412 protein-coding genes, 1 tRNA gene and 2 riboswitches (2 of these 415 only partly in view) are annotated in these 450,930 nt (G+C 67.4%); of the genes, 192 read left to right on the forward strand and 221 right to left on the reverse strand.

The features are described 5' to 3' along the window. The 5 genes in view from SFB74_RS18720 to SFB74_RS18740 are tightly spaced (at most 32 nt apart) and all read right to left on the reverse strand, a layout consistent with a single transcriptional unit that may run on beyond the window. Positions 1–650 carry the beginning of a PilC/PilY family type IV pilus protein gene (locus SFB74_RS18720; protein ID WP_432725735.1) on the reverse strand. Its footprint begins 2,749 nt before the window's first position, so only the first 650 of its 3,399 coding nucleotides appear in the window; the start codon lies at positions 648–650; the stop codon falls past the left edge of the window. 20 nt (positions 651–670) lie between these two features. After that, positions 671–1,321 carry a pilus assembly PilX family protein gene (locus tag SFB74_RS18725; protein WP_432725737.1) on the reverse strand — a complete coding sequence of 217 codons (651 nt, stop codon included), beginning with the start codon at positions 1,319–1,321 and terminating at the stop codon, positions 671–673. 32 nt (positions 1,322–1,353) lie between these two features. Continuing rightward, positions 1,354–2,181, reverse strand: a complete 828-nt coding sequence (locus SFB74_RS18730) for a PilW family protein (RefSeq protein ID WP_432725738.1) — start codon at positions 2,179–2,181, stop codon at positions 1,354–1,356. Further along, the gene (gene pilV / locus SFB74_RS18735; RefSeq protein ID WP_432731966.1) at positions 2,178–2,693 is read right to left on the reverse strand and encodes a type IV pilus modification protein PilV; all 516 of its coding nucleotides are present in this window, start codon (positions 2,691–2,693) and stop codon (positions 2,178–2,180) included. Before pilV ends, SFB74_RS18730 begins: the two co-directional genes overlap by 4 nt. Beyond that, the gene (locus SFB74_RS18740; RefSeq protein WP_432725739.1) at positions 2,693–3,193 is read right to left on the reverse strand and encodes a GspH/FimT family pseudopilin; all 501 of its coding nucleotides are present in this window, start codon (positions 3,191–3,193) and stop codon (positions 2,693–2,695) included. Before SFB74_RS18740 ends, pilV begins: the two co-directional genes overlap by 1 nt. 207 nt (positions 3,194–3,400) lie before the next feature. Here SFB74_RS18740 and ribD point away from each other — a divergent pair, with 207 nt between their 5' ends. The 13 genes from ribD to SFB74_RS18805 all read left to right on the forward strand — a co-directional run bounded on the left by ribD (position 3,401) and on the right by SFB74_RS18805 (position 19,536). Further along, on the forward strand, positions 3,401–4,522 hold the full coding sequence (ribD, locus tag SFB74_RS18745; protein ID WP_432725740.1) for a bifunctional diaminohydroxyphosphoribosylaminopyrimidine deaminase/5-amino-6-(5-phosphoribosylamino)uracil reductase RibD: 1,122 nt from the start codon (positions 3,401–3,403) through the stop codon (positions 4,520–4,522). 44 nt (positions 4,523–4,566) lie between these two features. Further along, positions 4,567–5,223: a riboflavin synthase gene (locus tag SFB74_RS18750; RefSeq protein WP_432725741.1), complete on the forward strand. Its 657-nt coding sequence runs from the start codon at positions 4,567–4,569 to the stop codon at positions 5,221–5,223. After that, positions 5,220–6,374, forward strand: a complete 1,155-nt coding sequence (ribBA, locus tag SFB74_RS18755; RefSeq protein WP_432725743.1) for a bifunctional 3,4-dihydroxy-2-butanone-4-phosphate synthase/GTP cyclohydrolase II — start codon at positions 5,220–5,222, stop codon at positions 6,372–6,374. The genes SFB74_RS18750 and ribBA overlap by 4 nt, the downstream gene beginning before the upstream one ends. Positions 6,375–6,380: 6 nt before the next feature. Beyond that, entirely contained in the window at positions 6,381–6,842 is a 462-nt protein-coding gene (ribH, locus tag SFB74_RS18760; protein WP_432725744.1) for a 6,7-dimethyl-8-ribityllumazine synthase, read from the forward strand. Next, positions 6,839–7,393: a transcription antitermination factor NusB gene (gene nusB / locus SFB74_RS18765; protein ID WP_093202799.1), complete on the forward strand. Its 555-nt coding sequence runs from the start codon at positions 6,839–6,841 to the stop codon at positions 7,391–7,393. The genes ribH and nusB overlap by 4 nt, the downstream gene beginning before the upstream one ends. 88 nt (positions 7,394–7,481) lie before the next feature. After that, a complete protein-coding gene (locus SFB74_RS18770; protein WP_432725745.1) occupies positions 7,482–8,678 on the forward strand; it encodes a pyridoxal phosphate-dependent aminotransferase in 1,197 nt (398 codons plus the stop codon). Continuing rightward, positions 8,675–9,133, forward strand: coding sequence for a tol-pal system-associated acyl-CoA thioesterase (ybgC, locus tag SFB74_RS18775; RefSeq protein WP_093202803.1), 459 nt, complete (start codon positions 8,675–8,677; stop codon positions 9,131–9,133). The genes SFB74_RS18770 and ybgC overlap by 4 nt, the downstream gene beginning before the upstream one ends. Next, entirely contained in the window at positions 9,130–9,852 is a 723-nt protein-coding gene (gene tolQ / locus SFB74_RS18780) for a protein TolQ (RefSeq protein WP_093202806.1), read from the forward strand. Before ybgC ends, tolQ begins: the two co-directional genes overlap by 4 nt. 15 nt (positions 9,853–9,867) lie before the next feature. Beyond that, entirely contained in the window at positions 9,868–10,305 is a 438-nt protein-coding gene (locus tag SFB74_RS18785) for an ExbD/TolR family protein (protein WP_432725746.1), read from the forward strand. Between the two features lie 3 nt (positions 10,306–10,308). Beyond that, the gene (locus SFB74_RS18790) at positions 10,309–11,226 is read left to right on the forward strand and encodes a cell envelope integrity protein TolA (protein ID WP_093306159.1); all 918 of its coding nucleotides are present in this window, start codon (positions 10,309–10,311) and stop codon (positions 11,224–11,226) included. Between the two features lie 86 nt (positions 11,227–11,312). Further along, positions 11,313–13,043 carry a peptidoglycan D,D-transpeptidase FtsI family protein gene (locus SFB74_RS18795; RefSeq protein WP_432725747.1) on the forward strand — a complete coding sequence of 577 codons (1,731 nt, stop codon included), beginning with the start codon at positions 11,313–11,315 and terminating at the stop codon, positions 13,041–13,043. Between the two features lie 56 nt (positions 13,044–13,099). Then, positions 13,100–14,320, forward strand: a complete 1,221-nt coding sequence (locus SFB74_RS18800; RefSeq protein WP_432725748.1) for a SprT-like domain-containing protein — start codon at positions 13,100–13,102, stop codon at positions 14,318–14,320. Beyond that, the gene (locus SFB74_RS18805; protein ID WP_432725749.1) at positions 14,317–19,536 is read left to right on the forward strand and encodes a DUF4011 domain-containing protein; all 5,220 of its coding nucleotides are present in this window, start codon (positions 14,317–14,319) and stop codon (positions 19,534–19,536) included. The genes SFB74_RS18800 and SFB74_RS18805 overlap by 4 nt, the downstream gene beginning before the upstream one ends. Here the strand turns inward: SFB74_RS18805 and SFB74_RS18810 are convergent. Further along, the gene (locus SFB74_RS18810) at positions 19,520–19,918 is read right to left on the reverse strand and encodes a YgiW/YdeI family stress tolerance OB fold protein (RefSeq protein WP_432725751.1); all 399 of its coding nucleotides are present in this window, start codon (positions 19,916–19,918) and stop codon (positions 19,520–19,522) included. The two genes, SFB74_RS18805 and SFB74_RS18810, sit on opposite strands and share 17 nt — an antisense overlap. Before the next feature lie 104 nt (positions 19,919–20,022). Then, complete coding sequence (gene dnaE / locus SFB74_RS18815; RefSeq protein WP_432725752.1) at positions 20,023–23,541, reverse strand: DNA polymerase III subunit alpha; 3,519 nt, start codon at positions 23,539–23,541, stop codon at positions 20,023–20,025. Between the two features lie 135 nt (positions 23,542–23,676). Between dnaE and SFB74_RS18820 the strand changes: the two genes are divergently transcribed. From SFB74_RS18820 to SFB74_RS18840, 5 genes are all read left to right on the forward strand, one after another. Then, entirely contained in the window at positions 23,677–24,462 is a 786-nt protein-coding gene (locus SFB74_RS18820; RefSeq protein WP_432725754.1) for a sulfurtransferase, read from the forward strand. Positions 24,463–24,503: 41 nt separating this feature from the next. Beyond that, positions 24,504–25,220, forward strand: a complete 717-nt coding sequence (locus tag SFB74_RS18825; protein WP_432725755.1) for a response regulator — start codon at positions 24,504–24,506, stop codon at positions 25,218–25,220. Continuing rightward, entirely contained in the window at positions 25,171–26,772 is a 1,602-nt protein-coding gene (locus SFB74_RS18830) for a sensor histidine kinase (RefSeq protein ID WP_432725756.1), read from the forward strand. The genes SFB74_RS18825 and SFB74_RS18830 overlap by 50 nt, the downstream gene beginning before the upstream one ends. Before the next feature lie 167 nt (positions 26,773–26,939). Further along, positions 26,940–27,470, forward strand: a complete 531-nt coding sequence (locus SFB74_RS18835) for a tripartite tricarboxylate transporter TctB family protein (protein WP_432725757.1) — start codon at positions 26,940–26,942, stop codon at positions 27,468–27,470. Between the two features lie 4 nt (positions 27,471–27,474). After that, complete coding sequence (locus SFB74_RS18840) at positions 27,475–29,043, forward strand: tripartite tricarboxylate transporter permease (protein ID WP_432725759.1); 1,569 nt, start codon at positions 27,475–27,477, stop codon at positions 29,041–29,043. A 76-nt stretch (positions 29,044–29,119) separates the two neighbouring features. Here the strand turns inward: SFB74_RS18840 and SFB74_RS18845 are convergent, their stop codons facing one another. From SFB74_RS18845 to SFB74_RS18865, 5 genes are all read right to left on the reverse strand, one after another. Then, positions 29,120–29,536, reverse strand: a complete 417-nt coding sequence (locus SFB74_RS18845) for a hypothetical protein (protein WP_432725761.1) — start codon at positions 29,534–29,536, stop codon at positions 29,120–29,122. A 105-nt stretch (positions 29,537–29,641) separates the two neighbouring features. Further along, positions 29,642–30,565 (reverse strand): pirin family protein, encoded by a 924-nt coding sequence (locus SFB74_RS18850; protein WP_432725762.1) that lies wholly within the window; start codon positions 30,563–30,565, stop codon positions 29,642–29,644. A 148-nt stretch (positions 30,566–30,713) separates the two neighbouring features. Then, positions 30,714–31,265, reverse strand: coding sequence for a flavodoxin family protein (locus SFB74_RS18855; RefSeq protein WP_093202842.1), 552 nt, complete (start codon positions 31,263–31,265; stop codon positions 30,714–30,716). Between the two features lie 41 nt (positions 31,266–31,306). Beyond that, complete coding sequence (locus tag SFB74_RS18860; RefSeq protein WP_432725764.1) at positions 31,307–31,723, reverse strand: DoxX family protein; 417 nt, start codon at positions 31,721–31,723, stop codon at positions 31,307–31,309. A gap of 83 nt (positions 31,724–31,806) precedes the next feature. Further along, complete coding sequence (locus SFB74_RS18865) at positions 31,807–32,508, reverse strand: pirin family protein (protein ID WP_093202847.1); 702 nt, start codon at positions 32,506–32,508, stop codon at positions 31,807–31,809. 160 nt (positions 32,509–32,668) lie between these two features. On the opposite strand from SFB74_RS18865, the gene SFB74_RS18870 reads away from it, so the two are divergent. From SFB74_RS18870 to SFB74_RS18905, 8 genes are all read left to right on the forward strand, one after another. Next, a complete protein-coding gene (locus SFB74_RS18870; protein WP_432725766.1) occupies positions 32,669–33,622 on the forward strand; it encodes a LysR substrate-binding domain-containing protein in 954 nt (317 codons plus the stop codon). Between the two features lie 149 nt (positions 33,623–33,771). Next, positions 33,772–34,890 (forward strand): NAD(P)/FAD-dependent oxidoreductase, encoded by a 1,119-nt coding sequence (locus SFB74_RS18875; RefSeq protein ID WP_432725767.1) that lies wholly within the window; start codon positions 33,772–33,774, stop codon positions 34,888–34,890. Between the two features lie 7 nt (positions 34,891–34,897). Next, positions 34,898–35,860 (forward strand): tRNA glutamyl-Q(34) synthetase GluQRS, encoded by a 963-nt coding sequence (gluQRS, locus tag SFB74_RS18880; RefSeq protein ID WP_432725768.1) that lies wholly within the window; start codon positions 34,898–34,900, stop codon positions 35,858–35,860. Further along, positions 35,860–36,600, forward strand: coding sequence for a tRNA (guanosine(46)-N7)-methyltransferase TrmB (gene trmB / locus SFB74_RS18885; RefSeq protein WP_432725769.1), 741 nt, complete (start codon positions 35,860–35,862; stop codon positions 36,598–36,600). Before gluQRS ends, trmB begins: the two co-directional genes overlap by 1 nt. A gap of 76 nt (positions 36,601–36,676) precedes the next feature. Beyond that, positions 36,677–37,132: a helix-turn-helix transcriptional regulator gene (locus SFB74_RS18890; RefSeq protein WP_432725770.1), complete on the forward strand. Its 456-nt coding sequence runs from the start codon at positions 36,677–36,679 to the stop codon at positions 37,130–37,132. A gap of 34 nt (positions 37,133–37,166) precedes the next feature. Then, complete coding sequence (locus tag SFB74_RS18895) at positions 37,167–37,577, forward strand: VOC family protein (protein ID WP_432725772.1); 411 nt, start codon at positions 37,167–37,169, stop codon at positions 37,575–37,577. Between the two features lie 12 nt (positions 37,578–37,589). Next, positions 37,590–40,019, forward strand: a complete 2,430-nt coding sequence (locus tag SFB74_RS18900) for an ATP-binding cassette domain-containing protein (protein WP_432725773.1) — start codon at positions 37,590–37,592, stop codon at positions 40,017–40,019. 79 nt (positions 40,020–40,098) lie between these two features. Further along, positions 40,099–41,271, forward strand: a complete 1,173-nt coding sequence (locus tag SFB74_RS18905; protein ID WP_432725774.1) for an ABC transporter substrate-binding protein — start codon at positions 40,099–40,101, stop codon at positions 41,269–41,271. Between the two features lie 33 nt (positions 41,272–41,304). Here the strand turns inward: SFB74_RS18905 and SFB74_RS18910 are convergent, their stop codons facing one another. Beyond that, positions 41,305–42,183, reverse strand: a complete 879-nt coding sequence (locus tag SFB74_RS18910) for a LysR family transcriptional regulator (protein ID WP_432725776.1) — start codon at positions 42,181–42,183, stop codon at positions 41,305–41,307. Between the two features lie 77 nt (positions 42,184–42,260). Between SFB74_RS18910 and SFB74_RS18915 the strand changes: the two genes are divergently transcribed. Continuing rightward, on the forward strand, positions 42,261–42,827 hold the full coding sequence (locus SFB74_RS18915) for a GNAT family N-acetyltransferase (protein WP_432725778.1): 567 nt from the start codon (positions 42,261–42,263) through the stop codon (positions 42,825–42,827). Between the two features lie 3 nt (positions 42,828–42,830). Continuing rightward, entirely contained in the window at positions 42,831–44,375 is a 1,545-nt protein-coding gene (locus SFB74_RS18920) for an MFS transporter (RefSeq protein ID WP_432725779.1), read from the forward strand. A gap of 25 nt (positions 44,376–44,400) precedes the next feature. Here SFB74_RS18920 and SFB74_RS18925 read toward each other — a convergent pair whose 3' ends face one another. Continuing rightward, positions 44,401–45,096, reverse strand: coding sequence for an alpha/beta hydrolase (locus SFB74_RS18925; protein WP_432725780.1), 696 nt, complete (start codon positions 45,094–45,096; stop codon positions 44,401–44,403). A 166-nt stretch (positions 45,097–45,262) separates the two neighbouring features. Next, positions 45,263–45,985 (reverse strand): Crp/Fnr family transcriptional regulator, encoded by a 723-nt coding sequence (locus SFB74_RS18930; protein WP_432725781.1) that lies wholly within the window; start codon positions 45,983–45,985, stop codon positions 45,263–45,265. Positions 45,986–46,123: 138 nt separating this feature from the next. Here SFB74_RS18930 and SFB74_RS18935 point away from each other — a divergent pair, with 138 nt between their 5' ends. The 14 genes from SFB74_RS18935 (at position 46,124) to SFB74_RS19000 (ending at position 64,196) form a co-directional block, all read left to right on the forward strand. Then, positions 46,124–46,714 carry an HD domain-containing protein gene (locus tag SFB74_RS18935; protein WP_432725783.1) on the forward strand — a complete coding sequence of 197 codons (591 nt, stop codon included), beginning with the start codon at positions 46,124–46,126 and terminating at the stop codon, positions 46,712–46,714. Positions 46,715–46,735: 21 nt separating this feature from the next. Further along, positions 46,736–47,503 carry a class II aldolase/adducin family protein gene (locus tag SFB74_RS18940; RefSeq protein WP_093202892.1) on the forward strand — a complete coding sequence of 256 codons (768 nt, stop codon included), beginning with the start codon at positions 46,736–46,738 and terminating at the stop codon, positions 47,501–47,503. A gap of 120 nt (positions 47,504–47,623) precedes the next feature. Beyond that, positions 47,624–48,502 (forward strand): bile acid:sodium symporter family protein, encoded by an 879-nt coding sequence (locus SFB74_RS18945; RefSeq protein WP_432725785.1) that lies wholly within the window; start codon positions 47,624–47,626, stop codon positions 48,500–48,502. A 7-nt stretch (positions 48,503–48,509) separates the two neighbouring features. After that, positions 48,510–49,436 (forward strand): LysR family transcriptional regulator, encoded by a 927-nt coding sequence (locus tag SFB74_RS18950; RefSeq protein WP_432725786.1) that lies wholly within the window; start codon positions 48,510–48,512, stop codon positions 49,434–49,436. Between the two features lie 76 nt (positions 49,437–49,512). Beyond that, positions 49,513–50,940, forward strand: coding sequence for an FAD-dependent tricarballylate dehydrogenase TcuA (tcuA, locus tag SFB74_RS18955; protein ID WP_432725788.1), 1,428 nt, complete (start codon positions 49,513–49,515; stop codon positions 50,938–50,940). Next, positions 50,924–52,147: a tricarballylate utilization 4Fe-4S protein TcuB gene (gene tcuB, locus SFB74_RS18960; RefSeq protein ID WP_432725790.1), complete on the forward strand. Its 1,224-nt coding sequence runs from the start codon at positions 50,924–50,926 to the stop codon at positions 52,145–52,147. The genes tcuA and tcuB overlap by 17 nt, the downstream gene beginning before the upstream one ends. A 25-nt stretch (positions 52,148–52,172) precedes the next feature. Beyond that, a complete protein-coding gene (locus SFB74_RS18965; RefSeq protein WP_432725791.1) occupies positions 52,173–52,961 on the forward strand; it encodes a class II aldolase/adducin family protein in 789 nt (262 codons plus the stop codon). 46 nt (positions 52,962–53,007) lie between these two features. Beyond that, the gene (locus SFB74_RS18970) at positions 53,008–53,991 is read left to right on the forward strand and encodes a Bug family tripartite tricarboxylate transporter substrate binding protein (RefSeq protein ID WP_432725793.1); all 984 of its coding nucleotides are present in this window, start codon (positions 53,008–53,010) and stop codon (positions 53,989–53,991) included. A gap of 7 nt (positions 53,992–53,998) precedes the next feature. Next, positions 53,999–54,982: a D-2-hydroxyacid dehydrogenase gene (locus SFB74_RS18975; RefSeq protein WP_432725794.1), complete on the forward strand. Its 984-nt coding sequence runs from the start codon at positions 53,999–54,001 to the stop codon at positions 54,980–54,982. Between the two features lie 228 nt (positions 54,983–55,210). Next, entirely contained in the window at positions 55,211–57,754 is a 2,544-nt protein-coding gene (locus SFB74_RS18980; RefSeq protein WP_432731967.1) for a type VI secretion system Vgr family protein, read from the forward strand. After that, positions 57,754–59,613 (forward strand): esterase/lipase family protein, encoded by a 1,860-nt coding sequence (locus SFB74_RS18985; protein WP_432725795.1) that lies wholly within the window; start codon positions 57,754–57,756, stop codon positions 59,611–59,613. Before SFB74_RS18980 ends, SFB74_RS18985 begins: the two co-directional genes overlap by 1 nt. A 38-nt stretch (positions 59,614–59,651) precedes the next feature. Beyond that, a complete protein-coding gene (locus tag SFB74_RS18990) occupies positions 59,652–60,611 on the forward strand; it encodes a T6SS immunity protein Tli4 family protein (RefSeq protein WP_432725796.1) in 960 nt (319 codons plus the stop codon). A 60-nt stretch (positions 60,612–60,671) separates the two neighbouring features. Then, positions 60,672–61,619 carry a T6SS immunity protein Tli4 family protein gene (locus SFB74_RS18995; protein WP_432725797.1) on the forward strand — a complete coding sequence of 316 codons (948 nt, stop codon included), beginning with the start codon at positions 60,672–60,674 and terminating at the stop codon, positions 61,617–61,619. A gap of 249 nt (positions 61,620–61,868) precedes the next feature. Continuing rightward, a complete protein-coding gene (locus SFB74_RS19000; protein WP_432725798.1) occupies positions 61,869–64,196 on the forward strand; it encodes a glycoside hydrolase family 3 N-terminal domain-containing protein in 2,328 nt (775 codons plus the stop codon). Between the two features lie 19 nt (positions 64,197–64,215). Here the strand turns inward: SFB74_RS19000 and SFB74_RS19005 are convergent, their stop codons facing one another. After that, positions 64,216–64,575: a hypothetical protein gene (locus SFB74_RS19005; RefSeq protein WP_432725799.1), complete on the reverse strand. Its 360-nt coding sequence runs from the start codon at positions 64,573–64,575 to the stop codon at positions 64,216–64,218. Between the two features lie 124 nt (positions 64,576–64,699). Here SFB74_RS19005 and SFB74_RS19010 point away from each other — a divergent pair, with 124 nt between their 5' ends. From SFB74_RS19010 to SFB74_RS19020, 3 genes are read left to right on the forward strand one after another with little or no spacing between them, the layout of a single operon-like run. After that, the gene (locus tag SFB74_RS19010) at positions 64,700–65,410 is read left to right on the forward strand and encodes a hypothetical protein (RefSeq protein WP_432725800.1); all 711 of its coding nucleotides are present in this window, start codon (positions 64,700–64,702) and stop codon (positions 65,408–65,410) included. Further along, positions 65,407–65,700 carry a hypothetical protein gene (locus tag SFB74_RS19015; RefSeq protein ID WP_432725801.1) on the forward strand — a complete coding sequence of 98 codons (294 nt, stop codon included), beginning with the start codon at positions 65,407–65,409 and terminating at the stop codon, positions 65,698–65,700. Before SFB74_RS19010 ends, SFB74_RS19015 begins: the two co-directional genes overlap by 4 nt. Next, a complete protein-coding gene (locus SFB74_RS19020; RefSeq protein WP_432725802.1) occupies positions 65,697–66,047 on the forward strand; it encodes a VOC family protein in 351 nt (116 codons plus the stop codon). The genes SFB74_RS19015 and SFB74_RS19020 overlap by 4 nt, the downstream gene beginning before the upstream one ends. A 25-nt stretch (positions 66,048–66,072) precedes the next feature. Here SFB74_RS19020 and SFB74_RS19025 read toward each other — a convergent pair whose 3' ends face one another. Next, positions 66,073–67,368, reverse strand: coding sequence for an aspartate carbamoyltransferase (locus SFB74_RS19025; RefSeq protein ID WP_432725803.1), 1,296 nt, complete (start codon positions 67,366–67,368; stop codon positions 66,073–66,075). A 52-nt stretch (positions 67,369–67,420) separates the two neighbouring features. Next, positions 67,421–68,428 (reverse strand): LysR family transcriptional regulator, encoded by a 1,008-nt coding sequence (locus SFB74_RS19030; RefSeq protein ID WP_432725804.1) that lies wholly within the window; start codon positions 68,426–68,428, stop codon positions 67,421–67,423. A gap of 102 nt (positions 68,429–68,530) precedes the next feature. Between SFB74_RS19030 and SFB74_RS19035 the strand changes: the two genes are divergently transcribed. From SFB74_RS19035 to SFB74_RS19045, 3 genes are read left to right on the forward strand one after another with little or no spacing between them, the layout of a single operon-like run. Further along, positions 68,531–69,769, forward strand: a complete 1,239-nt coding sequence (locus SFB74_RS19035) for a pyridoxal phosphate-dependent aminotransferase (RefSeq protein WP_432725805.1) — start codon at positions 68,531–68,533, stop codon at positions 69,767–69,769. Beyond that, positions 69,766–70,752 (forward strand): Bug family tripartite tricarboxylate transporter substrate binding protein, encoded by a 987-nt coding sequence (locus SFB74_RS19040; protein WP_432725806.1) that lies wholly within the window; start codon positions 69,766–69,768, stop codon positions 70,750–70,752. The genes SFB74_RS19035 and SFB74_RS19040 overlap by 4 nt, the downstream gene beginning before the upstream one ends. Before the next feature lie 14 nt (positions 70,753–70,766). Then, complete coding sequence (locus tag SFB74_RS19045; protein ID WP_432725807.1) at positions 70,767–71,453, forward strand: RraA family protein; 687 nt, start codon at positions 70,767–70,769, stop codon at positions 71,451–71,453. 109 nt (positions 71,454–71,562) lie between these two features. Here the strand turns inward: SFB74_RS19045 and SFB74_RS19050 are convergent, their stop codons facing one another. The 8 genes from SFB74_RS19050 to urtA all read right to left on the reverse strand — a co-directional run bounded on the left by SFB74_RS19050 (position 71,563) and on the right by urtA (position 78,634). Further along, positions 71,563–71,913: an alpha/beta hydrolase gene (locus SFB74_RS19050; RefSeq protein WP_432725808.1), complete on the reverse strand. Its 351-nt coding sequence runs from the start codon at positions 71,911–71,913 to the stop codon at positions 71,563–71,565. A gap of 159 nt (positions 71,914–72,072) precedes the next feature. Next, complete coding sequence (locus SFB74_RS19055) at positions 72,073–72,414, reverse strand: zinc ribbon domain-containing protein (protein ID WP_432725809.1); 342 nt, start codon at positions 72,412–72,414, stop codon at positions 72,073–72,075. Between the two features lie 14 nt (positions 72,415–72,428). Beyond that, positions 72,429–73,661 (reverse strand): formamidase, encoded by a 1,233-nt coding sequence (gene fmdA, locus SFB74_RS19060; protein WP_432725810.1) that lies wholly within the window; start codon positions 73,659–73,661, stop codon positions 72,429–72,431. A gap of 27 nt (positions 73,662–73,688) precedes the next feature. Beyond that, positions 73,689–74,390 (reverse strand): urea ABC transporter ATP-binding subunit UrtE, encoded by a 702-nt coding sequence (gene urtE / locus SFB74_RS19065; protein ID WP_432725811.1) that lies wholly within the window; start codon positions 74,388–74,390, stop codon positions 73,689–73,691. A gap of 1 nt (position 74,391) precedes the next feature. Continuing rightward, positions 74,392–75,135, reverse strand: a complete 744-nt coding sequence (urtD, locus tag SFB74_RS19070; RefSeq protein WP_432725812.1) for an urea ABC transporter ATP-binding protein UrtD — start codon at positions 75,133–75,135, stop codon at positions 74,392–74,394. A 15-nt stretch (positions 75,136–75,150) separates the two neighbouring features. Beyond that, on the reverse strand, positions 75,151–76,344 hold the full coding sequence (gene urtC / locus SFB74_RS19075; protein WP_432725813.1) for an urea ABC transporter permease subunit UrtC: 1,194 nt from the start codon (positions 76,342–76,344) through the stop codon (positions 75,151–75,153). Positions 76,345–76,372: 28 nt separating this feature from the next. Further along, a complete protein-coding gene (urtB, locus tag SFB74_RS19080) occupies positions 76,373–77,287 on the reverse strand; it encodes an urea ABC transporter permease subunit UrtB (RefSeq protein ID WP_432725814.1) in 915 nt (304 codons plus the stop codon). A gap of 81 nt (positions 77,288–77,368) precedes the next feature. After that, positions 77,369–78,634 carry an urea ABC transporter substrate-binding protein gene (gene urtA / locus SFB74_RS19085; RefSeq protein WP_432725815.1) on the reverse strand — a complete coding sequence of 422 codons (1,266 nt, stop codon included), beginning with the start codon at positions 78,632–78,634 and terminating at the stop codon, positions 77,369–77,371. 245 nt (positions 78,635–78,879) lie between these two features. On the opposite strand from urtA, the gene SFB74_RS19090 reads away from it, so the two are divergent. The 3 genes from SFB74_RS19090 to SFB74_RS19100 all read left to right on the forward strand — a co-directional run bounded on the left by SFB74_RS19090 (position 78,880) and on the right by SFB74_RS19100 (position 84,016). Next, positions 78,880–82,281, forward strand: coding sequence for a hybrid sensor histidine kinase/response regulator (locus SFB74_RS19090; protein ID WP_432725817.1), 3,402 nt, complete (start codon positions 78,880–78,882; stop codon positions 82,279–82,281). Continuing rightward, entirely contained in the window at positions 82,259–83,155 is an 897-nt protein-coding gene (locus SFB74_RS19095) for a response regulator (protein ID WP_432725818.1), read from the forward strand. The genes SFB74_RS19090 and SFB74_RS19095 overlap by 23 nt, the downstream gene beginning before the upstream one ends. A gap of 90 nt (positions 83,156–83,245) precedes the next feature. After that, complete coding sequence (locus SFB74_RS19100) at positions 83,246–84,016, forward strand: TIGR04325 family methyltransferase (protein WP_432725819.1); 771 nt, start codon at positions 83,246–83,248, stop codon at positions 84,014–84,016. A gap of 12 nt (positions 84,017–84,028) precedes the next feature. On the opposite strand, the gene SFB74_RS19105 is transcribed toward SFB74_RS19100, so the two are convergent. Continuing rightward, positions 84,029–84,517, reverse strand: a complete 489-nt coding sequence (locus tag SFB74_RS19105) for a Spy/CpxP family protein refolding chaperone (RefSeq protein ID WP_432725821.1) — start codon at positions 84,515–84,517, stop codon at positions 84,029–84,031. 108 nt (positions 84,518–84,625) lie between these two features. Next, on the reverse strand, positions 84,626–85,165 hold the full coding sequence (locus tag SFB74_RS19110) for a hypothetical protein (RefSeq protein WP_432725822.1): 540 nt from the start codon (positions 85,163–85,165) through the stop codon (positions 84,626–84,628). A gap of 54 nt (positions 85,166–85,219) precedes the next feature. On the opposite strand from SFB74_RS19110, the gene SFB74_RS19115 reads away from it, so the two are divergent. From SFB74_RS19115 to SFB74_RS19125, 3 genes are all read left to right on the forward strand, one after another. Further along, positions 85,220–86,119 (forward strand): SPFH domain-containing protein, encoded by a 900-nt coding sequence (locus tag SFB74_RS19115; protein ID WP_432725823.1) that lies wholly within the window; start codon positions 85,220–85,222, stop codon positions 86,117–86,119. Positions 86,120–86,161: 42 nt separating this feature from the next. Continuing rightward, on the forward strand, positions 86,162–86,362 hold the full coding sequence (locus SFB74_RS19120) for a hypothetical protein (protein ID WP_432725824.1): 201 nt from the start codon (positions 86,162–86,164) through the stop codon (positions 86,360–86,362). Between the two features lie 99 nt (positions 86,363–86,461). Beyond that, on the forward strand, positions 86,462–87,298 hold the full coding sequence (locus tag SFB74_RS19125; RefSeq protein ID WP_432725825.1) for a substrate-binding domain-containing protein: 837 nt from the start codon (positions 86,462–86,464) through the stop codon (positions 87,296–87,298). A gap of 10 nt (positions 87,299–87,308) precedes the next feature. Here SFB74_RS19125 and SFB74_RS19130 read toward each other — a convergent pair whose 3' ends face one another. Next, a complete protein-coding gene (locus SFB74_RS19130; protein ID WP_432725826.1) occupies positions 87,309–88,205 on the reverse strand; it encodes an alpha/beta fold hydrolase in 897 nt (298 codons plus the stop codon). A gap of 164 nt (positions 88,206–88,369) precedes the next feature. Between SFB74_RS19130 and SFB74_RS19135 the strand changes: the two genes are divergently transcribed. The 3 genes from SFB74_RS19135 to SFB74_RS19145 are packed head-to-tail and all read left to right on the forward strand — an operon-like array spanning position 88,370 to position 91,344. Beyond that, positions 88,370–89,071 carry a response regulator gene (locus tag SFB74_RS19135; protein ID WP_432725827.1) on the forward strand — a complete coding sequence of 234 codons (702 nt, stop codon included), beginning with the start codon at positions 88,370–88,372 and terminating at the stop codon, positions 89,069–89,071. Next, entirely contained in the window at positions 89,068–90,537 is a 1,470-nt protein-coding gene (locus SFB74_RS19140) for a HAMP domain-containing sensor histidine kinase (protein WP_432725829.1), read from the forward strand. Before SFB74_RS19135 ends, SFB74_RS19140 begins: the two co-directional genes overlap by 4 nt. 60 nt (positions 90,538–90,597) lie before the next feature. Beyond that, the gene (locus SFB74_RS19145; RefSeq protein ID WP_432725830.1) at positions 90,598–91,344 is read left to right on the forward strand and encodes a transporter substrate-binding domain-containing protein; all 747 of its coding nucleotides are present in this window, start codon (positions 90,598–90,600) and stop codon (positions 91,342–91,344) included. 4 nt (positions 91,345–91,348) lie between these two features. Here SFB74_RS19145 and SFB74_RS19150 read toward each other — a convergent pair whose 3' ends face one another. Both SFB74_RS19150 and SFB74_RS19155 read right to left on the reverse strand, forming a co-directional pair. After that, positions 91,349–91,771: a hypothetical protein gene (locus SFB74_RS19150; RefSeq protein ID WP_432725831.1), complete on the reverse strand. Its 423-nt coding sequence runs from the start codon at positions 91,769–91,771 to the stop codon at positions 91,349–91,351. A gap of 71 nt (positions 91,772–91,842) precedes the next feature. Continuing rightward, a complete protein-coding gene (locus SFB74_RS19155; RefSeq protein ID WP_432725832.1) occupies positions 91,843–94,083 on the reverse strand; it encodes a M1 family metallopeptidase in 2,241 nt (746 codons plus the stop codon). Positions 94,084–94,389: 306 nt separating this feature from the next. Between SFB74_RS19155 and SFB74_RS19160 the strand changes: the two genes are divergently transcribed. Then, a complete protein-coding gene (locus SFB74_RS19160; protein WP_432725833.1) occupies positions 94,390–94,524 on the forward strand; it encodes a hypothetical protein in 135 nt (44 codons plus the stop codon). 213 nt (positions 94,525–94,737) lie between these two features. On the opposite strand, the gene SFB74_RS19165 is transcribed toward SFB74_RS19160, so the two are convergent. The 20 genes from SFB74_RS19165 to alaS all read right to left on the reverse strand — a co-directional run bounded on the left by SFB74_RS19165 (position 94,738) and on the right by alaS (position 116,965). After that, positions 94,738–96,069: an MFS transporter gene (locus tag SFB74_RS19165; RefSeq protein WP_432725834.1), complete on the reverse strand. Its 1,332-nt coding sequence runs from the start codon at positions 96,067–96,069 to the stop codon at positions 94,738–94,740. A gap of 39 nt (positions 96,070–96,108) precedes the next feature. After that, positions 96,109–97,215: a porin gene (locus tag SFB74_RS19170; protein WP_432725835.1), complete on the reverse strand. Its 1,107-nt coding sequence runs from the start codon at positions 97,213–97,215 to the stop codon at positions 96,109–96,111. 44 nt (positions 97,216–97,259) lie between these two features. After that, positions 97,260–98,228 carry a PDR/VanB family oxidoreductase gene (locus tag SFB74_RS19175; RefSeq protein ID WP_432725836.1) on the reverse strand — a complete coding sequence of 323 codons (969 nt, stop codon included), beginning with the start codon at positions 98,226–98,228 and terminating at the stop codon, positions 97,260–97,262. 16 nt (positions 98,229–98,244) lie between these two features. Continuing rightward, positions 98,245–99,291: a Rieske 2Fe-2S domain-containing protein gene (locus SFB74_RS19180; protein WP_432725837.1), complete on the reverse strand. Its 1,047-nt coding sequence runs from the start codon at positions 99,289–99,291 to the stop codon at positions 98,245–98,247. Positions 99,292–99,305: 14 nt separating this feature from the next. Further along, complete coding sequence (locus tag SFB74_RS19185) at positions 99,306–99,530, reverse strand: recombinase-like helix-turn-helix domain-containing protein (RefSeq protein ID WP_019652127.1); 225 nt, start codon at positions 99,528–99,530, stop codon at positions 99,306–99,308. Positions 99,531–99,564: 34 nt separating this feature from the next. Further along, positions 99,565–100,731 (reverse strand): FAD-dependent monooxygenase, encoded by a 1,167-nt coding sequence (locus SFB74_RS19190; protein WP_432725838.1) that lies wholly within the window; start codon positions 100,729–100,731, stop codon positions 99,565–99,567. A gap of 28 nt (positions 100,732–100,759) precedes the next feature. Beyond that, the gene (locus tag SFB74_RS19195; RefSeq protein ID WP_432725839.1) at positions 100,760–101,755 is read right to left on the reverse strand and encodes a Bug family tripartite tricarboxylate transporter substrate binding protein; all 996 of its coding nucleotides are present in this window, start codon (positions 101,753–101,755) and stop codon (positions 100,760–100,762) included. Positions 101,756–101,769: 14 nt separating this feature from the next. Further along, entirely contained in the window at positions 101,770–102,741 is a 972-nt protein-coding gene (locus tag SFB74_RS19200) for a VOC family protein (protein ID WP_432725840.1), read from the reverse strand. A 13-nt stretch (positions 102,742–102,754) separates the two neighbouring features. Beyond that, positions 102,755–104,230: an aldehyde dehydrogenase gene (locus tag SFB74_RS19205; protein ID WP_432725841.1), complete on the reverse strand. Its 1,476-nt coding sequence runs from the start codon at positions 104,228–104,230 to the stop codon at positions 102,755–102,757. Positions 104,231–104,238: 8 nt separating this feature from the next. Next, the gene (locus SFB74_RS19210; protein ID WP_432725842.1) at positions 104,239–105,036 is read right to left on the reverse strand and encodes an aspartate dehydrogenase; all 798 of its coding nucleotides are present in this window, start codon (positions 105,034–105,036) and stop codon (positions 104,239–104,241) included. Between the two features lie 14 nt (positions 105,037–105,050). Continuing rightward, the gene (locus SFB74_RS19215) at positions 105,051–106,751 is read right to left on the reverse strand and encodes a thiamine pyrophosphate-binding protein (RefSeq protein WP_432725843.1); all 1,701 of its coding nucleotides are present in this window, start codon (positions 106,749–106,751) and stop codon (positions 105,051–105,053) included. Beyond that, complete coding sequence (locus SFB74_RS19220) at positions 106,744–107,583, reverse strand: SDR family oxidoreductase (RefSeq protein ID WP_432725844.1); 840 nt, start codon at positions 107,581–107,583, stop codon at positions 106,744–106,746. Before SFB74_RS19220 ends, SFB74_RS19215 begins: the two co-directional genes overlap by 8 nt. Before the next feature lie 10 nt (positions 107,584–107,593). Next, the gene (locus SFB74_RS19225) at positions 107,594–108,436 is read right to left on the reverse strand and encodes an IclR family transcriptional regulator (protein WP_432725845.1); all 843 of its coding nucleotides are present in this window, start codon (positions 108,434–108,436) and stop codon (positions 107,594–107,596) included. Between the two features lie 41 nt (positions 108,437–108,477). After that, positions 108,478–109,338: an alpha/beta fold hydrolase gene (locus SFB74_RS19230; protein WP_432725846.1), complete on the reverse strand. Its 861-nt coding sequence runs from the start codon at positions 109,336–109,338 to the stop codon at positions 108,478–108,480. Positions 109,339–109,349: 11 nt separating this feature from the next. Next, positions 109,350–109,898 (reverse strand): cupin domain-containing protein, encoded by a 549-nt coding sequence (locus SFB74_RS19235; RefSeq protein WP_093200616.1) that lies wholly within the window; start codon positions 109,896–109,898, stop codon positions 109,350–109,352. A 38-nt stretch (positions 109,899–109,936) separates the two neighbouring features. Continuing rightward, entirely contained in the window at positions 109,937–110,752 is an 816-nt protein-coding gene (locus SFB74_RS19240) for an SDR family oxidoreductase (RefSeq protein ID WP_432725847.1), read from the reverse strand. A gap of 31 nt (positions 110,753–110,783) precedes the next feature. Continuing rightward, positions 110,784–111,767, reverse strand: coding sequence for a Bug family tripartite tricarboxylate transporter substrate binding protein (locus SFB74_RS19245; RefSeq protein ID WP_432725848.1), 984 nt, complete (start codon positions 111,765–111,767; stop codon positions 110,784–110,786). A gap of 179 nt (positions 111,768–111,946) precedes the next feature. Beyond that, on the reverse strand, positions 111,947–113,206 hold the full coding sequence (locus SFB74_RS19250) for a D-amino acid dehydrogenase (RefSeq protein WP_432725849.1): 1,260 nt from the start codon (positions 113,204–113,206) through the stop codon (positions 111,947–111,949). Positions 113,207–113,260: 54 nt separating this feature from the next. After that, positions 113,261–114,277, reverse strand: a complete 1,017-nt coding sequence (locus SFB74_RS19255; protein ID WP_432725850.1) for a 2-dehydropantoate 2-reductase — start codon at positions 114,275–114,277, stop codon at positions 113,261–113,263. A 63-nt stretch (positions 114,278–114,340) separates the two neighbouring features. Then, positions 114,341–116,965, reverse strand: a complete 2,625-nt coding sequence (gene alaS, locus SFB74_RS19260; protein WP_432725851.1) for an alanine--tRNA ligase — start codon at positions 116,963–116,965, stop codon at positions 114,341–114,343. Positions 116,966–117,228: 263 nt separating this feature from the next. Between alaS and SFB74_RS19265 the strand changes: the two genes are divergently transcribed. Further along, positions 117,229–118,053, forward strand: coding sequence for a ferritin-like domain-containing protein (locus SFB74_RS19265; protein ID WP_432725852.1), 825 nt, complete (start codon positions 117,229–117,231; stop codon positions 118,051–118,053). Positions 118,054–118,288: 235 nt separating this feature from the next. After that, positions 118,289–118,603: a hypothetical protein gene (locus SFB74_RS19270; protein ID WP_432725853.1), complete on the forward strand. Its 315-nt coding sequence runs from the start codon at positions 118,289–118,291 to the stop codon at positions 118,601–118,603. A gap of 470 nt (positions 118,604–119,073) precedes the next feature. On the opposite strand, the gene SFB74_RS19275 is transcribed toward SFB74_RS19270, so the two are convergent. Further along, on the reverse strand, positions 119,074–119,370 hold the full coding sequence (locus SFB74_RS19275) for a hypothetical protein (protein ID WP_432725854.1): 297 nt from the start codon (positions 119,368–119,370) through the stop codon (positions 119,074–119,076). Between the two features lie 271 nt (positions 119,371–119,641). Further along, a complete protein-coding gene (locus SFB74_RS19280) occupies positions 119,642–120,079 on the reverse strand; it encodes a hypothetical protein (protein ID WP_432725855.1) in 438 nt (145 codons plus the stop codon). A gap of 966 nt (positions 120,080–121,045) precedes the next feature. Here SFB74_RS19280 and SFB74_RS19285 point away from each other — a divergent pair. The 8 genes from SFB74_RS19285 (at position 121,046) to SFB74_RS19320 (ending at position 129,230) form a co-directional block, all read left to right on the forward strand. Next, positions 121,046–122,056, forward strand: coding sequence for a hypothetical protein (locus tag SFB74_RS19285; RefSeq protein WP_432725856.1), 1,011 nt, complete (start codon positions 121,046–121,048; stop codon positions 122,054–122,056). A 181-nt stretch (positions 122,057–122,237) separates the two neighbouring features. Next, positions 122,238–123,245, forward strand: coding sequence for a hypothetical protein (locus SFB74_RS19290; protein ID WP_432725857.1), 1,008 nt, complete (start codon positions 122,238–122,240; stop codon positions 123,243–123,245). 267 nt (positions 123,246–123,512) lie between these two features. Next, positions 123,513–124,613, forward strand: coding sequence for an FkbM family methyltransferase (locus SFB74_RS19295; RefSeq protein WP_432725858.1), 1,101 nt, complete (start codon positions 123,513–123,515; stop codon positions 124,611–124,613). A 4-nt stretch (positions 124,614–124,617) separates the two neighbouring features. Continuing rightward, entirely contained in the window at positions 124,618–125,679 is a 1,062-nt protein-coding gene (locus SFB74_RS19300; protein WP_432725859.1) for a hypothetical protein, read from the forward strand. A 1,799-nt stretch (positions 125,680–127,478) separates the two neighbouring features. Next, the gene (locus SFB74_RS19305; protein ID WP_432725860.1) at positions 127,479–127,841 is read left to right on the forward strand and encodes a hypothetical protein; all 363 of its coding nucleotides are present in this window, start codon (positions 127,479–127,481) and stop codon (positions 127,839–127,841) included. Then, on the forward strand, positions 127,841–128,221 hold the full coding sequence (locus tag SFB74_RS19310) for a hypothetical protein (protein ID WP_432725861.1): 381 nt from the start codon (positions 127,841–127,843) through the stop codon (positions 128,219–128,221). Before SFB74_RS19305 ends, SFB74_RS19310 begins: the two co-directional genes overlap by 1 nt. Positions 128,222–128,357: 136 nt before the next feature. Beyond that, positions 128,358–128,831: a hypothetical protein gene (locus tag SFB74_RS19315; RefSeq protein ID WP_432725862.1), complete on the forward strand. Its 474-nt coding sequence runs from the start codon at positions 128,358–128,360 to the stop codon at positions 128,829–128,831. 325 nt (positions 128,832–129,156) lie between these two features. Further along, a tRNA-Gly gene (locus SFB74_RS19320) sits at positions 129,157–129,230 on the forward strand. A gap of 68 nt (positions 129,231–129,298) precedes the next feature. Here SFB74_RS19320 and SFB74_RS19325 read toward each other — a convergent pair. The 5 genes from SFB74_RS19325 to SFB74_RS19345 all read right to left on the reverse strand — a co-directional run bounded on the left by SFB74_RS19325 (position 129,299) and on the right by SFB74_RS19345 (position 135,995). Next, on the reverse strand, positions 129,299–129,835 hold the full coding sequence (locus tag SFB74_RS19325; protein ID WP_432725863.1) for a hypothetical protein: 537 nt from the start codon (positions 129,833–129,835) through the stop codon (positions 129,299–129,301). Positions 129,836–129,978: 143 nt separating this feature from the next. After that, positions 129,979–131,940 (reverse strand): hypothetical protein, encoded by a 1,962-nt coding sequence (locus tag SFB74_RS19330; RefSeq protein WP_432725864.1) that lies wholly within the window; start codon positions 131,938–131,940, stop codon positions 129,979–129,981. 34 nt (positions 131,941–131,974) lie between these two features. Beyond that, a complete protein-coding gene (locus SFB74_RS19335; RefSeq protein ID WP_432725865.1) occupies positions 131,975–132,526 on the reverse strand; it encodes a hypothetical protein in 552 nt (183 codons plus the stop codon). Positions 132,527–132,633: 107 nt separating this feature from the next. Next, positions 132,634–135,027, reverse strand: a complete 2,394-nt coding sequence (locus SFB74_RS19340) for a DNA polymerase II (RefSeq protein WP_432725866.1) — start codon at positions 135,025–135,027, stop codon at positions 132,634–132,636. Between the two features lie 155 nt (positions 135,028–135,182). After that, positions 135,183–135,995 carry a sulfite exporter TauE/SafE family protein gene (locus SFB74_RS19345; RefSeq protein ID WP_432725867.1) on the reverse strand — a complete coding sequence of 271 codons (813 nt, stop codon included), beginning with the start codon at positions 135,993–135,995 and terminating at the stop codon, positions 135,183–135,185. 102 nt (positions 135,996–136,097) lie between these two features. Here SFB74_RS19345 and SFB74_RS19350 point away from each other — a divergent pair, with 102 nt between their 5' ends. Both SFB74_RS19350 and SFB74_RS19355 read left to right on the forward strand, forming a co-directional pair. Beyond that, positions 136,098–136,913: an AraC family transcriptional regulator gene (locus SFB74_RS19350; RefSeq protein WP_432725868.1), complete on the forward strand. Its 816-nt coding sequence runs from the start codon at positions 136,098–136,100 to the stop codon at positions 136,911–136,913. A 220-nt stretch (positions 136,914–137,133) separates the two neighbouring features. Continuing rightward, the gene (locus SFB74_RS19355; protein ID WP_432725869.1) at positions 137,134–137,760 is read left to right on the forward strand and encodes a hypothetical protein; all 627 of its coding nucleotides are present in this window, start codon (positions 137,134–137,136) and stop codon (positions 137,758–137,760) included. Here SFB74_RS19355 and SFB74_RS19360 read toward each other — a convergent pair. Next, entirely contained in the window at positions 137,746–138,474 is a 729-nt protein-coding gene (locus SFB74_RS19360) for a Crp/Fnr family transcriptional regulator (RefSeq protein ID WP_432725870.1), read from the reverse strand. The genes SFB74_RS19355 and SFB74_RS19360 overlap by 15 nt on opposite strands. Before the next feature lie 238 nt (positions 138,475–138,712). Here SFB74_RS19360 and SFB74_RS19365 point away from each other — a divergent pair, with 238 nt between their 5' ends. Further along, positions 138,713–140,878, forward strand: coding sequence for a DUF6351 family protein (locus tag SFB74_RS19365; RefSeq protein WP_432725871.1), 2,166 nt, complete (start codon positions 138,713–138,715; stop codon positions 140,876–140,878). A gap of 16 nt (positions 140,879–140,894) precedes the next feature. Here the strand turns inward: SFB74_RS19365 and SFB74_RS19370 are convergent, their stop codons facing one another. Beyond that, positions 140,895–141,794 (reverse strand): LysR substrate-binding domain-containing protein, encoded by a 900-nt coding sequence (locus SFB74_RS19370; RefSeq protein ID WP_432725872.1) that lies wholly within the window; start codon positions 141,792–141,794, stop codon positions 140,895–140,897. Positions 141,795–141,904: 110 nt separating this feature from the next. Between SFB74_RS19370 and SFB74_RS19375 the strand changes: the two genes are divergently transcribed. From SFB74_RS19375 to SFB74_RS19390, 4 genes are all read left to right on the forward strand, one after another. Continuing rightward, positions 141,905–143,191, forward strand: a complete 1,287-nt coding sequence (locus SFB74_RS19375; RefSeq protein WP_432725873.1) for an SGNH/GDSL hydrolase family protein — start codon at positions 141,905–141,907, stop codon at positions 143,189–143,191. A gap of 102 nt (positions 143,192–143,293) precedes the next feature. Next, positions 143,294–143,521, forward strand: a complete 228-nt coding sequence (locus tag SFB74_RS19380; RefSeq protein ID WP_432725874.1) for a hypothetical protein — start codon at positions 143,294–143,296, stop codon at positions 143,519–143,521. Between the two features lie 21 nt (positions 143,522–143,542). Next, positions 143,543–144,064 carry a 2'-5' RNA ligase family protein gene (locus tag SFB74_RS19385; RefSeq protein ID WP_432725875.1) on the forward strand — a complete coding sequence of 174 codons (522 nt, stop codon included), beginning with the start codon at positions 143,543–143,545 and terminating at the stop codon, positions 144,062–144,064. Between the two features lie 33 nt (positions 144,065–144,097). Continuing rightward, complete coding sequence (locus tag SFB74_RS19390; RefSeq protein WP_432725876.1) at positions 144,098–145,117, forward strand: phosphotransferase enzyme family protein; 1,020 nt, start codon at positions 144,098–144,100, stop codon at positions 145,115–145,117. A gap of 23 nt (positions 145,118–145,140) precedes the next feature. Here SFB74_RS19390 and SFB74_RS19395 read toward each other — a convergent pair whose 3' ends face one another. The 4 genes from SFB74_RS19395 to imuA all read right to left on the reverse strand — a co-directional run bounded on the left by SFB74_RS19395 (position 145,141) and on the right by imuA (position 151,698). Then, on the reverse strand, positions 145,141–146,085 hold the full coding sequence (locus tag SFB74_RS19395) for a hypothetical protein (protein WP_432725878.1): 945 nt from the start codon (positions 146,083–146,085) through the stop codon (positions 145,141–145,143). Between the two features lie 91 nt (positions 146,086–146,176). Beyond that, positions 146,177–149,548, reverse strand: a complete 3,372-nt coding sequence (locus SFB74_RS19400; protein ID WP_432725879.1) for an error-prone DNA polymerase — start codon at positions 149,546–149,548, stop codon at positions 146,177–146,179. Next, positions 149,541–150,914 (reverse strand): Y-family DNA polymerase, encoded by a 1,374-nt coding sequence (locus tag SFB74_RS19405; protein WP_432725880.1) that lies wholly within the window; start codon positions 150,912–150,914, stop codon positions 149,541–149,543. Before SFB74_RS19405 ends, SFB74_RS19400 begins: the two co-directional genes overlap by 8 nt. Next, positions 150,883–151,698, reverse strand: a complete 816-nt coding sequence (gene imuA / locus SFB74_RS19410) for a translesion DNA synthesis-associated protein ImuA (protein WP_432725881.1) — start codon at positions 151,696–151,698, stop codon at positions 150,883–150,885. Before imuA ends, SFB74_RS19405 begins: the two co-directional genes overlap by 32 nt. A gap of 184 nt (positions 151,699–151,882) precedes the next feature. On the opposite strand from imuA, the gene SFB74_RS19415 reads away from it, so the two are divergent. Both SFB74_RS19415 and SFB74_RS19420 read left to right on the forward strand, forming a co-directional pair. Next, entirely contained in the window at positions 151,883–152,719 is an 837-nt protein-coding gene (locus SFB74_RS19415) for a CmcJ/NvfI family oxidoreductase (RefSeq protein WP_432725882.1), read from the forward strand. Then, positions 152,716–153,324, forward strand: a complete 609-nt coding sequence (locus SFB74_RS19420; protein WP_432725883.1) for a 2-hydroxychromene-2-carboxylate isomerase — start codon at positions 152,716–152,718, stop codon at positions 153,322–153,324. Before SFB74_RS19415 ends, SFB74_RS19420 begins: the two co-directional genes overlap by 4 nt. Here the strand turns inward: SFB74_RS19420 and SFB74_RS19425 are convergent. Continuing rightward, complete coding sequence (locus tag SFB74_RS19425; RefSeq protein ID WP_432725884.1) at positions 153,313–154,230, reverse strand: LysR substrate-binding domain-containing protein; 918 nt, start codon at positions 154,228–154,230, stop codon at positions 153,313–153,315. The genes SFB74_RS19420 and SFB74_RS19425 overlap by 12 nt on opposite strands. Before the next feature lie 91 nt (positions 154,231–154,321). Here SFB74_RS19425 and SFB74_RS19430 point away from each other — a divergent pair, with 91 nt between their 5' ends. Further along, entirely contained in the window at positions 154,322–155,263 is a 942-nt protein-coding gene (locus SFB74_RS19430) for an aldo/keto reductase (protein ID WP_432725886.1), read from the forward strand. On the opposite strand, the gene SFB74_RS19435 is transcribed toward SFB74_RS19430, so the two are convergent. From SFB74_RS19435 to SFB74_RS19465, 7 genes are all read right to left on the reverse strand, one after another. Beyond that, a complete protein-coding gene (locus SFB74_RS19435) occupies positions 155,250–156,212 on the reverse strand; it encodes a Bug family tripartite tricarboxylate transporter substrate binding protein (RefSeq protein WP_432725887.1) in 963 nt (320 codons plus the stop codon). The two genes, SFB74_RS19430 and SFB74_RS19435, sit on opposite strands and share 14 nt — an antisense overlap. Before the next feature lie 14 nt (positions 156,213–156,226). Continuing rightward, positions 156,227–157,360: a porin gene (locus SFB74_RS19440; protein ID WP_432725889.1), complete on the reverse strand. Its 1,134-nt coding sequence runs from the start codon at positions 157,358–157,360 to the stop codon at positions 156,227–156,229. Between the two features lie 120 nt (positions 157,361–157,480). Continuing rightward, positions 157,481–159,181 (reverse strand): dihydroxy-acid dehydratase, encoded by a 1,701-nt coding sequence (locus SFB74_RS19445; protein WP_432725891.1) that lies wholly within the window; start codon positions 159,179–159,181, stop codon positions 157,481–157,483. Further along, entirely contained in the window at positions 159,178–159,630 is a 453-nt protein-coding gene (locus tag SFB74_RS19450; protein ID WP_432725892.1) for an aconitase X swivel domain-containing protein, read from the reverse strand. Before SFB74_RS19450 ends, SFB74_RS19445 begins: the two co-directional genes overlap by 4 nt. After that, positions 159,627–160,922, reverse strand: a complete 1,296-nt coding sequence (locus SFB74_RS19455) for an aconitase X (protein WP_432725893.1) — start codon at positions 160,920–160,922, stop codon at positions 159,627–159,629. The genes SFB74_RS19450 and SFB74_RS19455 overlap by 4 nt, the downstream gene beginning before the upstream one ends. Positions 160,923–160,974: 52 nt before the next feature. Next, positions 160,975–161,823 (reverse strand): IclR family transcriptional regulator, encoded by an 849-nt coding sequence (locus SFB74_RS19460; protein ID WP_093200766.1) that lies wholly within the window; start codon positions 161,821–161,823, stop codon positions 160,975–160,977. Between the two features lie 105 nt (positions 161,824–161,928). After that, positions 161,929–163,383, reverse strand: a complete 1,455-nt coding sequence (locus SFB74_RS19465) for an FAD-dependent oxidoreductase (protein ID WP_432725894.1) — start codon at positions 163,381–163,383, stop codon at positions 161,929–161,931. 155 nt (positions 163,384–163,538) lie between these two features. Between SFB74_RS19465 and SFB74_RS19470 the strand changes: the two genes are divergently transcribed. Both SFB74_RS19470 and SFB74_RS19475 read left to right on the forward strand, forming a co-directional pair. Continuing rightward, complete coding sequence (locus SFB74_RS19470; RefSeq protein WP_432725895.1) at positions 163,539–164,534, forward strand: Bug family tripartite tricarboxylate transporter substrate binding protein; 996 nt, start codon at positions 163,539–163,541, stop codon at positions 164,532–164,534. Continuing rightward, positions 164,531–165,538: a Bug family tripartite tricarboxylate transporter substrate binding protein gene (locus tag SFB74_RS19475; RefSeq protein ID WP_432725896.1), complete on the forward strand. Its 1,008-nt coding sequence runs from the start codon at positions 164,531–164,533 to the stop codon at positions 165,536–165,538. Before SFB74_RS19470 ends, SFB74_RS19475 begins: the two co-directional genes overlap by 4 nt. A gap of 3 nt (positions 165,539–165,541) precedes the next feature. Here the strand turns inward: SFB74_RS19475 and SFB74_RS19480 are convergent, their stop codons facing one another. Together SFB74_RS19480 and SFB74_RS19485 are read right to left on the reverse strand one after the other, a co-directional pair. Continuing rightward, positions 165,542–166,381: an alpha/beta fold hydrolase gene (locus tag SFB74_RS19480; protein ID WP_432725897.1), complete on the reverse strand. Its 840-nt coding sequence runs from the start codon at positions 166,379–166,381 to the stop codon at positions 165,542–165,544. Next, positions 166,378–166,938, reverse strand: coding sequence for a cytochrome b (locus SFB74_RS19485; protein ID WP_093306507.1), 561 nt, complete (start codon positions 166,936–166,938; stop codon positions 166,378–166,380). The genes SFB74_RS19480 and SFB74_RS19485 overlap by 4 nt, the downstream gene beginning before the upstream one ends. Before the next feature lie 139 nt (positions 166,939–167,077). Between SFB74_RS19485 and SFB74_RS19490 the strand changes: the two genes are divergently transcribed. Continuing rightward, complete coding sequence (locus tag SFB74_RS19490) at positions 167,078–168,544, forward strand: glycosyltransferase family 2 protein (RefSeq protein ID WP_432725898.1); 1,467 nt, start codon at positions 167,078–167,080, stop codon at positions 168,542–168,544. A 206-nt stretch (positions 168,545–168,750) separates the two neighbouring features. Beyond that, positions 168,751–171,720, forward strand: coding sequence for a glycosyltransferase (locus SFB74_RS19495; protein WP_432725899.1), 2,970 nt, complete (start codon positions 168,751–168,753; stop codon positions 171,718–171,720). A gap of 21 nt (positions 171,721–171,741) precedes the next feature. On the opposite strand, the gene SFB74_RS19500 is transcribed toward SFB74_RS19495, so the two are convergent. Next, positions 171,742–172,569, reverse strand: a complete 828-nt coding sequence (locus tag SFB74_RS19500; protein WP_432725901.1) for a DODA-type extradiol aromatic ring-opening family dioxygenase — start codon at positions 172,567–172,569, stop codon at positions 171,742–171,744. A gap of 117 nt (positions 172,570–172,686) precedes the next feature. Here SFB74_RS19500 and SFB74_RS19505 point away from each other — a divergent pair, with 117 nt between their 5' ends. Continuing rightward, entirely contained in the window at positions 172,687–173,619 is a 933-nt protein-coding gene (locus SFB74_RS19505; RefSeq protein ID WP_432725902.1) for a LysR family transcriptional regulator, read from the forward strand. Positions 173,620–173,690: 71 nt separating this feature from the next. Beyond that, positions 173,691–175,547: an ABC transporter ATP-binding protein gene (locus SFB74_RS19510; RefSeq protein WP_432725903.1), complete on the forward strand. Its 1,857-nt coding sequence runs from the start codon at positions 173,691–173,693 to the stop codon at positions 175,545–175,547. A 108-nt stretch (positions 175,548–175,655) separates the two neighbouring features. On the opposite strand, the gene SFB74_RS19515 is transcribed toward SFB74_RS19510, so the two are convergent. Then, a complete protein-coding gene (locus SFB74_RS19515) occupies positions 175,656–176,099 on the reverse strand; it encodes a VOC family protein (RefSeq protein WP_432725904.1) in 444 nt (147 codons plus the stop codon). Positions 176,100–176,154: 55 nt separating this feature from the next. Between SFB74_RS19515 and SFB74_RS19520 the strand changes: the two genes are divergently transcribed. The 3 genes from SFB74_RS19520 to SFB74_RS19530 all read left to right on the forward strand — a co-directional run bounded on the left by SFB74_RS19520 (position 176,155) and on the right by SFB74_RS19530 (position 179,945). Next, entirely contained in the window at positions 176,155–176,769 is a 615-nt protein-coding gene (locus tag SFB74_RS19520) for a TetR/AcrR family transcriptional regulator (protein ID WP_432725905.1), read from the forward strand. 348 nt (positions 176,770–177,117) lie between these two features. Beyond that, positions 177,118–178,521, forward strand: a complete 1,404-nt coding sequence (locus SFB74_RS19525; protein WP_432725906.1) for a DUF2868 domain-containing protein — start codon at positions 177,118–177,120, stop codon at positions 178,519–178,521. Beyond that, positions 178,518–179,945: a GTPase/DUF3482 domain-containing protein gene (locus tag SFB74_RS19530; RefSeq protein WP_432725907.1), complete on the forward strand. Its 1,428-nt coding sequence runs from the start codon at positions 178,518–178,520 to the stop codon at positions 179,943–179,945. The genes SFB74_RS19525 and SFB74_RS19530 overlap by 4 nt, the downstream gene beginning before the upstream one ends. Here the strand turns inward: SFB74_RS19530 and SFB74_RS19535 are convergent. Further along, the gene (locus SFB74_RS19535; RefSeq protein WP_432725908.1) at positions 179,942–180,928 is read right to left on the reverse strand and encodes a sialic acid TRAP transporter substrate-binding protein SiaP; all 987 of its coding nucleotides are present in this window, start codon (positions 180,926–180,928) and stop codon (positions 179,942–179,944) included. The two genes, SFB74_RS19530 and SFB74_RS19535, sit on opposite strands and share 4 nt — an antisense overlap. A gap of 190 nt (positions 180,929–181,118) precedes the next feature. Between SFB74_RS19535 and SFB74_RS19540 the strand changes: the two genes are divergently transcribed. From SFB74_RS19540 to SFB74_RS19570, 7 genes are all read left to right on the forward strand, one after another. Beyond that, entirely contained in the window at positions 181,119–181,622 is a 504-nt protein-coding gene (locus SFB74_RS19540; protein ID WP_432725910.1) for a DUF1772 domain-containing protein, read from the forward strand. After that, on the forward strand, positions 181,619–182,134 hold the full coding sequence (locus tag SFB74_RS19545) for an O-acetyl-ADP-ribose deacetylase (RefSeq protein WP_432725911.1): 516 nt from the start codon (positions 181,619–181,621) through the stop codon (positions 182,132–182,134). The genes SFB74_RS19540 and SFB74_RS19545 overlap by 4 nt, the downstream gene beginning before the upstream one ends. A 39-nt stretch (positions 182,135–182,173) precedes the next feature. Continuing rightward, on the forward strand, positions 182,174–183,928 hold the full coding sequence (locus tag SFB74_RS19550; RefSeq protein ID WP_432725912.1) for an IlvD/Edd family dehydratase: 1,755 nt from the start codon (positions 182,174–182,176) through the stop codon (positions 183,926–183,928). A 37-nt stretch (positions 183,929–183,965) separates the two neighbouring features. Next, positions 183,966–184,736, forward strand: coding sequence for a class I SAM-dependent methyltransferase (locus tag SFB74_RS19555; RefSeq protein ID WP_432725913.1), 771 nt, complete (start codon positions 183,966–183,968; stop codon positions 184,734–184,736). A 139-nt stretch (positions 184,737–184,875) separates the two neighbouring features. Further along, complete coding sequence (locus tag SFB74_RS19560; protein ID WP_432725914.1) at positions 184,876–186,321, forward strand: glycerophosphodiester phosphodiesterase family protein; 1,446 nt, start codon at positions 184,876–184,878, stop codon at positions 186,319–186,321. Between the two features lie 43 nt (positions 186,322–186,364). Next, on the forward strand, positions 186,365–186,988 hold the full coding sequence (gene trhA, locus SFB74_RS19565; protein ID WP_432725916.1) for a PAQR family membrane homeostasis protein TrhA: 624 nt from the start codon (positions 186,365–186,367) through the stop codon (positions 186,986–186,988). Positions 186,989–187,025: 37 nt separating this feature from the next. After that, positions 187,026–187,943: a bestrophin family protein gene (locus SFB74_RS19570; protein ID WP_432725917.1), complete on the forward strand. Its 918-nt coding sequence runs from the start codon at positions 187,026–187,028 to the stop codon at positions 187,941–187,943. A gap of 25 nt (positions 187,944–187,968) precedes the next feature. On the opposite strand, the gene SFB74_RS19575 is transcribed toward SFB74_RS19570, so the two are convergent. Beyond that, positions 187,969–188,478: a hypothetical protein gene (locus tag SFB74_RS19575; RefSeq protein WP_432725918.1), complete on the reverse strand. Its 510-nt coding sequence runs from the start codon at positions 188,476–188,478 to the stop codon at positions 187,969–187,971. A 149-nt stretch (positions 188,479–188,627) separates the two neighbouring features. On the opposite strand from SFB74_RS19575, the gene SFB74_RS19580 reads away from it, so the two are divergent. After that, positions 188,628–189,542, forward strand: a complete 915-nt coding sequence (locus SFB74_RS19580) for a LysR family transcriptional regulator (protein ID WP_432725919.1) — start codon at positions 188,628–188,630, stop codon at positions 189,540–189,542. Positions 189,543–189,546: 4 nt separating this feature from the next. Here SFB74_RS19580 and SFB74_RS19585 read toward each other — a convergent pair whose 3' ends face one another. The 3 genes from SFB74_RS19585 to SFB74_RS19595 form a co-directional block, all read right to left on the reverse strand. Next, positions 189,547–190,035 carry an HPP family protein gene (locus tag SFB74_RS19585; protein WP_432725920.1) on the reverse strand — a complete coding sequence of 163 codons (489 nt, stop codon included), beginning with the start codon at positions 190,033–190,035 and terminating at the stop codon, positions 189,547–189,549. 12 nt (positions 190,036–190,047) lie between these two features. Next, on the reverse strand, positions 190,048–191,250 hold the full coding sequence (locus tag SFB74_RS19590) for an NAD-dependent formate dehydrogenase (protein WP_432725922.1): 1,203 nt from the start codon (positions 191,248–191,250) through the stop codon (positions 190,048–190,050). 162 nt (positions 191,251–191,412) lie between these two features. Continuing rightward, positions 191,413–191,649 (reverse strand): hypothetical protein, encoded by a 237-nt coding sequence (locus SFB74_RS19595; RefSeq protein ID WP_432725923.1) that lies wholly within the window; start codon positions 191,647–191,649, stop codon positions 191,413–191,415. A 308-nt stretch (positions 191,650–191,957) separates the two neighbouring features. On the opposite strand from SFB74_RS19595, the gene SFB74_RS19600 reads away from it, so the two are divergent. Beyond that, entirely contained in the window at positions 191,958–192,755 is a 798-nt protein-coding gene (locus SFB74_RS19600; protein ID WP_432725924.1) for a winged helix-turn-helix domain-containing protein, read from the forward strand. 7 nt (positions 192,756–192,762) lie between these two features. Here the strand turns inward: SFB74_RS19600 and SFB74_RS19605 are convergent, their stop codons facing one another. The 3 genes from SFB74_RS19605 to SFB74_RS19615 are packed head-to-tail and all read right to left on the reverse strand — an operon-like array spanning position 192,763 to position 197,113. Then, positions 192,763–195,069: a CHASE2 domain-containing protein gene (locus SFB74_RS19605; protein ID WP_432725926.1), complete on the reverse strand. Its 2,307-nt coding sequence runs from the start codon at positions 195,067–195,069 to the stop codon at positions 192,763–192,765. A gap of 17 nt (positions 195,070–195,086) precedes the next feature. Further along, positions 195,087–196,388 carry a FecR domain-containing protein gene (locus SFB74_RS19610; protein ID WP_432725927.1) on the reverse strand — a complete coding sequence of 434 codons (1,302 nt, stop codon included), beginning with the start codon at positions 196,386–196,388 and terminating at the stop codon, positions 195,087–195,089. Then, positions 196,385–197,113, reverse strand: coding sequence for a response regulator transcription factor (locus tag SFB74_RS19615; protein WP_432725928.1), 729 nt, complete (start codon positions 197,111–197,113; stop codon positions 196,385–196,387). The genes SFB74_RS19610 and SFB74_RS19615 overlap by 4 nt, the downstream gene beginning before the upstream one ends. 306 nt (positions 197,114–197,419) lie before the next feature. On the opposite strand from SFB74_RS19615, the gene SFB74_RS19620 reads away from it, so the two are divergent. The 4 genes from SFB74_RS19620 to SFB74_RS19635 all read left to right on the forward strand — a co-directional run bounded on the left by SFB74_RS19620 (position 197,420) and on the right by SFB74_RS19635 (position 203,378). Next, a complete protein-coding gene (locus SFB74_RS19620; protein ID WP_432725929.1) occupies positions 197,420–201,055 on the forward strand; it encodes an ESPR-type extended signal peptide-containing protein in 3,636 nt (1,211 codons plus the stop codon). 46 nt (positions 201,056–201,101) lie between these two features. Next, the gene (locus SFB74_RS19625) at positions 201,102–201,920 is read left to right on the forward strand and encodes an OmpA family protein (protein ID WP_432725930.1); all 819 of its coding nucleotides are present in this window, start codon (positions 201,102–201,104) and stop codon (positions 201,918–201,920) included. Between the two features lie 74 nt (positions 201,921–201,994). Next, a complete protein-coding gene (locus SFB74_RS19630) occupies positions 201,995–202,432 on the forward strand; it encodes a hypothetical protein (protein WP_432725931.1) in 438 nt (145 codons plus the stop codon). A gap of 58 nt (positions 202,433–202,490) precedes the next feature. Then, positions 202,491–203,378 carry an amidohydrolase gene (locus tag SFB74_RS19635; protein WP_432725932.1) on the forward strand — a complete coding sequence of 296 codons (888 nt, stop codon included), beginning with the start codon at positions 202,491–202,493 and terminating at the stop codon, positions 203,376–203,378. A gap of 15 nt (positions 203,379–203,393) precedes the next feature. Here the strand turns inward: SFB74_RS19635 and bla are convergent, their stop codons facing one another. Then, on the reverse strand, positions 203,394–204,281 hold the full coding sequence (gene bla / locus SFB74_RS19640; RefSeq protein WP_432725933.1) for a class A beta-lactamase: 888 nt from the start codon (positions 204,279–204,281) through the stop codon (positions 203,394–203,396). Positions 204,282–204,463: 182 nt separating this feature from the next. Here bla and SFB74_RS19645 point away from each other — a divergent pair, with 182 nt between their 5' ends. From SFB74_RS19645 to SFB74_RS19670, 6 genes are all read left to right on the forward strand, one after another. After that, on the forward strand, positions 204,464–204,814 hold the full coding sequence (locus SFB74_RS19645) for an ArsR/SmtB family transcription factor (RefSeq protein WP_432725934.1): 351 nt from the start codon (positions 204,464–204,466) through the stop codon (positions 204,812–204,814). Positions 204,815–204,863: 49 nt separating this feature from the next. Further along, complete coding sequence (locus SFB74_RS19650) at positions 204,864–205,400, forward strand: SRPBCC family protein (protein ID WP_432725936.1); 537 nt, start codon at positions 204,864–204,866, stop codon at positions 205,398–205,400. A gap of 237 nt (positions 205,401–205,637) precedes the next feature. Then, positions 205,638–207,725, forward strand: a complete 2,088-nt coding sequence (locus SFB74_RS19655) for a LamG-like jellyroll fold domain-containing protein (protein ID WP_432725937.1) — start codon at positions 205,638–205,640, stop codon at positions 207,723–207,725. 51 nt (positions 207,726–207,776) lie between these two features. Next, a complete protein-coding gene (locus SFB74_RS19660; RefSeq protein ID WP_432725938.1) occupies positions 207,777–207,965 on the forward strand; it encodes a hypothetical protein in 189 nt (62 codons plus the stop codon). Between the two features lie 37 nt (positions 207,966–208,002). Next, positions 208,003–210,210 carry a phosphocholine-specific phospholipase C gene (locus SFB74_RS19665; protein WP_432725939.1) on the forward strand — a complete coding sequence of 736 codons (2,208 nt, stop codon included), beginning with the start codon at positions 208,003–208,005 and terminating at the stop codon, positions 210,208–210,210. A gap of 171 nt (positions 210,211–210,381) precedes the next feature. Then, positions 210,382–211,158 carry a DeoR/GlpR family DNA-binding transcription regulator gene (locus SFB74_RS19670; RefSeq protein WP_432725940.1) on the forward strand — a complete coding sequence of 259 codons (777 nt, stop codon included), beginning with the start codon at positions 210,382–210,384 and terminating at the stop codon, positions 211,156–211,158. Between the two features lie 10 nt (positions 211,159–211,168). Here SFB74_RS19670 and SFB74_RS19675 read toward each other — a convergent pair whose 3' ends face one another. After that, on the reverse strand, positions 211,169–211,924 hold the full coding sequence (locus SFB74_RS19675) for an AraC family transcriptional regulator (RefSeq protein ID WP_432725941.1): 756 nt from the start codon (positions 211,922–211,924) through the stop codon (positions 211,169–211,171). 163 nt (positions 211,925–212,087) lie between these two features. On the opposite strand from SFB74_RS19675, the gene SFB74_RS19680 reads away from it, so the two are divergent. Together SFB74_RS19680 and SFB74_RS19685 are read left to right on the forward strand one after the other, a co-directional pair. After that, positions 212,088–213,287, forward strand: a complete 1,200-nt coding sequence (locus SFB74_RS19680) for an FAD-dependent oxidoreductase (RefSeq protein WP_432725942.1) — start codon at positions 212,088–212,090, stop codon at positions 213,285–213,287. A 43-nt stretch (positions 213,288–213,330) separates the two neighbouring features. Continuing rightward, positions 213,331–214,359, forward strand: a complete 1,029-nt coding sequence (locus SFB74_RS19685; protein ID WP_432725943.1) for a DUF2272 domain-containing protein — start codon at positions 213,331–213,333, stop codon at positions 214,357–214,359. Positions 214,360–214,374: 15 nt separating this feature from the next. Here SFB74_RS19685 and SFB74_RS19690 read toward each other — a convergent pair whose 3' ends face one another. The 6 genes from SFB74_RS19690 to SFB74_RS19715 all read right to left on the reverse strand — a co-directional run bounded on the left by SFB74_RS19690 (position 214,375) and on the right by SFB74_RS19715 (position 218,854). After that, on the reverse strand, positions 214,375–214,623 hold the full coding sequence (locus SFB74_RS19690; RefSeq protein WP_432725945.1) for a DUF3297 family protein: 249 nt from the start codon (positions 214,621–214,623) through the stop codon (positions 214,375–214,377). A 46-nt stretch (positions 214,624–214,669) separates the two neighbouring features. Further along, positions 214,670–215,146 (reverse strand): ribonuclease HI family protein, encoded by a 477-nt coding sequence (locus tag SFB74_RS19695; RefSeq protein WP_432725946.1) that lies wholly within the window; start codon positions 215,144–215,146, stop codon positions 214,670–214,672. Positions 215,147–215,153: 7 nt separating this feature from the next. Then, positions 215,154–215,621 (reverse strand): hypothetical protein, encoded by a 468-nt coding sequence (locus SFB74_RS19700; RefSeq protein WP_432725947.1) that lies wholly within the window; start codon positions 215,619–215,621, stop codon positions 215,154–215,156. A 101-nt stretch (positions 215,622–215,722) separates the two neighbouring features. Continuing rightward, entirely contained in the window at positions 215,723–216,697 is a 975-nt protein-coding gene (locus SFB74_RS19705; RefSeq protein WP_432725948.1) for a Bug family tripartite tricarboxylate transporter substrate binding protein, read from the reverse strand. 59 nt (positions 216,698–216,756) lie between these two features. Further along, the gene (locus tag SFB74_RS19710; protein WP_432725949.1) at positions 216,757–217,701 is read right to left on the reverse strand and encodes a hydroxymethylglutaryl-CoA lyase; all 945 of its coding nucleotides are present in this window, start codon (positions 217,699–217,701) and stop codon (positions 216,757–216,759) included. Then, positions 217,694–218,854, reverse strand: coding sequence for a CaiB/BaiF CoA transferase family protein (locus tag SFB74_RS19715; protein ID WP_432725950.1), 1,161 nt, complete (start codon positions 218,852–218,854; stop codon positions 217,694–217,696). The genes SFB74_RS19710 and SFB74_RS19715 overlap by 8 nt, the downstream gene beginning before the upstream one ends. A gap of 141 nt (positions 218,855–218,995) precedes the next feature. On the opposite strand from SFB74_RS19715, the gene SFB74_RS19720 reads away from it, so the two are divergent. The 9 genes from SFB74_RS19720 (at position 218,996) to SFB74_RS19760 (ending at position 227,208) form a co-directional block, all read left to right on the forward strand. Beyond that, positions 218,996–219,895, forward strand: a complete 900-nt coding sequence (locus tag SFB74_RS19720) for a LysR family transcriptional regulator (RefSeq protein WP_432725952.1) — start codon at positions 218,996–218,998, stop codon at positions 219,893–219,895. Positions 219,896–219,928: 33 nt separating this feature from the next. Continuing rightward, on the forward strand, positions 219,929–220,669 hold the full coding sequence (locus SFB74_RS19725) for a glutamine amidotransferase (RefSeq protein ID WP_432725953.1): 741 nt from the start codon (positions 219,929–219,931) through the stop codon (positions 220,667–220,669). Between the two features lie 137 nt (positions 220,670–220,806). Next, positions 220,807–221,445 (forward strand): CDP-alcohol phosphatidyltransferase family protein, encoded by a 639-nt coding sequence (locus SFB74_RS19730; RefSeq protein WP_432725954.1) that lies wholly within the window; start codon positions 220,807–220,809, stop codon positions 221,443–221,445. 38 nt (positions 221,446–221,483) lie between these two features. Continuing rightward, positions 221,484–222,065, forward strand: coding sequence for a glutathione S-transferase family protein (locus tag SFB74_RS19735; protein WP_432725955.1), 582 nt, complete (start codon positions 221,484–221,486; stop codon positions 222,063–222,065). Positions 222,066–222,161: 96 nt separating this feature from the next. Then, positions 222,162–224,564 (forward strand): acylase, encoded by a 2,403-nt coding sequence (locus SFB74_RS19740; RefSeq protein ID WP_432725956.1) that lies wholly within the window; start codon positions 222,162–222,164, stop codon positions 224,562–224,564. A 23-nt stretch (positions 224,565–224,587) separates the two neighbouring features. Then, entirely contained in the window at positions 224,588–225,232 is a 645-nt protein-coding gene (locus SFB74_RS19745; protein WP_432725957.1) for a histidine phosphatase family protein, read from the forward strand. A 55-nt stretch (positions 225,233–225,287) separates the two neighbouring features. Beyond that, positions 225,288–226,250 carry a DnaJ C-terminal domain-containing protein gene (locus tag SFB74_RS19750; protein ID WP_432725958.1) on the forward strand — a complete coding sequence of 321 codons (963 nt, stop codon included), beginning with the start codon at positions 225,288–225,290 and terminating at the stop codon, positions 226,248–226,250. 2 nt (positions 226,251–226,252) lie between these two features. Next, positions 226,253–226,570, forward strand: a complete 318-nt coding sequence (locus SFB74_RS19755) for a chaperone modulator CbpM (protein ID WP_432725959.1) — start codon at positions 226,253–226,255, stop codon at positions 226,568–226,570. A gap of 116 nt (positions 226,571–226,686) precedes the next feature. Beyond that, positions 226,687–227,208: a MerR family DNA-binding protein gene (locus tag SFB74_RS19760; RefSeq protein ID WP_432725960.1), complete on the forward strand. Its 522-nt coding sequence runs from the start codon at positions 226,687–226,689 to the stop codon at positions 227,206–227,208. Here the strand turns inward: SFB74_RS19760 and SFB74_RS19765 are convergent. Beyond that, positions 227,162–228,901, reverse strand: a complete 1,740-nt coding sequence (locus SFB74_RS19765) for a dipeptidase (protein ID WP_432725961.1) — start codon at positions 228,899–228,901, stop codon at positions 227,162–227,164. The genes SFB74_RS19760 and SFB74_RS19765 overlap by 47 nt on opposite strands. A 139-nt stretch (positions 228,902–229,040) precedes the next feature. Continuing rightward, a complete protein-coding gene (locus tag SFB74_RS19770; RefSeq protein WP_432725963.1) occupies positions 229,041–230,783 on the reverse strand; it encodes a dipeptidase in 1,743 nt (580 codons plus the stop codon). 59 nt (positions 230,784–230,842) lie between these two features. On the opposite strand from SFB74_RS19770, the gene SFB74_RS19775 reads away from it, so the two are divergent. After that, a complete protein-coding gene (locus SFB74_RS19775) occupies positions 230,843–231,430 on the forward strand; it encodes a DNA-3-methyladenine glycosylase I (protein WP_432725964.1) in 588 nt (195 codons plus the stop codon). 86 nt (positions 231,431–231,516) lie between these two features. Here the strand turns inward: SFB74_RS19775 and SFB74_RS19780 are convergent, their stop codons facing one another. From SFB74_RS19780 to metE, 5 genes are all read right to left on the reverse strand, one after another. Next, positions 231,517–231,870, reverse strand: a complete 354-nt coding sequence (locus SFB74_RS19780) for an alpha/beta hydrolase (protein ID WP_432725965.1) — start codon at positions 231,868–231,870, stop codon at positions 231,517–231,519. A gap of 292 nt (positions 231,871–232,162) precedes the next feature. Further along, entirely contained in the window at positions 232,163–233,131 is a 969-nt protein-coding gene (locus SFB74_RS19785) for a tripartite tricarboxylate transporter substrate binding protein (RefSeq protein ID WP_432725966.1), read from the reverse strand. 41 nt (positions 233,132–233,172) lie between these two features. Further along, on the reverse strand, positions 233,173–234,156 hold the full coding sequence (locus SFB74_RS19790) for a tripartite tricarboxylate transporter substrate binding protein (RefSeq protein WP_432725967.1): 984 nt from the start codon (positions 234,154–234,156) through the stop codon (positions 233,173–233,175). A 141-nt stretch (positions 234,157–234,297) separates the two neighbouring features. Beyond that, entirely contained in the window at positions 234,298–235,101 is an 804-nt protein-coding gene (locus tag SFB74_RS19795) for a hypothetical protein (protein ID WP_432725968.1), read from the reverse strand. Positions 235,102–235,222: 121 nt separating this feature from the next. After that, positions 235,223–237,568 carry a 5-methyltetrahydropteroyltriglutamate--homocysteine S-methyltransferase gene (gene metE / locus SFB74_RS19800; protein ID WP_432725969.1) on the reverse strand — a complete coding sequence of 782 codons (2,346 nt, stop codon included), beginning with the start codon at positions 237,566–237,568 and terminating at the stop codon, positions 235,223–235,225. 101 nt (positions 237,569–237,669) lie between these two features. On the opposite strand from metE, the gene SFB74_RS19805 reads away from it, so the two are divergent. Then, positions 237,670–238,596 carry a LysR family transcriptional regulator gene (locus SFB74_RS19805; protein ID WP_432725970.1) on the forward strand — a complete coding sequence of 309 codons (927 nt, stop codon included), beginning with the start codon at positions 237,670–237,672 and terminating at the stop codon, positions 238,594–238,596. 53 nt (positions 238,597–238,649) lie between these two features. Then, the gene (locus SFB74_RS19810) at positions 238,650–239,090 is read left to right on the forward strand and encodes a hypothetical protein (protein WP_432725972.1); all 441 of its coding nucleotides are present in this window, start codon (positions 238,650–238,652) and stop codon (positions 239,088–239,090) included. Here the strand turns inward: SFB74_RS19810 and gcvA are convergent. Next, the gene (gcvA, locus tag SFB74_RS19815; RefSeq protein ID WP_432725973.1) at positions 238,991–239,980 is read right to left on the reverse strand and encodes a transcriptional regulator GcvA; all 990 of its coding nucleotides are present in this window, start codon (positions 239,978–239,980) and stop codon (positions 238,991–238,993) included. The genes SFB74_RS19810 and gcvA overlap by 100 nt on opposite strands. 129 nt (positions 239,981–240,109) lie before the next feature. Here gcvA and SFB74_RS19820 point away from each other — a divergent pair, with 129 nt between their 5' ends. Together SFB74_RS19820 and SFB74_RS19825 are read left to right on the forward strand one after the other, a co-directional pair. After that, positions 240,110–241,390, forward strand: coding sequence for an MFS transporter (locus SFB74_RS19820; RefSeq protein ID WP_432725974.1), 1,281 nt, complete (start codon positions 240,110–240,112; stop codon positions 241,388–241,390). Continuing rightward, positions 241,387–241,551, forward strand: a complete 165-nt coding sequence (locus SFB74_RS19825; protein WP_432725975.1) for a hypothetical protein — start codon at positions 241,387–241,389, stop codon at positions 241,549–241,551. Before SFB74_RS19820 ends, SFB74_RS19825 begins: the two co-directional genes overlap by 4 nt. A 30-nt stretch (positions 241,552–241,581) precedes the next feature. Here SFB74_RS19825 and mmsB read toward each other — a convergent pair whose 3' ends face one another. From mmsB to SFB74_RS19845, 4 genes are read right to left on the reverse strand one after another with little or no spacing between them, the layout of a single operon-like run. Then, complete coding sequence (gene mmsB / locus SFB74_RS19830; protein WP_432725976.1) at positions 241,582–242,478, reverse strand: 3-hydroxyisobutyrate dehydrogenase; 897 nt, start codon at positions 242,476–242,478, stop codon at positions 241,582–241,584. 40 nt (positions 242,479–242,518) lie between these two features. Beyond that, positions 242,519–243,634, reverse strand: coding sequence for an enoyl-CoA hydratase/isomerase family protein (locus tag SFB74_RS19835; RefSeq protein ID WP_432725977.1), 1,116 nt, complete (start codon positions 243,632–243,634; stop codon positions 242,519–242,521). Between the two features lie 28 nt (positions 243,635–243,662). Next, positions 243,663–244,817, reverse strand: a complete 1,155-nt coding sequence (locus tag SFB74_RS19840) for an acyl-CoA dehydrogenase family protein (protein WP_432725978.1) — start codon at positions 244,815–244,817, stop codon at positions 243,663–243,665. A 12-nt stretch (positions 244,818–244,829) separates the two neighbouring features. Further along, entirely contained in the window at positions 244,830–246,353 is a 1,524-nt protein-coding gene (locus tag SFB74_RS19845) for a CoA-acylating methylmalonate-semialdehyde dehydrogenase (protein WP_432725979.1), read from the reverse strand. Positions 246,354–246,506: 153 nt separating this feature from the next. Here SFB74_RS19845 and SFB74_RS19850 point away from each other — a divergent pair, with 153 nt between their 5' ends. Both SFB74_RS19850 and SFB74_RS19855 read left to right on the forward strand, forming a co-directional pair. Further along, on the forward strand, positions 246,507–247,466 hold the full coding sequence (locus SFB74_RS19850; protein WP_432725980.1) for a LysR family transcriptional regulator: 960 nt from the start codon (positions 246,507–246,509) through the stop codon (positions 247,464–247,466). Between the two features lie 33 nt (positions 247,467–247,499). Beyond that, positions 247,500–248,669: a pyridoxal phosphate-dependent aminotransferase gene (locus SFB74_RS19855; RefSeq protein WP_432725981.1), complete on the forward strand. Its 1,170-nt coding sequence runs from the start codon at positions 247,500–247,502 to the stop codon at positions 248,667–248,669. A gap of 4 nt (positions 248,670–248,673) precedes the next feature. On the opposite strand, the gene SFB74_RS19860 is transcribed toward SFB74_RS19855, so the two are convergent. The 3 genes from SFB74_RS19860 to SFB74_RS19870 all read right to left on the reverse strand — a co-directional run bounded on the left by SFB74_RS19860 (position 248,674) and on the right by SFB74_RS19870 (position 251,265). After that, the gene (locus SFB74_RS19860; RefSeq protein ID WP_432725982.1) at positions 248,674–249,747 is read right to left on the reverse strand and encodes a DUF4241 domain-containing protein; all 1,074 of its coding nucleotides are present in this window, start codon (positions 249,745–249,747) and stop codon (positions 248,674–248,676) included. A gap of 74 nt (positions 249,748–249,821) precedes the next feature. After that, complete coding sequence (locus SFB74_RS19865) at positions 249,822–250,460, reverse strand: 3-oxoacid CoA-transferase subunit B (RefSeq protein WP_019652014.1); 639 nt, start codon at positions 250,458–250,460, stop codon at positions 249,822–249,824. A 1-nt stretch (position 250,461) separates the two neighbouring features. Further along, positions 250,462–251,265: a CoA transferase subunit A gene (locus SFB74_RS19870; protein ID WP_432725983.1), complete on the reverse strand. Its 804-nt coding sequence runs from the start codon at positions 251,263–251,265 to the stop codon at positions 250,462–250,464. A gap of 116 nt (positions 251,266–251,381) precedes the next feature. Here SFB74_RS19870 and SFB74_RS19875 point away from each other — a divergent pair, with 116 nt between their 5' ends. Beyond that, positions 251,382–251,948 (forward strand): LuxR C-terminal-related transcriptional regulator, encoded by a 567-nt coding sequence (locus tag SFB74_RS19875; protein WP_432725984.1) that lies wholly within the window; start codon positions 251,382–251,384, stop codon positions 251,946–251,948. Here SFB74_RS19875 and SFB74_RS19880 read toward each other — a convergent pair. Then, complete coding sequence (locus tag SFB74_RS19880) at positions 251,945–252,442, reverse strand: GNAT family N-acetyltransferase (RefSeq protein ID WP_432725985.1); 498 nt, start codon at positions 252,440–252,442, stop codon at positions 251,945–251,947. The two genes, SFB74_RS19875 and SFB74_RS19880, sit on opposite strands and share 4 nt — an antisense overlap. A gap of 225 nt (positions 252,443–252,667) precedes the next feature. Here SFB74_RS19880 and SFB74_RS19885 point away from each other — a divergent pair, with 225 nt between their 5' ends. Together SFB74_RS19885 and SFB74_RS19890 are read left to right on the forward strand one after the other, a co-directional pair. Next, the gene (locus tag SFB74_RS19885) at positions 252,668–252,814 is read left to right on the forward strand and encodes a hypothetical protein (RefSeq protein WP_432725986.1); all 147 of its coding nucleotides are present in this window, start codon (positions 252,668–252,670) and stop codon (positions 252,812–252,814) included. Between the two features lie 50 nt (positions 252,815–252,864). Then, positions 252,865–253,335, forward strand: a complete 471-nt coding sequence (locus SFB74_RS19890) for an ASCH domain-containing protein (protein WP_432725987.1) — start codon at positions 252,865–252,867, stop codon at positions 253,333–253,335. Between the two features lie 24 nt (positions 253,336–253,359). On the opposite strand, the gene SFB74_RS19895 is transcribed toward SFB74_RS19890, so the two are convergent. From SFB74_RS19895 to SFB74_RS19955, 13 genes are all read right to left on the reverse strand, one after another. Then, positions 253,360–254,328, reverse strand: a complete 969-nt coding sequence (locus SFB74_RS19895; protein ID WP_432725988.1) for a Bug family tripartite tricarboxylate transporter substrate binding protein — start codon at positions 254,326–254,328, stop codon at positions 253,360–253,362. Between the two features lie 51 nt (positions 254,329–254,379). Continuing rightward, positions 254,380–254,760 carry a VOC family protein gene (locus tag SFB74_RS19900; protein ID WP_432725989.1) on the reverse strand — a complete coding sequence of 127 codons (381 nt, stop codon included), beginning with the start codon at positions 254,758–254,760 and terminating at the stop codon, positions 254,380–254,382. Next, positions 254,757–255,746 (reverse strand): hydroxymethylglutaryl-CoA lyase, encoded by a 990-nt coding sequence (locus tag SFB74_RS19905; protein WP_432725990.1) that lies wholly within the window; start codon positions 255,744–255,746, stop codon positions 254,757–254,759. The genes SFB74_RS19900 and SFB74_RS19905 overlap by 4 nt, the downstream gene beginning before the upstream one ends. Further along, positions 255,743–256,918: a CaiB/BaiF CoA transferase family protein gene (locus tag SFB74_RS19910; protein ID WP_432725991.1), complete on the reverse strand. Its 1,176-nt coding sequence runs from the start codon at positions 256,916–256,918 to the stop codon at positions 255,743–255,745. The genes SFB74_RS19905 and SFB74_RS19910 overlap by 4 nt, the downstream gene beginning before the upstream one ends. A 123-nt stretch (positions 256,919–257,041) precedes the next feature. After that, positions 257,042–257,824 (reverse strand): hypothetical protein, encoded by a 783-nt coding sequence (locus SFB74_RS19915; protein WP_432725992.1) that lies wholly within the window; start codon positions 257,822–257,824, stop codon positions 257,042–257,044. Next, entirely contained in the window at positions 257,821–258,552 is a 732-nt protein-coding gene (locus tag SFB74_RS19920; protein WP_432725993.1) for a phospholipase D-like domain-containing protein, read from the reverse strand. Before SFB74_RS19920 ends, SFB74_RS19915 begins: the two co-directional genes overlap by 4 nt. 1 nt (position 258,553) lies before the next feature. Further along, positions 258,554–263,803 carry a DNA repair ATPase gene (locus SFB74_RS19925; protein ID WP_432725994.1) on the reverse strand — a complete coding sequence of 1,750 codons (5,250 nt, stop codon included), beginning with the start codon at positions 263,801–263,803 and terminating at the stop codon, positions 258,554–258,556. A 12-nt stretch (positions 263,804–263,815) separates the two neighbouring features. Next, the gene (locus SFB74_RS19930; protein ID WP_432725995.1) at positions 263,816–264,361 is read right to left on the reverse strand and encodes a zf-TFIIB domain-containing protein; all 546 of its coding nucleotides are present in this window, start codon (positions 264,359–264,361) and stop codon (positions 263,816–263,818) included. Continuing rightward, the gene (locus SFB74_RS19935) at positions 264,358–266,550 is read right to left on the reverse strand and encodes a hypothetical protein (protein WP_432725996.1); all 2,193 of its coding nucleotides are present in this window, start codon (positions 266,548–266,550) and stop codon (positions 264,358–264,360) included. Before SFB74_RS19935 ends, SFB74_RS19930 begins: the two co-directional genes overlap by 4 nt. Before the next feature lie 75 nt (positions 266,551–266,625). Next, the gene (locus SFB74_RS19940; protein WP_432725997.1) at positions 266,626–267,279 is read right to left on the reverse strand and encodes a ubiquinone biosynthesis protein; all 654 of its coding nucleotides are present in this window, start codon (positions 267,277–267,279) and stop codon (positions 266,626–266,628) included. Positions 267,280–267,313: 34 nt separating this feature from the next. Further along, positions 267,314–267,679 (reverse strand): hypothetical protein, encoded by a 366-nt coding sequence (locus SFB74_RS19945; RefSeq protein WP_432725998.1) that lies wholly within the window; start codon positions 267,677–267,679, stop codon positions 267,314–267,316. 5 nt (positions 267,680–267,684) lie between these two features. Further along, positions 267,685–268,398, reverse strand: a complete 714-nt coding sequence (locus SFB74_RS19950) for a PspA/IM30 family protein (RefSeq protein WP_432725999.1) — start codon at positions 268,396–268,398, stop codon at positions 267,685–267,687. Between the two features lie 11 nt (positions 268,399–268,409). Further along, complete coding sequence (locus SFB74_RS19955; protein WP_184636946.1) at positions 268,410–268,826, reverse strand: YjfI family protein; 417 nt, start codon at positions 268,824–268,826, stop codon at positions 268,410–268,412. Between the two features lie 140 nt (positions 268,827–268,966). Between SFB74_RS19955 and SFB74_RS19960 the strand changes: the two genes are divergently transcribed. Both SFB74_RS19960 and SFB74_RS19965 read left to right on the forward strand, forming a co-directional pair. Then, positions 268,967–269,887 carry a LysR substrate-binding domain-containing protein gene (locus SFB74_RS19960; protein ID WP_432726000.1) on the forward strand — a complete coding sequence of 307 codons (921 nt, stop codon included), beginning with the start codon at positions 268,967–268,969 and terminating at the stop codon, positions 269,885–269,887. A 2-nt stretch (positions 269,888–269,889) separates the two neighbouring features. Then, positions 269,890–271,092 (forward strand): hypothetical protein, encoded by a 1,203-nt coding sequence (locus SFB74_RS19965; RefSeq protein WP_432726001.1) that lies wholly within the window; start codon positions 269,890–269,892, stop codon positions 271,090–271,092. A 3-nt stretch (positions 271,093–271,095) separates the two neighbouring features. Here SFB74_RS19965 and SFB74_RS19970 read toward each other — a convergent pair whose 3' ends face one another. From SFB74_RS19970 to adh, 3 genes are all read right to left on the reverse strand, one after another. Beyond that, positions 271,096–271,305 (reverse strand): TOBE domain-containing protein, encoded by a 210-nt coding sequence (locus SFB74_RS19970; protein WP_432726002.1) that lies wholly within the window; start codon positions 271,303–271,305, stop codon positions 271,096–271,098. Positions 271,306–271,369: 64 nt separating this feature from the next. Then, a complete protein-coding gene (locus SFB74_RS19975; protein WP_432726003.1) occupies positions 271,370–271,747 on the reverse strand; it encodes a DUF779 domain-containing protein in 378 nt (125 codons plus the stop codon). After that, on the reverse strand, positions 271,747–273,267 hold the full coding sequence (gene adh, locus SFB74_RS19980) for an aldehyde dehydrogenase (protein ID WP_432726004.1): 1,521 nt from the start codon (positions 273,265–273,267) through the stop codon (positions 271,747–271,749). Before adh ends, SFB74_RS19975 begins: the two co-directional genes overlap by 1 nt. A 215-nt stretch (positions 273,268–273,482) precedes the next feature. On the opposite strand from adh, the gene SFB74_RS19985 reads away from it, so the two are divergent. From SFB74_RS19985 to SFB74_RS20015, 7 genes are all read left to right on the forward strand, one after another. Then, positions 273,483–275,360 (forward strand): sigma-54-dependent Fis family transcriptional regulator, encoded by a 1,878-nt coding sequence (locus SFB74_RS19985; protein ID WP_432726005.1) that lies wholly within the window; start codon positions 273,483–273,485, stop codon positions 275,358–275,360. A gap of 103 nt (positions 275,361–275,463) precedes the next feature. Continuing rightward, positions 275,464–276,351 carry a nitroreductase family protein gene (locus tag SFB74_RS19990; protein WP_432726006.1) on the forward strand — a complete coding sequence of 296 codons (888 nt, stop codon included), beginning with the start codon at positions 275,464–275,466 and terminating at the stop codon, positions 276,349–276,351. Continuing rightward, on the forward strand, positions 276,338–277,066 hold the full coding sequence (locus tag SFB74_RS19995) for a M24 family metallopeptidase (RefSeq protein WP_432726007.1): 729 nt from the start codon (positions 276,338–276,340) through the stop codon (positions 277,064–277,066). Before SFB74_RS19990 ends, SFB74_RS19995 begins: the two co-directional genes overlap by 14 nt. 11 nt (positions 277,067–277,077) lie before the next feature. Continuing rightward, entirely contained in the window at positions 277,078–277,455 is a 378-nt protein-coding gene (locus SFB74_RS20000) for a gamma-glutamylcyclotransferase family protein (RefSeq protein WP_432726008.1), read from the forward strand. A gap of 56 nt (positions 277,456–277,511) precedes the next feature. Beyond that, a complete protein-coding gene (locus tag SFB74_RS20005) occupies positions 277,512–278,354 on the forward strand; it encodes a class I SAM-dependent methyltransferase (RefSeq protein ID WP_432726010.1) in 843 nt (280 codons plus the stop codon). 187 nt (positions 278,355–278,541) lie between these two features. Beyond that, complete coding sequence (locus tag SFB74_RS20010; protein ID WP_432726011.1) at positions 278,542–280,140, forward strand: glucan biosynthesis protein; 1,599 nt, start codon at positions 278,542–278,544, stop codon at positions 280,138–280,140. Positions 280,141–280,339: 199 nt separating this feature from the next. After that, positions 280,340–281,092, forward strand: a complete 753-nt coding sequence (locus tag SFB74_RS20015) for an SDR family NAD(P)-dependent oxidoreductase (protein WP_432726013.1) — start codon at positions 280,340–280,342, stop codon at positions 281,090–281,092. 3 nt (positions 281,093–281,095) lie between these two features. Here SFB74_RS20015 and SFB74_RS20020 read toward each other — a convergent pair whose 3' ends face one another. Then, entirely contained in the window at positions 281,096–281,464 is a 369-nt protein-coding gene (locus SFB74_RS20020; protein ID WP_432726014.1) for an FKBP-type peptidyl-prolyl cis-trans isomerase, read from the reverse strand. 179 nt (positions 281,465–281,643) lie between these two features. On the opposite strand from SFB74_RS20020, the gene eat reads away from it, so the two are divergent. The 5 genes from eat (at position 281,644) to SFB74_RS20045 (ending at position 287,296) form a co-directional block, all read left to right on the forward strand. Further along, on the forward strand, positions 281,644–283,071 hold the full coding sequence (gene eat, locus SFB74_RS20025; protein ID WP_432726016.1) for an ethanolamine permease: 1,428 nt from the start codon (positions 281,644–281,646) through the stop codon (positions 283,069–283,071). Positions 283,072–283,090: 19 nt separating this feature from the next. Then, positions 283,091–284,485, forward strand: coding sequence for an ethanolamine ammonia-lyase subunit EutB (locus SFB74_RS20030; protein ID WP_432726018.1), 1,395 nt, complete (start codon positions 283,091–283,093; stop codon positions 284,483–284,485). After that, positions 284,482–285,270 (forward strand): ethanolamine ammonia-lyase subunit EutC, encoded by a 789-nt coding sequence (eutC, locus tag SFB74_RS20035; RefSeq protein WP_432726020.1) that lies wholly within the window; start codon positions 284,482–284,484, stop codon positions 285,268–285,270. The genes SFB74_RS20030 and eutC overlap by 4 nt, the downstream gene beginning before the upstream one ends. Before the next feature lie 91 nt (positions 285,271–285,361). Continuing rightward, positions 285,362–286,630, forward strand: coding sequence for a haloacid dehalogenase-like hydrolase (locus SFB74_RS20040; protein ID WP_432726022.1), 1,269 nt, complete (start codon positions 285,362–285,364; stop codon positions 286,628–286,630). A gap of 84 nt (positions 286,631–286,714) precedes the next feature. Continuing rightward, positions 286,715–287,296: a peroxidase-related enzyme gene (locus SFB74_RS20045; protein ID WP_432726024.1), complete on the forward strand. Its 582-nt coding sequence runs from the start codon at positions 286,715–286,717 to the stop codon at positions 287,294–287,296. A 12-nt stretch (positions 287,297–287,308) separates the two neighbouring features. On the opposite strand, the gene SFB74_RS20050 is transcribed toward SFB74_RS20045, so the two are convergent. Genes SFB74_RS20050 through SFB74_RS20060 form a run of 3 tightly spaced genes read right to left on the reverse strand, consistent with a single transcriptional unit; the run spans position 287,309 to position 290,394 of the window. Then, complete coding sequence (locus SFB74_RS20050; protein WP_432726026.1) at positions 287,309–289,060, reverse strand: phosphoethanolamine transferase; 1,752 nt, start codon at positions 289,058–289,060, stop codon at positions 287,309–287,311. Between the two features lie 46 nt (positions 289,061–289,106). Beyond that, a complete protein-coding gene (locus SFB74_RS20055; protein ID WP_432726028.1) occupies positions 289,107–289,703 on the reverse strand; it encodes a phosphatase PAP2 family protein in 597 nt (198 codons plus the stop codon). Then, complete coding sequence (locus tag SFB74_RS20060; RefSeq protein ID WP_432726030.1) at positions 289,690–290,394, reverse strand: phosphatase PAP2 family protein; 705 nt, start codon at positions 290,392–290,394, stop codon at positions 289,690–289,692. The genes SFB74_RS20055 and SFB74_RS20060 overlap by 14 nt, the downstream gene beginning before the upstream one ends. 151 nt (positions 290,395–290,545) lie before the next feature. Here SFB74_RS20060 and SFB74_RS20065 point away from each other — a divergent pair, with 151 nt between their 5' ends. Both SFB74_RS20065 and SFB74_RS20070 read left to right on the forward strand, forming a co-directional pair. Further along, complete coding sequence (locus SFB74_RS20065; protein ID WP_432726031.1) at positions 290,546–291,220, forward strand: response regulator transcription factor; 675 nt, start codon at positions 290,546–290,548, stop codon at positions 291,218–291,220. Between the two features lie 58 nt (positions 291,221–291,278). Beyond that, a complete protein-coding gene (locus tag SFB74_RS20070) occupies positions 291,279–292,634 on the forward strand; it encodes a sensor histidine kinase (protein WP_432726033.1) in 1,356 nt (451 codons plus the stop codon). Between the two features lie 22 nt (positions 292,635–292,656). Here SFB74_RS20070 and SFB74_RS20075 read toward each other — a convergent pair whose 3' ends face one another. The 4 genes from SFB74_RS20075 to SFB74_RS20090 are packed head-to-tail and all read right to left on the reverse strand — an operon-like array spanning position 292,657 to position 295,473. After that, positions 292,657–293,361, reverse strand: a complete 705-nt coding sequence (locus SFB74_RS20075) for a M949_RS01915 family surface polysaccharide biosynthesis protein (RefSeq protein WP_432726035.1) — start codon at positions 293,359–293,361, stop codon at positions 292,657–292,659. Next, positions 293,358–293,783, reverse strand: coding sequence for an acyl-CoA thioesterase (locus tag SFB74_RS20080; protein ID WP_432726036.1), 426 nt, complete (start codon positions 293,781–293,783; stop codon positions 293,358–293,360). Before SFB74_RS20080 ends, SFB74_RS20075 begins: the two co-directional genes overlap by 4 nt. After that, positions 293,780–294,631 (reverse strand): DMT family transporter, encoded by an 852-nt coding sequence (locus SFB74_RS20085; RefSeq protein WP_432726037.1) that lies wholly within the window; start codon positions 294,629–294,631, stop codon positions 293,780–293,782. Before SFB74_RS20085 ends, SFB74_RS20080 begins: the two co-directional genes overlap by 4 nt. 59 nt (positions 294,632–294,690) lie before the next feature. Further along, positions 294,691–295,473, reverse strand: a complete 783-nt coding sequence (locus SFB74_RS20090; RefSeq protein WP_432726039.1) for an SDR family oxidoreductase — start codon at positions 295,471–295,473, stop codon at positions 294,691–294,693. 164 nt (positions 295,474–295,637) lie between these two features. Here SFB74_RS20090 and SFB74_RS20095 point away from each other — a divergent pair, with 164 nt between their 5' ends. Together SFB74_RS20095 and SFB74_RS20100 are read left to right on the forward strand one after the other, a co-directional pair. Further along, a complete protein-coding gene (locus SFB74_RS20095) occupies positions 295,638–297,335 on the forward strand; it encodes an electron transfer flavoprotein-ubiquinone oxidoreductase (RefSeq protein WP_432726041.1) in 1,698 nt (565 codons plus the stop codon). Between the two features lie 166 nt (positions 297,336–297,501). Next, the gene (locus SFB74_RS20100) at positions 297,502–297,987 is read left to right on the forward strand and encodes a tetratricopeptide repeat protein (RefSeq protein ID WP_432726043.1); all 486 of its coding nucleotides are present in this window, start codon (positions 297,502–297,504) and stop codon (positions 297,985–297,987) included. A gap of 44 nt (positions 297,988–298,031) precedes the next feature. Here the strand turns inward: SFB74_RS20100 and SFB74_RS20105 are convergent, their stop codons facing one another. Then, positions 298,032–298,580, reverse strand: coding sequence for a DUF3455 domain-containing protein (locus SFB74_RS20105; protein WP_432726045.1), 549 nt, complete (start codon positions 298,578–298,580; stop codon positions 298,032–298,034). A 106-nt stretch (positions 298,581–298,686) separates the two neighbouring features. Here SFB74_RS20105 and SFB74_RS20110 point away from each other — a divergent pair, with 106 nt between their 5' ends. Genes SFB74_RS20110 through SFB74_RS20135 form a run of 6 tightly spaced genes read left to right on the forward strand, consistent with a single transcriptional unit; the run spans position 298,687 to position 303,893 of the window. Next, entirely contained in the window at positions 298,687–299,295 is a 609-nt protein-coding gene (locus SFB74_RS20110) for an RNA polymerase sigma factor (protein WP_432726047.1), read from the forward strand. Beyond that, positions 299,292–300,050, forward strand: coding sequence for an anti-sigma factor (locus SFB74_RS20115; RefSeq protein WP_432726049.1), 759 nt, complete (start codon positions 299,292–299,294; stop codon positions 300,048–300,050). Before SFB74_RS20110 ends, SFB74_RS20115 begins: the two co-directional genes overlap by 4 nt. 38 nt (positions 300,051–300,088) lie before the next feature. After that, positions 300,089–301,108 carry a D-erythronate dehydrogenase gene (gene denD / locus SFB74_RS20120; RefSeq protein ID WP_432726050.1) on the forward strand — a complete coding sequence of 340 codons (1,020 nt, stop codon included), beginning with the start codon at positions 300,089–300,091 and terminating at the stop codon, positions 301,106–301,108. 51 nt (positions 301,109–301,159) lie between these two features. After that, complete coding sequence (locus tag SFB74_RS20125; protein WP_432726052.1) at positions 301,160–302,128, forward strand: TRAP transporter substrate-binding protein; 969 nt, start codon at positions 301,160–301,162, stop codon at positions 302,126–302,128. Beyond that, a complete protein-coding gene (locus tag SFB74_RS20130) occupies positions 302,125–302,619 on the forward strand; it encodes a TRAP transporter small permease (RefSeq protein WP_432726053.1) in 495 nt (164 codons plus the stop codon). The genes SFB74_RS20125 and SFB74_RS20130 overlap by 4 nt, the downstream gene beginning before the upstream one ends. Continuing rightward, positions 302,616–303,893: a TRAP transporter large permease gene (locus SFB74_RS20135; RefSeq protein WP_432726054.1), complete on the forward strand. Its 1,278-nt coding sequence runs from the start codon at positions 302,616–302,618 to the stop codon at positions 303,891–303,893. Before SFB74_RS20130 ends, SFB74_RS20135 begins: the two co-directional genes overlap by 4 nt. Positions 303,894–303,930: 37 nt before the next feature. On the opposite strand, the gene SFB74_RS20140 is transcribed toward SFB74_RS20135, so the two are convergent. Next, positions 303,931–304,710 (reverse strand): AraC family transcriptional regulator, encoded by a 780-nt coding sequence (locus tag SFB74_RS20140; protein WP_432726056.1) that lies wholly within the window; start codon positions 304,708–304,710, stop codon positions 303,931–303,933. Positions 304,711–304,808: 98 nt separating this feature from the next. On the opposite strand from SFB74_RS20140, the gene SFB74_RS20145 reads away from it, so the two are divergent. The 7 genes from SFB74_RS20145 to gcvP all read left to right on the forward strand — a co-directional run bounded on the left by SFB74_RS20145 (position 304,809) and on the right by gcvP (position 312,564). Beyond that, positions 304,809–305,999 carry an MFS transporter gene (locus SFB74_RS20145; RefSeq protein WP_432726057.1) on the forward strand — a complete coding sequence of 397 codons (1,191 nt, stop codon included), beginning with the start codon at positions 304,809–304,811 and terminating at the stop codon, positions 305,997–305,999. 81 nt (positions 306,000–306,080) lie between these two features. Next, positions 306,081–306,542, forward strand: coding sequence for a L,D-transpeptidase Cds6 family protein (locus SFB74_RS20150; protein WP_432726058.1), 462 nt, complete (start codon positions 306,081–306,083; stop codon positions 306,540–306,542). 102 nt (positions 306,543–306,644) lie between these two features. Continuing rightward, positions 306,645–307,205 (forward strand): hypothetical protein, encoded by a 561-nt coding sequence (locus SFB74_RS20155; protein WP_432726060.1) that lies wholly within the window; start codon positions 306,645–306,647, stop codon positions 307,203–307,205. A 78-nt stretch (positions 307,206–307,283) separates the two neighbouring features. Next, entirely contained in the window at positions 307,284–307,664 is a 381-nt protein-coding gene (locus SFB74_RS20160; protein WP_432726061.1) for a YkvA family protein, read from the forward strand. Between the two features lie 46 nt (positions 307,665–307,710). Continuing rightward, positions 307,711–307,803: riboswitch (glycine riboswitch) on the forward strand. Positions 307,804–307,815: 12 nt separating this feature from the next. Then, a riboswitch (glycine riboswitch) is annotated at positions 307,816–307,929 on the forward strand. 129 nt (positions 307,930–308,058) lie between these two features. Beyond that, positions 308,059–309,153, forward strand: a complete 1,095-nt coding sequence (gene gcvT / locus SFB74_RS20165; protein ID WP_432731968.1) for a glycine cleavage system aminomethyltransferase GcvT — start codon at positions 308,059–308,061, stop codon at positions 309,151–309,153. A 72-nt stretch (positions 309,154–309,225) separates the two neighbouring features. Further along, positions 309,226–309,597: a glycine cleavage system protein GcvH gene (gene gcvH / locus SFB74_RS20170; protein ID WP_093201071.1), complete on the forward strand. Its 372-nt coding sequence runs from the start codon at positions 309,226–309,228 to the stop codon at positions 309,595–309,597. Between the two features lie 54 nt (positions 309,598–309,651). Next, on the forward strand, positions 309,652–312,564 hold the full coding sequence (gcvP, locus tag SFB74_RS20175) for an aminomethyl-transferring glycine dehydrogenase (RefSeq protein WP_432726062.1): 2,913 nt from the start codon (positions 309,652–309,654) through the stop codon (positions 312,562–312,564). Between the two features lie 19 nt (positions 312,565–312,583). Here the strand turns inward: gcvP and SFB74_RS20180 are convergent, their stop codons facing one another. The 4 genes from SFB74_RS20180 to SFB74_RS20195 all read right to left on the reverse strand — a co-directional run bounded on the left by SFB74_RS20180 (position 312,584) and on the right by SFB74_RS20195 (position 315,790). Then, positions 312,584–312,838 (reverse strand): hypothetical protein, encoded by a 255-nt coding sequence (locus SFB74_RS20180; protein WP_432726063.1) that lies wholly within the window; start codon positions 312,836–312,838, stop codon positions 312,584–312,586. A 131-nt stretch (positions 312,839–312,969) separates the two neighbouring features. Then, positions 312,970–313,878: a DUF3014 domain-containing protein gene (locus SFB74_RS20185; RefSeq protein WP_432726064.1), complete on the reverse strand. Its 909-nt coding sequence runs from the start codon at positions 313,876–313,878 to the stop codon at positions 312,970–312,972. Between the two features lie 140 nt (positions 313,879–314,018). Continuing rightward, the gene (locus SFB74_RS20190; protein WP_432726066.1) at positions 314,019–314,696 is read right to left on the reverse strand and encodes an alpha/beta hydrolase; all 678 of its coding nucleotides are present in this window, start codon (positions 314,694–314,696) and stop codon (positions 314,019–314,021) included. A 47-nt stretch (positions 314,697–314,743) separates the two neighbouring features. Then, positions 314,744–315,790, reverse strand: coding sequence for an NAD(P)H-dependent flavin oxidoreductase (locus SFB74_RS20195; protein ID WP_432726067.1), 1,047 nt, complete (start codon positions 315,788–315,790; stop codon positions 314,744–314,746). A gap of 221 nt (positions 315,791–316,011) precedes the next feature. Between SFB74_RS20195 and SFB74_RS20200 the strand changes: the two genes are divergently transcribed. Beyond that, positions 316,012–316,902 carry a hypothetical protein gene (locus tag SFB74_RS20200; protein WP_432726068.1) on the forward strand — a complete coding sequence of 297 codons (891 nt, stop codon included), beginning with the start codon at positions 316,012–316,014 and terminating at the stop codon, positions 316,900–316,902. A 40-nt stretch (positions 316,903–316,942) separates the two neighbouring features. On the opposite strand, the gene SFB74_RS20205 is transcribed toward SFB74_RS20200, so the two are convergent. Beyond that, entirely contained in the window at positions 316,943–318,244 is a 1,302-nt protein-coding gene (locus tag SFB74_RS20205) for a UDP-N-acetylglucosamine 1-carboxyvinyltransferase (protein ID WP_432726069.1), read from the reverse strand. Positions 318,245–318,543: 299 nt separating this feature from the next. Here SFB74_RS20205 and SFB74_RS20210 point away from each other — a divergent pair, with 299 nt between their 5' ends. From SFB74_RS20210 to SFB74_RS20220, 3 genes are all read left to right on the forward strand, one after another. Next, positions 318,544–318,960: a GFA family protein gene (locus SFB74_RS20210; protein WP_432726070.1), complete on the forward strand. Its 417-nt coding sequence runs from the start codon at positions 318,544–318,546 to the stop codon at positions 318,958–318,960. Positions 318,961–319,068: 108 nt separating this feature from the next. Further along, entirely contained in the window at positions 319,069–319,725 is a 657-nt protein-coding gene (locus SFB74_RS20215) for a hypothetical protein (RefSeq protein ID WP_432726071.1), read from the forward strand. Positions 319,726–319,751: 26 nt separating this feature from the next. Beyond that, the gene (locus tag SFB74_RS20220; RefSeq protein WP_432726072.1) at positions 319,752–320,192 is read left to right on the forward strand and encodes a hypothetical protein; all 441 of its coding nucleotides are present in this window, start codon (positions 319,752–319,754) and stop codon (positions 320,190–320,192) included. A 31-nt stretch (positions 320,193–320,223) separates the two neighbouring features. Here the strand turns inward: SFB74_RS20220 and SFB74_RS20225 are convergent, their stop codons facing one another. Beyond that, positions 320,224–321,369 carry a hypothetical protein gene (locus tag SFB74_RS20225; RefSeq protein WP_432726073.1) on the reverse strand — a complete coding sequence of 382 codons (1,146 nt, stop codon included), beginning with the start codon at positions 321,367–321,369 and terminating at the stop codon, positions 320,224–320,226. Between the two features lie 142 nt (positions 321,370–321,511). Continuing rightward, a complete protein-coding gene (locus SFB74_RS20230; RefSeq protein WP_432726074.1) occupies positions 321,512–321,868 on the reverse strand; it encodes a hypothetical protein in 357 nt (118 codons plus the stop codon). Positions 321,869–322,323: 455 nt separating this feature from the next. On the opposite strand from SFB74_RS20230, the gene chrA reads away from it, so the two are divergent. The 3 genes from chrA to SFB74_RS20245 all read left to right on the forward strand — a co-directional run bounded on the left by chrA (position 322,324) and on the right by SFB74_RS20245 (position 325,824). Beyond that, the gene (chrA, locus tag SFB74_RS20235; protein ID WP_432726075.1) at positions 322,324–323,700 is read left to right on the forward strand and encodes a chromate efflux transporter; all 1,377 of its coding nucleotides are present in this window, start codon (positions 322,324–322,326) and stop codon (positions 323,698–323,700) included. A 10-nt stretch (positions 323,701–323,710) separates the two neighbouring features. After that, positions 323,711–325,000, forward strand: a complete 1,290-nt coding sequence (locus tag SFB74_RS20240) for an MFS transporter (RefSeq protein ID WP_432726076.1) — start codon at positions 323,711–323,713, stop codon at positions 324,998–325,000. A gap of 245 nt (positions 325,001–325,245) precedes the next feature. Continuing rightward, positions 325,246–325,824, forward strand: coding sequence for a dihydrofolate reductase family protein (locus SFB74_RS20245; RefSeq protein ID WP_432726077.1), 579 nt, complete (start codon positions 325,246–325,248; stop codon positions 325,822–325,824). Between the two features lie 32 nt (positions 325,825–325,856). Here the strand turns inward: SFB74_RS20245 and SFB74_RS20250 are convergent, their stop codons facing one another. Next, complete coding sequence (locus SFB74_RS20250; protein WP_432726078.1) at positions 325,857–326,153, reverse strand: hypothetical protein; 297 nt, start codon at positions 326,151–326,153, stop codon at positions 325,857–325,859. A gap of 65 nt (positions 326,154–326,218) precedes the next feature. Then, complete coding sequence (locus SFB74_RS20255; RefSeq protein WP_432726079.1) at positions 326,219–326,623, reverse strand: RidA family protein; 405 nt, start codon at positions 326,621–326,623, stop codon at positions 326,219–326,221. A gap of 139 nt (positions 326,624–326,762) precedes the next feature. On the opposite strand from SFB74_RS20255, the gene SFB74_RS20260 reads away from it, so the two are divergent. Beyond that, the gene (locus SFB74_RS20260; protein ID WP_432726080.1) at positions 326,763–327,689 is read left to right on the forward strand and encodes a LysR substrate-binding domain-containing protein; all 927 of its coding nucleotides are present in this window, start codon (positions 326,763–326,765) and stop codon (positions 327,687–327,689) included. On the opposite strand, the gene SFB74_RS20265 is transcribed toward SFB74_RS20260, so the two are convergent. Continuing rightward, a complete protein-coding gene (locus SFB74_RS20265) occupies positions 327,670–328,149 on the reverse strand; it encodes a DUF4188 domain-containing protein (RefSeq protein ID WP_432726081.1) in 480 nt (159 codons plus the stop codon). The two genes, SFB74_RS20260 and SFB74_RS20265, sit on opposite strands and share 20 nt — an antisense overlap. Before the next feature lie 257 nt (positions 328,150–328,406). On the opposite strand from SFB74_RS20265, the gene SFB74_RS20270 reads away from it, so the two are divergent. After that, on the forward strand, positions 328,407–329,237 hold the full coding sequence (locus SFB74_RS20270; protein ID WP_432726082.1) for an HDOD domain-containing protein: 831 nt from the start codon (positions 328,407–328,409) through the stop codon (positions 329,235–329,237). A 21-nt stretch (positions 329,238–329,258) separates the two neighbouring features. Here SFB74_RS20270 and SFB74_RS20275 read toward each other — a convergent pair whose 3' ends face one another. From SFB74_RS20275 to SFB74_RS20345, 15 genes are all read right to left on the reverse strand, one after another. Then, complete coding sequence (locus SFB74_RS20275; protein ID WP_432726083.1) at positions 329,259–330,005, reverse strand: tRNA-uridine aminocarboxypropyltransferase; 747 nt, start codon at positions 330,003–330,005, stop codon at positions 329,259–329,261. Positions 330,006–330,047: 42 nt separating this feature from the next. Further along, complete coding sequence (locus tag SFB74_RS20280) at positions 330,048–330,557, reverse strand: hypothetical protein (RefSeq protein WP_432726084.1); 510 nt, start codon at positions 330,555–330,557, stop codon at positions 330,048–330,050. 65 nt (positions 330,558–330,622) lie between these two features. Then, on the reverse strand, positions 330,623–331,993 hold the full coding sequence (locus SFB74_RS20285) for an NHL repeat-containing protein (protein ID WP_432726085.1): 1,371 nt from the start codon (positions 331,991–331,993) through the stop codon (positions 330,623–330,625). A 353-nt stretch (positions 331,994–332,346) separates the two neighbouring features. Further along, complete coding sequence (locus SFB74_RS20290; protein ID WP_432726086.1) at positions 332,347–333,558, reverse strand: DUF1501 domain-containing protein; 1,212 nt, start codon at positions 333,556–333,558, stop codon at positions 332,347–332,349. Positions 333,559–333,580: 22 nt separating this feature from the next. Beyond that, on the reverse strand, positions 333,581–335,131 hold the full coding sequence (locus SFB74_RS20295; RefSeq protein ID WP_432731969.1) for a DUF1800 domain-containing protein: 1,551 nt from the start codon (positions 335,129–335,131) through the stop codon (positions 333,581–333,583). A gap of 53 nt (positions 335,132–335,184) precedes the next feature. Beyond that, positions 335,185–335,655 (reverse strand): hypothetical protein, encoded by a 471-nt coding sequence (locus tag SFB74_RS20300; RefSeq protein ID WP_432726087.1) that lies wholly within the window; start codon positions 335,653–335,655, stop codon positions 335,185–335,187. Positions 335,656–335,776: 121 nt separating this feature from the next. Then, positions 335,777–336,466 (reverse strand): DsbA family oxidoreductase, encoded by a 690-nt coding sequence (locus SFB74_RS20305; protein WP_432726088.1) that lies wholly within the window; start codon positions 336,464–336,466, stop codon positions 335,777–335,779. Between the two features lie 65 nt (positions 336,467–336,531). Continuing rightward, positions 336,532–337,941, reverse strand: coding sequence for an MFS transporter (locus SFB74_RS20310; protein ID WP_432726089.1), 1,410 nt, complete (start codon positions 337,939–337,941; stop codon positions 336,532–336,534). Positions 337,942–338,012: 71 nt separating this feature from the next. After that, a complete protein-coding gene (locus tag SFB74_RS20315; RefSeq protein ID WP_432726090.1) occupies positions 338,013–339,890 on the reverse strand; it encodes a bifunctional sugar phosphate isomerase/epimerase/4-hydroxyphenylpyruvate dioxygenase family protein in 1,878 nt (625 codons plus the stop codon). Positions 339,891–340,024: 134 nt separating this feature from the next. Next, entirely contained in the window at positions 340,025–340,789 is a 765-nt protein-coding gene (locus tag SFB74_RS20320) for an alpha/beta fold hydrolase (RefSeq protein ID WP_432726091.1), read from the reverse strand. Continuing rightward, entirely contained in the window at positions 340,786–342,018 is a 1,233-nt protein-coding gene (locus SFB74_RS20325; protein ID WP_432726092.1) for an MFS transporter, read from the reverse strand. The genes SFB74_RS20320 and SFB74_RS20325 overlap by 4 nt, the downstream gene beginning before the upstream one ends. Next, positions 342,015–342,446 carry a carboxymuconolactone decarboxylase family protein gene (locus SFB74_RS20330; protein ID WP_093201199.1) on the reverse strand — a complete coding sequence of 144 codons (432 nt, stop codon included), beginning with the start codon at positions 342,444–342,446 and terminating at the stop codon, positions 342,015–342,017. Before SFB74_RS20330 ends, SFB74_RS20325 begins: the two co-directional genes overlap by 4 nt. Next, positions 342,443–343,657: a 3-carboxy-cis,cis-muconate cycloisomerase gene (gene pcaB / locus SFB74_RS20335; protein WP_432726093.1), complete on the reverse strand. Its 1,215-nt coding sequence runs from the start codon at positions 343,655–343,657 to the stop codon at positions 342,443–342,445. Before pcaB ends, SFB74_RS20330 begins: the two co-directional genes overlap by 4 nt. A gap of 19 nt (positions 343,658–343,676) precedes the next feature. Next, complete coding sequence (locus SFB74_RS20340; protein WP_432726095.1) at positions 343,677–344,510, reverse strand: shikimate dehydrogenase family protein; 834 nt, start codon at positions 344,508–344,510, stop codon at positions 343,677–343,679. A gap of 29 nt (positions 344,511–344,539) precedes the next feature. Further along, positions 344,540–345,463, reverse strand: coding sequence for a shikimate dehydrogenase family protein (locus tag SFB74_RS20345; RefSeq protein WP_432726096.1), 924 nt, complete (start codon positions 345,461–345,463; stop codon positions 344,540–344,542). A 199-nt stretch (positions 345,464–345,662) separates the two neighbouring features. On the opposite strand from SFB74_RS20345, the gene SFB74_RS20350 reads away from it, so the two are divergent. From SFB74_RS20350 to SFB74_RS20375, 6 genes are all read left to right on the forward strand, one after another. Beyond that, entirely contained in the window at positions 345,663–346,457 is a 795-nt protein-coding gene (locus SFB74_RS20350; protein WP_432726097.1) for an IclR family transcriptional regulator domain-containing protein, read from the forward strand. Between the two features lie 79 nt (positions 346,458–346,536). Continuing rightward, positions 346,537–347,547 (forward strand): Bug family tripartite tricarboxylate transporter substrate binding protein, encoded by a 1,011-nt coding sequence (locus tag SFB74_RS20355; RefSeq protein ID WP_432726098.1) that lies wholly within the window; start codon positions 346,537–346,539, stop codon positions 347,545–347,547. Between the two features lie 132 nt (positions 347,548–347,679). Beyond that, complete coding sequence (locus SFB74_RS20360) at positions 347,680–348,345, forward strand: response regulator (protein WP_432726099.1); 666 nt, start codon at positions 347,680–347,682, stop codon at positions 348,343–348,345. Continuing rightward, complete coding sequence (locus tag SFB74_RS20365) at positions 348,346–349,785, forward strand: sensor histidine kinase (protein ID WP_432726100.1); 1,440 nt, start codon at positions 348,346–348,348, stop codon at positions 349,783–349,785. It begins immediately after the preceding gene. Positions 349,786–349,798: 13 nt separating this feature from the next. After that, positions 349,799–350,812: a Bug family tripartite tricarboxylate transporter substrate binding protein gene (locus SFB74_RS20370; RefSeq protein ID WP_432726101.1), complete on the forward strand. Its 1,014-nt coding sequence runs from the start codon at positions 349,799–349,801 to the stop codon at positions 350,810–350,812. A gap of 23 nt (positions 350,813–350,835) precedes the next feature. Further along, positions 350,836–351,243, forward strand: coding sequence for a DUF6194 family protein (locus SFB74_RS20375; RefSeq protein ID WP_432726102.1), 408 nt, complete (start codon positions 350,836–350,838; stop codon positions 351,241–351,243). Here the strand turns inward: SFB74_RS20375 and SFB74_RS20380 are convergent. The 15 genes from SFB74_RS20380 to SFB74_RS20450 all read right to left on the reverse strand — a co-directional run bounded on the left by SFB74_RS20380 (position 351,240) and on the right by SFB74_RS20450 (position 372,946). Continuing rightward, entirely contained in the window at positions 351,240–352,466 is a 1,227-nt protein-coding gene (locus SFB74_RS20380) for an ROK family transcriptional regulator (RefSeq protein ID WP_093201228.1), read from the reverse strand. The two genes, SFB74_RS20375 and SFB74_RS20380, sit on opposite strands and share 4 nt — an antisense overlap. Beyond that, entirely contained in the window at positions 352,459–353,259 is an 801-nt protein-coding gene (locus SFB74_RS20385) for an ATP-binding cassette domain-containing protein (RefSeq protein ID WP_432726103.1), read from the reverse strand. The genes SFB74_RS20380 and SFB74_RS20385 overlap by 8 nt, the downstream gene beginning before the upstream one ends. Further along, entirely contained in the window at positions 353,259–354,224 is a 966-nt protein-coding gene (locus SFB74_RS20390) for an ABC transporter permease (protein WP_432726104.1), read from the reverse strand. Before SFB74_RS20390 ends, SFB74_RS20385 begins: the two co-directional genes overlap by 1 nt. 35 nt (positions 354,225–354,259) lie before the next feature. Continuing rightward, positions 354,260–355,276, reverse strand: coding sequence for a sugar ABC transporter substrate-binding protein (locus tag SFB74_RS20395; protein WP_432726105.1), 1,017 nt, complete (start codon positions 355,274–355,276; stop codon positions 354,260–354,262). A gap of 419 nt (positions 355,277–355,695) precedes the next feature. Continuing rightward, positions 355,696–356,085, reverse strand: coding sequence for a hypothetical protein (locus SFB74_RS20400; RefSeq protein WP_432726106.1), 390 nt, complete (start codon positions 356,083–356,085; stop codon positions 355,696–355,698). Between the two features lie 170 nt (positions 356,086–356,255). Next, positions 356,256–356,741: a hypothetical protein gene (locus SFB74_RS20405; protein WP_432726107.1), complete on the reverse strand. Its 486-nt coding sequence runs from the start codon at positions 356,739–356,741 to the stop codon at positions 356,256–356,258. Between the two features lie 342 nt (positions 356,742–357,083). After that, positions 357,084–357,434: a hypothetical protein gene (locus tag SFB74_RS20410; protein ID WP_432726108.1), complete on the reverse strand. Its 351-nt coding sequence runs from the start codon at positions 357,432–357,434 to the stop codon at positions 357,084–357,086. Between the two features lie 25 nt (positions 357,435–357,459). Beyond that, complete coding sequence (locus SFB74_RS20415) at positions 357,460–358,254, reverse strand: RHS repeat-associated core domain-containing protein (RefSeq protein WP_432731970.1); 795 nt, start codon at positions 358,252–358,254, stop codon at positions 357,460–357,462. Positions 358,255–358,623: 369 nt separating this feature from the next. After that, entirely contained in the window at positions 358,624–363,267 is a 4,644-nt protein-coding gene (locus SFB74_RS20420) for an RHS repeat-associated core domain-containing protein (RefSeq protein ID WP_432726109.1), read from the reverse strand. Between the two features lie 12 nt (positions 363,268–363,279). Beyond that, complete coding sequence (locus SFB74_RS20425; protein ID WP_432726110.1) at positions 363,280–363,774, reverse strand: pentapeptide repeat-containing protein; 495 nt, start codon at positions 363,772–363,774, stop codon at positions 363,280–363,282. A 116-nt stretch (positions 363,775–363,890) separates the two neighbouring features. Beyond that, positions 363,891–364,316 (reverse strand): VOC family protein, encoded by a 426-nt coding sequence (locus SFB74_RS20430; protein WP_432726111.1) that lies wholly within the window; start codon positions 364,314–364,316, stop codon positions 363,891–363,893. A 33-nt stretch (positions 364,317–364,349) separates the two neighbouring features. After that, positions 364,350–364,628, reverse strand: coding sequence for a hypothetical protein (locus SFB74_RS20435; RefSeq protein ID WP_432726112.1), 279 nt, complete (start codon positions 364,626–364,628; stop codon positions 364,350–364,352). After that, positions 364,625–365,113 carry a tetratricopeptide repeat protein gene (locus SFB74_RS20440; RefSeq protein ID WP_432726113.1) on the reverse strand — a complete coding sequence of 163 codons (489 nt, stop codon included), beginning with the start codon at positions 365,111–365,113 and terminating at the stop codon, positions 364,625–364,627. The genes SFB74_RS20435 and SFB74_RS20440 overlap by 4 nt, the downstream gene beginning before the upstream one ends. Continuing rightward, positions 365,110–369,885, reverse strand: coding sequence for an RHS repeat-associated core domain-containing protein (locus SFB74_RS20445; protein ID WP_432726114.1), 4,776 nt, complete (start codon positions 369,883–369,885; stop codon positions 365,110–365,112). Before SFB74_RS20445 ends, SFB74_RS20440 begins: the two co-directional genes overlap by 4 nt. Before the next feature lie 61 nt (positions 369,886–369,946). Then, complete coding sequence (locus SFB74_RS20450) at positions 369,947–372,946, reverse strand: type VI secretion system Vgr family protein (protein ID WP_432726115.1); 3,000 nt, start codon at positions 372,944–372,946, stop codon at positions 369,947–369,949. Between the two features lie 309 nt (positions 372,947–373,255). On the opposite strand from SFB74_RS20450, the gene aspT (SFB74_RS20455) reads away from it, so the two are divergent. Genes aspT (SFB74_RS20455) through SFB74_RS20465 form a run of 3 tightly spaced genes read left to right on the forward strand, consistent with a single transcriptional unit; the run spans position 373,256 to position 378,379 of the window. Beyond that, positions 373,256–374,950, forward strand: coding sequence for an aspartate-alanine antiporter (aspT, locus tag SFB74_RS20455; RefSeq protein ID WP_432726116.1), 1,695 nt, complete (start codon positions 373,256–373,258; stop codon positions 374,948–374,950). 47 nt (positions 374,951–374,997) lie between these two features. After that, entirely contained in the window at positions 374,998–376,686 is a 1,689-nt protein-coding gene (gene aspT, locus SFB74_RS20460) for an aspartate-alanine antiporter (protein WP_432726117.1), read from the forward strand. 55 nt (positions 376,687–376,741) lie between these two features. Continuing rightward, positions 376,742–378,379, forward strand: a complete 1,638-nt coding sequence (locus SFB74_RS20465; RefSeq protein WP_432726118.1) for a bifunctional aspartate transaminase/aspartate 4-decarboxylase — start codon at positions 376,742–376,744, stop codon at positions 378,377–378,379. 58 nt (positions 378,380–378,437) lie between these two features. Here the strand turns inward: SFB74_RS20465 and SFB74_RS20470 are convergent, their stop codons facing one another. From SFB74_RS20470 to SFB74_RS20505, 8 genes are all read right to left on the reverse strand, one after another. Continuing rightward, positions 378,438–380,621 carry a LamG-like jellyroll fold domain-containing protein gene (locus SFB74_RS20470; protein ID WP_432726119.1) on the reverse strand — a complete coding sequence of 728 codons (2,184 nt, stop codon included), beginning with the start codon at positions 380,619–380,621 and terminating at the stop codon, positions 378,438–378,440. An 89-nt stretch (positions 380,622–380,710) separates the two neighbouring features. Continuing rightward, positions 380,711–381,892, reverse strand: coding sequence for an MFS transporter (locus SFB74_RS20475; RefSeq protein WP_432726120.1), 1,182 nt, complete (start codon positions 381,890–381,892; stop codon positions 380,711–380,713). Positions 381,893–381,909: 17 nt separating this feature from the next. Next, on the reverse strand, positions 381,910–383,028 hold the full coding sequence (gene aroC / locus SFB74_RS20480) for a chorismate synthase (protein ID WP_432726121.1): 1,119 nt from the start codon (positions 383,026–383,028) through the stop codon (positions 381,910–381,912). 31 nt (positions 383,029–383,059) lie between these two features. Continuing rightward, entirely contained in the window at positions 383,060–383,245 is a 186-nt protein-coding gene (locus SFB74_RS20485) for a hypothetical protein (RefSeq protein ID WP_432726122.1), read from the reverse strand. A 47-nt stretch (positions 383,246–383,292) separates the two neighbouring features. After that, positions 383,293–384,867, reverse strand: a complete 1,575-nt coding sequence (locus tag SFB74_RS20490) for an MFS transporter (protein ID WP_432726123.1) — start codon at positions 384,865–384,867, stop codon at positions 383,293–383,295. 33 nt (positions 384,868–384,900) lie between these two features. After that, positions 384,901–385,362: an SRPBCC family protein gene (locus SFB74_RS20495; RefSeq protein WP_432726124.1), complete on the reverse strand. Its 462-nt coding sequence runs from the start codon at positions 385,360–385,362 to the stop codon at positions 384,901–384,903. Then, positions 385,251–385,709, reverse strand: coding sequence for an ArsR/SmtB family transcription factor (locus SFB74_RS20500; RefSeq protein ID WP_432726125.1), 459 nt, complete (start codon positions 385,707–385,709; stop codon positions 385,251–385,253). The genes SFB74_RS20495 and SFB74_RS20500 overlap by 112 nt, the downstream gene beginning before the upstream one ends. A 32-nt stretch (positions 385,710–385,741) precedes the next feature. Next, positions 385,742–386,398 carry a TetR/AcrR family transcriptional regulator gene (locus SFB74_RS20505; RefSeq protein ID WP_432726127.1) on the reverse strand — a complete coding sequence of 219 codons (657 nt, stop codon included), beginning with the start codon at positions 386,396–386,398 and terminating at the stop codon, positions 385,742–385,744. 99 nt (positions 386,399–386,497) lie between these two features. On the opposite strand from SFB74_RS20505, the gene SFB74_RS20510 reads away from it, so the two are divergent. From SFB74_RS20510 to SFB74_RS20535, 6 genes are all read left to right on the forward strand, one after another. Further along, on the forward strand, positions 386,498–387,070 hold the full coding sequence (locus SFB74_RS20510; RefSeq protein ID WP_432726128.1) for an AhpC/TSA family protein: 573 nt from the start codon (positions 386,498–386,500) through the stop codon (positions 387,068–387,070). 31 nt (positions 387,071–387,101) lie between these two features. Continuing rightward, positions 387,102–388,055 carry a prolyl aminopeptidase gene (gene pip / locus SFB74_RS20515; protein WP_432726129.1) on the forward strand — a complete coding sequence of 318 codons (954 nt, stop codon included), beginning with the start codon at positions 387,102–387,104 and terminating at the stop codon, positions 388,053–388,055. A gap of 104 nt (positions 388,056–388,159) precedes the next feature. Next, on the forward strand, positions 388,160–388,582 hold the full coding sequence (locus SFB74_RS20520; protein ID WP_093201273.1) for a cupin domain-containing protein: 423 nt from the start codon (positions 388,160–388,162) through the stop codon (positions 388,580–388,582). Positions 388,583–388,767: 185 nt separating this feature from the next. Next, the gene (locus SFB74_RS20525; RefSeq protein ID WP_432726130.1) at positions 388,768–391,065 is read left to right on the forward strand and encodes a TonB-dependent receptor; all 2,298 of its coding nucleotides are present in this window, start codon (positions 388,768–388,770) and stop codon (positions 391,063–391,065) included. A 37-nt stretch (positions 391,066–391,102) separates the two neighbouring features. Next, positions 391,103–391,789, forward strand: coding sequence for a Fe2+-dependent dioxygenase (locus SFB74_RS20530; RefSeq protein ID WP_432726131.1), 687 nt, complete (start codon positions 391,103–391,105; stop codon positions 391,787–391,789). Between the two features lie 53 nt (positions 391,790–391,842). Beyond that, positions 391,843–392,784 (forward strand): DUF2167 domain-containing protein, encoded by a 942-nt coding sequence (locus SFB74_RS20535; protein WP_432726132.1) that lies wholly within the window; start codon positions 391,843–391,845, stop codon positions 392,782–392,784. A gap of 14 nt (positions 392,785–392,798) precedes the next feature. On the opposite strand, the gene SFB74_RS20540 is transcribed toward SFB74_RS20535, so the two are convergent. The 6 genes from SFB74_RS20540 to SFB74_RS20565 are packed head-to-tail and all read right to left on the reverse strand — an operon-like array spanning position 392,799 to position 398,123. After that, a complete protein-coding gene (locus SFB74_RS20540; protein WP_432726133.1) occupies positions 392,799–393,587 on the reverse strand; it encodes an enoyl-CoA hydratase/isomerase family protein in 789 nt (262 codons plus the stop codon). A gap of 2 nt (positions 393,588–393,589) precedes the next feature. Then, on the reverse strand, positions 393,590–394,420 hold the full coding sequence (locus SFB74_RS20545; RefSeq protein ID WP_432726134.1) for an SDR family NAD(P)-dependent oxidoreductase: 831 nt from the start codon (positions 394,418–394,420) through the stop codon (positions 393,590–393,592). A gap of 28 nt (positions 394,421–394,448) precedes the next feature. After that, positions 394,449–394,868, reverse strand: coding sequence for a MaoC family dehydratase (locus SFB74_RS20550; protein WP_432726135.1), 420 nt, complete (start codon positions 394,866–394,868; stop codon positions 394,449–394,451). Positions 394,869–394,885: 17 nt separating this feature from the next. Beyond that, positions 394,886–395,326 carry a MaoC family dehydratase N-terminal domain-containing protein gene (locus SFB74_RS20555; RefSeq protein ID WP_432726136.1) on the reverse strand — a complete coding sequence of 147 codons (441 nt, stop codon included), beginning with the start codon at positions 395,324–395,326 and terminating at the stop codon, positions 394,886–394,888. Positions 395,327–395,339: 13 nt separating this feature from the next. Then, positions 395,340–396,524, reverse strand: a complete 1,185-nt coding sequence (locus SFB74_RS20560; protein ID WP_093201302.1) for a lipid-transfer protein — start codon at positions 396,522–396,524, stop codon at positions 395,340–395,342. 39 nt (positions 396,525–396,563) lie between these two features. Further along, positions 396,564–398,123, reverse strand: a complete 1,560-nt coding sequence (locus tag SFB74_RS20565; RefSeq protein ID WP_432726138.1) for a long-chain-fatty-acid--CoA ligase — start codon at positions 398,121–398,123, stop codon at positions 396,564–396,566. A gap of 110 nt (positions 398,124–398,233) precedes the next feature. Here SFB74_RS20565 and SFB74_RS20570 point away from each other — a divergent pair, with 110 nt between their 5' ends. Together SFB74_RS20570 and SFB74_RS20575 are read left to right on the forward strand one after the other, a co-directional pair. Then, entirely contained in the window at positions 398,234–399,259 is a 1,026-nt protein-coding gene (locus SFB74_RS20570) for an AraC family transcriptional regulator (RefSeq protein WP_432726139.1), read from the forward strand. 49 nt (positions 399,260–399,308) lie between these two features. Beyond that, positions 399,309–399,890, forward strand: a complete 582-nt coding sequence (locus SFB74_RS20575) for a GbsR/MarR family transcriptional regulator (RefSeq protein ID WP_432726140.1) — start codon at positions 399,309–399,311, stop codon at positions 399,888–399,890. 22 nt (positions 399,891–399,912) lie between these two features. On the opposite strand, the gene cydX is transcribed toward SFB74_RS20575, so the two are convergent. The 12 genes from cydX to SFB74_RS20635 form a co-directional block, all read right to left on the reverse strand. Next, entirely contained in the window at positions 399,913–400,062 is a 150-nt protein-coding gene (gene cydX, locus SFB74_RS20580; protein ID WP_093201312.1) for a cytochrome bd-I oxidase subunit CydX, read from the reverse strand. Positions 400,063–400,083: 21 nt separating this feature from the next. Continuing rightward, entirely contained in the window at positions 400,084–401,238 is a 1,155-nt protein-coding gene (gene cydB / locus SFB74_RS20585; protein ID WP_432726142.1) for a cytochrome d ubiquinol oxidase subunit II, read from the reverse strand. Then, positions 401,235–402,854 carry a cytochrome ubiquinol oxidase subunit I gene (locus SFB74_RS20590; RefSeq protein ID WP_432726143.1) on the reverse strand — a complete coding sequence of 540 codons (1,620 nt, stop codon included), beginning with the start codon at positions 402,852–402,854 and terminating at the stop codon, positions 401,235–401,237. The genes cydB and SFB74_RS20590 overlap by 4 nt, the downstream gene beginning before the upstream one ends. A 51-nt stretch (positions 402,855–402,905) precedes the next feature. After that, a complete protein-coding gene (gene cydC, locus SFB74_RS20595; protein WP_432726144.1) occupies positions 402,906–404,618 on the reverse strand; it encodes a thiol reductant ABC exporter subunit CydC in 1,713 nt (570 codons plus the stop codon). Further along, entirely contained in the window at positions 404,615–406,306 is a 1,692-nt protein-coding gene (gene cydD, locus SFB74_RS20600) for a thiol reductant ABC exporter subunit CydD (protein WP_432726145.1), read from the reverse strand. The genes cydC and cydD overlap by 4 nt, the downstream gene beginning before the upstream one ends. A gap of 156 nt (positions 406,307–406,462) precedes the next feature. Next, a complete protein-coding gene (locus SFB74_RS20605) occupies positions 406,463–407,575 on the reverse strand; it encodes an acyltransferase family protein (RefSeq protein WP_432731971.1) in 1,113 nt (370 codons plus the stop codon). A 59-nt stretch (positions 407,576–407,634) separates the two neighbouring features. Beyond that, positions 407,635–408,597 carry an NAD(P)H-dependent flavin oxidoreductase gene (locus SFB74_RS20610; RefSeq protein WP_432726146.1) on the reverse strand — a complete coding sequence of 321 codons (963 nt, stop codon included), beginning with the start codon at positions 408,595–408,597 and terminating at the stop codon, positions 407,635–407,637. Positions 408,598–408,693: 96 nt separating this feature from the next. After that, entirely contained in the window at positions 408,694–410,484 is a 1,791-nt protein-coding gene (locus SFB74_RS20615) for an acyl-CoA dehydrogenase (protein WP_432726148.1), read from the reverse strand. A 74-nt stretch (positions 410,485–410,558) separates the two neighbouring features. Then, positions 410,559–411,491, reverse strand: coding sequence for an electron transfer flavoprotein subunit alpha/FixB family protein (locus SFB74_RS20620; RefSeq protein ID WP_093210121.1), 933 nt, complete (start codon positions 411,489–411,491; stop codon positions 410,559–410,561). A gap of 14 nt (positions 411,492–411,505) precedes the next feature. Further along, positions 411,506–412,255, reverse strand: a complete 750-nt coding sequence (locus tag SFB74_RS20625) for an electron transfer flavoprotein subunit beta/FixA family protein (protein WP_432726149.1) — start codon at positions 412,253–412,255, stop codon at positions 411,506–411,508. Between the two features lie 135 nt (positions 412,256–412,390). Further along, a complete protein-coding gene (locus SFB74_RS20630) occupies positions 412,391–413,671 on the reverse strand; it encodes a mechanosensitive ion channel family protein (RefSeq protein WP_432726150.1) in 1,281 nt (426 codons plus the stop codon). Between the two features lie 44 nt (positions 413,672–413,715). Next, positions 413,716–414,669, reverse strand: coding sequence for a histone deacetylase family protein (locus SFB74_RS20635; RefSeq protein WP_432726151.1), 954 nt, complete (start codon positions 414,667–414,669; stop codon positions 413,716–413,718). Between the two features lie 80 nt (positions 414,670–414,749). Here SFB74_RS20635 and SFB74_RS20640 point away from each other — a divergent pair, with 80 nt between their 5' ends. Genes SFB74_RS20640 through SFB74_RS20660 form a run of 5 tightly spaced genes read left to right on the forward strand, consistent with a single transcriptional unit; the run spans position 414,750 to position 420,483 of the window. After that, entirely contained in the window at positions 414,750–415,670 is a 921-nt protein-coding gene (locus SFB74_RS20640; RefSeq protein WP_093203005.1) for an AAA family ATPase, read from the forward strand. Continuing rightward, positions 415,667–416,644 carry a DUF58 domain-containing protein gene (locus SFB74_RS20645; RefSeq protein ID WP_432726152.1) on the forward strand — a complete coding sequence of 326 codons (978 nt, stop codon included), beginning with the start codon at positions 415,667–415,669 and terminating at the stop codon, positions 416,642–416,644. The genes SFB74_RS20640 and SFB74_RS20645 overlap by 4 nt, the downstream gene beginning before the upstream one ends. A gap of 13 nt (positions 416,645–416,657) precedes the next feature. Beyond that, on the forward strand, positions 416,658–418,682 hold the full coding sequence (locus SFB74_RS20650) for a transglutaminaseTgpA domain-containing protein (protein WP_432726153.1): 2,025 nt from the start codon (positions 416,658–416,660) through the stop codon (positions 418,680–418,682). Positions 418,683–418,735: 53 nt separating this feature from the next. Further along, positions 418,736–419,866, forward strand: a complete 1,131-nt coding sequence (gene mltB, locus SFB74_RS20655; RefSeq protein ID WP_432726154.1) for a lytic murein transglycosylase B — start codon at positions 418,736–418,738, stop codon at positions 419,864–419,866. Beyond that, a complete protein-coding gene (locus tag SFB74_RS20660; protein ID WP_432726155.1) occupies positions 419,863–420,483 on the forward strand; it encodes an HD domain-containing protein in 621 nt (206 codons plus the stop codon). The genes mltB and SFB74_RS20660 overlap by 4 nt, the downstream gene beginning before the upstream one ends. A gap of 4 nt (positions 420,484–420,487) precedes the next feature. Here the strand turns inward: SFB74_RS20660 and SFB74_RS20665 are convergent, their stop codons facing one another. The 16 genes from SFB74_RS20665 to glpD all read right to left on the reverse strand — a co-directional run bounded on the left by SFB74_RS20665 (position 420,488) and on the right by glpD (position 435,790). Beyond that, complete coding sequence (locus SFB74_RS20665; RefSeq protein WP_432726156.1) at positions 420,488–420,976, reverse strand: hypothetical protein; 489 nt, start codon at positions 420,974–420,976, stop codon at positions 420,488–420,490. Beyond that, complete coding sequence (locus tag SFB74_RS20670; protein ID WP_432726158.1) at positions 420,973–422,043, reverse strand: beta-ketoacyl synthase N-terminal-like domain-containing protein; 1,071 nt, start codon at positions 422,041–422,043, stop codon at positions 420,973–420,975. The genes SFB74_RS20665 and SFB74_RS20670 overlap by 4 nt, the downstream gene beginning before the upstream one ends. Further along, on the reverse strand, positions 422,040–422,315 hold the full coding sequence (locus SFB74_RS20675; RefSeq protein ID WP_432726159.1) for an acyl carrier protein: 276 nt from the start codon (positions 422,313–422,315) through the stop codon (positions 422,040–422,042). The genes SFB74_RS20670 and SFB74_RS20675 overlap by 4 nt, the downstream gene beginning before the upstream one ends. Beyond that, positions 422,312–423,469 (reverse strand): ABC transporter permease, encoded by a 1,158-nt coding sequence (locus SFB74_RS20680; protein WP_432726160.1) that lies wholly within the window; start codon positions 423,467–423,469, stop codon positions 422,312–422,314. Before SFB74_RS20680 ends, SFB74_RS20675 begins: the two co-directional genes overlap by 4 nt. A gap of 13 nt (positions 423,470–423,482) precedes the next feature. Continuing rightward, the gene (locus SFB74_RS20685; RefSeq protein WP_432726162.1) at positions 423,483–424,391 is read right to left on the reverse strand and encodes an ABC transporter ATP-binding protein; all 909 of its coding nucleotides are present in this window, start codon (positions 424,389–424,391) and stop codon (positions 423,483–423,485) included. Beyond that, positions 424,391–425,371: a BtrH N-terminal domain-containing protein gene (locus SFB74_RS20690; RefSeq protein ID WP_432726163.1), complete on the reverse strand. Its 981-nt coding sequence runs from the start codon at positions 425,369–425,371 to the stop codon at positions 424,391–424,393. The genes SFB74_RS20685 and SFB74_RS20690 overlap by 1 nt, the downstream gene beginning before the upstream one ends. Next, complete coding sequence (locus SFB74_RS20695; protein WP_432726164.1) at positions 425,368–425,763, reverse strand: hypothetical protein; 396 nt, start codon at positions 425,761–425,763, stop codon at positions 425,368–425,370. Before SFB74_RS20695 ends, SFB74_RS20690 begins: the two co-directional genes overlap by 4 nt. 2 nt (positions 425,764–425,765) lie before the next feature. Beyond that, on the reverse strand, positions 425,766–426,899 hold the full coding sequence (locus SFB74_RS20700) for a beta-ketoacyl-ACP synthase III (RefSeq protein WP_432726165.1): 1,134 nt from the start codon (positions 426,897–426,899) through the stop codon (positions 425,766–425,768). Continuing rightward, entirely contained in the window at positions 426,889–427,890 is a 1,002-nt protein-coding gene (locus SFB74_RS20705) for a dialkylrecorsinol condensing enzyme (RefSeq protein ID WP_432726167.1), read from the reverse strand. The genes SFB74_RS20700 and SFB74_RS20705 overlap by 11 nt, the downstream gene beginning before the upstream one ends. 192 nt (positions 427,891–428,082) lie before the next feature. Then, positions 428,083–429,816: an ABC transporter substrate-binding protein gene (locus SFB74_RS20710; RefSeq protein ID WP_432726168.1), complete on the reverse strand. Its 1,734-nt coding sequence runs from the start codon at positions 429,814–429,816 to the stop codon at positions 428,083–428,085. Between the two features lie 113 nt (positions 429,817–429,929). Then, the gene (locus SFB74_RS20715) at positions 429,930–430,238 is read right to left on the reverse strand and encodes a DUF2160 domain-containing protein (protein ID WP_432726169.1); all 309 of its coding nucleotides are present in this window, start codon (positions 430,236–430,238) and stop codon (positions 429,930–429,932) included. A 12-nt stretch (positions 430,239–430,250) separates the two neighbouring features. Then, a complete protein-coding gene (locus SFB74_RS20720) occupies positions 430,251–431,063 on the reverse strand; it encodes a carbohydrate ABC transporter permease (protein WP_432726170.1) in 813 nt (270 codons plus the stop codon). Beyond that, on the reverse strand, positions 431,060–431,950 hold the full coding sequence (locus SFB74_RS20725) for a carbohydrate ABC transporter permease (protein ID WP_432726171.1): 891 nt from the start codon (positions 431,948–431,950) through the stop codon (positions 431,060–431,062). Before SFB74_RS20725 ends, SFB74_RS20720 begins: the two co-directional genes overlap by 4 nt. After that, on the reverse strand, positions 431,947–433,017 hold the full coding sequence (locus tag SFB74_RS20730; RefSeq protein ID WP_432726172.1) for an ABC transporter ATP-binding protein: 1,071 nt from the start codon (positions 433,015–433,017) through the stop codon (positions 431,947–431,949). The genes SFB74_RS20725 and SFB74_RS20730 overlap by 4 nt, the downstream gene beginning before the upstream one ends. 1 nt (position 433,018) lies before the next feature. Then, positions 433,019–434,092 (reverse strand): ABC transporter ATP-binding protein, encoded by a 1,074-nt coding sequence (locus tag SFB74_RS20735; RefSeq protein ID WP_432726173.1) that lies wholly within the window; start codon positions 434,090–434,092, stop codon positions 433,019–433,021. Between the two features lie 36 nt (positions 434,093–434,128). Further along, positions 434,129–435,790 carry a glycerol-3-phosphate dehydrogenase gene (gene glpD, locus SFB74_RS20740; protein ID WP_432726174.1) on the reverse strand — a complete coding sequence of 554 codons (1,662 nt, stop codon included), beginning with the start codon at positions 435,788–435,790 and terminating at the stop codon, positions 434,129–434,131. A gap of 122 nt (positions 435,791–435,912) precedes the next feature. Between glpD and SFB74_RS20745 the strand changes: the two genes are divergently transcribed. Both SFB74_RS20745 and glpK read left to right on the forward strand, forming a co-directional pair. Beyond that, complete coding sequence (locus SFB74_RS20745) at positions 435,913–436,683, forward strand: DeoR/GlpR family DNA-binding transcription regulator (protein ID WP_432726175.1); 771 nt, start codon at positions 435,913–435,915, stop codon at positions 436,681–436,683. Positions 436,684–436,703: 20 nt separating this feature from the next. After that, on the forward strand, positions 436,704–438,200 hold the full coding sequence (gene glpK / locus SFB74_RS20750) for a glycerol kinase GlpK (RefSeq protein ID WP_432726176.1): 1,497 nt from the start codon (positions 436,704–436,706) through the stop codon (positions 438,198–438,200). A 6-nt stretch (positions 438,201–438,206) separates the two neighbouring features. Here glpK and SFB74_RS20755 read toward each other — a convergent pair whose 3' ends face one another. Then, positions 438,207–438,668: an SH3 domain-containing protein gene (locus tag SFB74_RS20755; RefSeq protein ID WP_432726177.1), complete on the reverse strand. Its 462-nt coding sequence runs from the start codon at positions 438,666–438,668 to the stop codon at positions 438,207–438,209. Between the two features lie 190 nt (positions 438,669–438,858). Between SFB74_RS20755 and SFB74_RS20760 the strand changes: the two genes are divergently transcribed. Next, positions 438,859–440,493, forward strand: coding sequence for a phosphoethanolamine transferase (locus SFB74_RS20760; RefSeq protein WP_432726178.1), 1,635 nt, complete (start codon positions 438,859–438,861; stop codon positions 440,491–440,493). A 28-nt stretch (positions 440,494–440,521) separates the two neighbouring features. On the opposite strand, the gene SFB74_RS20765 is transcribed toward SFB74_RS20760, so the two are convergent. The 4 genes from SFB74_RS20765 to SFB74_RS20780 form a co-directional block, all read right to left on the reverse strand. Next, complete coding sequence (locus SFB74_RS20765) at positions 440,522–442,237, reverse strand: ShlB/FhaC/HecB family hemolysin secretion/activation protein (protein ID WP_432731972.1); 1,716 nt, start codon at positions 442,235–442,237, stop codon at positions 440,522–440,524. A 117-nt stretch (positions 442,238–442,354) separates the two neighbouring features. Continuing rightward, positions 442,355–443,077 (reverse strand): hypothetical protein, encoded by a 723-nt coding sequence (locus SFB74_RS20770; protein ID WP_432726179.1) that lies wholly within the window; start codon positions 443,075–443,077, stop codon positions 442,355–442,357. A 201-nt stretch (positions 443,078–443,278) separates the two neighbouring features. Next, complete coding sequence (locus SFB74_RS20775; RefSeq protein WP_432726180.1) at positions 443,279–443,692, reverse strand: hypothetical protein; 414 nt, start codon at positions 443,690–443,692, stop codon at positions 443,279–443,281. Then, on the reverse strand, positions 443,693–450,930 hold the 3' portion of the coding sequence (locus SFB74_RS20780) for a filamentous hemagglutinin N-terminal domain-containing protein (RefSeq protein WP_432726181.1). It continues 2,170 nt past the right edge of the window; 7,238 of the gene's 9,408 nt are visible here — the last part of the coding sequence; the start codon falls outside the window, past its right edge; the stop codon is at positions 443,693–443,695.

Genomic DNA, 450,930 nt, shown 5'->3' on the forward strand with positions numbered 1-450,930 from the left:
TTGTAGTCGCCATCGGTCATGAATATATGGAAGGACCTGCGGCAACCGGACGTCGTGGCGCCCTCCACTCCCGGATCGTCCGAATACGGGTTGTACCGGCCGGTAGTCTTCATGTACTCGCCGGCGCGGGTCATCATGGCGTGCAAGGGGGTTCCGCCGTAGGGGTCCAGCGAATCGACCCAGGCCATGAAATTGGCGCGATGCGCGCCGTCCAGCGAATGCATCAGGTTTGCGTTGACGCGGCCTCCGATCTCGCATTTGCCGGCTCGATACCTGCCCGCTGAGGTGTCGCCGAAGAACCCGACGCAGTTGTTGTCCTTGCCGCTGAAGCCGCCGGAGTTCATCGCCTGCCAGGCAAGACGGATCCGGTCGTCGGGAATGCTGGCGGCGGAGAAGTTTTCCCTGAGCGCGGTCTTCAGCGCTTCCATCCGGCTGGGAGGATTGGGAGGCGCTGCGCCGCCATCCGGAGTCCACGACGACCACTCCATGCTCCCGGAGTTGTCGACCGAAACGATCACGTTAGGCGCCGGCTCCTTGACCGCCGTGTTGCGCGGCACCTGCGCCAGCGAATACGGCGCGGCATGGCCGATGGACTGCGCCAGTATCAGTCCGCACAGCGCTGTTCTCTTGGAAATTCCGTTGATGTTCATGTGTTTCCCTCCCGCCATGCTCAATTCACCCCCTTGACCGGGTCCGGATCGAAGGACACCTGCAGTTCGACCCGCGTGGCGCCCGCCAGGCTCGCGGCGCGCACGCCGGTTGCGACCGCGGTGATCCGGTAGAGCGGGTATTTGCTGTTCCTTCGGTCGATGACCTCGATCCAGTACCTGGCACCGGTCAGCGCCAGGCTGCCCGCATCGGGCGCTCCGGTGAACTGCCCATAGGACGCGTGCCGGTCCTTGTACGCATCGCGGCGCCAGAACCGGTAGGCCTCGCTGCCCGAGGCAGCCGCGACCGAATCGGGCGCGGAGAAGTAGCAGATGCCCCGCGCGCAGCTGTCCGCACCGTCGGTCATGTAGGCGGTCATCCAGCCGGTGTCGCGGTCGGGGAAGACGCGGCCGTCTTCGGCCTTGCGGCAGCGCTGCACGGCGAGCGCCGAGCACGGGACATAGGCATGACTCGCGGAGTCGAAGGCCAGTTGCCTGATGTCGCGTTCCGCATCCAGCAGCGTGGCTTCAGCCGCCTCGAAGGCTCGCTGGTACTCGCGCTGGTTGCCCGCCACCGATTCGAGAAGCGAGGCGGTTCGCGCGCCGCCGATCAACAGCAGCGCCGAGAGCAGCAACATGATCATCACGACGAAGAGCGAGAAGCCGTGTTGCACGGCACGCCCGCCAGAAAACCCGCGGTGCGATCTCATAGCGCCCCCAGGTCGTTGCGCAGCGAGAACACCGCCGTGTAGACGCGCCGCAGCCTCCCATCGCTGCTTGTGCGCGACTCCCCGTCGCAGTCGGCATGGCTGCCGCCGGGGTTGTTCCTGGAGTTGCCGACGAGCTGGAGGCAGACACGCACCGTGCGAACGGTGTTGAAGTCCGCGATGTCGTCGGCCGTCACATAGCGCACCACCTGCTGGCTGCCGGCCTTTGCACCGACGCCATACATGACGTCGAAGCGCTCGACGCCTTCGATGACCGGCTGCGGCGTCGCATTGCCGCTGCCACGGCACCTGAGCACGCCCTTGTTGTCCACCGAGAATTCGCTGGTGATCAGCCGCACGTTGCCCGGCGCGCCGGGATCGGCCGCGCCATACCCGCCGACCGAAGATCGTCCGGGCTCCTGCCCCAGGCAGTCCTTGAAGTAGTCGGGGTTCGGCGCGTAGCCGAGCTTCAGCCTGTCGTTCTCAGACCCGCCCGGCGACTCCACGCCCCTGACCGCGAAGAAGGCCGGTTCGCCCGTGAGATTGGTGGCCTTGTCGGGGTTGACGTTGAAGTAGTACAGCGGCTCGGTGGCGTCGATGGGGATGTATCCGGCCTGCCGGATCTGCTGCCCCAGCAGCCTGAACGCCAGTGCCGACGACTGGTTGAGCGCGTTGACGTCGTCACCCGTCATGGCGGTGCTGCGCGTGCCGAGCATGGCCGCGATGGCGGCCAGCACGACAAGCATGCCGATGATCAGCGCGACCAGGAACTCGACCAGCGTGAATCCGGCCTGCCGCGGCTCGGGAAAGATTGCCGCGCGCTTCATGGTTGCGGCACCGCGACGGAGACTTCGAGACAGGCCTTGTCGTTGGGGCACCCCCACCCCGCGTCGGGGGCGATCGGATTGAGCACCGACGGCTCGTCCCACGCGATGTGCATGAACAGCATGCCGCCGGCCGTCGCCTTTTCCTGGACGTCGGCCAGACCGCCCGGCAACGCAGCCGCCACCGCCCGCTTCCAGCTCCACAGATCGTGCGCAGCGAGTTCGGCGGCGTTGCAACTGGCACTCACGCACGAGGGCTTCGGCTCTTCCTCATCCGCGGGCGACCAGTCGACCACGTAGGGACTGGCTGCTGCCGCACTGGCTACAGGATTGGCCCTGATGCGGTCGGCCATGTCGCCGGCGAGCTGCATGGCGATGCTCTGGTTGCTCGCTCCGACGCTGTCGCTCAGCACGCGTATCTGGAAGCCGGCCAGCGCCAGCAGTCCAAGCGAAAGCACCAGAAGCGCCACCAGGGCCTCGATCATCGAGAAACCCGCTTGCGCACCGCCCCGCATCAGCACGATCCGTCCCCCTTCACCAGCTTGACGCGCCCGCCGAGCGACAGGCACACCGCGACGGCATTGGACGAACTGTCGCTGCCCGACGGGCGAAAGCCGAAGCTGGTCGCGCCTGTCGAATGCCCCATCGCATCGAACGACATGGCGCCGCCCGTGTTCTTCTCTATCGCGACCCGGTCGTCGGGGTCTTGCCGCCTGAGGGTCTCGATGGTGTTCCCGCTTCCGACCAGCGTGTCCCAGCCGCAGCTCCAGTCACGGCCCCTGCAGTCGGCGCGTTGCTGGATGACCACCGTCTTCCCTCGCCGGGCCGCCTCGGCGCGCGCATGGGTCACGCTCGCCACGAGGGCCTTGGCCATGCCCTCGACGCGATAGCGCTCGACGAGGCCGCTGAAGCTGGGCAGCGCCATTCCGAGCATCACGGCCATCAGTACGATGACGACCATCATCTCGATGAGCGTGAAGCCTCGCTCTGACGCGCAGAATCCGATGTTGTTCATGTCGTGCCGCCCGTCGCCTTGCACCTGCGTGCCGGACGAGCGCTTCTCCCTGATTTGCAATGGGCGCGAATTCTATTTTTTCAATTTCCCATTACCCGGCGAATAGCGGCAATTGCACGACAGACGGTCAAGACAAATAGATCGACGGCGAATTGTTTTCGAGCGATTTCGAATTGACATTTGCAACAAATTTGATTTAACAAAAGAATGACAAAAGAAAATCCGAATTTCATGATTCAGGCGCTGGACCTCGCACGCCAGGCCGGTCCGGAGACCGATCCGAATCCGCGCGTGGGCTGCGTGCTGGTGTCGCCCGAGGGCACCGTGATCGGCCAGGGCCACACCCAACAGGTCGGCGGCCCGCATGCCGAGGTCATGGCGCTGCGCGATGCCGCCGCGCGTGGCAACTCGGTCGCTGGCGCAACGGCCTGGGTCACGCTGGAGCCCTGCTCCCATCACGGCCGCACCGGCCCGTGCTGCGACGCGCTGGTCGCGGCCGGCATCGGCCGGGTCGTGGCGGCGATGGCCGACCCCAATCCGCTGGTCGCCAGCCAGGGCTTCGGGCGGCTGCGTGCCGCCGGTGTCGAGGTCGAAGTCGGGCCGGGTGCGGACGAGGCGCGGGAGCTCAATCTAGGCTTCTTCAGCCGCATGGTCCGCAAGACGCCGTGGGTGCGGCTCAAGGCCGCGGCTTCGCTGGACGGCAAGACCGGCCTGCGCAACGGCGTGAGCCAATGGATCACTTCCGAGCCCGCACGCGCGGACGGCCATGCCTGGCGGGCACGGGCCAGCGCGGTGCTGACCGGCGTGGGCACGGTGCTCGAAGACGATCCCCGGCTCGACGTCCGGCTCGTGCAGACCACGCGCCAGCCTCGCGTGGTGGTGGTCGACAGCCAGCTTCAGACTCCTCCGGGCGCCAAGCTCTTCATGCCGGGCCGCGATGTCTGGATCTATGCCGCGGTGCAGGACCAGGAGAAGACCGCCGCCCTCGAGGCGCGCGGCGCCACCGTCACCTGCCTGCCCAATGCGCAGGGCAAGGTCGACCTGGCGGCGATGCTGAAGGATCTAGCCCGCCGCGAAGTCAACGAATTGCACGTCGAGTCCGGGCACAAGCTCAATGGCTCCCTGCTTCGCGAGGGCCTGGTCGACGAGCTGCTGGTTTATCTGGCTCCGAAATTGATCGGCGACGGGCTGGACATCGCCTCCGGCATCCACGCCGGCGGGCCATTGACCGAATTGGCGGGCGCATTGCCCCTCGAATTCCGCAGCCTCGGGCAGGTCGGCCCCGACCTGCGGATCGTGGCCAGGGTTGCCGGAAGGGACGCCTTCTAGCCCGCCCCGCCCGAAGCCTCTTCGTTCTCTGCGAAAATGCGAGGATGTTCACCGGAATCATCACCGGCGTGGGGCGCATCGCCGCCATCCACGACCTCGGCACCACCTCCTCCCACGGCAAGAGACTCAGCATCGAGGTGCCCGCCGGCTACCTCGACGACGTCGGTCTCGGCGACAGCATCGCGCTCAACGGCGCGTGCATGACCGTCACCACGCTCGCTCCCGAGCGCCAGCAGTTCACCATCGACATTTCGGCCGAATCCCTCGACAAGACCGCGGGCCTGACCGATGAAGGCAGCCGCATCAACCTCGAGAAGGCCTTGCGCGCCAGTGACCGCCTCGGCGGCCACATCGTGTCGGGCCACGTGGACGGCATCGGCAGCGTCAGCCTGTTCGAGCCGGTCGGCGAAAGCTGGGAATTGCGCGTGGTCGCGCCGCCCGAGCTGGCCCGCTTCCTCGCCTACAAGGGCTCGATCACCGTCAACGGCGTGAGCCTCACCGTCAACAGCGTGAAGGACATCGCCGGCGGCGCGGAGATCAGCATCAACCTGATCCCGCACACCGTCGAGAACACCTCCCTCGGCGGCCTGAAGGCCGGCTCGAAGGTCAACCTCGAAATCGACACCGTGGCGCGCTACGTGGAGCGCATGCTCCAGGCGGGCGTGCTCGCACCGACTCCATCCAAGGACATCTCCAGATGAACGCCTCCGTCACGCCGATCGGCGCCCCCCGCGCCGCGCGCGCACCAGCACCGATCTCACCGGTCGAAGAGATCGTGGCCGAGCTCGCCGCCGGCCGCATGGTGATCCTCGTCGACGAGGAAGACCGCGAGAACGAAGGCGACATCGTCATCGCGGCCGACCACATCACGCCCGAGGCCATCAACTTCATGGCCCGCCATGCACGCGGCCTGATCTGCCTGACGCTCTCGCGCGAGATGTGCGAGCGGCTGCAGCTGCCGCCGATGGTCCAGCGCAACGGCGCCAAGCATTCGACCGCGTTCACCGTCTCCATCGAGGCGGCCGAGGGCGTGACCACCGGCATCTCGGCCGCCGACCGCGCGCGCACCGTGCAGGCCGCCGTCGCGCCCAATGCCGTGGCCGCCGACCTGGTGCAGCCCGGCCACATCTTCCCGCTGCAGGCGGTGGACGGCGGCGTGCTGATGCGCGCCGGCCATACCGAAGCCGGCTGCGACCTCGCCGCCATGGCAGGCTGCTCGCCCGCCTCGGTGATCTGCGAGGTGATGAACGAAGACGGCACCATGGCCCGCCTGCCCGACCTGCAGATCTTCGCGGCCGAGCACGGCATCAAGATCGGCACCATCGCCGCGCTGATCGAGCACCGCAGCCGCGTCGAATCGCTGGTCGAGAAGGTCGGCTGCCGCGAGATCCAGACCGCCTGGGGCAGCTTCACCGCCCACGCATTCCTCGACAAGCCCAGCCATGGCGTGCACCTCGCGCTGGTGCGCGGCAAGTGGACGCCCGACGAAACCGTGTCGGTGCGCGTGCACGAGCCGCTGTCGGTGCTCGACGCGCTCGAAATCAACCGCTCGCTGCACTCCTGGAGCCTCGACGCCAGCCTCTCGCACATCGCGACCGAGGGTAAGGGCGTGGCAGTGCTGCTGAACTGCGGCGAAACCGCCGGCGAGCTGCTCGCTCAGTTCGACGGCACCGCGCGCCCCGCGCAGGCGCCCGAGCGCGGCCGCATGGACCTTCGCAGCTACGGCATTGGTGCGCAGATCCTGCGCGAATGCGGTGTGCACAAGATGAATCTGCTCGGCACGCCGCGTCGCATGCCGAGCATGGCTGCGGGCTACGGCCTCGAGATCGCCGGCTACCTCACGAAAGACTGAACGACCATGCAAGGTTCAAACAAGGGCGAAACGACGCTCAACGGCAAGGGACTGCGCATCGGCATCGTGCAGGCGCGCTTCAACGCCGACATCACCGATGCGCTGGCCTCGGCCTGCCTCTCGGAACTCGAGACGCTGGGCGTGGCCGCCAGCGACATCCACCACGTGCAGGTGCCGGGCGCGCTCGAAGTGCCCGTGGCGCTGCAGGCGCTCGCCGAGCGCGGCGGCTACCACGCGCTGGTGGCGCTGGGCTGCATCATCCGCGGCGAGACCTACCACTTCGAACTCGTGGCCAACGAATCGGGCGCCAGCGTGAGCCGCGTTGCGCTCGACTACCGCCTGCCCATCGCCAACGCGATCCTCACCACCGAAAACCTCGAACAGGCCGTCGCCCGCCAGACCGACAAGGGCCGCGACGCGGCCCGTGTGGCTGTCGAGATGGCGCAACTGCTGGCCACCCTTTCATGACCGAAGACCGCTCCAAGTCCCTCAAGGCCCTGAAGGCCGCCGGCGAGAAGCCCAAGCAGTCGCGCGTGGGCCTCACCAGCACCGGCGTGCGCAAGGCTGCGGCCAAGTCGAACCGCACCCGTGCGCGCGAATTCGCGCTGCAGGCGCTCTACCAGCACCTGGTGGGCCGCAACGATCCGACCGACATCGACCACTTCACGCGCGACCTCGCCGGCTTCCACAAGGCTGACGCGCTGCACTACGACGCGCTGCTGCACGGCTCCATCGAAGGCGCCGAACAGCTCGATGCGCTGATCCGCCCGCTGCTCGACCGCAAGTTCGAGGAGATCTCGCCCATCGAGCATGCGGTGATGTGGATCGGCGTCTACGAATTCCAGAACTGCCCCGATGTGCCGTGGCGCGTGGTGCTCAACGAGTGCATCGAGCTGGCCAAGGAGTTCGGCGGCACCGATGGCCACAAGTACGTGAACGCGGTGCTCAACGGGCTGGCGCCGCAGCTTCGACCGCTCGAAGTGGAAGCGGACCGCGCTTCGGGGAAAGCGCGAGCATGAGGAGCGCCGCACGGCCGCCCGAAGGCGCTCGCCCCCTCGCTTGCGAGGGGGTTGGCGAAGGCGCGCAGCGCCGCAGCCTGGGGGTGCGATGAGAATTTCCACGCGCGCGCAGCGCATCGAGCCCTTCTATGTGATGGAAGTGGCCAAGGCCGCCGGCGTGCTGGCCCGCGAGGTCGCCCACACCGACCGGCCGATGATCTTCCTGAACATCGGCGAGCCCGACTTCACCGCCCCGCCGCTGGTGCAGGAAGCCGCCGCCCGCGCCGTGCGCGCCGGCGCCACGCAGTACACGCAGGCCACCGGCCTCGACCACCTGCGCGAACGCATCAGCGGCTGGTATCGCCAGCGCTTCAACGTCGACGTGCCGGCCCGCCGCATCGTCGTCACCGCCGGTGCCTCGGCCGCGCTGCAGCTGGCGTGTCTCGCGCTAATCGAATCGGGCGACGAGATCCTGATGCCCGACCCGAGCTATCCGTGCAACCGCCACTTCGTGAGCGCCGCCGAGGGCAAGGCGGTGCTGCTGCCGACCACGGCCGAGGAGCGCTTCCAGCTCACGGCCGACAAGGTCGAGGCCGCCTGGACCGACAAGACGCGCGGCGTGCTGCTGGCATCGCCCTCGAATCCGACGGGCACCTCCATCGCGCCCGACGAGCTGCGCCGCATCCACGAGGTGGTGTCCAAGCGCGGCGGCATCACGCTGATCGACGAGATCTACCTCGGCCTCTCCTACGACGATGCCTTCGGTCAGACCGCGCTGGCCATCGACGAGAACGTCATCAGCATCAACAGCTTCAGCAAGTACTTCAACATGACCGGCTGGCGCCTCGGCTGGCTGGTGGTGCCCGAAGTGCTGGTGCCGGTGGTCGAGCGCCTCGCGCAGAACCTCTTCATCTGCGCGAGCACGGTGTCGCAGTACGCCGCGCTGGCCTGCTTCGAGGACGAGAGCATTGCCGAGTACGAACGCCGCCGCGCCGAGTTCAAGGCGCGCCGCGACTGGTTCATTCCGCAGCTGAACGCACTGGGCCTGAACGTGCCCGTGGTGCCCGATGGTGCCTTCTACGCCTGGGCCGACTGCACGTCCTTCGCCGAGAAGCTCGGCATCTCCGGCAGCTGGGACTTCGCCTTCGAGACCATGAAGCGCGCCCACGTCGCCGTCACGCCCGGGCGCGATTTCGGCACCGCCGAGACTGCCAAGTTCGTTCGCTTCTCCACCGCCAGTTCGATGGCGCATCTGCAGGAGTCCATCGAGCGCCTGCGGGCGATGGCAGAGAACCGGGCCCGATGAGCTACGCGTTCCCGATCCGCGTCTACTGGGAAGACACCGACGCCGGCGGCATCGTGTTCTACGCCAACTACCTGAAGTTCATGGAGCGCGGCCGCACCGAATGGCTGCGCTCGCTGGGCGTGGAGCAGCGCAAGCTGCGCGAGGAAACCGGCGGCCAGTTCGTGGTGAGCGAGACGCAGCTCAAATACCATCGGCCCTCGCGGCTGGACGACGAACTGCTCGTTACGGCCGATCTTCAACAACTGGGTACCGCGTCACTGATAATCGGACAGCGCGTGCTATCGAAAACAGAGCAGGAGCGAACGGGGGCCTCCGAACCCGTCCTGCTGTGCGAAGGCACCATCCGCATCGGGTGGGTGGACGCGGCCACACTGCGGCCCGCACGCATCCCGAAACAGGTGACGGGAACCCTCGAGCGCTACAGCGGCTCCATGACTCAACCTTTCAAGCCATGAACCAAGACCTTTCCATCATCAATCTCCTGCTCCATGCGAGCTTCGTGGTGCAACTGGTCGTGCTGCTGCTCGTGATCGTCTCGATCGCAAGCTGGGCCGCGATCATCCGCAAGTACTTCGCGCTGCGGCGCATGCGGGCCCTCAACGACGACTTCGAACGCGAGTTCTGGTCGGGCACCAGCCTCAACGAACTCTTTGCCTCCGCCGCGCAGAACGCCAAGTTCGCCGGCCCCATGGAGCGCATCTTCGCCTCCGGCATGCGCGAGTACCAGAAGCTGCGCGAGCGCCACGTCACCGACGCCGGCACGCTGCTCGATGGCGCCCGCCGTGCGATGCGCGCGAGCTTCCAGCGCGAACTCGATGCGGCCGAGCAGAACCTCTCCTTCCTGGCCACCGTCGGCTCCGTCTCTCCGTACGTGGGCCTCTTCGGCACCGTGTGGGGCATCATGCACGCCTTCACCGGCCTGGCCGCCCTGGCGCAGGTGACTCTGGCCACCGTGGCCCCCGGCATCGCCGAGGCGCTGGTGGCCACCGCAATCGGCCTCTTCGCCGCCATTCCGGCGGTCGTGGGCTACAACCGCTTCGCCCGCGAGATCGACAAGATCGCCATCGCCCTCGAAACGTACATCGAGGAGTTCTCCAACATCCTGCAGCGCAACCTGTCGGCCAACCCGGCTGCCGGCGGCGCGGGCTCCTCGGTGGCTCCGGCCAACCGCTGAACGGAGGCGCAGCGCATGCCCGCCGTTTCATCCCGGGGCCGCGGCCGCCGGACGATCAACGAGATCAACATGGTCCCGTTCATCGACGTGATGCTGGTGCTGCTGATCATCTTCATGGTCACCGCGCCGCTCATCACGCCGAGCGTGATCAACCTGCCGACGATGGATCGTGCCAACAAGCAGCCCGACAAGCCCATCGAGATCGTCATCAAGAGCGAAGACGAAGTGCAGATCAAGAAGGATCCGTCCACCGGCACCGGCGGCACCTCGATTCCCATGAACCAGATCGGCTCGGCCGCCAAGCAGGCCCAGGGCGGCGACGACCAGCGCCCGGTGGTCATCAGTGCCGACAAATCGGTGAAGTATGAAACCGTCGTGAAGGCGATGAACGAGCTCAAGAAGAATCGCATCGAGCGCGTGGGCCTGTCGGTCACGACCACGGGCGGCAAATAAGGCATGTCGCTCGCACTGGATCGCCCCGAGTTCGCACCGCCGCCGCAGCGCGGCACTGGGCGTGCATTGGTACTGGCGCTCATCGCTCACGGCCTGCTGATCGCGGCGCTGACGTGGGGCGTGCGCTGGCGCAGCGACGCCGACGAGGGCGCGGTCGACGCGGAGCTGTGGTCTTCCACGGTGCAGCAGGCGGCTCCCCGCCTGCAGGCACCGCCGGCGCCCGCTCCCGTTCCCGCGCCACCGCCGCCCGCCCCCGCACCGCCGCCCCCGCCCGCAGCGAAGGCTCCCGAGCCCGCTCCCGCTCCGAAGGCTCCCGACATCGCCCTCGAGCGCGAGAAGAAGCTCAAGGAGCAGAAGGAACAGCAGGAGCGCGAACTCGAGCGGCAACAGCAGCAGAAGAAAAAAGAGCTGGAAGCCAAGCAGCGCGCCGAGGACGAAGCCCAGCGCAAGAAGGAACAGCAGCAGAAGCTGGCCGAGCAGAAGAAGCAGCAGGAAGCCGAGGCCAAGCAGGCAGAGCAGAAGAAGGCCGAGACCGCCGCGAAGCAGGCAGCCGCCGACCGCGCCGCCGCGCTCAAGCGCATGCAGGGCCTTGCCAATGCCACCGGCAGCGATGACTCGCGCGGCACGGCCCAGCGCACGTCCGGTCCGTCCAGCGGCTATGCCGGCCGCATCGCCGCCGCGGTGCGCCCGAACATCACCTTCCCCGATGCCGACACCGTGAACGGCAACCCGGCGGCCGAGTTCGAGGTGAGCCTGGCACCCGACGGCACGATCGTCGGCGTGAAGCTCAGCAAGTCGAGCGGCCTCCCGGGCTGGGACGACGCCGCCGAACGCGGCCTGCGCAAGACCGACAAGCTGCCTCGCGACACCGACGGGCGCATCTTCCCGTCGCTGATCGTCACGCTGCGTCCCAAGCGCTGATCCCTGCGCGCATCTAACGCGCAGCTAAGAAAACGGGCCCCTTCCGGGTGACTTGCACGTCACCCGGAACTCGATAATCGGGGCTCATGAACCCCAACGGCCGCATCCGCTACGGCAGCAGTCCTCTGCTCGCCAGCCCCACTCCCGTGTGGCGCAGCAAGTTCATCGTGGCCAGCGTCGCCTTCGGCTTCCTGCTGCTGGCCGGACGCGCAGCCTACGTCCAGATCTTCGCCAACGACTTCTTCCAGCACCAGGGCGAGGTGCGCTATCAGCGCACGCTGGAGCTGCCGGCCAACCGGGGCCGCATCCTCGACCGGCACGGGCTGATCCTGGCCTCGGACATCCCCGCGCCCAGCATCTGGGCCATTCCGGAGGACATCGAGCGCGACGACCCGGCCACGCTCGAAAAGCTCAGGCAGGCCGCGAAGCTGCTCGGCATGCCGCAGAAGGACTTCGACAAGAAGCTGGAGGACGAGGACAAGAGCTTCGTCTGGATCAAGCGCCAGGTCGACGAGCCCATCGCCAAGCAGGTTGCCGCGCTCAACATCAAGGGCATCTACCTGCGCCGCGACTACCGCCGCCAGTACCCCGAGGGCGAGGCGGCGGCGCACCTGGCGGGCTTCACCAACGTGGAGGACGTCGGCCAGGAGGGCGTCGAGCTCGCCTTCGAGCACGAGCTTGCCGGCAAGGCCGGCTCGCGCCATGTCTTGAAGGACCGGCTGGGCCACATCATCGAGGACACCGAGGACCAGGTGCCGCCCACGCCGGGCCACGACATCCAGCTGAGCATCGACGACCAGGTGCAGTTCGTGGCCTACGAGAAGATCCGCGACGCCGTGGTCTCCAACAAGGCGCGCGCGGGCAGCGTGGTGGTGGTCGACGCGCAGACCGGCGAGCTGCTGGCCATGGCCAACTACCCGAGCTACGACCCGAACGACCGCCGCAACCTCACCGGCGAGCAGTTGCGCAACCGCGCGATGACCGACGTGTTCGAGCCCGGCTCGACGATGAAGCCCATCACCGTCGCCACCGCGCTGCAGTTGGGCCGGGTCACGCCCAAGACCATCATCGACACCAATCCGGGGCGCATTACCGTCTCTGGCGCGACCATCCACGACGACGAGAACTTCGGCGTGCTCACGGTCGAGGGCGTGATCCAGAAGTCGAGCAACGTCGGCGCGACCAAGATCTCGCAGCGCATGTCGGCGCAGGAGATGTGGAATTCGCTCACCGCCGTGGGGCTCGGCCAGAAGCCGCAGACGCCCTTCCCCGGCGCGGTGACGGGCCGGCTGCGGCCGTGGAAGTCGTGGCGCCCCATCGAGCAGGCCACCATGTCGTACGGCTACGGCCTGTCGGCGTCGCTCTTCCAGATCGCGCATGCCTACACGGCCTTCGCGCACGGCGGCGAGGTGATTCCGATCAGCCTGCTGAAGAACCACGGAGAGGAACCCGCCGGCGTGCAGGTGTTCTCGCCGCTGGTGGCCAGCGAGGTGCGGCAGATGATGCACATGGCCGCCGCGCCCGGCGGTACCGCGCCGCTGGCCCAGACCGTGGGCTACTCGGTGGGCGGCAAGACCGGCACCGCGCACAAGCAGGTGGGCAAGGGCTACGCGAGCAACAAGTACCGCGCCTGGTACACGGGCATGTCGCCCATCGACAAGCCGCGCATCATCGTCGCGGTGATGGTCGACGAGCCCAGCGCCGGCAAGTACTTCGGCGGGCTCGTGGCCGCGCCGGTATTCAGCCAGGTGGTGCAGCAGACGCTGCGCATCATGAACGTGGTGCCCGATCTCGCCGTGGCGCCGATGGCTCACTGAGCTGCCGCCGGCCTCGTTTAGGATCATCGGCAACACTTGTTGCCGGCGCTCCTGACATGGTCGAAACCACCCCTGCCGTAAGCCTCGAAGACCTGACTCCGCTGCCCTACCAGCGCGCCCTGGCCGCATGGCTGGAGGCGAACGAGCCCGAGGTCTGGCGCTGGGCCGCCTCCGCCGAGGCGCGCGAGGAGCACGCCGCCGCCGTGCGCGCCGAACTGCTGCGCAACTCCTACCGGCTCGACGCGGCCGCGCACCCCGAATTGCATTCGCACGCCCAGGCCGCGGCACAGCGCCTGGGCATCACCGCGGCCGTCACGCTCTACCAGGCGGGCGACGGCGCGATGAACGCCGCGATCCACTTCATGCCCGGCGAGGCGCACATCGTGCTCTCGGGCCCGCTGCTGGAGCGCCTGCAGGGCGCCGAGATGCAGGCCGTGCTGGGCCATGAGCTGGCCCACTACCTGCTGTGGGAACTCGACGGCGGCAGGTACCACGTCGTCGACCGGCTGCTGAACGCCACCGCGGCCGACCCGCGCGCCGATGCCAGCCACCTGCAGGCGGCACGCCGCTACGCGCTCTACACCGAGGCCTTTGCCGATCGCGGCGGCTGCGTGGCCTGCGGCGCGCTGGAGCCGGCGGTGAGCGCGCTGGTGAAAGTGCAGACTGGCCTGAGCCAGGTCAACGCCGCCAGCTACCTGCAGCAGGCCGAGGAGATCTGCGCCGCGCCCGACATGCAGACGCGCGGCACGAGCCACCCCGAAGTGTTCGTGCGCGCCCGTGCGCTGCGCTTGTGGACCGACCGCGAGCCCGATGCCGACGAATGGCTGGCAGGCGCGCTCGAAGGCCCGCTCGACCTGGGCACGCTCGACATCCTCGGCCAGCAACGCGTGGGCGCGATCACGCGTGCCACCATCGCGCAGCTGCTGCAGCGGCCCTTCCTGCAGTCGGAGCCGCTGCTGGCGCACGCGCGCCGCTTCTTCCCCGACTTCAAGCCGCCCGGCTCGGCCATGCCGCCGCCCGAGGAGGTGCCCGCCGGCCTGCACGACTACCTGGCCAGCGTGCTGGTCGACTTCGTCGCGGCCGACCCCGAGCTCGACGACATCACCCTCGCCGCCGCGCTCGGCATCGCGGAAGCGCTGGGCTGCGCCGGGCCGCTGGAGCAGCGCGTGGTCAAGGACATGCGCTTTCCCAAGCGCAACCTCACGCGCGTGAAGCGCGAAGCCGCCGCCCTGCTCGACAAGGCGCAGTCCCAGCACCAGCAAGCCGCGACCACATGACGACACAGGCATCCGCCCCCCTGCTGCAGCTGATCGACGCCGCCGACGCGCACGGCGGCCTGCAGACCGACGACGTGCTCAAGCTGGTGCTGCCGCTGCTGCGCGAGGTGTCCGCCCTGCACGAGCAGGGCAAGGTCGCCGCCCTCGGCAGCGCGTTTGCCTACCGCGTCACCGAGGCCCCGGCGCTCACGCTCGCGCAGCCTGAAGGCACCGAGCCGCTCCGCAATCTCGAAGCCATCGCCCCGCTGGAACAGCCCGCCGCCTCGGTGCTGCGCGTGGTCGGCGAACAGCGCGTGACCATCGACGCCGATGCCGGCTTCTCGGTCGAGAACCTCATGCTCATGGCCGACGCCGCGCCCGATGCACTGCCGACGCGCCCGGTCTACCTGCCCGGCTACGGCGCCTGGGAGCAGCGCTTCGCGCATCACGACGCGCTCAGCGACATCCTGTGCCTGGGCCAGGTGCTCGCCAGCCTTTCGTGCGGGCTCGACTTCAACGACGGCGAGGAGCTGGGCCGCTTCGTCGCGAATCGCGGCAACCTGTTCAACCTGAACCGCCGGCTGCATCCGGTGGTGGCCGCGGTGATCTTCGAGATGACGGCGCTCGACCGCCACGAGCGCGCGCGCGACCTGCCCTCGGTGATCCGCCGCCTCGAAACCTATCGCGACCAGCCGCTGGACCTGGGCCTGGAACGCATCGCTCCCGCGAAGGACGGCGCCGGCCAGCGCCGCGAGGCGATCCAGCTGCACCTGCGCGACCGACTGTTCGACCTGTCGCGGCGCAACCGGCTGCTGTACTTCAAGCCCACGCAGGCGCACGTGAACCTCACCATCGCGAGCGTGCCGCTGGTGGTCGACATGCACAGCATCCGCGTCGACCAGCTCTGCCTGTGGGACGGCCGCTTCGCCTCCGACATCACCGCCTGCAGCCCCGTGCCGCTGGCGCGCTGGCTGCGCTTCGAGGACCAGCCCTACCTGCCCGGCGCGCTCGACCGCATCCTGCAGGAGGCGCGGCGCGATCGCTCCGAATACGGCTTCTCGCAGCTGTCGCTGGTCATCGCCTTCCTGCGCTGGCACAACCTGAAGGAAGACGCGGCCGAGCGCATCGCGTCGCCGCTGCTGATGCTGCCGGTGGAGCTCACACGCAAGAAAGGCGTGCGCGACCAGTACCTGCTCGAGGCCTCGGCCAGCGAGGCGCAGGTCAACCCCACGCTGCGGCATCACCTGCGCCAGCTCTACGGCATCGTGCTGCCCGAGACGGTGGACCTGCGCGAGACCGCCATCGAGCAGTTCCACGCCCAGCTCGCAGCGCAGATCGCGCAGAGCGAGCCCGGCGTGCAGCTGCGGCTGGTGCGCCAGCCCGAGATCGCGCTGATCCACCAGCGCGCGCGGCAGCGGCTCGAACAGTTCAAGCGCCGCACGCGGGTGCGCACAACCTCGGCACTGCCGGCCGCGGTGCACGACTTCAGCTACGCGCACGACGACTTCCGCCCGCTGGGGCTGCAGCTCTTCCACGCGCGCGTGCGCGGCGTGCCGCTGCCGGTGCGGGACGCCGTCGGCGCAAGGCCGCAGCCGCGCGCGCCGCAGATGGCTCCCGCCGCCGCCTCGGCCGAGACCGAGCGCAAGACCATCGAGCTGCGCGAAAGCTCCGGCAATCCGTACCAGTGGGACATCGACCTCACGGCCGTGACGCTGGGCAACTTCAACCACCGCAAGATGTCGCTGGTGCGCGACTACTCGGGGCTGGCCGAGTCCAGCATCGCCAACGAGGCCTTCGACCGCGTGTTCTCGCTGCAGCCGCGCCAGGTGGATGCCGAGGCGCCGCCCTCGCTGCCGCTCGCCGAGCAGTGGCCCGTGGTGCAGGCCGACGCCACGCAGACCGCCGCAGTCGCGCTGGCGCGCACGGGCACCAGCTACATCATTCAAGGCCCTCCGGGTACGGGCAAGTCGCAGACCATCACCAACCTGATCGCCGACTACGTGGGGCGCGGCAAGCGCGTGCTCTTCGTGTGCGAGAAGCGCGCGGCCATCGACGTCGTGTTCCACCGCCTGCGGCAGCAGGGGCTGGACGAGCTGTGCTGCATGATCCACGACTCGCAGGGCGACAAGAAGGCCTTCGTGCAGAACCTGCGCAAGACCTACGAGCACTGGCTCGAAGCGCCGGAAGAACTGACGCAGGAAAGCGCCGAGCGCGGTCAGCTGGTCGATGCGATGGAACTCGACCTGCGCGCGCTGGAACGCTTCGACGCCGCCATGCGCGAGGTGCCGGCGCACATCGCGGTGACGCTGCGCGAGCTGGTCTCTCGGCTGATCGCGCTCAAGCCGCATGACCCGGCGCTGACGCCGCTGCAGGCCGAGGCGCTGCCCGCCTTCGCCGCCTGGCGTGGCCACGCGGAGCTGATCTCGCGGCTGCACTTGGCCGTGACCGAAAGCCTGGGCACGACGAACTTCGCGCAGCATGTGTTCTCGCTGCTCTCGCCCTCGATGCTGCGACAGGAAAAGCCGCTGGCGAAGCTGGTCGAACTCTCCGAACGCGCCGCCGATTCGAGCGGCGCCTGTCGCGATGCATTGGTCGGCGCCTGGCCGCCGCTCGCCGAAGCCCGCGCCACATGGGCCGACGCCTTGGCCGTAGTGGCCGACGCGCGACGCGTAGCCTCGCTGGCCGCGCGCGGACAGCTCAGCCTGCTCGACGGCACGCACGCCGACAGCCTCGCGCTCGGCAACACCATGTCCGAGCGCCATGGCCTGACTCAGGCGCTGGACGAAGCGCTGCAGCGCACCGCCCAGTGGCGCGACAAGCTCACACCCGCCGACACCGAAGCCGGCCTCGCGCAGGCCCGCGCCCAGCAGGGCTCGGTGCTGCGCTGGCTCAAGCCATCGTGGTGGCGCCTGCACGGCGAACTCAAGCGCCGCTACAACTTCGCCGCCCACGCAGTGCGCCCGCAGCCTGGGCAGATCCTCGAACAGTTGCTGGCCGAGCACACGGCCCGCGCCGCCGTGCAGAAGCACCAGGTGCGGATCGAGGCCGACTACGGCTGTGCCGACCCCGAAGCCTTCGTGCAGCAACTGCAGGCGCTGCGCAGTCCCAACGGCACCACCGGCCTGCGCGCGGAATTCCAGGCCCATCTGCGCACCGGCGCCAGCGCCGCCACCCGCAGCGTCGAGCAGCTTGCCGCAGCCGGCGTGCACGTCGACACGCTCGACGCCCTGCTGCGCGACTTGCTGCACGACGCCGCCGGCCAGCCGCTGGACGCGCTCGAAAAGCTGGCCCGCACCCTGCGCGAACAGGCCGATGCCCTGCCCTCGGTGCTGGTGCCGCTGCAGGAACTGGCCGATGCCGATCCGGCCGTCGCCACGGCGCTTCGCACTCTGCCATTGCCACCCGATGCCATCGAATACGCCGTGGCCCGCGAAAGCCTGGAGCGCGTCTATCGCGCCGAGCGCTGGCTCCCGCGCTTCGACGGCGCCGCGCTCGCGCGCCATGCACAACGGCTGGCCGAGGCCGAACGCAAGCTGCTGGGGCGCAACGCCCGCACGCTGGCAGCCGCCGTGCGGCAGCGCTTCCGCGACCATGTGCAGAAGAGCGCTCTCTCAGCCAGCCAGCTCGACGCCGAGGGCAAGCTCTTCAAGAAGAGCTACAACGCCGGCCGCCGCGAGCTCGAGCACGAGTTCGGCAAGACCATGCGCTACAAGGCGATCCGCGAGCTCGCCAGCGGCGACACTGGCCAGGTGGTGCGCGACATGAAGCCGATCTGGCTCATGAGCCCGCTGTCGGTGTCCGACACACTGCCGCTGGCGGCCGACCTGTTCGACGTGGTGATCTTCGACGAGGCCAGCCAGATCCCGGTGGAGGAAGCCGTGCCCGCGCTGTACCGCGCGCCGCAGATCATCGTGGTGGGCGACGAGATGCAGCTGCCGCCGACCAGCTTCTTCTCGTCCGGCCGCGACCCCGAGGACGAAACCGTCTCGGTCGAGGAGGAAGGCGACCGCATCGCCGTGGTGCTCGACGCCGACAGCCTGCTGAACCAGGGCGCGCGCAACCTGCCCGCCACACTGCTGGCTTGGCACTACCGCAGCCGCTACGAGTCGCTCATCGGTTTCTCGAACGCGGCCTTCTACGCGGGCAACCTCTACACCATTCCGGACCGCAGCCTGCCGGTGCCCGAGCGCGACGAGATCCTGGTGCAGTCGCGCACCCCGTCGGAAGAATCCGTGGCGGCGCAAGTCGATGCGCTGCTCTCGCGCGCCATCAGCTTCCACCGCGTGACCGACGCGGTGTACGAGAGCCGCGTCAACGAGGGCGAGGCGCGCCACATCGCGCAGCTGGTGCGCGAACTGCTGCGCCGCGAGACCGGCCTGAGCCTGGGCATCGTGGCCTTCTCGGAGGCGCAGCAGGGCGAGATCGAGGAAGAGCTGGAAGCGCTGGCCTCCGTCGACAGCGCCTTCGCGGCCCGGCTCGAAGCCGAGTACGTGCGCGAGGAGGACGACCAGTTCTGCGGCCTCTTCATCAAGAACCTCGAGAACGTTCAGGGCGACGAGCGCGACATCATCCTGCTGAGCATCTGCTACGGGCCGAACCCCGAGGGCCGCATGCTGATGAACTTCGGACCGATCAACCAGCGCGGCGGCGAGAAGCGGCTCAACGTGATCTTCAGCCGCGCGCGGCACCACATGGCGGTGGTCTCGACCATCCGGCACGAGGCGATCACCAACGACCACAACGAGGGCGCGGCCGCGCTGAAGAACTTCCTGCGCTATTCGGAATGCCTCTCGCGCGGCGATGCGGGCACGGCAAGGCGAGTGCTCGAAGGCATGAACCCGCTCACGCGCGGCAGCGGCGGTCCGCGTCATGCGCGGGCCGACGATGTGACGGCGCAGATCGCCGCCGCGCTGCGTGCGCGCGGCCATGCGGTGGACGAACAGGTGGGGCAGTCGCGCTTCCGCTGCGACCTCGCATTGCGCGCGCCCGGCTCATCACCGAACGATGGCCACTACGCGCTCGGCATCCTGGTCGACACCGCCACGCACTACGAGAACCGCAACGTGCTGGAGCGGTACGTCTCGCGCCCGCGCATCCTCGATGCCTTCGGCTGGCGGGTGCTTCAGGTGCTGGGCAAGGACTGGCTGCACGAGCCCGACGCGGTGCTCGAACAGATCGAGCAGGCCCTGGCGAAGGCCGGGGCTGCATCCAAGGAGGAGATCAGCGCAGCACGCTGAGGCGCTTCACGTCGAGTTCGACCTTGCTGCCGATCAGGTCCTTGTCGAACTCGCCCGTGACCTCGACACGCACCTTGTCGTCGATCTTCACGCCCGGCGGGAAGTGCTTGGCGTCGATCTCCACCTTGATGCGGCCGGTGTCGTCCGCGAAGGTGTAGTGCTCGCCGCCGTCGTGCGACACGATGAAGCCGCGCAGCGTGACGTGCTGGTCGTCCTTGCCGGTGTCGAGCAACTGCTTCACGGTCATCGTCGGCACGGTGCTCGGGCCGGCATACGGCGTGCCCGATCCGGTGGCCGGCTGGGTGCTCGGGCCGGAGTACTGGGCCGAGGCGGCAAAGGGCAATGCCAGGGCCAATGCGATGACGAGGGACTGTTTCTTCACGGCGGTTTCCTCCTTGAGCTTCACGGTTGAAAGGCAGGAGGCATCCTAGCGAGGGCTTCAAAGAGCCCACGCCCGCCGGGCACTTGTCATCGCGCCTGCAGGAATCAGTCGTAGACGATCAGCGCCTTGCCCGCTTCGGCCTGTGCTGTCCAGCTGGCCAGCGCCGCGTCGGTCGGGAAGAACTTGGCGCGGTCGCCCAGCTGCAGCTCGACCTGCGCGCCAGCGCGCGCCATCGACAACCGCACCGGCAGGCCCTGGATCAGGTCGCCCACCTCGGTCTGCTCGGTGCGCGGCGGAAAGTCCTTCAAGAGGCGCGCGATGTCGGGCGCCTTGCCGTTCACCGCCACGCGCAGGAACTTGCCGAAGCGGCAGCGCGCCGAGGCCAGGTCCCACACCTGCTGCACCTGGAAGCGCGCCTCGAAGCCGCCGCGCGCGGGCTGCAGCCGGCCACTGACGATGACGAGCTCGTCGTCCTTCAGCGTGTTGCGGTTGGCGTTGATGAGCGCCTCGTCGGCCGTGGCATCGATGGAGTCCGACTTGTCGTCGAGCTTGAAGATCGCGAGCCGGCCGCGCTGTCCGTTGATGACGCGGAAGTCGCTCACGATGCCGGCGATGACCTGCTGGTCGCGGCTGTCGAGCAGGTCGGTGATCTCGCGCTTGCAGAAGCGCCGCACCTCGTGCGAGACCTCGTCGAACAGGTGGCCCGAGAGGTAGAAGCCGACGGCCGTCTTCTCCAGCGTCAGGCGTTCCTTCACGCCCCAGGGCGTGGCGTCGACCAGGTCGGGCTCGGCGGTGGCGGAGCCGTGCTCGGAGTCGCCGAAGATGTCGACCTGCGAGGCGTTGGCCGCCGTGGCGTTGGCGAACTCGAAGGCGCGGTCCAGCGAGGCGACCAGCGATGCGCGGTTCTGCTGGATGGCGTCGAAGGCGCCGGCCTTGATGAGCGCTTCCACGGTGCGCTTGTTGATGCGCTGGCGGTCGATGCGCACGCAGAAGTCGTACAGGCTCTTGAACGGCCCGCCCTCCTCGCGCGCGCGCACCACGGCCTCGACCGCGAGCTGGCCCGTGCCCTTCACGGCGCCAAGGCCGTAGCGGATGATCTTGTTGGTGACCGGCTCGAAGCGGTAGTTGCCGCGGTTCACGTCCGGCGGCTCGAAGGTGATGCCGAAATTCTTCTGGGCGTCCTCGAACAGCAGCTTGAGCTTGTCCGTGTCGTCCATTTCCACGGTCATGTTGGCGCAGAAGAACTCGGCCGTGTAGTGGACCTTGAGCCAGCCCGTGTGATACGCCAGCAGCGAGTAGGCGGCGGCGTGCGACTTGTTGAAGCCGTAGCCCGCGAACTTCTCCATCAGGTCGAAGATTTCGTCGGCCTTGTCCTGCTCGATGCCATGGGTCTTGAGCGCACCCGCGCGGAATTTCTCGCGGTGCTCGGCCATCTCCTCGAGCTTCTTCTTGCCCATCGCGCGGCGCAGCAGGTCGGCGCCGCCGAGCGAGTAGCCGCCCAGGATCTGCGCGGTCTGCATCACCTGCTCCTGGTAGACCATGATCCCGTAGGTCTCGGAGAGCATCTCGGCCACGGCCGGGTGCGGGTACTCCACGTCCTCGCGGCCGTGCTTGCGCGCCACGAAGCTGGGAATCAGGTCCATAGGGCCCGGGCGGTACAGCGCGTTCAGCGCGATCAGGTCTTCCAGGCGCGTGGGGCGCGCGTCCTTCAGCATGCCCTGCATGCCGCGACTTTCAAACTGGAACACGGCCTCGGTCTTGCCGTCGGAGAAGAGCCTGTAGGTGGGCCCGTCGTTCAGCGGGATGTTCTCGAACGCGAAGTTCTCCTGGCCCTTGTGGCGCTTCATGATGAACTCGCGCGCGATCTCCAGGATCGTGAGCGTGGCAAGACCCAGGAAGTCGAACTTCACTAGGCCGATGGCTTCGACGTCGTCCTTGTCGTACTGGCTCACAGCCGATTCGCTGCCGGGCTGCTGGTAGAGCGGGCAGAAGTCGGTGAGCTTGCCCGGCGCGATGAGCACGCCGCCGGCGTGCATGCCGATGTTGCGGGTCATGCCTTCGAGCTTCTGCGCGAGCTCGACCAGCATCTTGACTTCTTCTTCCTTCTCGATGCGCTCCGCGAGCTGCGGCTCCATCTCGATGGCGTAGTTGTTCTTGTCGCCCTCGATCTTCTTCTCGGGCGGGTACTGCAGCGTGACCGACATGCCGGGCTTGTTCGGAATCAGCTTGCTGATGCCGTCGCAGAACATGTAGCTCATATCGAGCACGCGGCCCACGTCGCGGATGGCCGCGCGCGCGGCCATGGTGCCGAAGGTGGCGATCTGGCTCACGGCGTTGCGGCCGTACTTGTCCTTCACGTAGTCGATCACGCGGTCGCGGTTGCCCTGGCAAAAGTCGATGTCGAAGTCGGGCATCGAGACGCGCTCGGGATTCAGGAAACGTTCGAACAGCAGCTTGTATTCGAGCGGGTCGAGGTCGGTGATCTTCAGCGCGTAGGCCACCAGCGAGCCGGCACCCGAGCCCCGGCCCGGGCCCACCGGGCAGCCGTTGTTCTTGGCCCACTGGATGAAGTCACCCACGATCAGGAAGTAGCCGGGGAAGCCCATCTTCAGGATGGTGTTGATCTCGAACTCCAGCCGCTCGACGTAGCGCGGGCGCTCGGCGTCGCGCTTGGCCTCGTCGGGGTAGAGGTGCTTCAGGCGCAACTCGAGGCCTTCGAACGACTCCTGACGGAAGAAGTCGTCGATGGGCATGCGCACGCCTTCGGCGATGAAGGGCGTCGGAAAGTCCGGCAGCTGCGGCTTGCCCAGCACCAGCGTCAGGTTGCAGCGCTTGGCGATCTCGACCGTGTTGGCCAGCGCGCTGGGCACGTCGGCGAAAAGCGCCTGCATCTCGGCGCTCGACTTGAAATACTGCTCCTCGGTGAAACGGCGCACCCGGCGCGGGTTGCCGAGGATTTCGCCTTCCGAGATGCACACGCGCGCCTCGTGCGCCTCGTAGTCCTCGCGCTCGGCGAACTGCACCGGGTGCGTGGCGACCACCGGCAGGTGCAGCCGGGCTGCGAGCTGCACGGCGGCAACGACGTGCGGCTCGTCTTCAGGCCGGCCCGCGCGCTGCAGCTCGATGTAGAAACGGTGCGGAAAGATGCCGGCCAGCTGCAGCGCCAGTTCGGCGGCGCGCTCGCCCTGCCCCTGCAGCAGCGGCTGCCCCAGCGGCCCCGCCTGGGCGCCCGAGAGCGCGATCAGCCCGCCCGAGAGCTCCTGCAGCCATTCCAGCTTGCAGGCCGCCTGCGACTGGCCCCTGCCCACGTTCTGTGTCCAAGCCCGCGCCAGCAGCTCGGACAGGTTGAGGTAGCCCTCCATGTTCTGCACCAGCAGCACGATGCGGGTCAGCGCGCCGGGCTCCTTGCCCAGCCCGTCCACGAAGGCTTCGGCGCCGACGATGGGCTTGACGCCCTTGCCCCGGCCCTGTTTGTAGAACTTGACGGCCCCGAACAGGTTGTTCAGGTCGGTGATGGCCAGCGCAGGCTGCTTGTCGGCAGCGGCGGCCTTGACGACATCGTCGATTCGGTTGGTGCCGTCGACGACGGAAAACTCGGTGTGCAGGCGCAGGTGAACAAACATGCCTGCATTGTAGAAAGCAGCCCCTCCACGATGTGGGTTGGCAATCCCTGAAATTGCCCTCGGCAACACCCCGCCGTGGCCCGGCAGAGGCCCCGCACCCGGGCGATATTCCGCCGGCACCTAAAATCCCGCCCCGTGCAAGAGATTTTGAATATCGCGGCCTACAAGTTCGTGGCCATCGACGACAGCCCCGCGCTGCGCGAAGACCTGCGTGCCCGCACCCAGGCCCTGGGGCTCATGGGCACCATCCTGCTGGCGCCCGAAGGTATCAACATGTTCCTGGCCGGAACGGCCGATGGCGTGCGGGCCTTCCTGGCCCATCTGCGCGCCGACGCCCGTTTCGCCGACCTCGAGGCCAAGGAAAGCTGGTCGGCCGGCCAGCCTTTCCGCCGCATGCTGGTGAAGCTCAAGCGCGAGATCATCCGCATGGACCACCCTGCCATCCGCCCTTCCGCGGGCCGCGCGCCCGGCGTGGACGCCCCGACGCTCAAGCGCTGGCTCGACCAGGGCCACGACGACGAGGGACGCGAGATCGCCCTGCTCGACACGCGCAACGCCTTCGAGGTCGACTACGGCAGCTTCGAAGGCGCCATCGACTGGCGCATCGGCAAGTTCACCGAATTCCCGCCCGCCCTGCGCGCGCACCGCGACGAGTTCAAGGGCAAGACGGTGGTGAGCTTCTGCACCGGCGGGATCCGATGCGAGAAGGCCGCCATCCTGATGCACGAGGAAGGCGTGGAGAACGTGCTGCAGCTCGAAGGCGGCATCCTCAAGTACTTCGAGGAAGTCGGCGGCGCGCACTACAAGGGCGACTGCTTCGTCTTCGACGGGCGCGAGGCCCTGGCGCCCGACCTGAGCGCGCGTTCGGCGCGCGCCAGCGCCCGCGCCTCGGAAGACCCCGACCTCGCCATCAAGCAGTAACGACGGCAACAACGACAACCGCAAGACGCGACAGGCCTCCCATGCGCATCCTCCTGGTGGAAGACGAACTGGACATGGCCTCGTGGCTGATCCGCGCGCTCACCCAAAGCGGCTTCGTGCCCGACCATGCGCCCGACGCGCGCACCGCCGAAGCCTTCATGGCCGGCACCGAGTACGACGCCGTCGTGCTCGACCTGCGCCTGCCCGACAAGCACGGCCTGAGCGTGCTGGCCGACATGCGCGCGGCGGACGACCGCACGCCGGTGCTGATCCTCACCGCGCAGGGCGCGCTGCAGGACCGCGTGCGCGGCCTGAACCTGGGCGCCGACGACTTCCTGACCAAGCCCTTCGAGCTGGAGGAGCTCGAAGCGCGGCTGTCCGCGCTGGTGCGCCGCAGCCGCGGCAAGCAGCACCCGCGCCTGCAGTGCGCCTCGCTCTCCTACGACAGCCAGAGCCGCGCCTTCACGCTGCGCGGCACGCTGCTGTCGCTCACGCCGCGCGAGCAGGCCGCGCTCACCGCCCTGCTGCTGCGCAGCGGCTCGCCGGTGGGCAAGTCGCAGCTCTTCGCCAAGGTGTTCACCAACGACAGCACCGCCGGCCCCGACGCCATCGAGGTGGTGCTGCACCGGCTGCGGCGCAAGCTCGCGGACAGCGACGTGCGCATCGTCACCGTGCGCGGCCTGGGCTACATGCTGGAGAGCATTGCCGATGGATCCTCAGCCCCAGCCAGCGACGAGCCCTCCGACACGGGCTACTGAACAGCAGCAGCCGCTGCAGCAGCCCCAGCGCTTCGGCATCCGCGCGCGCCTGCTCGCGCTGCTGCTGCCGGGCCTGGTCGTGCTGCTGGCGCTGGACAGCTGGAACGACTACCGCGCGCTGACCGATTCGCTCGTGGTCGCCTACGACCAGAGCCTGCTCGAACCCGTTCAGGCGCTGGCCAACGGCATCGTGGTGGCCAGCGACGGCAGCGTGCGCGTGCAGGAGCCCTTCTCGATCCAGGCGATGTTCGAGTCCACGCGGCTGCGCTACAAGTACCTGCACGTGGGCGTGCAGCGCATACCCAAGGGCGGGACGCTGGACGTGAGTTCACCCGAGACCACGCTCATGGGCGTGCCCGGCCTGCCGCGCCCCGCGCATCGCCCGCCCGACGGCACGCCGGTGTTCTACGACGCGGTCTACCAGCAGCACCCGGTGCGCGTGGCCGCGCTGCGCCAGACGGTGTACGACAGCGTCCACCCCGGCGAGGCCTACAGCGTGCTGATCCAGGCTGCCGAAGGCACGGGCCCGCGCACCGAGGCGCAGGCCGAGACGCTGCGCCAGGAGGTGCTGCGCGACACGCGCATGGTGGTGGTGATGGCGCTGCTGGTGTGGCTGGGCGTGGCCTGGACGCTGCGCCCGCTGGAGCGCCTGCGCCGCTCGCTGCGCGAGCGCCCCCGCGACGACCTCACGCCGCTCGACGCCAGCGGCGTGCCGCATGAAGTCGCGCCGCTGGTCGATGCGGTCAACCACCATATCGCGGGGCACCGGCGCATGGTCGCCGAGCAGTCGCAGTTCCTGGCCGATGCCTCGCACCAGCTGCGCACGCCGCTGAGCATCCTGTCGATCCAGGCCGGCTACGCGGTGCGCGAGACCGATCCGGCACGCATGCGCGAATCGCTGCACGCCATCGTCGCGCAGCTCGCGCGCACGCGCCGCCTGAGCGAGCAACTGCTGGCGCTGGCCCACGCCACCGCGGGAGACGAAGCAGCGCCGGCCGGCGCGGCAGTGGTTGACCTCAACGCCATTGCGCGTGGCGTAGTGCTGCAATACCTGCCGCTCGCGCGCGAGAACGACCAGGACCTGGGCTGGGTCGATGCGCGCGGCGACATCGGCACCGATGACGACAACACGGACGGGACCGACGAAGCCGGCGACGATGCCGACGACCCGCCCGTGCTGCCCGTCTCGGCCAACGCGGCCGAGCTGCACGAGGTGCTCGCCAACCTCGTGCACAACGCCATCAAGTACACGCCGCGCGGCGGCAACATCACCGTGACCGTGCGGCGCGACGCCACGCATGCGTTGGCCGAGGTGTGCGACAGCGGACCGGGCATCGCGCCCGAGCGGCGCGAAAGCGTGTTCGAGCGCTTCCATCGCGACAGTGCCACCGGCACAGGCGCCGCACAGGGCGCGGGCTTGGGCCTCACCATCGCACGCGGCTATGCGCGGCGCAACGGCGGGGAGATCGAACTGGCCAATGCCGACACGCCCGAGCGTCCCAACGGTGGCGGATTGCGCGCGACGCTGAGGCTGCCGCTGCACGCTTCGTGAGCGTCGCGCGAGCCCCGCATCAGGGCCCGTTTTTGCAAGGGTTTCACCGGATACGCCGGTACGTGATTACACGTATTTTGCGGCCCGCAAGGCTGTACGAGCCTCTCCCGAAAGGGGATTGAAAGTCTCGATTCCTAGACTGCCCTCCTTCCAAACGAAGGAGACTTATGCAGCACCAGCTCGGTGAAGATCCGGCCTCGCACGCGCCCCGGCCCGCTTCGAAATTCAAGAAAGACTACTACGGCGGCGCGCTGCTGATCGTGGTCGGCCTCGCGGCCGTCTACGCGGGTGTCGGCTATCGCGTGGGCGAGCTGGCGCACATGGGCCCGGGCTTCTTCCCCGTCGCGCTCGGCGCGCTGCTGGCGCTCACGGGCCTGCTCATCGCGGTCTCCGCGCGCGGCGACAAGTCCGGCGGCGGCGCGAGCGAGGAAGCTGCCTCGCACGGCCATCCGGGCGGCATGCCCGACCTGCGCGGATGCATCTGCATCGTGCTCGGCATCCTCGCCTTCCTGCTCTTCGGCGAATACGGCGGACTGCTGCCCGCGACCTTCGCCATCGTGTTCATCTCGGCGCTCGGCGACCGCGACAACACGCTGACCGAGGCGCTGCTGCTCTCGCTCGCGATGTGCTTCATCGCGGTGGTGGTCTTCTGGTGGGCGCTGAAGCTGCAGCTGCCCCTGTTCCAATGGGGAGGCTGAAGCCATGATCGGTCAATCGCTCCACGACCTCTGGTTCGGCTTCGGCGTGGCCTTCCAGGGCTCGAACCTGATGTGGTCCTTCTTCGGCGTGCTGGTGGGCAACCTGATCGGCGTGCTGCCGGGCATGGGCGCGCTGCAGGCCATCTCGATCCTGCTGCCGCTCACCTACGTGATGCATCCGGTGCCCGCCATCCTGATGCTGGCCGGCATCTTCTACGGCTCGCAGTACGGCGGCGCCATCGGCGCCATCCTGATGAACATGCCCTCGCACCCGCCGCACGCGGTGACCTGTCTCGACGGGTACCCGATGACCAAGCAGGGCAAAGGGGGCGTGGCGCTCGGGGTGACGATGATCGCCTCGTTCCTCGCGGCCTCGGTCGGCATCATCGTGATGATCTTCGCCTCGCCGCTGCTGGTGCAGATCGCGTTCAAGTTCGGCCCGACCGAGATCTTCTCGATCATGCTGCTGGGCCTGCTGGCCGGCTCCACCATGTCGCGCGGCTCGCCGCTCAAGGGCGTGGCAATGACGCTCTTCGGCCTGCTGTGCGGCGTGGTCGGCACCGACGTGAACAGCGGCAGCTTCCGCTTCGCCTTCGGCCTGCCCGAGCTGAGCGACGGCCTCGAGCTGGTGGCGATCTCGATGGGCCTGTTCGGCGTGGCCGACTTCCTGCTCAACGTGAACCGCATGAAGACCATAGGCGACACTGGCACGCTCAAGCTCAGCGACATGCGCCCGAGCAAGGAAGAGCTCAAGCGCGCCTTCCCCGCGATGATCCGCGGCACCATCGTCGGCACGGTGTTCGGCGCGATGCCGGGCACGGGCCCGACCATCACCACCTTCATCGCCTACGCGCTGGAGCGCAAGGTGTCGAAGACGCCGAACAAGTTCGGCACCGGCATGATCGAAGGCGTGGCCGGCCCCGAGGCCTCGGCGCACTCGAAGACGCAGGTCGACTTCATCCCGACGATGAGCCTGGGCATTCCGGGCGACGCTGTGATGGCGCTGATCCTGGGTGCGCTGCTGATCCAGGGCATCCAGCCCGGCCCGCAGCTCATCACCGAGCATCCGGACATCTTCTGGGGCCTGATCGCCTCGTTCTGGATCGGCAACGTGATCCTCGTGATCCTGAACGTGCCGCTGATCGGCGTGTGGGTGAAGCTCTTGAAGGTGCCCTACAAGTACCTGTTCCCGGCCGCGATGTTCTTCATTGCAACCGGCGTGTACAGCACGCAGAACAGCCTGTTCCAGATCTGGGAAGTGCTGGTCTTCGGCATCGTCGGCGCGGTGCTGATGACGCTGGAGTTCTCTGTCGCGCCGATCCTGCTGGGCTTCGTGCTCGGGCCGATGGTGGAGGAAAACTTCCGCCGCGCACTGCTGCTGTCGCGCGGCGACATGTCGGTGTTCGTGACCCGGCCGATCAGCGCCACGTTCATCGGGCTGTGCGCTCTGCTGCTGCTGGGCGTGAGCTACTCCGCGTGGCGCGGCCGCGGTGGCCGCAAGGGCATGGTCGAGCTGCCGAAGACGCCGGAGGGCGCGCCGCCTGCCGAGACCGTGTCGATCGGCGGCAAGTAAGCGACCAGCGCAAACGGCAAAAGAAAAGGCCCGCGACGCGGGCCTTTTTCATGTCTGCGGTTTTTCCGTCCGCCGCCTACTTGAGCTTCTGCGCGAACGCCAGCAGGCGCTCGCCGTCGCCATCGGTGAACACCGAGGCCGGCGTCAGGCCGACGTAGCGCCCGCCCTCGTGCGGCCGGGCCTCCACGAGCTGCATGCCCACGAGCTTGCCGCTCTTCACGTAGCGGGTCTCGATGTAGATGCCGGTCTGGCCTTCCTTGTTGATCGGCAGCTCGGCGACGGCCGCGTAGTCGTCAGCCTTGAGCAGCTGCGTGAGCCTGTCCTTGAGGTGGAAGTCGTACCAGGCCTGCTGGTAGACCATCGACTCGCCGGTCTGCACATGCTTGAGCATGATGACCAGCTGCCGCTTGAAGAGCTTCAGCTCCTTCATCAGGAACTCGAAGAGATCGCCGTATTCGCCCGGTGCAACCTCGGGTGTACGAAAGACTGCCATTTGCCTTGCTCCCTTTCTGGGGATGTCGTTGGGACGGCGATCCCCTCGATCGCCGCTTGCGGGGCGGAGCTTACCGCCCTCGCAAGGCAGGCCGGCCGGACCGCCTCAGACCGGCGTGGTGCCCGTGTCGGGCTCGCGCACGCCGAAGGGCTTGCCCGGCAGCGGAATGAACTCGGTCTCGCCGGGCACGTGGCCCATGCGCTGGGCGGCCCAGTCGGCGCCGGCCTCAAGGATGCGCTCGCGCCGGCTCGAGACGAAGTTCCAGGTGATGTAGCGCGGGCCGTCGAGCGGCTCGCCGCCGATCACCACCAGCCGCGCGGCGGCATCGGCCGTCAGCACCGCGCCCTGGCCGGCCGGCAGCACGGCCATGGTGTGCACGGGAACCGGCTCGCCGTTCACCGCGAGATCTGCATCGACCGCGTAGACGGCCAGCTCGGGCGTCAGCGCCGGCAGCTCGAAGCGGCCGCCGGCCGGCAGCGCGATGTCGAGGTACACGGTCTGAGAGAGCGTCTTCACCGGCGAACGTGCGCCGAAGGCCTCGCCCACCAGCACGCGCACCGCAGCGCCCTGCTCCACCAACTCGGGAATCGCATCCGCCGGCGTGTGCTCGAAACTGGGTTCGACTTCTTCGTGCGCCTGCGGCAGCGCGGCCCACAGCTGCAGGCCGTGGTTCACGTAGGTGTCGGCCTTCAGGCGCTCGGGCTTGCGCTCGGAGTGCACGATGCCGCGGCCCGCAGTCATCCAGTTGATGGCGCCGGGCAGGATCTCCTGCACGCTGCCGAGGCTGTCGCGATGCATCATCGCGCCCTTGAAAAGATAGGTGACCGTCGACAGCCCGATGTGCGGATGCGGCCGCACGTCGTGCTCGCTGCCCGGCTGCTCGGTGGCCGGACCGAAATGGTCGAAGAACACGAAGGGACCGACGGAGCGCTGCTGCGCGGCCGGCAGCAGGCGCCTCACCTGGAAGCCGCCTCCGAGGTCCTTGTCGTGCGGTTTGAGCAGTCGGGTTTCGGGGGTGGCGTCGGTCATCGTGTTCTCCGTGAATGATTGATCGGCTTCGTTCGTCGCAGTCCGTTCGCGGGACACCGCGGAACCGGCTTTGCCGGGCCGCGGGTGTCGCCCCCGGCGAGGGGGTTGGTGCAGCGACACGAAGTGCGCGAAGCCTGGGGGATGAGTTCTAGCCTCGTGATCTTGCCACCGTGCCGATGCGCTCACCGAAAGCACGGGCAGTGTCGAAATCTCCCTTGAGCATTTCGGCAGGGCTGGCGTCCGACGGCGACTGCGTCAGCAGGCCGCCATAGCCGCCCACGTAGTTCAGCGCATCGCGCGTGGCGGCCTTGCTGTTGCTCGGCAGGATGCCCATGCTGACCCAGATGCCGCTGTGCTGCATCGCCAGCGTCCACAGGTAGGTCATGGTCGTGACCTTGTCGCCGTTCATGGTGGCGCTGTTGGTGAAGCCGGCGAAGAGCTTGTCCTTCCAGCCCTGCGTGTACCAGACCTTCGACGAGGCATCGGCGAATTTCTTGAACTGCCAGCTCACGCCGCCCATGTAGGTCGGCGAGCCGAAGATGATCGCGTCGGCCGCGGCCAGCAGCTCCCAGCCGCCTTCGGGCAGGTTGCCGTCCGCGTCGATGGCCAGCAGTTGCGCGCCCGCGCCGTCGGCGACGGCCTGGGCCACGCGCTGGGTGTGGCCGTAGCCGGAATGGAAGACGACGACGATGTTTGCCATGTTTCAGTGCTCCTGAGCGGGTGAATTGTGTGTATGTGGGATCAGCGCTTGTCGATGCTGAAGCGGCCGGGACCGAAGGCTGCGAGAGCGAGCAGGCCGCCGGCAATGGCGATGTTCTTGTTGAAGTTGATCTGCTGCATCATCTTCATCGCATCGGGGGCCGACCAGTACTTGTGGAAGAACAATGCTGCGGCAACGGTGAAGACCGCCATCACGATCGCCGTCAAGCGGGTCTTGAAGCCCAAGAGCAGCGCGATGCCGAAGCCCAGCTCCACGATGATCGCGATGGCCGCGCCCACCTCCGGCAGCGGCAGGCCGACGGACGTGATGTAGCCGACGGTACCGCCGAAGCCCATGAGCTTGCCGATGCCGGCGGGAATGAAGAGATAGGCGATCAGGATGCGGCCGATGAGGGCGAGCGTGTCCTGTGCGGGGTTGGGTGCGGTGGTGGTTGCCATGGTTGAAAACTCCTCGGTTGTTGGATTGGAAAAGAGAAAGATGAAAAAAAGCCGGGCGGCCAGGGCCCGGCAAGGGGGAAAGATCAGGCGGCCAGGTCGAACACCAGCACTTCGGCGTCCTTGCCCGCGCCCAGCGTCACCTGCGATTCGCCTTCGAGCATCGCGGCGTCGCCGCCCGAGAGCTTCTGGCCGTTCACTTCGAGCTCGCCGCGCACCAGGTGCACGTAGCTCTTGCGCTTCGGGTCGAGCGCCAGGCTGGCCTTTTCGTCGCCGTCGAAGAGACCGGCGTACAGGCTCGCATCGGCGTTCACCTTCACCGAGCCTTCGCTGCCGTCGGGCGAGGCCACCAGGCGCAGCTTGCCGCGCTTCTCGGCGTCGCTGAACTTCTTCTGCTCGTAGCCGGGCTCGATGCCGCGCACGTTCGGCAGGATCCAGATCTGCAGGAAGTGCGTGGTCTCGTCGGCCTTGTGGTTGAACTCGCTGTGCATCACGCCGCGGCCCGCGCTCATGCGCTGCACGTCGCCGGGAGGGATGCTCTCCACGTTGCCCATGCTGTCCTTGTGCGCCAGCTCGCCCGAGAGCACGTAGCTGATGATCTCCATGTCCTTGTGGCCGTGGGTGCCGAAGCCGGCGCCCGCCGCCACGCGGTCTTCGTTGATCACGCGCAGGTTGCCGAAGCCCATGTGGGCCGGGTCGTAGTAGTTGGCGAAGGAAAAGCTGTGGAACGAGCGCAGCCAGCCATGGTCGGCATAACCGCGTTCCTGTGATTTACGGACTTGCAACATCGTCGGACTCCTTTTGCCCTGCCCCGGTGGGGTGCTCGGGCTTCTTTCGTATGCCGCGCCGGATGCGCAGCGGATGAGAAGAATTTTGGGCCGCGTGGCCCTATGGAAAGACGCCGCGGTTTGATGGCACCATTCAAATATTTTGATCAATGGAGCCTCCATGCCCAGTCCCAGAGACGTGCTGACCCCCGACGCCCTCGCCATGCTCCAGACCGTGGCCGCCACCGGCAGCTTCGCCGCCGCCGCGCGTGCCCTGAACCTGGTGCCCAGCGCGCTGAGCTACCGGGTACGCCAGATCGAGGACGCCCTCGACGTGCTGCTTTTCGACCGCAGCACGCGCCAGGCCCGCATGACCGAGGCTGGCGCCGAGCTGCTGCGCGAAGCCGAGCGGCTGCTGGGCGAGATCGACGCGGTGGCCAACCGCGTGAAGCGCGTGGCCACCGGCTGGGAGCCGATGCTGACCATCGCGGTCGACAGCGTGATCGCGCGCGACCCGCTGCTCGACCTCGCCACCGCCTTCTTCGCGCTGGAGCCGCCGACGCGGCTGAAGCTGCGCGACGAAACACTGATGGGCACCATCGAGGCCCTGACCTCCGGCGAAGCCGACCTTGCGATCGGCGCGGTGCTCGACGCCGCGAGCCTGGCCTTCACCTCCACCGGCATCCGCAGCCGGCCAATCGGCGAGTTGAGCTTCGTCTACGCGGTGGCGCCGCACCACCCGCTGGCGCGCATCACGCAGCCACTGAGCGACACGGTGATGCGGCAGCACCGCGCGGTGGCGGCGGCCGACTCGGCCCGACAGGCGCCGGGCCTCACGGTGCATCTCGTGGGCGGGCAGGACGTGCTCACCGTGCCGAGCATGCAGGCCAAGATCGCGGCGCAGCTGCACGGGCTGGGCGGCGGCTTCCTGCCCGAGCCGATGGCCAGGCCGTACATCGAGGCCGGGCACCTGGTCGAGCTGAAGACGGAGCGCAAGCCGCCGCTGGGGTCGCTGCACTGTGCGTGGCGGGTGCGAAGCGCCGGCAAGCCGGGGCGAGCGCTCGAATGGTGGCTTGCGCAGTTCGAGCACGAGGGCACGCGGCGGGCGCTGCTCGAACGCCATCGGGGGCGATGAGACAACCGCGCTTCATCTGCGGGGCCGACGAGTATTGCCCAGGATCGCGCAACGCCGCTAAGGGTGTGCCCTCAGGCAAAGCGGCTGCCGGACCGATGTAGAGTGCAGACACATCCATCCGCATTCCATCCAGAAGAAGAGAGTCCGTCATGAGCACTCGCGCAACTGCAAAGAAGCCGGCCAAGGCCGCCGCCGACCGTCACCGAACCCCAGCCGGCCCGGGCCAGCCGCGCCCCTCTCGCCACTTCGCCGTCGTCGGCGCCGGCATCGCCGGGGTGGCCTGTGCGCGAACTCTGGTGCAGGCCGGCCACAAGGTCACGCTGTTCGAGCGCAACGACGCGGCCGGCGGACGCATGGCGAGCGTGGACACCGCCTTCGGCCGCTTCGACAGCGGCGCCCAATATTTCACCGTGCGCGATCCGCGCTTTGCATTGGCGCTGGAAAACGCGCCCGGCGTCTGCAAGCGCTGGAGCGCCAACCTCGTGCGCGTGCTCGACGCCCATGGCCGCGTGGCCGAGGCGGCCCTGCCCTCGCTGGAGCCGCACTGGGTGGCGCAACCCGGCATGGACTCGCTGGTGACCCGCTGGGCCGCGCCGCTGGGCGACAGCCTCGTCACCGGCACGCGCGTCACGCAGATCGAGCCGGATGCGCTCGACGCGAAGCGCTGGCAGCTGCGCACCTCCGGTGCCGACGATTCGCAGCATGTGTATTCGGGCTTCGACGCCGTGCTGCTGGCCGTGCCGCCGGCCGCTGCCCGCGCGCTGCTGGGCAACGGCGGCAAGCTCTCGGCCACGCTTGCCCGCAAGATCGAACCCGTGAGCATCGCGCCCTGCTGGACGCTGATGGTCGCCTATCCCCAGGCCAACCAGCCCAACATGTCGCACCTCGGCCCGCAGTGGAACGCGGCGCGCAGCACGCACCACCGCGTGGCGTGGCTGGCGCGCGAGTCGTCCAAGCCCGGGCGCGAGCCCATCGAACGCTGGACGCTGCAGGCCAGCGCGACCTGGTCGCAGGAGCACCTGCGCGACGCGCCCTCGCGCGTGGAGGCCAAGCTGCTGCGCGCCTTCGCCGAAATCACCGGCATCCACGCCACGCCGGCCCACGCCCAGGCCATCTGCTGGAACGAGGCCCAGACGCAGGTGCCCGTGGGCACCACCCACCTCTGGGACGCCAAGGCCCGCATCGGCATCGCGGGCGACTGGTGCACCGGCCATCGCGTGGAAGACGCCTTCCTCTCGGGCCTGTCGCTCGCGCTCGACGTGATCTGACCGGGAGATGAGGGAGACCGGCCGCTTCGCGCCCTCGCCCACCGGCCCGCTGCACGCGGGCTCGCTGGTGGCCGCGCTCGCGAGCTGGCTCGACGTGCGCGCGCGCGGGCCGCAGGCGCGCTGGCTGGTTCGCATCGAGGACGCCGACACCGAGCGCTGCCTGCCCGGCATGGGCGAGCACATCCTCCAGCAGCTGGCATACTGCGCCCTGCTGCCCGACGAGCCCCCCGTGTGGCAGACCCGGCGCACCGACCGCTACGAGGCCGCGCTCGATCGGCTGAAGGCGCGTGGGCTGGCCTACCCCTGCGGCTGCTCGCGCAAGGACATCAACGAAGCGCTCGCGCGGCTCGGCCATCGGCACGAGCGCCACGGCGAGCGCGTCTACCCCGGCACCTGCCGCGACGGGCTGCATGGCAAGCCCGCGCGCGCCTGGCGCTTCGCCACCGAAAAGTTCGAGGCCGACCTCCCGCCCACGCCCGGCGTGCCGTGGGAGGAAGATGGCGACGATGCAGCCGCCGGCGGCGAGCTGTGCTTCGTCGACCGTCGCCTGGGCCGCCAGTGCCAGAACGTGAGCCGCGAGGTCGGCGACTTCGTGCTGCGCCGCGCCGACGGCCCCTGGGCCTACCAGCTCGCGGTGGTGGTCGACGACGCCGAACAGGGCGTGACCGACGTGGTGCGCGGCGAGGACCTCACGGACAACACCGCGCGCCAGATCCTGCTGCAGCGCGCCCTGGGCTTTCCCACGCCCAGCTACCTGCACACGCCGCTGGTGCGCGGCGCGGACGGCGACAAGCTGTCGAAACAGAACGGCGCCACCTCCATCGATACCGACACCCCGGCCGCCGCGCTGGCCGCTCTGGACGCCGCCGCACGGGCGCTGGGCCTGCAGCCCGCCTCGGCCACCGAATGCCCCGCGGCACTGGCCGGCTGGGTGCCCGAATGGCGCGATCTCTACAATTCGCGGCAGTGATGAATCTTTCCGATACCGTGTCCAACGACCTCCCTCCCAGCGACGATGAGGATTCCAAGCCCCATCCGCTGCACCGCCGGCTCAAGAGTTTCGTCAAGCGCGGCGGCCGCACCACCGAGGGCCAGGCGCGCGCCTTCTCCGAGCTGGGCCCGCTGTACCTCGTGCCCTACAAGCCCGAGCCGATCGACCTGACCGCAGCCTTCGGCGGCCGCGCCGGCCCCACCGTGCTGGAAATCGGCTTCGGCATGGGCGAGGCCACCGCGCACATCGCGACGGTGCTGCCCGACACCAATTTCTTCTGCTGCGAGGTGCACGAGCCCGGCGTGGGCGCGCTGCTCAAGCGCATCGGCGAGCAGCAGCTGTCGAACATCCGCATCTGCGCGCACGACGCCGTCGACGTGCTCGACCACATGCTGCAGCCCGGCACGCTGGCCGGCGTGCACGTGTTCTTTCCCGACCCGTGGCACAAGAAGCGCCACAACAAGCGCCGGCTGATCCAGCCCGGCTTCGTGACCAAGCTCGCGCAGCACCTGCGCCCCGGCGGCTACATCCACTGCGCCACCGACTGGCAGCCCTATGCCGAGCAGATGCTCGAGGTGCTGGCTGCCGAGCCGCTGCTGCGCAACACCGCCGAGGGCTACGCGCCCAAGCCCGAATACCGTCCACTCACCAAGTTCGAGAACCGCGGCATCAAGCTGGGCCACGGGGTGTGGGACCTGGTGTTCGAGCGCAAGGCCTGATCCTTTCCCCGCGGCCGCCCCACCAGTCGGGGCTGCCGGGTTGAGCCAGCGGGTGCGGCATGGCACGATCCCGCGGATGACCAGCAGCAAACCCGACGCCGAGCAACTGCACCTGCGCGAACTGGCCCGGCTGCGCCGCGTGCGCGACCGCATCGACCGCGAATACGCCCAGCCCCTGGACGTCGAGGCCCTCGCCTTCGGCGTGCACATGTCGGCGGGCCACCTCAGCCGCCAGTTCAAGCTCGCGTATGGCGAGTCTCCCTATTCCTACCTGATGACGCGGCGCATCGAGCGCGCGATGGCGCTGCTGCGCCGGGGAGATCTCAGCGTCACCGACGTCTGCTTCGAGGTCGGCTGCTCGTCGCTGGGCACCTTCAGCACGCGCTTCACGGAGCTTGTCGGCGTGCCGCCCAGCGCCTACAAGCGCCAGGCCGCGCTGCAGACCGCGGGAATGCCCTCGTGCGTGGAAAAACAGGTCACGCGACCGATCAGGAATCGAGAAGCGCCGATGGTGGAGCCACATCTAGACTGAGCGCTCCTCGACAACACAACGACCGGACGACACCATGAACCTCAGCATCCACGCCAGTTTTCTTCCGCACAACGACCCCGAAGCCTCGCTCGCCTTCTACCGCGACCTGCTCGGCTTCGAGGTCCGCAACGACGTCGGCTACGGCGGCATGCGCTGGATCACGGTCGGCCCGGCCGGCCAGCCGGCCGTGTCCATCGTGCTGGCTCCGCCGGCCGCATACCCCGGCATCACCGACGAAGAGCGCCGCACCATCGCCGAGATGATGGCCAAGGGCACCTACGCGGCCATCCTGCTGGCCACGCCCGACCTCGAAGGCACCTTCGCGAAGCTGCAGGCCAGCGACACCGAAATCGTCCAGGAGCCGACCGACCAGCCCTACGGCGTTCGCGACTGCGCGGTGCGCGACCCCGCGGGCAGCATGATCCGCATCCAGCAACAGCGCTGAGGCGGAGAACCGATGAGCACGAAGGCAGCAAGGAAGACCACGACTGCGACAAAGACAGCGAAAGCAGCGACGACTGCGCCCTCCGCGCAGCACGCCGCCGACAGCCACGACATGATCCGCGTGCACGGCGCGCGCGAGAACAACCTGAAGGACATCAGCATCGAGATCCCGAAGCGCAGGCTGACGGTGTTCACCGGCGTCTCGGGCTCGGGCAAGAGCTCGCTGGTGTTCGGCACCATCGCGGCCGAGTCGCAGCGGCTCATCAACGAGACCTACAGCGCCTTCGTGCAGGGCTTCATGCCCACGCTGTCGCGGCCCGATGTCGACGTGCTCGACGGCCTGACGACCGCGATCATCGTCGACCAGCAACGCATGGGCGCCGACCCGCGCTCCACGGTGGGCACCGCCACCGACGCCAACGCGATGCTGCGCATCCTGTTCAGCCGCCTGGGCAAGCCGCACATCGGCCCGCCGGGTGCGTTCGCCTTCAACGTGCCATCGGTCAGCGCGGCCGGCGCCATCACCATCGAGCGCGGCGCGAAGACCAAGACCGTGAAGGAAACCTTCAACCGCATCGGCGGCATGTGCCCGCGCTGCGAGGGCCGGGGCTCCGTCACCGACTTCGACCTGTCGCAGCTCTACGACGACGGCAAGTCGCTCAACGAGGGCGCACTCAAGATTCCCGGCTACAGCATGGACGGCTGGTACGGCCGCATCTTCCGGGGCTGCGGCTTCTTCGACGCCGACAAGCCGATCCGCAAGTTCACGAAGAACGAGCTGCACGACCTGCTCTACAAGGAGGCGACGAAGATCAAGGTCGAGGGCATCAACCTCACCTATGCGGGGCTGATCCCGACGATCCAGAAGTCGTTTCTCTCGAAGGACGTGGAAGCGATGCAGCCGCACGTACGCGCCTTCGTCGACCGCGTGGTGACCTTCTCCACCTGCCCCGAGTGCGACGGCACGCGGCTCAGCGCGGCGGCGCGCTCGTCGAAGGTCAAGGGCATCAACATCGCCGACGCCTGCGCGATGCAGATCAGCGACCTCGCAACCTGGGTGCGCGGCCTGAAGGAGCCTTCGGCGGCGCCGCTGCTGGAGGCGCTGGCGGCGAGCCTCGACTCCTTCGTGGAGATCGGGCTGGGATATCTCTCGCTCGACCGGCCGGCGGGCACGCTCTCGGGCGGCGAGGCGCAGCGCACGAAGATGATCCGGCACCTCGGCTCCTCGCTCACCGACGTGACCTACGTGTTCGACGAGCCCACCACCGGACTGCATCCGCACGACATCCAGCGCATGAACGGCCTTCTGCTGCGGCTGCGCGACAAGGGCAATACGGTGCTGGTGGTGGAGCACAAGCCGGAAGTCATCGCCATTGCCGACCATGTCGTCGACCTCGGCCCGGGCGCGGGCACGGCCGGCGGCAGCGTGTGCTTCGAGGGCAGCGTCGAGGGGCTGCGCGCCAGCGGCACGGTCACCGGCCGCCACCTCGACGACCGGGCCACGCTGAAGAAGAAGGTGCGCAAGCCGACCGGCAAGCTCGAGATCCGCGGCGCGACGGCGCACAACCTGCGCAAGGTGAACGTCGACATCCCGCTCGGCGTGCTCGCGGTCGTCACGGGCGTGGCGGGCTCGGGCAAGAGCTCGCTGGTGCACGGTTCGATTCCGGCCGGCGCGGGCGTCGTGAGCATCGACCAGGGCGCGATCCGCGGCTCGCGGCGCAGCAACCCGGCCACCTACACCGGGCTGCTCGACCCGATCCGCAATGCCTTCGCGAAGGCCAACGGCGTGAAGCCGGCGCTCTTCAGCGCCAACTCCGAGGGCGCCTGCCCCACCTGCAACGGCGCGGGAGTGATCTACACCGACCTCGCGATGATGGCCGGCGTCGCCACCACCTGCGAGGAATGCGGCGGCAAGCGCTTCCAGGCCTCGGTGCTGGCGTACCGCTTCGGCGGGCGCGACATCAGCGAGGTGCTGGCGATGCCGGTGGACGAGGCCTCGGCCTTCTTCGGCGAGGGCAAGGCGCGCACGCCGGCCGCGCACGCCATCCTGCAGCGGCTGGCCGACGTGGGGCTGGGCTACCTGCGGCTCGGGCAGCCGCTCACCACGCTCTCGGGTGGCGAGCGACAGCGGCTCAAGCTGGCCACGCAGATGGCCGAGAAGGGCGACATCTACGTGCTCGACGAGCCCACCGCCGGCCTGCACCTCGCCGACGTGGCGCAGCTGCTGGGCCTGCTCGACCGGCTGGTGGATTCGGGCAAGTCGGTCATCGTGGTCGAGCACCACCAGGCCGTGATGGCGCATGCCGACTGGCTCGTCGACCTCGGCCCCGGCGCGGGGCATGGCGGCGGCCGGGTCGTCTTCGAAGGCACGCCGGCCGACCTCGTTGCCGCGCGCTCCACGCTCACCGGCGAGCACCTCGCCGCCTACGTCGCAGGAGGCTGATTACCCCGCTCGCCAACCCGCCTTTTCCCCTGGCCCCGTTATTGCTACACTTTTTTACTAATGTGAAAGAGAGTGTCCAATGAACACATCACGCAGGGAATGGTTGGGCAAGGCATGCGGCGCGCTGATGCTGGGAAGCGGCATCGGGGTTACCCACTCCGTCGTGGCGCAGACCGCGCGGGCGCCAGCGGCCGGCGGGGCTCGTGTCGTGCTGCTGGGGCAATCGGTGCCGCTGACCGGCAGTGCTTCGGAAATCGGCACCGCCTTCGCCGCCGGCAGCCGCCTCGCGGTGAGCGCCTTCAACGACCGAAATGCCGCCGCCGGCCTGCAGCTCAAGCTGCTGCAGCTCGACGACGGCTATGACGCGGCGCGTGCCGCCGCCAATGCGCGCACCCTCCTCACCACCGACAAGGCCGACATGCTCTTCGGCTTCGTCGGCACGGCCAGCAGCGAGGCCGGCGCGAACGTCGCCACCCAGCAGGGGAGCCTGCTCTTCGCGCCCTTCGCAGCCTCGGACACGCTGCGCGGCGCCGACCACCCGAACGTGTTCCACGTGCGCCCCGGCATGATCGACGAGGCCATGAAGATCGTGAAGCAATGCGCCACCGTGGGGCAGACGCGCGTGGCGCTGGTGGGCGACGACGACGCCATGGGCCGCGCCGGCCTCGCTGCCGTCGAGCAGGCCATCAGCGAACTCCGGCTCACGCCGCTGGTTGCGAGCGCGCTGGTGCCGGCCACGGGCGACAAGCTCGACGCGGCACTGAAGGAAGTGCAGAAGCAGTCGCCGCAGGCCATCGTTCTGGTGTCGCTCTCGGGCACCACGGCCAACGCCATCCGCAAGCTGCGCAAGAGCGGCTATGCGGGCAGCTTCATGGCTTTTTCCATCGTCGGCATCGATCCGCTCTACGCCGCGCTGGGCAAGGATATCGGCGGCATCGTGATCTCGCAGGTGGTGCCCTCGCCGCGGCCTTCGGCCATTCCCATCGTCAAGGAATACCTCGCGGCCGTGGACAACTCCGACCAGACCGCTTCATACGAAGGCCTCGAGGGCTTCATCGCGGCCAAGGCCGCCGGCGAGGCAGTGCGCCGCGCGGGCCGCGGCGTCAACACCGCGAGCCTGCAGCGCGTGATGGCGGGCATGACCGACTACGACGTGGGTGGCTTTCGCATCAACCTGCGCCCGGGCCTGCGCGACAGCGTGCGCAACATCGACCTGATCAGCATCTCGGCCGACGGGCGCGTGCTGCGCTAGGACACCCGGAGCCTTGCGCTCGGCGCCGGCGGATCAGGCCGGCACGTCGCGCAGCAGCTCGGTGAAGCGCTGCTGCACGTAGGCGGCCGTCGCGCCGATGGCCCGCCCCTGCAGCCACAGCATGCGCACCGACAGCCTCGGCAGCGCCAGCGAGGGGCAAGGCACTTCCTGCAGCGCCTGCCTGAAACCCTCGTAGTGCGCGATGTTGACGGGCAGCACCGCCCAGCCGAGCTTGTCGGCCACCATTTCGGCCGTGCTGTAGAAGCTGTCGGAGCGCCAGACCCTGGGGCTGTAGGCCACCTCGTGCACGTCGTCGGCATGCATCAGCAGCTGCCGGTGGCGGGCCAGGTCCTTGCGGCGCACGATGCGCCCGTCCGCCAGCGGATGGCCGTTCGCCACGAACACGCCCTGCGGCACGGTGCCGATGTGCCGCTGGTCGAAGCTGGCGCGCACCGGGCCCCTGTCGAAATGAAAGGCGACGCTGGCGCGCTCCTGCTCCACGTAGTCGGCCACTTCGGTGGCGGTGCCATTGAGCAGCGTGAGTTCGAGGCTCGGAAACTTCACCGAGATCTCGCGCATCAGCGTGGCGATGGCGGTGTACGGCAGCGCCTCGTCGAGCGCGAGCGACAGCGCCGCTTCGTTGCCCGCGTTCAGCGAGCGGGCGCGCTGGTCGAGCTGCTCTGCCTGGCGCAGCAGTTCGAGCGCTTCCAGCAGCAGCACCTGCCCGGCCTCCGACAGCTGCGCGTTCCTGCGCGAGCGGTCGAAGAGCGCGATGCCGAGGTCGACTTCGAGCAGGCCGATGGCGGTGCTCACCGCCGACTGCGCCTTGCCCAGCTTGCGCGCGGCGGCCGAGAAAGAACCGCATTCGGCGGTAGTCACGAACTGACGGAGCTGATCGACGGTCCATTCCATGCGGCATCACCTATCCATCTGTTTTTCAGATTGATTTCATCTTTATCCATTCATTTTAATGACGCAACATGCGCGTCATGCTGAGAAACAGAGATTCCGAAAGACAAACCGCCACGGCGCCGCTGCATATCGAGTGGTGCAACGATCCCGCGCGCGAACAGGCCATCGTCGAGCTGTTCATGGCGCAGCTGAGCCCGCGCTACATCTCCCACTCCGAGCTTCAGGGACGGCGCGCCGTCGCCATCGGCGAATGGCGCAGCGACTTGCCCGACGTTCTTCGTGCGGAGGTGCGCCACGCCCTCGCCCGCCCCGCCGCCACATCGAACGAGCTGATCGCGATCGCCCATGACGGCAATGACGGCAACGACAGCGCGCTGGCCGGCGTCGCCTTCGTCTCCATCGACGAGACCCGCCTGGCCTCCCGCGCTTTCGCCACGCTCGACGACCTCGTCGTCGATGCGTCCCGCCGGGGCGCCGGCGTGGGCGCGCGGATGTTCGACTGGATCTGCGCCGAGCTGCGGCTGCGCGGCATCCGGCGCGTGTTCCTCGAAAGCGGCGTCGGCAACGAAGACGCGCACCGCTTCTTCGAGGCGCGCGGCTGCACGCCCGTGTCGGTCACGATGCTCAAGGAACTGGAGGCCTGAGCCATGACGAACACCACAAACACCACGCACACCGCACGAAAGTGGATCACGCTGCTCATCGTCTCGATGGCGCTGCTGCTGATCGTGGTCGACATGACCGTGCTCTACACCGCGCTGCCCAGGCTCACGCACGACCTCGCGGCCTCGTCCTCGGCGAAGCTCTGGATCATCAACGCCTACACCGTGGTCGTCTCCGGCTTCCTGCTGGGCATGGGCGCGCTGGGCGACCGCGTGGGCTACAAGCGCATGTTCATCGCGGGGCTGGCCGTGTTCGGCATTGCCTCGCTGTGCGCGGCCTATGCGCCGGGCGCGGGCGCGCTCATCGCCGCGCGCGCCTTCCTGGGCCTGGGCGCCTCGATGATGATGCCGGCCACGCTGGCCATCATCCGCCTCACCTTCACCGACGACCGCGAGCGCGCGGTGGCCATCGGCGTGTGGGCGTCCGTCGCGTCGGGCGGCGCGGCCCTCGGGCCGGTGGTCGGCGGCGTGCTGCTCGAGTACTTCTGGTGGGGCTCCGTCTTCCTCATCAACGTGCCGGTGGTGGTGCTCGCGCTGGTGCTGGGCCTGTGGCTGCTTCCCGCCCGGCGCGCGGCAGGCGGCAGGCCGTGGGACTTCATCGGATCGGTGCAGGTGCTGGCCGCGCTGGTCTGCCTGGTGCTGTCGATCAAGGAATTCGCCAAGTACGCGCCGTCGGCCACCACGGCCGTGACGACGGGCACGCTGTCGGTCATCGCGATGGTGCTGTTCGTGCGACGCCAGCGCCGCAGCGCGGCACCGCTGATCGAGTTCCGCCTGTTCCGCAACCCGCATTTCTCGGGCGGCGTGATCGCGGCCATCGTGGCCTCGGTGGCACTGGTCGGCGTCGAACTGGTGTTCAGCCAGCGGCTGCAGCTGGTGACGGGCCTCTCGCCGCTGGAAGCGGGCCTGGCGATCCTGCCGATTCCGCTGGCCGCCTTCGTGGCGGGCCCCGTCGCGGGCCTGCTGCTGGCGCGCACGGGCTCGCGCCGCATCATCGTGCTGGGCCTCGCCACCACCGCGCTGGCGCTGTGCGGGCTGGCGCTTGCGGTCGAGGCGTCGGGCATCTGGAAGCTGGCCGTGCTGGTGCTGCTGGGCCTGGGCGTCGGCGCCACCATGACGGCGGCGTCCAACGCGATCATGAACAACGCGCCGGAAGACCGCGCGGGCATGGCGGCGTCGGTCGAGGAGGTGTCGTACGAACTGGGCGGCGTGCTCGGCGTCGCGCTGCTGGGCAGCGTGCTCTCGTCGAGCTACACGGCGGCGCTGTCGATTCCCGAGACGCTGGCGGTGCCGGCCTCGGCCGGCGACGGCATCGATGCCGCGCTGCTGGCGGCCGAAAGCCTGCCGGCGCACGTCGCGACGCAACTCGTGTCGCTCGCGCACGCGGCGTTCGACAAGGCCTTCTTCGCGGTGATGGCCGTGGCCGTGCTGATCGTGATCGCGGCCGCGTGCTCGGTGGCGGCGCTGGGCCGGCGCTCCAGCACACGGCGGCTCGGGCAACAGGCGCGCACCGGGGAGTGCGCGCCCTGAGCGGTTCGACCCGCGCCCAGGCTGCTCAGGCCGAGGTGGCGCTCGCCGCCTCGTCGATCAGCGCGGCCACCTCGGCCGGCTTCGACGCCAGCGAGGCATGGCTCGCCGCCAGCGTGATGATCTTCTTCGCGCCCAGCCGCGCCGACATGCGCTCCTGGTTGGCCGGCGCGATCATGCGGTCGTCGCTGGAGATCTGATACCACGACGGCTTCTTCTTCCATGCCGGCGCGGTGATCGTGTCGCCGAAGGTGCCGGCCAGCGGCGCCTTCTGCGTCACGCCCATCACCAGGCCCTCGTCGGGTGTGAGGTCCTGGCAGAAGCTCTCGTGGAACTTCTCGGGCACGACCCACAGGTAGCCGTCGCTGTCCGGCGCGAGGTTGGGCGCGGCCACCGGCGGATGCTGCTGCGTGATGCCGCCGGGGCTCTCGCCTGCGTCGGGCGCGAAGGCCGCGATGTAGACCAGCCCCGCCACGTTGGGCAGGTCGCCCGCCTGCGTGATGACGGCGCCGCCATACGAGTGGCCGACCAGCAGCACCGGGCCGCCGACCTGCGCGACCATCTTGCGCAAGCGTTCGGCGTCGTCCGCCAGCGAGGTCAGCGGCAGTTCGACCGCCCGTATGCCCTTGTGACCCTTGCGCGAGAGTTCGACGATGACTTTCGTCCAGTGGGCCGCGCCGCCCCAGAAACCATGGACCAGAACGACTGTCGGTTTGTTGCTCATGATTCGATTGCCTTCCTGCGATGTGATGTGACGTGCAATGGATGCATGGCCGCATCGGCGTCTGCTCTTTCCGGTTCTCGCCGATGCGGAGTCCGTCGGCCGGCCTCGGCCGACGCGCACTTATACGCCCGCAGCCTTACGGTACGCAGAACAATCGCAGGCTCGCTCAGCCGGTGCGTACCAAGGTTTGCAGCGCCTCGAGCGAAAGCAGTTCGATGCGCCCGTAGCCCAGCGCGACCACGCCTTCGGCGGCCAGCGCATTGAGCTCCTTCGACAGCGTCTGGCGCGTCACGCCGAGCATCATCGCCAGTGCCTCCTGCGGCAGTTGCAGCTCGTGGCGCAGCAGCACCGACTGCGTGGCATCGCCGCGCGCCAGCACCAGCAGCCGGTGCGCCACGCGCGCGCGCAGGCTGCGCAGCGTGGCGTCTTCGGCGAGGCCGTAGAGCATGCGCACGCGCGCCGCCAGCATCGCGGCGATGGCGTTGGAGAACACCACGTCGCGCATCAGCTGCACGAAGGCTGCCGGCGGCACCACCAGCAGGTCGAGCGCTTCGAGCGCGGTGGCGTCGTGGGTGCGCGGCGAGCCGTCGATCAGCGTGATCTCGCCGAACCAGTTGCCGGGCTCCAGCACCGCGAGGATGGCTTCGCGGCCATCCTGGCGCAGCGACGAGATCTTGATGGTGCCCGCCATCAGCCCGTAGAAGCCGCCGTCCGTGGCGTGGATGGGATCGCCCTGGCGAAACACCATCGCGCCGCGCCGCACGTGATGAAGTTCCGCCGCGGCCACCAGCGCATCGCGCTGCGCGCGCGGCATGCTCGTGAACCACGGGTTGCCTTCCAGCGCGGCACGGTGCGCGGCGGAAATGCGCGGTTTCGGGGAAGCGGCCATGAAGGAGGGACAGGGAGGAACGACGGGGAAACGGGGGTTTACCAGAACCCCGCATTGTCAAATTCTTGACAGTTGATGGTCAAGCGCAGGCATACAGTGACCAACTCCCCACAAGACACAAGAACGGAGACTCCGGCGATGAACGCACGCGCAAGTTTCAAGAGCATGCAGGAAAGCACGCGCGAAGACTGGCAGCTGATCGGTGGCGAATTCATGCAGTTCGCGGGCGGCCTGCCCGCGCGCGTGATCAGGCACCTGCAGATCCTCGAGGGCGACTACGGCGGCTTCCCGGTCGACCGCTACACCCACTCGCTGCAGACCGCCACCCGCGCGCTGCGCGACGGCCGCGACGAGGAATACGTGGTGTGCGCGCTGCTGCACGACATCGGCGACACGCTGGGCAGCTTCAACCACCCCGACATCGCCGCGGCCATCCTGAAGCCCTTCGTGAGCGAGGCCAACCACTGGATGGTGCAGAACCACGGCATCTTCCAGGGCCACTACTTCTTCCACCACATCGGCCTGGACCGCGACATGCGCGACAACTTCAAGGGCCATCCGCACTACGAGCGCACGGCCGAGTTCTGCGCGCTCTACGACAACCCCGCCTTCGACCCCAAGGCCGAGACACTGCCCATCAGCGAATTCGAGCCCATGCTGCGCCGCGTGATGGCGCAGCCCAAGCAGAGCATCTACAAGGCCGCGCTCACCGAGCCCGCGGCCACCTGACCCCATCCGAGGACCAATCCCATGAACGCCTTCGCCCAACCCGAAATCCAGAAGCTCGTCTCCGCCGAGGAGTGGCAGCTTCGCGTCGACCTCGCCGCCTGCTACCGCCTCGTGGCGCTGCACGGCTGGAGCGACCTTGTCTTCACGCACATCAGCGCGCGCATTCCCGGCCCGGAGCACCACTTCCTGATCAACCCCTACGGCCTGATGTTCGACGAGATCACCGCGTCGAGCCTGGTCAAGGTCGACCAGCAGTGCAACAAGATCATCGACTCGCCCTACCCCGTCAACCCGGCGGGCTTCGTGATCCACAGCGCGGTGCACGCCGCGCGGGAAGACATCCAGTGCGTGCTGCACACCCACACGCGCGCCGGCATCGCCGTGAGCGCGCAGAAGAACGGCGTGCTGCCCATCAGCCAGCAGTCGACCTTCGTGCTGGCCTCGCTGGCGTACCACGACTACGAGGGCGTGGCCTTCCGCGACGACGAGAAGCCGCGCCTGCAGGCCGACATGGGCAACGCCAACTTCCTCATGCTGCGCAACCACGGCCTGCTGACCTGCGGCAAGACCATTGCCGACGCCTTCCTTTCGATGTACACCTTCGAGGCCACCTGCCAGATCCAGATCGCGGCGCAATCCGGCGGCAGTGAACTCACGCACGTGGACCCGCGCATCGTGGAAGGCGTGGGCCAGGCCATGAAGGTGCAGACCGGCGGCATGGGCGGGCAGTTCGTCTGGCCGTCGCTGATCCGCAAGCTCGACCGCATCGACGACAGCTACAAGCAATAAGACCTTCGTCGGTCCCGGTTTCCACGGCTGCCAGCGCCTGCGCGACAGGTGCTGGCGGCCATTTTTTTGCCACGCCAATAACAACTACAAGAAAAGAAGAACCAACGAGGAGACAGATCCATGGACAGTACCGTCATCGTCACCCGCTTCCTGTTCGGCGCACTCGCGCTGGTCATGTTCGGGCTCGGCCTTTCGCTTTCGCTCGCCGACTTCAAGCGCCTCTTCAAGCACCCCAAGGCCGTGACCATCGCGCTCGTGCTGCAGGTCGTGGGCCTGCCGCTGGCCTGCTACGCAATCATCGTAGGCTTCGGGCTGCCGCCGGTTTTCGCCATCGGGCTGATGCTGCTGGCGGCTTCGCCAGGCGGCATCTCGGCCAACCTGTTCTCGCACCTGTTCGGCGGCAACGTGGCAATGAACATCTCGCTCACGGCCGTGAACACGCTGCTTTCCATCGTCACCCTGCCGCTCATCGCGAACTGGGCCATCGGCCACTTCGCGCAAGGCGGACAGGTGGTGCCGCTGCAGACGCGCAAGCTGGTGGAGGTCATCGCCATCGTGCTGGTGCCGGTGGCGCTCGGCATGTTCGTGGCCTCGCGCCGGCCAGGCTTCGCGGCGCGCATGGAGAAGCCGACCAAGATCTTCAGCGGCGTGGTGCTCGCGGTGGTGACGGTTCTCGCCATCGCGAACGAGTGGACGACCATCACGACCACTTTCGCGCAGATCGGCATTCCCGTGCTGCTGTTCAACCTGCTGAGCCTGCTGGCGGGCTACTACCTGAGCCGCGCCGCCGGGCTCGACAAGCCGCTGGCCACCGCCATCAGCTACGAGATCGGCATCCACAACTCCACGCTGGCGATCTTCATCGCGGTGAGCGTGCTCGGCAGCTTCCAGCTGGCGCTGCCGGCGGCCATCTACTCGGTGGTGATGTACATCACCGCGCCGCTCTTCGGCTGGCTGCTGCTGCGCCGGCCCGCACCGGCGACCGCGCCTGCGCGATGATCGGCGGATGGAACTCCGGCAACTGCGCTACTTCGTCAAGGTCTGCGAGCTTCGCAGCATGGGCCGCGCCGCGGTCGAACTGGGCGTCGTCACCTCGGCGCTGAGCCAGCAGATCAGCCGGCTCGAGGGCGAGCTCTCCACCCGGCTGCTCAAGCGCAGCTCCAGCGGCGTGGTGCCCACCGATGCCGGCGTGGCCTTTCTCCACCAGGCGCAGCTCGTGCTGCGCCATGCCGACGACGCGGTGCTCGCGGCGCAGCAGGCGCGGCTCTCGGGCCACGTGAGCGTGGGCCTGGCGCCCACCACCGCCACGGTGCTCGGCGTGCCGCTGATGCGCGCCATGCGCGAGCGCTACCCAGAGGTGCGACTGCACATGGTCGAGGCGCTCTCGGGCCACCTCACGACCATGCTGCAGGCGCGGCAGCTCGACCTGGCCGTGCTGTTCCAGACCGACACCCCGCGACGCTGGAGCGTGACGCCGCTGCTGGCCGAGAAGCTCTTCGTCATCGCCTCGCCCACCCTGGCGCAGCGCCCCACCGGTGCGCGCGTGCGCCTCTCGCAGCTGGCCGACCTGCCGCTGATCATGCCCAGCGGCAGCCACGGCCTGCGCGCCACGCTGACGGCCGCCTTCACGCGGGCACGCATCTCGCCGCGCATCGTGGCGGAGGTCGATGGCCTCGCGCTGCTGATGGATGCGGTGCGCGCCGGCCACGGCGCGACCATCCAGCCCGGCGCAGCCACCGCGCGACACGACCGCGACGATCTGCAGCTCACGCAGATCGCCGACGCGCACGTGGGCCGCCGCAACCTGCTCGTGAGCCTGTCGGACGACGAGCTCTCCCCCGCCGCGCTGGCCACGCGCGTGGTGGTGGCCGAGACGGCCCGCGCCCTGGTGCGCGAAGGCCGCTGGGCCGGCGCCAGTCTTCTCGAAACGTGAACACCCGTTGCCCGAACCGGCCTTTCGCCTGAAGGCCGGCCTGCCTAGAGTCTCCTGATTCCAAGGAGACCCACGAGTGATAGACGTACTGGTTGTCGGAGGCGGCAATGCCGCCCTCTGCGCCGCTCTGATGGCCCGCGAGGCAGGCGCCTCGGTGCTGCTGCTCGAAGCCTCGCCCAAGGCATGGCGCGGCGGCAACTCGCAGCACACGCGCAACCTGCGCTGCATGCACGACGCGCCGCAGGACGTGCTGGTCGATGCCTACCCCGAAGAGGAATACTGGCAGGACCTGCTGAAGGTGACCGGAGGCCTCACCGACGAGCACCTCGCGCGCCTGGTGATCCGCGCCTCTTCGAACTGCCGCGACTGGATGCGCAGCCACGGCGTGCACTTCCAGCCGCCGCTGTCGGGCGCGCTGCACGTGGCGCGCACAAACGCCTTCTTCATGGGCGGCGGCAAGGCGCTGGTGAACGCCTATTTCCGCAGCGCCGAGAGGCTCGGCGTGCGGATCCGCTACGACACGCCGGTTGCCTCGGTGGAGCTCGACGGCGACCGCTTCGTGGCCGTGCGCACCGAAGCAGGCGAGCGCATCGAGGCGAAGAGCTGCGTGCTGGCCGCCGGCGGCTTCGAGTCGAACCGCGAATGGCTGCGCGAGGCATGGGGGCAGAACGAGCGCGGCGAATGGCCGGCCGACAACTTCCTGATCCGCGGCACACGCTTCAACCAGGGCGTGCTGCTCAAGCACATGATCGAAGCGGGCGCCGACAGCATCGGCGACCCTTCGCAGGGCCACATGGTGGCCATCGACGCGCGCGCGCCGCTGTACGACGGCGGCATCTGCACGCGCATCGACTGCGTGTCGCTGGGCGTGGTCGTCAACCGCGAGGCGAAGCGCTTCTACGACGAGGGCGAGGACTTCTGGCCCAAGCGCTACGCCATCTGGGGCCGGCTGGTGGCGCAGCAGCCGGGGCAGATCGCGTGGTCGGTCATCGACCAGAAGGCGGTCGGGCGCTTCATGCCGCCGGTGTTTCCCGGCACGCAGGCGGCCACGCTCGGCGAGCTGGCACGCAAGATCGGTCTCGACGAAGCCACCTTCGTGCGCACCGTGGAGGACTACAACGCCGCCTGCCGCGTCGGCCGCTTCGACCACACCACGCTGGACGACTGCCGCACCGAAGGCATCGCGCCCGCCAAGACACACTGGGCGCGCCCCATCGACACCGCGCCCTTCCACGCCTACCCGCTGCGCCCCGGCATCACCTTCACCTACCTCGGGCTGAAAGTGGACGAGACGGCCGCCGTGCGCTTCGGCGGCCGCGCGAGCCCCAACCTCTTCGTGGCCGGCGAGATGATGGCCGGCAACGTGCTGGGCAAGGGCTACACGGCGGGCGTAGGCATGAGCATCGGCACGGCCTTCGGGCGCATCGCCGGCACACAGGCGGCGAAGGCTGCGCGGGCTTCCACGAAGAACGACAAGGAGGCCGCGCTTGCAGCAGCTCACTGATCTCGTCGCGCGTGCCCGCGCGGATGCCGAGGGCACGCCTGCGCAGCGCGTGATTCCCATTGCCCCCGCGCTGCCGCTGACCGCCGGCGAAGAAGAAGTCGCGCGCATCCTGCAGATCTGCAACGCCTGCCGCTACTGCGAAGGCTTCTGCGCCGTGTTCCCGGCCATGACGCGCCGGCTCGACTTCGGCAACAAGGCCGACACGCACTACCTGGCCAACCTGTGCCACAACTGCGGCGCCTGCCTGCATGCCTGCCAGTACGCGCCGCCGCACGAGTTCGCGGTGAACGTGCCGCAGGCAATGGCGCAGGTGCGCATGCAGACCTACCACGACTACGCCTGGCCGCCCGCGATGGGGGCGCTGTACCGCAAGGCCGGCCTCACGGTCGCACTGGCACTGGCGGGCGGGCTCGCCCTCTTCCTGGTGCTGGCCGTGGCGATGTCGGGCTCGCTGCTGCACGAGCCGATGGCGGGCAACTTCTACGCGATCTTTCCGCACAACCTGCTCGCGCTGGTGTTCGGCGCTGTGTTCCTCTTCGTGATGTTCGCGCTGGCCATGGGCGTGCGCCGCTTCTGGCGCGATGTATCGCCTTCGCGCGACAACCCGGGCGCCGAGGTGGCCGGCGTGCGCGCGTCGGCCGGCGCCGAGGCCGCGCACGACGCGCTGCGCCTGAAGTACCTCGACGGCGGCCACGGCGAAGGCTGCAACAACGAAGACGACCGCTTCACCCTGTGGCGCAGGCGCTTCCATCACTTCACCTTTTACGGCTTCATGCTGTGCTTCGCGTCGACCTGCGTGGCCACGCTCTACCACTACCTGCTGGGCCTGCACGCGCCCTACGCGCTGACCAGCCTGCCGGTGCTGCTGGGCACTGCCGGCGGCCTCGGCCTCGTGGTGGGCCCCGTCGGCCTGCTGTGGCTGAACCTGCGGCGCGACCCGGCGCACGGCGACGCCGCGCAGCGCCCGATGGACCGCGGCTTCATCGCGCTGCTGCTGCTCACCAGCCTCACCGGCCTCGCGCTGCTGGCCTGGCGCGACACGCGCTTCATGGCGCTGCTGCTGGCGGTGCACCTGGGCGTGGTGATGGCGCTGTTTCTCACGCTGCCCTACGGCAAGTTCGCGCACGGCATCTTCCGCTCGGCCGCGCTGCTGAAGTTCGCCATCGAGAAGCGCCTGCCCAGCCGCCTGCAACTCGGCTCCGACTGAACACTCACCCGCGAAGGAAAGACCCATGACACAGCCCGGCGTACTCCGGATTCCATCGATGAAGGAGCAATGCTCCGAAGCCGAATGGCAGGCCCGCGTCGACCTCGCCGCCTGCTACCGGCTGGTGGACCTCTACGGCATGTCCGACATGATGGCCAACCACATCTCCTCGCACGTGCCGGGCGAGAAAGGCGCCTTTCTCATCAACCCCTACGGGATGATGTACGAGGAGATCACCGCCTCCTGCCTCATCAAGGTGGACCAGGACGGCAACATCCTGTCGAAGCCAGACTTCGGCGATCTGGACTACGGCATCAACAAGGCCGGCTACGTGATTCACAGCGCCGTGCACGCCGCGCGGCCCGAGGTGGCCTGCGTGATCCACACGCACAGCTGGGCGTCGATGGCGGTCTCTTCGCTCGAATGCGGCCTGCTGCCGCTCACGCAGACGGCCATGCGCTTTTTGAAGATCGGCTACCACGACTACCAGGGCGTGGTGCTGAACACCGAGGAGCAGGCCTCGCTGCTGGCCGACCTGGGCGACGGCGAGGCCGTCATCTTCCGCAACCACGGCGCGCTGGTGGTGGGCCGCAGCGTGGGCGAGGCCTTCAACTGGATGCACCGGCTGGAGCTGGCCTGCCGCGCGCAGATCGGTGCGATGTCGTGCAACTCGCCGCTGAAGGCGGTGCCGCAGCACATCCTGGAAGAGACCTGGAACAACTACCAGCCCGGCACCCGCAGGCCCTACGGGCTCATGGAATGGCCGGCGCTGCTGCGCAAGCTCGACCGCATGGATCCGGGCTTCCGCGACTGAGCCTCCCTCCATCCGCTTCAGCCAACTCCCACGAGGACGAACAACAATGACACGAGACAAGCTTTCCTTCCCTTTCCTGCGCAGGCTCTTCTGCGCCACGGCACTGCTCGCCACCGCCGCCTGCGCCGTCGCGCAGACGGCCTACCCGAACAAGCCCGTGCGCGTGGTCGTCGCCTTCACGGCCGGCGGCACCACCGACATCCTCGCGCGCGCGGTGACGCAGCAGCTCTCCGAAAAGCTGGGCCAGCCCTTCGTCATCGACAACAAGCCCGGCGGCGGCGGCAACATCGGCACCGAGTTCGTGGTGCGCGCCCCTGCAGACGGCTACACGCTGATCGTCAACTCGGTCGGCCCCATGGCCGTCAACCAGACGCTCTACAAGAGCCTGCCCTACGACCCGCTCACCGACCTCGTGCCGGTGGTGCAGATCGCCGACGTGCCCAACGTGCTGGTGGTCAACCCCGAGGTGCCCGCGAAGACACTGGAGGAGTTCATCGCCTACGCCAAGGCCAACCCGGGCAAGCTGAACTACGGCTCGACCGGCATCGGAACCTCGTCGCACCTGTCGAGTTACATGCTCGGCAAGCGCGTGGGCGCGGACATGCTGCACGTTCCCTACAAGGGCGCGAACGCGCTCAACGACCTGCTCGCGGGCCGCGTGCAGTTCATGTTCGCCACCATTCCTTCCGTCATCTCGCACATCAAGGCGGGCAAGCTGCGCGCCATCGCGGTGAGCAGCCAGAAGCGCTCGCGCTCGCTGCCCGACGTTCCCACGGTCGCCGAGAAGGGCTTCGCCGATTTCTCCGCCGGCTCGTGGTTCGGCTTCTTCGCGCCCAAGGGCACGCCCGCGCCGGTGATCGCGCTGCTCAACAAGTCGGTGAACGACGCACTGCCGCCGCTCGAAGCCCAGATGATCCGCGAGGGTGCCGACCCGGTGGGCGGCACGCCCGAGCAGTTCGGCAAGTTCACGCGCCAGGAGTACGAGAAGTGGAAGGCGATCGTGCGCGAATCGGGCGCGACCGCCGAGTGAGCGCCGTATGACAAGTACACCGCCCCTGCGCATCCTGATGAGCGCGCAAGCCGTCGCGCAGGCGGCGTCCGACCTGGGGGCCGCACTCGGCGAACGCACGCATGTGCTGGTGAGCCCCGGCGACGATGCCGACGTCGCCTTCGTCTCGCGCGACGTCACCGGCCTTTCGACCAAGCACGAGCTGCAGCCTCACACCCAGGTCTTCCACGACGCCATGCGCAATGCGCCATCGCTGCGCTGGGTGCACGCTCATTCGGCGGGCGCCGACCGGCCGGTGTATGGCGAGCTGCGCGCGCGCGGCGTCGAGGTCACTACCTCTTCCGGCGCCAATGCCGGCGTGGTCGTGCAGACGGCGCTGGCTGGCGTGCTGATGCTGGCGCGGCAGTTTCCGCAGCTGCTGGCCGCGCAGCGCGCGCATGCATGGTCGCCGCTCGTGGGCAGCGGCCTGCCGCGCGATCTTGCGGGGCAGACCGCAGTGATCGTCGGCTGGGGACCCATCGGGCAAGGGCTGGGCGCGCTGCTCGCGGCGCTGGGCCTGCGTGTGGTGTGCGTGCGCGGCAGCGACGCCCCGGCCGCGGCGCCGGCCCACGAGAGCGTGAGCTACGAGCGGCTGCGCACGGTGCTGCCTCGCGCCGACTGGCTGCTGCTCGCCTGCCCGTTGAGCGATCGCACGCGCGGTCTTGTCGATGCGGCGGCGCTCGCGCTCATGCCTTCCGGGGCGCGGCTGGTGAATGTCTCGCGCGGTGAAGTGGTCGACGAGCCCGCGCTCATCGAAGCCTTGCGCAGCGGCGTGCTGGCCGGCGCCTACCTCGACGTGTTCGCGCACGAGCCACTGCCGGCGGCCTCGCCGCTGTGGGACCTGCCGAACGTGATCGTCACGCCCCACACCGCCGGGCACTCGGACGGCAACGAGGCGCGGGTGGCATCGATCTTTCTCGACAACCTGCGGCGCTGGGTGCGCCGCGAACCATTGCTGAACCGCGTGACCTGAAGCGGCACGACGCGCATTTATTCCTTGCAGCATTGAAATAGCCGCGCCTTGCACCTTTGGCGCGAATTTCTTCACGCATTCCACAGCTTTCCGGCCTTCGTCATCTCCCTCGAATCGCGCGCTCGAATAATCCGAAAAAACTAATTTCGGTCGAGCAATCGACTATTCAGGGAGGATCCCGTGACCAAGCCCATCCTGGCTGGCCGTCGCGTCACCATTGCCACGCCCATGGGCGAGGCGCTGCAATTCCACCGGCTGGTAGGCCGGGAGGCGTTGAGCTGGGCCTACGCCTTCGACATCGACCTGCTGGCACGCAGCAACGCCATCGACCCCAAGGCCCTGCTCGGCAAGACGGCCACGGTGTCGATGCAGACCGAGCACGGCGGCACGCGCCATCTCGCCGGCATCGTCACGCGCTTCGGCCTCGCGCGCGAAGACGCGCGGCACTGCTTCTACGCGATGCGGCTGCGCCCGTGGTTCTGGCTGGCCTCGAAGCGCCACGACTACAGGATCTTCCAGGACCGCAGCGTTCCCGAGATCCTGGCCGAGGTGCTGGGCCGCTACGGCCATCCCTTCGAGCAGAAGCTCACGCGCGGCTACAGGGTGTGGAGCTATTGCGTGCAATACGGCGAGAGCGACTTCGACTTCGTGTCGCGCCTGTGCGAGCACGAGGGCATCTATTACTACTTCCGGCACGAGGCCGCGCAGCACGTGCTGGTGTTCGCCGACGACATCGCCAGCTCGCACGGCCCGCTGCCCGGCGGCGAAGCGGTGCGCTACCACCCGCACGAGCAGTCGGGCATGACCGGCGGCGACGAGCCGGCCGAGCGCATCTACGAATGGGAGATGGCAGAAGACCTGCGCTCCGGCCACCACTGCACCGACGACTACGACTTCGAGAAGCCCAAGGCCGACCTGAAGAGCCAGCGCCAGATGCCGCCCGGCCACGATCACGACGGCCATGAAGTCTTCGAGTGGCCCGGCCACTACCTGCTGAACGGCGATGGAGAAGCCTGTGCCGGTATCCGCAACGAGGAACAGCTGAGCGCACGAAGCCTCGTCTCCGGGCGCTCCAACCTGCGCTCGCTCGCGCCGGGCCACACCCTCCGGCTGGCCGGGCATCCGCGCGACGACCAGAACCGCCAGCATCTCGTGCTCGGCGTGGCCTATCACCTGCAGGAGAACCTGCGCGCAAGCGAAGGCACGGCCGGCACATCGGGAGGCTCCATCCAGCGCTTCGCCTTCGAGGCGCAGCCCACCAGCTTCGCGTGGCGCCCGCCGCGCAGCACGCCGAAGCCGCGCACCGGCGGTCCGCAGACGGCCGTGGTGGTCGGCCCGGCGGGCGAGGAAATCTGGACCGACCAGTACGGCCGGGTCAAGGTGCAGTTCCAATGGGACCGCCTGGGCCAGGGCGACGAGAACTCCTCGTGCTGGCTGCGCGTGTCGCACAACTGGGCTGGAGCGCAGTTCGGCACGGCGGCGCTGCCGCGCATCGGCCAGGAGGTGGTCGTCGACTTCCTCAACGGCAACCCCGACCGCCCGATCGTCGTCGGCCGCTTTCACAACGCCGACGAAATGCCGGCATGGAAGCTGCCCGCCCAGACTCACCTGATGGGCATCCGCAGCCGCGAACTCGGCGGCGGCCTGCGCGGCAACCACCTCGCCCTCGACGACAGTGCGAGCAAGGTGCAGGCGCAGCTCAAGAGCGACCACCAGTGCAGCAGCCTCAGCCTAGGGCACATCGGCCGCATCGAAGGCACGGCCGGGCGCACGGACGATCGCGGCCAGGGCTTCGAATTGCGCACCGACGGGCACGGTGCGCTGCGCGCCGCGCGCGGATTGCTGGTGAGCACCGAACCCCGGCCCAACGCACAGGCGCACATCACCGACATGGGCGAGACCGTCGCGCGGCTCACGCAGGCCCGCGAGGTGCACGAAGGCATGTCGCAGGTCGCGCTGGATGCCAAGGCCCACGAGGAAAGCGATCAGAGCGAGGTCGCCAGGGAACTCAAGCAGCAGAACGACGCGATCAGGGGCAAGGCCAATGGCACCACACAGGGCGAGTTCCCGGAGTTCGCCCAGCCGCACCTGACGCTCGCCAGCCCTTGCGGCATCCAGGCCACCGCACAAGGCTCCAGCCATTTCGCGAGCGCCGGACACAACGCGCTCACAAGCGGCGGGCATACCAGCGTCGCCAGTGCGAAGAGCTTCCTGGTCTCGGCGAGGAACGCGGTGCGCATGTTCGCCTACAAGGCGGGCATGAAGCTGGTGGCGGGCAATGCGGACATCGACATCGCGGCGCTGAAGAACAGCATCAACGTGCTTGCGAAGATGAACATCCGGCAGGAGGCCGACCGGATCACGATCACGGCGGCCGAAGAGGTCGTGATCAACGGTGGATCGAGCTACACCTGCTGGAATGCCTCGGGGATCGTGCACGGCACACGGGGCACCTGGCGGGCGCATGCGACCACGCACAGCTTCGTGAAGCCCGACAGCCGCACGCCCGACAAGATGAATCGGGACGTGCAGACCCGCTTCGACCAGGAGGTCATGTTTCATCACATCGATGAAAAGGACACGCTCGCGGCGAGGCAGCGCTTCGAGCTCATGCGCTACGGCGAGCCCACCTCGCGGGCTACGCCTTCCGGCGAGACGACGGGGCCGAGCCGCCAAGGCGGCGAAGTCACAAGCACCGACGGCACCACGCGGCAGCAGCGATCGGATGGCCCGGAGGTCTACAAGGTCCGATGGCTCGGGAGGACAAAGTGATGGCGGTACAGGGAGAAGAAGAGGACATCTGGCTGGACTTCAGCCTGGGTCTGGGTGGTTTCGCGGAAGTCACCGCCGTGACGACGCCGCTCGACGACAGGAGAAAGATCCGCGTGCGCGTGCCCCCGGGCAAGCTCATCCCGATCGTGTTCCTGCCCGGCATCATGGGCAGCAACCTGCGACTGTCCCGCGAGCGGCAAGCGCTGCTCAAGCGCAGCGACAACCTCTCGTGGTCGCCCGACAAGAAAGGCGATGCGTTCTCGCGGCGCAACGCAAGCGCGGCGGCCCGCCAGATGCGGCTGGACCCGGACGAAGTGGAAGTCGACCGCTACAAGGTCACCGACGAAAAGATCGAAGGCAAGCAAGGCCGCCGCTTCGATGCCACGGGCTCCGCGACCATCAGCTCCGACCAGCGTCACGACAACGTGCCCGACGACCTGGGCGATGTCAGCAAGCTACTCATTACCGACCCGAAGGCCGATCCCACGCACCCGCTGGCGAGCAACCAGCAAAGCTTCACCGCCGCGCAGAAGGCCCGCGCACGAGGATGGAGCGAAGTGATGTTCGACGCCTACGGCAGCATCCTGCAGTTGATGGAGCGCCAGCTCAACGACATGCTGCGACGGGAAGACAAGAAGTACGTCGTCTCACCGGCATGGCTCGACAAGAGCAACCCGGAAGCGCTGATCGGCCGGCCACCATCGAGCTTCGGCGTCCACGACGCGCAGCCGCTGAGCGAGGACGACATCCGCAAGATCGGCAACTGCTGGTATCCGGTGCACGCCTTCGGCTACAACTGGCTCAGGAGCAACGGCGAGGAAGGCAGGCAGCTTGCGAAGAAGATCGAGCTGCTGATCGACACCTACAACCACAACGGCTTCGACTGCCCCGGCGTCATCGTCGTCACGCACAGCATGGGCGGCATCCTGGCGCGGGCGATGATGCACGCGGACTACGGCGCCATCAGGCATCGCATCCTGGGCGTGGTGCATGGGGTGATGCCCACCACCGGCGCGGCCGCCGCGTACAAGCGCATGCGCGCGGGCTTCGAGGGCAGCAACAAGCCCTGGTGGCATCTGAAGTCCCAGTTGGTGGGCGGCATCACGCAGAGCGTCCTGGGCGACAACGGCGAGGAAGTGACGGCGGTGCTGGCCAATGCGCAAGGCGGCCTGGAGCTGTTGCCGGCGGCCGCCTACGGCACGCAGTGGCTTCAAGTGCAGGACGACAACGGCAAGTTCCTGGCGAAGTGGCCCAGCAGCGATGCGGTGAGCGAGATCTACACGCTCGACCGGGACAAGTGGTGGAGGTTGATCAATCCGGATTGGATCGATCCGGCGGGGCAGAGCCATCGCGCGCCAGAGAAAGGCGGAAAGACGGAAGAGCAGATCGGACCGAAGGCAACCATGCGCCGCATCAAGCGGGCTATGGAATTTGCCGATGCCATCGGAAACACTTTCCATCAACGCACCTACGCCCACTACGGCAGTGACCCGCTGCAACCAGCCTGGAACGATCTCGTGTGGCGCGTGGTAGATGGCGATCCCGTCATCGCAGGCGACCCGTTGACATGGACGCTTCTGTCTGGGCCCAAGGGCGACAACGGCGAAGGCACGCTGCGAGTGAAGGGGGACAGCGGCGAGGTACTCAAGCTCAAGCTCCAGCCACCGATGACACCCAGCGACGGAACCGTGCCTGTGGAACGCAGTGCCGCAAAGGTTCACGCCAAGGTCAAGTGCGTGCAGACCGGCTACGACCACCAAGGCAGCTACGGCGATCCCAACGCCAGCGCAGCCACGCTCTACGGCATCGTGCGCATCGCCGCGGATTTCGACAACGCGTGGTGGGCCGAGAAGTACTGAGGCCTCCCACAAAACAAAGACAGCAAAGGACTCCTTGCATGAACCGACGTATCGAGAAGCTGTTCGAGCACACCAAGCTGCTGTGCTTCGGGCGCTATGTGCTCACTGCACCAGCAAATTCACGGCTGGCATTCGGACGCGACTTTCCGACACTGCCAAATCAGGCCGTTGATATAGAAAAGATCATGGAGGCTGCCCGATCGAAAATCCTGGCGGGCCACAAGACTGCGGAAATCACGCACTTCGGGAAAGGACCAGCCCCAAACACTTGGCTTATCCGCTCCTTCGGAGATAAGTTCGCAAAGGAACTTCAATTGGAGCGGTTCGACATTTACCACGTTGTGGGGCCGCACATCTTCATAGACGGAGATGCCACGGCCAAGAGCTACAACATAACAGCGGAATCAATCCTTCGAGACGCCGTCGAGACGGCAAGGGATCTGCGCACACGCGAGCCCGACGAGGTTCCCACCGAACAGGGTCTGTGCCACGAATACGGATTCACAAGGCTCGACGGCGCCAAGGGCGACGTACTCACCCAGGTCGGCCTGCACATGGCCGAGCTGCCCGATGTAGTTTTCAGCGTCGAAAGCAATCAGACGGTCAGCACCAGCTTCGCGAGCAACAGCTACGGCCTGCTCAAGCTCATCGCAGACCGCAAGCGGGAGGCCGGCGGCAGCTACCCCAAGCTCACGACCTTGCGCGAGGGAAAGAAGAAGGTCCACGGATGGAATGGCGAAGAATCGCTGGTGCGCGCCGCCGAGGGTTTTCACGATTTCGAGTGGATGTTCATAGGCGAGAACGGCGGCAGCGTGGCACGCCCTGGTCACCTCAACGTGGCGATGTTCACCAAAGTGTCTTCGGACCGAGTGAGCGCGGCACCAGCTTCCTCGCTCAACGACGAGGAAGCCATCGCCCTCTGGGACAAGCTGCTCGATGGCCTCAAGTTCCGCGTGGCCGTGCCCGGCGCACCGGCTGACGCGGTGGCCATTGAGTAGAGGATTCCAAGGTATGAGCACCACAAAATGTGCATTGGCATCGCAGATGCAAGACAACTCATGAACGCGCGCATTGAAAGGTTGTTCGAGCACACCAAACTGCTGTGCTTCGGGCGCTACATACTGACCGCACCTGTCGATTCGAGGCTGGCATTCGGGCGCGACTTCCCGACATTCCCTAACCAGGCGAACAACATCGAGAAAGTTATGGAGGATGACCGCGCGAAGATTCTGGCAGGCCACAAGACGGCCGAGATTACCTACTTCGGCAAGGGTCCGACTGCGAATACATGGCTGATCCGTTCTTACGGAGACAAGTTTGCGAAAGAACTGGAGTTGGAGGGTTTTCGCATCTACTACGTTATAGGACCGCACATCTTCATAAACGGCCGAGGCACCGACAACGGCGCCACGGCGGAGTCCATTCTTCGCGACACGGTCGAAACAGCCAGCAACCTGCGCGCACGCGAGCCCAACGAAGTCCCCACGGATCAAGGCCTTTGCCATGAATACGGCTTCACCCGTGTCGATGGCTCTCGAGGCCCAGCGCTGTCCCAGGCCGGCCTTCACATGGCGGCCCTGCCGGACGTCGTGTTCAGCGTCCAGAGCAACCAGAGCCAAAGCACCAAGGGCAGCAATGGCTACGGCCTGCTCAAGCTCATCAACGACCGCAAGCGAGACGCCGGCAGCAGCTATCCCAAGCTGACGACGCTGCGCGAGGGCAAGAAGAAAGTCCACGGCTGGGACGGCGAAGAGTCGCTGGTCCGCGAAGCCGATGGTTCGCACGACTTCGAATGGATGTTCATCGGTGAAACCGGCAACGTCGCGCGTCCGGCCTTGCTGCAAGCGGCGATGTTCACCAAGGTGGCATCAGACCGCGTGGGCGCGGCCGCAGCCTCTTCGCTCAACGACGAGGAAGCCATCGCGCTATGGGACAAGCTGCTCGACGGCCTCAAATTCCGCGTCGCCGTACCAGGCGCCCCCGCCAGTGCAATAGCAATCAAATGAATCGACCAGCAATGACACAGACACAAGCACCCACCCGCCGCCAGGCTCTGAGGGCCTTGGCCTCCGCGATCGCTCTGCCGCTCGCTCCCCTTCCATCAGCACAGGCTGCACGGCTTGCGCCACAGCAGGCCATGAACCGGCTCTGGCGCCCGATCAATGCCTGACGATGCCGCGCGTCACATCCGGCAACAACCGGCACCAAGACCCACCACCCAAGGGCGATTTCCGATGTCTGCAGAATAGGAGCCCATGCACGTCCGACTCCCGCGCCATCCGGCGCGCTCTCTCGCCCCCGCCTGCGCCCTCCTCTCCCTCGCGCTCCTCCTGCCCTCCGCATCGGCCGCACCCGATGCGGCGACTGCTGCGCCCCAGCAGCAGCAGCAGCAGCAGCAACAACAGCAGGACGTAGACGCCCGCATCGAAGCCCTGATCTCCCGCATGACGGTGCAGGAGAAGGCTGGCCAGCTCAGCCTTTACGGCCCCGCCGACATCGACACGCCCAACAACCCGCAGGCCGGCTGGCGCAACGCGCAGCAGGAAGCGGCCGACGTGCGGGCCGGCCGGCTCACGGGCCTGTTCAACAACGCGGGCCTCGAGGGCAAGCGGCGGCTGCAGCAGATCGCGATCAGGGAGTCGCGCCTGGGTATTCCGCTGATCTTCGGCGCGGACGTGATCCACGGCTTTCGCACGATGTTCCCGATGCCGCTGGCCGAGGCCTCCAGCTGGGAGCCCGCGTTGGCGGAGCGCACGGCGCGCGCGGCGGCGGTCGAGGCCACGGCGGACGGCTTCCGCTGGACCTTTGCACCCATGGTCGACATCGCCCGTGACGCACGCTGGGGCCGCGGCCTCGAAGGCGTGGGCGAGGACGTCTTTCTCGCGAAGCAGTTCGCGGCCGCGCGGGTGCGCGGCTTCCAGGGCACGGATCTTTCCCGGCCCGACTCGATGCTGGCCACGCCCAAGCACTTCGCGGCCTATGGCGCGGCCGAAGGCGGGCTCGACTACAACGTGAGCGACATCTCTGAGCGCACGCTGCGCGAGGTGTACCTGCCGCCGTTCCGTGCGGCGCTGGACGCGGGCGCCCTGTCGGTGATGAGCGCCTTCAACGAGATCGGCGGCGTGCCCTCCACCGCCAACCCCGCGCTGCTCACGGGCGTGCTGCGCGACGAATGGAAGTTCCGTGGCTTCGTGGTCTCCGACTACACGGCCGACGAGGAACTCGTGGAGCACGGCTACGCCGCCAATCCGCGCGAGGCCGCAAAGCAGGCCTTCATGGCGGGCACCGACGTGAGCATGCAGAGCGGCCTCTACATGCGCTACCTGCCCGATCTCGTTGCCTCCGGCGAGGTGCCGATGTCGCGGCTGGACGATGCGGTTCGCCGCGTGCTGCGCGTCAAGCAGAAGCTGGGCCTGTTCGACGACCCCATGCGCGGGCTCGACGGGCTGCCCGCCTCGCAGCGCCCCGAGAACCCCGAATTCATCTCGCTGGCCCGCGAGAGCGCGCGCCGCTCCATCGTGATGCTGAAGAACGATCGCATGCTTCTGCCGCTGCCCAAGGCCGGCACGAAGATCGCGCTGATCGGCCCCTTCGCCGAAGGCACCATCGACCTGATGGGCGCGTGGAGCCTGTTCCCGGGACAGTCGGCGCCGGTAGGCATCGACCAGGGCCTGCGCTCGGCGCTGGGCCCGAACTCCTCGGTGAACGTGGTGCGCGGCTCGGGCATAGAGTCGGCGCTGCCCGGCGGCATCGACGCCGCGGTGGCCGCAGCGCGCGATGCCGACGTGGTGCTGCTGGCCATCGGCGAGAGCCAGAAGATGTCGGGCGAGGCGCGCTCGCGCAGCGACATCGGCCTGCCGCAGGCGCAGCAGGACCTGGCCGAAGCCGTCGCCGCCACGGGCAAGCCGGTGGTCGTGCTGCTGAGCAACGGCCGCGCGATGGCGCTCAAGGGTGCTGTGCGCAATGCGCGCGCGATCCTCGTCACATGGTTCCTCGGCGTGCAGACCGGCAACGCGATCGCCGACGTGGTGTTCGGCGACTTCAATCCCTCGGGCCGCCTGCCGGTGAGCTTTCCGCAGACGGCAGGACAGGTGCCCTACTACTACGGCCACAAGCGCACCGGCCGCCCCTCGCCCGAGAACGCGCCCGACACCGCCTTCAAGACCCGCTATGTCGACGCGACGAACGAGGCGCTCTATCCCTTCGGCTACGGCATCGGCTTTTCGCCGGTGCGTTACGACAGCGTGGAGCTGAGCAGCGAGCGGGTGCCGCTGTCGGGCACGCTGCGCGTTCGCGCCACCGTCACCAACACCGGCCAGCGCGAGGCGGAGGAAGTAGTGCAGCTCTACATCGGCGAACGCGCCGCCAGCGTGACGCGGCCGGTGCGCGAGCTCAAGGGCTTTCGCAAGCTGAGCATCGCGCCGGGAACATCGGAAGTGGTCGAGTTCACGCTCGCGGCCGATGACCTCTCTTTCATCGGCCGCGACATGAAGCCGACCGTGGAGCCCGGCGAGTTCGACCTGTGGGTCGCGCCTTCTGCCGCGAGCGGCATACGCAAGCGCTTCGTGCTCACGCGGGACTGAAGACCGGCAACGCCGCGTCCTACTCGCCCATCGCGTGCGCGACCGACGAGCCCTGCGGGTTCGCCGACGCCACGGGGGGCGCCACCTGCGACTCCATGACCTCGGTCGGATGGATGCCCGTGTTCGCGCGAATCGCATCGGCCTGCACCTGCGCGCGGTCCATGCCCGACACGGACGGTTGCACCTGCGATTCCATGACCTCCGTCGCATGGATGCCGTTGTTGGCGCGTGCCGCTTCGTCGGCGACCGCATCGCGCGACTGGCTCGAATGCGAGACCTGCGGATAGTCGGGATCGGCGCGGCCGCCCGCGTAGGCAACCGATGCCAGTGCCAGCGCGGGCACAGCGGCGACGCACAGGGCTGCGGTACGAACTCTCATGGCTGTCTCCTTGAGTGATGACGATGTTTCACTCTAGGACGCGGCAATTACCGGCCGGTGAGAGTCCGCTTAGGCGGCAGTGAGAGTTCGCTTAGATGGGCGTGAGGGCGCAAGAAACCCGCAGATGACAAACAAGGGCTTCGGCGTGCGCAAGGATGCGGCGCAGGGACCTGTCGGATCACGCGCCCCTCATCTATATTCGGTCGATCAATCCTCCGGAACCACCTGCCGCCGAATGCGCCCCCTGATCGAAACAAAGGCCTTCCCGCAATCGCTGAATGGCGAGGTGGCACGGGTCGTCTCACGACTCGTTCATGAGGAAGATCATCAGGGCAGCGGCAACTTTTGCGTACAGGTACAGGGCGAGTTGCTCGAGATACCGAATCGGCTCTACTACCGCTCAACTCTGCTCGACCACGCGATCGAGGGATCGGAACTCTCGCACCAGATCTCCGCCTGCCTGGGCACACGGCACCATGATGGCTTCGTACGCCAACGCTGCCTCGAGCGCCTGCTGCCGGTGAGACAGCCATGGGTCGTGCCGTATGCAGTCGCATTGCTGGGCGAGTACGTCCTCCCCATCATCATGCTCATCGAAGCGCATAGCCGAAGCGATGAACTTGGGCTCTATGGCGAGTTCCTGGCGAGAAACACGCAGTACCTCAAGAAGACCGAGCGCCGCGTGACGAGTTACTGGGATGCCTACCACCGGCATCCCTACCCTCAGTACGCACAATACCCTGGTTTCCTGGCGATGAACGCGCTCAAGAACGCGGCAAGCAGCGCAGCAGCAACGATCGACGCCGATCTGTCCAACCGAGGGGTGAATGCATGACCGCCACCGCAATCCCCCTCGACCACACGCTGACCCTGGTGTCCGACACGGCCATCAACATCTATCACTTCAGCCCGAGCGGTCAGGTCGCCGCCACCATCGGTACGAAGAACGGTCCGGTGTCCGCACCGGTTTTCAGCTGGCGTGTTGCGTCCGCAGATTGCATCGAGATCGCCGGCTCGGACGGCCACTTAGAACGGTGGATAAACATCCGCATCGAAGGCGATCTGCTGCACGCTGAGTGCAACGGCTTCGCCCGGACCTTCACGATCAGAAAACTCTCCCCATGAAAGTCAAACGCCTCGTCGCCAACTTCGCCACGCCGGAGCCCGCGCGCGCCGCCGTCTTCTACAAGGACATCCTCGGCCTCGACCTGCTCATGGACCACGGCTGGATCCAGACCTACGGCTCGCAGGCCGGCATGACGGTGCAGCTCAGCTTCGCGTCGGAAGGCGGCTCGGGCACGCCGGTGCCCGAGCTGTCCATCGAGGTGGACGACGTGGACACGGCCTTAGAGCGCATGAAGGCAGCGGGCTTCGCCATCGAATACGGCCCGGCCGACGAGCCCTGGGGCGTGAGGCGTTTCTACGTGCGCGATCCGTTCGGCAAGCTGGTGAACATCCTCGCGCACACCTGAGACTCGTGCGCCCGCCGCGGCCTCCTCAGTCGAGGCCGTGGAAGACGCTGTCGTCGGGCCCGATGTGCGAGGGCGGCGTCCACGCGGCATCGCGCATCGAGCGGCTCACCAGCTTGTCCACGCCCAGCAGCGTGGCGAAGATCGCCATGCGCACCGGAATGCCGTTGTCGGTCTGGCGGAAGATGGCCAGGCGCGGGTCGTTGTTGAGGTCGACGCTGAGGTCGTGCGAGCCGGGGCGGCTGTCGCGCGGCAACGGGTGCATCACCACCACCTCGGGCTTGCAGGCCGACTCGACGAGCGCTCGGTTGATCTCGAAGGCGTTGTCGAAGCCTTCCAACACCTCGTCGTTCGCGAAACGCTCCTTCTGGATGCGGGTGGCGTAGATGATGTCCGCGCCGGCCAGCCCCTGCGCCGGCGTGGCGGCGATCTCGACCACGTGGCCGTTGCGACTCACGGCTTCGACGATCTCCGCGGGCATGGCCAGCGAAGGCGGCGAGATCAGCGTGAACTTCAGGCCCTTGTACAGCGCCAGCAGCTTGATGAGCGAGTGCACCGTGCGCCCGTACTTCAGGTCGCCGACCATCGCGATGTGCGCGCCGTCGACCAGCTTGCCCAGCCGCGAGAACTCGCGCTGGATGGTGTACAGGTCGAGCAGCGCCTGGCTCGGGTGCTCGCCCGGCCCGTCGCCGCCGTTGATGACGGGCACATTGGTGGCGCGCGCGAACTCCGCCACCGAGCCCTGCTCCGGATGCCGCACCACGATGGCATCGACGTATCCGCTGATGACGCGGCTGGTGTCGTAGATCGACTCGCCCTTGGCCATCGACGAGAAGGTGAAGCCGGTGGTGTCGCACACCGAGCCGCCCAGCCGGCAGAACGCCGCACCGAAGCTCACGCGCGTGCGCGTGCTGGCCTCGAAGAACAGGTTGGCCAGCACCGCCCCTTCGAGCACGCGGCTGACCTTGCGGCGGCGCGCGATGGGCTGCATCACGTCGGCCAGCTGGAACAGCTCGTCGATGGCGTCGCGATTGAACTGGCTGACCGACAGCAGGTGGAGCGAGCCCTCGACAGCCATCGACTTGCGCAAGGCGCCTTCATGTGCGCTTTGCGTATATTCACTGCGACGACCATCCGAAGCCAGGATTTCGCTCACGAAGCGCCGCGCGACCTCGGGCATGGCCCTGAATTCGTTGGATTCGTCTGGCAGCAGCCAGGCGTCGAGCGCCCTTCTTCGGCTGCCGATGCGCTCCGCGAAAGCGTCGCGCGTCATGTTGAGTTGACGCATCGCGTCGCGGAGGAGCACCTGTTGCGGCATGTTCATGGGCCGCGAATATATACTCAATGCGTATATTTTCAAAGCACCAGCAGAAAACCTAGCGGCGACTCTTCCTCGCGGGCTTCTTGGCGACGCCCTGGCGCAGCGCACGCTGCCGCACGGTCGAGCCCGAACCTCTTGGCGGGGGCGCGGGTGCCACGTCATGCTGGCTCGCCCGCAGCGTGAAGTCGCATGTCTTCACGGCCAGTTCGACGATGCGCGCGAGCGCCGGGCTGGAGTTATCACGCCGGTAGACGGCGCTGTAGACCAGCGGCGGCGGCATCGGATCGCTCCGCACGATGCGCAGCAGGCCGCTTCGGATGTCCGGGCGCACATAGTCCAGCGCCTGCTGGCTGATGCCGAAACCGCTGATCGTCAATTCGCGCAGCACGGTGGTGCTGTTCGTCAGCATGACCTTGCCGAAGCGGAAGCCGTGCTCCGCGCGCCAGGCTTCGTAGAACCTGTTCTTCGAGGCGCCGGCGGGCTGCTCGATCACCGGGTAGTCGGCGAACTCGTGCGGCTTCAATGCGCGGTTGGGAATGGAAAGCCGCGGGCTCGCGATCCAGGCCTGGTCGACCTGCCCCACTTTCACCGACTCGAAGGCCTGCCCCCAGAAGATGCCCGGCATGATGGTCAGGTCGAGCTTGTTGGCTTCCAGCCGCTCGAAGAGCGTGAGCCCCGCGTCCACCACCGGCTCCAGCGTCACTTCGGGATGCAGCTTCTGCATCAGCTGGATCAGGCGCGTGAGCCAGGTCATCGCGATCAGCTCAGTCACGCCCACCCGGAAGGTGCCGCGCAGGGTCTTGTCGACGCTGATGTCGTGCTCGATGCGCTGCCACAGGCGCAGGGCCTCTTCCGCGAGCGGCAGCAGCTCACGGCCCGCGTGGGCCAGCTCCAGCCCGTGCGAGGTGCGATGCAGCAATGGGCCGCCGAGCGAGTCCTCCAGTTCGGCCAGCCGCTTGGAGATGGCCGACTGCGTGGTGTGCAGCTTCACCGCCGCGGCGCTGAAGCTCTGGAGCCTGGCGCTGAAGAGAAAGGCCTCCAGCTGCTTGAAGGTGAAGTTCATGCCAGCGGAATGTACGCCCATGGGTCGCCAGGAAAAAAAGGAATACCAGGCGGGTCCGATTTCTCGTTTGTCCTGCGAAGCACGCAATTTGATACTGCGTGCATGCTTCACATCGCACCACGCCTGAACCGAATCAAACCCTCCCCGAGCTCCATGGCCGGCCAGCGGGCCCGCGAGCTGCGCGCCGCTGGCCGCGACATCCTCGGCCTGACCGCCGGCGAGCCCGACTTCGAGACGCCCGGGCACATCAAGGAGGCCGCCATCCGCGCCATGGCCGACGGCCAGACCCGCTACACCGACGTGGGCGGCACGCCGGCACTCAAGGAAGCCATCGCCGGCAAGTTCCTGACCGAGAACGGGCTGGCCTACACGTCGGCCGAGATCATCGTCGGCACCGGCGCCAAGCAGGTGATCTTCAACGCGCTGATGTGCACGGTCGCGGCGGGCGACGAGGTCATCGTGCCGGCGCCCTACTGGGTGTCCTACCCCGACATCGCGCTGCTGGCCGGTGGCGTTCCGGTCTTCGCCGACTGCCCGGCGACCGCGGGCTTCAAGCTCCAGCCCGCCGACCTCGAGCGCGCCATCACCCCCCGCACGCGCTGGCTGATGCTCAACTCGCCGAACAACCCGAGCGGCGCGACCTACACGCGCGCCGAACTCCAGGCGCTGGCCGAGGTGCTGCGCCGCCATCCGCACGTCTGGGTGCTGACCGACGACATCTACGAGCACCTGATCTACGGCGACACCGAATTCGCCACCATGGCCGAGGCGGCGCCCGATCTCAAGGACCGCACGCTGACGGTGAACGGCGTGTCGAAGGCCTATGCGATGACCGGCTGGCGCATCGGCTACGGCGCGGGGCCTTCGGCGCTGATCAAGGCGATGGTCAAGCTCCAGTCGCAAAGCACCTCCGGCCCGAACTCGATCGCGCAGGCCGCGGCCATCGCGGCGCTCACCGGACCGCAAGACACCATCGCCACCAACCGGCGCGAATACCAGAAGCGGCGCGACACGGTGGTCGCGACGCTCAATGCCATCGACGGCATCCGCTGCGACGTGCCCGACGGGGCGTTCTACATCTTCGCTTCGTGCAGCGCGCTCTTCGGTCTGCGCAACCGCAAGGGCACCGTGATCGAGAGCAGCGACGACTGGGTGATGCACCTGCTCGACTCGCAGGACCTGGCCGCGCTTCAAGGCAGCGCCTACGGCGTGCCGACCCACTTCCGCCTCTCCTTCGCCGCCGGCACCGGACAGCTGCTGGAAGGCTGCCGGCGCATCGCGCGGGCACGCGAAGAACTCTCGAGCCAAGCCATCGACCAGAAACTCCAGGAACCGCAATGAAACTCCGCTCCCTTCTGAAGCTGCTGCCGGCACTCGCCGCGGGCACCGTCTGGCTTGGCGCCACCCACGCATGGGCCGCCGACGCCTTTCCATCGAAACCGGTGAAGATCCTCGTCGGCTTCTCGCCCGGTGGCTCCAACGACGTGGTGGCGCGCCTGATCGCGCCGAAGCTGGCCGAAGGGCTCGGGCAACAGGTGCTGATCGACAACCGGCCGGGCGCCGGCGGCAACATCGCCGCGTCGGCCATGCTCGCCGCGCCCGCCGACGGACACACGCTGCTGATGTGCACCACGGGGACGCTGTCGATCCAGCCGCATGTGCTCAAGAGCATGCCCTTCGACTCCGAGAAGGACATCGTGCCGGTCACGCAGATCGTGAACGCGCCCTACATGCTGCTGGTCAATTCGAGCCTGCCGGTGAAGAGCGTGAAGGAACTCATCGCCTATGCGAAGCAGAAGCCGGGCGAGATCAACTTCGCCTCTTCGGGCACCGCCACCGGCGGGCACCTCGCGGGCGAGATGCTGAAGAGCCGCGCTGGCATCGACATCGTCCACGTGGCCTACAAGGGCACGGGCCAGGCCATGACGGACCTCATCGCGGGCCAGGTCTCGATGATCTTCGACCAGCCCGTGAGCTCGATGCAGTACGCGCGCTCGGGCAAGCTGCGTGCGCTGGCGGTGGCAAGCCCGCGCCGGCTGGCGGCCTTTCCCGACATTCCGACCGTGACGGAAGCCGGCGTGCCCGACTTCGACCCCGTCACCTGGGCCGGCATCTGCGCCGCGAAGAACACGCCCCCGGCCGTGGTCGAGCGCATCCAGCGCGAAGTCGCCAAGGTGCTCGCGATGCCCGAGATCTCCAGGCGGCTCGCAGCCGACGGCCTCGAACCCGTGGGCAGCACGCCGGAACAGTTCCGCGCTTTCCTGGCGGCCGACAAGCGCAAGTGGGGCCGCGTGGTGAAGGACGCGGACGTCAAGGCCGAATGAGCGGGAACCGGAACATGAACCAGCTTCCAGACATCGTTCGCGACTTCGAGCGCGTCTCATCCGATCTCGTCCGCGAGGCCTCGGCCTTCCAGCCGGCCATCCTCGCCGACGTGGCCGGCCGCAGAGGCGCCCTGCACGGCCGCATCCAGGCCCTGCGCCAACGGATGAAGCTCGCTGGCAGCGCGCTCACGGTGGAAGTGCGCCCGGGCGACAACCTGATGATCCACGCCGCCATCGCGCTCGCGAAGCCCGGCGACGTGCTCGTGATCGACGGCAAGGGTGACCAGAGCGCGGCCCTCATGGGCACGATCATGATGAACGCCTGCCGCCAGGTCGGCATCGCCGGCGTGGTGATCGACGGCGCGGTGCGCGACAGCGTGGAGATCGACGAGATGGGCTTCCCGGTCTTCTCGGTGGGCACGAATCCGAACGGACCGACCAAGCTGGCCTCGGGGCGCATCGGGCATCCGGTGTCGGTGGGCGGCGTGGCCGTGCGGCCGGGCGACCTCGTCGTCGGCGATGCGGACGGCGTGGTCGTCGTCGAGCGGGAGAAAGTGGAAACGCTTCTCCAGGCGGCGCGGAAGAAGGTGGAAGACGAGGCTGCGCGCATCGAAGCCATCAAGCAGGGCAACACGGCCGCCAAGTGGCTGGACTCCGCCCTGCGCAATGCGGGCGTTCTCAAGGAAGGCGAGAAGCTGTAGGCCTTTGTGCCGACAGCGATGCAGAACAAGCGAAGAAAGGGGCCGATGGCCCCTTCTTCATTCGCCCTTCAGAGCAACCGACACATCCCTGTCGGCTTGCCAGAACTGCTTACAGGCCAGCCTGGCGCGTGAACGACACGCTGGGCTTCTTGTAGGCGGCCGGCACTTCGTCGCGATAGAACGCGCGGCGGTCGAGGCTGGCGAGCGGGTCGTGCGCCTTCGCGACGGCTTCGGCCTGCACGGTCGCGCGGTTGGCGGTCGAGGTGAAGCTCTGTGCGCCGGCGGCGGAGGCTTCGCTGTACTCGTTGCCGGCACGTGCGGCGGCAGCAGCTTGCGGAGCGACTTCGGCGCGGGTCACCGACGAATTCACGACGTGCACGCCGTCGTAGGTTTCTGCTTGGGCTCCGGCGGCAGCCAGGAGCGAGAGAGCGGCAGCAGCGAGGATCTTCGAGGCATTCATTTCAATCTCCTTCAGGTGAACGGTTGGTTGGTGAGGAGAAGTTTGATCCTGAAGAGGCCCGAAAAACGCTCGCAAAATGAACCGCGGCGTTCACGGGATTGAAACAATCAAGCTCTTGAAAAGAAACCCGTCAATGGGGGTTGGCCCCAGCAGGCGGCCTCAGTGGCTGATCATCCACGGCCGCCTCGAAGGCGCCGCCTTGGCCCCGTTGGGCGCGGTCACCGTCGCCCCGCGCTTGCCCGAGCCGCAGCAGCCGCACCCCGCCGGGTGCCTGAGCCGCGCATAGTCGCGCGAACTGGCTGGCTCGTGCCGCGCGCGCTCGTTGGTTTCCATCGCGCGGCGCGTGCCCGAGGCCATCAGCGCGAGCCGCGGCGCGGCCGACAGCACGCGCGGCGATGCGCTTCCGCAATCGGGGCACGCGGCCGGCTCGTCGCGCAGGCCCGAAGGCCGAAGCGCCTCGAAACCGCCGCAATGCCCGCAGGCGTAGTCGTAGGTAGGCATGGGCCTGCTGCCTTTCAGCGCAGGTCGTGCGACAGCGGCATGCTGACGCTGCCATCGATCATCTTCACCGGGCCGGCGGCGCTGGGGTTGATGTCGAAGTCGAAGATTCCGGTGGGCAGCCAAAGCGTGGCGCACGAGTTGGGCACGTCGACCACGCCGCTGATGTGGCCCTGCACGGGCGCCGTGCCCAAAATCGAATAGGCCTGTGCACCCGAATAGCCGAACTTCTTCAGGTACTCGATGGCATTCAGGCAGGCCTGGCGGTAGGCCACGTTCACGTCGAGGTAGTGCTGCTTGCCGCTCTCGTCCACCGAGATGCCCTCGAAGATCAGGTAGTCGTTGTACTGCGGCGTGATCGGGCTGGGCTTGAAGATCGGGTTCTTGATGCCGTACTTGGCCATGCCGCCCTTGATGAGGCTGACCTTCATGTGCACCCAGCCGGCCATCTCGATGGCGCCGCAGAAGGTGATCTCGCCGTCGCCCTGGCTGAAGTGCAGGTCGCCCACGCTCAGGCCCGCGCCGTCGACATACACCGGGAAGAACACCTTCGAGCCGCGCGACAGGTCCTTGATGTCGCAGTTGCCGCCGTGCTCGCGCGGAGGCACGGTGCGCGCGCCCTCGGCGGCGGCCTTCGCCCTCGCCTCGCCGGTCATCTTGCCCATGTGGGCCGTGCCCGCGAAGGGCGGGTTGGCCAGGCCGGGCACGCGGTCCGGGTCGGTGGCGATGAGCGCCTTCTCGCGCTCGTTCCACATGTCGAGCATGGGCTTGTCGGGCAGGCAGCCGATCAGACCCGGGTGGATGAGGCCCGCGAAGTTCACGCCCGGCACATGGCGCGAGCTGGTGAACATGCCCTTGAAGTCCCAGATCGATTTCTGCGCCTCAGGGAAATGGTCGGTGAGGAAGCCGCCGCCGTTCTTCTTCGAGAAGAAGCCGTTGAAGCCCCAGAGGCTGTCCTGCTTGGCGCCGATGTCGAGCAGGTCGACCACCAGCAGGTCGCCGGGCTCCGCGCCCTTCACGCCCACCGGGCCCGAGAGGTAGTGCACGGTACTCAGGTCGATGTCGCGCACGTCGTCGGCGCTGTCGTTGTTCTTGATGAAGCCGCCGGTCCAGTCGAAGGTCTCCAGGATGAAGTCGTCGCCCGGGTTGACCCAGCAGGCCATCGGGATGTCCGGGTGCCAGCGGTTGTGGATCATCTCGTTCTCGGTGGGCGGCTTGGTCAGGTCGACCTTGATCAGCGTGTCCGTCATTTGCAGTGGCTCCTGGTTGGGTTGTGGTTAAACGGAGAGATAAGCCTTGATGTGATCGACGTCGGTCTTGTCGCGCGCGGTCTCGTGCACCAGGCGTCCACCCTCGATCACGAAGAGCCGGTCGGCCACGTCCATCGCGAAGCTCAGCACCTGCTCGGACACGACGATGGTGATGCCGCGCAGCTTGCGGATCTCGTTGAGCGCCTTGGCGATGTCCTTGATGATCGAAGGCTGGATGCCCTCGGTGGGCTCGTCCAGCAGCAGCACCTTGGGGTCGGTGACGAGCGCGCGCGCAATGGCCAGCTGCTGCTGCTGCCCGCCCGAGAGGTTGCCGCCCTTGCGGCTCTTCATGTCCCACAGCACGGGAAAGAGCGCGTAGATTTCCTCGGGAATGCGGCGGGTCTTCGAGTTCTCCAGGCCGGTCTGGATGTTCTCTTCCACCGTCAGCGTCGGGAAGATCATCCGGCCCTGCGGCACGTAGGCGATGCCCTTGGCCACGCGGCGGAAGCTCTCGTCGCGCGACACGTCCTGCCCCGCCACCTCGATGCGCCCGCTCTTGAGCGGCAGCACGCCCATCAGGCTCTTGAACAGCGTGGTCTTGCCCATGCCGTTGCGGCCCATGATGGCCACGGTCTCGTTGGCATGGCCATCGAACGAGATGCCGTGCAGGGCCTCGCTCTGGCCGTAGGCGACGTGAAGGTCCTCGACCTTGAGGTTGATGTTGCTCATGTCAGTGCCCCAGGTAGACGTCGATGACCTTCGGATCGGCCTGCACCTTCTCCATCGGCCCTTCGGCGAGGATCTTTCCCTGGTGCATCACCGTGACCTTGTGCGCGATCTGCTTCACGAAGGCCATGTCGTGCTCGATGACGATCACGGCGCGGTTCTGGCAGATGCGCTTGAGCAGGTCGGCCGTGAGCTCGCGTTCACGCGCGCTCATTCCGGCGATGGGTTCGTCGAGCATCAACAGTTCTGGCTCCTGCATCAGCAACATTCCGATCTCCAGCCACTGCTTCTGGCCGTGGCTCAGCAATCCTGCCTCGGTATCGAGCCTGTCGGCAAGCCCGATTTCCTCGGCGACGGCCTGCACCCTGGCTTTGACCTCTTCGTCGCACTTGAAGGCCAGGGCGCCGAGCACGGAACGGCCTTTGGGAAACGAAACCTCGAGGTTCTGGAACACCGAAAGGTTCTCGTAGATCGACGGCGTCTGGAACTTGCGACCTATACCCAGCCGCACGCGCTTGTGCTCGGCCATCTTCGTGAGTTCGGTGTTCCTGAACTTGATGCTGCCCGCGCTTGCGCGCGTCTTGCCGCAGATCAGGTCGAGCAGCGTGGTCTTGCCCGCGCCGTTGGGGCCGATGATCACGCGCAGCTCGTTGCGGTCGATGTAGAGCGTCAGGTCGTCGATGGCCTTGAAGCCATCGAAGGAGACGGTGAGGTCTTCCACGGCGAGCGCGAAGTCGGTGTTGCTCATGGATGCTGGCTCCGGTCAGGCGCGCTGGCTGCCGACGCCTTCGGGCAGCGTCGGTTCGGGCGTGGTCGATGCGGTGGACGGCGCGAGCGCGGAAACCGCGGGCGGCTTCACGGCGGCTTCGCGCAGCGCCTGGCGGCGCGACTTCCACCAAGGGCGGATCTTTTCTTCCCACACACCGGCAAGCCCCATCGGGAAGGCCATCGTCACGCCGATGAAAAGACCGGCCATCAGGAACAGCCACAGGTCCGGGAAGCTCTCCGAGAACAGCGTCTTGCCCGCATTCACCAGCAGCGCGCCGTACACCGCGCCCACCAGGCTCATGCGCCCGCCGACCGCGCAGAAGATCACCATCTCGATGGACGGCACGATGCCCACGAAGCTCGGCGACATGAAGCCCACCTGCAGCGCGAACATCGCGCCGCCGATGCCCGAAAGCCCCGCGGCCAAGCAGAAGATGAAGACCTTGAAGTTCGACACGTCGTAGCCCGAGAAGCGCACGCGATCTTCCTTGTCGCGCATCGCCAGCAGCAGCGTGCCGAGCTTGCTGGTCTGTATCCAGCGGCACAGCAGGATGCTGCCCACCAGCAGGCCGACGCAGACGTAGTAGAGAACGTACTTGGCGCTGTCGGTGCGGGTGTCCCAGCCCAGCAGGGTCTTCAGGTCGGTCATGCCGTTCACGCCGCCGGTGTAGCCCTGCTGGCCGATGATGAGCACCGTGCAGATCAGCGCCACCGCCTGCGTGATGATCGCGAAATAAACCCCGCCCACGCGGCGCTTGAACATCGCGAAGCTGACGAGCCAGGCCAGCGCCATCGGCGCCAGCACCACCAGCGCCAAGCTCAGCGGCAGGCTCTTGAAGGGCAGCCACAGCGTGGGAAGCTCGGTGATCTGGTTCCAGTCCATGAAGTCCGGAATGCCGGGCGTGGTCTGGATCTTGGTCGACACCGGGTCGGAGGCTTCGAGCTTGAGGAACATCGCCATCGCATACCCGCCGATGCCGAAGAACACGCCCTGCCCCAGGCTCAGCACGCCGCCGTAGCCCCACACCATGACGAGGCCCACGGCCACGAAGGCGTAGGTGAGGTACTTGCCCACGAGGTTGAGGCGGAAGATGTCGAGCGACAGCGGCAACACCACCGCGAGCAGCAGCACCAGCAGCAGGAGGCTGCCGAGCTGGTAGCGCTGGATCGAGGCCTTGATGAAATTCATCGGAACGTTCTCCAGGAAGGAATCGGATTCAGCGGCGCACCTTGACGGCGAACAGGCCCTGGGGGCGCAGCATCAGGATGAAGACGATCAGCGACAGCGTCAGCACCTTGGCCATCGAGCCGGTCATGAAGAACTCGGAGACCGACTGCGTCTGCGCAATGCCGAAGGCCGAGACCACCGTGCCGAAGAGGCTGGCCGCGCCGCCGAAGGTGACGACCAGGAAGGCGTCGACGATGTACAGCGACCCCGAGGTCGGCCCGGTCGAGCCGATGGTGGTGAAGGCCGCGCCCGCCACGCCGGCGATGCCGCAGCCGATGGCGAAGGTCAGGCGGTCGGTCTTCTTGGTGTCGATGCCGGTGGCGTTGGCCATCGTGCGGTTGGCCACGGTGGCGCGCACCCTGAGGCCCCAGCGGCTCTTGTGCAGCGCGACCAGCACGCCGCCCGTGACCAGCGCGGTGAGCGCCAGCACGAAGAGGCCGTTGATCGGGATGTCCAGGCCCTCGTGCGGCGTCCACGAGCCCATGAGCCATTCGGGCAGCGTGGGGCTCACTTCCTTCGGGCCGATGAAGGTGCGGAAGATCTGCTGCAGCCCCAGGCTCACGCCCCAGGTGGCGAGCAGCGTGTCGAGCGGGCGCTTGTAGAGATGGCGTATCAGCGCCCACTCCACGATCCAGCCGACGATGAAGGCGAAGACGAAGGCCAGCCCGATGGCGATCGGGAAGTAGTACGGCATGAACTCGGGCGCGAGGCTTTCGGTGACGCGCGCGGCCAGGTAGATCGAGTAGGCGCCGATGGTCATGAACTCGCCATGCGCCATGTTGATCACGCCCATCTGGCCGAAGATGATCGCCAGGCCCAGCCCCATCAGCAGCAGCACCGCGAAGAGGCTCAGCCCTGCGAAGCCCTGCATGAGGCCGATGTTCAGCATGTCCGACAGAGTCATGGCGGAAGTTCCGGAGAGTTGGAGTTGCTCCCTCTCCCGCCTGCGGGAGAGGGTCGGGGTGAGGGCCGACGGCCTGCTTACTTACTGATAGCCCTTCGGGAACGGATCCGGCTTGATCAGCTCCGCCGATTCGGCCACCACCTTGAACGTCCCATCCAGCTGCCCTTGCCCGATACGCGCCTTGCTCCACAGGTGGTGGTTGGCGTCGAGCTTCACGTAGCCCTCGGGCGCCGTCTTCAGTTCGATGCCCGGCGATGCGGCCACGACCTTGTCGACGTCGAAGCTGCCGGCCTTCTCCACCGCTGCCTTCCACAGCCAGGGGCCGAGGTAGCCCGCCTGCGTCACGTCGCCGATGACGGCGTCCTTGCCGTACTTGGCCTTGAAGGCTTCCACGAACTTCTTGTTGTTCGCGTTGTCCAGCGTCTGGAAGTACTTCATCGACGAGTAGAAGCCCGCGAAGTTCTCGCCGCCCACGCCGGTCATCTCGTCTTCCGTCACGGCCAGCGTCAGCAGGAACTGCTTGTCACCGGTGATGCCCGCGGCCTTCAGCTGCTTGTAGAAGGCCACGTTCGAGCCGCCCACCACCGCCGCGAAGATGCAGTCGGGCTTGGCCACCTTGATCTTGTTGATCAGCGAGTTGAAGTTGGTGTGGCCCAGCGGGTAGTACTCCTCGCCCTTGACCGAGCCCTTCTGGAAGTTCTCGATGTGCTTGCGCGCGATCTTCATCGAGGTACGCGGCCAGATGTAGTCGGAGCCCACCAGGAAGAAGGTCTTGGCCTTCTTCTCCTTCGCACCCCAGTCCAGGCCCCAGATGATCTGCTGCGTGGCCTCCTGGCCGGTGTAGATCACGTTCTTGCTCTGCTCCAGGCCTTCGTAGAAGGTCGGGTAGTACAGCAGGCCGTTCTCCTTCTCGAACACCGGCAGCACGGCCTTGCGCGAGGCGCTGGTCCAGCAGCCGAAGACGGCCGCGACCTTGTCGTTGACCAGCAGCTTCTTCGACTTCTCGGCGAAGGTCGGCCAATCGGAGGCGCCGTCTTCCTTGATGACCTTGATCTTGCGGCCCAGGATGCCTCCCATCGCGTTGATCTGGTCGATGGCGAGTTGCTCGGCCTGGATGGAGCCGGTCTCCGAGATGGCCATGGTGCCGGTGGACGAGTGCAGCTGGCCCACCGTCACCTCGGTGTCGGTCACGGCGAGCTTTGTGGTGTTGACCTTGGCCGTGGGGAACTGGCCCTGGCCGAAGCTCAGGCCGCTCAGGCCCATCACGGGCAGCGCGGCGGCGCCCTGCAGCAGGCGGCGGCGGCGCAATGCCAGGGCATCGAGGGAAAGATCGGAATCACGCGACATCAGGAAACTCCAGGCAGGTTGTTGGAAAGGAAGGCCGCGCACCATCGCAGTGCATCGGACGGTGCCCCGAGCACCATGGCTGGAACTTTAGAAATCACCAGGGTTTGCGCGAATACGTCATTCAACGTAGCGGCGATGGGCAGCCCTGCCCGCAGACTCGCGAGCCAGGCACAGGGGCAAGGGCCGCAGGGAGCGCTTCTTGCTGTACCTGTGACATGCCACTGCCGCCGCCGCGAGAACCCGCCATGCAATCCGTCTCCGGACAGAAGATCTTTCGCATCCGCCGCGACTACAACGCCTGGGTCGCGAACGAGACGCTGGAGGACTACGCGCTGCGCTACACGCCGCGCAGCTTCCGCAAGTGGTCGGAGTTCCGCGTGGCCAACGCGGCCTTCGGCGCGACCTCCTTCCTGGCGCTGGAGGCCATCGGCGGTGCCATCGCGCTGAGCTACGGCTTCTCGAACGCGCTGTGGGCCATCCTCGTGGTCGGGCTCATCACCTTCCTCACGGGCCTGCCGATCTCGTACTACGCGGCGCGCCACGGCGTGGACATGGACCTGCTCACGCGCGGCGCGGGCTTCGGCTACCTGGGCTCCACGCTCACATCGCTGATCTACGCGAGCTTCACCTTCATCTTCTTCGCGCTGGAGGCGGCCATCCTCGCGCTGGCGCTGCAGATGTACCTCGACTGGCCGCTGTGGCTGCTGTACATGGTGTCGTCGATCGTCATCATTCCGCTGGTGGCGCGGGGCATCACGCTCATCTCGGGGCTGCAACTGTGGACGCAGCCGATCTGGATCGTGCTGTTCGTCTGCCCCTTCATCGCGGTGCTGGTGAAGAAGCCCGAGCTGTACGCCGACTTCACCGGGCTGGTCGGCCGCACTTCCGACAGCAGCGGCTTCGACCCGCTGATGTTCGGCGCCGCCGCCACCGTGGCCTTCTCGCTGGTGGTGCAGATCGGCGAACAGGTCGACTACCTGCGCTTCCTGCCCGAGAAGACGGCCGCCAACCGCGTGCGCTGGTGGACGGCCGTGCTGGTCGCGGGGCCGGGCTGGATCGTGCCGGGCATGCTGAAGATGATGGGCGGCGCGTTCCTGGCCTTCCTGGCGCTGCAGCACGAGATTCCGGGCAACCATGCGATCGAGCCTACGCAGATGTACCTCACGGGCTTCTCGTACGTGCTGCGCGATCCGGCCTGGGTGCTGGGCATCACGGTGCTGTTCGTGCTGGTGTCGCAGATGAAGATCAACCTGACGAACGCCTACGCGGGTTCGCTCGCGTGGTCGAACTTCTTCGCGCGGCTCACGCACAGCCATCCGGGGCGCGTCGTGTGGCTGGTGTTCAACGTGGTGATCGCGATATTGCTGATGGCGCTGGGCGTGTTCGCCGCGCTGGAGCACGTGCTGGGCTTCTACAGCAACATCGCCATCGCCTGGGTCGGCGCGCTGGTGGCCGACCTGGTCATCAACAAGCCGCTGGGCTGGAGCCCGCGCACCATCGAGTTCAAGCGCGCGCACCTGTACGACATCAACCCGGTGGGGCTGGTCTCGATGCTGGTGGCGGCGGCGCTGGCCATGCTCGCCTACTCGGGCGCGCTGGGGCACTGGGCAAAGGCCTTCTCGCCCTTCATCGCGCTCGCGACGGCGATGGTGCTGTCGCCGGTGCTCGCGTGGCGCACGCGCGGGCGCTACTACCTCGCGCGCAACGACATCGAGCGCTGGAAGCCGGGCCAGGCCGTGAAGTGCTCGGTGTGCGACAACAGCTTCGAGTCGGAGGACATGGCGCACTGCCCCGCCTATAGCGCACCCATCTGCTCGCTGTGCTGCACGCTGGAGTCGCGCTGCCACGACCGCTGCAAGACCGACTCGCGCGCCGCCGAGCAGATGAGCGGCTGGCTGCAGGCGCTACTACCGCCCGCCCTGTCGGCGCGGCTCAACTTCCGCGTGGCGCACTACCTGCTGGTGGCTGCGTCGCTCATCGCGCTGCTGGCAACCGTGGTGGGCGTGGTCTATGCGCAGGAGGCGCTGGCGGGCACCAGCGATCCGGTCATGGCCACGGCCTTTCTCAAGGTGTTCGCGCTGCTCTCGGTGGTGGCCGCGGTGGCCGCGTGGTGGGTGGTGCTGGGCAGCGAGAGCCGGCAGATGGCGCAGGAGGAATCGAACCGCCACAACAACCTGCTGGCGCTGGAGATCGAGGCGCACCGCCGTACCGACGCCGCGCTGCAGGCCGCCAAGGAAGCCGCCGAGGCCGCCAACCAGGCCAAGACCCGCTACGTCGCCGGCATGACGCACGAGCTGCGCACGCCGCTCAACAGCATCCTGGGCTATTCGCAGATCCTGCTGAAGGGCGACTCGGTGAAGCCGCCGCGCGAGGCGGTGCAGACCATCCACCGCAGCGGCGAGCACATGCTGGGCCTGATCGACGGCCTGCTCGACCTGGCGCGCATCGAGGCCGGGCGGCTGCAGCTGGAGCCCGCGCCGCTGGCGCTGCCGGCCTTTCTCGACCAGCTGGTGCACATGGTTCGGCCGCAGGCCGAGAACAAGGGCCTGGCCTTCGTCTACACGCACGCGGGCCGGCTGCCACCCTGGGTGCATGCGGATGCGAAGTGGCTGCGGCAGATCCTCATCAACCTGCTGACGAACGCGGTGCGCTTCACCGACAGCGGCACCGTCACGCTGCATGTGGACGCGCGGCGCGAGGTGCTGCGCTTCGACGTTGCAGACACCGGCATCGGCGTGGCGCCGCAGGACCATCAGCGCATCTTCCTGCCCTTCGAACGCGGCGCGGCGGGCCGCCGGCGCGGCGAGCCGGGCACGGGGCTGGGCCTGACCATCACCGGGCTGCTCACTTCGCTGATGGGCGGCGAGCTCAAGCTGGCATCGACCTCGTCGCAGGGCAGTGTCTTCAGCGTGCGCGTGTACCTGCGTGAGGTGGCCGACCCCGGACCGCAGGCCGGCAAGGCGGGCGCCGTGCGGCAGCCGGTGTCGGGCTACCTCGGCGAGCGCCGCACGCTGCTGGTGGTGGACGACCAGCCCGTGCAGCGGCAGATGCTCGCGGGCATGCTCGCGCCGCTGGGCTTCGAGGTGCGCGAGGCCGCGAGCGGCACCGAGTGCCTGGACAGCCTGCGCGAGGAGCTGCCCTCGGCCATCCTGCTCGACCTGACGATGGACGACATGGACGGCTGGCAGACGGCGGCGTCGGTGCGCGCATCGGGCTTCGGCGACATCCCGATCATCATCGTCTCGGCCAACATGTTCGAGAACCAGGCCGAGCGGCTGCGCGCGGCGGGCTGCCAGGCCTTCGTGGGCAAGCCGGTGATCGAGTCGGAGCTGATCGCCACGCTGGAGCGCCACCTGGGCCTCGAATGGCTGGCGGCCGGCGATGCGTTGCCGCTGGCGCGCGACGACGACGAGGCCACGCCGCCGCGCCCCCGCCAACTCGACCTTCCGGAAGACGACCGCGCCGAACTCATGCGCCTCGCGCAGATGGGCCACGTGCGCGGTCTGCACACCGCGCTCGACCGGCTGGCCGCGGCCTCTCCCGCCGCGGCTTCGACCTGCACCTGGCTGCGCGGCATGGTCGCGCGCTTCGAACTCGACCAACTCCGCAACGCACTGGCAGAAGATGCAGACACCCTCGCTCCCTGAATCGCCTTCGGCCGAACGCCCCGTGGTGCTGGTGGTGGACGACGCACCCAGCAGCCTCGGCATGCTGTGCGACACGCTGGAGGCCAGCGGCTACACCGTGCTGGTGGCGGCCGACGGCGAGGCCGCGCTGCAGCGGCTCGAACTGGTGGTGCCCGACGCGATATTGCTCGACGGCCTGATGCCTGGCCTCTCGGGCTTCGAGACCTGCAGGCGCATCAAGGCCGACCCGGCGCTCGCGCACATTCCGGTGCTGTTCATGACCGGACTTTCGGAAACCTCGCACGTTGTCGAGGGCTTCGAGTGCGGCGGCGTCGACTACGTGGTGAAGCCGATCCGCGCGCAGGAGGTTCTGGCCCGGCTGCACACGCACGCACGCAACGCGCGCATCACCCGCATGGCCCGCGACGCGGTGGACGTGGCGGGCATGGGCGTGGTGTTCGTCGACACGCGCGGGCGCGTCGCGTGGCGCTCGCCGCAGGCCGCGCTGTGGCTGCATGCGCTGGAAGAGCCGGTGGCGCCGGGCCTGCTGCCGGCATCGCTCGAAGCGGCGCTCTCGCCGGGCGCGGCGGTTGCGGTCGGCACGGCCACGGGCATGCGGCTGTCGGTGCGCAATCTGGGCGCGGCGGCACTCGGCGAGACGATGCTGCTCTTCGCCATCCAGCGCGACGGCCCTGCCGCACGGCTGGCCGACGCGGCCCTCACGCCGCGCGAGACCGAGGTGCTGTCCTGGCTCGCCAAGGGCAAGACGAACCGCGACATCGGCGAGATCCTGGGCACCAGCCCGCGCACGGTGAACAAGCACCTGGAGCACATCTTCGAGAAGCTGGGCGTGGAGACGCGGGCGGCGGCCGCGGCGCTTGCGAGCGGTATGTAACCCCCATGGGGTAACTGCCCCAACGGCACTGGGCTATAGCGCACCGGCGCGACGGATGCGCCCAGAATGGGCGTGCCAACGGAGAACGAGATGCTCACCAGCCTTCTGCAATTTCCTGCCCGCGAAAGCGCATACAAGCGCAAGTTCCTGAACAACACGGACGAGAACCTGTTCATGGGTTCGTTCGAGAGCTTCGCCGCAGCCGAAGCCGGGGCGCCTTCCAGCAAGGCCGTGGGCTATGCCAACGCCGACGCGGGCGAGCTCTACAGCCCGCAGATCTATTTCTACGACTACCCCGGCCTCTTCTGGCTGGGCCGCTCCATCGACGCGGGCATGACGCGCGTGTTCGACCTGGGCGGGCACGTCGGCATCAAGTACTACGCCTTCCGCCGCGTGCTGAGCTACCCCGACACGCTGCGCTGGACGGTGTGCGACGTGCCCGGCGTGGTCGAGAGCGGCCGGGCGATGGCCGTCAAGCGCGAGGCGACGGAGCAGCTGAGCTTCACCACCGACTACCGCGATGCGAGCGGCTGCGACGTGCTGTACGTGTCGGGCAGCCTGCAGTACCTGCCGGTGCGCATGGACAAGATTCTTTCCGAGCTGGCGATGAAGCCCCGGCGCATCGTGATGAACACCACCGCCGTGCACCCCGAGCGCACGATCTACACGCTCAACAGCATCGGCATCGCGGTGTGCCCCTATCGCATCCAGCACCACGACGAGCTGCTGGCCGACCTTGCGCGTTCCGGCTACCGCAAGCGCGACGTGTGGCGCAACGAGGGCAAGCCCATCGAGGTGCCCTTCGTCGAGGGCGGCGACAAGCCCTACTACGCGGGCTGCTGCTTCGATCTCGTCGACTGAGCGCAGGCAGCTTCAGGGAATGACAGCCGGCAGGTTCTGGTCGGCCGTGTGGCGCTGCTCGGGCGTCATCGCGTCGTAGAGCTTCGAGAGCGAATCGCTCACCGCCTGCGTGCGGCGTGCGCGGTCCTGTGCCTGCGCGGCACGCTGCTGCGCGAACTGCACGGCATTGAGGTCGTCGGAGGGCGCCGCGGCGGTCATGCCGGGGCGGCCGGCAAGGTCCCATACCGCGTCGGAGAAGCGGTCCCACAGCGGGGATTGCTCGGGCGTGATCATGAGTTGCAGGCGCAGGTCGTAGAGCTTGTCGCGGATCTTTCCCGCGGCGGTTGCGGGCGTCGAAAGGCTGTCGCCGTTGCGCGGGCTCGTGGTGCTGTCGGGCCGCGCGCCGCGCCGGCCGCCGCCCATGCCTGCGCCACCTCCGCCAAACTGCGCGAATCCGTGGCCGCCCACGGCCACAAGGGCAGCGGCGAGCGCGAGGCGTTGCAGGGAGCGGTTCATCGTCATGGCTGGAGTCCTTCGGTGCCGGCCCACCGAAGGGCCACCGCGCATTTCAGGCGTGGCGGCTGTCGCTTGCGTTGCGAACCCGTAAAGCAGGGGTAAAGCGAACCGTCTTTACCTTGGCGCAGGCAGCAGGCGGCGAAGCTCACGCAACGGCATGGTCTGCGACGTATCGATGCTGGTCCGAGCGCCACGAATGAAGCCGAGCACCGCGTCACCCCGGACTTCGAGGATCGAGCCGCAGGCGCCGACGTTCAGGGAGCCCTCGCCGTTGTCCCACGCCAGAACGATCCATTCGGAGCCCTGCGGCAGCGGCTCCAGGCGGCCCGGCGGCGCCACATTGAGCATGTAGTGAAGCACGCCATTGCCCAGGAAGCGGCCCGCGGCCTTGCCGGCGGGCCTGCCGTCGAGGAACTCGATCGGCTCGAACATGAAGGAATCCGGCGGTGGCGTGTAGTCCGGCACGCCCAGGTCGAAGGGCACCACCCTCGCCCGGAGCACGCGGGCGCGTGGCTCGCCCCGTGCCTCCGCGACCGAATCGAGGAAAGAGATGCGGCCGGCGCACGAAGTGGCGCTGGCCGGCGCGGCGCCGAGCAGGCCCATCGCCAGTGCGGCGACGGAAATCCTGAGCAGTCGTCGGGAAATCGAAAACATCTTGACTGGCCTCAAAAAGATATTAGAGTGATATCACTTTCAACGGAGGCATCGATGCCAGAGAAGACCCTCAACATCAATCCGCGACCGGTCCGCAAGGAGCGCCCCTACCGGTCGATCAACGGCTACGGCGTGTCCGCGGTGGCGCTGCTGCTCATTGCAATCGGCGTCTGGGCGATGGTGCAGCGCCTGATGCCGCTGCCCATGAGCATCCTGCTGATCGTGGTCGGCCTGGTGCTGGTTCCGGGTCTCTACATGCTGCAGCCCAACGAGGGCATCATCCTCACGCTCTTCGGCGAGTACCAGGGCACCGACCGCTCCGAGGGCCTGCGCTGGACCAACCCTCTGCAAAGCGGCCAGAAGATCTCGCTGCGCGCACGCAACCTCAACACGCCGCCGCTGAAGGTGAACGACAAGCGCGGCAACCCGGTGGAGATCGGCGCGGCGGTGGTCTGGCGGGTCTACGACACGGCACAGGCCGTCTTCGAGATCGACGACTACAACAAGTTCGTCGCCATCCAGGCCGAAGCCGCCATCCGCCACCTTGCAACCCTCTACGCCTACGACAGCGGCGACGACCTGCCGAGCGAGGAGACCACGCTGCGCGCCGGTCTCGACACCGTGGCCGACGCCCTCAAGGACGACCTGAACCGCCGCTTCGCGAGCGCCGGCGTCGAAGTGCTCGACGCCAAGCTCACCCACCTCGCCTACGCCCCCGAGATCGCGCAGGTGATGCTGCGCCGCCAGCAGGCCGTGGCCATCGTGAGCGCGCGGCACCAGATCGTGGCGGGCGCGGTCGGCATGGTCGAAGCGGCGCTCAGGGGCCTGTCGGAGCGCAACCTCGTCGTGCTCGACGACGAACGCAAGGCCTCGATGGTGTCGAACCTGCTGGTGGTGCTGTGCTCCGACCGCGAGACGCAGCCCGTGGTGAACACCGGTACGCTCTACACCTGAGGCGCGAGACGTACGCGCCCTCCGATCCGTAGTACTCACCCGATGGCCAGTCCCGGCAAGAAAGCCTATCCCCTGCGCATCGATCCGGCCCTGTGGGCCGAGATCGAGCGCCTCGCCGCGCAGGAGTTGCGAAGCGCGAATGCGCAGGTCGAGTTCCTGCTGCGCGAGGGGCTGGCGAGGCGCGGGCGGCTCCCCGCCACGGACGCAGGCAAAAGCACTCCCGACGAGCCCTCGGCTCAGTGATAACCCCGAATCCGCTGAAGGCCGAATGACAGCCCCGGCTTCTACGATGACAGAGGCAGACGGCAACCACGCCGCCACCCTTTTCCCTCTGGAGACATCGTGACGAAGCCCCTTTCCTCTTTTCGCACCCTCACCCGCCGCGCCGCGCTCCCGCTGATCGCTGCCCTCGCGCTCGCCGGCTGCGGCAGCCTCGGCACCGGCAACAGCGCCAAGCAACCCGCCGCCGGCGCCGACATCCACGTCATGACCTCCGGCGGCTTCACCGCCGCCTACAACGACCTGCGACCCGAGTTCGAGCGCAGCAGCGGCCGCAGCGTCAAGACCGCGTACGGCGCCTCGATGGGCAACGCCGACGACTCCATTCCCAGCCGCCTCGCGCGCAACGAGCCCGCCGACGTCGTGATCCTCGCGCGCCCCGCGCTCGACGCGCTGGTGGCGCAAGGCAAGGTCGTGCCCGGCAGCCAGGTCGACCTGGTGCGCTCGTCCATCGGCTTCGCGGTGCGCAAGGGCGCGCCGAAGCCCGACATCAGCACGGTCGACGCGCTCAAGCGCACGCTGATCGCCGCCCCGTCGATCGCCTACTCCGCCAGCGCGAGCGGCACCTACTACGAGACCGAACTGCTCAAGAAGCTGGGCATCGAGGACCAGGTCAAGCCCAAGAGCAAGCGCATCCTGAGCGAGCGCGTCGGCTCGGTGGTGGCGCGCGGCGACGTGGCGCTCGGCCTGCAGCAGGTGAGCGAACTGCTGCCCATCGCGGGCATCGACTACATCGGCCCGCTGCCGGCCGAAGTGCAGCGCGTGACGGTGTTCTCCGCCGGCGTCGCCACCGCCTCGAAGCAGCCCGACGCGGCGCGGCAGCTGATCCGCTATCTCAATTCGGCCGCCGCGGCGCCCACGATCGCCAAGACCGGGCTGGAGCCGCTGACGGCGCGCTGAGCGCGCAGCGTCAGAGCGTCCAGCCGTCGCGCAGGAAGAACTCGACCAGCGCATCGCCGACCTTTTCGGCCTGGTCGAAGGCAATGGTGTGGCCCGCATCCGGCAACAGCTCGAGGCGCACGTGCGGCGCCAGCGCCTTCACGCGGGCGGATGCGCGTACCGGGTCGTACAGCACTTCGTCCTCGCCGAGCATCAGCAGCGTGTTCTTCGGCAGCACGCGCAGGTCGGCATCGGTCATGCGGCCCGGCGGCCGGGGGTGGGCCCGCTGGCAACGCCAGCGCACGAGCATGTCGTCCATGGCCCAGGGAGGCGGCTCGGGCGCCTTCGGCGAAGACACCAGCGAGTGGAACGCACGCACCTGCCGCTCGCTCGGAAACGCCACCGCAAGGCCCGCGCGCAGCACGGTGCCGATGCGCATCGACTCCAGGTTCGGCGGCGCCAGCAGCGCGAGCTTGCCGACGCGGCGCATGGTCTGGCGCGTGTATGCCGCCGCGAGCCATGCGCCGAAGGAGGCACCGCAAAGGCCCACCTTGGGCCTTCCGATGCCGATCAGCACGTCTTCGAGCCAGTTGCAGTACGCGTCTTCCGTCGCTGGCCGGCGCCCCTCGGTGCGGCCGGCGTCGCCGATGATGTCCAGCACGTAGACCTGCAGCGAGCCCGCCAGCCGGGCGATGTTGTGGACCCAGGTGGTGGCGTTGCCGCCTCCGCCGTGCAGCAGCACCACCGGCGGCGCATAGGCGGGTCCGCAGGCCAGCAGGTGCGCGCGGCCGTAGCGCGTCTCGATGTAGCGGCTTTCATGCGGCACGGGCCAGCGTGCGAGCACGCGGGCATACGAAGCCAGCAGCGAGGAATGGGCTTCCGGCGAGCGGAAGTTCCCGGCGAAGAGGCGCGCTTCGAAAAGGCTCATCGATGTCCCGTTCTGTTCTTGATGGTGTTGGACGAACACCCACGATGGTGAAGTGCATAGATGAAGGTCTGCTGAAATTGCGTCGCCTCGCACCCTTCCGACTCCCGCGCCCGTGCGCGCGTTTCTTTGGGATTCCTTCAGCTTCGGCGGGTAGATTGCCCGCCATGAAGATCCTCCTGGCCGAAGACGATTTCGACCTTGCCACCGGCATTCGCGTCGCCTTGCAGGCCCAGGGGATGGAGGTGGTGTGGGTGCGCCGCGTAGAAGAAGCGCTGCGCATCCTCGAGACCGAGGGCTGCGACCTGCTGCTGCTCGACCTGGGCCTGCCCGACGGCGACGGCCTCGACGTGCTCGAGCGGCTGCGGCGCAACGGCACGCGGCTGCCGGTGCTCATCCTCAGCGCGCGCGACGGCCTGCACGACCGCCTGCAGGGCCTGGACAGCGGCGCCGACGACTACATGGTCAAGCCCTTCGTGCTGGCCGAGCTGCTGGCGCGCGTGCGCGCCCTGGCGCGGCGCAGCTACGGCGGCGACGGCGCCACCTTCGAGGTGCGCGGCCTCTGGCTGCATGAGCCGACCCAGCGCGTGCGCGTCGACGGCGTGCCGGTCTCGCTGTCGCGCAGCGAGTTCCGCCTGCTGAGCCTGCTGGTGCGGCGGGCCGACCGCGTGGTCGCGCGCCGCGTGCTCGAGCAATTGATGGCGGCGGGTTCGCAGGGCACCGTGCAGGGCCAGAGCCTGGGCAGCAACGTGCTCGACGTGCACGTCTCCAACCTGCGCCGCAAGATCGGCGACGGCTACATCCGCACCGTGCGCGGCATCGGCTACGTGATCTACCTCGCCGCGCAGCAGCCGCTGGAGCGGGCATGAACGCGGTGGTCGCCTCGATAGCCCGCGCGCCCGCGCGGCTGCTTCGCAGCGGCTGGCGCCGCGTCAAGCGGCCCTCGCTGGTGCGCCGGCTCATGTTCGCGCAGATCGCGATGATGACGCTGCTGTGGAGCCTCGCCGTCGGGCTGCTGCTGGGCTCCGCCTTCACCGACGACCTGTCCGTCATCGATTCCACGCAGCGCAGCATGCTGGTGGTGGCGCGCAACCTCACCGACCAGCCCGCCAGGCAATACGAGAGCCTGCGCGCGATGGACATCGCCCTGCGCAACGGCTTCGGCAACGGCGACGACGTCTACATGTCGCCGAGCGTCGTCGTCTGGCAGAACGGCCGCGAGGTCTATCGCTCCAGCGGCCTGCCCGAGGGCATCTCCAACACGCGCCCCGACGCGGGCGAGACCATCGAGGCCGACGGCAAGAGCTGGCGCGCGCGCACCATCGAATCGCCCTCGGGCAAGACGCGCGTCACGCTGGTCACGCCCGGCACCGTGCAGATGTGGCTCACCTTCCAGTCGCGCGGCTACTACATCCTGCCGCTGGTCATCAGCGTGCCCTTCCTGCTGTTTCCCGCGTGGCTCTCGATCCGGCTCGCGCTGCGGCCGTGGCGCAAGGTGGCCAACGAGATTGCCTCGCGCGGCCCGCACGACCTCGCCCCCGTGTCGATGCAGCCGCGCCACGACGAGCTGCTGCCGCTGGTGCAGAACTTCAACGCGCTGATGGAACGATTGCGCGCCAGCATCGCGCGCGAGCAGAGCTTCATCGCCGACGCGGCGCACGAGCTGCGCACGCCCATCGCGGCGATGCGGGTCAACGTGGAGGCGCTGCAGTCGCTGCTCATCGAGCACATTCCCACCGAGCGGCAGGACGAACTCTTCGCGCGCGTGCTCAGCAGCAATGCGCGCGCCGAGCGCCTTGTGGGCCAGCTTCTGCGGCTCATGCGCAGCAACGCCAGTGCAGCCGCACCACACGCGCTGCGACTCGACGACCTGGTGCAGGAGCGGCTGGCCGCTCTCTCCGCGCTGGCGCACGTGCGCGAGGTGGAGATCGAGCTCGTCGACGACGAGCCCGTCGAGATCATGGGCGATCGCGACAGCCTGGTCTCGATGATCGACAACCTGATCGACAACGCGACCAAATACAGCCCCGTGGGCTCGGTGGTGAGCGTGGGCATCCGGCGCGACGGCGACGTTGCCGTGCTGACGGTGGCCGACCAGGGCCCCGGCATCATGCCGGCGCTGCGCGAGCGGGTGTTCGATCGTTTCTTCCGCGACCCCGACCAGACGCAGACCGGCAGCGGCCTCGGGCTCGCCATCGTGCGCTCGGTGGTCGATGCGCATGGCGGCGCGATCGCGCTCGCCGACACCGGCATGGGGCCGGGCCTGCGCGTCACGGTGCGGCTGCCCCTGGGGCCGCTGGGCTCGCTCGGGATCGTCACGCCGGCCGGTTCATAGGCCGCGCGCGGGGCGCCCCGTAAACTGGCGGGCATCTCCATCCATCGATGCCGCAACGCCATGACACAGCAGCCGACGATCACGCCCGCCCTCGTTTCCGCCTTCGCGCCCAGCGGTACGCTGCGCGCCTCGATCAACCTGGGCAACCCGATCCTGGCCAACAAGGACGCTGCAACCGGCGAGCCGGTGGGCGTCTCCATCGACCTGGCACGCGAATTCGCGCGGCGCCTGGGCGTGGCCGTGGAGCTGGTGGTGTTCGAAAAGGCCGCCGCATCGGTCGACGCGGTGAAGAACGAGAAGGCCGACATCGGCTTCTTCGCCATCGACCCGGCACGCAGCGAGGGGCTGCTGTTCACCGCGCCCTACGTGCTGATCGAAGGCAGCTACCTCGTGCCCGAAGCATCGGCGCTCGAGGACAACGCGCAGGTCGATGCCCAAGGCAATCGCATCTCCGTGGGCTCTGGCAGCGCTTACGACCTCTTCCTCACGCGCGAGATCAAGGCGGCCGAGATCGTTCGGCTCCAGGGCGCTGCACCTGCGCTGGCGGCCTTGCGGGCCGGCGAAGTCGAAGTGGCAGCCGGCATCCGCCAGATGCTCGAAGGCGAGGCACAGCGCGCGCCCGGCGTGCGCGTGCTGCCGGGGCGCTTCATGGTGATCCAGCAGGCCATGGGCACGCCCGCCAGCCGCGGCGCCGAAGCGCAGGCGCTGCTCGCGGCCTTCGTCGAGGAGATGAAGGCCAGCGGTTTCGTGGCCGACGCGCTGAAGCGCCATCGCATCGAAGGCGCGAGCGTGGCGCCCGCAGCCTGAACCTTCAGAGCTTGTACGCCTCCACCGGCCCGCGTGAATAGAACAGGAAGTAGCCGGTCGAGGTCTGGAAGCCGTTCTTCTGCCAGCCTGCCGGCACCTTGAAGATGCCGAGCTGCTCGCTCGCCACGCCGACGAAGGCGGTGTTCTCCTTGTCGGTGGTGATTCGGGCCCAGTGCTCGCGCGTCACGGGCTTCATCGTCATCTTCGGCTCGCTCCACTCGGCCGTGCGCACCTTGTCGCGCATCACGTAGCCGTCGCCCTGCTTCTCGATCTTGATGAGCTCCTTGAGCGCGCCGTTCTGCTTCACGGCGTAGGTGCCGACCAGTTCGGCCTCGGGCGTGCCGCCGCTGCTGCCGCTGTTCGCGCCACAGGCGGCCAGCAGCAGGGCCGTCGCCCCGGCGGCCATCCATTTCAATGCTGTGTTCATGATGGTCCTTGTCGAGAGGGCGCGCACCGCCCGCGGTACGGTCGGTGCGCGCCGGTTTCAGGCAACGCGGTTCAGCGCTTCTCGTTGTCGCGCAGCTTCAGGCTGCCCTGGAAGCGCAGCGCATGCGGGTACTCCTCCTTCTCCGCACCGGTGGCCACCGCCGCCATCTTCTGCTCGCTCACCTGCGTCTTGGCCAGCAGCGGCGCCGGCAGGTTCAGCACGCCCTTGATCTGGTCGTACTGCGCCTGCGTGATGCGGCCCACGCTCAGCAGACGGAACGCGTCGCGCTCGATGTTCAGCAGCAGCGGCTTGTTGCCCGCGAAGTTCTGCGCCTTGGCCAGCAGCGCGCTCCACGACTGGGAGCTGTAGTTGCTCACGTAGTAGTCCTGCCCGGTCGGTCCGGCCAGCACCGCCGTGCATCCCGGCAGCTCCAGCTGCGTGCTGTTGTTCGACATCACGAAGGTCTTGCGCTGCTCCATCGAGTCGCCGTAGGCCAGCGTCACGGGAATGGTCCACGTCGAGGCCGGATACAGGTTCTGGTTGGGGAACGACTCCTGCGTGATGTTCACGTAGGTGCTGTTGCCTGCGCACTGCGCGTCCACCGTGAGCAGCGGAATGCCGGTCTGGCGGATCAGGCTGTCGCCGATCTCGCTCACCTTCTTGCCGTTGCTGGCCTTCTCCAGCGAGCTCCACAGGCGCGAAGGCGTGACGTTGCCGAAGGCGTAGTCCTTCAGGTAGATGCGAAGGCCCTTCTGCATCGCCTCCTCGCCGATGTAGTTCTGGATGGTCTCCAGCACGTGGCTGCCCTTGTTGTAGACGAAGATCGACGGGCTGATGAAGCCGAACGAACCCGCGTCGTTGAGGTTGCGCTGCACCGGTACGGCCGTGTTCTTCAGGTCGGCGACGATCACGTTGTGCTTGTCCAGCACGTAGTCGGAGAAGCTGTAGTACTCGGGGTGGAACTTGATCGTGGTGCGCCTTTCGAACCAGCGCGCGAACGACTCGTTGAGCCACACGTTGTCCCACCAGTCGAGCGTGACCAGGTCACCGAACCACTGGTGCGCCACCTCGTGCGTCACCACCGTCACCGAGTACAGCGTGGGCGTGTCGCCAGGCTTGGTGAGCACCGAATCGGCGAACTCGAAGATCGAGCCCCAGTTCTCCATGCCGCCGAAGCCGGTGTTGGGCTTGTTGTTGTAGCTGTCGTTGGCCGCGACGGTGTCGAACTTCTTGAACGGCAGCGGAATGCCCGTGTAGTTGTAGTAGTAGTCCATCGACACCTTGGTCCACTCCATCGCGAACTTGGCCCAGTCGGAGCGGCCCGGCGGCGTGAACCAGCGCAGCGGCATCTCGCTGCCGTCGAGCGGGTTCTTGAACTTGTCGGCCAGGATGTCGAACTTGCCGCCGCCGAAGAAGGTCAGGTACATCGGCATCGAGGGCGTCTTCTCGAAGGCCACGCGCTGGTAGCCGTCGGGCAGCTTCGTCGCCTCCGTCTGCGCGCCGTTGGACACCGTCTTCCAGTCGCCCGGAACCTCGGCCGAGATCTCGAAGGTGTGGCGGAAGGCCGGCTCGTCCCAGCCCGGGAACCACTGCCGCGCATAGTTCGTTTCGCCCTGCGTCACGATGGCATCGCTGCTCACACCCTCGGGCGTGGAGAGGCCCACCTTGAAGATGCCCGTGGCCGCCGAGCAGAACGGGTTGCGCGCCACCTCCGCGGGCGGGCAGTACTCGGCGTCGGAGAACTGGATCTTGCCGTCCCACTCCATGTGCAGCAGGTACTTGCCCTTGGCGATCTGCCCGTCGTTCAGGCGCAGCTGCACGAAGTCGCCCAGCGTCTGCGGCGTGGGAATCAGCGGGATCGCCTCGGATGGGTTCGACACCTTGCGCAGCGTGGTGCGGCCCTTGGCGAAGTTCAGGTTGTGCGCGGCGACGACGATGGCGTCGACCGGCTTGAGCACTTCGATTTCCACGTCGCCGCGGCCCACGAAGGTCTTGAGCGCGGCATCGGGGCGGAACCACAGCTTGTAGTTGCTGGGCCAGACGGTGTCGGGCAGTTCCATCGGCTTGGCAGAACGGTCGACGGCGGCGACCGCATTGTTCGCCGAGTTGGGCACTCCATCGTCCGGCGCCTTGGCGGAAGGATCGGACACGGGAGCGGAAACGACCTGGTCCGAAGGTGCGCTGAGGCCAACGCCTGCACCGCCCAACGAAGCGCCACCACTGTCTCCGCCGCCGCCGCAAGCCGTGAGGACGGCAAGGGTCACTGCGGTGATGGCAAGATGATTGACCACGGGTGTATTGAATCTTTTCATGATCGCCTCTGAGTACTCTTGGTAAGAAGAAACATGCGCCGTCCCGCATGCGCCGGCGGATAGCCTGCGATGCGCATGACGCGCGCGGTGATGAGTGAGATGAACAACGGGGGAATCGGAAGAAACGGGCAACACGGTGCCCTCCCGGCGAACTCAGTCGTTCGTCAGGACCACACAGTCATGCAGGGTCACACCGCGCGCGAAGCGGCGGTCCCAGGATGCGAGGCGTAAGAGGTTCCATTCCCGGCAATCGCGGGGTGATGGGATGCGGAGGCGGGCTTGTAGCGCGAAGGCCTTCGTCAGTGCATGCGCATCGTCGGCGCAACGTGCTTCCGCGAAGCGGAAACGCCGCAATCCGTGTCGGCGATGGCAAGACTTGCTGCGGCTCTTGTCGTTGATTTCACGCGCATTCCCTCGTCCATTGATGTCACGCAGTTGTAGCTGATGGGCGCTGCGTGCTCAACGAATCGCGGAACTTTTCTTTCTCAAAATGTTCGCGCGCGATAGGCCGAATGGCGTCATGGCACACAACGCATGCCATGCAATACGAAGATGGTTCCGCCGCCGAAACACCTGCTCACGCAGATGACGGAAATCGGGTCGCCGCACTGTGACCCGACCACGACAGTACGAAGGTACAAGCCTTCGAAAAGCCTATGAAAGCTGTGAACCAGAGACTGTGTGCGCGCTGCGCGAGCGGTCGCGCAGCCACAGCATGAAGCCGCAGCCGAACACGACGACCTGCGTGCCGATCAAGAGCGCGAAGCCCGCGAAGAAACCGGATGCCGACGACGCCGATGCAGCGGTGCCGGCTCCTGCCCCATGCGACATCGCACCGATCACGCCGCCCATCAGCGCAGGCATGAAGCCGGCGACGAGGCTGCCCACGCCATTGGTCACGCCGAACGCGCTGGCCGTGTGCTCGGGCCGCGAGCAGTACTGCACCGTGCTCGGAATGGCCGGGCTCTGGAGGCCCCAGAAGAAGTTGGCCGCGACCAGGCAGCACGCAGCCGCATACGGGTCGTGCGCATTGATGGCCATCAGCACCGACAGCGCCACGCCCACGCTCGCGCCCATGAAGATGAATGGCACGCGCTCGCGGCCCACCTTGTCGATGAGCACGCCGCCCACGAACACGGCAAGCACGGTGGCGTACTGCGGCAGCGACGCCAGCCAGCCCATCTCGCGCATCGAGAAGCCGCGCGCCTCGCGCAGGTAGGTTGGCAGCCAGTTGCTGCTGCCCCAGAGATAGGCCAGTGCGGCGGAAGTGAGCAGCGTGATGACGAAGAGATGCCGCGTCTGCAGCGCGCCCTTCACGATGCCGCCCACGCGCGCCATCGCTTCGCCGAACGAAGAAGGCTTCACGCCGTCGGCGTGCCCCGGCGGCATGCGCACGAAGGCCAGCACCAGCGGAATGCCCAGCACGATGTTGAGCACGCCGAGCACGTGGAAGGAGCTGTCCCAGGCGAACTGCGTGAGCAGCCAGCCGACCAGCGGATAGCCGATGGCAAGCCCCAGCCCCGTGCCCATGTTGACGAAGGCATTGGGCTTGCCGTTCTCGTCGCTGCGGAAGTGCGCCTTGATGTACGCGGAAGCCAGCGAGAAGAGCGGCCCTTCCGACACGCCCAGCAGCACGCGCGACGCCAGCAGCATTCCGTAGCTGTGGAACATCGGCGAGGCCCAGGTCACCACGCCCCAGAGGATCAGCCCGTAGACCAGGCTGCGCCGCACGCCGAAGAGCGCGGAACAGAACGGCGTGAGCACGAAGGCCGACACGCCGTAGCCCAGCATGAACGCCGTCGCCAGGAAGCCCTGGCTCACGCGATCGCTGGCCGCGAGGCCCACGTGGTTCAGAAAGGCCGCGTCGGTGATGAGCACCGCGATGTTGATGCGATCCACGTAGGAGATCGCGACGATCACGAACAGCGTGATGACGCCGTACCAACGAAAGCTCTTGCCGCTGTTGTTGTTGCTGCTGCTCTGCATGGCCAGTCCTGCCGGGGTGAAGGTGATGGGGGCGCGCGCCTAGAACGTGTGGCGCATGCCGAACTCGGTGCCGCTGGAGGCACGGTTCGGCGCGGTGATCGCGCCCGAGAGGGCCTGAGATGCACCGTTGCTGTTGCTGATGCGCGCGATGGTGGCGTAGAGCGCGGTGCGCTTCGAGAGGTTGTGCACGTAGCCGATGGCCAGCTTCGACGAAGTGGGCTTCAGCAACGCACCGGCCGGCTCCACCCGATAGCGCGCATACGAGGCCTTGATCTCGCCGGGCCCGATGGGCAGCTGGAAGCCGACCAGCACGCCCTTGGCATCGGTGGTGCCCTTCGACTCCTTGTAAAGCTCGCTCGTGAGCTTGAGGTTCATGAGCGAGGCATCGAAGGTGTAGGAAGCGCCGAGGTTGGTCACGCGCAGGTCGCCGCTCGCATAGCGGGTGCGGCCCGTGGCCAGCGCGATGTTGAGCCCGCCGCTCTGGTACCCCAGGCGCGCGCCGGTGTGGTCGCCGTCGTGCCTGTTCGACACCTGCGTGCCCGGCAGCACCGAGTTCGAGTCGTTCTCGCCCATCGCGTACATCACCTGACCGTAGAAGCCGCCGAGGCTGGCCGGCAACAGGTAGCCGATGCTGTTCGAGGCGCGCGTGCCCGTCGGCGCGACAAGGCCGCCCAGGCCCGAGAAGTAGATCTGGTTGGCGCCGATGCCGCCGCCCGTGCCGAAGGGATCGAAGATGGCGGTGTTCCAGAAGGCCGGCACGTAGTCGCGGCCCAGCCGCACTTCGCCGAAGGGGCCCGCGAGGCTCACCGTGGAGCGGCGGTTGAAGCTCAGGACGCCCGCCGGCCCGTTGCCGCTGGCCTGGTTGTTGGTGTTCGACGGAAAGCCCTGTGCGCTGTCGTTCTGCAGGCCCATCTCGAGCCAGAAGTTGGCCGAGTAGCCGCCGCCCAGGTCTTCGGTGCCGCGAAAGCCGAGGCGGCTGAACATGTTGCCGCTGTTGGTCAGCTGCGTCTTGTGGGCCGAACCGGGGCCGCTGCCCTTGGTGTAGGTGACGGCCGCATCGACCACGCCGAAGAGCGTGAGGGAAGATTGGGCCAGCGCTCCGCCAGCCCCGCTGGCCGCAGCCAGCGCGATCAGGTACTTTTTCATTGATTTGTCTCGGTTGGTTTTCTTCTGTCGGCCTTCGGCCCTGTTCAGATGTCCAGCACCAGCCGCGCGCCCTTGCAGCGCGAGACGCAGATCATCATGGTCTTGTTCGACGCACGTTCGATCTTGGTGAGGATGCCGTCGTGGTGATCGACCTCGCCTTCGAGCACGGCCGTCTCGCAGGCGCCGCAGACGCCTTCCTTGCAGCTGTGGTCGGGGTTGAGGCCCGCGTCGATCAGGCTGTCGAGGATCGACTTGCCTGCCGGCACTTCCACGTTCTTTCCGCTCTTCGCGCACTCCACCACGCAGGCCTGGGCGGCGGCGCCCGCCTCCACCTGCACGGCGGCGAAGCGCTCGATGTGCGCGTTGGCGTAGCCCAGCTGCTCGCAGCTCTTCTCGAAGGCATCGAGCATCGGCGTGGGCCCGCAGCAGTAGTAGTGGCTGGCGGCGCCCTTGTCCGACAGCAGCTCCGCGAGGTCGGGCGGCGCGCCCTTCTCGTCGTCGAAGTGCCAGGTGAGCTGCACCGACTTCTCCTTCGCCAATGCCTCGATGGCATCGCAGAAGGCGGCTTCCTTGCGGGTGCGTGCGCAGTAGACGATCTCCACCGGCTTGCCGATGGCCACCAGCCGCTGCAGCATGCACCAGATGGGCGTGACGCCGATGCCGCCGGCCACGAGCACCGAGCGCTCGGCCCCCTCTTCCAGCCTGAAGTTGTTGCGCGGAGCCGAGATGGGCAGCGTCATGCCCACGCGCAGCTGCTGGTGCACGTAGCGCGAGCCGCCGCGGCTCTTGCGGTCGTTGAGCACGCCCACCACGTAGCGCTGGCGGTCGCTCGAGGGGTTGCACAGCGAGTAGCTGCGCACCAGCCCGTTGGGCAGGTGCAGGTCGATATGTGAGCCGGCCTCGAAGGCGGGGAAATCCACCGCGGGCGTGGCCGGCCGGAATTCGACGCTCACGATGCCGTCGGCCTCGTAGCGCATGGTGTGCACGAGGGCGTTGAGCGTTGGAGAAGACATGGCGATCGCTTCCCCGTCAGGCCGTTGCGGCTTCGGTCGCCTCGGCCAGTTGCGCGACCGCGAGGTTGCGCATGTGGCGACGCAGGCGAACGATGCCCAGGTCGTGCTGGTACAGGTTCTCGTGCTGGTTGGCGTCGGCTTCCATCTCTTCCAGCATCACGCGGTCCTGCTCCAGCACGTGCCAGTGGCGCGCTTCCAGGCGGTTGCGGTACAGGAAGCGCCATGTGTCGCGCTGCCAGCCCGGCTCCAGCTTGCGCACGCGCCAGAAGAAGGTGGCCGTCATGCCCTTCACGATCGGCGAGAAGGCGCCGATGATGATGAAGTTGCCGCCGGGGCCACCGGTCTTCGGATACGGGATCTCCAGGCGCATCCAGTGAATGCCCGTGTCGGCCCATTCGGTCCAGTCGAAGTTGACGTTGCGCTGGCCTTCCTTCTCGAACACGAAGCCGATGTCGGTCTGGCGGATGCCGAACTTGGCGCTCGAATCGCCCTCGGCCATCGAGTGCGACTGCTTGTGCAGGTATGTGCCGTGCATCGGGTCCATCACGTTGTCGAGCACGTAGCGGTAGTCGCCCTTCCACTCCGTGTAGCAGAGGAAGCTGCTGTACTCGGCCTCGTCGGTCAGCTGCTCGGGCAGCACCAGCGGCGGCGGCACGTCCACCGACTCCTTCGAGTTGTAGATGAACACGGCGCCCGCGCGCTCCTGCACGTGGAAGTGCCGCGTGGCCTTCGAGCCTTCGAGCTTGCAGCCGGGGCTGCCGGGCACGCGCGTGACCACGCCGTCATGGCGTACTTCGACGCCGTGGTACGGGCACGAGAGCCGGTCGCCCAGCACCACGCCCTGCGACAGCGGCGCTCCGCGGTGCGGGCAGCGGTCTTCCAGCGCGTGCAGCACGCCTTCGCCGTCGCGCCACAGCGCGATCTTGCGGCCGAGGCGGCGCAGGGAGATGGGGTTCTCCTTGATGAAGTGCGAGGGGCAGATCGGGTACCAGAGATCCTTCAGGCCGATCTCGAGCAGATGGTCGACCGGATCAGCGGGAACGGGTTGGATGGCGATGGTCATGATGTTCCTTCCTCTCAGGCCGCCAGCGCGGCCATCTCCTTGCGATACAGCTCCTCGGTCCACTGCTGGCCGCCCGGCGTGGCGAGGCCGCTGTCGTTCAGGCGCTGCACCAGGCCCGGCAGGTCGTGGATACCGTCCGCGAAGGCGCGCTCGATCACGTCGCCCAGCAGGTCTTCGTAGGTGGTCGCGGGGCGCCGGCGCGCCTGGTGCGGTTGCAGGTAGCGGTCTTGGGTTTGCATCGTGGGCCTCCGTGGGGCGGAATGAATTGAAGAATCAGGCGGCGGCCGCCATGGCCGGGGTTGCGAGCGGCGCGGCCCAGGCGTCGTAGCCGTAGACCCAGTCGGCGTTGCCGCCTTCGCGCAGCCAGTTGTTGCCGCGCGAGCCGAGCTGAACCTGGCTGGCGCGCTCGATGCGCGCTGTCTCGAAGCCTTGCAGCGCGGCAGGCACGTCGGCCATCGCCACGCCTTCGAGATGGCGCGACAGCACCACCGCGTCTTCGATGGCCATGCCCGCGCCCTGCGCCATGAAGGGCAGCATCGGGTGAGCGGCATCGCCCAGCAGCGCCATGCGGCCCTTGGTCCAGGCGGGCATCGGGTCGCGCTCGTACAGCGCGGTCTTGAGCACCGTGTCGCAGGCATCCAGCAAGGCGCGCGCCTCGGGGTGATAGGCCACGTACTGCTCGCGCAGCTCGTCGACGCTGCCCGGCGCGGTCCACGACTCGAGGTGCCAGCTGTCCTGCGGTGTGGTCGCGAAGATGAAGACGTCCTTGCCCCGGTTCAGCGGGAAGGTGACGATCTGGCTCTGCGGATTGGGGCCCCACCACTTGGTGAAGGCGCCCAGGTTGGGCACGCCAGCCACGCGCTCGGCTGGCACCACGGCGCGGTAGGCGACGATGCCGGTGAAGCGCGGGCTCTCGGCGCCGAACATCGCGGTGCGCACGCACGAGTGGATGCCGTCGGCGCCGATCAGCGCGCCGACGCGGGCGCTGGTGCCATCGGTGAAGGAGATGCTCACGCCCTTGTCGTCCGGCGCGATGGTCTCGGCCCGCTTGCCGAGCGCCACCTGTTCCGCCGGGAACATGTCGGCCAGCGCCGCCAGCAGGTCGGCACGGTGGATGGTGAGCTGCGGCGCGCCGTAGCGCTGCTCGGCGGTGTCGGCCATTTCAAGGCGCGAGGTCTCCTCGCCGGTGTCGTAGGTGCGGCTGATGCGGTGCGACGGGCGCGCTGCCGTCACGCGGGCCGCCTCGCCCACGCCGAGACCGTCGAGCGCGCGCACGGCGTTGGGCGTGAGGTTGATGTCGGCGCCGACGCGGGCGAACTGCTTCGCCTGCTCGAACACGATCACGTCGTGGCCCGCGCGCCGCAGCGCAATGGCCGCGACGAGGCCGCCGATGCCCGCGCCGACGATGCCGATGGTGGATTCGCTGGTGGTGGTCTTCATGAGTCTGTCCCCTCGTGCCTGCGCCGGCTTACTCGGCAACGATGTTGCGGGCCTTGATGATCTTTGCCCACACGGCCGTCTCGTCGTGGATGTAGGCGGCGAACTCGGCGGGCTTCATGGCCGCGTTGGTCATGCCCTGCAGCTTCAGGCGTTCGCGCACGTCGGGCTTCGAGAGCATCTCGGCCGCGTCCCTGGCGAGCTGCTCGACCACGGCGGGCGGCGTGCCCTTGGGCGCCATCAGGCCGTACCAAGAGGTCACGGTCACGCCCTGGATACCCTGCTCCGCCAGCGTCGGAATCTCCGGCGCCGCCGCGCTGCGCTTGGCCTCGGTCACGCCGATGGCGACCAGCTTGCCGTTCTTCAAAAAGGGCAGCGTCGCCGGCAGGTTGCTGAACATCAGCGGCACCGAGCCGCCGAGCACGTCGTTGAGCGCGGGCGCCGTGCCCTTGTAGGGCACGTGCAGCATGTCGATGCCGGCCTGCTGCTTGAAGAGCTCGCCCGCCAGGTGCAGGCCGCTGCCCACGCCGGGCGAGGCATACGACAGCGTGCCGGGCTTGGCCTTGGCCTGCGCCACCAGTTGCTTCGCGTCCTTGATGCCCGAGGCCGGCGACGCGACCAGCACGTTGGGCGCCTTCGCCAGCATGGTGACCGGCACGAAGTCCTTCGCCATGTCGAAGGGGAAGTTGGGCATCAGCGTCGGGTTGATGGTGACGTTGCCCGCCGGAATCACCAGCAGCGTGTGGCCGTCGCCCTTGGCGCGCTTGACCTTCTCCATGCCGATGTTGCCGGCCGCGCCGACCTGGTTGTCGACCACCGCCGCCTGGCCGTAGCGCTTGGCGAGGCCGTCGGAGAGCACGCGGGCCAGCGTGTCGACCGGACCGCCGGGCGGGAACGGCGAGATGATGGTGAAGCGCTCGCTCGAGAGCTGCTTCTGGGCCTCGCTCTGCTGCGCGTGCACCGGTGCTGCGAGCGTGAAGGCCGCCAGTGCGGCGAACAGGACGGAGAAGGAAAAACGTCGTTGCATGAGAGTCGGGGAGTTCATTTCTTTTCGGTCAGGAAGGCGCCCTTGGGGCCTTCCGCGTTCTTCTGGCGGCGCGTGTTGCCGTCGAGGCCGCCGTCCACCGCCCATTCGGCGAAGACCGTGGGGCCCGGCTCGAACTCGCGCGGCTGCCAGTCGGCGGTGAGCTGGTCTTCGTCGGCGTAGTACTCGATGAGGCCGCCCGCCGGGTTCTTGAAGTACCAGAAGTACGCCGACGACACCGGGTGGCGGCCCGGGCCGAGCTGCGTTTCCCAGCCGCGGCGCGAGAAGTGCAGCCCGCCGCCGAACACCTCGTGGATGTCGCGCACGGTGAAGGCCACATGGTTCAGCCCGCGCTTGCCCGAAGGAATCTGCAGCAGGAACAGGTCGTGGTGGCCGCCTTCGGCCGCGCAGCGCATGAAGGCGCCGCGGTTCGGATAGCTGTCGGAGCCCACGAAGCCGAAGCGTTCGGCATAGAAGGCGCTGGTGGTCTTCACGTCGCTCACGAAGAACACTACATGGCCGACCTCGATGGGCGTGGCTCGCTCGTAGATGGGCGCTGGCTGGTTGATGCGCAGCTTCGCGTTCCAGGTGTTCATGGCGCCGCAATCGACCTGCACCGCGTGCTTGCGGCTGACCTGCAGGCGCACGGCCAGGCCGTTGGGGTCGATGCAGCCGATGCGGCGCGCGCCGTCCACCGTGGTGTCGAAGAAGGCCGGGTCTTGCGCGATGGCGGCGGCGTAGCGGTCGAGGTCCGCGTCGCTCTCCACGCCCCACACCACTTCGCGCAGCGTCGGGCCCTCTTCCATCGCGGGCGGCAGGCCGGGCTTGTCCAGCGCGGCCACCACGACCTTGCAGCCATTGAGGCACTCGAAGACGAGTTCGTCGGCGGCCTCCGACTTCAGCGAAAGGCCCCAGTCCTGGAAGAACTGGCGGCATGCGGGCAGGTCGTCCGCGCCGTAGGTGATCTGGTCGATGCCAAGTACGCTCATGGTGCGGTCCTCTTCAGTTCGCCCACGGGAGCGGTTGTTCATTGGTGCCCCAGTACATGCTCTTCTGCTCCATGTACTGGAAGATGCCTTCGCGGCCCTTCTCGCGGCCCAAACCGCTGTCGCGCCAGCCGCCGAAGGGCGTGGACACGGAGAACTGCTTGTAGGTGTTGACCCAGACCGTGCCGGCCTGCACCGCGCGGCCCAGCTTCCAGGCGCGCTTGAAGTCGCGGCTCCACACGCCGGCGGCCAGCGCGTAGACGCTGTCGTTGGCCTGCGCGATCAGTTCTTCCTCGCTGTCGAAGGGCATGGCGACGAGCACCGGGCCGAAGATTTCCTCCTGGCTGATGCGGGCGCTGTTCGTCAGGCCTTCGAGGATGGTCGGCTTGTAGAAGTAGCCCCGGTCATAGCCGTCGCCGTGCGGGCGTACGCCGCCCGTGCGAATCCGGCCGCCCTCGGACACGCCGAGGTCCACGTAGCGCTCGATGCCCTCGCGATGCTTCGCGGTGATGAGCGGGCCCATCTGCGTGCGCTCCGAGGCCGGATCGCCCACGCGCAGCGCGTTGGCGCCTTCGGCCAGGCGCGTGAGGAACTCGTCGTAGATGCCGCGCGCCACGAACAGGCGCGAGCCCGCGATGCACGACTCGCCCGACGAGCTGAAGATGCCGTAGAGCACGCCGTTCACCGCATGGTCGACGTCGGCATCGTCGAGCACCATGGTCGGCGACTTGCCGCCGAGCTCGAGCGACACCGGCATCATCTTGTCGGCCGCGATGTGCGCGATGTGCTTGCCGGTGGTCGTGCCGCCGGTGAACGACACGCGCTTGACCAGCGGATGCTTGGTGATCGCGTCGCCGATCACCGAGCCCCTGCCCGGCAGCACGCTGACGATGCCCTTGGGCACGCCGGCCTTCTCGCAGATGCGCGCCAGCTCCAGCGCCATCAGCGGCGTGACCTCGGCGGGCTTCACCACCACCGCGTTGCCTGCCGCCAGCGCGGGCGCCAGCTTCTGCGCCTCGCTGGCGATGGGCGAGTTCCACGGCGTGATGGCCGCGACCACGCCCATGGGCTCGTGCACGCTCATGGTGACGAAAGCGCCGCGCGACGGCGTGATGGTTTCTTCCAGCGTCTCCAGCGCGGCAGCGAAGAACTGGAAGGTGCCGGCGGCGCTGGCCACGAGGTTGCGGGTTTCGTTGATCGGCTTGCCGTTGTCCAGGCGCTGCTTCTGCGCGAGCGATTCGGCCTCTTCGCGGATCAGTTGCGCCACCCGGTGCAGCACGGCCGCGCGCTCGTGCGGCAGGCGCTGCGCCCAGCCGCTGGTGCGGAATGCGCGGTCGGCGCCGGCAATGGCCTCTTCGACGTCGGCAAGGCTCGCGGCCTTCAGGCGCGCGATGGGCTCGCCGGTAGCCGGATACAGGCTTTCGTAGACGTCGCCACCACCCAGGCGCCATTCGCCGGCGATGCAGATCGGAAGGAGTTCGGAAGAAATCATGGAGCTACTCAGATAGCAAGCGCGGCGACGCGGTTGCGCAGCGCGCGCACGGCGCTGTACACGGTCAGCGCGGATGTCTTGGGATTGGCCGCGAGCGGCTTGTTGCGCATGGTCAGCTCGAAGCTGCCGAAGGCGCCTTCGGCTTCGACGGTGTGCACGTTCTCGGCGGTGGCCGGATCGGCGATGAGGCGAACCATCGTCCTGTCGAGCCCCAGCCCCGCGAGCGAGACGGTGGCCGCGACGTTGGCGTTCTTCGGGTAGAGCAAGGCCGCTTCGCGCGCGCTGCCTTCGAAGATCACGGTTTCCTGCGCCAGCGCGCCGAGGTCGCGCCCCTGCTCGGCCGGCGTGCCCTTCCAGGCCTGCGGCGGCTTGCGGCCGGTGTAGCGCACGCTGTCGAGGCCGCCGATGCGGGCGGCGGCGAGCGCGTCGATGGCGCCGATGGCGCCCGGAATCAGCTGCACCTGCGTCTTGCCGGCGATGGCCGCGGCTTCGAGCTTCTCGGCGAAGCCGGCGGCCGACAGCGCGCCGACCGAGGCGACCACGCAGGGCGTGCCGCGTGCCAGCGCAGGCAACACGTGCTGCTCGATGGCGGCATGGCCCGCGGTCTCGACCACGAGGTCGATGCCGGCGGCAGGCAATGCGCTGCCCACCTGCGCGTCGGGTGCCGCCTTCTGCGCGGCGGCAACGGCGTCGGCGGGCACGACGACAGCCACCACCTTCAGGGCGGGATCGCCGCGGAGCAGTTCGAGCACCGAGGTGCCGATGGCTCCGCAGCCGACGAGTGCGATGCGCGTGGGGGTGGACATGGAACGGGCTTCGCTCACTTGCCGGCCGTGCCGAGCGCCGGGATCTGCGTGACCGTGTTGGTCGGCGGGCCGGCGAAGGTGGTCTTGAAGCTGCCGATCGAGAGCATGTCGATCTCCAGCAGGAACGGGCCTTCGCTCGCCAGCGCCTCGCCGAGGCGGGCGGGCAGGTCCGCCAGGTCCTGCACGCGGGCATGCGGCAGCGCGATCGACTTGCACAGCAGGTCGTAGTCGGGCGTGTGCAGCTCGGCATAGCACTGGCGGCCGCCGTACTGCGCGTCCTGGATGTTCTTGATGACGCCGTAGCTCTTGTCGTTCATGAGCACGATCACCATGGGCGCCTTCTCCTGCACCATGCAGGCCAGCTCGCCCAGGTTCAGGATGAAGCCGCCGTCGCCGGCCAGGCAGAAGGTCTTGCGGCCCGAGCCGGTCACCGCCGCGCCGATGGCGGCGCCGATGGCCATCGGCATGCCCTGGCCGATGCCGCCGCCCGTGGCGTGCACGCCGGCGCTCGGTTCGAAGACGCGCAGCTCGCGATTGCCCCAGGTGCTGTTGGAGACGGTCACGTCGCGCACCCAGTTGAAGTTTCGGCCAGCCGCAGACTGGAGCTGGCGCACGAGTTCGGCGTACGGGCCGAGGCCGTCGCGCAGCGCCGCGACCGCCTGGTCATGCGCGGCGCGCAGGTCGACCAGCAGCTGCGGGTCGGCCTTGTACTTGGCGGCTTCGAGGCGGTCGGCCAGGCCTTCGAGGGCCAGCGCGGAATCGCCGCAGACGAAAGCTTCGGACGCGTAGCAGCGGCCTTCGGCTGCGGCGTCGGCGTCGATGCGGTACAGCGGGCGGGGCAGCTTCAGTTCGTACTTGAGCGTCTCGTTGCCGCGCAGGCGCGAACCGACCACGAGCATCGCGTCGCAGGTCTGGTACAGGGCCTCGACCGGCTTCTGGATGTTGTAGGCGCCGAGCGAACCGGCGTCGTCCTCGGGCACCGTGCCGCGGCCCTGCGTCGTGGTGACGACGCCGAAGCCGAGCTTCTGCAGGCGCTGGATGGCGGCGCGGGCGTGGCGGGCACCGCCGCCGACCCACAGCATCGGGCGGCGGGCAACGGCGAGGCGCGCGGCCAGCGCGTCGAGTGCGGCGGCGGACGGCACCGGGCGCTCGATGGGCAGCGGCGACAGGTCGGCCGGCATGGTGGTCAGCGCCGACTGGATGTCGATCGGGATCTCGACGCTGACCGGGCCGGTCGGCGCCGTCAGCGCGAGCTGCACCGCGCGCTTGAGCGTGCCGAGCACCGTCTCGACGCTGCGCACGCGCAGCGCGGCCTTCGACACGGCCTTGAGCATGGTGAGCTGGTCGGGCGCCTCGTGGATGTACGACATGCCCTTGTCGAGGTACGGCGTCTCGATCTGCCCGGTGATGTGCAGCAGCGGCGCGCCGGCCGTCAGGGCCTCGACCATGCTGCCCGCGATGTTGCCCGCGGCAGGCCCCGTGCTGGTGATGCACACGCCCAGGCTGGCGGTGGAGCGTGCGTAGGCGTCGGCCATGTTGCCCGCGCCGGCCTCGCCCCTCGCCGAGATGAAACGCACCGTGCCGCGCTGCGCGAAGGCATCGAGGATCGGCATGTTGTGGATCGAGATCACGCCGAAGGCCGCCTTGACGCCGCACTGTTCGAGAAAGGCGGCGACGACGGCGCCGACGGTGACGGTGTTGCTGGGGTTATGCATGGCGTGACAGGCCTCCGGAAATGTCGATGTGGCTGCCCGTCGTGTACGACGCGAGGGGCGAAGCGAGGAAAAGGATCGCGCGAGCGGCTTCGGATGGAAGCCCCAGGCGACCCAGCGGGATGTGCTTGTTCTTCGCGAGCTGGCCGCTCCATGCGGCCCAGTCGAGCGACTTGTCTTCGCGCGCCTCGAAGCGGCGGCGCCACTGGCCCGACTCCACGAGTCCGATCAGAATGCCGTTGACGCGCACGCCCTGCGGCGCGAATTCGGTGGCCATCGAGCGCACGAGGTTCAGCAGGCCGGCACGCGCGGCCGAGGTGGCGACCATGTGCGGCTCGGGCTGGCGCGCCAGCAGCGAGTTGGCGCAGACGATGGAGGCATCTCCCAGCACCGCGCGCTGCGCGGTGAGTTGCGGCAGGAAGGCGCGCGTGGGGTTGATGACGGAGAAGAATTTCAGGTTGAGCTCTTCGGTCCAGGCCTTGTCGTCGGTGTCGGCGAAGGTGGAGACACGGCCCTGCCCCGCGTTGTTGACCAGCATCGAGGCCGGGCCGAGCGCGGCTTCGCTGGCGGCTGCGAAGGAGCGGACCGAGGCGGCGTCGAGCACGTCGCAAGGCTGGGCGAACAGCTTCGCGTCCGGGAACTGCCTGCGCAGGCCGGCCACGGCGCCGTCGAGCCGTTCGGCATTGCGACCGCACAGCGCGACCGCGGCGCCGCAGCCGAGCAGCAGCTCGACGGTGGCCAGGCCGATGCCCGACGAACCGCCCGTGACCACGGCCACGCGGCCGGCCAGCGCATCGGCGGCAAAGAAAGAGGAAGGAAGAGCCTGGTCTGTCATGGTTTCAGGGTCATGCGGAGCGAAGCGGCACCACCTTGGCGGTGCGCGCAGGCGAGTAATTGAGCAGCCCGGAGATCTCGTCGGCCGTGACGCGCACGCGCTGCACCATCTCGTCGATGCGGCTTTCCTCGATGTGGCTGGCGGTGACGGTGGCGCCCAGGGCGGCAACGATATGGCCGCTGTGGTCGCGCACCGGCGCGGCGATGCTCGAGATGTTCGATTCGAAGAAGCCCTCGCCCAGCACGTAGCCGCGCTGGCGGTCGGCCTGCACCATGTCGAAGAGCTCGTTCACGGTCTTAGGAGTGCTCGGCGAGAAGGTCTCGAGCTTTTCTTCGGGGTAGAGCGCGCGCAGCTGCGGCAGCGTGAGGTCTTCGAGCAGGATGCGGCCCAGCACCGTGGCATGGGCCGGCAGCCGCGTGCCCACGGTGACCGAGCTGGCGAAGGGCGTGGGCGGCGCCACCTTGGCGACGTAGACGATGGAGCGGCCGTCGCGCACCACCAGGTTGCAGGGCGTGCGCAGCTCGTCGCACAGGCGGTTGAGCAGCGGCGTGCCGAGCTGGGTGAGTTCCAGCGAAGCGAGGTATTCGAAGCCCAGGCGCAGCACGGCCAGGCCCAGGCGGTAGTCGCGCCCGCCTTCGGTGCGCTCGAGGAAGCCCATGTTCTCCAGCGTGGTGAGCAGGCGGAAGACGGTGGAGCGCGGCAGGTCGAAGCGGCGCGCCAGCTCGGGCGCGGAGAGCGTGCGGCTTTCGCGGCTGAACTCGCACAGCACGCGCAGTCCGCGCTCCAGCGCGGGTACGTTGTAGCGGTCGGCGCCCTCTTCCATCGCTTCGTTGCCGTCGTTGTTGTTGGCCATGCCAGTGGTTCCTTCCTCGGATGTCTCTGTGTGGGTTGCGGTCAGCCGGCGATCGATTCGCGCAGCAGCTTGGCGACGGCCTGTGGTTGCTCCACATAGCCGGCGTGGCCCGCATCGTCCACCAATTCGAGCCGCACTCCGCACCTGCGCGCGACTTCTTCGCAGGCCGACGGCGGCGTGACCACGTCGAGCGCGCCGCAGGCCACGCGCACCGGCATGGGCGGCGGCAGGTCCGACAGCAGGTCGGCGTTGCACAGCAGCTCGATGGCCTGGCGATAGCCGCGGTCGTTCAGGCGCCCCATGTTCCAGCGCACCCACTGGCGGGCGTGGCCGGTGGCCTTATCGGAAACCAGCCGGCCGGAGCGCTTCGCGGCCATGCCGGCGATGCCGAGTTCGTCGAGCGTGGCAAGGCGCTCGGTGCGGACCTTGGCGCGGGCTTCCGCGCGGGAAGCCGCGCCATAGCCGATGGCCGGGCTGACGAGCACGAGGCGACGGATGCGCGAATCGCTGCGCGCGGCCGACGCTGCGGTAATGGCACCGAGCGAATGACCGACCAGCACGCACGAGTCGATTTCCAGCGCATCGAGCAAGGCGCCCAGGCGTGCCGCGTAGTCGGCAGCGGCCGGCGAGTCGACCTCGAGCGGCGTCGAACAGCCGTAGCCCGGCGCGTCCCACGCGATCACGCGGGCCTGCGGCGCGAGCAACGCGGCGGTGTCGATCCAAGACGCGGCGCCCGAGCCGATGCCGTGCAGGCACACGACGGCCGGGCCCTGCCCGCACTCGCGCACCGACACCACGGCGCCGCCACCGACCGCGACATCGCGGGCCGGAAAGTCGGCGTCGAGCCGTGCCAGCTTGGAGGCCGGCAGGGTCAGTGCATCGGATGCGGCGGCGTTGCTCATGGCCAGCCCGTTCAGCGCTTGATCTTCGCGAGGGGGTGATCGGCCGGATAGGTCGGCGTCACCGGCTTCTTCGCGCCGAGCATCACGCACATCAGCGCGTCCTCGTCGCCGATGTTGATCTCTTCTCGGTACACGCCGGGCGGCACCGAGATCAGGTCGCGGTCGGTCATGATGGTCTCGAAGCGCTCGCCGTCCTTCTCGATCACCACCTTGAGCTTGCCGCGGATCAGGAAGAACACTTCTTCCACGTCGGTGTGCAGGTGCGGCGGGCCTTCGTGGCCGGCGGGGATCACCATGGTCGAGAAGGTGAAGTGCTCGGCGGGCACGGTGTTGACGTCCTTCGCGACGCCGGTGCCGCCGGTGCCCACGTAGCGCATCTGGGCGCGGCGGAACTTGGGGTCGAAGTCGGCCTGGAACTTTAGCGCGTCCCAGTCGTACTTGCGGGTTTCGTAGCGCGCGATGCGGGTGTTCATCCACTCCGCGAGGCTGCTGCCTTCGGGCTGCGCCAGGCTGCTGGCGGCGGTTTCGTTGATCTTCTGCTGTTCGGACAGATCGCTCATCGGGTTCACTCCTTGGTCGGAAAAATCGGGGCGTGCTTTCAGTGCATCGCAAAGCCGCCGTTGACGGCCAGCAACTGGCCCGTCACGAAGCGCGCGAGGCCGGAAAGCAGGAAGACGGTGGCGCCGCACACGTCGGCGGCCTGCTGCTCGCGCGGAATGGCGCGGCCTTCGAGGTATTTCTGGTGGCGCGCCATCGGCACGTATTCGGTGGCTTCCACCAGCGTGAGGCCGGGCGCCACGGCGTTGACGGTGATGTTGTCGCCGCCCCATTCGCGCGCCAGCGAGCGCGTCATGGAAATGACGGCGCCCTTGCTCGACGCATAGGCCAGCAGGTTGGGCGCACCCCACAGGGCGGTGTCGGAGGCGAGGTTGACGATGGTGCCGCGGCCGCTCTCGGCCAGCGCGGCGCGGCAGGCGCGGCCCATGAGCCAGCTGCCGCGCACGTTGACGTTCATCACGCGGTCCCACATGTCGATCTCGAGCTGGTGCGCGTCCTTGCCGCCCGAGTTGGTGATGGCCGCGTTGTTGACGAGCCCGTCGAGGCCGCCGAGCAGGCGGATCGCCTCGTCGGCGCAAGCCACGATGGAACCCGGATTCGACAGGTCGACCGGCAGCGCGTGGGCATTGCGGCCGGCGTCGCGCAGCGCCTTCGCCTCGGTCTCGGCCAGCTCGCCGAGGATGTCGGCCAGCACCACGCTCGCGCCCGCGGCGGCGATGCACTGCGCGAAGGCGAGGCCCAGGCCGCGTGCGCCGCCGGTCACGAGTACGCGGCGGCCGGCCAGCAGGTTGGCGGGCAATTCGGCCAGCAGCGCCTGCAGGCTGGACGGGTCGGCGATGGCTTTGAGTTCGGTCATGAGAGTGAGGTGCGTGGATCGGTCGTGCAGGTCAGTCGGCCTGGATGCCGAGCTCCTTGATGACCTTGCCGAAGCGCGCGTAGTCGGCGGCGTTGGTCTTGCCGAGCACGTCGGCGTCGCCGCCCACGGGCGTGGTGCCGAGCACGGCCATGCGCGAGACGATCTCGGGCATCTTCAGGATCTCGTTGAAGTGGCCGTTGAGCGTCTTCACGATCTCGGGCGGCAGGTTGCGCGGGCCCCAGAGGCCGTTCCAGGCGGTCACCTCGACATCCTTGTAGCCCTGCTCGGCCAGCGTCGGCACGTTGGGCGCGAGCGGCGAGCGCTGGGCCGAGGCCACGGCCAGCGGGCGCAGCTTGCCGTTGGCGAGGTATGGCGCCACGGGGCCCAGCGTGATGAAGGTGACGGGCACGTGGCCGCCCAGCACGTCGTTGATGGCCGGTGCCACGCCCTTGTAGGGCACATGCGCGAGGCTGGCGCCCGAGGCGCGGGCGAACATCTCGCCGAGGATGTGCATCGGCGAGCCGCTGCCCGGGCTCGCGTAGCTCAACGACTTGCCGCCCTTGCCGGCCGCCACGGCGTCCTTCAGCCCGGCCAAGCCGCTGTTGCCGCCAGACACCAGGAACAGCGGCTGGCTGCCCGTCTGCACGATGGGCGTGAAGCCGTTCAGCACGTCGTAGCCCGAGCCGTTGGTCTTCAGCACCAGCTGCGCGATCGAGAAGGTGCTGGGCGCGAGCAGCAGCGTGTAGCCGTCGGGCGTGGCTTTCGACACATAGGCGCTGCCGATGATGCCGCTGGCGCCGGGGCGGTTGTCGACCACCACGGGCTGGCCGACGCGCGTCGACAACTTTTCGGCGAAGAGCCGGGCCAGCGCGTCGGTGTCGCCACCGGCCGGATAGGCAACGACCAGCGTGATCGGCTTGGCCGGGTAGCTGTCGGCTGCCCAGGCGAGTCCAGAGGCGCAAGCGGCGGCCATGGAAATGGCAGCGGCGATGGCATGGCGGCGTGTCTGTTTCATCGTGTCCGTTCGATCGGGTTTTGTTTCACTAAAGAAACAACGATTTATTAATGGAACGCCATGAAGAATATCGAAGAAGACAACTTCATGACTAAGGGAAAACCCGAATCCCTGTGTCACAACGAAAACAGGGCGGCCTTTTGGGGCCGCCCTGCGTTGGCGTGAGGGAGGAGGAAGCGTCAGCCGCCGTAGCGCGCCACGGTGAGGCCTTCCATGTCGATGCCGGGCGCCCTGCCCGCGATCAGGTCTGCCATCACGCGGCCGGTGCCGGCGGCCATGGTCCAGCCGAGGGTGCCGTGGCCGGTGCTCAGCAGCAGGTTGGGAACGCGGGTGGCGCCGATCACCGGCGTGCCGTCGGGCGTCATGGGGCGCAGGCCGGTCCAGAAGGAGGCGTCGCGCACGTTGCCGCCTCGCGGGAAGAGATCGGTCACGACGTGCTCGAGCGTGTCGCGTCGGCGCTCGTTAAGTTGCAGGTCGAAGCCAGAGAGCTGCGCGGTGCCGCCCACGCGGATGCGGTCGCCCAGGCGCGTGACCGCCACCTTGAAGGTCTCGTCCATCACGGTGGATTCGGGCGCGCCGCCGGCATCGGTGATGGGCACGGTGATCGAGAAGCCCTTGACCGGGTACACCGGCAGCCGGATCCCCAACGGCCTGACCAGCGCGGGCGAGTAGCTGCCGAGCGCGACCACATAGCGCTCGGCGGTGAAGCTGCCCGCGTCGGTGCGCACCGCCGTCACGCCCCTGGCCGCATCGTGCTCGAGAGCCTGGATGTTCACGCCGAACCTGAACTTCACGCCCTCGGCTTCAGCCAGCTTCGCCAGCGCCTGCGTGAACTTGAAGCAGTCGCCGGTCTCGTCGCCCGGCAAGCGCAGGCCGCCGACGAACTTGCCCTTCACCGCCGCGAGCGCGGGCTCGTACTGCACGCAGCCTTCGCGGTCGAGCAACTGGTAGGGCACGCCGGAGGCCTGGAGCACTTCGACGTCCTTCGAGGTGCCGTCGAGCTGCTGCTGCGTGCGAAACAACTGCAGCGTGCCCTGCATGCGCTCGTCGTAGGCGATGCCGGTGTCGGCGCGCAGCGCCTTCAGGCAATCGCGGCTGTATTCGGCGAGCCGCACCATGCGGCTCTTGTTGATCTCGTAGCGCGCCTGCGTGCAGTTGCGCAGCATCGCGAGACCCCAGCGCCACATGGCCGGATCGAGCATGGGCTTGATGACCAGCGGGCTGTGCTGCATCAGCATCCACTTGACGGCCTTGATCGGCACGCCGGGCGCGGCCCACGGCGCCGAGTAACCGGGAGAAACCTCACCCGCATTGGCGAAGCTGGTTTCGAGCGCGGGCGCCGGCTGGCGCTCCAGCACCGTCACCTCGTGACCGGCACGCGCGAGGTAGTACGCGATCGAGGTGCCGATGACGCCACTGCCGAGAATCAGGACCTGCATGAGAACAACCCCTTGAAAGCTGCCGTGACGCAGCCGAGGGTACAGGGCCGGACGCTACAGGCCCAGCGCGTCCTGCAATTGCCGTGCCGTCCAGCGCTTCGGCTGTTGCGGCCACGCCTCGAGCAGCGCGACCATGCGCGCGTTGCGCGGCGCGCTCAGGCCGTGCTCCTGCGCGAGGCGCACCACCTCGCCGCTGAGCGCGTCGATCTCGGTGCGACGGCCAAGTGCAAGGTCGTCGGCCATGCTGGAACGAGCCTTGGCGTCGATGCGCAGCATGCGCGCCGCGACGATGCGGAAGATCCAGTCCGGCAGCCGCAGCAGGCTCACCAGCCTGTGCGCCGGCACCGCCGCGACCTGCGCCGGCGCGATGCCCGCGACGTTGAGGATGCCCAGCGCCTCGTCGATCAGCGACGCGAAGCAGCGGCGGTAGCCGCGCTGCATCAGTTCATCGCGCAGCGGCAGGCCCGAGAGCGCGTTGACCGGGTTGTTGAGATTGAGCATGAGCTTGCCCCACTGCACGGGCAGCAGGTCGGCATGCAGGTCGAGCGGCACGCCGGCGCGCTCGAAGATGGGAAGCCAGGGGCGCAGCGCCGCATCGTCCTCGGCGGCCAGCCGGCCGCCGGTGCCGCGGTGGAAGGCGCCCGGGCCGATCTCGGCCACGTTGTAGGGCACCATGCCGGCGCGCACATTGAGCGAAGGGCCGGTCTGCGCGGCGGCCGCGCAGTTGGAAATGCCGTTCTGCAGCGAGATCACCGCGGTGCCCGCCGGCAGCGCGAAGGCCAGCTCGCCCGCGGCCTCGGCGGTGGCGCCACTCTTCACGCACAGCAGCACCAGCGAAGGCCGCGCACCGGCGGGAACCTGCCCGCACAGGCGCAGCTTGTCGGCAGGCAGCGTGTGCTTCGCTCCATCGATGTCGGTGAGCGTCAGGCCATGCCTGGCGAGCTTCTCGAGCACGCGCGGACGGCCGACGAAGGTGACGAGCACGCCCGCCGCCGCAAGGCTCCCGCCGATGAAGCACCCGATGGTGCCGGCCCCCATCACAAGCACTTCACCGGGGATCGCGTCTGGCATGAAGTGCTTGTGCTTTCTTTTCGTCTTGGGTGATGGGTGGTGAAGCCGGCGGCGTGGATATCGTCAGGCGCGTTCGGCGACCCAGGCCTGCACCGACTGCAGCGCGGCCGGAAGGCCTGCCGCGTTGGTGCCGCCGGCCATGGCCATGTCGGCCTTACCGCCGCCCTTGCCGCCGACCTGCTGGGCCACGAAGTTGACCAGCTCGCCGGCCTTGACCTTGGCCGTGCTGTCGGCCGTGACGCCAGCAGCGATCTGCACCTTCTCGCCGTCGACGGCTGCCAGCACGATGGCAGCCGTCTTGAGCTTGTCCTTGAGCTTGTCCATGGTCTCGCGCAGCGTCTTGGCATCGGCGCCGTCGAGCTTGGCGGCCAGCACCTTGATGCCCTTGACGTCCACGGCCTGCGACATGAGTTCGTCGCCCTGCGACGAGGCGAGCTTGCCCTTGAGCGCGCCCACTTCGCGTTCGAGCGCCCTCACCTGCTCCAGCACCTGCGAGAGCCGACCTTGCAGTTCGGCGGCCGGCGACTTGAGGGTGGCGGCCACGCTGTGCACGGTCGATTCGAGGTCCTGCAGGTAGGAGAGCGCATTCGCGCCGGTGACGGCCTCGATGCGGCGCACGCCGGCGGCCACGCCGCCTTCGCTCACGATCTTGAAGAGGCCGATGTCGCCCGTGCGGCCCACGTGGGTGCCGCCGCACAGTTCGCGGCTGGTGCCGATGTCGAGCACGCGCACGGTCTCGCCGTACTTCTCGCCGAACAGCATCATCGCGCCGGTCTTCTGGGCCGACTCCATGTCCATCACGCGGGCGTGCGTCTCGGAGTTGGCGAGGATCTCGGCATTCACGCGCTTCTCGATCTCGAGGATCTGTTCGTGCGTGACGGGCGCGTTGTGCGCGAAGTCGAAGCGCGTCTTGTCGGCATCGACCAGCGAGCCCTTCTGCTGCACGTGACCGCCCAGCACTTCTCGCAGGGCCTTGTGCATCAGGTGGGTGACCGAGTGGTTGCGCATGGTCGCGGCGCGGCGCGCAGTGTCGACCGCGGCCTTGACCGCGTCGCCAACCTTCAGCGTGCCCTGGGTCTGGGTGCCGTGGTGGCCGAACACGTCGGCCTTGATCTTCTGCGTGTCTTCGACGCCGAACTGCACGCCTTCGGCGACGAGCACGCCCTGGTCGCCGACCTGGCCGCCGCTTTCCGAATAGAAGGGGGTGGTGTCGAGCACGACGATGCCGCTCTGGCCTTCTTTCAGCTCATTGACGGCCACGCCTTCGAGGTACAGCGCGACGACCTTGGCGCTTTCCTCCAGGCTCTCGTAGCCGGTGAAAGTGTTGCCCGCGCCGGCGTATTCGACGGCACGGTCCATCTTGAACTTGCCGGCTGCGCGGCCCGCTGCCTTCTGCTTTTCCATGGCGGCGTTGAAGCCGGCCTCGTCGACGCTCACGCCGCGCTCGCGGCACACGTCGGCCGACAGGTCGAGCGGAAAGCCGTAGGTGTCGTGCAGCTTGAAGGCCACGTCGCCCGGCAGCGTCTTGGCATCGCCGGCCAGTGCGGCGTCGAGAATTTCCATGCCGTTGGCCAGCGTCTCGAAGAAGCGTTCTTCCTCGGCCTTCAGCGTGTCGGTAATGCGTTTTTCATCGGCCACCAGCTTGGGGTAGGCCGCGCCCATGAGCCGTACGAGCTCGGGCACCAGCTTGTGGAAGAAGGGCTTCTTCTGGCCCAGCTTGTAGCCGTGGCGGATGGCGCGACGGATGATGCGGCGCTGCACGTAGCCGCGGCCTTCGTTCGACGGGATCACGCCGTCGGCCACCAGGAACGAGGTGGCGCGGATGTGGTCGGCGATCACCTTGAGCGAGTTGTTCGACAGGTCCTGCGTGCCGGTGGCCTGTGCGGCGGCCTTGATCAGCGCGTCGAAGATGTCGATCTCGTAGTTGCTGTGCACATGCTGCAGGATCGCGGCCAGGCGCTCCAGGCCCATGCCGGTGTCGACGCAGGGCGCAGGCAGCTTGACCACGCTGCCGTCTTCCTGCATGTCGAACTGCATGAACACGTGGTTCCAGATCTCGATGAAGCGGTCGCCGTCTTCCTCGGGGCTGCCCGGAGGGCCGCCGGGGATGTGCGGGCCGTGGTCGTAGAAGATCTCGGAGCAGGGGCCGCAGGGGCCGGTGTCGGCCATCATCCAGAAGTTGTCGGACTTGTACTTGCCGCCCTTGTTGTCGCCGATGCGGATCACGCGCTCGGGGGGCAGGCCGATTTCCTTGGTCCAGATGTCGTAGGCCTCGTCGTCCTCGTGGTAGACCGTGGCCAGCAGCTTCTCGGCCGGCAGCTTGTAGACCTGCGTGAGCAGCTCCCAGCCCCAGGTGAGCGATTCGCGCTTGAAGTAGTCGCCGAAGCTCCAGTTGCCCAGCATCTCGAAGAAGGTGTGGTGGCGGGCGGTATAGCCCACGTTCTCGAGGTCGTTGTGCTTGCCGCCAGCGCGCAGGCAGGCCTGGACGGAGGCTGCGCGGTTGTAGGGGCGCTTGTCGGTGCCGAGGAACACGTCCTTGAACTGCACCATGCCCGAATTGGTGAACATCAGCGTCGGGTCGTTGCCCGGCACGAGCGGGCTCGACGGCACCGCCGTATGGCCCTTGGAGGCGAAGAAATCGATAAAGGTCTTGCGGATGTCCGCGACCGTGAATGTGGGCTGGCTCATCTTTGGATTCGTCTTCTGCCGTCGAGGGCGGCGCGGCGATGGCGACCCTCATGTCGAACCCACTGCGGCGAACCGGCCTAACTGCTTGATTTGCTTGAACAAACGATTATAGGTTTGGCCATGCCGCCCGCGCCGGCCGGGGCCTCCCGGAAGACGGCACGATCCGGACTCCACGGCTAATATGTGTCCTGGCGCAAAAAACGAGAACCAAAGACGGTCTGCGCCATCCGTACTTGTACGGACAAAAAGATCAAGGAGTTCGCATGGCAAGCCAAGATGCCGAACGGCACTGGACGATCGAAGACCTGGATTTCTCGCGCATCGCGCTCGACAAGGTTCGCCCGGACGAGAACCTCTTCTACCTGGTGACCTCCGCTTCCTTCATCGAAAGCGGCTCGGACCTGTACACGCACAACCTGGTGGATTTCTTCCGGGGCGACGAAGAGGTCACCGACTGGCTCTCGCAGCACTGGGAACTCGAGGAACTCCAGCACGGCAAGGCCCTGCGCGCCTACGTGCGCCACGTGTGGCCCGAGTTCGACTGGGACACCGCCTATCGCAACTTTCTCGAGGAGTACGCGACCTACTGCAAGGTCGAGCTGCTCGCCCCCACCCGAGCCCTCGAGATGACCGCCCGCTGCGTGGTCGAGACCGGCACCGCCACCTACTACCGCGCCATGGCCCGCAGCACCGACGAGCCCGTGCTGCAGGACCTGGCGACCCGCATCGCGACCGACGAGGTCAATCACTACAAGCACTTCTACCGCTACTACCGGCGCTACCGCGAGCAGGAGAAGCTGGGCCGCCTGCGCGTGATGGGCACCATCGGCCGGCGCACGCTCGAACTCAAGAGCGAGGATGCCGACTGCGCGATCCGCCACGTGGTAAGAACGCGCTCGCCCGACCGAGCCGACGACACGGCCTACGTGCAGCGCCTGAGCGCCGACATGAACAGCACCATCCGCTCCCACCTTAGCGCGGGCACCACGCTCAAGATGCTGATGCGGCCGCTGGAACTGCCGGCGAAGGTGCAGACGGTGATCCAGTACCCGATCAGGCAGTTCATGGAACACGTGTTCCTGCGGTAGCCGGCTCGCTGAGCGACACCGGCGTTTACAGCGAGTGCCGTTGGCGCGCAAGGCATTCAGGCATAGCGACAAACCGGAACCCGGATTCCATTTCGCACAACAGGTGCTTGGCTAATATTTCCGGTCACCCCCTTTCTATCCAGATAGAGACAAGGCCTGAGACCTTCCTTCGGACAAGCGCGGCTGCATCGCGCCCCTGGCAAGTCGGCTCGCAGCCTTGTTGCATGCGCGTCCGATGTTCGATCACACAGCCAACCGCGAGCAGCTCTACACAGTCAGGCTGGAGGGCTCCAGCCTGACCATCCGTGACCTGATGGAGGTGCGCTTCACGTTCCTGCGGGTGCTCGAGCAGCGCATCGGCACCTCCCCGCGCCTCGTGAAGTGCTATCGGGCATGGCTGAACCAGCTCGAATCCGGACTCGACTCGATGAGCGACACACAGATCGCCAACGCCCGCCTCTGGCGCGAAGCATGGGAGCACGCGAGCGAGATCGCGACGCCGCTTCTCAGCCAGCCGCAGACGACCACCTTCCGGTTCGAGCTTTTCTGAAGAGAGGGCGACGACGAGGCCCCGCGCAAAAAAAAAAAAAACCCAGCGCTAGGCTGGGTTGAACCTCTTGAGTGCTGTCACGCACAGAGAACTCGCATTTCAAAAGCGAGCCAGCAAAATCTAGGGCTTCGTGCGCCGCGGCCTTGTCGGACGGCACCGACACTTCGAATCGACGAATCTGCCCGCATACCCACCAAAGGCCCGGCAACCCCGCAAAACTGCCAAATAGTTCACGTTTTAATAAGTGTCCTACGGCGACTACCTGTTTCCGGCTGACACACGCACCCAAGGCGAGCGCCGACGATACCGATGCTGTCACGCAACAGGGCCGCATAAAAGAAGAGCTCTCTGTCAGTGCTTAGAGCAGGCCCACCAGGGCTACTCGAACCCGCTTCGGCGGGTATTTTTTTGCCTGCCGCGCCGCAACGCGACCCCAGCCGGTGCCGGAGTCGGCAGCCAGCCTCGCCGCCTCAGCTCGCCGAGGTCAGCCCGGGCTTGCGGCTTCCGTCCAGCGAATACAGCTGGGGCCGCTCGTCCGGGGAGCCGGCTTCCGCCGCCAACCCTCCTGCGTGCGCCGCGCCCTGCGGCTGGCGATAGAGCTCGTTCTCAAGACGCCTGACGCGTTCGGCGTACATCCGGGCAAGTGCGCTGTGATGCTCTGCCGCCGCCTGATGCTCGATGCGCGCCATCTGGGCTTCTTCCAGGAGGGCCGCCGCGCGTCGGAGGTACGCGGTGTGATTCGGGCGAAACAAGAAGTCGAACGTCATTTCACGCTCCTTTCCGCAGGGATGCGGTGCAGCTCATGTTCCTCCCCGCGCGCCGCCGAGTCTGTCGGCGCGCGCCTACCCTCGCCCTACCCTTTTTCTCCTTGACCGCGCCATACCACAAGGCCATGACACGTTTTCCCGTCTCGATGGGGACAACGTTGTGGAAAACTGTGTGTGCATCGCTCGGAAGCGTTGTCTGGCGTGGCCTGCAACACGATGCCCGCGAAAGAGGCAGCGTTCGAAAAAATTTTAGGAAACGACTTCAGCCAGGCTATCCAAGGTCCGAGCGCTTGCAATCGAAGACCCTGCCCGGCTCGATTGCCCGCAGCGTCGGCACCTTGCCGATGAACACCACCCCGGCGCTTATCAACCGCCATTCGCCTGCCTTGAACAGCTTGAAGAGGCTCGTGACCTCGTCGCCCGAGACGGGAATCGCATTGAAGACGTAGGCGGGCTCCCCGCCCTGGATCTCGTCCATGCTCAGCAATTCAGCCCTCATCTTGCCCATGGTGTCCGCGTCCTTAGTCCTGTGGCGGACGATGTCCATGTTGACGGTGCGAGAGTGCTCGTCGATGGCGATCTTGCGGATCCAGGGGGCCGGGCCAGAACTGCTCGGGGCGGGGGTGCAGGTGATCGTTCCGGCGATGGTCGGGCCTGCTGACAGGGCGATGAACGCGTGAAGAATGAGTCGGATGGGCTTGGATTTCATGCTTGGTGTGGCGTGTTGGGTCCCTGCCTAGCAGACGATAACCTCGAGGCGTGCATCCATCTTGCGTTCGCCGTCGAACACAGGCCTGTGCCAAGCGATCACTGAATATGGGTGTAGTTCAATGTAAGGCCTCACCCCTCCAATGAAAACGACCTCACTTCCACTAAAACCTACGCCTAGTCGGCATGCTTGGAGGGCCCTGCACAGCATCTTGCCACCGCGCCCCAGACAGTTGGAGTGAACCCGATGGTCGAGAGCCGGCGAGCCGGAGCATTCAAACTCTGTTTCCTCCAGGGCACTCAAATTGAAAACAAATTTACTAAAATAGTCTAAGGGCAGCCATCCCTCTCCCTCCTCCCTCCTCCGGCTGTCCTTTCAGCCCGCCTCGGCGGGTTTTCTTTTGAGTGCTGGGTTCCACTGGTCAGCGGCACGCATCTGCCACACAAAGTCCGAATAGATCTCGGAGTCTGGCGCCCCAGCCGATCACCGTTGAGATGCTGACCTGGATCAGCCGATCAGTCGCGTTGCTGTCGTAATCGCGCAAACCCAGCCCGCCCCAACTGCGTAATGCGGAAGAACAAAGCCGACCGCTTGGGGCGATCGCCAGGGTTCGGAATCCGGGCCTCAATGAAGCTTGCCGCCGCCAGAACGGTTGCACACTGGACGCAGAAAGTCTTGGCATTGCTGATCCTCACAGGTAGTCACTTATGGCTCTGGCTGTTGCATCTCCCTCGCGCCAATTCTGAGTTTCGCGCGCGCCGATTTGTAGGCTTGCACGTATCACTACGATCAGTCGATGACCGCCATCTACCCGCAGATGACCAAGAGTTGTCTGCGCACCGGCGAAAGCTAGAAGAGCCCTACAAGATTCCAGCGTCATACAAAACACCAAGATCATTGGTAGCATGCAGCCGGAGCCAGCGCACAGGCCGCGAGCAAAGAACAACGATCAAGGTGGAGCGAGGAATGGGAAGACTCATTTGCGGTGCAGTCGCGATGCTGCTGATGCCGGCCCTTGTGTCTTGCGGCGGAGGTAGTGGAGAAAGTTCCACCGGTTCGCCGTCAGGGCTGTCGCTGTCACCGCAGTCAATCACAGACTCGATTCGGACTCCGTCGGTCGCCGCAAAAGCGGAGCAACAAAACCCTACCGAGATTCAAGGGTTGTCTGCAGGACAAGCAGATTCATTTGGTGGCATCGCAGCCCTCCACGCGCAAGGACCGGATGTCCTCTCAGAAAGAGCCCGGACGATCATCTCCTACACGGGCTTGCCGTCTCTTTTGTCTCCACAGCCCGGTTCTACTGCCGACGTAGGAGAGATAGCGGAAGGCATCTACGAAAGCGATATCGATCGCCGTTTTGGCACCGGCTATACCTTCATCGGACCAGACGGAACGATTGCACTCCCACTTGGCGATACCGACGCCATATTCGGGTCAGTCGCCGTGACAGGGGCGAATTGGACGTTCTCCCCAAATACACGACAGGCCTATGCTTCCGGCTTTGGCCCCGCATCGGTAAAGGGCTCCGGCACCTTTTCGCCCAAGTTGTCAATGCAAGGCAAGTGGGGGGGAGCCACCGAGTCAGTTGAGCATGGCCCACTAGCCTACAGCCCTGCAAATGCCCTTGCCGTCTCGCAATCCAGTGTTGCCGGAACATGGACTAGCAACAGTATTAACTATGCCGCGTCTATCACAGTCGATCGGAACGGCGCGTTTAGAGGGACTACGGACGGTCGATACACCGCCCGGTGCGATATCTCCGGGTCGATTGAGCAATTCCAACCTGGTACAGCCAAGAACATGTTCAAAGTATCCTTATGGGCTCCTTACAGCCCGTATTGCATACTGGCATCCAGCTACACTGGACTTGGAGGCATAGCTTTGGTTGCTGACGGTAGTTATACGATTCGCCGGCTGCGTCTGCTTGTCGGTAATGGCCGTTTCTGGCTTCCGCTTGACTTGAAGAAGGAGTCATAGCACCCCACAGTGGGCCAAATGGCATGGAGGCCCCGTCAGACAGGGGAAGATTCGCGCCAAGTTCTTCTCATGCGAGAAGAAGCTAGAACGTCATACAAAGCTCCGCGACCATTGGTAGCATTGCCTGCCAATCTCTGCGTAGAGGCTGACAACAAGAATAACTGTCAAGACGGAGCGAGGAATGAAAAAGCTCATATGCGGAGCAGCATTGCCCTTGTGGCTTGCCGTTCTCGCGTCTTGTGGGGGCGGTAGCGAAGGCAGTTCCACCGAGTTGCCCGTGGGGCAAATGTCGTCGTCGGAACTGATTTCCAAGCCAGCAGAATCACCTCCACCCATCAAAAAAGACGAGGAGGAAGAGCCAGCAACCATTCAAGGTCTGCCAGCAACCCAAGCGGACTCGTTGGGAGGAGTCGCGGCTGCAGGTGCGAAAGGCATAGATCCCTCGCTTTTGGAGCGTGCAGGAAGCACAGACTTTGGCGCGGTGTCCGCGCGATTCATACCCAATGCCAACGCGCGTTACTTGCTCTTGGCCCCTGGGGGTAGTGCTTTTGAAGCGGGCGGAGAGCTTACGGCAAGCGAACAAGCGGCCAGTGGCGCAATGATGCGACTGAGCAATACGTCCCTGGCGGACTACGACCCCGAGGGTGGGCCCACTACCCTCATTCGCACGACGAGGGACATCAACGGTAACGCGACCTACGCGTTGGGGCGCTGGATGTCAGGAACTGTCTCGTCCACCTTCTGGATCGAGAAACTCAGCGGCACCGACTATCGCAACTATCACTATCTGGTCTTCAATCGACTCGTCGCTTGGCCAACAAGCGGTACATATGCTTGCGATGGCGGCGTGTTTACAAGTCCGACCTATCTAAGTGGAGGCCCGACGGGCATACCTGGTCGAGGAAGAGTAACAGCAGCCTCCGTCACACTCACTTTTGATACCTACAGCGCAGTTATCAATGGCACACTCAACGTCGCTGCAGGCATTGAAACCGGTACATTAAATCTATCCGCGACACCCCAATCCGCATTGACAACGCCGTTTGTCTACAGCAACAGGCAAACCTACATCAGTGCCGCCCTAGGCGACGCCGGCAGCAATAGCACCGCGCTGATCGCGCTCGGCTATATAACAACTTTGCCCTCGGGATCGCGCTACTACGGCGTTGCAAGATTCCTCTGTAGCTAGCGCCATCCCGCTGATCGCCACAGCGGACGCATGCACCAACCCAGTGGTCGGCGTCAGCGATAGCAACACCATCACCGCCCACTACGGCCGACCCAGCTCGTACGAGCAGATCACGGGCGCCTCAGCGTCACAGACGCATCCCAGAACAGGCAGCCCATCAGTCAGCGTGGGAAGGACGCGACTTGTGTGGCAGTTGGTTGACGGACGCAGCGAAAATACTGCTCTCTTCGAACTGCCCTACTATCAGCGCCGCAACCAATTAGAACGATGCTCTCTCAACACACCCCGTTTCGCCAGCTCGCGCGCGTATATGCAGCTGTGCTGTCAATCTCCAATTCGTTGGCAAAGATCAGCCAACAAGCCGCAACCGCACCTTCTCCAGCGCCAACTCCGGCGCCCCCCCCTGTAGCCATAGAGTCTCCGGTGGTGCGCCAACAGCTCGATGCAAACTCACGCGACCTCGCAAGCATGGCGGTGCGAGTGGAGCGTCTCGAAACGCTCGTTGGCCATCTGCGGACTCAACTCGCCAGCGATGCAAGTCGTCCCTTCCTCATCAAGAGCCGGGTGCAGGGCATGAATCCGTTCCCCTTTGAGATCCACCGTTCTGGCGATGCCTATATTTCCACACAGTTGGAGCAGACGGGCAGTTGGGAGCCACTGGAAACGGAAGTAGTGCGTCGGCTCTGCCGCGAAGGCGACTATGTGCTCGACATCGGGGGGAACATCGGTTGGTACAGCGTGGTTGCCGCCAAGACCATCGGGCCTAGCGGACGCATCATGACCTTCGAGCCCGATCCCGACAACTTCAGGATCCTCTCGCGTAACTTGGAGATGATCCAGGGCGCACAGACCCTGCCGAGGCATGCCGCCGTCAGCGATTCGGAAGGCGCGTTGAAACTCTATATCGATCCGGAGAATCGCGGCGACCACAGAATCTTCGACGATGGAACCGAGCGTCCGTATATCAACGTGAGCACCTCGACTCTCGACGCCATGCTCGCTGACGAGCCACAACTGCCAGACGTAGTCAAATCCGACACCCAAGGCTCCGAAGCGCGAATTCTTCGCGGCGCGCGTGCGACCTTTGCTCGCGGCTGGCGGCCAGTACTGGTTATGGAGTTCTGGCCGTTCGGCTTGACCGGCTCAGGCGACGATCCCATGGCACTGTGGAATGAACTGGTCGGACTCGGATATCAGATGTTCGAACTCACGGAGGAACAGCCCAAGATGCATGTGCTCACGGAGCAGCGAGTGCGCGAAGGCCTTAGCAGCAGCATGTCACCAGCGTCACAGGGCTTCATCAACATCGTGGCAATTCCGCAAGGCAGCGACAGGCTCGCGTCAATCCAAGACTTGATCGCCCATTGACGCCATGCTCAAGTCGCTTACCCCCTTTCGCCAGCTAGCCCGCCTTTACGGCTCGGTACTGTCAGCAACAGCCGCCCTGAATCGGCAACAAGACACGTTGACGCAACTTCAGCAAGTGGTTCTGCAGTCTCGTGTCGAAGCCCGGGACGCCAACTCGGATGCAAGCATGCAATCGGCACAGATGGCGGACCGTATTGCAGATATCTCTACGAGGCTGAGCACCATTACTGCACCACTCCATATCGAGGGAAATCGCAACATCGGCCACACTTGGCAGGATTCAGCGCAGTTACTTGCGAGCCTACGACCGGAACTCGCGCGCACGATGCCTGACAACGTTGCACTGCAGGGCTGGAACAGCTATGCCCAATGCGACGAAGATGGAATGATCCGCGCCTGCTTGGAGCGAATCAAAGACCGAACCGAGATGTCGGGGACGTTCATCGAAATCGGGTGTGGAAACGGCCTTGAGAACAACACACACCAGTTGCTACTGGATGGATATCGCGGGGGCTGGCTTGACGGTAATCCACGCAACATCGCCTTCATCGCGGAACAGCTTGGGAGCCTCAAGAGCGAGAATCTTCTGGTCACAGAGGCGTTTGTGACGAAAGAAACCGTCAGACCGCTGATTGCACAGTTCCGCGAGCACCTTGGCACCGATGACATCGACTTCTTCTCCTTCGATCTCGATGGCAATGACCTGCATCTGATGCCTCTCGCACTCCAGGAGATCGCTCCCAAGATCATCTGCGTTGAATACAACGGCAAGTTCCCGCCTCCGACGAATTTGGCAATGGCATACGTAGGCGATCACCAATGGGCGGAGGACGACTACTACGGTGCAACACTGCAGGCGTGGGTCGATCTCTTTAGAGGGCAATATACGTTGGTGAGCTGCAACCTGAGTGGCGTGAATGCCTTTTTTGTCAGAGACGACCTCGCCGAGTCATTCAAGATTTATCCCGTAGATCAGCTGTATCAGCCGTGCCGCTACTGGCTCGTTGGAAACAATGGCCATCGCGCAAGCATGAAGTGGCTAAAGCAGAAACTGACGAATCGATAAAGAACATCTGCTTTTGAACTGCGAAGGCTCCGGATCAAGAGCCTCTTTCCCGAAAGCGCACAGGAATTAGGCTGCCCTGAATCGCCGAATCAAGGCAGCATGCGTTACTAAAAAACATGCCCAGCCCCCGCCAAGCAAGAGGACTGCGTGCCACTCTCGAAGAGAGATAGCAATCCCGCCCCGATTGTTGACGGCAAGCCAATCTAGGAAGGGTATAAAGAAGCAAGGCGAGTCCGCATTGCATAAATGCAGCCAGCAGGTTGAATCCAACAGCGTACCCTCGCGGGAGCGTTGCGGTCCTGGCGGCTTTTTCATGGGCATGCTCTACCTGCGCGCGTCCAGCCGGCATCAACACCAACCGGCAGGTTCCAGCTTGGAATGCATCGAAAGACCGGATCGACCGGCTTGAGCAGCCGTGGGAATAGAGGGTGGCGACGGCAGCGAGGTTCTGGCATGCGCCTTTCTAGCGTGGATCTCGGAAAGCTTGAATACGGGCTTTTCTGTCGTGACGTGTGTGTTCCAGTCATAGCCTGTTCCGAATGGACTGCCTTACGTGCAAAATCCTGCGGGCCATCCGAGCTAGCTTTCATACCAAGTACGATGAAACAATTAATTCTTGCCGCTTTGATGTTTTTCGGATCTTTCGGAATAGCTTCGGCGACTCCCGTGAATCCGAACTGCACCAACCTTACTGCCAACCATATTGACTGCGACCTGATTCCGGACAGTGCGTCCGGCAACCAGCCAATCGGAGTGGGTGTTCCGCCTGGTTCCTATGTGACCTTCACGAATCGCACAGGAGCCTACCTGCAAGTCAATGAGGTCATTGCCATCACCGGCGAGCAAGCGACCTGGAGTGAGTTCTGCGTCTACCTCAACGACTTCGTGACTGGCCAGAACACGCCTGGCCGCGGGGAAGTGGGATGTACGGCAAAGAATATCGGCGAGAACTATCCGCCCATTCGCTGGGGGACAACGACTGGACTGTCCGTGGCTCCAGGCAGCATGGTCTATCTCAACTCTCACACTGAGCCGGCTGCCATCAATCACACGTACAGCTTGGTTGTAAAGCCCCAAACTTCGGGCCTCTATTCTTGGCGGGCCCCGAAGCTCGACACTGTAATCACATGCAGCGGTCAACAGCAAAGTACTCCTTGGACGCCGTGGACTAACACCACCGGCGGAGATCTTCATCTTGCCGGTGCTTCAATCTACTCTGTGTCTGGGGTCGCATCAAATCCCAATACCGTCACTGGAGCATGCGTCTATGTACTTCGACCAGACGGATCTGTGCGCTTCAGCAATTGCGACAGCGCAGCACGCACGAGAAGTGGACAACTAGACTTTCCAACCCAGGTCATTCAGGCTGGCGAATCAGTTGCAGGACAAGCAATCAACACTTGTCCTTCTGGAGCAGTCTGGGATTGGGCCGCGTTCCTACTGGTCTGGTAGTTGTTTGGCGTGCTCGCAGGACCCGAAAAAACGGGTGACGTTTGAACGCAGATGCAAATGCCCGCCTCGTGCGGGCTTTTTTATGCTCTGCAACTCAGGAGTGAAAGCAGCACGCGTAGGTTTTCAGAAGAATTGGGCAAGGCTTTCCGGTCGGGATGATTGCAGCATCCAATCTGCTTCATTCGATATGCTCACGCCCTACTACATGAGGAGCCAGAGGAATGAGCCTGCAGATTTGGAAAGCTCAAGAGCGAGCGACAGGAAAGTGGAGCGCCATCGCTCGGATTGTTGGTGCAACGGCTATCGCTTGAGCGAGTTGCCTCTCGTCAGCGCAAGTCCCGGACACCATGCAGACAGGCTACGTAGCCAACAACTACTCCCAATTCCTCAAAAAAACGGGCAAGTTGAGCGCGCATGAGGAATGCTTCGCGACCACCTCTGCATTCATAGCCGGCTGGATGAAAGGAACCCGAAGAGGGGTGATGTCTGCGACCGTCGATTTGACACCCACACGCGACAGGCGAAGCAACCAAGAAATTCTTGACGCAGTGAACAGGATGTACCCCGATGCCTCCTGCCTTCGCAGAATGAAGTTCATGTCGATTGCGCAGGGTTTTGTTAATTACGTCGCAGCCACCCCCTCTCGGGCAACTGAGAGCTACAGCGATGTCCTCGCCGACTACTTCTTGGACGAACTCTGCGACCGCTGATGGACTATCTCGCTGAACTTCGACATCAGGGCTTCCACCAGGCAGACGACCAGCCCGACTTCGATGGCCGCGTGGAATTCAATGCCGACCTCTTTCGTGGAACAGTCAACGAGGTTACGGTCCAGGTCTATGCCGTCGATCAGGAAGAGCTTGATCGCAACGTCATGCCAATGATTGAGGCCGTACTACCGCAAGTCGAGGCGATGGTCGAGGCACTCGGGGAGATCGACGCCGACCTGGCGCAGGTCATCTTGTATCGAGGACGCTTCGGTCTGCACTTCTGGTCTCGAGGCACCAACAACGAGTTCACGGCCGTCTATGTGCGCAGCGATGGCCGATGGGTCCTCAAGGGCTTTGGCGAGATCTTTGCCGAGGACTAGCGATCTGCCGACGAATCACCGCTGCTTCGTCGGTCCCGCAACGCGAACCGGTCGTGCACCCGTGTGGCAACATCCATCGGCCGGGCATAGGTAAGGCGAACCAGCGCCTCAATAGGAATCAGACGAGCACTTGAATATGGCGCACGCAGAAGAACTTCTCATCCAGAACCTGGACCCCTTACTCGGCAACCTTTCCTGGCAGACTTCCGAATGGGTGGGCAACATCGAATTCGGTTCGCACCGGGTTCGCCTGCTCATCGACCTGGACGAGGAAGATCATTCCCGCGAACGCCAGATCGAATCCATCGCCTACGCCAAGGCGCTGCTCCCCAGGGTGCTGAAGAACGAAGCGCAACTCAGGCGGCATGCCGCGGAAGAGATAGCGGAAGCTGCGGGATCAGAGGCAAGCGAAGAAGACCGCAGCCGGTATGCGAGCGAGGTCGAGTCCGCCGCCGCAGCGATGGAGCCGCAGGTACTTTGCATCGGCTTTCCCGACGGGGGATATCTTGAGTGCCGCGATGCGACTCAAGCCTTCTACGGCGCCTCGATCGTCGTGATCCACTTCGATGATGAGGGCAACTATGCGGAAGCCGAGGTCGATTTTGAATGAGCGAGTATGAGCGATCATCGACCACGTCGCCATCACAACCCTCCACGACGAAATGCTCGCCAGGGTTGAGCTGCTTGGCAGCGCGGACGTCTGAGAACATGGCCCTATACTCCCGCCTGCCGTCGCTCGCAGGCATGTGGAGGACGGTCGGTCTAGGGTGTGGCTTCTATCAAAGAATCTATGCAAAAACCTACGCCAAGGTGCCAAGTGGACAGGGTATGACCGGGTGACGTTGGGATCACGGTCGAAGTCGAAACAGCTTCTTTCCTCTGTAGAATCCGGCGCTTAGGTCGATAACTCGTTTGAAATCAACGGGTTACAAAATGCGGGTGTAGTTCAATGGTAGAACGGCAGCTTCCCAAGCTTCATACGAGGGTTCGATTCCCTTCACCCGCTCCAGTTCAGGGCCCAGGGCAATCCTGGTGCATCGCTTGCCATCCTCCGGACTTCGGATGCCAAGCCCAGGCTCAATCCCCTTCCAGCTGCGTCTCCAGCTTTTTCGCAATGCTGGTGTAGTACCGCGCCGAGGCTGCGTTCTTCTGCCCTGCATAGTGCGCGCTGACCGCGCGTGCCGCGCGCAAGGCGGTTTCGAAGCCATCGTGCCGCTCCTGCCATTCGGTGTCGCGCGCGCCGATGTCTCCAGCCACGAACCGCCCCACCCGGAAACCTCCCTCCAGGTCGACGGCGCCGATCACCGGTATGCCGTCGCGCAGTTCACCGTAGAACGCATAGCCCGCATTCGCACCGACGCGGGCCCGCAGCATGCCGACCCCGGATGCCTTGCCGGCGGGACAGGCTCCGGTCCAGTAGGTGGGCGCCGTCTCCAGCGAGGCCGGCGCGACGAAGCGGCAGCCTGTTGCGGGGTCCTGCGACCACTTCAGGCTGCTGTCCTGGGCTGCCACCAGCACCGGGGCCGACGACAGGACGATCGCCACCGCGATGGCGGCACGAAGGCCGGCACGTGAACCCTCTTTGCGCGAAGTGCTGCGTTCCAGTTGCTGCATGGCATTGTTTCCGTTGAAGCCTGTCGATCTGCCGCCTGAGAAAGGCGGCCGCGAGCGATGGGAGATTCTGCTATGGCTTCCTGCTTCGACAAGCAGGAGAGATGACGAAGGCGATGCCCCGTTCGCACTCCTCGAACCAGCCTTCATTGCACCGCCAGCGCGCGGGCAGCGGCCCGGTATTTCTTCTTGAGCAGGTCCAGCGGCGTCTTGCCTGCATGGTTCCGGACCTCCCATGAGGCCCCCATGTCGAGGAGCTGCTGCACGCTCGGCAGATCGTGCTCGCTGTCGACATGCCCGGCCATGAGGTGCAGCGCCGTATTGCCGTCGGCATCCTGGGCGTCGATCTCCAGGCCCCAGCGCACCAGTTGCGGCCACAGCGTGCTCGAATGGGCATAGAGGCGCTGCCCCCGCTCCACCGCGAAGTGCAGGCAGGTCTGGCTCCGGGCATTGCGCCAGGCCGGATCGAAGGCCAGGCGCTCGGCCAGCAGCCGGGCGCATGCGAGGTGCCGGCAGTACGCCCAGGCGTTGTTTCCCAGCGAGTCCTCCAGTGCCGGGTCGGCCCCGGCCGACAGGAAAGCCTGCACGGCCTCGGCGGGCGCGGTCTCCGACCATTCGCCGAGCACATCCTGCAAAGGGGTGGTGACGGCGTCGTCGGGCGGAGGACGGGAGAAGTCGTTCACATCCAGGCCGTGATCGGCCAGCACCTTGATCTGCTCCAACGAACGGGCGTGGTGCATGGCCGTGCGGCCTTGCAGGTCCCGCACTTGCGGATCGGCGCCGGCGGCCAGCAGGCGAGCCTGGCTCATGGGGCCCGTGCGCATCAGCATCGTGGTCACGGCCCCGCTGGATGCGGAGTCCCATCCCACGTCGGGATTGGCTCCCGCAGCCAGCATGGCGTCGAGCACGGTGAAGTAACCGTCATCGGACAGCTGCTCGGCATCCAGCAGGCGATGCAAAGCGGCGAAGCGCTCTTCGGGCCAAGGGTCGATGCGGGCACCGGCCCGAATCAGCCACAGCAACGTCGGAGCCTGCGCGGTAGTCACTACGGCCACGAGCGGCAGCTTGTGGGTCGCGAGCGAGGCGCCATGGCGCACCAGGCATTCCAGCATCGCGAGATCGTCGCGCCTGGCGGCGAGGACCATTGCTGTGTTCTCGTCGTTGTAGTGATCGTCCAGATCCATGCAGTCAAGCTGGGCGCCCGCGGCGATCGCCGTTTCGACTGCCTTAATGTCTCCATTGGCCGCAGCCTCGAGCAGTGCGAAATCGGCCGGCGTGCGTGCCAGTACAGGCTTGGGGCGCGCCGCGCCGCCCGCGGGGCCGCAAGCCGGGTCGTCGGCCAGCCACATGCGCCAGCGTTCGGCGACCGGGCCGGCGGTATCCAGGCGCACGCGCTCGGGCCCCTCGTCGGCCGTGAACAGGTCCCAGCAATGCCAGGTCGAGCCCACGCAGCCCAGCGCCATCCAGCCACTCATGAATTCGAACAGGTCGGCAGCGATCACATGACCGTGCAGGCCGTCCCGTTCATGGCTGAAGTAGCGCACGGGCCGGCATGCAGGGTCGTCGCTGTGCAGGTCCAGGGTCAGCAGGTCGCCATTGGGCAGGAGCATGAACGGCAGGTGTCGCTCCCAGAGCTCCTGCATGGCGGCCGCCTCGGCACCCTCTTCGTTCTCCCGCAGGTCTTCCACCCAGCCATCGACCCAGTTGGACAGGGCCCGGCCGGTGGGGTCGACCTGCTCCAGGTCCCAGAGCGTTCCGCCACCGCCATAGCAAGGGGCGAACTTGCCGTCGGGCTCGTCTTCGGTCGATGCGCGCCAGCCGAAGGTGCAGGCCGAGGCCCGGGTCAGCAGCCAGCGCAGTTGCGCGGGCAGCGGACGCCCCGTGCGCCGCATCAGTCTGGTGTCGAGCGTCTTCAGTGTTTTTTCGGATGGCGGCGCGCTGAGTGCCAGCGGTTCGACCTGCCAGCCGCGCTCGCCGGCCACCGACTCCATGGACGACAGCTGATCGTTCCAGGTCTTCCACAAGCGTTCGAGCCCGGCCGCGTCGCCCGGGGATGTGGAACCGGCGGAGCGCCAGGAAAGAACAGCGGGAAAGCGTGCGGCGCTCATGCTTGGTTTTCGATCAGGCACTTTGGGTTTCGCATCAGGGAGCGAAGACTTCCGGATGGGTGTAGCGCCACGCGCCGATGCAGCCGATCAGGCAGACGGTATGGCTGATCATCGCGCTCTCGCGTCCCTTGCCTGCGAACGTGATGGCGATGTTCGTGTCCTGCTTCCGCCAGGCCAGCACGCGACCGGAGAAGCCGGGGCGATCGTGCTCCTCGTCCAGGTCCGGCTGGCCATGCGCATCGATGCACTCCTGCGGTGTCGAGCCCATCGAAAGCCCCATCGGAAGAGCTCCGGCAAACGGCACCTTGATCCGGTCGTCCGATCCGGGCGCGAGAAGCTCCACCGATCCGATGAGCCAGCCGTCCTGGTCGGGGTAGCTCGCCCCGGTCAGCGCATTCAGCTTCTGCGCACGATAGACATCGATGCGCACCGACGCCTTGGGAATCCAGATGATCTCCTCGTTCCCGGCGAAGGGGCCGGGGCTGGTGACCCTCTTCACCCCCGACGGGCCGAGGAGGTCGCGAATCTTCTTGTTGTCGAAAGGCTGGCCGACCGTGGCGACCAGATGCTCCGATATTTCCTTCACCCCAGAACCTCTTTCGTACGCTTCGATGAACCGGCCGCCGTGAGGTGGCGCGGCATCATAGTGGACGTAGCGGTTGCGCCGAGGTGCGCTTGCCCACTCGCAGTGCACTAGAAAAGACGTTGCTGTGAACTCGTCAATGCCGCAAAGCTCTCCCCCATGGGCTGCAGGATGGCGTCGGCGATCGGCTGCAGTTGCCGGCTCAGGTAGTGGTCGTAGTCGATGCGTGAATGGAGGGCCTCCATCGGCTCCGGGCCGTTGCGGGTCATGACGTACCGGATCCAGCCACCGTTCTGGTACTGCCTGGGCCGCTGCAGCCGGTCGTTGTGTTCGTCCGCAATGCGCGCGGCACGCACCTGCGGCGGCACGTTGACGAGATAGGCATCCAGGCGATGGCGCAGGCGCTTCCTGTAGACGAGCAGTTCGTCCTGGCCGCCCGCCAGCGTCGAGCGCACGTACTCCTTCACGAACTCCTTGTAGGGCTCGCCCCGGAAGATGCGCGAAAGCAGCCCCTCCTGGAACTGCCGCGCCAACGGGGTCCAGTCGCTGCGCGCCATCTCCAGGCCGCGGTAGATCATTTCCTCCTTGCCCGAAGCGTCCTTGCTCAGGCCGGCATAGCGCTTCTTGCTTCCCACGTCAGAGCCTCGGATGGTGGGCATGAAGAATTTGCTGTAGTGGGTGTCGAACTCGATCTCGAGGAAGTTCTCGAGCTCGTGTGTCTCGCGCAGGGTGCGCGTCCACCAGTCGTTGATGTCCTTCACCAGGCTCGCAGCGACGGCATGCGCCTCCTCGTTGGTGTGGGTGCGCCCGAGCCAGATGAAGATGGAGTCGGTGTCGCCGTAGATGGCCTCGTAGCCCCGGCGCTCCACGAATTCGCGTGTGAGCTTCATCATCTCGTGCCCGCGCAGGGTCACGGCGGACACCAGCTTGGGATTGAAGAAGCGGCATTCGGACGCACCCAGCACGCCGGCGAACGAGTTCATCAGCAGCTTCAGGGCTTGCGACAGCGGTTCGTTCCTGGCCCGCTTGGCCTCGTCCCGCGCGCGCCAGAGCGTGGTCACGATCTCCGGCAGGCAGTGCCTCGTGCGCGAGAAGGTCGTCCCTTGGGGGCCCCGCACGACCGCGGCCGGGTCGTCACCACCGGTGCCTTCCACGAGGCCCACGGGATCGACGAGGAAGGTGCGAATGATCGAGGGGTAGAGGCTCTTGTAGTCCAGCACCACGACGGAGTCGTAGAAGCCCGGCTTCGAGTCCATCACGTAGCCCCCGGGAAAGGCCTTGCTCGGGATCTCGCCCACGCTGGGCGCCACATAGCCCAGGCGATGCATGCGCGGCAGGTAGTGATGGCTGAACGCCGCGATGGAGCCGCCGAAGTGGTCGATCTGCAGGCCGGTGGTCTGGGCCCGCTCCAGCACGAACTGCAGCAATTTCGCCTTCTCGAAGATGCGCAGGACCAGCTCGCAATCCCGAATGTTGTAGTGCGCGAGCGCGGGCTTGTCTTCCTGATACCGCCGCTCGATCTCCGCCATCTTGTCGTACTCGTCGCCGATGGCCTTGCCCTCGCCCAGCAGCGCCTGCGAAACGCTCTCCAGGCTGAAGGAGGGAAAGCTCCACATCGCGGCACGCAGCGCCTCGATGCCGTCGACGATCACCCGCCCGGGCACGGAAGCGAACAGGTAGCCCTGCTTGCCTGGATGGGTGCGCCAGTCGATGATGCCTCGCCCCCGTCCCAGGAGCAGTTGCGCCCCGCAGTCGTTGGCCGTCTTCTGCAGCACCCGCAGGTCGAACTGGATGACGCTCCAGCCGACGATGACGTCCGGGTCGTTTCTCTCGAACCAGTCGTTGAGCTTCTCGAGCATTGCCTTGCGCGTAGGGCAATAGACGAGAGAGAAGTCCAGGGGCACGCCCGACTCGGGCGACGACTCGCCGGGCTGCATCGGTGGCTCGCCCAGCATGAAGACCACGCGTTCGGGCAGGCCGTCCAGTGCGATGGAATAGAGCGCCTCGTGCTGGCTGGTCTCGATGTCCAGGGACACCACCTTCAGCGCCGGCCGGAATTCCGGCGCGGGCCTGAGCTTGCCGTCCACGACGATGCCGCGGTCTACGCGCCCTCCTTCGACCAGCACGCCGGCAGTGATGAAGCGCTCCATGAGATGGCGGTCGTACGGGCGCACGTCGGCTTCGAGCACGGGGATGCCTTGCGGCTGCAGCGCACGCGCCAACCTGCCGAGCTGGCGGAAGTGCTTCGCATACACGCCGACGACGGGTTCCTGCTGGAAATTCTTCAGGTCGAGCTCACGAATCTCCATTCCCGACATGGCGGCAAGCTGCGCCTCGACCGCCGTGCGATGCCGGGTCGCAACGAACGCGACGGAGGTCTGGGAAGTCAGGACCACCTTCACCGGCCCGGTGTCAGTGGCCAGCCAGTACTCGATCTCGGTGCCGGACGACGCATCGCGCCAGTGACGGGTGAGGATGAATCCCTTGAGTTCGGTGGACGCCACGAGAGCCTGAAGAATGGGAGCGCGAAGGAAAACGTGCTTGGGGAGCGGCGATTTTCGCCCAGTCACCCACCTTGCGCCGGCAAGAAAGCGCTCTATTCATTGCCACCCTCCTGCGCTCGAAAGAACATCTTCATTCGCCGCCAAGTTGCCTTGAGCTAGCCCACAAGCATCGACGCCACGACCGCGATCAGCAGCCCGACATACACCCTGGCGTGCACCTGATCGGGAATCCGCCCGATGAACGGCGACGCCGCGCGAATTCCGGCATACGAGCCGGCGACCAGCGCGAGGAATGCGCGCAAATCCACATAGCCCACGTACCCCCAGCCCAGCGACGCCATCCCGCCCCACGAAAGCGCCGCGTAGGTCGCGGTCCCCGCCAAGGCAACGGGAAGCGAGAGCGGACTGGCCATGGCCGTCGCGCCGGTCATGCTCACCCCTCTGCGGCGAAGCAGGGGGACCGTCATGACGCTGCCTCCCACACCGAGCAAGGCAGCGATCCAGCCGATGACAACGCCCGTCAACGCTGCCTGAGTCCGGGCAGGTCGTGCCTCCTGCACCGGCTGTGAAAGAAAGCCGGGCCGGAGCCAGCAGTCAACGATGGTCAAGCTGACGTAGACGATGAAGGCCCAGCGCAACCAACTGCCCTGCACTGCCGCCGCGGTCGCCGCTCCGAGCACGCTTCCGATGGCTATCGAGACGACCAGCGGCTTGATCACCGCCCAGTCCAACGATCCTGCGCGCTGGTGCTTTGCCGTTGCCATCGCCGAGCCGAAGATCATCACGCACGTCGAGGTCGCAACCGCGATCTGCATCGCGTGGGACGTTGCCGGCGTTCCCGGTCCATGCATGTGCGTCAGCGCCTGATAGAGCAACGGAACCACCACGAAGCCGCCGCCGAAGCCAAAGAGCACCGTGGTCACGCCGGCGAGAGTGCCGCAGGCGGCAAGCCAAAAATAGAGTTCCATCGCTATCCGTCCTTCGAAACCAGTGAGGTTATGGATCGCCGCTCTGTCTGGCTTTCGGAGTTTGGACAAGAATATTCGCGTTTCAGCCAATAGAGGATGTCGATGAGAAACGTAGCTTTGGACAGCGTCGATGCGATCGAGCGCGATGTGCTGGCCATCGGCACCGACTACGCGCATGGAACGCTTCTGGAGATGCATCAGCATCGGCGAGCGCAATTCCTCTACGGCGCTACGGGCCTCATGGAGGTGGGTACTGACGATGGCGCGTGGGTCGTCCCGCCTCGCTGCGGGGTCTGGATCCCGGCGAGCAAACCGCACCGCGTGCGCATGGTGGGGGTCAGCACGCGCAGCCTCTACATCGAACCGGGTGCGGCGCCGCGCGAGGGTTCTCGTTGCGAGGTGCTGCTCGTCTCCCCTCTTCTGCGGCACCTGCTGCTGGAGGCGACGGACGTGCAGGCGCTCTATGACGAGCAGGACAGGGACGGGCTGCTCATGCGCCTCGCGCTCGCGGAGATCTCGCGCGCGGCCACGCTCCCGATCTTCGCGCCCTTGCCCAAGGCCCCCCTGCTTCATACCCTGTGCGTGGAGTTTCTCTACGCGCCCAACATCCGCGCGACCGCCGCCGGCTGGGCGGAGCAACTGCACCGGAGCGAACGCACGTTCACGCGCTTCTTCCGCGCCGAGACGGGCATGGCCTTCGGCGAGTGGCGCCAGCACGCTTGCCTGATATCGGCGCTTTCCAGGTTGGCCGAAGGGCAGCCCGTCACCACCGTCGCGCTCGAACTCGGCTACGACAGCCCCGGCGCGTTCTCGACCATGTTTCGCCGCCGCCTGGGCTTCAGTCCGTCCGACGTTTCGCATTCGATGTCGGGGCGACCGCCCAACGATTTGTCGAACAGGAAGGAGATCGCCGCGTGAACGACCGACGACCGTGGCGCCCACATCAAATAGCGCCCAAGACGGCAACGGCACCAGCAACGCCGTCGCGAAAACGCCTTCGTGCAGCCTCGGCGATCACGTAGCATCCGGCCATGAGCCACGCCGTGAGACCGGTCGACTTGTCCTGCTCGAAGGACGACAGACTTCTCTCGCCCGGCAAGGCTGATCTTCCTTTCCTCCCCACACCCGGAGCCAGCTCATGAGGCTGCTGATCGCCCTGTCCCTCTCCGCGCTGTTGTGCGCATGCGCCAGCGCGCCAGGCACCACACCGCCGACCACGGGAGCGCCCGCCACCACTGAGCCGGCAGCAACGGAATCCGCGCCGGCCCAGCCGACCGGCGTCCAGTGGCGCTACATCAATTCCAAGTCGTACGAAACGATGAGCCCCGGCCTGGGCAACAGCCATCGCTTCGAAAGCAGCGTCGGCTGGGTCGACGTCTACATCTACGACATGAAGCGCAACTGGCAGCCGGGCGTGGGCGATCCTCAATTCGACGATCACTTCAGGGGCACCATCGCCGAGGTGCAGCGCGCCACCTCGCAGGGCTTGTACTCGAGCGCGAGGATCGGCCCCACGAAAGATGTGCGCATCGAAGGGCTGACCTTCCGCACGGTCTCTTTCCGTCTCGTGCACGCGCGCGACGGCAAGGCCTACGACTCGTTCACCTACCTCGCGGTGCGCAACGGCAAGCTGCTGAAGTACCGCATGTCTTTCAACATGCCCGCGCCGGCAAACGTGGATGCGATCGCGCGCGAGTTCATCGAGCGCAACGTGCGCACCGGTCCCGACACGCCGGTCGGCACGCGCCAGCTACGCAGCACCTGAAGCCGGGCGCCGCGCGCGCCCGCCTTCTGCCGCCAGGGCGCAGCCGCACGATGCCCTGTAGCCCTGCAGGCCAGCGGGGTCGAGCACGGTAAGCCCGCGCTTTTCCAGGCGGATGAGACCCAGCGCCTGAAAGCGCTGCAACGCAACATTCACGCGTTGCCTCGACACGTTGGCGAGCAGCCCGATCTCGGTCTGCCCCACTTCGAGGAAGCGCGGCGCGTCCGGATAGAGCTCGGGGTTGTAGAGGCTCGCCAGGCAGTTCGCGACGCGCGCATCGGTATCGAGCAGGCGCTCGTGCTCCAGCGCCCCGATGAAGAGGCTGAGCCGTGCGTTGAGCAGGTCCTGCAGGTAGTGGTTGAAAGGCACGCTGGTGCCGCGCAGCCATTCAAAGGTGCGGCGCGGCATCAGCGCGACGCGCGTGGGCCGCAACGCGAACACGTCGTAGCGGCGCGCCTCGTGCTTGAAGAGCGATCCCTCGCCGAACCACACGCCGGCCGACACGCCCGTGAGCGTCGATACCCGGCCGTCTTCCGATGCCACCGACATCTTGGCGAAGCCGTCGATCAGCGCCATCCAGTGTTCGACCAGTTGCCCCGCACGCGCGATGCAGCCGCCGCGCGCGAACTGCCGCTCCTGCATGCTGCCGAGCACGTGCTCCAGATCGGCCTGGGAAAGGGCCGACGCCCATTTGGAGCGCAGCACCATCTCCTCCATGGTCTGCGGGGCGGCAGGCTCGCCGGGCAGATCAGGGGGATCGGGCGGATCAGGGATTACCTGTAGCAATTCGCGCGTCATCTGTCGTCGCAACGACCGCGGCACGGAACGTCCATTCGTATTCTTTCAAGGACATACAACACAGGAGACATCCATGTTCGCTTCACCCCGCCGCCCGCACAAGCGGGTTTTTCCGTGGCCTCGCCCATCCCGCGCCGTTGCCGCAGGGCTTGTCGCGATGGCCGGCGCCCTTCTGGTCGCCGCGTGCGGGGGAGGCTCCGGCAGCGGCCCTGCGTTCTCGTTCATCCCCGGTGCCAGCCCGCCGCCCTCGACGCCGACGCCGGCCGCCTTCCAGGTGAAGACGCTCTCGTCGGCACCCGACATGATCAGCGGCGGCGACACGCTGCTGGAGATCACCGCGCCCGTGGGCGTCGCGCTCGACAAGGTGCGCGTGAGCCTCAATGGCAAGGACGTGAGCGCGCAGGTGCCGGTGGTCGACAGCACGGCCCGCGTGCTGCGCGGCCTGGTCACCGGGCTCACGACAGATGCGTCGAGCAGCACCGGCAGCACCAACTCGCTGGTGGTGAGCAATGCCGACAACAGCGCCCAGCGCACCGAAGTCAAGCTGGTCAACTACCCGATCACCGGCCCGATCCTCTCGGGGCCGCACATCTCGCCCTACGAATGCCGCACGGTGCAGAACGGCCTGGGCTCGCCGCTGGATGCCGACTGTTCGGCCGCGACGCAGGTGGTCTGGTATTACCGCAGCACCTCCAATACTTTCAAACCGCTTTCGGACCCCACGGGCACGCGGCCGGCCGACCTTGCGACGACGACCACCAACGACGGCAACACCGTGCCCTACATCGTGCGCGTGGAGTCCGGCACCATCAACCGCGGCGTGTACCGGCTCGCGGTGCTCGACAACCCGAGCAAGGACGCGCCCTCCACCTGGAAGCCCGGAGCGGGCTGGAACAGGAAGCTGGTCGTGTACTTCGACTGCTGCGGCTCGGCCCAGTACAACCAGGGCGTGCATCCCATCGAGTCGATCCTCGGCGACGCGGGCCACATCCAACTCTCGCGCGGCTTCGCCTTCATGAATTCGACCGAGCTCTGGAACAACCAGCACGCCAACCCGCATCTGCAGGGCGAGACGCTGATGATGCTGAAGGAGCACGTCATCGAGGAATTCGGCGCCGTGCCCAAGTGGACCGTCGGCTTCGGCGGCTCGGGCGGCGCCATCCAGCAGTACCTGATCGCGCAGCTCTACCCGGGCCTGCTCGACGGCATCCAGCCCATCGTGTCCTTCCCCGAGACGCTGATGCCCGAGGTGATGGAGTGCAGGCTGCTGAACAACGTCTACAAGCTCGACACCGCCACCTGGACCACCGCCAAGCAGAACGCGGTGAACGGCTTCAACACCAACACCTGCACGAGCTGGGACCTGTCGTTCGCGAGCATCATCAAGTCGGACAACGCGGCGGGCTGCGGCTTCCTCGAGCCGGCCAACGTGTCGAACGTGTTCAACCGCACGACCAACCCGAACGGCATCCGCTGCGACCTGTTCCAGACCAACGTGAACCTGCTGGGCAAGCGCGCCGGCACGCAGGAGGCGCGGCGCCCCATCGACAACATCGGCGTGCAGTACGGCCTGGCTGCACTGAACAGCGGCGCGATCTCGGTGAAGGAATTCCTCGATCTCAACGAGAAGGTCGGCGGCTATGACGGCGACGGCAACACGCAGGCCGCGCGCTCCGCAGCCGACGCCGATGCGCTGAAGCTCACCTATTCGGGCGGCTTCAAGAACAGCTTCAAGGGACCGGGCCTGGCGAACATCCCGATCATCACGCAGCGCGGCAATGCCGACTCGGTGGGCGACATCCACGACACGATGCAGGACCTGATCATCCGCGCACGCCTGCAGCGCGCCAACGGCCGCAGCGACAACCAGATCATCTGGACGCAGGGCTCGAAGACGCCGGTCGACTACATGTCGGCCTCGCTCGACCTCATCAACAAGTGGCTGGACAACATGGCCGCCGACCCGGCCGCGGCGTCCACCGACAAGGTGGTGCGCAACAAGCCCGCGGGCGCGAACGATGCCTGCTGGGACGCCACCGGCAAGCGCATCGACGAGGCAGCATCGACCGACCCGGCCGCCGCCTGCAACGTGGTCTACCCGCGCTTCAGCACGCCGCGCATCGTGGCCGGCTCGCCGCTGGTGAACGACGTGCTCAAGTGCCAGCTGAAGCCGGTCAACGCGGCCGACTACACGGTGACCATCGCGGGTGCCGACCTGGCGCGGCTGCAGACCATCTTCCCGTCGGGCGTGTGCGACTGGAGCAAGCCGGGCGCCGGCCAGGACGCGCTGCGCGGCACCTATCTGCGGCTGCCGCTGAACTGATCGAACCGGGAAACGCTCAGGCCGCCGACGCCCCCGGCAGCTTCGCCACCCTCTCTGCCAGGAAGTCCACCAGCACGCGCACACGCTGCGGCTGGTGGCGGCGCGGCGCATACAGCAGGTGCATTTCCTGCGCGGGGCCGGTGTGGCGGCCCAGCACGCGCACCAGCCGTCCCTGCGCCAGCAGCCCGGCCACCATCCAGGTGGGCTGCAGCGAGATGCCCGCGCCGCCGAGCACGGCATCGAGCATGGCCACCGCGTTGTTCACCCTGTAGCGGCTGCGCACAGCAACGGCGGCGGGGCCTTCGGGGCCATCCAGCAGCACGCCGTCGTCGCCCGCTGCGTAGCGCAGGTAGTCGTGCGCCAGCAGGTCCTGCGGCTTGCGCGGCTTGCCGCGTGCGGCGATGTAGTCGGGCGATGCGACCAGCACGCGCGGCCACGAGCCCAGGCGGCGGGCGACCAGGTCGGGCGGCAAGGTGCCGCCGACCCGCAGCGAAACGTCGATGCGGCCTTCCAGCGGGTCGACGAAGCGGTCGTCTAGCACGAGCTCCAGTTCGATCTCGGGGTAGAGGCCCAGGAACTCCAGCGCCATCGCGTTGAGGTGCCGCTGCCCCAGCGTCACCGGCGCGCTCACGCGCAGCAGGCCGCGCGGCTGCAGGATGCCTTCGCGCGCATCGGCCACCGCGTCGCCGTAGTCCTCCAGTACGCGGCGCGAGCGCTCGTGGAAGCGCTGCCCTTCTTCCGTCAGGCTCAGGCCCGCCGCCGTGCGCCGCAGCAGGCGCACGCCCAGCGAGCGCTCCAGTCCGGCGACCAGCTTGCTGACGGTCGGCTGCGTGGTGCCGAGCGCACGGGCCGCGCCCGAGAGGCTGCCCAGTTCCACGCTGTGCACGAAGGCTTCGAGGGCGCGAAGGGTGTCCATGATTTATTCGAATTAGGAATGATCTGGATGCCATTCTGCCGTCTACCCATACGAATGGGCATGAATGAAAGTCGAGCCATCGCTTCAACTTTCATCCGGAAGGACTTTCCATGACCGCATCCACCCTCTCCTCGATCCTGCGCCATGGCGCCCTCGCGCTGGCCCTGATCGGCACCACGGCCGCGTCCTCGGCCGCCCAACCCGCGCCCGCCGCCACCTACTGGAGCCCCAGCTGGATGGCCAGCACGCAGCCCGTCTGGGGTGGCGATTTCGTGTTGCCCTCGGGCCTGCCCTTCCAGTTCAACCGCCAGACCGTGCGGCAGGTGGCGCGCCTGAGCATCGGCGGATCTCGGCTGCGCGTGGTCGTCAGCAACGAAGGCGGCGCGACGCCGCTGTACATCGGCGCGGCGCGCGTGGGCCGGCACGGCGAGGGCTCGGCCGTCGTCGAGGGCAGCGACCGGCCGCTGCGATTCGGCGGGCAGGCCGAGGTGATTGTTCCGCCCGGTGCGCGCCTCGTCAGCGACCCGGTGGACATCGCCGTGCCCGCGCTCACCGAGCTCGCCGTATCGCTCTACCTGCCGCGGCCCAGCCAGCCCGCGGGCTTTCACTTCGACGCGCGCCAGACCGCCTACGTCGCCGATGGCGACCTGACCGGCGCGGCCCGCCTGCCCGCCGCGGCCACGCAATGGAGCACGCGCGTCTACGTCAGCGGCCTGATCGTCGAAACGCCGAAGCCGCCGGTCACCGTCGTAGCCCTCGGCGATTCGATCACCGACGGCAACGGCTCCACGCCCGGCGCCAACACCCGCTGGCCCGACGCGCTGGCCGAGCGGCTGGCCGGACGCAACGTGGCGGTGCTGAACGCCGGCATCTCCGGCGGCCGCCTGCTGAAGGACGGCATGGGCCGCGCCGCCCTTGAGCGCGCCGGCCGCGACGTGTTCGCCCAGCCGGGCGTGCGCGCCATGATCGTGCTGCTGGGCACCAACGACATCGGCTGGCCCGGCGGTCCCTTCGCGCCCGACGAGCCCGCCATGCGCGCCGAAGCCGTCATCCAGGGCTTGCGGCAGCTCGCGGAGATGGCCCGCGCGCACAACGTGCGCATCATGGCCGGCACCATCCCGCCGAACGAACGGGCGCTGGAAGGCACGCCGCTCGAAGGCCATCACTCGCCCGCGAAGGACAAGGTACGGCAGGCCGTGAACCGCTGGATCCGCGAAGGCGGCGCCTTCGACGCCGTGGTCGACTTCGACACCCTGCTGCGCGACCCGGCAAACCCCTCGCGGCTGAAGGCGTCGGTGGACTCGGGCGACCATCTGCACCCGGGTGATGCCGGTTACAGGGCGATGGCGGCGACGGTCGACCTGGAGGCTCTGCTAGGCACCGCCGGGCAACCCTGATGAACCTTTTTCTCAAGGGTTTGCGGTCGCCAAAATACTGTACATAAATACAGTATTTCTCTAAAATTCGTCGTCTCCAAGAACAACATCGAGGCGACGCCCATGACCACCGCCAGTCCGCCTGCGCCCACCGCGCAGGTTCTTTTCTTCTCCAGGCTGCACCGGTTGCAGCCATCCCGCACCCGCACAGGCCGAGTCTCGACCTGGCCCTTCAAGGTGGCCCGCGACAGGGACCATGACGACGGGCGAAACGGCACCGACGACATCCGCGCCCAGGCGGCGCGCGTCATCCGTACGACGGCCGAAAGCTGGTGGCCGCCGGAATCCTGAAACCACCCGAAGGAGCACGCCATGACCGAGCGCAACCAACTTCTCGTCGGACTCTTCCCCACCACGCAGGTGCAGGCCGAAATCGAAGCGCACCGCAAGGATTGGCTGTGGCCGAAGGGCTGCTCCTTTCCACCCATGGAGCGCATGCACCTGACGCTGCAGTACCTCGATGACCAGCAGGGCCACGCCGAGCAGTGCCTGCGCGCGGCGCTCGCCGGAGTGTCGATGCAGCCACTGCAGCTCACGCTCGACAGTTCCTGCACGTGGGCCAACGACGTCTCGGTGGTGCAGCCGTCGGAGCACGAAGGCCTGCGGCGCCTTCAGCACGACATCAGCCGCGCGTTGCTGCAAGCAGGCTTTCATCTCCTGGTCGGTGAGCGAGGCTGGAAGCCGCACATCACCATCGCGCGCAACTCAAGGCATGCCGCAAGCCCCGGCTCGCTGAAACCCATCCGCTGGACAGCAACCGAATTCCGCCTGGTCCGGTCCCACTTCACGTACCCGTTCCGCCACGAACCGCTGGGCGCCTATCCACTGCACTGAGGCAAGCCCATCGTCCGGCGCTACAGTCCCCGGATGCTGACGCCTCCCGACCTGCCGCACGACGCCATCGCGCAATGCCTTGGCAATTCCTACGCACTGCACGACGTCCGCGCCGAGTTCCTGCCGCTCGGCGCCGACGTGAACTCCGCCGTCTTTCGCATCCAGGCGGGTGACGGCGCCACGTACTTCCTCAAGCTGCGCCGCGGTGGCTTCGACCAGACCGTGGTCACCGTGCCCGCCTTCCTGTGCCATGAAAAGAACATCGAGGCTGTGATGGCGCCCCTGCCCACAGCCAGCCACCGGTTGAGCGTGCAAGGCCATGGCTTCGACTGGGCGCTCTATCCCTTCTTCGATGGCAGCAACGGCTTTGAACGCGCGCTGACGAACGGGCAATGGATCGCGCTCGGCGCCGCACTGGGAGCCATCCATCGCACCGAGCTGCCCGAAGCGCTGTCAGCCGCCCTTCCCCGCGAACGCTACGACCACCGGTGGCGCGAGGGCGTGCGCCGCTACCAGCGCCGGTTCATCAACGACGTGAAGGGCGACGACATCACCGGGCGCTTTCTTGCCTTCTGGGAAGAGCACGCGGAAGAAATCGACAACATCGTCTACCGCAGCGAGCAGCTCGCATCCATCCTGCTCGAGCGGCCGCCGCAACTGGTGCCCTGCCACTCCGACCTGCATGCGGGCAACGTCCTCGTCGGGGACGACGACCGCCTCGCCATCGTCGACTGGGACACGCTCATCCTCGCGCCGAAGGAGCGCGACCTGATGTTCATCGGCGGCGGCGTCGGCCACACATGGAACCAGCCGCGGGAAGAAGCGCTTTTCCGCGAAGGCTACAGCGCAATGCAGGAAGACATCGACGCGGTGGCCCTCGCCTACTACCGCCACGAGCGCATCGTGAAGGACCTGCTCGAGTACTGCGACCAGATGTTCGATGCCACGGCCAGTGCGGAAGACCGCGAGGAAGGCCTGCGCCAGATGCAGGGCCAGTTCCTGCCGGGCGACGTGGTCGCCATCGCGCACCGGAGCTACGACGCCATCACCTGACCGTGCGTGGAGCGCAGCGCCGGTCAGACCAGCATGTCCTGCGCGTCGTCCTCGAAGCCCGCAATAGGCTGGGCCTTGGCCAGCGCGAGCCACACCGAGAACGGAATGCGCTCGAACGCGCGATGCACCGCCGCGCGCGCCACCACCAAGCGCTCGCCTTCCAGCACCATCACGCCGCATTCGGCCGGCACCTCTTCTGGTTTGGCGATGCAGCGGCCCTTCGCGTCGTTGCCCAGCACGTACCAGCACTCGCCGCCGAGGTCGAGATACGCCGCGCGCTTGTCGGGCTTGCGCAGGTCGCCCAGCAGGTCGGCGCGGCTCACCTTCACCTCGTGCACGATGGGGTGCGCATAGGCTTCAACACTGGTATTGCGGATCGAGAACACGTCGGGCCGCGCCATGCACCAGCGCGGCTTGCCGCCTTCTTCCAGCGGCGGCAGGCGGGCGCGCAGGCCCAGGCCGCGCCATGCGATGCGGCCGCCGCGCGTCATCTCGCGCGCCACGCGTTCCACCAGTGCTTCGTGCGGCGACAGCGCGGCGCGGTTGATGGTGAGCGTGGTGGCGATGCGCGCGATGCCGGCGTCGGTCACGCGCAGCGTCTCGTGGCCATGCACCGTGCGCACGCGCTCCAGGTAGCCGCCCGCGAGCAGCTCGACTTCGATGGTGTCGCAGCACGGCCATCCGGCCGAGCGGTAGATCTCGCGCAGGCGCCGTGCATGCAGCTTGCCGAAGGGAACGCCCGCCTCGGCCTTCTGCATCGGCGGCGGCTCGGTCACCGGCGGCGGAAAGCTGGGGTCGGTCATGGGCGGCACGGCCGGAGGCGGATCGCCTTCCGGCGGCGGCATCGGCGGCTGGTATGGCGGCGGTACGGGTACATCGGGCGCTGGCGGCGGCGGGCCGATGGGGCCTGCGACGGCAGGAGCGATGGGAGGGGCGATGAGGTTGGCGAAAGCGGCGGTTGCTGGCATGGCAGGAACAGGTTAGCGAAAAGTCCCGGAAGGCGCGAGGCGCGGAACGATCGGTTGCATTCGCTCCTTTGCCTTCCGTGCATCGATGAGGTCAATGGAAGTCGCGGCTGGTGTTGCTCTGCGCGAGCCGCCCCATGAGCGGCGTCAGGTCCTTGAAGCCGGTGGCGATCAGGTGCTGCACCTTGCCGCCGCTGTCGTCGTCGCGCTGCCAGGTGCCCTGCACCGCGAGCAGGTGCGACTTGAGCAGCGGCTCGCGCCAGGCCTCGATGACGTGGTTCCAGACGATCACGTTGACGTTGCCGGTCTCGTCCTCCAGCGTGACGAAGATGGTGCCGTTGGCCGTCTGCGGGCGCTGCCGCCCCTTGACGATGCCGCAGGCGCGCGCGGTCTGCCCGCTCGAGAGCGAACGCAGCTCCGCGGCGCTCATCAGCTTCATGCGCGCAAGGCGCGGGCGCAGCAGCGCGAGCGGATGGCGACGCAGCGTGAGCCGCAGAGACGCGTAGTCGCCCACGATCTCCTCGCCCTCCGACGCGGCCGGCAGCAGCAGCGCCTGCTCGTTGATCGGCACGCCCCGCAGCAGGGCCGGCGCCCTTCGCTGCGCGGTGGCGTCCCACACCTGCTGGCGCCGATGGCCCGAAAGCGAGATCAGCGCATCGGCCGCGGCCAGCGCTGCCATGTCCTTGCCGTCGAGTTCGGCACGCAGGGCGAGGTCCTCGGTGCTCGTGAACTGCGCCTGCGCGCGTGCCTCGAGCAGGCGCTCGGCACCGCCTTCGCTGAGGCTCGCGATGCGGCTCAGGCCCAGCCGCACCGCGGGCTGGTTCTCGTTGCCGAGGCGTTCGGCATAGCGCTCGTCGGTGCCGGCCGGCATGCGCGGCGCATCGGGCTCGCGGACTTCGAGCGTGGTGTCGATCTCGCTGCGCGTGACATCGACCGGGCGCACCTCCACGCCATGGCGGCGTGCGTCCTGCACCAGCTGCGATGGGCTGTAGAAGCCCATCGGCTGCGAATCGAGCAGCGCAGCGAGAAAGCATGCGGGCTCGTAGTTCTTGAGCCAACTGCTCACCGTCACCAGCAGCGCGAAGCTGGCGGCGTGGCTTTCGGGAAAGCCGTAGTCGCCGAAGCCCATGACCTGCTTGAAGATGGCTTCGGCGAAGCTGGCCTTGTAGCCGTTGTCGACCATGCCATTGACGAGCTTGTCGTGGAACTTTCCCAGGCCGCCCTTGCGCTTCCATGCGGCCATGGCGCGGCGCAGCTGGTCGGCTTCGTCGGCGGTGAACTTGGCCGCGATCATCGCGATCTGCATCACCTGCTCCTGGAAGATCGGGATGCCCAGCGTGCGCTCCAGCGCGGGGCGCAGCTCGTCTTTTTCGTAGTGGATGGGCAGTTTCCTGCGCACCCGTTCCCGCTGCTTGAGGTACGGATGCACCATGCCGCCTTGAATGGGGCCCGGCCGCACGATGGCGACCTCGATCACCAGGTCTTCGTAAGTGCGTGGCTTCAGCCGCGGCAGCATCGACATCTGCGCGCGGCTCTCGATCTGGAACACGCCGATGGTGTCGGCGTCGCAGATCATGTCAAACACCTTGGGGTCGTCACTCGGTATCTGGTGCATCGCCAGCGCCGAGCCGCGCCAGCGATTCATGTGCTCAAGCCCGCGGCGGATCGCGCTGAGCATGCCGAGCGCGAGCACGTCGACCTTGAGCATGCCCATGGCTTCGAGGTCGTCCTTCTCCCACTGGATGACGGAGCGGTCCTTCATCGACGCCTTCTCCACCGGCACCAGTCGCGTGAGCTTGGTGTGCGTAAGCACGAAGCCGCCCACGTGCTGGCTCAGGTGGCGCGGAAAGCCTTTGAGCCGTTGCGTCATCTCGATCCAGTGCGTCAGCTTGAGCTCGTCCTCCTCGACACCGACACGCGCGGCAGCCTGTCGCAGTTGCTCGCCGAGCACGGTGTCGTCGAACCAGTAGTGGTCCTTCGCGAACTCGTCGATCAGCCGCTCGTCAATGCCGATGGATTTGCCAACGTCGCGCAATGCGCTGCGCGCGCGATAGCAGATGACGACAGCGGCAATGGCAGCACGCTCGCGGCCGTATTTTTTGTAGATGTACTGGATGACTTCTTCGCGCCGCTGGTGCTCGAAGTCGACGTCGATGTCGGGTGGCTCGCGGCGATGACGGCTGAGGAAGCGCTCGAACAGCAGGTGGCCCTTTTCAGGGTTGATCGCCGTGATGCCCAGGCAGTAGCAAACCGCCGAATTGGCCGAAGAGCCCCGTCCTTGGCAAAGGATGTCCCGAGACTTGGCAAAGCTCACAACGTTCTCGACCGTCAGAAAGAACATCTCGTATTCGAGTTCCAGGATCAGGTTGAGCTCTTTCTGGACCTGCCGACAAACGCTTTCCGGAATACCCGAGGCATATCTTTCGAGCGGATACCTCTTGAGCGCCCCTTCCCATGTCTTCCGCACAAGCGTCTGCGCCGGTGTTTCGAGGCTGCCCACGGTTTCCAGCGGGTACTTGTAGTTCTCCCGGATCACCTCCGGATCGAAGCGGCACCGCCCCATCACCACCAGCGTGTTCTCCAGCATCTGCGGCAGATAGAGCTCGGCCAGCCGCATGCGCGGGCGCAGGTGCCGCTCGGCATTCGATTGCAATGCAAAGCCGCACTCGGCCACGGTCCGCCCCTCGCGAACGGCCGTCAGCACGTCGTGCAGTGGCTTGCACGAACGTGCATGCATGTGCACGTCTCCGGCGGCTACCAGTGGCACGCCCGCGTCCTCACCCGCCTGCATCAGCGTCACGAGCCAAAGGTCGTCGTCTAGCTCGTTGAAAAGCTCCACCGCCAGCCAGAGGTTCTCGCCGTACAGAGCCTTGGCGGCCATCAGGTCTTCGTGCAGCGTTGCCGTGTCCATCGCACCGCCGGGGTCGCGGTCCGGCACGAAAAGAATCTGGCAACGCTGCAGCGAGGCCACGTCGCTCTCTTCCCAGCTCACGCGATATTCGCCCTTGGGCAGCTCGGTGTTGCGCGCGGCGGTGATGAACTCGCAAAGGTTGCCCCAGCCCTCGGTGTCGTTCGCGATCACCACGAGCCTGAAGCGCTCGAACTGGAACTCGCTGCCGAACAGCAATCGGAAATCGGCGTTGCGCGGGATCTTCGGTTCGTCGGGATGTTCGCGTTCGTACTCGTCGAGCTTGTGCTCCATGTCGCGCAGGCACACATGCGCCCGCACGATGCCCGCCACCGAGCACTCGTCGGTGATCGCAAGCGCCTTGTAGCCGAGCTGGTAGGCCCGGTCCACGATGTCCTCGGGCGTCGAGGCACCACGCTGGAAGCTGAAGTTGGTCAGGCAGTGCAGCTCGGCGTAGTCCGGCAGCACCGAAGCCGGCCGCGCCCGCAGCGGCACCGGCAGCGCATGCACCTTGGCGGGCTGTCGCCTGCTTTCCTGCTTGCCGCTCAGCTCAGGCATAGAAGCCCTGCAGATACCAGCGCACTTCGCCGGAAGAAAAGCGCGCGGCGGGCCGCTCGCGGAAGATCCACACCAGCCCGGCCTCGGGGCTTTCCGCGACGTAGTAGTCGCGCATCGCGGGCTGGCCGCCCTCTTCCTTGCCACCCCACCAGCCCGTCTCGACGCGCTGCGGGCCGATCAGCCTGCTCAGCGTGCCGCGATAGCACGGGCGCTCGCCGTCCATTTCGAGCAGCAGCGGCTCGGGCAGCAGCCAGGGCGGATAGACGGCATCGGGCTGCGAGGCGGCTGCAGCGGCGGCGGCCTTCGCTTCCTTGCGGGCCTTGTTGTCCAGCGCGGGCTCCTTCTGCAGCGCAGGCCGCCATGCCTGCTTGCGCTCTGGCCGGTGATCGGCCTGCGCCGACGGCACCACCACCTGCTGCGGCCCGAGGCGCACGCTGAGCCGCTCGACCATCTCGTGCAGCCTGTCGCCCTTGCGGTTGTCTTCCGGCAGGAAGCTGGTGCTGGCGCCGGCCCATGGGTCGGTTTCGAGCGTGCGCAGGCTGAGCCAGCTCGCCGGCGCGGCCAGCGTGGCGAGGGCCAGTTTTTCGGAGAGCAGGCGGCGCAGGTGCGCCATGTCCTGCGTGGGCTCGGCCGTGCGCACGGTGAGCTGTTCGTGCGGCGGCAGGTTCACGCCGTTCAAGCGCCTGAGGTCGAGCGTCCATTGCAGCTCCAGCGCGCGCGCGCCGCGCTGGCGGGCGCGCAGCCAGAACTGCAGCGCCGTCAGCAGCCGGTTGGCCGACCACATGAGTTCGGGCGCGGTCTCGGCCAGCGCGGGCAGCTCCAGCTTCTGCTCGAACACGTCGGGCAGCGTGAGCCAGGAATGGCTTTCGGGGCGCAGGCCCCATGCGATGTCGAGCGCCTCGCGCAGGCCGGCGCCGAAGCGCCGCGTGAGGCCGCCGCGCGGCAGCGCCGCCACCTCGCCCCAGGTGCGGCAGCCCAGGCGCGCGAGCAGGTCGAGGTGCTCGCGCGCGGCGCTCAGCGTGTCCAGCGGCAGGCCGGCGGGCATCTCCTTCGGCCGCCTCTCGTCGCGCACGAACAGGCGCAGCCGCGCCAGTGCGATCAGGCTCGTGGCGCCCTGCGCACCCAGCATGCGCGCGTCGGGCGCGGGGTTGTCGGCCAGCAGCAGGCGCATCAGCTGCATGCGCCCGCCCCACAGGCGCTCGCAGGCCGAGACTTCGAGCATCAGCGCTTCGTCCAGCCAGGCGACGTGGGGCGTGTACTGCAGCGCCCACCAGCCCAGGGCCTCGGTCGTGGGCAAGGTCGCGAGGGCATCGGGTGTGTCGGGCGTGCCGGCTTCAGGCAACCACCGCAAGGCGATCCAGTGCATCCGGGCCTCCTTTCCATGCGTCGATGCGCACCACCGTGGCCGACGTTGCCGATGTCGCTGTCACACCGGCTGGCACCGAGCCCTGCTCCTGCAGGCGCAGCTTGCGCCGCAGCCGGGCGGCGGCCAGCAGCGCGGTCATGCGCTCGTTGCGCGCCGGCAGCATCACCGGCGCGGCCAGCGGCGGGCCGCGGCGCTTGAGGATGTCCAGCTCGATCTGCGACGCGTCGGCCTCGCTGCGATCGGCGCGAATGCGCAGCCGCGCGGGCGATGCCGACAACGCCACCGACCCGGGCCTGCACACGAAGAGCAGCACCTCGTGCTGCGCGGCCGCCAGTTGCAGCCGCCGCAGCTCGCCCACCCGCGCCTGCGGCAGCCAGGCCACGACGGCGGCAATGTCCGCGCAGCGCAGCGCCTGTTCGCAGGCCCACAGCCGCGCGGCCGGGGCCTCGCTCCTGACGCACATCAGCGCCTCCACCGGCAGCCCCTGCGCGGCCAGCGACGCGCCGCAGGGCTCGTAGGGCGCGCCGATCAGCACCACCGGCCCGCCCCGCGTGGCCACCGCCTGCGCCAGCGCCGGCAGCAGCAGCCGCCAGACATGGGCCTCGGGCGCGGGCAGCAGCAGTTCCGTCATCGCGCCGACCGGCCAGCCGCCACCCGGCAGCTCGGCGTCGAGCGCGGCGTGGCCGGTGGCGACGACCTGCGCGTCGGCCAGCCCGAGTTCGTCGGCGTGCCAGACGCCGCGGCCTGCGGCAGCGGAAAAGGAATCGAGGAAAGGAAGGCCCATGGCGATGACTGTTAACTGTATTTTCATACAGTATTTCGCAGCCTACAACAGGAAAGCCGGTTTCCCTGTTTTTCTTCTTTACCGCCGGCTTTCACATTCCTGGTACTCATGTGAAGGCGCCAATAAGTCGTTTGAGCCCGAGGCGCCGCTTCGCTCCAATGGACCCGTCCAAAGGAGCCATCGCATGACCACCCAGAACACCGTCACCGCAGGCCTGAACTACCTCCAGCCCTCCGCCCTGCGCCCCTTCAGCTACACCTTCCAGCCGCCACCCGACACGCCATGGGAAAGCGGCAGCTACGAGCTGCGCCCCGTGCCGATCGCCGACGCGCGCGCCGCCGCCACGCCGCCCGACATCGAGCGCGAAGGCTTCGTGCTGCGCGACGCGCCCACGGCCGTGCGCGACTTCCTCGACGACGCGGAAGTCACCGCCGTCTACCACCGCGAGGTTGCCGAACTGGCGCTGGCCGTCACCGGCGGCGCACGCGCCTACGTCTTCGACCACCTGGTGCGCCGGCGTGAGGCCGATCGCGTCGCCCTGAGCTTCGGCCGCCGCGCGACCGACGGCCGCGCCGCCGCCAACGGCCGCATCCACAACGACTACACCGAGGAATCCGGCCGCCGCAGGCTTTCGCTGGTGCTGACCGATCCCGAAGAGGCCGCGGCCGTGCGGCGCTACTGCATCGTCAACGTCTGGCGTTCCATCAAAGGGCCGGTGCTCGACACGCCGCTGGCCGTGTGCGACGCGCGCTCGGTGATGGCGAAGGACCTGGTCAGCGCCGAGGTGCGCTATCCGCGCCGCACCGGCGAGATCTACCTCGCGACGCATTCGCCCTCGCACCGCTGGTCGTACTTCTCCGCGATGGACCGGCACGAGGCGCTGGTGTTCAAGCAGTACGACTCGCAACTGGGCGGCGTCTCGCGCTACACGCCGCACGCAGCCTTCGACCACCCCGACACGCCCGCCGACGCGCCGCTGCGCGAGAGCATCGAGGCCCGCTGCCTGGTGGTGTTCGAATGAGCGCCGCAATCGAGTTCTGGTTCGACTTCGGCAGCAACTACAGCTACCTGAGCACCATGCGCATCGAGGCCGAAGCCGCCGCGCACGGCATCGGCATCCGCTGGCGGCCCTTCCTGCTGGGGCCGATCTTCCGTTCCTTCGGCTGGGAGTCGTCGCCATTCGTGCTGCAGAAGGAAAAGGGCGACTACACGTGGAAGGACATGGCCCGCCAGTGCCGCAAGTACGGCCTGCCGTGGCAGCGGCCGACGAACTTTCCGCGCCCGGCCGTGCTGCCGCTGCGCATCGCGCTGGTGGGTGCCACCCAGCCGTGGATGGGCGAGTTCTGCCGCCGCACGATGTCGATGAACTTCGCCGAGGACCGCGACATCGATTCGCCGCAGGCCATGCACGAGCTGCTGACCTCGCTCGGCCTGCCGGCGCACCGCGTCATCGAGGAGGCGCTGTCGGATTCCAACAAGCTGCGGCTGCGCCGGCAGACCGAGACGGCGGTCGAGAAAGGCATCTTCGGCGCGCCCACCTTCTTCGTGGGCAACGAGATGTTCTGGGGCAACGACCGACTCGACGAGGCGATCGCGTTCTGCAAGGCGGAAGCTTCAGCGGACTGACGACGAGCCCCGAGCCTCGTCCACCAGCCAGCCGGCGACGTGGCGCACGTCCTCGCGCGGCGACTCCTCGGCCTGGATCAGCCAGTAGGCGTGGCCCGAGGGTTGCTCCGGCACCGGCGCTGCGATGCGCACCAGCCGGTCGTCGTCGAGCAGCGGCTGGATCAGCTCCAGCCGCCCCAGCGCCACGCCCTGCCCCGCCAGCGCGGCCTGGATCAGCTGGTCGTACTGGTTGAAGTGCAGCACCGCCTGCGGCTTCGCGTCGGCCCAGCCCACCGCCGCGAGCCAGTCCTTCCACTGCAGCCACGGGTGCTGCGGATCGTCGAAGGCCAGCAGGCACTGGGTTGACAGCGCCCCGGGCTCGTCGAGCGCACGCAATCCGAGCGAGGGATGCGCCACCGGCGCCACCGTTTCGCCGAAGAGCCGCACCGCGCCAGCCGGCGCGAGCTCGGGCGTGGTGTAGCGGATGGCCAGGTCGATGCCGTCGTTGCGCAGGTCGGCCAGCCGGTTGTTGGAGGACACGCGCACGTCGACGCCGGGATGCAGCTTCTGCACATTGCCCAGCCGCGGCAGCAGCCACAGCCCCGTCATGCCGATGCTCGCGCTCAGGGTCACGGGGCGCTGCTCGCCGGACTGGCTGATGCCGCCCATCACGTCCTGCAGCTGCTGCACCGCGCCGTCGGCGCTGCGGAACAGGCGCTCGCCCTCGGGCGTGAACGAGATCGAGCGATGGCCGCGCACCAGCAGCGCCACGCCGAGCTGCGCCTCGAGCGCATGGATCTGCTTGCTGACCGCCGACTGCGTGAGGCACAGGTCCTGCGCCGCGAGCGAGATGCTCATGCGCCGGCCCACCGCGACGAAGCCCCGCACCAGGTCCAGCGAGGGCATGCGAAGCAGGGAGAGTGGCATTCCCATGATGAATATGAGGCAGCGAAAAGGCGGATTGGAGCACAGGCCCGGGCATCGCGCCCGGCCGCCTCCCGCCGGATACTGGTTGCCGATGCCGCCTCCGAAGGATTTCCCCGCCCTCACCCGCGCCGAGCTGCTGCGCCTGGGCGTCGCGCTGTGCGCCGGGGCCGCGCTTCCCGCCTTCGCGCAACAAAAGCCCCTGCCCGCCATGAACACCCGCCCCATCCCCTCCACGAAGGAAGCCCTGCCCGTGATCGGCTGCGGCACCTGGATCGGCTTCGACCAGCGTCCCGGAAGCGAGGAATACGCGCGCCTGCCCGGCGTGCTCGACGCCCTGTTCGCGGCCGGCGGCACGGTGATCGACAGCTCGCCGATGTACGGCCGCTCCGAGGAAACCACCGGCGAGCTGCTGGCCGCGTCGAAGCAGCAGCAAGGCAAGGCATTCCTCGCCACCAAGGTCTGGACCTCGGGCCGCGAGGCCGGCATCGCGCAGATGGAGCAATCTTTTGCGCGGCTGCGCACGCAGCGCATGGACCTGATGCAGGTGCACAACCTCGTCGACTGGCGCACCCACCTCGCGACGCTGCGCGGCTGGAAGGAACAGGGCCGCGTGCGCTACATCGGCATCACGCACTACACCGCCTCGGCCTACGGCGAGGTGGAGGCGGTGCTGAAGGCCGAGAAGCTCGACTTCCTGCAGATCAACTACTCGCTCGACGCGCGCGAGGCCGAGCAGCGCCTGCTGCCGCTGGCGGCCGAGCGCGGCGTGGCGGTGATCGTCAACATGCCCTTCGGCGGCGGCGGACTGCTGCGCCGGCTGCGCGACAAGCCGCTGCCGCCATGGGCCGGCGAAATCGGCTGCACCAGCTGGGCGCAGGTGCTGCTGAAGTTCGTGCTGAGCCATCCGGCCGTGACCTGCGCGATTCCGGGCACCAGCCGCCGCGAGCACATGGCGGACAACGCGGCGGCCGGCGCGGGCAGCTTTCCCGATGCGGCCTTCTGGCGCCGCGAGGCCGCCTCTATTCGAACTTGACGTTGTGCTCGCGCACGGTGGCGCCGAAGGCGTCGTACTGCGTGCGGAAGAACTCGGTGAACTTCGCGGGGCTCATGCCATAGCCCTCGAAGCCCTGCTGCACCAGCTGCGCATGCACCTCGGGGCGCTTCAGCGTGTTCTGCAGCTCCTGCGAGAGCCTGTCGGTGATCGCCTGCGGCAGCCCCGGCGGCCCGAAGAAGCCGGCCCACGGCGTGATGGTGAGCTTGCCCAGCCCCAGCTCGCCGCCCGTAGGCACGTCGGGCAAGAGGCCGCTGCGCTGCGGCAGCAGCGTCACCAGCGCGCGGATGCGCCCTTCCTTCACGAAGCCCGGCGCCAGCGTGCCGGTGGTGAACATCATCTGGATCTGCCCGCCGAGCAGGTCGGTCATGGCCTGCATGTCGCCCTTGTAGCGCGCGTTGACCACCTTGCGGTCGCCCAGCAGCTGCAGCATCGCAAGCTCCGAGGCGCTGTTGCTCGAGGCCGAGTTGAGCGCCCCGGGCTTCGACGCCACCAGCGCGAGCAGCTCGTTCACGCTCTTCACCGGCAGGCTGGTCGGCACCACCAGGAACATCGAGAACTGCCCGGCCGAGCTGATCGGCGTGAAGGCCTTGAAGGGGTCGTAGGGCGGCGTTGGCCGCAGCGTGGGCGCGGCCACCATCGCGGTATTGGTGCCCATCAGCAGCGTGTAGCCGTCGGGCCTGGCCGACGAGGTGGCTTGCGCGGCGAGCACGCCGTCGGCGCCGGGGCGGTTCTCCACGATCACCTGCTGGCCGAGCTGCTTGGCCAGCCCCTCCGCGATGATGCGCGTGAGCACGTCGGCGCCGCCGCCCGCTGCGAAGCCGACGATCAGCTTCAGCGGCTTGTTGGGATACGCGTCGGCGCTCCATGCCGCCGAGGTGGGCAATGCCGCGGCGGCAAGGGCCGCGAGGGTCAGGGTTCTGCGTCGCATGAGGTGCCTCCGCGTCAAAAGAGATGGCGCACGCCGAATTCCCAGCCGGTCGACCGATGCCCGGCCGCCGGTGCCACGCCGCCGCTGACCACGTAGCGCGCCTGGCCGCTGTTCATGAGCCGCGCGTAGGTGCCGTAGAGCGCGGTGCGCTTCGACAGGTTGTGCACGTAGCCGATGCCGAACTGCCGCGCGTCGTCGCGGTTGCGCGGCATGCCGTTGGCGTTGCGCAGGCTCTCGTCGCTGCGGTCGTCGAGGTAGGCGTAGCTGATGCGGATGCGCCCGACCTCGAAGGCCGGGATGTGCGCGCCGATCTCCGTCGTGTTCTTGCGCACCGTGCCGGTCGCGAGCTTCACCGTCACCGCGTTGTACAGCGCGAAGAACTTCGCGAAGCCCGCGTCCCACGAGCCGCCGATGTTGGCGTGCGTGTAGTTGCCAATGGTGGCGGTGGACTTGAAGTTCGAGCGCGTGACGGCCGCCGCGACGTCGAACGCGCCCGATGCGAAGCCGAAGCGCGCGCCGGCGAAGTTGCCGTCGTCGCGGTTCGCCACGGTGGAGTCGTTCTCGCCGGTGCCGATCATCGCCATGCCGTAGAAGCCGCCGATGTTGGGCGGCAGCCAGTAGCTCACGGTGTTGCTGCCCGTGATGGTCGTGGGCAGCGGCCCGGTGCCCGCGCCCGCGAAGGTGAGGTTGCCCGCGCGCGCCACGCCGTTGGCATTGAAGGGGTCGAAGTAGATGCTGTTGTAGTGCGTGGGAATGAAGTCGTGGCCCAGCCGCACCTCGCCGAGGGTGTCGGACGAGAGGCTCACGAAGGACATGCGGTCGAAGGTGATCGGCCCCGCCGTGCCCGCGCCGCTGGTCTGGTTGTTGCTGTTGCTCGGGCGGCCGGTGCCGGTGTCGGGATTCAGGCTGCCTTCGAGCCAGAAGCCCGCGCGCAGGCCGCCGCCCAGGTCCTCGGTGCCGCGAAAGCCCAGCCGGCTCGTGGAGAGCCCGCCGTTCGACAGCGCCTTCGCCGAGCCGCCGCCGGGACCGGCGCCGTTCGTGTACTGGATGCCGAGGTCCATCACGCCGAACACGGTGACGCTCGACTGCGCGTGCGCCACCCCGGTGCCGGCCAGTCCCAGCGCCGACCACATCAAAAGTCTCTTCATGGTTTCTTGTCTCCTGCTTCTTCTCTTGGGTTGAAAAACTCGGAACGACCGCGCAGGGCTGCGCCACCGGGTGCGAACGGGGGTCCGCACCGGTTGGCGAAAGCCGGGGTGAAAAAGGGCCTAGCCCGGGGACTCGGGGCGTTCGGTGCGCACGAGCACCGCGCCCTTGGAAAGCGGGCTCACGTTGCGCCGGTACTGCTGCAGCCAGCCGGTGTCGAAGGCCGGCGGCGGCGCCTGCCAGTCGGCGCGGCGGGCCTGGAGCTCGGCGTCGGTCAGGTCGATGTCGAGGCGGCGCGCGTCGAGGTCGATGGTGATCGTGTCGCCGTCGCGCACCAGCCCGAGCGGACCGCCGAGCGCGGCTTCGGGCGACACCTCGGCCACCACGAGCCCCTTGCAGACGAGGCCAGAGAGATGGCCGTCGGTCAGCAGCGCGACCTGGTCGCCGAGCCCCGCGCCGTCGACCGCGAACACCACGCGCGATGCGCCCCCGCCCATGGCCGGACCGCCGCAGGCACCGGCGCCGCGCATCACGATCACCTGGCCGGGCACGATCTCGCCGTTCTTCAACGCGGCGATGGCTGCGTCCGAGGTCCAGAAGCACACGGCCGGGCCGGTGAAGCGCCGCACCTTGCGCTCGACGATGCCGGTCTTGATGAGGCCCGACTCGGGCGCGAGATTGCCGCGCAGCAGCACGATGGCCGGCAGCGGCGCCACCGGCCGGTCGATGGGGCGGATCACTTCGGCATCGGCCACTTCGGCGCTGCGCAGGTTGTCGGCGACAGTGCCACCGGTGACGGTGAGCACGCCGGTGTCGAACAGCGGCTCGAGCTGCTTCATCAGCGCGCGGCAACCGCCCGCCGCCTCGAAGGCTTCGATGGAATGGCCGCCGATGGGCCGCACGCCGGCCAGCACAGGCGTCGTCGGGCCGAGGCTTTCGAAGAGGCCGTACACGTCGACGCCGCACTCGCCCTCTGTCGCCACCGCCTGCAGGTGCTTCGCTGTGTTGAGCGAGCCGCCGATAGACAGCACCGCCCGCACCGCGTTGACGAAGGCGCCGTGCGTGAGGATGTCGCGCGGCTTCAGGTCGTCGAGCACCATCCGCACGATGCGCGTGCCGGCCGCGCGCACGTCGGCCATCATCTTCGGGCTCAGCGCAGCCACCGGCGCGCTGCCCGGCAGGGCCAGGCCCAGCGCCTCGCAGACGATGTGCATCGAGTTGGCCGTGCCCAGGCCCGAGCACACGCCGGGGCCACGGATGGCCTCGCGGCTCATGCCCACGAGCTCTTCCACCGGCAGCTTGCCCGTGACGGCATGCATGGCACCGATGAACACCTCCTCGATGTCCATGTGGTGGCCCTTGTACTCGCCGCTGGGCTGGTAGCCGCAGGGCACGAGCAGCGTCGGGATGTTCAGGCGGGCCGCCGCCATGAGTTGGCCCGGCACGGTCTTGTCGCAGGAGGTGAGGCACACCATGCCGTCGAGCTGCGCGCCCTCGACCGCCACCTCGATGTCGTTGGTGACCAGGTCGCGCGCACCGAGCATGTAGGCGCCGCGTGCGCCGGCGCCGGTAATGAAGTCGCTGGGCGCGGCGGTGCGGATCTCGAAGGGCACGCCGCCCGCCGCGCGAATGGCGGCCTTGATCTCCGTCGCCACGCGGTCGAGATGGCTGAAGCAGGCAGCCAGTTCCGAGGAACTGTTGACGATGGCGATCTTGGGCTTCTCGCAGTCCTCTTCCGGAATGCCGAGCGCGCGCCAGTGCGCGTTGCGCACCGACCAGAGGTAGGAGCCGCGCGGGAAGTTGCTGCGCAGGGGGCGGGTCATGCGGCACCTTCCAGCTTCTTCTTCGTGATCTCGATCACACCACGGTCGGCGTCCACACGAACCCAATCGCCGGTCTCGATGCATTCGAGCGGGTCGCGCTCGAAGTCGGTCATCGCGGGCGAGTGCGTGACCACGGCGCCCAGCGCCATCTTGGTCGTCATCTCGTTGAACAGGAACGCGGCAGGCGCAGAGTTCATGAGCCGCGTCATGTGGAACATGGCCGACCAGCCCGAGGAGCCCTTGGCCCCCGGAAACACCAGCACCTTGCCCGCGAAGCTCTGCCCGCGCAGCTCGTGCCGCGTCTCGATGACGGTGCCGGTGCGCGGGTCGATGCCGCCCCAGCCGGAGATGCGGTCGCGCGTGACCAGCGCCTCGCCTTCCGCAACGCCGCCCACGACCTTGCGGCCGCGGATCACGATGGTTTGCTCGGTCATGACTGCTTCGCTCATGCGTAGGCTCCGTTCCAGCGGCCCGTGCAGGCTGCGTCGATGCATTCGGCCGTGCTGCCGAACCAGGCCTGCACGCCGAGGATGGCGGGCAGGTAGTGGGCCTGCTTGGCCGAGTCGAGCGCCACGGTCTTCGTGCCCTTGGGCACGGCGCGGCTCATGGCGGAGCAGCTGTCGCCCATGATGATTCCGCCCGCGTCCTCGATGATCTTCGTGTAGCCGTTGCGATCGGCCAGCGCCTTGATGGCGCGCGGCGTGAAGATCCACAGCTCGCAATCGGGGTGCACCTTGCGCCCTTCGATGAGCTGCGCGGCCTCCCAGATCTGCTCGATGGTGTAGTGCGGGCAGCCCAGCATCACGTACTGCACCTCCGCATCCTTGGCCGTGATGTTGATCTTCTCGTAGGTGGCGCGGCGCTCGGCCTCGCCGTAGCGCAGCACCTCCACGGGCGCCTTTCCGCCGAGCGCCTGTTCCAGCGTCAGCGCCTCGGGCGTGACGCCTGCGATGTGATACATCTCCACGCCGCCCGAGGACGAGGCTGCCGCGCCGAAGTGCTTGAGCCGCGGCAGGTTCGGCACCCGCGAGATGCCGCGCCGGCTGTGCACCACCGGCACGCGCTCCTGCACGTGCTCGCCGATGTAGTAGCCGAGCAGGCCCCAGTCCTGCACCGACTCGACCTCGATGTCGAGCTCGACCACGTGCGTGGCGCGGCGGTTCTGGTCGAGGTGGTAGCCCCAGTACGGAATGCGGCCGGTGAGCATGGCGGCGCCGGTGCTCTCGCGGCCTTCGGTGTTGGTGCGCGCGCCCAGCACCGAATTGCAGTACACGACCGCCGACGACTCCATCCACGCGCAGTGCTCGCCGCGCGTCGGGATGTTGCCGACCTGGTAGGGCGTGCAGGTGTTCATGATCTGCGCGCCGAGCCCGGCGGCGTGGCGCTCGCTCTTCTCGTAGAAGCGCACGATCTCCTCGCTCACGCCCATGCGTTCGGGCTGGCCGGGATCGAAGCCCAGCTGCAGGTGGCTGGTGAAGACCTTGAACTTCGGGATCTCGACGGTCTCCTGGCTGTCGAGGCTGAATTCGGAGAACACCGCGTCCATGCCGCCGCCCTTGGCGAGCGCGAAGTCGCGCTGGAAGGGCGTGGTCGATGTGATGGTGGCGCAGACGTTGCGCGTCTCGACCAGTCGCTCGGCGCCCAGTGCTTCGCCGTAGCGCACCAGCAGGTCCATCGCCTTCTGCACGGCCGGGCCGTCGCGGCCGTCGTACATGGCTTTTTCTTCATCGCTCAGGTGCATGACCTGTGTCTCCGTTCTTCTGTGTCGTGGGGATCGAGCCCCGGCCGGGCCGCTAGCCCGGCGAGGGTGTGGGGGTAGGTACGTGCCCGCCGATGTCGCGCGCGATGCTCAGCGCGATGTCGTGCAGGCGCGGTGCGAGTTCGTTGCGCAGGCGCTCCTCGGTGAAGACGAAGGCGGCGCCGCCGCCGTTGAGCGCCATCACCTCGCCGTCGGGCCCGATGAGGGGCACCGACACCGAATTGATCTCGCGGTGGAACTCGCCGAGCGACAGGCAGTAGCCCAGCCGCTTCGATTCGCCGATGGCGCGGTTCATGTTGGGCGCGATGCTGTCCCATTCGGGGCCGCGCAGGAGGCGCATCGAATCGACGAGCTGGTTGCGCTGCGCCTCGGGCAGTGCAGAGAGATACGCGCGGCCGAGCGCCGAGTTGGCCAGCGGCGCGCGCGAGCCGACGTCGAGCCGCGCCGACAGCATCGACGAGCGCGGGCGGCAGGCTTCGATCAGCACCATCTCCATGCCGTCGCGCACGGCCAGGTAGACCGAGGCGCCAACCTCTTCCGCCATCGCCTGCATGCTGGGCCGCGCGGCGGCGCGCACGTCGAGGCTGCCGAGGAACACGCGCGACAGCGACACCACGCCCGGGCCGAGCATGAAGCGGTCGGGCGCCTGCGCCGGCTTGAGCATGCCCAGCGAGAGCAGCGTGGCGACCAGCCGGTTGACGGTGGGGCGCGGAATGCCGGTCATGCGCGCCAGGTCGGCATGGCCCAGCACCGGGCGCTCTTCGCTGAAGCAGCGCAGCACCGAGATGCCGCGCTCCAGCGCGCTCACGGTGTCGGAGCGCTCGCCGCGCGCGTCGGCCTGCTCGGCCGGGGAGAAAGAGGTGTCGTTCTTTTCGGTGGACATGGAGGAACCCTTCGCAAGACTCTCAGGATCGGGACTCCCGAATGTAGAGGCTCGCGGGTGGAGGGCTGCCGGGTTCATGGCCGTGCTGGTTCCGGTGAAGGCTCATCAGGCGCCGGCCTCGGCCGTGGCGGGCGAAGTCGCCACGCCCTGCCCTGCTCCGGCGCGCAGGTACACGCCCTGCTCCAGCAGCGCGGCCTGCAACGCGCCCACGTCGATGAAGCGCGGCTCGATGCCGCCGCGCGAAGCCAGCGCCGCCGCCACGCCCGCAGCCTGGCCGGTGATCCAGCATTGCGGGATCTCGCGCATGAAGCCGTGCGAGTTGCGGTCGCAGGAGATGTGGCGCCCGCAGGCCAGCAGGCCGTCGAGCTGCTTCGGCACCAGCGCGCCATAGGGAATGGAGATGTTCGGGAACTTGGGCGAGACGGCGGGCGACACGCCGATCTCGTCCGCCAGCGGCACGCCGTCTGGCCACTGGCTGCGCAGCACCGAGCCCACGCCGACGAGGCGCCGCGCATGGCGCACGCCGATCTGCGGCGCGCTCAGCATCAGGTAGGCGTTCTCGAAGCCGGGCGCATGGGCGCGGAAGTAGTCGAGATGCGCGGCCATCGCGCGGTGCGAGCGCACTTCCACCGCGGTGAGGTCGTCCACGTCGAGCGCCGAATAGCCCGACTGGCGCGGCCCCATGAAGAGCGCCACGTCGTTGCGCCACGAGACGAAGGGCCGCTCGAACAGGCCGCACTGCTCGCGCCCGCCCGCCATGAAGGCGGTGAAGGCTTCGGGCTGGCCGGCCTTGAACTCGATCCAGCGGTTCATGTCCACGCCGCCGAAGAGCCAGGAGGTGTTCATGCAGTGATGCACGTCGGCTTCCTCGATGTCGTTCACGTACTCGGCGCCGGCACGGGCGAACAGGTCGCCGTCGCCGGTGGCGTCGACCACCACGTCGGCCATGATCGCCATGCGGCCTTCCTTGCTCTCGAACACCACGCCCTTGACGGCGCCGTCCTGCACGATGGGAATGGCGGCCCACGAGTGATAGATGAGCTTGACCTTGCGCTCCAGCACGATCTCCTGCGAGAGCAGCTTGAGCCGCTCGGGGTCGATGGTGGGCGACCAGGTGACGATGCCGTGATAGGCGGCGGTGCGCTGCGACCAGTGCGCGGCCTTGGCCGTGTCCTGCGAGCCCCAGTCCTCGCGCACCGGGCCGGCGATGGCTTCGGCCGGCAGGCGGTCGAACAACTCTTCGGCAAAGCCGCGAATGACCAGTTTGCCCTCCCAGTCGGTCATGCGGTCGATCCAGATGACGAGGCCGCCGGTCGACAGGCCTCCCAGGTGGTTGTAGCGCTCCAGCAGCGCCACGTCGGCACCCGCACGGGCGGCGGCGGCAGCGGCAGCGGTGCCCGACGGGCCGCCGCCCACCACCAGCACGCCGCAGCGGTGATAGACCGGAATGCTCTTGCCGGGCTCGGCCCAGCTGCCGTGGTCAGGCCGCTTGACGCGGCTGTCGCGGTCGAAGATGTCGGAGGACAGGATGCGCTCGTCGGTACGGACGACAGTTTTCATGAGTGCGTTCTCGGCTTGGCTTGTTTCGTCGTATTTTGATTTCACTTTCCATTTTGTCAAACTCAAAGCGCCAGTATTTGGGGTATTCCCTAGTGAATATGGATTTTTATGATTTTCAAGATCAATATTGAAAAAGCAATCCAACGGAGACATCGATGAGAAAACTTCACGGCACCCGCCGTGCCTTCGGCTCGGCCCTCGGTGCCGCAGCCCTGCTGGGCCTCGCGCCCCTGGCCGTGGCCCAGGACTTCCCGGTGCGCGGCAAGCCCATCCGCATCGTCGTGGGCTTCACCGCCGGCGGCGGCACCGACGCGCAGGCGCGCATCGTTGCGCAGAAGCTCGGCGAGGTGCTCGACACCAGCGTGATCGTCGACAACAAGCCCGGCGCCAGCACGATGCTGGCGGCCAACGAGGTGTCGCGCGCCCTGCCCGACGGCTACACGCTGCTGTACGCGCCCTCTTCCACCATGGCGCAGAACCCGCACACCTTCGCGCAGGTGCCCTACGACCCGTTCAAGGACTTCACCGCCATCTCGATGGGTGGGCGCGGGCCGCTGGTGCTGTCGTTGAGCACCACCGTGCCGGCCAACAACGTGAAGGAACTGGTGGCATACGTGAAGGCCCATCCGGGCAAGGTGAGCTACGCCTCGTTCGGCGCGGGCACTTCCTCGCACATCTACGGCGAGGCCTTCGTGAAGAAGACCGGCATCGACGCGGTGCACATCCCGTACAAGGGCGGCTCCGACGCGGCGAAGGACCTGATCGGCGGGCGCGTGCAGTACATGTTCGACTCGGCCTCCTCGGCCATCATCACGGCCTCCACCGGCAAGGTGAAGATCCTCGCGGTGGCCGCCGGCGCGCGCATCGCCGCGCTGCCCGACGTGCCCACCTTCGCCGAGCAGGGCTACGCGGGGCTCGACCTGCCGAGCTGGCTGGGCTTCTACGGGCCGGCGCGCATGCCGGCGCCGGTGGTCGAGAAGCTCAACACCGCGCTGGCGAAGGTGCTGGCGATGCCGCAGGTGCGCGAGTTCTATCGCAGCGGCGGCTACGAGGCCGGCTCCACCACGCCGGCGGAGTTCGCCAGCATCACGCGCTCCACCTACGACAGCTGGGGCGCGATGGTTCAGCAGGTGGGGCTGGTCAAGCAATGAACGACAGGCCAGCCTCCCTTCGCCGCCGCCAGATCGCGGCCTGCCTCGCCCTCGGTGCAGGCATGCCGCTGCTGGCGGCGCGCGCCGCCGCGCCCTTTCCGGACAAGGGCCGCACCATCCGCATCGTGCTGGGCCTGGCGGCCGGCGGCGCCTCCGACGCGCAGGCGCGCTTCGTCGCCAACAAGCTGGGCGAGGTGCTGCAGACGCCGGTGATCGTGGAGAACCGGCCGGGCGCGAGCTTCATCCTCGCGACAGAGGAAGTGATCCGCTCCGCGCCAGACGGCTACACCTTCATGTACGCGCCCTCCTCCGTGGTGGCGCAGAACCCTCAGACGCTGGCGCAGGTGCGCTACGACCCGTTCAAGGACCTCACGCCCATCTCGCTCGGCGCGCGCGGCCCGCTGGTGCTGACGGTGCACGCGAGCGTGCCGGCGCGCACGGTGCAGGAACTGGTGGCGTACATCAAGGCCAACCCGGGGAAGATGAGCTACGCCTCCTTCGGCACAGGAACCTCGTCGCACATCTACGGCGAGGCTTTCGCGCGGCAGGCCGGGCTGGACGTGGTGCACGTGCCCTACAAGGGCGGCGCCGACGCGGCCAAGGACTTTCTCGCAGGCCGCGTGCAGTACTACTTCGACGCGGCGCCCAACGCCATCCAGAACACTGCAACCGGCAAGGTTCGCATGCTGGCGGTGGCAGCGCCGAAGCGCAGTCCGATGCTGCCCGACGTGCCCACCATGGGTGAGCAAGGCGTGAGCGGCGTCGACATGCCGAGCTGGCTGGGCTTCTACGGACCGGCGCGCATGCCGGCGCCGGTGGTCGAGAAGCTCAACGCCGCGCTGGCGCAGGTGCTGGCGATGCCGGCCACGCGCGATTTCTTCCGCCAGGGTGCGTACGAGGCCGAATCGTCCAGCCCGAAGCAATTGGCCGAGCTGACGCGCGCGACCTACGACCAGTGGGGCGACATCATCCGCAAGCTCGGGCTGGTGAAGCAGTCGCAGTAAGGATCAGCGGAAGAACTCCACGAACCGCGCGTTGACCTCGTCGGCGCGCTCGTACTGCGCCCAGTGGCCGGCGCCGTCGACCACCACGCCCTCGCGCGCAGGCCCTTCGGTTGCCAGCTGCGCGACCAGCGGGCGCGGGTCGGCGGTGACGTCGAATTCGCCCCACAGCAGCAGCGTCGGCACATTCAATGTGCCGAGCGCCTGCTGCAGCCCGCCCGATTGCGACACCTCCTTGCTGCGGAAGCGCGTGCCATGGCAGGAGATATCGTGGATCTCGAAGGCCAGCGCGTCGATGGCGGCCGGGTCGTGCAGCATCAGCGCCGCGAGGTTGTGCAGCAGCGCGGCGCGTTCGGCCTCGCGATCGGGGGCGGCGCGCCAGTTGATCATCTGCGCCGTCATGCGCCGCAGCGTGCCGTGGCCACCACTGCCGATGAGCGCGAAGCGGCGGACCGCGCCGCGCCCGGCCCCGAAGCGCGCGGCCGTCAGACCGCCAAAGGAAAAGCCGCCGAGATCGATGACGGTACCCGCGCCGATGAGTTGGTCGAGCGTGCCGCCGAGCGCCGCGAGCAACGGCATCAGCGGGTCTTCGCCGGACGCCACGCGCGGCGGTGCGTCGGATTCGTTGAAGCCCGGCATGTCGGGCAGCCACAGCGTTCGGCCGGCCGACAGCGCCTCGGCGTTTCGCAGCCAGTGCATCCAGCTGCCATGGCCGCCGTGCAGCAGCACCAGCGGGGGGCGGCTGGTGTCGGAGCCGAAGCGGCGCCAGCGCACGCGCACGCCCTCGTGCACCGGATCATGATGGGTCGAGAGCGCGTCGATGCGCGCGATGAGGTCGGCGTTCATGGCCACATCCTTTGCAGTTCACGTTCGCCGTCGAGAAACTGGTGCTTGAGCGCGGCCAGCACGTGCAGGCCGAAGAGAACGTACAGCACATAGCCGGCCCATGCGTGCACGCCGCCCAGCACGGTGTGCCATGTTTCCTTCACCGTCGGCTCGATGGCCATGATCCAGCCGATGCGAGGCCATTCGAACAGGCCGAAGAGCTGCATCGGATGCGTGGCGGCGTCCTTCCAGGCCGAGTCGTGCATCCAGCCCGACAGCGGCAGCAGGATCATCAACAGATAGAGCACGCCATGGGCCGCATGGGCCGCGAAGCGTTCGAAGGCCCCATAGGAGCCCGGCATGGCCGGCGGCTTGTGCGTGGCACGCCAGAGGATGCGCATGATGACCAGGCCCAGCACGGTGATGCCTATGGACTTGTGGGTGTCGATGGCTGGGCGCACCCAGTCGTCGGGATAGCGGTCTACCAGCAGGATCAGGGCGATGTTGAAGATCATGAGCACCGCGATCAGCCAGTGCAGCGCGATGGCGGTTCGGGTGTAGCGGGTTTGTGCGAGCATGCGGGGAATTTTCGGGCGTGGGCCGACTCAGTCGGGAGCGCGTGCGATTGTCCCGGCATTCCCCGGGCTTTTCGAAACCGCAGGCCGAGTCTTTACGTATCAGCGAACCACCGACCGACAGCCGCCCGGACGACATCCCTTGAACGACTCTCTCCAACGCGCCTTCCAGGCCGCCTCGCCGCGCCTGTCTCCACCCGGCACGCCGCTGAGAAGCTGGCTCATCCACGGCAGCGTGCTCGTGCTGTGGGCCCTGCTCTTCGCCATGGCCTTCAAGGCCGTCGATGTCGGCGCATGGTCGGTGGGCGTGGCCTACGTGCTGTACGACACCGTGCTGCTGCTGTTCGTCGCGTGGATGACGCTGCCGATACTGCGGCCCCGGCCCGCGCCCTCCCCCGCGGCCACGGCGCGACGCAACACGCTGGGCGTGATCGTCGCCTCGCACAACGAGGCGGCCGTGCTACCGGTGACGCTCGCCGCCCTGCTCGGCCAGACCGACGCGCCCGACCGCATCGTGATCGCCGACGACGGCTCGACCGACGGCACGGCCGAGCTGCTCGCCACGCAATACGGACTCGTAGCGCCGGGCCTCGGCGAACTGAGCGCCCCCAGCGCCACGCATCCTTCGCTGTACTGGCTGCGCCTGCCCCATGGCGGCAAGGCAGTGGCACTGAACGCGGCCGTCCTGTGCATCGACACCGACATCGTGCTCACCGTCGACGGCGACACGCTGCTCGACAGCCGTGCCATCGGCGCCGTGCGCCGCGCCTTCTCGGAAGAGCCGGAGCTCGTCGCCGCCACCGGCGTCATCACGCCCGTGTGCAGCCGCACGCTGGCCGGCCGCTGCTTCCAGTGGTTCCAGACTTATGAGTACATCCGCAATTTCCTCTCGCGCTATGCATGGATGCGCGTCAACGGCCTGCTGCTGATCTCGGGCGCCTTCGCCGGCTTTCGCACCGAGGCGGTGCGCGCCGTGGGTGGCTTCGACACCGACTGCCTGGTGGAAGACTACGAGCTCATCCACCGCCTGCATCGCCACGCCCAGGCACACGGCCTGCCATGGACCGTGCGCGTGCTCGGCGACGCGCAAGCGCATACCGACGCGCCGAGCAGCACCGGCGCCTTCCTGCGCCAGCGCCGCCGCTGGTTCGGCGGCTTCCTGCAGACGCAGTTCTGGTACCGCGCAATGGTCGGCGACCGGCGTTATGGCTGGCTCGGCGTCGCGATGCTGCCGGTGAAGGCCGTCGACACCCTGCAGCCGCTCTACGGCCTGGCCGCCTTCGGCCTGCTGCTGGTGTACCTGGTGCGCGGCAACCTCGGCGTGCTGGCGCCAGTGGCCGGCGTGATCGGCGCGAAGATCGTGCTCGACCTCGCCTTCCACCTGTGGTCGGTGCACCTGTACCGCCGCTGGATCGGCTCCGGCAGCAGCAAGGCCAGCTTTGCGCAGGCCTTCGCGGCCGCGCTGATCGAGCCCTTCACCTTCCAGATCCTGCGGCACACGGGTGCTGCGTGGGGATGGTGGATGTTCCTGACGGGGCGCGGCACCTGGGGGCGGCAGACGCGCGTGGGGCTGGTGGATGCCGATGGGGTGCGGCGGGAGCACCGCTGATGCACCGGCTGTAGGCCCCTCGTCCCAGTCGACGGCCTGCTAGGCCGATTCCGCGGTTGCTCCCGGCAGGCAGCGCGCGCGTGCAGTGACGAAGTCTTCGCTCAATTTTCTTCCCAGATTGATCGCAAGACTTGGAAAACCGTCGGAGGTCCCGTGCTCGGGCCACCTCCATGTTTTCCGCCAACTTCACTCACGTTGGACGCCAGATGCTGCAACTTGCCCAATCCCGAGAAACCCGCCACCCCGACGAGAACGCCACGCTGCGCGAACTCTACGAAGCCCACCAGGGCAAGGTCTCGGACAAGTGGATGCTCTATCTGTCGGAGTACGAGCGGCTGCTGGCGCCCCTGCGACGATCGGCCGCGCACATGCTGGAGATCGGCGTGCAGAACGGCGGATCGCTGGAGATCTGGGCCCGCTACTTCCCCGGCCTTCGCCGCCTGGTCGGATGCGACATCAATGCCGACTGCGCCAGGCTCAGCTTCGAGGATGACCGCATCCGCGTGGTGCTCGGCGATGCCAACACCGACGCAGTCGACGGGCGTATCGCGGCGCATTGCGAACGCTTCGACCTGATCATCGACGACGGCTCGCATCGCTCGGGCGACATCGTGAAGTCGTTCTGCCGCTATTTCGACCGCCTTTCGGACGGGGGCCTCTACATCGTCGAGGACCTTCACTGCAGCTACTGGCCGGCCTACGAAGGCGGGCTTTTCCACCCGACCTCGCCCATGGCGTTCTTCAAGCAGCTCGCGGACGTGCCGAACCACGAGCACTGGGGACCGGGCTGCTCGCGCAAGGACAGCCTGCGCCCCTTCCTGCAGGCTCATGGCACGGAGATCGGCGAGGAGGTCCTGGGCCACGTGCATTCGGTGGAGTTCATCAACTCCATGTGCGTGATCCGCAAGAACGCGCCTTCCGCCAACGTCCTCGGCCCGCGCTTCATCGCGGGCCGTGAAGAGCTGGTGGTGACGGGCCTCGCGCCGCTGCATCTGAGAAAACTCGTTCAGGCCGACCAGATTCCGGACCCGCAGTCCGCATCGCGAACCCTGCGCGAGGAAGAACTGGCCAACGCGCTGGAGGCCTGCGAACAGCGCTGCACGGAGCTTTCCGAACGGCTCGAACAAACCAGGACCGCGCTCGGCCGCAGCTCGACCAGTTCCGAGCAGGCGACCAGCGCACTGGAGGCAGCACGCGCGCAGTTGGCCCGGGCCGACGCTCACCGCAACGAACTCCTGCACTCGACCAGCTGGAAGGTGACCGGGCCGCTGCGATGGGTGGGGCGGCAAGTGCGCCGCGCCAGGCGCGTGCCCGGGCTGATTTCCGCGGTTGCGGCCGAACGCCGTGGCCCGGTCCGGACAATGCGCGCGGTCGCCCGGATCTATCGCGAATCGGGCCTGGGCGGCGTCGCTCGTGCGGCCGCGGCCCTGGAAGCGCGCGCCGCGCAGGCAGCGGCCGCCGACACGTCGAGCTACGCGCACTGGGTCGAGCGCTACGACAGCATCGACGGCAAGACGCGCGAGATCCTGCGGGAGCGGCTCGCCTCGCTTTCCGACCGGCCGCTGATCTCGGTGGTGATGCCGACCTACAACTCCAACCCTGTCTGGCTGCGCGCCGCCATCGAATCCGTGAGGAGCCAGATCTATCCGAACTGGGAGCTCTGCATTGCGGACGACGCGTCTTCCGACCCGAAGGTAAGGAAGGTGCTGGACTCCTATTCGAACGACGCGCGGATCAAGGTGGTCTACCGCCAGGAGAACGGCCATATCTCGGCAGCCTCGAACAGCGCGCTCGAGCTGGCCGAAGGCGAATGGGTCGCGCTCGTGGACCACGACGACATGCTCAAGGAAGACGCGCTCCTGTGGATGGCCGAAGCCGCTTCCCGGGCTCCGGACGCTCGCCTTTTCTACTCCGACGAAGACAAGCTCGACGTGAACGGCAGGCGCTGCGATCCGTACTTCAAGCCCGACTGGAACCAGGATCTCTTCTACTCGCAGAACATGTTCTCGCATCTGGGCATGTATCACGCCGACCTGGTGCGGCAGGTGGGCGGCTTCCAGGTCGGCATGGAGGGCGCACAGGACTACGACCTGGTGCTGCGCTGCATGGAACACGTCGATCCGGAGCAGATCCGGCACGTTCCCCGGGTTCTCTATCACTGGCGCACCCACGCGCAGAGCGCCGCCGGCGATCCGGACGCCAAGCCCTACGCACATCTGGCCGGCGAACGAGCTCTCAACGACCACTTCCGGCGCCGCGGCATCCGCGGGTTCGTGGAGCACGCGGGCAACGGCTACCGGGCGCACTACGCCCTGCCCGACGATCCTCCGCTGGTGACGCTGGTCATCCCGACGCGCAACGGCCTGTCGCTGCTTCGCCGCTGCATCGACAGCATCCGGGCCCGGACGGACTACCCCCGCTATGAAATCCTCGTGATCGACAACGGCTCGGACGAGCCCGAGGCGGTGGAGTATCTGGAGAAGCTCTCGCGCCAGTCCGACGCGGAAGTGCTGCGCATCGACGCGCCCTTCAACTACTCGGCCCTGAACAACCGCGCGGTGGCCCAGGCCCGGGGCGAATTCGTCGCGCTGCTGAACAACGACACCGAGGTCATCTCTCCGGGCTGGCTGTCGGAAATGGTTTCGCTCGCGCTGCAACCGGGCGTGGGCGCGGTCGGCGCCCGGCTCTGGTACTCGGATGACACCTTGCAGCATGGCGGCGTGGTGCTCGGCGTCGGCGGCGTAGCAGGCCACAGCCACAAGCGGCTGCGCAGGGACGAAACGGGCTACTTCGGCCGTGGCAGCCTCATCCAGTCGTTCTCGGCCGTGACGGCGGCATGCCTCGTGGTGCGGCGCTCGGTCTTCCTGGCCGTGGGAGGTCTGGACGAAGTCAACCTGAAGGTGGCGTTCAACGACGTCGACTTCTGCATGCGGCTGTGCGAGGCCGGCCTGCGCAATGTCTGGACGCCGTACGCCGAGCTCTATCACCACGAGTCGGCGACACGAGGCTCCGATGAGCTGCCCGAGAAACAGCAGCGCTTCGCCTCGGAGGTGCGCTACATGATCGAGCGTTGGGGCGATAAGCTGCGCTGCGATCCGGCCTACAACCCCAACCTCACGCTGGTCACCGAAGACTTCGCGCTGGCGACCCCGCCGCGCGCACCGGCTGGAGCCTGAGCGTGCAGCGCGGCTGAGGTGTCAAGCGCCGAAGCGGAAGCTCGAAACCACCAGCCCGCCCATGAACGCGTCCTCGTGATACACGCGCTCGCCGGCTTCGCCCTCGGCTGCGCCGACAGCCACCATCAGCGGGATCAGGTGCTCTTCGCGTGGATGCGCCATGCGGGCGGCCGGGGCTGAATCCCACTGGAGCAGTTGAGCGCTGCGCTCGCCGGCAGAGCTCTTCACCACCGCCTCCTCGAGCCAGTCGTCGAAAGCCTTCGACACGCCATGTGCCTGCGGGCCGAAGTTGCGCAGGTTGTGATAGCTCAGGCCGCTGCCGACGATCAGCACGTTCTCGTCGCGCAAGGGCGCGATGGCTCGGCCCAGCGCCAGGTGCTCGGCCGGGTCTAGTCCGCGCCGCAGCGACAGCTGCACCACGGGCACGTCGGCCTTGGGGTACATCGCGGCCATCGGCGAGAACATGCCGTGGTCGTAGCCGCGCTGCGGGTCGATCTGCGCCGGCAGGCCGGCGGCGGCGATGAGCGACTGCACGCGCTGCGCCAGTTCGGGCGAGCCGGGCGAGTCGTAATGCACCTCGTAGGTGTGAGGGGGGAAGCCGCCGTAGTCGTAGATCATCGGCGGCCTGGCGTTGCCCTGCACGGTGAAGACAGGGGCTTCCCAGTGCGCCGACACCATGAGGATGGCGCTGGGCGTGCGGCCGATCTGGCGCGGCATGTCGGCCAGCGAGGCTTCGAGCTGGTCGTAGGTCGGGCCCATTTCCTTCTTCATCCAGGGCCAGGGGCCGCCGCCGTGCGAGATGAAGTACGTGGGCAGGCGCGGCGAAACAGTGGTGTTGTCGTGGGTCAAGTCGATGCTCCTCGATGAAAGCGTTGCATCGACTGTAGACATTTCCTCCAAGGAAATCGACAGGCTACGATGCATCGAATCAGTTCCTGTCAGGAAACTTTGAAGAGAGGAGCGCACATGGACCGGATGACCAGCCTGCGGGTGTTCCGCGAAGTCGTGGAGGCGGGCAGCTTCGTGGCGGCGGCCGAGCGGCAGGGCATGTCGCCGCCCATGGCGAGCAAGCACGTGGCGCAGTTGGAGAAGTCGCTGGGCGCGCGGCTGCTGCACCGCTCCAGCCGCCACCTGAGCCTCACGGAGGCCGGCACCGCCTGGTACGAGCAGAGCCGCCGCGCGCTGGACCTGCTCGACGAGGCCGAGGCCGCCATCGGCCAGACCAGCGACACGCCGCGCGGCCAGCTCAAGGTGAGCGCGCCCGTGTGGTGCGCCACCCCGCGCTTCGCCCGCGTGCTGGCCGACTACCGCGAGAAGTACCCCGAAGTGCTGGTCGACATGCACCTGGAGAACCGCAAGGTCGATCTGGCGGCCGACGGCTACGACCTCGCATTGCGCGCCACGCAGGAGCCCTCGCCCGCCCTGATCGCGCGGCCGCTGTGCCGTGTGCCCTTCTTCCTCGCCGGCACGCCCGCCTACCTGGAGCGTATGGGCGGCCTGCCCGCCGTGCCGGCCGACCTGGCGAAGCTGGGCGCCATCGTGCCGAGCTACGTGAACCTGGACAACCTCGCGCTCAAGGGGCCGGGCGGGCGGATGTTTCCGCTGCGGCTGGTGCCGGCCATGCGCTCGGACGACACCACGCTCACGCTGCACGCGGTGCGCGCGGACATGGGCATCGCCTACATGCCGACCTGGCTGATCGACGACGACGTCGCGCAGGGCCGGCTGCTGAGGCTGCTGCCGGAGTTCGAGGCCACGCCGGTCACGCTCTTCGCGGTGTACACGAGCCGGCAGTACATGGCGCCCAAACTGCGTACTTTCATCGACTTCCTGGGCGAGCGGCTGGGCCCGCCGGCGGCGAGCCACGGGAAGCCGCGCGGTGCGCTGAACGCTTCCTGAAGAACGCACCTTTTCGGGGCAAGGTCATGCATGCGCGGCTAAAGTCCTGAGCTCTCCGGGAGACTCTTTCCTTGTTCCGATTCTTCGAAAAACTCCTTCACCCCTACCCTGCCGCCGAGCCCCCGATGCCGCCGCAGGGCTTCTTCGCCTTCCTCTGGGCCTGCACGCATGGCGTGCGCGGCAAGATCGCAGTAATGGCGGCGCTCACGGCCGCCATGTCGATCTTCGAGGCTGCCCTGTTCGCGATCCTCGGGCGCATCGTCGACTGGCTCGCCGGGCAGGAACCCTCGCGCCTGTGGCAGGACCGCGGCGGCACGCTCATGTGGCTGGCTGCGTTCCTCGTCATCAGCATCTTCGTGGTGGCGCTGCAGACCATCGTGAAGCACCAGACGCTCGCGGTGAACCTGCCGATGCGCCTGCGCTGGAACTTCCACCGGCTGATGCTGGGCCAGAGCATGGCCTTCTACCAGGACGAGTTCGCGGGCCGCATCACCGCCAAGGTCATGCAGACCGCGCTGGCGGTGCGCGACACGGTGTTCGTGCTGGCCGACGTGCTGGTGGCCATGGGCGTGTATGTCGCCACCATGATCATCCTGGTGGGCGTGCTCGACGCGCAGTTGGTCTGGCCCTTCCTGATCTGGCTGGCGCTCTACATCGGCTCGCTCGTGTACTTCGTGCCGCGCCTGGGCAAGGTCGGCAAGGAGCAGGCCGACGCCCGCGCGCTGATGACCGGCCGCGTGACCGACGCCTACACCAACATCGCGACCGTCAAGCTGTTCTCGCACACGCAGCGCGAGGCCGGCTTCGCGCGCGACGCGATGCGCGAGTTCATGAAGACGGGCTACGGCCAGATGCGGCTGGTGAGCGCCTTCGAGATCGTCAACCACACGCTGAGCATGGGCCTGACTGCCGGCATGGCGGGCGTGGCGCTGTGGCTGTGGTCGCACGGCGCGGTCGGCATCGGCGCGGTGGCCGCGGCCACGGCGATGGCGCTGCGGCTGCAGGGCATGTCGCACTGGATCATGTGGGAGATGACCAGCCTGTTCGAGAACATCGGCACGGTGCAGGACGGCATGAAGACGCTGTCGCGTCCGCGCACCGTGCTCGACGCGGCCGACGCGAAGGCACTTGACGTACCGCGCGGCGAGGTGCGCTTCGAGCACGCGAGCTTCCGCTATGGCGACGCGGGCCGCCGCGTCATCGACGACCTGACGCTGACGGTGAAGCCCGGCGAGAAGATCGGCCTGGTCGGCCGCTCGGGCGCCGGCAAGTCGACGCTGGTGAACCTGCTGCTGCGCTTCCACGACCTGGAAAGCGGCCGCATCCTGATCGACGGGCAGGACATCGCGCACGTCACGCAGGACTCGCTGCGCGGCCACATCGGCATGGTCACCCAGGATACTTCCCTCATGCACCGCTCGGTGGCCGACAACGTCGCCTACGGCCGGCCCGACGCCACGAAGGAGCAGATCGAAGCTGCAGCCAAGCGCGCGGAAGCGCACGACTTCATCCAGACGCTGGGCGACGCGACCGGCCGTCGCGGCTACGAGGCGCACGTGGGCGAGCGCGGCGTGAAGCTCTCGGGCGGCCAGCGCCAGCGCGTGGCCATCGCGCGCGTGATGCTGAAGGATGCGCCGATCCTGCTGCTCGACGAAGCCACCAGCGCGCTCGATTCCGAGGTGGAAGCCGCCATCCAGCAGAGCCTCTACACGCTGATGGAAGGCAAGACCGTGATCGCCATTGCCCACCGGCTCTCGACCATCGCCGCGATGGACCGGCTGATCGTGCTCGACGAAGGCCGCGTGGTGGAAGAAGGCGACCACCGCACGCTGATGGCGCAAGGCGGTCTCTATGCGCGGCTGTGGGCCCACCAGAGCGGTGGCTTCCTGGGCGACAGCCTCGAAGAGGACGAGGCGCTGCGCGCCTGAAGAGCCTTCTTCGCGAAACACCGCGGAACCGGCTTTGCCGGGCCGCAGGTGTTGCCCCGGAAAGGGGTTGGCGCAGCGACACGAAGTGCGCGAAGCCTGGGGGAGAACCTAGCTGGGCAAAGCGCCGGCCTCGTACTGTGCGACGAACTCCCCGCTCGGCGGGATCGGCTTGATGATGTCGATCAGCACGCCGTTCGGGTCGCGCGTGATGAAGTGCCGCTGCCCGAAAGCCTCGTCGCGCAGCGGCAGCAGGATCGGCAGGCCGGCTGCCTTCAGCCGGTCGTGCACCGCGTCGGGGTCGTCCACCTCGAAGTTCAGCAGCGTGCCGCCCGCCACCTGTCCGCGCGCGGGAGCCGGAATGGTCTCGTGCCGGCCGTCGAGCACGGCAAGGTTCACCGAGGGCTCGTCCGCCAGTTGCAGATGCACGTACCAGTCGCTCGTGAACAGGGGCACGAAGCCGAAGTGCGTCCTGTAGAAATCAGCCGTTCCGGCAACGTCGTTGGTCATGAGAACGGGGTAGTAGCTCGTCACTTTCACGGTGAGTCCTTTCATTTAACATACAGACTGCATGTAAATTGAATATAACTTACAGACAGTCTGCATGTAAATGAGCAAGACCACATCGGCAACGGTCAGAACCAACCGCGAACGCACCGAAACCACCCGCCTCGCGCTGCTGGACGCGGCGCGCGCCCTCTTCGTAGGCAAGGGCTATGGCGACACGTCCACGCCCGAGATCGCGGTGGCCGCCGGCATCACGCGCGGTGCGCTGTACCACCACTTCACCGACAAGCGCGACCTTTTCCGCCAGGTGCTGATGCGCGAAAGCCAGGCCGTCGCGGCCGACATCGAGGCGGCCGCGCCCGAGCAGCTCACGCCGCGCGAGGCGCTGCTCGAAGGCAGCAAGGCCTACCTGAGCGCGATGACGGTGCCGGGCCGCACGCGGCTGCTGCTGATCGACGGGCCGGCAGTGCTCGGCATGGAAGAAATCATGGCGCTGGACGACACCACGTCGGCCGCTTCCCTGCGCGAAGGCCTCGCGCGCGCCGGCATGGGCAAGGACGAGGTTTCGCTCGACGCTCTCACCCTGCTGCTCTCGGCAGCCTTCGACCGCGCCGCGCTGGCCATCGATGCCGGCGCTGATGCCGGAGAAACCCGCGCGGCAATGCTCTGGCTGCTGGAGCGCGCGCTGGTACCCGCTGTACCCGCTCGTAAACGCTGACGGCCCCATCCGGCCCGGCGCTTCACACACGCCTACAGCACGCGCCGCCCCCTGCCGACAGTGCTTGCGCGGCGTCCGCGCGATGCTGGATTCATCTTCAACACAGAGGAGTCCTCGCGTGAATTCCATCATCTACATCGTCGGTCTGGTCGTGGTGGTCGTTGCCGTGCTTTCGTTCTTCGGCCTCCGCTAGATTCCAACCCATCCACATCCCGTGAAACGGGGCCGCTCGCGGCCCCGTTCTTCGTCGTGGCCGCCCGGAATGCGCCGGGCATAATTTGCGCGGCCCCGCCCCGAGCCGGGCCTCACTGACTCATACAGATACAGACTGGCTGCGAAGGGACCCTGTTGACCAACACCGCGCTGCGCGAACCCGCCTTCCCCGACGCGGTGATCACCGAGGCGATCCGATGGACCGAGCAGAACGGTCCGCTCGACGACGCACAGGCCCTGCGCATCGCCGCCTCCCGCACAGCCGACGCCCATCGCCAGGTCACCGAACGCGCGCTTCTGCTCGGCGAGCGCATCGGCCTGCAGCCTGAATTCGCGCGTGCCCGGCAATGGGCGCCCTGGGTGCTGCTCGCGCTCGCGGCGCTGATCGTCGTCGCCGGCCTCGGTCTGGCGGGCAATGTGGTCGGCGGCGGCGAGCGCCACATCAACGTGATCGTCGCGCTCGCGAGCCTGCTGGGGCTGCATGCGCTGACTCTGCTGCTGTGGCTCGCCGGGCTGTGGCTGCCGCTCGGTTCGTTCAACACCGCGTCGCTGGGCTGGATCTGGCTGTCGCTCACAGCGCGCGTGGCCGGCGGCAAGCGCGGGCAGGCACCGACGCTGGTGCGCGCGGCCACGGGGCTGCTGTCCCGCGCGAAACTGCTGCCATGGGCCTTCGGGCTCGTGAGCCACGGCATCTGGTCGCTCTCGTTCGCGGTGGTGCTGGCCGCGATGCTTTTCGCGCTCGCGTTCCGCAGCTACACGCTGAGCTGGGAGACGACGATCCTCGAGCCGGAATTCTTCGTGCGCGCGGTGCAGGCATTGGGCTGGGTGCCTGCGAAGCTGGGCTTTCCGGTGCCCGACACCGCCACGGTGATGGCCGCTGCAGGCACCGCCAGCGCCGCCGGGCAGCGCACCTGGGCGCTGTGGCTCACCGGCTGCATCGCGGTCTACGGACTGCTGCCGCGCCTCGCGCTCGTGCTGCTCAGCGCGGGCATCCTGCGCAGCCGACGCAAGGCGCTGCAGCCCGACTGGAACGAACCCTACTACCGCAAGCTCATGGCCCGCTTCGCCGCGATGGCGCCGGCAGCCATCGTCGATGCAGACCCGGGCCGCCTGCGCGGCGCCATGCCCTCTAGCCTGCCGGCTTCGGAACTCAGCGATGCTCTCTTCGTCATCGGCTTCGAGCTGCCGCCCGACATGCCGTGGCCGCCGGCGGTGCTCCCCGCCGCCATCGCGACGCAGGCGCAGCGCATCGACGGCAGCGCCCCGGCGCGCCGCGGCCTGCTCGATCGACTGGCCCAGGCCCGTCCGCGCACGGTGCTGATGGTCTGCCACGCCGCATCCAGCCCCGACCGCGGCACCGAGCGCTTCCTGCGCGAGGTGCTTGCGCATTGCGGCGAATGCCGCCTGTGGCTTGCCGATGCGCCCGATGCAAACGCCACGCAGCGCTGGCTCGACTGGCTGCGCGACACCGGCCTGGAGCGCATCACCGCCAGCGACCAGCTCGACGCCGCCCTGCCCGAAAGCGCCATCGCCCCATGACGCAGCAACAGCAACTGCCCATCCGCATCGCCGTCGTCGGCCACACCAACGCGGGCAAGACTTCGCTGCTGCGCACGCTCACGCGCCGCATCGATTTCGGCGAGGTGTCGCAGCGCCCGGGCACCACGCGCCATGTCGAATCGGTCGACCTCGACGTGAACGGCGAAGCCGCCGTGCGCTTCTTCGACACGCCCGGCCTCGAGGACGCCGTCGCGCTGCGCGAGCACCTTGCGGCCGGCTTCGACGCGCAGGCGACGCCGCCGGAACGCATCCGCCAGTTCCTGCGCGGCCCCGAGGCACAGGGCGTGTTCGAGCAGGAGGCCAAGGTGCTGCGCACCATGCTCGACATCGATGCGGCCTTCCTGGTCATCGACGTGCGCGAGCCGGTGCTGCCCAAGTTCCGCGACGAAATCGAGCTGCTCAACTCCTGTGCGCGCCCGGTGCTGCCGGTGCTCAACTTCGTGCGCGACGCGGCCAGCCGCGAGCCGGCGTGGAAGGAACTGCTCTCGGCCTACGGCCTGCACGTGCAGGTGCGCTTCGACGCGGCCGCCCCGTTCGTTGGCGCCGAGCAGGACCTGTACGACGACCTCGCCACGCTGCTGCGCGATCGCCGCGAGCTGCTGCGCGGAGTGGTCGATTCGCTGGCCGCCGAAGCCGCGCGGCGGCGCGAATCCGCATGCACGCGCATTGCCGACCTGCTGGTCGACGCGGCTGCGGTGCGCCGGACGGTGTCGTCCATGAAATTCGCCGACGAGGCGCGCCGCAAGGCCCTCGTCGCCGCGCTGCAGAAAGACGTGTTCGACAAGGCGCAGCGCTGCACCGACGACCTGCTCGCGCTCTACGGCTTTCGCCAAGGCGATGCCGACGAGGCGCCGCTGCCGATCATCGAAGGCCGCTGGACGCTGGACTTCTTCAGCCCGGAAGCCATGAAGGACGCCGGCCTGCGCCTCGGCAAGGGCGCCGTCATCGGCGCGGCGGTGGGCGTGGTGGCCGACCTTGCGGTGGCCGGCATTTCGCTGGGCGCGGGCGCGGCGCTGGGTGGCGCCATCGGCGGCGCGGTGTCGCAGGGCCTCGGGCCGTTGGGGCGCAAGCTGGCCAACAAGCTGCGCGACGTGCACGAGCTCACCGTGGAAGACGGCGTGCTGTTCACGCTGGCCGCATGGCAGCTGAAGCTCACGCAGGCGCTGGAGTTGCGCGGCCATGCGGCCACGCAGCGCATCGCCGCCGAATCGCCCGAGGATGGCGATGCGCCCACGCGCGCCGCTGCGGCCGCGGTGCGTGGCGCGCAGCCGGCGCGCAACCATCCCGAGTGGGAATCCGGCGGCATCGCGACGCGCAGCTTCTGGCGCCCGTCGCCGCAGCGCGAGGCGCTGGTGGCCGAGCTGTCGCTGGCGCTGCAGCGCGCCTTCGTCGAAGCGCCCTAGTTCGCCAGTGCCTGCAGCCGCGCGTAGTCGCCCGGCCGCGCGCCCAACTGCTCGGGCGTCGAACGCTTGACGACCCGCTCAAGGAAGAGCTGCCGGTTGGCCGGCGACACGGTCATGCCCTTGTCGCGCAGGAATTTCTCGTCCTCCAGCTCGCCGGCGATCACGCCGACGTTGGTCCACTTGGCGGTTTCCACCAGCACCTTCTCGACCATCGCCTGCTGCTGCGCGCTCAGCCTGGCCCACGCGGCCTTGCCGATGACGATGCCCAGCGTGTCGTAGACGTGCGCTGTCAGCAGCACGTACTTCTGCACCTCGTAGAGCTTCTTCGACTTGACGATGTCGAGCGGGTTTTCCTGCGCCTCGACCTCGTTCTTCTTGAGCGAGCCGTACAGGCTCATGAAGGGCAGCGTCACCGGCTTGGCGTCGAGCGCGGTAGCGAAGAGCTGGTAGGCCGCGGCGGCGGGCACGTAGAGGCGCAGGTCGCGGAAGTCTTCGGGCTTGGCCAGCGGCTTCGCCGAGGTGACCTGGCGCGCGCCATAGTAGACGGAGGCGACCATGCGGTTGCCGCTCTTCTCGTTGTAGCCCTTCATCAGCTCCGCCAGCAACGGGCTCGCCAAATACTTGCGCATGTGGTCGAGGTCCTTGAAGGCGAACGGGTAGCTCCCAAGGCTCAGCGGCGGATAGCCCTCGGCCAGCGTGGCCTGCCCGACGTAGGCGATCTGCATCGAGTCGTTGGCCAGCATCAGCGGAAAGTCGCCCTCCTGCCCCAGTTTGGAAGAAGGCACCACCTCGATCTTGATCTTGCCCTCGGACTGCTCGGCGATCTTGCGCGCCGCCATTTCCGCCTGCTGGTGGAAGATGCTCCCGGGCTCGTAGACATGGCCCCACTTGAACTGCAGCACCTGTGCGTGCGCAGCCACCGCTCCCGCGAGCGCCATGCATATGAAGACACCGGCGCGGCGCCACGGCAACAAGCTTTTCATCGACTCTCCCTCGGGTTGAGAACAGCCCTCCTCCATGCAAGATCGACGCCATGGCGGCGGGCGGGTGCCGGGCGAATGCGTCCGGCGCGGGAATCGTAAGGATTTGATACAAACCTCGGGAGCGGGTTTGCCCGACTCCAGCCCGCGCGCCTACGATGCCCTGCCCGACCAGAACCGGAGGAGACCCCGCATGTCGTTCCTGAATGCCTATGTGCTGCCGCTCACCGTGCTCGCCGCCCTCGGATCGGGGCTCATCGCGGGCCTGTTCTTCGCCTTCTCGAACACCATCATGAAAGCCCTCTCGCGCATGCCGCCCGAACAAGGCATGGCGGCGATGCAGCACATCAACGTCGTCATCCTCAACCCGGTCTTCCTCGGCATCTTCGTGGGCACGGCGCTGCTGGGCGTGGTGCTGGGGCTACGGGCGGTGCTCTCGCCGCAGGGCTGGGTCTCCATCTGGCTGATCGTGGGCGCGCTCGCCTATGTGGCGGGCTCCTTCGCGCTGACGCGCATCGTCAACGTGCCGATGAACGACGCGCTCGCGCGGGCCGACGCCACTGCGTCCGTCGCGTCGGTGCAGTGGCCGGCCTATGTGGAGCCGTGGCTGCGATGGAACCACGTGCGCACGGTCGCCTCGATCGCGGCCGCGCTGGCGTTCACGCTCGCGGCCATCCAGATGGGGCGTTCGTCATGACCGCCGTCGCCACGCTGCGCGCCATTCGCGCCGACATCACCACCCTGCACGTCGATGCCATCGTCAACGCCGCGAACTCCTCGCTGCTCGGCGGTGGTGGCGTGGACGGCGCGATCCATCGAGCGGCCGGGCCCGAGCTGGTGCATGAGTGCCGGCTGCTCGGCGGATGCAAGACGGGTGACGCCAAACTCACGAAGGGCTACCGGCTGCCGGCGCGCTTCGTCATCCACACGGTCGGCCCTGTGTGGCGCGGCGGCGATTCCGGCGAGGCCGACCTGCTCGCCTCGTGCTACCGGCGCTCGATGGCGCTCGCGGCAGCGCACGGCGTTCGCAGCATCGCGTTTCCCGGCATCAGCACGGGCATCTACGGCTATCCGGTGGAGCCGGCGGCGAAGCTCGCGGTGAGCACCGTGCGGGAGGCGCTGGCGGACGCTGCCTCCCCGGTGGAAGAAGTCGTCTTCTGCTGCTTCTCGCCGGGCGATCTCGCCATCTACGACGCGGTGCTGGCCTGACCCGGCGCCGGACTCCACGAACAACAAACCCCACAACCCATGTCCGAATCCAAGTTCGAACCCGACGACAACGACGGCAACGCCAACGCAGGCATGCGCAAGGGCCTGACCAGCTACGGCGACCGCGGCTTCTCGCTCTTCCTGCGCAAGGCCTTCATCAAGGGCGCGGGCTACACCGACGCCGCGCTGGACCGCCCGGTGATCGGCATCGCCAGCACCGGCAGCGCCTACAACCCCTGCCACGGCAATGCGCCGCAGCTCATCGAGGCCGTGAAGCGCGGCGTGATGCTCGCGGGCGGGCTGCCGATGGAGTTCCCGACCATCTCGGTGCACGAAAGCTTCGCCGCGCCGACCAGCATGTACCTGCGCAACCTGATGGCCATGGACACGGAGGAGATGGTCCGCGCCCAGCCCATGGACGCGGTGGTGCTCATCGGCGGCTGCGACAAGACCGTGCCGGCGCAGCTCATGGGCGCGGCGTCGGCCGGGCTGCCGGCCATCCAGCTCATCACCGGCTCGATGCTCACCGGCAGCCATCGCGGCGAACGCGTGGGCGCGTGCACCGACTGCCGGCGCTACTGGGCCAGGTACCGCGCGGGCGAGATCGACGCGGAGGAAACCGCCGACGTCAACAACCAGCTGGTCGCGAGCGTAGGCACCTGCTCGGTCATGGGCACGGCGAGCACCATGGCCTGCATCGCCGAGGCGCTGGGCATGACGGTGCCGGGCGGAGCCTCGCCGCCTGCGGTCACGGCGGACCGCATCCGCATCGCCGAGCAGACCGGTGCGCAGGCCGTGCAGATCGCGCGCGAGCGCCTCACCATTGACAAGGTGCTGACCCCGGCTGCCTTCGAGAACGCGATGCGCGTGCTGCTGGCCATCGGCGGCTCGACCAACGGCATCGTGCATCTCGCGGCCATCGCCGGGCGCATGGGCCTGGACATCGACCTGCACGCGCTCGACCGCATGGGCCGCGAGACGCCGGTGCTGCTCGACCTGAAGCCCTCGGGCCAGCACTACATGGAAGACTTCCACGCCGCCGGCGGCATGGCCACGCTGCTGCGCGAGCTCAAGCCGCTGCTGCACCTCGACGCGCTCACGGTCACGGGCCGCACGCTGGGCGAGGAGATCGAGCGTGCCGGCCCCGGCTTCGCGCAGGACGTGGTGCGGACGGCTGCACGGCCGATCTACCCGCAAGGCGGCATCGCAGTGCTGTGGGGCAACCTGGCGCCGGGCGGCGCGATCATCAAGCAGTCGGCGGCCGATCCTGCGCTGATGGAGCACGAGGGCCGCGCCGTGGTCTTCGAGAACGCCGAAGACCTGGCGCGGCGCATCGACAGCGACGAGCTCGACGTCACCCCGCAAGATGTGCTGGTGCTCAAGAACATCGGCCCCAAGGGCGCGCCGGGCATGCCCGAGGCCGGCTATCTCCCCATTCCGCGCAAGCTCGCGCGCGCCGGCGTGAAGGACATGGTGCGCATTTCCGACGGGCGCATGAGCGGCACCGCCTTCGGCACCATCGTGCTGCACGTGACGCCCGAGTCGGCAGTGGGCGGCCCGCTGGCCCATGTGCGCAGCGGCGACCGCATCCGGCTCAGCGTGGCGAACCGGGAGATCTCGCTGCTGGTGAGCGACGAAGAGCTTGCGCGCCGCGCGAAGGAATCGCCGGTGGTGGAACCCACCGCCGAGCGCGGCTACAGGAAGCTCTTCCTGCAGACCGTGACGCAGGCCGACAAGGGCGTGGACTTCGACTTCCTCCGCGCGCCCGACACCACGGGCAAGGTGCCGCGCTAGCGCGAAGGGGCATGCGCCGGTTCTGCACAATGGGCGCATGACCGATCACTTCTACGACGAACTCGCACCGCTCTATCACCTGATCTATCCGGACTGGAACGACAGCATCCGCGTACAGGGCGAAAGGCTCTCCCGGCTCTTCGAGGCCGAATGGCCGTCCGGCCAGGCCAGCCGCAAGGTGCTCGACGTGTCGTGCGGCATCGGCACGCAGATGCTGGGGCTCGCGGCGCTGGGCCACAGGGTGACGGCTTCGGACCTGTCGGCCAACGAGGTCGAACGCGCGCGGCGCGAAGCAGGCCTGCGCGGCCTCGACGTCAATCTGTCGGTGTGCGACATGCGCGAGGCGCACACGCACCACGGCGGCGGCTTCGCCATCGTGATCTCGTGCGACAACTCGATGCCGCACCTGCAGACCGACGCCGACCTGCTGACCGCCCTGCGCCAGATGACGGCCTGCCTGCGCCCGGGCGGCGGCTGCGTGGTCAGCGTGCGCGACTATGCGAAGGAAGAGCGCGGCAGCAACCTCGTGAAGCACTACGGCGCGCGCGTGGAGAACGGCAAGCGCCACGTGCTCTTCCAGGTCTGGGACTTCGACGACGGGGGCAAGGGCGAGCACTACGACCTGGGCTTCTTCTTCGTCACCGAGGACCTCGCCACGCAGGCGGTGAGCACGCGCGTGATGCGCTCGCGCTACTACGCCATCTCGACGACGCGGCTGTGCGAACTCATGCAGGAGGCGGGTCTGAAGGACGTGCGGCGCGTCGACGATGCGTTCTTCCAGCCAGTGCTGGTGGGCACGCGGCCCTGAGCCGGCCTCGATCCGGCACTGGTTTTCAGGATGTTTCAGAGGGAGTTTCGAGGAGCCTGCCGGTCACTGTCCCGTCATGGGGCAAACCTAGCATCCGGCGGCTTTCGTTTCTTCTTCAACAAACACCTGAAAACCACATATGAAAAAGAGCGTTCCCGCGCCTGCGCCCCGTCCCGTTCTCGCAACCATCGCAGCAGCCACGGTCATCGGCGGAAGCCTCCTGATGACCGCCTGCGGCGGCGGTAGTGGCGGTGGCATCTCTTTCCCGGTGCTCCCCCCGGCACCCGCCCCGGCTCCCACGCCGGCCCCGCCCGCTCCCACGCCGCTGGGCACGCTCGACGGCTCGGTTCCCCTGGTCATCGGCCACCGCGGCCTGCCGGGCCTGTATCCGGAAGAAACGAAGACCGCCTACGAAGCCGCCGCCGACGCCGGGGCCGATTCGCTCGAAACCGACCTGCACCTCACCAAGGACTGCGTGCTGGTCGCCCGTCACAACCCCTGGCTGAGCGACAACACCAACGTCGCCGACGTCGCCAAGACCAACGCCACCGTCGCCGGCCGCAAGCGCACCGTGCCGGGCGTGCTGGTCAACGTGAAGTACCCGCCCGTCGCCGCCAACGGCCCGGCCCAGTACCTGAGCGACCTGACCGATCCCAACGATCCGAAGTCGGTGCTCAAGTCGCTCATCGTCGACGGCGAGGACCACACCAACGACTGGTCCATCACCGACTTCACGATGGACGAGCTGCGCCAGTGGATCCGCGGCACCACCTACGACGCCAAGGACCAGCGCCCCACCGACCTCAACGGCAAGCTGCCGATCATCAGCTTCCAGGAACTGATCGACATCGCCAAGGCCAAGAGCGCCGCGACCGGCCGCACGCTCACCGTGTACCCGGAAACCAAGAACCCGATCTGGAACAACGCGCAGGCCATCGCCAACGGCTGCGGCCCGGCGGGCAGCCATCCGCTGGAAGACGCGCTGCTGAAGGTCATGAACTTCAACGACCTCAACCGCAAGGACGCGCCGATCTTCGTGCAGAGCTTCGAGCCCGAGAGCCTGAAGTACCTGCGCTCGGCCGGCATGAAGGCCCGCGCGGTGCAGCTGGTGGACGGCAATGACGTCAACTACCAGACCGGCGAGATGATCTACGTCACCAACGACGTCTACACCTTCGTCGACGGCCGCCCCTACAGCTGGACGCTGGCCGGCAATCCGAAGTGGTTCGGCGAGATGCTCACGCCCGCGGGCCTGGCCGAAGTCAAGACCTATGCCGACGGCATCGGCCCGTGGAAGCCGCAGGTCATGGCCCACACCATCGTGCCCTTCGTCGCAGGCAAAGGCTTGGCCGACGTGAACACCATCAAGCCCACGAGCCTGATCGCCGACGCGCACAAGGCGGGCCTCTTCGTGCACAGCTACACCTTCCGCAACGAAGCGAAGTACTTGGCGGGCGTCTACAAGGGCGACCCAACGGCCGAATACCTCGCCTTCTTCCGTGCGGGCATCGATGGCGTGTTCTCGGACTTCGCGAACACGGCCTTCGCGGCGCGCAAGACCTACCTGAAGGAAACTGGCCGCTGAGGCCGGGCCAGGCGAGCGGAACGCAGGCAGGCAGCGAGGCGAGATGTACCCGGGCGAGCGACTCAACGGATACAGCCACCTGCTGGGCCTGCTGCTCGCGCTGCCGGCGATGGCGCTGCTGCTCGTCAAGACAGTGCCCACCGGCGACCCGGCGCGCATCGCGGGCGCGCTGGTGTTCTCCCTCTCGGCGGTGGCGCTCTATGCCGCCTCCACCCTCTTCCACAGCACACGCGGCCGCCTCAAGCGCATGTGGGAGCGCGCCGACCACTGCGCCATCTTCCTGCTGATCGCCGGCACCTACACGCCCTTCGCGCTGGTCACGATGCAGGGCCCCTGGGGCCTGCTGCTGCTGGCCATGATCTGGGGCGCGGCAATCTTCGGCATCCGGCGCGAGCTCGTTCCGGCGAAGAACGGCGCGCCGAAGAAGCCATCGCTGCCGATCTACATCGGCCTGGGCTGGCTGGTCGTCCTCGCCGCCGTGCCGCTGGCCGCGCGGTTAGATACGGCGGGCCTGGTGTGGCTGCTGATCGGCGGAGTCTTCTACACGACGGGCACCGTGTTCTATCGCAACCGGTCGGGCTTCCGGCACGCGCACGGGGCCTGGCACCTGTTCGTGCTGGCGGGAACGACGAGCCACTACGTGGCGGTGGGCTGGTTCGTTCTTTGAGGCCCCGGGGCACCGGTCGCGGGATAATCCCCGACCGATGATCGTCCGACCCCGTCCCCACTGGCTGCGCATGCTCTTCGTATGGCGCGGCTCGGTCCTGTCGGACATCGCGCCCCAGCTGCTGTGGACCACCGCCTTCGCGGTGCTGGTGACGGTGCTGCACGGGCGGCTCTTCCAGTGGAAGGTGCCGCTCAACTTCGTGCCCTTCTCTCTCATCGGCCTGACGCTGGCCATCTTCCTGGGCTTTCGCAACAGCACGAGCTACTCGCGCTACTGGGAGGCGCGCACGCTGTGGGGCACACTGCTCAACGAAACGCGAACGCTGGTCCGGCAGGCGCTGACGCTGACGGATGCGCCCTCGGAAGCAGCAAAGCCCGCCATGCGCCTCGTCGCCTTCGTCCACGCATTGCGCCATCAGCTGCGCGGCACGGACTCTTCGGCCGATCTCGCCCGGCTGCTGCCCGAGGCAGACTGCGCGCGCCTCCGGGCCGCGCGCTTCAAGCCGGCCGTGCTCCTGCTGATGGTGGGCGAATGGCTGCGCGACCAGCGCACGCAGGGCCGGCTGGACCCGACGCTCGCGCAGGCCATGGAGCACCCGCTGGGACGCCTGACCGAAGCGCTGGGCGGCTGCGAACGCATCGCGAGCACGCCCATACCGTTCACCTACTCGGTCATCATCCACCGCACCATCTACCTGTACTGCGTGCTGCTGCCCTTCGGGCTCGTGGACGCGATCGGCGCGATGACGCCGGTGGTGGTCGCCTTCATCGCCTACACCTTCTTCGCGCTGGAGGCGCTGGGCGCCGAAATCGAGGAGCCCTTCGGCACGCAGCCCAACGACCTGGCGCTGGATGCCATGTCGCACACCATCGAATCGACCTTGCGCGAGATGCTGGGCGAGCCCCAGCCAGTGTCGCCGGCCGAGGTCGAGCCCAAGGAATACATACGAACCTGAGCGGCGACGCGGCCCTCGCCCCGGGTCAGAGCATCTTCACCGCCACCTGCAACAGGCCCCGCAGGTGACGCGGCCCGAGGCGCGAATCGCCGGCCGAGATCAGGCACAGCACGCCCAGATGCGCATCGAGCGCCGCGCCATTCTTCTCGTAGAGCACCAGCACCTTCTCGCCGGTGGCGCTGTTGTAGAGCTCGTTCCAGCTGAAGATGGCCTGGTAGCCGTCGTCGCCGCGTGCGACGAACACGCAGCGCTTGAGTTCCGAGCGCGGCCTCTCCGAGAGCCCGCAGGCATCGAGCACGTCGACCAGCCGCGCGCCGGCGTAGCTGTCGACCTGGGCGACGGGCCGGCCCGAATAGCACAGCACCTGCGTGGGCCCCAGGTCGTGCCTGCCCAGCCTTTCGAGCGCCTGGCGAGTGAAGATGCCGGGCCGTGGCACCAGGCCGAGGATTTCCAGGCCGTTGTTCCCGGCGGGGAATTCCGGCTCCACGGACGACTCGCGGAGTCCGGCATCTGCGACGGCATCAGGGTTCATCATGGTTTCCACGGATTCGAGGCTGGTGGCGGATATTGCGGCAGGAACCGACCGGGCGCGATCCACTTTTGCGTATCGCCTCCATCCGGATATTCTCATTTCGCTATATTCCCATGAATATAGAGAATCGAGACAGCAGACCCGCCTGACCCATGTTCATCCGACAGCTGAGCTACGTCGTCGCGCTTGCGCGCGAGAAACACTTCGGCCGCGCGGCCGCCGCATGCAATGTGTCGCAGCCCGCGCTCTCCGGCGCGATCCGTGGCATCGAGGAGGAGCTGGGCGTGGTCATCGTCCAGCGCGGGCGGCGCTTCGAGGGCTTCACCAAGGACGGAGAACGCGTGCTCGCATGGGCCCGGCGCGTGCTGGCCGACTGCGAAAGCCTGCGCCAGGACGCCCGCGCCAGCGAGGACGACCCGAGCGGCACGCTGCGCATGGGCGTGATTCCCGCCTCGCTGCCACTGGTGCCGATGCTCACGCAATGCTGCCTGCAGAAGTACCCGCGGATGCGGCACGAGATCTACACGCTGTCGGCCACCGAGATTCTGCGCAAGATCTCCGCCTTCGAGCTCGACCTGGGCCTGAGCTATCTCGACGACGACAGGCTCGATGCCTTCGCCACCCTGCCCGTCTTCCGCGAGCGCTACATGTTCGTCGCGGCCGACAAGACCTTGCTCGAAGGCGTGAGCTCGATGTCGTGGTCGGAGGCGGCGGGCTTCCCGTTGTGCCTCTTCACCACCAACATGCAGTGCCGCTGGGGCATGGACGCCGCCTTCGCCGCTGCCGGCGTGGAAGCCGTGCCGCAGGTCGAGACCGATTCCATGACCGCGCTGTGGGCCCATGTGCGCAGGGCCGGCCTCTACAGCATCCTGCCGCACAGCGTGCTGTGCCTGACGGAGCCGGCGCAGCAGCTCTGCGCGGTGCCGATGGCGCCGCAGCTGCAGCGCGACATCGGCCTGGTGTTCGCCGGCCAGCAGCCGCGCGGGCCCTTGCTGGATGCCGCCTTGCGCCGTTTTCGCGAACTCGACCTGCAGGGCTGGGTGGACGGCTTCCTGCCGGCCGACTGAGCGGTCAGCGCCGCACCGCCTTGCGGTAAAGCCGCGCGACCACGACCAGCAGACATGCGCCGGCCAATGTCGGCAGCACGAGGAAATCCCAGCCCGGCTGCGACAGGAAGATGATGACCGGGTTGCTGCCGGCGGGCGGATGCACGGTGTCGGTGGCCATCATCAGCATCGCCGCACAGGCGCCGGCCGCCGCCATAGCCATCCATCCTGGCCCGAGCCAGTGCAGGAACAGAAGGCCGACGGCCGAAGACAGCAGGTGCCCGCCGATGACGCTCCTCGGCCGCGAGAACGCTGCATCCGGAAACCCGAACAGCAGCACGCACGACGCGCCGAAGGAGCCGAGCAGCCATGCATGCCCCGTTGCCGCGGCCAGCGCACCGATCGACGCCAGCGCCATGAACGCGCCCAGGCCAGCCAGCAGGATGCCGGCGATCCGGGCGCCGCGCGTCGCGCCTGCTGCTTTCGGCTGCGTGGCGGAAGAAGAAGGCGGCACGCGAGCCTCTTCCTACTTCTTCGCGAAGCGCGCGGCCTCTTCCGAGCCCTTGGTCGCGTTGCCCGCGCTGTACGAGTGCGCCCCAACGCCGGCCAGCTTGCCGCCCTGCACGATCAGGTACTCGTTGCGGATCGGCCGGTTCTCGAAGTAGCACTCCAGGATCTCGCGCGTGCCGGCCGCGTAGCGCGCCTGCGCCGAGAGGCTGGTGCCCGAGATGTGCGGCGTCATGCCGTGGTGCGGCATCGTGCGCCACGGGTGGTCGGCCGGCGCCGGCTGCGGGAACCAAACGTCGCCGGCGTAGCCCGCGAGCTGGCCGCTTTCCAGCGCGGCGGCCACCGCGTCGCGGTCGCACAGCTTGCCGCGCGCGGTGTTGATCAGGTAGGCGCCGCGCTTGAAGTTCCTCAGCGACTGCGCATTGATCATGTGCTCCGTCTCGGGGTGCAGCGGGCAGTTCAGCGTGACCACGTCGCACACCTTGGCCAGGCTTTCCAGGCTGGTGTGGTGCGTGAGGCCGAGTTCCTTTTCGACCGTCTCGGGCAGGCGGTGGCGGTCCATGTAGTGCAGCTTCACGTCGTGCGGCTTGAGCAGGCGCAGCACGCGCAGGCCGATGCGCCCCGCGGCCACGGTGCCGACGTTCATGCCCTCGAGGTCGTAGGAGCGCGCCACGCAGTCGGCGATGTTCCAGCCGCCCTTGATCACCCAGTTGTACGAGGGGATGTAGTTGCGCACCAGGCCCAGCGTCATCATCACGACGTGCTCGGCCACGCTGTTGCTGTTGCAGTAGGTCACCTCCGCGACGGTGATGCCGCGGTCCATGGCGGCCTGCAGGTCGGTGTGGTCCGAGCCGATGCCGGCGGTCACGATCATCCTGAGCTTCGGCGCCTTCGCGATGCGCTCGGCCGTCATGTAGGCAGGCCAGAAGGGCTGCGAGATCACGATCTCGGCGTCGTGCAGCTCGCGGTCGAGCACGCTGTCTGTGCCGTCCTTGCTGGAGGTGACCACCAGTTCGTGGCCGTTGGACTCCAGGTATTTGCGCAGGCCCAGTTCGCCCGAGACGCTGCCCAGCAGCGTGCCGGGCTTGAAGTCGATGCGCCGGGGCGTGGGCAGCGTCTGCCCGTCGGGGTAGCGCTCGAGGTGCGGCAGGTCGTCGCGGGCGTAAGTCGTGGGGTAGCCGGTGACGGGGTCGTCGTAGAGCACACAAACAATCTTGGCCATGTCTTTGGTTCCTGGTTGATGGCGCGCCGGGTGGCACGCTCTGGGCAGCAGCCTCGGCTGCATGGAACGCATGTTTCCCGGATGAGGCTCCGGGTGCCAATCGTTTGATTCGACCGCGTGATAGGCCCGCCTTATCAGGCGCGCGCGGGCTCTCTCGGTCTCTCAGTCGCTCTTCCTGCCGTCCCTGAACGCCAGCACCACGATGCCGACCGCACAGGCCGCGAAGACGATGCCCGAGGGCACCGCGCCGATGTTGGCCATGAGCCAGCCGTAGAGATCGACCAGCATGCCGATGATGCGGTTGCCGCTTGTGTGGCGGCCCAGGTCGTTGGCGATGAACGCGTTGAACGAAAGCACGCCGAATACCAGCGCCAGGAATGCCGTCACGATCCACTTCATCTTTTCTCTGCTCCCTCGTTCGGATGATCGGGTGCGGATGCTGCCATGCGAGGCCGCGCGGGCGAAGCGCGTTGCGAGACTTCATCAGATTCCGGCCCGCACTTTCTTTCTTCTCTGCCGCACGGTCATTCACAAAGCAGCCGATGTCGTCGCAGGATCGGCGCAAGAAAGTCACAGTTCGGTTCTCCGATCGAACTGAATGTTCACGAAATCTCACGACGGCCTTCTGCCGTTCTTTCATTTCGACAACGATCTCCCAAATGCAGCCTCGATTGCAGAGCACATTCACGGGAATCCATTCACAGATCATGAGCTTCGATACAGCCGGCGCGCTGCCGCTGGCACTCCTCTGCGCGAAGGGGCCACAGGGAGCGGGCCTTCACCAGAGACTGCAGCAGATGGGGCACGAGTGCCTGGCCTTCGCCGAGGCGGACGAGGTGCTCGCCGCGCTCGGCGACGGACGGCGCTTCGCACTGCTGCTGGTGAGCCAGCACGACGCGGCGTTCCGCAGCGGCCTGTTCGCGGTGAGCAGAGTGCTCGGCATGCCCGTGGTGCTCACCGTCCCCGACGGACAGTGGGAGCTGCTGTCTCCGAAGAACAAGGACGCCGCCCCGGCCGCGATGCTCGGCGCCGACGTGTCCCGCATGAGCGATGCCGAACTCGACTGGCTGGTGTGCGCCCTCGCCCGGCCCCGCCACGACGGCATGCCGCCGGCCACCGGCCACGCCCACCACGCCGCCACCGCATGGGGCGACTACCGTTTCCACGAAGACAGCCACGTCGTGCAGTTCAGGGACGACGAGATCCATCTGCAGCCGCGCCAGTTCGCCTTCGCGCTGCAGGCCTTCCAGAACATGGGGCGGGTGCTGGCGCGGGAATGGCTGTGGAACTCGCTGTGGGGCGCGGCCACCTGGCGCGAAGGCAACCGGGCGCTGGACGCCTGCGCCTCGAGCGTGCGCCGCAAGCTCGGTCTGCACGGGGAGCACGGCTTCCTGCTGCGCTCGGTCTACGGACAGGGCTATCAGCTCGTCGCCGTGCAGCGGCGCGGCTCCTCCGCGGTGGCCGCCGCGGCCATTGCTTCGAGCCGCGAGGCAGCCGCGGCCTGAGCCTGGATCAGGCCTGGCGCGGCAGCAGCATCCAGAAGGTGCTGCCCGCATCGGGAGCCGCGGTGCCGTCGATCGTGCCGCCATGGCGGGCGACCACCGTGCGCACGAACTCGAAGCCCAGTCCGTGTGAGCGAACGCCGGACTCTCCCGACTCGCCTGAAGGCCGGCCGACCGAGGCTTCGTTGGTTCCGGAAAGCAGCTGCTGCAAGGCCGGCTCGCTCATTCCCGTTCCTTCGTCGGCCACCGCGATCGCGACCTCCCGGTCATCGGCGCCCAGGCACAGCTGCACGACGCAGCCCTGCGGGCTGTGCCTGATCGCGTTGTTCAGCAGGTTGACGACGGCCCGCACGAGCAGCGCCGCATCCACGTTCAGCTCGATCTCCTCGTCCTCGTCGGCCATCCTCAGCACCAGCTCCACCTGCCTGCGGGCCGCGTATGCCGACACCTGGTCGCGCACGTCGAACAGCAGCGCGCCCAGGTGCGCGGGCGCGAACCTGTAGTTCCCGGTCCAGGCCTGCGAGACGTCGAGAAACTCCTCGGCCAGCTGCAGCGTGCGCAGCGCCTCGCGCCGGATGGCCGATGAAAGGGGCGAGGCGCCCGCATCGAGTTCCTCGAGGTCGATCAGCGCAAGGATGCTGGCCTGCGGGTTGCGCAGGTCGTGCGAGAGAAAGCGGTGCCACAGCTCGCGCTGCTGCTGCGCGCGGCGTTCGGAGGTCAGGTCCGCCAGCGCCACGAGGTAGCCCGACGGCGTCGGGGCTGCGCCCGGCGTCACCGGTGCGATCAGCAGCTGGAAGTGGCGCTCGTCCTTCGTCGTGTACTCGCCGTGGACCAGCCCGATCCACGCCGGTGGAGCGCCGTCGGCCTGCGCGAGCGTCTTCGACTGCGGCCGCATCGTTCGCAGCAGGTCCGGCAGGTACTGCATCTGCCGCGCCACGGCCTGCGGGCAGTCCGCCACGCCCAGCAGTTCGCGGGCCGCGGCATTGCTGCCCACCACCAGCCCCTGCGCGTCGCACAGCAGCACGCCGACCGGCATCGCCTGGATGGTGGATTCGGCAAGCACCTGCAGCCCGACCATGCGCGAGATCGCGCGGTCCAGCACCCGGTTGGAAGGCAGCGCATGGCGGGGCTGCCGCCAGTCGGCCGGCGGAAGCTCGAAGGCGCCGGCCGGCAAGGCCTGCAGCAGCTCCGCGCGCTGCTGCAGGTAGCGCAACTGGCTGCGCTGGCGGCCCCAGTTCCAGACCAGGTAGAGCGCCAGCAGCCCGACGACCGGCGTTGCCGGCGCAAGCCACCAGCGCAGCCAGTAGAGCGCGGCCACGCTGAGGAGGATGCTCCCCAGCGCCACGGCGACGAGCCGCGTCAGGCCCGCGCCCTCGTAGCGCCAGAAGAGCCACGCGGCCAGCCACAGCGGCAGTCCGATCCAGAGATAGCTCTCCAGCCAGCCCGGCACGCGGATGGAACGGCGGTGCATGAGCTGGTCGATGGCGTTGGCATGCACCTCCACGCCGGCGAGCAGCTGGGCATGCCCCGCCAGCGGCGCCACGACCTGGTCGCCCAGCCCCGGCGTGGTGCTGCCCACCAGTACGATCCTGTCGCGCAGGAACTCGGGCGACAGCTCGCCGCGCAGCACGCTCACGTAGGGAACCGTTCGGTAGCTGCCGCGCGGCCCCGCATAGGGAATGAGCAGGCGGTCGGCATAGCGCCAGCCCGCGGCGTCGGTGATGCCCCGCGCGCGCGACGGTGGAGGCACGCGCCCCGCCATGAGCAGCCCGATGTAGGGCCGCGCATTGTCCGGCGGGCCCAGCCGCATGAAGAGGCTGCGCGCGATGCCGTCGGCGTCGAGCACCAGCTCGGCATGACCGACGCCGGCGGCGCGCTGCTCGAGCATGGGAAGCGGCGCAAGAAACTCGTCCGGCGCCACGCGCGGAATGCTGGGCGTACGGTTGGCCTGCAGGGGCAGGTACACGGGCAGCCGCTGCATGGCCTGCGCGAGGCGCTCGTCCTGAGAGGCGTCGTCGCTGGGCTCCATCAGCAGCAGGTCGAGCATGACCGACTTCGCGCCGGCCTCGGCGAGCCTGTCCAGCAACTTCGCATGCGTCTCGCGCGGCCAGGGCCACTTGCCCAGCGCGGCGAGGCTGGACTCATCGATGGCGACGATCAGGATTTCAGGGGAAGGCGACTGCGCGGCCAGCGGAAGCGCGCGATCGTAGAAATGCATGTCGAGCTGTTCCAGGCCGGGGCGCTGGGCCAGCCACACCAGCAGGGCCGGAAACACGATCAGCGCCGCCAGTGGCGCTGCCAGAACTCGCAATCGCATGGTCCATCGACGAAAACTCATCGGTCGGGCACGTCGATGCTGCCGCCGGTGAATGGCTCCCCGTAGTGCGTTCCATCCTCTGTTTCGCTGACGCGCCAATGGTAGCGCCCGCCCAGCGCGAACGGCCCGACGATCGCGCTGCCGGCCTGCATGTCCTGCAGGTCGACGAGGCGGGTCGCGAAGTCCGGATCGCGCGAAATCTCCAGCCGGTAGCGCTTGCCCGGCGAGCCCCACCACAGCAGCTCGACGCGGCCGTCTTCCCTCCAGCGTACCGACCCGGTGGGCGACGGCATGTAGAACAGCAGGTCGCCCGGCATGCCTTCGAGATTGGCGGCATCCACCGCGGCGACGCGCAGGTAGTAGAAGCCGGGCTGCAGATCCTTCGGCAGCGCGAGCGAGGTGCCCGTGCTGGAGCCTTCGACGAGCGGCGCGAGGATGGCGTCGTCCTGCGCGATGCGCCAGCGGTAGCCCTGCGCGCCGGGAACCTGCTCGAGCTCGACGCCGGGCGATGCCGGCGACACGGTGCGGCTGGTGAACCGAGGCGCGGCAAGCAGCGCGCGAACCTCGGCGCCGGCCGGGTCGCCACCGCCGCTGTCGAACACGCTGCCCAGCCCCGCCTCGAGCACGAGCTGCCTCGGCTGCTTCGGCTGACGGAGGTCGCGCACGGCCACGCTGCCCTCGATGACTTCGCCCACCGTGCGCCCGTTCTGCTCGCGCACCCGGAACTGCGTGCCCCGCACGCTGAGCACCAGGGAGCGCGAGCGGATGTGGAACTCCTGGCCGGCGCTGCGCTTCTGCACCTGCGATTCAACCGCGCCGCCGAGGAGCCTGAGGCCGACCCGGTCGCGCCCGACGGTCTGGAGCTCGACCGTGCTGCTCGACGGGATCACCGAGCGGCTGCCGTCGGGCAGCCCGAGCGTCAGGAACGCATCGGGCGCGGTCGCGAGCGTGTCGCCCGCCCGCACCGGCATGCCCTGGACCACGGCCACGTCGGGCTTGCCGGCGCGCCGCTGCCAGGCCTGGCCGGTCACGGCCAGCACCATCGCCTCGCCTTCGCCCAGAGGACGGCCGTCGGCGAAGTACAGCACCGTTCCGGGCTGCAGGCGCCTGGGCTCTCCCACGTTGTTGCGCTGCTGGATCTCGGGCCATCGGGCCGGCTGCCGGTAGTGCTGGCCGGAAATGCCCCACAGGGTGTCGCCGGGCCGCACCACGTGCGAGGGCTGGGCGGAGAGGCCGCCAGCGAAGGCGCATGCCGCCAATGCCATCAATGCCACCACCGGCGCGAGCCGGCGGCGGCCTGCTTGCTTTCGCGCCGTCACGGGCGCTCGTCCTCCGCGAGGCCGAGCTGGTAGCCCTGCCCGTAGACGGTGCGAAGGATCATCCCGCGCCGCGCATCGAGATGGAGCTTCTTGCGCAGCCGGTAGACGTGGCTGTCCAGCGTTCGCGACGGCGCCTCCTCGGTCTCGTAGCCGGCGGTCTCCAGCAGGTGGGCGCGCGAGACCGTCTGGCCCAGGCGGCTGAAGAGCAGCAGCGTCAGGTTGAACTCGCGGCTGGTCAGGGTGTAGCTCTCGGGCTCTGCCTCCGCCGCCTCGCGGTAGTGCACGAGATGGCCGACGGGGTCCAGCGTCCAGCGGCCGATGCTCAGGGGAGCGTCGGGCGACTGGGGCTTGCTGCGCTTGAGCAGCCGCAACACGCGGGCCCGGAGCTCGAGCGGTCGGAAGGGCTTGGTGATGTAGTCGTCGGCACCGGAATTCAGCGCCTCGGCCACGTCGTCTTCGGAGCCCCTGGAGCTGATCATCAGCACCGGGACCGAGCTCCCCTTCCACACGCGCAGCCAGCGCAGCAGCTCGAGGCCGTCCATGCTGGGGACGGACCAGTCCAGGACGACCAGGTCGAAGGACTCGCGCCTGAGGACCCGCTGCAGCGCGAGCCCGTCGGAAAACCCCTGGCAGTGCACCGGTCCTTCGCGCTCCAGCTGCTGCTCCAGCGTGCGGATCAGAAGAGCCTGCTGGGAGATTTCGTCTTCGACGATCGCGATGCGCATTGCTTGCCTTGCTACCTGGGAACGCTGAATTCTGGTTGATGCGGCACCGGAAGAATCTGACGAATTCGAGCAGTCGCCCAGATGCAGAAATGTTAGCAAAAGGTCACATTTCGGCGCAAAAAGAGGCGGAATTTCTCACCAAATCTCGCATTCGACTGGGAGCCCGGACCCCCTTCACGAATCATCCGCACCCTTCCCGCCCCGGGTCGGCAGCCGCTTCGGCATGCCAGCCAGACGGAGGCGATCGACTGGCAAGAAGCACTGGCGGCCAAAGGCTCGGCAGGCGCCCTTAACTGGATATTCGTGATGAACAGAATCTACCGCTCCGTCTGGAGCGAGGCACTCGGGGCCTTCGTGGCTGCCGCGGAAACGACGCGCTCCAGGGGCGCGCGGGGCTCGGTGCGCGGCACACTCGTCGCGGCGGCGGGGGTCACGCTGCTGGCCATGGCAGCCCCGATGCAGGCGCGCGCGGACACCGCGATCGGCCCCGTCAAGATCGACAACTCAGGGGGCGCCGTCTGCACCACGCCGGACCGGCCTACGACGGCCTCGTCGACCTGGACCTGCCAGGTGCCCAACGGCAGCGGCGGCTTCGCCACCATCACCGGCGTTCCCGGCGCCGCCTCGGGGTATCCGGACGTAGCGGCACTGTCGGCCCTGGTGTCCACGAACCTTGGCGCCAACGCGATCCTGATCGGGTCGAAGACCACGTCCGCCTCGGGCAACTCATCCATTGCAATAGGCAACGACGCCGCCGCGACGGGGCTTCGCGCCGTTGCCATCGGCAAGTTCGCCAGCGCCGCGAGCCCGGACACGGTCGCCATCGGCCCGCAGGCGTTCGCCAGCGGGTCAGGCACCACCACGGCCACTGCCATCGGCGCCGGTGCGCGAGCCACCGGACAAGGCGCCATCGCGATTTCCGCCAGCAGCCTCACAAGCGACGGCACTGCGGCCATCTACCCGACCCTGGCCTCCGGCCCGAACTCGACGGCGGTCGGCATCGCCGCCGCCACTGCGGGAAATGCCGCCTCCGCCTTCGGCGTGGCAGCCAATGCCCAAGGCGACTCCAGCACGGCCCTGGGTGACAGCAGCCGCGCTATCGGCGCGCAGGCCGTGGCCATTGGCAAAAGCGCACAAGCCATCGGCATCAACAGCATCAGCATCGGCACCGGCAACACCGTTACCGGCAACAACAGCGGCGCCATCGGCGACCCGAGCATCATCGACGGCGCAAACAGCTACAGCGTTGGCAACAACAACACCATCGGCAGCGGCGCAAGCAACACCTTCGTGCTGGGCAACGGCGTCAACATCCAGGTGGCCAACGCCACGGCGCTGGGCAACGCCACGGGCGTGACGGTCGCGAACGGCGTGGCGCTCGGCAGCGGCTCGCAGGCGACGACCGCGGCGGGCATGGCCGGCTACGCGCCCACGGGCGCCAGCGCCGCCCAGGCGGCGGCCATCAGTACCACTACCAGCACCCTCGGCGCAGTCAGCGTCGGCGGCAACGGCCAGTACAGGCAGATCACCAACCTCGCGGCCGGTACCGTGGACACCGACGCCGTGAACGTGAGCCAGCTGAAGGCGGTGAGCGCGGCGGCGGCGGCAGGCGCCGTGCACTACTACAGCGTCAATTCGACCGACCAGACCACCGGCAGCAACTACGCCAACGACGGCGCTTCGGGCATCGGTTCGATCGCAGCCGGCGCGCGTGCGAGCGCCGCCGGCCAGCAGGCGGTGGCCACGGGCTTCAACGCCAACGCCGCGGGCCAGGGAGCGCTGGCCGTCGGCCTGAACTCCAGCGCAGCCGGCGCGGCCGCGGTCGCGATCGGATCGGGCGCGACCGCCGCCGGAGATTTCACGACGGCCATCGGCCTCAACGCCGGAAGCGGCGCGACCACCAGCAGCGCGGTGTTCATCGGCGATGGCGCCGGCTCCAATTCGTCCGGAGACCATAACTCCTACATCGGCTCGGGCGCCGGCACCCAGGCTTCGGGCAACAACAACAGCGCATTCGGCGCGGTGGCGGGCTCGGTGGTGAACGGCAGCGGCAACACCGCGTTCGGCTTCGCCGCCGGCGAATTCGTCACCGGAGACTCGAACATCGCCTTCGGCAACGCGGCGGCGTGGCAGGTGACCGGCAACCGCAACACGGCCATCGGCAACTACGCCGGCTTCGCCACCACCGGCAGCGACAACTACGCCTCCGGCAGCTACGCCGGCATCGGCACGAACGGAAGCGGCAACGTCGCCATCGGCACCTCGGCGGGCACCGGCTATTCCGTCGATCAGGCCACCGGCGATTTCCTCGACCGCAACGGCAACGTCGTCACCTCCGCGCCGGCGATCGCCACGAGCGAAACCGTGGCAATCGGCAACAGGGCCATCGTCGACGCGGACCGCGGGGTCGCGTTGGGCAGGAATTCGCTCGTCAGCACCGCCGACGGAGTCGCGCTCGGCAGCAACTCGGTTGCGTCCACCGCAGCCGGCGTCGTCGGCTACGACCCGAGCACCGGCACCACCGCGGCGGCCGGCACCAACATCGCCAACACCGCGAGCACGCTGGGCGCCGTGTCTGTCGGCGACGCGGCCAACGGCGTGTACCGCCAGATCACCGGCGTGGCCGCGGGCACGGCGCTTTCCGACGCGGTCAACGTGGCGCAGTTGCAGGCAGTGGCCACCCAGGCCGTGGCCGCGAGCAACAAGTGGATCACCGGCTCGCAGACCACCAGCTACTCGGCGCCGGTCGCCACCGGCAGCGAAAGCACCGCCGTGGGCTCGGGTGCGGTCGTCAACGCCAACAACAGCGTGGCCGTCGGCACCGGTGCAACCGCCACCACCAACAACAGCGTGGCCCTCGGCAACGGCTCCACCACCACCGCCGCGACACCCACGGCCAGCGTCACCATCCAGGGCCAGACCTACAACTTCGCGGGCGCCAACCCCGCGGGCGTGGTCAGCGTGGGCAGCGCGGGCGCCGAGCGCCAGATCCAGAACGTGGCCGCCGGCCAGCTCAGCGCCACCAGCACCGACGCGGTGAACGGCAGCCAGCTCTACGCGACCAACCAGGCGATCAACAACATCCAGACCGGTGGCGGCATCAAGTACTTCCACGCCAACTCGCAGGCGGCCGACTCGCAGGCCGCAGGCGCGGAGAGCGTGGCCATCGGCCCGCAGGCCATCGCGCTGGGCGCGAGTGCCATCGCCACGGGCAACGGCGCGCAGGCCAACGGCGCGGGCAGCATCGCGCTGGGTGCGAATGCCGTCGCCACGAGCAGCAACGGCGTGGCCATCGGCAACGGTGCCACCGCAGATCGGGCCGGCATGAACGGACAGAAGGAACTGTTCTCGAACGTCTCGGTGCTGTCGACGCAGGGCGGCGTGTCGGTGGGCTCCGTCGGCAACGAGCGCCAAATCACCAACGTGGCCGGCGGCACGCAGGCCACCGACGCGGTGAACGTGCGCCAGTTGCAGGCGGTGCAGCAGAGCGCGGTGCGCTACGACACCAACGTGGACGGCACGGTCAACTACAACAGCGTGACGATGGGCAACGGCGGCTCCATGGGGCCGGTGACGGTGCACAACGTGGCGCCCGGCGTGGCGCCCACCGATGCGGTCAACGTGCAGCAGCTGAACCAGGTCAGCGCGGCGAACACGGCCTACACCGACGCGCGCATCAACCAGATGGGCAAGACGATCGACGACGTCGGCAAGAAGGCCTACGCAGGCGTTGCCGCGGCGATGGCGATGGAAAGCGCCCCCTACGTTCCCGGCAAGCTGACCTACGCGGCCGGCATGGGGTACTACGAGCAGCAGGCCGCCATGGGCGTCTCGCTGCGCAAGACCGCCGACAACGGCCGCTGGAGCGTCACCGGCGGCGCATCGGCCACGTCGCGCGGGACTGTCGCCTTCCGCGTCGGCATCGGCGGTGTGTGGGACTGAGCGCGTGCCCTCTTCCAACCGATCGAATCAATCACCTGTGCCAGATATGTCAAAACCAATCATCCCGGCCGTTGTTGCGGCAGTGCTTCTTGCCAGCGCCTCCTGCGGCGCCTTCGCGGCGGAAGAAGGAATCAGGTTTCCCGAACTGAAGGACTCCTATCTCAAGACCGGCGACTTCGTCGGCCCCGACCATGTCCGGCGCGTGAGGCCCGGGCTGAACAAGGACCAGGTCCGGCTGGAGCTGGGCAATCCGCACTTCGGCGAGGGCATCTTCGGCGTGTCGGAATGGGACTATGCGTTCAACTTCCATACCGGCAAGGGCAATGACTACGTCACCTGCCAGATGAAGGTGCGGTTCGCCCGCGTCGAGGGCCAGTACCGCGTGGAAAGCACCCACTGGAAGAACCCCGACTGCGCCCTGCTCGTGCAGCCGCCCGAGGTGGTGCCGGTTGCCGCGTCGCCCACGCTGCTGCCGCCGCAGAAGGTCACGCTGAATGCCGACGGCCTTTTTCGCTTCGACGGCTCCGGACCCGACGACCTGCTGCCCGAAGGTCGCCAGCGCGTGGCGCGCCTGGCTGCCGACATCCAGGCCAACTTCAAGGTGCTGCACTACGTGACCGTCACCGGCTACACCGATCGCCTGGGCACCGACGCCTACAACCAGGCCCTGTCGCAGGCGCGCGCGAACAGCGTGCGCGATCTTCTGGTGCAGGCCGGCATCGACAGAAGCAAGGTGCGCGCATCCGGCATGGGCAAGCGCCAGCCCGTGGTGAGCGACTGCGAAGGCACGCGCGCCACGCCGGAACTCGTGCGATGCCTGCAGCCCAACCGGCGCGTGGAGATCGACGTGGTGGGCGGCAGCTGAAGCGGGCCCAGCCGGGCCGGCGGCTGCACGCTGGTAGTCTGGCGGGTTCTTGGGACACCCTCCGGCAAGACTCCATGTCGCTATCACCCCGGCATCCGTTGCGTAGCCTGCTCGCGCTCATCGCGAGCGCAGCGGGCCTTCTTTTTCTCGTCGCCTGCGACCGCATCGACTCTCCTGCGGCTGCGCAACCCAGCGCGGAAGAAATCGCCATTCGCACAGCGCCTCCCGAACAGGTGTTCCAGGGCACGCTCGCGGGCCGGCCGGTGCACCTGGTCGTTCACGATTGCGAAGTCCTGCGCGTCCAGCAGACTGCGCAAGGCAGGCTCGAATGGAAGAGCGTGCTGGCTCCCGAGCCATATCCGTTCCCGACCGCGTGCGAGCGCCAGTCGCTGAGCTTCGATGCAGGACAGGTCACGGCAAGGCTCGGACGACGTGCCTTCGGCGCGGGCGGCTGCTGCGCCAGCGGCGGCACCTATCGCTCGGCCGATGGCCTTGAATGGAGAAAGCTCTAGCGCGGGAATCTGCGCAAGGGCCCGGATAATCCGGCTCCTTTCATCTCGAGGGGTACGCATGAGAGCCGTCGCACCTGCCATCGCCATGCTCCTGGCCGCCGGCACCGCGTTCGCACAAGGAACGCAGGCCCCATACACAGGCCCCCTCTTCGACACGCACCTGCACTACAACCAGGAAGCCTGGGACGGCAACACGGGCCCCTTCCCGCCCTCCGAGGCGCTCGCGCGCATGAAGCGCAACGACGTCAGGGCGATCATCGCGAACTCGCGCCCCAATGCCGGCACGCAGACGCTGGCGGCGGCGCGCGAGACGCGTGCCGCGGGCGTGACGGTGGTGCCCTTCGTGCGCCTCTATCGCAACCGCGACGACTACACCAACTGGTTCCGCGACGAGACCATCTACGAGATGGTGCAGGCCGAGCTTGCGCGCGGCACCGCGAGCGGACCCTATCGCGGCCTCGGGGAATTTCATCTGTACGACAGCGCCAATGCCAACGGTCCCGTGGCAAAGAAACTGATCGTGCTGGCCGAAAAGGAGAAGCTCGCGGTCCTCGCGCACGTCGACGACGTGGCGGTCGACCTGCTGATGGCGAACGCGCCGTCGAAGGGGCAATCGCTGCGACTGATCTGGGCCCACACGGGCATCGGCGGCACGCCCGTGGAGCGGGTGCAGGCGATGCTGGAGCGCTACCCTCTGCTGATGGGCGAGCTCTCGTACCGGCCGGGACTCACCTGCGAGGGCGGCAGGCTGTGCCCCGAGTGGCGCGCGCTGATCCTCAAGTACCCGGGACGCTTCATGGTCGGCTCCGACACCTGGATCAACCAGCGCTGGAGCGCCTACGACGAAACGATGCACGGCTACCGCGTCTGGCTCGGCGACCTGCCGGACGACGTGGCGCAGCGCATCGCCTGGGGCAACGCAGCCGGACTGTTCGGACTGCGCTGAGCCCGCGGAGCCCTTTCAGCCAGCCAGCGCGGCCGCCGCGATCCGAGCGGCCGACGCGACCACGTCGTTGCGGCCCTTCGCATCCTTCTTCGGGAAGGTCAGGTACACCGACAGCACGATCGGCGCGCCGGTGGGCGGCCACAGCACGCCGACGTCGTTGGTGGAGCCGTAGGAGCCCGAACCGGTCTTGTCGCCCACCTTCCATCCGGCCGGCACGCCCGCGAGGAAGCGCTCGGTGCTCGTGGTGTTGCCCAGCAGCCAGGTGCGCAGCTGGTCGCGCTGTCCGGCACCCAGCGCGTCGCCCAGCACCAGGCGCTGGATGCTGTCGCTCATCGCCGCCGGCGTGGTGGTGTCGCGCGGGTCGCCGGGAATGCTGGTGTTGAGCTCGGGCTCGGTGCGGTCCAGCCTGAAGGTCTGGTCGCCGATGCCGCGCGCGAAGGCGGTGACCGCAGCCGGGCCGCCCAGCACTTGCAGCAACAGGTTGGCGGCGGCGTTGTCGCTGTACTGGATGGTGGCGGCGCACATCGCGGCCACCGTCATGCCGGTGGCGACGTGCTTCTCGGTGATCGGCGAGTGGTCGATCAGGTCGCTCCTGCCGTAGCTCACGTTCTTCGACAGCAGGCTGGCGTCCTTCGTGCTGCGTTCGAGCACGGCCGCCGCCAGCATCAGCTTGAAGGTGCTGCACAGCGGAAAGCGCTCGTGCGCGCGATGCTGGATGCGCACGCCGCTGCCGGTATTGAAGCCGACCACGCCCAGGCGCGCGCCCGCGGCGCTCTCGAGCTCGGCCAGTTGCGCCTCGGCAGAAGGCTGCGACCCTGCGCCGGACCACGCGGTGCACGCGCCTGCTAGCGGCAGGATGGAAGCACCGAGCAGCAGGGTGCGGCGCTGGACTGGAGGGTTCATTTCGTTTTCTCTTTCTTTCTGCGAGTGGATGGAACGAAGCGAATCCTAGGAGCGCCCCTGCGGGCGATCCAGCCTCCGGCGCGCGATTCTCGTCCCGGGTGTATCGGCTGTAACGGATCGATTCGCCCCATTGCTCAACCATACGGTTGAATGTTTCCGGGAATGCGCCTATATTCAACCTCATGGTTGAACTAGAACTTGCAGACGATCGGCTCGATGCCGTGTTCCACGCCCTCGCCGACAGCACGCGGCGCACCATGCTGCAGCTGCTGTCGCACGGCGAGTGCAGCGTGGGCGAACTGGGCGCGCCCTTTCGCATGTCCTTCGCTGGAGCCTCCAAGCACGTGAAGACGCTGGAGCGCGCGGGCCTCGTCTCGCGCACCGTGCAGGGCCGTGCGCATGTCTGCCGACTGGAGCCTTCCGCGCTGGCCATGGCCGACGCATGGCTGCGCTACTACGAAGGCTTCTGGAGCAACCGTCTCGACGCGCTGGAGCAGGAGCTGCGGCGCGATGCGGCATCCCGCAAGAAGTGAGTCTTTCATTTCACATCCCTTCCTCATCCAACCCAAGGAGCAACAGCAAATGACGATCAAGCACAGCCTGGGCAATCAGGTCGAGCCCGGCACCCTGCGCATGGAGCGCACCCTGCCCGCCCCCATCGATCGCGTGTGGGCCTATCTCGTCGACACCGACAAGCGCGCCACTTGGCTGGCAGGCGGTGCGCTGCCGAAGCAGTCCGGCGAGCTCTTCGAGCTTCGCTTCGAGCACACGAAGCTCACGGGCGAAGTGGCGCCCGACCGCTACGCCGAGTGCCGCGAGCCGATCCACCAGAAGTCGCGGCTGTTACGCATGGAGCCGCAGAAGCTGCTGACGATCAGCTGGGACGAAGGAAGCGCCGCGCCGTCGGAAGTCACCTTCGAGCTCACGCCGCAGGGCGACGGCACCCGGCTGGTGCTCACGCACAGGCGCCTTGCCAGCCGCAAGGGAATGCTCAGCGTGGCGAGCGGCTGGCATGCGCATATCGATGTGCTCATCGACGTGCTGGCCGGAAACAAGCCGCAGGGCTTCTGGACGAATCTCGTCGAACTCGGTACGGCATACGAGGCGCAGATCCGCTGAGCCGCGGCTTCCTCCTTTCATATTTCTCTCACGGGGCCTTCGGGCCCCGTTTCTTTTTTCGGACCTCGAAGTTCCGAAGGCTTGTCAAACCGCTGTCACTCGGTGAACGCAATATCCGAGGCATTCAGAGCATTTGTGTGTTTTGTTGCAAATGCACTTGTTTGCACAAGCACATACGGAAACCCAGGCACCTCCGGTTCGCACCGGGGCAGGCATCTCAATACTTCGAGGGAAAACATGACCAGAGGAATGAACGCGCGCCGCACGCGGGCGTGGGGAAGCGCATGCGCGCTGCTGCTTCTCGCGGCCTGCGGAGGCGGTGGTGGGGGCGGCGGCACCAGCCTTCCGCTCATCGGCACTCCGCCGACCAGCGGCGGCAGCAATCCACCGGCCCCGACCGTCAACCAGGGCAAGAGCGGCCCCAAGGCACTGGTCGTGGAAGTCGATGGCCTCACGCATTCGGCGCTTCGCGATGCGATGGCACAGAACAAGGTGCCGGCCCTGCAATCGCTGCGCGTGGCACCGGCCTGGACCGGCGGCGCCAACGGCACGCAGAGCGAGCAGCGCACCACCGACGGCCCCGGCTGGGCCACCTTGCTGACCGGCACCTGGGCACAGCGCCACAACGTGCGCTGGGACACCAGCGACCAGCGCATCGACGTCAAGCTCGCACCCTCGGTCTTCGCTCTCGCAAGACAGAACAACAAGGCGGCGGGCTACAAGACGGCCTCCGTCACTTCGGGCGCGCTGTATCCGCTGCTGCTCTCGAACGAAGCCGGCACGGTGGACAGCGCCATCGACTGCGCGGGCGCAGACGCCTGCGTTACGGACCGCACCTCGCAACTCATCGACGCCGGCTACGACCTGCTGGTGGCGCAATACGGCGCGCCGGCCACGGCTGCGGGCGACGGCCTGAAGAGCGACGCATACCAGCGTTCGATCGCCGACACCGCCACTGGCATCGGCCGGCTGCTCGCACGCATCGCGCAGCGCACCACCAACGATCCGAAGGAAGACTGGCTGGTGATCCTCACCACCGGACACGGCCTCGATGCCTTCGGCAGCGCCACGGGCCTGCAGGACAACAGCAACAAGACCATCTTCATCGCGAGCAACAAGACGCTCGCGGCGCAGCCGGGCGTCGGCGCGGCCGCTCCTGCGGACGCAACGCTGCTCACCCTCGCGGCCGCCACCGACATCGCCCCGACCGTGCTGCGCCACCTGGGCGCACTGCCCGCGGCGGCCGACTATCGCTTCGCCGGACAGGCCCTGCAGGCATCCACCTCGCTGCGCAGCCTCTCGGCGAAGACGGGCGCGGACAAGCGCAGCATCGAACTCTCGTGGACCCTCACCGGCGTCACGACTGCCGCGGTGCAGGTCCTGCGCGACGGCAAGGTCGTGGCCACGTTGCCGGCCGGCACCACTGCCTACACCGACCCCATCGTCGCCGCGAGCGACGGGCTCTACGCCTTCCAGTACACCGTGGTCTCGGGCGAAGCCAGCGTCGCGCTTGCCGCACAGATCGCCTATGTCGCACCGGAAGCCCCCGTCACGCTGGCCCCCACGCTTGCGAACGGGCTCCTCAACTACTACCCGCTCGACACCCTGCCGGGCGTCGACGCGAAGAACGCCTCCACGCTCGCGCCTTGGGCAGCCGACGCCAACGGCGGTTCGGTGGTCGACGACGGCTTCAAGGCTCCGTACAAGGCCAAGGCGCTGCGCGTCGACAGCACGGTGAAGAACGCCAGCGGCATGGCCGGCTACCGCCTCGTGCAGAGCAACGACGTCACCACCAACGCCGCGGTCACGGCCTTCACCATCGGCTTCTGGGTGCGCACGGATGCCACCTGCAGCCAGGGGGTGAGCAACGGCGGCACGGTGATCGGCAACAAGAACTACACCACCGGCGGCAACGCGGGCCTGGCCATCGGCCTCTTCGGCAGCTGCGAGATCCGCTTCAACGTGGGCACGGGCAGCGCGCGCGCCGACAGCAACGGCTACAGCCTGAGCGCGGGCCAGTGGGCCTACGTGGCGATGGTCATCGACAAGGCAGCGCTCACCATGCGCGGCTACGTGATGGACCCGGTGCGCGGCATCCAGACCAACAGCACCGCCATCACCACCGCGCTGGTCGACAAGCTCGGCGGCCTGGGCAACGGCCTTGGCCTCAACGAGGACGGCACCGGCCTGTACTACCAGCGCGAGAGCACCTCGCCGCGCGGCGCCATGGACTTCAACGAGTTCGCGATCTGGAACCGCGCGCTCACGAGCGACGAGCTCAGCAGCATCTTCAAGTCGGGCCAGCCGCTGTCGACGCTGCCCTGACCCCGATCACCTCCTGCTTCAAGACAACAACGCCCCAAGAGGACCCCAACCATGCAAGTTCACCCCCGCTCCTTCGCGCGTCTCGCACCCGCGCTCGTCCTGGCCTGCGTCCTGTCCGCCTGTGGCGGCAGCGGCGGAGGCGGTGGCTTCGTCGGCGGCACGCCGACGCCCCCGACCACGCCCACCACGCCCACGCAACCCGATACCGGCGCCGCGCCCGTGAAGAGCTGCGCACCCTGAACTCAACGCCATGTCCCAGCAAGAGAAAAACAAGCCCATGACGAACTCCCGTCGCAACTTCCTCACCAGCACCGCCACCACCGGTGCCGCTGCCCTCGCGCTCTCGGCCTTTCCGCCCAGCATCCGCCGCGCGCTCGCCATTCCGGCCAACAACGCCACCGGCACCATCAAGGACGTCGAGCACATCGTCATCCTGATGCAGGAGAACCGCTCCTTCGACCAGTACTTCGGCACCCTGATGGGCGTGCGCGGCTTCGGCGACCGCTTCACCATTCCGCTGCCCAAGGGCCTGAACGTGTGGCAGCAAAGCGATGCCAGCGGCAAGCCCATACTGCCCTACCACCTCGACAGCCGCAAAGGCAACGCGCAGCGCGTGAGCGGCACGCCGCACTCGTGGGGCGACGGCCAGAACGCCTGGGACGGCGGCCGCGCCTACCAGTGGCCGCGCTACAAGAACAATGCCTCGATGGGCTACTTCAAGGAAGCTGAAGTCACCTTCCAGTTCGCGCTGGCCAATGCCTTCACGCTGTGCGACGGCTATCACTGCAGCATGCACACGGGCACCAACTCGAACCGCATGTTCCACTGGACCGGCACCAACGGCCCATCGGGCCAGGTCGGCACCGGCGTCGCGGGCGTTGCCTCGGTCGTCAACGAGTGGGACGACATCGGTGCCTCGACAGAAGGCTACGAATGGAAGACCTATCCTGAGCGGCTGCAGGAAGCCAAGGTCAGCTGGTTCATCTACCAGAACATGCCCGACAACTTCACCGACAACCCGCTGGCCGGCTTCAAGCAGTACCGCAAGGCCAACGAAGCCTCGGGCAAGCCGGTGAGCAACGGCGCCGCTTCGCCCGCCTACGACCCGGCGAGCGACGACGCTGGCAACCCGCTCTACAAGGGCATCGCCAACACCATGCCCGACGGCGGCTTCCTCGAGCAGTTCCGCCAGGACATCAAGAACGGCAAGCTGCCGCAGGTGTCGTGGATCGTCGCACCCGCCACCTATTCCGAGCACCCCGGACCGTCGAGCCCCGTGCAGGGCGGCTGGTACATCCAGCAGGCGCTGGACGCACTCACCGCCGCGCCCGACGTGTGGAGCAAGACCGTGCTGCTCATCAACTTCGACGAGAACGACGGCTACTTCGACCACTACCCCTCGCCCGCCGCACCGTCGCTCAACCCCGACGGCACGATGGCCGGCAAGACCACGCTGCCCGAGTCCGACCTCGCCGTGGAGCGCTTCACGCACCCGAAGCCGCCGGGCACCAGCAGCCAGCCCGCGCCCGACGGACGCGTCTACGGCCCCGGCGTGCGCGTGCCGATGTACGTCATCTCGCCCTGGAGCCGCGGCGGCTGGGTCAACTCGCAGGCCTTCGACCACACCTCGGTGCTGCGCTTCATCGAAGCACGTTTCGGCGTGAAGGAAACGAACATCTCGCCGTTCCGCCGCGCGGTGTGCGGCGACCTCACGAGCGCGTTCAACTTCGCCACGCCCAACAGCGAGGCACTGCCCACTCTGTCGGGACGCACGACCAAGGACGCCGCCGACAAGCTGCGCGCCGACCAGCAGGCGCTGGCGCAGGTTGCGCTGCCGCTCGACCCGCAACTGCCCCGCCAGGCCACCGGCACCCGCCCCTCGCGCGCCCTGCCCTACGAGCTGCACGTGAGCGGACGCGCCGACGCCACCGCCGGCCAGATGCGGCTGATCTTCAAGAACAGCGGCAAGGCCGCGGCCGTGTTCCACGTCTACGACAAGCTCAACCTCGACCGCCTGCCGCGCCGCTACATGGTCGAGCCCGGCAAGCAGCTCGACGACACCTGGAACCCCGCGAGCGACAACAGCGGCTTCTACGACCTGTGGGTGCTCGGCCCCAACGGCTTCCACCGCCACTTCAAGGGCGACCTCAACAGGCTTCGCGCCGGCGGCGTGCCCAACCCCGAGGTGCGCGTGTGCTACGACGTCACCAACGGCAACGTCTCGGTGGAAATGCTCAACGGCGGCGGCGGCAACTGCAAGTTCACGGTGCGCGCCAAGGCCTACCGCGACGACGGCCCGTGGAGCGCCACCGTGGCCGGCGGCGCCAAGGCCGAGCAGGCATGGGTGCTCGCGAGCAGCGGCCAGTGGTACGACTTCGCGGTCACCTGCGATGCCGATCCGGCCTTCTATCGCCGCTTTGCAGGCCGCGTCGAGACCGGCAGGCATTCGGTGAGCGATCCGGCGATGGGCCTCGCCGACCTCTGACGATGGCATCCGGCCGGCGCGCTCCGCATCGGGACCGCCGGCCGCCGTCACGATCGCGTGGTCGCGTGATCACGCATTTGCGCGGGCACAATGGCGCGGCTTCCGCGCCTGTTCGGGGCGGCCGTCCCTGCCGACGCCGCCTTTTTCATTTCTTCCCATAGCCGCGTTTCCATGCTCCAAGAAGAACGATTCCTGCGTATCCGCAGCCTGCTGGCCACTTTCTCGCGGCTGAGCGTGGAGCGCATCGTGCAGGACCTTGCCGTATCGCGCGAGACGGTGCGGCGCGACCTGGTCGAACTCGAAGGCCTGGGCGAGCTGCGGCGCGTGCACGGCGGCGCCATCGCGGTCAAGGCCGAGCCCGAGCCCCCGCTCGCTGTACGGCTGGTGGCGCGGCAGCGCGAGAAGCGCGCCATCGCCAAGGCCGCCGTCGCCCTGCTCCAGCCGGGCCAGACCATCTTCATGGACGCGGGCAGCACCATGTCGATCTGCGCGGAAGAGATCGCCACGCTCAGCGGCATGACGGTCATCACCAATTCGCTGAGCATCGCGCTCAAGCTCGCGGGCGCGGGCGAAGGCCGGCTCACCGGCAACCAGACCATCCTGCTGGGCGGGCAGATCGACGTGAAGGCCCAGGCCACCTTCGGCGACACCACGGTGGAGGCCATCCACCGCTACCGCGCCGACATCGCGCTGCTGTCGCCGGTGGGCCTGCACGCCAAGCACGGCGCCATGAGCTTCGAGCACCACGAGGCCACCGTGGCGCGCGCCATGGCCGAGCAGGCGCAGCAACTGGTGCTGCTGGCCGACCACGCCAAGATCGGCCAGGCCAGCCGCGTGACCTACTCGCGCACCGCCGACATCGACGTGGTGATCACCGACGCAAAGGCGCGCGAGCTGCCGGGCCTGCCGGGCCTGCGCAAGGCGTGCGAGCGCGTGATCCTGGCCTGACGCAAAAGGCTCAACCGCCTCGCCGCGAGAAATAGCGGCCGGGCGACTCGCCGAAGGCCTTGCGGAACATCGCGATGAAGTTGCTCGGCGTCGCATAGCCGAGCGCATCGGCAACGCCCGCGACGGACTCGCCGTTCGCCAGCCTCTCCAGCGCCGTCGCAAGCCGCGCCTGCTGGCGCCACTGGATGAAGCTCATGCCCGTCTGCGCGACGAAGTGCCTGCGCGCGCTTCGTGCCGACAGGCCTGCCCATGCCGCAAGCTCGTCGAGCGTTCGCGAGTCTTCCGGATGCTCGATCAGCAGATTGGCCATCGTCACCAGGCGGCGCTCGGTCGGCATCGGCAAGCCGAGCGGCTCGCGCGGGCCGAGCCGGATCTCGTCCAGCAGCACCGCGACCAGTCGCTCCTGCTCGGACTGCAGATGCTCGCTGCCGCTCCAGCTCGCGGCGCGGCGCACCAGTGCGTGCAGCACCTCGCCGACGCCCATCACGCAGGGCTCTTCCGGAAGACCGGTGCCGACGTCGGGCCGCAGCATCACGCCCCAGCCGCTCAGGGCGCCGCTCACGCTCACCTTGTGATCGACGCCGGGCGGAATCCATCCGGCGCGATTCGGCGGCAGCAGCCACGCGCCCCGCGCTGTGCGAACCCGCACCAGTCCGCGATCGATGCAGAAGAGCTGGCCTCGCACGTGGCTGTGCCAGTCGTATTCGCGCGTGCCGAGCCGAAATTCGCTTTCGGGCTCGTCGCTGCCCCAGAACGCGAAAAGCACCGGGCCGTCGGCGCGCTCGCTGAGGTCTGAAGACGCGCTTCCATCCGCCCTCGCTGGAGATGATCGATGTTGGCCGTTTCTCATTGTTTTTCGTCCCGATGAAATTATCAGGCCATGACATCCGGCACTTAGCCTCGAACGAACGGACAAGGAGAAACAACGGATGCAGCAGCAATCACATGTATCGATCATCGGCGCGGGCCTCGGCGGCCTCTGCCTCGCCCAGGGCCTGCGGCGCGCGGGCATTTCTTTCGACGTCTACGAGCGCGATCGGGCTGCCGCGAGCCGCAGCCAGGGGTATCGGATCAGGATCGATGCCGACGGGCAGGAAGCGCTGTCGCGATGCCTGCCGCCGGAGCTTTACGAACTGTTCCGGCAGAGCTGCGGCGGCCGATCCGCCGGCGTGCGGTTTCTGGGCAGCGATCTGGAGCCTGTGCCCGGGCGGCCCGCCGCAAGCTGGCGCACATCGGGTCCGGGCGACGAGCCCTCCAGACCCCACGACCTCAGCGCGAACCGCCAGACGCTGCGGGAGATCCTGATGTGCGGCCTGAAAGACCGCGTGCACTTCGGCAAGGCCTTTCGCCGCTTCGACGCGATCGGCGACAACGATGTGCGCGTCGTCTTCGAGGACGGCGAGGAGACGAGATCGACGCTGCTGGTCGGCGCCGACGGCGCAAATTCGGCCGTGCGCGGACAACTCGCTCCCGAGGCCGAGCCTGTCGACACCGGCGCGGCCTGCATCTACGGCAAGACCATCGCGACCGAGGCACTGCTGGAGCGCCTCGGCACGGGCCTTTGGGCGGGCACCTCCGTGATCTTCGCCGACGGCTTTGCTGTGATCCTGGACCCGATGCTGTTCCCGCAGCCGCTCCCGGCCATGGCGCCAGCCTGCCGACTGGGCCCAGTCGACGACTATCTCTATTGGGCGTTCATCGGCCCCCGCGCAAGGCTGGGGCTCGGTGCGGAGCCATTGCCGGAACAGACCCGTCTACCGGCGCTCGTCGAGACGGTTGTCCGGCAATGGCATCCCCTGCTTCGTACGCTGTTCGCGCACGGAGACCTCCGCACTCTGGCGGTGCTGCCGGTGCGCAGTTCGCCACCGGAGATCGCGACATGGAGCCCCGGTCCCGTGACTTTGCTCGGCGACGCGATCCATGCGATGAGCCCAGCCGGCGGCGTCGGCGCCAACACGGCGCTGCGGGACGCGGCTGCACTCGCCAATGCCATCGCCAGCGAGGGCTGCTCGCGCGCCGCTGTTTCCAGCTACGAGACCGCGATGCGCGCATGGGCCAAGGCCGCCATCACGGCCTCCAACGACGGTGCCCGCAGCCTGTTCGATACCGGCACGTCGAACGCCTCCTGAAGGTACGTCGGCATGCAGCCGCCGGGCTATGCTGCGCGACCACATGCCGCGACACGACACCTCCGCCAAGCCTCTTCTTTCATCCTCGCTCCGTGCAGCACTGCTGTGCGGCGCCCTGTTGCCCGCGCTGGCGCTCGCAGCGCCGGGCTGCCTGGACACCGCCACGCAGATTCCGCCACCCTCGCGCGCGCTCGCCATGGCCACCTTCGCCATGCAGGAGCACGAGGCCTTCGGCGGCCAGGCGATGGATGCCGCAGGCCGCATGACCGAGGCCGGCGACTCCGAAGCGGAGGACACGCGCCGCACGGTGCCCGGCCTCGCGCCCTGGCAGCGAGTGCTGGGCTACTGGAAGGCTGTCGATCCCCGCCTGCCCTCGCAAGTGCGCTTCGGCGCATTGCGCCCGGCCGACCGACATCTGCTGATGCAGGCGCTGAACGAGGCAACGGCCGGGCGGCTGCAAGGCATGGGCGTTGGGCCCGACGAGGGGCTGGATTCGGCGGAGCTGCGCGCCGTTCAGGCCGCGCTGGCACGGGTCGCGGTGATCGACACGCCATGGTCGGCAGCCTTCATCAGCTGGCTGGCGCGGCAGGCCGGCCTGGCGGAAGAGGAATTCGTATTTTCCGAAGCGCATGCCGATTACGCAGGAGCCGCGTGGCAGGCCGGCATCGATGAAGCTTCGGGCCGCGGCACGCGCTATGCAATGCGGGCCTGCGACCTGAGGCGCACCCCGCCGCGCGTCGGCGACCTGGTCTGTCAGGCGCGCGGCACGGGCGCCGGGCTCGACACCTTCGACAAGATCGGCGAGGTGCTGGCCGCACGAGACACCGGTGGCGAGCCGCTGCCCATGCATTGCGACGTGGTGGCGGCGGTGGATGCCACGGGCTTCGACACCGTGGGCGGCAACGTGCTGCAGTCGGTCACGCGGCGCCGGCTCGACTTCGCGCCCGGCACGCGCTGGCTGGACCCGAGCTACCTGCCCGAAGGATGCGCACCGGACACGGCGGGCGCGCCGGGGTGCATCGATCGCCACATGAGCCGGCAGCCCTGGTCGCTGCTGCTGCAGTGGCGCTGAAGGGACGGGTGGCGGTTACTTGTAGTACGCCTCGACCGTGCCCTTGAGCTTGATCAGCAGCGGCTTGCCTTTGCGGTCGAGGGTCTTGCCGGCGGGCACCTTGATCCAGCCTTCGCTGATGCAGTATTCCTCGACGTCGAGGCGGTCCTTGCCGTTGAAGCGGATGCCGATGTCGTGCTCGAACGCGGTCGCCACATGGTGCGGGCTGCGCGGGTCGATGGAGAGATGGTCGGGAAGAGGTGGGCGGGAAGTGGCTTCTGTCATGGCGCGTGATGATAGGGGCTCCCGGAAGCGCCCCTCTTGTCCGTGCCTATCTGCGCTTGCGATGCCGGCGGGCCGGCGGCTTGGGGCCGAAGCCCAGCGCGGCGCGTGCCAAGGCGTCGGCCTCGCCGTTGCGGTGGCGCGGAATCCACTGCACGCGCGCGTCGTCGAAGCTGCCGAGCAGTACCCGGGCCTCGTCGAACAGGCCGGCCAGCCTGACGATCGGCGCGACCGGCTCGGGCCCGGGCGGGCCGAGCTGCTCGACCAGGATGCTGTTGTCGCTGTAGGCCCGCACCGCCGTCGCGCCGCGCTCGCGCAGGTCCTGCAGCGCGAGCGTCAGCGCCCTCAGCTCGGCCTCGTTGTTGCAGCCCGTGGTGTGGGTGGCCTGCGACAGTGTGTGGCGGCTGCCGTCGGGCGCGGTGATGACGGCGCCGACGCCCATGCGGCCCGGATTGGGCATGGCGCTGCCGTCGCAGTAGACGGTCCACGGCAGGCTGCCGGAACCCTGTTCTTCTCCCACGCTCATCCTGGCTTCAGCAGTTGTTGCGCTTGATGCCCGCGAGGTTCTGGCAGGGCCGCTGGCCGGGCGGCGGACCGGAGTCGTGCGCATGCGGCGGCCGCGGCCTGCGGATGGGTCGCACGCCGTCGTAGTACGGATCGGGGCTCAGGATCACGACACCCGGCGGATCGGCCGCCGCCTGCGGCTGTGCCTCGGCCGGGTAGCGCGGAATGATGGCCGGGCCCGAGGGCGGATTGCTCGCGACCTGATTGGGCGGAGAAACCGGCGGTGTGTAGGCCTGCGGCGGCGGGTAGTCGCGACGCGCCGGATCGGCCGGAGGCGACTCGAGGATCGGAACCTGCCGCGACTGCTTGCTCCCCGGCGGGCATGCAACATTCGTGTACGAAATCGCCCCGCTGGCATCGGTGCAGCGCACCACCTCCGCGGCATGCGCGCCGAGCGCCGCGGCGGAGATCGACAGGAAGATGGCCAGGGAACGCATCGCTTGGGTCGGTTGCCAGGAAAAGGTTGGAAACAGGTCGACTGTAGCCCTACCCCGCCCCGCTTGCGAGCCCCCTGCGGCCGGCCCCACTCACGGCGTCGTCATTCCGGCTGGATGCCGGCCGCGCGGATCACCTGCCCCCACTTCTGCGATTCGGCCGCCTGGAACCGGGCCAGCCCCTCGGGCGTGCTGGTGACGGCTTCGCCGCTGGTGGTGGCCTGGTAGGCAACGACGGCGGGCGCCGCCGACACCTTGATCATCATCTCGTTGAGCTTCCGAGTGACGGCCGTCGACGCGCCCGGCGGCAGGTACACGGCCGTCCAGTAGGACATGTCGTAGCCCTTCACGCCGGCCTCTTCCACGGTGGGCAGCGCCGGCACGGCCTCGAGCCGCTTGTTGCCGCTGACGGCCAGCGCGCGCAGCTTGCCGCTTTTCACTTGCGGCAGCGCCGTGGGCGCGTCGGCGAACATGAAGTCGACCTGCCCGCCCAGCAGGTCGGTGATGGCCAGCGGATTGCTCTTGTAGGGCACGTTCACCACGTCGATGCCGGCCATCTGCTTGAGCAACTCGCTCGCCACGCGGCTGGACGAACTGCCGCTGCCGAAATTGAGCTTGCCGGGCGACTTCTTCGCCGCCGCGATGAGATCGGCCACCGACTTGATCGGCGAATCGGCATTCACCAGCAGCAGCATGTGCCCCTTGGACAGCAGCGTGACCGGCGTGAAGTCCTTCACCGGGTCGTAGGGCAGCTTCTTGAACAGGTGCTCGTTGGCCGCGTGCGTGGTGTTGGTGGTCATGAGCACGGTGTAGCCGTCGGGCGTTGCCTTGGCCACGTACTGTGCGGCGATGAAGCCGCTGGCGCCGGCGCGGTTGTCCACGATCACCGGCACCTTGTACTCGGTGCCCAGCGCCTGCGCCATGCTGCGCGCCTGCTGGTCGGTGCCGCTGCCGGCGCCGAAGGGCACGACGATGGTGATGGGCTTGGCGGGGTACGGCTGGGCATGGGCCGCAGCGATGGCCAGCACGGACGCGCAGAGCGCCAGGGCGGCGCGGAGTCGAGAGATCGGAGTCGGCACGGTGTTGTCTCTTTCTGTGGTTTGTTTTCTTTCTTGGGCTCGTCGAAGGGCGGCAGCGATCAGTGGCGAAAGCGCCCCAGCGTGCCGGCCCGCATGAGCTTGCCCGGCAGCGGATGGCCGACGATCTCCTCGGCCGTGCGCGCGCAGCCGATGAGCGCGTCGAGATCCACGCCGGTCTCGATGCCCATCTCCTCGCACATGAAGGCCAGGTCCTCGGTGCAGATGTTGCCGGCCGCCCCGGTGTGGCCCGCGAAAGGGCAGCCGCCCAGGCCGGCGCAGGCGCTGTCGAAGGTGTCGATGCCCATCTGCAGGCCCATGAGCGCATTGGCCATCGCGGTACCGCGCGTGTCGTGCAGGTGCAGGCCCAGCCGCAGATCGGGCCAGCGCTCGCGCACCGCGCCGACCACCGAGGCGATGGCGTTGGGTTGGGCCCAGCCCACGGTGTCGGCCAGCCGCAGGATCGGCAGGCGCAGGTCGAACTCGGCCATCACGTCGAGCATCTGCGCCACGCGCTCCACCACGGTGGCCGGGGCGATCGCGCCTTCGAGATTGCAGCCGAAGGCCGTGGTGACGATGCCGCGCGTCACCGCGATGCCGTGGTCGATGCAGAAGGCCAGCGTCTCGCGTTGCGACTCCCGCAGCGCGTCCAGGCCTTTGCCGTTGTTGCGCACCGAGAAGGCTTCCGATGCGCTGGTGCCGATGGTGCCTTCGATGTCGAGCTGCGTGCGCATCGCGCGCTGCATGCCGCGCAGGTTGAGCCACAGGCCGGTGTAGCGCACGCCTTCACGCTTGCGGATCGCGCGGGCGACCTCCTCGGCGTCGGCCATGCCGGGCACGCGCTCGGGGTTCACGAAGGAGACGCACTGCACCTCCTCCAGCCCGGTTTCGGCCAGCGCCTCGATGAAGCGCACCTTGTCGGCGGATGCGATAGGACCGGCCTCGATCTGGAAGCCCTCGCGCGGGCCCTCCTCGTGCAGATGGACGCGGCGCGGCAGATCAGACATGCGTTCTCCCTTCCTTCGACGGCACGTCGGGCGCGCCGAACTCCGCGTTGTGCTGGCCCAGCCGCGGCGCGACCGAGCGGTGCGACGGGCGCCGGCCGTCGATCGACAGTGGCAGCGCCGTCAGCCTGAAGTCTTCTCCCGGCACGCCCTGCAGCATGCCGAGCGCCTCGACCTGCGGATGCGCGATGGCTTCGGGCAGCGTGTGCACGGGCGCGCAGGGCACGCCGGCCGCGGCGAAGCGCGCGCTCCACTCGTCGCGCGTGCCTGCGCGCAGCAGCGGCCCGATCTGCGCGAGCAGCTCGGCCTTGTGGCGCAGCCGCATGCGGTTGGTGGCAAAGCGCTCGTCGGCGGTCCAGTCGTCGCGGCCGAGCTCGTGCGCGAACTTGGCGAAGAGGCGGTCGTTGCCGCAGCACACGAGCAGCGGCGCGTCGGCGGTGTCGAAAGCCTCGTAGGGCACGAAGCCGGGGTGGCCGGAGCGGTGACGATCGGGCTGGCGCCCCTCGTTGGCGTAGGCGTCGGACTTCTGGCCGGTCCAGACCAGCGCCGTCTCGAGCAGCGAGGCGCTCACCACGCCGCCTTTGCCGGTGACGTGGCGCCGCTGCAGCAGCGCCAGCGCGCCGATCACCGCCCACATGCCGGTTCCCTGGTCGCACACCGAGGCACCGGTTCGCATGGGCGGGTCGTCCGGCCCGCCGTTGATGCTCGACAGGCCGCTGAAGGCCTGGATCAGCGGCTCATAGCCCGGCTGCATGGCGAGCGGGCCGGCATGGCCGAAGGCGGAAATGCCGCAGTAGACGAGGCGCGGATGGCGCGCGCACAGCGATGGCCCGTCGATGCCCATCGACTCGGTGACGCCCGGTCGCAGGTTATGGATGAGGATGTCGGCCTCGCCCGCCAGCCGTTCGAACACCGCCATGCCCTCGGCGCTCTTGAGGTCGATGGCCACCGACTTCTTGCCACGGTTGAACACGTGGAAGTTGAGCGCGTCGCCGTGCCGGAACGCCGGCCCCATGTGGCGCGCGTCGTCGCCGCCCTCGATGCGCTCGAGCTTGACCACGTCGGCCCCCAGGTCCGCGAGGATGGCGCCGGCGAACGGGCCGGCCAGCACCTGTCCGAGTTCGAGCACCCGGATGCCTTCCAGAATTCCTTGCATGTCTCGTGCCCCGCACGGGGGTTGTCTCCGTTGTAGATGGCTCGAAGTCTGGCCCCCGCTCACTGATCTGGGAAGACGAATGTTTCTATATCTGTGATAACTTGAGCGGATCAATCCGGAAGGAAGCGGGAAGGAAGTGCCTTGCGAGTCGACATCACGCTGCAGCAGCTGGAGGCCTTCGCCGAGGTCGCGAAGACTTCGAACTTCCGCGCCGCAGCATTGGCGCTGCACGTGTCGCAGCCGGCGCTGAGCCGCACCATCCGCATCGTCGAAGACCTGGCCGGCGCGCGGCTCTTCGACCGCGACACGCGGCATGTCGAGCTCACGCCCGCCGGACGCGAACTGCTGCCGATCGCGCTGCGCATCCTGGAGAACTTCAACAGCTCGTTCAGCGAGCTGTCGCAGTTCCTCGAGGGGCGCAGCGGGCACCTGACCATCGCGGCGCTGCCGTCGACCGGCGTGGCGCTGCTGCCCAATGCGATCGCCGAGTTCCGCCGCAGCCATCCGCAGGTGGCGTTCTCGTTCGTCGAGGGGCCGGCGGAGCTGGTGCGCTCCGCGGTGGACGAGGGCAAGGCCGACTTCGGCATCAGCGTGCGCCCCGGGCCGCAGGAGCCGATGCTCTACCGCCACCTGATCGACGACCCGTTCATGCTGCTGTGCCGGCGCGACGATCCGCTCGCGTCGCGGGCCTCGGTCGCGTGGTCGGTGTTCGCGACGCGGCCCTTCATTGCCAGCGGGTTCCGCAGCAGCATCCGCCCGATCACCGACGCGGCCTTCCTGCAGCGCGGGCTGCAGGTGGTGCCGGCGCTGGAGTACCCGAGCGTCGCGGCCGCCGGCGCGCTGGTCGCGGCGGGACTGGGCATCACCGCCCTGCCCCGGCTGGCGCTGCAGCTCGCGCACAACGACGATCTGGTGACGGTGCCGCTGCAGCGGCCGGTCATGTCGCGGCCCATCGGGCTGGTGATGCGGGCGGGGCGCTCGCCCTCGCCGGTGAGCCGGGCCTTCATGGACCTGCTGCACAGCCGGGAAGCCGTCCGCTGAAACCGAGCTTTCGCTCTGCGGCATGATCGCGGCATGGACATTCGCCGACCGCATCCCCTCGTCATCGTCAAGCTGGGAAGTACCTTCGAAGCCCTGCGTGCGCAGCAGGGCGACTTCGAGCACTGGATCGCCGACGGGCTCGGCACGCACGCGCTGCCCCTGCTGGTGGTCGATCCGCGCCGGGGCGACGCCCTGCCCGACGCGGCCGAGGTTTCGGGCGTGGTGGTCACCGGCTCGCACGCGATGGTGTCGCACCGCGAGCCCTGGAGCGAAACCACGGCCGCATGGCTTGCGCAGCTCGTCGCGCGCGACACGCCCGTGCTGGGCATCTGCTACGGCCACCAGCTGCTCGCGCACGCCCTGGGCGGCGAAGCCGGCGACCATCCGCAGGGCGCGGAAGTCGGCACCGTGACCGTCACGCTGAAGGAAGCCGCCGCCGCCGATGCGCTGCTGCAAGGCCTGCCCGCGCAGTTCCCGGCCCATGCGGTGCACTGGCAAAGCGCGCTGCGCCTGCCCGAAGGCGCCGTGCTGCTGGCAGGCAACGAACACGAGCCGGTGCATGCCTTCCGTGTGGGCGAGCACGCCTGGGGCGTGCAGTTCCACCCCGAATTCGACGCCGGCGCCATGCGCGGCTACATCGAAATGCTGACCGGCGAACTCGCCTCCATGGGCGCCGACCCGGCCGCGATGCGCGATCGCGTCGTCGACACCGACGCGGCGGCCAGCGTGCTCGGGCGTTTCGCGCGGATCGTCGAGACGCACCACGGCGCCTGAGCGCCCTCCCTCCCGCCTCCCCTGAAATCCGTCCGACAGGCGCGCCGCGCGCGTCGGACCGCGACTACAGGCTACGCTTGCCGCTTCGGTTAAGGTGCGGTCCATTGGCCGCCCGCCAGTTCTTTTTCTTCGCCTCCATGAACACCCCTTCCCCCGTGCCGGCCCGCAAGCATTTCTCGATGATCCGGGAGTTCCACCTGGCCGACGTCTTCACGCTCGGCAATGCGGCTTGCGGCGTGGGCGGGGTGTTCCTGGCGATGGCCTTCATGGCGAGCCAGTCGCTCGCGCAATTCCTTTGGGCCGCCGCGCTCGCACCGACCGCTTTCGTCTTCGACGTGCTCGACGGCCGCATCGCGCGCTGGCGCCAGACGCAATCCGCCCTCGGGCGCGAACTCGACTCGCTGGCCGACGTCATCTCCTTCGGCGTGGCACCCGCGGCGCTGGGCTTCGCGGCGGGGCTCAACGGTGGCTGGGACTGCGCGATCCTGGTCTATTTCGTCTGCTGCGGCGTGAGCCGGCTCGCACGCTTCAACGTGACGGCCGAGACGCTTTCGGCCGGCTCCGACAAGGTGAAGTATTTCGAAGGCACGCCGATTCCGACCAGCGTGGTGCTGGTGGGCGTGCTGGCATATGCCGCGTGGCACGGCCGCATCGGCGCCGACCTGTGGGGCGGTGCCTGGGTCGTGGGGCCGTGGCAGCTGCATCCGCTGGCGCTGCTGTTCGCGCTCTCGGGCACGCTCATGATCAGCAAGACGCTGCGCATTCCCAAGTTCTGACCTTCCATCCAGAAAGAAGACCCCAGGAGAAACGCCCGATGACCATGAAGCTGTATTTCGACCCGCACAGCCGCTCGCAAGTCGCGAAGTGGATGCTCGATGAAGCCGGTGTCGACTACGAGATCGTGCCCACCCTCATCAGGGAGAAGGCGCACAAGAAGCCCGAGTTCCTGAAGATCAACCCGGCCGGCAAGCTGCCGGCGCTGGTCGACGGCCGCGCGCGCATCTTCGAGAACGCGGCCATCTGCATGTACGTGGCGGAGAAGTTTCCCGGCAAGCGGCTCGCGCCGCCCGTCGGCTCGGTCGAGCGGGGCCGCTACCTGTCGCTGATGGTCTATTCGACCTCGCAGCTCGAGCCCGCGATGGGCGACAGCCTGCTGAAGATCCGCAGCAACAACAGCGCGCGCGGCTGGACCGATTTCGAGGCGGCCAAGGACGCGGTCGAACGCGAACTGGGCGACGGCCCCTACCTGTTCGGGGCGCAGTTCACGGCGGCCGACGTGATGATCGGCTCGATGCTCATCTGGCACCGTGCATTCGGCGGCCGCTCGAACCGGCCGAAGCTCGATGCCTACATCAACCGTCTGCAGGCCCGCCCCAAGGCCATGAAGTTCGGCTGAACACGGCGCGGCGTGCCGCGCTGGTGACAACGCGCGGCGGAGGCACGCCCTTTAATCGGCTTCCCTGTTCCTTTCCAAAAAAAGAGAGACGCCCGCATGACATCGAAGAACGCCACGCCTTCCCGGTTTCCGCTCACGGCCTTTTCCCTGGGCCTTGTCGCCCTGCTCGCCGCCTGCGCGAGCACGCCGCCACCCGGCGCGCGCAGCGTGACCATCGAGCGCACCACCTTCGGCATCGCGCACATCACCGCGCCCGACTACGAGGGCCTGGCCTATGGCAGCGCCTATGCGCACGCGCAGGACAACGTCTGCCAGACGGCCGAGCACCTGCTCACGCTGCGCGGCGAGCGCTCGCAGTTCCTGGGCGCGCAGAACACCGGCGAGCTGGGCTTGGGTCGCGCGCCCAACGCGCAGATCGACCTGTTCATCCGCTATCACATGGACGACGCGGCGCTGGCACGTGCGGGTGCCACCACCAGCCCCGACGTGCAGGCCGCGCTGCGCGGCTACGTGGCCGGCTACAACCGCTACCTGCAGGACGCGGGGCCCAACGGCCTGCCCGAAGCCTGCCGCGGCAAGCCCTGGGTGCGCCCGATGACGGCCTCCGACCTGTCGCGCGCCACCGAGATGTCGATGATCCAGGGTGGCCTGGGCGCGCTGGCCGGTGCCGTGCTGGCCGCCGTGCCGCCCGTGCCCGGCGCGAAGACCGGCGCCGCGCCGGTCGAACTGAAGCAAGCCGTCGCCGAGATCGGCCGCCACAGCTTCAATGCCAACCCCGAGGGCGGCGAGCTCGGCTCCAACGGCTGGGCCTTCGGGCGCAACGCCACGCCGGACGGCAAAGGCCTGCTGCTGGGCAATCCGCACTTCCCGTGGAACGGCACCAACCGCTTCTGGGAAATGCACCTGACCATTCCCGGCAAGGTCGACGTGATGGGCGCGACCGGCGGCCTGAGCCCGGTGGTGGCCATCGGCTTCAACAAGGACGTGGCCTGGACGCACACCGTCTCGACCGGCAAGCGCTTCACGCTGTACGAGCTGAAGCTCGACCCCGCCGACCCGACCGTGTACCTGGTCGACGGCCAGCCGCGGAAGATGGTCGCGCGCACCGTGACGCTGCCCGCCGCGGCCACGGGCGGCAGCGCGCCGCCGGTGCAGCACACCTTCTATTCGACCGACTGGGGCCCCGTGATCTCGCTGCCGCGTGCCGGCCTGGGCTGGACGGCGCAGAAGGCCTACGCCATCCGCGACGCCAACACGCTCAACGTGCGCTCCGCCGAGGCCTGGATGAAGATGGCGCAGGCCCGCAACGTCGCCGAGCTGCGCGCCGCCATGGGCAACCAGGGCATGCCGTGGATCAACACCATCGCGGCCGACCGCGACGGCAACGCGATGTATGCCGACCTGTCGGTGGTGCCCGACGTGTCGGCCGACGTGCTGAAAAGCTGCGCGCCCTCGCCCGCCGCCGCTGCGCTGCTCAACGCGGCCGGGCTGGCGGTGCTCGACGGCTCTCGCGGCGCCTGCGCGTGGAACCGCGACAGCGCGGCCGCTTCGCCGGGCATCATCCCGCCAGCGCGCATGCCGGTGCTCGTCACGCCCGACTACGTTCAGAACAGCAACGACAGCTTCTGGCTCAGCAACCCCGACGTCGCGCCGGCAGCGGGCGTGTCACCGCTCGTGGGCCCGGTGGGCGTGCCGCAGCGGCTGCGCACGCGCAGCGGCATCATGGAAATCCGCGGCCGGCTCGCGGGCGCCGACGGCCTGCCCGGCAACCGCATGGGCGCGGCCGAACTGCGCAGCGTGATCTTCCGCGACCGCAACCTCGCGGGCATGCTGGTGATGGACGACCTGCAGGCCGCCTGCCGCGCAGCCGGCAACGCGCTCGCCGCCGACCAGGCATCGGGCTGCCGCGTGCTCTCGGCCTGGGACCGCACCAGCAATGCCGACTCGAAGGGCGCGCCGCTCTTCCGCGAGTTCTGGCGCAAGACGAAGGACATCCCGAAGGTCTGGCGCGTGCCCTTCGACCCCGCGCAGCCGGTGACGACGCCGGCCGGGCTCGACATGGCCACGCCCGCCACGCGCGAGGCCGTCTTCAAGGCGCTGGGCGACGCGGTCGGCATCCTTCGCACCGCCGGCTTCGCGGCCGACGTGCCGCTTGGCGTGCCGCAGTCGCGCGTGGTGCGCGGCCAGAAGATCGCGCTGCACGGCGGCGACGAGTTCGAGGGCGTGCTCAACAAGCTGGAGTCGCAGGGCCAGTCGCTGATCGACCCGAAGGGCTACAACGTCAACTACGGCAGCAGCTACATGCAGGTCGTGACCTTCGATGCCAACGGTCCGGTCGCGCAGGGCCTGCTGACCTACGGCCAGAGCAGCGACCTCGCCTCGCCGCGCGCCTACGACCAGCTGCCGCTGTTCGCGGCCAAGCAGTGGCATCCGCTGCCCTTCCACCCCGCCGACGTGCGGGCACAGCGCGAGGGCACGCCGCTGCAGCTCGCGTACTGACAGCAGTTGACACCGATCCATCCATGTCGCAACAGACCGCCACTTCCCACAAGAGCCCGAGCGGGCTCGACGAGCTGATCCGCATCGCGGCGACGCAACCGCTTTCGCCCGACTGCGACCACTTCTACTTCCTGCGCCATGGCCAGACCGGCCGCAACGCGTTGCGCATCTTTCAGGCGGTGGACGAGCCCCTGAGCGAACTGGGCCTGCAGCAGGCGGCGCGCGCCGCCACGCTGCTGGCGGGCGAGCCGATACGCACCGTGGTGTGCAGCGACGCACGGCGCGCGAACGACACGGCCTACGCGGTCGCCACCGCGCTGAAGCTCGTGCCGGCCGCGCAGGCCACGCTGCGCGAGCGCAACTTCGGCGCGCTCATCGGCACCTCGTCCGCCAACATCGACTGGGCCTGCGAGCCCGAGGGCGGGGAAACGCTCTCGCAGTTCGTCGCGCGCACGCGCGAGGCCATCGACACCGCCCTGCGGCTGCCGGCACCGGTGCTGGTGGTGGCGCACGGCGGCACGCTCTACGCGCTGGCCGCCCTGCTGGGCGTGCCCGTCGACCTCGGCCTGCTCGGCAACGCCCAGCCCTTGCGTTTCGAGCGTCGCGGCCCCACATGGGCCGTTACGCCGCTGCTGCGGCATGCCGACGGCGATGCAGCCCTGGCCTAGCGGCCCGGGATCTTCCTGACCTCGATGCCGTCCACCCAACGAACCACCACGCACCATGGAATTCAAGGACTACTACAGCGCTCTGGGCATCGACCGCACCGCGTCCGACGACGAAGTGCGAAAGGCCTACCGCAAGCTCGCCCGCAAATACCACCCCGACGTCAGCACGGAGCCCGATGCCGAGCAGCGCATGCGCGACATCAACGAGGCCAAGGACGTGCTGGGCGACAAGGAAAAGCGCGCCGCCTATGACGCGCTGGCCGACCGCGTCGCGCGCGGCGGCAGCCCCGAGGGCGACTTCCGTCCGCCGCCGGGCTGGGACGAGGGCTTCGAGTTCCACCGCGGCGCTCGCCAGGGCCCGGCCGACCATGCCGACTTCAGCGAGTTCTTCTCCTCGCTGTTCGGCGAGGCCGAGCGGCGCGGCGCCACGCGGCAGAATTTCCGCGCGCGCGGCGAAGACCACCATGCGGCCATCGAGATCACGCTGGAAGACGCACTCAACGGTGCCGAGCGCGAGATCACGCTGCGCGCGCAGACCGTCGACGCGCAGGGCCATCCGCAGTGGACCAACCGCACGCTCAGCGTGAAGATCCCGCCGGGCGTGCACCCGGGCCAGTTCATCCGCCTCGCCGGCCAGGGCATGCCCGGGCACGGCGGCGAGCCCGCGGGCGACCTGTATCTCGAAGTGCGCATCGCGCCGCACAAGCTCTACCGCGTGGAAGAGCGCGACCTGTACATGACGCTGCCCGTCACGCCCACCGAGGCCGCGCTGGGTGCGCAGGTACAGGTGCCGACACCCACCGGCGGCGTGGTCGAGGTGACCGTGCCGCGCAACGCACGCAGCGGCCTGAAGCTGCGGCTCAAGGGCCGGGGGCTCGCAGGCAAGACACCTGGCGACCTGTACCTGCTGCTGGACATCGCGCTGCCGCCCGCCGACAGCGACGAGGCACGCAAGGCCTACGAGCAGCTGGCGCAAGCCACCGCATCCTTCCATCCACGCCAGCATCTGGGAGTCTGAGCATGGTGAATTTCACTCTCACGAGCGCCACCGCCATCAGCGCCTCGCAACCGCTGGCCGCAAGCGAACTGGCGCATGCCGTCGGCGCCGACACCGCATGGGTCGTGCAACTGGTCGAGGTCGGCATCCTGCGGATCGAAACCGCGGAGGCCCAGCCCGAGCGCTGGCAGTTCTCGAGCACCGACCTGCAATGCGCGCTCGAAGCTCGCAGGCTGGAGCGCGACTTCGGCGTGAACCTCGACGCCGCGGCGCTGATCCTCGACCTGCAGCACGAAGTGCGGCGGCTCAAGGCGGCCCTGCACGCGCACGGCCTCCGATAGGAATCCGAGGGCGGGCGCATCGCCCTCCCGCCCCCAGGGGAAAGCGGCCCGCCCGCTTGACCTTGACACCATGCGAAGCCGAAGACTGCGGGCCTTCTCAACAGGAAGGAGCTCGCATGAACACTCGCACCCATGGCACGCCCGAACCGGCGACAACAACCACACAGGCCGGCCGGCGATTCGGAATGGAAGAGGCCATCGCCCGCGCCGGCGTCTCCGAGCGGCTGCTGCGCCAGTGCGAGGCCCGCGGCCTGCTCCAGGGCACTCTTGGCCTCGGATACACGCACGAGCACGTCGGCGTGCTGCGTTTCGTCCGCCGGGCGCACGCGCTCGGCTTCGGCATGGGCGACATCGCCAGGCTGCTCGCGCTCAGGCAGGACGAGCACCGCATGAGCGCCGAGGTGAAGCACATCGCCCTCGCGCGCACCGAAGAGCTCGAATCGCACATCGAGGAACTGCTGGCGACGAAGCGCGTGCTGGAGCGCCTCGCCGGCCTGTGCCTGGGCGACCACCAGCCCGCCTGTCCCATCCTCGACGAGCTGCTGGAGCTCAGGGGCTTCTCGTCCCAGCCGCCCGCTCCCGTCGCGCCTCCTACTGCATCTGCTTCAGATTGCCGATGCGCACCAGCATCTCGGTGAACATCTGCAGGTCGGCGTCGAGGTCTGGCACTTCCTTGTATTCCTTGGCGTTGTGCCCCGTGTACTTCTTGCCCGGCATGCCGGGGCCGAAACTGATCGCGTTGGGCATCTGCTTGGCGGTGGTGGCACCGGCCGCCGACACGGGCTTGGCCTCGAGGCCGGTGGTGTCGCCGTAGATGTTGAGCAGCGTCGTCAGCCACTGGCCGGAAGGGTCGCGCGCCATCCAGTTGCCCTGGTCGTACTTGATCTCGACAGCGGCCTTGTTCGCGGCCGCCCACTCGTTGATCTTCGCCGTGACCTGCGCCTTGAGCTCCTCTGGCGTGCGCCCGCGCGGCATGCGCGTGTTGACCGACACGACCAGCCGGCCGTCGGCGCCGGTGCGGATCAGGTTGGGAGAAAAGGTCAGAGGCCCCATGAAGTCGTCGCTGTAGCCCAGGCCGATCTTCTCGCCGAGGTAGCCCGTGCCGTACAGCGCGTCGACGTACTTCACCGCCTTGAGGAACTGGTTGTCCGCCAGCGTCACACCGGACTCCAGCAGGAACATGCCCAGCCGCGGCAGCGGGTTCACGCCGTTCTGGGGCTCCGAGCCGTGGGCCGAGGTGCCCGTGACCTTGATGTCGATGCTGTCCGCGCCACGCGTGACGGCAATCGCGAACTTGCCGCCCTGCGGTTCGTACTTCTGCAGGAAGCCCGGCTTGGCGGCCTCCAGCTTCGCGAACACGGCCGCGAGGTCGCCGCCCTTGAGCGTGGCGGTGGCGGTCTGCGAGATGGCATTGACCGCTGCAGCGGCGCCCATGTCGGTGATCGCGGTGACGCTGCCGTCGGCCTTCTCTGCGGGGAAGAACACGCTCAGCGAGCCCGCGCCCTTCTCGGCCACCACTGCCGGGTAGCCGCTGTCGAGCACGATGTTGTAGGCCGGCAGCGGCACCTTGCCGCGGTAGTACTCCATGGCGTCGCCGCCGGTCTCCTCGGTGGTCTCGATCATCAGGCGCATGGTGCGCTCGATGGGCAGGCCGCTTTCCTTCACCGTCTTCATCGCGTAGAGCACGGCGGCGATGGAGCCCTTGTCGTCGATGGTGCCCCGGCCGTAGAGGCGGTCGCCCACCTGGACCATCGTGAACGGATCGAGCCGGGTGCCGTCATCGAGTACCCATTCGGACAACACTGCCGGCACGACGTCGGAGTGCGTGAGGATGCCGAACTCCTCGGTGCCGCGGCCCCTGAGGCTGACCTCGAAGATGCGGTTGTCGACGTTGCGGTACTCCAGCCCGAAGCTGCGCGCCGTCTTCTCGACCAGCTTGCCGAAGTCGATGATCGCCGGGTTCTCGTGCGGCGGAATCTGCACGTTGCGCGCCGTCGGCAACGCCACCATCGCCCCCAGGCTCGCGATCACGGCCTTCTGGTTGTGCAGGCGGTTGTACAGGCCGAGCAGGCGCGCGATGTTGGTGAGGTCGTCGCCGGCAAGCGGCGCCTTCTTCCGATAGGCAGCCGCCGCGGGCTTCAGCGCGGGGTTGGCCTTCTCGGCTTGCGCAAGAAATGCATTGAAGCTCGACGGCGGCTTGCCGCCTTGCCAGGCAGAGGCCAGGCGGTCGAGCTCGGGTTTCTTGATCGTCTCTGCGAAGGCCGGTGCGGTGAGGCCAACTGCCATCAGGCCCATGGTGAGGGCAGGCAACGAGAAGCGAAATTGGGGCATGAAAGTGACTCCCTGTTCACAAAAATGGAAGCCTTCAAAGATACCCGAGCCGCGCCTCGCGAGAGGCTCTCACGCACTACGAAGAAACGTTGCGCACGAGGGAGAAAGCGCGCCTTTAAGTTCGCGAATGCCGCACGCCCTATTGCATCTGACGCAGATTGCCGATGCGCACCAGCATCTCGGTGAACATCTGCATGTCGGCATCGAGATCGGGCACTTCCTTGTACTCCTTGGCGTTGTGCGCCGTGTACTTCTTGCCGGGCATCGCGGGCCCGAAGTTGATGGCGTTGGGCATCAGCTTCGCGGTGGTGCTGCCGGCCGTGGGCACGGGCTTTGCCTCGAGGCCGGTGGTGTCGCCGTAGATGTTCAGCAGCGTCGAAAGCCATGCGCCCTTGGGGTCGCGCGCCATCCAGTTGCCCTGGTCGTAGGCGACTTCGAGCTTCACGTTGTTCGCGCTAGCCCACGCATTGATCTTCTCGGTGACCTGCGCCTTGAGTTCTTCCGGCGTGCGACCGCGAGGCATGCGCGCATTGACCGTGACTTCGAGCCTGCCGTCGCTGCCCATGCGAACGAGGTTCGGAGAAAAGGTCAGCGGCCCCATGAAGTCGTCGGCGTAGCCCAGGCCCATCTTCTCGCCGAGGTAGCCGGTACCGTAAAGCGCGTCGATGTACTTCACGGCCTTCAGGTAGTGGTTGGGCGCGAGCGGCACGCCGGACTCCTGCAGGAAGAGCGCCAGGCGTGGCAGGGGGTTCACGCCCTCCTCGGGCCGCGAGCCGTGGGCCGAGACTCCGGTCACCTTCAGCTCGATTGCGTCGGCGCCGCGTGCGATGTCGATGGAGAACTTGCCGCCCTGCCCTTCGTACTTCTGCAGGAAGGCCGGCTTCGCGGCTTCGAGCTTCGCGAGCGCGGCGGCGAGGTCACTGCCCTTGAGCGTGGCCGTTGCCGTCTGCGAGATCGCGTTGGCCGACGCCGCTGCGCTCATCGCCGTGATCACGGTCGACGCGCCATCGGCGGCTTCGGCCGGGAACAGCACCTTGAGCGCGCCCGAGCCCTTCTCGGCCACCACCGCCGGGTACTTGCTGTCGAGCACGATGTTGTAGGCCGGCAGCTGCGTCTTCGTGCGGTAGTACTGCATCGCGTCGCCGCCGGTTTCCTCGGTGGTCTCGATCATCAGGCGGATGCTGCGGTCGATGGGAAGGCCGCTTTCCTTCACCGTCTTCATCGCATAGAGCACGGCGGCGATGGAACCCTTGTCGTCGATGGTGCCGCGGCCGTAGAGGAAGTCGCCCACGCGCGTCATCTTGAACGGGTCGAGCCGCGTGCCGTCGTCGAGCACCCATTCGGAGAGCACGGCGGGCACCACGTCGGAGTGCGTGAGGATGCCGAACTCCTCGGTGCCGGTGCCCTTCAGGCTGACTTCGAAGATGCGGTTGTCGACGTTGCGGTAGACAAGGCCGAAATCGCCCGCCATCTCCTGCACGAGCTGGCCGAACTCGATGATCGGCGGGCTCTCGTGGGGCGGAACCTGCACGTTGCGCACCGTCGGGATCGCCACCATGGTGCCGATGCTCGCGATCACTGCCTGCTGGTTCTTCAGCCGGTTGTAGAGGCCGAGCAGGCGCGCGATGTTGACGAGGTCGTCGCCGGCCAGCGGCGTCGCCTTCTTGCGGTAGGCAGTCACGGCGGGCTTGAGCGCGGGATGGGCCTTTTCGGCCTGCGCCAGGAATGCATTGAAGTCGGCGGGCGGCTTGCCGGCCTGCCATGCGGCGGCGAGCTGGTCGAGCTCGGGCTTGCGGAGCGTCTCGGCCTGCGCCTGCGCACCAAGGGCGAGCGCTACTCCGAGCGAAAGCGCCGACAATGAAAATCGAAAATGCTGCTGCATCAGGGTCACCCCCTCATTCTGAAAACATCCCCCACGATAGCCGAGCGAAGAAACGAACGATGAACGACAAGAGCACCGCCAAGATCCGCTGCGCCTGGGCCCAGACCGACCCGCTGCTGATGGCCTATCACGATGCCGAATGGGGCGTGCCCGAGCGCGACAGCCGCGCGCTGTGGGAAAAGCTGATGCTCGACGGCTTCCAGGCCGGGCTCTCGTGGCTCACCATCCTGCGCAAGCGCGATGCCTTCCGCAAGGCCTTCAAGGGCTTCGTGCCCGAGAAGATCGTCAAATTCACTGAGGCCGACGTCGAGCGGCTGATGCAGGACGCCGGCATCGTGCGCTCGCGCTCGAAGATCGAGGCCACCATCGGCAACGCACGCGCCTATCTCGAGATGCAGGCCAAGGGCGAGGACTTCTCGGAATTCATCTGGGGCATGGCCGGCGGCAAGCCCATCGTGAACCGCACCGGCAGCGTGCCGGTGAAGACGCCGCTGTCGGAGGACATCTCCGCGGCGCTGAAGAAGCGTGGCTTCAAGTTCGTCGGGCCGGTGATCGTCTACGCGTGGATGCAGGCCACGGGCATCGTGGACGACCATGCGCACGACTGCCACCGCCATGGGGCGAAACACAAGCTGAAGCCCCAATGAAAAAACCGGACGCTGCTTTCGCAGGTCCGGTTTCTCCTGATGTGTGACTTGTGCTTCGATGAAGAGCGGCTTGCGCCGCTTTCGAATTACAGGCCGGCTTGACGCGTGAAGGTCAGGCCCTTGGCTTGCGCGGGGATCACGCTGCCAGCGAAGGTTTCGGGACGCAGGTTCTGGCCCGGTGCGTGAGCAGCGGCAACTGCCTGGCTGCGGACGGTAGCGCGGTCGACCGAAGCGGCCAGGGCGGGCGTTGCGGTCGAGGCGGCGCCTTCGTTGTCGCCGTAGGAGTTGCCGGCACGGGCAGCGGCCACAGCCTGGGGCGCCACGTCGGCGCGGCTGTAGCCGGAAGTCAGGGGCTGAACGCCTTCGTAGGTTTCTGCGTGGGCGCCAGCGGCGGCGAGCAGGGACAGGGCGGCGGCAGCGAGGATGTTCGAGGTCTTCATTTCAATTCCTTCTTCATTGGGCTTTTGGGTGCCGCTAGTGTGCACCACGAAACCTAGGGCAAACCCTATGAAGAGTGAATCGCAGTGTTCATGAAATTGAAACAATGACCGGGAACTTTTTGACGACGCTAATCCAACTGCTCTTTCTGCCGCCAAAAACGTGGCTAGTTTGCATACTTTTTCTCTAGACCGTCAAGCGCAACTTGCCGGCCAGGCCTTGCCCTTCGGCAAAAGGTGCTACGTGCAATGCACGTACCGTGCCAGCCAACGCGCCCGGTTTCGGGGCATCGGCTCAGTCTTCCTTCATGCCGGTCGCCTTGACCACGCCACCGAGCCGGGTGCGTTCCTCGTCGACGAACTTCACGAAGCTCGCGCGCGTGCCGCCGATGGGCTCGATGCCCATGTCCTTCAGGCGCTTCGCGATCTCAGGCGACTTCATCGCCGCGTCCACGGCCGCGGCCATCTTGTCCATGATCGCGTCGGGCGTGCCGCGCGGCGCATGCACACCGGCCCAGTGCGCGATGCGGATCTCGGGGAAGCCCTCCTCCGCCGCGGTCGGCAGTTCCGGGTAGGCCGAGATGCGCTGGCTCCAGGTGCCCGCCAATGCCTTGAGCTTGCCGCTCTTCACGTAGGGCAGCACCACGATGCTGGCCTCGGACGTCGCCTCGACCTGGTTACCGAGCACGGCGGTGATCGACTCCGAGCCGCTCTTGTAGGGCACCACGTCGAGCTTGCTGCCGTACTTCGTCTGCAGGATGCCCTCGACGAAATGCGGCGTGCTGCCCGTGCCGGCGGTGGCCCAGTGGAAGCCGTTACCCGACTTCTTCGACGCTGCGACGAATTCCTTCAGGTCCTTGTACGGCGCATCGGCCGGCACCACCACCACCGAGGGCGCCAGCCCGATCATGGCCACGGGCACCAGCGCATCGTCCTTGTACGGCATGCTCTTCTTGATCATGCTGTTCGACACCACCCCGGCCGCGCTCACGAGAAAGGTGTAGCCGTCCGGCGCGCTCTTGGCGACCACGTCGGCGCCGAGGATCGCGCCCGCGCCGGGCTTGTTGTCGACCACCACCGGCTGCCCCAGCTGCTTGGACGCACCTTCGGCCGCTGCGCGCGCCATCAGGTCGTTGGCACCTCCGGCGGAAAAGGGAACGACGAGCCTGATCGGCTTGGTGGGCCAGGCCTGCGCGGCGGCGCCTTGCGCGACGACGGACACGGCAAGCCCGACGGCGAGCGAAGCGATGCGGTTGGAAAACATGGGGGATATCTCCTGTGTGTTGTGTGCTGGATTGAGGGTCGTCATTCGGCCTTGATGCCGGCCTCGCGTATCACCTTGCCATATCGCACGATCTCGGCGCGGATCAGCGCGCCGAATTCTTCCGGCGTGCCACCGGCCGCGCCGACGCCCGTGGGCTCGAGGCGGTCTTCCACATCCTTGGCGCGCAGCATCGCATTGAGTTCGGTGCTGAGCTTCGCGAGCACGGCCGGCGGCAGGCCCTTGGGCGCCACCAGGCCATGCCAGGCGACCACGTCGTATTCGGGCAGGCCGCTCTCGGCAACAGACGGAATGTCCGGATACGCCCGAAGCCGCTTCGCCGTGCTCACCGCCAGCGCGCGCAGCTTGCCGGCCTTCACGTGCTGCATCAGCGCCTCGGTGCCCGCGAAGAGCATGTCGACGTTGCCTGCCAGCAGGTCGCTCACCGCCGGCCCGGTGCCCTTGTAAGGCACATGCGTGGCCTTGACCTTCGCCATCTCGAGCATGTACTCGGTCACCACGTGCAGATGCCCGCCCGCGCCGCTCGACGCGAAGGTGAGCTTGCCCGGGTCCTTGCGCGCGAGCGCCAGCAGCTCCTGCAGGTTGCGCGCCTCGACACGCGGGTTCACGCACAGCACATACGCGCCGCGCGAGAGCTGTATCACCGGCGTGATGTCCGCCACCGGGTCGAAGCCGAGCTTGTAGAGCGCCGGATTCACCGTGTAGCTGCCCGCCACCAGCAGCAGCGTGTAGCCGTCGGGCGCGGCCTTCACGCCGATGTCGGTGCCCAGCGTGCCGCCGGCGCCGGGCCGGTTGTCGACGAGCACGGGCTGCCCGATGCGCTCGGCCAGCCGCGCCGCGGTCAGCCTCGCGATGAAGTCCGAACCACCGCCCGGCGCGAACGGGCAGACGATGCGGATGGCCTTGGACGGAAACGCGCCGGCCTGCGCACTCGCCAGGCGCGGAACGAGTCCGCCCAGCGCGAACGCGGGAGCCAGTGCGGCAAAGCTTCGACGGTCGATGTTCATGGAGTTGTTGTCCCGAAGTTGAGGGCGCAGCCGCGCGCCGTTCAAGCCCGTGCAGGGCATCGGGCATTGCACGCCCTCGGGCCGGTTTTGGGCCTCGGGATTTGTCCTAGCAGCGACAGCGGCCGTCGACCGCTCCGGCGATCAGGAACGCGGCCAGCCGCGTATCAGCGTGCGCAGCGCCACGCCGCCGCTGCCCTTGACCTCGGCGCGGTACGTGCCCACCAGCGCCTCGCGCTCGGCAGCGGCCTGCGGGTCGTTGCGCCATGCCAGCAAGGCGGCCACGTCGGCATCGGGCAGCGCGGCGAGCAGCGCCTGCGTCACCTGCCGCTCGAACTCGCGCGCCACGAGCATCAGGTTGCGCGGGCGGGTCGAGGTCACGCCGCGCGACCACAGCGTGTCGAGCGCCATGTCGAGCGTGCGGTCAGGCAGCGAGCTGAACTGGCCGCCGTTGCCGCGCGCCAGTTGCTTGACCACGGCGCTCATCAGCAGCTGGCTCGAGAAATCGATCTCGCGCACATCCGCGACGGCCATGCGTTCGAGCAGTTCGGCGCGCGCGGGGTCGACGGGCTTGGCGCGCTCGCGGTTGAAGAACTCCGCCTTGCCGCCTTCGCTCATCGCCGCATAGTCGGTGCGCAGCTTCACGAAACGGGTCACGGCGGCGAGCAGCTGCGGGCTGGGCGCCGCGCCGCCGTTACCGGCCGATGCAACTTCCTGCTGGATGGCAGCCACCGAGGCGGCCGTGTTGAATGCGCGCGATGCCGCCGTGTCCAGCGCCTTGAGCGCCTTGTCGGCGATCGCCTGGTCGTCGGGGTCCAGCAGCTCCCTCGCGCCGCGCGAGACGGCCCCAGCACCGTAAGAGGCCTGGTAGCGCGGCTGCACGCCCTCGAACTGCAGCAGCGCTTCAGCGCGGCTCTGCGCCCAGCCCATCAAGGGGGCCGGAAGCAAGAGAAGCAACAGGGAGAAACGAAAGGGAAAGAGACGGTTCAGGCAAAGCATGGCGCCATTATTGGCACGCCGGCATTTCCCTCTTGCCGCCCTCCCCGGCCGTGCCGGTCTCTTCCGTCCGTCAGGCCTGCGCCAGTTCCTCGCGCAGCAGCTTCGCCGCCGCCACCATGTTCGACAGCGCAGCCTCCGTCTCGGGCCAGCCGCGGGTCTTGAGGCCGCAGTCTGGGTTGATCCAGAGGTTGGCAGGCGGCACCACGCCGGCGGCCTTGCGCATGAGCCGAACGATTTCATCGATCGAAGGCACGCGCGGCGAATGGATGTCGTACACGCCCGGGCCGATCTCGTTCGGGTAGCGGAAGCCGCCCGCATCATTCTCTCCGCCAAAGCCGCGCAGCAGTTCCATGTCGGAGCGGCTGGTCTCGATGGTGATCACGTCGGCGTCCATCGCCGCGATCTCCGGCAGGATGTCGTTGAACTCCGAATAGCACATGTGGGTGTGGATCTGCGTCTCGTCGCGCACGCCCGAGGCACTGATGCGGAAGGCGCGCGTGGCCGACTTCAGGTACGCAGGCCAGCCGGCGCGGCGCAGCGGCAGCCCTTCGCGGATGGCCGGCTCGTCGATCTGGATGATGCCGATGCCCGCGCCTTCGAGATCGACAACCTCGTCGCGGATCGCCCAGGCAATCTGCTCGCAGGTGGTGGCGCGCGGCTGGTCGTCGCGCACGAAGGACCACTGCAGGATGGTGACGGGGCCGGTCAGCATGCCCTTCATCGGCAGCTTCGTGAGGCTTTGCGCGTAGGCGGTCCACTCGACCGTCATCGGCGCGGGGCGCGCCACGTCGCCGAAGATCACCGGCGGCTTCACGCAGCGCGAGCCGTACGACTGCACCCAGCCGTTGGCGGTGAAGGCGAAACCGTCGAGCTGCTCGCCGAAGTACTCGACCATGTCGTTGCGCTCGGCCTCGCCATGCACCAGCACGTCGATGCCCAGCTCTTCCTGCTTGCGCACGGCCAGCGCGATCTCGGCGCGCATCTTCTCGCGATAGCCGGCCGCGTCGAGTTCGCCGCGCTTGAAGGCGGCGCGCGCGGCGCGGATGTCGGCGGTCTGCGGGAACGAGCCGATGGTGGTGGTCGGCAGCGCGGGCAGCGCGAAGCGCGTGCGCTGCACAGACTGGCGCAGCCCGAAGGACGAGACGCGGCTGTCGTCGCCGGCCACGCTGCGCGCCAGGCGCAGGGCCACGTCCGGCCGATGCACGCGCGGGCTGGCGCGCCGGGCCGCGACGGCCGCACGGGCATCGGCCAGCTCCGCTGCGACCGACGCCTCGTCGCCGTCGATGGCCGCGCGCAGCACGCGCAATTCGTCGAGCTTCTCGATGGCGAAAGAGAGCCACGACTTCAGCTCCGCATCGAGCTTCGTCTCGGCCGCGAGGCTGAACGGCACGTGCAGCAGCGAGCACGATGGCGCGATCCACAACTCGCCCTTGTGCTTTTCGGCCACCGGCCCGAGCTTCGCAAGCGCGGCGTCGACATCGGTCCGCCAGATGTTGCGGCCATCGACCACACCGACCGACAGCACCTTGTGCGCCGGCAGCCAGTCGGCCACGCCGGTGAGTTCCTGCGGCGAGCGCACGGCATCCACATGCAGGCCGGCCACAGGCAGCTGACAAGCCAGGCGCAGGTTGTCCGACAGCGGCGAGAAATACGTGGCCAGCAGCAGCTTGGGCGCACTGCGGGCCAGCTGCCAGTAGGCGCGCTCGAAGGCGTTGCGCCAGGCGTCGGGCAGGTCGAGGCCGAGGATGGGCTCGTCGATCTGAACCCACTCCACGCCTTGCTGCTTCAGCCGCGTGAGCACCTGTTCGTACACCGGCAGCAGCGGTTCGAGCAGCGAGAAGCGGTCGAAGCCGGCCTCCTTTTCCTTGCCCAGGTACAGGAAGCTCAGCGGCCCCAGCAGCACGGCCTTGACGGCGTGGCCGGCCTGCTGCGCCTGCCCCACTTCATCGAAGAGGCGCGTCGACGCGAGCTTGAACCGCGTGGCCGCCTTGAACTCGGGCACGAGGTAGTGGTAGTTGGTGTCGAACCACTTGGTCATTTCCAGCGCGAAGGTGCCTTCGGTGCCGTGGTTGCAGCTCTCGTCGTGCACGTGGCCGACTTCGCTCTCCACGCCCCGCGCCATCTTGAAGTAGCGCGAAAGTTCGGACTCGTCGCCGTGGAAACCGAAACGCTCCGGCTCGCAGCCCAGCAGCTGGATGTGGTTGGCTACGTGGTCGTAGTAGGCGAAGTCGCCCACCGTCACGAAGTCGAGCCCCGCATCGCGCTGGGCCTGCCAGTGGCGGGCGCGCAGCTCAGCGCCTACCGCTTCGAGCGCGGCACGGTCGATCTCGCTGCGCCAGTGCTTCTCGAGGGCGAACTTGAGTTCCCGGTGGGCGCCCATGCGCGGAAAGCCGAGGGTGTGGGTACGGGTGGTCATTTGCAGGTAATCCGGTCGCTGATCTTGGAAACCAGCGATGGTCGGCGTTTGAGGAATATGATTCAAACGAAACCTTTTGCCCATTCGATTGAATATTTTTCATGCAGCAATCGATTCTCGAAATTCGCCACCTGCGCACGCTCATCGCGCTGCGCGACACCGGCAGCCTCGTGCGCGCGGCGCAACTGCTCAACCTCACGCAGTCGGCGCTGTCGCACCAGATCAAGCTGCTCGAAGACCGCTACGGCGCGCAGCTCTTCGAGCGCAAGTCGGTGCCTCCGCAGTTCAGCACCACCGGCCTGCGCCTGCTGCAGCTGGCCGACACCGCCTTGCCGTTGATAGAGGAAGCCGAGCGCGACGTGGCCCGGCTCGCGCTGGGGCGCAGCGGCCAGCTGCGCATCGTGGTCGAATGCCACACCTGCTTCGACTGGCTCATGCCGGCCATGGACGCCTTCCGCCAGCGCTGGCCCGAGATCGAGCTCGATATCGTTTCGGGCTTCCATCCCGACCCCATCGCGCTGGTGATGCAGAACCGCGCCGAGGTGGCGATCGTGTCCGAGCAGGACCCGGGCGAAACCGTGGACTACCACGCACTGTTCCGCTTCGAGATCATGGCGCTGCTGGCCAATGACCATCCGCTGGTGGCCAAGGCATACCTCACGGCGAGGCACTTCACCGACCAGACGCTCATCACCTACCCCGTGCCCGACGACATGCTCGACATCGTGCGCCAGGTGCTCGGCCCCGCGGGCGTCGAGCCCGCGCACCGCCGTACCACCGAACTCACGGTGGCGATGCTGCAGCTGGTGGCGAGCGGACGCGGCGTGGCGACGCTGCCTCTGTGGGCGGTGCAGAACTACCTCGACCGAGGCTATGTCACCGCGCGCCGCGTGGGCAGCAAGGGGCTGACCGGGCGGCTCTACATGGCATGCACGCAAGGCACGTCCGCACAGCCCTGGCTCGCGGACTTCGTGCGCATCACGCGCGAGAGCTGCTTCAAGAGCCTGCCGGGCATCGAGCTGCTATAGCGCACGCGGCAGAATCGTCCGCACACCAACCCGAGGACGAAGAGGAAGACCGCATGGCTCTGAAGAAGAAAGGCCGCTACTGGTACGGCGACGGCCTCGAAGACACGCAAGTCGAGGTGCAGCGCTACAGCAAGTCCAACGCCTATGTCGCCACGCGCTTCGCCGCGTCGGCATGCGCCTGCGGCCATCGCGCGTTCAGACTCGAGAGCGACGAGGAAGCAGGCGCGGCACGACGCACCTGCACCGCCTGCGGCAGCGTGCACCTGATGGGAGACAGTGCCGAATACGCGGACGAGGCCGAACTCGGGGGCCACGAATGCGTCTGCGGCGAGGAGTCCTTCGAGCTGCTGTCGGGTGTGTCGCTCTACGCCGAAAGCAACGATGTGCGCTGGTACTACCTCGGCTGCCGCTGCACCAGCTGCAGCCTCGTCGGCGTCTTCGCCGACTGGAAGTGCGAAGGCGGAGACGCCGACGGCTTCCTGGCCGCCGTCTGAGCGCCGCTGTCGCGCATCGCCTCGGCGATCCAGCCACGGAACGCCGCCACCTTGGGGCGGTCGTGGCTTGCCTGCGGGTACACGAGGTAGTAGGCGAAGCCGTCGAGCAGCGCGGCCTTGAAGAGCCGCACCAGCCGCCCCTCCGCCACGTCGTTCGCCACCAGCGCCGCCGGCAGCAGGCCCACGCCCTGCCCCGCCTGTATTGCGCCCAGCAGCAGGCCGGCATCGTCGAACGACGGCCCGCGCACCGGGCCGGCATCCGCCACGCCCTGCGCCGCGAACCACAGGCGCCAGCCCTTGCGCTGCGCGTCGTTCACGCGCGGCCAGCGCAGCAGATCGGCCGGCTTCGCGGGCTTGCCGAATTCGGCCACCAGCGAGGGCGCGGCAACGGGCACCATCTCGACCGTCAACACGAGCTGGCTGGCGAGCCCGGCGTACTGGCCCGTGCCATGGCGGATGGCGACGTCCACGCCATCGCGCGCGAAATCGGCCAGCGTGTTGCTCGCCTGCACCTGCAGGTCGATGTCGGGATGCGCCTCCTGGAATGACTTGAGGCGCGGCACCAGCCAGGCGGAGGCGAAGAACGGCGTGGTGCTCACGGTGAGAAGGCCGCTCTCGGCCGGCACGGCCAGCTTCTGCGTGGCGTCGCTGATCTGCCTGAATGCATTGCGCACGGGCGGCAGGTAGGCCTGGCCCGCATCGGTCAGGAAGATGCCCCGGTTGACGCGGCGAAACAGCTGCACGCCCAGGTGCAGCTCCAGCGTCTTGACGAGCTGGCTCACGGCGCCCGGCGTCACGCAGAGCTCGTCGGCCGCGTTCTTCACCGAGAGATGGCGTGCGGTGGCCTCGAAGGCGCGCAGCGCGTTGAGCGGCGGTAGCTGGTGTTCCATCGTTTAGCCAAACTGATTCGAACGGAGCAGAAATTCTGGTTTGTGCCGGAAGCTGCGAAGCAGGAACATCGGCTTCAGCATGGCCAGAGCGAGCCTTGCAGGCTTAGATATTTTGATCCAGACACCCGCATGACGAACACCCCCTCTTCCTCACAGGGCACAAGCATCTTCCGCGGCTGGCTTGTGGTCGCGGGCGCATTCGCAGTGACCTTCGTCGGCTTCGGCTGCGCCTACACCTTCAGCGCCTTTCTCGAGTCGCTGCAGAAAGACTTCGGCGCCTCGCGCGGCTCGGTCTCGCTGGTGTTCTCGCTGGCGGGCTTTCTCTACTTCGGCCTCGGCGTGCTCAGCGGGCCGCTGGCCGATCACTGGGGTTCGCGGCGGCTGGCCGTGGCCGGCATGGTGCTTGTCGGGCTGGGCCTGGCACTCGCGGGGCAGGCGCACAGCCTGACGCAGATCTATCTCGCCTACGGGCTCGGCGTCGGCCTGGGCGTCGGTGCCTCGTACGTGCCGGTGCTGGGCGCGGTGCAGCGCTGGTTCGTCCGGCGGCGCGGCTTCGCCTCGGGGCTGGCCGTGAGCGGCATCGGCGTGGGCACGCTGGTGATGCCGCCGCTGGCATCGCTCTTCATCGAGACGCTGGGCTGGCGCAACGCCTACCTGGCGCTGGGCGTACTGGCTGTGGTGGTGGGCGTGGGCATGGCGCTGCTGATAGAGAACGACCCGCGCGACCGGGGACTGGGCCCCGACGGCGATGCTCCGCAGCCACAGGCCGCGACGACCCGGCCCGAGGGCTTCACGGTGCGCGATGCCGTACGCTCGCGCCGCTTCGCCGGCCTGTACGTGGCGTGCCTCATCAGTTCGTTCGGCCTCTTCGTGCCCTTCGTGCATCTCGTGCCCTATGCGCTGGATCACGGCGTGCCCAACGCGTCGGCGGTGCTGCTGCTGGGTGCCATCGGCGTGGGCAGCACGGCCGGGCGCTTCTTCCTCGGCGGGCTGGCCGACCGCATGGGCCGTGTGCAGACCATGCTGCTGATGTCGACCGGCATGGCGCTGTCGCTGCTCGTGTGGGCCGCGTCCGGCGGCTTCTGGGGGCTCGCGGTGTTCGCGTTCTTCTACGGCGCGTTCTACGGCGGCTTCGTCGCGCTGCTGCCGGCACTGGTGATGGACTACTTCGGCGGACGCAACATCAGCGCGATCATCGGCGTGCTCTACACCAGCGTGGCCTTCGGCACGCTCGTCGGCCCGGCCGCCGCGGGCTATGCCTTCGACATCAGCCGCAGCTACCTGCTGCCGATCCTGTTCAGCGTGGGAGCCAACCTGGTGGCGGCCGCCATCATGTGGTCGATGTCGCGGATGGACGCCCGTGCAAAGCTGGCCCCGGCGGGCGAACTGCGCTGTACAGTGGGGAAATGACACAACCGCAACCCGACGTTACCGTCAGCCCGCCTCCCGCTGCGGCCGCGCAGGCCGAACTCACCGAAACCCAGGCGTTCATGCGCGCCTGGGTTCTTTTTGCAGTGCTGCTCGTGGTCGTGCTCGGCCTGCTGTGGTTCCTGCAGTCCCGCTACAGCTGAAGCCGAACGCAACGGCGCAGGAAGCCCGGCTCAGGAAGCCTTCTGCACCAGCTTCAGCACGCTCGAGAAGTCGAGCGCGCCATGGCCGGCGAGGCTGTGGGCTGCATAGAGGCTTCGCGCCAGCCCGCCCAGCGGCGTGGCCGCGCGCACGGCGGTCGCGTTTTCCTGGGCCAGTCCCAGGTCCTTGAGCATCAGGTCGGTGCCGAAGCCGCCGGCGTAGTTCTTCGAGGCGGGCGCGGTCTCCATCACGCCTGGCATCGGGTTGTACTTCTCCAGCGCCCAGTTGCCGCCCGAGCTGCGGCGCATGATCTCGGAGAGCACCTTCGGATCGAGCCCGTTGGCAACGCCCAGCGCCAGCGCCTCGGAGGTGCCGATCATCAGGATGCCCAGCAGCATGTTGTTGCAGATCTTCGCGGTCTGCCCCGCACCGGCCGCGCCGGCATGGAAGATGTTGGCGCCCATCTTCTCGAGCACTGGACGGGCGCGCTCGAGGTCTCGAGTCTCGCCGCCGACCATGAAGGTCAGCGTGCCTGCGATGGCACCGCCGGTGCCGCCCGAGACGGGCGCATCGATCATCGCGATGCCCTTGGCAGCCGCAGCCTCGGCCACCTTGCGCGAGGTGGCGGCCGCGATGGTGCTGCTGTCGATCACCAGCGAACCGGCGCGGATGCTTTCGAGCAGGCCGGGCTTGCCGGCGCTGCCCAGGAACAGCCCCTCGACGTGCGCGCTGGCCGGCAGCATGCTGATGACGACCTCGGCATCGGCCACAGCCTCGACGGCCGACGCGGCGATGGGCAGGCCATCGGCGCCGAATTTCGCGCAGGCCTCCTTCGAGAGGTCGAAGGCGGCGAGCGTATGGCCGGCCTTGAGGAGGTTCATGGCCATCGGGCCGCCCATGTTGCCCAGGCCGATGAAAGCGATCTTCATTTGTCTTGTCTCCGTTGTTCTGTGCAGGAAATGATGCGATTCAGACCAGCGACGCCAGCTCCGCAGGCATCTCGCCGCGCGGACGCAGGTGGTCTTCGATGAAGGCGGGCGTGATCTCCTCGAGCGTTGCCGGGCTCCAGCGCGGATTGCGGTCCTTGTCGACCAGCACCGCGCGGATGCCTTCGGCGAAGTCCTTGTGCGCGCAGAAGCCCAGCGAGGCCCAGTACTCGAGACGGAACACCTCGGCCAGCGACATGCGCAACACGCGCTGCCACAGCTCGAAGCTCAGCGCGGCCGAGCTGGGCGCGCCCTTGGCGAAAGTCTTGGCCGCGGTCTGCAGCCATGCGTCGTCGCTCTGCAGTTCGCCCAGGCGCTTCGCGATGTCGAGCAGGTCGTCGCCGGCCATCAGCGCATTGATGGTGTCGTAGTGCTCGCGCACCTTCGATGCAGGCATCTCGGCGCCCTCGCCCGCCTTGGCGAGGATGCGCGACAGCGTGGCACGGTCGGCCTTCTGCTCGCCCGCCCACTGCGTCGCGGCGATGGCTTCGAGCACCTCGCCCTTGCGCTCCTGCGGCACCAGCACGTCGGCGAGCCCGCAGAAGATGGTGTCGGCCGCGTTGATGTTCGCGGCGGTGAGCGCCAGGAACAGCCCCGTGCGGCCAGGCGTGCGGCGCAGGAACCAGCTGCCGCCCACGTCGGGGTACAGGCCGATGTTGATCTCGGGCATGGCGATGCGGCTTTGCAGCGTCATCACGCGATGCGAGGCGCCGGCCAGCAGGCCCACGCCGCCGCCCATCACGATGCCGTGGCCCCAGCACAGGAAGGGCTTCGGGAAGGTGTGGATCAGGTAGTCGAGCTCGTACTCCTCGCGGAAGAAGTCCTCCGCGTAGGTGTTGCGCGCGGGGCCGCAGTCGAGCAGCGTCTGGTAGAGCTGGCGCAGGTCGCCGCCGGCGCAGAAGGCCTTCTCGCCCGCGGCTTGCAGCAGCACGCCGACGATGCCAGCGTCATTGGCCCATTCGCGCAGCCTGGGCGTGAGCAGGCGCACCATGTCCACCGACAGCGCATTGAGCGAAGCCGGTGCGTTCAGCGTTGCCACGGCAAAGCGCTGGCCGCCGGCGGTCTTGATTTCGTCGAAGAGAACTACGTTGTCTGTCATTGTCTTGAGGGGTTCCGGATGCGGGGCTTCAGCGGATGTCGCTGTCCCCTTCCAGCAATTTTCGCGCAACGATCACTCGCATGATCTCGTTCGTGCCTTCGAGGATCTGGTGCACGCGCGTGTCGCGCACCAGGCGCTCCAGCGGGAACTCGCCCAGATAGCCGTAGCCGCCGTGCAGCTGCAGCGCGTCGTTGCAGACATTGAAGCCCGCATCGGTCGCGAAGCGCTTGGCCATCGCGCAATAGGTGCTGGCGTCCGCATGGCCCGCGTCGAGCTTGGAAGCTGCGAGCCGCACCATCTGCCGCGCCGCGACCAGCTCGGTCGCCATGTCGGCCAGCTTGAACTGCAGCGCCTGGAAGCTCGCGAGCGGCTTGCCGAACTGCTGGCGCTCGTGCAGGTAGCGGCGCGCCGCGTCGAGCGCGCCCTGCGCCGCGCCAACCGAGCAGGTCGCGATGTTGATGCGCCCGCCGTCCAGCCCCTTCATGGCGATGCGAAAGCCCTCGCCCTCCTTGCCCAGCAGGTTCTGCGCAGGAATGCGCACGTTGTCGAAATTGATGGTGCGCGTGGGCTGGCTATTCCAGCCCATCTTGTGTTCCTTCTTGCCGTAGCTGATGCCCGGCGCGTCGGCCGGCACCGCGAAGGCCGAGATGCCGCTCGCGCCCGCGCCGCCCGTGCGCGCCATCAGCACCAGCACGTCGGTCGAGCCCGCGCCCGAGATGAAGGCCTTGCCGCCATTGATGACGTACTCGGCGCCTTGCAGCTCGGCGCGCGTCTTGAGCGAGCCCGCATCCGACCCGGCGCCGGGCTCGGTCAGGCAGTACGAGGCGAGCTTGCGCCCGCTCGTCAGGTCCTCGCCCCACTGCTTCGCGACCTCGTCGGTCGCCCAGGTGCCGAGCATCCACGTCGCCATGTTGTGAATGGTGATGAAGGCCGTGGTCGAAGGGTCGACCGCCGCCATCTCCTCGAACACCAGCGCGGAGTCGAGCCGCGGCAGGCCGAGGCCGCCGATGCGCTCGGGCGCATAGAGGCCGCAGAAGCCCAGCTCTCCGGCCTTGGCGATCGCCTCCCTCGGAAAGATGGCTTCCGCGTCCCACTGCGCCGCGTGCGGCGCGAACTCGGCCTGTGCAAAGTCGCGCGCCGTCTCGGCGAAGGCGCGCTGCTCCTCGGAAAGTTCGAAGTCCATCCGCCGGACTTCTTACTTGAGGCTGATCGTGGTGTTGACGCCGTGCGAGACGGTGCTGTCGTCGAACCAGCGCGCCGTGACCGTCTTGGTCTGCGTGTAGAACAGCACGACCTGCTTGCCGTACGGGCCCAGGTCGCCGAGCTTCGAAGCACGCGAGCCGGTGAACGAGAACATCGGGACCGGCACCGGGATCGGCACGTTGATGCCGACCTGGCCCACGTCGATGTCTTCCTGGAAGCGACGCGCCGCCGCGCCCGACTGCGTGAAGATCGCCGTGCCATTGCCGTTCGGGTTGCTGTTGATCAGCTCGATGGCCTCGTCGATGTTCTCGGCGTCGGCAACGCAAAGCACTGGGCCGAAGATTTCCTGGTCGTAGATCGTCATGCCGGGCTTCACGCCGGTGAAGATCGTCGGGCCGACGAAGTTGCCCTTCTCGTAGCCGGGCACCGTGGGCTTGCGACCGTCGAGCACGAGCTTTGCGCCGTCGGCTTCGCCGCGTTCGATCAGGCTGCTCACGCGGTCGTAGGCGGCGCACGAGACCAGCGGGCCCACATCCACGCCCTTCTCCGTGCCGGCGCCGACCTTCAGCGTCTTCGCCTTCTCGATGAGCTCGGGCACCCAGTTGCGCGCCTCGCCCACCAGCACGGCCACCGACACCGCCATGCAGCGCTGGCCCGCGGCACCGAAGCTCGCGCCGGCCAGTGCGTTGAGCGTCTGCTCCTTGTTGGCGTCGGGCATCACGATGGCGTGGTTCTTCGCGCCCATCATGCATTGCACGCGCTTGCCGGCCAGCGTGGCTCGGTTGTAGACGTGCGTGCCGACCTTGGTGGAGCCGACGAAGCTGATCGCCTTGATGTCCTTGTGGTCGCAGATGCCGTTGACGACCGCTTCGCCGCCATGAACCACGTTCAGCACGCCGGGCGGAACGCCGGCTTCGAGCGCCAGCTCGCACAGGCGCATGGTGACCATCGGGTCCTGCTCGGAGGGCTTCAGCACGAAGGTGTTGCCGGTGACGATGGCCATCGGGAACATCCACAGCGGGATCATGGCCGGGAAGTTGAACGGCGTGATGCCGGCGCACACGCCCAGCGGCTGCAGCAGCGTGTAGGTGTCGACGCCGTTGGCCACGTTGTTGGCCAGCTCGCCGAGCTGCAGGTTGCCGATGTTCGATGCGTGCTCGACCACTTCGAGGCCGCGGAACACGTCGCCCTCGGCATCGGGCAGCGTCTTGCCCTGCTCGGCCGTGAGGATCGCGGCGAGCTCGCCCATGTTCTCGCGGATGAGCTGCTGCAGCTTCAGGAAGATGCGAGCGCGCGCGCCGATGGGCGTCTTGCGCCAGGTCTTGAAGGCTTCCTTGGCGGAAGCGACCGCGGCATCGAGTTCGGCCTGCGTGGCGAAGGGCACGCGCGCCAGCACTTCCTGCGTGGCCGGGTTGACGACGTCGCGCCATTCGGTGGTCTTCGATTCGACCAGCTTGCCGCCGATCAGCAGCTTGACGGTGGCGACCTGGGTCGAGGGCGTGGTGGTAGCGTCCATGGGGTTTGTCTCCTGTGAATCCTGTGAAATCGGGCGCCCGGCATGGCCGGTTCGGTCACGCATCCTAGCTTTGCAGATTTGCCATGACAATAGACAAATATGCGCGGCGGCTTTGCAAAAATGCAGAGCCCGGAATCGGGGAAACGAAGGCACATGGACTGGGACAACCTGCGGTACTTTCTGGAGCTCGCCCGCTCGGGCACGCTGATGAGCGCGGCGCGCCGGCTCGAGGTGGACCACACCACCGTGGCGCGCCGCATCCAGGCATTGGAGAAGGAAGTCGGTGCCCCGCTTTTCTCGCGCGAGGCAGGCGGCCACCGGCTCACCGAAGCGGGCCGGCGGCTGCAACCTCAGGTCGAGGCGATGGAGAGTGCGTTCCAGGCGGTGGAAAGCACCGCGCCCGCCTCGCAGGAAGGCCTCTCGGGGCTGGTGCGCATCGGCGCCACCGAAGGCTTCGGCACGGTGGTGCTGGCGCCGCAACTGGCGCTGTTCGCTGTGCGGCACCCGAAGCTCACCATCGACCTGCTCGCGATGCCACGGCTGGTACACCTGTCGCGGCGCGAGGCCGACATCGTGATCTCGCTCGAACGCCCGGCGCGCGGCCCGGTGGTGGTCGCCAAGCTCACCGACTACACGCTGCGGCTCTATGCGTCGAAGCAGTACCTGTCGGCGCACAAGCCCATCCGCACGCGCGAGGACCTGCGCGGCCACACCTTCATCAGCTACGTGGACGACCTGCTCTTCAGCAAGGAGCTTCAGTACCTCGACGAACTGCACCGCCCCGACGCCTTCGCGCTGCGCAGCACCAGCGTGCTCGCGCAGCACAGCGCCGTTGCGGCGGGTGCGGGCATCGCGGTGCTGCCGGCCTTCATCGCGGAGCACGACGCCGCGCTGCGCCCCGTGCTACTGGGGCAGGCGAATTTCACGCGGACCTTCTGGATGTCGATGCCGGCCGAGACCAAGCACCTCGCGCGCATGCAGGCGGTGTGGAACTTCCTGCGCGAGACGGTGCAGGAGCAGCAGCCGCTGTTGCTCCTGACGCCGACCGGCGAAGAGAATGACGCAAGCGGCGCCTCGCAACGACCCGTCCGCCCGCGCAAGCCATCCCCCTGACAAGCCACTGAAGCCCGACACGGAGACACGCCCATGCCACGCCATCGCCCCGCCCGCCTGGAACACATCGCCGGCATCGGCGTCGACCGCATGGGCGCCATCGCCGACGACGCTGACGGGCCGCCATTCCTGCGGCTCGAGAACCTCGACGTCGACATTCCGCCCGACCCCGAAGCCGTCGCACGCACCGTGCACGCCGCATCGTTCGACTCGGACAACAGCTACCTGCCCTTCGTCGGCCAGTCGCGGCTGCGCGACGTGGCGGCGCGCCATGTGTCGGCGCTGTCGGGCGTGGAGTACAGCGGCGCGCGCAACTGCGTGATCTCGGCGGGTGGGCTCTCGGGCATCCTCAACGCGCTGCTCGCCACGGTCGAGGTGGGCGACGAGGTGCTGGTGACCGATCCGACCTACGCAGGCCTGCTCAACCGCATCCGGCTCGCGGGCGGCACGCCGAAGTACGTGCCCTTCAATTTCACGCCCGGCGGCGAATGGAAGCTCGACCGCGCCGCGCTGCAGGCCGCCGTCGGCCCGCGTGTGCGGACAATGCTGTTGATGTCGCCATCGATGCCCACCGGCGGCTGCTTCGACGAGGAGGACTGGCGCGCCATCGCCGAGCTGTGCGTGCGGCACGACCTCACGCTGATCCTCGACACGGCGATGGAACGCTTGCTGTACGACGGCCGGAAAGTCATCCACCCCGCGGGCCTGCCCGGCATGGCCGAGCGCACCATCACCGTGGGCTCATCGGCCAAGGAACTGCGCATGATCGGCTGGCGCGTTGGCTGGACCGTGGCGCCCGAAAGCTACATGCCCGATCTCGTGGCCGTGTCGCTGGCCAACGTGGTGGTGCCCGTCGGCATCGCGCAGGATGCGGTGGCCACGGCGCTGGAGCAATCGCCCCGCACGCTCGCACCCTACGTGGCCGAGCTGGAACGGCGGCGCGACACGCTCCTCGACGAACTCAGGGGCCTGCCGGTCGGCGTGCCGGGCGGCGGCTGGTCGCTGCTGCTGCGCACGAGCGACTTCGGCATCGACGGACAGACGCTGTCGGAACGCCTGCTGAAGCACCGCGTCTGCGCCACCGCGATGAAGGGCTGGGGCGAGACGCATGGGGCGCAGTACCTGCGCTTCGTGTTCTCCAACGAGCCGGTGGAACGGCTGCGCGGGCTGGGAGACAAGGTGCGGGCCGCGCTGGGCGCCTAGCGGCTCATGAGAAGAGGCGCTTCAGGAAGCTCTTGCCGGCTGCCGGTTCGGCGGGAGCCACGGCCTCGGACTGTTCGAGCAGTTCGACCAGCCCTGGCACCCGCGGCTTCCTGAGCCATCGTGCAAAGGCCAGGTAGCTTTCCGCCTCGCCTTCGATGCGCAGTTGCTCGGGCATGGCGGGACATGGTGCGGTGCCCAGCAGCACACGCAAGGCTTCGAGCTGGTTCATGCGGATTGCGCTGAGGAGCGCGGTTTCGCCGAGCGACGGAATGATGTCGTTCGGCCCCGCGAGTCCACCGTCGAGCAGGGACCGGATCGCGGCCGCATCTCCCTTGATCGCCGCGGCTCCAAGGGCTTCGAGCGCCGCGAGCCTTTCGGGCGACAGGCTCGCCGCGTAGGCGTCGTCGCGCTTGTCGTCCTCGCTGCGCGCATCGCCGCCGTGCATCGTCATGAAGTCGGTCACCAGCGCCACCGGCTCGCCGGCGGCGTCGAGCGCCCAGAAGCTCGGATAGCTGCCATCACCCCAGCCCGAGCTGAAGATCAGCACGTTGTTCGCGCAGCCCTCGCCCAGGGGATAGTGATTCGCCATGTCCTTGGAGCCCAGCTCCTCGTCGAGTACGTCGTCGTAGTAGCTGACGTAGTCGGGGTTGGCCGCTGACTCGCGCGCCTCGCGCTCGGCGATGGCCGCCGCGCAGTCGGCATCCATGAAGCAGCCGACGCCGGCATCGACCGGGTAACCGTAGAACTCGTCGTCGCCCAGGTCGTCCTGCGACTGCCCGTCGAGCAGTGCGGGCTCCCACCGCAGGTTTGCAGGCTCCAGTCCACCGCGCTCGCGCAGCCAGAGCACCGCCAGGGCATGACGGCCTTCATGTTCCAGCACCTCCGCGGCGAAGGCGCCGCGACCGCTCACGCTGCGAACGAAAGGCTCGCGCTCGGGCTGCACCAGCGGATCGCAGGCCACGATGCGGCCGCTGGTGACATGGAGCGACCCACAGGGCTGCCGCTGCAGGCGTCGCACGCGCAGCGCCTCTTCGTCGAGAAAAATGGTGCGAAGGTTGTCGAGGTCGAGGTAGGCCATGCGCGCAGTGTCTCACCCCCTCATGACAAAGGGCCGCGAAAGCGGCCCTTGCGTACTGTCGGTTGCGGCTGCCCTTACTGGATCAGCTTCGCGCCCGTCTTGGCCTGCAGCGCGTCGAAGGTGACGCCCGGAGCCAGCTCGACGACCTTCAGGCCTTCGGGCACCACGTCCATCACGGCCAGGTCGGTGATGATGCGGTCGACCACGCCCACGCCGGTCAGCGGCAGGGTGCATTTCTCGAGGATCTTCAGGTCCTCGGTGCCGTCCTTCTTCTTGGCCACGTGCTCCATCAGCACGATCACGCGCTTCACGCCGGCCACGAGGTCCATCGCGCCGCCCATGCCCTTGACCATCTTGCCGGGGATCATCCAGTTGGCGAGGTCGCCCTTGGTGCTGACCTGCATGGCGCCCAGGATCGACAGGTTGATCTTGCCGCCGCGGATCATCGCGAAGCTGTCATGGCTGCCGAAGATGGCCGAGCCCGGCAGCGTGGTGACGGTCTGCTTGCCGGCGTTGATCAGGTCGGCGTCGACCTGGTCTTCGGTGGGGAACGGGCCGATGCCGAGCATGCCGTTCTCGCTCTGCAGCCACACTTCCTTGTCGCCGGTGTGGTTGGCCACCAGAGTCGGAATGCCGATGCCGAGGTTGACGTAGAAGCCGTCTTCGAGTTCTTGGGCGGCGCGGGCCGCCATCTGGTCTTGAGTCCAGGGCATCTCAGGCTCCTTCTTTCTTGTTGACGACCTTGGCGGGCACTTCGCTGCCGGCAGCTGCTGCTGCGGCGATGGCGGTCTGGGCCTCGACCTTGGCGGCGGCGGCATCGACCGCAGCGCTCACGGTGCGCTTCTCGATGCGCTTCTCGGGGTTGGCGTTGAGCACGATGCGGTGCACGTAGATGCCCGGCAGGTGGATGTCGTCGGGAGCCAGTTCGCCCACCTCGACGATCTTCTCGACCTCGACGATGCAGATCTTGCCGGCCATGGCGGCGGCCGGGTTGAAGTTGCGCGCCGTGAGGCGGAAGCGCAGGTTGCCCGACTTGTCGGCCACGTCGGCCTTCACCAGCGCCACGTCGGGCACCAGCGAGCGTTCCATCACGTAGGTTTCGCCGTCGAACTCGCGCAGCTCCTTGCCCTCGGCAACCTGCGTGCCCACGCCGGTCTTGGTGAAGAAGGCCGGAATGCCCGCGCCGCCGGCGCGCAGCTTCTCGGCCAGCGTGCCCTGCGGCGTGAATTCGAGGGCCAGCTCGCCCGCGAGGTACTGGCGCTCGAACTCCTTGTTCTCGCCGACGTAGGACGCGATCATCTTCTTGATCTGGCGCGTCTCCAGCAGCTTGCCGAGGCCGAAGCCATCGACGCCCGCGTTGTTGGAGATGACGGTGAGGTTCTGCACGCCGGAGTCCTTGAGCGCGTCGATCAGCGCTTCAGGAATGCCGCAGAGACCGAAGCCGCCGACCGCGAGCATCTGCCCGTCGGCGACGACCCCCTTGAGTGCCGCGTCAGCGGTGGGAAAAATCTTGTTCACTCGGGCTCCTCGATGGATGAATGAGAGTGGGTGGAGAAAAGGGCTGGGAAGGGGTGGGAAACCCCTGAACGATACTACCTACTCGCATACGTAGTATTTCGTAATGGAGACCCCCGATGCCCGAGATCGATTACCGGCTGGCGTTTGAACACGCGCCGGTCGGCATGGTGGTGTCGAGCAACCGCACCATCGTGGCGTGCAACGAGCGCGTTTGCGAGATTTTTGGCGCAACGCCCTCCGCGCTGGTCGGGCATTCGTTCAGCATCCTCTACCCCAGCGTGGCCGAGTTCGAGCGGATCGGCAAGCGCATGGAGCCCTTTCTCAACGCCAGCGGACACTACGCCGACAACCGCATGATGAAGCGGCTGGGCAATCTGCACGGCGCCATCGCCGACGAGACTTTCTGGTGCCACGTCACCGGTCACGCCATGAACCGCGACGCCCCGCACGAAGCGGGCATCTGGACCTTCGAAGACCTGGGCTCGCGCCGCGCCGTCAAGGCCGAGCTCACGCCGCGCGAGCGCGAGGTGGCGGCGCAGGTGATGCGCGGGCTGACCTCGAAGGAGATCGGCAAGGCGCTCGGCATCAGCCACCGCACGGTGGAACTTCACCGGGCCCGGCTGATGCGCAAGTACGCGGCCGCGACCACGGCCGAGTTGGTGCAGAAGCTGATCGCCGGCTAGAGCGAGCTTTCGAGCTCGATGCGCAGGCGCACCATGTCGCGCAACACGATGCCGTCCTGCTTCTGCAGCCTGCCGCCGCCTGCGCGGTGCACGAAGAAATCGGTGTCCACGCCGGTGATGCGGAAGCCGAAGCGCTGGTAGAAGCCCAACTCGCGCAGGCTGCTGTTGCCCGTGCCGACCTCGAGCAGGTGCGCGCCGCGCTCGATGGCCAGCGCCTTCGCCTTGCGCAGCAGCGCGGTGCCCACGCCTTGGCCGCGCAGTTCGTCGCTCACCGCGATGTTCATGATTTCCCATGTACCGACGCGGGTTTCGAGCAGCACCATCTGCCCGACGACCCGGCCGGCAGCCTCGGCCAACCAGAGTTCGCCGCGCGACAGGTATTTGCGGATCTCGGCGCGCGGGCCGTCGGCGGCCAGCAGCAGCGCCCAGGGTGTCGGATCGTCGGGAGTTGCTCGGCGCACCTGCGACCGGAGCGTCGCCGTCTTGCTCTTCATTTCTCTCTGTCTGCCTTCTTGTTCGTTCGTTGCCGGGGGCCGGATTCTCGCGCCGCGCGCAGCCTCGCCGATCCGGAAAACCTGGCGGAAGTTCCGGCCGAACGCCGACGGATCGTTGCGAAAACAGAAACGCCGTGTCCTCGAAAGGCCTGCGCCGCAGCGCCCTGCGAAGCCTATCGTGGAGGCCATCCGGGGCAATAAGCCCGCAACACACAGGAGTCCGAAATGTCCACACGCATCCATTCCGAACGCAGCCTTCTGCTGCAGACCCAGGCATCCGTCGCCCGCGTCCGTGCGCTCGCCGTGCAGAAGCTGCCGGTCGCGATGACGCTCTCTGCGATCATCCTGTCGATCATCAACGTCAAGCTGTAGCCGGTCGTGCCCGTGGCAGGCCCGGCGCTGCGGCTCCAGGCCCGCCACACATGGCCATTCCAGCCCACGTCCTCCCCTTCTGGGAGCGATTCCAGAACGCCGCGGGCGCGGATGCGTCCGACCGCTTCTGCGAAGCCTTCCACTTCGACGACAACGAGGCCGGCGCCACCGAGCTGGCGCAGCTCGTGCTGGAGGGCCGCAAGCGCGGCACGGCGAGCCTCGAATGGTCCTTCGAATCGACCGGCAGGCCGCGCCCCAGGCCCGGTGACCTCAGCGTGGTGACCGACTGGCATGGCAGGCCACTGTGCGTGATCGAGACACGCAGCGTGGTCGTCATGCCCTTCGACGAAGTCGGCGAGGACTTCGCGGCCGTCGAGGCCGAAGGCGACGGCTCGCTGCGCTACTGGCGCGAAGGCCACTGGCAGTACTTCAGCGGCGAATGCGAGCGCATCGGCAGGAAGCCCGACATGCGCATGCCGGTGCTGTGCGAGACCTTCGAGGTCGTCTACCAGGAAGGCTGACCAGCGACCGGTTCGATCAACCGGTCAATCGGGCTTGATGTCCGCCGCCTTGATCACCTTCGACCAGCTCGCCAGCTCCTGGTCGACGAATTTCGCGAGCGTCGGCGGGTCCATGTAGGTCGCGAAGGCGCCCTGCTCGTCCACCTTCTTGCGGAAGGCTTCGCTCTCGACGATCTTGCGGAGTTCAGCACTCAGCCTGTTGACGATCTCCGGCGGCGTCTTCGCCGGCGCGAACACGGCGAACCACGACTCGACCTCGTACCCCGGCAGTCCCGCCTCGGCCGAGGTCGGCACATCGGGCATCGACGGATGGCGCTTGCTGCCCGTGTACGCCAGCGGCTTGATGCGCCCGCCCGCGAAATGGCCGATGACCGAGGGCGGCGTGGTGATGAACATGTCCACGTTGCCCGAGATCAGGTCGTTGATCGCAGGCCCCGAGCCCTTGTAGGGCACGTGCGTCATCGCCTGCTTCGACTGCCGCGACAGCAGCTCGCCCGCGATGTGCTGGATCGAGCCGTTGCCCGACGAGGCATAGAAAAGCCCACCCTCTTTCTTCTTGCCGTACTCGATGAGCTCCTTCATCGATTTCACCGGCAGCTTGCCGCTCACCGCGACGACGTGCGGCGCGCGCATCACCATCGCCACCGGCACGAAGTCCTTGGTGGGGCTCCACTTGATGTTCGGATAGAGCGACGGGTTGCCCACGTGGTAGCCCGAGTACTGCATCAGCAGCGTGTAGCCGTCGGGCGCGGCGCGCGCCACGAACTCGGTGCCGATATTGCCGCTGGCGCCGGGCTTGTTGTCGACCACGACGGGCTGGCCCAGCGCGCGCTGCAGCGGATCGCCGACCAGGCGCGCCATGATGTCGGTGGAGCCCGCTGGCGCGGTGGGCACGACCATCGTGATCGGCCTCGAAGGCCACGCGTCGCTCGCTGCCGCGGCCGAAGCGGCCAGCGCAAGGCCGACCGCGAGAAGGCGGTGAATGGATTTCATGGTTTGTCTCCGGTGGTTTTGTATTTGCTGGCTGTCTGCGGCGCCGCGCCGTCAGGGCGACAGCTCCGAGATCTCGATCAGGTTCAGGTCCGGGTCGCGCACGTAGACCGAGCGGATGCGCGAAGTGGCGCCCGTGCGCATCACCGGCCCTTCGAGAATGGGCACGCCCTTCTCGCCCAGCCGCGCAATGACTTCGTCGAGCGGCACGCTGGCGATGAAGCACAGGTCCAGCGAGCCGGGCGTCGGCAACTGCGCCTTGGGTTCGAACTCGTGGCCCTTCACATGCAGGTTGATCTTCTGGTTGCCGAAGCGAAAGGCCTTGCGGCCGGCGCCGAAGCTCTCCAGCGACATGCCCAGCATGTCGACGTAGAAGCGGATGCAGGCTTCCTCGTGCGCCGTTGTCAGCACGAGGTGGTCCAGGTGGTCGATCATGGTTGAAGCTCCTTCGGTGCGTGCCCGCGCTCCCGGGCGCGAGCCGCGATGTCGCTGAAATCCGGCGGCGGTGCATGCCGCGTCAGCCGGTGGCCCGCGCGCGAGACCTGTGCCGGCAGATCGTGCTCGACCAGCCCCCCCAGCTCCCCTGCGGCGGCAACCAGGCCCGCGAGATCCATGCCCGTGTCATAGCCCATACACTGCAGCATGTGGACCACGTCCTCGGTCGCCACGTTGCCGGTCGCGCCCGGCGCATAGGGGCATCCGCCGATGCCGCCCAGCGACATGTCGAGCCGCCGGATGCCAGCCTCCACCGCGGCCACCGTGTTCACCAGCCCCATGCCGCGCGTGTTGTGGAAATGGGCTGTCCATTCCATCGCTGGCTGGCTGGAGACGACGGCCTCGCAGACCTCCCGCACCTGCGTGGGGTAAGCCATGCCCGTCGTGTCGCACAGCGTGATGCCCTGCACTTCCAGCGCGGCGAATCGGTCGATCAAGCCCTGCACCTGCGCCAGCGGCACCTCGCCCTCCATCGGACAGCCGAACACGCACGACAGCGACACGTTCACCGGCACGCCGGCCTGCTTCGCCAGCGCGATCACTTCGGCCAGCTGTGCGAACGACTGCTCGCGCGTCATGCGCAGGTTGGCGAGGTTGTGCGTCTCGCTCGCCGACATGACGACGTTGAACTCGTCGATGCGGCTTTCCAGCGCACGCTCCGCGCCGCGCACATTCGGCACCAGCGCGGTGTAGACCACGCCGGGACGGCGGGCGATGCGCTGCATCACCTCCTCGCCGTCGCGCAGCGCCGGGATCGCCTTCGCCGAGGTGAAGGACGTGACCTCGATCTTCGCGTAGCCCAGCCCGCTCAGCCTGTCGACGAGGGCGATCTTGTCGTCGGTGGGAATGAAGCGGTTCTCCATCTGGAAGCCGTCGCGCGTGGCGACCTCGTTGATGAAGAGCCTCGTGCCGTGGCCCGCCTTCATGCCATTACTCCTTCCACGCGGCGGGCAGGCCAGCCGGCACCGCCCAGATCGCCGTCGTGCTCGCCCAGTCGCGGCGCGGGGTGCGCGATGCGCCCTGGCGTGGCGCTGAGCTTGGGCACCACGCCCGGCACCTTCAGCGTGGCTCCGTCGGAGGTGGGCGCCTCCACGATCATCCCGCGCGCCAGGTACTGAGGGTCGCTCGCGATGTCGGCCACGGTGTAGATGCGCCCGACCGGCACGCCTGCCGCATCGAGCGCGGCCAGCACATCGTCGCGGCTGCGCTGCAGCGTCCACGCCTCGATGGCGGCGTCGATCTCTTCCACGCGCAGCACGCGGCCGTCGTTGTGCACGAGCCCGGGGTCGCTCTCCAGGTCTTCGCGGCCGATGGCGCGCATCAGCCGGCGGAAGATGCTGTCGCCGTTGCCGGCCACCAGCACGTAGTGGTCGTCTTCGCAGCGGTAGGCGTTGGTCGGCGCGATGCCGGGCAGTGCGCTGCCGGCACGCTCGCGCACGGCGCCGAAGGCGTCGTACTCGGGCAGCAGGCTTTCCATCACGTTGAACACCGACTCGTAGAGCGCCACGTCGATGAACTGCCCCTCTCCGCCATGGGCGGTGCGGTGGTGCAGCGCGGTCAGCACGCCGATCACGCCATGCAGCGCCGCCAGCGTGTCGCCCAGCGACACCCCCACGCGCACCGGCACCCGGCCGGGCTCGCCGCTCAGGTAGCGCAGCCCGCCCATCGATTCGCCGAGCACGCCGAAGCCGGGCTTGTCGCGATAGGGCCCGGTCTGCCCGTAGCCCGAGATGCGCAGCATGATGAGGCGCGGGTTCAGCGCGTGCAGTTGCTCCCAGCCCAGGCCCCAGCTTTCGAGCGTGCCGGGCTTGAAGTTCTCGATGAGCACGTCGGCCTCGATCGCCAGCGCACGCACGGCCTCCTGCCCTTCAATGCTGCGCAGGTCCAGGCACACCGAGCGCTTGTTGCGCGACTGCACCTCCCACCATGCCGAGGTGCCGTTGTCGCGCAACAGCCGCCACTTGCGCAACGGATCGCCGACACCCGCAGGCTCGACCTTGATCACGTCGGCGCCGAACTCCGCCAGCGTCTTGCCGGCGAAGGGGCCGGCGATGAGCTGGCCGAGCTCCAGCACCTTCAGGCCTTCGAGTGCATTCATGTCCGCGTCCGTCTCCTTTGTTGGGCTGGCCCCGACTCTAGGAACGGATCGCGGAATGCGGAATTGCTTTGGCGGCAGCACTCCTTCGCGAAACGCGAAGGCCCCGGCTGCAAGGGGGTTGACCTACTTCCGCTTCGACAGGCTCGATCCGGCGACGGGCGTGGCCGGCGCAGGCGCGTCGGGCGCTTTCACCCATCCGCGCAGCAGCACGCCCATGAAGAGCCCTGCGCCGAAGATCGCCCAGAACGCCCAGCCGGGCAGGTTCTCGGCGCCGCTGTGCAGGTTCATGCCGAAGGCCGCGCCGACGGCCATCAGCGGAAAGGTCAGCGCCGCGATGGTGTTGAGCTTGTGCTGCGCCCGGCTGACTTCGTTGGCGGCGCGCGCCTGCTGCTCGGCCGCGTGGGCGAGCCTGTAGTCGAGCGACATCCGCGTATCGGCCAGCAGCAGTTCGAGCCCGCGCACGATCTCGACCGCGCGGTCGCGCAGGTCGGTGATCAGCGCGTCCTCCGGCACGGCCTCGCGCGCGGACTGCAGGGCCGCCTGCATGTTCGAGGCGGCGCGTGCCAGCGGAATCAGCGGCCCGAGGATCTGGAACAGCGCCTCGGAGTTGTCGGCGGCCTCGTGCCGGACCTCGAAGGTGGCCAGCGACGCACGATAGCTCTCGATCAGCTTGCCCAGCGCCCGCTCGCCCGGGTTGTTGCCCTTGTGCAGCCAGGCGCCGTCGGGCTTGCGCAGGAACACCGCCGACTTGCGTTCCGAAGCGGTGCCGGCGGGCGGCTCGTGCAGGATCACCATCAGGTGCCCCTGCTCGTGAATGACGCGCTGCGCGCCGTAGCTGGAGCCGCCCAGGCGCTGCTGCATCTCGGCGGGCAGCTCCCAGTCGTAGTCGATGCGTCGGGTGCTCATCGGGGGGCCTGCAGTTCTTTCCAGAGGCTGTCGAACTCGTCGGCGAAGCGGCGCACGAGCTGCGGATCGTTGGTCAGCACGAGGTTCTCCTCGTTGAACTCGCAGGCGCTGCGCGTCCAGTTGTAGCTGCCGTTGAGCAGCCGGGCGCCGTCGAAGATGGCGAACTTGTGGTGCATGTGCGCCTCGGTGCGGTCCACAGCCACCGGAATGCCGGCCGCGCGCAGCTGGCCGATGTCGCTGCCGAGGTCGAACTCCTTGTCGTTGTCGGAGATGCAGCGCAGCGACACGCCGCGCCGATGCGCGGCAAGTATCTCGGCGGTGATGCGGTCGTCCGAGAGCGTGAACACGCACAGGTCGATGGAATACCTGGCCGACCGCAACTGCTGGTTGATGGCCTGCAGGCAGGCCGTGCCGGGGCTGAAGAACGCCTGCGAGCGCACGGCCACGTTGTCGGGCGAGCGGCCCGTATCGATGGCGCGGACCACGCCTTCGAGCCACTTCAGCAGGGCCAGATGCTCGGGGTCGGCGGTGCGCGCCCGCACCAGGTCGAAAGCCCGGTTGCGCAGCTGCCGCAGGCCGTCTTCCGGCGGCTGGGCCTCGCGCAGCGTGTGGACCAGCACGCGGCGCTCGTCGTCGCTCAGGCGGGCATCGGCGAGGGTGTCGTCGAGCTGGGCCAGCAAGGCGGGCAACGCGGGCGGTGCTTCGGTGGTCGCGGGCAGGGCCGCCATCTCATTGCTCCTTGTCGGGTTTGGGCGCGCGCTTCACCGGCGTGCGCGTGGCCATCGCTTCCGCCGCCAGGCGCTCCATGTTCTGGGCGATGGAACGGTCCAGTTCCAGTCGGCGCTCGGTGGCAGTCACCAGCGGCAGGATCAGCTCTCGGTATGTGACGGCGATCTGCAGCATGGCGTCGGCCAGCCGCTGGCCTTCGCTCGGTCCCTCCGCGGGGGCCACGGGTTCGGTCTTGAGCGAATCGACTGCGCGCGCCACGTCGAGCATGCTGCTGGCGATGCGCTGGCTGCCATCCACGTCGGCGCCGCCCAGCTTGCGCTGGCGCACGAACTCCTCGCAGATTTCCTTCCAGCGCGCGTCCTCCTCCGGCGTCGGGCTGCCGAGCAGCTGGGCCAGGCGCAGCAGGTTCTCTTCGGCGCCGGTGGTCAGGGTCTGGGCCTCGCCGCGGTAGTGGTCGCGCAGCAGCGCATCGAGCTCGTCGTCGCGCATCAGCGCGGTGATCTTGCCCGCCAGCTTGGTCATGTTGCGGTAGCTGCCCTGCAGCTTGAACGGCGGGGCCACGCGGTACGACTCCTGCTGCGCGGCCGACTCGATGTAAGCGAGGTTCACCTTGAGCAGCAGGTCGCGCGCACGGAACAACCGCTGCAGCAGCGCCTTGATTTCTTCCAGCTCGACCGCGCTGTACGCGTGCGACAGCGCGCTGCTCGGCACTTCGTGGCCCTGCGCCATCTTCACCAGCAGTTGCACGTCCTTCGGATCGCGCGAGGCCAGGGGCATCAGCGTGGGGTTCGAGGTCAGGCTGTTCTCGATGTACGAGAGCGCGAACGCCGCCTCGCGGCCCGAGAGCACGTCGCCGAGGTTGTAGATGTCGGCACGGTTGGCCAGCATGTCGGGGATCTTGAACACGTCCCCCGACTCGGTGTACGGATTGCCCGCCATCACGACCGCGAAGCGCTTGCCGCGCATGTCGTAGCTGCGCGGCTCGCCGTTCCACACGCCCTCGATGCGGCGGGTGCCGTCGGCCAGCGCGATGAACTTCTGCAAAAACTCGGGACTCGTGTGCTGGATGTCGTCGAGGTACAGCATCACGTTGCTGCCCATCGCCAGGCCCAGGTTGAGCTTCTCGAGTTCCTGCCGCGCCGCGCTGTTGGGCGCATTGGCCGGGTCGATGGCGGTCACGCCGTGGCCCAGCGCCGGGCAGTTGATGCGCACGAAGATCAGGCCGAGGCGGTCGGCCACGTATTCCATCAGCGTGGTCTTGCCGTAGCCGGGCGGCGAGATCAGCAGCAGCAGGCCCATGCGGTCGGTGCGGCTGCCCTCGCCCGCCGAGCCGATCTGCTTGGCGAGGTTGTCGCCGATGATGGGCAGGTACAGCTCGTCGATCAGCTGGTTGCGCACGAAGGTCGACAGCGGCTTGGCCTGGAACTGGCTCAGCTTGAGCCGGGCCTTCTCGCCTTCGAGCAGCTCGTGGCGCAGGCGATGCAGCGCCTCGAAGCCCGCCACCGCATGCTGCGTGTGGAACAGGAAGCGGCGCCAGAAGTCGTTGAGGTTCAGCGTCAGGCGGCCGTCGGCCACGCGCGGATGCTCGCCGCGCAACCCTTCGACGGTCTGGTCGAGCGCCACGTTGACCCGGGTGCGCTGCAGCGGCATGGCGAGCACGCTGGCCGCGTCGTCCACCCAGTCGACCGATTGCGGCGACTGGTGCACGGCATAGGCGCGCACCCAGTCGCGCGCCAGCCGCCAGCGCTCGGCCGGCGGCGCGGCGTCGAGGTCGGCCTGCCATGCCTCGCGGCGGCGGCCGCGCTCCAGTTCGCGCAGCAGCGCGGCGGCCAGGTCTTCGCCGGCGCCCGAGACCACCCACGTTTCACCGCCGTGCGCTGCGAGTTCGCGCACGAGGTAGGCCGCGGACTGGTCGCACAAAGTGGCGACGAGTGCCTTGCGGTCCTCGTGCTCTTCTTCTGCCTCTGCATCCGCGGACGGAAGCAGGTCGGGCAGCACCTCGCGCACGAAATGACCCAGCGAGCGGGCGACATCGGCTTCGAGCTGGTCGAGCGCATCGCGCCGGCCGAACAGTTCCTGCATCTGCAGCGCGGCACGCGCGCGCCGCAGCAGCGACTCGCGGTGCGCGATCAGGTGGCCGTGCTGCCAGTAGAGCAAGGCCAGCGCGCGCTCGGTCGGGCCCCAGGCCAGCAGCCCAGCTTGGTCCTGCATGCCGACCAGCGCGCCCAGAAGCCGCAGCGCGTCGTCGTCATGGATGCCCTTCTGGTAGCCCTCCTGGTAACGCGCCGCCGCGAAGCGCCGGACCATCTCGAGCAGTTGCGGATGCTGCGGGTCTTCGGCCAGCAGCGTGCGCACGTCGGCCCAGCTGCGATCGGCCTTGCCTTCGAGCAGGGCTTCGAGCAGACGGCCGGCGAGGTATTCGGCGCGAGCGAGCTCCGGCGTCTCGGACACCAGCGACTGGTCCCAGTAGGCCTGCAGCGCGGCAAGGCGCTCGTCGCTCACGGGGCTCAGGTAGTCGGTGCCCGTCACCTGGTAGGCCATGCTGCCTTCTCGGGCCACCAGCGTCAGGTCGACCGGCTGGCGGTGCACGGTGAAGGCGTGCCGGCCGAGGCGCAGCGTATCGCCGCCCTCGCTCACCAGCTCGCGCTTGTCGCGCACCGCGCGCAGGGCCTGGTCGCGGGCGGTCTTCAGGCGGGTGTCGAGTTCGTCGGCCGGCACTGCCGCGCCCAGCGTGCGCAGGTCGGCGATCAGCGTGTGCAGCTTGCCGATCATCGGGTCGGCGGCGAAGTAGCTGTGGACCTGGCTCAACTCGCCGAACTGCGCGATGCGGCGCGGAATGCCGTCGAGGATGCGCCCCGCCGCATCGATCACGCCCTGCGCACGGCGCTGGCGGGCCTCGACCAGGGTCTGGCGCCTGGCGGACAGGGCCTCGTAGACGTTCTCGCGTTTCTCGGCGATGTCGCCCAGGAACTCGTCCTGCTCGGCGAAGCGGCCTTCGATTTCCTCCAGTTGCGCAAGCAGGCGCGTGAGCGCGTCGTCGCACTTCTCGGGCGTGTCGGCGAACTCCAGTGCGTTTTCCACCGCCTGGCCGAATAGCTTGAACTGCGCGCCGAACTCGGCCCGTGCCTCGGTCGCGCCCAGCGACTTGCGCCGCGCACGCGCATCGGCGCGCATGCGGTTGATGTCGGCGTAGATCAGCGAGATGCGGTCGAGGATGGAGGTGCGGACGACCGCGTCGCCGCCCGGCAGGCTGCCCAGCTGCTCCGTCAGCAAGTCGAGGCCGGCCGCCTGCTCGTCGAGCGTGGCGAGCAGTTGCCCCAGTGCCGGCGAAGTGGCGAGGTTGGGCAGTTCGAGCCCGAGCTTGTCGAGTGCCTGCCGCTGGCCGACGAAGGCGGTGTCGGCCGCCAGGAACTGCATCGCGCGCTCGCCGATGCGCTGCTGCTCGGCTTCGAGCGCGGCGTCCATCGCGGCGATGCGCGGCAGGTCGGCGTAGCGCAACTCCTTGAGCATCTGCAGCGCGCCGCGGCGTTCGCGCAGTCGGCCCAGCGCCTTCACGAAGTCGTCGGGCGCACGCCAGAGCGTGCTGGCGATGTCGACCAGCAATGCGCGCTGCTCTTCCTCCGCGCGGGCGAGCGCGCGGGCTGTCTCGCGGCGGATGGTGTCGACCTTCTCGAACTCGGCCAGCGTGCTGCGCGCCACCTCGGCGATGTTGCGCAGCTCCGCCATGAGCCCGGCGGCCTCGGGCGCGTCGAGCCAGAAGTAGGCGTCGCTCACGCGAGTGCACTGGCGAATCAGGTCTTCGTAGGCCGCCTTGGTCGGCGCCTGCTCGCGCACAGCGCGGGCGATACCCATCAGGTCGCTCACGCCGCGCACCAGCTCGGCGTTGCCGATCTTGCCGAAGAAGCCGGTCGCCGGCGGCTGGGCGCTCAGGTGCTCCTCGCTGGCGAACGGCGTCTGCCAGAGCTGCATCGGGTGCACGCGCGACGGCTCGCCCTCGTTGTCGTGGAACACCAGGATGCGGCCGTCGGCGAAGCGGGCGTAGCCGTTGGCGATGATCGGCGTCGCGAGCTTCTTCTCGATCAGGTTGTAGTTGAAGAGCGCGTAGCGCCCGGGCTTGGGATCGTAGAAGATGTAGGCCACGTCTTCGCCGTTGGGCGAGCGCAGCATGCGCTTGAAGCGCAGGTTCTCGACCGTCTCGGCCGGCAGGTCGAAGCGCTTGTGCTCGCCCGACTGCAGGTAGTAGCCGCCCGGAAAGATGATGCCGTGGTCTTCGGGCAGCTGCACGCAGGAGCCGCCGATGGCGTCGATGCGCTCGACCTGCTGGGTGCGGATGTTGAAGACCAGGTAGCGCGTGACCTGTTCGCGATAGGGCTTCACGCGCAGCAGGATCAGCATGCCGAGCTTGGCCCACGCGATCTCGGCATCGGTCAGCGACTGGCTGCGGTCTTCGACCGGCTCGCTGTAGATGCCGAGGCCGGTCTCGGTGTTGTTCTCGATCTTGATCGTGAGGTCGCCGCCCAGCGTCTCGACGAACACGGTGTCGAGCACGTTGACGTGCGGGTGCTTGCCGCCCACGTGGTCTTCGCGGGTGGCCACGGTCCATTCGAAGTCGTGGCTCGGCGGCAGCGCGATGTCGCGCTCGCCGCGGTTGTCGATGTACTGGATGCGGCCGTCGCGCTCGATGGCCCAGCGGAACACGCGCACGTCGGTCAGCTGCTGGCCGATCTGGAAGGCGGCGAGCAGCTTGTCCTGCGTTACCCGAAGCTGCAGCAGCGTGGCCTGCTTGTAGTAGGCGTACAGCTCGCGGAAGTCGGAGGCGAAGCGCGGGTCTTCGAGGAAGCTGCCCGCCAGCGGCACCGGCTGCAGCTCGTCGCTGTCCGCGCCCTGCCCGGCCTCGCCGGGTGACACAAGCCGGTACAGCCCGAACACGTCGCCGACCGTGGTCTCCTTGCGCAGGCCGATGAACACGTTGTAGCCGAACAGCAGCAGGTCGCCGATGCGCACGAGGTCGCGCGCCACGGCGTTGTTCTCGGTGCGCGCCCGGGTGCGCAGCACCAGCGCCTGGTCGGAGCGGCCGAATTCGGCCAGCCGCTGCTCGTTGAGCGCCTGCGTCTTCTTCAGCAGGCCCTCGCCCTGGTTTTCCAGCCGCTTCTTCAGCAGGTCGTAGCTGCCGCTGCCGGACACCAGCGCCTCAGTCTGCGATTCGGCGCCGCCGCCGGGCGGCACGCCCTTTTCATCCGTTGGTTGCATATGTCGGCGCGGTCAGTCCGCGCGCAGCAAGGCGAGCAGTTCGTCGCGGTGGGGCTGGGTATCGAGCCAGGCGCGGATGCGGTCCAGCTCGTCGATGCACACATCGCCATAGCGGCGGCGCAGCGCGGCAACGCGCGCTTCGCGGACCTCCTCGGTCTGCAGGCGGCGCTGCCAGCCGTCGGACAGCAGTTCGTCGAGCCGGCCGGCAAGGCCGCGGCTCACGATGGCGCGCCACTCGCCCGGGTCGAACCAGAGGTTCTGGCATGCCACGCAGCGGTCGACGCGGAAGTCGGGGCCCGCGCTCAAGCGCAGGCGCTGCATCAGCCGGTCGCATTCGGGGCAGTGACGCACCGACGCGGCATCGAACACCTCGATGACCTCGTCGTCGACGGCATGCGGCACGCGGCTCTCGTCGCCGGCCTTCCATGCGCGCCAGTCGTCCATGCCCATGACCATGCCGTTGCAGTCGCCGCATTGCACCGCGAGCAGGGCCTCGGCCAGTGCCACCGGCCGCATCGGCGAATGCGCGGGGCAGCTGCACTTGAGGTTCGCGTTCATCGCGCCGCGTCCCCGGCAGCGCCGTTGCGGAAGGTGGCGACCAGGTTGCGCAGCGCACTCTTCTGGCTCTCGCTGCCATCGCTGGCGATCCTGTTCATCAGGGCGGCCACGCTGAGGTTCTGCACTTCGCCCGACGAGCTGCCGAGAGCGCCGACGATGTCGCGCAGGTCCTTCACCACGTCGCGCTCGCCGGAGAGCTGGTCCTTGAAGGCGACCTGCAGCGCATTGCTCTTGGAGATGACGCCGTCGATGCCCTTGCCCACCGAGAGCGAGCGCACGAAGCTGTCGAAGTAGTCGCCCTGGCCGCCCACGATGTCGATCTTGGCGCTGGCCAGCGCGGTGCCCAGCACCTCGGCCTGTTCCTTGGCAATGGAGGTCTGCGCGTCGATGCCCTTGAGGGTCTCGATGTGCGACTTCTCCAGGCGCATGCGGAATTCCTCGTGGTCGCGCGTCTCGGGGCTCATGGACTTCATGGCCTCGAACTTCTCGTGCAGGCCCTTGGCCTCGGCGCCGAAGCGCGCTTCGATGACCTGCGCATCGGCCTGGCCCGACTTGAGCGTGGCCTCGGCGTCGGCCGTGCGCACGTTGACTTCGGCGAGGCCGAGCTTTTCCTTGCCCGAGGCCTCGGCCTCGAACTTGGCGCGCATGCCGGCGGCTTCGGCCTGCGAGCGGGCCTCGATCACCTGCGCGTCGGCCTGGCCGGCCTTGAGGATCGCGTCGGCATCGGCCTGGCGCACGTGCACGTCGGCGAGGCCCAGCTTTTCCTTGCCCGAGGCTTCGGCCTCGAAGCTGGCGAGCTTGGCCTGCGCGGTGGCAATCTCGACCTTGGCAGCGGCCAGCCCCGGCGCGGCCGAGATGGCTTCGACGCCTTCGGCTTCGCGCTTCTTCGACTCGGCCTCGCGCTCGGCCACCTTCAGCTTGGCGTCGGCCAGCGTCAGTTCTTCGGCCGCCTTGTGGCGTGCGCGCTTTTCCTGCGTCTCGGCGGCCTTCAGGTCGAGCACCATCTTCTCGTCGGCCTGGCCCTCGGCCATGATGACGACCGACTTCTTGGTGCGCTCGGCCTCGGCGACCACGCGCAGTTCCTTGATGGCTTCTTCCTGCTCGGCCACCGTGCGCTCGACCACGATGCGCTCGCGAATCACGTCGGCAATGGCCTTCTTCTGCACTTCGACGGCCTTGTCCTTCTCGATGCGCTGCAGCGTCACTTCCTTCTCGCGGTCGACGATCTCGAGGTCGCGGGCGCGGATGACCTTTTCCTCCTCGACGGCCACGGCGCGCTTGCGGTTGTTCTCGGCCACTTCCTTCTCGCGCTGCACGTTCTCCTGCTGCACCGACACCGACTGCTCGGCGACCAGGCGGGCGGTTTCGGACTTGGTGCGCTCCTCGGCCTGGATCTTGGCGGTCTCGGCCTCCTCGCGGGCGCGCACGCTGGCGATCTCGCGCTGCTGGCGCGCGGTGGCGTCGGCCTGCTGGCGCTCGAGTTCGAGCAGGGCTTCCTGCGTCTCGACGTTCTTCTTCTTGATCTGCATTTCCTCGTTGCGGCGCAGCTCGTTGGTGCGCACGTGCTCCACGGCCGTGAGCTCGGTGATCTTCTTGATGCCCTGTGCGTCGAGGATGTTGTTGGCGTCGAGCTCCGACAGGGGCGTCTGCTCGAGGAAGTCGATGGCTGCGTCTTCCAGCACATAGCCCGAGAGGTCGTTGCCGATCTGGCTCACGATCTGGTCGCGGAAGTTGTCGCGCGCCTGGTAGAGGTCGACGAAGTCCATCGACTTGCCCACCGTCTTCAGCGCTTCGGAGAACTTGGCGGAGAACAGCTCCTCCAGCGTCTCGTGGTTGGAGGCCCGCGCGCAGCCGATGCCCTGCGCCACCTTCAGCACGTCGTCGGCCGTCTTGTTCACGCGCACGAAGAACTTCACCTTGATGTCGGCGCGGATGTTGTCGCGGCAGATCAGGCCTTCGTTGCCCGAGCGGTCGATCTCGATGGTCTTGACCGAGATGTCCATCAGCTCGGCCTTGTGGATGATCGGGTAGACCATGCGCCCGGTGAAGGTCACCTCGGGCTCCGCGCGCAGCGTGTTCACGATGAGCGCGTGGCCCTGCTCGATCTTGCGATAGAACTTGGCGAACATCGCGAACAGGCCGAGGATGACGACGGCCAGTATGACGATGGCGAAGATGATGGGCTCCATTTTTTCTCCAGAAATGCTTGAGAGCGAAAGAAACGAAACGGTGAAAGATGCGACGCGCCGCGGCGGCGCGCGTGCTCAGACGGACTGTTCGTCGTGCGCGACGACGAGATAGCGCACGGCCACCTCGTCGTACTCGACGATCAGCGCCTGCGAACCGCGCTTGAGCGTGTTGGGCGTGGTGGCCCATACGCGGATGTTCAGGCTGGCGCCGCGCCGCGCGACCTCGGCGCGGCCGTCCTTCTCGTTGACCACGCCGGTCACGACGCGGCAGAGCTGGCCGACCAGGGCCGCGTTGCTCACGGCCGTGTGGCTCACGAAGAGGCCGCGCAGGGGGCGGATGGCAACGGCCGTGATCGGAATGGCGATGACCGCGCTGGCCACCAGCAGCGCGGTGCCGGCCAGCAGCTGCAGGGGCATGGTCGGCACCAGCGGCAGCAGCCATTCGCCGCCCAGGCAGGACACGGTCCACGCGACGAGCACCAGCAGGCTCACGGCCACCGAGAACGGCACGCCGTTCAGGCCGAGGGCCACGACGTAGCTGGCCAGGTGCCCTATGTCGCTGGTGTCGCCATCCGCGTGCGTGTGCACGTTGACGTCGACATCCAGTCCGCTGTGTTCGATGTCGACCATTCCGAGCATCGCGAGCACCCAGTAGATCACCACGACGCCCAGCAGCACCGTGTAGATCGCGGTCGGGTACCCCGTCACCGCCCCCATGAAATCGCCCATTGATCCTCCCGCGTGCGGGTTGTTTTCCGTTGTTCTATTTGCTGCGGCCCGGCGTCCTCGCGCCAGTGCTCTTCTTTAATGTAGACGGCTTGTCCGCGAAGGCGATCAGGTCGCGCGTGGCCCTCTCCTTGATGGCCAGCCTGTCGTCCGCCGCGAGGCCGTATCGCTTCGCCAGAAACTCGTAGTCGGCGGCGCTCAGCGACACCGTAAGGCGCGGCCGCTTCGGCTTGGCCGTGGTGGCGAGGCCGAGCACCTGCCGGATCTGGTCCGACGTGGAAACGTGCTGCTTGAAGGCCGCGGTGCGCACGGCCTCGAGCACGGCTTCCTCCACGTCGAACGCGACCTGGACGGCGCGTATCGCCTCGTCCGAACCCTGCCAGCGAACCGGCTTGACGCGCATGATGCCTATTGCGCCTCGGGTGCCGCCGGCTTGGCCTGGCGGGCGCGGATGCGCTCCATCACCTTGCCGGTGCGATCGGCGTCGCTGCCGATGCCCGCGGCGGCCAGCTTCTTCTCGAGCGCGCCGTGGCCGAACTCGTCTTCGAGCTGCTTGCTGGCCGTCATGCGGTCGGACAGGTCTTCATGGCGCGCGCGGATGCGCTCCAGCGATTCGCGCGCATTGGCCAGCCGCGAGCCGCCGCTGCCGATGTTCTCGGAGATCGACTGCGTGGCGCGGTAGACGCTCTCGGTGGTCTTGGCGATGCCGATCTCGCGCTCGTGCTCGCGGATGCGGGCCTCGGCGGACTTGATCAGGTCCTTGAGCTTGGACACCTGCAGCGCGTAGGAAGCGTGCGCCTTGGCCTGCTCTTCCAGCTCCTGCTCGAGCGTGCCGACCTTGGCCGCGACGTCGAGCGCCAGGCCTTCCTGCGTCTTGTTGAGCGCCTCGAGCGCAAGGCCCTCGTAGCGCGCGACTTCGTTCTTCAGCCGCTCGATCTCGCGGGCCGATTGCATTTCCTTGGCCATCACGCCCGTGAGGTCGCCCTTGGCCTTCTCGATGCTGTGCTTGGCGTCGATGATTTCCTGCTCGTAGATGCGCGTGGCGTTGCTGTCGACCACGCTTTCGCCGATTTCGCGCGCGCTGCCGCGCAGCAGGGTGACGAGCTTCTTGATGACTGTCATGGGACCTCCGCTTAATTCAGGAATTCGGACAGGGCGTCGAGTGCATCGAGCGCGTTGTCGCTGAGCACCGCCACTTCGCGCGCGATGTCCTGCACGCTGGCATCGCGGCCGAGGGCGCCGGTGAGCACGTAGCGGCCGTCGACGCGACCGAAGGAAGACAAAGGGACGGAAGGATTCAGGTCCAGCAGCGATTCGAGCAGCTCGGTGCGGCGCGCCGGCTTCACTTCTTCCTCGCCCCAGAGGTAGCAGATGCAGATGATCTGCATGTCCGAACTCGTGACGAAGATCGGCAGCTCGTCGCGACCCTCGATGCTCACCTGGATCACGGGCGTGTGGCCCGGAATGGGCTGCAGCTGCACGGACCGCCCGCCCATCTCGGCGCCTGCCAGCACATCCAGTCCCTTCAGTTGATCGAGCAGTGGTTGCATACCTCTCCTTGTGGTGAATACCGTTGGAAGCGAGCGGTGCTTCGATGGATTCACTATAGGCACTCGGACATAACATGTCAAAAAATATCTTTCGCCGGCCCCATGACTTTCGACACTGGCGCGCTCCCTAGAATTCGCCGATGGCCAACTCCATCAACCCCGCACGCGTCGATTTCGTGACGCTGCGCCTGTTCTGCGCGGTGGCCCAGTCGGGCAGCATCACCAAGGGCGCGGAGGCATGCCACCTGGCGCTGTCGGCCGCGAGCAGGCGGCTTTCGGACTTCGAGGCGGCAACGGGGTCGAAGCTGCTCGAGCGCAGCTCCCAGGGCATCGCGCTCACGCCGGCGGGCCATGTGGCGATGCAGCATGCGATGCGGCTCTTCCAGGGCTTCGAGCAATTCAGCAGCGAGCTTGGCGACTACTCGAGCGGCGTGCGTGGCCACGTGCGACTGTGGGCCAACATGTCGGCACTGACGGAGTTCCTGCCCACTACGCTCGCCACCTTCCTCGCGCAGCATCCCGACATCCGCGTCGAAGTCGAGGAGCAGTTGAGCGGCGACATCGTGCGCGCCCTCGTCGATGGCCTGGCCGACGTCGGTGTGTTCGCCGAGAACACGCCCGCCTACGGCCTCGACGTGCAGCCCTTCCAGACCGACGAGCTCGTGGTGCTCTGCGCGAAGCAGCATCCGCTGGCGCGCAGCCGCGTGAAGCAGACCGACTTCAAGAGCTGCCTGGCGCACGAGTTCGTGGGACTGAATCGCAGCAGCTCGCTGCTGGAACTGACCTCGCGCGCGGCCGAGCAGGCCGGCATCCCGATGCGCCTGCGCGTGCAGGTGCGCAGCTTCGACGCGATGTGCCACATGATCGCGGCCAACCTCGGCATCGGCGTGGTGCCGCTGGCGGCGTGCAAGGCGCAGGTGGAAGCGCTCGACCTGAAGGTCGTGCGGCTCAAGGATGCGTGGGCCACGCGGAGGCTGCTGATGGCGACGAAGACGGGGGCCGCGCTCTCGCCTGCAGCGCAGTTGCTGGCGAAGCATCTTCTCCAACAAGCGGAAACGTAGCGATGTCCGACTTTCTCCTGTTCGGCGCATGCGTCCTGCTGCTCGTGCTCAACGTGCACACCACGATGCGCATTCTTCCGAGCAATGAGCCAGCCTGGCGCAAGGGGCTGATCCTTTGGATGGTGTGGCTGATCCCCTTTCTTGGCGCCTGGCTCGGCAGGATCGGCATGCCGCCCCGCTCCGTCGCGCTGCGCGACGGGATGCAACTCAGCGGCCCTTCCACCGGGGAAGCACCGAAGATCCTCGCGCTCCACGAGGGCCCGGCGTTCCCATTGATCGAACACATGAGCCTCGACAACGGGCTCCCCTTCCTCGACTGGCAGGCGGTCGACGAATGGGCCGCCTCGATGGACGATGAGGAACTGCAGCGCACAGCCGTCGAACAGGCCAAGCGTGCATGGCTCCTGCACCTGAGAGACGCGCTGGGCCCGCACTTTCACTTGCACGAATCGGACAACGCCTATGTCCTGTCGTCGCTGGAAGACATCGTCACCGGCGCAACGGCCGCCTACGTGGCCTCGACGCGCAAGCGCATTCAGCGCGTCCTGGCCGGCCTCGCGCATTTCGACGCCCGCGAAAAGAGCATCCTGATCGTCATGGATGACGACGACGCGTACTACGACTACGTTTCGAGCTACTACCCCGACAGCGGCGAATTCGCCTTCAGCGGCGGCATGTTCATCGACGCGGGTTGCGCCCACTTCCTGGTCAAGCGGGCTGACCTCGCGGCCATCGAACCCGTCATTGCGCACGAAATGACCCACAGTGCCCTCTCCCACCTCAGGCTGCCGAGGTGGCTGGACGAAGGCCTGGCCGTCAACACCGAGAGAAAGCTCGCCGGTGCAGGAGCCATGCCTCTCGGCGAGCGCCACCAGCTGCGTCGCAGCCACCTGAGGTTCTGGGACGAAGCAAGAATCCAGGAATTCTGGTCCGGAGCCTCTTTCTTCAGGACGGACGAAGGCAACAAGCTCTCCTATGAACTCGCGCGAATCCTCGTGGAGCAGATGGGCCAGAACTGGGAGCTCTTCACCCGCTTCGCTTCGAATGCGAAACGCGAGGATGGCGGCGCCGAAGCCGCGAAAGCGGTCTACGACATGGACCTCGGCGCCTATGCCTGCATCCTGATGGAGCGGGAGCCCGACGCGAGTTGGACGCCCGATCCGCAGAGCTGGCTCGGCGAGGAACGGGAAGAATCTCCTGCCTGAAACTCAGTCGGTACCCACCATCACGCTCGAAGCCTTGATCACCGCATAGGCATTCGCACCTTGGGCCAGCTTCAGCGAATCGGCCGAGTTGCTGGTGATCGTCGAGACGATCTGGACACCCGGAGCGATCTCCAGCGTGACTTCGGTGGTGACGGGGCCGCGGACGATGGAGACGACCTTGCCGGAAAGGACGTTGCGGGCGCTGATCTTCATGGGATGCTCCTTGGAAATGTTGACACAGGACCACCCCAGTCTATCGGCGCCGCGCCCTCCCGCCCTACCTTGTTTCCCCGGCTTCCAGCACAGCCCACTCCTCGTCGGTGAAAAGCCGGGAGCGCGTCAGGAAGCGCACGCCCTCCGGCCCCTCCAGCGAGAACATGCCGCCACGCCCCGGCACCACGTCGATGATGAGCTGCGTGTGCTGCCAGTACTCGAACTGCGGACCGCTGATGTAGAACGGCATGCCGCCGATGTGCCCCAGCAGCCGGTCGTAGTCGCCCACGATGAACTCGCCCTGGGCGTAGCACATGGGCGCGCTGCCGTCGCAGCAACCGCCCGACTGATGGAACATCAGCGGGCCGTGCTTTGCGGCGAGCCTGTCGATCAACGCGAGCGCGGCATCGGTCGCGGTGACGCGCAGGACATCGCCTGTCATCAGAAGAAGCCCAGCTTGTTCTCGCTGTAGCTCACCAGCAAGTTCTTGGTCTGCTGGTAGTGGTCGAGCATCATCTTGTGGTTCTCGCGGCCGATGCCCGACTGCTTGTAGCCGCCGAAGGCCGCGTGCGCCGGATAGTGGTGGTAGCAGTTGGTCCACACGCGGCCGGCCTGGATGCCGCGGCCCATGCGGAAGGCGCGGTTCATGTCGCGGCTCCACACGCCGGCGCCGAGGCCGTAGAGGGTGTCGTTGGCGATGGCCAGCGCCTCTTCCTCGTCCTTGAAGGTGGTGACCGAGACCACCGGGCCGAAGATCTCCTCCTGGAAGATACGCATCTTGTTGTTGCCCCTGAAGACGGTCGGCTTCACGTAGTAGCCGCCGGCGAGGTCGCCCTCGAGCTGGTGACGCTCGCCGCCGATCAGCACCTTTGCGCCTTCCTGCTTGCCGATGTCGAGGTACGACAGGATCTTCTCCAGCTGCTCGCTGGAGGCCTGCGCGCCGATCATCGTCGCCGCGTCTAGCGGGCTGCCCTGCTTGATGGCAGCCACGCGCTTGAGCGCGCGCTCCATGAAGCGGTCGTAGATCGACTCCTGGATCAGCGCGCGCGACGGGCAGGTGCACACCTCGCCCTGGTTCAGCGCGAACATCGCGAAGCCCTCGAGCGCCTTGTCGAAGAAGGCGTCGTCCTTGTCGATCACGTCGGCGAAGAAGATGTTGGGCGACTTGCCGCCCAACTCCAGCGTGACCGGAATCAGGTTCTGGCTCGCGTACTGCGAGATCAGCCGCCCCGTGGTGGTCTCGCCCGTGAAGGCGATCTTGCCGATGCGATTGCTCGACGCCAGCGGCTTGCCCGCCTCCACGCCGAAGCCGTTGACCACGTTCACCACGCCCGGCGGCAGCAGGTCGCCGATCAGCTCCATCAGCACCAGGATCGACACCGGCGTCTGCTCGGCCGGCTTGATCACCACGCAGTTGCCGGCCGCCAGCGCGGGCGCCAGCTTCCACACGGCCATCAGGATCGGGAAGTTCCACGGGATGATCTGGCCGACCACGCCGATGGGCTCGTGGAAGTGGTACGCGAAGGTTTCATGGTCGATCTCGCTGATGCCGCCTTCCTGCGAGCGGATGCACGAGGCGAAATAGCGGAAGTGGTCGATGGCCAGCGGCAGGTCCGCCGCGGTGGTTTCGCGGATGGGCTTGCCGTTGTCCCAGGTTTCCGCCGCCGCGAGCACGGCCAGGTTCTCCTGCATGCGGTCGGCGATCCTGTTCAGAATGTTGGCGCGCTCGGTGGTCGAGGTGCGGCCCCAGACCGCCTTGGCCTTGTGGGCGGCGTCCAGCGCGCGGTCGATGTCGGCCGCGGTGGAGCGCGGCACCTCGCAGAAGACCTTGCCGGTGACGGGCGTGATGTTCTCGAAATACTGGTTCTCCACCGGCGCGACCCATTCGCCGCCGATGTAGTTGCCGTAGCGCTTCTTGAACGGCACCGCGGTACCGAATTTGCCCGGTTCGAGCATGTCCATGACGTTGTCTCCATGTGCTGGGTGATGGCGCCGCGACATGCGGCGGCCGCGTGCTGGAGCGCAAGCCGCGTACCCGGCCGGATCGGGACATTCCCTGAGTACTTCCGCACCGCAAGTGCGGGTGGCAGCGGGTTTTCATTCGCAATCTGCGACATGTTTGCGCGAACATAGCGACTACGATGTCGCACAAGGCGAAAACCCCATCGGAGACACGCATGAGTGCTGAAGCGCAGTTGCCGTCGATCGCAGTGGCCCAGGCCCGGGAGCTCTTCTTCGGGCAGGGCCGCGACCCCGCGCCGTGGATCGCGCCGCACATCTCGCGCTCCTGGCAGCGCAGCCGCCCGGTCGACCACCAGGCCGTCGACCCCGAGCCGATGGCGCTGGCGCTGCTGAGCGAACGGCGCGAGCAGGCCATGCGCCTCCTGAACTGCGCGCAGCCCGAGCTCGACGGCCTGGCCGAGCATGCGATCGGCAACGGCTGCGTGGTGATCCTTTCGGATGCCAGCGGGCTGATCCTCGAGGAGATCGGCAGCGCCGACTTCCTGCCCAAGGCACAGCGCATCGCGCTGCAACCCGGCGTGGAATGGTCGGAGCACAACCGGGGCACCAACGCCATAGGCACCGCGCTGGCGGAGCGCGAGGCGCTGATGGTGCTGGGCGGCGAGCACTACCTGGCGCAGAACGGTGGACTCGGCTGCGCTGCGGCACCGATCTTCACAGGGCGCGGCGAGCTGGCGGGCGCCCTGGACATCTCCGGCGAAACGGTGCGCGTGAACACGCACGCGCTGGGGCTGGTGCGCATGGCGGCCCAGCAGGTCGAGCACCGCATGATGCTGGCCGAGGCCGGCGGCCACGTGCTGCGCTTCCATGCGCGGCCGGCACTGATAGGCACTGCGCGCGAGGGCCTGATGGTGATCGAGGGCGGGCGCATCGTCGCGGCCAACCGCGTCGCGCTCGAACTCTTCGGCCGCTCCTGGAAAGACCTGCTCGACCTGGACGCCGAGGATTTCCTCGGCGCGAACTGGCCACGCATGGAGCACCGGCGCGGCCTGCTCACGCTGCCGGGCGGGAGGCAGATCGCGACGGTGATGGAGCGCTCGAACACGCCGGGCGCCGCTCGCCCGCCACAGAGGCGCGGCGTGGCGCAAAACGTGGCCGAGGCCGACGACGTGCAGCCGCTGCTGCACAAGGCGGTGCGGGTGCTGAACGAAGGCGTCTCCGTACTCGTCAACGGAGAGACCGGCAGCGGCAAGGAAGTGTTCTCGCGCCGCCTGCATGCCGCCAGCCGGCGCAGCGCGGGCCCCTTCGTCGCGGTGGACTGCGCGTCGCTGCCCGAGTCGCTGATCGAATCCGAGCTGTTCGGCTACGAGCAGGGAGCCTTCACCGGCGCGAAGCGCAAGGGCATGGCGGGCCGTATCCGGGAAGCCCATGGCGGCGTGCTGTTCCTCGACGAGATCGCCGAGATACCTCTGGCCCTGCAGACGCGGCTGCTGCGCGTGCTCGAGGAGCGCGTGGTCACGCCGCTGGGCGGCGGCCAGGGCGTGGCGGTGGACTTCGACCTGGTCTGCGCCACCCATGGCCACCTGCCCTCGCTGGTGGAGGCCGGGCGCTTCCGCGCCGACCTGATGTACCGGGTGGCCGGGTTCACCGTCGAGCTGCCGGCGCTGCGGCAGCGCAACGACAGGCACGCGCTGATCTCGCGGCTGTTTCTCGAAGCGGGCGGCGCGGCAAAGCGCCTGCAGCTGGAAGCCGATGCGCTGGAAGCGCTGGCCGCGTGGCGCTGGCCGGGCAACGTGCGCGAACTGCGCAGCACGCTGCGCGCCATCGTGGCGCTGGCCGACGCGGGTGACGCGGTGACGGCGGCTGACCTGCCGGCGCATCTGCACACAACGCCGTCCTCGCCGCCCGAGCCTGCGCCGGCACACGCAGCGCCGCAGGCCGAGCCCCTGCTCGCAATCACGCGCCACGCCATCGACGAGGCGCTGAAGGCCTGCGATCACGACGTGGCGAAGGCCGCTCGCAGGCTTGGCGTTCATCGCAGCACCGTCTACCGCCATCTCGCCCGCCAGCGCGACAAGCCGACCGCGCACTGATCGACCCTGGAACCGGCGGAAAGGCCGGAGCCGGACATCGCTACGCTATGTTTTCTAGAATACAGCGAAGCATCATCCGAACATCCGCCGAAACACGCACTTCATGGTCACTCCCCAACTCCGCTGCCTTGTCGCATTGGGCGAGGAACAGCACTTCGGCCGCGCCGCGCAGGCCAGCCAGGTATCGCAGCCCGAGCTGCACGAAGCGATCCGCACGCTCGAGCACGAATACGGGCATCCGCTCGTCAAGCCCGGCTCCGGCTTCGAGGGCTTCACGCAGCAGGGCGAACTGGTGCTGGAATGGGCACGCGGGCTGCAACAGCGCAGCGAAGCCCTGCGCCGCGAACTGCGCGTCTCGCGGGACGAAAGCGCCCTCGCCCCGCTGCTGGAACGCCGCTCCGTCTCGCCCAAGCGCCTGCGCGCCCCTGGGCCCGGGCCCGAGCACATCGACCTGATCCTGCAGGCCGCGCTGCGCGCGCCCGACCACGGCGGGCTGCATCCCTGGCGGGTGGTCGAGTTCCGCGATGCACAACGCACGGCGCTCGCAGATCGCTTCGAGGCGGAAAAGCTTCGCCGCGACCCGCTCGCTTCGCCCGCCGACCTTCGCCGTGCCCGCGAGCACGCGACACGGCCGCCGGTGCTGCTGGCCTTCGTCGTGGTGCCACGTGCCCGCAGCAAGGTGCCGGCCCGCGAGCAGTGGCTCTCGGCGGGCGCGGCCCTGGGCAACCTGCTCAATGCCGCGCACCAGCTCGGCTTCGGCGCCATCGTGCTCAGCGGCGAGCGCTGCTTCGATCCGGTGCTGGGCGCCGAGCTCGGCATCGGCCCCGACGAATTCCTCGCCGGCTTCGTGAGCCTGGGCAGCGTGGCCGAGGCTGCGCCGCCACGCGGCCATGCGTTGCCGGGCCAGGTCTGGTCCGCCTGGATTCCGCCTGCCGCCTCCCTGACCCCGCCCCCGAAACTAGACATGGACACAGCCAATGACAAGACCTGACACCGGACGCACCGAAGCCACCGGCGCGAAGTTCTCCCTGAAATCGATGCAGACCGCGCGGGCTCTCGCGCAGCTTGCGGTGCGCCGCATCGCCTCGGGCATGCGCCCCGGCATGACCCACTCGCAGGCGCACGACCTGGCGATGGCCACGCTGCAGAAACTGGAGATGGAGCGCAACTGGCACCCCATCGTCATCCGCTTCGGCGAAGACACGCTCAAGACCTTCAGGGAGCAATCGGACCCAGCCCGCGTGCTCGGCGAGCAGGACATCTTCTTCGTCGACATCGGCCCCGTCTGGGAAGGCCATGAAGGCGATGCCGGCGACAGCTTCGTGACCGGCGACGATCCGCAGATGCATGCCTGCGCCGAGGCCGCGCGCACGCTGTGGCACGAGGTCGCCGAACGTTGGCGCGCCGACCGCCTCAGCGGCCAGGCGCTCTATGCATTCGCGGCCGAGCGGGCCGAAGCCATGGGCTGGCGGCTGAACCTCGACATCAAGGGCCACCGGGTCTGCGACTTCCCGCATGCGATCTACCAGGCCGGCAGGCTGGGCGACTTCGGCCTGTGCCCGGCCACCGGCATCTGGATCCTGGAGATCCAGATCGCGCACCCCACGCGCCCCTTCGGCGCCTTCTACGAAGACCTGCTGATGGAAGACGACCCACGCTCCGGCAACGACGCAACCGCCATCGCAGCCGAGCTGGTTGCGGACTGAACGGGCCCCACATGCCGGAAGAAGCCACCGAACGACTTTTCTCCTACGGCACGCTGCAGCTGCCCGCGGTGCAGATCGCCACCTTCGGGCGCCTGCTCGACGGCCACCCCGACCGCCTGCCGGGCTACAGGCTCGGGCAGCTCGCCATCCGCGACGCGGCCGTGGTCGCGACCAGCGGCAAGACCCACCACCCCATCGTCGCGCCCGGCGCCACGCCGGGCGTTGGGGTCGACGGCGCGGTCTTCGCCGTCACGCCGGCCGAACTGGCGCATGCCGATGCCTACGAGGTCGACGACTACCGGCGCGACCTTGTCGTGCTGGCGTCGGGCGTGCGAGCCTGGGCCTACGTCGATGCGCGGCACCCGCCGCCGGTCGTAACAAAAGACTGACTTGCCCGGGGATGCCGGAGCGGCCAGACTTTGCGCCAAGCGCCGCTCCAGCATTCATGACCACCAGCAAATCCGTCCGCCGCCTGTCCGCCGTTCCGTCCACCCTGCGGATTCCCCTGGCCGCGCGCGCCTCGGGCGACGCGATGTTCCCCCAGGTGGCTGTGCGCGACGCGTACGCCGCGGGCATCCTGGAGCAGATCCGCGACGAGGGCGACGCGCTGCCGGAGGACAGGGCCACCATCTACGGCATTCTTTCGCGCACGCGGCGCTTCCGTAGCCTGGCGCAGGATTTCCTCAAGCTGCACCCCGGCGCGCGCGTGGTGAACATGGGCTGCGGCCTGAGCCACTACTTCCAGTGGCTGGACGACGGCAAGTCGCGCATGACCGACGCCGACCTGCCCGAGGTGCTCGAGTTGCGCCGCGAGCTGCTTCCCGAACCCGCCGAGCGCCACGACGTGCGCGAGCTCGACCTCACCGCGCCCGGCTGGTGGGAACAACTGGGCCTGCCGCGCAAGCGCAATGCGCAGCCTGTGTTCCTCTTCACCGAGGGCGTGCTGATGTACCTCGAGCCCGCGCAGGTCCAGGCGGTGCTCGCCACTTTTGGCGAACGCGCGCCCGCGGGTTCGGTGCTGGCCTTCGACGCGATGTGCTGGCTCGCGGTGGGGCGCGGCAAGCAGCATCCGTCGGTGCGAGTCACCGGCGCGGAGTTCAAGTGGGGCATCCGCCGGACAGCCGAGCTGACGCAGCCCCATCCGCGCCTGAGCCTCAGCGGCACCTATCGCGTGCTCGAAGGCTTCGGCCTGCCCTACACGCTGTTCGCGCCGATGGTCATGCTGTTTCTCGGCGTGCCTCTCTATGCGCTCTACGCGCTGCAGGCGACGGACGGCGCCGATACATAAACGCACAATTTTCCGGATTGCCGGTTTTGTCCGGCGTGCGCTGCGCGGATCGGCTGACGCGGCAAAGCCCCGGAGCAGGTCAAGCTCATGGGTGTTCACGGTCGCGGAAAATGTCCTATCGTTTCCGCAGTTGACCTTCTTTCCTCTTCCCTTCCTCCCCAAGAGATTCGCAACCCTCAAGAAACACATGCTTGATCGCCGATCCTTCCTTGCCGCCGGCGGTGCCGCTGCCGCACTCGCCGCCCTCGGACTGCCCGAAGAGGCCCTGGCCGCCAACGGCCTGCAACTGAGCCAGCCCACGCCCTTTTCCTTCGACGCGCTGGTCGCGCAGGCGAAGTCTCTCGCCGCGAAACCGTACGCGGCCGCCGCGCCGCTGGCGCCCGAGGTGCTCGACCGCATCGACTACGACGCGCACGGCAAGATCAGGTTCGACCCGGCCAACGCCCTCTTCCGCGACGGCCCGGGCGCCTTCCCCGTCACCTTCTTCCACCTCGGCCGCTTCTTCCAGACGCCGGTGCGCATGAACGTGCTCGAGAACACCGACGGCGACGCCTTCGCGCGCGAGGTGCTCTACAGCCCTTCGTACTTCTCGATGCCGCCCGACAGCCCCGCGCGCGCGCTGCCGCCGGGCGCGGGCTTCGCCGGCTTCCGCCTGCAGGAAAGCCGCCTCGGCGACCAAAGCAAGCTCGACTGGCAGAAGAACGACTGGGTCGCCTTCCTCGGCGCCTCGTACTTCCGCGCCATCGGCGAGCTCTACCAGTACGGCCTGTCGGCGCGAGGCATCGCGCTCGACGTGGCTGTACCCGACCGGCCCGAGGAGTTCCCGAACTTCACGCGCTTCTACTTCGAGACGCCGGCCGCCAACAACACGACCTCGATGACCGTCTACGCGCTGCTCGAAGGGCCGAGCGTGACGGGCGTGTTCAAGTTCGTCATGCAGCGCACCAAGGCCGTCATCATGGACATCGACGCGCGCATCTTCGTGCGCAAGGACGTGGCCCGGCTGGGCCTGGTACCGCTCACGTCGATGTACTGGTACTCGGAAACCATCAAGCCCACCGCCATCGACTGGCGCCCCGAGGTGCACGACTCCGACGGCCTCGCGATCTGGAACGGCGCGGGCGAGCGCATCTGGCGCCCGCTCAACAACCCCTCGCAGACGCGCGCCTCGGCCTTCGCCGACACCAAGCCTCGCGGCTTCGGCCTGCTGCAGCGCGACCGCGCCTTCGACCACTACCAGGACGGCGTGAACTACGAGAAGCGCCCGAGCCTGTGGATCGAGCCGCTGGGCGACTGGGGCGAGGGCTCGGTGCAGCTCATCGAGATCCCGACCGACGACGAGATCCACGACAACATCGTCGCATTCTGGGTGCCCAAGGCCGACGCGAAGGCTGGCGCCAGCTACAGCCTGCAATACCGGCTGCACTGGACCGACCAGGAGCCCTTTCCCTCGCCGCTGGCGCGCTGCGTGGCGACGCGCATCGGCCGCGGCGGCCAGCCGGGCCAGCCGCGTCCGCAGGGCGTGCGCAAGTTCATGGTGGAGTTCATCGGCCAGCCGCTGACGACCGTGCCCTTCGGCGTGAAACCCGAGGTGGTGCTGACGGCGGCACGCGGCAAGTTCTCGTACGTCTTCGCCGAGGCCGTGCCCAACGGCGTGCCGGGCCACTGGCGCGCGCAGTTCGACTTCACGCCCGAAGGCAACGAGCCGATCGACATGCGCCTGTACCTGAAGAACGGCGATCAGACGCTCACCGAGACCTGGCTGTACCAGTACCAGCCAGGCTGAAACTCGGCCCGGCGCTCAGGTGCCGGTTGATCGGATACGCCACGGGTAGACACACGTGGCGGCGATCCGGCCTATCGCCGGATTGTTGGTGATTCGTGAATAGACAAATCCCGCGCGCCATCTTGGTCCGCGCGAGGGTCGTGCCCAAACTTCCTCCCACCGGCAACGCTGCATTGCAGCAACAACCAAGGAAGCAGTCATGACCCTCAAGCTCGAAGACAAGATCGCCCTCGTCACCGGCGGCACCAGCGGCATCGGCCTGGCCACCGCGCAACGCTTCGTGGCCGAAGGCGCGCACGTATTCATCACCGGCCGCCGCCAGGCCGAACTCGACGCGGCAGTGAAAGCCATCGGACGCAACGTGACAGGCGTGCTCGGCGACGTGTCTAAGCTCGAAGACCTCGACCGGCTGTACGCCACCATCAAGCAGGAAAAAGGCCGCCTCGACGTGCTGTTCGCCAACGCGGGCGGTGGCAGCCTGCTGCCGCTGGGGCAGATCACCGAGGAGCACTTCGACAAGATCTTCGGCACCAACGTGCGCGGCCTGCTCTTCACGGTGCAGAAGGCGCTGCCGCTGATGCCCAAGGGCGCATCGATTGTGCTCAACGCCTCGATCACCAGCGTCAAGGGCAATCCGGCCTTCAGCGTCTACAGCGCCACCAAGGCGGCGGTGCGGAGCTTCGCGCGCAGCTGGACGGTGGACCTGAAGGACGCCGGCATCCGCGTGAATGCCGTGAGCCCCGGCGTGGTGCCGACCCCTGCCTATGAGCTGCTGGGTCTCACGCCGGAACAGGTGCAGGGTTTCATCGAGGGACAGGCCCAGAACATCCCGCTGGGCCGGGTCGGCACGCCCGACGAAATCGCCAAGGCCGTGGTGTTCCTGGCCTCCGACGACAGCAGCTTCGTGAATGGTGTCGAGCTGTTCGTCGACGGCGGCATGGCGCAGATCTGACGATCAGCGCTTCGTGACGGAGATCAGCTCGACCTCGAAGTTGAGCGTGGCGTTCGGCGGAATCACGCCGCCGGCTCCGCGCGAACCATATGCGATGGACGGCGGGCAGGTCAGCTTGGCCTTGCCGCCCGGCTTCATCTTCTGCACGCCTTCGGTCCAGCACGGGATCACGCCGTTGAGCGGGAACTCGGTGGGTTCGCCGCGCTTGTAGGAGCTGTCGAATTCCTTGCCGCTGTCGGGGAAGGTGCCGCGGTAGTGCACCTTGACCACGTCGGTGGCCGCGGGCGATGCGCCGGTGCCTTCCTTGATCGACTGGTAGATCAGGCCGCTGGATGTGGTCACGGGCGCGGACTGCGCGAACGCGGCGGGCATTGCAAAAGCGGACACGAGAGCGGCACAGAAAAGAGACTTCACAGAACACCTCGAAGGTTGGGAGACCCCGATTATGGCCAGCGGTCCATGCCGGTCCCGTCATGCGCCGGCGGTCTTGTTGGAACAGCCCTTGCTTTGGCGAATGTGCACTGTCAACATTCACGAAGAGAGGAAGTCGAATGAACTCCACCACCGCTGCCGGCTCGGGCGCGTCGCCGGCCCATGCCGGCACAGGCCATCTCAAGAAAGTGCTCGGCCCCGTGCAGCTCTGGGGCATCGCGGTGGGACTCGTCATCTCCGGTGAATACTTTGGTTGGAGCTACGGCTGGAACACGGCCGGCACGCTCGGCTTCCTGGTCGCCACGGTGCTGGTGGCGACCATGTACACCACCTTCATCTTCAGCTTCACCGAACTTTCGACTGCCATCCCGCACGCGGGCGGCCCTTTCGCCTATGCGCGGCGCGCCTTCGGTCCCAACGGCGGTTTCGTGGCGGGCTTCGCGACGCTGATCGAATTCGTCTTCGCGCCGCCGGCCATCGCGCTGGCCATCGGCGCGTATCTCAACGTGCAGTTCCCTGGCATCAACCCGAAGTGGTTCGCGCTCGGCGCGTACGTGATCTTCATCGGGCTCAACTGGATCGGCGTGGGCATCGCCGCGGCCTTCGAACTCTTCGTGACGGTGCTGGCCATCGTCGAGCTGCTGGTGTTCATGGGCGTGGTCACGCCGGGCTGGACCATGGCCAACTTCGTGGCCAACGGCTGGGCCGGCGGCAGCGTGCTGAACGGCGCAGCAGTCGCGGGCATCTTCGCGTCGATTCCGTTCGCGATCTGGTTCTTCCTCGCCATCGAGGGCGCGGCCATGGCGGCCGAGGAAGCGCGCGATCCGCACCGCACCATTCCCATCGCCTACACCACGGGCATCGTCACGCTGGTGGTGCTGGCCTTCGGCGTGATGATCTTCGCGGGCGGCGTGGGCGACTGGCGCAAGCTCGCCAACATCAACGATCCGCTGCCGCAGGCCATGAAGGCGGTGGTGGGCGACAACAGCGGCTGGCTGCACATGCTGGTGTGGATCGGCCTCTTCGGGCTCATCGCCTCGTTCCACGGGATCATCATGGGCTACTCGCGGCAGATCTTCGCGCTGGCGCGCGCGGGCTACCTGCCGCGCTACTTCGCCGGACTGAGCCCCCGCTTCGACACGCCCCACCGCGCGCTGCTGGCCGGCGGCGTGATCGGCGTCATCGCCATCTTCAGCGACGAGTGGGTGCAGTTCGGCGGCCAGACGCTCACCGCCAACATCGTGACCATGGCCGTGCTCGGCGCCATCGTGATGTACCTGATCTCGATGGCCGCTCTCTTCAGGCTGCGCCGCACCGAGCCGAACCTGCCGCGCACCTACCGCGCGCCCTTCTACCCCGTGTTCCCGGCCATCGCCTTCGGACTGGGCGTGGTGTGCCTGGGTGCGATGGTGTGGTTCAACGGCATGCTCACGCTGCTGTTCATCGTGCTGATGGCCGCCGCCTACGGCTACTTCCTGCTGACATCGGGGCAGCGCAGTGCCGCGGCGCCCGACGAGATGCTGTCTTCCCGGACCAGCGGCACCTGAGAACGGGTCACACAGAAAGATGCTCTACCGCACCACCATCGCCGGCCAGGTCTTCGCCTTCGAGGACCTGCGGCAGGTCATGGCCTTCGCGAGCCCGGCTCGTTCGGGCGACTACCTCGCGGGCATCGGTGCGGCCACCGCGCAGCAGCGCATGGCCGCGCGACACGTGCTGGCCGAAACACCGCTCAAGCAGTTCCTTGCCGAAGCGCTGATTCCCTACGAGAGCGATAACGTCACGCGCCTCATCATCGACAGCCATGATGCACAGGCCTTCGCGCCGGTGTCGCACCTCACTGTCGGCGACTTCCGCAACTGGCTTCTGTCGGAGGCCGCCACCACCGCGACGCTGGGCGCGCTCGCACCGGGCCTCACGCCGGAGATGGTCGCGGCAGTGTCCAAGCTCATGCGCAATCAGGACCTGGTGTCGGTCGCGAAGAAGTGCAGCGTGGTCACGCGCTTTCGCGACACCATCGGCCTGCCCGGTCATCTCTCGGTACGCCTGCAGCCCAACCACCCGACCGACGACCTGCGCGGCGTGGCCGCCTCCACGCTCGACGGCCTGCTCTACGGCGCGGGCGACGCGGTGATCGGCCTCAACCCCGCCTCCGACAGCATGCCCGTGCTCGGCCGGCTGCTGCACATGCTCGACGAAGTCATCCAGCGCTTCGAGATTCCCACGCAGAGCTGCGTGCTCACGCACGTGACCAACACGCTCAAGCTCGCGGAAGCCGGCGCGCCGGTGGACCTGGTGTTCCAGTCGATCGCGGGAACCGAGAAGGCGAACCTTTCCTTCGGCGTGACGCCCGAGCTGCTCGACGAGGCCTACGCGGCCGCGCTCTCGCTCAAGCGCGGCACGGTGGGCGACAACGTCATGTACTTCGAGACCGGCCAGGGCAGCGCGCTGTCGGCCAACGCGAACTTCGGCGTCGACCAGCAGACCTGCGAGGCCCGCGCCTATGCGCTGGCGCGGCGCTACAAGCCCTTTCTCATCAACACCGTCGTCGGCTTCATCGGGCCGGAGTACCTGTACGACGGCAAGCAGATCATCCGGGCCGGACTCGAAGATCACTTCTGCGGCAAGCTGCTGGGCCTGCCCATCGGCTGCGACGTCTGCTACACCAATCATGCCGAGGCCGACCAGGACGACATGGACACGCTGCTCGTGCTGCTGGGCACGGCGGGCATCAACTTCATCATGGGCATTCCGGGCGCGGACGACGTGATGCTCAACTACCAGAGCACGTCTTTCCACGACGCGCTGTTCCTGCGCGAGACGCTGGGCCTGAAGCGCGCGCCCGAGTTCGAGGCATGGCTGCAGCGCATGCAGATCACCGACGCGGCCGGCAGGCTGGCGCCACCCTCTTCCAACCGGCTGCTGGCCGACATGAGCGGACTCTCCGCGCTCGCGTCATGAGCGACGAATCGCCGGTCACCCCCAACCCCTGGTCGCAATGGCGCTCGGCCACGCCTGCGCGACTGGCGCTGGGCCGCGCCGGCTCGGGCATGCCCACCGACGAGACGCTGCGCTTCGGCTGGGCTCACGCGATGGCGCGCGACGCGATCCATGCCGCGCTCGACGTCGACGCGCTGGCAGCCGCCCTCACCGCGCAGCGCTGGGAAGTGGCCCGCGCGCGCAGCCGCGCCGCGGACCGCACCGAATACCTGCGCCGCCCCGATCTCGGTCGCCAGCTCGACGAAGACTACGCCACCCGCCTGCTCGGCGAGCGGCGCTACGGCTGCGATGTCTGCGTGGTGATCGGCGACGGACTCTCCTCGCTGGCCGTCGCGCGCCACGCGGTGCCCCTGCTTGCCGCGCTGCGCTCGCACTTGCCGCCAGACATCCGCTTCGCCCCCGTGGTCGTCGCCACGCAGGCACGCGTAGCGCTGGCCGACGAGGTGGGCGAGCTGTTCGGCGCGGCGTTGTCGATCATGCTGATCGGCGAGCGCCCGGGCCTGAGCTCGCCCGACAGCCTCGGCATCTACCTGACCCACACGCCCAAGCGCGGCCGGCACGACGCCGAGCGCAACTGCATCTCGAACGTGCGCCCCGAGGGCCTGCCCTACGAAGCGGCCGCGTTCAAGCTGGCATGGCTGATGCGAGAGTCCCTGCGCAGGGGGCTGACGGGCGTCGGGCTCAAGGACGAGAGCGACCTCGCGGTGCTCGACGAGCCGGGCCGGGCTCCTTCCATCTCGCGCTGAACGCCGCCGGCAAGGCGGGAACTGTCACGAGCGCTTCGTACGCTCGCGCCTTTCTTTCGCACAAAGCATTCACTCAAAAAGGAAAAACGCAATGCAACGTCGCCTCGTCCTTCTCACACCACTGGCCGCGGCACTCGCAGCGACAGGCTGCGCCAGCCTGACGGCCGCCAAAGCTCCGGTCCTCGCGCCCGGCAACTGGGACGCCTTCAACCGCTCGCAGATCGAGGGCCTGATCGCCGGCCTCGGCAAGGGCAGCCCGGGCTACGACGCCGCGAAGCCGCCGTACGTGGTGTTCGACTGGGACAACACCAGCGTCTTCCTCGACATCGAGGAAGCCTCGCTCATCTACCAGCTGGAGAACCTGGTCTTCGGCGCCACGCCCGCGCAGCTCGAAGTGGCGCTGCGCCGGAACATCCCGAAGAAGGATTTCCTGCCCGCATACAACAACGCGGCCGGCCGGCCGGTGAACATCGACACCGTGGTACCCGACATCGTCGCGAGCTACACGTGGCTCTACCAGAACTACAAGGGGCTGAAGGGCGACCAGTCGCTGGCCGTGGTGGCGCTGAGCCCGCACTACGGTGCATTCACCACCAAGGTGCGCTATCTCTACGAAGCCATCGGGGATACCTTCGATCACGACACGGCCTACCCGTGGGTCACCTACCTCTTCGCCGGCATGACCGAGGCGCAAGTGCGCAAGCTCACGGCCGACACCGTGGCCTGGCAGCTGAAGGAGCCTGTGACCAAGGTCAAGTGGACGTCGCCCGCCGCCCTGCCGGGACGTGCCGGCGTGGTCTCGGTGAGCTGGAAGAACGGCCTTCGCCTGCAGCCCGAGATGCAGCAGCTCTACGCAGCCTTCCGCAACGCGGGCTTCGACGTGTGGGTGTGCTCGGCCTCTTTCGTCGACGTGATCAGGGAGATTTCGTCCAACCCGGCCTTCGGCTACAACAACCCGCCCGAGCGCGTGCTCGCGATGGAGCTGGAACGCGACAGCAAGGGCGTGATCCAGCCCGAGTTCCGCCGCGGCTACGACCAGACGCAAGGCCCGGGCAAGACGAAGAACATCCGGCGCTTCCTGGTCAGCAAGTACGGCTACGGTCCGAGCTTCGTGGCCGGAGACAGCGAAGGCGACCAGAACATGATGGCCGACTTCGCCGATACGAAGAAGGTGCTGATCGTCAACCGCCTGCGCGATCCGAAGACCGACATCGGCAAGTTCTCCGCGCTGGCGGTACAGAACTACGGCAAGGCCGACACGCGCTACCTGCTGCAGGGTCGCGACGACAACACCGGCTCGTGGGTGAGCTCGCAACTGCACACGCCGCTGGGCGCGACCCAGGGCAAGGCGCTGAAGTAAGCGAGGAGGAGGAAGCGGTCGCGCGGCCTCCCGCGCGGCTTGCCTATGATGGCCCCATCAAGGCAAACCACAACGGAGACAGACATGGCCGCAGACCGCTATCCCCTCGCCGAACTGAAAGACCTGCCGGAAGACATCCGCACCGCGATCCTTGCCGTGCAGGAAAAGGCCGGTTTCGTGCCCAACGTGTTCCTGGGCCTGGCGCGGCGCCCGGCCGAGTGGCGCGCCTTCTTCGCGTACCACGACGCGCTCATGCTCAAGGAAGAAGGCTCGCTCACCAAGGGCGACCGCGAGATGATCGTCACCACCACCAGCGCGGCCAACAAGTGCCTGTACTGCGTGGTGGCGCACGGCGCGCTGCTGCGCATCTACGAGAAGAAGCCGCTGGTGGCCGACCAGGTGGCGGTGAACTACCGCAAGGCCGACATCACGCCGCGCCAGCGCGCGATGCTCGACTTTGCGATGAAGGTCTGCGAACGCTCGCACGAGATCGACGACAGCGACTTCCCGCCGCTGCACGCCCACGGCTTCGACGACGAGGACATCTGGGACATCGCGGCCATCACCGCCTTCTTCGGCCTGAGCAACCGCCTGGCCAGCTTCAGCGGCATGCAGCCGAACAACGAGTTCTTCCTCATGGGGCGGGTGCCCCGCGAGAAGAAGTGAAGTAAGGCTGCCTCAGCCCTTCGCGCGGCAGGAAGCCAGCGCGTCCAGCGCGGGCTTGTAGGTGGGCGTGGTCACGTCCATCACGCCCAGCACCGTGTGGTACAGGTTGTCGTGCGTGAGCGGCGCGTCGAGCCCCGCCTCCATGCACGAGCGCGAGAGCTTGCGCCGCTCGCTCATGCCTTCGCTGAACCAGGTGACCATGGGCACGTGCTTCTGGGCGTCGGGCGCGAAGCTGTATGGCACGCCATGCAGGAACAGGCCGAACTCGCCGAGCGACTCGCCGTGGTCGCTGATGTAGAGCATCGCCGGGTCGTACTGCTTCGACTGCGTCTTGAGCCAGTCGATGGTCTGGCCGAGGAAGCGGTCGGTCTGCACGATCGAGTTGTCGTACACGTTCATCAGCTCGGCATGGCCGCAGTCGGCGAGCGCATTGGTCTTGCACTCGGGCAGGAAGCGCTTCACGTCGGGCGCCGAGCGCTTGTAGTAGGCCGGGCCGTGGCTTCCCATCTGGTGCATGACCAGCACCACGCCCTTGGCGCGGCGCTCGGCCGGCAGCGCGGCGATGCGTTCGTCCAGGCCCTTGAGCATCACGTCGTCGAGGCATTCGTCGCCGTCGCACAACGCCTTCTTGGTGGCGGCATCGAGCCCGACGAAGGCCGAGGCGTTCGGGATGCGCTCGCAGACGCCCTTGCAGCCGGCCTGGTTGTCGAGCCAGAACACGGCGAGGCCGGCAGCCTGCAGCACGTCGACCAGGGTTTCGTAGTCGTCCTTGCGCGACTCGTAGCCTTCCTTGCCCAGCGGCGAGAACATGCACGGCACCGAGGCCAGGGTGTTGGTGCCGCAGGAGCGCACTTCGCGATAGCTCAGCACGCCGCGCCTGGCCAGCTCGGGCGTGGTGTCGCGCGCGTAGCCGTTGAGGGCGAAGTGGTCGGCGCGGGCCGTTTCGCCCACCACCACCACGAAGAGCGGCGGCTTGGTCTGCGCGGCATAGCTCGCGCCCAGCGCCGTTCCGGCCGTGATGGAAACCAGCTTGCCGCTGCGCTTGAAGAGAGGCTTGATGAAGAGCGCGCCCGTCGAGTAGAGCGTCGCGATGGGGTTCATCATGTAGCGCAGGTGCACGTTGTTGCGCATCAGCGGCGCCAGCTCGCGATTCATGGCCACCGCCGTGCCCACGGCCACGGCCACCGACAGCAGCAGCAGCCCCACGTTGCGCGCCAGCTTGGGCAGCAGGCGCATCGGAGCGACGCGCACCCGCCACAGCAGCCAGGCCGCGGGCAGGACCACCACCGCCACGTTGAAGGCCATGCGCCAGCTCAGCAGGTCGCGCGCCTCGTTGGGGTCGGTCTGCATCGCGTTGGCGATCATGGTGGGGTCCATCACCACGCGGTACTCGAGCATGTAGTGCTGCACCACCGCGGCCAGCACGACCACCAGGAGCCACAACGGCTTCATCCAGCGCGACCAGGCGGTGAACGACAGGATGGCCGCCGAGCCGCACAGCGTGAGCAGGCTCATCGTCAGCACGGTGGACATGTAACTGCTGGGCGCGCCGCCGATGCGGGCCAGCTCGTTCCACAACGGCCAGTTGGTGGTCAGTACAAGGTAGAGGCTGAGCCAGAGAACGACCGCGGCGGCCGAGCGCGGGCGCTGCAGCCAGAGGTCGAATCGTGTCCACGGGGCGCCCGAAGGCGGCAACTGTGGTGTTTTTGACTCAGGGGTACCCGCCTGTTGCAAGGGAACAGGCGAAATTCGCGAAACAGACATGCCGCGAATGTAACGAGGCCGCCTGAAGCGAGGCTGAATTGCCCCTTCAGTCCGTGTTCAGACTCGCCGCCCGGCGCAAGCGCAACCTTGCCGAGCGCCGCCGCGCCACCAGCGCGCCCGATGCAGCCTGGCTCAGCGGCCGGCTGGCGCCGCGCTCCACCACGATCGCCACCAGCGCGCCCAGCATGGTCGCCGCCACGATGTCGGATGGGAAATGCAGCCCCAGGTACACCCGGCTCCAGGCCACCAGGGTGGCCACCACCAGTGCCGCCAGCATGGGAACCCGCGATGGCAGGCACCAGAGCGCGAAGGCCGCGGCGAAGGTGCCGGCCGCGTGCATGCTCGGGAAGCCGGGCCGCACGCCCTGCGGCACCCACTGGATGCCCAGGCCGTAGAACGCGGGCCGAGGAATCGGCGCCAGGGTGCGGATCACATTCACGACGATCCACGCCGCCAGCACGCTCAGCAGCACGGTGAACAGCGCATAGCGCCAGCGCCGGCTGAACAGCGCGCAGACCCCGATGCTCAGCGTCAGCAGGGCCGGCAGCAGGTCGGAGCAGAACTCGGCAAATCGCAGGCTCCACGGCGGCACCGTGGCTCCCGCGTTGATCAGCTTGAAGAGAGCGAAGTCAAGGTCCTGCATGTGCGGGCACTGCCGTTCCGGTTGCGCGCGAACTGAAGCGAGTGACCGCCATCTCGATGACGAGGCCCACCGTCCAGCAGACCCAGGCCGTCCAGAGGGTGTGGCTCATGTAGTGCGCGCCGCGCAGCTGCTGAGCCACGCCCAGCACGAGTCCGGCGGCCAGGGCCGTCCAGAGCCAGATCGCAGCCGCGCGGGACGATACCCGCCGCAGGACGAAGTACCCGCCCAGGTAGGCGAAGGCCGCCGAGGCATGGCCGGCCGGGAAGCATCCGCCGGGGCCGCCGTCGCCGATGCCCCACGACCAGTGGGATACGTACCGCGCCACGCCGCCGAACTCCTGCAGGTCCCAGGGGCAGCTGGTGTGGCTCGCATGCTTGAGCACGCTGACCGCAATCACCGAGCCCAGTACGGTCAGGGCCAGCTGTGCTCGGGAGCCGGTATCGAGGCGGCGCAGCACGCCGAAGGGCCAGCGGATCGCGGCGAACAGCAGGATCACCAATGCCCAGCTGAGGTTGCGCGCGCCCTCATGCATGACGTGAACCATGAAGGGGTTCTCGCGCAGGGGAAACCCCAAATGGGAACCTGCCATGCGCGCCAGCAGCAAGTCGCCGCCCGTTGCGTCCCACGCCATCAGCGCTACCAGCGCGACAAGGGTGAAAACCCCCAGACGAAAAATGGGCGGACGAGTCATGGACGAAGGCAGGACTGAAAAACAGCCGCGAGCCTACGTTTGCGGAATGAACCGAGCCTGAAGCAACCTGAACCGAATCTGACTGGACGGGCCCCGCCAGGGGGGCCTTTTCGGTGGCGCTAGACTCTTTTTCTCGTTGAAAGGACATGGCGTGCGCATATTGCTGGTCGAAGATGACACTGCATTGGCAGACGCCGTCTGCAGCTACCTTCTGGCCAAGGCCTTCGTGGTCGACGTGGCGCCGAGCCTGGCCGATGCGCGCGGCGCCCTGCTCTCGGTGCAATACGCGGCAGTACTGCTCGACCTGCACCTGGGCGACGGAGACGGCCTCTCGCTGCTTCCGCAGATACGCGCCCTGCCCGAGCGGCCCATCGTCATCGTGCTGACCGCGCGCGACCAGGTGACCGACCGCATCCGCGGGCTGGACGCCGGCGCCGACGACTACCTCATCAAGCCCTACGACCCGGCCGAACTGCTGGCGCGCCTGCGCGCGGTCGAGCGCCGCCGCAGTTCCAGCAGTTCGCCGGTGCTGCAGCTGGGCACCCTGGAGATCGACCTCGCCCACGACATGGTGCGCAAGAACGGCTCGCCGATCACCCTCACGCAGAAGGAATGGGCGCTGCTGCGCGTGATGGCCACCCGGCCCGAACGCATCCATACGCGCGAGAACCTCGCCGACGCGCTGTACGGCTTCGGCGACGAGGCGGACAGCAACACGCTTGAGGTCTTCATCAGCCGCCTGCGGCGCAAGCTCGGGCGCAGCCATATCCAGACGCTGCGCGGCCTCGGCTACCGCCTGTCGTTCTCCACGGACGAGGACGAATGAGCGCCGCCCGACCGCCCGAAGGCGATCGCGCCGCAGCGCAACGTGCGGAGGCTGCACGTTGAGTTCTGCAAGCTTCGCCGCCGGGCGCGATTCGCTCGCCGGGCGGCTGACCCGCACGTTGATCCTTTGGGTCGGCGGCGTGTGGCTGCTGTGCGTGTTCGCCGTGGTCTGGTACGTGGACCGCGAGATCAACCACAACTTCGACAACGAGCTCGTCGAGGTCTCGCACCGCATGTTCGCCATGGCCGTGCAGGAGCTCGAGAAGCTGCAGCATTCGGGCGCGGAGACACCGCGCGAGCCGCTGATCGCACCCAAGCAGCTGTTCTCCGAAGACGCGGTGATCTACCAGATCGTCGACCTGCACGAGCACGTTCTGCTGCGCTCCGCCGAGGCGCCAGCCGACACCTTCGACGTGCCGCTGGCCGCCGGTTTCGCGAACAACCCGACCTGGCGCATCTACACCGTGCGGCACCCGACACTGGGCCTGTTCTTCCAGGTGGCCGACCCGCTCGACGAGCGCCGGCACGCGCTCAACCGCACGCTCTTCGGCCTGATCATTCCGCTCGGCGCGGTGCTGCCGCTGCTTGCGCTGGTGCTGCGCAACGTGGCGCGCACCGAACTGCGGGTACTGCAGCAGTTGACCGGCGAGATCGAGAAACGCAGCGGCGCCGACCTGAGCCCGATCACCCTGCCCGGCCTGCCGAGGGAGCTGCGCACCGTCGGCGACCACGTCAATCGACTGCTCGAGCGGCTTTCTCACTCGCTCGACGTGGAGCGCGCGCTGGCCGCCAACGCCGCGCACGAGCTGCGCACGCCGCTCGCCGCCGCACGGCTGCGGCTGCAGACCGCGCTGGAGCACGATTTGCGGCGTAACGACGTGCAGGCCGCACTCGACGCGCTGCGCACGCTGAGCCACCGCACCGAAAAGCTGCTGCAGCTCTCGCGCGCGGAATCGGGTGCCTCGCTCGCGCGCGCCCGGGTCGACCTGGTGCAGCTCGCCGGCGCCGTTGCGCAGGACTTCTGGCAAGACCCGCAGAACATCGAACGCCTGGTGCTCAAGGTGCCGGACGCCAACGCACCGACGGCCCTGGGCGACGTCGATGCGCTCGCCATCGCTCTGCGCAACCTGGTGGAGAACGCACTGCGCTATGGCGGCGGCCGCGTGGTCATCGAGGTGATGGAGCCCTGCACGCTGGCCGTGCGCGACTCCGGCAAGGGCGTCACCCCCGAGCAACTCGCCACCCTGCGCGAGCGCCATGTGCGCCACAGCTCCGACCGCGCAGGCTACGGGCTGGGCATCTCGATCGTGGGAACCATCGTCGAGAAGCACGGCGCGAAGCTGGAGCTTTCCTCGCCGCCACCGGCCGGTACGGCACAGGGCTTCGAAGCCCGGATCGTGCTGCAGCAGGCCTAATCGATCACCCCGCGCCCGGGCTTCAGCGCCGGGCGCCCTCTCTTCTTGGAACGAAGTCGTAGGAGTTGTCGAAGCCGAATTGGCCGGCCTTGTACATCGCCGCCATCTTCTTCACGAGGTGCTGCTGCACCGGCTTCGGCAGCGCGAAGTAGTTGCCGTTGGCGGTCGTCCTGCGATCGCCGTCGAGGTGGCCGGTGATGGCGTGGATCGTCGCCTTGCGGCCCTGGTGGAAAACGACGATCTTGATGCGCCCGACGAAGTCGTCGTTGTCGATGCGATCGGCGCCGTCGTGCTCGAAGAAGCGATACACGAGGACGGGGTCGACCAGGCCGTCGCCGTCGATGTCATCGAGTTCGACGAGCTTCGAGCGGAAATTGAGGCCGGCCTCGTCCTTGCCCGCGAAGTCGCGGATCGACCACTCGGGCGTCAGGCTGGCGTTGTCGGCGCCCACCTTGTAGAGCGTGGCCTGGATGGCCGAGGACAGCTTTTCCTCGGGGAACGGCAGATCCTGCTTCTCGCCGAGCAGCAGGACATGGCTGCCGGCCTTGTCCGAATAGCAATAGCGCTTGAACACCGGTAGTTCGAATCCGGCCTTCTTCAGTACGTCGGCGTTCAGGTAGGGCGCCGTGGCGGGGCATTCGTTGCGGTCCTTGCCGGGCGGCGTCTGGGCCTGGCTGCCCATCGCGAGCGATGCGAGCAAGGCAGCGGCCAGGAGCGCTCCCTTCATTCGCCGCTTACCAGCGCTCGCAGCCAGTCGGGCAAGGTCAGTGCCTTCTGCTTCGGAAAGTCGACCCAGATGGTGGTCGCGCCGCCGGCGGCGCAGATCACCTCGGGCTCTTCCTCGCGGGCCATGGTGGCCCAGCTCTCGAAGGTGGTGCGGCCCGGGTCGCTCACGTACATCTTGAGCAGCACCTTGCCCGGGTACTCGATCTGCCGGTAGAAGTTGCAGAAGGCGTTGACGATCACCATGCCCTCGCCATTCGGCTGCGGCTCGAAGCCGATGGAGTGCATCCAGTCGATGCGCGCGGTTTCGAGGTAGCGGAAGTAGGTGCCGTTGTTCAGGTGGCCCATGGCGTCCATGTCGCCCCAGCGGATGGGAATGGACGTCTCGTACACCAGCTTCTTCTTTTCGGGGATTTCGATTCTCATCGGTGCGCCTTGATGGATGCGAGGATGCCCAGAACGAAAAGCGCCGCCGCGGCCCACTCGGTGGCCTGCGGCCAGCGGCCGTCCCAGACGAAGGAATAGAGGAGCGCGAACAGCGTCTCGCTGACGATCAGCTGCCCGCAGAGGCTGGCCGACAGCCGCTGGCTCGCGATGTTCCAGAGGATGGTCGCGAGCCACGACGAGCCGAAGCCGCTGGCCAGCGCGATCCACATGAAGAGCATGCCGTCGGGCTGCGCCTTCAGCGTGGCCACGTCGCTGCCCGCGATCAGCCACAGCAGCAAGGCACCGAGGCCGGTCGCCACGCCAAGCCAGTTGGCCCAATCGGTTGCGTTGAGATCGGTGTGCCGCTGCAGCCAGGCGGCGTTGAGCAGGCCGTACACGGTCCAGCTCACCATCGAGGCCAGCGCGAGCGCGATGCCCAAGCCGAAGCGGGCGCCGGCCTCGCCCCCGGCGCCGTGCTGCGCCGACCACGCGCCGTGGATCATCAGCGCGATGCCCGCGCCCGTGAGCAGCAGCCCCGGCAGCAGAGAACTCATGCGCAGGCCCGCCGGACGGCCCAGCAGCATCATCCAGACGGGGATCGTGCCGATGATGAGGCTCGGCACCTCCGTGCCCGCGGCCTGGATGCCGAAGGCCAGCAGCAGGTAGTAGCCGCTGAAGCCCAGCACGCTGAGCCCGAGCGCCGCGAGCGCCTGTTGCCCGCTCGGCCAGCGCGAGGCGGCCGGCCGCGCGAACACCGCGAGCCCCGAGATGGCGCCGAACACCAGGAAGCGCGCCGCGGTGATGTCGACCATGCCGAAGTGGCCCACCATGCGCGGCGCCACGAACACCAGCCCCCAGAGCGCGCCCGCGCCCAGGCCGGCGGCAATGCCGATCCAGGCCCGCGGGCTCAGAGCGCGAACCCGTCGTCGGCCGCGATGACTGCGCCGTTCACGAAGTGGCTCTGGCCGCTGGCCAGCAGCACGATCAGCCCGTCGAGGTCTTCCGGCTTGCCCACGCGCTTGCGCGGCAGCATGTTGACCAGCTTGGCGCCGCCTTCGGTGCTCCAGTGCTCCTCGTTGAGCTCGGTCGTGATGTAGCCCGGGCATAGCGCGTTCACGTTGATGCCGAAGCGGCCCCACTCGAGCGCCATGGCCTTGGTCATCTGCACCACCGCGGCCTTGCTCATGCAGTAGGTGCCGATCTGCGGCATGACCTTGAGCGCCGCGGCCGAGGCGATGTTGATGATGCGCCCGCCGATGTAGGTGCCAGGCGCAGTGCCCCTGGCGCGCGCCAGCATGCGCTTGCCGACTTCCTGCGCAACGAAGAAGGAGCCCTTCACGTTGGTGTCGAAGATGTAGTCGTAGTCGTCGGGCGTCACGTCCTGCAGGCGCTGCGTGGTGCTCACGCCCGAATTGTTGACCAGGATGTCGATGGGGCCGACCTCGGTTTCGGCGCGCGCCACGGCGGCCTTGATGCTGCCGATGTCGGTGACGTCGAGCTCGACAACGTGCGCGTCGTGGCCCTCGCCTTCGATGCGCGCGCGCAGCTCCTTGAGCTTCTCGACGCGGCGACTTGCCAGCACCACCGCCGCGCCGGCACGCGCCAGCGTCTTCGCGAACTGGGCGCCGAGCCCGCTGGAGGCGCCGGTGACGAAGGCCACGCGGCCGGAGAGATCGATGCTGTAAGCCATGAACTGGATCCTGTGGAGTCGCGCAGGTGACGCGGGAAACCCCGCCCGCGAGCGGTAGGGAGCATGCCTGGACGCGACAGGGAGCATGCCCGGACGCCGCATAAAATGCCCCGCAATCCCGGGAAGCCCCCGCGCCCCGAAAAATCATTATCGATCCAACCCACATGACGCACGACGAAATCCTCGCCCAGTTCGGCCCTCGCGAAGCCATGGAATACGACGTGGTCGTGGTCGGCGGCGGCCCCGCCGGCCTGTCGACCGCGATCCGGCTCAAGCAGCTCGCCGCGCAGCACGAGAAGGAGATTTCGGTGGTGGTGCTCGAGAAGGGCTCCGAGCCCGGCGCGCACATCCTCTCGGGCGCCATCATGGATCCGCGCGCGCTCAACGAGCTGCTGCCCGACTGGAAGGAACTCGGCGCCCCGCTGAACCAGCCGGTCACCGACGACGCGATGGTGTTCCTGGGCGAGAAGTCGGGCCTGCGCACCCCCAACCTCTTCCTGCCGGCCTGCTTCCAGAACCACGGCAACTACATCATCAGCCTGGGCGCCTTCACCAAGTGGCTGGCGCAGCAGGCCGAGAACCTGGGCGTGGAGATCTTCCCGGGCTTCCCGGCCGCCGAGGTGCTCTACAACGAAGACGGCTCGGTGCGCGGCGTGGCCACCGGCAACATGGGCGTCGGCAAGGACGGCGAGCCCACCGAGAACTTCCAGCTCGGCATGGAACTGCTGGGCAAGTACACCGTGTTCGCCGAAGGCGCGCGCGGCCACCTGGGCCGCCAGCTCATCGCGAAGTACAAGCTCGACGCCGGCAAGGACCCGCAGACCTACGGCCTCGGCGTGAAGGAAGTCTGGGAAATCGACCCCAAGCGCCACCAGCCCGGCTTCGTGCTGCACACCGCCGGCTGGCCGATGAAGAGCGACACCTACGGCGGCGCCTTCCTCTATCACATGGAGGACAACAAGGTCACCATGGGCTTCATCACGGGCCTGGACTACAGCAACCCCTACCTGAGCCCCTTCGAGGAAATGCAGCGCTGGAAGCTGCACCCCAACATCCGCTGGTACCTAGAAGGCGACGAAGCCAAGGGCATCAAGCCCGCCAAGCGCATCGGCTACGGCGCGCGCGCCATCACGGCCGGCGGCCTGATGTCGCTGCCCAAGACGGTGTTCCCGGGCGGCGCGCTGGTCGGCTGCGAGGCCGGCTACCTCAACGTGAGCCGCATCAAGGGCAGCCATGCCGCCATCAAGACCGGCATGCTGTGCGCCGAGGCCGCATTCGACGCGGTCGTGGCCGGCCGCCAGCACGACGAACTCACGGCCTACCCGACGGCCTTCGAGAAGAGCTGGCTGCACACCGAACTGAACAAGGCCCGCAACTTCAAGGCCTGGTTCAAGAAGGGCCTGGGCATCGCGACCTTCATGAACGGCGTCGAGCAATGGCTGCTCAAGGGCCACATTCCATGGACCCTGCGCCGCAACAAGGCCGACCACCTGTACCTGAAGCCCGCTGCGGAGTGCAAGCCCATCGTCTACCCCAAGCCCGACGGCAAGCTCACCTTCGACCGCCTTTCCAGCGTGTTCATCAGCAACACCAACCATGAAGAGCAGCAGCCGGCCCACCTGACGCTCAAGGACGCGACGGTGCCGGTGAACGTCAACCTCGCGAAGTTCGCGGGCCCCGAGAGCCGCTACTGCCCCGCCGGCGTGTACGAGTTCGTCGGCACCGACGACGGCAAGCAGCGCCTGCAGATCAACGCGCAGAACTGCGTGCACTGCAAGACCTGCGACATCAAGGACCCGACGCAGAACATCGTGTGGGTCACGCCCGAAGGCGGCGGCGGCCCGAACTACGTCGGCATGTAAGGCGCCGCGCCTGCATGGAAACGGAAAGCCCTCTTCGGAGGGCTTTTTTCTTTTCGCGCCGATGCGTCCGTTTCGAAGCCGGTGGCGTAAGTGGGTTCAGGACGGCGATGCAAGTCCGAGTCGCCGTCCGCCAACCCGTTCAACTTCTCGAAGAGGATCTTCCGCCATGACCACCCTGCTCCATCGCATCGCTATCGCCGCCGCAGTGACTCTCGCAGCCGGCCACGCGCTCGCCGCCGATCCGGCGCCCGCCCCCGCGCCGGCCGCCAAGGCCGCACCCGCCAACAAGCTCGCCGCCGCTCGCGCCCTCATCGCCGAGAGCAAGTGGACCGCCGCCATCAGCGAGCTCGAACGCGTGAACGACACCGGCAACGCCGACTGGAACAACCTCATGGGCTACACCCTGCGCAAGTCGGGCGCGGGCAAGTGGAGCGCCTCGGAGAAGTACTACGACGCGGCGCTGAAGATCGATCCGAAGCACGTCGGCGCGCTCGAGTATTCGGGCGAGCTCTACATCTCGATGGGCGACCTGCCCAAGGCCGAGCAGCGCCTCGCCGCGCTGGGCCAGGCCTGCAACATGAGCTGCCCCGAGTACAAGGACCTGAAGGCTTCGGTCGAAAGCTACAAGGCCAACGGCGGCAAGAAGAGCTGAGCATGAAGCGGGCCGGTCGGCCCGCTTCATGCGGCCGTCCGGGACTACCTGGCGACCAGGAAGACGTAGTCCGCGCTGTAGTTCTGCCTGATGCGCTTGCCGGCATCCGCCTGTGTTTCGCACCCCTTGGCCGGCGCGTTGCCGCCGACGGTGTCGATGCGCTGCACGCCGGTGACGCCAGCCAGCTTGCCCGCGCCGCCCGCCTGCCTTGCCGTCAGCAGAAGCCATGGAATGTCGCCCTCGCGACGACCGTCGGCCCGGGCCTTCACGGTGCCGAGGACCTTGCTGCCGTCGAGCGCGGTCCAGTTCGGACCCGCGCCGTGAGTGCCGACCTTGGCGCCGCCAGGGCCGTCGAAGAGTTCCGCTTCGGGCGCGACGAACTGCCAGGCCAGCGTGCCCTTGTCGCCAGCCTTGCACTCGTAGATCTGCACGCCGGTGGCGTGCCAGGTGAAGGCGGCGCGCTCGCCATCGGGCGCCTTGATGGCGGCGGGCAGCCCGACGGCCGACGATGCGCAGGCGGCGAGCAGTGCGGCGCCCAGCAGGACCGCAGGGAGGATTCGTGTGGACGTGGAAGACGTGGAGTTCGGTGTCATGGCATTTCCCGGTTGGCGGATGAAGGAAAACAAGAATGCGGGCCGGACCATCCGGCCCCTTCCCAGAAACGACACGCGCGCAGGAACGGATGCAATACTCGAGCGCATGAATAGAAATATTCTGATGAGCCTGCAGGAGCTGATCGCCGGCGCGGCCCGCGGCGACCACGCCTGCTTCGCCCAGATCTACGAGCGCACGCACATGCATCTGTTCGGCGTGGCTGTTCGTATGTTGGGCAATGAACAGGCGGCCGAGGACGTGCTGCAAGAGGCCTATGTGAGCATCTGGAAGAACGCGGGCGGCTACCGCTCCAGCGTCGACGGGCAGGAGATCCAGCCCATCACCTGGCTGATCGCGATCGTGCGCAACAAGGCGCTGGATGCGCTGCGCGCCCGCACGCGGCGCCATGCCCACGAGCAGCCGCAGGCCGTAGATGCGGATGCGGACGACGAAGCCGACACCACGGCCGACCCTGCCCCCGGCGCCGCGCAGCTCTTCGACCAGGCCATGCACGCGCTGCGCATCGAAGGCTGCATGTCGTCGCTCGACGGCAGCTTCCGCCAGAGCCTGGCGCTCGCCTACTACCAGGGCCTGTCGCACACCGAGGTCGCCGCGCAACTGAATGCGCCGCTCGGCACCGTCAAGGCATGGATACGCCGCGGCCTCGACAAGCTGCGCGCCTGCCTGGGCGCACAGGGGGTGGCTGCGCCATGAGATACACCGACCCTCGCCTTCTCGATGCGCTGGCGTCGTCCTATGCGCTGGGCACGCTGGCTGGCGGCGCGCGGCGGCGCTTCGAGCGGCTGATGCGCGACCGCGCCGACGTGCGCGACGTGGTCGCGCAGTGGGAACAGCGGCTCGGCCAACTGGCCCTGTCGGTTCCGCAGCGCAAGCCTTCGGCCGATGTCTGGCGCGCGATCGCGGCACGCACCCGGCCCGTCGATGCATCGTCGAATGCAGCGGAAGAGGCACGGCCCTCGCGCTGGCCGGGCTGGCTGAAAACCGCGGGCTTCGGCTTCGGCGGCGTGGTGGCGGGCCTCGTCGCCGCGACCGCGTTGTTCCTCGCCGCGCCCGGCGTCTTCATCACCAGCGATCAGCTCGCGATGCGCTCCGGCGAGCGCCTGCCGCAAAGCTACGTGGGCGTGCTCACCGACGGCGAAGGCCGGGGCCGGCTGCTGGTGAGTTCGCTGCGCTACGGCCGCACGGTCACGCTGAAGGTGCTGGGCGCGTCGGCGCTGCCCGTCCCGGGCGACGAACGGCTCGTGCTGTGGGCGATGCCCGCCGACGCGGCGCCCTTCGTCATCGGCACCGTGCCGGCGAGCGGAGCCGGCACCCTGACGCTGCCCGACACCTCCGAGAAGCTGCTCGCGCGGGTCTCGCGCCTCGTAGTGACGCGCGAGCGCAGCGCCTCGCCAGCGGCGCCGAGCGCCGACGTGGTGCTGAGCGGCGCCTGCGCCAAGCTCTGGTGAGCCTCGCTTATTCTTGCGGCTCACAGGAGACAAGACCCATGAAGATCGTCATCACCGGCGGCGCCGGTTTTCTCGGCGCGCGCCTTGCGCGCACGCTGCTCGCGCAAGGCAGCCTCTCCCTGGCTGGCGAGCCGGCCCGTTCCATCGAACGCATCACGCTGGTCGACCGCGCGGCGCCGCCAGCGGATCTTTCGGCCGACGCGCGCATCGCTGCCATCACCGGCGACCTGAACGACCAGCTCTCGGCGCAGGTCGATGCCACGCCCTGGCGCGAAGCCGACGCCGTCTTCCACCTGGCCGCGGCGGTGAGCGGCGAATGCGAGGCCGACTTCGACCTCGGCATGCGCAGCAACTTCGCCGCCACGCACGCGCTGCTCGAACGGGTCCGGGCACTGGGCACGAAACCCGTGCTGGTGTTCGCCAGCTCGCTCGCGGTATTCGGCGACTCGCCCGAGCAGCCCCTGCCGAAGGTGATCGAGGACCACACGCTGCCCACGCCGCAGACCAGCTACGGCATCCAGAAATTCATTGGTGAACAACTGGTGGCCGATTTCACGCGCAAGGGCTTCGTGCGCGGGCGCAGCGTGCGGCTCATGACGGTGAGCGTGCGCCCGGGCAAGCCCAACGGCGCCGCCTCGGGCTTCTTCAGCGGAATGATCCGCGAGCCGCTGGCGGGGCTGCGCGCGGCCTGCCCGGTGCCCGACGAGACGCCTGTCGCCATCGCGTCACCGGCGCGCACCGTCGAGGGCATCATCCGCGCCGCCGGGGCGAGCGACGCGCAATGGGGCCCGCGCACAGCGCTGAACCTGCCTTCGCTGCCGACCACGGTGGGCGAGATGGCCGCGGCCCTCGAGCGCGTGGCCGGCAAGGCGGCCACCGCCCTGCTCGACCGCACGCCCGACCCGGCGATCATGCGCATCGTCAAGACCTGGCCCGGCCGAATCGAGACCGCTCGCGCGAAGGCGCTGGGCCTCGCGGCGGACGAGAGCTTCGAGGCGGTCATCCGCGAATACGTCCGTGAAAATCCCGACGCGGTGAAGCTTCCGGTTACGGCATAGTCAGTTCAAGCGCGCCTGACGCGTTCCTGACCCAACCTCCCCGGAGACACCATGAAATTCGGCCCCATCGCCGCCGCTTGCCTTTCGCTCGCCCTGAGCTCGGTCGCCTTCGCGCAGACGACCATGAAGATCAGCATCTCGACCGCGCAGAACTCGCACCAGGGGGTTGCCATCGACACCTTCGCCAAGGAAGTCGAGAAGCGCACCGGCGGCCGGTACAAGGTGCAGACCTTCTACAACGGCTCCCTCGGCGGCGAACGCGAGTCGATCGAGGCCGTGCAGCTGGGTACGCAGGAGCTCGCGTTCTCCTCGACCGGCCCGGTGCCGAACTTCGTGCCCGAGACGAAGATCCTCGACGTGCCCTTCCTGTTCCGCGACAAGGCGCATGCACGCGCCGTGCTCGACGGCCCCATCGGCCAGGACTTGCTGACCAAGTTCGACGCCAAGGGCTTCAAGGCGCTGGCCTGGGCCGAGAACGGCTTCCGCCACATGACCAACAGCAAGCGCGACGTGAAGGCTCCAGAGGACCTGAAGGGCCTGAAGATGCGCACGATGGAGAACCCGGTGCATATCGCGGCCTACAAGGGCTTCGGCATCATCACCACGCCCATGGCCTTCCCCGAGGTCTTCACGGCGCTGCAGCAAGGCACCGTCGATGGCCAGGAGAACCCGCTGCCGGTCATCATTTCCGCCAAGTTCGACCAGGTGCAGAAGCACCTGTCGCTCACCGGCCATGTGTACTCGCCCTGCATCTTCCTGATGAACAAGGCAAGCTTCGACAAGCTGAGCGCCGCGGACAAGCAGGCCTTCATCGACGCCGCCAAGGAAGGCACGAAGGCCAACCGCGCGCGGGTGGACGAGGACGACGCCAAGGGCGTCGCCGACCTGCGCGCCAAGGGCATGACGGTGATCGACAACGTCGACAAGGCGAAGTTCGTCGCGGCACTCGCGCCTGTGAATGCCCAGTTCGAGAAGGAATTCGGCAAGGCGAATCTCGACAAGATCCGCGACTACAAGTGAAAGAAAAATTCCTAGGCATCGAGCGCTGGACCACCGGCGTGTCGATGGCCGGGGCGTGCCTGATGCTCGTCATCGCATCCGCCCTCGGCGTATTCCAGATCGTGACGCGCTTCGTGCTCGAGCAGCCCGCTGAATGGAGCGAGATCCTGATCCGCGTCAGCCTCATCTGGATGGTGTTCCTCGGCATCCCGATGGCGTTCCGCCAGGGTGCGATGGTGAGCGTCGACGTGCTCTACCGCTGGAGCCCGCCGCGCCTGCGCCGCGTGCTCGACGCGGTGGTCAGCGTCGCCGCGCTGGCGCTGATGCTGGTCATTCTCTGGTGGGGCTTCGACTACGCGATGCGCGGACGCGTGCAGTCGATGGCTGGCCTCGAGAGCATTTCGATGATGTGGTCCTACCTGGCGCTGCCGGTGGGTTCCGTTTTCAGCCTGTTCGGCATTGCCGGCAATTACCTCGATCCCAAGCGGCTCGAACTGGAGACCGCGCAATGAGCGTCGTGATGGTCGCGACGATGGTGCTTTGCTTTGCGCTGTCGATCTCGGTGGCCGTGTCCATCGGGCTGGCATCGATCCTGGGCATCCAGGTGACGAACGCCAACATGCTGATCTCCGTGAAGGAGATGTTCAACTCGATCAACAAGTTTCCGCTGGCGGCCATTCCGTTCTTCATCCTGGCCGGCAACCTGATGGAAACCGGCGGCATCTCGCGCCGGCTGGTGGAGTTCGCCAAGAGCATCGTCGGTGGCGTGCAGGGCGGCCTGCCGATGACCTGTGTGCTCACCTGCATGATCTTCGCCGCGGTGTCGGGCTCGTCGGTGGCCACCACCTTCGCGATCGGCGCCATCCTGATCCCCGCGCTCATCAAGCACGGCTATCCCACTTCGTACGCGGCGGCCCTGCAGGCCACCAGCGCGGAACTGGGCGTGATCATCCCGCCGTCGATCCCGATGATCCTCTACGGCGTGAGCGCCGAAGTGTCCATCGGCGAGCTGTTCATCGCGGGCTTCGGCCCGGGCATCCTGATCAGCCTGGCGCTCATGCTCTTCGTGTGGATCTACTGCAAGTGGAAGGGCCTGGGCAAGAACGACGGCGAGGGTCGCATGCCCTTCGGCCGGGCGCTGTGGCAGGCCGGCTGGGCGCTGCTGATGCCGGTGATCATCCTCGGAGGCATCTACGGCGGCGTGTTCACGCCGACCGAAGCTTCCGCGGTGGCGGTGCTCTATGCGCTGGTGGTCGGCATGGCGATCTACCGGGAGATCAGGCTGAAAGACCTGTACGCGATCCTGCGCAAGTCGGTGATGTCGTCGGCGGTGATCATGTTCATCATCGCCAACGCAGGGCTCTTCGCGTTCCTGATCACGCGCGCCGGCGTACCGGACGCCATCGGCCACTGGCTGCAGGAGGTGCTGAAGTCGCCGGCAATGTTCCTGCTGGGCGTGAACGCGGCGCTGTTCGTGATCGGCATGTTCATCGAGACCAGCGCGGCCATCATCGTGCTCGCGCCGATCCTGGCGCCGGTGGCGGTGCATTTCGGCATCGACCCGGTCCACTTCGGGCTGATCATGGTGGTGAACCTCGCGCTGGGCATGATCACTCCTCCTTTCGGCGTGAACCTTTTCGCCGCGTGCACCGTGGCGCGGATCTCGCTCGACCGCATCGTGAGGGACCTCGTGCCCTTCGTGCTGGTGATCCTCGCGTGCCTGATGGTGATCACCTACGTGCCGTGGGTCTCGCTGGCGCTGCGGGACCTGGTCTACTCGAGGTAGCGGCCAGGCCGGTGCATCGGACTGCAAGTCCTGCCGGTCAGCCGCGGCGCAGATAGATGCTCGGCGGCACGCCCAGCGTGCGTCGGAACATCGCGGTGAAGGCGCTCGGGCTCTCGTAGCCGTGCGCCAGCGCCACCTCGAGGATCGACGCGCCCGCCGCCAGTTGCGGCAGGCTCAGCAACAGCCGGGCTTGCCGGCACCACGCGCCGAAATTCATGCCCGTCTCGCGCTGGAACAGCCGCGCGAGTGTGCGGGTGTTCATGTGCAGGCGCAGCGCCCAGTCGTCCAGCGTGGCGGGCAGCGAAGGATCGCGCACCAGTTCCTCGCACAACGCGGCCAGCCGTGCATGGCGCGGCATGGGCACGTGCAGCGACAGCGCGGGCGCGGCTTCTATCTCGTCGAGGATCAACTCCATCACCCGCTCGTCGCGACCACCCGGCGCGTAGTCCAGCGGCAGCGAGACGGCCGCGACGATCAGCTCCCGCAGCAGCGCCCCGACATGGATGACGCGGCATTCGCCGCCCAGGTCCGCGCGCATGCCGGGCTCGACGAACACGGTGCGCATGCGCACCTCGCCCGCCATGCGGATCTGGTGCTCCATGCCGCCGGGCACCCACACGCCGCGCCCGGTCGGCACCACCCAGCTGCCGGCCGCGGCGCTCACCAGCATGACGCCAGAGATCGCGTGGATGAGCTGGCCGCGCCGGTGAGTGTGCGGCGGAATGAAGGCGTCGCCCGCCGGGTCGGTCGCCAGCACCGCGACGGCGCGCGGGGTCGACTCGCCCTGTTCGGGACGCAGGTTGATCTGATTGTCCATTTCTCGACGACGCTTGAGGATTCGTAGCGAGAACATCTTCTCATGGCTTCCTACGATGCTTTTTTCACCTCCTCCTGCAAACGAAAGAAGCATCCGTCATGAACAAGCGCCGACTCGGGCTGCTCACCGGCACCCATGCCGTCAACGACCTCTACCAGGGCCTCGTGCCCGCCCTGCTGCCCTTCATGGTGCTGGAGCGCGGCTACAGCTACACGGCCGTCAGCGGCCTGATGCTGGCGGCCACCGGCCTGTCGAGCGTGGTGCAGCCGCTGTTCGGCCTGTACGCCGACCGCCACCCGCGCAGCTGGCTGGTGCCCTCGGGCTTCCTGGTGGCGGCACTGGGCGTGGTGCTGGCGGGCCTGGGCCAGAGCTATCTGCTGACCTGGATCGCGATGGCGCTGTGCGGACTGGGCATCGCGGCCTACCACCCGCCGGCCACCGTGGCGGCGCGCGCGGCCGGCGGCGGCTCGCAGAAGGCGATGAGCGTGTTCTCGGTGGGCGGCACCATCGGCGCCTCGTTCGCGCCGGTGCTGGCGGCCACGGTGGTCGGCGGCGGGAGCCTGTCGCACAGCTACCTGCTGGGCGTGCCGGCGCTGGCGATGGGCGTGGTGTGGTTCGCCGCGAATGCACGTCGCGGCATGGCCTCGGGCAGCGCCGCCGCGGCAGCCCGCAAGGCCGGCGACCACCTGATGAAGCCGCTCAACGACTGGCGCGCCTTCGGGCTGCTGGTGGCGACCATCGTGGGCTGGTCGATCCCGTACGTCACGGTGATGTCGATGCTGTCGCTGCGCATCACGCGCGACCTGCACGGCTCGGCCTTCCAGGGCGCGGCGGCACTCACCGCATTCACGGCGGCGGGCGCGGTGGGCACGCTGCTCGGCGGCTGGCTGGGCGACCGCATCGGGCGCATGGGCACGATCCGCGCGGGCTACCTGTTCGCGCTGCCGTCGCTCGCGGGCATCGTGCTCGCGCCGAGCGCCGGCTGGGCGCTGGCATGCACCGGGCTCTTCGGCCTGTGCATGTTCCTGCCCTTCGCCGCGCAGGTGACCTTGGCGCAGGACTACCTGCCGCGCAACCCGGCCACGGCCAGCGGCATCGCGCTGGGGCTGGCGCTGTCGGTGGGCGGGCTGGTGTCGCCGCTCTTCGGCATGCTCTCGGACGCGCGCGGCCTCGGCGTCACGCTGACGGCGGTGCTTTGCGTGCTGTGCGTGGCGGCGGTGCTGGCGCTGCGGCTGCGCAACCGCACCGTGCAGGCCGCGCCTGCCGAGGCCGAAGGAGCCGCCGCCTGAAAAGAGCCCGGCGCATGTACGCTGCCAGAATCGGGCGCGGGGCCGGAGGGCCGGCGAACTGAGAAGGAGGGACACTGCGCCATGAATCGATTCCTGAGCTGCGTGCTGGGCGGCTTGCTGCTGGCCCCGGCCGCCTTTGCTGCCGGGCCCACGGCGACGGCAACACCGGCGGCCTCAGTCGCCGCACCGGCCGATCCCGCAGCCGGCATCCGCGAAGTCGAAACCGCCGTGCGCGCCTGGGCCGCGGCGTGGTCCGCGCGGGACGTGGCGCGCTACCTCGCCGCCTACGCGCCCGACTTCACGCCGCCGCGCGGCCAGGACCGCAAGGCGTGGGAGGCCGATCGCCGCGCGCGCATCGGCGAGAAGGCATCCATCAGCGTGGAAATCGACAGCCTCGTCATCAGCCTCAAGGGGCAGGCAGCCACCGCGAGCTTCACGCAGACCTACAGCGCCGACAAGCTGCGCGAGAAGAGCCGCAAGACGCTGGAGCTGCAGCGCGTGGGGGGCCGCTGGCTCATCCGCAAGGAGAGCGCGGGCGGCTGATGCAGGCGCCCGGACCAATGGCCCTGTAAGTCAAACGGTTCACGAAGATGTCACTACTTGCAACGATGCTGCAGCCCTCGTTTCCCGAAAGCTGTGGCTGCCATGTTTCCCACCAAGACCGACAAGGCGCGCAACGAACTCCAGGGCGGACAGCGCACGCTCACCCAGCGCGAACGCGCCCTGCTGCTGATGGCCGACGGCCGGCGCTCCCTGACCGACTTCAGTCCGCTCTTCGCCAATCGCGATGAAGCCGAGCGGGCCATCCAGGCGCTGATCGAGAAGGGCTACCTGCAGAGCCCCAAGGCCGCGGCGGCAGCTGCAGCCGCGCCCGTGGCCCCTCCCGCGCAGCCCGCGCCCTCGCCCATTCCCGCCGCCGAGCCGATCCAGGTGGCCACCTCGGCCGACACCTTCGACGGCAAGCGTTCGCTGGCCACCACGCGCATGTTCCTGTTCGACATCTGCGAGCGCATGTTCGTGCGCCGCGACCCGAAGTTCGCGCTGCAGATGCGCGACGCGCTGCGCGAAGCGCGCGACCGCGAGGCGATGCTGACCATCGCCGCGTTGATGCTCACCGAAATCGAGAAGACCGCCGGCGTCGAGCGCGCCGAATCGCTGCGCGAGCGCATCGACCGGCTGCTGCCGCCGGCCGAGGTCATGCACTGACCTTCCTGTGAAGACAGCGGCCGGCCCGGCCCGTGACACCATCGCCGGGTGAACTCCTCTCCTCCCGCCCCCACTTCGTTGTCCGCACGCCTTCGCGGCTGGGCCAGGCGCCTCAAGCGCGACGGCGTCACGCTCTGGTTCGCATGCCGGCACGCCTCCACGCCCTGGTATGCCAAGGCGCTGGGCGTCTTCGTGGTGGCCTATGCGCTCAGCCCGATCGACCTGATTCCCGACTTCGTTCCGGTGCTGGGCTACGTCGACGACGTGCTGCTGCTGCCGGGGCTGATCTGGCTCACGATCCGGCTGATTCCGACTTCCGTGCTCGCCGAATGCCGCGAGCAGGCCGACGCCTGGATGCGGAGTTCGGGCTCCAGGCCGACCAGCCGATGGGGTGTCGCGCTGGTCGTGGCCGTGTGGATCGCGGCCGGCGCCGGGGCCTGGTACCTGTGGGCGCGCTGAGTACGCAAGGGCAAATCCGCCGGCCGGCCCGCGCGATCCACTACACTTCCCGGGGTCAGGAGAGAGCCCCGCATGCCGGGGCCGCCGAAGGCGCAGGGGTTTCCCCCGAACGCTCAGGCAAAAGGACTGACGAGGCGCCGGTGAAAACCGGCGTTTCCTTGCTGGAGAGAGGCCGCCGCATCTGAAGCAGAAGCAGCGGCCCACCGAAGGAGCAAACCCCGATCGTGGGGCGAATCTCTCAGGTAAAGCGGACAGCAGGGGTGGCCCATGGCTTGCGTCATGGATTTCGACTGCCCCTTTGGAGTGCCCCGTGGCCGCTTCTTCCTCCGCTACTCCCGACGCCCCGCTTCTCAAGACGCCGCTGTACGACCTCCACCTGGAACTGGGCGCCCGCATGGTGCCCTTCGCCGGCTATTCGATGCCGGTCCAGTACCCCGCCGGCCTGATGGCCGAGCACAAGCACACGCGCGACGCGGCCGGCCTGTTCGACATTTCCCACATGGGCCAGCTGCGCCTGGTCGGGCCCGACGCCGCGGCCGCCTTCGAGACCCTGATGCCCGTCGACGTGATCGACCTGCCCGCCGGCAAGCAGCGCTACGGACTGCTGCTGGATGACGAGGGCGGCATCCTCGACGACCTGATGTTCTTCAACGAGGGCAACGGCTCGATCTTCGTGATCGTCAACGGGGCCTGCAAGGTGGCCGACATCGCCCACATCCAGCAGAAGATCGGCTCGCGCTGCGAAGTTCGCCCCCTGCCCGACCACGCCCTGCTCGCCCTGCAGGGCCCGCAGGCCGCCGCCACGCTGGCACGGCTGTCGCCCGGCGTCGAGCGCTTCGTCTTCATGACGGGCGGCGCGGTGCAGATCGGCGGCATTCCGGCCTTCGTCACCCGCAGCGGCTACACCGGCGAGGACGGCTTCGAGATCTCGGTGGCCGCATCCGACGCCGAGCGCCTCGCCCGCTTGCTGCTGGCCCAGCCCGAGGTCAAGCCCATCGGCCTGGGCGCGCGCAACTCGCTGCGGCTCGAAGCAGGCCTGTGCCTCTACGGCAACGACATCGACACCACCACCACGCCGGTCGAAGCCTCGCTCAACTGGGCGATGCAGAAGGTACGCCGCGCGGGCGGGGCACGCGAAGGCGGCTTCCCGGGCGCCGCGAAGATCCTCGCGCAGCTCGCCGCCTCCACTGCAGGAGCCGCCGGCCACACCGACCACGACACGCTGAAGCGCAAGCGCGTGGGCCTCGTCGCCCTCGAGCGCGTTCCGGTGCGCGACGGCACGGTGCTGCAGTCCTTCGAGGGCCACGACATCGGCGCCGTCACCAGTGGCCTGCTCGGCCCCACGGCCGACCGCTGCATCGCCATGGGCTACGTGGCCACCGCCTTCGCCGAGCCCGGCACGCGCGTGCAGGCCATCGTGCGCGGCAAGCCGGTGCCGATGGAGGTCTCGACCATGCCGTTCGTGCCCACCCGCTACTACCGCGGCTGACCTCATCCGAGTCAGACAGACCGGCTAGGCTCTGCACCCCGATCCATTTTTTCCACGAGGAGTTTTTCCACCATGAGCATCAAGTACACCAAGGACCACGAATGGGTGTCGGCCGAAGGCGACGCAGCCACCGTCGGCATCACCGTGCACGCGCAGGACGCGCTGGGCGACGTGGTGTTCGTCGACCTGCCCGAAGTCGGCAAGACCTTCGCGCAGGGTGAAGTCGCCGGCGTCGTCGAATCGGTCAAGGCCGCGGCCGACGTGTTCATGCCCGTGTCGGGCGAGATCACCGAAGTGAACGAAGCCCTGCGCGCCGATCCGTCGCTGGCCAACAGCGACCCGCTGGCCGCCGGCTGGTTCTTCAAGGTCAAGCTGAGCGACCCCGCGCAGCTCGACGCCCTGCTGGACGCGGCCTCCTACGACAAGTTCGCCGCCGAATCCTGATCCGCTGAGCCTTTCATCAGCACCTTTGTCTTTTCCCTCCGAGCCTTCACCGCCATGCCGACGCCCGCCCTTCCTTCTTTGCAAGAACTAGAGAACGCCGAAGAATTCCTCGCCCGCCACATCGGCATCGATGCGGCGGACGAGGCGCGCATGCTGCCGGCGATCGGCTCGGAGACGCGCGCCGAGCTCATCGACGGCATCGTGCCGGCGGCCATCCGCCGAGCGAAGCCGATGCGCCTGCCCGCGCCGGTGACCGAAGCCGACGCGCTGGCCGAGCTGAAGGCGATAGCGTCGAAGAACAAGGTGTTCCGCAACTTCATCGGCCAGGGCTACTACGGCAACCACACGCCGGGCGTGATCCTGCGCAACATCCTCGAGAACCCCGCCTGGTACACCGCCTACACGCCCTACCAGGCCGAGATCTCGCAGGGCCGCATGGAAGCCCTGCTCAACTTCCAGACGATGGTGTGCGACCTCACGGGCATGGCCATCGCCAACGCGTCGATGCTCGACGAAGCCACGGCCGCGGCCGAGGCCATGACGCTCGCCAAGCGCAGCGTGAAGAGCAAGAGCAATGTGTTCCTGGTCTCGGGCGACTGCCATCCGCAGACCATCGAGGTCATCAAGACCCGCGCCGCCCCGCTGGGCATCGAGGTCAAGGTGAGCACCGTGTCGGAAACGCTGCCGCACCTGATGGTGAGCGGCGCCTTCTTCGGCGTGCTCGCGCAGTACCCCGCCACCACCGGCCACGTGCACGACCTGCGCCCGCTCGCGGGCCATGCGCACCAGTGCGACGCGGCATTCATCGTCGCGGCCGACCTGCTGGCGCTGACGCTGCTTGCGCCTCCGGGCGAATGGGGTGCCGACATCGTCTGCGGCACCACGCAGCGCTTCGGCATGCCGCTTTGCAACGGCGGCCCGCACGCCGCCTACCTGGCCTGCCGCGACGAGTTCAAGCGATCGCTGCCGGGCCGCCTGGTGGGCGTGAGCGTCGACACGCACGGCCAGCCCGCCTACCGCCTCGCGCTGCAGACGCGCGAGCAGCACATCCGCCGCGAGAAGGCCACTTCCAACATCTGTACCGCGCAGGTTCTGCCGGCCGTGGTGGCCAGCATGTACGCCGTGTACCACGGTCCCGATGGCCTCACGCGCATCGCACAGCGGGTGGCCGCGCTCACCGCGGTGCTCGCCAAGGGCCTGTCGCTGATGGGCCGCGAGCCGGTGAACGCCACCGCCTTCGACTCGCTGACCATTCGCACCGCGGAAGACACGCAGTCGATCATCGAGCGCGCGCAGGCCGCCGGAGTCAACCTGCGCCAGCGCCTGCAGCAGCACCTGGGCATCTCGCTGGACGAGACCAGCACGCGCGCCGACGTCGAAACGCTGTGGGGCCTGTTCGCGCCCGCCGGCAAGCAGGCGCCGCGCTTCGACGATCTCTCGGGCAGCACCGTGCCTCTGATTCCCGAGGAACTGCGCCGCACCAGCGCATTCCTCACGCACCCGGTGTTCAACACCCACAAGAGCGAGACGGCGATGCTGCGCTACATCCGCAGCCTGTCGGACAAGGACCTCGCGCTCGACCGCAGCATGATCCCGCTGGGCAGCTGCACCATGAAGCTCAACGCGACCAGCGAGATGATCCCCATCACCTGGCCCGAGTTCGCCGACATCCACCCCTTCGCGCCGGCCGACCAGCTGCAGGGCTACGCCCAGCTCGATGCCCAACTGCGCGCCTGGCTGTGCGAAGCCACCGGCTATGCGGGCATCAGCCTGCAGCCCAACGCGGGCTCGCAGGGCGAGTACGCGGGCCTGCTGGCCATCAAGTCCTTCCATGAGGCCAAGGGCCAGGGCCACCGCAACATCTGCCTGATTCCTTCCTCGGCACACGGCACCAACCCGGCCAGCGCGCAGATGGTGGGCCTGCAGGTGGTGGTGACGGCCTGCGACGCGCAGGGCAACGTCGACATGGACGACCTGAAGCGCGCCTGCGAGAAGCACAGCGCCAACCTGGCCGCCGTGATGATCACCTACCCCAGCACGCACGGCGTGTTCGAGACCCGCGTGAAGGAGCTGTGCGAACTGGTGCACGAGCACGGCGGCCGTGTGTATGTCGACGGCGCCAACATGAACGCGCTGGTCGGCGTGGCCGCGCCGGGCGAGTTCGGCGGCGACGTGAGCCACCTGAACCTGCACAAGACCTTCTGCATTCCGCACGGCGGCGGCGGCCCCGGCGTGGGCCCCGTCTGCGTGGTGGAAGACCTCGTGCCCTACCTGCCGGGCCATGCCACGGCGGGCGTGTCGTCGAATGGCGTGGGCGCCGTGTCGGCCGCGCCGCTGGGCAACGCAGCCGTGCTGCCGATCAGCTGGATGTACTGTCGCATGATGGGCGCCAAGGGCCTGCAGGCCGCGACCGAGACGGCCATCCTCAGCGCCAACTACATCAGCGCGCGCCTGAAGGACCACTACCCCACGCTGTACGCGAGCCCCAACGGGCACGTCGCGCACGAGTGCATCCTCGACCTGCGCCCGCTCAAGGACACCAGCGGCGTCACCGCGGAAGACGTGGCCAAGCGCCTGATCGACTACGGCTTCCACGCGCCCACGCTGAGCTTCCCCGTGCCCGGCACGCTGATGGTGGAGCCCACCGAGAGCGAGCCGCTGGCCGAGCTCGACCGCTTCATCGACGCGATGATCGCCATCCGCGGCGAGATCCGCCGCATCGAGGAAGGCGTCTGGCCGAAGGAAGACAACCCGCTCAAGCACGCGCCGCACACCGCCGCGAGCCTGCTGGGCAGCGAGTGGAGCCACCCGTACTCGCGCGAACTCGGCGCGTTCCCGCTGGCCGCGCTCAAGAACGCCAAGTACTGGCCGCCCGTCGGCCGCGTCGACAACGTCTACGGCGACCGCAACCTGTTCTGCAGCTGCGTGCCGGTGAGCGAGTACAGCGAGGAAGCCGAAGAGGCCTGAGCGATCGGGCCGCGTCCTTCTACGACGAAGACTCGCGGCGATAGGTCGCCCACTTCACCGTCAGGATGTCCGCCGCGATCTTCGCGGCGTTGACGCCCGCATAGGCCTCGGACGGATCGAACTGGAAAGCCTCGCGGTATCGCCGGAGCTGCGCATAGTCCTGGTCGAAGGTCATCGGACCCATGAGTTCGGCGGGATCGGTGCCGGCCGGAAGCGCGAGGAATTTCTCCGAATCGGTGGCACTCTGGTAGAGGTCGACGCTCATCAGGTTCATACGCTTGTCCTCGAGATCTTGATCTTGGAGACCAAGCCTCGGCGACATCCACGCGGCATGCAATCGGTGCACGCCTACACGACGCGCCGGAGGATGCCCACGGCACCGGGCAGCTCGGGTTGCCGCCAGCGTCAGGGCTGCTTCTTCTTGGCCACGTCGCCCGTGGCGATCTGCTCGCGGAAGGCGCGCATGCTGGCCTTCAGCTTGCGCTCGTTCTCCAGCCCCATGCGCACCATGATCTTCTGCCCCGAGGACATGGCCTCGAGTTGCGGATCTGCGTACTCGTAGCGCACCCACGGGCGCTGCGAGGGAATGTCGCCCTTCACCTCGACCAGCCGCACCGCCACCGGGCCGGCGGGCTCGGGCGCCTGCAGCAGGTGGTCGATCACTGCGACGAGCCTGTCGTTGAAATAGCGCCCCGGATAACCCAGCTCTTCATACGCCTGCTGGAAGAGCGGATAGAGCCGTGCATAGGCCTTGGCCGCCTTCGCCGGATCGACCGATTCGGCGAACAGCACGATAGGGTTGTAGCGCGCCGCATTGTTGGCGGCGATGACCTGCTTGTCGCCCTGCCCCGACGTGATGAAGCGCTGCTTCGTCTGCTGCACCGGCCATGCGCTCGCGGGCGCCTGCTCGCGCGCGAGGTTGTCCACCGTGGCCACGAAGCGGCGCACGATGCCGTCGAACTGCAGGAAGTCGGCCACGTTCTTGCTGCCGAACAGGTCGACGAGCGCCTTCATCACGCGCGTGTCGGCATCGGTGGCGTTGGCGAGCCCCGCATCGGGCACCGCGATTCCATCCATCGGGTTTCGCGGTTCCTGGGATTGAGGTGCGGGCGCAGGTGCCGGCGGGGGCGGCGCTCCGTCGTTCGGCGCCGCGGCCACCGGCGTGGCTTCGGGCGGCTGCTGCTGTTGCTGGTACCAGCGCCAGCCGAAGAACGCGGCCGCCAGCAGCACGAGCACGCCGACGACGATGGTTCCTATGGGGGTTTCGCGGCGCGGCCTGAACTCGGGGGTGTCGCGGGTGTCGCTTTCGGGCATGAGGGCGTTTCCTTGTGCTGGAATGTCAGGAAGGCGAGCGGCTATGGTGCACCAGTTCGGGTCGCAGCCGGGCCACGTCGTCGTAACGCCCTGTGACGCAGCGGTCACGCGGAAGTTCAGTCGCTCGTGCCGTCAGTCCTTCATGCCGCGCCCACCTGCGTACTGAGCGACTGCAGCCACGCCAGCGTGGCCTGCAGCTCGGCCGGACGGATCTCGTGCGCGCCCGGAAAGTCCGTGCCCGACAGCGCCAGCGGCAGGGTGCGCGCAAGCTCGCGCGTGACCTGCGCGGCGCTCGGCGGGATCACGTTGTCGGCGCTGCCATGGCTCACCCACAGCGCCTTGCCCTCGAAGGCTTCGGGCGGCGCGATGTGCGGCACCACCTGCGACAGCAGCCGGCTGTGCCACACCATCGCGGCGCGCACGCTCTCTGGCCTGGTCAGCAGCAGCGACAGCGCCATGATCCCGCCCTGGCTGAATCCGCCCACGATCACGCGCTCGGGAGGCACGCCGAGCTGCTGCGCGGCCGAGGCGACCATCTCGCCGACGAGGAAGCGGCTTTCGCGCTCCTGTTCCTCGTCGATGCGGCGCTCGCCATCGGGCAGCACCTGGAACTCGAACCACGCGTACGCGTCGGGCGACAGCACATAGGGCGCACGCAGGCTCAGCACGTGGAACTGCGGCGGCATCATCCGCGCGAGGCCGAAGAGGTCTTGCTCGTTGCTGCCGACGCCGTGCATCAGCACCAGCAGCCACGGCTCGCGAACATCGGATTGCGCGCCGTGCGCGAGGAACTTCAGGGGCAGGTGAAGCTGGGTCATGGCTCTGGTTCTCTTTCCTTCTTTTTACTTTTCTTCTTTTTCTTTCTTCAGCGGAATCCCTTCGCCAGCTCGCGCGTGAGCTCGGCCGACGGAATCTCGCGGCAACCGGTCGCGTTCTGCCCCGACCACAGCGGAGAGAAGTCGCCGCTGCCCTGCGCTTCGGCCTTGGCGCGCAGCGGGGCGATGGCCGAGGTGGCCAGCGGAAACTCCGGCGCCGCCGCGCCGATGGGGCCGAGGTCGCGCATCACGCGATTCACGATGCCGCGCGCCGGCCGGCCGGTGAAGAGATTGGTGAGCGCCGTGTGCCGCGCGGCCTCGCCCTTGAGCGCCGCGCGATGGATCGTGCTGGTCGTCGCCTCGGGCGTGAGCATGTAGGCCGTGCCGATCTGCACGCCCGCCGCGCCAAGCGCCATGGCCGCCGCCACGCCACCCGCATCCACGATGCCGCCCGCAGCGATCACCGGCACCTTCACTGCCTTCACCAGTTGCGGCAGCAACCCGAAGGTGCCGAGCTGCTTCGTCAGGTCGTGCGAGAGGAAGTGGCCGCGATGCCCGCCCGCCTCCAGCCCCTGCGCGATGACCGCGTCGACGCCGTGCGACTCGAGCCACAGCGCCTCTTCGACCGTGGTGGCCGAGGCCAGCACCTTCGAGCCCCAGCCACGCACCTGCGCCATCAGCGCCTCGGGAGGCAGCCCGAAATGGAAGCTCACCACGGGCGGGCGGAACTCGGCCAGCAGGTCGGCCACCTCGGCGCTGAAGGGGTTGCGGCCCGGCCCGGCCGGGATGCTCGCGGCGTCGATGCCGAACTCCGCGTAATAAGGCGCCAGCGCTGTGCGCCAGGTGGCCTCGCGCTCGACGCTGGGCACGGGTGGCGTGTGGCAGAAGAAGTTGACGTTGTAGGGCTTGTCGGTACCCGCGCGGATCGCGGCGATCTCGCTGCGCAAGGCATCCATGCCCAGCATCGCGGCCGGCAGCGAGCCGAGGCCGCCGGCATTGCTGACCGCGACGGCCATCGCGCTGCCTTGTATGCCGGCCATCGGGGCCTGGATGAGGGGGAGTTCGGTGCCGAGAATCTGCTGCAGCGAGGTGGTCATTCGAAAGCGCTCCTTTGTCGGATGACGGGCATTCTCCGGCCAAGCCGTTGGGCGCTGTGGCCGCAAGGTCATCGCAATGATGCCTCGGCAGAATGGCGGCCATGCCAGGAAACCACGCCGCACCGAACACACCGCTCCAGCCGGCACGACGCACCACCGTTCTCGCGACAGCGATCGCCGGCCTGCTGGCCCTGGGCGGGTGTCCTCAGAAGGAAGCACCCGTGGCCACCAACGACGCGCCGGCGTCCGCAGCTGCAGCCGCGGTGGCGGCACCAGCGGCCGCACCCTCTTCCGCCACGCCGCCGACTGCCTCCGCCACCCTCAAGCGCGCCGAACTCATGGTGCTGGCGTTCCCCGATTCGCGGGGCGCGAGCGCGAAGCAAGGAGAACCCGACATCGTGCGGCTGCCCGAGATGGACAACGACGGCAAGGCAGTGCCCGGCAGCGAGGCAGAACAGAAGGCGCAGGTATCACCGCGCGAAGTGGTCAGGCTCGACGAAACCCATGCCGTGATGCTCACCGAGGCCGTGCCCGTCGACGACCGCGGCCAGCCGATGAACGGCCACCCGGACGGCGCATGGCTCGGCGCCTACTTCTTCGAGCAAGGCAGCGAGGGCTGGAAACTCACGGGCCGCGACGACGCCGTCGACTACCTCGGCTTCATGGGTTTCATGGGCAACACGACGGTCGAACGCATGGCGCCCCGGCGTTTCGCGCTCGCCATCACCAACGGCAGTTGCTGGCAGGGCTACTGCGGCCAGTGGCTGTCGGTGTACGGGCTCGAAACGGCCAAGGTGCGCCCCCTCGTCTCGGCCATTCCGCTATCGGCCACCAACGAAGGCGCCGACGAGGCCTGCGAGAAGGTACTGAAGATGCAGAAGCCCGACAGCCCGCCGCTGCGCGAGTGCTACAACATCAGCGGCACACCCCGCTTCGCGGCGGCGGACGCCGAAGACAGCGCCCCGGGCGAACTTCGCATTGCATTCAAGGGCGAGCGCACCGCCAGCGCCAAGGCCCGGCGCGTGGACACCGTCGACACCACGCTGGTCTACACCTACCGCAAGGACGCCTACGTGCTCACCGAGGGGCGCAACCCCGTACCTTCGTTCTGACGGCGGCGATGGCGCCCCGCGCCCTCGCCCGCCTGCTCATTCACTCCTCGCTCGTCCACTCCACCTGCACGCCCAGGCTGCGCAGGTTCTCCACGAAGCGCGGATGCGCGCGCCGGATGGGCGCCGCGTTGCGGATCTCGGAGCGGCCCTCGATGCTCGCCGCCACCATGAAGAGCGCGATCGCCACGCGGATGATGTACGGGCTCTCGACCACGGCCGGCGTCAGCGGGTTGCCGCCGAAGGTGATGAGCCGGTGCGGATCGGACGAGAACACATGCGCGCCGAACTTCGAGAGCTCGCCCGTCCAGCCCAGCGCGCCGTCGTACACCTTGTTCCAGAACATCGCATTGCCCTGGGCACGCACGCCCAGCGCGATGAAGATCGGCAGCAGGTCCACCGGAAAGTAAGGCCACGGCGCCGCCTCGACCTTGGTGAGCACGTTGCTCGTGAACGGCGTCTGCACCTTCAGCGGGCCGGAACGGATGGCGCGCGACCAGCCTTCCTTGTGCTCGATCTGCACGCCGAACTTGGCGAAGGTGCGGTCCAGCAGCGGGAAGTTTTCGGGGGCGCTGTTGCGCACGACCACGTCGCCGCCGGTGATGGCACCGAGCGCGAGGAAGGTGGTGATCTCGTGGAAGTCTTCGTCGAAGCGGAACTCGCCGCCCTTGAGCATGCCGCCGCCATGCACCGTGAGGCGCGAGGTGCCGATGCCCTCGATGCGCACGCCGATCATCGACATGAAGCGGCAGAACTCCTGCACGTGCGGCTCGGAGGCCGCGTTGGTCAGCGTCGAGGCGCCGTCCGTGGCGGCCGCGCACAGCACGAAGTTCTCGGTGGTCGTGACCGAGGCGTAGTCCAGCCAGTGGTCGGTGGGCATCAGCCGGCCCTTGCTGCGCACCAGCAGCGAGCCCTCGGTGCGCTCGACCTCGCCGCCGAAGCGCTGGAACACCTCCACGTGCGGATCGATCTCGCGCACGCCCAGCGTGCAGCCCTTGACGTTGTCCTCCAGCCGAGCCACGCCGAAGCGGGCCAAAAGCGGCGGCACCAGCATGATCGACGAGCGCATCTCCTCCGGCAGGCGGTGGCGCGATGCGTCGAAGGCGGTCTCGCGGTGATGCAGCTCGAGCGTGCCCGTCTCGTGGTCCATGCGCACGTCGCTGCCGAGGGTGCGGAAGATGTCGAGGATCTTGCGCACGTCGGTGATGTCGGGCACGCCATGCAGGCGCAGCGGCTCCCAGGTGAGAAGCGTGGCGCAGAGCACCGGCAGCACTGCGTTCTTGTTGGCGGAAGGGGTGATGCGGCCACGCAGCGGCGTACCGCCGTGCACGATGAGGTTGGACATGGAAGAAGAGAAAGCGAGCGGAAGCGGGAGGCGGCGGGAAAAGATTCGGAAATAGTCCGAAACGGGAGACAGGACTTTACCGTCTGAAAGCGGCACGAACGGCGCCGAAGTTGTAAGAACTCGCCGCAGAAGACGCCGTATTGGCAACTCTTTCGCATTACTTTCGTATTCCATCGGCCAGTTTTGCGCACCGACTCGCGACGAACTTGTTACTCCCCGGCCCCGCACAGCCTCGCCTAGATTGGCTGCACCCAGCCCGATTCGCTGGAGAAACAATCAACATCCGAAGGAAAAGCGAAATGAGCCACGCCCCCTACACCGGCGGTTGCGCATGCGGCGCGATCCGCTACGAGATCCCCTCCGAGCCGATCTTCCAGAACCACTGCCAGTGCCTCGACTGCCAGCACAAGAGCGGCACCGGCCACGGCTCCTACCTCAGCTTCGTGCGCGGCGGCACCAGGCAGACCGGCCAGGCCACCCTGTGGGACATGGTCGGCGACAGCGGCAACGTCAAGACCCGCGCCTTCTGCCCCACCTGCGGCTCGCCCGTGTACATGACCTACGTGGCGATGCCCGACGTCATCACCGTGCACGCCGCGAGCCTCGACGACCCGAGCCGGTTCAAGCCGCAGGCGGTCACGTACGGCGTGCGCGGGTACGAATGGGATTTCCTCGACCCTGCGCTGGTCAAGTTCGACAGGATGCCGACGAAGTGAAGCGGCCGGGGCCTCGCCCTGGGTTCATCGATGGGCGCCGGTCGTGCGGCGGCTCCATGACTTTGTGCACTTATGGCGACGCGAAGGCCGCTTCGACAATCCGTCGCCATGTCGTCGAACCCGCCTTCTCCATCGTCCGCCTATCCCCGCATCAAGGCCGCTGATTTCCTTCGGTCGGTGCAGCCCGAGCTCGACGAGATCGAGGCACTGGGCGGCGATCGCGAGGCGCAGACGCCGGTGGCCTACCCGTTCGCGGGCGACAGCGGCCTGCTGGTGACCTATGCGCTCGACACGCCGACCCAGTTCATCACCTTGACGAACGAAGGCATGGCGAGCCTGGGGCTGAGCCCGGAGGAGCTGCATGTCCGCGCGATCGACAACATGCTCGAGAAAGTGTTGCCCCAGCTCGGCACGCAGGACCTGGTGTTCTACAAGGCCCTGGTGTCCGGGGACGACTTCGAGGCCTGCATGCTGCTGGTGCCGGGCCTCTGGGAGGATCTGACCAAGGACTTCAAGGGCGAGCTGCTCACGGTGGTCCCCAGCCGCAACGTCCTCTACTACATGGACAGCAAGGCCAGCTTCGAGGCTTCGGGCCAGGCGATCAGCGCCGGACAGATCCTCGACCTGATGCGCGCCGCCGCGGCAAAGGTCAAGGCCGAAGCCGGGCCCCACGGCCTGTCGGACAAGGTGATGGCACTCACCCCCGACGGCTGGCGCGTGCGCGGCAGCTTCGCGGACCCGTCTTCATGGCTGAGCAACGGCTGAGACACGCGGAAGACAACGGAGCTCCCATGCGCCTGATACAGCACGAGAACAGTTTTCGACCGGAGGGACTCGTCGCCATGCATCCGGACGGAGGGCCTTCGAGGCGCGCATGCCTGGGCGCCTTGTCGCTGACGATGCTGCTTGCAAACATCGCGGGGTGTGCATCTTCAAGCGGCACATCGAACAGAGACGCATCGGCGGCAAGTCGCCCCCGGCGCGACGAGTGGAACGAGAGGGAGGAACGCGAAAAGTGGCAGGAGGAAAAGCGCAGGGACGACGAATACAAGCGCACGCGCGAACGCGAACAGCGGGACAAGGAACAGCAGATGCAGTCGTTCAAGGAAAACCAGCAGCGGGATGCGCGGGAGCGCGAGCGCGACGAACGTGCCGCTGCGCAGCGGCGAATGAGCCCCATGGAACGGCTGGATCAGTTCAATCGACAGATCAAAAGTCCACCGTACCGGTGAGCGAGACCACCGCGCCCTTTCAATTCAATCGTCAGCCTTCCTCGACCAGTTCATCCTTCGCAGGCCAGAGCTGGACTTCCGAGGCCTCCACGAAACCGTAGCCATTGCGTGCTGCCAGCAGCGCGGGCTCCAGAATCATCTGGTAGTCGGACGCGAGCGCCTCGATGTCGGCATCGCCGGAGTCTTCGTCCCACGCGAAGATGAGCGCGCGGCGATGCTTCTGCAGCAGCTCGACCAGCAGCCCCGTTTTCTCGGGCGGCACGTAGCCGCCGAGCGAGTAGTTGAAATGGATGGTGGTCCGCATCTTCTCGCGGAGCATCGGGAAGTCGCCCAGCAGATCGGCGAACAGCGCGGCGGGCGTCTCGAAGACATGCGACACGTCCACGCCGATGCGTTCGAACAACGCGGTCGGCCAGACCCGCCCCCGGCTCTGCCAGCTCGGCAGCACCTGCGCCGCGAGCTTGACGATCTCGTAGGAGATCGAGCCCACGAGCTCGCTCGCCGGCTCGGGCCACATGAAGCCTTCGGCATCGATCTCCGTCGTGGTGTCTTCGCGGCATTCCCAGATGTGCCGCCACTGCTCGAGGCGGCGGCGCATCCGGTCCTGCAAGGCATCGGGAGTCATGGCCTTGTCCTCGGCGCCCTCTGACGGCGGCAGGTGCGCGGCCAGCGGATAGAAGCCGTCGAGCACGGCGAGTGCCTCGGGCCTGGCACCGGGCCCGACGAGATGGCGCCGCGTGTCGAGCTTCGCGAGCATGCGCAGCGCGACCGCATCGACGGCCGACTTGCCTGCAGCGATGTCGCAAGCCTCGTAGGCCGCCAGCTCGCGCAGGGCCTCTTCGGCGTCGTCGGCTTCGATGTAATAGGGACGCCCCCAATGCGCCTGGTACGCGTCGAAGCCGGGAATGCCCGTGCCGCCCAGCGGCTGTGAAGAGAGCTCCCCGGGCGGCACGCCGGCGCGCTCACGCACGGCCTTCTCCTGGCTGGCGTAGATGGCGCGCTCCAGGCTCACGACGCGCTTGCACCAGGCACCTGCATGGTGGGCCACGAGTTGCCGCCGGGCCGCATCGCGCACGAGGTCATCCAGCCCATCCGTGGTGGCTGCGCGCATGTACGGAACAAGACGCTCCCTGATCAGGCGCACATCGACGGCAAGGTTGCTGACGTCGTAACCCATTGCTTCTTCCCTTTCGTTGTCGAGCTTCGCGTCCGCGGATCGCATCCGCGGCACAGGCGCGCGATTCTGGAAGAAAAGGCGACGCTTGCCATCTGACGAAAGTCATTGCGTCGCCCGGTTTTCCGCGTCGGCCGGGCAGCCTCTATCCCGTCAGTGCCTCGCACTGGATTTCAATCCGTGCGTGAAGAAGGCCGAGCGTCGCCGAGAGAAGCCGCTGCAGCGAACTGCGCTGACACGCATCGAACAGCGGCGCGGGGTCTGCATCGGACGAAGCGGCATCGCGCCGGTCTTCATCCCAGCCGAGCAACTGCACGAGCGTCTGCGCGCCCTGCACCACATCGCGGGCATCGTTCAGGAATGCGGCCTGCCCTTGTTGAGAAAAGCCGACCCGGTCGCCTTGAACCCATTCGAAGGGTTTGAACTGGGCGGTGGGGCGATAGGACGCGCAAGCGCAGCGAGCATTGGTGCCTGCTGCGTCATCTGAAGAAACATTGGCCATGGATGGGCCTCCCAAGGATGTCGATTTGCAGAAACCGACGCACCCGCTGCTAAACGAGGGCGGCAGCTCGAACGGGTTAGCAGACCGGGACATCCTTGCGGAAACCGGCAGGGCGCGAGCCCTCCCGTTCGAGCCGCCTAAAAGAGGCACGAACGAAAAAGCCGCAGACCAAGTGCGGTAGCTGCGGCTTTCGTCGCAGGATGTCGGCGGGCTGCTAAACCCGGCCCCGCTCATCACGAGGCGGGGGCAATGTAAGCGGTGCCGACGGCGGGCGTCAAGCTCGAAACCGGAGCGGCCTTGGGGCAATGGCACTGGTCGCGGCGCGCGTTCCGGCGCAAGGCCTTTCATGGCGCTTTGGCTCTGCTACGATGGTTTCCCCCGGGAAAACAGCCTCCCGGCCTGCAAGGAAAGACGGTGTCCCGTCCAAGCGCTGGTGACTCACAACGGAGCCTTCCGTGGACACCGCCTTGCCCGACACTTCTTCACTCGCGTCTTCCGCGCGCCCCGAGCCCATCTCCTTCGCCGAAGCCTTCCGCTTCTGGCTCAAGCTCGGCTTCATCAGCTTCGGCGGCCCCGCCGGACAGATCGCGATCATGCATGCCGAGCTGGTCGAGCGGCGGCGCTGGATCAGCGAGAAGCGCTTCCTGCACGCGCTGAACTTCTGCATGCTGCTGCCCGGCCCCGAAGCCCAGCAATTGGCCACCTACATCGGCTGGCTCATGCACCGCACCTGGGGCGGCATCGTGGCCGGTGCGCTGTTCGTGCTGCCCTCGCTGTTCATCCTGATCGCGCTGTCGTGGATCTACCTGCGTTTCGGCAACGTGCCGGTGGTGGCGGGCATCTTCTACGGCATCAAGCCGGCGGTCACGGCGCTGGTGCTGCACGCGGCGCACCGCATCGGCAGCCGCGCGCTCAGGAACCGGTGGATGTGGGGCATCGCGGGCGCAGCCTTCGTGGCCATCTTTGCTTTCGACACGCCGTTTCCCGCCATCGTGCTTGCAGCCGGCCTCATCGGTCACTTCGGCGCACGATGGGCGCCCGGTGTCTTCGCGCTCGGGGGTGGCCACGGCAACGCCAGGCAGGGCTACGGCCCCGCGTTGATCGACGACGACACGCCCACGCCACCGCACGCCCGCTTCTCGCGCCGGCACTTGCTCAAGGTGATTGCCTTCGGGCTGGGCCTCTGGCTGCTGGCCATGGGAGTCCTCGTCGCGGTACTGGGGTTCGACAGCACGCTCGCGCAGATGGGCTGGTTCTTCACTAAGGCGGCGCTGCTGACCTTCGGCGGCGCCTACGCGGTGCTGCCTTACGTCTACCAGGGCGCAGTCGAGCACTACCAGTGGCTCTCCGGCGCACAGATGATCGACGGGCTGGCGCTGGGAGAAACCACGCCGGGGCCGCTGATCATGGTGGTGGCCTTCGTCGGCTTCGTCGGCGGCTGGCTCAAGCAGGTGCTGGGGCCCGACTCGATGTTCCTGGCGGGCGCGCTGGCAGCAACGGTGGTGACCTTCTTCACCTTCCTGCCGTCGTTCATCTTCGTGCTGGCCGGCGGCCCCGCCATCGAGGCCACGCACGGCAAGCTGGGCTTCACCGCGCCGCTGTCGGCCATCACGGCGGCGGTGGTGGGCGTGATCCTGAACCTGGCGCTCTTCTTCGCCTACCACGTGCTGTGGCCCAAGGGCTTCGGCGGCCATTTCGACGCGGCCTCGGCGCTGATCGCAGTGGCCGCGGTGATTGCGCTGTTCCGATTCAAGCTCGGGGTAATGCCGCTGCTGGGAGCCTGCGCGGCCTTGGGACTGGCGGTGACCTTCGCGCTGCCCTTGCTGCGTTGAAAGATTCAGCATGACTGCCCGAGCCCCTTCAGGAGCCGAACAGACAAGCCCCGTGTCCCGACCACGCCACGGCCTCGCCCGCCTGCTGCCATCCGGGGTCGACCCGGGTGCCCTGCCCTTGCTCGTCGGCCGCGGCCTTCGCGCCTTCGGCGACGGCTACATGGCCGTGCTGCTGCCGGCCTACCTGCTGTCGATCGGGCTCGGAACGCTGGAAGTCGGCATCGTCAGCACGGCAACGATGCTGGGCTCGGCACTCGCGACGCTCGCGGTCGGTGCCTGGGGGTATCGCTTCGCGGCGGGGCGATTGCTTCGCGGCGCGGCCTTGCTGATGGCCGCCACCGGCATCGGCTTCGCGGGCCTTTCCTCGTTCTGGCCGTTGCTGATCGTCGCGCTGGTCGGCACGCTCAATCCCAGCTCCGGCGACGTCAGCGTATTTCTTCCCCTGGAGCACGCACGGCTGGCAAGCGCGGCGCAAGAACATGCGCGAACCGCGCTCTTCGCCCGCTACAGCCTGCTCGGCGCCTTGTGCGCAGCGCTGGGGGCGCTGGCAGCGGCGGTGCCGGACTGGCTGGTGCGACACACCGGGTTCGGGCGGCTCGATGCGCTGCGCGGAATGTTCGTGGTCTATGCCGCGATCGGACTGGTCGTCTTCTGGCTCTATCGGAATCTGCCAACCCATGCAGGCGCCGGCAGCGCCGACAGCCTGCCCGTCGCGCCCGCACCCCTCGGGCCCTCGCGCGGTGTCGTGATGCGACTGGCGGCGCTCTTCAGCGTGGACGCCTTCGCCGGCGGGCTGACGGTCAACGCGCTGATGTCGCTCTGGCTGCTGGAGCGCTTCGGCTTCTCGCTGGCCCAGGCCGGCGTGTTCTTCTTCTGGACCGGCCTGCTGGGCGCGGCATCGCAACTGGCGGCACCGGTGGTCGCGCAGCGCATCGGCCTGCTCAACACCATGGTCTTCACGCACCTGCCGGCCAACGTCTGCCTCGTGCTCGCCGCGCTGGCGCCGAGCCTGCCGGTGGCGCTCGGCCTGCTGATGATCCGCAGCTCGCTGTCTTCGATGGACGTGCCCACGCGAACGGCCTATGTGATGGCGGTGGTGACGCCGGCCGAACGCAGTGCGGCCGCGAGCTTTACCGCCGTGCCGCGAAGCCTGGCCGCAGCCATCAGCCCGACACTCAGCGGCGCGCTGTTCGCGGCCGGATGGATCTCGTTGCCGCTCATCGCGTGCGGGCTTCTGAAGATCACCTACGACCTCGCGCTATGGCGCGCCATGCGGCGGGACCGGCTGGCCGGCGAGTAACGCGGGAGCGATCACGGGCACCGTCTTGTTGCAGCCTTCCCCCAGCACGATCTGCCCCAGGTCGTGTTGCGCAGCGCTAGAGCGTGTTGTCTCCGCTCCATGTGGCCTGCAACCCCTGAAGATCGCAATCACTGTCGAGGTCTGCTTCCATTCGCCGCACCCGTGCCAATTGAGTTGCACAAAGGCCGAAGACGCTTCAGCATCCTCATCCCCTCCAACCCCAACAACCAAACACGGAGACCCGAATGAGAAATCTCAAGCTCATGGAGCACGTATCGCTGGATGGCGTGATCCAGTCCTCCGGCGAAGACGGCTTCCCCTATGCCGACTGGACGGTGCCCTACCGGACGCCGGCCGGCCGGGATGAAGTGCTCGCCGCGCACGGCGCGCGCTTCGATCTGCTGCTGGGCCGGCGCACCTACGACATGTGGTCGGACTTCTGGCCGAAGGTGCCGCCCGGTCCGATGGCGGATGGCTTGAATGCGGCCACCAAGTTCGTGGTCACCCATCGCCCTGAAAGCCTCGCGTGGGGTCCGTTCGAGGGCGTCGGGCCGGATGTCGTCGAAGGCGTGCGGCGCATCAAGTCGCAGGCTGGCCCGGACCTCGTGCTGTGGGGCAGTTCCACGCTGACCTCGACGCTGCTGGAGCATGGGCTTGCGGATGAAGTCTTGCTGATCGTCTACCCGGTGCTGGTGGGTACGGGCAAGCGCTTCTTTGCCGAGGGGACGCCGGGGTGTTCCTTCGAACTCGTCAGCACGAAGACGACGCCGTCCGGGCTGCTCCTCAACACATACAAGCGCGCTGGACCCTTGGAGGCCGGATAGGCAGTCGGCACGAAATCAGCGCAGAAGAGCCGTCATCCCTGCGCATCGTCTTCGGGCCGGTCGAACTGGTGATGCGCCTTGATCCCGTCATAGCACTCAGAACAAACCACGGCGAAGTCGGTGAACGCAACGAATCGCTCCGTCTTGTCCTCTTCCTGCAGATAGACGAACTCGCAGGCATAGCACCAGCCCTGCTTGTTGTCGGGGTCGTCGCTATTCTCGATGAAGCCCAGCGGAACGCCATGGTTGTTGACCAGGTGCCCGCAGACGGTGGCCAGTGCCGTTCGGCCGTGCTGCGGGCAGTCGATTTTTTCGCTCTCTTCGTTCACGGCCTTGATTGGTGCGATGACTGCGATGGGCCACTGTAGCCCAGGCCCTCATCATCGCCGGCCGTTCACCCCTCGGCGGTGCCGGGCAGCTTCGCGATCACCTTGATCTCGAACTTGAAGCCGTAGAGCCAGGTCACGCCGATGCCAGTCAGCGTCGGGTGCGGTGCGTCTCCCCAGTACTCGGGGACGACCTTCCAGACCGTCTCGAAGTTCGCTTCCGGATCGACGATGAAGATGGTGACGTCGACCACGTCGTCGAAGGTGCAGCCCGCCGCGCCCAGCACCGCGTTCAGGTTCTTGAATGCCAGGCGCGCCTGCGCTTCGAGATCGGGCTCGGGCGAGCCGTCCTCGCGGCTGCCGACCTGTCCCGAGACGAACAGGAATCCGTTGGAGCGGATTGCCGGCGAGTAGTGGTTCTTTTCGTAGAGCGCCTGGCGCCCGGGCGGGAAGACGACGTCGCGTTTGGTCATGAGCTGCTTTCCTTGTTGCTTCTTCAATGAATGAATGGGATGAAGGGACTTTAGGAAAGCGCGCGCCGCAGATAAACGGGCAATGCCGACAATGACTGTTTGGGGAAACCAAACAATCGGCAACCGGGGAACAGCGCACATGGACCGTTTCGACGCAATGCAGGCCTTCGCCCGCGTGGTGGAGGCAGGCAGCTTCACCAAGGCGGCCGAGACGCTTCACATGAGCAAGACCAGCGTGACCCAGCTGGTGCAGCAACTCGAAGCGAGGCTGCGCGTGAAGCTGCTCAACCGGACCACGCGCAAGGTCGGCTTGACGGCCGACGGCGCGGCCTACTACGAGCGCGTGGTGCGCCTGCTGGCCGACATGGACGACGCCGAGACCAGCCTCTCGGGCGCCTCGGCCTCGCCCCGGGGCCGCCTGCGGGTGGACGTGCCCAGCCCGCTGGCCCGCATGATCCTGGTGCCGGCGCTGCCGGCCTTCCACGAGCGCTACCCCGACATCCAGCTCGACATGGGCGTGAGCGACCGCGTGGTGGACCTGATCGGCGAGAACGTCGATTGCGTGGTGCGCGGCGGCAAGCTCACCGACCAGTCGCTCATGGCGCGCCGCGTGGGCGACCTGCAGCTCGGCGTGTATGCGGCGCCGGGCTACCTGGAGCGCGCCGGCACGCCCACCCATCCGCGCGAGCTGGAAGACACGCATCACCGCATCGTCGGCTTCCTGTGGCCGCGCAACGGCAAGACCTTTCCGTATGCGATGCACCGCGACGGCGAGCGCATCGAGGTGCAGGGCCGCTACGTGCTCTCGGTCGACGACGGCAACGCGTACCTCGCGGCAGGGCTCGCGGGCCTGGGGGTGCTCTGGCTGCCCGAATACATGGCGAAGGCGCACGTACCCGGCGGCGAGCTGGTGCCGCTGTTCGAGGGCTGGAGTTTCGATCCGATGCCGCTGTACCTGGCGTTCCCGCCGAACCGGCATGTCAGCGCCAAGCTGCGGGTGTTCATCGATTGGGTGGTCGAGCTGATGGCGCGGCATGCGCCGGTCGTCACTCCTGCGTCTTCGTAGCCCTCAGGCGCGCAGCCGCCGAGCGATGGGCTTCCGTGACGCTCTGGAGGCTGCCCGCCCGGCCGAGCCCGAACGGCGGCATGTTGACGTAGATGTTCTCGTAGGTGCCGGGCGACACGGCGTAGGTCTCGTGCCAGATGCCGACGGAGCCGTCGGTGCCGATGGCCTTGTTGAAGGCCTTCCATGCCGGGAGGTGCTCGGCCTCCTTGTCCTTCGCGTAGGCCAGCAGCTGCTCCATGGAGCGCCAGTACTGCAGCACGAGGATCGTGCGCGAGAACCACAGCTCGGCGTGCAGCAGGCCGCGCTCCGGCTGCTGCTTGAGCTCCTTGAGCATCCGGGGCATGGCGGCGGCGACGGGCAGCCACTTGTGCAGCTTCAGCGGCTGGTTGATGCGCATCCCGATGAGGAAGACGACGAAGTCTCCCTCCAGCCTGGCGGTCAGGCGTTCTCTGTGAATCATGGCAAGGCGCGTCCTTCTCTTCTTGTTGCTGTGGCTGTTGCTGGGTCGGTCGGACTATGTCATCGCGCTGCCGCGACAGCGACTGTCATGCGACGAAACGCCCGTACGTGGCGCCAAGTGCGCCCTACCCCGGGTAATCCCTCCCCCACCGGAATCCGTGGAAATTGCGGATTTGCACTCCTGGAGGCCCCAAATGGCCTGTGCGCTGGGGGAAAATCCATTGCATACAAAGGCAGCAATAACACCTCATCAGCGCCATGAAGACACTCGACGAACTCTTTGCCAATGACGAGTCGCTCCCCACTGTTCCGAGGGTGGTGTCCGACCTGATGGAGATGCTGAGGGACGACGACGTGTCCTTCGCAGCCGTCGCGCACCGCATCGAGTTGGACCAGGTGCTCGCGGCCAAGGTGCTGCAGATGATCAACTCGCCGCTCTTCGGGCTGCGGCGCAAGATTTCCTCGATCCAGAGCGCGATCCTGATGCTCGGGCTTTCCGCGATCCGCTCCGTGGTCGTGAGCTCGGGCCTCGCAGGCGCCTTCAGGAAGGTCGAGGGTGTCAGCCTCCCGGCCTTCTGGGCCCACAGCCTGCGCGTGGCCTCGGTCTCGAGGTACCTGGCGTCCAAGACCCGGCTCGTCGACCCCAACCTGGCCTTCACCGCGGGCAGCATGCATGCCATCGGCCACCTGATCATGGCCCAGGCCATGCCCGGCCGCGTGGCCGCGCTGAACGCCCTCCACCCCTTCGAGGCGCTGGGGCGTGCGCAACTGGAGCTCGTCGAGTTCGGCTACCACTACGGCGACGTGAGCGCCTCGCTGGCGCAGCGCTGGGGCTTCGCCCCCGACCTGGTGGGCGGGCTTTCCAGCTTCGTGAGCCCCGACAAGTCGGAACACGCCGATGCGCTCGGCGGCATCCTGCACCTGGCCGTGTGGCGCGTGGCGCTGGAGCGCCAGGGCGTGGACCTGGGCAACCTCGGCGGCACCTGGCCGAGCGAGTCGGCAATGGCTGCCGGCATCACGGAAGACATCGTCCAGGAAATGCCGGCGCCGCGCGAGCTGGCGGCGGAACTCGAGTCGATGATCGCCTGACGCCCGCCCCGCGGAGCGTCGTCAGGTCCGCGCGGCCAGCACCTCGCGCAGCCGCTGGTGCTCGGCACCGTCCCATGCAATCGGCTGCTGGTTCTTCGCGCGCAGGTAGTGGTGCGTGAACACCGGCAGATAGGCCTCCAGCGTCTGCCCGGCGGCATGTTCGCCCGCAAGGCTCATGCACATCGCGGCCACCTCGCTGGTGCAGAAATGGTCTTCGCGACCGGAATTGCGCAGCTTGTACTGCGTGATCTGTTCCGGCCTCAGGCTCAGCACCGGCAGCCGGTCGAGGTAAGGGCTCCTGCGGAACATCTTGCGCGCCTCGGCCCAGGTGGCGTCGAACAGGATGAAGAGCGGGCGCTTGCCGATGCCGCCGGAGGACTCAGGACCGGCCGCCCCGACGCTCAGGACCACACGCTCCGGCTCCGCGTACTGCCCCGGAAACACCACGTACGGCTGCCATTGCGGATCGCCCAGCAGCGCCAGCAGTGCCGGATCGACTTCGGTACGGGCCCAGCCGAAGGCGAAGGTGTCGGCCACCACGTCGGCAACCAGCCAGCCCGTGTTGGTGGGCTTGAGCGGCTCGATGTCCGCCATGATCAGGCAGACGCCGGCACGCGTCGCGACCGAAGGGCGCAGCGCGCACATGCAATGGCTGGGCACCAGGCGGCAGCCTGCACAACGCTCGCGCTTGAAGCCTCCACGGGCAAGAAAAGGCTTGGCGCTTCGCGCGAGGCGCGCAGCGCGAAGAAGGGAAACGGCGTGAGGCATGCGGGGATTCTCGGCTGTCCGGCCGCGAGCCCCGCCCGGCGATCAGCCGGCGGCCGCGTCCCGGTCGATGCCCGCGACCAGTTCCCGCAGCCATACCCGATGGCTGCCGAAGCTTCCGAGCTGCTCCTCGGCCGCCTCCCGCTCTGCCAGATGCCGCTCCAGAAAACGGAAGCCGACCAGCGCAGCCGCCTCGCGCAGGGTTTCGTCGGGCAGCTCGCATTCGTACAGGAAGTCGAAGCGCGTTGCCCAGAAGCCCTGCTCCGTGCCGGCGAGCCGCTCGAACCCGGCCGGGTCTTCGATGCTGAACTCGATGAACTCCAGCCCGCCCTCCTTCTCCCGGACGCCACAGACCCTGCTGCCGTGGTCCCACAGCGGAACCAGCGTCGGCCCGTCCGGCACGCCGGCACCGCGGTAGGCATAGAACGGCGGCCCCAGGCAGGAGTCGCGGAATGCCTGGTGGATGCACTGGCCGGCCGCCAGCTGCATCAACGGGGCCGACAGGCCGAGCCGCTGCAGCTCGGGCGTTCGCAGGTGTTCGTCGATCACGGCCATGTTTCTCTCGATCCTTCTCGCGTCTCGCGTCTGCCCGGATCATGGCGCATGAGGCCGCGGGCCCGTCAGGGCGCGGGGGTCGGCGTGATCTTGCGGATCTTGTGGTTGAACTGGTCGGCCACGTAGACGTTGCCCGCGGCGTCCACTGCGACGCCGTAGGGCAGATTGAACGACGCCGCCTTGCCGACACCGTCCTTCGCCCCGGAGTTGCCCGCGGTACCCGCCAGGGTCCTGACCATGCCGTCCGGCGTGATCCTGCGGATCACGTGGGTCGTGCTGTCGGCCACGTAGAGGCTGCCGCTGGAGTCGATCGCGATGCCCACCGGGAAGGAGAAGGTCGCGTCGTTGCCCTTCCCGTCGACGGAACCGCTTGTGCTCCGCTTGCCGAACGGCGTCGTGACCACGCCCTGCGGCGTGATCTTGCGGATCACGTGACTGCCGAATTCGGTCACGAGCATGTTGCCCGCCGCGTCCATCGCGATGCCGGCGGGCACGCTGAAGGTCGCGCTGGTGCCGGTGCCGTCGGCTGTGCCCTGGGCGCCCGAGCCCGCGAAGGTGCTGACCTCGAGGTCGGGTGCGATCTTGCGGATCTTCTGGCCCTGCGAGTCGCCGACGAAAAGGTTGCCCTGCGCGTCGAAGGCAACGCCCGAAGGCTGGTTGAAAGATGCGCTGGTGCCGTGCCCGTCGACCGAACTGAAGCTGCCGGACCCCGCCAGCGTGCTCACCGCCCCTGCCGGCGTGACCTTGCGAACCGTGTTGCCCATGAGCTCGGTCAGATATATGTTGCCGTCGGCATCCAGCGCCAGGTCGAAAGGATCGGAGAGAGTTCCGCCAGCGCCGCTGCCCGCCACGGTCGTGACAGTTCCCGAGGGAGAAACCTTGCGGATCAGCTTGTACCGGGCATCGATCACGTAGAGGTTGCCGGCGGCGTCCACCCTCACGCCCCTCGGCCTGGCGAACTCGGCTGCGAGCCCGTCGCCGTCGAGCTTGCCCTCGGTGCCCGAGCCGGCCAGTGTCGAGACCGTCGCCTGAGCCTCCGCGCAGCTGACCGTCACGCCGGTGATCTCCGCGGCTGCATTGCCGCTGCCATTGCCCACGGTGCAGAACTGCCACAGCGGCTGGGTGCGCACGGTGACGGCGTAGGCGCTGCCCTCCTTGACGGGAGTCGCGAAGCTGAACTTGCCGTCCGCCGTGAGCGTCAGGTCATCGCCCGCATTGTTCTGCAGCACGAGCTTGCCGCTGGTGATGCCGCTGAGAGTGCCGCCGATCGCATGCGTCGCGACGGGCGTCTCGGGCTGGGGCTGCGGTTGGGCAACCGGCGTCAGCGGCACGAAGCTGCCTCCTCCCCCCGAGCCGCCCCCGCAGGAAGCAAGGACCAGGATGGCGCCGGCGATGGCACAGGAACGGGCGAGAGCAGTCTGACTGGGCGAGAGCATCGGTTTCCTTTTCTTGTTGTTGGGCGTTGCGCCCGGCGGAGAAACGGGGTTTCCAGACAGCCGGAGCCGGTTCCGGAAGCGAAATTCCAGAAACCGCGTTGAGCACTGGTTGCAGTGCGGAGGCCCTTGGCGAAGCGAAGACGCTCCGCAAAAAAGCTGTCGGGAGGGTTGAATATATTTATCTTCGTTAACTATTTGTGTCTCAACCATCACCGAAATTGGGTATATGCGGCAGCCTGAATGCACCGTAGTGGTGCAAACCTAAAGGGGCCTGCGTCGCGAAACGCAGGCCCCTCGAGGCAAGAAAAGAAGAGAGCCGGCCGTCGTCCCGCGGCCGCCATCGGCTCTGCCGGCTAGACCAGCCGCAGGTCCCGTGGCGCGACGCCGTCGAACACCTTCGCGACCTGCGCCGGCGACAGCCCGTACATCCGCTGGAACAACCCGCCGAACACCGCCCGGTACTCGTTGAGCACCGGGTAGTCGCGGTTCTGGAAGAGCGTTGCCTGCGTCAGCGCCTGCTGCTCGCCCACGATGCGCCCGCCCGCCTGCGCCGAAAGGCCGCCGCCGAGCACCCAGTAGACGGTGCCGTGGCCGTGGTCGGTGCCGCGGTTGCCGTTCTCGCGGAAGGTGCGGCCGAACTCGCTGATGACGACCACCACGGTCTGGCGCCAGGCGTCGTCGCCCATCTCTTGCGCAAAACCGGCCACGCCCCGGCCCAGTTCCTCGAAGCGGTTGGCGAGGTAGCCGGTGGCGCCGCCCTGCCCCACGTGGGTGTCCCAGCCGCCGACGTCGACGAAGCCGAGGTCGAAGCGGTCGCGCATGAGCAGCGCCATGCGGCGCGCCACCAGCTCGAAGCCCTTGGCGGACATGGCGTTGCGGCTGGCGGCGTCCATCTCGGCCTGCACCGCGCGCATGACCTCGTCGCGCACCTGGAAGCCCTCGGCCACCGGCTGGGCCAGCGAGGTGTTGCGGTACATGTCCGCGATGACCTGGCTCTGCCTCGCGTCGATGCCCGAGCGCGCATTGCCGGCCAGCGCCATGTTGGCGGCCTTGGCGCTGCCGCGCATCGAGATCGGCAGCTGGTCGGTGAAGGCGATGGGCGACACGTCGGTGACGGGCCCCGCGCCGAGCACGCCGGCCAGCCGGTTGAGAAAGCCCGAGCGGTAGTCGCGGCGCTTGTCGAGCGCCTGTCCGAGCTCGATGGAATCCTGCGTCTCGAAGTGGCTGCGCGTGAGGTCGTCGGTGCCCGCGAAGGCGATGAACGAGGCCTGCTTCTGCTGGAACATCGGCATCACGCTCTGCGCCAGCGCGGGGTGCAGGCCCCAGTTGCCGTCGAGAGGCAGCGCGCCGTTGGGCGAGCCGGGCCGCGCGATGGCGATGTTTGGGCGCGAGGCGTAATAGAAGTCGCTGCTGGTGGGCACGAGCAGGTTGCTGCAGTCATACGCACCGCGCAGGAACACGACCAGCAGCTTGGCGCCCTCCGTGGCCGGTGCGGCCATCACCCTGGCGGCGGTGCCCGCGAACGGCACGGCGGCCGCGAGCTTCAGGAGTTCTCGACGTTGCATCACGGTGTGTCCTTCTTCCTAGTCAACGGCGCATCAGCTCGGGCGACGCCAGCAGGAAGGTGTTCCATTCCTGCGGGTTCTTGGCCTGCGCCAGCGCCTCGCGCGTGTCCGCGCTCATGCTGCCCTGCATCGTGCGCACCGCGCGCGAGTCGGCCAGCGGCGGAAACGCGGGCTTCTCCAGTGGGGCCTTGTCGTCCGCGCGGAACAGCACGGCACCGTTCGCGCCGATGGCCCGTGCGATCTCGAAGCGGGTGTTCATCTGCCCCGCACTGGCCCATGCGGCCTCGTTGAGCGGATAGCCGTCGGGCGTTTCGTGGCCGTAGAGCTGCTCGCCCATGCGGTTGATCCAGCCGAGCATCGGGTTCACGTTGGTCACCACGCGGTCGTCGTATGCGAGCCGCACGCCGGCCATCACGTAGTGCACCGGGTCGCGGAACTTGCGGCCCAGCGAAGCCGAGAACTCGGGCGACTCGAACAACGCCTTCAGCGTGACGGCGATGTCGCCGTCGCTGCGCGCGAAGGCCGCGGCCATGCGGTCGACCAGCGCCTGCGGCGGATCGTCGGAGACGAAGTACACGGCCAGCTTGCGCGAGATGAAGCGCGCGGTGGCCGGTGCGCGCGCGAGACGGTCGAGCGCCTCGTCGGCTTCGGTCAGGCCCTTGCCCTGTATCGGCTGGCCCAGCAATGTCTTCGGACCGTAGTCGTGCCGGTTCGGGTTGAACTCGAAGAGGCCCTTGCGCACGTAGTCGGCGCGCAGGTTGGGCCGCACGTTCGGCGGCGGCGCATCGAGCGGCTGGTAGCTCACGCCCACGCCGGTTAGCACGCGCGCCAGCTCCTGCACGTCGCCCTGCGTGTAGCCACTGCCCACGCCCAGCGTGTGCAGCTCCATCAACTCGCGCGCGTAGTTCTCGTTGATGCGGTTGGCGGCGTTCTGCGCGTTGTCGAGGTAGCGCAGCATCGCCGGGTGGTGCAGCGTGGCGCCGAGCAGGTCGCGGAACCTGCCGAGCGCGTGCGGGCGGATCGCGTTCTCCTCGTAGTCGCCCACCATCGCGCGGATGTTGTCCTTGCGCAGGTTGACGTTGAAATGGTTCATCCAGAACCAGGTCATCTGCTCCTGCAGCTGGTTGGGCGAATAGAGCGCGCGCAGCACGAAGCGCTGCTGGGCCTCGCGCACCAGCGCGTTGAGCCGCTGCTGGTAGGCCTGCCGCGCCGCCTTCTTCTGGTCTTCGTCGGGCAAGGCATCGGCCGCCTTGCGCTGCGCGTCGAGCTCGGTCACGAGCTGGTCGAGCGGCATGCGCGAGATTTCCATCGCGTCGATCTGCGCCTGCGCGGCCGGCGGCAGCGGCGCGGGTCGCGGATTGAGCTGGTCGCGCATCCACAGCGACAGGCCGCGCTTCGCGAGCTGCGCGTCGCTGCTCGCATTGGCGCCCCAGCTCACGCGATCGAGCCAGCGCAGGCGCGTGGCTTCGTTCACCTGCGCCGAGGGCAGCGACACCGAAACCAGCGGCCGGCGATTTCCCTCGGTACTCGCGCAGGCCGCGAGCAGCGCCAGCGCGCAGGCGCCCAGCGCCATCGATGCGCGCCGCGTGGAGAAAAACGGCAAGACGGTAGTGGCCGGCACGGCCCTCACTCCCTGCGCATGTCGTGGCGGCGCACGTCGCCGATGGCGTGCTGCGCGGTGGCGAGCGCAAGGTCGACGTGCGCGAGGCCGCGCTGCTGGAACGGCCGCGAGCGCGGATCGTCCTCTTCGCGTGCGACGTCGGAGCGCACCTTGCGCAGCAGGTCGACCGCCGCATGCAGGCGGCCTTCGGGCGGCATCCATGCATCGGTGGGCTCGCGCCATTCGACGGGCTTGCCGTCGAGCCATGCGGCGTGCTGCAGGTCGCCGATGGCGGCGTGGATCTCGTCGATAACCACCTGCTCGTCGCGCGAGACCTGCCCGTCCTCGGGGCGGCGGTGCTCCACTTTCCAGGCCGCGGTGCGCAGGTCGGACAGGGCGTGGAGATAGAACGGGTGCCTGCCGTATTCGTCCGCCAGTGCCGGCAACGAAGCCGCGGCCATGAGGGCGAGCGCGGCAATTAGGCTTTTCTTATTCATCTTCGGGGCTCCAGTGATTGAGGACTGTAGGGACGCCTCCTCAACCGCCGCAAGCCCCTTCGCGTTGACGCTCTTTACCGTCGTAACGCTGCGCAAAGCTGGCGCCTGAGCACCGGCCAAGTCAGGCTGTGGCAAGGCCCGAAGGTGCAGCTCCGGCGATCTGGCGCAGGGCCCGCTCGAACACCTCGACGGGCTGGCCTCCCGAGATCAGGTGGCGGTCGTTGATGATGATCGCGGGCACCGAGTGGATGCCGGCGTCGGTGTACATGCGCTCGCGCTCGCGAGTCTCTTGCGCGAACTCGTCGCTGTCCAGGATCTGGCGTGCACGGACCGGGTCGAGCCCCGCTTCGGTGGCGGCGCGCACCAGTACTTCGGGGTCGGAGGGATTCTGGCTGTCGGTGAAGTAGGCCTTCAGCAGCAGCTTCTTCAGCGTCGCCTGCTTCTGCGGGCTCTCCAGTTCTGCCCAATGCAGCAGCCGGTGCGCGTCGAAGGTGTTGTAGACACGCGGACGGCCTTCGGGGCTGAACTCGAAGCCCACCGCCGCGCCGCGCTGGCGGATCATTTCGCGCGACTGGGCCTGCTGCTCGCGCGTGGAGCCGTACTTCTGGTTGAGGTGTTCGAAGGTGTCCTGGCCTTCGGGCGGCATCTGCGGGTTCAGCTCGAAGGGCTGGAAGTGCAGTTCTGCCGTGATATCCGGTGCCACGTTCCTGAGCGCCGCCTCGAGCGAACTCAGGCCAACGGCGCACCAGGGACAGGACACATCGGAGACGAAGTCGATCTTGAGGCGGGAGGGGGAAGATGTGGAGGTCATGGCGCCATTCTTCCCGGCGCCACAACCCTTGGCAGGCGAAAGGTCTTCGTCCTGCGAATGGCCTCTCAGGCGGCAGCCTTGGCCAGGCGCGCTTCCTGCATCGTCTGCTCGCGCATGCGGTCGTACTCCTGCTTGTCGACCGGCACCGCGTTCGGGTCGCCCAGGTCACGCATGTGGATGCGGTAGGTCTCGCGGGCGCTCAACGCGGCCAGGGCCGCCAGCACCGTCACCGCGAGGGTGATGGCACCCACGGTGAACCACACGTTGGTCGAGCCGGGAGGCGCGACGGCAGCGAACAGAGCCGGCAGCAGCGCGGTGAAGGTGGTGCCGATGTTCTGCGAGATGGCCATGGCCGACACGCGGTTGCGGGTGCGGAACAGCTCCGGATAGAAGCTCGGGAAGGTCGCGTTGTAGCCCTGGTAGACCACGCCCCACATCAGCAGCGACATGCAGATGGCCAGCGGCACGTTGCGGATGCTGATGGCGTACAGGTACACGAACGACAGCAGGCCCGAGACCAGCGCGCCGAAGACGATCGGCGGGCGGCGGCCGATGCGGTCCGACAGGTTGCCCACGAACGGAATGACGATCACGGCGAGGATGTTGCCGAGCACCGGAATCCACAGGTACACGTCCTTCTGGAAGCCGATGCCGTAGGCGGCCTGCACGGCATACGCCGCGCCGAACACGGTGGCCACCACCGGAATGACGTTCATCAGCGCCATGCAGACCACGCGCAGCATATCGGCCCAGCTGTCGGTGAAGGCCTGGATGATCGGCGCCTTGGCCGTCTCGCCCTTCTTGTCGACTTCGGCGAAGGCCGGCGTCTCGTCGACCTCGCGGCGGATGATGTAGCCAGCCACGATGACAAGGAAGCTCAGCAGGAACGGAATGCGCCAGCCCCACGAGTTGAACGCCTCTTCCGGCATGTAGTGCGCCAGCGGCAGGAACACGGCGGCCGCCAGGATCTGGCCTGCCTGCACGCCCTGCAGCGTGAAGCTCGCGAAGAAGCCGCGGCGCCCGAAGGGTGCGTGTTCAAGAATCATCGAGCTAGCACCCGAGATCTCTCCCGCCACCGCGAAGCCCTGGATCAGGCGCAGCACGACCAGCAGCACGGGTGCCAGCAGGCCGACCTGGTCGTAGGTCGGCAGCAGGCCGACGGCCACGGTGGAGAAGCCCATCAGGAACATGCACAGCACCAGCACCTGCTTGCGCCCGTGGGTGTCGCCCCAGTGGCCGAGCACGAAGGCGCCGATGGGGCGCGCGACATAGCCCACGCCGTAGGTCGCGAGCGAGGCGACGATGGCCGTCGTCGGGTCGCCCTTCGGGAAGAAGATCTGCGGAAAGATCAACGCCGCGGCGGTGGCGTAGATGAAGAAGTCGTAGTACTCCAGCGCCGAGCCGATCCAGCCGCTTGCCGCGGCCTTCTTCGACTGGTGCCTGCCTTGCGGCTCACGGGCTGTGTTGCTTGCCATGTGTTGTCTCCAGTGGTGACGAAAAAAATGAAATCGGCTCTCTGTCGGTCAATCAATAAGTCAATCTGCGATCAGTCCTGCGCCTGCGAGGCCATGCGCGCCGGTGCGTTGAGGGCACCGTAGGCGTCGTAGCTGCCCACGCGCTGCGCGACCTCGAAGAACAGTCCGCCCTCGAAACTCTCGGTATAGATGTGGAGGTAGTCGCCGGCCGGCGAGCGGTCGAAGAGCACGCCCGCCTCGCGCATGCGCTCCAGCAGCGCGGGCTCGATGTCGACGCGCGTGGCCAGGTCGTCGTAGTAGTTCTCGGAAATCGGCACGAAGCGCGTGCCGTTGGCGCGCAGCTTCGCGGCCGTCTCGAAGATGTCCTCGCAGCTCAGCGCGATGTGATGCACCGCCCCGCCGCCGGTCACGCTCAGCGTGCGCGCGGTGCGGGTGCGCTGGCTCAGCGACACGTTGAGCACCAGGCGCAGGCTGCGGTCGGCGTTGGCGACGCCGCGGCTGCGGATCAGCCCGAACGGGTCGGCCAGCTCCAGGCTCTCGCCGGGCTCCAGGCCGAGCACGGCGCGCGTGAACAGCACCCAGGTGTCGAGCTGGTCGAGCGCCAGGCCCAGCGCCACGTGGTCGATGCGCTCGAGGCCGGCGTCGTTGGCGCCGGCTCCTTCGTCCTCGAGGATGAAGTCGACTTCGTACAGGCCGTCGGCGCCCAGCGCCTCGGGCACGAAATGGATCAGGTTGCCGCCCGGCGCCACGATGGCCGGCACGCGCAGTTCGTTCGGACCGACGGGGCTGTCGTGCCGCTGCGAGCGCATGGCGGTGGCGCGGCCCACGGCCGCGAGCGGATCGTCGCAGCGCACGCCCAGCGCGCACACCGAGGTGCCGTGCGCGTCGAAGCGCTCGCGCGCAAAGGAATCGGGCTGGGCGTTGACGATCAGGTTGATCTCGCCCTGGCGGTACAGCGTCACCGCCTTGGAACGGTGCCTTCCGATGCGGCGGAAGCCGAGCTGCTTCACCAGCGTTGCGAGCTTCGCGGCCGAAGCCTCGTCGGCGGCGAACTCGATGAACGACAGGCCCGAGAGCGCCGGCACCGGCGGCGGGTCGAACAGCGTCACGCCGCGCGGCTGCGAAGGCCCGGCCATGCGCCCGCGCGCTTCGCTCTCGAGGTACAGCAGCGAGCGCATCGCGTCCACGGCGGTGCGGCGATTGGGCGTCTCGCGGAAGATGTCGTTGAAGATCTCCAGCGACAGCGGCCCCGTGTAGCCGGCGCGCAGCACCTGCTCGAAGAAGCCGACCACGTCGAAGTCGCCCTGCCCCGGAAACGAACGATGGTGGCGCGCCCACTGCAGCACGTCCATCGACAGCAGCGGCGCGTCGGCCATCTGCAGGAAGAAGATCTTGTCGCCCGGAATGGCCGCGATGCCGGCCGGGTCGTCCTTCAGCGAGAGCGTGTGGAAGCTGTCGAGGATCAGGCCCAGGTGCGCATGGTTCGCCTGCTTCACGATCTCCCAGGCCTGGCCGTACAGCGAGGTGTGGCGGCCCCAGGCCAGTGCCTCGAAGCCCACGCGCAGGTTGCGGCGCGCGGCGCGCTCGGCCAGTTCGTGCAACTGGGCCGCGGCCAGCGCCGGGTCGTCGATGGCCAGCGGCGAGGTGTTGGAGCAGCACAGCACCATCGGCGCGCCCATGGCCTGCATCAGGTCGAACTTGCGCTCGGCGCGCTCCAGGCTGCGGCGGAACTGCGGCTCGGGCATGCCTTCGAAGTCGCGGAACGGCTGGTACAGGTCGATGCTCAGGCCCAGGTCGCCGGCGATGCGGCCCAGTTCGGCGGCCGTGCCCTTGAAGTTGATGAAGTCGGCCTCGAACAGCTCGATGCCGTCGAAGCCGGCGGCGGCGACGGCTTCGAGCTTCTGGCGGAGCGTGCCGCTGAGCGAGACGGTGGCGATGGAGCGATGCATGGGGGTGGACTTTAGGAACACCCGGGCCCCGTCACAATCTATTCAGAGGCCTTTTGATCGATCATCGATCATTCACAACCGTTATTCGCACGAAATACGGGATACACCTAGGCCGCTCGCCCGGCCGGCACCGCTCAAAGGCTGCGCCAGAAATCGATCAGCAGTTGCGTGAACTCCACCGGCCGTTCGACCGCGCTGAGGTGCGCCGCGTCGATGGTGGCCAGGCGCGAGCCCGGAATGGCGGCGACCATGGCATCGGACATGGCCATCGGCGTGGCCTCGTCCTGCAGCCCGCCGATCACCAGCGTGGGCACTGCGATGCGGTGGTTGCTTTCGCGGAAGTCGATGGCAGCCACGGCATTGCAGCTCTCGATGTAGCCCTGCGCGTCGGTGCGCACCAGCACGTCGTGCAGCTTCTTCGCGGCCTCCGTGCCTTCGGGCGTGGCGGCCCAGGCCGGCGTGAGCCAACGTGCCACCGCACCGGGCGCGATGGCAGCCACTCCCCTGGCGGCCACCGTCTCGACGCGCGTGCGCCAGGGCGACTGGTCGGGGTAGTAGGCGGCCGAATTGGCGATCACCACCGTCTTCAGCAGTTCGGGATGCCGCACCGCCAGCGCCTGCGCCGTCATGCCGCCCATCGAGAGGCCGACGAAGTGCACCGGCTCGCCGCCCGCCTCGCGCCGGATGAACTCGGCCGCGTCCTGCGCCAGCGTCTCGATGCGCAGCGCGCCCGGCATCACCTCGGAGGCGCCGTGGTTGCGGTGGTCGTAGCGCAGCACCGTGTGGGCGCGCGAGAGCTGCGCAGCCACGCCGTCCCACATGCTCAGGTCGCAGCCCAGCGCATGGCTGAGCACGACGATCGGGCCATCGCCTTCGCGAACGACATTCAAACGGGTCATGGTGTGGTTTCCTTTTTCGGGTGTTGCAGACGCGGCAGCCAGAAGAACGCGACCGTCACCAGCACGCTGCCGGCCAGCAGCATCGGCACGACCATCGGCCAGGCGCCGTTGGAAAAATCGGCGTCGACGAAAAGCGCGGCGATCTGCCCCGCGCAGAACGCGACCATCATCATGCCGAAGCCGGACCACGACACGGCCCGGCCCGCCAGGTGCGGCAGGTCGCCCACCGCGCCCGCCTGCCCGCAGGGCTGGTGGATGCCGTGGCCCAGGCAGTAGACCGCGTGGCCGGCCAGCAGCGGCACCGCGCTCAGCGGCATCAGCCAGCAGCCCAGCGCCTGGATGACGGCACCGGTGAGGCTCAGCGATGCGCCCAGTCGCACGGTGCGCACCGGCCCGTAGCGCCTGAGCAGCGTGCGGCACATGGTGGTGCTGAAGATGTAGACCAGCGAGCCGCCGGCCGGGATCCAGCCATACCAGGCGGGCGACCAGCCCAGATAGCCGATGTAGACCATCGGCGACAGCAGCAGGAAGCAGAAGAGCCCGCCGTAGGTGGCCGCGGCCACCGAGGCCCAGGCGCGGAACGAGCGGGTCGCGAACACGGTGCGCGTGCTGCCCTTGGGCGCGGAGGGCTCGCCCTCGCCCGGCGGCTTGCGCGTTTCGCCGAAGGAACGCCAGCAAAGCGCGAACAGCAACGCGGCATAGACGGCCATTGCCGCCATCACCCAGCGCCAGCCCGCGCCCTGCACCAGCCATGCGCCGAGCAGCGGCGCCATCAGCCCGACGATGCCCAGGCCCGTGAGGCCGCGCGCCATCACGTGCGGGCCCTCGTGCGCCGGGTACAGGTCACGCACGGCCGCGCGCGAGCACACAAGGATCGCCGCCATCGAGAAGCCCTGCAGCGTGCGCCAGCCCGCGAGCATTGCCACGCTGCCGGCGAACGCGCCACCCAGCGCCGCAGCGGTGTAGCAGCCCAGCCCCGCCAGCAGCACCGGCCGCCGCCCGAAGCGGTCGGCCAGCGGGCCGCACAGCAGCTGCGCAAAGCCGAAGGCCAGCACGAACAGCGTGAGGCTGGTACTGGCCGAGCCGAGCTCCTTCGCGATGGCGGGGAGCGCGGGGAGATAACTGTCGGTGGCCACCGGCTGCGCCGCCAGCAGCAGCGGCAACAGCAGGGGGAAAGTGACGCCGAAGCGCCCTTTGCTGTCCTTCGAGGGAGTGACCGGCGCGGTCACTGCGGCGCCGCAGGCAGCAGGCCCTTCTCGCGCAGGATGCCCGTCGCGATGCCGAAGGCGTGGTTGGCCACCGGCACGCCGCAGTAGATGGCGGCCATCATGATCACTTCCTTGATGTCGTCCGGCGTGAGGCGCGACTCGGGCGGCGCGTCGAGCGCGGCGCGCACGTGCATCGCGAACTCTTCATAGGCGTGGATGCCCAGCATCATCGACAGCACCATGTAGCGGCGCGTCTTGTCGCCCAGCGCGGGGCGGCCCCAGATGTCGTTCCACGCGTGGCGCGTGATGAGTTCCTGGAACTCGGCGTTGAAGCCGTTGCGGTTGGCGAGCGACTTGTCGACCCAGGCGTCGCCGAGCACGCGGCGTCGGTTGACGAGGCCGGCTTCATAGACGCCGGGCTGGACGGGCGGGTTTTCGGGGGTGGTCATCGGGAGAGTTCCTTGTCTGTGTCGAGCCGGGCCTGCAGCGCCTTCACTTCGGCGAGCGCAGTCTGTCCGGCGTCATGTGCGAGCGCGGGGGCGAACCATTCGTCCGCCGCGTCGCGCGGGAGTTCGGCGCGCAGCCGGTCGATGTTGGCGCGCATGCGCGCGGCGTCGACCTGCAGGCCGGGCAAGGCGGCCGCCATCGCGCGCACGCTGCCGTGCGCCGACATCAGCAGTTGCGGCCATTCGGCCAGCTCGGCCTGCCAGGCGCCGAGGGCGCGCTCGTGCTGCTGCGGCATGGCGCCGAGCAAGGCGGCCACGCGCTGCGGCGCGCGGTGCGCGGCGGCAATGGCGACCATCGAGGCCACCGGGTTGCGCTTGTGCGGCATGGCCGACGAGCCGCCGCGGCCCGGCTCGCTGGGCTCGGTGACTTCGCCGACTTCGTACTGGCCGAGCAGCGCGATGTCGACCGCGATCTTGCCGAGGCTGCCGGTAATGAGGCCCAGCTCGCAGCCGAGCGCGACCCATTCGTCGCGCTGTGTGTGCCAGGTCGCGCCCGGGTCGCCCAGGCCGAGTTCCTTGGCCATGCGCTTGCGCACGGCGGCGCCCTGCCCCTTCATCTGCGCCAGCGTGCCGATGGCGCCACCGAGCTGCAGCTGCAGCGCGTGCTTCGCCGCATCGCGCAGGCGGATGCGGCTGCGCACCAGCGGCGCGGCCCATCCGGCGCACTTGAAGCCGAAGCTGGTGACCGAGGCCGGCTGCATCAGCGTGCGCGCGAGCATCGGCGTCTCGGCGTGCGCCACGGCCAGGCGCAGCAGCGCGTCGGCGGCCTTGGCGAGGTCGGCCTCGACGAGCGCCACCGCCTCGCGCGTGACCAGCGCCATCGCGCTGTCGATCACGTCCTGGCTGGTGCTGCCGAAATGCACGAAGGGCGCGGCCTCGGCATTGAAGAGGCCCACGGCCTCGCGCAGCGCCTTCACCAGCGGAATCGCGACGCTGCCGGCACGGCCGCTCTCGCGCACGATCTTGGCGACGTCGAACAGCTCGACCTTGCAGCTGCTGACGATCGAGTTCGCGGCGCTCTCGGGAATGAGCCCCTCGGCGGCCTGCGCACGCGCGAGCGCTGCCTCGAAGCGCAGCATGGCGTCGACGAAGGCGCGATCGCTGAAGGCACCGAGCGTTTCGGAAGTGGAAAGGAAGCCTTCGAAAATACTCATCGCACGAGCCTTCCTTTCTTCAGTATTTCAGCTGCGCCACGGCGCGCAGCTCTTCGGGCGAAGCGGTGCCGAAGCCGAAGAACTCCAGGTATGCCGGAATCATCTCGAACAGCATGTCGGTGCCCACCTGCACCTGGCAGCCCTTGGCCTTGGCGGCCTGCAGCAGCGGCGTGTACTCGGTCTTCATCACGACCTCGCCGACGAAGGTGGACGGGTCGATGCGGTCCACGTCGAAGGGCAGCGGGTCGCCCTCCTTCATGCCCAGCGGCGTGGCGTTGACGACCACGTCGTAGCCGGCCGGGTCCTTCGAGCCCGTGGCGACCTTCATCTGCGGATAGTGCTCGCGCAGCCGAGCCGCCAGCGCGCTGGCCGAGGCCTCGCTCATGTCGAACAGCATCAGCTCCGCGGCACCCGCGGCGGCGATCGACGCGGCAATGGCCGAGCCCACGCCGCCCGTGCCCGACACCAGCACGCGCGTGCCCTTGAAGAGCCGCCCCTTGCGCTCCACGCCGCGCACGAAGCCGGCGCCGTCGAACTGGTCGCCCAGCAGCGTGCCGTCGGGGCGCTTGAGGACTGCGTTGCAGGCGCCGGCCACGCGCGCGGTGGGCGTGACCTCGTCGACCAGCGACATCGTCGTCACCTTGTGCGGCATGGTCACGAGCGCGCCGCGGATGTTGCTGAACTTGAAGATCTGCGGCAGCGACACCGCGTAGTCCTCGGGCTTCACGCCCATGGGCACCACGACGGCGTCGATGCCCTGCTTGTCGAACCAGGGGTTGTAGATCATCGGAGCCTTGAAGGTCTCCGTGGGGTAGCCGATGTGGGCGATGAGCGTGGACTTGCCGGAAATCATGTGAGTCGTTTCGGGGGTTGAAGCGTGGCTCAGGCCACGCTTGGTGAGCGATAGCGCAGGGGCTGCGCGATCTCGGCGTGCATCGCCGGCGGATAGATGATTTCGCGCAGGAAGCCTGCGTCGGCCTGCATCGCCTCCGCCGCGTCCATGTGGCCGAAATAGCGGAAGTAGTGCGGCATCTGCTGGATGAGCATCTCGAAGCCAGCCTGCGCATTGAGCCCGCGCGCACGGGCCGCGCGCACCAGCGGCGTCGGCTGGTTGCGCAGCAGGATGTCGAAGAGCGCCGCGTGGCCGTCCATGCGCGTCACGTCGACGGGCAGCGCGTCGTCGTCGCTCAGCCCCAGTTGGGTGGCGTTGACGACGAGGTCGTAGCCCTCGGGCGCGTTGCTGTCGGCCACGACCACGTTCGCGTCGAAGAAGGCGTCGAGCTTGGCGGCCACGCCGGCCGCCTTGCCGGCGGCCTTGTCGTACATGGCGATGTGCGCCGCGCCGTTCACCGTGCCACCCTCGGCCAGGGCGACGCCGATGGCTGCGGCGCTCACGCCCGCGCCGAGGATCAGCACGCGCTTGCCGCGGAAGGGAATGTTGTAGTGGTCGAGCGCGCCGATGAGGCCCTCGCCGTCGAAGAGGTCGCCCTCGAGCTGGTCGCCTTCGGTGCGTCGCACCACGTTGACCGAACCCGCCACGCGCCCGAAGAGGCCGCAGCCTTCGAGCAGGTCGACCACCAGCGGCTTGTGCGGTGGCGCGATCACCATGCCGCGCACGTTGCGCGCGAGAAATGCCGACTTGAAGAACACCGCGAAGTCGCGCACCGGCACCTGCATGGGCAGCAGCACCGCGTCGATGCCGAAGCGCTCGAAGGCCGCGTTGAACATGCGCGGGAGCCGCACGTTGCGAACCGGGTCACCGGGGATCAGGTAAGCCTGGGTGCTGCCGCTGATGAAATGGCTCATGTGCATGCTTCCGTTCGTCAATCGCTCTTTTCGAGGCCGGATGGCGAGCTTTATAGTCGCTCCAGTCAATCCGTGCAGCCTTCGGGGCATCAAAACGTGCGATCATCGATCTACAAAATTCATTGATCGATCAATTCAAGGGTTTCCACCTGCATCGAAAGCAGGCCAGCCCCCTTTCCCCGCAGGCACACTTCCGCCCATGAGCAAGGACAGCAAGGACGACCCGTCGCCGCCTCCCGGCCTGGACAAGCGCGACTGGATCGCCGGCCTCGAGCGCGGCGTGAGCATCATCGAAGCCTTCGACGACGCCAACCCGCGCCTCACCGCCAGCCAGGCCGGCCAACGCACGAACATGACCCGCACCGCCGCCCGGCGCTACCTGCTGACCCTCCAGCACATGGGCTACGTGGCCAGCGACGGCAAGCTGTTCTGGCTCACGCCGCGCGTGCTGCGACTGGGCCAGTCGTACCTCGAATCGGCCCGCCTGCCGCGCGTGGTGCAGCCCTTCCTGCAGCGGGTGGCGGCCGGCACCAACGAGATCGCGTATCTCAGCGTGATGGACGGCGACGAAGTCGTCTACATCGCGCGCAACGGCCCCAACCGCAGCATGAGCACCGGCTACGTGCTCGGCGCCCGCGTGCCGGCGCAGGTCACCGCCTCGGGCATGCTGATGCTGGCGCTGCGCAGCGACGCCGAGCTGGACGGATGGCTGACGACGAAACAGCTCACCGTGTTCACCTCGCACACCATCGCGAGCATGGAGCGCATGAAGCTCGAGCTCGCCCGCATCCGGGCGCAGGGCTGGGCGCTGTCGGAGCAGCAGCTCGACCTGAACTCGCGCGGCATCGCGGTGCCGCTGCGCGATCGGCACGGCACGCTGGTGGGGGCGCTGAACATCACGATGCCGATGGGGCACGAAAGCTCGGAAGACGCAGTGGCGCGGGTGCTGCCGGTGCTGCGGGAGACGGCGCAGGCGATGCGGAACCTGATCTGACGGGCCGGCTGACAGGATTCCGACAGCATCCGCCGGGCAGGATGCGCGCTTTCAATCCAAAAAGCGCTGGAGACAATCCATGTCCGACCTCTTTTCCCCTGACGACACCCGCCTGAACCGCCGCGGCCTCCTGCAAGCCGGCGGCGCCCTCGCCCTCGGTGGCCTGCTGCCCTCGATGGCCTCCGCGCAGGACACCTGGCCCAGCAAGTCGATCCGCTTCGTCGTGCCCTTCGCGCCCGGCGGCAGCTCGGAGATCGTCGCGCGCTCGACCGCCGCCGAGCTCTCGCGCACTCTGGGCCAGAGCGTGTTCGTCGACAACAAGCCGGGCGCGGCCGGCAACATCGCGATGGGCGAGGTGGCGCGTGCCACCGATCAGCACACGATCATCCTGGGCCACATCGGCACGCTGGCGGTCAATCCGTACATCTTCGCCAAGCTGCCCTACGACGCGAACAAGGATTTCAAGCCGGTGAGCCTGCTGGCCAAGGTGCCCAGCCTGTACGTGGTGCACCCCGACGTGCCGGCAAAGAACCTCAAGGAATTCATCGCCTACGCCAAGTCGAAGCCCGGCAAGCTCAGCTACGGCTCGGCGGGCAACGGCAGCGCGGGCCACCTGGCCTTCGAGTACCTGAAGATGACGGCCGACGTGTTCATGCTGCACGTGCCCTACCGCGGCACCGGCCCGATGGTGACCGACCTGCTCTCGGGCCGGCTCGACGCCTCGGCCATCGGGGCGGCGGCGGTCCTCCAGTTCATCAAGGCCGGCAAGGTGCGCTGCATCGCGACCGGCTCGGCCAAGCGCCTGCCGCAGCTGCCCGACGTGCCGACCGTGGCCGAACAGGGCTTCCCGGGCTTCGAGATGACGCAGTGGTACGGCATGCTCGCCCCGGCCAGCATCACGCCGCCGCAACTCGCCAAGCTCTCGGCCGAGACGATGAAGGCGGTGAAGTCGCCCGACTCGATGCAGCGGCTGACCAACGACGCGGCCGAAGCCATCGGCGGCACGCCGGAGCAGTTCGCGCAATTCATCGCTGCAGAGCAAGCCCGCTGGCAAAAGGTGATTGCAAGGGCAAACATCAAGCCCGACTAATTGGCAAACCCCCAGGCTTCGCGCACTTCGTGTCGCTACGCCAACCCCCTTGCAGGGGGGCAACACCTGCGGCCCGGCAAAGCCGGTTCCGCGGTGTTTCGCGAAAAGACCCGGCGCCACTAGGATCGACTGATGCGCATCCTTCTTGCCGAAGACGAACACACCCTTGGCACCTGGCTGTGCAAGGCGCTGGAGCACGCGGGCATCCAGGTCGAATGGGTGGACGACGGGCGCCTGGCCGACCGGGCGCTGCAGCAGCGCGACCATGACGCGCTGGTGCTCGACCTGGGCCTGCCCGGGCTCGACGGCCACACGGTGCTGCAGCGGCTGCGCGAGCGCGACCAGCGGCTGCCGGCGCTGATCCTCACGGCGCGCGACTCGGTGAACGAGCGCGTGGCCTCGCTCAATGCGGGCGCCGACGACTTCCTCGCCAAGCCCTTCGCGCTGGCCGAGCTCGAGGCACGGCTGCATGCGCTAGTGCGGCGCGCGCGCGGCGTGGAGCATCCACGCCAGGCCTGCGGCCCGCTGGTGTACGACGGCGCGCGCCGGCACTTCACGCTCAACGGCGAGGCGCTGGCGCTCTCGCCGCGCGAACTGGCGGTGCTTCGTGTGCTGGTGCAGCGCAGCGGCGAGCCGCTGTCGAAGCAGCAGATCCTGGAGCGCGTGTTCTCCGACGACGACGAAGTGCACCCCGAGGCGGTGGAAGTCTTCGTCTACCGGCTGCGCAAGCGGCTGGACGGCAGCGGCGTGCACATCGTCACGCTGCGCGGGCTGGGCTATGTGCTGGAAGCCGACTGAATGAGCGTGGTGGCCGACGTGGCGCATCGCCTGCGGCGCGCGAGCCTGTGGCAGCGGCTGGCGCTGCTGCTCTTTCCTGCCCTGCTGGTGGTGACCGTGCTCGAGCTCTGGATGACGCGGCACGACGCGCTGGCCGCAGCCAACGCGGCCTACGACCGCTCGCTGCTGGGCGCGCTGAAGTCCATCGACGCCAACATCTCGACCGCCTCTGGCGGCCTCTCGGTCGAGCTGCCGTACACGATGTTCGAGTTCTTCGAGCTGACGGCGAGCGGACAGGTGTTCTTCCGCGTATCGACCTCCGACGGGCTGGTCGAGCTCGGCAGCGCCGACCTGCCCGCTCCGCCCGCCGAGCTGAAGATGGGCGTGCCGGCCTTCTACGACGCCACCTACTTCGGCGAGGCGGTACGGCTCGCCGCCTATCGCCGAGATCTCGACCGCGCGCCGGCGGGCAGCACCGGGCGCAGCGTGCTGATCCAGGTGGGCGAAAGCACGCGCTCGCGACAGGAGTTCAGCGCGCGCTTCGTGCGCAGCGCGGCGCTGCGCGACGGGCTGGTGCTGGCGATGCTGCTGTGCGGTACCGCCCTTGCGCTCGCGGCGGCGCTGCGTCCGCTCTCGCGGCTGGCGCGCGAGGTGAGCGCGCGCACGAGCGACGACCTCACGCGCATCGCCGAGACCGACCTCCCCGCCGAGGTCCGCCCTCTGGTGGCCGCCGTCAACCAACAGATGTCGCGCACGCAGGACCTCGTGGCCCAGCAGCGCCAGTTTCTCGACGACGCCTCGCACCAGCTGCGCACCCACCTGACCACGCTGCAGATGCAGGCCGACTACGCCCGGCGCGAGGAAGACCCGACGCAGGTGCAGGTGGCACTCGACGCGCTCGGCACCGAGATCGGCCGCGCCACGCGCAGCGCGCAGCAGTTGCTGGCGCTGGGCCGCAGCGACACGGTGTCGGTGGAGCCCGCCGAGTTCGATCTGGCGGCGCTGCTGCGCGAAGTGGCCGTCGACCTGCTGCCGCTGGCGCGCGCAAAACGCATTGATCTGGGCATCGACCTGGGCAGCCATTCGCCCGCCCCCGAATTCCCAGCAGTGGCCGATCGCGGGCTGATGCGCGAGGCGCTGGGCAACCTGGTAACCAACGCGATCACCTACACGCCGGCCGAAGGCACCATCACGCTCTTCGCCGCGGGCGATGCGGCAGGCTGGAGCCTCAATGTGGAAGACAGCGGCCCCGGCATCAGCGAGGAGGAGCGCGCCGCGCTGGGCCAGCGCTTCCGTCGCGGCGCACGCGCGGGCAAGGGCGGCTTCGGGCTCGGGCTGGCGATTGCGCGTTCCATCGCGCAGCGGCATCGGGGCGAGCTGCGGCTGGAGGCGCGCGAGGCCGGGCCGGGGCTGCATGCGATCATCTGGTGGCCGCGCGACTCCGCCCCAGCCGTCACCTGACAAGGCCGCTGCCATGCCTTCTTCTTCCAACCGACGCCATGCATTGCGTGCGCTGTGCGCGCTGCTGGCGCCGTCGTTCGGCATGCGCGCATGGGCTGCGGGCGATCCCTCTGAAGAACCCGCCGACTGCGTGATCCCCGCCAAGGCGGGCGGCGGCTTCGCGCTGACCTGCGCGCTCGCGCGCGACGCGCTGCAGGCCGTGCGCCCTGCCCGCCCGCCGCTCGCCCAACGCTATTTGCCGGGTGGCATCGGCGCCGTGGCCTTCGACCGCATCGCCACCGGCAAGCTCGGCGGGCCGGGCACGCTGGTGGCGTTCTCGAGCGGTTCGCTGCTCAACCTCGCGCAGGGCCGCTTCGGACCGCATTCGCCCTCGGCCGTGCGCTGGATCGCCACGCTGGGCACCGACTACGGCGTCATCGCCGTGCACCGCGACTCGCCTTTCAAGCGCCTGCAGGACCTGGTTGCCGCGCTGCGGCAGGACCCGTCGCGCATCGCCTTCGGCGCGGGCGGCACCGTGGGCAGCCAGGACTGGGTGAAGGCCGCGCTGCTGGTGCGCGCCGCGGGTCGCGATCACAAGGCGATGCGATTCGTGTCCTTCGAGGGCGGCGGCGACGCGCTGAGCGCGCTGCAGGGCCGGCACGTCGACGCATTTCCCGGCGACGCGGCTGAAGCGCTTCAGGCCATTGCGGGCGGCGCCGCCGTGCGACTGCTCGCGGTGCTTTCGGAAAACCGCCTGGGCGGCGCCCTCACCGGCGTGCCGACCGCGCGCGAGCAAGGCGTGGACCTCGTGTGGCCGACCGTGCGGGGCCTGTACCTGAGCGCGGATGTGCCCGATGCCGCTGCGCAGGCGTGGGCCAGGGCCTTCCGCGAGGCGAGCGCCGCGCCCGGCTATGCCGCGCTGCGCGAGCAGCACGGTCTCTATCCTTTCGCGCTCACCGGCACCGCACTGGACGACTATGTGCAGGCGCAGATCAAGTCCTACCGGAGGCTGGCGGACGAGCTGGGCCTGCGGCGCTGGCCCTCCTGAGGAATGCAGGCAAGATCGCGTCCATGACCGAAGACGCCATCACCCAACACATCATCGACATGCTGGCCGGCGGCCATTTCCAGATCGCCGACGACAACACCTTCTTCTTCCACGACGGGGACGACAAGTTCCCTTTCGCCACCATCGTGACGAAGGACAACGAGTTCGACAGCGCCTCGAAACTGGATCGCCCGGGCGTGTTCCGGCTGAACATCGGCGTGGGCAAGGAGACTTTCCGCTCGCTGTTCGGCGAAGAGCCTGCCGCACCCGACCAGAGCGCACTCGACACGCTGATGCCGCATCCGGTGTACGGAAAGATGTACTGGATCAGCGTGATCAACCCGAGCGCGAAGACCTTCGAGACGGTGAAGCCGCTGATCGCCGAGGTACTGAGCCTCGCGCGATCGCGAAAAGCAGGCCAGGCAGGCTAGGCCGCCTTCAGGAACACATCGTGGTCCGGTGCGAAGTTGGCGTGCAGCGGCAGCATCGCGCCACCCAGCGCGCAGGCCTGTGCGCCCGCCTTGCCGCCGTGCAGCTGCGGCTGCCACAGGCCTTCCCAGTTGCAGTGGTCGAGCGCGTCGCGGGTCTGGTCGAGCAGCGCCTGCAGCAGCGGGCGCGACATGGAGCCGTCGACCACCACGTCGGACAGGTCGAGCATGGCCGTGCCGCACACGATGGCATGCGCCAGCGCCTGCGATGCGCTCGCCAGCCATGCCAGAGTCGCGCCCGCAAAAGGCGGCTGCAGCGCGCGGTCGTCGTAGGCGGCCATCGGGTCGAGGCCTTCGCCGCTCAGGCGCTGCTCCAGCTCCCAGAGCGAGGCCTGCGCAACCAGTTGCGGCGGTAGCGCGCCGCGGCTGCCCGGCGGCTGCATCGGCAACGAAGCCAGCGCCCCCGCGTTGCCGTGCGCACCGGTGTGCAGATGCGAGTTGATGACCAGCCCTCCGCCCACGAAGGTGTCGACGAAGATGTAGAGAAAGCTCTTGAGGTCGTGCCCCCGCCCGCCGACCAGCTCGGCCACGCAGGCGGCCACGGTGTCGCGCGCGAAGCTCACCGGCACGTCGGTGCGCGCCCGCACCTCGGCGGCCAGGTCCATCTGGTTCCACAGGTCGGACTGCGCCTTCGACAGCCCCAGCGTGCGGTGCCAGCCGCCGAGCAGGAACGGCGCGGCCAGACCCACGCCCACGTTGCGCGAGGCCAGCGGCCCGAGGCCGTCGCGCAGGCGATGAATGTGCTGCGCGATGGCGGGCAGCAGCTCTTCCGCGTCGGGAAAGTCGTAGCCGATGGCGTGGCGCTCGCGCACCTGCGCGGTGAAGTCGATCAGCAGCCACTCGGCACCTCGCCGCCCCACCTTGATGCCGATGGCGAAGGCGCCGTCGGGGTTCAGCGCCAGCGGCACCGAAGGTTGGCCGATGCGGCCGCGCACGCGGCTCTGCTTGACGATGAGCCCGTCTTCCTCCAGCCGCGCGGTGATGAGCCCGATGGTCTGCGCGCTGAGCCCGGTCAGCCGGGCCAGCTCGGCCTTGGGCAGGCTGCCGTGAACGCGCAGTGCCTGCAGCACCGTGCGCTCGTTGAACTGGCGCATGCCGACCTGGTTGGAGCCGCGGGGCCGCAGCAGGTCGGGCGTGCGCGCAGCGGGTGCGTGCGCATCAGGCATGCGCCTCCGCAGGCAGTTGGTCGGCAGGCATCGCGCCAGTCATCACTGCGACCGTATCGCTCATGCTGATCTTCTTCGGGTCGAGCACGGCCGCGCGACGGCCAAGGCGCGCCACGTGGATGCGGTCGGCCACCTCGAACACGTGCGGCATGTTGTGGCTGATGAGCACCACGGGCAGGCCGCGATCGCGCACGCGGCGGATCAGCTCGAGCACCATGTTGCCCTCCTTCACGCCGAGCGCGGCGGTGGGCTCGTCCATGATGACCACGTGCCGCGCGAAGGCCGCGCTGCGCGCCACCGCCACGCACTGGCGCTGGCCGCCCGAGAGCGTTTCGACCGCCTGCGTCATCGACTGGATGCCGACCTTCAGGTCGGCCATGCGGGCCGTGCTTTCCTGCAGCATCTTCTTCTTATCGAGCATGCGCAGCACGTTGCCCATGAAGCCGGGGCGGCGCAGCTCGCGGCCGAGGAACAGGTTCTCGTAGATGGTCATGGCCGGAGCCACTGCCAGGTCTTGATAGACCGTCTCGATGCCCGCGCGGCGCGCCTCCAGCGGATTGCGGAAGTTCACCGGCTTGCCGTCGAGCAGGATCTGCCCTTCGTCGGGCACGATCGCGCCCGACAGCGCCTTGATGAGCGAGGACTTGCCCGCGCCGTTGTCGCCGATCACCGCGAGGATTTCTCCTTCGCGCAATTCGAAATCGACACCTGCGAGCGCGGTGACCTGGCCGTAGCGCTTCACCAGGCCCTTCGCCTGCATCACGATCTTGCGGGGGTTTGCAGCGGCGATCATCAGCGAGCCCCCCTGCGCGAGAGTTGATCGGCGGTAACGGCAAGGATCACGAGAATGCCCGTCACCAGCACCTGGTAGATCGACGACACGCCCATCAGCGTGAGACCGTTGCGGAACACGCCCACGATCAGCACGCCGATCAGCGAACCCAGCACGATGCCGCGTCCACCGAAGAGACTGGTACCGCCGAGCACCACGGCCGTGATGGCGTCGAGGTTCTCGGTCTGGCCCGCGTTCGGGTCGCCCACGCCGGTACGCGCCACCGACAGCAGCGAGGCGATGCCGTAGAGCACGCCCGCCATCACGTACACGCCCAGAAGCACGCGCTGCGTCGGGATGCCGACCAGCCGCGTGGCCTCGGCGTTGTTGCCCACCGCGTAGACGTGCCGCCCCGCCGCCGTCTCGCGCAACACGAACCACGCGAGAAAGTAGAGAGCGATCATCAGCACCGAACCCCAGGCCACCTCCGCGCCGCCGATGGCGAAGGTGGCGCCCAGGCCCGTGAGGCCGCCGGGCAGGTCGGTGATGGTCTGCGACGACGAGTACAGCTGCGTGATCGCGAAGGCGATGTTCAGCGTGCCCAGCGTCACGATGAAGGGCGGCAGCTTGATGCGCGTGACCAGCAGGCCGTTGAGCAGGCCGAAAAGCGTCGTCACCCCGATGCCGCAGAGGATGGCCACCGGCGCCGGCAGGCCGAGCTCGGTGGCGAACTTGCTCATGATGATGCCGCCCAGCGCCATCACCATGCCGCACGACAGGTCGATGCCCGCCGTGAGGATCACCAGCGTCTGGCCGATGGCGATCACGCCGACCACCATCACCTGCTGCAGGATCAGTGACAGGTTTCCGCCCGTGAGAAAGCGGTCGGACTGAGTCGCGAAGAAGATGCATGCGCCGAGCAGGGCCAGCCACGGCCCCAAGGCGCCCCACGGAATGTGGTGCGTCGCTGATGCGGATTTCGCCATCGAGATGTTCCTCCCTGGAATTCGCAGTCAGCTGCTTACTTCTTGCCCCAGCACAACTCGGCGCCGGTCTTCGTGTCCTTGCTGTCGACGCCCGCCACCGGCTTGCCAGCGATCAGCGTCACGCCCGTGTCGACATAGCCCGAGGCCTTCTTGCCCGTCTTCGCGAACTCGACGCCTGCAGCCACACCCATGGCAGCCATCTTCAGCGGGTACTGCTGCGAGGTCGCCGCGATGACGCCGGCTGCCGTGTCCTTGATGCCCTGGCAACCGCCGTCGACCGAGACGATCATCACGCCCTTCTCCTTGCCGGCGCGCTTCAGCGCGTTGTACGCACCGGCCGCGGCGGGCTCGTTGATGGTGTAGACCAGGTTCACGTCGGGCGCCTTCTGCAGGCAGTTTTCCATCACCGTCTGCGCCTTGGCCTGGTCGCCGAAGCTGTCGGCCATGCAGACGATCTCGGGCGCCTTCGACAACTCGTTCGACTTCGCGTCGTTCGCCGGCAGGCCGAAGCCCTTCATGAAGCCGTTGTGGCGCTGCGCGCCCACCGGGTGGCCGGGCAGCAGGTCGAGTGCGACGATCTTCGCCGGCTTGCCCGCCATCGCGGCCTTGGCGTACTCGCCGATCAGCACGCCCGCCGTGTAGTTGTTGGTGGCGAAAAGCGCGTCGGTCGCATCCGGCGGATCGGCCGGGCTGTCGAGCGCGATCACCATCACGCCCTTGTCGCGGGCCTTCTTGATCGCGGGAACGATGGCCTTGGCGTCGCTCGGCGTGATGAGGATGGTCTTGGCGCCGGCGGCGATCATGTTTTCCATCGCCGTGATCTGGCCCGCGTTGTCGCCGTCGGCCTTGCCCGCGCCGGAAAGCAGCTTGGCGCCCTGCTTCTTGGCTTCTTCCTGCGCGCCTTCCTTCATCTTGACGAAGAAGGGGTTGGTTTCGGTCTTGGTGACGAGGCCGATGACGGGCTGGTCGGCGGCGAAGGCGGAGGACGAAGCGGTTGCTGCGGCGAGGGACATGGCCGCGATGGCCAGGATGGCGCGGGGGGTGTTGGGCATGGTTTGTCTCCTTGGGCGGGCGCTGGGTGATGCGCCCTGCGGTTTTGGATCCGGATCGCTGGCCTTGGAGTGGGGCGTCCGGGCGCAAGGGGACTATCGGACAGCGGAGAGACTAAATCAAGATGATTTAGTTATCGAAAACCCGAGGTGCAGTCGAACTCGGCTGGCTTATGGAAGGCACTTGGGGGTACTTGCCGCGAAACGGAGTGGAGGCAAGCCCACTCGAGGGAGGTCTAAAGATGCTGAATGGCCAGATGCTTGTGGATGCACTCGCATGAGTCGTATCGACGGCGCATCCGTTGGATCAAGAACGACTATTTCGCTCCTGGGTAGCTTTTGCAGCTTACGTGGGCAAGCGCGCGCCACCCGCTAATCCCGTGACTCTTATGACAACACAAGAGATTTACCTTACGAATCAATCATCTTGAAAAATCCAAACCCGACGGTCCAATTTCGTCAATCAAAACCAAATCTTCAAAATCCATTGATGGCAAATTGCACTTCATCAACACATCCCAAACCTCCTTCAAATACGCTTCCCTAGCGGACACTTGATTGATGGGCAAATCGTGTGGAATAGCATTTCGCCACAGCAAATCATCGGCGAAATTAATCATCAAAAATCTCAATCCATCAATCACATTTCTCTTGGCAATCGGACCAAACCTCGAAAAACTGCGCTTCATTTCTTCAAGCAAGATTTTTCCATTAGCAGGCAAATTTACATCAAAATCCTCTAAATCTTCGTCACTCTTATCAAGCAAAAATCCATACAAGCCACGCAAATAATTAAGATTCAGAGACTTCATGGATGAAGTTTTTTCCTTAATCAGTTTTCGATGTCCAACTCGGCAGCCTATTGAAGCACGAGATCTCCAGCAATTGCCAGGTTGGATCGTATTCCTGTACTGGCTCAGGCTATCCCTCTATCGCACCCAGCCTCGCAGTGCAGATCATCGCCCTCGAAGCTGAAAATAGGTTATTCACTCTGGCGAGGATCGAGCAAATATCTACATGCATATCTCAAGAACTCCAAGCCCAGATCTGGATTGAATCGCTTGAGCAGAAAAAGATAAAGCGGTACGGGCGTCACGCTCTCACTCGTATTTGGACCCCATTCAGCTTCCTCATAAAAACAGCAAACGGCGCACCGACTCAATGCAGCTAGGCCCGGATTTTCCCCTTCAGAGCTATCAAATAGTGACCAAAGATCGAGCCTGCTCGGCCGTCGCAATTCATCACTACCATCGAGCCCTAAGCTAGTTATTGCCACCTGCAGATGTTCAACAACAAAATCAAGTTGCACGGGTGAAGCAACTCCATTGAATTGACCTGCCAGAAGGCGGCTGTGCAAGAACTTCGCGTACACCTTCATCATCTGAGAGAAAGCTACTTGCCTTTCTATCAACTCATCTTCGATGGCATCGAGGTGCTCTTCTTCGGTTTCGCTATGCGGGTTACTCATTTTTTATTTATCACAGAAGCTTCCCCCCTGTGCGAATGCCTCACGAGCATTGAGGCAGCAGCCTCCCCTGTTTTACTCAATAGCCGGCGCAATCCCTTAAACAGCGCTACGAAGCTCGTCAGCATTAGCCACCTATAAGCGTCAGCATTTTTTCCAAGCATATCTGATCCGCACATCAGCGCGCGTCTCAAACTGCTTGTCGACCGTAGTTGGGCAAGCGCCTCGCATATGAACATGGCGCCCATATCGACTGCAATACAGCCTGCCTCATCATTTCAATGAAATTCTAGAATTCCCCTCTTTTTACCTTCGCTCGCAGCACTTGGAATCCCTCTGTAAATCTCAGCGTCGAATCTTACTCAGTCGATCGCATATTATTGAAATCACACCATTAAAATCGTCCCTCATTTCAGATGAAACCACCGAAAGGCTCCCTTCACGTTGCCAGACCGCCTCCGAATCTTGTCCTTCCTGATTCATCAATTCAAATGAAATGTCAAAATATTCGCCCTCTTGCTCAACAGAGACAATCAAGTCAATTTCATGAGGATAAAAACTTATGTACCCATAAGGGCTCGAAGAATTTCGATTCAACCCTGAGTTAGATTTCTCAATTCCAACTCTCTGCTGCACCGCCTCTTCAATTTCCCTCAAGTATTCTGATAAAAACCCAAGAAAAATATCAATCGTCATTTTTTACCTCGAGATCTAACGCTTTCTAGCAACCCGTCTGTATATGAGTTCGAAGCCCAGTACCTCGCGTAGCGGCCCAATTTCTCAGCTTTTCATTAGACGGATCATCCTGCGGTCGGATGGTGACGTGTCCATCGGCTTTGTCGTGTATTACGTCTAACCCACAACTGCAAGCATGAGTAACATCAATTTCTACATACTTCCCGGAACCCAATCCTTCCATGCCGACATTGGCGGAAAGCCCAGGTAGCCGAGAATCTTTCGGCGTGTCGTCAACTCCTGGGCGTGGTGTAAGGCTGTCAGCGGTTCCCGAAGCTCCTCTAAACACGCTTCCGCTTGTGAGTTTTTTCGGTTGAAAACCACTCAACCCGCGAGGATCTACCCAACTTATCGCACTCGGTGCGTACACATATATGTTGAGTCCCCCATGAATACCTATCGGATCACGAGAGACGTATCTACCGTTCGCAGGGTCGTAGAACCGATACCGGTTGTAGTGCAGCCCCGTCTCCTCATCCCAGTACTGCCCCTGGAACCGGATCGGATTCCTGAACCCCGCCCTTCTCCCCGCCTCGCTGATCGCCTCCCGCGCCTCTCCCCACGCTTTGTACTGCGCCGACCAAGCCACACCACCCTCATGGTCCGTCAGCTCCTGCGGCGTCCCCAGGTGATCGCACTGGTAGAACGCCATCTCCTTCCTGTCGAACGCCCGAGGCACATGCCTCTGCTCGCCGTTCCACAGCGGATCCTGCTCGATGTCGTAGACGCCTCCGTTGGCCTCCATCAACGCCTTCGCATCCGTCGTCTCGCTCAGCGCCATCGCGCTCGCCCGGCGCACCTGCACCAGCGGCACGAACGAGTTCGCCTCGTGGATGTAGTGCTCGCCTCCTTCTTCGATCGCTGACCTGCCCTGTGTGCTCTCAAATGCAGGCTCTTCGCTTCAGGCGAACAGCGCGGAATCCCTCGACAGCATCAGTGATTTATCTTTCACTCGCTACTCATCCATCGCATCCAACAATTCCGCCAATTTATTTAAATTTTCCGCCAATATTCGAGCCTCCTCGGCAGTCAACTCAACTGGATCCCCAAATTTGGAAACAGATTTCAGATGAATCGACGACTCCTGCTCAATCCAAGCGTCAACACAACCATCAGCTGACGTGTATCGCTTTAATAATTCACTCATTTTTCATGGTCCTTTCGTTGGAAAATGCGCATTCCCATCCACAGGCGACACAATTTTTGTCAAACCATCCGGCTGATACCCGTGTACGTGATCCACAGCAGCTTTCGGGTCGTTGTAGGGCAATCCAGTTTGCTGATCAATGTGCCCGCGATCCAAGCGCAATCTTTGATTGCCGGTACATGGACATTTCCATTTACGAGGTAATCCTGCAGAATCCGGCTGCCCGGTCGCAACTAATCCCTTGGAAGCAGCCAACGCTCTTATTTCGGATCTGGTCTTGTCTGTAATTTCAGATGCAGTGATCGTAGGTGGCGCCGTTGTTGCCAATCCGAGTGGGTCAATGAAAGCAGTTGAATTTTTTGCATACGCAAAAATATTTAATCCACCCAGGAGTTTTATTGGGTCAGAACTGATAAACCGCCCTACCTGCGGGTCGTAGTAGCGATACCGGTTGTAGTGCAGCCCCGTCTCTTCATCCCAGTACTGCCCCTGGAACCGGATCGGATTCCTGAACCCCGCCCTTCTCCCCGCCTCGCTGATCGCCTCCCGCGCCTCTCCCCACGCCTTGTACTGCGCCGACCAGGCCACACTGCCTTCGTGGTTCGTCAGTTCCTGCGGCGTCCCCAGGTGATCGCATTGATAGAACGCCATCTCCTTCCTCTCGAACGCTCGAGGCACATGCCTCTGCTCGCCATTCCACAGCGGATCCTGCTCGATGTCATAGGCGCCTCCGTTGGCTTCCATCAACGCCTTAGCGTCGGTGGTTTCGCTCAGCGCCATCGCGCTCGCCCGGCGCACCTGCACCAGCGGCACGAACGAGTTCGCCTCGTGGATGTAGTGCACGCTCCAGCCGTGCTCGCCACCCTCCTCGATCGCGGACCTGCTCTGCGTGCTCTCGAAGGCGAGCACATCGCCGTCCCAACCGAACAGCGTCGTCGTCTCGCCCGAGCTCTTCGACAGACGGCGCCCCAACGCGTCGTAGCTGAAGTTGGTGGTGATGCCGCTCTGGTCGGTCGCTGCCGTCATGCGGTTGAAGCCGTCCCATGCGAAGACGGTGCGCCAGCCGTTGCGCATCCGCTCCGTCATGTTGCCGCGTTCGTCGTAGCGATAGCTGGTGCCGGCGTAGTTCTTCAGCAGGTTGTCCAGCAGCTTGCCGGCCGGGTGTCTGAACGGGTCGTTGGTCTCCGGCGGGTCGACGATGTTGCCGGCCGGATCGAACGCGAACGTCTCGCGCCCGATGCGGCTGTTGGCTTCGAGCAGTCGGCCAACGGGGTCGTAGCGGTAGCTCAGGTTGCCGCGCCGGCTGTCACCGATGCCCACCAACTGGCCTGCCTTGTCGTAGCTGTAACGGCGCTGGATGCCGGTGGTCGATTCGATGGCTCCGGGCCTAGTGCGCGAGATCTGCTGTTCGAGCAGACGACCCGCTGGGTCGTACTTCTGCCGCTGGCTCAGTCCGTTGCCCTGCTCGCGCGCAATCTCTCGGTGCAGGTCGTCTCGCTCGAAGCCCAGGATGTCCTGGCCGTCGATCATCAGGCCGTGCACGTGGCCTGAGCCGTAGGTGAGCCATTGGGTGACGTGCCCGTCGGGGCGCACGGTGGCGATGCGCTGGTTGAGTTCGTCGTAGCGGTGCTGCCAGACTGCAGTGCGCTTGCGCTCCACGTAGTGGTGATGTTCGCGCGTCAGGTTGCCGGCCGGGTCGTAGAACCACTGCAGGCGCGCGTCGCTGTTGGTCGCCTCGAGAAGGCGGCCGTTGTGGTCATAGGCGAAGCGCTCTGACTGCTCGCCGGCACGGCGTTCGCTCAGGCGGCCCAGCGGGTCGAATTCGAGTTCGGTGCGATGGCCTGCCTCGACCACTTCAGCGAGGATGCCGGTGGTTTCTTCATGGACGTACTGCGTGGCCTTGCGGTCGAAGCCGGTCTCCTCCAGCAGGCGACCCACGGGGTCGTAGCGGAAGTCGTAGCGGCTGCCGTTCTCGTTGTGCAGTTCGGTCAGGCGGCCCAGCAGGTCCCAGTAGTACTTGAGCGAGCGGCCCGCGGCGTCGGTACGGCCGGCGATCAGGCCGGCGCGCGTGTAGCTGTAGCGCGTGGCACGCCCGAGTGCGTCGGTGTGCTTGAGCAACCGGCCTTCGGCGTCGTGCTCGAAATGCTCGATCGTCTGGTCGGGCTGCACGATTTCCTCGAGCTGGCCGGCGGTGTAGCGGTATCCGGTCGCGTTGCCGGCGGCATCGATGGCTTTGGTCAGCCGGCCCCGTTCGTCATACTCCCAGTGGCTGGTCTTGGCGGAGCAGTCGGTGTAGCTGAGCATTTGCCCTGATGCGGAATAGGCAAGCGCTTTCACGCCGCCCTTCGCATCGGTGATTCGCACGGGCCTGCCGGCCTTGTCGTAGGCGTACTCGGTCTTGTGCCCCAGCGGATCGATCTCCTCCGTGAGATGGCCCTGCGCGTCGTAGTCGCGCTTCCACACGCCGCCTTCCGCGTCGCGGATGCCCGTGAGCCGGTGCAGCCTGTCGTACTCGTAGTGCACCCGACTGCCATCGGCCCGGGTGTGCGTCTGCAGGTTGCCGTCGGCGTCGTAGGTGTAGTCGTCGGTCGTGCCGTCGGTGTGCACATGGCGCGTGACGTTCTTTGCGTCATCGCGGAAGAACCACTCCTGCAGCTTGTCCGGATGGATGACCCGATATGTGTAGCCTTGGATGTCGTAGTAGTGCCAGGTCTCACCGCCCAGCGCATCGGTCACGTAGGTCAGGCGGATGTTCCTGTCCCACTCCAGCTTCAGTGCGAAGCTGCCGTCGTCGGACCATTCGCGCACGGCCTTGGCATCGGGGTCGGTGCCGTCGTACTCCAGGTTCATGGCCCGGCCGGTGCGATCGGTGTAGCGGGTCACGAGGTGGTGGCTGTAGGTGTAGCTCCAGCTCGCGCCGTCTTCGTCCTGTGCCGACACGAGGTCACGCTCGCCGTCGTGGGTGTAGCCGGCCAACTGGCGTACGACCTGGCCGTCCTTGAGCTCCCACAGCGACTGGATGAGCCCGGTCTGCGCATCGGGCTTCGTACCAACGTGCGCCATGACGGCTTCGCCGTGCTTGCTGATGACGTCGCTCAGCACACGTTCACCGGTCGAGGCAATCACGTGGTCGTAGCGCAGGCCGATGGACATGCCGTCCTTTGCCTGTTGGGTGACAAGACGGAAGTGCGGCTGCTTGCTGTCGACGTACTCGTAGATCTCGCGCCACTCGCTCTGCTCGCCTTCGGGCAGGGGCTTACCGAAGTCCAGCACCAGCAGGTTCTCGCTCAGGCGCGAGACAGTCACTTCCTCTATCGGGTCGAAGTAGGCCTGCCCCACGGCCAGCACGGGGTACGCATGACTGCGGCCGTCGGCCGCGTGGTGGACCAGGCTCGCCTTGCCCTGGCGAGCGCCGCGCACAGGCGTGGCAACGTCCACGCGCATGCTGTACGGAGTGATCCAGCGCGCCCCAAGGCTGCCACGGTCGAAGGCATCGAGGTCGCTCGCATAGGTGCGTGCCCACTCGATCGGCAGCGGCGCGGCAAGAACGAAATCGGTGTGGGTGAAACTCTCGTTGCCGGTGCTCAGGCTGATGGAAGCCCCCTTGCGTGCCGGTGCGGGGCAGTTCTTGCAGCCCCCGGTTCCCTGGGCTCCGGCCTGCTTGTTGATATGGCCGAGCGGCGTTCCCGGCTTTTCCTTCTCCGCCTTGGCCCCCGCCTGCGGAGGAACGATCGCCGCCCTCTTGCCCTTCTTCTTCAGCAGCGCATCCCGCAGCTTGTGCAGCAGCCACATGATGCTCGCCTGCGCCTCCCTGTCCGCCAGCCTCGACAGCTGCCCCCTCAGCAGCCGCTTGAAGTCCAGCATCTGCGTGATCACGCCATTGATCCGGCCCGCGATGCCATCCGGCAGCTGGCTCGCAGCCGCCTTCGCCACGTAGTTCGCCGACTGCTTCGAGTACCGCACCGCAGCTCCCCACATCCGGCTCCACGTGCTCTGCGTCTTCGGGTCGTGCACCTTCGTTTCCGCCGCACCGGGCTTCGCAACCGTGAACAGGTCCTTCTGCCCCAGCACCCGGCGCATCACGTCCACCAGGTTGTCGATGATCTTGTCCGCAAGGTCCGCGCAGCTCTTGAGGATGCCGTCGAGCTTGGCGATCGCACCGTCGATGAACTTGTCCAGCTCCCCCATGATGGTGGCGTTCAGGTGCCCCACCAGCGTCGTCACGATGGCTTCGCCCAGGTTCGACGCCGCCGTCTTCAGCTCCTGCTTCACCAGGTGCAGCGTCGGCCGAAGGCTCATGCGTGCTGCCGCCATGCTCGGCGGTATCGGGATCAGCCCGATCAGGTTGATGCCCAGGCTCACCCAGTTCAGGAACGCATCGACCCCATCCTTGGCCTTCTTCTCCACGATGTTGATGATGTCCAGGAACACATCCACCAGCGCCATGATGTTCCCGACGATCGGGATGCTGCCCAGCACCATCGTCAGGCGCTCCAGCGTCACGTAGCCGCCGCTGAACGAACGAAGCCAGTCGTCTACCGCCTTGCTCGCAGCGGCGATGTCTTCCTTCACGATCGTGTTCAGCGGTGCTACCGCTGTCTGCGGCTCGCGCTCGGTCGGCGCTTTCTTCTCTTCCGTCCCTGCCATTTATTGCTTCCCTCAGTTGATGTTCGCGCCCTGAAACTCGAGCTGTTCGAATGTGCTGCCCGTGAAGTCGACGCTGCGTCCCTGCAGTCCTTGCGCACGCACCACGGTGCCGCCGCAGTCCAGCACACCGACGTCGTTCCAGCTGCCGCCCGCGAAGCTGATGTCGTCCCACTGGCACTGCCTGAAAGTGCTGGTGCCGATGCTGCTGCTGTCGAAGTTCGCGCGCGTGAAGCTGCAGTTGATGAAAGTGCAACCGGTGATCGAGATGCCACTGAAGTCGCATTGGGTGAAGCTGCAACCGGTGAACTGGCAGGCGCTCCAGCCCGCCTGCTTGAAGCTGGTGGCGGTGAAGCTTGTGCCGTTGAAAGTCGTTGCGGCGAACTGGGCGAGTCCCAGGTCGAGGCCGGCGTAGGCGAAGCTGTCGGCCTGGCCCACGAGCCCGGCGGGAGCACCGCCTGCGCCTTTGCGCCACATGTCGTGGGCGAGGATGATGATTTGGGAAGACATTGGCGATCAGATAGAAAAGGTTTCGTTCATGGGTTCGCAAGCAGGCCGATGTGCATACGGAACTTCATCACGTAGCGTTTCTCTGCCGGAATATTCATTCCCCCGAACTTGGAACTTCAGTCGATATCCCGATAGATGCTCCAGTTCGAGATGTCGACGTTGAGATCGTCCTCGAAGCTCTCCGAAACTATTTCGATCGAATTGCCGGAAGGGTCCAGGACTCTTGCGAAATACCCTCCGGGAGTATGTGCAAGCATGTCGAACTCGACGCCGCTCTCCATCAAACTTTGGCAGAAGCTCGGGAAGTTTTTCTCGATGGAGAACTCATAGATCGCGCCCCGATCCTTCTCATTGCGCCCTCCTACGCCGATGATGTTCGAATACTTGAAGCAGATAGCCAAGTCTTGATGACCCGGCACTCGCAGGATGTCCAACACCGGATCTCGCTCGTACTTCAAAACACCTTCGTAGAAAGCGTTCATCCTCTCTAGCATTCCTTTTCTTCGAAGAGTCGGAATATGAACGGTGAACGGCTTCTTCATCTTTCATCCTGTCCACTTGGAAATGTCCCCGGCTCAGCGAGACAAGTGTTTCTGAAGAACTCGACCGCTGTTCTTTTCGATCAACAGCGAGGCCTCCACAAGGCCAGGCAAGGCACCGCGATAACCCTGCGGCTTACCCTTTGCCTCCCACGAAACGTTGTAGGCGTTGGACTGCTCGACCAAGACGAGTTTGTAGTTTTCAAACGGCAGGCCCAAGGACTTGGCATCCTCGCAGGCCAGTGCAATCGCCTGCGCCACCAAGCCGTCGACCTCGAAGAGCGGCAAGGCAGGGACATCGAGGTCATCGCTCACGGACGTGCACCTCGGGCCTTGGCGCGGGCCGCCTCGATCTCCTTGAGCAGATCACCGGCATCCGCGTTGCCGTTCTTCAGCGACTCCGCCGCCCAGCGCGCGGCCTCGGCGAGATCCTTGCCATTCATGTAGAGGTCGTAGGCCAGGTTGTGCTGCGCCACGACATGGCCGCCCTTGGCCGCGATCGACAGCCAGCGGATACGCTGATCCTCGTCCGAGGACACGAATGTGTAGTACAGCGAGAGACGGAATGCGGCCTCGGCATCGCCGGCTTCGGCCTTTGCAGCCAGATCGACTCGCTGCGCGTCTGTCAGCGCATACGACTGCGCACCCGAAATGGGCGAAGAAGAGGTTGGTGCCGCGTCGGGTTTGTCCATGGCGTGGTTCTCCGTTGCGTGAGAAACAGGGAGTTGCAGAAGAAAAGGAAAAATCAGCAGTGCCGGCAATACCCGGATCGCGCTGAACCTGAGGTCGAGGTTCTTCATGGCTTGGGATTGAAGGTATGCCAGACCCCGGGATCCGCGGTGTCCATGCTGCCGTCCGCCTTGCGGCCTGCCGGCTTGTGGGCGCCATTCGGCCAGATCCACAGGAGCTTGTCAGGCGCCTCGACGGGCGCATTCAATTCATTGGCGAGCTTCTGTGCGTAGGGGTCCGTCCCCTTGCCGGTTTCGCACGACATCAACTGCACCTTCTGGCCCTCCGTATACGACGGATGCGCCTTGATCCGCTGTGCCATCTGTGCCGGTGTGATGCCCTTCAGCGCCGTGTCGGTCATGATGTTCGGCCCACCATGGGAGCCGACCGTGAACGTGCCGGGCGGGCTTGGGATGTTGTCCGCCGATGCCCGGATCGCTTCGCTGTGCGGGAACAGGTTGATGTCGACAAGTCCCAGCGGATCGATGCCACGCACGGGGTTGTTTCCGACATAGGCATACAGGTTGAGACCGCCTGCGAGCCCCAGCGGATCGCGCGAGACGTACCGGCCGCTCGCCGGGTCGTAGTAGCGGTAGCGGTTGTAGTGCAGCCCGGTTTCGACGTCGAAGTACTGTCCCTGGAAGCGGATGGGGTTGGCAAGGCCGGCGCGTCTTCCAGCTTCGCTGATGACCTCTCGCGCCTCGCCCCAGGCCTTGTACTGGGCCGACCAGGCAACGCGCCCCTCGTGGTCGGTGAGGTCCCGCGGCGTGCCGAGGTGGTCGCACTGGTAGAAGGCGATCTCGTCCTTCTCGAAACTGCGCTGCCCCGGCTGCAGCTCCCCGTTCCACAGCGGGTCTTGCTCGATGTCGTACGCGCCGCCGTTGTCGGCCATGATCTCCCGCACGTCGGGCGTTTTGCCCAGTGCAATCGCATACGCCTGACGCAACTGGATCAGCGGAGCGAAAGAACGTGGCTCGTGAACGTAGTGCACGCTCCAGCCGCGGCCCTCGTCCTCCCGCTCTCCGGCGATGCTTTGCGTGCTCTCGAAGGCCAGCGTGTCGCCATCCCATCCGAACCTCGTGATGCTGTCTCGCGAGCGCTTGGAAATACGACGCCCCATCGGGTCGTAGGCGAACCAGGTTTGCGTGCCGTCTTCGTCCGTGGCGGAGCTCAAGCGTCCGAAACCGTCCCACGCGAAGGTGGTCGCCCGACCGTTGCACACGCGCTCGACCATGTTGCTGTGCTCGTCGTATCGATAACGGACGCCTGCATAGGCCCTGAGCAGGTTGTCAAGCAAGGCAGCGGCGGGAGCCCGGGTTCCGCCGGCCGTGCCCTCCGGCTCGACGATGTTGCCTGCCGGATCGAAGGCGAAGGTCTCGCGCCCGGATCGGCTGTTGGCCTCGACCAGGCGGCCGACCGGGTCGTAGCGGTAGTCGAGGTTGCCGTGATGGCTGTCGCCGATGGCGACCAGTTGCCCAACCTTGTCATAGCCGTAGGTACGTTGCAGCCGCAGCGCGCCGGGCGCATTCGAGTCGCCGGGCACGACCTGCTGCTCCAGCCGCCGCCCCACGCTGTCGTAGCGCAGCTTCTGGGTCAGGCCGTTGCGCTGCTCGCGCAGAACTTCGCGATGCAGGTCGTCGCGCTCGAAGCCGAGGATGTCATGCCCGTCGAGCAGCAGGCCGTGCACGTGGCCCGACCCGTAGGTAAGCCACTGGGTCGTATGGCCGTCGGGGCGGATCGTGGCGACGCGCTGGTTGAGCGCGTCGTAGCGGTGCTGCCATATCGCTGTGCGCCCGGCCTGCAGGTCGTGCTGGTGCTCGCGCGTCAGGTTGCCGGCGGGGTCGTAGAACCACTGCAGACGCGAGTCGTTGTTGGATGCCTCGACCATGCGTCCGTTGCGGTCGAAGGCGAAGTGCTCGACCTGGCTTCCGGCGGATCGCTCGCTCATCCTGCCCATCGTGTCGGCCTGCAGTTGCACCACCCGCCCGCCCGCTTCGACCTCGACGAGCCGGCCGGTGCTTTCTTCGTAGCGGTACCGCGTGGTCCGGCGCGCGAAGTCGGTCTTCTCCAGCAGTCGGCCCACAGGGTCGTAGCGCAGGCTGTGGCGGCTACCGTTCTCGTTGCGCAATTCGACGAGACGGCCGAGCAGATCCCACTGGTACCCGAGCGAATGCCCCTCGGCATCGGTGCGGCCGGCGATGAGCCCTGCGCGGTTGTAGCTGTAGTGCGTGCGGCGCCCGAGCTCGTCGACATGCGCGAGCATGCGTCCCTCGGGGTCGTGCAGCGTCTGCTCGCGCGTGCCGTCGGGCAGGACGATCTCGTGGAGCAGGCCCGGCACGCTGCCTTGGGCACGCAGCACCGCGTCTTCTTGCGGCAGGCTGCGGAGATGGCGCGTGACGTTTCCCGCAGGATCGACAGCCGTGGCGAGCCGGCCGCGATCGTCGTATGTCCAGCGGCTGGTCTTGCCTGAGCAATCGGTCAGGCTCGCGAGCCGGCCGCGGGGCGTGTAGCTCATCAGCTTGGTACCGCCCTTGGCATCGGTGATTCGCACGGGCCTGCCAGCCTTGTCATAGGCGTACTCGGTCTTGTGCCCCAGCGGATCGATCTCCTCCGTGAGATGGCCCTGCGCGTCGTAGTCGCGCTTCCACACGCCACCTTCCGCGTCGCGGATGCCCGTGAGCCGGTGCAGCGAGTCGTACTCGAAATGCACACGGCTGCCATCGGCCCGGGTGTGCGTCTGCAGGTTGCCGTCGGCATCGTAGGTGTAGTCGTCGGTCGTGCCGTCGGTATGCACGTGGCGCGTGACGTTCTTGGCGTCATCGCGGAAGAACCACTCCTGCAGCTTGTCCGGATGGATGACCCGATATGTGTAGCCCTGGATGTCGTAGTAGTGCCAGGTCTCACCGCCCAGCGCATCGGTCACGTAGGTCAGGCGGATGTTCCTGTCCCACTCGAACTTCAGCGCGAAGCTTCCATCATCGGACCACTCGCGCACGGCCTTGGCATCGGGGTCGGTGCCGTCGTACTCCAGGTTCATGGCCCGGCCGGTGCGATCGGTGTAGCGGGTCACGAGGTGGTGGCTGTAGGTGTAGCTCCAGCTCGCGCCGTCTTCGTCCTGTGCCGACACGAGGTCACGCTCGCCGTCGTGGGTGTAGCCGGCCAACTGGCGTACGACCTGGCCGTCCTTGAGCTCCCACAGCGACTGGATGAGCCCGGTCTGCGCATCGGGCTTCGTACCAACGTGCGCCATGACGGCTTCGCCGTGCTTGCTGATGACGTCGCTCAGCACACGTTCACCGGTCGAGGCAATCACGTGGTCGTAGCGCAGGCCGATGGACATGCCGTCCTTTGCCTGTTGGGTGACAAGACGGAAGTGCGGCTGCTTGCTGTCGACGTACTCGTAGATCTCGCGCCACTCGCTCTGCTCGCCTTCGGGCAGGGGCTTACCGAAGTCCAGCACCAGCAGGTTCTCGCTCAGGCGCGAGACAGTCACTTCCTCTATCGGGTCGAAGTAGGCCTGCCCCACGGCCAGCACGGGGTACGCATGACTGCGGCCGTCGGCCGCGTGGTGGACCAGGCTCGCCTTGCCCTGGCGTGAACCGCGCACAGGCGTGGCAACGTCCACGCGCATGCTGTACGGAGTGATCCAGCGTGCCCCAAGGCTGCCACGGTCGAAGGCATCGAGGTCGCTGGCATAGGTGCGCGCCCATTCGATCGGCAGCGGGGCAGCCAGCACGAAGTCAGTGTGCGTGAAGCTCTCGTCACCGAGGGAAAGACTGATCGAAGCACCCTTGCGCACTGGCGCAGGACGATTCTTGAGGCTGCACCCTCTGCCATTCGCTGGTGCCTGCCTGCTGATGTGCCCCAACTGGTCACCGGGCTTGTCCTTCTGGGCAACCGCCCCCGCCTGCGGCGGCACGATCGCAGCCCTCCTGCCCTTCTTCTTCAGCAACGCATCCCGCAGCTTGTGCAGCAGCCACATGATGCTCGCCTGCGCCTCCCTGTCCGCCAGCCTCGACAGCTGCCCCCTCAGCAGCCGCTTGAAGTCCAGCATCTGCGTGATCACGCCATTGATCCGGCCCGCAATGCCATCCGGCAGCTGGCTCGCCGCCGCCTTCGCCACGTAGTTCGCCGACTGCTTCGAGTACCGCACCGCCGCGCCCCACATCCGGCTCCACGTGCTCTGCGTCTTCGGGTCGTGCACCTTCGTTTCCGCCGCACCGGGCTTCGCAACCGTGAACAGGTCCTTCTGCCCCAGCACCCGGCGCAGGATGTCCACCAGGTTGTCGATGATCTTGTCCGCAAGATCCGCGCAGCTCTTCAGAATGCCGTCGAGCTTGGCGATCGCCCCGTCGATGAACTTGTCCAGCTCCCCCATGATGGTGGCGTTCAGGTGCCCCACCAGCGTCGTGACGATCGCCTCGCCCAGGTTCGACGCCGCCGTCTTCAGCTCCTGCTTCACCAGATGCAGCGTCGGCCGAAGGCTCATGCGCGCCGCTGCCATGCTCGGCGGTATCGGGATCAGCCCGATCAGGTTGATGCCCAGGCTCACCCAGTTCAGGAACGCATCGACCCCATCCTTGGCCTTCTTCTCCACGATGTTGATGATGTCCAGGAACACATCCACCAGCGCCATGATGTTCCCGACGATCGGGATGCTGCCCAGCACCATCGTCAGGCGCTCCAGCGTCACGTAGCCGCCGCTGAACGAACGAAGCCAGTCGTCCACCGCCTTGCTCGCAGCGGCGATGTCCTCCTTCACGATCGTGTTCAGTGGTGCTACCGCCGTTTGCGGCTCGCGCTCGGTTGACTGCGGCTTCGAGGCCGCCTCCTGTTCTGCCATTTTTTCTTGTTCTCTCGAGCTCGCGCGTTGGGTTGGTGGAGTGAGGCGCCTCGTCGCCGGGCTAGCCTGCGAAGCCTGGTGTACGGCCTGTCGATGCGGGGTTGGCAGCGGCAGTTGCGATGCCCGCCGGCTTCATTCCGCCCGTGGCCATGCCGCTCATCACGCCGGTGATCGGCACTCCCATCGGCCCCAGCTTGGCACCGGCCGCCTGGATCGCCATGCCGGTTGCTGCCTGGCTGGCCTGGCCGAGCAGCGCCTTGGCGCCGCCTTGCTGGATTGCCTGGGCTGCGCCCACGGCCTGCTGCGCGATGCCGGCTGCCTGGGTGACCTGGCTCAGTGCACCCGCTGCCTTGCTGCCCATGCCTGCCACGCCGGCGAGAGCGCCTGCGGCACCACCCGCGGAACCAGTCAAGCCGCCAACGCCATTCATCAGGCCCGAGATGCCGGACACGCCGCCGCCTGCTCCGTCGGCCGCTGCACCCGTCGCACCTTTCGCCTTCCAGTCTTCGGGCGTCCCGTAGTAGCTGCCCTCTTCCCAGGGGTCGCGCGGATCCTTGCCGAACGTGACCTTGGCGGTTCCGATGGGCAGCCCCGAGACGGTCGCGAAGCCGTTGCGGTCGAAAGTGCCGGCGTGCGTGCCGCCTTCCGAATCGACCACGGTGAAGTCGCCCTGCGCCACGCCCTGGCGCTTTTCGCCGGTCGGCTTGATGTACTGGTGATACAGGTCGAGCTGCCCCTTGGGTACCGGCGGCGGGTTGGGTAGCGCGGGCTTGCCGTCGTTGGCGGGGCCCACGAGGCTGTGCACCGCGGCATGCTCGCGCCAGGTGCCGGAGGTGCCGTGCTCGATGCCGCCCGAACTCCAGCGGCTGTAGCTCGAGCCGCCGTTGATCACCACCTCCTCCTTCGCCTGGATGGTGATCTTGTTGGCCGTCTGCGTGATGTTGAGCTTGGCCAGCACGTTCACGCTGTCCTTCAGCGCCTTGATGTCGATGTCGGCACCGGCCGCCACGAGCCGCATGCCGGCCTTGGCGGCGAACATGCGGATCGCGCTCTGCACGCTCACCAGCATGCTCTTGCCCGCGCTCACGCTCGTATGGCCGCCGCTGGTGAGCGCGCTGTGCTCGTTGCTCACGATGTGCGTCGAGCCTTGCGCCACGGTCTGCAGGCCCTTGGCGCTGGCCAGCGTCAGGTGCGACTCCTGGAACTCGGGGAACTCGCCCTGTTCGCGATTGCCGCCCTGGCCCTTGATGGCGTCGTTCTGCTCCTTGATGCTCGTGGTGACCTCGTCCTGGTCGCCGGCTTCATGGGCTTGCGCCCCCTGGGCCAGTCCACTGAGGCCTTCGTGCATGTCCCGGGCCTGCGTGAGCCGCCCCACGGTCTCGCCCATGTCGGTGACATGCGCCTGCGCGTTCGGGCGAGCTTCGGTGGTGACCAGCAGCCCCTTCGCAGACCTCACGACCCCATGCCCGTCGGTGCGCAACTCGAAGCCCTGCCCCCGGCTCTCCTTGCGCCCCGCCGTGTCCTCGATCCGCCCGATGTGCCCCACGCTCAACTGGCTGGCCTGGTGGTCGCTGCGCAGCTGCGCCTGGATCTTGCCCTGCGTGTCGTCCAGCACGAGGTGGTTGCCGCGCCCGCCTCCGAGCTCGCGGCTGCGGATGCCCGACAGGTGCTTCTGCCCCGGCAGCTCCCACGACGGCATGGTGTCGGCGTTGTGCACGCAGCCCGTGACGATCGGGTAGTCGGGGTCGCCGTTGAGGAAGTCGACGATCACCTCCATGCCGATGCGCGGCACGCTGGTCATGCCGAAGGTGGCGCCCGCCCACGCGGTGGACACGCGCACCCAGCAGCTGGAGTTCTCGTTGTCCTGGCCGATGCGGTCCCAGTGGAACTGCACCTTGATGCGCCCGTACTGGTCGGTCCAGATCTCCTCGCCCGCCGGGCCCACCACCATGGCGGTCTGCGGACCCCGAGTGCGCGGCTTGGCCGTGGTGCGCGGCGCGCGCCATGCGTAGCTGGTGGGCTGGGCCTCGAAGGCGAAGCGCTGCACGGAGCCCTCGGTGCCTTCCACGCCCTCGCTGGCCTGCAGGTTTTCCTGCAGGTGGTAGCTCACGCCCACAAGCAGGTATTGCTGGTTCTGGTCGGCCTTGGGGTGGCCCGTCAGGCGCAGGGTGTGGCCGGTGGCCAGCTCGCGCAGGTTGGCGCGGCCACTGACGCGGTTGCGCTGGCTGAGCTGTTCCTCGTTGCGGACGCGCGCGTAGGTCTCGCCGTCGCCGTGCTGCACGAAGCCGCCGGGCCATTCGTAGTTCTCGAAGGCGTCATGGTCGTGCCCCGGGGGCATCTGGCGCAGGTGCGAGAGTTCGGCCTTGGGCTTCTCGAAGTCGTAGTCGTCGTTGTAGTGGTGGCCCGAACGCACTTCTTCGGCGATCTCCCAGGCGTAGATGCGCTCTCGCTGGCCCATGCCGGACTTCTCCAGCGGGTGGTAGCGCACCTCTTCGCCCCCGGGCAGCGGGCTGTGCGAGTTGGCGATGTCGTCGGCGAAGACGAGCACGTGCTGGCTGGCCTCGTGCCTGAAGTGGTAGTAGATGCCTTCGAGTTCGCACAGGCGCGAGACGAAGTCGAAGTCGCTCTCGTGGTACTGCACGCAGTAGTCCCAGCGCCGGTAGTCGCTGCGGCTCAACTTCTGTTCGATGGGGTGGCCGTAGCGCCCGAGCACTTCCATGACGATCTCGGGCACGCTCTTGCCCTGGAAGATGCGGAAGTCGCTGCGCCGCGTGGCCAGCCACAGCCAGGGGCGAAGGCGCAGCCGGTAGAAGGAATGGCGCGCATCCTCCTGCTGCAGTCCGAAGCGGGTGGCGATGCCGCCCAGGTAGCGCACCCCGCCTTCGGTTTCCACCGACACGCTGCAGGCCTTGCCCAGCAGGCTCTTGGGGTCGATGGCGTTGCTGTTGCCCAGCAGCTCTATGTCGAAGGCGTACAGCTGGCTCAGCGCTTCGCGGCCTACCAGCTGGCGGAACTGCAGTGCCTCGCCTGCGGGCGTCTGGATATTGACGCGCCGGGTCATTGGGACGATTCGGCTTGAAGATAAGTCAAACCGATTAAAAATAATTCAATTGATAAGAATATTGTTTGCAATTTGAGTTTCACACTCACCTCCCGATGCATATTTTCACAATTATTCTAAGTGTTGATTTATCGTAAGAACCAATGCGAAAAATGGACGATTTATCAAATCAGCATAAAGTCCGCGATCCGTGGTCGCCAGTGTCCAAAGTCACACTGGCGAGATTCGGATGAATTACGTCCGAATCAGCCGCGAGGCAAATGACACCGCACCACGCCTGCCAGGACATTCCAGGCAAAGGATCGGATCGTGATCGGCGGTCTGGTCGAAATACTTAGAAACCAGCCTGAAATAGCGCTATTTCTGGTGCTGGCCATTGGCTATGCCGTGGGCCAGATCCGCTTCGGCCCCATTCAGCTCGGCGGCATCTGCGGCACGCTGATTGCGGCCCTGGTCGTCGGCCAGCTCGGCATCCATATCGACGATGGCGTGAAGAACGTGTTCTTCATGCTTTTCATCTTCGCGCTCGGCTATGCGGGCGGACCGCAGTTCTTCGCCAATCTCGATGCCAAGGGCCTGCGGATCGGGCTCCTGTGCCTGGTCGAAGTGGTGACGGTGCTCGTGCTGGTGCTCGGCGCCACCTTCTTCCTCTCGCTCGACCAGGGCACCGCCGCGGGCCTGATGGCGGGCGCGGCCACCGAGTCGGCAGTGGTCGGCACGGCGACCGATGCCATCTCCAAGCTCGCGCTGTCGCTGACGGACATCCGGCAGCTGCAGGCCAACGTGGTCACGGCCTATTCCATCACCTATGTGTTCGGGCTGATCGCGATCGTGGTCGTCACGAGCCAGGTCTTTCCGCTGCTGCTGCGCGTGGACCTGCGTGCCGAAGCCGACCGCCTCTGGAAAACCATGGGCGGCGGCGATGCCGACCCCGATGCCGCCAGCGCCACGCCGGAGATGATCGGCCGCGTGTTCCTGGTCACGGTGGGCCGCGGCCGCACGGTCGGCGAGCTGACCTCGATCTTCGGCGGCCGCGCCAGCATCGAACGCGTGGTGCGACGCGGACAGAGCCTGGCCGTCGATCCCACGCTGCGGCTGCAGCCCTTCGACCAGGTGCTCGCCATCGGCCGGCGCAGCGTGCTGGTGAACGTGGCCGAACTGCTGGGCCGCGAGTTCGCCAACACCACGGCCTTCGATGCCGTCGTGGAAACCACCGAAGTCGTGGTCAACCGGCGCGAATGGTTCGACCGCGAACTGCACGAGCTGCAGCACGCACCGCTTCCGCCCGGCGTGCAGATCGTCGGCCTGACGCGCGATGGCAACGCGATGCCGCTGCTGCACGACGTGAAGCTGCAGCGCGGCGACGTGCTCAAGCTCTACGGACCGGTGCTCGACGTGGCTCGGGCGTTGCCGCTGATCGGCGACCGCGTCGTCGAATCCACGCACAGCAACATCAGCTACGCGGCCATGGGCATCCTGCTGGGCGTATTCATCGGCGGCTTCAGCGTCAAGCTCGGCGGCATTCCGTTCTCGCTGGGCACGGGCGGCGGCGCGCTGCTCACAGGCCTGATCTTCGGCTGGTACCAGTCGAAGAACCCGCACCGGCTGAGCGTGCCGCCCGAGGCGCTGGCGCTGATGAAGGACCTGGGCCTGGCCACCTTCATCGCCTGCGTCGGCCTTGCCTCTGGCCCGCAGGCGCTGGCGCTCGTGAAGAAATTCGGCATCGCACTGCCGCTGGTCGGCGTGGCCGTCGCGGTGGTGCCGGCCAGCATTTCGCTGCTCGTCGGGCACAAGCTGCTCAAGCTCGAGGCGCCCGTGCTGCTCGGTGCCATCGCCGGCCAGCAGTGCAGCACGCCCGCGCTCAGCGCCGTGCAGAACGCCGCGGGCAACGCGACGCCGCTGCTCGGCTACACGATCACCTATGCGATTTCGAACGTGGTGCTGCCGCTGATGGGGCCGCTCATCGTGGCCCTGGCCGGGCTGGTGGTACACGCGGCGAAATGAGCTTGGTGAGCTTGAACAACGTCAAGAAACCGGAAGGAACCTGACCCATGGAATGGCTGCACGAACTCTTCAAGAAGTCGCCCGAGATGGCGCTCTTTCTCTCGCTGGCGGTCGGCTACTGGATCGGCAAGATCAAGTTCGGCAAGTTCCAGCTCGGCGGCGTGGCCGGCTCGCTGCTGGTGGCAGTGTTGGTCAGCCAGGTCGGCGTGCAGGTGGATGCCGGCGTGAAGGCGGTGCTCTTCGCCCTCTTCATCTACGCGGTGGGCTTCGAGAGCGGACCGCAGTTCTTCAGTTCGCTCGGCAGGCAGTCGGTCAAGGAGATCATCCTGGCCGCGGTGATGGCGGCCACCGGCCTCGCCACCGTGGTGGTGATGGCCAAGCTCTGCGAGCTCGACAAGGGCCTTGCAGCCGGCGTGGCGGCGGGCGGCCTCACGCAGTCGGCCATCATCGGCACGGCGGGCGACGCCATCGCCAAGCTCGGGCTCGACGCGGCCGAAACCGCGCGGCTGCAGGCCAACGTGGCCATCGGCTATGCGGTGACCTACGTGTTCGGCTCCTTCGGCGCGATCATCGTGTGCGTCAACATCCTGCCGAAGTTCATGGGCCGCACCATCCGCGACGACGCGATCGCCGCCGAGACCGCGCAGCAGGCCGGCGTGAAGGTGCTGGGCCCCGACCAGGAAGAAGCCGCGCCCTCGCTGGTGGGCCGCATCTACGAGCTCGAGGCCGAGCCGAAGCGCACCGTCGCCGACATCGAGAACGTCAACCCGGCCACCACCATCACCATCGAGCGCGTGAAGCGAGACGGCAAGTTCGTCGAAGTGAGCCCCGAGCTCGTGCTGCACAAGGGCGACATCGTGCTGGCCGTCGGCCGGCGCGACGCGGTGGTGGCCAGCGCGCCGTTGCTGGGCAAGGAGGTCTATGCGGTCGACGGCATGGAGCTCACCATGCAGAAGCGCGAGATCGTGCTGACCAACAAGGAGTTCGACCGCAAGACGGTCGACGAGATCCGCAAGGCCACCGCCGGCGGCGTGCGCCACGGCATCTTCGTGGTTCAGATCAGCCGCATGGGCAAGATCCTGCCCATGAAGCCCGACACCGTGGTGCAGACCGGCGACCTGGTGTCGATCTTCGGCGCCGAGCAGGACGTGAAGCGCGTGGCCGCCGTCGTCGGCGACGTGATCGTGCCGAGCGCGAAGACCGACTTCGTCTATCTCGGCGCGGGCCTCGTCGTGGGGCTGCTGGTCGGCCTGCTGAGCGTGAAGATCGGCAGCATCCCGCTGACGCTGGGCGCGGGCGGCGGCGCGCTGCTGTCGGGCCTGCTCTTCGGCTGGTACCGCGCGAAGCGGCAGACCTTCGGCGCCCTGCCCCCGAGCGCGGTGCAGCTGCTGAAGGACCTGGGCCTCGCGGGCTTCGTGGTGGTGGTGGGTCTGTCGTCGGGCCTGCAGGCGGTGCAGACCATCAAGCAGCTGGGCCTGACCATCTTCGGCGTGGGCGTGGTCGTGACCATCGTGCCGATGCTGCTGACCATGCTGTTCGGCCGCTACGTGCTGCGCTATGGCAACACGGCCATCTTCGCGGGCGCGCTGAGCGGCTCCCGCAGCGCGAACCCGGCCTTCGGCGAGGTGCTCGACAAGGCCGAGAACTCGATTCCCACCGTGCCCTTCGCCATCACCTATGCGCTGGCGAACGTGTTCCTCACGCTGCTCGGGCCACTGATCGTCGCGCTCGTCTGAACGCGGCGGCCTTTCCGTTTTCTTTTTTCATCCATCCCTCAACCAGGAGCATCCAATGGATTTCAGCGACGTGAAAAAACTCGGCGGCTTGAGCCCTTTCGAACTGAAGGATGCCCTCATCCAGGTGGCCCGGCAGAGCGACCGGCTGATGCTGAACGCGGGACGCGGCAACCCGAACTTCCTGGCGACCACGCCGCGCCATGGCTTCTTCCAGTTCGGCCTCTTCGCGATGACCGAGAGCGAGCGTTCCTACATCTACATGGACGGCGTGGGCGGCTTCCCGCAGCGCGAGGGCATCGAGGCGCGCTTCGAGATCTTCACCAAGGCGCACGAGGGCGAGCCCGGCGTGCGCTTCATCGAGGCGGCCGTGTCGTACGTACGCGACCAGCTGGGCCTGTCGGCCGGCGACTTCATCTACGAGATGTGCGAGGCCATCCTCGGGTGCAACTACCCGGTGCCCGACCGCATGCTGCGGCTGAGCGAGATCATCGTGGGCAAGTACATCCACCAGGAAATGATCGGCACGTACCCCTTCGTGGGTACCTTCGACATGTACGCGGTGGAGGGCGGCACTGCCGCCATGACCTACCTGTTCAACAGCCTGCGCGAGAACCACCTGCTGCAGGCCGGCGACACCATCGCACTGGGCATGCCGATCTTCACGCCGTACATCGAGATCCCGCACCTGAACGACTACCAGCTCATCGAGGCGCTGATCGATGCACCGCCCGAGAACAACTGGCAGTTCACGAAGAAGGAGCTGCAGAAGCTGCTCGACCCGAAGGTCAAGGCATTCTTCCTGTGCAACCCGAGCAACCCGCCGTCGGTGAAGATCAGCGACGAGGTGCTGGGCTACATCGCCGACATCGTGAAGCAGCGGCCCGACCTCATCATCCTCACGGACGACGTGTACGGCACCTTCGCGGACAACTTCCGCTCGCTCTTTGCGATCTGCCCGCACAACACCATCCTCGTGTACTCGTTCTCGAAGTACTTCGGCGCGACCGGCTGGCGCATGGGCGTGGTGGCCACGCACGACGACAACATCATCGACCGCAAGATCGCGAAGCTGCCCGAGGCGAAGCTGAAGGAACTGGACGCACGCTACAGCTCCATCACCACCGAGCCGCGCAAGCTGAAGTTCATCGACCGCCTCGTGGCCGACAGCCGCACCGTGGCGCTGAACCATACAGCCGGCCTCTCGACGCCCGTACAGGCGCAGATGGTGATGTTCTCGCTGTTCTGCCTGATGGACGAGCCCGAGGCGTACAAGAAGTCGATGAAGCGCATCGTCCTGCGCCGCAAGGAAGCCCTGTACCGCGAGCTCGGCCTGCCGCTGGAGCTCGACCCCAATTCGGTGAGCTACTACCACCTGCTCGACCTGCAGGAGATCGCCACGCAGATGCACGGCGAACGGTTTGGCAAATGGATCGTGACGAAGCTGCAGCCGAACGAAGCCCTCTTCCGCATCGCAGAAGAGACAAGCATCGTGCTGCTGCCGGGGCGGGGCTTCGGCGGCAAGCACGCGTCGGGGCGGGTGTCGCTGGCGAACCTCAACGAGTACGACTACGCGAACATCGGGAGGTCGCTGCGGAAGCTGGCTTCGGAGTACTTCGAGATCTTCGAGAAGGAGAACGGCAAGGGTGCAGCGAAGGCAGCTTCGAAGGCGGGAAAGGCCGGCAAGAAGAAGTAGGCAAGCCGGCCTTCCCACAAATCCCGCTCACGGACAGCGGGAAGGCCGGAGGCTCAGGTCAGACCGGCTTGCGTGCCGTGAGCCACTGCGCCGGGGCCAGCGCCGCTGCCACGACGCGGACTTCGCCGATGTTGCCGAAGAAGCCGTCGGCGCGAGCACCATCCCAGGAGCCACCGCCCACGACCCACGGCGAAGTGGCCGAGAGCGTGGCCAGGCCCGGGATGGCCGAGGCATTGCGCAGCACCGGTGCGCCTTCGACGTACATCGTGGTGTCGTGCGACACTGGGTCGTTCACGATGGCGACGTGCACCCAGCGGTCGGCGATGACCTCGCCCGACCAGTTGGCCTTGGGCGCGCGGGTTCCGGCCGGGCTCGGGGTCACTTCCCATTGCACTTCACGCAGGCTCGAAATGGCGAACAGCATCGGGGGCGACTCCGGGTCGCCGCCCGAGTAGCCCGCCAGGTCGCCGCGCTTGCCGTCGCGCGTCATGATGTTCATCCACGCCTGGTTGGCACTCGTCCAGTTCTTGTCGATCTTGATGAAGGCCTCGATGGTGTAGCCGTTCTCCAGCGTCTGTGCATTGATCGGCGCAGCGGCCTCTGTGAGGAAGTAGCTCAGGCGCGGTGTGTTCTTGTTGGTGTTCAGGAAACGCACGGAGCCCGGCGCGGCCGAGAGGTAGTGGCGGTCGTCAGTCCAGACGACGTCGCCATCGGTGGCGCCCACCACGCCACCCTGATTGAGCGCATCGCGGTGCAGCGGGTTGTTGCCCGTGACGTCGGCGATGACGGTGCCCGGCAGCACCGGCTGGTTGACCGTACCGCCGAAGAAGCGCCAGTGCGCCAGCGTGTTCGCCACCTTGGGGTAGTCGTCGGAATTCGTGGCAGGCCGCTGCACGGTCGTCGCAGGCTCCTTGTAGTTGGCCAGGATCATCGCGCGGGCCTTGTCCACCAGCGAACCCTCGATGGTGGCGCTGCCGGTGCCGAAGCTCTTGTTGAAGCCTGCAAAACGCTGTGCGAAGTCCATGTCGATGGTGAAGGCTTCGTTAGCGGTGGTGAGCACCGCCTGGTCGAAGCTGTTGAGCGTGGCCGCCGGCTTCTGCGGCACCCACGGCGAGAACGACAGCACCTTGATCTTCTTGTTGGTCAGGTCGAACTCGTACAGGCGCATCAGGCCGTTGCCGCCCTGGTAGGCCATCTGGTAGTCGACCACCATCTCCTCGACCTTGCGGCCGAAGTCGTTGATCTTCGTGAGATGCGCGGCGCCATGGTGGTGGCCGTTGAGCGTCATGAAGATCTGGTCGTTGTCGCGGATCAGCTTGTCCCACAGCATCTTGCCGTAGTCGGTTTCGAGCGGGCTCGTGCCGTCGGGCGCGATGTTGAGCAGCTGGTGGTTCACCAGGATCACCGGCAGCGTCGGGTTCTTCGCGATAACCTGGCGGGCCCACGCGATGCCCGCGTCGGAAATGCGCCAGGACAGCGACAGCACCATGAACTTCTGGCCCTGCGCCTCGAACACGTGGTACTCGTGGAAGCCGCTGGCATCGCGCGCGCCGAAGGTCGCCTGCTTCTTCGCACGCTCGGTGCCGAACCACTGGATGTAGGGTTCATTCGCGGGAGTGCGATTGGCATCGGTGCCACCCACGGGGTCGACGCTGAAGTCGACATCGCTCAGCACGTCGTGGTTGCCGGCCAGCACGCTGTAGGGCAGCTTCGCATCCTCGAGGATCTTCATCGCGGCATCGGCCACCTTCCACTGGTCGGGCTTGCCGACCTGGTCGACCACGTCGCCGAGGTGAATGGTGAACGGGATGTTCAGCCCCTTGGCGTTGTCGGCGATCCACTTCGTCTGCGCGGCGAAGGGCGCGCTGCCGAAGCGCTTGTTGTACTGGTCGCTCTCGGCCGCCGTGGCGTAGCGGGCGTAGAACTGGGTGTCGGGCATCACCGCGATCGAGAAGCTCGAGATCTTGGCGGCGGCTGCCGGCGGAGCTGGCGTTGGTGCAGGTGCCGGCGCAGGAGCCGGTGCGGGCAGCGAGCCGAAAACGGGCGCATCGCTACCACCGCCACCGCAGGCCGCGAGCAGGGCACCGCTGCTGCCGACCGTCAAAAGCGAGGCACCGAGCTTGAGCACCTGGCGACGCGGCGGCGTGTTGTTGTTGTCGTTGTTCTGTTCGGGAGCGCTCGATTCGGCAGAAGCAAGGATGCGCGGCGTGCGTGCGCCGCGCGAATCGTCGGAAACGGACATGAGAAATTAGGAGAAAAGATTACGGAGCGCGCAGCGTAAAAATCCGCGGTGACGTGGGCATGTAAGGCCCATGACACTTTGTCGGGAGATCAGGTGGTCCTGATCGCGCGCTCCATCCGTTCCAACTTCATCACCTGCCACGCACACAAGCTGCCGAGCACGGCGAGCAAGGCCGCAGCTGTAAACATCGTGCGATATCCAAAGGCCTGCGCAACCGCGCCACCGAGCAGGACACCCAACACACCACCGAAGCCGTAGCCAATCACTGTAAACAGCGCCTGCCCTCGTCCGCGCAGATGGCCGGGGAATCGCCGCGACACCACCGCGATGCAAGTCGTGTGATGCGCGGCAAAACTCAGCGCGTGAAGCCATTGCGCAACGACGAGCGCGGCGATCCATCCGCCCAGGCCCGCGGTCAGGCCGAGCCGCGCGACTGCCGCGATGCCGCACACCAGCATCCAGCGCGGCATCGGCATCAGGCCGATGAGCCTGCCCTGCAGGAAGAACCACACGATCTCCGCCACCACCGACAACGCCCACAGCAGCCCGATGGTGCTCTTGCCATAGCCGATCGAATCGAGGTACAGCGAGAAGAACGCGTACACCGAGAAGTGCGACATCACCTGGAAGAACAGCGACGCGAAGAACCACTGCACCGAACGGTTGCGCAGCACCGGTCCGATGGGTTCCTTCACCGTGCCGTGCGCGGCCGGGGGTTCGCGCATGTCGGGCAGCTTCATCGTCGCGATCAGCACGATGGCCAGCGTGCCCGCGGCCCACGCCGGAAAGTGCTTCATGCCGAAACGGTCGAACCACTCGCCCGCCACGAACACCGTGAGCAGGAAGCCGGCCGAACCGCACAGCCGGATGCGCCCGTAGCGCCCCCAGTCGCCGGCCACCAGTTGCGCCATCGCGGCTTCCGTGAGCGACATCATCGAGCTGGTGTGGGTGAACATCACGAGCAGCACCAGCGCCAGCCACCACGCACCGCCGTGCCACCAGAGTCCGAAGGAGCTGACCAGCGCCACCGCCGCGCTGAAGCGCAGCAGCTTCACGCGCTGCCCCGTGTGGTCGCTGAGCGCGCCCCATGCATAGGGCGCGAAAACCCGCGTGATCGACTGCACCGAAGCCAGCAGGCTGATGGTGAAGATCGGCAGCCCCAGGTCTTTCAGCCAGAGCGGCAGGTAGGGGTTGAAGAAACCGATGTGCGCGAAATAGCTGGCCGACAGGCCAGCGAACGCCAGCAGGTGGCCGCGCCTTGCGGCGGCCACTGGTGGCGGCTCGGACACTAGAGGAAGGACGCCTGCGGCGACGCGGCTTCTGTCTTGCTGCCCAGGGGCCCTTGGGGCACATCGCCGCACTGCGCGCGGTTGCGCAGTGCGTGCTCGATCACCACCAGCGCCAGCATGGCCTCGGCGATGGGCGTCGCGCGGATGCCCACGCACGGGTCGTGACGGCCCTTGGTGACGACCTCGACGGGGTTGTTGTTGATGTCGATGGACTGGCGCGGGCTGATGATCGAGCTGGTGGGCTTGATCGCGATGGTCACTTCGAGGTCCTGCCCCGAGCTGATGCCGCCGAGAATGCCGCCCGCGTTGTTGGTGACGAAGCCGGTGGGCGTGATCGAGTCGCCGTGCGTGGTGCCGCGCTGGGTGACGCTGTCGAAGCCGGCGCCGATTTCCACCGCCTTCACCGCGTTGATGCCCATCATCGCGTAGGCGATCTCGGCATCGAGCTTGTCGAAGAGCGGTTCGCCCAGGCCCACCGGCACGTTCGAGGCAGTGACGCGGATGCGCGCGCCGCACGAATCGCCGGCCTTGCGCAGGCGGTCCATGTAGTCTTCCAGTGCGCTCACGTCGGCGATGGGGGCGAAGAAGGGGTTCTCGCGCACGTGGTCCCAGCTCTCGAAGGGAATGGCGATCTCGCCGATCTGCGTCATGCAGCCGCGGAACACCATGCCGTATTTCTCGGCCAGCCACTTCTTGGCGACCGCGCCGGCGGCGACCATGGGCGCGGTCAGCCGCGCCGAGGAGCGCCCGCCGCCGCGCGGATCGCGGATGCCGTATTTCTTCCAGTAGGTGAAGTCGGCGTGGCCGGGGCGGAACTGCTGGGCGATCTGCCCGTAGTCCTTGCTGCGCTGGTCGGTGTTCTGGATCAGCAGCGCGATGGGGGTGCCGGTGGTCTTGCCCTCGTACACGCCGGACAGGATCTGCACCGTATCGGGCTCGTTGCGCTGGGTGACGTGGCGGCTGGTCCCGGGGCGGCGGCGGTCCAGGTCGCCCTGGATGTCCGCCTCGCTGAGTTCCATGCCCGGGGGGCAGCCGTCGATGACGCAGCCGATGGCCGGGCCATGCGACTCGCCGAAGTTGGTGACCGCGAAGAGAGTTCCGAAGGTGTTGCCGCTCATGGGGGGATTATCCCAACAAAGCGGCCGCCCCTCAGTCGGTCGTGTTTTCGAGGCGCTTGGTCAGCGCCGTCATCTGCAGCTCGATGGAAAAGAGCCGCTCGTTCAGCACCGCCGTCTGGAGCCGGATCGCCTCGATGATGGCCCTGGTCTGCGGGTCGGGGGCGTTGTCGCAGAGTTCGGCCAGGTCATGCAGCTTCTTGCGCAGTTCGTTGCTCATGGAAGGCTCCGGTGGTCGCGTCGTGGAAGCCCCAGTATGGAGTTTCGTCAGCGCTCCGGCAATGCGGCGGCACCCGGGGCTTCCACGGGGTGCGCCTGCCCTGCACCGCCCGCGCCGCGCAGCCGGATCGCCACCAGCCCCGCCACGAACAGCAGCACCGCCGCGCAGACCCCGGCCGTGAGCCGCATGCCGCGCAGCAGGGCGCCCCGGCCCGCGTCGAGCAACTCGGCGCCCGCGCTCCCGCCGATCTGCCCGGCCAGCGCGACCGCGCCGCCCAGCGTGCTGCGGGCGGCCTCCACCTCTGAGACGCCTGCCAAGCCCGCAGGCACTGCATCGGCCATGGCGTTGCGGTAGATGGCCGCCCCGATGGCGCCGAGGATCGCGATGCCAAGAGCCCCGCCGAATTCGGAGCTGGTCTCCGAGATCGCCGAGGCCACGCCCGCGCGCTCCGGCGGCGCGCTGCCCACCACCAGGTCGGTCGCCAGCGTGAACACCGGCGCCAGCCCGAGCGAGGAAATGACCGCGCTGCCCGCCATCCAGGGCAGCCCGTCCTGCGCGGGCAGCACGGCCAGCATGCCGAACCCCAGCGCCGCCACCGCCAGCCCGCCGCCCATCACGAAGGCCGGCCGCATGCGCCGCACCAGCGCCGGCACGACCATGGAGCCGACGATGAACGCGCCCGCCCCCGGCATGCTCCAGAGGCCCGCATGCAGGGGAGAAAGGCCCAGCACCAGCTGCAGGTACTGTGCGTTGTAGAGGAAGATGCCGAACATCACGAAGCAGGCCAGCATGTAGGCGCCGAGCGAGACAGTGAAGGCCGGCAGGCGGAACAGGCCCAGGTCGATCATCGGGTCGGCCAGCCGCTTCTGCCGGCGCACGAACACCCAGCCCAGCGCCAGGCCCAGCACGATCGACAGCGCCGGCCCCACGTGCGGCCCGTGCTCCGCAATCTGCTTGACGCCGTAGATCACCGGCAGCACCGCGCCCAGCGAAAGCGCCACGCTGGCCAGGTCGAGCCCCGCCGCCTTAGGGTCCCGGTACTCGGGCAGCAGCAAGGGCCCGAGCACCAGCAGCAGCACCATCACCGGCACGCCGATCAGGAACACCGAGCCCCACGGGAAGAACTGCAGCAGCACGCCGCCCAGCACCGGGCCGATGACGGCGCCGGCCGAATAGCTGGAGATCCACACGCCGATGGCAATGGTGCGTTGCCCCGGGTCGAGGAACATGTTGCGGATCAGCGAGAGCGTCGACGGCGCCAGCGTCGCGCCCGCCACGCCGAGCAAGGCCCGCGTGGCGATGAGCATGTTGGCGCTGGTCGAGAACGCCGCGAGCACCGAGGCGACGCCGAAAGCCGCCGCGCCGATCAGCAGCAGGCGCCGCCGGCCGATGCGGTCGCCCAGCGTGCCCATGGTGACCAGCAGGCCGGCCACGAAGAAGCCGTAGATGTCGACGATCCACAGCAGCTGCGACGCGGTGGGCTTGAGCTCCTCGCTGATCGAGGGGATCGCGAGGTTCAGCACCGTGAGGTCCATCGAATAGAGCATGCAGGGCAGCGCTATGACGGCAAGGCCGGTCCATTCGCGCATCGTGGCGCGTGCCGGTGGGGAGGTGTTCTTCATCCGTTCTTCGTTCGTCTTTTTTTGGTCGGCGGTTCAGGCGGCAAGGCTCAGCCAGCTCTCCAGCTTGACGAGAGCGCCGCTCCAGCCATGGTTGTGGGCGTCACGCGCGGCCTCGTCGAAGAACTGCTCGTGCAGCAGCACCAGCTCGCAGCCCTCGGCGTCGGGCTCGATGCGCACGGTGACGCGCGACTCGCGCTCGGGCGTGCTGCGCCAGGCCCAGCTGAAGACCAGCTTGCGGTTCGGCACGATCTCGAGATACGTGCCGCTCACGTCGTGCGTTTCGCCGTCGTCGGCAAGCATGGCCACGCGGAAGCGGCCGCCCACGCGCAGGTCGACCTCGGCGATCGGCACCGAGACGATTTCCCCGGGGCCGAACCAGAGCTTCAGCGCTTGCGGGTCGGTCCACGCGCGCCAGACCTTGTCGGGCGAGACGCGGTAGTGCCGCCTGAGAGTGAGCGAGGGGCGTCCGGTGTCGCCGGTGGAAGGGTTCGCCATTCGGTCTCCTCCTGGTGATAGAGAAAGCGCGCCAGTGCATCGAGGCGCCCGTTCCAGAATTTCTCGTAGCGCGACAGCCACACGGCAGCCTCCTGCATGGGCCTGGGCGACAGCTCGCAGCGCACAATGCGGCCCTCCTTCGTGCGGGAGATAAGCCCCGCGTCTTCCAGCACGCGCAGGTGCTTCATGAAGCCGGTGAGGGACATGTCGTGCGGCTCGGCCAGCTCGGTCACGCTGAGGCTGCGTTCGCCCAGGGCTTCGAGCACCGCGCGCCGGGTGGAATCGGAAAGCGCGGCAAAGACTGCGTCGAGGGCGTCGGCGTCGGGTTGGGCAGTTGACTGAACCATGTGGTTGAGTATCTGGAAGGCTCGAGAGCTCGTCAAGCCGTGTTTCCGGAACTGCTTCCGTGATCGAGGCCGGCCAGCAGCAGGTCGAGGCCTTCGTTGAATTCTTCCTCGGCGGTGCTTTCGATGGCAGCCGAGGCGATCTCTATCAGGTGCGGAAAGCGCTCGGGTGGCAGCGCGCGAAACCTCGCGATGGTGTCGTCCGCCGATTCCGCCGCCTGCAGCGAGAGCGGCCCGGCCAGTTCGGCTTGCGCCAGGCCCATGATCAGTGCGGACACCGCACGGAACGCCACCAGCAAGCTCGGGCCCGAACGGCCGCTTCGCGCCAGGGCATCCAGCAGTGCCTCGGTGATCTCGAACACGGCGGGCGCGCGGCTGCGGCGCGTGAGAATCAGCGGAATCGCATGCGGGTGCGAACGCACCGCCTGCCACAGCGCCGTGGCAATGGCTCGGACCTCTTCCCGCCAGTCGACATCCGGACGGCGCTCCCAGCGCGCTTCGGCGATCACCGCTTCCACGACCAGCAGATTGATGGCTTCGCGCTGCGGCACATAGTTGTAGAGCGTCATGGCTCCGGTGCCGAGCTCGTCGGCCAGGGCGCGCATCGACAGGCCCGAAAGCCCTTCGCGATCGAGCAGCCGAAGCGCGGCCGACTGCAACTGCGCATGCGTGAACTTGGCGGGTCTTCCCATCGGATCCTCATTGACTGGAACTCATGGGCTTGATTATATTGATATACGTACACCGTACGTTTAAATTGAACGGACTCCATCAACCCAGCCATCACTCCCATGAAGCTGCTCCCAGGATCCTTCGCTCCGCCGATTCGCACGCAGACCATCCACGGCGAATCCCTCGACATCCCCGGCACGACAACGCAGTACCTGCACCTGCAGTTCCGCCGGTTCGCAGGCTGCCCGGTGTGCAACTTCCACCTGATGCTCATGGCCCGTCGCCAGGCGGAGATCGCCGCAGCCGGTATACGGCAGGTGGTGTTCTTCCACTCGTCACGCGAAGAGATGCTGAAGTACCAGGCCCAGCTGCCCTTCGACTGCGTCGCCGATGCGCGCAAGGACTTCTATCGCGCCTACGGTGTCGAAACATCCTGGCGCGCGCTGCTCAACCCTCGCGTCTTCTGGAGCGGCATGCGCTGGGTGCTCGCCATGGGCCGCTTCTATCGCAAGGCCGAGAACGGCATCCTCGGCCTGCCGGCGGACTTTCTCGTCGACGCGCACGGCCGCATCGTCGCGGCGCATTACGGCGAGCATGCCGACGATCACTGGGAAGTCGACGATCTTCTCCGGCTGGCGGCAGACGCCGCACCCCAGGTTCGCTCCGGGCATGCGACGATGCTTGCGCCGTGATCCATCGACAGACACACAAAGGAAGCACCCGATGACTGAACTGCGCCAGCCGTACCCGCCGATCGAACCCTATGAAAGCGGCATGCTCGACGTGGGCGACGGCCACCAGATCTATTACGAGCGCTGCGGCACGCCCGGCGCCAAGCCGGCCGTGTTCCTGCACGGCGGTCCCGGCGGCGGCATCTCGCCGGAGCATCGCCGGCTGTTCGATCCGGCGCGCTACGACCTGACCCTGTTCGACCAGCGTGGCTGCGGCCGCTCGCTGCCGCATGCCGGTCTGGAAGCCAACACGACCTGGCACCTGGTCGCCGACATCGAGCGCCTGCGGGAGCGCGCCGGTGTCGACAAGTGGCTGGTGTTCGGCGGCTCGTGGGGCTCCACGCTCGCCCTCGCCTACTCCCAGAAGCACCCCGAACGCGTGAGCGAACTGGTGCTGCGCGGCATCTACACCGTGACCCGTTCGGAGTTGCAGTGGTACTACCAGTTCGGCGTGTCGGAGATGTTCCCCGACAAGTGGGAGAAGTTCCAGGCGCCCATTCCCGAGGCCGAGCGCGGCGACATGATCGCCGCCTACCGCAAGCGGCTCACCGGCGACGACCCGGTGGCGCGCATCGAGGCAGCCCGCGCCTGGAGCGTGTGGGAGGCCGAGACCATCACCCTGCTGCCCAGCCCGTCCATTGCCGAAGCGCACGCCGAAGACCATTTCGCGCTGGCCTTCGCTCGGCTGGAGAACCACTACTTCGTGCATGACGCCTGGCTGGAGCAAGGCCAACTCGTGCGCGACGCACACCGGCTGCACGGCATCCCCGGCGTGATCGTGCACGGCCGCTACGACATGCCCTGCCCCGCGCGCTACGCCTGGGCGCTGCACAAGGCCTGGCCCGAGGCGGAGTTCCACCTGATCGAGGGCGCGGGGCACGCCTACTCGGAGCCCGGCATCCTCGACCGGCTGCTGCGCGCCACCGACGGCTTCGCAGGCCGCTGAACTCTGGCCCCTTCGCTTGCGCACGAGCTGCGGCGAAGGGCCCGGTCCGGGAACGCTTTATGCGTGTTGCACCGCAACACCCACCACCTGCGAAGGAGCGCCCCATGCTGGACCGTACCGCCACCCAGTTTTCCCATGTGAAGCCCGGCGACACCGAGTTCGTGTCGGGCGGTTTGCGTGACTTTTTTCTCTATCGCGACCTGGGTGTCGCCGAAGCCACCAACGGCAAGGTGATCGCGCATCTGGTCAAGGCCAACATGGCACCGGAAACGGGCACCGGCTGGCACCGCCACGAGGCGGACTTCCAGATCGTGATCATGGTCAAGGGCTGGGCCCGCTTCATGTACGAGGACAAGGAAACCCTGGTCGAAGCCGGCGACGTAGTGCACCAGCGCCCGGGCATCCGGCACTTCCTGTTCGACTACTCGCCGGACATGGAGTACCTGGAAATCGTCTCGCCTGCGGACTTCAAGAGCGTCGATGTGGAGCCGGTGTGCGAGGTGCCGGCGCCTACGCCCTGGAAATAGGGCCGAGAGGTTCACGGCGGGCGACACCAACGCCCGAAAACCTGTCTTCCACCTGACCTTGCAGGTAAAGACGGCAGGCTGTCTCCCCGGCCAAACACCCGGCCGAGGAAAGCTACAAACAAGAGTCATTCGCAGCCAGAATCCCGGCCCGTGCTGCTTTTGTTTGCAGCCTCCAAGGCTTCACGATGACCCGTTTCTCCCGCCCGATGCGCCGCCGCACGCCCATCGCACTCGCCCTGATCGGGCTTTGCGCTTCGCCTTTCTCCACGGCGTTCGCCCAGCAACAACAGGATCAGCAGCAACCTGCCGCCTCCACGCCCTCCCCGGCCCCCGGCACCTCCGTCCCCGGCACGCTGCGCGAAGTGCAGGTCCAGGGCGCGCAGGACAAGGGCAGCTTCGGCGCCAACCCCTCGTCGCTCAACCGCCTGCCGGCCGACCTGCGCGACGCGCCGCAGTCGATCACGGTGATCAACCAGGCGGTGATGCAGTCGCAGGGCGCGACCTCGCTGGCAAGCGCGCTGCGCAACGTGCCGGGCCTGACGATCGGCGGTGCCGAAGGCGGGCAGATCGGCACCAACATCAACCTCAACGGTTTCTCGGCGCGCACCGACATCTACCTCGACGGCGCCCGCGACCGCGCCCAGTACTACCGCGACACCTTCGCCCTCGAGTCGGTCGAGGTGCTGATGGGCCCGTCGTCGATGCTGTTCGGGCGCGGCTCCACCGGCGGCGTGATCAACCAGGTCACGAAGAAGCCTTCGCTCACGCCCTCGGGAGAGGTCTCGGTGTCGGCGAGCACCACCGGGCTCGTTCGCTCGACCATCGACATCAACCGCCCGATGTCCGACACCTCGGCCTTCCGCATCGCGGCCATGGGCCAGCAGGGCGACGCCAGCACGCGCGAGCAGACCAAGCTGAAGGACTTCGGCCTCGACGCCTCGCTGAAGTTCGGCATCAACACGCCCACGCAGGTCACGCTCTCGGCGCTGGTGCAGCACAACCGCGACCAGCCCGACTACGGCCTGCCGCCGCTCAACGGCCATCCGGTGAAGGTCGACCGCGACACGGCCTACGGCTTCAAGGATGACCGCACGATCTCCGACATCCAGGCCTTCAGCGCGGTGGTGCAGCACAAGCTCACGCCCGACACCTCGATCCGCAACCAGACCCAGTACAACGACGTGACGACCGATGCGCGCGAGACCGCGCCGCAGAGCATCGGCACGCTGTCGGCCAAGGGCGTGTTCACGCCGTTTTCCACCGGCACCACGGCCGTGCCGGCGGCCGCGTTCTCCTCGCTGCCACTGAGCAGCCTGTGGGTGCGGCAGCAGAGCCACGACCGCACGATCCGCGACAAGTCGCTGTTCAACCTGACCGAGCTCAACACGAAGTTCAGCACCGGCTCCATCAAGCACACGCTGCTCGCGGGCCTGGAGCTGGGCCACGATACCTACGCCAACCAGGCCTACTACCGCAACGGCACCTGCGCGGGCGTGGCGCTGAACCCGGCCGGCGGCACCAGCGGCTATGCCACCTGCTCTCCGCTGCTCGCGCCCTACCAGGGCGACACGCCGGCCACCGCGCCCTCGCTGCCCGGCAACCTGGCTACCGCGCACGCGACCACCGTGGCGGGCTACGTGAACGACACCATCGAGCTGAGCCCGCAGTGGAAGCTGGTGGCCGGCGTGCGGCAGGACCACTACAGCGCACGCATCTACAACAGCATCCCGACCTCGACCACGCTCGCCACCGAGAGCCAGACGGTCGACTTCACCAGCGTGCGCGCCGGCGCGATCTGGCAGCCCACGCCCGAGCAGTCGTACTACGTGTCGTACAGCACCTCGTTCAACCCTTCGCTCGAGCAGCTCGTGGCCACCACCGGCGCCACGCAGCCGCTGCCGCCCCAGAAGAACAAGGCCTACGAGCTCGGCGGCAAGTGGGACTTCAACGACGGCAACCTCTCGCTGACGGCCGCGGCCTTCCAGATCACGCAGACCAACGCACGCTCGCAGAACAGCGACGGCACCTACAGCGCGACCGGCACGGTGCGAGTGAACGGCGCGCGCGCCGGCGTCGCGGGCCGCGTCACCGACAAGTTGCAGCTCTTCGGCGCCTACACGCACCTGGACGCGACCATCGTCGACGGCATCGCGCCCGGCACGCTCGGCAAGGTGCCCGCCAACACGCCGAAGGACGCGGCCAGCCTGTGGGCCACCTACGCGATCACGCCCGAATGGGAGATCGGCGGCGGCACCACCTACAGCGCGAAGCGCTTCGCCAACAACACCGATCTCGTGCAGGTCGGCGGCTACGTGCGGCTGGATGCGATGCTGGCTTACCATCAGCCGAAGTACGACATCCGGCTGAACCTGTTCAATCTGGCCAACCGGCACTACTACGACGCGCTGATCCCCTCGGACGGCGGCCGCGCGGTGCCGGGCTCGGGCCGAGCCGCCACGCTGTCGTTCACCTACCGGCTCTGACAGGGCCTCGGAAACGCATCGCAGAGAAAGACACGCCATGCTGGTCTGCATTCCCGGCATCCTCGACCGCGAGGCGCTCGCGGCGGTCCGCACGCGCCTCGAAGCAGCGGGCGACGCCTGGGTGGACGGCCGCGTCACCGCCGGCCACCAGGGCGCGCCGGTCAAGTTCAACCAGCAGATCGACGAAGGCTCGCAGGTCGCGTTCGAATGCCAGTCCATCGTGGCAAGCGCGCTCGAGCGGCATCCGACCTTCATCAGCGCGGCACTGCCCAACCTGCTGTACCCGCCGATGTTCAACCGCTACGGCGAAGGCATGCGCTTCGGCCTGCACGTGGACGGCGGCGTGCGCATCGACCCACGCACCGGCCGCAAGCTGCGCACCGATCTCTCGGCCACGATCTTCCTGTCGGAGGCCGACAGCTACGACGGCGGCGAGCTGCAGATGGAAGACACCCACGGCATGCAGACGGTGAAGCTCGCGGCCGGCGACATGGTGCTCTACCCCGCCACCAGCCTGCACCAGGTGACGCCCATCACGCGCGGTGTGCGGCTCGCGTGCTTCTTCTGGGTGCAGAGTCTCGTGCGCGACGCCGGCGACCGCGCGCTGCTGTTCGACATGGACAACGCCATCCAGCGCCTCAACCAGAGCGGCGCCGACGAATCTGCCCGCCGCACGCTGACCGGCACGTATCACAACCTTCTGCGGAAGTGGAGCGACACCTGAGTTCTTTAAACTCCCTCGGCTCACCAGACTGATAACAACCGAGGAGAGAGAACTTGCGTATTCAAACCGCCCGCCTGACGGCCGGCGTGCTGCTCGCGTGCGCCGCTTTCGTGGCGCAAACCAGCCAAGCCGCATCGCCCACCACCACCGCGCCCACCCCGTCCCCCCCATCCGCCCAAGCCTCGACGGCCAGCTCGCTCGAAGCCGAACAGGACGCCGCATTCAAGGCCGCCAAGGCCGTGCAGAAAGTCGGCCCTGTCGACATCACCCTGCGCGACCAGGCCCAGCTGCACCTGCCCGCCGGCTACGTGTGGGTGCCGACGCCCGCCGCCGCGCAGCTCATGCGCAGCATGGGCAACCGCACCGACGACACCTTCATCGGCGCGATTTTCCCCGCCGACGACGCCGACTGGATGGCCGTGGTGAAGTTCGTGAAGGAGGGCTACATCAAGGACGACGACGCCAAGGACTGGAACGCCGACGACCTGCTCAAGAGCCTGAGGGAAGGCACCGAGGCCGCAAACGAGGAGCGCGCCAAGCGCGGCATCCCGTCCATCGAGGTCACGGGCTGGGCGCAGAAGCCGCAGTACGACGCCTCCTCGCACCGCCTCGTGTGGTCCGCGCTGTCGAAGCGCAAGGGCGCCACCGACGGCAACCAGGGCGTCAACTACAACACCTACGCGCTGGGCCGCGAGGGCTACCTGAGCCTGAACCTCATCACCAACGCGAAGGACCTCGACAAGTACAAGCCCGACGCGAGCAAGCTGCTCGGCGCGATCCAGTACGACGACGGAAAGAAGTACGCCGACTTCAACTCGTCCACCGACAAGGTCGCCGCGTACGGCCTGGCAGCACTGGTGGCCGGCGCGGCGGTGAAGAAGCTGGGCCTGTTCGCGATCATCGCGGCCTTCCTGGCCAAGTTCGCGAAGCTGGCGGTGGTGGCCGGCGGCGCGGCGCTGTGGGGCATCGCGAAGCTGTTCAAGCGCAACAGCTGAATCCGGCGACGCCTTCAGGCTCCGGTAAAGCGCGGCGGGCGCTTCGCCACGAAGGCGGCCACGCCTTCACGCGCATCCGCGCTGCCTGCACGCTCGCGCAGCAGCCTGTGTTCCAGCGCGAGGTGCTCTGCGAAAGGCCGGCCGGGTGCACCGGCACACAGGGTCTTGATCGCCGCGAACGACCCGCTGGCGCCTTGGGCGAGCCGCGTGGCGAGTGCCTCGGCGGCGCCTGCGAGCTCGGCATCCGGATGAAGTTCGTCGACGACACCCCATGCCAGGCAGCGCCGGCTGTCTATTGCATCGCTCAGCATCAGCAACTGCTGCGCACGCACCGGCCCCACACGACGCACGAGGAAATACGAAGCGCCTGCATCCGGCGACAGCCCGATCGCCGCATAGCCCGTGCGCAACTTCATCGATTCGGCAGCGAGCACGAAGTCACCGCATAGCGCCAGCCCCACGCCCGCGCCACCGACCGAGCCGTTCACCGCGACAACCAGCGGCGCCGGATTGTTCGACAGCCGCAAGAGCGCCGGATCCAGGCCGTCGAGGATCTCGTCGACCAGCGCCGGCAGCGCCTCACCGGCTGCCACGAATTCTCCGATGTCGCCTCCCGCGCAGAACACTCGCCCCTCACCGGTCAGGAAGACGACGCGCGGCTTGCGGGCCAGCACTTCGTCGATGGCTCGCACCAGCGCCCGGCTGCTGCGGACTCCGATCGCGTTGGCGCGCTCCGGCCGCTTCAGCACGATGCGGCCGACGCCCTCCTCCACGCCCCAGGCGATGCCCTCGGCGGTCTCCATGCTCAGATGCCCGTCAGGCCGCCGCTGCACATCAGCGTCTGGCCGCTCACGTAGTCCGACTCGGGTGCGCACAACAGGTACACCGCGCCGGCCGCCTCCTCGGGGGTGCCGCCGCGCCCCAGCGGAATCGACTGCTCCATCATCGCCAGCAGGCCCGGGTTGATGCCCACCTTGATCTCTCGCCCCTCGATGTTCGCGGTGGATGCCTCGGCCGTGCTCGCGGTCAGCCGCGTCTGGATGAAGCCGAAGGCCACGCAGTTGACGGTGACGTTCATGCGGCCCCACTCCTTGGCCAGCGTCTGCGTGAGGCCCACGATGCCGGCCTTGCCCGCCGAGTAGTTCGCCTGCCCCGCATTGCCGAAGAGGCCCGCCACCGACGAGATGTTGACCACCTTGCGCACCACGCGCCGGCCCGCCTCGGTCTCGGCCTTCGACAGCGCGCGGATCACCGGCTGCGCCGCGCGCAGGATGCGGAACGGCGCGGTCAGGTGCACGTCGATCATGGCGTACCACTGCTCGTCGGTCATCTTCTGCACCACGCTGTCCCAGGTGTAGCCGGCGTTGTTGACGATGATGTCCAGGCCCTTGAATTCGCCCACCGCCGTGCCGACGAAGCGTTCGGCGAAGTCGGGCGCGGCCACGCTGCCCGTGCAGGCCACGGCCTGGCCACCGGCCGCACGGATTTCCTGCACCGTTTCTTCCGCCGGCCCGGCGTCGAGGTCGTTGACGACGATGCGCGCGCCCTCCGAAGCCAGCTTGAGCGCAATGGCCCGGCCGATGCCGCGGCCCGAACCGGTGATGAGGGCGACCTTGCCGTCGAGCTTGAGTGTCATGTCTCTTTTCTTTCGTTGTCGATGTGATTCAGCGCAGCGCGACCAGCGCCTCGCCGGCGATGCGCGTCTGCCCGTATTGATTGGCGCTGTGCACTTCCACGCGCACGCAGCGCTCGCCTTCGTGCTCGAGCTTCTCGATCACCCGCCCGCCGCAGCGCACCGCGTGGCCCAGGTGCGTGATGCCCTGGAAGCGCACGTCGAAGCGGCGCAGCTGCGATTGCGGCGCCCACTGCGTGAGCAGCCGGCCCAGCCAGGCCATGCCCAGCATGCCCTGCGCGAACACGTCGGGCATGCCGGACTTGCGCGCGAAGTCGGTGTCGATGTGGATGGGGTTGTGGTCGCCCGAGGCTCCCGCGAAGAGCGCGAGCGTGGTGCGGTTCACGGGCGGCAGCTGCAGCGCGGGCAGCTCGTCGCCGATCTTCACGGCGTCGTAGGTCGGTGCGTTCATCGATGCGGGTTCCTTCGTCAATGGCGGCAGACGATCACCGCGCGCAGTTCGGCAACCAGCTCGTCGCGCTGGTTGGTGGCGCGCGATGTCTTCACGACGAACTCGAGCGCGCCGTTCTTCTTGTCGTAGATGTCGGTGATGGTGGAGCGCACCGTCACGGTATCGCCCACGCAGGCCGGCTTGTGGTAGCTGAAGCCCTGCTCGCCGTGCAGCAGCTTCGACAGCGGAATGCCCAGGTCGGCCAGCAGCCGGTCGGAGGCGCCCGAATCCAACTCGGCCGCGAACAGGAATGTCGGCGGGGCGGGCAGGTCGGGGTAGCCGGCGTCGCGCGCGGCGGCGGCATCGGTGTAGACGGGGTCGGTCTCGCCGATGGCCTTGGCGAAGAACTGCAGGCGGGTGCGCTCGATGGGCAGCACCGATGCGGGCAGCTCGTGGCCGATCCACTTCTTGTCGATCATCTGCCGGCCTTTCTCAGACGCGTTCGTAGAGCGTCACCACGCAGGCGCCACCCAGCCCGAGGTTGTGCTGCAGCGCGAGCCGCGCGCCCTCCACCTGCCGCTTGTCGGCCGTGCCGCGAAGCTGCTGGACCAGCTCCGTGCACTGCGCCAGCCCCGTGGCACCGAGCGGATGCCCCTTCGACAGCAGCCCACCCGACGGATTGGTGACGACCTTGCCGCCGTAGGTGTTGTCGCCGTCCACCACGAACTTCTCCGCGCCGCCCACCGGGCACAGGCCCAGCGCCTCGTAACTGATGAGCTCGTTGTGCGCGAAGCAGTCGTGCAGCTCGACCACGTCCACGTCCTGCGGGCCGACGCCGGCCGCGTCGTACACCTTCTGCGCGGCCTCCTGCGCCATGCTGAAGCCGACCACCTCGCGCATGTCGCGGCTCTCGAAGGTGATGGGACGGTCGGTGGTCATGGCCTGCGCCTTGATGCGCACGCTGCGGTCCAGGCCGTGGCGCTCGGCGAAGCGGGGCGAGCACACGATGGCCGCCGCCGCGCCGCAGGTGGGCGGGCAGGCCATCAGCCGCGTCATCACGCCGGGCCACATGACGGGCGCGGCCATCACCTCTTCTTCGGTGACGACGGTGCGGAACAGCGCCACCGGGTTGTTCGACGCATGCCGGCTGGCCTTGGCGCGGATCTTCGCGAAGGTCGACATCTGCGTGCCGTACTGCTGCATGTGCGCCAACCCGGCGCCACCGAAGTAGCGCAGCGCGAGCGGCACCTGCTCGTTGCCCACCAGTTCGTCGGTGATGTTCTCGAAGTGGTCGAAGGGGCTGGGCCGGTCGTTGAACACCGCGCCGAGCGCGCCGGGGCTCATGTGCTCGAAGCCCAATGCCAGCACGCAGTCGGCCGCGCCGCTGGCCACGGCCTGGCGCGCGAGGAAGAGCGCGGTCGAGCCGGTCGAGCAGTTGTTGTTGACGTTGACGACCGGAATGCCGGTCATGCCCACCTCGTACAGCGCGCGCTGGCCGGCGGTGGAATCGCCGTACACGTAGCCCACGTAGGCCTGCTGCACCAGTTCGTAGCCGATGCCGGCGTCCTTCAGCGCCGCGTTGGTGGCATGCGCGGCCATCTGCGGATAGGGCTGGTTCGCGCCCGGCTTGGTGAACGGGATCATGCCGACCCCGACCACGTGAACGTCTTGACTCATGAAAGGCTCCTTGGAAGTTCGAAAAAAGATTGAACGGGCTCAGGCCACGCTTCGCTGCCGGCCCTGCCAGAAGGGCTCTCGCAGCCGGGTCTTCAGCACCTTGCCGGCACCCGAGAGCGGCAGCGCATCGACGATGGCCACGCTGCGCGGGCATTTGTAGCCGGCAATCAGCGTCTTGCAATGGGCGATCAGTTCATCCGGCTGCACGCCCTGCCCCGGCTTGAGCACCAGCACGGCATGCACCGCCTCGCCCCACTCGTCGCTCGGGATGCCGATGACGGCGCAGGCGGCCACCGCGGGATGCTGGTTGATGGCGTTCTCGACCTCGGCCGAATAGACGTTCTCGCCGCCGCTGATGATCATGTCCTTCATGCGGTCGACCACGAAGATGAAGCCGTCGTCGTCCATGTAGGCGCCGTCGCCGGTGTGCATCCAGCCGTCTCGCAGCGCGGCGGCCGTCTGCTCGGGCTTGTTCCAGTAGCCCTGCATCACGTTGGGGCCGCGCACCGCCACCTCGCCGACGGTGCCGCGCGGCACTTCGTTGTCGTCCGCGTCGACCACGCGCACTTCCATGCACACGGCGGCGCGTCCGGCCGAGCGCAGCTTGCCGCGCTTGCGGCCCTCCGCGGTGTGCAGTTCGGCGGGCAGGAGCGTGGCGATGGGCGACAGCTCCGTCATGCCGTAGGCCTGCACGAAGCCCACGCCCGGGAAAGCCTCCATCGCGCGGTTGAGCACCGCTTCGGAAATCGGCGAGGCGCCGTAGGTGATGTTCTTCAGGCTGCTCAGGTCGCGCGGCTCCCGCATCGCGGGGTGATCCACCAGCATCTGGATCATGGTGGGCACCAGCAGCAGGCTGGTCACGCGGTCGCGCTGGATCGCGTCGAGCACGCCCTCGGGCGTGAACATCGGAATGATGGTGTGGGTGTTGCCCGTGAACCAGTGCGGCGTGGCCAGGCCCATGTCGGCCAGGTGGAACATCGGCGCTGCATGCAGGTAGCAACCATCGGCCGGCGCCAGCCCCTCGGCCTGCGCCGCGAGCGCCGAACTGCAGATGTTGGTGTGGCTCAGCATCACGCCCTTGGGAAAGCCGGTGGTGCCGCCGGTGTAGAAGATGCCGGCCAAGTCCTCGCCGCGGCGCACAGCATCGGGCACCGGGGCCGCGGCGTCGATCAGGCCCTCGTAGCTGTGCATGCCGGCAGGCACGGGGCCGTCGCCGCAGTAAACGACTTCGCGCAGGCTCTTCGACTGGCCTCGCATCTGCTCGACCACGGGCCGGAAGGTCTCGTCGACCAGCAGGATGCCGGAGCCGGAGTCTTCCAGCGAATACAGGATCTCGGCGGCCGACCAGCGGATGTTGCAGGGGTTGAGCACGCCGCCGCCCCAGGGCACGGCCATCTGGTACTCCAGATAGCGGTCGGAGTTGAGCGACAGCATGGCGACGCGGTCGCCCGCCTGCATGCCCAACCGCTGCAGCGCGCCGGCCAGGCGCGCCACGCGTTCGGCGAAGTCGCGGAAAGTCCGGGCGCGGCCGGCGAAGCGCACGGCAATGGCGTCGGGGCGCTGCTGCACGGCCCGGTGAAGGCCCTGGGTCAGGTACATGGGTTTGTCTCCGTCTCGTTCTTGTGCAGACGCATGGTAGAAATCCAGCCGCCGCCCGGCGATTGCACTTCGCTTCGATCGCATGGCAGAAAAGGTCAATCGACAGAGACATGCTGCAGCCGCCCGTCACCATCCCGATCGCCTTCGTCCTCGGCATGCTGTCGGGCATCCGCGCGCGGCCGGGCGAGGCGCTGGTCGACGTCGACAAGGCGCTGGAAGACGCCGGCATCGCCCCTGCGCTTCTCGACGAAGCCGGCGCCCGGGTCACGGCCGAGCAGTACGTGGCCCTCTTCGCCCTGCTGATGGAGCGCATGGACGACGAGGCGCTGGGCTTTCTCACCCGGCGCCTGCGCTGCGGCAGCTTCGCGCTGATGACGCGCTCCACGCTGGGCGCGCGCACCTTCGAGGTGGCGCTGCGCCGCGTGGCCCGCACCTTCAGCCTGCTGCAGGACGATCTCTCGCTGGTGCTGCTGCGCGAGGGCGCCCTCGCCGGCTTCGGGCTGCAGCTGAACGTCCAGCCGCCCAGGCACCAGAACTTCCTGCACGAGCTGATGCTGCGGGTGTACTGGCGGCTCTTCGCCTGGCTGCACGGCGGCCGGCTGGTGGCCCGGCGCTTCGACTTCGGCTTCGAGCCGCCGCCCTATGCCGACGGTTACGCCAAGGTGTTCCCGGGCCCGCTGCAGTTCGACCAGCCGCTGTCGGCCGTGTGGTTCGATGCCAGCGCGCTCGACACGCCGGTGCACCGCGACGCGCAGGAGATGAGCACCTTCCTCGCGGCCTCGCCCGCCAACGTGATCCTGCCCCGGCTGGCCGAGCAGGCCGTGAGCGCCCGGGTGCGCGCGGTGCTGCAGCAGCACCGCCCGGCCTGGGCCGACCTGGCGACCACTGCGGGCGTGCTGCACATGTCGGTCAGCACGCTGCAGCGGCATCTTGCAACGGAAGGCACCTCGTTCCAGGCGTTGAAGGACCAGCTGCGGCGCGACCTTGCCATCGTGCGGCTCAACACCAGCACCGTGCCGCTCGCGGCGCTGGCCGAGGAGCTGGGTTTCGCCGACAGCGCGGCCTTCCAGCGGGCCTTCAAGGCATGGACCGGCGGCGCGCCGGGCTCGTACCGGCGACGCCAGCAGCCGGATTGAGTTTTCAGGACTTTCCGGAATTACAGCCATCCGCGCGACAATCCGGCGCATGGCCACCTCTTCCGATCTCCCTCCCCTCAACCGCCAGTTCGTCGCCCATTTCGGCGAGATGGGCAGCAAGTGGGGCATCAACCGCACGGTCGGGCAGATCTATGCGCTGATCTTTCTCTCGGAACGCGCGCTCAACGCCGACGAGATCGCCGAAATGCTCGAGTTCTCGCGCTCCAACGTCAGCATGGGCCTGAAGGAACTGCAGGCCTGGCGGCTGGTGCACCTGCGGCATCACCCCGGCGACCGGCGCGAATACTTCGAGGCGCCTTCCGACGTCTGGGAAATCTTCCGCGTTCTGGCCGAGGAGCGCCGCCGCCGCGAGATCGAACCCACGCTCTCGATGCTGCGCAACGCCCTGCTCGAATCGCCCACGAGCGACGCCGAGCGCCACGCACAGGAGCGCATGCGCGAGATGCACGACCTGATCGACCGGCTCATGAAATGGTTCGACGACGTGCAGCGGCTCGCGCCCGAGACGGCCATGAAGCTCATGGGCATGGGCGCGACCGTGACGAAGGTGCTGACGCTCAAGGACCGCATCACGGGCGGCACGGCGTCGAAGAAGAAGGCCGCCGAGTAGATCGGGCGGCCCTCTTCTGGGACTAAAGCCGCTCCTGCCCCGATGACGGCTCGGGCGTCCCGAGCTTGGCCTTGCGGACGGCCTCGTCGTCCATGAGCTCGTACCACATGGCGTTGAGCACGGCGAATGCGGCCGCCAGCGGCAGGCCGAGGATCCAGGCGAAGTACCACATCTTTAATTCCTCCTTTGCTTGTCAGTAGGCGTGACCGCTCTCGTCGCGGATGGCCTGCTCGTCGACCTTGCCCCACAGCACCTTGTAGACCCAACTCGTGTAGGCCACGATCAGCGGGATGAAGACGGCCGTGACCACCAGCATGATGAACAGCGTGAGGTGGCTCGAGGACGAATCCCACACCGTGAGGCTGGCGCGCGGGTCGATGGACGACGGCAGGATGAACGGGAACATCGAGGCGCCCACGCTGAGGATGATTCCGGCGATGCCCAACGCGGCCGTCAGCAGCGCGAACACCGGACGGCGCAGCGCGAGCCCGAGCAGCGCACCGAGCGCGCCGACGAAGCCGGCCGCGGGAGCCGCCAGCGTCCATGGGTGCGCCGCGTAGTTGGCGGTCCATGCGCCGGCATGCAGCTCCACGGTCTTCAGCATCGGGTTCGACGGCCCCGTCGCATCGATCACGCTGCTGATGCGAAACCCGCCGATGCTCGTCGCCAGCAGCACGCCGGCCAGCGCATAGAGCGCCACGGTGAGCACGGCGGCGACCATGCCGTAGGTGCGCGCACGCTCGGCCACCGGCCCGGCTGTCTTCAGCAGCAGCCATGCGGCGCCATGCATCACCAGCATCGCCACCGACACCAGCCCGCACAGGATGGCGAACGGATTCAGCAGGCCGAAGAAGCTGCCGTCGTAGAAGATGTGCATGTCGGGGTTGAAGCGGAACGGCACGCCCTGCAGCACGTTGCCCACGGCCACGCCGCAGATCAGCGCGGGCACGAAGCCGCTGAAGAACAGCACCCAGTCCCAGCGCGCGCGCCATTGCGGCGACTCGCGCTTGCTGCGGAACTTGAAGGCCACGGGCCGCAGGATCAGCGCCGTGAGAATCACGAACATCGCCAGGTAGAAGCCCGAGAACGACACGGCGTAGAGCTGCGGCCAGGCCGCGAAGATCGCGCCACCACCGAGGATCAGCCACACCTGGTTGCCCTCCCACACCGGGCCCACGCTGTTGATGACGACGCGGCGCTCGATGTCGTTGCGCGCGGCAAAGGGCAGCAGCATGCCGCTGCCCAGGTCGAAGCCGTCGGTCACGGCGAAGCCCACCAGCAGCACGCCGATCAGCAGCCACCAGATGAAGCGCAGGGTGTCGTAGTCGAGAAGTGTGTGCAGGATCATGCTGCGCTCCCGGTGGAAGGCGAAGGAATGGCCGCGCCCGCGTGGGCCGGCGGAACGTGCGAGAGCGTGTCGCCCTCGTCGGGCGCATGCTCGGCCTGGGGGCCCTTGCGGATGGCCTTGAGCATCAGCTTCATCTCGATGACCAGTAGCGCGGTGTAGATCGCGATGAAGCCCGCGAGCGTGAGCAGCAGCGTCTTCACGCCGAGGTTCGACACGGCCACCGCGGTCGGCAGCACGCCTTCGATCACCCACGGCTGGCGTCCGAACTCGGCCACCAGCCAGCCCGACTCGATGGCGATCCACGGCAGCGGGATCGCGAACACGGCGAGCTTCAGCAGCCAGCGGTGGCTGTCGAGCTTGCGGCGCGCGGAGAGCACGAAGAAGGTGCCTGTCAGCACGATCAGCAGCACGCCGATGCCCACCATCACGCGGAACAGCCAGAAGAGCGGCGCCACCTGCGGCACGGTGTCCCACGCAGCCTTGGCGATCTGCTCGTCGGTGGCCTTGCGCGGATCGTCCACGTAGCGCTTGAGCAGCAGCGCGTAGCCCATGTTGATGCCGTTGTCCTCGAAGTCGCCGCGCACGCCCTGCGTCACCTTGTCGGGGCCGCCGGCCTCGCGGATCTTCTGCAGCGCGTCGTAGGCCTTCAGGCCTTCGCGGATACGGGCCTCGGCGCGCTTCACAAGTTCATCGATGCCGGGCATCACCGTATTGAGAGAGCGCGTGCCGATCAGGCCCATCACTGCCGGGATGTGGATCGCGTAGTGCGTCTCGCGCGCCTCCTGGTCGGGGAAGCCGACGACGGTGAAGGCGGCGGGCGCGGGTTGCGTCTCCCACATGGCTTCGATAGCGGCGAGCTTCATCTTCTGGTGTTCGCCCGAGAGATAGCCGCTCTCGTCGCCGAGCACTGCCACCGAGAGCGCGGCGGCCAGGCCGAACGAAGCCGCGACCGTCATCGAGCGCTTGGCGAGTTCAAGGTGACGGCCCTTGAGCACGTACCAGGCCGACACGCCGAGCACGAACACCGCGGCACAGACATAGCCCGCCGACACCGTGTGCACGAACTTGGCCTGCGCCACCGGGTTGGTCAGCACCGCTGCGAAGTCGGTGACTTCCATGCGCATGGTCTGCGGATTGAAGGCCGCGCCCACCGGGTTCTGCATCCAGCCGTTGGCGATGAGAATCCACAGCGCCGAGAAGTTGGAGCCGATGGCCACGGCCCAGGTGGAGATCAGGTGGCCCACCTTGGAGAGCTTGTCCCAGCCGAAGAAGAACAGCCCGACGAAGGTGGCTTCCATGAAGAAGGCCATCAGCCCCTCGATGGCCAGCGGTGCGCCGAAGATGTCGCCGACGTAGTGGCTGTAGTAGCTCCAGTTCATGCCGAACTGGAACTCCATCACGATGCCGGTGGCGACGCCCATCGCGAAGTTGATGCCGAAGAGCACGCCCCAGAACTTGGTCATGTCCCGCCAGATCACGCGCCCGGTCATCACGTAGACCGTCTCCATGATGGCGATGATGATCGACAGTCCGAGCGTCAATGGCACGAATAGGAAGTGGTACAGCGCCGTGACGGCGAACTGCAGGCGCGACAGCGCGACGATGTCTAAGTCCATGATGGGGTTCTTCCTTCTTTCCTTGTGTTCCCTGTTGGCTGGCTTTCCGGTTCAGTCGGGCCGCAGGCTGCGCAGCGCGGCGTCGAATGCTTCGCTGCCGCGCCGCAGGTCGGCGACGATGCGGCCCTGGCTCATGCACACGAGGCGGTCGGCAAGCGCGGCCTCGCGGCGCAGGTGAGTAGCGATCAGGAGGGTGCGAGCGCCGGCGTGCCGGGCGAGGCGCTGCAGCACGTCGTGCGCGGTGGCGGCATCGAGCGCCTCGGTGGGTTCGTCGAGCAGCCAGAGCGGCACGTCTCGCAGCAGCAGGCGGGCCAGCGCGAGGCGGCGCGACTGGCCGCCGGAGAGGCCCAGGCCGCCTTCGCCGAGCCGGGTGTCGAGGCCGGTGCTCAGGGCACGCACCTCGTCTTCCAGTCCCGCGGCTTGCAGCACTGTGTGCAGTCGGTCGTCGGTGGCTTCGGGGGCTGCGAGGCGGAGGTTGTCGCGCAGGCTGTCCTGGAAGAGTTCGGCGCGTTGCGTCAGCAGGCAGGCGGGCTGCGCGAGGACGGTGCCGGCGCGGGGCGTGATCTCGCCGGCGATGGTGGCGAGCAGCGTGGACTTTCCTGCCCCGCTGGCGCCGATCAGGGCAACGCGTTCGCCTGCGTTGAGTGCCAGAGAGACCTCGCTCAGGACTGGAGCGCGGCTGCCTTCGTGGGCCACGCCGACTTGCTTCAGCTGCAATGCGAATCCGGCATCGGGGGTGCTTGTCGTTGCGGTGGGCTCGTCGTCGGCAGCTTCCATGCGCGGTGCGAGGCGCCGCACCGCCAGCCAGGTGCGGCCAGCATCCAGCGCGCCACGGCGTAAGGCTGCGAAGGGCTCCGTCGCGGTGAGCGCTACCAGCAACGCCAGCGCCGCGGCAGGCGCGCCGATGACGCCCTCGCTCACCAGCAGGCCGACGGCGAGCAGCACACCGACGAGGGTCAGCGTGCCCGCGCTGCCGTAGGCGAAGCCGGCCGCGGCTTCGAGCTTGTTCAGCGCGAGGTCGGCCTTGGCGAGTTGCATGTCGGCGCTCATCAGGGCCTCGCGTTGCGCGTCGATGCGGCCGGCCATCACCAGGTCGGTCTGCCCTGCCACCAGGTCGACGGCACGTGCGCGCAGCGTCTCGATGGCATGTGCGCGCCGCACCGCCGGCCTGCGTGCGTGGCTTGCAACGAGGAATGCGATGCCCCAGCCGGCGATCACGAGCCAGAGCGCCAGCACGAGGCCCATGGCCACGTGCATGAAACCGAGCACCGTGCCGGCGAGCAAAGCCGCACCCAACGCGGCGGCTGCCGGCACGAGCAGGCGGAGATAGAGCGATTCGAGCGCGTCGATGTCCGCGGTCAGGCGAAACAGCAAGCGCGACGGGCGCATCAGCAGCAGGCGCGCCGCCTCGGCCCTGGCCCAGCCGCGGAACAGGCGAACGCGAAGCTCGGCTAGCACGGCGAAGGTGGCGTCGTGCGTCACCAGCCGCTCGCCATAGCGCGATGCGGTGCGGCCGAGCGCGAGCAGGCGGATGCCGGCGGACGGCATGAACACGTCGAAGGTGAAGGCGGTGGCAGCATGCAGGCCCGCCAGCGCGGTCGCCGTGATGAACCAGCCGGAGAGGCCCAGCAGGGCCATTCCCGCGAGTACCGTGATCGCTGCGAGCAGGCAACCCAGCAGCAGCGGGCGCGGCTGCGCGGCGAAGAAGGGGCGTAGCACGAGACGCAGGTCGCGCCAGTTCGTAGCGACGGTCGACTTCCTCATGCGGCCTTCTCCATGGCTTCGGTGCTGCCGAGGCTCACCGTGCAGTCCATGCGCGCGGCCAGCATCGGGTCGTGCGTTGCGACGATGAGCGTCTTGCCCTGGGCCAGCGCGATCAGTGCTTCGATCACCCGTTCGGCTGTTTCGGTATCGAGGTGCGCGGTGGGCTCGTCGACCAGCAGCAGGTCGGCATGTGGATGGATAGCGATGCGTGCGAGCGCAAGGCGCACCGCTTCTCCGCCGGACAGGCCCTGCCCGCCCTCGCCCAGCGAGGTGACGGGGTGTGCCTGCGCCACGGCTTCGAGCGATGCGAAGCGCATGGCTTCGGCGACGCATTGGGTGTCGGTATCCGGACGCCCTAGCGCCACATTGGCTTCGACCGAACCGGCGAAGACGTGCGGCGCCTGTCCCATCCAGCCCATGCGCTGGCGCAGCGCGGCCACCGTGTGCCCGGTGAGCGTCACGCCGCCGACGGAGATCTCGCCCCGTGTCGCGGGCACCAGGCCGGCGAGCATCGACAGCATGGCGGTCTTGCCACTGCCGCTGGGGCCCGTCAGCGCGATGTGCTCGCCGGGGGCGATGCGAAGTTCGTAGCCGTCGAACACCTCCTGCTGCTCGCCGGGCCAGGAGAAATGCAGGTTGTGGATGGTGACTGCCGGAGCGCCGGGGTGAGCATTCGAGGTGGCGCGTGTCAGCGATGCGTTCGCTTCGGGCAGCGGCAAGTCGGTGCGCTGCAACCGGTCGATGGCCTCCAGCGCGGCCTCGCCGGCGGCCCGGTCGTGCCAGACCATCGACAGCTCGCGCAGAGGCTCGAAGAATGCGGGCGCCAGCAGGAGCACGAACAAGCCCTCGCCCAGGCTCAGAGTCCGGCCCCAAGTGCCGAAGCCGAGAGAGCCGAGCAGGTGGAAGCCGACGTAGGCAGCGACCATCGCCACGCCCAGCGCGGAGAAAAGCTCGAGCACGGCCGAGGACAGGAATGCGATGCGCAGCACTGCCATCGTGCGGCGGCGCAGGGATTGAGCCGCATCGCCAAGGCGACGGGCGGTGATATCCACCGCACCGAGCGAGCGCAGCGTTGCCAATCCACGGAGCCGGTCGAGCAGGAAGGCGTTCATGCCGCCGAGTTCCACCATCTGCGCTTCGCTAGCTGCCTTGGCGCGCCAGCCGACGATGGCCATGAAGATCGGAATGAGTGGCGCCGCGACCAGCAGCACCAGCGCGGCAACCCACGAGAAGGCAGCCACCGCGCACAGGATGAAGATCGGCACCACCGTCGCGCGCCAGCGAGCCGGCTGGTAGCGCACGAGATACGGCACCAGTGCCTCGGCCTGCTCGGCGAGCACGCTGGCCGCCAGCCCGGAAGGTGCGCGGCTGCGGTCGAGAGGGGAACCGCTGGCCAGCGCGGCGGCGGTTTGAGCACGCAGCGCGGTGAGTTGTGCGCGTGCACGGGTGAAAGTCCGGCGAGCGCCCCAGGCCTCGCAGGAGGCCCTCAGCAAGCCGAGCAGCAGGATCGCACCGGCAGGCCAGATCACGGCAGCGAAGCCGCCCCCCGAAGCCAGGCCCTGCACCGCCATCGCCAGCAACGCCGCCTGCGGCAGCCAGAACAGCGCGGCGGCGCCCTGCACCACCCCGCCGACGTCAGGCGACGCGAAAGCCCGCAGCGGCGATCGGGATGGCGAGTGCTTGGTCATTCCTTAGTTTCGTGAATTTTCAGTATTTACTGAAATTTCCACAATCATACCGGAGATGGGAGCAACTGACGAGCCCGCAGACTGCACGCTGCGGCGCTCGAACGCAACCGGTTCAGGAAGATTTGGGCGGTGCGCCTGCGCCGGCGCGCCCGTCCTTTAATGAGAAACGACTATTCCGCTGACCAGCAGCGCGGCGAACAGCGTGAACACCGCCCGCCAGGAGGCCGGGCGCGCTTCCACCCAGCGGTACAGCAGTGCCGCCGCGACCACCGAAAGACCGAAGGTCACGACGAGACCGCACGCGTCAAACCACGAGCCGTGAGGCCCGGCGTTCGCAACTGCCGCGTTCATTGCGAGCAGCACCGGAAAGTGGATGAGGAACAGCGAGTACGACATGCGCCCCAGCCGCACAAGTGGCATGGCCACCATGGGCCAGTGCTTCGGCGACAGCCAGTTCCGCCGTTGCGCGACGGCAATCAGCAGCGCCGTGACCAACGCCGTGGCGATGCGGCTGCGCCAGTCGATGGCCAGCGCGCCCGCCCCCACCAGCGCCAGCAGCGCGATCGCGCTCTGCCACGTGCTGTATCGCGTCGCTCGACCGATCCAGAACACCAGCATGCCCAGACCATAGGTGCCGAAGAAATAGAAGGCCGTGTCGTCCAGCCCCGCGTTGCGATTGAAAAGCGCGAGCGAAGCCACCGCCAGGCCGAACACCAGCGCCACGGGCAGCCAGCGTGCCCGCAGGCCCTGCGGCACGGAGCCGCCGGCACGCTGCAGCATCGAGGGCAGGCCCACCAGCAGCAACGCCAACGCAAAGAGCTGGAAATCGATCGCCACGTACCAGACGCCCGTGGAGAGCGACTCGTAGCCCAGCAGGTCCTGCAGCAGCAGGCCGTGGGCAATCAATTGCCCGAAGGTCGGCGACGCCGGTACCACCTCTTCATCGAGCCATGGACGCACGACCGCGGCGACCAGCACGCACACGGTAAGCGCGGCGAGGTACGGCATGATGAGCCGGCCGTAGCGCTGCAGGATGCGCACCACCGGCCGTTCCACCCGCAGCGTGCCGTCGGGCGCGAGGCTCGCGGCCGCCAGGAAGCCCGCGATCACCAGGAACACCTGCACCGCCAGCCGGCCTTCATCGGCCAGCCAGGCGAAGAAATCGGGCGCGAGCGCATACGCGCCAGCCGGCATCGGGCCGTAGCGCGAGAGATGATGTCCGACGATCACCGCGCAGGCGATGCCCTTCGCCGCATCGAGCAGCGGCATGCGCCCCGCGGACGACGGCGGCGCGCCTGCAACAGGCGCGGCGCCGTTCGTTATCGAGGTCACAGCGCGAGCCGCTGCCTTGCCTCCTGGTATTCGCGCTTGAGCTTCTCGATGAAGGCGCCGGCCGTGGCCACTTCGGTTACGGCGCCGATGCCCTGGCCCGAGCCCCAGATGTCCTTCCAGGCCTTGGCCTTGCTGCCTTCGCCGCCGCCGAAGTTCATGGTCTTCACGTCGCCTTCGGGCAGGTTGGCCGGGTCCATGCCGGCCTTGATGATGCTGGGCGCCAGGTAGTTGCCGTGCACGCCGGTGAAGAGGCTCGAATAGACGATGTCGTCGGAGGTGCCGTCGACGATGGCCTGCTTGTAGTCGTCGCTCGCGCGCGCTTCCTCGGTCGCGATGAAGGCGGTGCCGATGTAGGCGAAGTCGGCGCCCATGGCCTGCGCCGCCAGCACCGCGCCGCCGGTGGCGATGGAGCCCGACAGCGCGATGGGGCCGTCGAACCACTGGCGGATTTCCTGCACCAGCGCGAACGGGCTCTTCGTGCCCGCATGGCCGCCGGCACCGGCCGCCACGGCGATGATGCCGTCGGCGCCCTTCTCGATCGCCTTCTGCGCGAACTTGTTGTTGATGATGTCGTGCAGCGTCACGCCGCCGTAGCTGTGCACGGCGTCGTTCACGTCGGTGCGCGCGCCCAGCGAGGTGATGACGATCGGCACCTTGTACTTCACGACCATCTCCATGTCGTGCTCGAGCCGGTCGTTGCTCTTGTGCACGATCTGGTTGATGGCAAACGGTGCCGCGGGCTTGTCCGGGTTGGCCTTGTTGTAGGCCGCGAGCTCCTCTGTGATCTCGGCGAGCCAGTCCTCGAGTTGCGCGGCGGGGCGCGCGTTGAGCGCCGGCATCGAGCCGACCACGCCCGCCTTGCATTGCGCAATCACGAGCTTGGGGTTGCTGATGATGAACAGCGGCGAGCCGATGATCGGCAGCGGCAGGTTCGCGAGGACGGGGGGCAGCTTGGACATGTCGTCTCCGGGAATGAATTCGGTCTTGTAAGAGTAAGAGAGAGAGGCCGCCATCGCCCGTCAGATGGGCGACAGCGGCGCTGCATCAGCAGGCGGTCAGAACGCCTCGAGCGCCAGCGCGGTCACGCTCTCGGCGCCGTCGACGATGCTGTCGCGGATGCCCGGCACCTTGTTGAGGATGTGCTCGGCATAGAAGCGCGCGGTGGCGATCTTGGCCAGCATGAAGTCGGTGTCGAAGCTGCGCGAAGCGAGGTCCTGCGCAATGATCAGCGAGCGCGCCAGCTGCCAGCCGGCCACCAGGTTGCCAGCGAGCATCAGGTAGGGCACGCTGCCCGCGAACACCGCGTTGGGCGAGGCCTTGGTCTGGCCCGCCACGAAATCGACCACCTCGACGAAGGCAACGCGCGCGGCCTTCAGGCGCTTGAGCACGGCCGCGGCAGCGGCGTTGTCGCTCTTGGCCAGCTCGGCCTCGGTCTTCTCGATCTGCGCGGCAATCGCCTTTGCAGTCTGGCCGCCGTCGCGCGCCGTCTTGCGGCCCACGAGGTCGTTGGCCTGGATGGCGGTGGTGCCTTCGTAGATCGTCAGGATCTTGGCGTCGCGGTAGTACTGCGCCGCGCCGGTCTCCTCGATGAAGCCCATGCCGCCGTGCACCTGCACGCCGAGCGAAGCCACTTCCAGGCTCATCTCGGTGCTGTAGCCCTTCACCAGCGGCACCATGAACTCGTAGAAGGCCTGGTTCTGCTTGCGCGCGTCCGCGTCGGGATGATGATGCGCGGCGTCGTAGGCGGCCGCGGCCACGCTCGACATCGCGCGGCACCCCTCGGTGTAGGCGCGCATCGTCATCAGCATGCGCTTGACGTCGGGGTGATGAATGATCGGCGCGCTGGTGTTGATGGAGCCATCCACCGGGCGGCTCTGCACACGCTCCTTGGCATAGGCCACCGCGTGCTGATAGGCACGCTCGGCGATCGCGATGCCCTGCATGCCCACGGCGTAGCGGGCCGAGTTCATCATGATGAACATGTACTCGAGGCCACGGTTTTCCTGGCCCACCAGATAGCCGATGGCGCCGCCATGGTCGCCGTACTGCAGCACGGCCGTCGGCGAGGCCTTGATGCCCATCTTGTGCTCGATGCTCACGCAGTGCACGTCGTTGCGCTCACCGAGCGAGCCGTCCTTGTTCACGAGGAACTTCGGCACGACGAACAGGCTGATGCCCTTCACGCCTTCCGGCGCACCGGCGACACGAGCCAGCACGAGGTGCACGATGTTCTCGGCCATGTCGTGCTCACCGTAGGTGATGAAGATCTTGGTGCCGAACACCTTGTAGGTGCCATCGGGCTGCGGCTCCGCGCGGCTGCGCACCATGGCGAGGTCGCTGCCGGCCTGCGGCTCGGTGAGGTTCATCGTGCCGGTCCACTGGCCGCTCACGATTTTCTCGAGATAGGTGGCCTTGAGCTCGTCGGAGCCGGCCGTGAGCAGCGCCTCGATGGCGCCGTCGCTCAGCAACGGGCACAGCGCGAAGCTCATGTTGGCCGAGTTGAGCATTTCGCCGCAGGCCGCGCCGATGGTCTTGGGCAGGCCCTGGCCGCCGAAGTCCGCCGGATGCTGCAGCCCCTGCCACCCGCCCGCCACGTACTGCGCGAAGGCTTCCTTGAAGCCCGGCGTGGTGGTGACGGCGCCGTCCTTGAACGACGAGGGATTGCGGTCGCCCGGCACGTTCAGCGGCGCGATCACGTCCTGGTTGAAGCGCGCGCACTCTTCGAGCACGGCCTGCGCGGTTTCGAGGCCGGCGTCCTCGAAGCCCGGCAGCTTCGCGATCTCGCCGATGTTGGCCAAGTGTTCGATGTCGAACAGCATGTCCTTGATGGGGGCGGTGTAGCTCATGTCATGTCTCCAGATACAGCGGATACGAAAAGGGCATCGCGAACGATGCCCTCTGGCTCAGTGCAGCGATGCGATCAGAGCGCCTTCACCAGTTCCGGCACGGCCGTGAACAGGTCGGCCACGAGGCCGTAGTCGGCCACCGAGAAGATCGGGGCTTCTTCGTCCTTGTTGATCGCCACGATCACCTTGGAGTCCTTCATGCCGGCCAAATGCTGGATTGCACCCGAGATGCCTGCGGCGATGTACAGCTGCGGAGCGACGATCTTGCCCGTCTGGCCGACTTGCCAGTCGTTGGGGGCGTAGCCCGCGTCGACGGCTGCACGGCTGGCACCGAGGCCGGCGTTCAGCTTGTCGGCCAGGGGGGCCATCACTTCGGTGAACTTCTCGGCGCTGCCCAGGGCGCGGCCACCCGAGACGATGATCTTGGCGGCCGTCAGTTCGGGGCGCTCGCTCTTGGTGACTTCGCGGCCCACGAAGCTGCTCTTGCCGCTGTCGGCCACGCCTGCAGCGTTCTCCACTGCTGCGCTGCCACCGGTGGCGGCTGCTGCATCGAAACCGGTCGTGCGAACGGTGATCACCTTGGTCGCGTCGCTGCTCTGCACGGTGGCAATCGCATTGCCCGCGTAGATCGGACGCTCGAAGGTGTCGGCGCTCACCACGGCCGTGATGTCGCTGATCTGCGCCACGTCGAGCTTGGCGGCCACGCGCGGAGCGACGTTCTTGCCGTTGGCGGTCGAGGGGAACAGGATGTGGCTGTAGTTGCCGGCAATGGCCAGCACCTGGGCTGCGACGTTCTCGGCGAGGTTCTCAGCCAGGCTCGGGCTGTCGGCTGCGATGACTTTGGAGACACCAGCGATCTGGGCGGCTGCCTTGGCAGCTTCGGCCGCATTGGCGCCAGCCACCAGCACGTGGACGTCGCCGCCGCAAGCCAGCGCTGCGGTCACGGTGTTGAGGGTGGCCGGCTTGATGCTGGCGTGGTCGTGTTCTGCAATGACGAGTGCGGTCATGTTCGTTTTCTTCCTCAGATCACTTTGGCTTCGTTCTTCAGCTTGTCCACCAGGGTGGCGACGTCAGGCACCTTGATGCCGGCACCGCGCTTGGGCGGCTCAGCGACCTTCAGCGTCTTCAGGCGCGGCTTCACATCGACGCCCAGGTCTTCGGGCTTGACCGTGTCGAGCTGCTTCTTCTTGGCCTTCATGATGTTGGGCAGCGTCACGTAGCGCGGCTCGTTCAGGCGCAGGTCGGTGGTGATGACCGCGGGCAGCGTGAGCGCGACGGTTTCCAGTCCGCCGTCGACTTCACGGGTGACGGTGGCCTTGTCACCGGCGACTTCGACCTTCGAGGCGAAGGTGGCTTGGGGAAGATCGGCCAGCGCAGCCAGCATCTGGCCGGTCTGGTTGGCATCGTCGTCGATGGCCTGCTTGCCGAGGATCACGAGAGAAGGCTGTTCCTTGTCGACCAGCGCCTTCAGCAGCTTGGCCACGGCCAGGGGCTGCAGTTCTTCGGTGGTTTCCACCAGGATGCCGCGGTCGGCGCCGATGGCCATGGCGGTGCGCAGGGTTTCCTGGCTCTTGGCGTCGCCGCAGGAGACGGCGATCACCTCGGTGACCACGCCCTTTTCCTTCAGCCGAACCGCTTCTTCAACGGCGATCTCGTCGAAGGGGTTCATGCTCATCTTGACGTTGGCAATGTCCACTCCGGTGCCGTCGCTCTTCACGCGCACCTTCACGTTGTAGTCGACGACCCGTTTGACAGGTACAAGAACCTTCATTGACTTGACTCCATTGGATTGCAAAAGGGGGCTTCGAGGGCAGCCGGCCATTCTAGGACGCGACCTTTGCGGCCTCTCCGTTCTTCCTGCCGGCGCGGACGCCGATAAAAAAAGAACGATCGTGCTTTTTCGTGATTATAAAGCAGCGTCGGGTGCCTGAACCACTCCAGCCGGTAAAGACTCCACACGCACCACGCGCTGCGGATAGGGAATATCGATGCCCGCGCCGCGCAACCCGTCGAGGATCGCGATGTTGATCGCCGAGCGCAGGTTGTCCTTGCCCTTGTCCGGGTCGGCCACCCAGAAGTTGAGCGTGAACTCCAGCCCGTCGGGCGCGAAGTTCATGAGGAAGGCCACCGGCGCCGGGTCGGTCATCACGCGCGGCTGGGCCTTGGCCGCCTCGCACAGGATGGACTGGACCTGCGCCACGTCGCTCTCGTAGCCGACCACGATGGTGGTCGTGATGTTGAACTTGCGGTCGGCCAGCGAGAGGTTTTCCACCCGGCTGGTGATCAGCGACTCGTTCGGCACGATGGCCTCGCGCCCGTTGCCCGCGCGAATGAGCGTGTAGCGGGTCTTGATGTCGGTGATGCGGCCCTCGAAGGTGTCGACCTTGACGTTGTCGCCGATGCGGATCGAGCGCTCCAGCAGGATCACGAAGCCGCTCACGTAGTTGGCCGCCAGCTTCTGCAGGCCGAAACCCAGGCCCACGCCGAGCGCGCCGCCCAGCACCGAGAGGGCCGTCAGGTCCACACCCACCGCCGAAAGCGCAAACAGCAGGCCTACCAGCAGCAGGAAGGCGCGCACCGCGTTCGATGCCACCTTGCGCATCGACAGGTCGGAAACCGCCTCGCGCAGGATGCGTTTCTCGATGGTGCTGGAGATCCACAGCGAGATCATCAGCACCACGCCCGCCGACAGCACGCCCTGGAAGATGGTCTGCAGGCTCACCCGCGTCTTACCGAAGGCCAGCGTGATGTCGTCGAGCTCGGCCAGCACCGGCGGCAGCAGCCCCACGATCCAGAGCACCGCCGCGATCCAGGCCAGCCACGAGATCGTGCGCTCGATCAGCCTGACGAGATTGGAGGCCGGGAACACCGCCCTGAGCACCCGCGCGAACAGCCGGATGACGGCCAGCGACAGGAACACAGGCACCGCGATGCGCAGCACCAGCACCGTCTGGAAATCGAGCGCCGCGCGCCGCGCGAGGTCGGTGAACACCAGCGCCAGCAGCGGGAACAGCAGCCCGTCGAAGGTGCTCTCGCCGAACCAGATGGAATCCTTGGGCTGGTCGCGACCGAACCATTTGCAGATCGCCCAGGCCAGCGCCACGCAGGCCACCAGCGCGATCAGCTCGATGCCCAGGCCGCGCGCGTCGACCTGGTTCAGTCGTTGGAGGAAATCGTTGAAATTCATCTATCGGTTGAGACGGGACATGGACGCCGGTCGCGCCGGCGGCGTCACAGGGAGGCCAGCACGCGGATGTGGGCTTCCACGCTGCGTGCCAGCGCGTCGAGGTTGTAGCCGCCCTCGAGCATCGAGACGATACGGCCCTTCGAATGGCGCCTCGCAACATCGTGTATGCGGCCCGTGATCCAGGCGAAGTCGTTCTCGTTGAGGCCCAGCTGGCCCAGGTCGTCCTCGCGGTGCGCGTCGAAGCCGGCGCTGACGAAGATCATCTGCGGCTTGAACTCCTCCAGCCGCGGCATCCAGGTCGCCTCGATCATCTCGCGCACGTCCATGCCTCGGGTGTAAGCCGGGATCGGCAGGTTGAGCATGTTCGACGCCGGGTGGTTCGTGCCGCTGTACGGGTAGAACGGATGCTGGAAGAAGCCCACCATCAGCACGCGCGGATCGTTCGAAAGAATGTCCTCGGTGCCGTTGCCGTGGTGCACGTCGAAATCGACGATGGCCACGCGCTCGATGCCGTGCGCCTCGATGGCATGCCGCGCGGCAATGGCCACGTTGTTGAAGAAGCAGAAGCCCATCGCCTGCTCCCGGCAGGCATGGTGGCCGGGCGGGCGCACCGAGCAAAAGGCGTTTTCCAGGTCGCCGGCGATCACCGCGTCGGTGGCGGCAATCGCAGCGCCGGCGGCACGGCGAGCAGCCAGCAGGGTGTAGCGGGTGAGCGTGGTGTCGGGGTCGACCTGCGCATGATCGGGGCCGCCGGCGGGCTCGTCGGCCACCAGGCGCTGGTGCAGCGACTCCAGGTACTCGACGTGCTCCGTGCTGTGCGCCCGGGTGAGCTGCTCCAGCGTGGCCAGCGGCACCTCCCGGTGCTCCAGCGCGTCGCCCACGCCGGTGAGCAGGAGGCGGTCCTCGATGGCATCCAGCCGGCCGGGGCACTCGGGATGCCCTCCGCCCATGTCGTGCTTCCAGAAGTCCCGGTGTGTGAAGTAGCCTGTCTTGCCCATGTGTCTCTGTCGCCACGTCTAGACCTCACGCAGCATGGGGCCGGCGGGTCTTACGGTATCGTTTGCATATGGATACAAATATGGACGTTGCCGCAAAGCTAGCCACTTTGTTAACTCAGCTTAACACGGTGATCGTGGGCAAAGAGGCCCAGGTTCGCGACTGCGTGGCCTGCCTGCTGGCGGGCGGCCACCTGCTGATCGAGGACGTGCCGGGCGTCGGCAAGACCACCCTCGCCCACGCGCTCTCGCACACCTTCGGGCTGCAGTTCTCCCGCGTGCAGTTCACCGCCGACCTGATGCCGGGCGACCTCTCGGGCGTGGCGATCTACGACCGGGGCCAGCAGGCCTTCACCTTCCACCCCGGGCCGATCTTCGCGCAGGTGCTGCTGGCCGACGAAATCAACCGCGCCAGCCCCAAGACCCAGAGCGCGCTGCTCGAGGCCATGGAAGAAAAGCAGGTCACCGTCGAGGGCGAGACCCGCCCCCTGCCCACGCCCTTCTTCGTGATCGCCACCCAGAACCCGCAGGACCAGCTCGGCACCTTCGCCCTGCCCGAGTCGCAGCTCGACCGCTTCCTGATGCGCATCTCGCTCGGCTACCCCGACCGCGCCGCCGAGCGCCAGCTGCTCGCTGGCGTCGACCGCCGCGAAATGCTCGCCACCCTGCCCGCCATGCTGACCGCCGGCGAGCTGACCGCGCTGCAGCAGCGCGTGCAGCAGGTGCACGCGGCCGATCCGCTGCTCAACTACGTGCAGGACCTGATCGCAGCCACACGCTCGGGCCGATGGTTCCTGCAGGGCCTGTCGCCGCGCGCCGGCATCGCGGTGCTGCGCGCCGCCAAGGCGCAGGCGCTGCTGGCCAACCGCAACTACGTCGCGCCCGACGACGTGCAGGCCGTGCTGCCGCAAACGATCGCGCACCGCCTCACGCCCGTGGGCGACGCCGGCCGCGGCGCTGTCGAGCAGGTGCGAGCGATGATCGCCGCCGTGCCATTGCCGTGAGCCCTGTCGGCGTCATCCGCTCGCGCATCGACGGCTGGTTCCTGTCGCGCCGGCCCCCGTCCGACACGCTGGAGCTCACCCAGCGCAACGTCTACATCCTGCCCACGCGTGCCGGATGGACGCTGGGCGCGACGCTGCTGGTGCTGCTGATCGCCTCGATCAACTACCAGCTCAACCTGGGCTACCTGCTCACCTTCCTGCTCGCCGGCAGCGTGGCCGTGGGCATGCACGTGTGCCATGGCACGCTGCGCGGGCTGGCGATGCACATGGTGCAGCCCGAGGCGCATTACGCGGGCGCCGCCGCCGTCTTCCGGGTGGTGCTGCACAACACCAGGCGCCGGGTGCGCTACGGCATCGGCATGGCGGTGCGCGGCAGCGGGCAGTGGGCCTGGACCGACGTGCCGGCCGAAGGCACATCCACCGTCGAGATCGCCTTTCAGCCCGAGCGGCGCGGATTGCACCCGGTGCCGCCGCTCACGGCAGAAACGCGCTTCCCGCTCGGCACTTTCCGCGTGTGGACGGTCTGGCGGCCGGCCGCGCAGATGCTGGTCTACCCGACGCCCGAGGCCCATCCGCCGCCGCTGCCGCCGGGCGAGCCCCTTTCCGGGCCGGCCGCGCTGACCGCCTCGATGCGTGCCCACAGCGCCGGCGAATACGACGGCGTGCGTGCCTACCGCCGCGGCGATCCATTGAAGCTCGTGGTCTGGAAGAAGGCCGCTCGCGCGCAGGCGACCGGCTCGGAAGACCTCGTCAGCCGCGACACCCAGCAGGCCCAGCGCGAAGAGCTCTGGCTCGACGCGCAGGCCGCCGGCCTAGCGGATACCGAAGGCCGCCTCTCGCGCCTGTGCGCCTGGGTGCTGATGGCCGACCGGCTGGGCGTCGACTACGGCCTGCGGGTGGCCGGCCGCGTCGTGAAGCCCTCCCAGGGCGAGGCCCACCGCCGGGCCTGCCTCGAGGCCCTGGCCCTTTGTTGAACGGGAGCGCCGCATGAACCGAGTGATGCGCGAACTCGCCGCCCTGCCCCGCGACGCGCGGGACACGCTTTTCCTTCTCTGCGTGATCGGCCTGATCCTGCTGCCGCAGATCGAAAACCTGCCGTGGTGGTGCTCGGCCCTCACCGCGATGGTGCTGCTGTGGCGCGCCTCGCTGGCCGTGCAGGCGCGGCCGCTTCCCAGCCGGTGGTGGCGCCTCGCGCTGCTGGCGCTGATACTGGGCGCCACCTACGCCACCCACCGCACGCTGCTGGGCCGCGACGCGGGCGTCACGCTGATCGTGAGCCTGCTCGCGCTCAAGACGCTGGAGCTGCGCGCGCGGCGCGACGCCTTCGTCATCTTCTTCCTGGGCTTCTTCGCGATGCTCACGAACTTCTTCTATTCGCAGTCGCTGCTGACGGCCTTCACCATGCTGCTGGCGCTGCTGGGCCTGCTGACGGCGCTGGTCAACGCCCACATGCCGGTAGGCCGGCCGCCGCTGATGCAGGCCGCGCGCACCGCCGGCTGGATGGCGCTGGCGGGCGCGCCGATCATGCTCGCGCTGTTCCTGCTGTTCCCGCGCTTCGCGCCGCTCTGGGGCACGCCCAGCGACGCCATGATGGGACGCAGCGGCCTGTCGAACAGCATGCGCGTGGGCACGATTGCCGAGCTGGCGCTCGACGACCGCATCGCCGCGCGCATCAAGTTCGAGGACGGCCAGGCACCGCCGCAGAGCCAGCTCTACTTCCGCGGACCGGTGCTGGCGCAGTTCGACGGCCGCGAGTGGACCACCCTGCCCTCGTGGGCGCGCGGCTCGCAGTGGGCGTCCAACCTGCGCGTGAGCGGCTCGCCCGTGCGCTACGAGGTCACGCTCGAAGCCAGCAACCGCCCCTGGCTGCTGACCCTCGACGTCGCGCAGCGCCCGCCCGAGGTGCCCGGCTTCGAGGTCAGCGGCACACCCGACCTGCAGTGGTTCGCCAGCCGCCCGATCAACGACCTCGTGCGCTACAGCGCCGAGAGCTACACGCAGTTCCAGAGCGGCCCGCTCAAGCGCACCGGCGGCCAGCTGCAGGCCTACCTCGCGCTGCCGCCGGGCACCAACCCGCGCACCGCCGCGCTCGCCGCCGAGATGCGCGCCGACCCCGCGCTGGCCCAGGCCGACACGCAGGCCTTCGTGCAGGCTGCCCTGCGGCGGCTGCGCACCGGCGGCTACACCTACACGCTGGAGCCCGGCGTCTACGGCAACGACACGGCCGACGAGTTCTGGTTCGACCGCAAGCAAGGCTTCTGCGAGCACATCGCTTCGGCCTTCGTGGTGCTGATGCGCAACCTGGGCATTCCGTCGCGCATCGTCACCGGCTACCAGGGCGGCGAGCTCAACAACGTCGACAACTACTGGGTCGTGCGCCAGAGCGACGCCCACGCCTGGGCCGAGGTCTGGCAGGAAGGCACCGGCTGGATGCGCGTGGACCCCACCGGTTCCGTCGCGCCGGGGCGCATCGGCCAGTTCCAGCGCCTGACCCCGCAGCCCGGCCTGATCGCGGGCGCCATCGGCTCGATGAGCCCCACGCTCGCGCAGAACCTGCGCGCCGCCTGGGAGGCCGTGAACAACGGCTGGAACCAGTGGGTGCTCAACTACACGCAGAGCCGCCAACTCAACCTGCTGAAGAACATCGGCTTCGAGGCGCCCAGCCTCGAAGACCTGGCCTATGTGCTTCTCTACCTGCTGGTGGCCGCCAGCCTGGCCGGCGCCGGCTGGACGCTGTGGGAGCGCAGCCGGCACGACCCGTGGCTGCGCCTGCTGGGCCAGGCGCGCGCCCGGCTTGCCAAGGCCGGCCTGAAACTGTCCGACACCACGCCGCCGCGCCAGATGGCGCAGGAGGCCGATGCACGCTTCGGCCCAGCGGCACAGGCCGTGCGCGACTGGCTGCTCAAGCTCGAGGCGCAACGCTACGCGCCGGCCACGCCCGACTCGCTTTCCGCCCTGCGCGCGGAATTCAGGCGCCTCGCGTGGCCCAGCGCCGATCCTGCAAGGGGCTGAAACCACATGTGTCGCTGAAGAGGGGCCGCGCGGGCGGACGGCACAATGGGCCCATGCGATTCCTTCTTCCCAAGCCTTCGCGCACCGCCACGGCGGCCGCTGCCGCCGCCCTCCTCGCCGCCTGCTGCCTCGCATGGTCCACGGGGGCCCAGGCCCAGAAGTCCTCCAACGGCCGCACCGGGGCGTCCAGCCCGGTACGCGGCAGCACGCCCTACGCGACGCGCGACGACGCGATGCAGTTCGCCGACGACGTGGCCGGGCGCCGCGGCCTCGATCGCGAATGGGTGCGCGCCACCATCGGCAGCGCGCGCTTCCTGCCCAACGTGCCGCGCCTCATGCTGCCGGGCCCCGTGGGCACGGTGAAGAACTGGCAGACCTACCGCGGCCGCTTCATCGACCCGGTGCGCATCGCGGCCGGCGTGCGCTTCTGGCGCGCGAATGCCGACACGCTGGCACGCGCCGAGCAGGTGTACGGCGTGCCGCCGGAAATCATCGTCGGCATCATCGGCGTGGAGACCATCTACGGCCGCAACATGGGCAACTTCCGCGTGATCGACGCACTGGCCACGCTCTCCTTCGACTTTCCCGATGCACATCCGCGCGCGGCCGACCGCCGGGCCTTCTTCCGCGGCGAGCTCGAGAGCTTCCTGAGCACCGAGAGCCGCACCGCCGAAGACCCGCTCGTGCCCGTGGGCAGCTACGCCGGGGCCATGGGCATGCCGCAGTTCATGCCCAGCAGCATCGCCAAGTACGCGGTCGACTTCGACGGCGACAGCCGTATCGATCTCGTCAACAACCCGGCCGACGTGATCGGCTCGGTCGCCAACTACTTCAAGTCCTTCGGCTGGACGCCGGGCATGCCGGCCATCTACCCGGTGCATTTCGAGGAAGCGCGACTGCAGAAGGCGCTGCTGCTGGCGCCCGACATCCTGCCGAGCTTCAGCGCCGACAGCTTCGTGGCGGCCGGCGCGGTGCCCGAGGGAGACGGCATCAACCACAAGGGCCTGCTCGCGCTGATCGAGCTGCAGAACGGCCTGGACATGCCGCCGACCTACGTGGCCGGCACGCGCAACTTCTACGTGATCACGCGCTACAACTGGAGCAGCTACTACGCCATGTCCGTGCTCGACCTGGGCCAGGAGGTCAAGGCGGCGATGGAGCAGCAGCAACAGGCGGCAAGGTGACGCCCGAGGCGCTGCACGCGAACTGGACAGCAGCATGGCATGCGCTGGGCGTCGCATCGCCCGGCAATGCGTTGTGCGAAGAACTCCAGCGCTGCTACGCCGAGCCGCAGCGCCACTACCACACGATGCAGCACCTGGGCGAATGCCTTGCGTGGTTCGAGCGCGAAAAGGCGCTGGCCGGACATCCGGGCGAAGTCGCGCTCGCTCTGTGGTTCCATGACGCGATCTACGACGTGCATGCGCACGACAACGAGGCGCGCAGTGCGGACTGGGCACGTCGGGCGCTGCTCGATGCGGGCGTCGACGCAGCAGCAGCCGACCGCGTCCACGCGCTCGTGATGGCCACGCGCCACGACGCAGTGCCCGAAGGACGCGATGCCGAACTGCTGATCGACATCGACCTGTCGATCCTCGGCGCCGAGCGCGCGCGCTTCGACGAATACGAGCGGCAGGTGCAGGCCGAATACGCTTTTGTTCCCGATGAGGTGCGGCTGCCGCGCCGCCGGGCGATCCTTCAGCGCTTCCTGGACCGCGAAGCCATCTACGCCACGCCGCGCATGCACGCGCAACTCGAGGCACGGGCGCGCGCCAACCTCCAGCGCTCCATCTCCGGCTGAGGCTTCAGCCTGGCACCAGCCGCCACCACTCGGAACGCGCCGGTTCGCCGTTGCGCTCCTCTTCCACGATGCCGAACAGCAGCCCGTAGCGCGAGGCGCCCAGCTTCGCGAGCTGAAGCACGCGCGCCGGATCGCGGCACAGCGCAAAGCTCGCATCGCCCTGCCACTCGAGGCAGCGACCGACCTCGGCCAGCATCAGCGCGGGCTGGCTCTGCATGAAGGTGAAGGGCATCGGCAGGCCGGCATCGAGCTGGGCCAGTCCGGCATGCGTGGCGCCCCACGCTCCACGCTGACTGGAGACCCGGATGCGCGCGCCGGCTGGCAAGGCAGCCTCTCCAGCCGCATCGACGCAGCAGCGCGCGCCATGCATCGCGAGCTCGGTCCACAGGCCGACACGGCGCGGCTTGCGGCCGATGCGGCGCGCCAGGTCCTCGCGCCAGTCGGCGGGCGGCGGATGGGCGACGAAATGGGCAACGGTGCGCCAGGCGGTCATGGTCCCGTGTCCCTGAGCACCAGCGAGGCATGCCCCCCGCCGAAGCCGGCGAAGTTCAGCAGGATGTTGCGCAGCCTTGGCGGCGCCTGCGTGCTCAGCTCGACGCCGAGCGAGGCATCCAGCGGATAGTCGACGGACGGCCACACGGCGCCCTCGATGCATCCGACCAACAGGGCCAGCTCTGCCGCCCCCGACGCGCCCAGCGTGTGACCGAGCGCCGGCTTGAGCGACACCAGCGGAGGCAGCGGGTCGAACACCTGCTTCAGCGCCTCGGCCTCGATGGCGTCGTTGACCGGACTGCCGGCGGCCTGCACCTTGATGAGATCGATGTCAGCCGGCTGCAGGCCGCCCTGCTCCAGCGCGCCGCGGCACATCGCGTGCACCGCGGTGGCCTCGGTGCCTGAAGGATTTCGCCCGTCGACAACATTGGCGCCACCCGCAACCTGCCAGCGTGCTGGGCGCGAGCCCAGCCGCAGCGCAGCCACGGCTTCGCCGAGCACCAGCCCGTTGCGCCCCTCGCCGAAGGGCCGGGCGCTGTCCGGCGCCAGCAGCTGCATCGCGCCGAAGCCGGCCACCGTGAAGCGGTTGCCCATCTCTGCGCCGATCACCAGCGCTTCTTCGGCCTCTCCGGCGCGGATCAGGTCGGCGGCAGCCAGCACCGCATTCAGCGCCGAGGTGCAGGCGGTGGACACGGTGAACACCGGCCCTTGCCAATCGAGCGCGGCAGCCACGATGCCGGCGAAGTCCTGCAGGTCGCCGCCGAGGCGCAGGTCCTGCTTCTCGTGCTCCATGAAACCGATGTCGAGCGAGGACGAAGCCACGAAGAGCGGCGCGGTGCGCGTGCCCCAGTCGCCCGTCTGCGCGACCACGCCGCGCACCGTGTCGCGCAGGCGCTGCGTCCAGTCGCCCTCCTTCGGCGCCAGCGTATGGACCGGCCAGCTGATGCCGTCCGCCACGACCACCGGCGTCGACGCCACGCCCCCGCGCCGCAACGAGGCGAGCGCGGAGCGCATGTCGTCGCCGAGCGCACAGGCCAGCCCCATGCCGGCCAGGTAGACACCGTTCATGCCTTGCCCGCTTGCGCGAGGTGCTCAGCGAGGTGGGCGACGGAAGTCAGGGCCCGGCGCGTTTCCTTGCTGTCGGGCATGCGCACGCCGAAGCGCTGCTGGATGGTCATCGACACCTGCAGGGCGTCGAGCGAGTCGAGGTCGAGCCGGGCCTCGGGGCCGAACAGCGGCTCGTCGTCGCCCAGGCCGCCTGGCGGCTCGCCCTTCTCGACGGCTTCGAGCACCATGGCCTTGAGGCTGGCGATGAATTCAGGGGTGACGGTGATGCTCACGATGCGCGCCTGCGAAACAGAAAAACGGCCAGGACGAACATCAGCGCCGCAAAAGCGACCAGCCGGCCGACCTGCGGCAGGGTGTCGGCCATGCCACCGCCGCGCAGCAACACGGTCAGCAGCGCCTCCAGCCCCCAGTTCATCGGGGAGATCTCGACCAGCCGCTGCATGAAGCCCGGCATGACGAACTTGGGCACCATGATGCCGCCCGCCGCGGCCATCAGCACATTGACCATCGGCCCGATGGTGGCGGCCTGCGCATGGCTGCGCACCACGCAGGCCAGCGCGAGCGACAGGCTCACGGCGGCGAGGCTCACCGCCGCCAGCGACAGCAGCAAGGCGCCCCAGTGGATGCCCGCGAGCGACAGCGCATCGCCACCGATCAGCGGCATGAACCAGATACCGGCCGCCAGCATCAGCACCGCCTGCAGCGCGTTCACGCCGAGGTACGGCAGCGCCTTCGACGCCAGCAGCATGCCGCGCGACACACCCAGGCTCTGCAGACGGCCGAGCGCGCCCGAGCTGCGCTCCTGCACGAACAGGCTGGAGAGCGAGGCCACCACGAAGAACATGCCGAACACCAGCCAGGCCGGCACGTTCTGCTGCACCGAGGTGGGCCGGGGGCCGGCGGTGGAGAAACGCTCGGCGCTCACCATCGCCTGGATGGATGCGTCCGGCGCCGGCCCCGCGGTACCGGGCACCGCCAGCGCGAGGCGCGCCTTGAGTTCGCCCGATGCGCCGACGAGTTCGGCGCGCAATGCATTGAACAGATTGGCGTCGATGCCCGGCTCGGTCAGCAGCCGGATGCGCGCCTCGGTCGAGAGCGCAGCCGACTCCAGCTCTTCCGAAAGACCCGGCTCCATCACGATCACGTACTTCAGCGAACCGTTGCGCAGCCGCTCCTGCCAGTCGGCGCCCAGCGGCTGCGGCGCGCCGTGGCCGCGCTGCCAGAGCTGCTTGAGCCACTGCGCGGGCGTCGCGGTGTCGCGCATGTCGACGGCATAGCTCAGCTCGGCCAGCGGCGGACGGTAGATGTCCTTCAGCGTGAGCGACATCAGCACGATGAAGACCATCGGCATCAGGAACAGCGCGGCAAGGCCGTGCATGTCGCGCGTGAGGGCGATCAGTTCTTTCCTGATGAGCGCGAGCAACATGGTGGGCTTCGGTTCAGTCGCGCAGCGAGCGATGGGTGAGTGCCATGAAGAGCTGCTCGAGGTCGTGACGGCCGAATTCGGCATGCCGCACCTCGATGCCCGCCGCTTCGAGCTCGGCCAAAACTGGAGCCGGTCCGATGCCGGAATCGAGGTGAACGCGCCAGTGCACGCCGCCCTGCTCCACCGTGCCGAAGCGCGAGAGCATTTCGGCATCGAGCCCGTCGGCCGCCAGCGTGAGCAGCATCGCGCTCTTCGACAACAACTCGTCGAGCGAGCCTTCGCGCAGCACATGGCCGCGGTCGAGGATGACGACGCGGTCGGCGATGGCCTCGATCTCTTCCATGTAGTGCGAGGCGTAGATCACCGCCGCGCCCTGCTGCGCAAGGCTCTTGATGGCATCGAGGATGAAGGCGCGCGATTGCGGATCGACGCCCACGGTGGGCTCGTCGAACAGCATCAGCTCCGGTTCGGGCAGCAAGGCGATGGCCAGGTTGAGCCGGCGCTTGAGGCCGCCCGAGAGCCGCTCGGCGCGCACGTCCGAAAACTGCTCCAGTTGCGCGAACTGCGTGCATGCCTCGATGCGCTGCTTCCTGCGCGTGCCCACGAGCCCACCGGCCGCGGCGAACACCGCGAGGTTCTCCGCCACGGTCAGCATCGGATAGAAGGCATGCTCCTGCGGCGCGACGGCGATGCGGGTGGGCGTCTTCACGCGCACCGCCTTCAGCGGCTCGCCGTCGATGCGGATCTCGCCCGACTGCACGGCCAGCGCGCCCGACAAGTGCGAGATCAGCGTGGTCTTGCCCGCGCCATTCGGTCCCAGCAAGCCGAGCACGCAGCCCTTGGGCACGGCGAGCGATACGTCGGCCAACGCGGGCTTGTCCGCATGCGGGTAGCGGTAGCTGAGCTGGCGCAGCTCGAGCATCAGGCGACGGCGGCCTTCAGGTCGCGAAAGAAGTTTTCCTCTTGCTGCGCCTGCTCGCGCAGCTTCGCCGCCAGCGCGGCCGGGTCGACCGCCTCGCGCCCCTTCACCATGCGTGCGGCCTTGAGCGCGAAGGCGCGCCAGCCGTCGCCGATGGCGATGAGCCGCTCGGACATCTGCTGCAGCTGCGGCTTGTCGAGCAGCTGCGCGGCTTCCTGCAGGAAGCCCGCGTAGATGAAGCGGAAGCCCGCCCCGCCCGTGCCGATTTCTTCCTGCATGCGCACCACGTGGCCGATGAAGTCGACGCTGCGCGGATCGGCCGGGGACAGCTTCTGCATGCGCGCGGCCAGCGTGCGCATTCCGCGCACGCCGACGATGGGAATGGGCGCGAGCATGGTGCGCACCGTCTTGCGGATGGCCTTGACCACCGAGGCCGCGTCCACCGCCTTGCGCTCGATGGCCTGGGGGTAGTACATGAGCCCCTTGGGCGCCAGCACGCCCTTGGCGAAGCGGGCGCGCGCGAGGTCGCTGCTCGGGCAGCGCACGGGTTCCTCGAACACCGGGTCGCTGATGAGGTAGTCGTCGCCGTCCTTGCCGTACACCAGCAGGTTGTGCGCATTGAAGTGGAAGCGCATGTTCGGCGGGAAGTACGGCAGCCAGTACACCGATGTCTGCAGCCCCACCAGCTTGCCGTCGGCCAGCAGCGCATCGAGCCGCTTCTGCCCGGCCTCGGCGCTGCCGAAGGTCTCGAAGCGGAATCGCGCGGCCATCGGCGCCAGCAGGCCCTTGATGATGGCCTTGGGCGGCATGCGGTACGAAATGAGCGGCAGGCCCGACAGCTTGATGAATGGCAGGTACGCGAACGAGAGCGCGGACGAAAGCCCCAGCGCCATGCTCTCGCTCATCGGCGCGCCGTGGTGGCGCATGAGGCTGGAGATGACGCCGCTTTCGCAATGCGCCGCCTGTTGATGCTGGAAGTTCACGGCAGCCCCTGCAAGGTGGAAACGGGCAGGCCCAGCGCTTCGCCGTAGCGTGCGAGCTGCGCCGAAGAAAGCGCGGCGAAGTGGCGCGGCTGCAGGTGGCGCCGCACGCGCCACTGCCAGAAGCCGCTGGTCTGCGAGAGCAGCGCCACGTCCATGCGGCGCTCGTACATCCAGTATTCGAGCGGCGACGCCTGCCCCGCCTTCACGCGCTCCTTCGCGGCGCGGGCCTGCTCGACCAGCACGTCGACCGCGTGGCTGGTGACGATCTCTTCCGCCTCCCAGCCGCGCGAGGTGGTGGTGACCACGCGGCCCTGCGCATCGCGCGCGTACATCAGCTTGGAATGGCCGTCGAGGGTCGCATTGCCCTCCTGCGGCACTGCATCGAGGTCCATGGCTACACCGCCTCCATGTAGATGAAGCCGCTGGAGAAGCGGCCGCTCTCGGGCACGAACATCAGCAGCTTCTGGCCGGGCTTGATGCGGCCCGAGCGGAACAGTTCGTCGAGCATGATGTACGGCGACGCCGAGCCCGTGTTGCCCTTGGTCGCGAGGTTGCTGAACCAGCGCTCGCGCGGAATCGGAAAGCCCAGTTCCTCGAGGCTGCGGCTCACCGGCTCCACGAAGTACTGCGACGAGAGGTGCGGCAGGAACCAGTCGACGTCTGACGGCTTGAGCCCCCTGCGCTCGATGACCTGCGCCAGCGGCTCGGCCAGCGTGGCGCGCACGATGTTCTCGTTCAGCAGGCGCACGTCCTGCTTCACCGCAAAGGTCGATTCGCTGCGCCACTCGTCGGGCGACTTGCGCGCCCAGCCGTCGAGGCCGCCTTCGGCGTTCTTCTCGGCGCCGGCGTACATGCAGGCCGGCAGCTCGTGCGCGGCAGAAGAAAGATCGATCCAGTCGATGCGCAGCGACAGCGGCCCGCGCGGCGCGTTCTCCAGCAGCACGGCGCCCGCGCCGTCGGAGAGCATCCAGCGCAGGAAGTCCTTCTCGAAGGCCAGCTCGGGCCGCGCCTCCAGCGCGTCGAGCTTGTGCTCGAACTCGGCCTCGAAGCGCGAGCCGCGCATCACGGCCGAGGCAAGCTCAGAACCAGTGGCCACCGCGCGGCGCGCATCGCCCGCGCGCACCGAGAGCCATGCGTGCTTCATCGCCGCGGCGCCGGCCAGGCAGATGCCGGCGCAGGCCACCACTTCCAGGCGCGGCCAGCCGAGCTCGCCGTGCACCATCACCGCGTGGTTGGGCATGAGCTGGTCGGGCAGCGAGGTGCCGGTGACGAGGCAGTCGACCTGCCCCACGTCGCCCAGCGCGCGGATGGCGCTGGCGGTGAGCTGGGCGTTGGTCATCGCCAGCTCGCCGGTGGCGCGGTCGATGGCGTAGTGGCGCGACTGGATGCCGTTGCTGCGAAGGATCAGCCGCCGCGCGCGGGACGCCTTGCCGCCGATGCGACCGAGGACGTCTTCGATGTCTTCATTGCTGACCGGGGAAAAGGGCAGGAAAGCGGCGGTACGGGTCAGGAAGACATCAGTCGTCATAGAGAGGGGTGCGGTCCGTGGCTGAGCCCGACGGGCACTCGAATTTGGCCGTCATTCTAGTCAGCCACCCTCTGAACAGAGGTCGCAGAAGCGCCTGCAGGCTCAGGCTCACGGGCACCACCGTAATGATCAGTACCAGCAGAAACAACACGTACAACAACAGCAGCGGCTTGCGCTGCCATGCGCCGGGCCCGCCGGCTGCCATGATGAGCTTGCCCCAGAGGTAGAAGCTGCGCGTGCCGGCCTTCTCGCTGATGAGCAGCCTGGCGTTGGCCTGCACCGCGCCGAGGCCGGCCAGCAGCGGCTGCGAGCCGCGCTCCAGGTCCTTGTGCAGGGCATCGCGCAGGGCCCGGCCGAAGCGGGCCGTACCCGCGATCTGGTCGGTACTGAGCCCGGCGTCGGGCATGCCCCAGAAGCCGCGCTTGCGGCCCCAGATCAGCCAGGCCGGCGTGGTGAAGAAGGTGGCGAGTGTGGGGCCGGGGTCGGTGAGCACCACGTTGTCGATCAGCCGCGCGCCCACGTCGTCGAGCATGCCCTTGAGCTTTTCCTGCGCCAGCAGCCACATGTTGCGGCACGCGATGACCGTGACCACCGGCTTGCCCTTTAGCAGCCGCGCCGCCACCGGGTGCTTGAGGAAGGCGGCCACCGGCTGCGACGGTGCCAGGAACCACACCTGGTACGGCAGCACGACGAGATCGAAGTCTTCCTCGCCCGTCAGCGAGAGCGGTGCCAGCGGCTGCGGCTTCATGTGGGCCGACTCCGGGAAGGCGTCGAAGAACGTCAGGAAGGGCCAGGGAAAGGGGTACGGCTTCAGCGGGCGCAGTACTTCCTCGTGCACCTGTATGGCCGGGTCCGCCTTCAGCGGCGCGACGATCCGGTCGGCGACCTCGTCGAGCTGGCCGGACTGCGAATAGCGCAGGACAAGGACACGCTTGACGCTCGAAGACGCGTTGGAAGGGCTGGAAAGGCTGGAATTCACTGGCTGGGGCATTTCGGGGGCCGTCGAATGTAAGCGAAGCCTCGGGCGAGCGCATCTGCCAATGGTCATGGCGTCGCGGCAATCAGACGTTCGAAGCGGTCAAATGGCAGCAAACGGCCGGCAATGCGGAAAAACGAGCACAAAAAAAGGCCGCGCCTCGCGGCACGGCCCTTCCGTTGCTGATGCTGGGGTCGCGAGCCGGGCTCAGCGAACCTTGCCTTCCTTCCAGGCGGTCAGCAGCTTGTTGTAGTCGATGGTCTCGCCCTTCGGCTTCTCGTTGGCCAGCTTCTTCCACGGTGCGTGGTCGTCGCTCAGGTACTTGGCCGGGTCGCCCTTCGGGTTGAGCTTGGGCGCGCACTTGGCCATGCCGGCGCGTTCCAGGCGGGCCATCACGTTGTCCATCTCGTCGGCCAGGTTGTCCATGGCCTTCTGCGGCGTCTTCTCGCCCGTGACGGCCTCGGCCACGTTCTTCCACCACAGCTGCGCGAGCTTGGGGTAGTCGGGCACGTTGGTGCCGGTCGGGGTCCAGGCCACGCGCGCGGGGCTGCGGTAGAACTCGATCAGGCCGCCGTACTTGTTGGCGTTCTGCGTGAAGTAGTCCGAGCGGATGTCGCTGTCGCGGATGAAGGTCAGGCCGGTGATCGACTTCTTCAGCGAAGTGGTCTTGGCGGTGATGAACTGCGCGTAGAGCCATGCCGCTGCCGTCTTGTTGGCGTCGTGGCCCTTGAAGAAGGTCCACGAGCCCACGTCCTGGTAGCCGTTCTGCATGCCCTGCTTCCAGTATGGGCCGTTCGGGCCGGGGGCCATACGCCACTTGGGCGAACCGTCTTCGTTCACGACCGGCAGGCCCTTCTTGGTCATGTCGGCGGTGAAGGCCGTGTACCAGAAGATCTGCTGGGCGATCTGGCCCTGCGCGGGCACCGGGCCGGATTCGCCGAAGGTCATGCCCATGGCTTCCTTGGGCGCGTACTTCTTCATCCAGTCGATGTACTTGGTGAGCGCGTACACGGCGGCCGGCGAATTGGTCGCGCCGCCACGGGCCACGGAAGCACCGGTGGGCGTGCACTTGTCGGCCGCCACGCGGATGCCCCATTCGTCGATCGGCATGCCGTTGGGAATGCCCTTGTCGGCTGCGCCGGCCATCGACAGCCATGCGTCGGTGAAGCGCCAGCCCAGCGACGGGTCCTTCTTGCCGTAGTCCATGTGGCCGTAGATCGGCTTGCCGTCGATGGTCTTCACGTCGGTGCTGAAGAACTCGGCGATGTCTTCGTACGCGCTCCAGTTCAGCGGCACGCCCAGGTCGTAGCCGTACTTGGCCTTGAACTTGTCCTGCAGGTCCTTGCGCGCGAACAGGTCGGCGCGGAACCAGTACAGGTTGGCGAACTGCTGGTCGGGCAGCTGGTAGAGCTGGCCGTCGGGCGCGGTGGTGAAGCTGGTGCCGATGAAGTCCTTCAGGTCGAGGCCGGGGTTGGTGAACTCCTTGCCCGCGCCGCCCATGTACTCGGTCAGCGACATGATCTTGCCGTAGCGGTAGTGCGTGCCGATCAGGTCGGAGTCGGACACCCAGCCGTCGTAGATCGACTTGCCCGACTGCATCGAGGTCTGCAGCTTCTCGACGACGTCGCCTTCCTGGATCAGGTCGTGCTTGACCTTGATGCCGGTGATTTCCTCGAAGGCCTTGGCCAGCGTCTTCGATTCGTACTCGTGGGTGGTCAGGGTCTCGGAGACGACGGAAATCTCCTTCACGCCCTTGGCCTGCAGCTTCTTGGCTGCCTCGATGAACCACTTCATCTCGTCCATCTGCTTGTCCTTGGACAAGGTCGATGGCTGGAACTCGCTGTCGATCCACTTTTTGGCTTCGGCCTCGCCGGCCGTTGCGGCGCCATGCGCGGCGAACATCGCCGCTGCAAGTGCCAGTGCCGTGTAGCGCATCTTCATGGAACTGTCTCCTCGGTTGTTGCTTCCCCGGTGTTGTGTCCGATCACGGCTCCGGGGAGGCGGAGAGCCGGAACGCTTTTGGAAGAAGGAAAGAAGAAGCGAGCGGCTCCCGCTCAGCCCTTGCGCATCACCAGCGCGAGCAGGCCCATCGACAGCACGAAGCTGATCCAGACCGAGGGCTCGGCCTCGAGGCTGAACCACTCCTGGAACTTGCCCGCCAGGCCGACGAAGACCAGGTTCACGTAGGCCGCCGACAACAGCCCGATGAAGAGCCTGTCGCCGCGCGTGGTGGCCATGGGCAGCCAGCCGCGCCGCAGCGTGGTGGGCGACTTGAACTCCCATATCGTCATGCCGACCAGCATGAGCGCGATGCAGATGAAGAACACGGCCACCGGGGTGGTCCAGACCATCCAATCGAACATTTCCGTGCCTCCTCAAACACGACCCATCGCGAAACCCTTCGCGATGTAGTGACGCACGAACCAGATCACGATGGCGCCCGGCACGATGGTGAGCACGCCGGCCGCGGCCAGCGTCGCCCAGTCCATGCCCGACGCGCTCACGGTGCGCGTCATGGTCGCCACGATGGGCTTGGCGTTCACGCTGGTGAGCGTGCGCGCCAGCAGCAGCTCGACCCAGCTGAACATGAAGCAGAAGAACGCCGCCACGCCCACGCCGGCCTTGATGAGCGGCAGGAAGATCGTGAGGAAGAAGCGCGGGAACGAGTAGCCATCGATGTACGCCGTCTCGTCGATCTCGCGCGGAATGCCGCTCATGAAGCCTTCCAGGATCCACACCGCCAGCGGCACGTTGAACAGCAGGTGCGCGAGCGCCACGCCGAGGTGCGTGTCCATCAGGCCGACCGTGCTGTAGAGCTGGAAGAACGGCAGCAGGAAGACCGCGGGCGGCGTCATGCGGTTGGTCAGCAGCCAGAAGAAGACGTGCTTGTCGCCCAGGAACGAATAGCGCGAGAACGCATAGGCCGCCGGCAGCGCCACGGTGAGCGAGATCACCGTGTTGATGGCCACGTAGATCAGGCTGTTGATGTAGCCCGAGTACCACGACTCGTCGGTGAAGATGCGCGCGTAGTTCGACCAGGTAAGCTGCTGCGGGAAGAACGAGAAGCTCGAGAGAATCTCCTCGTTCGTCTTGAAGCTCATGTTGATCATCCAGTAGATGGGCAACAGCGCGAACAGGATGTACAGCAGCAGGAAGATGCTGCGCTTGTGAAATCTCTTCTCGTTCATTTCTCCACCTCCGCTTCCTGCGTGCCGACCCGCTGCATCCAGTTGTAGAGCACGAAGCAGAACAGCAGGATGATCAGGAAATAGATCAGCGAGAACGCCGCCGCCGGCCCCAGGTCGAACTGGCCCACGGCCTTCTGCGTGAGGTACTGGCTCAGGAAGGTGGTGGCGTTGCCCGGCCCGCCGCCCGTCAGCACGAAGGGCTCGGTGTAGATCATGAAGCTGTCCATGAAGCGCAGCAGCACCGCGATCATGAGCACGCCGCGCATCTTGGGCAGCTGGATGTAGCGGAACACCGCGAACTTGCTCGCGCCATCGATGCGCGCGGCCTGGTAGTAGGCGTCGGGAATGGAGCGCAGGCCCGCATAGCAAAGCAGTGCCACCAGCGGCGTCCAGTGCCACACGTCCATCACCAGCACCGTGAGCCACGCGTCGGTGGCGCTGCCGGTGTAGTTGTAGTCGATGCCCAGCTTCTGCAGCGCGTGGCCCAGCAGGCCGATGTCGGCGCGGCCGTAGATCTGCCAGATGGTGCCCACCACGTTCCAGGGAATCAGCAGCGACAGCGCCACCACCACCAGCACGGCGGACGACTTCCAGCCCTTGGCCGGCATCGACAGCGCCAGGCCGATGCCCAGCGGAATCTCGACCAGCAGCACCGACAGCGAGAAGCCCAGCTGGCGCCACAGCGCCTGGTGCAGCTCGTCGTCGCGCATCACCGCGGCGAACCATTCGGTGCCCACGAACACGCGGCGCTCGGGCGAGATGATGTCCTGCACCGAGTAGTTGACCACCGTCATGAGCGGCACGATGGCCGAGAAGGCCACGCAGATCAGCACCGGCAGCACGAGCCACCAGGCTTTCTGGTTGATCGGTTTGTTGGTTGCGTTCATGCCACCAGTTCCTCGTCCTTGTAATAGCAGGTGTGGGTATCGAGCACCCGCACCCACACCGTGTCTCCCACCGCCGGCGGGCGGTCGTCCGAATGCAGCCGCACCTTCAGCAGGCTGCCGCCGGCCTCCACCGTCAGCATCACGTGCGTGCCCACGTCCTGCACCTGTTTCGCAACCGCGGGGACGGCACCGGCCGCGCCCGCGTTCGACAGGCGCAGGTACTCGGGGCGGATGCCGATCTTCAGCGGCCCCTGCGGCAGTTCGCGCGTGGGCACCAGCGGCGTTCCAGCCACTTCGATGGTGCCGTTGCCGCTCTGCGCCGACAGGAAGTTCATGCCCGGCGAGCCGATGAAATGCCCGACGAAGGTGTGGGCCGGCCGCTCGAAGAGCGCGTCGGCGCTGCCCACCTGCACGGCCTTGCCGCGCGTCATCACCACAACCTCCTCGGCGAAGGTGAGCGCCTCGACCTGGTCGTGCGTCACGTAGATCAGCGTGAGCTTCAGTTCGCGGTGGATCTGCTTGAGCTTGCGGCGCAGCTGCCACTTCAGGTGCGGGTCGATCACGGTGAGCGGCTCGTCGAAGAGCACCGCCGACACGTCGCTGCGCACCAGGCCGCGACCGAGCGAGATCTTCTGCTTGGCGTCTGCGGCGAGGCCGGCGGCGCGCTGGTTGAGCTGGCCGCTCATGTCGAGCATCTCGGCGATCTCGCCGACGCGCTTCCTGATCTGGTCGGCCGGCACCTTGCGGTTGCGCAGCGGGAACGCGAGGTTCTCGGCCACGGTCATGGTGTCGTAGATCACCGGAAACTGGAACACCTGCGCGATGTTGCGTTCCTGCGGCGTGGCGCGCGTCATGTCGCGGCCGTCGAAGGCAACCGTGCCCTGCGAAGGCACGAGCAGGCCCGAGATGATGTTCAGCATGGTCGTCTTGCCGCAGCCCGAGGGGCCGAGCAAGGCGTATGCGCCGCCGTCGCGGAAGCTCATCTTCAGCGGGAGCAGCGCGTAGTCGCTGTCCTGCGTGGGATTGGGGCGGTAGGCATGAGCCAGGTCGAGATCGATGCGTGCCATCTCAGTCTCCTTTGCGCCATGCGGGCGCCAGCGCCAGCTTTTCGCCGGCGTCGAACACATAGGCCTGCGACGCGCTGAAGTACAGCGTGAGCGAGGCGCCCAGCTCGAAGCGGTGCACGCCGGTGAGCTGCGCGACCAGTTCGCCGACCGCGGTTTCCACGTGCACGAAGGTGTCGGAGCCCGAGATCTCGGCCAGCTCCACCTTGCCCGGCAAGGCGATGTCGCCCTCCCCCGCGTCGACGTTCAGAGCGCTCGCGCGCAGGCCGACAGTGACGGGGCCCGAAACGCTTTCAGGCAGGGGCAACGCCAGCGTCGGGCCGCCGGCCAGCTGCACCCGCCCGGCGGTGGCCGTGCCGGGCAGCAGGTTCATCGGCGGATCGCTGAAGGCGCGCGCCACGCGCAGCGACTGCGGCGCATGAAACACCTCGGCCGTCGGGCCGTACTGCAGCAGCTCGCCGGCATCCATCACCGCGGTGTAGCCGCCGAGCAGCAGGGCCTCGCCCGGCTCGGTGGTCGCGTAGATCACGGTCGAGTCGCCGGTGGCGAAGAGCTGCGTGAGTTCCTCGCGCAGGCCTTCGCGCAGCTTGTAGTCGAGGTTGACCAGCGGCTCGTCGAGCAGCATCAGCGGCGCGTTCTTGGCGAGCGCGCGCGCCAGCGCCACGCGCTGCTGCTGGCCGCCCGAGAGCTCCTGCGGATAGCGGTCGAGGAACATGCCGATGTGCAGCTTGTCGGCCAGCGCCTTCACCCGCGCATCGATGTTCGATTCGCCGCGCAGCTTCAACGGCGAGGCGATGTTGTCCGCCACCTTGAGCGACGGGTAGTTGATGAACTGCTGGTAGACCATCGCGACGTTGCGCTCGCGCACCGGCATGCCGGTCACGTCCTTGCCGTCGACCAGCACCTTGCCGGTGGTCGGCGTGTCCAGCCCCGCCATCAGCCGCATCAGGCTGGTCTTGCCGGCCTGCGTGGCGCCCAGGAGCACGGTGACCGCGCCGCTCTTCGGCGCGATGCTCTGCTCGTAGAGCCATGTCTGCGCTCCCACCTTCTTGGTGACGCGCTCGAGTGTCAATTGCATTGGCGCTCTTCCTCTTCTCTTCCCTTGTGTCCGGGCCTAGTTGTCGCTGGCGCGGGGTTGTTGCTGCTGCTGCAGCCAGCGCGCGACCTGCTCGCGCTGCTCGGGCGTGTAGTGCAGCCCCAGCTTGGAGCGCCGCCAGAGCACGTCTTCCGCGCTCACGGCCCATTCGTGGTCCTGCAGGAAGCGCAGTTCGCGCTCGTGCAGGCCCGGTGCGACCTCCGGCCCCAGGTCGGCCATCGACTTCGCGTCGCCCACCAGGTCGGCGATGCGCGCGCCGTAGGCCCTCGCGAGGCGACGCGCGAGATGGCCGCCCAGCCATGTGTACCTGGCCTGCACGGCGGCGACGAAACGCTCGAAGTCGTCGTCGGGCCGTTTCGCGGCGCCGATCCAGGCCGACAGGTCGCCGCCCGCGAGGAAGGCGCCGTCGGTCCAGGCCGGGCGCTGTCCGGCGGACTGGCCCAGCATCCTGCCGACCTCGTCGGCCGCGTCCTCGGCCAGCTTGCGGAAGGTGGTGATCTTGCCGCCCCACACCGACAGCAGCGGCGCGGCGGTGGTGTTCGACTCCAGCATGTAGTCGCGCGTGACGGCCGAGGGGTCGCCCGAGTCGTCGTCCAGCAGCGGGCGCACGCCCGAGTAGGTCCACACCACGTCGGACGGCGCGATGGCCTTCTCGAAATAGCGGCTGGCCTGGGTGCAGAGGTACTCGACCTCCTCCTGCGCGATGCGCGCGGCGCCGGGGTCGTCGCCGGTGAGTTCGATGTCGGTGGTGCCGATCAGCGTGAACTCGTCCTGGTAGGGAATGGCGAAGATGATCCGCTTGTCGGGGTTCTGGAAGATGTAGGCGTGGTCGTGCTCGAAGAGGCGCGGCACCACGATGTGGCTGCCCTTCACGAGCCGCAGGCTCTTGGTGGCCAGGGCCTCGCCCTTGGCCGACCGGGCCACGCCGCGCAGGAAGGACTCGGCCCACGGCCCCGCGGCATTGACCACCGCGCGGGCGCGCAGCGTGCGCTTGTCGCCGTCGGCGCCCAGCAGCGTGGCCGTCCAGCCGTCGGCGTCGCGCTGGGCGTTCACGCAGCGCGTGCGGGTCAGGATCTCGGCGCCGCGCGCCTGCGCATCGAGGGCGTTGAGCACCACGAGGCGCGCGTCGTCGACCCAGCCGTCGGAGTAGATGAAGCCGCGCTTGTACTGCGCCTTCAGCGGCTTGCCGGCCGCATGCGCGCGCAGGTCGACGCTGCGCGAACCCGGCAGCACCTCGCGGCGGGCGAGGTGGTCGTACATGAACAGGCCGATGCGGATCATCCAGGCCGGGCGCATCGACGGGTCGTGCGGCATCACGAAGCGCAGCGGCCACATGATGTGCGGCGCGCTCTTGAGCAGCACTTCGCGCTCCTGCAGCGCCTTGCGCACCAGCGAGAACTCGTAGTACTCGAGGTAGCGCAGCCCGCCGTGGATCAGCTTGGTGGAGGAAGACGAGGTGTGCGAGGCGAGATCGTCCTTTTCGCACAGCACCACCCGCCAGCCGCGGCCGGCGAGGTCGCGCGCGATGCCGCAGCCGTTGATGCCGCCGCCGACGATCAGGACGTCGCAGTCGGTGGCTGGCGCGGGCGAACCGGAAGAGATAGCGCTCACAGAAGATGGGTCCGTTGAAGCGTGACTTTCGTCACTGACGGCGGCCATTGTATTTTCGAGTTTTTTCATTTGGATTCCTTTTGGCGCGATTTTCCTCCGAGTTTTCCCTTAGGGCGATTCGTTTTTGTTCGCTTTAAAGTGGCGCGCCGAGTACTCTTGGCCTCAGTCTTCCTGCATTCCACGACGCCCCCGTGAACTCCAACCCCCGACAGATCAATCTCCTGGACACCGTGCGCGCGCGCGGGTCCGTCACCGTCGAGCAACTGGCCGACATGCTCGGCGTGACCCTGCAGACGGTGCGCCGCGACGTGCAGCGGCTGGCCGACGAGGGGCTCCTCACCCGCTTCCACGGCGGCGTGCGGGTACCCAGCTCGACCACGGAGAACATCGGCTACCAGCAGCGCGAGACGCTGCACGCCGAAGGCAAGGCGCGAATCGCCCGCCGCGTGGCGCAGCTGGTGCCCAACGACTGCTCGCTGATCCTCAACATCGGCACCACCACCGAGGCCATCGCCAAGGCGCTGCTGCGCCACACGGGCCTGCGCGTGATCACCAACAACCTGAACGTGGCCACCATCCTGAGCGGCAACACCTCGTGCGAGGTGATCGTGGCGGGCGGCTCGGTGCGCCCGCGCGACCGCGCCATCGTGGGCGAGGCCACCATCGACTTCATCCGCCAGTTCAAGGTCGACATTGCGCTGATCGGCGTGTCGAGCATCGAGGCCGATGGCTCGCTGCGCGACTTCGACCTGCGCGAGGTGAAGGTGGCGCAGACCATCATCGCGCAGGCGCGCGAGGTGTGGCTGGCGGCCGACGCGAGCAAGTTCAACCGGCCGGCGATGATCCAGCTGGGCACGCTCTCGCAGATCGACCGCCTCTTCACCGACGCTGAGCCGCCTGCGCCCTTCAGCGACCTGCTGCACGCCGCCCAGGTGCGCCTGGAGATCGCGCGCGAGAACTGAAAAGAAGGAATACCGATCGCATGACCACCTACCTGCTCGCCCTCGACCAGGGCACCTCCAGCTCGCGCAGCATCGTGTTCGACCGCGAAGGCCACATCGTCGCCATCGCGCAGAAGGAGCTCACGCAGATCTACCCGCAGCCGGGCTGGGTCGAGCACGACCCCATGGAAATCTGGCGCAGCCAACTCGCCACTGCGCGCGAGGTGCTCGTGAAGGCGAAGCTGCAGCCCGCCGACATCCACGCCATCGGCATCACCAACCAGCGCGAGACCACCGTGCTGTGGAACCGCAAGACGGGCCAGCCGGTGCACCACGCCATCGTCTGGCAGGACCGCCGCGCCGAGCCGCTGTGCGCGCAGCTTCGCGACGAAGGCATGACCGACACCATCCGCGAGAAGACCGGCCTCGTCATCGACGCGTACTTCTCCGGCACCAAGCTGCGCTGGCTTCTCGACAACGTGCCGGGGGCGCGCGAGCAGGCCGCACGTGGCGAGCTCGCCTTCGGCACCGTCGACAGCTGGCTCATGTGGCAGCTCACCGGCGGCAAGGTGCACGTGACCGACGTGAGCAACGCCTCGCGCACCATGCTCTTCAACGTGCACACCAACGAGTGGGACGCCGACCTGCTGAAGGCGCTCGACATTCCGGCCTCGCTGATGCCGAAAGTGCAGCCCTCGAGCTCGCACTTCGCCGACACCGACGCTGCCCTGCTGGGCCACGCGCTGCCCATCGGCGGGGTGGCCGGCGACCAGCAGAGCGCCCTCTTCGGGCAGGCCTGTTTCGAGGCCGGCATGGCCAAGAACACTTATGGCACCGGCTGCTTCCTGCTGATGCACACGGGGGGCGAGTTCCAACCCTCGCACAACGGCCTGCTCGTGACCAGCGCCGCGCAGACCGACGCGAAGCCGCAGTACGCGATGGAAGGCAGCGTGTTCGTGGGCGGTGCCGTGGTGCAGTGGCTGCGCGACGGGCTCAAGGCCATCAAGGGCAGCGCAGAGGTGCAATCGCTCGCCGAGAGCGTGCCCGACGCGGGCGGCGTGATGATGGTGCCGGCCTTCACCGGCCTCGGCGCGCCCTACTGGGACGCCGACGCGCGCGGCACGATCACTGGCCTCACGCGCGGGACCACCGTGGCGCACATCGCGCGCGCCGCGCTGGAAAGCATCGCCTACCAGAGCGCCGCGCTGCTGCAGGCCATGAGCCGCGACGCGGTGGCGGCCGGCGGCAAGCCCGTTGCGGAACTGCGCGTGGACGGCGGCGCTAGCGTGAACGACCTGCTGATGCAGTTCCAGGCCGACCTGCTGGGCATTCCGGTGGTGCGACCCGAAGTCATCGAGACCACCGCGCTGGGCGCCGCATACCTCGCGGGCCTTTCAACCGGCGTCTACACCGACGCGCGGCAGCTGTCGAAGCTGTGGAAGATCGAGCGGCGCTTCATGCCGACGATGGGCCGGGCGCAGGCAGAGGAATCGATGGCGCGCTGGGAGCGCGCCGTGCGGCAGGCCACGGCGACCTGAGCCCTCCTACCAGCCCCAGACAAGGCTGCGCTGCACCCAGCCGGTAGCGCCGCCTTCATGCTGCACCTTGAGCCAGTTGCCGCGCCGCTCGATGGTGCGCAGCACGTCACCGTAGCCGGCCTTCTTCACGACCGGGCTGCGCGCGCCGGGCGCGCGGCGCAGGTTGGCCGACTGGGCCTTCACCACGTGGTGCGGCGTCTTGTTCGTCATCGGACGGAAGACCCAGGCCTTGTCGCCCTCGAAGTCGCTCACCTTGAGCCAATCGCCCTTCCTGCCGATCACGCGGAACGGGTAGCCCTTGCTGACTGTCCAGTGCGTCTCGTAGCGCTGGCCAGGGCCGGTGCGCATGTTCAGCGTCTTGACGGCGACGCTGACCATCTGTGTCTGGGCGGCGTTCGCGGACGGCAGTGCGATCCACGAAAGAGCGAAGGCGAGCAGGAGCGCGGGCAGTCGGCTGAATCTGAGCATGGAGCGGGGGGTCCTTTCGGGGGAGTTGCGGAAGAGCCCGTCTGGGCACCTGCCGCCAGATAAGTTCCGCGGGGATATCCCTGAGTGCACCGGCTGGCCAAAGGGCCTCGCCGCCATCGGGGCACTCGGGGCTGCCGCGCGAGCCCCGGGGCAGAATTCGCCCGCCCCTCCGACTCGCCGCGCCGCACGCTTGACCACCCCGCCCCAAGAGACTTCCCAGTCGCGCAACGCGCTGCTCGCCTGCGGCGTGATCGGCGCGACGCTGCTGGCGCTCATCGCGCTGGGCCATGACGGGCGCCGCATGGCGCAGCTCGCGGTGCTCGCCATGCCGATGGTGCTGTGGCTCGCGTGGCCGTTGCGCAGCGCGCGCATGCGGCGCGTTCGCACCGTGCTGGTGTGGCTCTGGGCCATGGGTTTCGCGCTCGACGGCGCTGTGCGCGCCTATCTGCTCGACACCTACCAGGCCGCGCCCGACGGGGCGATGGTGCTTGGCGCCGCGGCCAACACCAATGCGCGCGAAGGCACCGAATACCTGTGGATGCACTGGCGCTCGGCCGCAGTGTGGGGTGCCGCGTTGATCGTGGCGGGCGTGCTCGTGGGCATGTTCGCACGGCGCGGCGCGGTGGCCAATGCCGCATCCGCCCGCCCATCGCGATGGATCGTGGCGCTGATCGCACTGCTGCTCCTGCTCTCCTGCGTGGCCTATGCGAGCAAGCCGTGGCGCAGGCTGCATCCCGCGATCTTCTGGACGCAGTGGTTCGACTCCCTCCACACGCTGCGCTCCGCCTGGGCCGACCAGCAGAAGCAGCGCGACCGCCTGATGGCGCAGGCCAAGGCAATCGCGCCGGTGATGACACAGGCCGGGCCCTCCACCGTGGTGCTGGTCATCACCGACAGCATCAACCGCGACAACATGGCGCTCTACGGCTACGGCCGCCCCACCACGCCGCGCCTGCTGGCGCACAAGGCGCAGACCGGCGACCAGATGGCGGTGCTGAAGAACGCGTGGTCGGTGGACGCCAGCACCCTGCCCGCGCTGCGCAACATGTTCCACTTCGGCCTGCCCGAGGCCGAGAACCCGCCGCACGTGCTGGCACTGGCCCGCGCCGCCGGCTACAAGGTCTGGTGGATCAGCAACCACGACGACCTCGCCATCGAACAGCAGCACGCCCGCCTCGCCGACGTGGTCGACATGGTCAACCGCACGCCGGGCCGCGCGAGTGCTTCACTCGACGGCGAGATCCTCGATTGCGTGCAGGAAGCATTGGCAGACACCAGCACCGAGCGCAAGCTCATCGTCGTCCACCTGATGGGCGCGCACCCGCACTACAGCCTGCGCTTTCCCGAGAATGCCAACCCCTTCGACGACAACGTCGATGCGGTGGAAAACGGCTTGGTGAAGGACGGCCGCTCGGCCTGGGTGCGGCGCTTCCGGCAGGAGTACGACGCGGCGTTGCTGTATCACGACTTCGTGGTTTCGGAGTTGCTGCAGCAGACGCGTGCACCGGGCAAGCAGGGGGAGCACCGCGCGTGGATGTATTTGTCGGACCACGGGCAGGAGGTGGGGCATGTGAGCGACCGCGCGGGGCATAGCCCGTCGACGGCCTCGGGCTATCGCATTCCCGCCGTGGTGTGGCGCAACCGGCAGCCGCTGCCGCAGGATGCGGCGCTGCAGCCGTTTCGTGCGGACTGGACGGGGTGGACCTTGATGGATCTGCTCAACATCCGATGGAATGGGCAGCAGCCTGAGCGGGATGTGCTGGCGGAGTCCTATCGGTGGCAGGCGCCGGGGATTCCGGTGAAGGTCGAGTCGTTCTTGAGGTAGCTCGCTAGCTGTTCGATCGCCTACCGCGTTAGAAGCTTACGTTGAGATTGAAGCCCAGCGTGACCTTCGCGGTGCGATAGCCCTCCGGCTTGCTGATCGGCGCGCCGACGAAGAAATCGTAGCTCAGCTTGGTCCACTGGCCACGCACGCCGATGACGGCGCCGGCCAGGCTGCGGCCGAGCAGGTCGACCGTCGAGCGGCCACCGACGTGGCCATAGTCGGCACCGACGTACAACTCCGCCCCGCTTTGACCCACGGCCCAGCCGATGTCGTTGCGGATGAGCCAGCCGCGCTCGCCCATCAGGCTCGTCTCGCCATCGAAACCGCGCACCGTGTAGCGCCCACCGATGGCGAAGCGGTCCTGCGGCGTCAGCGGTGTGCGGTTCCATTGGGCGCGGATCAGGCCGGAGTAGCGCATCTTCTGCTCGCCGAGCTTGAAGGGCGCATTGAGGCTGATGTCGGCGGTATAAAGCTTCAGCCGCGAAGTGCCTTCGCCGAACTCTTCTTCCGGCGCGGTGCGCGAGCCGAAGCCGCCGGTGCCGCGCTTGTAGGCCAGCGTGCCTTCGAGCGTCGCCTCGCCGATGTACTCCTTGTGATTGAGACTGAGCTCCCAGCCGCCGACCACGCGGTGCTGCACCTCGATCTCGGTATCGTCCACGAAGTTACGCGACTCGCGGCGCCAGCCTTTGATCGCCACGTTCGTCTTGCGGCTCTGGTCGCGGTAGACGAGGCGAGACAGCTTGACCTCAGCGTTGTTGGTCTTACCGGCGTAGATGGGATCCTGGTACGGCCCAGCCACGCTCTGATGGTACTGGCTGTTGGAGGCTGTGAGGCCCAGCAGCCAGTAGCCATAAGGCAGTGAGTAGTGGACGGTCTGGCCTTCGGTGCCCTTGGCCGGGTCGCCGAAGACGTGGTTGTTGATGTTGTGGTTGGCGCTGACGTAGAGCAGGTCGTTCAGGCCGAAGGGGTTGTCCAGGGACAGGGTGGCGCCGGCCTGGTAGCGGCCTGTGGCTTCGGTGCCGCTGTCGTCCAAGCTCAACGTGACGCGCCATTTTTTGGCCTGCACGTACTTGACGACGAGGTCACTGTCACCGGGCTTGGCGTTGGGGGCGGTTGAGGGCTCGATCTGGATGTCGGCTTCCGCGGTCGGGGCACGCTTCAGGTTCTCCAGGCCTTGTTCGATGTCGCGCAAATTCAGAAGGTCGCCGGGCCGGGCAGGAATAGCGGTAGCCAACAAGACTGAACTGCCGAGCAGCGTGGACGAAGAATCGGGCGTCGTCCGAATGGCTGCGATGCGGCCAGGCACCAGGGAGAGAGTCAGCGTGCCAGTGGACAGGTCCTGCGGCGCGGCCAGCACCCGTGTGGTGACAAAGCCGCGGGCGATGACGACTTGCTGCGCGCGCGCCAATACCACGTTGACACCAGTCGTGCCGAGGCAGCGGCCACCTGGCGAATCATTGCCCTCAGGTCCGGACAGATCGGCAACGGCCCATTGGAACGACTCGGACTGCTCGCCGCCCAGCAGCACGCGATCGATGCGAAAGCACGGAGACTCAGAGTCGGAAATGCGCTGCGTGGGCGGCGGCGGAGCAATCTGTGGGCGCTGGTCGACGGCGCGCTCGTTCTGCTCGCGCAAGGCGCGTTCACGTTCTTGCTGACGTTGCTGTTCGATGAAGGGTTGTGGCGTGCTTGGGACCTGAGCTTGAGCCAGCAGAGGGCCGCCAATCAACACACCGGCCAGCACAGCACGCGAATTCGTTCTCAATTTCTCTCCCTGATTACTTTTACCTGCTCACGCCATACCGAGGCGATGCACGCAGTGCCCGCCCCAAGGCTCCGGATCTTTGGCCTAATGCTGAGCTCAAAGTGTTGCCGACCGCACGATCGCCGCACATGGTGGAACTTGCGCGCGAATGTTCTGAGCAATCCTTGTCGCCAGTGCATTGACCGCATGGTCGTAGCTCTGAGCAACCTCCTGCGGGTGCTCAAACAGTTCATTGAAGCTCGACCAGTGGTGGTCAGGGTTCGCCGGCCCGCTCCACGACGCCTTGTCGTTCGTTGCGTCAGCACCGTAGTAAAGCGTTTCGCTGTAGAGGCTGTCTTCCGTCTCGCCTCGAACCAGATAGGCGCTCAGGTTGAGGCGCGAAACATAGTCCCTTGAGAAGCGGGCGGAAAACATGCCGACCTCGTTGAAGTAGACGCGCAGGACCGCGTCGGTCGGAGGCAGCTTGTTTTCATCGATCGCAGACTGCGCCGGTCGCCCCGAAGCGCCTTCCACCACCTGCGCTTCATAGCCCTGGGCAGCCAATTGCCGAACCAATGCCGCAGTGAGCTTCGGCCCCATGTCTTTTCGCGTGGTTTCCATGCGTTCATTGAAATCCGAACTCTTGATGCGGTCTGCCACCGACTGCCACAGCACCCCGAGCGGGATGCCCTTGTTCTCGGTATGCATCTTGTCGATGGGTGCCACGGGAACCACCATGGCGCGTGTCACCGGTGCCTGCTGCACAGGCGTAACAGGGGAGGAGCCACAACCGACCAGCAAGCTGAACGAAAGAAGAAAAACCAAGGAATTGATGTGCATGAGTCGAAATTAAATGTCAAAGCCTGTGACAAGTGCCCTCGAGGCCATGAGGCAACCCTCGAATGGTGATTGGGTGCAATAAACCTTCAACCACCCTCGCCAACTTGAAGGAAAATTATTCAAACGATGCAATGCCTGCAATGCCTGCAATGCCAATTTGGAAGTAAAAACCTCAAAATGCCATCGATTCCGGAATAAAAATCACTCTTTGACTTCCGTCAAATTCGAGATATTCAGTTTGTCATTTTCCCCAAAAAAATGAGAATCGTCGTACACCATGCGAGCACCAAATGCGGAAAGGCTTGAAATTAAGATGGCAGAAAAGCGTTTCTTCCCTCGGGTCGAAACGGACGCATAATAATTCAAATCTGACTCATTATCTTCTCTTGCAGCCTGCTCCAGCCACGCAAAACTAAGCAGACACCAGTCGTCTGGCGATGAGCCTTGAATTTCTACAAATCCGCTCTCCAAATCATCTGCATCGCTGCTTTTCAATCTCGAAAATTTCAAGGCAATCTCCTTCTCTATTTCAGAGAATTTTGCCTCAGCAACTTTTTGGAACTCCCAAAAGTCGACTGGCAACCGAGAAATTGGGACAATCAAATTAATGGACATTCAATTTACCTTTGGAGCAATCGTTATAGTGCCCGATGTTACTGCCAGCCAGCCCTCAACAGTCTTAATGTAGACGTGCTGCACCGTTCCCTCGGTTGTAACATTGCTGATTGGAGACCCAGTTTTAATAAAATCTGAAATTTTATTTATCGGCAAGCCTGTAGACGTTGCATCAATATAAACGTCGCCTTTATATCCAGCCTTTGCCATATCCTTGGCTGCCGAGGTGACATTTCTATTAATAGCAAAGATCGATTGACTTTCCAAAACCTTGATCTGCACTGGTACGTCATTCAGCCACCCATCGATGCCTGGAAATTTATCCGTGGGCACCCCTCTAAAAACACCTCCGGTATAGCTCGCAATATCAGTGGCCTGCTTAAATTCCTTGTCAGTCAATGCATTTCGAATCACATTTGGCGACGATGCCGGCAATGCTGGACCATTGCTTGGCGCAGGCAGGTTTGGCGAAAAGCTTACATATTCTCCCGTCAAGGGGTTTTGCCGTGCAATTACTTGTCCATTTCGATCCAATATTTCAGCATTGCGAACAACTATGGGAGGCGATCCATTGATAATGGGCTCCGGCGCCAGCATATTTTTTGCCTGCGCCATCAAATTGGAGGCAGCACTAACCCCAAAATACGCTGCCCACTGCTGGTTTTGATAACTTGCCAACCCCATGGCAATTTTACTCAGCGGAGGCTCTCTTAGGATCTGCTCTCGTATCCAATCCGCTACGGCGCTTAGATCACCTTCAGTTGAGGAAGGCTGAATCCCAAAGAAATTGGCGTTATATGCATCGTAGATTTGCTCAACCGAATACATTCCGTTTGACTGGTTCGATTTATTTACAGCCCACACCAAAATATCGTTTTTCGCAGGTAAATATGAAGCGGCAGCTGCGGCAAAATCCGACCGAATTCCCTTGCAACGATCACTTGAGTCACCGGTACACGCATTGAGCGCGCGGGAGGTTTCTCTATCTTTTGCCACTAGAGCATTCAGCTCATCCAACTCAAGCGGTGTACATTGATTTGCATTGCATTTACTTTGCAGATCCAAAGTTCGGCGCGCGTCCACGTGTGCCAAGAAGTTATTCGCAGCCGCGTTGCCTCCCGCTTGGCTTCCAAGGCTGATTTGATTGGCATCTCCCCCGGTGATGGCGACCGCCAAACCCGCCATCATGGCCGCGAACTGCGTTGTGTCAGCCTGACGTCCGTATGCTTCTGCGGCAAGTTCGCCGATGGCCGCCCCCAAAGCGCCGGCGCCACATCCCGCGGCACTGTCTGATCGAACGGCCCCGACCATGCAGCCCGCAATTGCATGCGCGACCTTGTTGGTGAAGTCATCAATAACGCCGGCCTGGGTCAGATTTCCAATCTCGTATGCCGTCTGCGCAGCCACGGTGTCAAGGATGGCATTCCTGAGACTGTCCTTCAGGATCTTTTCGAAACTGCCGCCATTGATCGCCGTTCCGATCACCGCCCGCGCAGCGCCAGCCGTCAGGTTTTGCCGCAACTGATCAGCAAATGGCTGTGCCCCACCATTGAGCGTCGGTGCACCTGTCGGATTGAGGTCCATCACCCCAAGCACACCTCCGGTGACGATGGCTGTCAGCAGGTTCTTTACGTTGGCGCTGCTGCCCAGGTCGTGGAGAGCGGCCGCGAGGTCGCCTTGGTTGTTGATGAGAGCGACTGCGGCCTGGCCAGCCAGGGCAGTGATGCCCGCCGTGACAGCGCCGCTCACCGCAGTGGAAACGGTGAATCCTGTGGACGCGATGAATCCCCCCTCGCCCAGGGCAGCCACCCCGCCATTCCATGCAGTGCCCGCCGCTTGACCAGCAGCGGTACCAGCCTGAGAAGCGGCACCCGCGGCAAAATACGCGGCGACGATCGTCACAATGGCCGCCCCCTCCGGCGTCAGCCCCTGCTGGTCGTAGTTCCAGGTTTTGTGGGCCTCTTCGACCCTCTGCCAGTCGATCTTGTCCTTGAGCTTGGGGTTGTTCGTCAGCTGCTCCACCCAACTCATGCCCGGCTGCTTGGCCAACTGCTCAACGCTGTCCCTGGCGCCCAGGCCAGCTTGGACGTGGTTTGCAGTAACCGCCAGATTGCCCGCATTGAATTGGTTGTAGTTGGTGGTCTGGTCGCTCTGCCCTTTGTCCTTGTTCTTTTGGTAGGCCAAATCTCGACCTTGGCTCGTGGTCTGCTCGCTGTGCTCGGTAGTCTGGGTGCCCAGGAGCAGCTGATCGGCTTTCAGGGTCAGCGTACCTGGCGTGTTCACCGTCGTGCCCGCCATGGCCAGCGTATCAACGGCCTCGATAGACACGTTCGCCCCGTTGAGGGTCGTGCGCGTCAGACTGCTGTCTTCGATCTTGGTCTCGGTCGCCTTGCGGGCGTTGATGCCTGTGCTGGGGTCGTGCCAGAGAATCTGGCCCGGTTCAATCCCCTTGGTGCGTGAGTTGGTCGACCCCGTGACCGAGCTGCTGTTGGTCGCGGCCTGAATGACGACGTTGCCGCCCTTGATGCTGATGTCCTTGGCCGCATCGACTTGCACTCCCTGGAGGAAAACGCTGCCCCCCTGAAGCAGCACGCCGCCCTGGCTGCTGGTGATCGTGCTTGCAGATGCTGTGTCCGTCTGGACGCTAGCGCTTGTCGTGGTGGCCCTCGCGTAGGGCAGCGACGGAATGGTCGGCGTGCCGGCGAGCAATCCCGTCAGGCCTCCGATGCCTTTCTTGTCACTCTGCAATTCAGCGCTGACGCTTCCGGTGTTGCGGCCCTCGACGATGGCGAGATTTCTGGTAGCGCTGATCGCCACACCTTGCGTACCGCTGATGTGCGAGCCTTCGATACCGATGTCTCTGCCGGCATCGATGGACACGACTCCGCCCGAGAATCGACTGCCCACGCTGGCGCTGAAGTTGTATTCGCCTGAGAGCGTGTTGTCGGTCCGGCTGAAGAGCCCCTTTTCCTTCCACTGACGTATGAAAGCGCCCGACACATCGGTCTGCCCCGACGCGATGTTGATGTCGCGGTCGGCGTGCATGCTCAACAGGCCGTTGCCCGCATCGACCGTCGCCTGCCGGGCGTTGATGTCGCGGCCGGCATTCAGGAGCGTGGTCCCGTTGGTCGTGATCGTCGTGCCGACTTCCTTGTTTGTGATGGAGTAGCCACTCCATTTTTCGCCCAGGGCGAGGATCGCCGAGGACGTCGTAATGGTCCCAAGATTGATGTCGTTCTTTGCCGTGAAGGAAGTGAGACCACCTCCTCCTTGGTTGGATACGATGGCACCGACCAGATTGATATCGCGCCCGGCGCTGGCGACCAGCGTGCCGCCGGGGTTCGTCACATACAGGCCTGCGACACGGTCGATGCCCGTGTTGCCGAGTGGACCGGAGGCCGTCGTCGTGCGGACATTGATGTCACGCCCGGCCTCCAAGGTCAGCTTGTCCCTGGCGTCGATCACACCACCAAGGTTGTTGATGTCGAGCTGGGCCTTCAGCCCCACTTGACCACCGCTGATGCGGCCGCCCAGGTTGTCGATAGTGTTGGCGTTGATGCTGACCAACTGGCGCCCGGCGATGGTGCCCGTGTTGACCAGGTTGTTGTCCTTGCCGTCGATCTTGACCTGGTTGCCCGCCAGCAGCGCCCCCGATCCGTCAATGTCGCCGGGCCGCACGCGCACATAGACCTGCGGCACAAGAACGCGCTGCGTCGTCCCGTCTGGCAAGGTCACGGTCTGCTCGACCAGCCAAACGATGTCGCTGGTGAGTTGAGCCATCTGCGCTGCCGTCAGGGCCACGCCAGGGCGCAGGCCGTATTGCTGTGCGAAGGTCGCCCCCGCGTTCATCAGTGCGGCGTACTGCTCCTCATCGTTGCTGTAGCCGTCCAGATAGCGATAGCCGGTGAGTTGGGCGACCTGCTCGCGGATGAGCTTCTGCTCGTAGAAGCCATCACCCAGGCGCTTGAGAATGTTATTGGGGTCCAGGCCGAGGCTGTTCAGCAGGTAGTCGCTGCTCAGCCAGTTGCGGTAGTTGGCAAAGCGCGGATCGGTCTCGACCAGGTAGCCGCCACCCGCACGGATGTTGAACAGGCTGGCGTTGGGAATGCCGATGTTCGGCATGATGGTGCGAACGACCATGGGCACAGTCTGGCTGGCCTCGGCGCCACCGGTCGCACCAGCGGCACCGGCCGTGCCAGCTGAAGTGCCCGAGGTCTTCACGATCGCCCCGACGTTGGCTGGCACTTCGACGACGGCGCTCGGGGCGCTGCCGCCGTTCACGCCACCAGTGCCGCCCGCGTTACCCGTTACCCCGCCCACCGGCGCGACCCCGACGCTATATCCTTGGGTGGCGCCGATGTGCTCCTGGTACTTGTAGGCCCCCAGGGAGACCGTTGTAGGCGCCGTAAAAATCGGGATGTTCACTCCCTGCACCACGCCTTGGTTGTCGATCACGTTCGCGAGGCCCGTGACCGTGCGCTGCCCCTTCAATTGGTCGGACTCGTATCGAGTCGCTGTGATCGTTCCGCCGGCCAGTACCTGACTGTTCTCGTTGTAGAGACGACCGGTGACGTTCATGTTGCCGCCCGCGACAAGGCGGGCGGGATCCAGGTTGGTCGCGGTGTCTTCGGTGATCGTGAGGTTGTTGGTCCAGATGGCGTAGCCGCCGATGCCAACGAGTTCACCGGTGTCTTTCCGAAACACAGAGCCGCTGGCCGGATCAACGTTGACTTCGCTCAGAGGGTAAGTCGTGGTCCTGCCAATACCGCTGCCGACCAGCGTCTTGGGGGCAATGCCAGTCAGTACCTCGGATGTGACCTTGGGGGCACCCAACTGGATGTGCACGTCGCGGTTGTTGACGTTGGCCATGGATATATCCATGTTGCCCAATGATTCGATGTCGGCGCTCAGGTTGTTGAGCGTTCCACCCTGACCGGTTGCCTCACGACGGGCATTAAGGCCGCCGCCGATGAACATGTCTCCCGAACTGAAGATTAGCGCGTGCTCGCGGTTGGTGATGGTGCTGGCGCCGATATCCAGGGTGCCGCGCGCTGCAATGGTTCCCGCCTTGGTGACGCCGTTGACCGTCTCGCTGTCGTTTTCGAGCGTGCCGACGCCGATGGAGACGGCATCGCCGTAGATCCGACCCGTGCCGATGTTCTTCAGGGTGCCCGCGTTGATCTGCGTTGCGCCTTGGCTGTCAATCAGACCACGGTTTGTCAGCGTGCCGCTGGCGTTGACGACGGTATTCGGCCCCGACATCTCCGCATTGGCGGTGTTGTCGACATTGTTGCCGCCCACCTTGAGAGTCTGGCCCGCTAGCAGCTTGCCGTTGTTCGTGAAGTTGCCGGAGGTGGTGTAGCTCAGGTTTCCGTTCGCGGCCACCTCTCCGTTGTTGACGACGTCCTGTGTGAGCGCAATGCTCAGGTCCTTGCCCGAGACCACCCTGCCGTCGCCACTGAAGGTGGCCGCATCGATCTTCAGGCTTTTGTCGGCCACCAGCGTGCCGTTGGTGTTCACGAGGTTCAGCGTCTTGGCTCCGGGGTTCGCGGCATTCGGGTCCGCGAGAGCCAGCGCATCGCCGGCCGAGATCAGCCCGCTCTTGTTGCTGACAGTACCTCCGCTGGTGATGGTGGCATTGACATCGGCACGAATCGCTCCGGCGTCGTTGCTCAGCGCGCCAGCACCGATGACGACGTTTTTGCCCTCGATGCCTTGGTCGGCACCTTGGGTGTTCGTGTTGACGATGACGCCGGCATCTAGCGTCGTCGTGGCCAGCGAGCGCACGAGACCGTTGGAGTTCTGGATATCTCCGGCATTGATCGAGACACCACCCACCGCCTGCGTCTTGCCGGCGTTGTTGTTGTAGCTCGCGCCGTGGGTGTCGATCGCCACCGTGGACTGGCCGAGCACCAGGCCGCCGGTGTTCGTGAAAGCCCGCGTGTCAGCGGTCAGCGCATTCTTCGAGCCGATGAAGCCGGCTGTGTTGTTCAGCGCGCCCGTCTTCAGGTCGAGCGTGTCGGCGCTGGTAATGCCGCCCTGCTTGTTGCTGTAGCCCACCGCATTGGTGTTGCTCAGGCTTTGACCATTCGTGTTGATGGTGATCGCGCCGCCTGCCTGGATCAGGCCGGCATCGTTGGTCAGGGCGCCCGAGCTGATGGCTACCGTCGTGGTCGCGGCGATCGTGCCGTTCGCGCTGTTGTCCAGCGCGTTGCCGTGCGTGTCCACGGCCAGACTGTCGCCGAACACCTTGCCCGATTGGTTCAGCAGACCGCCATTGCTCAAGGTGGTGATGCCGCCAGCTTGCAGGGCGCCTCCGTTATTGATGGTCTGACCCGTGGTCGTGACACTCAGATTGCCGTTGACGGCGGCAGTCGTTCCCGCGCTGTTGTCCAAGCTGGCGGCGCCAATTGTGGTGTTGCCATTGGCCGCGAGCGTACCGCCGACGTTCGTTGTGGCACCCGCGATGGTGGCGCTGAGGTCACTGCCCGCCGTTACGCTGCCAGCGTTGTTGTTGAGACTGCCCGCAGCGATGGTGGTGCCGCCGCCCGCACCGATCACCCCCTTGTTGCTGTTGTCGAGCAGGCCGCCGATGTTCAAGCCGAGGCTGGAGGTTTCTGCGGCACGGATGGAGCCAGCCTGGTTGGTCAGACTGCCAGCGGTGATGGTCGTGTTGCCGTTGCTGGCAACAACACCCGCATTGCCGTTGTCCAGGGCACCGACCACGGTGATGCGCGTGGCATCGGCGCCGGTCTGGACGATCTGGCCGCCCTTGTTGCTCAGGGAGCCAGCATCGATGGAGATCTGCTTGGCGCTGGTCGAGCCACCGTCCTGACTGAAGGCGCTCGACAACGCGACCGCCAGTGAATTGTTAGTCGTGATCCGGCCGTCGGTGCCGTTGAAGCTTCCACCCGCGATGGTCAGCGTGCCGGTCCCGGCATGCTCGATCCTGCCGCTGGCGTTGTCGATGCTGGCGCCCTGCAGCGTAAGATCCTGCCCATTGCTGGCAATCCGGCCACCGTTGTTGTTCAACGTGCCGCTGGTGGCGATGGTGGTCGTACCGGTCCCCGTCTGCACGATCTCGCCCTTGTTCGTGTTGGCGAGGTTCGAGACATTGATCTGCAACTGGGCGGCATTGAGCTGACCAGCGTCGTTGACGAGGGTTTGCGCAGCATTGCTGTTGGCGGTGATTGCAAGCGTGCCGGGGGTGACCACCGTGGCCTTACTGGTGGTGACAT

It is taken from the genome of Variovorax xiamenensis, from assembly GCF_050916385.1.
GTDB lineage: Bacteria > Pseudomonadota > Gammaproteobacteria > Burkholderiales > Burkholderiaceae_C > Variovorax.

Excerpts from the sequence above, each read along its gene's own strand:
- SFB74_RS18730 (WP_432725738.1), bottom strand. The coding sequence starts at position 2,181 with ATGAAGCGCGCGGCAATCTTTCCCGAGCCGCGGCAGGCCGGATTCACG.
- pilV (WP_432731966.1), bottom strand. The coding sequence starts at position 2,693 with ATGCGGGGCGGTGCGCAAGCGGGTTTCTCGATGATCGAGGCCCTGGTG.
- SFB74_RS18740 (WP_432725739.1), bottom strand. The coding sequence starts at position 3,193 with ATGAACAACATCGGATTCTGCGCGTCAGAGCGAGGCTTCACGCTCATC.
- ribD (WP_432725740.1), top strand. The coding sequence starts at position 3,401 with ATGACAAAAGAAAATCCGAATTTCATGATTCAGGCGCTGGACCTCGCA.
- SFB74_RS18750 (WP_432725741.1), top strand. The coding sequence starts at position 4,567 with ATGTTCACCGGAATCATCACCGGCGTGGGGCGCATCGCCGCCATCCAC.
- ribBA (WP_432725743.1), top strand. The coding sequence starts at position 5,220 with ATGAACGCCTCCGTCACGCCGATCGGCGCCCCCCGCGCCGCGCGCGCA.
- ribH (WP_432725744.1), top strand. The coding sequence starts at position 6,381 with ATGCAAGGTTCAAACAAGGGCGAAACGACGCTCAACGGCAAGGGACTG.
- nusB (WP_093202799.1), top strand. The coding sequence starts at position 6,839 with ATGACCGAAGACCGCTCCAAGTCCCTCAAGGCCCTGAAGGCCGCCGGC.
- SFB74_RS18770 (WP_432725745.1), top strand. The coding sequence starts at position 7,482 with ATGAGAATTTCCACGCGCGCGCAGCGCATCGAGCCCTTCTATGTGATG.
- ybgC (WP_093202803.1), top strand. The coding sequence starts at position 8,675 with ATGAGCTACGCGTTCCCGATCCGCGTCTACTGGGAAGACACCGACGCC.
- tolQ (WP_093202806.1), top strand. The coding sequence starts at position 9,130 with ATGAACCAAGACCTTTCCATCATCAATCTCCTGCTCCATGCGAGCTTC.
- SFB74_RS18785 (WP_432725746.1), top strand. The coding sequence starts at position 9,868 with ATGCCCGCCGTTTCATCCCGGGGCCGCGGCCGCCGGACGATCAACGAG.
- SFB74_RS18790 (WP_093306159.1), top strand. The coding sequence starts at position 10,309 with ATGTCGCTCGCACTGGATCGCCCCGAGTTCGCACCGCCGCCGCAGCGC.
- SFB74_RS18795 (WP_432725747.1), top strand. The coding sequence starts at position 11,313 with ATGAACCCCAACGGCCGCATCCGCTACGGCAGCAGTCCTCTGCTCGCC.
- SFB74_RS18800 (WP_432725748.1), top strand. The coding sequence starts at position 13,100 with ATGGTCGAAACCACCCCTGCCGTAAGCCTCGAAGACCTGACTCCGCTG.
- SFB74_RS18805 (WP_432725749.1), top strand. The coding sequence starts at position 14,317 with ATGACGACACAGGCATCCGCCCCCCTGCTGCAGCTGATCGACGCCGCC.
- dnaE (WP_432725752.1), bottom strand. The coding sequence starts at position 23,541 with ATGTTTGTTCACCTGCGCCTGCACACCGAGTTTTCCGTCGTCGACGGC.
- SFB74_RS18825 (WP_432725755.1), top strand. The coding sequence starts at position 24,504 with ATGCGCATCCTCCTGGTGGAAGACGAACTGGACATGGCCTCGTGGCTG.
- SFB74_RS18830 (WP_432725756.1), top strand. The coding sequence starts at position 25,171 with ATGGATCCTCAGCCCCAGCCAGCGACGAGCCCTCCGACACGGGCTACT.
- SFB74_RS18835 (WP_432725757.1), top strand. The coding sequence starts at position 26,940 with ATGCAGCACCAGCTCGGTGAAGATCCGGCCTCGCACGCGCCCCGGCCC.
- SFB74_RS18840 (WP_432725759.1), top strand. The coding sequence starts at position 27,475 with ATGATCGGTCAATCGCTCCACGACCTCTGGTTCGGCTTCGGCGTGGCC.
- SFB74_RS18845 (WP_432725761.1), bottom strand. The coding sequence starts at position 29,536 with ATGGCAGTCTTTCGTACACCCGAGGTTGCACCGGGCGAATACGGCGAT.
- SFB74_RS18850 (WP_432725762.1), bottom strand. The coding sequence starts at position 30,565 with ATGACCGACGCCACCCCCGAAACCCGACTGCTCAAACCGCACGACAAG.
- SFB74_RS18855 (WP_093202842.1), bottom strand. The coding sequence starts at position 31,265 with ATGGCAAACATCGTCGTCGTCTTCCATTCCGGCTACGGCCACACCCAG.
- SFB74_RS18860 (WP_432725764.1), bottom strand. The coding sequence starts at position 31,723 with ATGGCAACCACCACCGCACCCAACCCCGCACAGGACACGCTCGCCCTC.
- SFB74_RS18865 (WP_093202847.1), bottom strand. The coding sequence starts at position 32,508 with ATGTTGCAAGTCCGTAAATCACAGGAACGCGGTTATGCCGACCATGGC.
- SFB74_RS18870 (WP_432725766.1), top strand. The coding sequence starts at position 32,669 with ATGCCCAGTCCCAGAGACGTGCTGACCCCCGACGCCCTCGCCATGCTC.
- SFB74_RS18875 (WP_432725767.1), top strand. The coding sequence starts at position 33,772 with ATGAGCACTCGCGCAACTGCAAAGAAGCCGGCCAAGGCCGCCGCCGAC.
- gluQRS (WP_432725768.1), top strand. The coding sequence starts at position 34,898 with ATGAGGGAGACCGGCCGCTTCGCGCCCTCGCCCACCGGCCCGCTGCAC.
- trmB (WP_432725769.1), top strand. The coding sequence starts at position 35,860 with ATGAATCTTTCCGATACCGTGTCCAACGACCTCCCTCCCAGCGACGAT.
- SFB74_RS18890 (WP_432725770.1), top strand. The coding sequence starts at position 36,677 with ATGACCAGCAGCAAACCCGACGCCGAGCAACTGCACCTGCGCGAACTG.
- SFB74_RS18895 (WP_432725772.1), top strand. The coding sequence starts at position 37,167 with ATGAACCTCAGCATCCACGCCAGTTTTCTTCCGCACAACGACCCCGAA.
- SFB74_RS18900 (WP_432725773.1), top strand. The coding sequence starts at position 37,590 with ATGAGCACGAAGGCAGCAAGGAAGACCACGACTGCGACAAAGACAGCG.
- SFB74_RS18905 (WP_432725774.1), top strand. The coding sequence starts at position 40,099 with ATGAACACATCACGCAGGGAATGGTTGGGCAAGGCATGCGGCGCGCTG.
- SFB74_RS18910 (WP_432725776.1), bottom strand. The coding sequence starts at position 42,183 with ATGGAATGGACCGTCGATCAGCTCCGTCAGTTCGTGACTACCGCCGAA.
- SFB74_RS18915 (WP_432725778.1), top strand. The coding sequence starts at position 42,261 with ATGCTGAGAAACAGAGATTCCGAAAGACAAACCGCCACGGCGCCGCTG.
- SFB74_RS18920 (WP_432725779.1), top strand. The coding sequence starts at position 42,831 with ATGACGAACACCACAAACACCACGCACACCGCACGAAAGTGGATCACG.
- SFB74_RS18925 (WP_432725780.1), bottom strand. The coding sequence starts at position 45,096 with ATGAGCAACAAACCGACAGTCGTTCTGGTCCATGGTTTCTGGGGCGGC.
- SFB74_RS18930 (WP_432725781.1), bottom strand. The coding sequence starts at position 45,985 with ATGGCCGCTTCCCCGAAACCGCGCATTTCCGCCGCGCACCGTGCCGCG.
- SFB74_RS18935 (WP_432725783.1), top strand. The coding sequence starts at position 46,124 with ATGAACGCACGCGCAAGTTTCAAGAGCATGCAGGAAAGCACGCGCGAA.
- SFB74_RS18940 (WP_093202892.1), top strand. The coding sequence starts at position 46,736 with ATGAACGCCTTCGCCCAACCCGAAATCCAGAAGCTCGTCTCCGCCGAG.
- SFB74_RS18945 (WP_432725785.1), top strand. The coding sequence starts at position 47,624 with ATGGACAGTACCGTCATCGTCACCCGCTTCCTGTTCGGCGCACTCGCG.
- SFB74_RS18950 (WP_432725786.1), top strand. The coding sequence starts at position 48,510 with ATGGAACTCCGGCAACTGCGCTACTTCGTCAAGGTCTGCGAGCTTCGC.
- SFB74_RS18965 (WP_432725791.1), top strand. The coding sequence starts at position 52,173 with ATGACACAGCCCGGCGTACTCCGGATTCCATCGATGAAGGAGCAATGC.
- SFB74_RS18970 (WP_432725793.1), top strand. The coding sequence starts at position 53,008 with ATGACACGAGACAAGCTTTCCTTCCCTTTCCTGCGCAGGCTCTTCTGC.
- SFB74_RS18975 (WP_432725794.1), top strand. The coding sequence starts at position 53,999 with ATGACAAGTACACCGCCCCTGCGCATCCTGATGAGCGCGCAAGCCGTC.
- SFB74_RS18980 (WP_432731967.1), top strand. The coding sequence starts at position 55,211 with ATGGGCGAGGCGCTGCAATTCCACCGGCTGGTAGGCCGGGAGGCGTTG.
- SFB74_RS18985 (WP_432725795.1), top strand. The coding sequence starts at position 57,754 with ATGGCGGTACAGGGAGAAGAAGAGGACATCTGGCTGGACTTCAGCCTG.
- SFB74_RS18990 (WP_432725796.1), top strand. The coding sequence starts at position 59,652 with ATGAACCGACGTATCGAGAAGCTGTTCGAGCACACCAAGCTGCTGTGC.
- SFB74_RS18995 (WP_432725797.1), top strand. The coding sequence starts at position 60,672 with ATGAACGCGCGCATTGAAAGGTTGTTCGAGCACACCAAACTGCTGTGC.
- SFB74_RS19000 (WP_432725798.1), top strand. The coding sequence starts at position 61,869 with ATGCACGTCCGACTCCCGCGCCATCCGGCGCGCTCTCTCGCCCCCGCC.
- SFB74_RS19005 (WP_432725799.1), bottom strand. The coding sequence starts at position 64,575 with ATGAGAGTTCGTACCGCAGCCCTGTGCGTCGCCGCTGTGCCCGCGCTG.
- SFB74_RS19010 (WP_432725800.1), top strand. The coding sequence starts at position 64,700 with ATGACAAACAAGGGCTTCGGCGTGCGCAAGGATGCGGCGCAGGGACCT.
- SFB74_RS19015 (WP_432725801.1), top strand. The coding sequence starts at position 65,407 with ATGACCGCCACCGCAATCCCCCTCGACCACACGCTGACCCTGGTGTCC.
- SFB74_RS19020 (WP_432725802.1), top strand. The coding sequence starts at position 65,697 with ATGAAAGTCAAACGCCTCGTCGCCAACTTCGCCACGCCGGAGCCCGCG.
- SFB74_RS19025 (WP_432725803.1), bottom strand. The coding sequence starts at position 67,368 with ATGAACATGCCGCAACAGGTGCTCCTCCGCGACGCGATGCGTCAACTC.
- SFB74_RS19030 (WP_432725804.1), bottom strand. The coding sequence starts at position 68,428 with ATGAACTTCACCTTCAAGCAGCTGGAGGCCTTTCTCTTCAGCGCCAGG.
- SFB74_RS19035 (WP_432725805.1), top strand. The coding sequence starts at position 68,531 with ATGCTTCACATCGCACCACGCCTGAACCGAATCAAACCCTCCCCGAGC.
- SFB74_RS19040 (WP_432725806.1), top strand. The coding sequence starts at position 69,766 with ATGAAACTCCGCTCCCTTCTGAAGCTGCTGCCGGCACTCGCCGCGGGC.
- SFB74_RS19045 (WP_432725807.1), top strand. The coding sequence starts at position 70,767 with ATGAACCAGCTTCCAGACATCGTTCGCGACTTCGAGCGCGTCTCATCC.
- SFB74_RS19050 (WP_432725808.1), bottom strand. The coding sequence starts at position 71,913 with ATGAATGCCTCGAAGATCCTCGCTGCTGCCGCTCTCTCGCTCCTGGCT.
- SFB74_RS19055 (WP_432725809.1), bottom strand. The coding sequence starts at position 72,414 with ATGCCTACCTACGACTACGCCTGCGGGCATTGCGGCGGTTTCGAGGCG.
- fmdA (WP_432725810.1), bottom strand. The coding sequence starts at position 73,661 with ATGACGGACACGCTGATCAAGGTCGACCTGACCAAGCCGCCCACCGAG.
- urtE (WP_432725811.1), bottom strand. The coding sequence starts at position 74,390 with ATGAGCAACATCAACCTCAAGGTCGAGGACCTTCACGTCGCCTACGGC.
- urtD (WP_432725812.1), bottom strand. The coding sequence starts at position 75,135 with ATGAGCAACACCGACTTCGCGCTCGCCGTGGAAGACCTCACCGTCTCC.
- urtC (WP_432725813.1), bottom strand. The coding sequence starts at position 76,344 with ATGAATTTCATCAAGGCCTCGATCCAGCGCTACCAGCTCGGCAGCCTC.
- urtB (WP_432725814.1), bottom strand. The coding sequence starts at position 77,287 with ATGACTCTGTCGGACATGCTGAACATCGGCCTCATGCAGGGCTTCGCA.
- urtA (WP_432725815.1), bottom strand. The coding sequence starts at position 78,634 with ATGTCGCGTGATTCCGATCTTTCCCTCGATGCCCTGGCATTGCGCCGC.
- SFB74_RS19090 (WP_432725817.1), top strand. The coding sequence starts at position 78,880 with ATGCAATCCGTCTCCGGACAGAAGATCTTTCGCATCCGCCGCGACTAC.
- SFB74_RS19095 (WP_432725818.1), top strand. The coding sequence starts at position 82,259 with ATGCAGACACCCTCGCTCCCTGAATCGCCTTCGGCCGAACGCCCCGTG.
- SFB74_RS19100 (WP_432725819.1), top strand. The coding sequence starts at position 83,246 with ATGCTCACCAGCCTTCTGCAATTTCCTGCCCGCGAAAGCGCATACAAG.
- SFB74_RS19105 (WP_432725821.1), bottom strand. The coding sequence starts at position 84,517 with ATGACGATGAACCGCTCCCTGCAACGCCTCGCGCTCGCCGCTGCCCTT.
- SFB74_RS19110 (WP_432725822.1), bottom strand. The coding sequence starts at position 85,165 with ATGTTTTCGATTTCCCGACGACTGCTCAGGATTTCCGTCGCCGCACTG.
- SFB74_RS19115 (WP_432725823.1), top strand. The coding sequence starts at position 85,220 with ATGCCAGAGAAGACCCTCAACATCAATCCGCGACCGGTCCGCAAGGAG.
- SFB74_RS19120 (WP_432725824.1), top strand. The coding sequence starts at position 86,162 with ATGGCCAGTCCCGGCAAGAAAGCCTATCCCCTGCGCATCGATCCGGCC.
- SFB74_RS19130 (WP_432725826.1), bottom strand. The coding sequence starts at position 88,205 with ATGAGCCTTTTCGAAGCGCGCCTCTTCGCCGGGAACTTCCGCTCGCCG.
- SFB74_RS19135 (WP_432725827.1), top strand. The coding sequence starts at position 88,370 with ATGAAGATCCTCCTGGCCGAAGACGATTTCGACCTTGCCACCGGCATT.
- SFB74_RS19140 (WP_432725829.1), top strand. The coding sequence starts at position 89,068 with ATGAACGCGGTGGTCGCCTCGATAGCCCGCGCGCCCGCGCGGCTGCTT.
- SFB74_RS19145 (WP_432725830.1), top strand. The coding sequence starts at position 90,598 with ATGACACAGCAGCCGACGATCACGCCCGCCCTCGTTTCCGCCTTCGCG.
- SFB74_RS19150 (WP_432725831.1), bottom strand. The coding sequence starts at position 91,771 with ATGAACACAGCATTGAAATGGATGGCCGCCGGGGCGACGGCCCTGCTG.
- SFB74_RS19155 (WP_432725832.1), bottom strand. The coding sequence starts at position 94,083 with ATGAAAAGATTCAATACACCCGTGGTCAATCATCTTGCCATCACCGCA.
- SFB74_RS19160 (WP_432725833.1), top strand. The coding sequence starts at position 94,390 with ATGCGCATCGTCGGCGCAACGTGCTTCCGCGAAGCGGAAACGCCGCAA.
- SFB74_RS19165 (WP_432725834.1), bottom strand. The coding sequence starts at position 96,069 with ATGCAGAGCAGCAGCAACAACAACAGCGGCAAGAGCTTTCGTTGGTAC.
- SFB74_RS19170 (WP_432725835.1), bottom strand. The coding sequence starts at position 97,215 with ATGAAAAAGTACCTGATCGCGCTGGCTGCGGCCAGCGGGGCTGGCGGA.
- SFB74_RS19175 (WP_432725836.1), bottom strand. The coding sequence starts at position 98,228 with ATGTCTTCTCCAACGCTCAACGCCCTCGTGCACACCATGCGCTACGAG.
- SFB74_RS19180 (WP_432725837.1), bottom strand. The coding sequence starts at position 99,291 with ATGACCATCGCCATCCAACCCGTTCCCGCTGATCCGGTCGACCATCTG.
- SFB74_RS19185 (WP_019652127.1), bottom strand. The coding sequence starts at position 99,530 with ATGCAAACCCAAGACCGCTACCTGCAACCGCACCAGGCGCGCCGGCGC.
- SFB74_RS19190 (WP_432725838.1), bottom strand. The coding sequence starts at position 100,731 with ATGAAGACCACCACCAGCGAATCCACCATCGGCATCGTCGGCGCGGGC.
- SFB74_RS19195 (WP_432725839.1), bottom strand. The coding sequence starts at position 101,755 with ATGCAACGACGTTTTTCCTTCTCCGTCCTGTTCGCCGCACTGGCGGCC.
- SFB74_RS19200 (WP_432725840.1), bottom strand. The coding sequence starts at position 102,741 with ATGAGCGTACTTGGCATCGACCAGATCACCTACGGCGCGGACGACCTG.
- SFB74_RS19205 (WP_432725841.1), bottom strand. The coding sequence starts at position 104,230 with ATGATTTCTTCCGAACTCCTTCCGATCTGCATCGCCGGCGAATGGCGC.
- SFB74_RS19210 (WP_432725842.1), bottom strand. The coding sequence starts at position 105,036 with ATGTCCACCCCCACGCGCATCGCACTCGTCGGCTGCGGAGCCATCGGC.
- SFB74_RS19215 (WP_432725843.1), bottom strand. The coding sequence starts at position 106,751 with ATGCATAACCCCAGCAACACCGTCACCGTCGGCGCCGTCGTCGCCGCC.
- SFB74_RS19220 (WP_432725844.1), bottom strand. The coding sequence starts at position 107,583 with ATGACAGACCAGGCTCTTCCTTCCTCTTTCTTTGCCGCCGATGCGCTG.
- SFB74_RS19225 (WP_432725845.1), bottom strand. The coding sequence starts at position 108,436 with ATGGCCAACAACAACGACGGCAACGAAGCGATGGAAGAGGGCGCCGAC.
- SFB74_RS19230 (WP_432725846.1), bottom strand. The coding sequence starts at position 109,338 with ATGAGCAACGCCGCCGCATCCGATGCACTGACCCTGCCGGCCTCCAAG.
- SFB74_RS19235 (WP_093200616.1), bottom strand. The coding sequence starts at position 109,898 with ATGAGCGATCTGTCCGAACAGCAGAAGATCAACGAAACCGCCGCCAGC.
- SFB74_RS19240 (WP_432725847.1), bottom strand. The coding sequence starts at position 110,752 with ATGACCGAACTCAAAGCCATCGCCGACCCGTCCAGCCTGCAGGCGCTG.
- SFB74_RS19245 (WP_432725848.1), bottom strand. The coding sequence starts at position 111,767 with ATGAAACAGACACGCCGCCATGCCATCGCCGCTGCCATTTCCATGGCC.
- SFB74_RS19250 (WP_432725849.1), bottom strand. The coding sequence starts at position 113,206 with ATGCAGGTCCTGATTCTCGGCAGTGGCGTCATCGGCACCTCGATCGCG.
- SFB74_RS19255 (WP_432725850.1), bottom strand. The coding sequence starts at position 114,277 with ATGCCAGACGCGATCCCCGGTGAAGTGCTTGTGATGGGGGCCGGCACC.
- alaS (WP_432725851.1), bottom strand. The coding sequence starts at position 116,965 with ATGAGCCAGCCCACATTCACGGTCGCGGACATCCGCAAGACCTTTATC.
- SFB74_RS19265 (WP_432725852.1), top strand. The coding sequence starts at position 117,229 with ATGGCAAGCCAAGATGCCGAACGGCACTGGACGATCGAAGACCTGGAT.
- SFB74_RS19270 (WP_432725853.1), top strand. The coding sequence starts at position 118,289 with ATGTTCGATCACACAGCCAACCGCGAGCAGCTCTACACAGTCAGGCTG.
- SFB74_RS19275 (WP_432725854.1), bottom strand. The coding sequence starts at position 119,370 with ATGACGTTCGACTTCTTGTTTCGCCCGAATCACACCGCGTACCTCCGA.
- SFB74_RS19280 (WP_432725855.1), bottom strand. The coding sequence starts at position 120,079 with ATGAAATCCAAGCCCATCCGACTCATTCTTCACGCGTTCATCGCCCTG.
- SFB74_RS19285 (WP_432725856.1), top strand. The coding sequence starts at position 121,046 with ATGGGAAGACTCATTTGCGGTGCAGTCGCGATGCTGCTGATGCCGGCC.
- SFB74_RS19290 (WP_432725857.1), top strand. The coding sequence starts at position 122,238 with ATGAAAAAGCTCATATGCGGAGCAGCATTGCCCTTGTGGCTTGCCGTT.
- SFB74_RS19295 (WP_432725858.1), top strand. The coding sequence starts at position 123,513 with ATGCTCTCTCAACACACCCCGTTTCGCCAGCTCGCGCGCGTATATGCA.
- SFB74_RS19300 (WP_432725859.1), top strand. The coding sequence starts at position 124,618 with ATGCTCAAGTCGCTTACCCCCTTTCGCCAGCTAGCCCGCCTTTACGGC.
- SFB74_RS19305 (WP_432725860.1), top strand. The coding sequence starts at position 127,479 with ATGCAGACAGGCTACGTAGCCAACAACTACTCCCAATTCCTCAAAAAA.
- SFB74_RS19310 (WP_432725861.1), top strand. The coding sequence starts at position 127,841 with ATGGACTATCTCGCTGAACTTCGACATCAGGGCTTCCACCAGGCAGAC.
- SFB74_RS19315 (WP_432725862.1), top strand. The coding sequence starts at position 128,358 with ATGGCGCACGCAGAAGAACTTCTCATCCAGAACCTGGACCCCTTACTC.
- SFB74_RS19325 (WP_432725863.1), bottom strand. The coding sequence starts at position 129,835 with ATGCAGCAACTGGAACGCAGCACTTCGCGCAAAGAGGGTTCACGTGCC.
- SFB74_RS19330 (WP_432725864.1), bottom strand. The coding sequence starts at position 131,940 with ATGAGCGCCGCACGCTTTCCCGCTGTTCTTTCCTGGCGCTCCGCCGGT.
- SFB74_RS19345 (WP_432725867.1), bottom strand. The coding sequence starts at position 135,995 with ATGGAACTCTATTTTTGGCTTGCCGCCTGCGGCACTCTCGCCGGCGTG.
- SFB74_RS19350 (WP_432725868.1), top strand. The coding sequence starts at position 136,098 with ATGAGAAACGTAGCTTTGGACAGCGTCGATGCGATCGAGCGCGATGTG.
- SFB74_RS19355 (WP_432725869.1), top strand. The coding sequence starts at position 137,134 with ATGAGGCTGCTGATCGCCCTGTCCCTCTCCGCGCTGTTGTGCGCATGC.
- SFB74_RS19360 (WP_432725870.1), bottom strand. The coding sequence starts at position 138,474 with ATGGAGGAGATGGTGCTGCGCTCCAAATGGGCGTCGGCCCTTTCCCAG.
- SFB74_RS19365 (WP_432725871.1), top strand. The coding sequence starts at position 138,713 with ATGGCCGGCGCCCTTCTGGTCGCCGCGTGCGGGGGAGGCTCCGGCAGC.
- SFB74_RS19370 (WP_432725872.1), bottom strand. The coding sequence starts at position 141,794 with ATGGACACCCTTCGCGCCCTCGAAGCCTTCGTGCACAGCGTGGAACTG.
- SFB74_RS19375 (WP_432725873.1), top strand. The coding sequence starts at position 141,905 with ATGACCGCATCCACCCTCTCCTCGATCCTGCGCCATGGCGCCCTCGCG.
- SFB74_RS19380 (WP_432725874.1), top strand. The coding sequence starts at position 143,294 with ATGACCACCGCCAGTCCGCCTGCGCCCACCGCGCAGGTTCTTTTCTTC.
- SFB74_RS19385 (WP_432725875.1), top strand. The coding sequence starts at position 143,543 with ATGACCGAGCGCAACCAACTTCTCGTCGGACTCTTCCCCACCACGCAG.
- SFB74_RS19390 (WP_432725876.1), top strand. The coding sequence starts at position 144,098 with ATGCTGACGCCTCCCGACCTGCCGCACGACGCCATCGCGCAATGCCTT.
- SFB74_RS19395 (WP_432725878.1), bottom strand. The coding sequence starts at position 146,085 with ATGCCAGCAACCGCCGCTTTCGCCAACCTCATCGCCCCTCCCATCGCT.
- SFB74_RS19400 (WP_432725879.1), bottom strand. The coding sequence starts at position 149,548 with ATGCCTGAGCTGAGCGGCAAGCAGGAAAGCAGGCGACAGCCCGCCAAG.
- SFB74_RS19405 (WP_432725880.1), bottom strand. The coding sequence starts at position 150,914 with ATGCACTGGATCGCCTTGCGGTGGTTGCCTGAAGCCGGCACGCCCGAC.
- imuA (WP_432725881.1), bottom strand. The coding sequence starts at position 151,698 with ATGGGCCTTCCTTTCCTCGATTCCTTTTCCGCTGCCGCAGGCCGCGGC.
- SFB74_RS19415 (WP_432725882.1), top strand. The coding sequence starts at position 151,883 with ATGACCACCCAGAACACCGTCACCGCAGGCCTGAACTACCTCCAGCCC.
- SFB74_RS19420 (WP_432725883.1), top strand. The coding sequence starts at position 152,716 with ATGAGCGCCGCAATCGAGTTCTGGTTCGACTTCGGCAGCAACTACAGC.
- SFB74_RS19425 (WP_432725884.1), bottom strand. The coding sequence starts at position 154,230 with ATGCCACTCTCCCTGCTTCGCATGCCCTCGCTGGACCTGGTGCGGGGC.
- SFB74_RS19430 (WP_432725886.1), top strand. The coding sequence starts at position 154,322 with ATGCCGCCTCCGAAGGATTTCCCCGCCCTCACCCGCGCCGAGCTGCTG.
- SFB74_RS19435 (WP_432725887.1), bottom strand. The coding sequence starts at position 156,212 with ATGCGACGCAGAACCCTGACCCTCGCGGCCCTTGCCGCCGCGGCATTG.
- SFB74_RS19440 (WP_432725889.1), bottom strand. The coding sequence starts at position 157,360 with ATGAAGAGACTTTTGATGTGGTCGGCGCTGGGACTGGCCGGCACCGGG.
- SFB74_RS19445 (WP_432725891.1), bottom strand. The coding sequence starts at position 159,181 with ATGACCCGCCCCCTGCGCAGCAACTTCCCGCGCGGCTCCTACCTCTGG.
- SFB74_RS19450 (WP_432725892.1), bottom strand. The coding sequence starts at position 159,630 with ATGAGCGAAGCAGTCATGACCGAGCAAACCATCGTGATCCGCGGCCGC.
- SFB74_RS19455 (WP_432725893.1), bottom strand. The coding sequence starts at position 160,922 with ATGCACCTGAGCGATGAAGAAAAAGCCATGTACGACGGCCGCGACGGC.
- SFB74_RS19460 (WP_093200766.1), bottom strand. The coding sequence starts at position 161,823 with ATGTCCACCGAAAAGAACGACACCTCTTTCTCCCCGGCCGAGCAGGCC.
- SFB74_RS19465 (WP_432725894.1), bottom strand. The coding sequence starts at position 163,383 with ATGAAAACTGTCGTCCGTACCGACGAGCGCATCCTGTCCTCCGACATC.
- SFB74_RS19470 (WP_432725895.1), top strand. The coding sequence starts at position 163,539 with ATGAGAAAACTTCACGGCACCCGCCGTGCCTTCGGCTCGGCCCTCGGT.
- SFB74_RS19475 (WP_432725896.1), top strand. The coding sequence starts at position 164,531 with ATGAACGACAGGCCAGCCTCCCTTCGCCGCCGCCAGATCGCGGCCTGC.
- SFB74_RS19480 (WP_432725897.1), bottom strand. The coding sequence starts at position 166,381 with ATGAACGCCGACCTCATCGCGCGCATCGACGCGCTCTCGACCCATCAT.
- SFB74_RS19485 (WP_093306507.1), bottom strand. The coding sequence starts at position 166,938 with ATGCTCGCACAAACCCGCTACACCCGAACCGCCATCGCGCTGCACTGG.
- SFB74_RS19495 (WP_432725899.1), top strand. The coding sequence starts at position 168,751 with ATGCTGCAACTTGCCCAATCCCGAGAAACCCGCCACCCCGACGAGAAC.
- SFB74_RS19505 (WP_432725902.1), top strand. The coding sequence starts at position 172,687 with ATGGACCGGATGACCAGCCTGCGGGTGTTCCGCGAAGTCGTGGAGGCG.
- SFB74_RS19515 (WP_432725904.1), bottom strand. The coding sequence starts at position 176,099 with ATGAAAGGACTCACCGTGAAAGTGACGAGCTACTACCCCGTTCTCATG.
- SFB74_RS19520 (WP_432725905.1), top strand. The coding sequence starts at position 176,155 with ATGAGCAAGACCACATCGGCAACGGTCAGAACCAACCGCGAACGCACC.
- SFB74_RS19530 (WP_432725907.1), top strand. The coding sequence starts at position 178,518 with ATGACGCAGCAACAGCAACTGCCCATCCGCATCGCCGTCGTCGGCCAC.
- SFB74_RS19535 (WP_432725908.1), bottom strand. The coding sequence starts at position 180,928 with ATGAAAAGCTTGTTGCCGTGGCGCCGCGCCGGTGTCTTCATATGCATG.
- SFB74_RS19540 (WP_432725910.1), top strand. The coding sequence starts at position 181,119 with ATGTCGTTCCTGAATGCCTATGTGCTGCCGCTCACCGTGCTCGCCGCC.
- SFB74_RS19545 (WP_432725911.1), top strand. The coding sequence starts at position 181,619 with ATGACCGCCGTCGCCACGCTGCGCGCCATTCGCGCCGACATCACCACC.
- SFB74_RS19550 (WP_432725912.1), top strand. The coding sequence starts at position 182,174 with ATGTCCGAATCCAAGTTCGAACCCGACGACAACGACGGCAACGCCAAC.
- SFB74_RS19555 (WP_432725913.1), top strand. The coding sequence starts at position 183,966 with ATGACCGATCACTTCTACGACGAACTCGCACCGCTCTATCACCTGATC.
- SFB74_RS19560 (WP_432725914.1), top strand. The coding sequence starts at position 184,876 with ATGAAAAAGAGCGTTCCCGCGCCTGCGCCCCGTCCCGTTCTCGCAACC.
- trhA (WP_432725916.1), top strand. The coding sequence starts at position 186,365 with ATGTACCCGGGCGAGCGACTCAACGGATACAGCCACCTGCTGGGCCTG.
- SFB74_RS19570 (WP_432725917.1), top strand. The coding sequence starts at position 187,026 with ATGATCGTCCGACCCCGTCCCCACTGGCTGCGCATGCTCTTCGTATGG.
- SFB74_RS19575 (WP_432725918.1), bottom strand. The coding sequence starts at position 188,478 with ATGATGAACCCTGATGCCGTCGCAGATGCCGGACTCCGCGAGTCGTCC.
- SFB74_RS19580 (WP_432725919.1), top strand. The coding sequence starts at position 188,628 with ATGTTCATCCGACAGCTGAGCTACGTCGTCGCGCTTGCGCGCGAGAAA.
- SFB74_RS19590 (WP_432725922.1), bottom strand. The coding sequence starts at position 191,250 with ATGGCCAAGATTGTTTGTGTGCTCTACGACGACCCCGTCACCGGCTAC.
- SFB74_RS19595 (WP_432725923.1), bottom strand. The coding sequence starts at position 191,649 with ATGAAGTGGATCGTGACGGCATTCCTGGCGCTGGTATTCGGCGTGCTT.
- SFB74_RS19600 (WP_432725924.1), top strand. The coding sequence starts at position 191,958 with ATGAGCTTCGATACAGCCGGCGCGCTGCCGCTGGCACTCCTCTGCGCG.
- SFB74_RS19605 (WP_432725926.1), bottom strand. The coding sequence starts at position 195,069 with ATGCGATTGCGAGTTCTGGCAGCGCCACTGGCGGCGCTGATCGTGTTT.
- SFB74_RS19615 (WP_432725928.1), bottom strand. The coding sequence starts at position 197,113 with ATGCGCATCGCGATCGTCGAAGACGAAATCTCCCAGCAGGCTCTTCTG.
- SFB74_RS19620 (WP_432725929.1), top strand. The coding sequence starts at position 197,420 with ATGAACAGAATCTACCGCTCCGTCTGGAGCGAGGCACTCGGGGCCTTC.
- SFB74_RS19625 (WP_432725930.1), top strand. The coding sequence starts at position 201,102 with ATGTCAAAACCAATCATCCCGGCCGTTGTTGCGGCAGTGCTTCTTGCC.
- SFB74_RS19630 (WP_432725931.1), top strand. The coding sequence starts at position 201,995 with ATGTCGCTATCACCCCGGCATCCGTTGCGTAGCCTGCTCGCGCTCATC.
- SFB74_RS19635 (WP_432725932.1), top strand. The coding sequence starts at position 202,491 with ATGAGAGCCGTCGCACCTGCCATCGCCATGCTCCTGGCCGCCGGCACC.
- bla (WP_432725933.1), bottom strand. The coding sequence starts at position 204,281 with ATGAACCCTCCAGTCCAGCGCCGCACCCTGCTGCTCGGTGCTTCCATC.
- SFB74_RS19645 (WP_432725934.1), top strand. The coding sequence starts at position 204,464 with ATGGTTGAACTAGAACTTGCAGACGATCGGCTCGATGCCGTGTTCCAC.
- SFB74_RS19650 (WP_432725936.1), top strand. The coding sequence starts at position 204,864 with ATGACGATCAAGCACAGCCTGGGCAATCAGGTCGAGCCCGGCACCCTG.
- SFB74_RS19655 (WP_432725937.1), top strand. The coding sequence starts at position 205,638 with ATGACCAGAGGAATGAACGCGCGCCGCACGCGGGCGTGGGGAAGCGCA.
- SFB74_RS19660 (WP_432725938.1), top strand. The coding sequence starts at position 207,777 with ATGCAAGTTCACCCCCGCTCCTTCGCGCGTCTCGCACCCGCGCTCGTC.
- SFB74_RS19665 (WP_432725939.1), top strand. The coding sequence starts at position 208,003 with ATGACGAACTCCCGTCGCAACTTCCTCACCAGCACCGCCACCACCGGT.
- SFB74_RS19670 (WP_432725940.1), top strand. The coding sequence starts at position 210,382 with ATGCTCCAAGAAGAACGATTCCTGCGTATCCGCAGCCTGCTGGCCACT.
- SFB74_RS19680 (WP_432725942.1), top strand. The coding sequence starts at position 212,088 with ATGCAGCAGCAATCACATGTATCGATCATCGGCGCGGGCCTCGGCGGC.
- SFB74_RS19685 (WP_432725943.1), top strand. The coding sequence starts at position 213,331 with ATGCCGCGACACGACACCTCCGCCAAGCCTCTTCTTTCATCCTCGCTC.
- SFB74_RS19690 (WP_432725945.1), bottom strand. The coding sequence starts at position 214,623 with ATGACAGAAGCCACTTCCCGCCCACCTCTTCCCGACCATCTCTCCATC.
- SFB74_RS19695 (WP_432725946.1), bottom strand. The coding sequence starts at position 215,146 with ATGAGCGTGGGAGAAGAACAGGGTTCCGGCAGCCTGCCGTGGACCGTC.
- SFB74_RS19700 (WP_432725947.1), bottom strand. The coding sequence starts at position 215,621 with ATGCGTTCCCTGGCCATCTTCCTGTCGATCTCCGCCGCGGCGCTCGGC.
- SFB74_RS19710 (WP_432725949.1), bottom strand. The coding sequence starts at position 217,701 with ATGTCTGATCTGCCGCGCCGCGTCCATCTGCACGAGGAGGGCCCGCGC.
- SFB74_RS19715 (WP_432725950.1), bottom strand. The coding sequence starts at position 218,854 with ATGCAAGGAATTCTGGAAGGCATCCGGGTGCTCGAACTCGGACAGGTG.
- SFB74_RS19725 (WP_432725953.1), top strand. The coding sequence starts at position 219,929 with ATGGACATTCGCCGACCGCATCCCCTCGTCATCGTCAAGCTGGGAAGT.
- SFB74_RS19730 (WP_432725954.1), top strand. The coding sequence starts at position 220,807 with ATGAACACCCCTTCCCCCGTGCCGGCCCGCAAGCATTTCTCGATGATC.
- SFB74_RS19735 (WP_432725955.1), top strand. The coding sequence starts at position 221,484 with ATGACCATGAAGCTGTATTTCGACCCGCACAGCCGCTCGCAAGTCGCG.
- SFB74_RS19740 (WP_432725956.1), top strand. The coding sequence starts at position 222,162 with ATGACATCGAAGAACGCCACGCCTTCCCGGTTTCCGCTCACGGCCTTT.
- SFB74_RS19745 (WP_432725957.1), top strand. The coding sequence starts at position 224,588 with ATGTCGCAACAGACCGCCACTTCCCACAAGAGCCCGAGCGGGCTCGAC.
- SFB74_RS19750 (WP_432725958.1), top strand. The coding sequence starts at position 225,288 with ATGGAATTCAAGGACTACTACAGCGCTCTGGGCATCGACCGCACCGCG.
- SFB74_RS19755 (WP_432725959.1), top strand. The coding sequence starts at position 226,253 with ATGGTGAATTTCACTCTCACGAGCGCCACCGCCATCAGCGCCTCGCAA.
- SFB74_RS19760 (WP_432725960.1), top strand. The coding sequence starts at position 226,687 with ATGAACACTCGCACCCATGGCACGCCCGAACCGGCGACAACAACCACA.
- SFB74_RS19765 (WP_432725961.1), bottom strand. The coding sequence starts at position 228,901 with ATGCCCCAATTTCGCTTCTCGTTGCCTGCCCTCACCATGGGCCTGATG.
- SFB74_RS19770 (WP_432725963.1), bottom strand. The coding sequence starts at position 230,783 with ATGCAGCAGCATTTTCGATTTTCATTGTCGGCGCTTTCGCTCGGAGTA.
- SFB74_RS19775 (WP_432725964.1), top strand. The coding sequence starts at position 230,843 with ATGAACGACAAGAGCACCGCCAAGATCCGCTGCGCCTGGGCCCAGACC.
- SFB74_RS19780 (WP_432725965.1), bottom strand. The coding sequence starts at position 231,870 with ATGAAGACCTCGAACATCCTCGCTGCCGCCGCCCTGTCCCTGCTCGCC.
- SFB74_RS19785 (WP_432725966.1), bottom strand. The coding sequence starts at position 233,131 with ATGTTTTCCAACCGCATCGCTTCGCTCGCCGTCGGGCTTGCCGTGTCC.
- SFB74_RS19790 (WP_432725967.1), bottom strand. The coding sequence starts at position 234,156 with ATGAACATCGACCGTCGAAGCTTTGCCGCACTGGCTCCCGCGTTCGCG.
- metE (WP_432725969.1), bottom strand. The coding sequence starts at position 237,568 with ATGACCACCCGTACCCACACCCTCGGCTTTCCGCGCATGGGCGCCCAC.
- SFB74_RS19805 (WP_432725970.1), top strand. The coding sequence starts at position 237,670 with ATGCAGCAATCGATTCTCGAAATTCGCCACCTGCGCACGCTCATCGCG.
- SFB74_RS19810 (WP_432725972.1), top strand. The coding sequence starts at position 238,650 with ATGGCTCTGAAGAAGAAAGGCCGCTACTGGTACGGCGACGGCCTCGAA.
- gcvA (WP_432725973.1), bottom strand. The coding sequence starts at position 239,980 with ATGGAACACCAGCTACCGCCGCTCAACGCGCTGCGCGCCTTCGAGGCC.
- SFB74_RS19820 (WP_432725974.1), top strand. The coding sequence starts at position 240,110 with ATGACGAACACCCCCTCTTCCTCACAGGGCACAAGCATCTTCCGCGGC.
- SFB74_RS19825 (WP_432725975.1), top strand. The coding sequence starts at position 241,387 with ATGACACAACCGCAACCCGACGTTACCGTCAGCCCGCCTCCCGCTGCG.
- mmsB (WP_432725976.1), bottom strand. The coding sequence starts at position 242,478 with ATGAAGATCGCTTTCATCGGCCTGGGCAACATGGGCGGCCCGATGGCC.
- SFB74_RS19835 (WP_432725977.1), bottom strand. The coding sequence starts at position 243,634 with ATGACAGACAACGTAGTTCTCTTCGACGAAATCAAGACCGCCGGCGGC.
- SFB74_RS19840 (WP_432725978.1), bottom strand. The coding sequence starts at position 244,817 with ATGGACTTCGAACTTTCCGAGGAGCAGCGCGCCTTCGCCGAGACGGCG.
- SFB74_RS19845 (WP_432725979.1), bottom strand. The coding sequence starts at position 246,353 with ATGGACGCTACCACCACGCCCTCGACCCAGGTCGCCACCGTCAAGCTG.
- SFB74_RS19850 (WP_432725980.1), top strand. The coding sequence starts at position 246,507 with ATGGACTGGGACAACCTGCGGTACTTTCTGGAGCTCGCCCGCTCGGGC.
- SFB74_RS19855 (WP_432725981.1), top strand. The coding sequence starts at position 247,500 with ATGCCACGCCATCGCCCCGCCCGCCTGGAACACATCGCCGGCATCGGC.
- SFB74_RS19860 (WP_432725982.1), bottom strand. The coding sequence starts at position 249,747 with ATGGCCTACCTCGACCTCGACAACCTTCGCACCATTTTTCTCGACGAA.
- SFB74_RS19865 (WP_019652014.1), bottom strand. The coding sequence starts at position 250,460 with ATGCCCTGGACTCAAGACCAGATGGCGGCCCGCGCCGCCCAAGAACTC.
- SFB74_RS19875 (WP_432725984.1), top strand. The coding sequence starts at position 251,382 with ATGCCCGAGATCGATTACCGGCTGGCGTTTGAACACGCGCCGGTCGGC.
- SFB74_RS19880 (WP_432725985.1), bottom strand. The coding sequence starts at position 252,442 with ATGAAGAGCAAGACGGCGACGCTCCGGTCGCAGGTGCGCCGAGCAACT.
- SFB74_RS19885 (WP_432725986.1), top strand. The coding sequence starts at position 252,668 with ATGTCCACACGCATCCATTCCGAACGCAGCCTTCTGCTGCAGACCCAG.
- SFB74_RS19890 (WP_432725987.1), top strand. The coding sequence starts at position 252,865 with ATGGCCATTCCAGCCCACGTCCTCCCCTTCTGGGAGCGATTCCAGAAC.
- SFB74_RS19895 (WP_432725988.1), bottom strand. The coding sequence starts at position 254,328 with ATGAAATCCATTCACCGCCTTCTCGCGGTCGGCCTTGCGCTGGCCGCT.
- SFB74_RS19900 (WP_432725989.1), bottom strand. The coding sequence starts at position 254,760 with ATGATCGACCACCTGGACCACCTCGTGCTGACAACGGCGCACGAGGAA.
- SFB74_RS19905 (WP_432725990.1), bottom strand. The coding sequence starts at position 255,746 with ATGAAGGCGGGCCACGGCACGAGGCTCTTCATCAACGAGGTCGCCACG.
- SFB74_RS19910 (WP_432725991.1), bottom strand. The coding sequence starts at position 256,918 with ATGAATGCACTCGAAGGCCTGAAGGTGCTGGAGCTCGGCCAGCTCATC.
- SFB74_RS19915 (WP_432725992.1), bottom strand. The coding sequence starts at position 257,824 with ATGAGCACCCGACGCATCGACTACGACTGGGAGCTGCCCGCCGAGATG.
- SFB74_RS19920 (WP_432725993.1), bottom strand. The coding sequence starts at position 258,552 with ATGGCGGCCCTGCCCGCGACCACCGAAGCACCGCCCGCGTTGCCCGCC.
- SFB74_RS19925 (WP_432725994.1), bottom strand. The coding sequence starts at position 263,803 with ATGCAACCAACGGATGAAAAGGGCGTGCCGCCCGGCGGCGGCGCCGAA.
- SFB74_RS19930 (WP_432725995.1), bottom strand. The coding sequence starts at position 264,361 with ATGAACGCGAACCTCAAGTGCAGCTGCCCCGCGCATTCGCCGATGCGG.
- SFB74_RS19935 (WP_432725996.1), bottom strand. The coding sequence starts at position 266,550 with ATGGAGCCCATCATCTTCGCCATCGTCATACTGGCCGTCGTCATCCTC.
- SFB74_RS19940 (WP_432725997.1), bottom strand. The coding sequence starts at position 267,279 with ATGGGCGATTTCATGGGGGCGGTGACGGGGTACCCGACCGCGATCTAC.
- SFB74_RS19945 (WP_432725998.1), bottom strand. The coding sequence starts at position 267,679 with ATGCGCGTCAAGCCGGTTCGCTGGCAGGGTTCGGACGAGGCGATACGC.
- SFB74_RS19950 (WP_432725999.1), bottom strand. The coding sequence starts at position 268,398 with ATGACAGTCATCAAGAAGCTCGTCACCCTGCTGCGCGGCAGCGCGCGC.
- SFB74_RS19955 (WP_184636946.1), bottom strand. The coding sequence starts at position 268,826 with ATGCAACCACTGCTCGATCAACTGAAGGGACTGGATGTGCTGGCAGGC.
- SFB74_RS19960 (WP_432726000.1), top strand. The coding sequence starts at position 268,967 with ATGGCCAACTCCATCAACCCCGCACGCGTCGATTTCGTGACGCTGCGC.
- SFB74_RS19965 (WP_432726001.1), top strand. The coding sequence starts at position 269,890 with ATGTCCGACTTTCTCCTGTTCGGCGCATGCGTCCTGCTGCTCGTGCTC.
- SFB74_RS19970 (WP_432726002.1), bottom strand. The coding sequence starts at position 271,305 with ATGAAGATCAGCGCCCGCAACGTCCTTTCCGGCAAGGTCGTCTCCATC.
- SFB74_RS19975 (WP_432726003.1), bottom strand. The coding sequence starts at position 271,747 with ATGACAGGCGATGTCCTGCGCGTCACCGCGACCGATGCCGCGCTCGCG.
- adh (WP_432726004.1), bottom strand. The coding sequence starts at position 273,267 with ATGGACATGCTCGAACCGGGCAAATTCGGTACCGCGGTGCCGTTCAAG.
- SFB74_RS19985 (WP_432726005.1), top strand. The coding sequence starts at position 273,483 with ATGAGTGCTGAAGCGCAGTTGCCGTCGATCGCAGTGGCCCAGGCCCGG.
- SFB74_RS19990 (WP_432726006.1), top strand. The coding sequence starts at position 275,464 with ATGGTCACTCCCCAACTCCGCTGCCTTGTCGCATTGGGCGAGGAACAG.
- SFB74_RS19995 (WP_432726007.1), top strand. The coding sequence starts at position 276,338 with ATGACAAGACCTGACACCGGACGCACCGAAGCCACCGGCGCGAAGTTC.
- SFB74_RS20000 (WP_432726008.1), top strand. The coding sequence starts at position 277,078 with ATGCCGGAAGAAGCCACCGAACGACTTTTCTCCTACGGCACGCTGCAG.
- SFB74_RS20005 (WP_432726010.1), top strand. The coding sequence starts at position 277,512 with ATGACCACCAGCAAATCCGTCCGCCGCCTGTCCGCCGTTCCGTCCACC.
- SFB74_RS20010 (WP_432726011.1), top strand. The coding sequence starts at position 278,542 with ATGCTTGATCGCCGATCCTTCCTTGCCGCCGGCGGTGCCGCTGCCGCA.
- SFB74_RS20015 (WP_432726013.1), top strand. The coding sequence starts at position 280,340 with ATGACCCTCAAGCTCGAAGACAAGATCGCCCTCGTCACCGGCGGCACC.
- SFB74_RS20020 (WP_432726014.1), bottom strand. The coding sequence starts at position 281,464 with ATGCCCGCCGCGTTCGCGCAGTCCGCGCCCGTGACCACATCCAGCGGC.
- eat (WP_432726016.1), top strand. The coding sequence starts at position 281,644 with ATGAACTCCACCACCGCTGCCGGCTCGGGCGCGTCGCCGGCCCATGCC.
- SFB74_RS20030 (WP_432726018.1), top strand. The coding sequence starts at position 283,091 with ATGCTCTACCGCACCACCATCGCCGGCCAGGTCTTCGCCTTCGAGGAC.
- eutC (WP_432726020.1), top strand. The coding sequence starts at position 284,482 with ATGAGCGACGAATCGCCGGTCACCCCCAACCCCTGGTCGCAATGGCGC.
- SFB74_RS20040 (WP_432726022.1), top strand. The coding sequence starts at position 285,362 with ATGCAACGTCGCCTCGTCCTTCTCACACCACTGGCCGCGGCACTCGCA.
- SFB74_RS20045 (WP_432726024.1), top strand. The coding sequence starts at position 286,715 with ATGGCCGCAGACCGCTATCCCCTCGCCGAACTGAAAGACCTGCCGGAA.
- SFB74_RS20050 (WP_432726026.1), bottom strand. The coding sequence starts at position 289,060 with ATGTCTGTTTCGCGAATTTCGCCTGTTCCCTTGCAACAGGCGGGTACC.
- SFB74_RS20055 (WP_432726028.1), bottom strand. The coding sequence starts at position 289,703 with ATGCAGGACCTTGACTTCGCTCTCTTCAAGCTGATCAACGCGGGAGCC.
- SFB74_RS20060 (WP_432726030.1), bottom strand. The coding sequence starts at position 290,394 with ATGACTCGTCCGCCCATTTTTCGTCTGGGGGTTTTCACCCTTGTCGCG.
- SFB74_RS20075 (WP_432726035.1), bottom strand. The coding sequence starts at position 293,361 with ATGAAGGGAGCGCTCCTGGCCGCTGCCTTGCTCGCATCGCTCGCGATG.
- SFB74_RS20080 (WP_432726036.1), bottom strand. The coding sequence starts at position 293,783 with ATGAGAATCGAAATCCCCGAAAAGAAGAAGCTGGTGTACGAGACGTCC.
- SFB74_RS20090 (WP_432726039.1), bottom strand. The coding sequence starts at position 295,473 with ATGGCTTACAGCATCGATCTCTCCGGCCGCGTGGCCTTCGTCACCGGC.
- SFB74_RS20095 (WP_432726041.1), top strand. The coding sequence starts at position 295,638 with ATGACGCACGACGAAATCCTCGCCCAGTTCGGCCCTCGCGAAGCCATG.
- SFB74_RS20100 (WP_432726043.1), top strand. The coding sequence starts at position 297,502 with ATGACCACCCTGCTCCATCGCATCGCTATCGCCGCCGCAGTGACTCTC.
- SFB74_RS20105 (WP_432726045.1), bottom strand. The coding sequence starts at position 298,580 with ATGACACCGAACTCCACGTCTTCCACGTCCACACGAATCCTCCCTGCG.
- SFB74_RS20110 (WP_432726047.1), top strand. The coding sequence starts at position 298,687 with ATGAATAGAAATATTCTGATGAGCCTGCAGGAGCTGATCGCCGGCGCG.
- SFB74_RS20115 (WP_432726049.1), top strand. The coding sequence starts at position 299,292 with ATGAGATACACCGACCCTCGCCTTCTCGATGCGCTGGCGTCGTCCTAT.
- denD (WP_432726050.1), top strand. The coding sequence starts at position 300,089 with ATGAAGATCGTCATCACCGGCGGCGCCGGTTTTCTCGGCGCGCGCCTT.
- SFB74_RS20125 (WP_432726052.1), top strand. The coding sequence starts at position 301,160 with ATGAAATTCGGCCCCATCGCCGCCGCTTGCCTTTCGCTCGCCCTGAGC.
- SFB74_RS20135 (WP_432726054.1), top strand. The coding sequence starts at position 302,616 with ATGAGCGTCGTGATGGTCGCGACGATGGTGCTTTGCTTTGCGCTGTCG.
- SFB74_RS20140 (WP_432726056.1), bottom strand. The coding sequence starts at position 304,710 with ATGGACAATCAGATCAACCTGCGTCCCGAACAGGGCGAGTCGACCCCG.
- SFB74_RS20145 (WP_432726057.1), top strand. The coding sequence starts at position 304,809 with ATGAACAAGCGCCGACTCGGGCTGCTCACCGGCACCCATGCCGTCAAC.
- SFB74_RS20150 (WP_432726058.1), top strand. The coding sequence starts at position 306,081 with ATGAATCGATTCCTGAGCTGCGTGCTGGGCGGCTTGCTGCTGGCCCCG.
- SFB74_RS20155 (WP_432726060.1), top strand. The coding sequence starts at position 306,645 with ATGTTTCCCACCAAGACCGACAAGGCGCGCAACGAACTCCAGGGCGGA.
- gcvT (WP_432731968.1), top strand. The coding sequence starts at position 308,059 with ATGGTGCCCTTCGCCGGCTATTCGATGCCGGTCCAGTACCCCGCCGGC.
- gcvH (WP_093201071.1), top strand. The coding sequence starts at position 309,226 with ATGAGCATCAAGTACACCAAGGACCACGAATGGGTGTCGGCCGAAGGC.
- gcvP (WP_432726062.1), top strand. The coding sequence starts at position 309,652 with ATGCCGACGCCCGCCCTTCCTTCTTTGCAAGAACTAGAGAACGCCGAA.
- SFB74_RS20180 (WP_432726063.1), bottom strand. The coding sequence starts at position 312,838 with ATGAACCTGATGAGCGTCGACCTCTACCAGAGTGCCACCGATTCGGAG.
- SFB74_RS20185 (WP_432726064.1), bottom strand. The coding sequence starts at position 313,878 with ATGCCCGAAAGCGACACCCGCGACACCCCCGAGTTCAGGCCGCGCCGC.
- SFB74_RS20190 (WP_432726066.1), bottom strand. The coding sequence starts at position 314,696 with ATGACCCAGCTTCACCTGCCCCTGAAGTTCCTCGCGCACGGCGCGCAA.
- SFB74_RS20195 (WP_432726067.1), bottom strand. The coding sequence starts at position 315,790 with ATGACCACCTCGCTGCAGCAGATTCTCGGCACCGAACTCCCCCTCATC.
- SFB74_RS20205 (WP_432726069.1), bottom strand. The coding sequence starts at position 318,244 with ATGTCCAACCTCATCGTGCACGGCGGTACGCCGCTGCGTGGCCGCATC.
- SFB74_RS20210 (WP_432726070.1), top strand. The coding sequence starts at position 318,544 with ATGAGCCACGCCCCCTACACCGGCGGTTGCGCATGCGGCGCGATCCGC.
- SFB74_RS20215 (WP_432726071.1), top strand. The coding sequence starts at position 319,069 with ATGTCGTCGAACCCGCCTTCTCCATCGTCCGCCTATCCCCGCATCAAG.
- SFB74_RS20220 (WP_432726072.1), top strand. The coding sequence starts at position 319,752 with ATGCGCCTGATACAGCACGAGAACAGTTTTCGACCGGAGGGACTCGTC.
- SFB74_RS20225 (WP_432726073.1), bottom strand. The coding sequence starts at position 321,369 with ATGGGTTACGACGTCAGCAACCTTGCCGTCGATGTGCGCCTGATCAGG.
- SFB74_RS20230 (WP_432726074.1), bottom strand. The coding sequence starts at position 321,868 with ATGGCCAATGTTTCTTCAGATGACGCAGCAGGCACCAATGCTCGCTGC.
- SFB74_RS20240 (WP_432726076.1), top strand. The coding sequence starts at position 323,711 with ATGACTGCCCGAGCCCCTTCAGGAGCCGAACAGACAAGCCCCGTGTCC.
- SFB74_RS20245 (WP_432726077.1), top strand. The coding sequence starts at position 325,246 with ATGAGAAATCTCAAGCTCATGGAGCACGTATCGCTGGATGGCGTGATC.
- SFB74_RS20255 (WP_432726079.1), bottom strand. The coding sequence starts at position 326,623 with ATGACCAAACGCGACGTCGTCTTCCCGCCCGGGCGCCAGGCGCTCTAC.
- SFB74_RS20260 (WP_432726080.1), top strand. The coding sequence starts at position 326,763 with ATGGACCGTTTCGACGCAATGCAGGCCTTCGCCCGCGTGGTGGAGGCA.
- SFB74_RS20265 (WP_432726081.1), bottom strand. The coding sequence starts at position 328,149 with ATGATTCACAGAGAACGCCTGACCGCCAGGCTGGAGGGAGACTTCGTC.
- SFB74_RS20270 (WP_432726082.1), top strand. The coding sequence starts at position 328,407 with ATGAAGACACTCGACGAACTCTTTGCCAATGACGAGTCGCTCCCCACT.
- SFB74_RS20275 (WP_432726083.1), bottom strand. The coding sequence starts at position 330,005 with ATGCCTCACGCCGTTTCCCTTCTTCGCGCTGCGCGCCTCGCGCGAAGC.
- SFB74_RS20280 (WP_432726084.1), bottom strand. The coding sequence starts at position 330,557 with ATGGCCGTGATCGACGAACACCTGCGAACGCCCGAGCTGCAGCGGCTC.
- SFB74_RS20285 (WP_432726085.1), bottom strand. The coding sequence starts at position 331,993 with ATGCTCTCGCCCAGTCAGACTGCTCTCGCCCGTTCCTGTGCCATCGCC.
- SFB74_RS20290 (WP_432726086.1), bottom strand. The coding sequence starts at position 333,558 with ATGCAACGTCGAGAACTCCTGAAGCTCGCGGCCGCCGTGCCGTTCGCG.
- SFB74_RS20295 (WP_432731969.1), bottom strand. The coding sequence starts at position 335,131 with ATGGCGCTGGGCGCCTGCGCGCTGGCGCTGCTCGCGGCCTGCGCGAGT.
- SFB74_RS20300 (WP_432726087.1), bottom strand. The coding sequence starts at position 335,655 with ATGAATAAGAAAAGCCTAATTGCCGCGCTCGCCCTCATGGCCGCGGCT.
- SFB74_RS20305 (WP_432726088.1), bottom strand. The coding sequence starts at position 336,466 with ATGACCTCCACATCTTCCCCCTCCCGCCTCAAGATCGACTTCGTCTCC.
- SFB74_RS20310 (WP_432726089.1), bottom strand. The coding sequence starts at position 337,941 with ATGGCAAGCAACACAGCCCGTGAGCCGCAAGGCAGGCACCAGTCGAAG.
- SFB74_RS20315 (WP_432726090.1), bottom strand. The coding sequence starts at position 339,890 with ATGCATCGCTCCATCGCCACCGTCTCGCTCAGCGGCACGCTCCGCCAG.
- SFB74_RS20320 (WP_432726091.1), bottom strand. The coding sequence starts at position 340,789 with ATGACCCGTTTGAATGTCGTTCGCGAAGGCGATGGCCCGATCGTCGTG.
- SFB74_RS20330 (WP_093201199.1), bottom strand. The coding sequence starts at position 342,446 with ATGACCACCCCCGAAAACCCGCCCGTCCAGCCCGGCGTCTATGAAGCC.
- pcaB (WP_432726093.1), bottom strand. The coding sequence starts at position 343,657 with ATGAGTATTTTCGAAGGCTTCCTTTCCACTTCCGAAACGCTCGGTGCC.
- SFB74_RS20340 (WP_432726095.1), bottom strand. The coding sequence starts at position 344,510 with ATGATTTCCGGCAAGTCCACGCTCATCGCCCACATCGGCTACCCCACG.
- SFB74_RS20345 (WP_432726096.1), bottom strand. The coding sequence starts at position 345,463 with ATGAGCCATTTCATCAGCGGCAGCACCCAGGCTTACCTGATCCCCGGT.
- SFB74_RS20350 (WP_432726097.1), top strand. The coding sequence starts at position 345,663 with ATGAGCAAGGACAGCAAGGACGACCCGTCGCCGCCTCCCGGCCTGGAC.
- SFB74_RS20355 (WP_432726098.1), top strand. The coding sequence starts at position 346,537 with ATGTCCGACCTCTTTTCCCCTGACGACACCCGCCTGAACCGCCGCGGC.
- SFB74_RS20360 (WP_432726099.1), top strand. The coding sequence starts at position 347,680 with ATGCGCATCCTTCTTGCCGAAGACGAACACACCCTTGGCACCTGGCTG.
- SFB74_RS20365 (WP_432726100.1), top strand. The coding sequence starts at position 348,346 with ATGAGCGTGGTGGCCGACGTGGCGCATCGCCTGCGGCGCGCGAGCCTG.
- SFB74_RS20370 (WP_432726101.1), top strand. The coding sequence starts at position 349,799 with ATGCCTTCTTCTTCCAACCGACGCCATGCATTGCGTGCGCTGTGCGCG.
- SFB74_RS20375 (WP_432726102.1), top strand. The coding sequence starts at position 350,836 with ATGACCGAAGACGCCATCACCCAACACATCATCGACATGCTGGCCGGC.
- SFB74_RS20380 (WP_093201228.1), bottom strand. The coding sequence starts at position 352,466 with ATGCCTGATGCGCACGCACCCGCTGCGCGCACGCCCGACCTGCTGCGG.
- SFB74_RS20385 (WP_432726103.1), bottom strand. The coding sequence starts at position 353,259 with ATGATCGCCGCTGCAAACCCCCGCAAGATCGTGATGCAGGCGAAGGGC.
- SFB74_RS20390 (WP_432726104.1), bottom strand. The coding sequence starts at position 354,224 with ATGGCGAAATCCGCATCAGCGACGCACCACATTCCGTGGGGCGCCTTG.
- SFB74_RS20395 (WP_432726105.1), bottom strand. The coding sequence starts at position 355,276 with ATGCCCAACACCCCCCGCGCCATCCTGGCCATCGCGGCCATGTCCCTC.
- SFB74_RS20400 (WP_432726106.1), bottom strand. The coding sequence starts at position 356,085 with ATGAAGTCTCTGAATCTTAATTATTTGCGTGGCTTGTATGGATTTTTG.
- SFB74_RS20405 (WP_432726107.1), bottom strand. The coding sequence starts at position 356,741 with ATGAGTAACCCGCATAGCGAAACCGAAGAAGAGCACCTCGATGCCATC.
- SFB74_RS20410 (WP_432726108.1), bottom strand. The coding sequence starts at position 357,434 with ATGACGATTGATATTTTTCTTGGGTTTTTATCAGAATACTTGAGGGAA.
- SFB74_RS20415 (WP_432731970.1), bottom strand. The coding sequence starts at position 358,254 with ATGGCGCTGAGCGAGACGACGGATGCGAAGGCGTTGATGGAGGCCAAC.
- SFB74_RS20420 (WP_432726109.1), bottom strand. The coding sequence starts at position 363,267 with ATGGCAGGGACGGAAGAGAAGAAAGCGCCGACCGAGCGCGAGCCGCAG.
- SFB74_RS20425 (WP_432726110.1), bottom strand. The coding sequence starts at position 363,774 with ATGTCTTCCCAAATCATCATCCTCGCCCACGACATGTGGCGCAAAGGC.
- SFB74_RS20430 (WP_432726111.1), bottom strand. The coding sequence starts at position 364,316 with ATGAAGAAGCCGTTCACCGTTCATATTCCGACTCTTCGAAGAAAAGGA.
- SFB74_RS20440 (WP_432726113.1), bottom strand. The coding sequence starts at position 365,113 with ATGAAGAACCTCGACCTCAGGTTCAGCGCGATCCGGGTATTGCCGGCA.
- SFB74_RS20445 (WP_432726114.1), bottom strand. The coding sequence starts at position 369,885 with ATGGCAGAACAGGAGGCGGCCTCGAAGCCGCAGTCAACCGAGCGCGAG.
- SFB74_RS20450 (WP_432726115.1), bottom strand. The coding sequence starts at position 372,946 with ATGACCCGGCGCGTCAATATCCAGACGCCCGCAGGCGAGGCACTGCAG.
- aspT (WP_432726117.1), top strand. The coding sequence starts at position 374,998 with ATGGAATGGCTGCACGAACTCTTCAAGAAGTCGCCCGAGATGGCGCTC.
- SFB74_RS20465 (WP_432726118.1), top strand. The coding sequence starts at position 376,742 with ATGGATTTCAGCGACGTGAAAAAACTCGGCGGCTTGAGCCCTTTCGAA.
- SFB74_RS20470 (WP_432726119.1), bottom strand. The coding sequence starts at position 380,621 with ATGTCCGTTTCCGACGATTCGCGCGGCGCACGCACGCCGCGCATCCTT.
- aroC (WP_432726121.1), bottom strand. The coding sequence starts at position 383,028 with ATGAGCGGCAACACCTTCGGAACTCTCTTCGCGGTCACCAACTTCGGC.
- SFB74_RS20485 (WP_432726122.1), bottom strand. The coding sequence starts at position 383,245 with ATGAGCAACGAACTGCGCAAGAAGCTGCATGACCTGGCCGAACTCTGC.
- SFB74_RS20490 (WP_432726123.1), bottom strand. The coding sequence starts at position 384,867 with ATGAAGAACACCTCCCCACCGGCACGCGCCACGATGCGCGAATGGACC.
- SFB74_RS20495 (WP_432726124.1), bottom strand. The coding sequence starts at position 385,362 with ATGGCGAACCCTTCCACCGGCGACACCGGACGCCCCTCGCTCACTCTC.
- SFB74_RS20500 (WP_432726125.1), bottom strand. The coding sequence starts at position 385,709 with ATGGTTCAGTCAACTGCCCAACCCGACGCCGACGCCCTCGACGCAGTC.
- SFB74_RS20505 (WP_432726127.1), bottom strand. The coding sequence starts at position 386,398 with ATGGGAAGACCCGCCAAGTTCACGCATGCGCAGTTGCAGTCGGCCGCG.
- SFB74_RS20510 (WP_432726128.1), top strand. The coding sequence starts at position 386,498 with ATGAAGCTGCTCCCAGGATCCTTCGCTCCGCCGATTCGCACGCAGACC.
- pip (WP_432726129.1), top strand. The coding sequence starts at position 387,102 with ATGACTGAACTGCGCCAGCCGTACCCGCCGATCGAACCCTATGAAAGC.
- SFB74_RS20520 (WP_093201273.1), top strand. The coding sequence starts at position 388,160 with ATGCTGGACCGTACCGCCACCCAGTTTTCCCATGTGAAGCCCGGCGAC.
- SFB74_RS20525 (WP_432726130.1), top strand. The coding sequence starts at position 388,768 with ATGACCCGTTTCTCCCGCCCGATGCGCCGCCGCACGCCCATCGCACTC.
- SFB74_RS20530 (WP_432726131.1), top strand. The coding sequence starts at position 391,103 with ATGCTGGTCTGCATTCCCGGCATCCTCGACCGCGAGGCGCTCGCGGCG.
- SFB74_RS20540 (WP_432726133.1), bottom strand. The coding sequence starts at position 393,587 with ATGGAGACCGCCGAGGGCATCGCCTGGGGCGTGGAGGAGGGCGTCGGC.
- SFB74_RS20545 (WP_432726134.1), bottom strand. The coding sequence starts at position 394,420 with ATGACACTCAAGCTCGACGGCAAGGTCGCCCTCATCACCGGTTCGGGC.
- SFB74_RS20550 (WP_432726135.1), bottom strand. The coding sequence starts at position 394,868 with ATGAACGCACCGACCTACGACGCCGTGAAGATCGGCGACGAGCTGCCC.
- SFB74_RS20555 (WP_432726136.1), bottom strand. The coding sequence starts at position 395,326 with ATGATCGACAAGAAGTGGATCGGCCACGAGCTGCCCGCATCGGTGCTG.
- SFB74_RS20560 (WP_093201302.1), bottom strand. The coding sequence starts at position 396,524 with ATGAGTCAAGACGTTCACGTGGTCGGGGTCGGCATGATCCCGTTCACC.
- SFB74_RS20565 (WP_432726138.1), bottom strand. The coding sequence starts at position 398,123 with ATGTACCTGACCCAGGGCCTTCACCGGGCCGTGCAGCAGCGCCCCGAC.
- SFB74_RS20570 (WP_432726139.1), top strand. The coding sequence starts at position 398,234 with ATGCTGCAGCCGCCCGTCACCATCCCGATCGCCTTCGTCCTCGGCATG.
- SFB74_RS20575 (WP_432726140.1), top strand. The coding sequence starts at position 399,309 with ATGGCCACCTCTTCCGATCTCCCTCCCCTCAACCGCCAGTTCGTCGCC.
- cydX (WP_093201312.1), bottom strand. The coding sequence starts at position 400,062 with ATGTGGTACTTCGCCTGGATCCTCGGCCTGCCGCTGGCGGCCGCATTC.
- cydB (WP_432726142.1), bottom strand. The coding sequence starts at position 401,238 with ATGATCCTGCACACACTTCTCGACTACGACACCCTGCGCTTCATCTGG.
- SFB74_RS20590 (WP_432726143.1), bottom strand. The coding sequence starts at position 402,854 with ATGGACTTAGACATCGTCGCGCTGTCGCGCCTGCAGTTCGCCGTCACG.
- cydC (WP_432726144.1), bottom strand. The coding sequence starts at position 404,618 with ATGAGGAAGTCGACCGTCGCTACGAACTGGCGCGACCTGCGTCTCGTG.
- cydD (WP_432726145.1), bottom strand. The coding sequence starts at position 406,306 with ATGACCAAGCACTCGCCATCCCGATCGCCGCTGCGGGCTTTCGCGTCG.
- SFB74_RS20605 (WP_432731971.1), bottom strand. The coding sequence starts at position 407,575 with ATGCCGCTGCTCGATGCGGCGAAGGGCATCGCCTGCGCGGTGATCGTC.
- SFB74_RS20610 (WP_432726146.1), bottom strand. The coding sequence starts at position 408,597 with ATGTCCAAGCTGCCCCCCGTCCTCGCGAACCTGCCGCTGCCGATCATC.
- SFB74_RS20615 (WP_432726148.1), bottom strand. The coding sequence starts at position 410,484 with ATGAGCTACACCGCCCCCATCAAGGACATGCTGTTCGACATCGAACAC.
- SFB74_RS20620 (WP_093210121.1), bottom strand. The coding sequence starts at position 411,491 with ATGACCGCACTCGTCATTGCAGAACACGACCACGCCAGCATCAAGCCG.
- SFB74_RS20625 (WP_432726149.1), bottom strand. The coding sequence starts at position 412,255 with ATGAAGGTTCTTGTACCTGTCAAACGGGTCGTCGACTACAACGTGAAG.
- SFB74_RS20630 (WP_432726150.1), bottom strand. The coding sequence starts at position 413,671 with ATGAATTTCAACGATTTCCTCCAACGACTGAACCAGGTCGACGCGCGC.
- SFB74_RS20635 (WP_432726151.1), bottom strand. The coding sequence starts at position 414,669 with ATGGGCAAGACAGGCTACTTCACACACCGGGACTTCTGGAAGCACGAC.
- SFB74_RS20640 (WP_093203005.1), top strand. The coding sequence starts at position 414,750 with ATGGACGTTGCCGCAAAGCTAGCCACTTTGTTAACTCAGCTTAACACG.
- SFB74_RS20650 (WP_432726153.1), top strand. The coding sequence starts at position 416,658 with ATGAACCGAGTGATGCGCGAACTCGCCGCCCTGCCCCGCGACGCGCGG.
- mltB (WP_432726154.1), top strand. The coding sequence starts at position 418,736 with ATGCGATTCCTTCTTCCCAAGCCTTCGCGCACCGCCACGGCGGCCGCT.
- SFB74_RS20665 (WP_432726156.1), bottom strand. The coding sequence starts at position 420,976 with ATGACCGCCTGGCGCACCGTTGCCCATTTCGTCGCCCATCCGCCGCCC.
- SFB74_RS20670 (WP_432726158.1), bottom strand. The coding sequence starts at position 422,043 with ATGAACGGTGTCTACCTGGCCGGCATGGGGCTGGCCTGTGCGCTCGGC.
- SFB74_RS20680 (WP_432726160.1), bottom strand. The coding sequence starts at position 423,469 with ATGTTGCTCGCGCTCATCAGGAAAGAACTGATCGCCCTCACGCGCGAC.
- SFB74_RS20685 (WP_432726162.1), bottom strand. The coding sequence starts at position 424,391 with ATGCTCGAGCTGCGCCAGCTCAGCTACCGCTACCCGCATGCGGACAAG.
- SFB74_RS20695 (WP_432726164.1), bottom strand. The coding sequence starts at position 425,763 with ATGGACCTCGATGCAGTGCCGCAGGAGGGCAATGCGACCCTCGACGGC.
- SFB74_RS20700 (WP_432726165.1), bottom strand. The coding sequence starts at position 426,899 with ATGACGACTGATGTCTTCCTGACCCGTACCGCCGCTTTCCTGCCCTTT.
- SFB74_RS20705 (WP_432726167.1), bottom strand. The coding sequence starts at position 427,890 with ATGCCCCAGCCAGTGAATTCCAGCCTTTCCAGCCCTTCCAACGCGTCT.
- SFB74_RS20710 (WP_432726168.1), bottom strand. The coding sequence starts at position 429,816 with ATGAAGATGCGCTACACGGCACTGGCACTTGCAGCGGCGATGTTCGCC.
- SFB74_RS20715 (WP_432726169.1), bottom strand. The coding sequence starts at position 430,238 with ATGTTCGATTGGATGGTCTGGACCACCCCGGTGGCCGTGTTCTTCATC.
- SFB74_RS20720 (WP_432726170.1), bottom strand. The coding sequence starts at position 431,063 with ATGAACGAGAAGAGATTTCACAAGCGCAGCATCTTCCTGCTGCTGTAC.
- SFB74_RS20725 (WP_432726171.1), bottom strand. The coding sequence starts at position 431,950 with ATGAACGCAACCAACAAACCGATCAACCAGAAAGCCTGGTGGCTCGTG.
- SFB74_RS20730 (WP_432726172.1), bottom strand. The coding sequence starts at position 433,017 with ATGGCACGCATCGATCTCGACCTGGCTCATGCCTACCGCCCCAATCCC.
- SFB74_RS20735 (WP_432726173.1), bottom strand. The coding sequence starts at position 434,092 with ATGCAATTGACACTCGAGCGCGTCACCAAGAAGGTGGGAGCGCAGACA.
- glpD (WP_432726174.1), bottom strand. The coding sequence starts at position 435,790 with ATGAAAAAACTCGAAAATACAATGGCCGCCGTCAGTGACGAAAGTCAC.
- glpK (WP_432726176.1), top strand. The coding sequence starts at position 436,704 with ATGACCACCTACCTGCTCGCCCTCGACCAGGGCACCTCCAGCTCGCGC.
- SFB74_RS20755 (WP_432726177.1), bottom strand. The coding sequence starts at position 438,668 with ATGCTCAGATTCAGCCGACTGCCCGCGCTCCTGCTCGCCTTCGCTCTT.
- SFB74_RS20770 (WP_432726179.1), bottom strand. The coding sequence starts at position 443,077 with ATGCACATCAATTCCTTGGTTTTTCTTCTTTCGTTCAGCTTGCTGGTC.
- SFB74_RS20775 (WP_432726180.1), bottom strand. The coding sequence starts at position 443,692 with ATGTCCATTAATTTGATTGTCCCAATTTCTCGGTTGCCAGTCGACTTT.